Source organism: Streptomyces sp. NPDC021562, from assembly GCF_040640875.1.
In the GTDB taxonomy this organism is placed as follows: domain Bacteria; phylum Actinomycetota; class Actinomycetes; order Streptomycetales; family Streptomycetaceae; genus Streptomyces.
Window position 1 is genome coordinate 113,534 of the sequence record NZ_JBFACN010000001.1, and the last position, 407,768, is coordinate 521,301.

At 71.8% G+C, this 407,768-nt stretch carries 365 protein-coding genes, 8 tRNA genes and 1 pseudogene (1 of these 374 cut by a window edge); 233 read left to right on the plus strand and 141 right to left on the minus strand.

What is annotated here, in order from left to right:
• Positions 1-635, plus strand: the 3' end of a protein-coding gene (locus AB0G52_RS00520; RefSeq protein ID WP_361332486.1) for an AMP-binding protein. 1,042 nt of this gene lie to the left of the window's left edge; only the last 635 of its 1,677 coding nucleotides appear in the window; its start codon lies beyond the left edge, outside the window; the stop codon is at positions 633-635.
• 29 nt (positions 636-664) lie between these two features.
• The gene (locus AB0G52_RS00525; RefSeq protein WP_132889087.1) at positions 665-1,258 is read left to right on the plus strand and encodes a TetR family transcriptional regulator; all 594 of its coding nucleotides are present in this window, start codon (positions 665-667) and stop codon (positions 1,256-1,258) included.
• 65 nt (positions 1,259-1,323) lie between these two features.
• Here AB0G52_RS00525 and AB0G52_RS00530 read toward each other — a convergent pair whose 3' ends face one another.
• The 7 genes from AB0G52_RS00530 to AB0G52_RS00560 all read right to left on the minus strand — a co-directional run bounded on the left by AB0G52_RS00530 (position 1,324) and on the right by AB0G52_RS00560 (position 6,392).
• On the minus strand, positions 1,324-2,538 hold the full coding sequence (locus AB0G52_RS00530; protein WP_358977497.1) for an acyl-CoA dehydrogenase family protein: 1,215 nt from the start codon (positions 2,536-2,538) through the stop codon (positions 1,324-1,326).
• A 6-nt stretch (positions 2,539-2,544) separates the two neighbouring features.
• Positions 2,545-3,567: a phosphotransferase family protein gene (locus AB0G52_RS00535; protein ID WP_132889089.1), complete on the minus strand. Its 1,023-nt coding sequence runs from the start codon at positions 3,565-3,567 to the stop codon at positions 2,545-2,547.
• A 169-nt stretch (positions 3,568-3,736) separates the two neighbouring features.
• Positions 3,737-4,033 carry a hypothetical protein gene (locus tag AB0G52_RS00540; RefSeq protein ID WP_132889090.1) on the minus strand — a complete coding sequence of 99 codons (297 nt, stop codon included), beginning with the start codon at positions 4,031-4,033 and terminating at the stop codon, positions 3,737-3,739.
• Between the two features lie 121 nt (positions 4,034-4,154).
• Complete coding sequence (locus AB0G52_RS00545) at positions 4,155-4,469, minus strand: DUF202 domain-containing protein (RefSeq protein ID WP_132889091.1); 315 nt, start codon at positions 4,467-4,469, stop codon at positions 4,155-4,157.
• Positions 4,466-4,858 carry a DUF202 domain-containing protein gene (locus AB0G52_RS00550; protein WP_132889092.1) on the minus strand — a complete coding sequence of 131 codons (393 nt, stop codon included), beginning with the start codon at positions 4,856-4,858 and terminating at the stop codon, positions 4,466-4,468. The genes AB0G52_RS00545 and AB0G52_RS00550 overlap by 4 nt, the downstream gene beginning before the upstream one ends.
• Before the next feature lie 97 nt (positions 4,859-4,955).
• Positions 4,956-5,465 (minus strand): NUDIX domain-containing protein, encoded by a 510-nt coding sequence (locus AB0G52_RS00555; RefSeq protein WP_132889093.1) that lies wholly within the window; start codon positions 5,463-5,465, stop codon positions 4,956-4,958.
• Positions 5,466-5,498: 33 nt separating this feature from the next.
• Entirely contained in the window at positions 5,499-6,392 is an 894-nt protein-coding gene (locus AB0G52_RS00560) for a DMT family transporter (protein ID WP_361332935.1), read from the minus strand.
• A 400-nt stretch (positions 6,393-6,792) separates the two neighbouring features.
• On the opposite strand from AB0G52_RS00560, the gene AB0G52_RS00565 reads away from it, so the two are divergent.
• The 3 genes from AB0G52_RS00565 (at position 6,793) to AB0G52_RS00575 (ending at position 9,185) form a co-directional block, all read left to right on the plus strand.
• Positions 6,793-7,764 carry a hypothetical protein gene (locus AB0G52_RS00565; protein ID WP_361332494.1) on the plus strand — a complete coding sequence of 324 codons (972 nt, stop codon included), beginning with the start codon at positions 6,793-6,795 and terminating at the stop codon, positions 7,762-7,764.
• A gap of 73 nt (positions 7,765-7,837) precedes the next feature.
• Positions 7,838-8,578, plus strand: a complete 741-nt coding sequence (locus AB0G52_RS00570) for a molybdopterin-dependent oxidoreductase (RefSeq protein ID WP_132889094.1) — start codon at positions 7,838-7,840, stop codon at positions 8,576-8,578.
• Positions 8,562-9,185, plus strand: coding sequence for a cytochrome b/b6 domain-containing protein (locus AB0G52_RS00575; protein WP_132889095.1), 624 nt, complete (start codon positions 8,562-8,564; stop codon positions 9,183-9,185). Before AB0G52_RS00570 ends, AB0G52_RS00575 begins: the two co-directional genes overlap by 17 nt.
• 18 nt (positions 9,186-9,203) lie before the next feature.
• Here the strand turns inward: AB0G52_RS00575 and AB0G52_RS00580 are convergent, their stop codons facing one another.
• Positions 9,204-10,601 carry a gluconate:H+ symporter gene (locus AB0G52_RS00580; RefSeq protein WP_132889096.1) on the minus strand — a complete coding sequence of 466 codons (1,398 nt, stop codon included), beginning with the start codon at positions 10,599-10,601 and terminating at the stop codon, positions 9,204-9,206.
• Positions 10,602-10,647: 46 nt separating this feature from the next.
• On the minus strand, positions 10,648-11,169 hold the full coding sequence (locus AB0G52_RS00585; protein WP_132889304.1) for a gluconokinase: 522 nt from the start codon (positions 11,167-11,169) through the stop codon (positions 10,648-10,650).
• A gap of 150 nt (positions 11,170-11,319) precedes the next feature.
• On the opposite strand from AB0G52_RS00585, the gene AB0G52_RS00590 reads away from it, so the two are divergent.
• Positions 11,320-12,021, plus strand: coding sequence for a FadR/GntR family transcriptional regulator (locus AB0G52_RS00590; RefSeq protein ID WP_132889097.1), 702 nt, complete (start codon positions 11,320-11,322; stop codon positions 12,019-12,021).
• Between the two features lie 6 nt (positions 12,022-12,027).
• On the opposite strand, the gene AB0G52_RS00595 is transcribed toward AB0G52_RS00590, so the two are convergent.
• The 4 genes from AB0G52_RS00595 to AB0G52_RS00610 all read right to left on the minus strand — a co-directional run bounded on the left by AB0G52_RS00595 (position 12,028) and on the right by AB0G52_RS00610 (position 18,568).
• Positions 12,028-12,453, minus strand: coding sequence for a YchJ family metal-binding protein (locus AB0G52_RS00595; protein WP_361332499.1), 426 nt, complete (start codon positions 12,451-12,453; stop codon positions 12,028-12,030).
• A 14-nt stretch (positions 12,454-12,467) separates the two neighbouring features.
• Positions 12,468-13,841 (minus strand): M1 family metallopeptidase, encoded by a 1,374-nt coding sequence (locus AB0G52_RS00600; protein WP_132889099.1) that lies wholly within the window; start codon positions 13,839-13,841, stop codon positions 12,468-12,470.
• 80 nt (positions 13,842-13,921) lie between these two features.
• Complete coding sequence (locus tag AB0G52_RS00605; RefSeq protein WP_361332502.1) at positions 13,922-17,788, minus strand: Pls/PosA family non-ribosomal peptide synthetase; 3,867 nt, start codon at positions 17,786-17,788, stop codon at positions 13,922-13,924.
• A gap of 336 nt (positions 17,789-18,124) precedes the next feature.
• Positions 18,125-18,568, minus strand: coding sequence for an ATP-binding protein (locus AB0G52_RS00610; protein WP_132889101.1), 444 nt, complete (start codon positions 18,566-18,568; stop codon positions 18,125-18,127).
• Between the two features lie 241 nt (positions 18,569-18,809).
• On the opposite strand from AB0G52_RS00610, the gene AB0G52_RS00615 reads away from it, so the two are divergent.
• Together AB0G52_RS00615 and AB0G52_RS00620 are read left to right on the plus strand one after the other, a co-directional pair.
• Positions 18,810-19,676: a Scr1 family TA system antitoxin-like transcriptional regulator gene (locus AB0G52_RS00615; RefSeq protein WP_132889102.1), complete on the plus strand. Its 867-nt coding sequence runs from the start codon at positions 18,810-18,812 to the stop codon at positions 19,674-19,676.
• 3 nt (positions 19,677-19,679) lie between these two features.
• Positions 19,680-19,907 (plus strand): DUF397 domain-containing protein, encoded by a 228-nt coding sequence (locus AB0G52_RS00620; RefSeq protein ID WP_132889103.1) that lies wholly within the window; start codon positions 19,680-19,682, stop codon positions 19,905-19,907.
• Between the two features lie 119 nt (positions 19,908-20,026).
• Here the strand turns inward: AB0G52_RS00620 and AB0G52_RS00625 are convergent.
• A tRNA-Leu gene (locus AB0G52_RS00625) sits at positions 20,027-20,111 on the minus strand.
• Positions 20,112-20,309: 198 nt separating this feature from the next.
• Here AB0G52_RS00625 and AB0G52_RS00630 point away from each other — a divergent pair.
• The 3 genes from AB0G52_RS00630 to AB0G52_RS00640 all read left to right on the plus strand — a co-directional run bounded on the left by AB0G52_RS00630 (position 20,310) and on the right by AB0G52_RS00640 (position 23,172).
• Positions 20,310-21,635: a M20/M25/M40 family metallo-hydrolase gene (locus AB0G52_RS00630; protein WP_361332507.1), complete on the plus strand. Its 1,326-nt coding sequence runs from the start codon at positions 20,310-20,312 to the stop codon at positions 21,633-21,635.
• Between the two features lie 145 nt (positions 21,636-21,780).
• Positions 21,781-22,014, plus strand: a complete 234-nt coding sequence (gene chpH, locus AB0G52_RS00635) for a chaplin ChpH (protein ID WP_046732802.1) — start codon at positions 21,781-21,783, stop codon at positions 22,012-22,014.
• Positions 22,015-22,146: 132 nt separating this feature from the next.
• Complete coding sequence (locus AB0G52_RS00640) at positions 22,147-23,172, plus strand: chaplin (protein WP_361332510.1); 1,026 nt, start codon at positions 22,147-22,149, stop codon at positions 23,170-23,172.
• An 85-nt stretch (positions 23,173-23,257) separates the two neighbouring features.
• Here the strand turns inward: AB0G52_RS00640 and AB0G52_RS00645 are convergent, their stop codons facing one another.
• Positions 23,258-23,446 carry a DUF5703 family protein gene (locus AB0G52_RS00645; RefSeq protein ID WP_046732800.1) on the minus strand — a complete coding sequence of 63 codons (189 nt, stop codon included), beginning with the start codon at positions 23,444-23,446 and terminating at the stop codon, positions 23,258-23,260.
• Positions 23,447-23,493: 47 nt separating this feature from the next.
• Between AB0G52_RS00645 and AB0G52_RS00650 the strand changes: the two genes are divergently transcribed.
• Positions 23,494-24,189: a hypothetical protein gene (locus AB0G52_RS00650; protein WP_132889106.1), complete on the plus strand. Its 696-nt coding sequence runs from the start codon at positions 23,494-23,496 to the stop codon at positions 24,187-24,189.
• A gap of 81 nt (positions 24,190-24,270) precedes the next feature.
• On the opposite strand, the gene AB0G52_RS00655 is transcribed toward AB0G52_RS00650, so the two are convergent.
• Positions 24,271-26,622: a helix-hairpin-helix domain-containing protein gene (locus tag AB0G52_RS00655; RefSeq protein WP_361332513.1), complete on the minus strand. Its 2,352-nt coding sequence runs from the start codon at positions 26,620-26,622 to the stop codon at positions 24,271-24,273.
• A complete protein-coding gene (locus tag AB0G52_RS00660) occupies positions 26,619-27,602 on the minus strand; it encodes an aldo/keto reductase (protein WP_132889108.1) in 984 nt (327 codons plus the stop codon). The genes AB0G52_RS00655 and AB0G52_RS00660 overlap by 4 nt, the downstream gene beginning before the upstream one ends.
• Positions 27,603-27,748: 146 nt before the next feature.
• Between AB0G52_RS00660 and AB0G52_RS00665 the strand changes: the two genes are divergently transcribed.
• Positions 27,749-28,804, plus strand: a complete 1,056-nt coding sequence (locus AB0G52_RS00665; RefSeq protein WP_361332516.1) for an LLM class F420-dependent oxidoreductase — start codon at positions 27,749-27,751, stop codon at positions 28,802-28,804.
• A 126-nt stretch (positions 28,805-28,930) separates the two neighbouring features.
• On the opposite strand, the gene corA is transcribed toward AB0G52_RS00665, so the two are convergent.
• Positions 28,931-29,932 carry a magnesium/cobalt transporter CorA gene (gene corA / locus AB0G52_RS00670; RefSeq protein ID WP_165939370.1) on the minus strand — a complete coding sequence of 334 codons (1,002 nt, stop codon included), beginning with the start codon at positions 29,930-29,932 and terminating at the stop codon, positions 28,931-28,933.
• 62 nt (positions 29,933-29,994) lie between these two features.
• On the opposite strand from corA, the gene AB0G52_RS00675 reads away from it, so the two are divergent.
• The 4 genes from AB0G52_RS00675 (at position 29,995) to mshC (ending at position 33,499) form a co-directional block, all read left to right on the plus strand.
• The gene (locus AB0G52_RS00675) at positions 29,995-30,681 is read left to right on the plus strand and encodes a histidine phosphatase family protein (protein WP_132889110.1); all 687 of its coding nucleotides are present in this window, start codon (positions 29,995-29,997) and stop codon (positions 30,679-30,681) included.
• A gap of 92 nt (positions 30,682-30,773) precedes the next feature.
• Entirely contained in the window at positions 30,774-31,364 is a 591-nt protein-coding gene (locus AB0G52_RS00680; protein ID WP_132889111.1) for a DUF3090 domain-containing protein, read from the plus strand.
• Entirely contained in the window at positions 31,328-32,143 is an 816-nt protein-coding gene (locus AB0G52_RS00685) for an SCO1664 family protein (protein ID WP_132889112.1), read from the plus strand. Before AB0G52_RS00680 ends, AB0G52_RS00685 begins: the two co-directional genes overlap by 37 nt.
• A 126-nt stretch (positions 32,144-32,269) precedes the next feature.
• Positions 32,270-33,499, plus strand: a complete 1,230-nt coding sequence (gene mshC / locus AB0G52_RS00690) for a cysteine--1-D-myo-inosityl 2-amino-2-deoxy-alpha-D-glucopyranoside ligase (RefSeq protein ID WP_132889113.1) — start codon at positions 32,270-32,272, stop codon at positions 33,497-33,499.
• A 74-nt stretch (positions 33,500-33,573) separates the two neighbouring features.
• On the opposite strand, the gene AB0G52_RS00695 is transcribed toward mshC, so the two are convergent.
• From AB0G52_RS00695 to AB0G52_RS00720, 6 genes are all read right to left on the minus strand, one after another.
• Positions 33,574-34,614 (minus strand): PAC2 family protein, encoded by a 1,041-nt coding sequence (locus AB0G52_RS00695; RefSeq protein ID WP_361332522.1) that lies wholly within the window; start codon positions 34,612-34,614, stop codon positions 33,574-33,576.
• Between the two features lie 163 nt (positions 34,615-34,777).
• Positions 34,778-35,449, minus strand: a complete 672-nt coding sequence (locus tag AB0G52_RS00700) for a FadR/GntR family transcriptional regulator (RefSeq protein WP_132889115.1) — start codon at positions 35,447-35,449, stop codon at positions 34,778-34,780.
• Between the two features lie 170 nt (positions 35,450-35,619).
• A complete protein-coding gene (locus AB0G52_RS00705) occupies positions 35,620-37,236 on the minus strand; it encodes a glycerol-3-phosphate dehydrogenase/oxidase (RefSeq protein WP_132889116.1) in 1,617 nt (538 codons plus the stop codon).
• Positions 37,237-37,280: 44 nt separating this feature from the next.
• Positions 37,281-38,822 (minus strand): glycerol kinase GlpK, encoded by a 1,542-nt coding sequence (glpK, locus tag AB0G52_RS00710; RefSeq protein WP_132889117.1) that lies wholly within the window; start codon positions 38,820-38,822, stop codon positions 37,281-37,283.
• Between the two features lie 54 nt (positions 38,823-38,876).
• A complete protein-coding gene (locus AB0G52_RS00715) occupies positions 38,877-39,671 on the minus strand; it encodes an MIP/aquaporin family protein (RefSeq protein WP_132889118.1) in 795 nt (264 codons plus the stop codon).
• Between the two features lie 378 nt (positions 39,672-40,049).
• Positions 40,050-40,814 carry an IclR family transcriptional regulator gene (locus AB0G52_RS00720; protein ID WP_046734457.1) on the minus strand — a complete coding sequence of 255 codons (765 nt, stop codon included), beginning with the start codon at positions 40,812-40,814 and terminating at the stop codon, positions 40,050-40,052.
• Between the two features lie 383 nt (positions 40,815-41,197).
• On the opposite strand from AB0G52_RS00720, the gene metH reads away from it, so the two are divergent.
• The 3 genes from metH (at position 41,198) to AB0G52_RS00735 (ending at position 47,573) form a co-directional block, all read left to right on the plus strand.
• Positions 41,198-44,713, plus strand: a complete 3,516-nt coding sequence (gene metH / locus AB0G52_RS00725; RefSeq protein WP_361332528.1) for a methionine synthase — start codon at positions 41,198-41,200, stop codon at positions 44,711-44,713.
• Between the two features lie 130 nt (positions 44,714-44,843).
• Positions 44,844-45,545: an HAD family phosphatase gene (locus AB0G52_RS00730; RefSeq protein WP_132889120.1), complete on the plus strand. Its 702-nt coding sequence runs from the start codon at positions 44,844-44,846 to the stop codon at positions 45,543-45,545.
• Between the two features lie 423 nt (positions 45,546-45,968).
• A complete protein-coding gene (locus tag AB0G52_RS00735; RefSeq protein WP_132889121.1) occupies positions 45,969-47,573 on the plus strand; it encodes an ABC transporter substrate-binding protein in 1,605 nt (534 codons plus the stop codon).
• Positions 47,574-47,669: 96 nt separating this feature from the next.
• On the opposite strand, the gene AB0G52_RS00740 is transcribed toward AB0G52_RS00735, so the two are convergent.
• A complete protein-coding gene (locus AB0G52_RS00740) occupies positions 47,670-48,341 on the minus strand; it encodes a response regulator transcription factor (protein ID WP_030608351.1) in 672 nt (223 codons plus the stop codon).
• Between the two features lie 16 nt (positions 48,342-48,357).
• Positions 48,358-49,380 (minus strand): PD-(D/E)XK nuclease family protein, encoded by a 1,023-nt coding sequence (locus tag AB0G52_RS00745; protein WP_132889122.1) that lies wholly within the window; start codon positions 49,378-49,380, stop codon positions 48,358-48,360.
• A 137-nt stretch (positions 49,381-49,517) separates the two neighbouring features.
• Here AB0G52_RS00745 and AB0G52_RS00750 point away from each other — a divergent pair, with 137 nt between their 5' ends.
• The 3 genes from AB0G52_RS00750 (at position 49,518) to AB0G52_RS00760 (ending at position 53,007) form a co-directional block, all read left to right on the plus strand.
• Entirely contained in the window at positions 49,518-51,236 is a 1,719-nt protein-coding gene (locus AB0G52_RS00750; RefSeq protein ID WP_361332532.1) for a site-2 protease family protein, read from the plus strand.
• A 55-nt stretch (positions 51,237-51,291) separates the two neighbouring features.
• Positions 51,292-52,194, plus strand: coding sequence for a tRNA (adenine-N1)-methyltransferase (locus AB0G52_RS00755; RefSeq protein WP_132889123.1), 903 nt, complete (start codon positions 51,292-51,294; stop codon positions 52,192-52,194).
• A gap of 231 nt (positions 52,195-52,425) precedes the next feature.
• On the plus strand, positions 52,426-53,007 hold the full coding sequence (locus AB0G52_RS00760) for a hypothetical protein (protein ID WP_132889124.1): 582 nt from the start codon (positions 52,426-52,428) through the stop codon (positions 53,005-53,007).
• Positions 53,008-53,053: 46 nt separating this feature from the next.
• Here the strand turns inward: AB0G52_RS00760 and AB0G52_RS00765 are convergent, their stop codons facing one another.
• Positions 53,054-53,359: a ferredoxin gene (locus AB0G52_RS00765; RefSeq protein WP_132889125.1), complete on the minus strand. Its 306-nt coding sequence runs from the start codon at positions 53,357-53,359 to the stop codon at positions 53,054-53,056.
• 515 nt (positions 53,360-53,874) lie between these two features.
• Here AB0G52_RS00765 and arc point away from each other — a divergent pair.
• The 6 genes from arc (at position 53,875) to prcA (ending at position 60,007) form a co-directional block, all read left to right on the plus strand.
• Positions 53,875-55,641: a proteasome ATPase gene (arc, locus tag AB0G52_RS00770; RefSeq protein ID WP_132889127.1), complete on the plus strand. Its 1,767-nt coding sequence runs from the start codon at positions 53,875-53,877 to the stop codon at positions 55,639-55,641.
• 244 nt (positions 55,642-55,885) lie between these two features.
• Positions 55,886-57,397 carry a depupylase/deamidase Dop gene (dop, locus tag AB0G52_RS00775; RefSeq protein WP_361332537.1) on the plus strand — a complete coding sequence of 504 codons (1,512 nt, stop codon included), beginning with the start codon at positions 55,886-55,888 and terminating at the stop codon, positions 57,395-57,397.
• 187 nt (positions 57,398-57,584) lie between these two features.
• Entirely contained in the window at positions 57,585-57,803 is a 219-nt protein-coding gene (locus AB0G52_RS00780) for a ubiquitin-like protein Pup (RefSeq protein ID WP_132889128.1), read from the plus strand.
• 43 nt (positions 57,804-57,846) lie between these two features.
• The gene (locus AB0G52_RS00785; RefSeq protein ID WP_361332938.1) at positions 57,847-58,380 is read left to right on the plus strand and encodes an endonuclease domain-containing protein; all 534 of its coding nucleotides are present in this window, start codon (positions 57,847-57,849) and stop codon (positions 58,378-58,380) included.
• Entirely contained in the window at positions 58,332-59,177 is an 846-nt protein-coding gene (gene prcB / locus AB0G52_RS00790) for a proteasome subunit beta (protein ID WP_132889129.1), read from the plus strand. Before AB0G52_RS00785 ends, prcB begins: the two co-directional genes overlap by 49 nt.
• Before the next feature lie 71 nt (positions 59,178-59,248).
• A complete protein-coding gene (prcA, locus tag AB0G52_RS00795) occupies positions 59,249-60,007 on the plus strand; it encodes a proteasome subunit alpha (protein WP_132889130.1) in 759 nt (252 codons plus the stop codon).
• Positions 60,008-60,091: 84 nt separating this feature from the next.
• Here the strand turns inward: prcA and AB0G52_RS00800 are convergent, their stop codons facing one another.
• Positions 60,092-61,108 (minus strand): LacI family DNA-binding transcriptional regulator, encoded by a 1,017-nt coding sequence (locus AB0G52_RS00800; RefSeq protein WP_165939371.1) that lies wholly within the window; start codon positions 61,106-61,108, stop codon positions 60,092-60,094.
• An 87-nt stretch (positions 61,109-61,195) separates the two neighbouring features.
• On the opposite strand from AB0G52_RS00800, the gene AB0G52_RS00805 reads away from it, so the two are divergent.
• The 11 genes from AB0G52_RS00805 (at position 61,196) to AB0G52_RS00855 (ending at position 72,586) form a co-directional block, all read left to right on the plus strand.
• Positions 61,196-62,455: an MFS transporter gene (locus AB0G52_RS00805; RefSeq protein WP_132889132.1), complete on the plus strand. Its 1,260-nt coding sequence runs from the start codon at positions 61,196-61,198 to the stop codon at positions 62,453-62,455.
• Between the two features lie 9 nt (positions 62,456-62,464).
• Positions 62,465-63,826, plus strand: a complete 1,362-nt coding sequence (gene pafA, locus AB0G52_RS00810) for a Pup--protein ligase (protein ID WP_028801611.1) — start codon at positions 62,465-62,467, stop codon at positions 63,824-63,826.
• Positions 63,827-63,940: 114 nt separating this feature from the next.
• On the plus strand, positions 63,941-64,942 hold the full coding sequence (locus AB0G52_RS00815; RefSeq protein WP_132889133.1) for an FKBP-type peptidyl-prolyl cis-trans isomerase: 1,002 nt from the start codon (positions 63,941-63,943) through the stop codon (positions 64,940-64,942).
• A gap of 74 nt (positions 64,943-65,016) precedes the next feature.
• Positions 65,017-65,388, plus strand: a complete 372-nt coding sequence (locus AB0G52_RS00820; RefSeq protein ID WP_132889134.1) for an FKBP-type peptidyl-prolyl cis-trans isomerase — start codon at positions 65,017-65,019, stop codon at positions 65,386-65,388.
• 177 nt (positions 65,389-65,565) lie between these two features.
• The gene (locus AB0G52_RS00825) at positions 65,566-66,519 is read left to right on the plus strand and encodes a WYL domain-containing protein (RefSeq protein WP_132889135.1); all 954 of its coding nucleotides are present in this window, start codon (positions 65,566-65,568) and stop codon (positions 66,517-66,519) included.
• A gap of 19 nt (positions 66,520-66,538) precedes the next feature.
• The gene (locus AB0G52_RS00830; protein WP_361332546.1) at positions 66,539-67,549 is read left to right on the plus strand and encodes a WYL domain-containing protein; all 1,011 of its coding nucleotides are present in this window, start codon (positions 66,539-66,541) and stop codon (positions 67,547-67,549) included.
• A 55-nt stretch (positions 67,550-67,604) separates the two neighbouring features.
• Entirely contained in the window at positions 67,605-67,898 is a 294-nt protein-coding gene (locus AB0G52_RS00835; protein ID WP_207921735.1) for a hypothetical protein, read from the plus strand.
• Positions 67,899-67,908: 10 nt separating this feature from the next.
• Positions 67,909-68,103 (plus strand): hypothetical protein, encoded by a 195-nt coding sequence (locus AB0G52_RS00840; protein ID WP_132889137.1) that lies wholly within the window; start codon positions 67,909-67,911, stop codon positions 68,101-68,103.
• A gap of 239 nt (positions 68,104-68,342) precedes the next feature.
• On the plus strand, positions 68,343-68,627 hold the full coding sequence (gene tatA, locus AB0G52_RS00845; protein WP_132889138.1) for a Sec-independent protein translocase subunit TatA: 285 nt from the start codon (positions 68,343-68,345) through the stop codon (positions 68,625-68,627).
• 47 nt (positions 68,628-68,674) lie between these two features.
• Positions 68,675-69,622 (plus strand): twin-arginine translocase subunit TatC, encoded by a 948-nt coding sequence (gene tatC / locus AB0G52_RS00850; RefSeq protein WP_207921736.1) that lies wholly within the window; start codon positions 68,675-68,677, stop codon positions 69,620-69,622.
• A 153-nt stretch (positions 69,623-69,775) separates the two neighbouring features.
• Complete coding sequence (locus AB0G52_RS00855) at positions 69,776-72,586, plus strand: DEAD/DEAH box helicase (protein ID WP_361332551.1); 2,811 nt, start codon at positions 69,776-69,778, stop codon at positions 72,584-72,586.
• Positions 72,587-72,650: 64 nt separating this feature from the next.
• Here the strand turns inward: AB0G52_RS00855 and atzF are convergent, their stop codons facing one another.
• The 5 genes from atzF to AB0G52_RS00880 all read right to left on the minus strand — a co-directional run bounded on the left by atzF (position 72,651) and on the right by AB0G52_RS00880 (position 79,906).
• A complete protein-coding gene (atzF, locus tag AB0G52_RS00860; protein WP_361332554.1) occupies positions 72,651-74,306 on the minus strand; it encodes an allophanate hydrolase in 1,656 nt (551 codons plus the stop codon).
• Positions 74,307-74,324: 18 nt separating this feature from the next.
• On the minus strand, positions 74,325-77,861 hold the full coding sequence (locus AB0G52_RS00865; RefSeq protein WP_361332557.1) for a 5-oxoprolinase/urea amidolyase family protein: 3,537 nt from the start codon (positions 77,859-77,861) through the stop codon (positions 74,325-74,327).
• Positions 77,858-78,472, minus strand: coding sequence for an urea amidolyase associated protein UAAP2 (locus AB0G52_RS00870; protein ID WP_132889143.1), 615 nt, complete (start codon positions 78,470-78,472; stop codon positions 77,858-77,860). Before AB0G52_RS00870 ends, AB0G52_RS00865 begins: the two co-directional genes overlap by 4 nt.
• Positions 78,469-79,293, minus strand: a complete 825-nt coding sequence (locus tag AB0G52_RS00875) for an urea amidolyase associated protein UAAP1 (RefSeq protein WP_132889144.1) — start codon at positions 79,291-79,293, stop codon at positions 78,469-78,471. The genes AB0G52_RS00870 and AB0G52_RS00875 overlap by 4 nt, the downstream gene beginning before the upstream one ends.
• 346 nt (positions 79,294-79,639) lie before the next feature.
• Positions 79,640-79,906, minus strand: a complete 267-nt coding sequence (locus tag AB0G52_RS00880; RefSeq protein WP_361332561.1) for a hypothetical protein — start codon at positions 79,904-79,906, stop codon at positions 79,640-79,642.
• Between the two features lie 127 nt (positions 79,907-80,033).
• On the opposite strand from AB0G52_RS00880, the gene AB0G52_RS00885 reads away from it, so the two are divergent.
• The 6 genes from AB0G52_RS00885 to AB0G52_RS00910 all read left to right on the plus strand — a co-directional run bounded on the left by AB0G52_RS00885 (position 80,034) and on the right by AB0G52_RS00910 (position 85,537).
• A complete protein-coding gene (locus tag AB0G52_RS00885; RefSeq protein WP_361332564.1) occupies positions 80,034-80,663 on the plus strand; it encodes a helix-turn-helix domain-containing protein in 630 nt (209 codons plus the stop codon).
• A 299-nt stretch (positions 80,664-80,962) separates the two neighbouring features.
• Positions 80,963-82,579, plus strand: a complete 1,617-nt coding sequence (locus tag AB0G52_RS00890; protein WP_132889147.1) for an ATP-binding protein — start codon at positions 80,963-80,965, stop codon at positions 82,577-82,579.
• A complete protein-coding gene (locus AB0G52_RS00895) occupies positions 82,576-82,983 on the plus strand; it encodes a roadblock/LC7 domain-containing protein (RefSeq protein WP_089103096.1) in 408 nt (135 codons plus the stop codon). The genes AB0G52_RS00890 and AB0G52_RS00895 overlap by 4 nt, the downstream gene beginning before the upstream one ends.
• Complete coding sequence (locus tag AB0G52_RS00900) at positions 82,980-83,408, plus strand: DUF742 domain-containing protein (RefSeq protein WP_132889148.1); 429 nt, start codon at positions 82,980-82,982, stop codon at positions 83,406-83,408. Before AB0G52_RS00895 ends, AB0G52_RS00900 begins: the two co-directional genes overlap by 4 nt.
• Positions 83,389-84,009 carry an ATP/GTP-binding protein gene (locus tag AB0G52_RS00905; protein WP_132889149.1) on the plus strand — a complete coding sequence of 207 codons (621 nt, stop codon included), beginning with the start codon at positions 83,389-83,391 and terminating at the stop codon, positions 84,007-84,009. Before AB0G52_RS00900 ends, AB0G52_RS00905 begins: the two co-directional genes overlap by 20 nt.
• A gap of 22 nt (positions 84,010-84,031) precedes the next feature.
• A complete protein-coding gene (locus tag AB0G52_RS00910) occupies positions 84,032-85,537 on the plus strand; it encodes a cytochrome P450 (protein ID WP_132889150.1) in 1,506 nt (501 codons plus the stop codon).
• 19 nt (positions 85,538-85,556) lie between these two features.
• On the opposite strand, the gene AB0G52_RS00915 is transcribed toward AB0G52_RS00910, so the two are convergent.
• Both AB0G52_RS00915 and AB0G52_RS00920 read right to left on the minus strand, forming a co-directional pair.
• Positions 85,557-86,513, minus strand: coding sequence for an RluA family pseudouridine synthase (locus AB0G52_RS00915; protein WP_132889151.1), 957 nt, complete (start codon positions 86,511-86,513; stop codon positions 85,557-85,559).
• Positions 86,514-86,592: 79 nt separating this feature from the next.
• Positions 86,593-88,122 carry an amino acid permease gene (locus AB0G52_RS00920; protein WP_132889152.1) on the minus strand — a complete coding sequence of 510 codons (1,530 nt, stop codon included), beginning with the start codon at positions 88,120-88,122 and terminating at the stop codon, positions 86,593-86,595.
• A gap of 255 nt (positions 88,123-88,377) precedes the next feature.
• Between AB0G52_RS00920 and AB0G52_RS00925 the strand changes: the two genes are divergently transcribed.
• The 3 genes from AB0G52_RS00925 (at position 88,378) to AB0G52_RS00935 (ending at position 90,988) form a co-directional block, all read left to right on the plus strand.
• On the plus strand, positions 88,378-89,031 hold the full coding sequence (locus AB0G52_RS00925) for a PadR family transcriptional regulator (RefSeq protein ID WP_132889153.1): 654 nt from the start codon (positions 88,378-88,380) through the stop codon (positions 89,029-89,031).
• 173 nt (positions 89,032-89,204) lie between these two features.
• The gene (locus tag AB0G52_RS00930; RefSeq protein WP_132889154.1) at positions 89,205-90,215 is read left to right on the plus strand and encodes an ATP-binding cassette domain-containing protein; all 1,011 of its coding nucleotides are present in this window, start codon (positions 89,205-89,207) and stop codon (positions 90,213-90,215) included.
• Positions 90,212-90,988 carry an ABC transporter permease gene (locus tag AB0G52_RS00935; protein WP_361332573.1) on the plus strand — a complete coding sequence of 259 codons (777 nt, stop codon included), beginning with the start codon at positions 90,212-90,214 and terminating at the stop codon, positions 90,986-90,988. Before AB0G52_RS00930 ends, AB0G52_RS00935 begins: the two co-directional genes overlap by 4 nt.
• Positions 90,989-91,049: 61 nt before the next feature.
• On the opposite strand, the gene AB0G52_RS00940 is transcribed toward AB0G52_RS00935, so the two are convergent.
• Positions 91,050-91,895: a siderophore-interacting protein gene (locus AB0G52_RS00940; RefSeq protein ID WP_132889156.1), complete on the minus strand. Its 846-nt coding sequence runs from the start codon at positions 91,893-91,895 to the stop codon at positions 91,050-91,052.
• A 123-nt stretch (positions 91,896-92,018) separates the two neighbouring features.
• Positions 92,019-92,948, minus strand: a complete 930-nt coding sequence (locus tag AB0G52_RS00945; protein WP_361332941.1) for a 5'-3' exonuclease — start codon at positions 92,946-92,948, stop codon at positions 92,019-92,021.
• A gap of 533 nt (positions 92,949-93,481) precedes the next feature.
• On the opposite strand from AB0G52_RS00945, the gene AB0G52_RS00950 reads away from it, so the two are divergent.
• Complete coding sequence (locus tag AB0G52_RS00950) at positions 93,482-94,048, plus strand: helix-turn-helix domain-containing protein (protein ID WP_132889158.1); 567 nt, start codon at positions 93,482-93,484, stop codon at positions 94,046-94,048.
• Entirely contained in the window at positions 94,035-94,775 is a 741-nt protein-coding gene (locus tag AB0G52_RS00955; RefSeq protein ID WP_132889159.1) for a helical backbone metal receptor, read from the plus strand. The genes AB0G52_RS00950 and AB0G52_RS00955 overlap by 14 nt, the downstream gene beginning before the upstream one ends.
• Here the strand turns inward: AB0G52_RS00955 and AB0G52_RS00960 are convergent.
• Positions 94,687-95,805 (minus strand): TDT family transporter, encoded by a 1,119-nt coding sequence (locus AB0G52_RS00960; protein WP_361332576.1) that lies wholly within the window; start codon positions 95,803-95,805, stop codon positions 94,687-94,689. The two genes, AB0G52_RS00955 and AB0G52_RS00960, sit on opposite strands and share 89 nt — an antisense overlap.
• 70 nt (positions 95,806-95,875) lie before the next feature.
• On the opposite strand from AB0G52_RS00960, the gene AB0G52_RS00965 reads away from it, so the two are divergent.
• The gene (locus AB0G52_RS00965) at positions 95,876-96,796 is read left to right on the plus strand and encodes a LysR family transcriptional regulator (RefSeq protein ID WP_361332579.1); all 921 of its coding nucleotides are present in this window, start codon (positions 95,876-95,878) and stop codon (positions 96,794-96,796) included.
• A gap of 37 nt (positions 96,797-96,833) precedes the next feature.
• On the opposite strand, the gene AB0G52_RS00970 is transcribed toward AB0G52_RS00965, so the two are convergent.
• On the minus strand, positions 96,834-97,523 hold the full coding sequence (locus tag AB0G52_RS00970; RefSeq protein ID WP_361332582.1) for a gamma-glutamyl-gamma-aminobutyrate hydrolase family protein: 690 nt from the start codon (positions 97,521-97,523) through the stop codon (positions 96,834-96,836).
• A 73-nt stretch (positions 97,524-97,596) separates the two neighbouring features.
• A complete protein-coding gene (locus AB0G52_RS00975) occupies positions 97,597-98,331 on the minus strand; it encodes an FCD domain-containing protein (RefSeq protein WP_132889163.1) in 735 nt (244 codons plus the stop codon).
• Between the two features lie 108 nt (positions 98,332-98,439).
• Here AB0G52_RS00975 and AB0G52_RS00980 point away from each other — a divergent pair, with 108 nt between their 5' ends.
• The 3 genes from AB0G52_RS00980 to AB0G52_RS00990 are packed head-to-tail and all read left to right on the plus strand — an operon-like array spanning position 98,440 to position 101,992.
• Positions 98,440-99,798 (plus strand): glutamine synthetase family protein, encoded by a 1,359-nt coding sequence (locus AB0G52_RS00980; RefSeq protein ID WP_361332585.1) that lies wholly within the window; start codon positions 98,440-98,442, stop codon positions 99,796-99,798.
• Between the two features lie 8 nt (positions 99,799-99,806).
• Complete coding sequence (locus AB0G52_RS00985) at positions 99,807-101,204, plus strand: aldehyde dehydrogenase family protein (protein ID WP_361332588.1); 1,398 nt, start codon at positions 99,807-99,809, stop codon at positions 101,202-101,204.
• Positions 101,201-101,992 (plus strand): 3-oxoacyl-ACP reductase, encoded by a 792-nt coding sequence (locus AB0G52_RS00990; protein WP_132889166.1) that lies wholly within the window; start codon positions 101,201-101,203, stop codon positions 101,990-101,992. Before AB0G52_RS00985 ends, AB0G52_RS00990 begins: the two co-directional genes overlap by 4 nt.
• 48 nt (positions 101,993-102,040) lie before the next feature.
• On the opposite strand, the gene AB0G52_RS00995 is transcribed toward AB0G52_RS00990, so the two are convergent.
• A complete protein-coding gene (locus AB0G52_RS00995) occupies positions 102,041-103,243 on the minus strand; it encodes an amino acid deaminase/aldolase (protein ID WP_361332591.1) in 1,203 nt (400 codons plus the stop codon).
• A gap of 1,612 nt (positions 103,244-104,855) precedes the next feature.
• On the opposite strand from AB0G52_RS00995, the gene AB0G52_RS01000 reads away from it, so the two are divergent.
• Both AB0G52_RS01000 and mycP read left to right on the plus strand, forming a co-directional pair.
• A complete protein-coding gene (locus AB0G52_RS01000; RefSeq protein ID WP_361332594.1) occupies positions 104,856-105,608 on the plus strand; it encodes a hypothetical protein in 753 nt (250 codons plus the stop codon).
• The gene (gene mycP / locus AB0G52_RS01005; protein ID WP_361332597.1) at positions 105,605-106,777 is read left to right on the plus strand and encodes a type VII secretion-associated serine protease mycosin; all 1,173 of its coding nucleotides are present in this window, start codon (positions 105,605-105,607) and stop codon (positions 106,775-106,777) included. Before AB0G52_RS01000 ends, mycP begins: the two co-directional genes overlap by 4 nt.
• A 102-nt stretch (positions 106,778-106,879) precedes the next feature.
• On the opposite strand, the gene AB0G52_RS01010 is transcribed toward mycP, so the two are convergent.
• Entirely contained in the window at positions 106,880-107,872 is a 993-nt protein-coding gene (locus AB0G52_RS01010) for a serine hydrolase (protein ID WP_361332600.1), read from the minus strand.
• Positions 107,873-108,022: 150 nt separating this feature from the next.
• Between AB0G52_RS01010 and AB0G52_RS01015 the strand changes: the two genes are divergently transcribed.
• On the plus strand, positions 108,023-108,754 hold the full coding sequence (locus AB0G52_RS01015; protein WP_361332603.1) for an SseB family protein: 732 nt from the start codon (positions 108,023-108,025) through the stop codon (positions 108,752-108,754).
• An 11-nt stretch (positions 108,755-108,765) separates the two neighbouring features.
• Here AB0G52_RS01015 and AB0G52_RS01020 read toward each other — a convergent pair whose 3' ends face one another.
• Positions 108,766-109,140: a DUF1844 domain-containing protein gene (locus tag AB0G52_RS01020; protein ID WP_132889172.1), complete on the minus strand. Its 375-nt coding sequence runs from the start codon at positions 109,138-109,140 to the stop codon at positions 108,766-108,768.
• A gap of 400 nt (positions 109,141-109,540) precedes the next feature.
• On the opposite strand from AB0G52_RS01020, the gene infC reads away from it, so the two are divergent.
• The 10 genes from infC to AB0G52_RS01070 all read left to right on the plus strand — a co-directional run bounded on the left by infC (position 109,541) and on the right by AB0G52_RS01070 (position 120,360).
• Positions 109,541-110,197 (plus strand): translation initiation factor IF-3, encoded by a 657-nt coding sequence (infC, locus tag AB0G52_RS01025; protein WP_132889173.1) that lies wholly within the window; start codon positions 109,541-109,543, stop codon positions 110,195-110,197.
• 137 nt (positions 110,198-110,334) lie between these two features.
• On the plus strand, positions 110,335-110,529 hold the full coding sequence (rpmI, locus tag AB0G52_RS01030) for a 50S ribosomal protein L35 (RefSeq protein WP_046726698.1): 195 nt from the start codon (positions 110,335-110,337) through the stop codon (positions 110,527-110,529).
• Between the two features lie 100 nt (positions 110,530-110,629).
• Complete coding sequence (gene rplT, locus AB0G52_RS01035; RefSeq protein ID WP_132889174.1) at positions 110,630-111,013, plus strand: 50S ribosomal protein L20; 384 nt, start codon at positions 110,630-110,632, stop codon at positions 111,011-111,013.
• A gap of 205 nt (positions 111,014-111,218) precedes the next feature.
• The gene (locus AB0G52_RS01040; protein ID WP_361332944.1) at positions 111,219-112,073 is read left to right on the plus strand and encodes an RNA methyltransferase; all 855 of its coding nucleotides are present in this window, start codon (positions 111,219-111,221) and stop codon (positions 112,071-112,073) included.
• A gap of 53 nt (positions 112,074-112,126) precedes the next feature.
• Entirely contained in the window at positions 112,127-113,263 is a 1,137-nt protein-coding gene (locus tag AB0G52_RS01045) for an ATP-binding protein (protein ID WP_132889175.1), read from the plus strand.
• A gap of 135 nt (positions 113,264-113,398) precedes the next feature.
• Positions 113,399-114,520 carry a phenylalanine--tRNA ligase subunit alpha gene (gene pheS / locus AB0G52_RS01050; protein WP_132889176.1) on the plus strand — a complete coding sequence of 374 codons (1,122 nt, stop codon included), beginning with the start codon at positions 113,399-113,401 and terminating at the stop codon, positions 114,518-114,520.
• On the plus strand, positions 114,520-117,042 hold the full coding sequence (pheT, locus tag AB0G52_RS01055; protein ID WP_132889177.1) for a phenylalanine--tRNA ligase subunit beta: 2,523 nt from the start codon (positions 114,520-114,522) through the stop codon (positions 117,040-117,042). Before pheS ends, pheT begins: the two co-directional genes overlap by 1 nt.
• 161 nt (positions 117,043-117,203) lie before the next feature.
• Positions 117,204-118,292, plus strand: coding sequence for a PP2C family protein-serine/threonine phosphatase (locus AB0G52_RS01060; protein ID WP_132889178.1), 1,089 nt, complete (start codon positions 117,204-117,206; stop codon positions 118,290-118,292).
• Between the two features lie 120 nt (positions 118,293-118,412).
• Complete coding sequence (locus tag AB0G52_RS01065; protein WP_132889179.1) at positions 118,413-119,753, plus strand: transcriptional regulator; 1,341 nt, start codon at positions 118,413-118,415, stop codon at positions 119,751-119,753.
• Between the two features lie 67 nt (positions 119,754-119,820).
• Positions 119,821-120,360, plus strand: coding sequence for an NUDIX hydrolase (locus AB0G52_RS01070; RefSeq protein WP_132889180.1), 540 nt, complete (start codon positions 119,821-119,823; stop codon positions 120,358-120,360).
• A 1-nt stretch (position 120,361) separates the two neighbouring features.
• Here the strand turns inward: AB0G52_RS01070 and AB0G52_RS01075 are convergent, their stop codons facing one another.
• A complete protein-coding gene (locus AB0G52_RS01075; RefSeq protein ID WP_132889181.1) occupies positions 120,362-120,619 on the minus strand; it encodes a hypothetical protein in 258 nt (85 codons plus the stop codon).
• Between the two features lie 208 nt (positions 120,620-120,827).
• Complete coding sequence (locus tag AB0G52_RS01080) at positions 120,828-121,688, minus strand: 3-hydroxybutyryl-CoA dehydrogenase (RefSeq protein ID WP_132889182.1); 861 nt, start codon at positions 121,686-121,688, stop codon at positions 120,828-120,830.
• A gap of 170 nt (positions 121,689-121,858) precedes the next feature.
• On the opposite strand from AB0G52_RS01080, the gene AB0G52_RS01085 reads away from it, so the two are divergent.
• Positions 121,859-123,088 (plus strand): family 10 glycosylhydrolase, encoded by a 1,230-nt coding sequence (locus AB0G52_RS01085; RefSeq protein ID WP_361332611.1) that lies wholly within the window; start codon positions 121,859-121,861, stop codon positions 123,086-123,088.
• 21 nt (positions 123,089-123,109) lie between these two features.
• On the opposite strand, the gene AB0G52_RS01090 is transcribed toward AB0G52_RS01085, so the two are convergent.
• Positions 123,110-123,310, minus strand: coding sequence for a DUF1918 domain-containing protein (locus AB0G52_RS01090; RefSeq protein WP_132889184.1), 201 nt, complete (start codon positions 123,308-123,310; stop codon positions 123,110-123,112).
• A 13-nt stretch (positions 123,311-123,323) separates the two neighbouring features.
• Positions 123,324-124,265, minus strand: a complete 942-nt coding sequence (locus AB0G52_RS01095; protein WP_361332615.1) for a DMT family transporter — start codon at positions 124,263-124,265, stop codon at positions 123,324-123,326.
• Here AB0G52_RS01095 and AB0G52_RS01100 point away from each other — a divergent pair.
• From AB0G52_RS01100 to AB0G52_RS01110, 3 genes are all read left to right on the plus strand, one after another.
• Positions 124,264-125,709 carry a PLP-dependent aminotransferase family protein gene (locus tag AB0G52_RS01100; protein ID WP_132889186.1) on the plus strand — a complete coding sequence of 482 codons (1,446 nt, stop codon included), beginning with the start codon at positions 124,264-124,266 and terminating at the stop codon, positions 125,707-125,709. The two genes, AB0G52_RS01095 and AB0G52_RS01100, sit on opposite strands and share 2 nt — an antisense overlap.
• Before the next feature lie 43 nt (positions 125,710-125,752).
• The gene (locus tag AB0G52_RS01105; RefSeq protein ID WP_132889187.1) at positions 125,753-126,199 is read left to right on the plus strand and encodes a GNAT family N-acetyltransferase; all 447 of its coding nucleotides are present in this window, start codon (positions 125,753-125,755) and stop codon (positions 126,197-126,199) included.
• A 116-nt stretch (positions 126,200-126,315) separates the two neighbouring features.
• Positions 126,316-126,909 (plus strand): histidine phosphatase family protein, encoded by a 594-nt coding sequence (locus tag AB0G52_RS01110; RefSeq protein WP_132889188.1) that lies wholly within the window; start codon positions 126,316-126,318, stop codon positions 126,907-126,909.
• A gap of 31 nt (positions 126,910-126,940) precedes the next feature.
• On the opposite strand, the gene AB0G52_RS01115 is transcribed toward AB0G52_RS01110, so the two are convergent.
• From AB0G52_RS01115 to AB0G52_RS01125, 3 genes are all read right to left on the minus strand, one after another.
• Entirely contained in the window at positions 126,941-127,384 is a 444-nt protein-coding gene (locus AB0G52_RS01115) for a DUF6314 family protein (RefSeq protein WP_132889189.1), read from the minus strand.
• A gap of 84 nt (positions 127,385-127,468) precedes the next feature.
• Positions 127,469-127,903 (minus strand): carboxymuconolactone decarboxylase family protein, encoded by a 435-nt coding sequence (locus tag AB0G52_RS01120; RefSeq protein ID WP_361332947.1) that lies wholly within the window; start codon positions 127,901-127,903, stop codon positions 127,469-127,471.
• Positions 127,904-127,987: 84 nt separating this feature from the next.
• Positions 127,988-128,926, minus strand: a complete 939-nt coding sequence (locus tag AB0G52_RS01125) for a LysR family transcriptional regulator (RefSeq protein ID WP_361332620.1) — start codon at positions 128,924-128,926, stop codon at positions 127,988-127,990.
• Positions 128,927-129,007: 81 nt separating this feature from the next.
• Between AB0G52_RS01125 and AB0G52_RS01130 the strand changes: the two genes are divergently transcribed.
• The 11 genes from AB0G52_RS01130 (at position 129,008) to AB0G52_RS01180 (ending at position 140,448) form a co-directional block, all read left to right on the plus strand.
• Positions 129,008-129,886 carry an EamA family transporter gene (locus tag AB0G52_RS01130; protein WP_361332623.1) on the plus strand — a complete coding sequence of 293 codons (879 nt, stop codon included), beginning with the start codon at positions 129,008-129,010 and terminating at the stop codon, positions 129,884-129,886.
• Positions 129,887-130,076: 190 nt separating this feature from the next.
• Positions 130,077-132,698 (plus strand): YfhO family protein, encoded by a 2,622-nt coding sequence (locus tag AB0G52_RS01135; RefSeq protein ID WP_361332626.1) that lies wholly within the window; start codon positions 130,077-130,079, stop codon positions 132,696-132,698.
• 24 nt (positions 132,699-132,722) lie between these two features.
• On the plus strand, positions 132,723-133,697 hold the full coding sequence (locus AB0G52_RS01140) for a glycosyltransferase family 2 protein (RefSeq protein ID WP_132889194.1): 975 nt from the start codon (positions 132,723-132,725) through the stop codon (positions 133,695-133,697).
• Positions 133,697-134,122, plus strand: coding sequence for a GtrA family protein (locus tag AB0G52_RS01145; protein WP_132889195.1), 426 nt, complete (start codon positions 133,697-133,699; stop codon positions 134,120-134,122). The genes AB0G52_RS01140 and AB0G52_RS01145 overlap by 1 nt, the downstream gene beginning before the upstream one ends.
• 65 nt (positions 134,123-134,187) lie before the next feature.
• On the plus strand, positions 134,188-135,216 hold the full coding sequence (argC, locus tag AB0G52_RS01150) for an N-acetyl-gamma-glutamyl-phosphate reductase (protein WP_361332630.1): 1,029 nt from the start codon (positions 134,188-134,190) through the stop codon (positions 135,214-135,216).
• Positions 135,213-136,364 (plus strand): bifunctional glutamate N-acetyltransferase/amino-acid acetyltransferase ArgJ, encoded by a 1,152-nt coding sequence (gene argJ, locus AB0G52_RS01155; protein ID WP_132889197.1) that lies wholly within the window; start codon positions 135,213-135,215, stop codon positions 136,362-136,364. The genes argC and argJ overlap by 4 nt, the downstream gene beginning before the upstream one ends.
• Positions 136,361-137,263: an acetylglutamate kinase gene (gene argB / locus AB0G52_RS01160; protein WP_132889198.1), complete on the plus strand. Its 903-nt coding sequence runs from the start codon at positions 136,361-136,363 to the stop codon at positions 137,261-137,263. Before argJ ends, argB begins: the two co-directional genes overlap by 4 nt.
• Positions 137,260-138,456, plus strand: a complete 1,197-nt coding sequence (locus AB0G52_RS01165; RefSeq protein WP_361332634.1) for an acetylornithine transaminase — start codon at positions 137,260-137,262, stop codon at positions 138,454-138,456. Before argB ends, AB0G52_RS01165 begins: the two co-directional genes overlap by 4 nt.
• A gap of 7 nt (positions 138,457-138,463) precedes the next feature.
• Entirely contained in the window at positions 138,464-139,009 is a 546-nt protein-coding gene (locus AB0G52_RS01170) for an arginine repressor (protein ID WP_123978432.1), read from the plus strand.
• Between the two features lie 109 nt (positions 139,010-139,118).
• A complete protein-coding gene (locus AB0G52_RS01175) occupies positions 139,119-139,706 on the plus strand; it encodes a sigma-70 family RNA polymerase sigma factor (protein ID WP_132889200.1) in 588 nt (195 codons plus the stop codon).
• Positions 139,696-140,448 carry a zf-HC2 domain-containing protein gene (locus AB0G52_RS01180; protein WP_132889201.1) on the plus strand — a complete coding sequence of 251 codons (753 nt, stop codon included), beginning with the start codon at positions 139,696-139,698 and terminating at the stop codon, positions 140,446-140,448. The genes AB0G52_RS01175 and AB0G52_RS01180 overlap by 11 nt, the downstream gene beginning before the upstream one ends.
• Positions 140,449-140,463: 15 nt before the next feature.
• On the opposite strand, the gene AB0G52_RS01185 is transcribed toward AB0G52_RS01180, so the two are convergent.
• The 8 genes from AB0G52_RS01185 to AB0G52_RS01220 form a co-directional block, all read right to left on the minus strand.
• Positions 140,464-141,291, minus strand: coding sequence for a serine/threonine-protein kinase (locus tag AB0G52_RS01185; RefSeq protein WP_361332639.1), 828 nt, complete (start codon positions 141,289-141,291; stop codon positions 140,464-140,466).
• A complete protein-coding gene (locus AB0G52_RS01190) occupies positions 141,288-143,102 on the minus strand; it encodes an ABC transporter ATP-binding protein (protein ID WP_361332642.1) in 1,815 nt (604 codons plus the stop codon). The genes AB0G52_RS01185 and AB0G52_RS01190 overlap by 4 nt, the downstream gene beginning before the upstream one ends.
• Before the next feature lie 78 nt (positions 143,103-143,180).
• On the minus strand, positions 143,181-143,345 hold the full coding sequence (locus tag AB0G52_RS01195) for a hypothetical protein (RefSeq protein ID WP_165939373.1): 165 nt from the start codon (positions 143,343-143,345) through the stop codon (positions 143,181-143,183).
• Between the two features lie 95 nt (positions 143,346-143,440).
• Positions 143,441-144,181 (minus strand): FAD:protein FMN transferase, encoded by a 741-nt coding sequence (locus tag AB0G52_RS01200; RefSeq protein ID WP_132889311.1) that lies wholly within the window; start codon positions 144,179-144,181, stop codon positions 143,441-143,443.
• Positions 144,182-144,236: 55 nt separating this feature from the next.
• Entirely contained in the window at positions 144,237-145,040 is an 804-nt protein-coding gene (locus AB0G52_RS01205) for an FMN-binding protein (RefSeq protein WP_165939375.1), read from the minus strand.
• 46 nt (positions 145,041-145,086) lie between these two features.
• The gene (locus AB0G52_RS01210) at positions 145,087-146,469 is read right to left on the minus strand and encodes a ferredoxin reductase family protein (RefSeq protein ID WP_165939376.1); all 1,383 of its coding nucleotides are present in this window, start codon (positions 146,467-146,469) and stop codon (positions 145,087-145,089) included.
• A 59-nt stretch (positions 146,470-146,528) separates the two neighbouring features.
• Positions 146,529-147,023, minus strand: coding sequence for an FMN-binding protein (locus AB0G52_RS01215; protein WP_361332646.1), 495 nt, complete (start codon positions 147,021-147,023; stop codon positions 146,529-146,531).
• 10 nt (positions 147,024-147,033) lie between these two features.
• Complete coding sequence (locus AB0G52_RS01220; protein ID WP_132889205.1) at positions 147,034-148,392, minus strand: ferric reductase-like transmembrane domain-containing protein; 1,359 nt, start codon at positions 148,390-148,392, stop codon at positions 147,034-147,036.
• Between the two features lie 150 nt (positions 148,393-148,542).
• On the opposite strand from AB0G52_RS01220, the gene AB0G52_RS01225 reads away from it, so the two are divergent.
• Positions 148,543-149,283 carry a response regulator transcription factor gene (locus AB0G52_RS01225; RefSeq protein WP_132889314.1) on the plus strand — a complete coding sequence of 247 codons (741 nt, stop codon included), beginning with the start codon at positions 148,543-148,545 and terminating at the stop codon, positions 149,281-149,283.
• The gene (locus tag AB0G52_RS01230; RefSeq protein ID WP_361332649.1) at positions 149,280-150,770 is read left to right on the plus strand and encodes a HAMP domain-containing sensor histidine kinase; all 1,491 of its coding nucleotides are present in this window, start codon (positions 149,280-149,282) and stop codon (positions 150,768-150,770) included. Before AB0G52_RS01225 ends, AB0G52_RS01230 begins: the two co-directional genes overlap by 4 nt.
• A gap of 5 nt (positions 150,771-150,775) precedes the next feature.
• Here the strand turns inward: AB0G52_RS01230 and AB0G52_RS01235 are convergent, their stop codons facing one another.
• Positions 150,776-151,480: a L,D-transpeptidase family protein gene (locus tag AB0G52_RS01235; protein ID WP_361332652.1), complete on the minus strand. Its 705-nt coding sequence runs from the start codon at positions 151,478-151,480 to the stop codon at positions 150,776-150,778.
• Between the two features lie 147 nt (positions 151,481-151,627).
• Positions 151,628-152,500, minus strand: a complete 873-nt coding sequence (locus AB0G52_RS01240) for a hypothetical protein (protein WP_132889207.1) — start codon at positions 152,498-152,500, stop codon at positions 151,628-151,630.
• 188 nt (positions 152,501-152,688) lie between these two features.
• On the opposite strand from AB0G52_RS01240, the gene AB0G52_RS01245 reads away from it, so the two are divergent.
• The 5 genes from AB0G52_RS01245 to AB0G52_RS01265 all read left to right on the plus strand — a co-directional run bounded on the left by AB0G52_RS01245 (position 152,689) and on the right by AB0G52_RS01265 (position 158,680).
• Entirely contained in the window at positions 152,689-153,960 is a 1,272-nt protein-coding gene (locus tag AB0G52_RS01245; protein WP_361332655.1) for an argininosuccinate synthase, read from the plus strand.
• Positions 153,941-155,368, plus strand: coding sequence for an argininosuccinate lyase (gene argH, locus AB0G52_RS01250; protein WP_361332658.1), 1,428 nt, complete (start codon positions 153,941-153,943; stop codon positions 155,366-155,368). The genes AB0G52_RS01245 and argH overlap by 20 nt, the downstream gene beginning before the upstream one ends.
• Positions 155,369-155,533: 165 nt before the next feature.
• The gene (locus AB0G52_RS01255; protein WP_361332661.1) at positions 155,534-156,505 is read left to right on the plus strand and encodes an aldo/keto reductase; all 972 of its coding nucleotides are present in this window, start codon (positions 155,534-155,536) and stop codon (positions 156,503-156,505) included.
• Between the two features lie 103 nt (positions 156,506-156,608).
• Complete coding sequence (locus tag AB0G52_RS01260; RefSeq protein ID WP_361332664.1) at positions 156,609-157,160, plus strand: TetR/AcrR family transcriptional regulator; 552 nt, start codon at positions 156,609-156,611, stop codon at positions 157,158-157,160.
• Positions 157,157-158,680 carry an MFS transporter gene (locus tag AB0G52_RS01265; RefSeq protein WP_361332667.1) on the plus strand — a complete coding sequence of 508 codons (1,524 nt, stop codon included), beginning with the start codon at positions 157,157-157,159 and terminating at the stop codon, positions 158,678-158,680. Before AB0G52_RS01260 ends, AB0G52_RS01265 begins: the two co-directional genes overlap by 4 nt.
• 12 nt (positions 158,681-158,692) lie before the next feature.
• Here the strand turns inward: AB0G52_RS01265 and AB0G52_RS01270 are convergent, their stop codons facing one another.
• Both AB0G52_RS01270 and AB0G52_RS01275 read right to left on the minus strand, forming a co-directional pair.
• The gene (locus AB0G52_RS01270) at positions 158,693-160,354 is read right to left on the minus strand and encodes a multicopper oxidase family protein (RefSeq protein ID WP_132889211.1); all 1,662 of its coding nucleotides are present in this window, start codon (positions 160,352-160,354) and stop codon (positions 158,693-158,695) included.
• A gap of 191 nt (positions 160,355-160,545) precedes the next feature.
• A complete protein-coding gene (locus tag AB0G52_RS01275; protein WP_132889212.1) occupies positions 160,546-161,217 on the minus strand; it encodes a lysophospholipid acyltransferase family protein in 672 nt (223 codons plus the stop codon).
• A 321-nt stretch (positions 161,218-161,538) separates the two neighbouring features.
• On the opposite strand from AB0G52_RS01275, the gene AB0G52_RS01280 reads away from it, so the two are divergent.
• The 3 genes from AB0G52_RS01280 to AB0G52_RS01290 all read left to right on the plus strand — a co-directional run bounded on the left by AB0G52_RS01280 (position 161,539) and on the right by AB0G52_RS01290 (position 163,843).
• On the plus strand, positions 161,539-162,720 hold the full coding sequence (locus tag AB0G52_RS01280; RefSeq protein WP_132889213.1) for a glycerophosphodiester phosphodiesterase: 1,182 nt from the start codon (positions 161,539-161,541) through the stop codon (positions 162,718-162,720).
• Between the two features lie 74 nt (positions 162,721-162,794).
• Positions 162,795-163,301 carry a sigma-70 family RNA polymerase sigma factor gene (locus AB0G52_RS01285; RefSeq protein ID WP_132889214.1) on the plus strand — a complete coding sequence of 169 codons (507 nt, stop codon included), beginning with the start codon at positions 162,795-162,797 and terminating at the stop codon, positions 163,299-163,301.
• Between the two features lie 44 nt (positions 163,302-163,345).
• Positions 163,346-163,843: a GNAT family N-acetyltransferase gene (locus AB0G52_RS01290; RefSeq protein WP_132889317.1), complete on the plus strand. Its 498-nt coding sequence runs from the start codon at positions 163,346-163,348 to the stop codon at positions 163,841-163,843.
• 30 nt (positions 163,844-163,873) lie between these two features.
• On the opposite strand, the gene AB0G52_RS01295 is transcribed toward AB0G52_RS01290, so the two are convergent.
• Positions 163,874-164,287: a hypothetical protein gene (locus tag AB0G52_RS01295; RefSeq protein WP_132889215.1), complete on the minus strand. Its 414-nt coding sequence runs from the start codon at positions 164,285-164,287 to the stop codon at positions 163,874-163,876.
• A gap of 1 nt (position 164,288) precedes the next feature.
• On the minus strand, positions 164,289-164,648 hold the full coding sequence (locus tag AB0G52_RS01300) for a hypothetical protein (RefSeq protein WP_132889216.1): 360 nt from the start codon (positions 164,646-164,648) through the stop codon (positions 164,289-164,291).
• A gap of 69 nt (positions 164,649-164,717) precedes the next feature.
• Here AB0G52_RS01300 and AB0G52_RS01305 point away from each other — a divergent pair, with 69 nt between their 5' ends.
• The 9 genes from AB0G52_RS01305 (at position 164,718) to AB0G52_RS01345 (ending at position 177,137) form a co-directional block, all read left to right on the plus strand.
• Positions 164,718-165,365, plus strand: coding sequence for an HAD family hydrolase (locus AB0G52_RS01305; protein ID WP_132889217.1), 648 nt, complete (start codon positions 164,718-164,720; stop codon positions 165,363-165,365).
• A gap of 374 nt (positions 165,366-165,739) precedes the next feature.
• Positions 165,740-166,774 carry an ATP-binding cassette domain-containing protein gene (locus AB0G52_RS01310; RefSeq protein WP_165939378.1) on the plus strand — a complete coding sequence of 345 codons (1,035 nt, stop codon included), beginning with the start codon at positions 165,740-165,742 and terminating at the stop codon, positions 166,772-166,774.
• Positions 166,771-167,496, plus strand: a complete 726-nt coding sequence (locus tag AB0G52_RS01315) for a methionine ABC transporter permease (protein ID WP_132889219.1) — start codon at positions 166,771-166,773, stop codon at positions 167,494-167,496. The genes AB0G52_RS01310 and AB0G52_RS01315 overlap by 4 nt, the downstream gene beginning before the upstream one ends.
• Before the next feature lie 68 nt (positions 167,497-167,564).
• Complete coding sequence (locus AB0G52_RS01320) at positions 167,565-168,395, plus strand: MetQ/NlpA family ABC transporter substrate-binding protein (protein ID WP_132889220.1); 831 nt, start codon at positions 167,565-167,567, stop codon at positions 168,393-168,395.
• Positions 168,396-168,573: 178 nt separating this feature from the next.
• Positions 168,574-169,203, plus strand: a complete 630-nt coding sequence (locus tag AB0G52_RS01325; RefSeq protein ID WP_165939379.1) for a GNAT family N-acetyltransferase — start codon at positions 168,574-168,576, stop codon at positions 169,201-169,203.
• Between the two features lie 112 nt (positions 169,204-169,315).
• Positions 169,316-170,542: a precorrin-6y C5,15-methyltransferase (decarboxylating) subunit CbiE gene (cbiE, locus tag AB0G52_RS01330; RefSeq protein ID WP_132889222.1), complete on the plus strand. Its 1,227-nt coding sequence runs from the start codon at positions 169,316-169,318 to the stop codon at positions 170,540-170,542.
• Between the two features lie 344 nt (positions 170,543-170,886).
• A complete protein-coding gene (gene cobT, locus AB0G52_RS01335; protein ID WP_132889223.1) occupies positions 170,887-174,795 on the plus strand; it encodes a nicotinate-nucleotide--dimethylbenzimidazole phosphoribosyltransferase in 3,909 nt (1,302 codons plus the stop codon).
• A 211-nt stretch (positions 174,796-175,006) separates the two neighbouring features.
• Positions 175,007-176,239: a uroporphyrinogen-III C-methyltransferase gene (gene cobA / locus AB0G52_RS01340; protein WP_132889224.1), complete on the plus strand. Its 1,233-nt coding sequence runs from the start codon at positions 175,007-175,009 to the stop codon at positions 176,237-176,239.
• 79 nt (positions 176,240-176,318) lie between these two features.
• Positions 176,319-177,137, plus strand: a complete 819-nt coding sequence (locus tag AB0G52_RS01345; RefSeq protein WP_132889225.1) for an RNA methyltransferase — start codon at positions 176,319-176,321, stop codon at positions 177,135-177,137.
• A 10-nt stretch (positions 177,138-177,147) separates the two neighbouring features.
• On the opposite strand, the gene AB0G52_RS01350 is transcribed toward AB0G52_RS01345, so the two are convergent.
• Complete coding sequence (locus AB0G52_RS01350; protein WP_165939387.1) at positions 177,148-178,461, minus strand: serine/threonine protein kinase; 1,314 nt, start codon at positions 178,459-178,461, stop codon at positions 177,148-177,150.
• A 196-nt stretch (positions 178,462-178,657) separates the two neighbouring features.
• On the opposite strand from AB0G52_RS01350, the gene AB0G52_RS01355 reads away from it, so the two are divergent.
• The 4 genes from AB0G52_RS01355 (at position 178,658) to AB0G52_RS01370 (ending at position 181,169) form a co-directional block, all read left to right on the plus strand.
• The gene (locus AB0G52_RS01355; RefSeq protein ID WP_132889227.1) at positions 178,658-178,933 is read left to right on the plus strand and encodes a hypothetical protein; all 276 of its coding nucleotides are present in this window, start codon (positions 178,658-178,660) and stop codon (positions 178,931-178,933) included.
• Between the two features lie 208 nt (positions 178,934-179,141).
• A complete protein-coding gene (locus AB0G52_RS01360; protein ID WP_132889228.1) occupies positions 179,142-179,318 on the plus strand; it encodes a hypothetical protein in 177 nt (58 codons plus the stop codon).
• Positions 179,319-179,793: 475 nt separating this feature from the next.
• On the plus strand, positions 179,794-180,720 hold the full coding sequence (locus AB0G52_RS01365; RefSeq protein ID WP_361332679.1) for an aminoglycoside phosphotransferase family protein: 927 nt from the start codon (positions 179,794-179,796) through the stop codon (positions 180,718-180,720).
• A 146-nt stretch (positions 180,721-180,866) separates the two neighbouring features.
• Positions 180,867-181,169 carry a zf-TFIIB domain-containing protein gene (locus AB0G52_RS01370; protein WP_132889230.1) on the plus strand — a complete coding sequence of 101 codons (303 nt, stop codon included), beginning with the start codon at positions 180,867-180,869 and terminating at the stop codon, positions 181,167-181,169.
• A 49-nt stretch (positions 181,170-181,218) separates the two neighbouring features.
• On the opposite strand, the gene AB0G52_RS01375 is transcribed toward AB0G52_RS01370, so the two are convergent.
• The 5 genes from AB0G52_RS01375 to AB0G52_RS01395 form a co-directional block, all read right to left on the minus strand.
• Positions 181,219-181,290, minus strand: a tRNA-Val gene (locus AB0G52_RS01375).
• 34 nt (positions 181,291-181,324) lie between these two features.
• Positions 181,325-181,396: transfer RNA gene (locus AB0G52_RS01380), tRNA-Val, on the minus strand.
• Between the two features lie 24 nt (positions 181,397-181,420).
• Positions 181,421-181,492, minus strand: a tRNA-Val gene (locus AB0G52_RS01385).
• A 1-nt stretch (position 181,493) separates the two neighbouring features.
• Positions 181,494-181,567: transfer RNA gene (locus tag AB0G52_RS01390), tRNA-Cys, on the minus strand.
• Between the two features lie 38 nt (positions 181,568-181,605).
• A tRNA-Gly gene (locus AB0G52_RS01395) sits at positions 181,606-181,678 on the minus strand.
• 178 nt (positions 181,679-181,856) lie between these two features.
• On the opposite strand from AB0G52_RS01395, the gene AB0G52_RS01400 reads away from it, so the two are divergent.
• The 3 genes from AB0G52_RS01400 to AB0G52_RS01410 are packed head-to-tail and all read left to right on the plus strand — an operon-like array spanning position 181,857 to position 184,597.
• The gene (locus AB0G52_RS01400; protein WP_132889231.1) at positions 181,857-182,900 is read left to right on the plus strand and encodes a chorismate-binding protein; all 1,044 of its coding nucleotides are present in this window, start codon (positions 181,857-181,859) and stop codon (positions 182,898-182,900) included.
• Positions 182,897-183,718: an aminodeoxychorismate lyase gene (locus tag AB0G52_RS01405; protein ID WP_132889232.1), complete on the plus strand. Its 822-nt coding sequence runs from the start codon at positions 182,897-182,899 to the stop codon at positions 183,716-183,718. The genes AB0G52_RS01400 and AB0G52_RS01405 overlap by 4 nt, the downstream gene beginning before the upstream one ends.
• Before the next feature lie 54 nt (positions 183,719-183,772).
• Positions 183,773-184,597 carry a GNAT family N-acetyltransferase gene (locus AB0G52_RS01410; RefSeq protein WP_132889233.1) on the plus strand — a complete coding sequence of 275 codons (825 nt, stop codon included), beginning with the start codon at positions 183,773-183,775 and terminating at the stop codon, positions 184,595-184,597.
• Positions 184,598-184,710: 113 nt separating this feature from the next.
• Here AB0G52_RS01410 and AB0G52_RS01415 read toward each other — a convergent pair whose 3' ends face one another.
• Positions 184,711-185,229 carry a DsbA family protein gene (locus AB0G52_RS01415; RefSeq protein ID WP_132889234.1) on the minus strand — a complete coding sequence of 173 codons (519 nt, stop codon included), beginning with the start codon at positions 185,227-185,229 and terminating at the stop codon, positions 184,711-184,713.
• Between the two features lie 282 nt (positions 185,230-185,511).
• Here AB0G52_RS01415 and AB0G52_RS01420 point away from each other — a divergent pair, with 282 nt between their 5' ends.
• Entirely contained in the window at positions 185,512-185,955 is a 444-nt protein-coding gene (locus AB0G52_RS01420; protein WP_132889235.1) for a hypothetical protein, read from the plus strand.
• A 222-nt stretch (positions 185,956-186,177) separates the two neighbouring features.
• Positions 186,178-186,330: a hypothetical protein gene (locus AB0G52_RS01425; protein ID WP_165939380.1), complete on the plus strand. Its 153-nt coding sequence runs from the start codon at positions 186,178-186,180 to the stop codon at positions 186,328-186,330.
• A 68-nt stretch (positions 186,331-186,398) separates the two neighbouring features.
• On the opposite strand, the gene AB0G52_RS01430 is transcribed toward AB0G52_RS01425, so the two are convergent.
• A complete protein-coding gene (locus AB0G52_RS01430) occupies positions 186,399-186,959 on the minus strand; it encodes a CGNR zinc finger domain-containing protein (RefSeq protein WP_132889236.1) in 561 nt (186 codons plus the stop codon).
• Between the two features lie 286 nt (positions 186,960-187,245).
• Positions 187,246-187,659, minus strand: coding sequence for an SsgA family sporulation/cell division regulator (locus AB0G52_RS01435; protein ID WP_004002642.1), 414 nt, complete (start codon positions 187,657-187,659; stop codon positions 187,246-187,248).
• Between the two features lie 191 nt (positions 187,660-187,850).
• Here AB0G52_RS01435 and AB0G52_RS01440 point away from each other — a divergent pair, with 191 nt between their 5' ends.
• The 9 genes from AB0G52_RS01440 to AB0G52_RS01480 all read left to right on the plus strand — a co-directional run bounded on the left by AB0G52_RS01440 (position 187,851) and on the right by AB0G52_RS01480 (position 196,706).
• On the plus strand, positions 187,851-188,285 hold the full coding sequence (locus tag AB0G52_RS01440) for a TIGR02611 family protein (RefSeq protein ID WP_361332685.1): 435 nt from the start codon (positions 187,851-187,853) through the stop codon (positions 188,283-188,285).
• Between the two features lie 75 nt (positions 188,286-188,360).
• Positions 188,361-188,432, plus strand: a tRNA-Val gene (locus tag AB0G52_RS01445).
• A 1,031-nt stretch (positions 188,433-189,463) separates the two neighbouring features.
• Positions 189,464-190,750, plus strand: coding sequence for an extracellular solute-binding protein (locus AB0G52_RS01450; protein WP_132889238.1), 1,287 nt, complete (start codon positions 189,464-189,466; stop codon positions 190,748-190,750).
• Positions 190,751-190,761: 11 nt separating this feature from the next.
• The gene (locus AB0G52_RS01455) at positions 190,762-191,724 is read left to right on the plus strand and encodes a sugar ABC transporter permease (protein WP_132889239.1); all 963 of its coding nucleotides are present in this window, start codon (positions 190,762-190,764) and stop codon (positions 191,722-191,724) included.
• Positions 191,721-192,596: a carbohydrate ABC transporter permease gene (locus AB0G52_RS01460; protein WP_132889240.1), complete on the plus strand. Its 876-nt coding sequence runs from the start codon at positions 191,721-191,723 to the stop codon at positions 192,594-192,596. Before AB0G52_RS01455 ends, AB0G52_RS01460 begins: the two co-directional genes overlap by 4 nt.
• A gap of 4 nt (positions 192,597-192,600) precedes the next feature.
• Positions 192,601-193,188 (plus strand): hypothetical protein, encoded by a 588-nt coding sequence (locus AB0G52_RS01465; RefSeq protein ID WP_132889241.1) that lies wholly within the window; start codon positions 192,601-192,603, stop codon positions 193,186-193,188.
• Positions 193,189-193,285: 97 nt separating this feature from the next.
• Positions 193,286-196,024 carry a Tat pathway signal sequence domain protein gene (locus AB0G52_RS01470; RefSeq protein WP_132889242.1) on the plus strand — a complete coding sequence of 913 codons (2,739 nt, stop codon included), beginning with the start codon at positions 193,286-193,288 and terminating at the stop codon, positions 196,022-196,024.
• Positions 196,025-196,145: 121 nt separating this feature from the next.
• Entirely contained in the window at positions 196,146-196,592 is a 447-nt protein-coding gene (locus AB0G52_RS01475; protein ID WP_132889243.1) for an SRPBCC family protein, read from the plus strand.
• 39 nt (positions 196,593-196,631) lie between these two features.
• Positions 196,632-196,706, plus strand: a tRNA-Val gene (locus AB0G52_RS01480).
• A 49-nt stretch (positions 196,707-196,755) separates the two neighbouring features.
• On the opposite strand, the gene AB0G52_RS01485 is transcribed toward AB0G52_RS01480, so the two are convergent.
• Positions 196,756-197,481, minus strand: a complete 726-nt coding sequence (locus AB0G52_RS01485) for a 3'-5' exonuclease (RefSeq protein WP_132889244.1) — start codon at positions 197,479-197,481, stop codon at positions 196,756-196,758.
• A gap of 169 nt (positions 197,482-197,650) precedes the next feature.
• Between AB0G52_RS01485 and AB0G52_RS01490 the strand changes: the two genes are divergently transcribed.
• The 3 genes from AB0G52_RS01490 to thrS all read left to right on the plus strand — a co-directional run bounded on the left by AB0G52_RS01490 (position 197,651) and on the right by thrS (position 201,537).
• Positions 197,651-198,217, plus strand: a complete 567-nt coding sequence (locus AB0G52_RS01490; RefSeq protein WP_132889245.1) for a DUF4365 domain-containing protein — start codon at positions 197,651-197,653, stop codon at positions 198,215-198,217.
• On the plus strand, positions 198,214-199,449 hold the full coding sequence (locus tag AB0G52_RS01495) for a hypothetical protein (RefSeq protein ID WP_132889246.1): 1,236 nt from the start codon (positions 198,214-198,216) through the stop codon (positions 199,447-199,449). The genes AB0G52_RS01490 and AB0G52_RS01495 overlap by 4 nt, the downstream gene beginning before the upstream one ends.
• Positions 199,450-199,560: 111 nt before the next feature.
• Positions 199,561-201,537 carry a threonine--tRNA ligase gene (gene thrS / locus AB0G52_RS01500; RefSeq protein WP_132889247.1) on the plus strand — a complete coding sequence of 659 codons (1,977 nt, stop codon included), beginning with the start codon at positions 199,561-199,563 and terminating at the stop codon, positions 201,535-201,537.
• 29 nt (positions 201,538-201,566) lie between these two features.
• On the opposite strand, the gene AB0G52_RS01505 is transcribed toward thrS, so the two are convergent.
• A complete protein-coding gene (locus AB0G52_RS01505; RefSeq protein WP_132889248.1) occupies positions 201,567-202,226 on the minus strand; it encodes a potassium channel family protein in 660 nt (219 codons plus the stop codon).
• A gap of 67 nt (positions 202,227-202,293) precedes the next feature.
• On the opposite strand from AB0G52_RS01505, the gene AB0G52_RS01510 reads away from it, so the two are divergent.
• Positions 202,294-202,854 carry an HIT domain-containing protein gene (locus AB0G52_RS01510; RefSeq protein WP_132889249.1) on the plus strand — a complete coding sequence of 187 codons (561 nt, stop codon included), beginning with the start codon at positions 202,294-202,296 and terminating at the stop codon, positions 202,852-202,854.
• Positions 202,855-202,875: 21 nt separating this feature from the next.
• Here AB0G52_RS01510 and AB0G52_RS01515 read toward each other — a convergent pair whose 3' ends face one another.
• Both AB0G52_RS01515 and AB0G52_RS01520 read right to left on the minus strand, forming a co-directional pair.
• Positions 202,876-204,519, minus strand: a complete 1,644-nt coding sequence (locus AB0G52_RS01515) for a hypothetical protein (protein WP_132889250.1) — start codon at positions 204,517-204,519, stop codon at positions 202,876-202,878.
• A gap of 161 nt (positions 204,520-204,680) precedes the next feature.
• Positions 204,681-206,879 (minus strand): elongation factor G-like protein EF-G2, encoded by a 2,199-nt coding sequence (locus AB0G52_RS01520; protein ID WP_361332694.1) that lies wholly within the window; start codon positions 206,877-206,879, stop codon positions 204,681-204,683.
• Positions 206,880-207,156: 277 nt separating this feature from the next.
• Here AB0G52_RS01520 and pgsA point away from each other — a divergent pair, with 277 nt between their 5' ends.
• The 15 genes from pgsA to AB0G52_RS01595 all read left to right on the plus strand — a co-directional run bounded on the left by pgsA (position 207,157) and on the right by AB0G52_RS01595 (position 222,441).
• Positions 207,157-207,834, plus strand: a complete 678-nt coding sequence (pgsA, locus tag AB0G52_RS01525; RefSeq protein WP_132889252.1) for a phosphatidylinositol phosphate synthase — start codon at positions 207,157-207,159, stop codon at positions 207,832-207,834.
• Positions 207,831-208,739, plus strand: a complete 909-nt coding sequence (locus AB0G52_RS01530) for a phosphatidylinositol mannoside acyltransferase (protein WP_132889253.1) — start codon at positions 207,831-207,833, stop codon at positions 208,737-208,739. Before pgsA ends, AB0G52_RS01530 begins: the two co-directional genes overlap by 4 nt.
• Positions 208,736-209,896 carry a glycosyltransferase family 4 protein gene (locus tag AB0G52_RS01535; protein WP_132889254.1) on the plus strand — a complete coding sequence of 387 codons (1,161 nt, stop codon included), beginning with the start codon at positions 208,736-208,738 and terminating at the stop codon, positions 209,894-209,896. Before AB0G52_RS01530 ends, AB0G52_RS01535 begins: the two co-directional genes overlap by 4 nt.
• Positions 209,897-209,960: 64 nt before the next feature.
• Complete coding sequence (locus tag AB0G52_RS01540) at positions 209,961-210,512, plus strand: hypothetical protein (RefSeq protein WP_132889255.1); 552 nt, start codon at positions 209,961-209,963, stop codon at positions 210,510-210,512.
• Between the two features lie 117 nt (positions 210,513-210,629).
• Complete coding sequence (gene pdxS, locus AB0G52_RS01545) at positions 210,630-211,535, plus strand: pyridoxal 5'-phosphate synthase lyase subunit PdxS (RefSeq protein ID WP_132889256.1); 906 nt, start codon at positions 210,630-210,632, stop codon at positions 211,533-211,535.
• Complete coding sequence (gene pdxT, locus AB0G52_RS01550; protein ID WP_132889257.1) at positions 211,535-212,137, plus strand: pyridoxal 5'-phosphate synthase glutaminase subunit PdxT; 603 nt, start codon at positions 211,535-211,537, stop codon at positions 212,135-212,137. The genes pdxS and pdxT overlap by 1 nt, the downstream gene beginning before the upstream one ends.
• 52 nt (positions 212,138-212,189) lie before the next feature.
• Complete coding sequence (locus AB0G52_RS01555) at positions 212,190-212,942, plus strand: YebC/PmpR family DNA-binding transcriptional regulator (RefSeq protein WP_132889258.1); 753 nt, start codon at positions 212,190-212,192, stop codon at positions 212,940-212,942.
• 125 nt (positions 212,943-213,067) lie between these two features.
• Positions 213,068-213,607, plus strand: a complete 540-nt coding sequence (gene ruvC, locus AB0G52_RS01560) for a crossover junction endodeoxyribonuclease RuvC (RefSeq protein ID WP_132889259.1) — start codon at positions 213,068-213,070, stop codon at positions 213,605-213,607.
• Positions 213,604-214,209 carry a Holliday junction branch migration protein RuvA gene (ruvA, locus tag AB0G52_RS01565; RefSeq protein ID WP_132889260.1) on the plus strand — a complete coding sequence of 202 codons (606 nt, stop codon included), beginning with the start codon at positions 213,604-213,606 and terminating at the stop codon, positions 214,207-214,209. Before ruvC ends, ruvA begins: the two co-directional genes overlap by 4 nt.
• A gap of 26 nt (positions 214,210-214,235) precedes the next feature.
• Positions 214,236-215,309, plus strand: coding sequence for a Holliday junction branch migration DNA helicase RuvB (gene ruvB / locus AB0G52_RS01570; protein WP_132889261.1), 1,074 nt, complete (start codon positions 214,236-214,238; stop codon positions 215,307-215,309).
• 251 nt (positions 215,310-215,560) lie between these two features.
• Positions 215,561-216,088, plus strand: coding sequence for a preprotein translocase subunit YajC (gene yajC, locus AB0G52_RS01575; RefSeq protein WP_132889262.1), 528 nt, complete (start codon positions 215,561-215,563; stop codon positions 216,086-216,088).
• A gap of 144 nt (positions 216,089-216,232) precedes the next feature.
• Positions 216,233-218,020 carry a protein translocase subunit SecD gene (gene secD / locus AB0G52_RS01580; RefSeq protein ID WP_207921738.1) on the plus strand — a complete coding sequence of 596 codons (1,788 nt, stop codon included), beginning with the start codon at positions 216,233-216,235 and terminating at the stop codon, positions 218,018-218,020.
• Positions 218,021-218,023: 3 nt separating this feature from the next.
• Positions 218,024-219,130 (plus strand): protein translocase subunit SecF, encoded by a 1,107-nt coding sequence (gene secF / locus AB0G52_RS01585; RefSeq protein ID WP_132889265.1) that lies wholly within the window; start codon positions 218,024-218,026, stop codon positions 219,128-219,130.
• The gene (locus AB0G52_RS01590; protein ID WP_132889266.1) at positions 219,127-219,666 is read left to right on the plus strand and encodes an adenine phosphoribosyltransferase; all 540 of its coding nucleotides are present in this window, start codon (positions 219,127-219,129) and stop codon (positions 219,664-219,666) included. Before secF ends, AB0G52_RS01590 begins: the two co-directional genes overlap by 4 nt.
• A 234-nt stretch (positions 219,667-219,900) precedes the next feature.
• Positions 219,901-222,441, plus strand: a complete 2,541-nt coding sequence (locus AB0G52_RS01595) for a bifunctional (p)ppGpp synthetase/guanosine-3',5'-bis(diphosphate) 3'-pyrophosphohydrolase (RefSeq protein ID WP_132889267.1) — start codon at positions 219,901-219,903, stop codon at positions 222,439-222,441.
• 93 nt (positions 222,442-222,534) lie between these two features.
• Here the strand turns inward: AB0G52_RS01595 and AB0G52_RS01600 are convergent, their stop codons facing one another.
• On the minus strand, positions 222,535-223,764 hold the full coding sequence (locus AB0G52_RS01600) for a DUF349 domain-containing protein (RefSeq protein WP_132889268.1): 1,230 nt from the start codon (positions 223,762-223,764) through the stop codon (positions 222,535-222,537).
• 135 nt (positions 223,765-223,899) lie between these two features.
• Positions 223,900-224,724 carry a peptidylprolyl isomerase gene (locus AB0G52_RS01605; RefSeq protein WP_132889269.1) on the minus strand — a complete coding sequence of 275 codons (825 nt, stop codon included), beginning with the start codon at positions 224,722-224,724 and terminating at the stop codon, positions 223,900-223,902.
• A gap of 178 nt (positions 224,725-224,902) precedes the next feature.
• Here AB0G52_RS01605 and AB0G52_RS01610 point away from each other — a divergent pair, with 178 nt between their 5' ends.
• The 18 genes from AB0G52_RS01610 to nusB all read left to right on the plus strand — a co-directional run bounded on the left by AB0G52_RS01610 (position 224,903) and on the right by nusB (position 243,342).
• Entirely contained in the window at positions 224,903-225,613 is a 711-nt protein-coding gene (locus AB0G52_RS01610; protein ID WP_132889270.1) for an MBL fold metallo-hydrolase, read from the plus strand.
• A 13-nt stretch (positions 225,614-225,626) separates the two neighbouring features.
• Positions 225,627-226,889 (plus strand): histidine--tRNA ligase, encoded by a 1,263-nt coding sequence (gene hisS / locus AB0G52_RS01615; protein WP_361332705.1) that lies wholly within the window; start codon positions 225,627-225,629, stop codon positions 226,887-226,889.
• Between the two features lie 329 nt (positions 226,890-227,218).
• Positions 227,219-227,875 (plus strand): vitamin K epoxide reductase family protein, encoded by a 657-nt coding sequence (locus AB0G52_RS01620; protein ID WP_132889272.1) that lies wholly within the window; start codon positions 227,219-227,221, stop codon positions 227,873-227,875.
• A gap of 43 nt (positions 227,876-227,918) precedes the next feature.
• The gene (locus AB0G52_RS01625; RefSeq protein WP_132889273.1) at positions 227,919-229,274 is read left to right on the plus strand and encodes a replication-associated recombination protein A; all 1,356 of its coding nucleotides are present in this window, start codon (positions 227,919-227,921) and stop codon (positions 229,272-229,274) included.
• Positions 229,275-229,582: 308 nt separating this feature from the next.
• A complete protein-coding gene (gene rpsD, locus AB0G52_RS01630; RefSeq protein WP_046726586.1) occupies positions 229,583-230,197 on the plus strand; it encodes a 30S ribosomal protein S4 in 615 nt (204 codons plus the stop codon).
• 202 nt (positions 230,198-230,399) lie between these two features.
• Positions 230,400-230,840, plus strand: coding sequence for a DUF948 domain-containing protein (locus AB0G52_RS01635; RefSeq protein ID WP_089103241.1), 441 nt, complete (start codon positions 230,400-230,402; stop codon positions 230,838-230,840).
• Positions 230,841-230,852: 12 nt separating this feature from the next.
• Entirely contained in the window at positions 230,853-231,227 is a 375-nt protein-coding gene (locus tag AB0G52_RS01640; protein ID WP_132889274.1) for a hypothetical protein, read from the plus strand.
• A complete protein-coding gene (alaS, locus tag AB0G52_RS01645) occupies positions 231,227-233,899 on the plus strand; it encodes an alanine--tRNA ligase (RefSeq protein WP_361332711.1) in 2,673 nt (890 codons plus the stop codon). The genes AB0G52_RS01640 and alaS overlap by 1 nt, the downstream gene beginning before the upstream one ends.
• A 14-nt stretch (positions 233,900-233,913) precedes the next feature.
• Complete coding sequence (gene ruvX / locus AB0G52_RS01650; protein WP_361332714.1) at positions 233,914-234,378, plus strand: Holliday junction resolvase RuvX; 465 nt, start codon at positions 233,914-233,916, stop codon at positions 234,376-234,378.
• 123 nt (positions 234,379-234,501) lie between these two features.
• Entirely contained in the window at positions 234,502-236,256 is a 1,755-nt protein-coding gene (gene mltG, locus AB0G52_RS01655) for an endolytic transglycosylase MltG (RefSeq protein WP_132889278.1), read from the plus strand.
• A complete protein-coding gene (locus AB0G52_RS01660) occupies positions 236,237-237,076 on the plus strand; it encodes a shikimate dehydrogenase (protein ID WP_132889279.1) in 840 nt (279 codons plus the stop codon). Before mltG ends, AB0G52_RS01660 begins: the two co-directional genes overlap by 20 nt.
• A 221-nt stretch (positions 237,077-237,297) precedes the next feature.
• On the plus strand, positions 237,298-238,482 hold the full coding sequence (gene aroC, locus AB0G52_RS01665; RefSeq protein WP_132889280.1) for a chorismate synthase: 1,185 nt from the start codon (positions 237,298-237,300) through the stop codon (positions 238,480-238,482).
• 32 nt (positions 238,483-238,514) lie between these two features.
• Positions 238,515-238,997 (plus strand): shikimate kinase, encoded by a 483-nt coding sequence (locus AB0G52_RS01670; protein ID WP_358978398.1) that lies wholly within the window; start codon positions 238,515-238,517, stop codon positions 238,995-238,997.
• The gene (gene aroB, locus AB0G52_RS01675; protein WP_132889281.1) at positions 238,994-240,085 is read left to right on the plus strand and encodes a 3-dehydroquinate synthase; all 1,092 of its coding nucleotides are present in this window, start codon (positions 238,994-238,996) and stop codon (positions 240,083-240,085) included. Before AB0G52_RS01670 ends, aroB begins: the two co-directional genes overlap by 4 nt.
• A 142-nt stretch (positions 240,086-240,227) precedes the next feature.
• A complete protein-coding gene (locus AB0G52_RS01680) occupies positions 240,228-241,052 on the plus strand; it encodes a Pro-rich N-terminal domain-containing protein (protein ID WP_361332719.1) in 825 nt (274 codons plus the stop codon).
• 130 nt (positions 241,053-241,182) lie between these two features.
• Positions 241,183-242,289 (plus strand): aminopeptidase P family protein, encoded by a 1,107-nt coding sequence (locus AB0G52_RS01685; RefSeq protein ID WP_132889283.1) that lies wholly within the window; start codon positions 241,183-241,185, stop codon positions 242,287-242,289.
• 52 nt (positions 242,290-242,341) lie between these two features.
• Positions 242,342-242,908: an elongation factor P gene (gene efp, locus AB0G52_RS01690; protein WP_132889284.1), complete on the plus strand. Its 567-nt coding sequence runs from the start codon at positions 242,342-242,344 to the stop codon at positions 242,906-242,908.
• A 2-nt stretch (positions 242,909-242,910) separates the two neighbouring features.
• Positions 242,911-243,342: a transcription antitermination factor NusB gene (gene nusB / locus AB0G52_RS01695; RefSeq protein WP_132889285.1), complete on the plus strand. Its 432-nt coding sequence runs from the start codon at positions 242,911-242,913 to the stop codon at positions 243,340-243,342.
• Positions 243,343-243,534: 192 nt separating this feature from the next.
• On the opposite strand, the gene bldD is transcribed toward nusB, so the two are convergent.
• Positions 243,535-244,038 (minus strand): transcriptional regulator BldD, encoded by a 504-nt coding sequence (gene bldD / locus AB0G52_RS01700; protein WP_020938842.1) that lies wholly within the window; start codon positions 244,036-244,038, stop codon positions 243,535-243,537.
• Between the two features lie 250 nt (positions 244,039-244,288).
• Here bldD and pyrR point away from each other — a divergent pair, with 250 nt between their 5' ends.
• The 14 genes from pyrR to AB0G52_RS01770 all read left to right on the plus strand — a co-directional run bounded on the left by pyrR (position 244,289) and on the right by AB0G52_RS01770 (position 259,727).
• Positions 244,289-244,864 (plus strand): bifunctional pyr operon transcriptional regulator/uracil phosphoribosyltransferase PyrR, encoded by a 576-nt coding sequence (gene pyrR / locus AB0G52_RS01705; protein ID WP_132889286.1) that lies wholly within the window; start codon positions 244,289-244,291, stop codon positions 244,862-244,864.
• Between the two features lie 85 nt (positions 244,865-244,949).
• Positions 244,950-245,930: an aspartate carbamoyltransferase catalytic subunit gene (locus AB0G52_RS01710; RefSeq protein ID WP_132889287.1), complete on the plus strand. Its 981-nt coding sequence runs from the start codon at positions 244,950-244,952 to the stop codon at positions 245,928-245,930.
• A 4-nt stretch (positions 245,931-245,934) separates the two neighbouring features.
• A complete protein-coding gene (locus AB0G52_RS01715; RefSeq protein WP_361332725.1) occupies positions 245,935-247,221 on the plus strand; it encodes a dihydroorotase in 1,287 nt (428 codons plus the stop codon).
• Positions 247,218-247,787, plus strand: a complete 570-nt coding sequence (locus tag AB0G52_RS01720) for a hypothetical protein (RefSeq protein ID WP_132889289.1) — start codon at positions 247,218-247,220, stop codon at positions 247,785-247,787. Before AB0G52_RS01715 ends, AB0G52_RS01720 begins: the two co-directional genes overlap by 4 nt.
• A complete protein-coding gene (gene carA, locus AB0G52_RS01725) occupies positions 247,784-248,941 on the plus strand; it encodes a glutamine-hydrolyzing carbamoyl-phosphate synthase small subunit (protein WP_132889290.1) in 1,158 nt (385 codons plus the stop codon). Before AB0G52_RS01720 ends, carA begins: the two co-directional genes overlap by 4 nt.
• Positions 248,934-252,245, plus strand: coding sequence for a carbamoyl-phosphate synthase large subunit (gene carB / locus AB0G52_RS01730; protein WP_361332730.1), 3,312 nt, complete (start codon positions 248,934-248,936; stop codon positions 252,243-252,245). The genes carA and carB overlap by 8 nt, the downstream gene beginning before the upstream one ends.
• 122 nt (positions 252,246-252,367) lie before the next feature.
• Positions 252,368-253,474, plus strand: a complete 1,107-nt coding sequence (locus AB0G52_RS01735) for a quinone-dependent dihydroorotate dehydrogenase (protein WP_132889292.1) — start codon at positions 252,368-252,370, stop codon at positions 253,472-253,474.
• A complete protein-coding gene (gene pyrF / locus AB0G52_RS01740; protein WP_165939382.1) occupies positions 253,471-254,316 on the plus strand; it encodes an orotidine-5'-phosphate decarboxylase in 846 nt (281 codons plus the stop codon). The genes AB0G52_RS01735 and pyrF overlap by 4 nt, the downstream gene beginning before the upstream one ends.
• A gap of 267 nt (positions 254,317-254,583) precedes the next feature.
• A complete protein-coding gene (locus tag AB0G52_RS01745) occupies positions 254,584-254,907 on the plus strand; it encodes an integration host factor (RefSeq protein WP_003977346.1) in 324 nt (107 codons plus the stop codon).
• A 60-nt stretch (positions 254,908-254,967) separates the two neighbouring features.
• The gene (gmk, locus tag AB0G52_RS01750) at positions 254,968-255,561 is read left to right on the plus strand and encodes a guanylate kinase (protein ID WP_132889293.1); all 594 of its coding nucleotides are present in this window, start codon (positions 254,968-254,970) and stop codon (positions 255,559-255,561) included.
• A gap of 51 nt (positions 255,562-255,612) precedes the next feature.
• Positions 255,613-255,885, plus strand: a complete 273-nt coding sequence (gene rpoZ, locus AB0G52_RS01755) for a DNA-directed RNA polymerase subunit omega (RefSeq protein ID WP_005319902.1) — start codon at positions 255,613-255,615, stop codon at positions 255,883-255,885.
• Positions 255,886-256,015: 130 nt separating this feature from the next.
• Entirely contained in the window at positions 256,016-257,221 is a 1,206-nt protein-coding gene (gene coaBC, locus AB0G52_RS01760; protein WP_207921739.1) for a bifunctional phosphopantothenoylcysteine decarboxylase/phosphopantothenate--cysteine ligase CoaBC, read from the plus strand.
• A 239-nt stretch (positions 257,222-257,460) separates the two neighbouring features.
• Positions 257,461-258,669 carry a methionine adenosyltransferase gene (gene metK, locus AB0G52_RS01765; RefSeq protein ID WP_361332735.1) on the plus strand — a complete coding sequence of 403 codons (1,209 nt, stop codon included), beginning with the start codon at positions 257,461-257,463 and terminating at the stop codon, positions 258,667-258,669.
• A 53-nt stretch (positions 258,670-258,722) separates the two neighbouring features.
• Positions 258,723-259,727, plus strand: a complete 1,005-nt coding sequence (locus AB0G52_RS01770) for a carbohydrate kinase family protein (protein WP_132890191.1) — start codon at positions 258,723-258,725, stop codon at positions 259,725-259,727.
• Between the two features lie 80 nt (positions 259,728-259,807).
• On the opposite strand, the gene AB0G52_RS01775 is transcribed toward AB0G52_RS01770, so the two are convergent.
• Positions 259,808-261,337 carry a UDP-N-acetylglucosamine 1-carboxyvinyltransferase gene (locus AB0G52_RS01775; RefSeq protein WP_132890157.1) on the minus strand — a complete coding sequence of 510 codons (1,530 nt, stop codon included), beginning with the start codon at positions 261,335-261,337 and terminating at the stop codon, positions 259,808-259,810.
• A gap of 281 nt (positions 261,338-261,618) precedes the next feature.
• Between AB0G52_RS01775 and AB0G52_RS01780 the strand changes: the two genes are divergently transcribed.
• From AB0G52_RS01780 to AB0G52_RS01795, 4 genes are all read left to right on the plus strand, one after another.
• Complete coding sequence (locus tag AB0G52_RS01780) at positions 261,619-262,341, plus strand: alpha/beta hydrolase (protein ID WP_132890156.1); 723 nt, start codon at positions 261,619-261,621, stop codon at positions 262,339-262,341.
• Positions 262,342-262,603: 262 nt separating this feature from the next.
• Positions 262,604-265,402: an aconitate hydratase gene (locus AB0G52_RS01785; RefSeq protein ID WP_132890155.1), complete on the plus strand. Its 2,799-nt coding sequence runs from the start codon at positions 262,604-262,606 to the stop codon at positions 265,400-265,402.
• 166 nt (positions 265,403-265,568) lie between these two features.
• Positions 265,569-265,865, plus strand: a complete 297-nt coding sequence (locus AB0G52_RS01790; protein WP_132890154.1) for a hypothetical protein — start codon at positions 265,569-265,571, stop codon at positions 265,863-265,865.
• Entirely contained in the window at positions 265,862-267,460 is a 1,599-nt protein-coding gene (locus AB0G52_RS01795) for an ATP-binding protein (RefSeq protein WP_361332739.1), read from the plus strand. Before AB0G52_RS01790 ends, AB0G52_RS01795 begins: the two co-directional genes overlap by 4 nt.
• A 17-nt stretch (positions 267,461-267,477) precedes the next feature.
• On the opposite strand, the gene AB0G52_RS01800 is transcribed toward AB0G52_RS01795, so the two are convergent.
• On the minus strand, positions 267,478-267,885 hold the full coding sequence (locus AB0G52_RS01800) for a hypothetical protein (RefSeq protein WP_132890153.1): 408 nt from the start codon (positions 267,883-267,885) through the stop codon (positions 267,478-267,480).
• Positions 267,886-268,316: 431 nt separating this feature from the next.
• On the minus strand, positions 268,317-272,060 hold the full coding sequence (locus AB0G52_RS01805; protein ID WP_361332952.1) for a GH92 family glycosyl hydrolase: 3,744 nt from the start codon (positions 272,058-272,060) through the stop codon (positions 268,317-268,319).
• Positions 272,061-272,484: 424 nt separating this feature from the next.
• Here AB0G52_RS01805 and ngcE point away from each other — a divergent pair, with 424 nt between their 5' ends.
• The 10 genes from ngcE to AB0G52_RS01855 all read left to right on the plus strand — a co-directional run bounded on the left by ngcE (position 272,485) and on the right by AB0G52_RS01855 (position 286,417).
• Complete coding sequence (gene ngcE, locus AB0G52_RS01810; protein ID WP_132890152.1) at positions 272,485-273,960, plus strand: N-acetylglucosamine/diacetylchitobiose ABC transporter substrate-binding protein; 1,476 nt, start codon at positions 272,485-272,487, stop codon at positions 273,958-273,960.
• A gap of 29 nt (positions 273,961-273,989) precedes the next feature.
• A complete protein-coding gene (locus AB0G52_RS01815; protein WP_361332743.1) occupies positions 273,990-274,916 on the plus strand; it encodes a sugar ABC transporter permease in 927 nt (308 codons plus the stop codon).
• 4 nt (positions 274,917-274,920) lie between these two features.
• Positions 274,921-275,820 (plus strand): carbohydrate ABC transporter permease, encoded by a 900-nt coding sequence (locus AB0G52_RS01820; RefSeq protein ID WP_361332746.1) that lies wholly within the window; start codon positions 274,921-274,923, stop codon positions 275,818-275,820.
• Between the two features lie 307 nt (positions 275,821-276,127).
• Entirely contained in the window at positions 276,128-277,327 is a 1,200-nt protein-coding gene (locus AB0G52_RS01825; protein WP_361332749.1) for an ROK family transcriptional regulator, read from the plus strand.
• A gap of 123 nt (positions 277,328-277,450) precedes the next feature.
• The gene (locus AB0G52_RS01830) at positions 277,451-278,557 is read left to right on the plus strand and encodes a substrate-binding domain-containing protein (protein ID WP_361332753.1); all 1,107 of its coding nucleotides are present in this window, start codon (positions 277,451-277,453) and stop codon (positions 278,555-278,557) included.
• Between the two features lie 327 nt (positions 278,558-278,884).
• Entirely contained in the window at positions 278,885-279,676 is a 792-nt protein-coding gene (locus AB0G52_RS01835) for an ATP-binding cassette domain-containing protein (RefSeq protein ID WP_132890148.1), read from the plus strand.
• Positions 279,673-281,046 (plus strand): sugar ABC transporter permease, encoded by a 1,374-nt coding sequence (locus tag AB0G52_RS01840; RefSeq protein WP_207921783.1) that lies wholly within the window; start codon positions 279,673-279,675, stop codon positions 281,044-281,046. The genes AB0G52_RS01835 and AB0G52_RS01840 overlap by 4 nt, the downstream gene beginning before the upstream one ends.
• A 201-nt stretch (positions 281,047-281,247) precedes the next feature.
• A complete protein-coding gene (dxs, locus tag AB0G52_RS01845; protein ID WP_132890147.1) occupies positions 281,248-283,164 on the plus strand; it encodes a 1-deoxy-D-xylulose-5-phosphate synthase in 1,917 nt (638 codons plus the stop codon).
• A 237-nt stretch (positions 283,165-283,401) separates the two neighbouring features.
• Positions 283,402-284,898, plus strand: coding sequence for an amino acid permease (locus AB0G52_RS01850; protein WP_132890146.1), 1,497 nt, complete (start codon positions 283,402-283,404; stop codon positions 284,896-284,898).
• A gap of 70 nt (positions 284,899-284,968) precedes the next feature.
• Positions 284,969-286,417 carry a glycosyltransferase family 39 protein gene (locus tag AB0G52_RS01855; RefSeq protein WP_361332758.1) on the plus strand — a complete coding sequence of 483 codons (1,449 nt, stop codon included), beginning with the start codon at positions 284,969-284,971 and terminating at the stop codon, positions 286,415-286,417.
• Positions 286,418-286,656: 239 nt separating this feature from the next.
• Here AB0G52_RS01855 and AB0G52_RS01860 read toward each other — a convergent pair whose 3' ends face one another.
• The gene (locus tag AB0G52_RS01860; protein WP_132890144.1) at positions 286,657-287,028 is read right to left on the minus strand and encodes an NTP pyrophosphohydrolase; all 372 of its coding nucleotides are present in this window, start codon (positions 287,026-287,028) and stop codon (positions 286,657-286,659) included.
• Positions 287,029-287,092: 64 nt separating this feature from the next.
• Here AB0G52_RS01860 and AB0G52_RS01865 point away from each other — a divergent pair, with 64 nt between their 5' ends.
• Positions 287,093-288,109: a hypothetical protein gene (locus tag AB0G52_RS01865; protein WP_132890143.1), complete on the plus strand. Its 1,017-nt coding sequence runs from the start codon at positions 287,093-287,095 to the stop codon at positions 288,107-288,109.
• 18 nt (positions 288,110-288,127) lie between these two features.
• On the opposite strand, the gene AB0G52_RS01870 is transcribed toward AB0G52_RS01865, so the two are convergent.
• The gene (locus tag AB0G52_RS01870; protein WP_132890142.1) at positions 288,128-289,231 is read right to left on the minus strand and encodes an LCP family protein; all 1,104 of its coding nucleotides are present in this window, start codon (positions 289,229-289,231) and stop codon (positions 288,128-288,130) included.
• 331 nt (positions 289,232-289,562) lie between these two features.
• On the opposite strand from AB0G52_RS01870, the gene AB0G52_RS01875 reads away from it, so the two are divergent.
• From AB0G52_RS01875 to AB0G52_RS01895, 5 genes are all read left to right on the plus strand, one after another.
• A complete protein-coding gene (locus AB0G52_RS01875) occupies positions 289,563-290,615 on the plus strand; it encodes a hypothetical protein (RefSeq protein ID WP_361332762.1) in 1,053 nt (350 codons plus the stop codon).
• Positions 290,616-290,929: 314 nt separating this feature from the next.
• Complete coding sequence (locus AB0G52_RS01880) at positions 290,930-292,606, plus strand: stealth family protein (RefSeq protein WP_132890186.1); 1,677 nt, start codon at positions 290,930-290,932, stop codon at positions 292,604-292,606.
• Positions 292,606-293,562, plus strand: a complete 957-nt coding sequence (locus tag AB0G52_RS01885; protein ID WP_361332765.1) for a hypothetical protein — start codon at positions 292,606-292,608, stop codon at positions 293,560-293,562. The genes AB0G52_RS01880 and AB0G52_RS01885 overlap by 1 nt, the downstream gene beginning before the upstream one ends.
• Positions 293,559-296,420: a stealth conserved region 3 domain-containing protein gene (locus tag AB0G52_RS01890; protein ID WP_361332768.1), complete on the plus strand. Its 2,862-nt coding sequence runs from the start codon at positions 293,559-293,561 to the stop codon at positions 296,418-296,420. The genes AB0G52_RS01885 and AB0G52_RS01890 overlap by 4 nt, the downstream gene beginning before the upstream one ends.
• An 8-nt stretch (positions 296,421-296,428) precedes the next feature.
• Entirely contained in the window at positions 296,429-297,826 is a 1,398-nt protein-coding gene (locus AB0G52_RS01895) for a hypothetical protein (protein ID WP_361332771.1), read from the plus strand.
• A gap of 19 nt (positions 297,827-297,845) precedes the next feature.
• Here the strand turns inward: AB0G52_RS01895 and AB0G52_RS01900 are convergent, their stop codons facing one another.
• The 4 genes from AB0G52_RS01900 to AB0G52_RS01915 all read right to left on the minus strand — a co-directional run bounded on the left by AB0G52_RS01900 (position 297,846) and on the right by AB0G52_RS01915 (position 303,472).
• Positions 297,846-298,835 (minus strand): endonuclease/exonuclease/phosphatase family protein, encoded by a 990-nt coding sequence (locus AB0G52_RS01900; protein ID WP_361332774.1) that lies wholly within the window; start codon positions 298,833-298,835, stop codon positions 297,846-297,848.
• Between the two features lie 76 nt (positions 298,836-298,911).
• Entirely contained in the window at positions 298,912-301,041 is a 2,130-nt protein-coding gene (locus tag AB0G52_RS01905) for a 3-hydroxyacyl-CoA dehydrogenase NAD-binding domain-containing protein (protein ID WP_361332777.1), read from the minus strand.
• The gene (locus tag AB0G52_RS01910; protein ID WP_361332779.1) at positions 301,038-302,255 is read right to left on the minus strand and encodes an acetyl-CoA C-acyltransferase; all 1,218 of its coding nucleotides are present in this window, start codon (positions 302,253-302,255) and stop codon (positions 301,038-301,040) included. The genes AB0G52_RS01905 and AB0G52_RS01910 overlap by 4 nt, the downstream gene beginning before the upstream one ends.
• Positions 302,256-302,404: 149 nt before the next feature.
• A complete protein-coding gene (locus tag AB0G52_RS01915) occupies positions 302,405-303,472 on the minus strand; it encodes a hypothetical protein (protein WP_361332782.1) in 1,068 nt (355 codons plus the stop codon).
• Positions 303,473-303,714: 242 nt separating this feature from the next.
• Here AB0G52_RS01915 and AB0G52_RS01920 point away from each other — a divergent pair, with 242 nt between their 5' ends.
• Entirely contained in the window at positions 303,715-304,491 is a 777-nt protein-coding gene (locus AB0G52_RS01920) for a TetR/AcrR family transcriptional regulator (RefSeq protein WP_361332785.1), read from the plus strand.
• 70 nt (positions 304,492-304,561) lie between these two features.
• On the opposite strand, the gene AB0G52_RS01925 is transcribed toward AB0G52_RS01920, so the two are convergent.
• From AB0G52_RS01925 to AB0G52_RS01935, 3 genes are all read right to left on the minus strand, one after another.
• The gene (locus AB0G52_RS01925; RefSeq protein WP_132890133.1) at positions 304,562-305,842 is read right to left on the minus strand and encodes a ribonuclease D; all 1,281 of its coding nucleotides are present in this window, start codon (positions 305,840-305,842) and stop codon (positions 304,562-304,564) included.
• A 179-nt stretch (positions 305,843-306,021) separates the two neighbouring features.
• The gene (locus tag AB0G52_RS01930) at positions 306,022-306,681 is read right to left on the minus strand and encodes a response regulator transcription factor (protein ID WP_005481878.1); all 660 of its coding nucleotides are present in this window, start codon (positions 306,679-306,681) and stop codon (positions 306,022-306,024) included.
• Positions 306,682-306,972: 291 nt separating this feature from the next.
• Positions 306,973-307,659: a DUF3000 domain-containing protein gene (locus tag AB0G52_RS01935; RefSeq protein WP_132890132.1), complete on the minus strand. Its 687-nt coding sequence runs from the start codon at positions 307,657-307,659 to the stop codon at positions 306,973-306,975.
• Positions 307,660-307,767: 108 nt separating this feature from the next.
• Between AB0G52_RS01935 and hemE the strand changes: the two genes are divergently transcribed.
• On the plus strand, positions 307,768-308,838 hold the full coding sequence (gene hemE / locus AB0G52_RS01940; RefSeq protein WP_132890131.1) for a uroporphyrinogen decarboxylase: 1,071 nt from the start codon (positions 307,768-307,770) through the stop codon (positions 308,836-308,838).
• Between the two features lie 9 nt (positions 308,839-308,847).
• Here hemE and AB0G52_RS01945 read toward each other — a convergent pair whose 3' ends face one another.
• Positions 308,848-309,672, minus strand: coding sequence for a rhomboid family intramembrane serine protease (locus AB0G52_RS01945; protein ID WP_132890130.1), 825 nt, complete (start codon positions 309,670-309,672; stop codon positions 308,848-308,850).
• Between the two features lie 118 nt (positions 309,673-309,790).
• On the opposite strand from AB0G52_RS01945, the gene AB0G52_RS01950 reads away from it, so the two are divergent.
• Complete coding sequence (locus tag AB0G52_RS01950; RefSeq protein ID WP_207921781.1) at positions 309,791-310,096, plus strand: hypothetical protein; 306 nt, start codon at positions 309,791-309,793, stop codon at positions 310,094-310,096.
• Positions 310,097-310,202: 106 nt separating this feature from the next.
• Here AB0G52_RS01950 and AB0G52_RS01955 read toward each other — a convergent pair whose 3' ends face one another.
• Positions 310,203-311,588, minus strand: a complete 1,386-nt coding sequence (locus tag AB0G52_RS01955; RefSeq protein WP_132890129.1) for an FAD-dependent oxidoreductase — start codon at positions 311,586-311,588, stop codon at positions 310,203-310,205.
• A 97-nt stretch (positions 311,589-311,685) separates the two neighbouring features.
• Here AB0G52_RS01955 and hemG point away from each other — a divergent pair, with 97 nt between their 5' ends.
• Positions 311,686-313,209 (plus strand): protoporphyrinogen oxidase, encoded by a 1,524-nt coding sequence (gene hemG / locus AB0G52_RS01960; protein ID WP_361332792.1) that lies wholly within the window; start codon positions 311,686-311,688, stop codon positions 313,207-313,209.
• A 5-nt stretch (positions 313,210-313,214) separates the two neighbouring features.
• A complete protein-coding gene (hemQ, locus tag AB0G52_RS01965) occupies positions 313,215-313,946 on the plus strand; it encodes a hydrogen peroxide-dependent heme synthase (RefSeq protein ID WP_132890127.1) in 732 nt (243 codons plus the stop codon).
• Positions 313,947-313,959: 13 nt separating this feature from the next.
• Here hemQ and AB0G52_RS01970 read toward each other — a convergent pair whose 3' ends face one another.
• The 13 genes from AB0G52_RS01970 to zapE all read right to left on the minus strand — a co-directional run bounded on the left by AB0G52_RS01970 (position 313,960) and on the right by zapE (position 326,657).
• Entirely contained in the window at positions 313,960-315,606 is a 1,647-nt protein-coding gene (locus tag AB0G52_RS01970) for an alpha/beta hydrolase (RefSeq protein WP_361332795.1), read from the minus strand.
• A gap of 154 nt (positions 315,607-315,760) precedes the next feature.
• On the minus strand, positions 315,761-316,540 hold the full coding sequence (locus AB0G52_RS01975; RefSeq protein WP_361332797.1) for a TIGR04222 domain-containing membrane protein: 780 nt from the start codon (positions 316,538-316,540) through the stop codon (positions 315,761-315,763).
• Between the two features lie 96 nt (positions 316,541-316,636).
• Complete coding sequence (locus tag AB0G52_RS01980; protein ID WP_132890124.1) at positions 316,637-317,434, minus strand: DUF4142 domain-containing protein; 798 nt, start codon at positions 317,432-317,434, stop codon at positions 316,637-316,639.
• Positions 317,435-317,579: 145 nt separating this feature from the next.
• Complete coding sequence (locus AB0G52_RS01985) at positions 317,580-318,845, minus strand: DUF692 domain-containing protein (protein ID WP_361332955.1); 1,266 nt, start codon at positions 318,843-318,845, stop codon at positions 317,580-317,582.
• A 232-nt stretch (positions 318,846-319,077) separates the two neighbouring features.
• Positions 319,078-319,770: a peptidyl-tRNA hydrolase gene (locus AB0G52_RS01990; protein ID WP_361332800.1), complete on the minus strand. Its 693-nt coding sequence runs from the start codon at positions 319,768-319,770 to the stop codon at positions 319,078-319,080.
• Positions 319,771-319,813: 43 nt separating this feature from the next.
• A complete protein-coding gene (locus AB0G52_RS01995; protein WP_132890122.1) occupies positions 319,814-319,999 on the minus strand; it encodes a hypothetical protein in 186 nt (61 codons plus the stop codon).
• An 18-nt stretch (positions 320,000-320,017) separates the two neighbouring features.
• Positions 320,018-320,866, minus strand: a complete 849-nt coding sequence (locus AB0G52_RS02000; protein ID WP_132890121.1) for a polysaccharide deacetylase family protein — start codon at positions 320,864-320,866, stop codon at positions 320,018-320,020.
• A gap of 97 nt (positions 320,867-320,963) precedes the next feature.
• Entirely contained in the window at positions 320,964-321,788 is an 825-nt protein-coding gene (locus tag AB0G52_RS02005) for a PPK2 family polyphosphate kinase (RefSeq protein WP_361332958.1), read from the minus strand.
• A gap of 1 nt (position 321,789) precedes the next feature.
• Positions 321,790-322,731 carry a slipin family protein gene (locus AB0G52_RS02010; RefSeq protein WP_361332805.1) on the minus strand — a complete coding sequence of 314 codons (942 nt, stop codon included), beginning with the start codon at positions 322,729-322,731 and terminating at the stop codon, positions 321,790-321,792.
• Between the two features lie 116 nt (positions 322,732-322,847).
• The gene (locus tag AB0G52_RS02015) at positions 322,848-324,323 is read right to left on the minus strand and encodes a SulP family inorganic anion transporter (RefSeq protein ID WP_361332808.1); all 1,476 of its coding nucleotides are present in this window, start codon (positions 324,321-324,323) and stop codon (positions 322,848-322,850) included.
• Between the two features lie 8 nt (positions 324,324-324,331).
• Positions 324,332-324,910, minus strand: coding sequence for a carbonic anhydrase (locus tag AB0G52_RS02020; RefSeq protein WP_132890119.1), 579 nt, complete (start codon positions 324,908-324,910; stop codon positions 324,332-324,334).
• A 91-nt stretch (positions 324,911-325,001) separates the two neighbouring features.
• The gene (locus tag AB0G52_RS02025) at positions 325,002-325,397 is read right to left on the minus strand and encodes a hypothetical protein (RefSeq protein ID WP_132890118.1); all 396 of its coding nucleotides are present in this window, start codon (positions 325,395-325,397) and stop codon (positions 325,002-325,004) included.
• 153 nt (positions 325,398-325,550) lie between these two features.
• Positions 325,551-326,657: a cell division protein ZapE gene (zapE, locus tag AB0G52_RS02030; RefSeq protein WP_132890117.1), complete on the minus strand. Its 1,107-nt coding sequence runs from the start codon at positions 326,655-326,657 to the stop codon at positions 325,551-325,553.
• Positions 326,658-326,694: 37 nt separating this feature from the next.
• Between zapE and AB0G52_RS02035 the strand changes: the two genes are divergently transcribed.
• From AB0G52_RS02035 to AB0G52_RS02055, 5 genes are all read left to right on the plus strand, one after another.
• Complete coding sequence (locus tag AB0G52_RS02035; RefSeq protein WP_132890116.1) at positions 326,695-327,492, plus strand: pyrimidine reductase family protein; 798 nt, start codon at positions 326,695-326,697, stop codon at positions 327,490-327,492.
• Positions 327,493-327,648: 156 nt separating this feature from the next.
• On the plus strand, positions 327,649-328,122 hold the full coding sequence (locus AB0G52_RS02040; protein WP_361332812.1) for an indole-3-glycerol phosphate synthase: 474 nt from the start codon (positions 327,649-327,651) through the stop codon (positions 328,120-328,122).
• An 88-nt stretch (positions 328,123-328,210) separates the two neighbouring features.
• Positions 328,211-329,599 (plus strand): UDP-N-acetylmuramate--L-alanine ligase, encoded by a 1,389-nt coding sequence (gene murC, locus AB0G52_RS02045; protein WP_132890114.1) that lies wholly within the window; start codon positions 328,211-328,213, stop codon positions 329,597-329,599.
• Positions 329,600-329,612: 13 nt separating this feature from the next.
• Positions 329,613-330,020: a peptide-methionine (R)-S-oxide reductase MsrB gene (msrB, locus tag AB0G52_RS02050; RefSeq protein ID WP_132890113.1), complete on the plus strand. Its 408-nt coding sequence runs from the start codon at positions 329,613-329,615 to the stop codon at positions 330,018-330,020.
• 225 nt (positions 330,021-330,245) lie between these two features.
• Positions 330,246-331,850 carry an MFS transporter gene (locus AB0G52_RS02055; RefSeq protein ID WP_132890112.1) on the plus strand — a complete coding sequence of 535 codons (1,605 nt, stop codon included), beginning with the start codon at positions 330,246-330,248 and terminating at the stop codon, positions 331,848-331,850.
• Between the two features lie 168 nt (positions 331,851-332,018).
• Here AB0G52_RS02055 and AB0G52_RS02060 read toward each other — a convergent pair whose 3' ends face one another.
• Entirely contained in the window at positions 332,019-333,512 is a 1,494-nt protein-coding gene (locus AB0G52_RS02060) for a HAMP domain-containing sensor histidine kinase (protein ID WP_361332816.1), read from the minus strand.
• On the minus strand, positions 333,509-334,204 hold the full coding sequence (locus AB0G52_RS02065) for a response regulator transcription factor (protein WP_132890110.1): 696 nt from the start codon (positions 334,202-334,204) through the stop codon (positions 333,509-333,511). Before AB0G52_RS02065 ends, AB0G52_RS02060 begins: the two co-directional genes overlap by 4 nt.
• A gap of 151 nt (positions 334,205-334,355) precedes the next feature.
• On the opposite strand from AB0G52_RS02065, the gene AB0G52_RS02070 reads away from it, so the two are divergent.
• The 4 genes from AB0G52_RS02070 to AB0G52_RS02085 all read left to right on the plus strand — a co-directional run bounded on the left by AB0G52_RS02070 (position 334,356) and on the right by AB0G52_RS02085 (position 338,072).
• Positions 334,356-335,693 (plus strand): ferredoxin reductase family protein, encoded by a 1,338-nt coding sequence (locus AB0G52_RS02070; protein ID WP_361332819.1) that lies wholly within the window; start codon positions 334,356-334,358, stop codon positions 335,691-335,693.
• A 10-nt stretch (positions 335,694-335,703) separates the two neighbouring features.
• Entirely contained in the window at positions 335,704-336,102 is a 399-nt protein-coding gene (locus AB0G52_RS02075) for an FMN-binding protein (RefSeq protein ID WP_361332822.1), read from the plus strand.
• Positions 336,103-336,104: 2 nt separating this feature from the next.
• Complete coding sequence (locus AB0G52_RS02080) at positions 336,105-336,827, plus strand: FAD:protein FMN transferase (RefSeq protein WP_132890107.1); 723 nt, start codon at positions 336,105-336,107, stop codon at positions 336,825-336,827.
• A 267-nt stretch (positions 336,828-337,094) separates the two neighbouring features.
• Positions 337,095-338,072, plus strand: a complete 978-nt coding sequence (locus AB0G52_RS02085; protein ID WP_132890106.1) for a zeta toxin family protein — start codon at positions 337,095-337,097, stop codon at positions 338,070-338,072.
• Here the strand turns inward: AB0G52_RS02085 and AB0G52_RS02090 are convergent.
• Positions 338,065-338,403 carry a hypothetical protein gene (locus AB0G52_RS02090; RefSeq protein ID WP_132890105.1) on the minus strand — a complete coding sequence of 113 codons (339 nt, stop codon included), beginning with the start codon at positions 338,401-338,403 and terminating at the stop codon, positions 338,065-338,067. The two genes, AB0G52_RS02085 and AB0G52_RS02090, sit on opposite strands and share 8 nt — an antisense overlap.
• Positions 338,404-338,772: 369 nt before the next feature.
• On the opposite strand from AB0G52_RS02090, the gene AB0G52_RS02095 reads away from it, so the two are divergent.
• The 4 genes from AB0G52_RS02095 to AB0G52_RS02110 all read left to right on the plus strand — a co-directional run bounded on the left by AB0G52_RS02095 (position 338,773) and on the right by AB0G52_RS02110 (position 344,014).
• A complete protein-coding gene (locus tag AB0G52_RS02095) occupies positions 338,773-341,421 on the plus strand; it encodes an ATP/GTP-binding protein (RefSeq protein WP_165939413.1) in 2,649 nt (882 codons plus the stop codon).
• A gap of 153 nt (positions 341,422-341,574) precedes the next feature.
• Positions 341,575-342,705 (plus strand): ABC transporter ATP-binding protein, encoded by a 1,131-nt coding sequence (locus AB0G52_RS02100; RefSeq protein WP_361332827.1) that lies wholly within the window; start codon positions 341,575-341,577, stop codon positions 342,703-342,705.
• Positions 342,702-343,352 (plus strand): ABC transporter permease, encoded by a 651-nt coding sequence (locus tag AB0G52_RS02105; protein ID WP_132890102.1) that lies wholly within the window; start codon positions 342,702-342,704, stop codon positions 343,350-343,352. Before AB0G52_RS02100 ends, AB0G52_RS02105 begins: the two co-directional genes overlap by 4 nt.
• Entirely contained in the window at positions 343,349-344,014 is a 666-nt protein-coding gene (locus AB0G52_RS02110; protein WP_132890101.1) for an ABC transporter permease, read from the plus strand. Before AB0G52_RS02105 ends, AB0G52_RS02110 begins: the two co-directional genes overlap by 4 nt.
• Positions 344,015-344,081: 67 nt before the next feature.
• Here AB0G52_RS02110 and AB0G52_RS02115 read toward each other — a convergent pair whose 3' ends face one another.
• Genes AB0G52_RS02115 through AB0G52_RS02130 form a run of 4 tightly spaced genes read right to left on the minus strand, consistent with a single transcriptional unit; the run spans position 344,082 to position 348,089 of the window.
• Positions 344,082-344,678, minus strand: coding sequence for an ATP/GTP-binding protein (locus tag AB0G52_RS02115; protein ID WP_132890100.1), 597 nt, complete (start codon positions 344,676-344,678; stop codon positions 344,082-344,084).
• Positions 344,665-345,081: a DUF742 domain-containing protein gene (locus tag AB0G52_RS02120; protein WP_132890099.1), complete on the minus strand. Its 417-nt coding sequence runs from the start codon at positions 345,079-345,081 to the stop codon at positions 344,665-344,667. The genes AB0G52_RS02115 and AB0G52_RS02120 overlap by 14 nt, the downstream gene beginning before the upstream one ends.
• A gap of 45 nt (positions 345,082-345,126) precedes the next feature.
• Positions 345,127-345,603 (minus strand): roadblock/LC7 domain-containing protein, encoded by a 477-nt coding sequence (locus AB0G52_RS02125; protein WP_132890098.1) that lies wholly within the window; start codon positions 345,601-345,603, stop codon positions 345,127-345,129.
• Positions 345,600-348,089 carry an ATP-binding protein gene (locus AB0G52_RS02130; protein ID WP_361332832.1) on the minus strand — a complete coding sequence of 830 codons (2,490 nt, stop codon included), beginning with the start codon at positions 348,087-348,089 and terminating at the stop codon, positions 345,600-345,602. The genes AB0G52_RS02125 and AB0G52_RS02130 overlap by 4 nt, the downstream gene beginning before the upstream one ends.
• A 320-nt stretch (positions 348,090-348,409) precedes the next feature.
• Here AB0G52_RS02130 and AB0G52_RS02135 point away from each other — a divergent pair, with 320 nt between their 5' ends.
• Complete coding sequence (locus AB0G52_RS02135; RefSeq protein ID WP_132890096.1) at positions 348,410-349,369, plus strand: ABC transporter substrate-binding protein; 960 nt, start codon at positions 348,410-348,412, stop codon at positions 349,367-349,369.
• A gap of 154 nt (positions 349,370-349,523) precedes the next feature.
• Here the strand turns inward: AB0G52_RS02135 and AB0G52_RS02140 are convergent, their stop codons facing one another.
• Positions 349,524-349,979: a TerB family tellurite resistance protein gene (locus AB0G52_RS02140; protein WP_361332835.1), complete on the minus strand. Its 456-nt coding sequence runs from the start codon at positions 349,977-349,979 to the stop codon at positions 349,524-349,526.
• Positions 349,980-350,122: 143 nt separating this feature from the next.
• On the opposite strand from AB0G52_RS02140, the gene AB0G52_RS02145 reads away from it, so the two are divergent.
• Both AB0G52_RS02145 and AB0G52_RS02150 read left to right on the plus strand, forming a co-directional pair.
• Positions 350,123-350,485 carry a metalloregulator ArsR/SmtB family transcription factor gene (locus tag AB0G52_RS02145; RefSeq protein ID WP_132890094.1) on the plus strand — a complete coding sequence of 121 codons (363 nt, stop codon included), beginning with the start codon at positions 350,123-350,125 and terminating at the stop codon, positions 350,483-350,485.
• Positions 350,475-353,006 carry an HAD-IC family P-type ATPase gene (locus AB0G52_RS02150; RefSeq protein ID WP_361332838.1) on the plus strand — a complete coding sequence of 844 codons (2,532 nt, stop codon included), beginning with the start codon at positions 350,475-350,477 and terminating at the stop codon, positions 353,004-353,006. The genes AB0G52_RS02145 and AB0G52_RS02150 overlap by 11 nt, the downstream gene beginning before the upstream one ends.
• A 79-nt stretch (positions 353,007-353,085) precedes the next feature.
• On the opposite strand, the gene AB0G52_RS02155 is transcribed toward AB0G52_RS02150, so the two are convergent.
• The 3 genes from AB0G52_RS02155 to AB0G52_RS02165 form a co-directional block, all read right to left on the minus strand.
• Complete coding sequence (locus tag AB0G52_RS02155) at positions 353,086-354,129, minus strand: sporulation protein (protein WP_361332841.1); 1,044 nt, start codon at positions 354,127-354,129, stop codon at positions 353,086-353,088.
• 192 nt (positions 354,130-354,321) lie between these two features.
• Positions 354,322-354,765, minus strand: a complete 444-nt coding sequence (locus tag AB0G52_RS02160) for a DUF6114 domain-containing protein (RefSeq protein WP_132890091.1) — start codon at positions 354,763-354,765, stop codon at positions 354,322-354,324.
• Positions 354,765-355,466: a DUF6230 family protein gene (locus tag AB0G52_RS02165; protein WP_132890090.1), complete on the minus strand. Its 702-nt coding sequence runs from the start codon at positions 355,464-355,466 to the stop codon at positions 354,765-354,767. Before AB0G52_RS02165 ends, AB0G52_RS02160 begins: the two co-directional genes overlap by 1 nt.
• A gap of 614 nt (positions 355,467-356,080) precedes the next feature.
• On the opposite strand from AB0G52_RS02165, the gene AB0G52_RS02170 reads away from it, so the two are divergent.
• A complete protein-coding gene (locus tag AB0G52_RS02170) occupies positions 356,081-356,725 on the plus strand; it encodes a Tat pathway signal sequence domain protein (protein ID WP_132890089.1) in 645 nt (214 codons plus the stop codon).
• A 17-nt stretch (positions 356,726-356,742) separates the two neighbouring features.
• Here AB0G52_RS02170 and AB0G52_RS02175 read toward each other — a convergent pair whose 3' ends face one another.
• A complete protein-coding gene (locus tag AB0G52_RS02175) occupies positions 356,743-357,657 on the minus strand; it encodes a lytic polysaccharide monooxygenase (RefSeq protein WP_361332846.1) in 915 nt (304 codons plus the stop codon).
• Positions 357,658-358,115: 458 nt separating this feature from the next.
• Between AB0G52_RS02175 and AB0G52_RS02180 the strand changes: the two genes are divergently transcribed.
• From AB0G52_RS02180 to AB0G52_RS02205, 6 genes are all read left to right on the plus strand, one after another.
• Positions 358,116-358,763, plus strand: coding sequence for a ScbR family autoregulator-binding transcription factor (locus tag AB0G52_RS02180; RefSeq protein ID WP_132890087.1), 648 nt, complete (start codon positions 358,116-358,118; stop codon positions 358,761-358,763).
• 67 nt (positions 358,764-358,830) lie between these two features.
• On the plus strand, positions 358,831-359,991 hold the full coding sequence (locus AB0G52_RS02185) for a damage-control phosphatase ARMT1 family protein (protein ID WP_361332849.1): 1,161 nt from the start codon (positions 358,831-358,833) through the stop codon (positions 359,989-359,991).
• 136 nt (positions 359,992-360,127) lie between these two features.
• Positions 360,128-362,293 carry a germacradienol/geosmin synthase Cyc2 gene (cyc2, locus tag AB0G52_RS02190; RefSeq protein ID WP_361332852.1) on the plus strand — a complete coding sequence of 722 codons (2,166 nt, stop codon included), beginning with the start codon at positions 360,128-360,130 and terminating at the stop codon, positions 362,291-362,293.
• 159 nt (positions 362,294-362,452) lie between these two features.
• Positions 362,453-363,010: a PDZ domain-containing protein gene (locus tag AB0G52_RS02195; protein ID WP_361332855.1), complete on the plus strand. Its 558-nt coding sequence runs from the start codon at positions 362,453-362,455 to the stop codon at positions 363,008-363,010.
• Between the two features lie 138 nt (positions 363,011-363,148).
• On the plus strand, positions 363,149-364,276 hold the full coding sequence (locus tag AB0G52_RS02200) for an aminopeptidase P family protein (RefSeq protein WP_361332858.1): 1,128 nt from the start codon (positions 363,149-363,151) through the stop codon (positions 364,274-364,276).
• Positions 364,277-364,350: 74 nt separating this feature from the next.
• Positions 364,351-365,298, plus strand: coding sequence for an aminoglycoside phosphotransferase family protein (locus AB0G52_RS02205; protein WP_361332861.1), 948 nt, complete (start codon positions 364,351-364,353; stop codon positions 365,296-365,298).
• A gap of 50 nt (positions 365,299-365,348) precedes the next feature.
• On the opposite strand, the gene treZ is transcribed toward AB0G52_RS02205, so the two are convergent.
• Positions 365,349-367,094, minus strand: coding sequence for a malto-oligosyltrehalose trehalohydrolase (treZ, locus tag AB0G52_RS02210; RefSeq protein WP_361332864.1), 1,746 nt, complete (start codon positions 367,092-367,094; stop codon positions 365,349-365,351).
• A 175-nt stretch (positions 367,095-367,269) separates the two neighbouring features.
• Between treZ and AB0G52_RS02215 the strand changes: the two genes are divergently transcribed.
• From AB0G52_RS02215 to AB0G52_RS02225, 3 genes are all read left to right on the plus strand, one after another.
• On the plus strand, positions 367,270-367,821 hold the full coding sequence (locus AB0G52_RS02215) for an FHA domain-containing protein (RefSeq protein ID WP_132890080.1): 552 nt from the start codon (positions 367,270-367,272) through the stop codon (positions 367,819-367,821).
• Between the two features lie 119 nt (positions 367,822-367,940).
• Positions 367,941-369,308: a M14 family zinc carboxypeptidase gene (locus AB0G52_RS02220; protein ID WP_132890179.1), complete on the plus strand. Its 1,368-nt coding sequence runs from the start codon at positions 367,941-367,943 to the stop codon at positions 369,306-369,308.
• Positions 369,305-369,724, plus strand: a complete 420-nt coding sequence (locus tag AB0G52_RS02225) for an SSI family serine proteinase inhibitor (RefSeq protein WP_361332868.1) — start codon at positions 369,305-369,307, stop codon at positions 369,722-369,724. Before AB0G52_RS02220 ends, AB0G52_RS02225 begins: the two co-directional genes overlap by 4 nt.
• Positions 369,725-370,072: 348 nt before the next feature.
• Here the strand turns inward: AB0G52_RS02225 and AB0G52_RS02230 are convergent, their stop codons facing one another.
• The 3 genes from AB0G52_RS02230 to glgX form a co-directional block, all read right to left on the minus strand.
• Positions 370,073-371,323 (minus strand): M14 family zinc carboxypeptidase, encoded by a 1,251-nt coding sequence (locus tag AB0G52_RS02230; RefSeq protein ID WP_132890078.1) that lies wholly within the window; start codon positions 371,321-371,323, stop codon positions 370,073-370,075.
• A gap of 297 nt (positions 371,324-371,620) precedes the next feature.
• The gene (gene treY, locus AB0G52_RS02235) at positions 371,621-373,966 is read right to left on the minus strand and encodes a malto-oligosyltrehalose synthase (RefSeq protein WP_361332871.1); all 2,346 of its coding nucleotides are present in this window, start codon (positions 373,964-373,966) and stop codon (positions 371,621-371,623) included.
• An 83-nt stretch (positions 373,967-374,049) separates the two neighbouring features.
• Positions 374,050-376,158 (minus strand): glycogen debranching protein GlgX, encoded by a 2,109-nt coding sequence (glgX, locus tag AB0G52_RS02240; RefSeq protein WP_361332874.1) that lies wholly within the window; start codon positions 376,156-376,158, stop codon positions 374,050-374,052.
• A gap of 196 nt (positions 376,159-376,354) precedes the next feature.
• Here glgX and AB0G52_RS02245 point away from each other — a divergent pair, with 196 nt between their 5' ends.
• The 4 genes from AB0G52_RS02245 to AB0G52_RS02260 all read left to right on the plus strand — a co-directional run bounded on the left by AB0G52_RS02245 (position 376,355) and on the right by AB0G52_RS02260 (position 380,724).
• The gene (locus AB0G52_RS02245; RefSeq protein WP_361332877.1) at positions 376,355-377,170 is read left to right on the plus strand and encodes a Tat pathway signal sequence domain protein; all 816 of its coding nucleotides are present in this window, start codon (positions 376,355-376,357) and stop codon (positions 377,168-377,170) included.
• A 58-nt stretch (positions 377,171-377,228) separates the two neighbouring features.
• Positions 377,229-378,545, plus strand: coding sequence for a copper amine oxidase (locus AB0G52_RS02250; protein ID WP_361332880.1), 1,317 nt, complete (start codon positions 377,229-377,231; stop codon positions 378,543-378,545).
• A 102-nt stretch (positions 378,546-378,647) separates the two neighbouring features.
• A complete protein-coding gene (locus AB0G52_RS02255; protein WP_361332883.1) occupies positions 378,648-379,889 on the plus strand; it encodes an SAV2148 family HEPN domain-containing protein in 1,242 nt (413 codons plus the stop codon).
• 115 nt (positions 379,890-380,004) lie between these two features.
• Positions 380,005-380,724, plus strand: a complete 720-nt coding sequence (locus AB0G52_RS02260; RefSeq protein ID WP_132890073.1) for a 3'-5' exonuclease — start codon at positions 380,005-380,007, stop codon at positions 380,722-380,724.
• 107 nt (positions 380,725-380,831) lie between these two features.
• On the opposite strand, the gene AB0G52_RS02265 is transcribed toward AB0G52_RS02260, so the two are convergent.
• Positions 380,832-381,695, minus strand: coding sequence for an aminoglycoside phosphotransferase family protein (locus AB0G52_RS02265; RefSeq protein WP_361332887.1), 864 nt, complete (start codon positions 381,693-381,695; stop codon positions 380,832-380,834).
• Between the two features lie 163 nt (positions 381,696-381,858).
• Complete coding sequence (locus AB0G52_RS02270; RefSeq protein ID WP_361332890.1) at positions 381,859-384,120, minus strand: MMPL family transporter; 2,262 nt, start codon at positions 384,118-384,120, stop codon at positions 381,859-381,861.
• Positions 384,121-384,345: 225 nt separating this feature from the next.
• Here AB0G52_RS02270 and AB0G52_RS02275 point away from each other — a divergent pair, with 225 nt between their 5' ends.
• Positions 384,346-384,888 carry a DUF1697 domain-containing protein gene (locus AB0G52_RS02275; RefSeq protein ID WP_132890070.1) on the plus strand — a complete coding sequence of 181 codons (543 nt, stop codon included), beginning with the start codon at positions 384,346-384,348 and terminating at the stop codon, positions 384,886-384,888.
• Between the two features lie 148 nt (positions 384,889-385,036).
• Entirely contained in the window at positions 385,037-387,667 is a 2,631-nt protein-coding gene (locus tag AB0G52_RS02280) for a fibronectin type III domain-containing protein (RefSeq protein WP_361332893.1), read from the plus strand.
• A 173-nt stretch (positions 387,668-387,840) separates the two neighbouring features.
• Here AB0G52_RS02280 and AB0G52_RS02285 read toward each other — a convergent pair whose 3' ends face one another.
• The 15 genes and pseudogenes from AB0G52_RS02285 to AB0G52_RS02355 form a co-directional block, all read right to left on the minus strand.
• Positions 387,841-388,590, minus strand: coding sequence for a sirohydrochlorin chelatase (locus AB0G52_RS02285; RefSeq protein ID WP_361332896.1), 750 nt, complete (start codon positions 388,588-388,590; stop codon positions 387,841-387,843).
• Between the two features lie 9 nt (positions 388,591-388,599).
• Positions 388,600-389,478 (minus strand): ABC transporter permease, encoded by an 879-nt coding sequence (locus AB0G52_RS02290; RefSeq protein ID WP_132890067.1) that lies wholly within the window; start codon positions 389,476-389,478, stop codon positions 388,600-388,602.
• Positions 389,465-390,244 carry an ABC transporter ATP-binding protein gene (locus tag AB0G52_RS02295; RefSeq protein WP_132890066.1) on the minus strand — a complete coding sequence of 260 codons (780 nt, stop codon included), beginning with the start codon at positions 390,242-390,244 and terminating at the stop codon, positions 389,465-389,467. Before AB0G52_RS02295 ends, AB0G52_RS02290 begins: the two co-directional genes overlap by 14 nt.
• Before the next feature lie 33 nt (positions 390,245-390,277).
• A complete protein-coding gene (locus tag AB0G52_RS02300; protein WP_132890065.1) occupies positions 390,278-391,390 on the minus strand; it encodes an aliphatic sulfonate ABC transporter substrate-binding protein in 1,113 nt (370 codons plus the stop codon).
• Between the two features lie 231 nt (positions 391,391-391,621).
• A complete protein-coding gene (locus AB0G52_RS02305) occupies positions 391,622-392,959 on the minus strand; it encodes a GTP-binding protein (RefSeq protein WP_361332900.1) in 1,338 nt (445 codons plus the stop codon).
• A 2-nt stretch (positions 392,960-392,961) separates the two neighbouring features.
• Positions 392,962-393,900 (minus strand): sulfate adenylyltransferase subunit CysD, encoded by a 939-nt coding sequence (gene cysD / locus AB0G52_RS02310; RefSeq protein WP_361332903.1) that lies wholly within the window; start codon positions 393,898-393,900, stop codon positions 392,962-392,964.
• Complete coding sequence (gene cysC, locus AB0G52_RS02315; protein WP_361332906.1) at positions 393,897-394,475, minus strand: adenylyl-sulfate kinase; 579 nt, start codon at positions 394,473-394,475, stop codon at positions 393,897-393,899. The genes cysD and cysC overlap by 4 nt, the downstream gene beginning before the upstream one ends.
• Entirely contained in the window at positions 394,472-395,182 is a 711-nt protein-coding gene (locus tag AB0G52_RS02320; protein ID WP_132890060.1) for a phosphoadenylyl-sulfate reductase, read from the minus strand. Before AB0G52_RS02320 ends, cysC begins: the two co-directional genes overlap by 4 nt.
• Positions 395,179-395,358, minus strand: a complete 180-nt coding sequence (locus AB0G52_RS02325) for a hypothetical protein (RefSeq protein ID WP_132890059.1) — start codon at positions 395,356-395,358, stop codon at positions 395,179-395,181. The genes AB0G52_RS02320 and AB0G52_RS02325 overlap by 4 nt, the downstream gene beginning before the upstream one ends.
• Positions 395,355-397,110 (minus strand): annotated as a pseudogene (locus AB0G52_RS02330) (nitrite/sulfite reductase). Before AB0G52_RS02330 ends, AB0G52_RS02325 begins: the two are co-directional and overlap by 4 nt.
• Before the next feature lie 67 nt (positions 397,111-397,177).
• On the minus strand, positions 397,178-397,261 hold the full coding sequence (locus AB0G52_RS02335) for a putative leader peptide (RefSeq protein ID WP_309500612.1): 84 nt from the start codon (positions 397,259-397,261) through the stop codon (positions 397,178-397,180).
• A gap of 108 nt (positions 397,262-397,369) precedes the next feature.
• Positions 397,370-397,957 carry a GNAT family N-acetyltransferase gene (locus AB0G52_RS02340; protein ID WP_132890057.1) on the minus strand — a complete coding sequence of 196 codons (588 nt, stop codon included), beginning with the start codon at positions 397,955-397,957 and terminating at the stop codon, positions 397,370-397,372.
• 73 nt (positions 397,958-398,030) lie between these two features.
• On the minus strand, positions 398,031-399,365 hold the full coding sequence (locus AB0G52_RS02345; protein WP_361332910.1) for a hypothetical protein: 1,335 nt from the start codon (positions 399,363-399,365) through the stop codon (positions 398,031-398,033).
• A gap of 185 nt (positions 399,366-399,550) precedes the next feature.
• On the minus strand, positions 399,551-400,828 hold the full coding sequence (locus AB0G52_RS02350; protein ID WP_361332913.1) for a GAF domain-containing protein: 1,278 nt from the start codon (positions 400,826-400,828) through the stop codon (positions 399,551-399,553).
• A 311-nt stretch (positions 400,829-401,139) separates the two neighbouring features.
• The gene (locus tag AB0G52_RS02355) at positions 401,140-402,783 is read right to left on the minus strand and encodes an acyl-CoA dehydrogenase family protein (protein ID WP_361332916.1); all 1,644 of its coding nucleotides are present in this window, start codon (positions 402,781-402,783) and stop codon (positions 401,140-401,142) included.
• A 174-nt stretch (positions 402,784-402,957) separates the two neighbouring features.
• Between AB0G52_RS02355 and AB0G52_RS02360 the strand changes: the two genes are divergently transcribed.
• On the plus strand, positions 402,958-404,103 hold the full coding sequence (locus AB0G52_RS02360) for a YihY/virulence factor BrkB family protein (protein WP_132890053.1): 1,146 nt from the start codon (positions 402,958-402,960) through the stop codon (positions 404,101-404,103).
• Between the two features lie 145 nt (positions 404,104-404,248).
• Entirely contained in the window at positions 404,249-404,920 is a 672-nt protein-coding gene (locus AB0G52_RS02365; RefSeq protein ID WP_361332919.1) for a helix-turn-helix transcriptional regulator, read from the plus strand.
• On the opposite strand, the gene AB0G52_RS02370 is transcribed toward AB0G52_RS02365, so the two are convergent.
• Positions 404,909-405,304 carry a VOC family protein gene (locus AB0G52_RS02370; protein ID WP_132890051.1) on the minus strand — a complete coding sequence of 132 codons (396 nt, stop codon included), beginning with the start codon at positions 405,302-405,304 and terminating at the stop codon, positions 404,909-404,911. The two genes, AB0G52_RS02365 and AB0G52_RS02370, sit on opposite strands and share 12 nt — an antisense overlap.
• Before the next feature lie 120 nt (positions 405,305-405,424).
• Between AB0G52_RS02370 and AB0G52_RS02375 the strand changes: the two genes are divergently transcribed.
• The 3 genes from AB0G52_RS02375 (at position 405,425) to AB0G52_RS02385 (ending at position 407,300) form a co-directional block, all read left to right on the plus strand.
• A complete protein-coding gene (locus AB0G52_RS02375) occupies positions 405,425-405,970 on the plus strand; it encodes a membrane lipoprotein (RefSeq protein ID WP_361332922.1) in 546 nt (181 codons plus the stop codon).
• 212 nt (positions 405,971-406,182) lie between these two features.
• Positions 406,183-407,049: an isocitrate lyase/PEP mutase family protein gene (locus AB0G52_RS02380; RefSeq protein WP_361332925.1), complete on the plus strand. Its 867-nt coding sequence runs from the start codon at positions 406,183-406,185 to the stop codon at positions 407,047-407,049.
• Positions 407,046-407,300, plus strand: a complete 255-nt coding sequence (locus AB0G52_RS02385) for a hypothetical protein (protein WP_207921777.1) — start codon at positions 407,046-407,048, stop codon at positions 407,298-407,300. The genes AB0G52_RS02380 and AB0G52_RS02385 overlap by 4 nt, the downstream gene beginning before the upstream one ends.
• Positions 407,301-407,768: the final 468 nt, after the last annotated feature.

A 407,768-nucleotide genomic window follows, 5' to 3' on the forward strand; every position in this document is an offset into this window, starting at 1 on the left:
TCAGGAACGGCTACGGGCTGACCGAGTGCACCGCGCCCTGCGCCTCCGTGCCGCCGGGCCTGGAGGCGCCCGTCGACCCGGTCTCCGGGACCCTCGCCGTCGGGCTGCCGGGACCCGACACCGTCGTACGCATCCTCGACGACCAGGGCGCGGAGGTGCCCTTCGGCGAGCAGGGCGAGATCGCCGTCCGCGGGCCGCAGGTGGTGCCCGGGTACTGGCGGCGGCCCGAGGCCACCGCCGACACCTTCCCGGACGGCGAACTGCGCACCGGTGACATCGGCTTCATGGACCCACAGGGGTGGCTGTACGTCGTCGACCGCAAGAAGGACATGATCAACGCGTCCGGCTTCAAGGTCTGGCCGCGCGAGGTCGAGGACGTGCTGTACACCCATCCGGCGGTACGCGAGGCCGCCGTCGTCGGGGTCCCGGACGGGTACCGGGGGGAGACCGTCAAGGCCTACATCAGTCTGCGCCCGGGTGCCGCAACCGAACCGGACGATCTCGCCCTCTATTGCAAGGAGAGACTGGCGGCCTACAAATATCCGCGCCAGGTGGAGATCCTGCCCGACCTGCCGAAGACGGCAAGTGGGAAGATCCTCCGACGGGAACTGCGTTCCCGACCGCAACAGGGTTAGTGGACCCACGAGAAAGGCAGGTGGCGGCAGTGCCCAGGACGACGGACGGGGACGGGACTCCCGTTCCGCAGCGGCTTCTCGCCGCCGCCACCCGGCTCTTCGCGGAGCAGGGCTACGACCGCACCTCCGTGCAGGAGATCGTGGAGGCGGCCGGCGTCACCAAGGGGGCGCTCTACCACTACTTCGGCTCCAAGGACGACCTGCTCCACGAGGTGTACGCGCGCGTGCTGCGCGTCCAGCAGGAGCGGCTCGACGCCTTCGCGAACGCGGACGAGCCGATCGAGAAGCGGCTGCGGGGCGCGGCCGCGGACGTGGTCGTCACGACCATCGAGAACCTCGACGACGCGATGATCTTCTTCCGGTCCATGCACCATCTGAGCCCGGAGAAGAACAAGCAGGTGCGCGCGGAACGCCGGCGCTACCACGAACGCTTCCGCGCGCTGGTCGAGGAGGGCCAGCGCGCAGGCGTCTTCTCCACCGCGACCCCGGCCGACCTGGTCGTGGACTACCACTTCGGTTCGGTCCACCACCTGTCGACCTGGTACCGCCCGGATGGACCCATGACCCCCCAGGAGGTCGCCGACCACCTCGCCGACCTGCTGCTGCGCGCACTGCGCCCCTGAACCGCACAGGACCGGCGGCCCCGCCCCCGGGGCCGCCGGTCCTTGTCCCTCCCCGCAGGCGCTGCCTACAGGTACTTCTTCAGCTCCCGGCGGGCCAGCGACCGCTGGTGCACCTCGTCGGGACCGTCGGCGATCATCAGCGTCCGGGCGCTCGCGTACAGCTCGGCCAGCGGGAAGTCCTGGCTGACCCCGCCCGCCCCGTGCAGCTGGATCGCGCGGTCGATGATGTCCACGACCGCGCGCGGCGTGGCGATCTTGATGGCCTGGATCTCGCTGTGGGCGCCTCGGTTGCCGACGGTGTCCATCAGCCAGGCGGTCTTCAGGACCAGCAGCCGCAGCTGCTCGACCGTCACCCGGGCGTCCGCGATCCAGTTGTGCACCACGCCCTGCTGCGCCAGCGCCTTGCCGAAGGCGGTCCGGGACACGGCCCGCCGGCACATCAGCTCGATGGCCCGCTCGGCCATGCCGATCAGCCGCATGCAGTGGTGGATCCGGCCCGGACCGAGCCGCGCCTGGGCGATGGCGAAGCCGCCGCCCTCCTCGCCCACCAGGTTCGACACCGGCACGCGCGCGTGGTCGAAGACGACCTCGGCGTGGCCGCCGTGCGAGTGGTCCTCGTACCCGAAGACCTGCATCGCCCGCTTGACGGTGACACCCGGGGTGTCCCGCGGGACCAGCACCATGGACTGCTGGCGCCGGATGTCCGGGCCGTCCGGGTCGGTCTTGCCCATCACGATGAAGATCTTGCAGTCCGGGTTCATCGCCCCGGAGATGTACCACTTGCGGCCGGTGATGACGTAGTCGTCGCCGTCCCGTTCGATGTGGGTGGTGATGTTGGTGGCGTCGGAGGAGGCCACCTCCGGCTCGGTCATGGCGAACGCCGAGCGGATCTCGCCGGCGAGCAGCGGCTCCAGCCACTGCTTGCGCTGCGCCTCGTCGGCGAACTGGGCCAGCACCTCCATGTTGCCGGTGTCCGGGGCCGCGCAGTTCAGCGCGGTGGGCGCCAGGTGCGGGGAGCGGCCGGTGATCTCGGCGAGCGGCGCGTACTGGAGGTTGGTGAGACCCGCGCCGTACTCGGCGTCGGGCAGGAACAGGTTCCACAGGCCCTGCCTGCGGGCCTCGGCCTTCAGCTCCTCGACCACGGCCGGGGTGTCCCACGGCGAGGCGAGCGCGGCCCGCTGCTCCTCGGCCACCGCCTCCGCCGGGTAGACGTACTCGTCCATGAAGGCGAGCAGCTTGGCGCGCAGTTCCTCGGTGCGCGCGTCGAACGCGAAGTCCATGGCCGGTCAGCCTTCCTGAAGAGTGGTCAGTCCGTGGTCGATGAAGACGGGCACGAGGTCGCCGATCCGGTCGAAGCCCCGCCCGAGCGTCTGGCCCTGCGTGTACCGGTAGTGGATGCCCTCCAGGATCACGGCCAGCTTGAACCAGGCGAACGCCGTGTACCAGGAGATGTTCGAGACGTCCCGCCCCGAGCGGGCGGCGTACCGCTCGACCAGTTCCCGCGGCTCCGGGTGGCCCGGCGCCTCGGCGGTCGTCGACACCGGCGAGTCCGGCGCGCCCAGCGGCCGGCTGTACATCACCAGCAGGCCCAGGTCGGTCAGCGGGTCGCCGAGCGTGGACATCTCCCAGTCGAGGATGGCCTTGATCGTGTCGTCGTCGCCGATCAGCACGTTGTCCAGGCGGTAGTCGCCGTGGATGACGGCGGGCGCGGGGGAGTCGGGCAGCCGGCGGCCGAGGGTGGCGTGCAACTCGTCGATGCCGGCCAGGTCCCGGTTGCGGGAGGCGTCCAGCTGCTTGCCCCAGCGCCGCAGCTGCCGGTCGAGGAAGCCCTCGGGCCGGCCGAAGTCGGCGAGCCCGACCTCCGCGGGGTCGACGGCGTGCAGTTCCACCAGGGTGTCGACGAGGGAGAGCACCGCGTTGCGGGTGCGCTCCGCGCCGAGCGGGGCGAGCTGACCGGCGGTGCGGTACGGGGTGCCCTCGACGAACTCCATCACGTAGAACGGCGCGCCGAGGACCTCCTCGTCCTCGCACAGCAGCACCGGCCGCGGCACCGGCACCTCGGTCGGGTGCAGCGCGCTGATCACCCGGTGCTCGCGCCTCATGTCGTGCGCGGTGGCCAGGACGTGACCGAGCGGCGGCCGCCGCACCACCCACGTGGCGGCGCCGTCGGAGACCGCGTAGGTGAGGTTCGACCGTCCGCCCTCGATCAGCCTTCCGGTCAGGGGCCCGGCGACCAGGCCGGGCCGCTCGCGTTCGAGCAGGCCGCGCAGCCGGTCGAGATCCAGTCCGGGCGGGTGGTCGGGGCTCATGCATCGCTCCTACGAACGAACGAACAGGACCCGACTCATGATGCCGACCGGTCGGTATGCCGTCCAGTGCGTGAGCCAAACGTGACCGGGACCACCCTGTGGCCCGGGCGGGGCGAGGCGGCTCCCCGTGCGCGCAGGACGGGGAGTCGCCGATCGGGGCCGGGCCGGATCAGTGGTCGTCCCAGTGACCTTCGTGCTCGGCGTGCCGGTGGCCGTCGTGAAGATAGTCGACATGGTCGCCGTGCAGGACCCCGGTGTGCCCGCAGCCGTCGCCGTGCCGGTGCTCGTGGCCGTCGTGGGTGACGTGCGCCTCGGGCTCGCACTCGTCCCAGTGGCCGCCGTGCTCGCGGTGCAGGTGCCCGTTGTGCGCGTAGTCGACGTGGTCGCCGTGCGGCACCTGGTCGTGCCCGCAGTCCGGTCCGTGGCTGTGACCGTGCGCGGTGTGTTCCTGGTGAAGGGTGGTCATGGTGCTCACCTTCAGGGGTCCGGAAGTCGGGATACGGCGGGACGCCGACGGACAGGCTGTCACGCGCCGGACGCATATCCGGTCATTCCGGTTGCGTGGCGTCCGAGTACCCCCGGGCGTCCTATACGACCAGTGCCGTGGCGCAGACCGCGACGGCGACCGTGCACAGCACAGCGGCGGTCGCCTGTCGCGGGGCCAGCGCAGAAGGGCGATCGCCCGCCGCGAGGGCGCGGATGCGGCGGTTGGCGACGAGCAGGAACCCCAGCCACAGCAGGCAGACCGCCGCGCAGGCCACGACCCCGACGGCCGAGGCGCTGTCGTGCAGCGCCGCCTTCGCGGCGAGTGTCGCGGCCACGGTCGCGGAGAGCGTCGTGCGGCGCCAGGCCAGCCGGGTCCGCTCCGGCTGGAGTCCGGGGTCCCGGGCCGGCCCGGTCACCCCTCCCACCCCACGAGCACGACGAGCACCATCGCCACGGCGACCACGGCGACGACCACGCTGAGCAGGGCCGGGAACCGGGACACCGGCAGGTCCTCGCCGCGCCGCATCGCCCGCTCGCAGCGCATCCAGTGGTTCACGGCGCGCAGGGAGCACAGCACGCCCGAGGCGAGCAGGGCGAGCGCGAGGCCGACGCGCCAGCCCCAGCGGAGATCCGGCAGGAACTGGTCCACGGCGAAGCCGCCGCCGATGAGCGCGAGGGCGGTGCGCAGCCAGGCCAGGAACGTCCGCTCGTTGGCGAGGGAGAAGCGGTAGTCCGGGGTCGTGCCCTCCTGCCGTACCACCTCGGGGGCGAACCACAAACGGACGTTCCGCGCGAATTCGATCACGTGTAGCAAGACTACCCGGGGGCGCGGAGCCGTGGTCGTTCGCCCGCGGCTCCGTGGGGACTGCTCGCGCAGTTCCCCGCGCCCCTTACGGGGCGCCTCAGCCCCGATGTGCCCGCAACCGGTCCCACGCCGCCATTCCGTCCGGCACCCACTCCCACTCGCCGAGCCGGGGCACCAGTTCCTCCTCGCTGAGGAAGTCGTGCCAGGCGACCTCCTCCACCTGCGGCCGTACCGGCAGCTCGCAGCGGACCTCGTACACCGCCGACCACCAGCTCTGCCCGGCCCCGTTTTCGTACAGGAACTTGAACAGGAACGCCGGCCGGGGCAGACCGGTCACGCCCAGTTCCTCCTCCGCCTCCCGCAGCGCCGCGTCGTCGTAGGACTCGCCCGCGCCCACCACACCCCCGACGAACATGTCGTACAGGGACGGGAAGACCAGCTTGGTGGCGGTGCGGCGGTGGACGAAGATCCGGCCGGACGCGTCCCTGGCCTGGATGAAGACGCAGCGGTGCCGCAGGCCCCGGGCGTACGCCTCGCCGCGCGGGGCCTGCCCGGTCACCCGGTCGTTCTCGTCGACGATGTCGAGGATTTCGTCAGCAGCGTTCATGCCGCCATCCAAGCAGGACCGCGGCGGAGGGCGTCAGCGCGGCTGGAGGTCGAGGGACGGCTCCCGCGGCGCCGCACCCCGCGGCATGGCCGGATGCAGCCCGAGCAGCACGATGCCCGCCACGACCGCCGCAAGCCCCGCCGCCTCCCAGGCCAGCGCCCCGGTGTCGGTACGCAGCCGGTCCCCGAGGAAGCCCACCCCGCACAGGATCCCGGTGAGCGGCTGGGCCGCGGTGAGCGCAGGCAGCGACATGCGCAGCTCCGCCGTCTCGAACGCGCTCTGTACGAGGATCAGCCCGGTCACCCCGAGCACCAGGACGCCGTACGGCTGCCAGCCGGTCAGCACCTCCGTGATGCCGCCCTCGGAGAAGCGGGTGCTGGTGACCCGGGTCAGCGCGTCCTGGACGCCGTAGAGCAGACCGGCGGCGAGGGCGAGCAGGGTGGGTCCGGCGCTGAGCCTGGACCGCTTGGCGCAGGTGGTGAGCGCCAGGGCGATGCCCACGACCACGCCGATGATCAGCCAGTGGCGCAGCGGGTCGGCGATCGCGTGACCGCCGCGCGGCTCGCCCGCCAGGATGAACGCGGTGACACCGCCGGCGAGCAGCAGCAGACCCGCCCAGCCCTGGTGGCTGAGGGGGTGCTTGGTCTGGTGTCTGGACAGCGCGAGGGCGAACAGCAGGTTCGTGGCGAGCAGCGGCTCGACGAGGGAGATCTCGCCCTTGCCGAGGGCGACCGCCCCGAGGACCATCCCGGCCACCATCAGGCCGATCCCGCCCAGCCAGCGCGGCACCTTCATCAGGTCCAGCAGCAGCCGGGGCGAGAGGAAGTCGCTGAGCGGAGCCTGCTGCGCGACGTTCTGCTGGAGCACGAACCCGAAGCCCAGGCAACAGGCCGCGCTCACGGCGAGAACCAGAACCAGTACGGACACGCTGCGTACCTCGATCATGCGGCCGGGCTACGGGGTGCGTAGTGGCCGACTGTAGCGCTGCCGGATGGGTGGTGCTCCGGGAGTACCCGGAACCGGGCGACGGACTCGGGCGACGGACTCGGTCACGGTGCCCGGGCCGATCGCGGAGGGTGGCGCTGGGCTTCGGACCGTACTGCCATGGTCCGACGCCCGGGCGGCCCGCGCCATGGCGTACGCCACAGCCGGCACCCGAAGCCCTGCGGTCACGGTACGCCAACCGGGGAGCCGTTCGCGTCAAGTTCCGGCCGTTCCAGGGTAGTTGAACAGAGGACCAGTAACGCTCGGCTTGACGCAAAGTCTTGGCGGAGGGTTTGCTGTGCGTGATCGGCCGATGGCAGCCCGACAACCAGGAAGTTCCGCGGTGCCCTCAACCCCGCCCCTCGCAGGCCCAGGCCGGGCCGTCGCCGAAGGTCCCCGCGCGAGCGCGCGCCCCGGGTGCGCCCACTGTCCGGACGAAGCCCTCGACGACGCCGAACTCATCTCCGCGCGGGCCGCGTTGGCCCAGGGCCGCTGGCAGTCCGCCCGCTCCCTGTTGCTCCACACGGGTGAGGACTGGGACCGCCGGGGCCATCGGGTCGCCGTCCTCGCCGGCGAGCCCTACGCCGTCGCCTGGGCCCGCGAGTGGCTGCTGGCCGAGCCCGGCACGGCCGGCGCCGCCACCCTGTACGCGCTGACCCTGGTCCGGCGGGCGCTGCGCGGCAAGGAGCCGCCCGAGCGGGCCCGCGAGGCCTGCGGCGGCGCCGCCGCGCTCGCCCCCGCCGACCCCACCCCGTGGCTCGGCCTGCTCCTGCTGGCCCGGCACCTCGGCACCGACGAGGAGGTCCGGCGTGCCTTCGCCGAGGTGCGCCGCCGCCACCCCGAGCACCATCACGCCCACCACCTGATGGCCGCCCGGATCGCGGAGACCGAGTCGCAGGGGTCGTACGAGCTGTGCGCCTTCGCGGAGCGCTCGGCCGCCGAGGCCCCGGCGGACTCCCCGCTCGCCGTCCTCCCGGTCGTCGCGTACAACGAACGGCACCGGGTGCTGGCCGCCGCCGGCAGGGCGCCCGCCGATCCGGCCGCCGCCGGGCACTGGGCCGAGCCGTCCGCCCGGCGCGCCCTGAACGCGGCCTTCGACTGGTGGCTGGAGTGGGGCATCGAGGAGCACCCCCGCCGCCACATCGACCTCAACCACCTCGCCCACGCCACCTCCGGCGCCGGCCGGTACGCCGAGGCCGCCGCCCTCTTCCAGCGCATCGGCCGGCACCACACCGAAGTGCCCTGGTCGTACCCGGACCGCGACCCCTGCGCGGCGTTCCGGGCGGCCCGGGCCCGCGCGCTCGGAGCTTCATGAGAAGAGGTTGTGGATTTCTTACGGCCGCCGGTTTCCGGGACCATGGCCGCCCCGGCGGTGTTCGAATGGGTACGTGAACTCTGAACTGTCCGGGGAGCCGCGCCACACCGAGGAGGGCAGCCCGGTCGGCCGCCGGGTCTTCCTCGGCACCCTCGGTCTCGGCGCGCTCGGCGTGGTGACCGCGCCCGTGCTGCAACGGATCACCGAGTCGGTACTCGGCACCTTCTCCGGCAAGGACCCCACCGGCCTGACCGGGCTGCTCCCGAACGGCGGCGGGTTCCGCTACTACTCGGTGACCGGCTCGGTACCGGACAAGAACGCCGCGAACTACCGGTTGCGGATCGGCGGGCTGGTCGACGAGCCGCGCACCTACAGCCTCGCCGACCTGCGGGCGCTGCCGCAGACCCGGCTGGTCAAGGACGTGCAGTGCGTGACCGGCTGGCGGGTGCCCGACACGCCCTTCGAGGGCGTGCGCCTCTCGCACCTCCTCGACCTGGCCGGCGTCAAGGACACCGCCAGGGCGGTCCGCTTCACCTGCTTCGACGGCGCGTACACCGAGAGCCTCACCCTCGACCAGGCGCGCCGGGCGGACGTCCTGGTCGCGCTGCGGATGCAGGACAAACCCATCGGCCACGACCACGGCGGTCCGGTCCGCCTCTACGTCGCCCCGATGTACTTCTACAAGTCCGCCAAGTGGCTCTCCGGCATCACCGTCACCGACACGGTGGAACCGGGCTACTGGGAGAAGCTGGGCTACGACGTGGACGCCTGGGTCGGCAAGTCGAACGGACGCGACGATGAGCCTACGAGCTGAGGCGCCGCCGGTCGCGGACCGGCTGCACCGCTTCACCGCCGCCGAGCGCTGGGTGCACCGCACGACGGCCGCCCTGATGGGCGTCTGCGTGGTGACGGCCGCCTGCCTCTACATCCCGCAGCTCGCGGTCCTCGTCGGCCGCCGCGAACTGGTGGTCAGGATCCACGAGTGCGCGGGCCTCGCGCTCCCGGTCCCGGTCCTCCTCGGCCTGGCCTCCCGCGCCTTCCGCAGGGACCTCGGCTTCCTGAACCGCTTCGGCCCCCACGACCGGCTCTGGCTGCACGCCGCCCTGGCCCGCGACCGCCGGCCGTCCTCCCGCCCGGCGGGCAAGTTCAACGCCGGGCAGAAGATCTACGCGAACTGGATCGCCGGCGCGAGCCTGGTCATGCTCGTCACCGGCCTGATGATGTGGTTCACCCATCTCACCCCGCTGATGTGGCGCACCTCGGCCACCTTCGTCCACGACTGGCTGGCCCTGACGATCGGCGTCGTCCTGGGCGGCCACATCGGGATGGCCCTCGCCGACCCGGAGGCGAGACGGGGTCTGCGCACCGGGTCGGTGAGCCGCGACTGGGCCGCACGCGAGCATCCGCTGTGGCGCCCGTAGCGGAGGCCCCGCCGCCCGCTAGATCACCAGGGACAGCAGCAGGACCAGGGCGCCCGCCACCACGGAGATGATCGTCTCCATCACCGACCAGGTCTTGATCGTCTGGCCGACGCTCAGGCCGAAGTACTCCTTCACCAGCCAGAACCCGGCGTCGTTGACATGGCTGAAGAACAGCGAGCCCGCGCCGATGGCCAGCACCAGGAGCGCCGTGTGGGCGGTCGACATGTCGGCCGCCAGCGGGGCCACCAGACCGGCCGCCGAGACCGTGGCCACCGTCGCCGAGCCCGTCGCGAGCCGGATCGCCACCGCGATCAGCCAGGCCAGCAGCAGCGCCGGGATCGACCAGTCCTTGGATATCTCCAGGACCATCTGGCCCACACCGCAGTCGATCAGCGTCTGCTTGAAACCGCCGCCCGCGCCGACGATGAGGAGGATGCCCGCGATGGGCATCAGGCCCTTCTCGACGGTCGCCGAGACCCGTTCCCTGGAGAACCCGGCGGCGCGGCCCAGCGTGAAGATGCCCACGATCACCGCCGCGAGCAGGGCGATCAGCGGGGAGCCGACGACGTCGAAGACGCGCTGGACGGTGTGCGACGGGTCGTCGACGACGACGTCGACCAGGGCCTTGGACAGCATCAGCACGACCGGGAGCAGGATCGTGGCGAGCGTGGCGCCGAAGCCGGGGCGCCGCTCCAGCTCCTCCGAGGGACGGGCGGCGATCATGCGGTCGGGCACCGGCACGTCCACCCAGCGGGCGGCGACCTTCGAGAAGAGCGGACCGGCGACGATCACGGTCGGGACGGCGACCAGGACGCCGAGGGCCAGGGTCACGCCCAGGTTCGCGTGCACCGCGTCGATCGCGACCAGCGGGCCGGGGTGCGGCGGCACCAGGCCGTGCATCACGGACAGACCCGCGAGGGCCGGGATGCCGATGCGCATCAGGGAGTAGTTGCCGCGCTTGGCCACCATCAGCACCACCGGGATCAGCAGCACGATGCCGACCTCGAAGAACAGCGGCAGCCCGATCACGGAGGCGATCAGCACCATCGCCCAGGGCATCGCCCGGCCGGACGCCTTCGCGAGGATCGTGTCGACGATCTGGTCCGCGCCGCCGGAGTCGGCGAGCAGCTTGCCCAGGATCGCCCCGAGCGCGATCAGGACACCCACTCCGGCGACGGTGGTACCGAGCCCGGTGGTGAAACTGGTGATCACCTTGTCCAGCGGTGCCCCGGCGAACGCGCCCAGCGCGAGCGAGCCGATGGTCAGCGCCAGGAAGGCGTGGAGCTTGAACTTGGTGATGAGCAGGACGATGACGGCGATGCCCGCGAGCACCGCGATGCCCAGGCGGGCGTGTCCGGCCGAGGTGATGGGCGCGACGGTGTCCGCTGCCAGCATCTCGACGCTGAGTCTGGTCACGGGGGTTCCTTGGGGTTGTGTGGCCGACTTGGGGTGGTGACGCGGGTTACCGCGCGGAAAGGTCGGGAAGCGTGTCCAGCGCGCGCACGGCGCGGTCGGTGATCTCCTCGGGGGTGCCCGAGACGTCCACCGCGACACCGCGCTCGTCCGCCGCCAGCGGTTCGAGCGTGGCGAACTGGGAGTCCAGCAGCGCGGTCGGCATGAAGTGACCCTGCCGGTGCGACATCCGGTCCGCGATGAGCTCCCGGTCCCCGGTGAGGTGCACGAACACCACCCCGGGGGCGGCGGCGCGCAGCCGGTCGCGGTACGACCGCTTCAGCGCGGAGCTGCTGACGACCCCGCCGAGCCCTTCCCGCCCGTGCGCCCAGGCGCCGATGGCGTCCAGCCACGGCCACCGGTCGGCGTCCTCCAGCGGGTGTCCGGCCGACATCTTGGCGATGTTGGCCGGCGGGTGGAAGTCGTCGCCCTCGGCGTACGGGACGCCGAGCCGGGCGGCGAGCAGAGGACCGATCGTGGTCTTGCCCGTGCCGGCGACGCCCATCACCACGACGACGTGGGGGGTCCGCATCACTGCCTCGCTGTCTTCCTCGACATGGGACACCGGCAGACGACATCCGGTGTCGGCCTCACTGAAACCCATTAGGTACGACGAATTCAAGAGTGTGTGACATATAAGTCTGACTTTTTGGCTCTGTGATCCACTCTGTACGCTGAGTGCATGAGCACACCGGGCAGGGGGCTGCACGGTCGCGTACTGGACACCCTCGGCCCCGAGATCACCGCGGGCGAGTACCCGCCGGGCAGCGTCCTGCGCACGGACGAACTGGCCCAGCACTTCGAGGTGTCGCGGTCGGTGATGCGCGAGGCGGTCCGGGTCCTGGAGTCCATGCACCTGGTCGAGTCCCGCCGCCGGGTGGGCGTCACCGTCCGGCCCAAGGCCGAGTGGAACGTCTACGACCCGCAGGTGATCCGCTGGCGGCTGGCCGGCGCCGACCGCCCGCACCAACTGCGCTCGCTCACCGTGCTGCGCTCCGCGATCGAGCCGGTGGCCGCCCGCCTGGCCGCGCGGCACGCCACGGCCGAGCAGTGCGCCGCACTCACCGAGTGCGCCCTCGGCATGGTGGCCAACTCCCGCGGCCACCGACTGGAGCAGTACCTCGTCCACGACATGGCGTTCCACCGGGTGATCCTCACCGCGTCCGGCAACGAGATGTTCGCCCGGCTCGGCGACGTCGTGGCCGAGGTCCTCGCGGGCCGCACCCACCACGAGGTGATGTTCGAGGACCCGGCCCCGGGCGCCGTCACCCTCCACGTGCAGCTCGCGGAAGCGGTACGGGAGGGCGACGCGGACCGCGCGGAACGGCTGACCCGTGAGATCACCGTGGGCGCCCTGGAGGAACTGGACATCCTCGCGCCCTGACCGGGACTACTCGTCCGGGAAGTCGCCGTCCACGTACACCCACGCCCCGTCCACCCGCTCGAACCGGCTGCGCTCCAGCAGCGAACCGCCCCGGTAGGACGCGCGGAAGGTCACCGTGCCGGTGGTGTGGAAGGCCGAGCCGTCGGTCGTCCCGAGGATCTCGAGACCCGTCCAGCGCATCGCCGGGTCGAGCTCCAGCCCCGGCGGACGCGTCCGCGGATGCCAGGTCCGCAGCAGGTAACCCGCGTCCCGCTCGACGAAGGCGCTGTACCGCGAGCGCATCAGCCGCTCCGCCGTGGGCGCCGCCGCCTCGCCCCGGTGGAAGCGGCCGCAGCAGCGCTCGTACGGCTCCGGGAGGCCGCAGGGACAGGGGGTGCCGTGAGCCGGTGCGGGGGCGGGCTGCCGCCGGGGCTGCGGGGTGCGTCGGGCCATGGACCTATGGTCGCCTACGCCGACTCGGCACTGGTGGGCGGCTGCGCGGGACGTGCCGGGACCGGCTGGGTCGGCAGCGCGGGCAGCGCCGTGCGGTGCACCCAGGCGTCGAACAGCCCGTCGAGCGGCTCGTCCGCGAAACGGTTCACGTGCGCCGTGAACGTCGCCGTCGTCACCGCCCCGCCCCGGTGCAGCCCCGTCCAGGCCCGCAGCATGTGGAAGAACCGGTCGTCGCCGAGCGCGCAGCGGATCGCGTGGACGGTGACCCCGCCGCGCTCGTAGAGCCGGTCGTCGAACATGGCCTTCTTGCCGGGGGCGGCGATCCGGATGTCCTGGGGCAGCCCGGACAGCAACCGGTGGGCGACGGACGCCAGTTGCTGGGCGCTACGGCCGCCGGACCGCTCCGACCACAGCCACTCCGCGTACTTCGCGAGCCCCTCGTTCAGCCAGATGTGCCGCCAGTCCGCGATGGACACGCTGTTCCCGAACCACTGGTGCGCCAGCTCGTGCGCCACCAGCCGCTCCGAACCCCGCGCCCCGTCCACGTGGTTGGCGCCGAACAGCGACAACCCCTGCGCCTCGACGGGCACGTCGAACTCCTCGTCGGCGACGAGGACCGCGTACTCGTCGAAGGGGTACGGCCCGAACAGCCGCTGGAACAGGTCCATCATGGCGGGCTGGCGGGCGAAGTCCCGGGAGAACTGGGGCAGCAGCTGGGCCGGTATGTGCCCGTGCATCGGCACCCCGCCGAGCCCCGGGTCCCCGAGCAGCACGGTCTGGAACTTGCCGATCGCGAGGCTCACCAGGTAGCTCGACGTCGGCGCGGCCTGCTCGTACACCCAGGTCGTCGTGGACGCCTTGGTGGTCCGGGTGAGCAGCCGGCCGCCGGCCACCACCGAGTACGCCGACGGGCAGGTGACCGAGATCAGGTAGGACGCCTTGTCGGCCGGCCGGTCGTTGCACGGGAACCAGGAGGGCGCGCCGACCGGCTGGCTCGCCACCAGCGCGCCGTCCGTCAGCTCCTCCCAGCCGATCCCGCCCCAGGGGCTGTTCACCGGCCGCGGATTGCCCGACCAGTGGATCTCCACGGTGAACGCGGCACCGGCGCGCAGCGGCTTCGCGGGCTTGATCCGCAGCTTGCCGCCCCGGTGCGTCCAGTGCGGCTGGCGGCCGTCCACCCGGATCCGGCCGATCTTGAAGTCGGCCAGGTTCAGCTGGAACTCGGGCAGCGCGGCGCGGCCCGCGATCGCGTTGATCCGGGCCATGCCGGACAGGCGGTTGGGTCCGGGCCGGTAGTCCAGCGTGAGCTCATAGCGATGCACCCGGTAGCGGGGATCGCCGTTGTCCGGGAAGTACGGGTCCGGACCCGCCGACTGCTGCACTGCCACTTCCGCGTTCGCTCCCTGCGCTGTGCTCGAACCGTCTCTCGGTGCGCCGACGCCCGCGGCCACCGTCGGACGGCCCGCGCTCAGGGACGCCATGCCTCGATCGGGTTGCCGAGCCAGCGGGTGTCGTCGGGGACCGACTCCGCCGCCATGACGAGCGACGCGGGACCCAGGGTGGTGCGGGCCCCGATCGTGCTGCCGGGCAGCACGATCCCGCCAGGGCCCAGCGTGGCGCCCTCACGGAGAACCACAGTATCCGTCCGCAAGATCCGGTCGTGGAAGAGGTGAGTCTGCAGGACACAACCGCGGTTCACGGTGGCCGCGTCCTCCAGGGTCACCAGATCGGTCTCCGGCAGCCAGTAACTCTCCACCCAGACACCCTCGCCGATGCGCGCACCGAGCCCGCGCAGCCAGGCCGTCATCACCGGAGTACCCGGAACCGAGCCCGCCAGCCACGGCACCGCCAGCACCTCCACGAAGGTGTCCGCCAGCTCGTTGCGCCACACGAACGCACTCCACAGCGGGTGCTCCCCGCTGCGGTGCCGCCCCACCAGCGCCCACTTGGCCACCACGGAGACCAGGCCCGCCACCGCACCGGCACCCAGGAGCACCAGCCCCGACAGCAGCGGCGCCCACCCGCCCAGCGCGCACAGCGCGGCCACCGTCAGGCCCGCCAGCGCCACCGAGCACAGCACCGGCACGATCCGGCACGCCTCCACCAGCGCCCGCGCCCACAGCAGCCGCGCCGGCGGCTCGTAGGTACGGCTCTGGTCGCCGTCGGCCGCGCTGCGCGGCAGCTTCACCGGCGGCAGCCCGAGGTACGACGTGCCCTTCTTGGCCTTCTTCGGCGTCGCCGACAGCACGCCCACCAGACCGCCGTCCGGCACACTGCGCCCCGGCGCGGTCATCCCGGAGTTCCCGAGGAACGCCCGCCGGCCGATCTCCGCACGGCCGATCCGCACATAGCCGCCGCCGAGCTCGTACGGCGCGGTCAGCGTGTCGTCGGCCAGGAACGCGCCCTCGCCGACCGTCGTCAGGCTCGGCAGCGCGAGCACGGTCGACACCTCGGCACCCCGGCCGATCCGCATCCCGAGCAGCCGCAGCCACACCGGGGTGACCAGACCGGCGTACAGCGGGAACAGCGTCTCGCGGGAGCGGTCCATCAGCTGGGACACCGTCCACGCCTGCCAGCCGACCCGGCTGTGCGTGGCGTGCGTACCGACGCGCAGCCCCAGACTGAGCAGCCGGACGGCGACCAGGATCAGCAGCGCGTACGCCAGCCCGAACGCGAGGGTGGCCGGGACCAGGGCGGCCGCCGCGCCCCGCAGGGCCTCGCCCAGACCGTCCCCGGGAGCCACGAAACGCCCGGCGACCAGCAGCGCGGCGGCGCCGGACAGCACCGGAAGCGCGCTCAGACCGAGACCGGTCAGGCCGTACATCACCCGCCAGTGGGTACCGCGCCGCGGCCGCTGCTTCGGCCAGTTCCGCTTGGCCTTGCCCAGCTTGACCGCCGGGGCGCCGGCCCAGCGCTGGCCCGTCGGGACCTGCCCGGTGACCGCCGAACCCGGGGCCACCTCGGCGCGCTTGCCGACCCGGGCGCCGGGGAAGAGCATGCTGCGCGTCCCGACGACCGCGTGGGCGCCGATCCGGACCGCGCCGATCACCAGCCGGTCGCCGTCCAGCCAGGAGCCGGACAGGTCCACCTCGGACTCCACGGCCGCGCCGCGGCCCACCCTGAGCAGCCCGGTGACCGGCGGCAGCGAGTGCAGGTCCACCTCGGGACCGATCCTGGCGCCCAGCGCCCGCGCGTACCGCTCCAGCCAGGACCCGGTCAGCGCGGTCGCTCCGGCGCACTCCGCGAGCCGTTCGGCCGTCCACAACCGCAGGTGCACCGAGCCGCCGCGCGGGTACCGGCCGGGCTGCACGCCCCGCAGCAGCAGCCGCGCGCCACCGGCCGCGATCGCGATCCGGCCGGGCGGCGTGAACAGGGCCACGGCCCCGGCACCGACCAGCCACCAGGGCGCGGTGGGCAGCCAGCCGTAGCCGGGCAGCAGGTTGCCGAGCGCGGCCAGCACCAGCGTCCAGCGCAGCCCGAGCAGCGTGAACAGCGGCAGCAGCACCATCAGCTGCACGAACTGGGCGCGGCGCGGCACCGGCGCGATCGTCCGCCGCGCGCCGTCGTCCTGCGCGGACGCCTCCAGCCGGCGGGCCAGCTTGCGCAGCACCGGCTGCTGGTAGATGTCGAGGACGGCCGCGCTCGGGTAGCGGGTGCGCAGCCGCGTGGTGAGCTGGGCGGCGGACAGGCTGCCGCCGCCGATCGCGAAGAAGTCGTCCGAGGCGCTGCTCACCGGGGCGCCGAGGACCTCGGCCCACTGCTCGGCGAGCCACGCCTCGGTGCCGTACAGCTGCTCGGCCGGACCGCCGCTCTCCAGGCCCTCCAGGGGCCACGGCAGCGCGTTGCGGTCGACCTTGCCCGAGATACGGGTGGGCAGCTCCGCCACGGGCGCCAGCAGCGGCACCAGGGCCGCGGGCAGCTCGGCGCGCAGCTTCTCCACGGCCGCCGCCCGGTCCCAGCCGTCCTGGGTGACGACATAGCCGACCAGCAGCTGGTTGCCGCCGCGCGCGGTCCGCACGGCCGCCGCGGCACCCGCGACGCCGGGCAGCGCCTGGAGGGCCGCGTCGACCTCGCCGAGCTCGATCCGGCGGCCGCCGAGCTTGATCTGCTCGTCGGCCCGGCCGAGGAACACCAGCCCTTCGCGGTCGGCCCGCACCAGGTCACCGCTGCGGTACGCCCGCTGCCAGCCCAGCGACTCCAGGGGCGCGTACTTCTCCGCGTCCTTCTCGGCGTCGAGGTACCGGGCCAGACCGACCCCGCCGATCACCAGCTGGCCGCTCTCGCCCATCGCCACCGGCTCGCCCGCGTCGTCCACGACGGCCAGTTCCCAGCCGTTGAGCGGCAGCCCGATGCGGATCGGCTCGGCACCCGTCATCAGGGCGGCACAGGCGACCACGGTGGCCTCGGTGGGGCCGTAGGTGTTCCAGACCTCGCGGCCCTCGGTGACCAGCCGCTGCGCCAGCTCCGGCGGACAGGCCTCGCCGCCGAAGATCAGCAGGCGGACGTCGTTGAGCGTCTCGGGCTCCCAGAGCGCGGCCAGCGTCGGCACGGTCGAGACGACGGTGATCTCCTGCTCGACCAGCCAGGGCCCGAGGTCGGCGCCGCTGCGGACCTGGGAACGCGGGACGGGCACCAGACAGGCGCCGTAGCGCCAGGCGAGCCACATCTCCTCGCAGGAGGCGTCGAAGGCCACGGACAGTCCCGCCATGACCCGGTCGCCGGGGCCGATCGGCTCCTCGGTGAGGAACAGCGCGGCCTCGGCGTCCACGAAGGCGGCGGCACTGCGGTGGGTGACGGCGACGCCCTTGGGCCTGCCGGTGGAGCCGGAGGTGAAGATGATCCAGGCGTCGTGCTCGGTGCCGGGGCGGCCGGCGGCACGCGCGTCCGCGCGGCGCACCTCGATCTCCAGACCCGCGCCGAGCACGGCGGCGACCTCCGCCTCGCCGAACACCAGGGCGGCCCGCTCGTCCGGGTCCTCGGCGTCCACGGGGACGTAGGCGGCACCGGCCGCGAGAACCCCGAGGACGGCGACGTACAGGTCGTTGGTGCCCGACGGCACCCGCACGCCCACCCGGTCGCCGAGTCCGATCCCGGCCCCGGCCAGCCGTCGCCGCAGCCGCTCCACCTCCACCGCGAGCGCGCGGTAGGAGAGCTGGGCGGTGCCGTCGTCCAGCGCGGGCTCGTCGGGATGGGCCCGTACACTCGCCTCGAACACGTCCACGAGCGTGCGCGGCGACGCCGCCGCCCCGGCCGAGAACCGTGCCGTGTTCCCGAACTCCTCGCGGATCTCTTCGTCGAGCAGGCCGAGAGCACTGCCCTCGTCTATCGCTGCCATCCGGTCCTCGCGTCTCGTTCCCGGAACCCTCCGGGGTGCCGGCGGGCCCTCAGGTCTGCCTGGGGTTGTCCGGCTCCGGCTGGGTACAAGCCGGAAATTTTAGTACGACGCTAGGCACGCGGTCCTGCCGCGGCCACCGGAGAGCGGCCGTTCGTGGCACTCGCTTGAATCTTGGAAGACCTCTGACCAGGTGTTCTTCGCCCACGACGAGAGATGGCCCACAGAGCGTGATGCAGGCCAACTCCGTGTGTCCGGCGGCGGGTACGGCGACGGCCGGTGCCGTGGCGGGGAGGGGATCGCCGCGGAACCGGCCGTCGTCGTGGGGCGGGCGGGTGGTCACACGGCGCTGACCTCGGCCCAGATGGACTTGCCCCAGGGCAGGTTGCCCACGCCCCAGCGGCCCGAGCACAGCGCGTCCAGGATGAGCAGACCGCGCCCGCGGTCCCGCTCCACGGAGATGGGCCGCAGCCGCGGGTGGCGGCCCAGCGGGTCGTGCACCTCCACCCGGGTCCGGGAGCCGTCGCTGTCGATGACGAGCCGCACCGGATCGTCCGGGTCGGTCTCGTAGCGCAAGGAGTTGGTGACCAGCTCGCAGGTGACCAGCGCGACGGCGTCGATGTGGTCACGGGAGGCGTCCGGTAGGTGGTGCGTGATGAAGTCACTCACGTACCGCCGTGCCGCCCCGGCCGACTGGGGTTCGCTCGCCAGTAACAGGACCGGCGGCGGGGCGACTTGCAGTGCACGGGGTTCGGTCGTGGTGCTCCGCTGGCGTTCGATCATGTGGATCCCCTCACGGGCATGTCCCAACGCAGGCACGGTGGTTCGCCATGCGAGTGCGGTCACTTTCGTATTTCCCGGATTCATGGTGCCTTCCCGGCACAGTCGATCGCAATACGTACCGCGTGATGTGAAAAATTGCGCACCGGGTCGAGAGAGTTGCGGCACAAGTCGTCAGCCGGTGGCGACGGTTGGGGCGGCACGGCAGACTGTCGGGCAGTTCACCGCAGAGAAGGGGGAACCCGTGAGCACGCCCACGGTGCGCCGGCGTCGGCTCGGTGCGAAGTTGCGCGACCTGCGCGGCGAACTCACCCTCGACGAGGTCGCGGAGCACTCCGACGGCGCGTTCGTCTCCTCGAAGCTGTCCCGGATGGAGACCGGCAAGACCGCTCCCAAGGCGGCTGACATCCAGGCGCTGCTCGACCTGTACGCCGAACTCGGCCGTGACGTCAGCGACGAGCTGCGCGCGGCCCTGATCACGCTCACCAAGGAGGGTGGCAGACGCGGCTGGTGGCACTCCTACCGGGGTGTCCTCACCCCGGTGTACGAGGACCTGATCAGCCTGGAGGCCGAGGCGGAGACGGTCTCCACCTGGCAGCTGGGCATGATCCCCGGACTGCTCCAGACCGCGGAGTACGCCCGCGAGATCATCCGGGCGACCGCCATGTCCGAGGCGGTCGAGGCACGGGTCGACGCGCTGGTCGAGGTACGGCTCGCACGCCAGGCCGTCCTCACCCGCGACAGCGACCCGCTGGCGCTCTGGGCGATCATCTCCGAACAGGCCCTGCGTTCCACCACCGAGGATCCCGCCCTGATGTACGAGCAGTTGGGGCGCCTGCTTACGATGGGGCGGCGTCCGAACATCAACATCCAGGTGTTGCGCTCGGACGCTCCCCTCCACGCCGGGCTGACCGGCACCTTCAGCATCCTGGGCTTCGGTCCGCACACGGACCTGGACGTCGTCCACCAGGAAGGGCTGACCTCCGCCCTGTACATCGAGGAACGTGATCGGGTCTCCACGCACCGGGCCGCGTGGCAACGCCTCACGTCTGCCGCCGAGTCCGTCGAGGCGTCGGTGGAACTGATCACCCAGATAAGGAAGAACGAATAAGGAATGAAGCACGCTGACGACGCGTCGACTCTGCCGGTGACCTGGTGGAAGTCCTCGGCGTCCGCATCACAGTCCGACTGCGTGGAATGCGGGATCGTCGACGAGGCGACGGTCGCCGTCCGCGACAGCAAGCGGCCGTACGGGCCCGCGCTGCTGCTCGGCCGACCGGCACTCTCCGCGTTCACCACGACGCTGGCCCTCGGCGACGGCCGAATAGGCCGCCGCGGCTGAGCAGACCCCCTGGACCTCACGAGCGGGTGCGGCCGGAGCCACCGGGAGGTGGTCACCCGCACGCACCCCGGAAAACCAAGGAACCCCTGCTCAGCAGGGGTTCCTTGGTTTTCTCGCAGTGTCCGAGGGGGGACTTGAACCCCCACGCCCGATAAAGGGCACTAGCACCTCAAGCTAGCGCGTCTGCCATTCCGCCACCCGGACAAGGTGTCTGTCGTGCGGGGTTTCCCCCGCGGCGACGAAGGAAACACTACCAGGCTTTCCGGGGTGGCCGATCACACCCCGTTCCGGGCGCGGCCGGGCGTGAACGGCGTGTGACGGGCCGGGACCGGCCTTGGGGCGGAGCCGGAAGGGAGAGAGGATGGCAGGGACCGGCCGGCAGTGACAGCAGGAGGAATCAGCGTGAGCGAGACGGACACGGCCAGGGGCGTCACCGGCGAGGACGAGGTCGTGGACCTCTGCCGCGAGCTGATCCGGTTCGACACCAGCAACTACGGCGACCACTCCGGTCCGGGCGAGCGCAAGGCCGCCGAGTGGGTCGCGGAGAAGCTGGCCGAGGTCGGGCTGGAGCCGAGGATCTTCGAGTCGCACCCGGGCCGCGCCTCCACGGTGGCCCGCATCGAGGGAGCGGACCCGTCCCGCCCCGCGCTGCTGATCCACGGACACCTCGACGTCGTACCGGCCAACGCCGACGACTGGACCCACCACCCCTTCTCCGGTGAGGTCGCGGACGGCTGCGTGTGGGGCCGGGGCGCCGTCGACATGAAGGACATGGACGCCATGACCCTGGCGGTCGTCCGCGACCGGCTCAGGAGCGGCCGCAAGCCGCCCCGCGACATCGTGCTGGCCTTCCTCGCCGACGAGGAGGCCGGCGGCACCTACGGCGCCCGGTTCCTGGTCGACCGCCACCCGGACCTCTTCGAGGGCGTCACCGAGGCGATCAGCGAGGTGGGCGGCTTCTCCTTCACGGTGAACGACCAGCGGCGGCTCTACCTGATCCAGACGGCCGAGAAGGGCATGCACTGGATGAAGCTCAAGGTGGCGGGGACCGCCGGACACGGCTCGATGATCCACCGCGACAACGCGATCACCGAGCTGTCCGAGGCCGTCGCCCGCGTCGGCCGGCACAGGTTCCCGGTGCGGGTCACCAAGACCACCCGGGCCTTCCTCGACGAACTGGGCGACGCGCTCGGCACCGAGCTGGACCCGGAGGACATGGAGTCGACGCTGGCCCGGCTGGGCGGCATCGCCAAGCTCATCGGCGCGACGCTCAGCAACACCGCCAACCCCACCCAGCTCAACGCCGGCTACAAGGTCAACGTCATCCCGGGCGAGGCCACCGCGCACGTGGACGGACGGTTCCTGCCCGGCCACGAGGAGGAGTTCCTCGCCGACCTCGACCGGCTCCTCGGCCCGCACGTGGTCCGCACGGACGTGCACTCCGACAAGGCGCTGGAGACGTCCTTCGACGGGGCCCTGGTGGAGGCCATGCAGTCCTCGCTGCTCGCCGAGGACCCCACGGCCAAGGCGGTCCCCTACATGCTCTCCGGCGGCACCGACGCGAAGTCCTTCGACGCCCTCGGCATCCGCGGCTTCGGCTTCGCCCCGCTGAAGCTGCCGCCGGAGCTGGACTTCGCCGGCATGTTCCACGGCGTGGACGAGCGGGTGCCCGTGGACGGGCTCCAGTTCGGCGTGCGCGTGCTCGACCGCTTCATCGACGCCTCGTGAGGCAATGGCTCGGGCCAATCGGGCGACTGTGCGAGTCCGACTGAGAAGAGTGAATGCGACGATAAGCTCGTAGCTCCATTACTTCCTCCTCGTTACACATCATGCGATCCGCTACTTGGGACCGCATTGCCAACAAGGAGGAATAATGCTCAAGAAGGTCGTCGCTGCTGCGGCTGCCACTGGTGGTCTGGTTCTCGCGGGTGCGGGCCTGGCCGTCGCCGACTCGGGTGCTCAGGGTGCCGCCGTGGGTTCCCCGGGTGTCATCTCCGGCAACGTGATCCAGGTTCCCGTGCACGTCCCGGTGAACGTCTGCGGCAACACGATCTCCGTGATCGGGCTGCTGAACCCCGCCTTCGGCAACACCTGCATCAACAAGTGACGCCGACTCTCTGAGGGGCGTCTTTCCGTCGGCCCCGGAGCGCGCGCCACGCGCTCCGGGGCCGACCGGTTTTCCGCGGTTGTTTCCGCGAGGAATGCACGGTCAGGATCCAAGGCAGGGGGGAATTCAGAAATGCGACAGGGTACCCGCAAGGGCCTTATGACAGTGGCCGCGGCGACCGGCGTGATCGCCGCGGCGAGCGGTTACGCCCACGCCGACTCGGGGGCCGTCGGCTCCGCCGGCGACTCACCGGGCGTGCTGTCCGGCAACACGGTGCAGGCGCCGGTGCACGTGCCGGTGAACGTCTGCGGCAACACGGTCAACGTCGTCGGCGTCCTCAACCCGGCGATGGGCAACAAGTGCGCCAACCACGGCGGCGGGGGCGGCGCGACCGGGGGCTACGGCGACTCGGGCGGTTACGGCGGTGGGCACGGTGGCGGCCATGGCGGCCACGGCGGTTCGCACGCCGGCGGCCACACCGGCGGCTCGCCCGGGGTCGGGTCGGGCAACACGGTCCAGGCACCGATCGACGTACCGGTCAACGTGTGCGGCAACAGCGTCAACGTGATCGGCATCGGCAACACGGCGCTGGGCAACGCCTGCGACAACGGCGGGGGTTACGGCGACGACGACGGCTCAGGTGGGCACGGGGGCCACGGGGGCCACGGTGGGCATGGAGGTCATGGCGGCCACGGTGGTCATGGGGGCCATGGAGGTCACGGAGGCCAGGGCGGCTCTGGTGGGCATGGAGGTCACGGTGGTCATGGGGGCCATGGAGGTCATGGTGGCGGTGGCCACTCTGGCAACCCGGGTACCCCGGGCCAGCCGGGTACGCCCGGCACTCCTGGAACCCCCGGTACTCCTGGGCACCCGGGCACTCCCGGAACCCCCGGTACTCCGGGCCAGCCGGGCACTCCCGGAGCCCCCGGTCACCCGGGCGCTCCCGGTCACCCCGGCGGCGGGGCCGTCCCGGCCGGTGGTCACGGCTCCTCCGTCGTCAGCCCGGTGGGCAGCAGCTCGGTGATCCAGCCGGGCAACGGCGCCGCGCAGCTCGCGCACACGGGCAGTGACCTCCCGGTGGGCCTCGCGCTTCCGGCGGGCGCCGGCGCGCTGCTCGCGGGCACGGTGCTCTACCGCAAGGCGCGCGCCAGGGCGTAGCACACGCACGGTGACGCACCCTCGCGGTGCGTGACACGGAGGGCGGCCCCGCCGACGCGGGGCCCCTTCCGTCAGTCGGCCAGTCTCACCATGTGGCACGCACCTGGCGGATGATCCGCCGGCGCAACCGCACCCTGCGGCTGCCGTCGCGCATGAGGCTCAGTCGGTCCAACTCCCAGTGTCCGTACTCGGCATGGTCCGTCAGCAGACGTGTGGCCTCCTTGCGGGACACCCCGCGAGGTACGTACACGTCGACAAATTCGTATTCCGGCATCGCATCTATTGTGCGGGCTGGGGCCCGGTACGGATAGCGTCTGCACTATGTCTGATGCTGCGCAGCCCACCGCTGCCGAGGTACGCGCCGCCGCCGAGGCGGTCAAGACCGCGCTCGACCGCCATCTGGCCGCGGTCGAACGCAGGTCGGGGGAGGACGACCCGGCTGTCTACGAGGCGTTCAACCAGCTGGCCGCGGCCGCCGAGGTCTACGACGAGCTCCTGTACGACCGCTACGACGAGGTCACACCCTTCGAGATCCCCGGCACCGAGGACTCGCTGCCACCGTACGCGGGTCCCGGCGAACCGAACGCGATCAGTGTGCTGATCCGCCGCGACTACGCCGTGGCGGAACCACAGCGGCTGCTGGCACAGGCCCAGCGGGTCCGGGCCGTGGAGTACGACGAGGGTCCCGCCGTCGGCGAGGAGGCCGCCGGCACCGTCCACGGGGCGCTCGGGGTCCTGTTCGGCGAGTTCGAACCGGACGAGATCGCCTCCCGGCACAAGGAGTTCGGCCTGGAGGAGGGCGACTCCACGCTGTGGGTGACCGCGGCGGAGGACCCGGCCGAGCCCGGCGAGTGGCTGGACGCGCCGTTCGAGGGCGTCGATCCGCAGCTGGTGGTGTGCCGCTTCGACGTCAGCGCGGTGTTCGACGACGAGGACCCGGAGGACGCCGAGGCCGGGGAACTGGAGGACGACCTCGACCTCGACGAGGACCTGGAGCCACTGGACGCCGAACGCTGACCCGGCCCGACCGGTGGTGCCCCTCCGGCCTCCCCGGGCCGGTCGGGCACCACCGGTCGGCGTCGCTGTGCGGACCGTGTCTCAGCCGACTGCCGGCACCTGAGTCCTGAGCAGCAGCGGCAGACGGGTCGTCCTGGGCTTCGGCAGGATCTCGGCCACCGCCTTCGGCAGGGCCTGTTCCACGCCGTGCACCACCGAAAGATGCCGCTCCGCCCGACTGAACGCCGTGTACACCCAGGGGCGGCTGAGGGACCCGGCCGCGTCACCGGGCAGCACCACGACCGCCGCCGGCCACCGGCCGCCCGCCGCCTGGTGGGCGGTCAGCGCCCAGCCGTGCCGCACCGACTGCTCCACCCGCTCCTTCGCCACGACGACCTCGGTGTCGCCGCACGACAGATGCAGCCCTTCGGCGTCGGCCCTCACCACCTGCCCCGGCTCCGTACGGCCCGGAGCGGGGGAGTAGGCGACCCGGTCGCCGGGGTCGAAGCCGCCGAACCGGCCGGGGCCCGGGTTGAGCCGTTCCTTCAGGGCGGCGTTCAGGGCACGGGTGCCCGCCGCGCCACCGTGGCCCGGGGTGATCACCACCGTCTGCCCGGCGGGGACGCCGATGGCGCGCGGCACGGAGTCGGCGACCAACTGCACCGTCCGGTGCACCGCCTCGCCCGCGTCCCGCACCGGCACGATCACGACCTCCTTGCCGGGCGCCTCGACCTGGAGGAGTTCGCCCACGCCGATCCCGGAGACCAGCTCGCCGAGCGGTCCGGGGTCGGGCGTGCGGGAGGCGACCACCGGGCAGACGCGGGCCGCGAGCAGGTCGGCGAAGACCCGCCCAGGGCCCGCCGACCACAGCACCGCCGGATCCCCGCTGAGCACCAGCCGGGCTCCGTCGGGCAGCGCCTCCACGATCATCGCCGCGCTCTCCACGTCCAGCTGGGGCGCGTCCAGGACGATCAGCAGGTCGAGGTCCAGGGCGCCCTCCGCGTCCCGGCCGGGGCCGTGGGCGCCGGAGAGCAGACCGGCGACCGTGCCGACCGCGTCCGCTCCGTCCCCCAGCGCCGCCGCCACTCGCCGGCGGCCGTCGGGGGTGTGGGCGGCGGCGAAGGCACGCAGTCCCGCCGCGCGGGCGGCGGCCAGCAGTGCCGCCGGTTCGGACCGGGCGGCCTCGCCGCCGGTGTGCAGCACGAGTCCGTGTCCGGCGACCGCCCTCGCCAGCTCGGCCGCGCCTCCGGAGGCCGCCGCCGCGGCCGCCTCCCAGTGCTGCGGGGCGTCCTTGCCGGGGGAGTTGACCAGCCGGGCCAGTCCGTCGGCGAGGCTCTCCTCGGCCAGCGCGTACCGCTCCAGGCCGACCAGGACCCGGACCGGCCGCTCCTCCTCGTCGTCCTCGGGTTCCGGGGCGCCCGGTTCGAGGGCGTCCTGGAAGACCAGGGCCTCGCCCTCGGCGAGCGTGCTCTGCACGGCGGCCTCCGGATCGGGCACCGCCCGCTGGGTCAGCGCCGCCGTCAGCGTCGGCATCTCCAGCGCGGTGTGTCCGGCGACGGCCGCCTGTTCGAGGAGCCACCCGGTCAACGCCCGGCCGCGCCGCTCGTCGTCCGGGCCGCACTCCGCGCCGAGCAGCGCCCGCGCGAAGCCGTCGGCCTGGTCCGGGCGTACACCGCCGACCCGGAGCAGCTGCCAGGGGTCGTCGCGCAGCAGCGCGTCCGCGCCCTCGCCGAGGGCGGCCGCGACCGCGGGCGCCAGCGACTCCGGCGCACCGCCGTCGGCCAGGACCCGTCGTACCGCCGCGATCGTGTCCGCGGTGGGTCCGGCCGGTCCGGCGGTCCTCGCGGGCGGGGCGGCGGGAGCCGGCGCCGGCCGGCGGGCCGCTTCGGCCACGGGTGCCGGGCGCGCGGCGGGTTCCGGAGCGGCGAAGACCGTTGCCGCCCGCTTCTCCCCGCTCTCCACCGCCCGGATCGCCGCGAGCAGATCGGCCGCCGTACCGCTGAGGCCGCTCCCGCTCTCGATCGGACCCCTCTTCTCGGCCTTCCGCCGCGCGATCCGCTCCCGCTCGACCCGCTGGGCGGCCAGCTCCGCCGCGGCCTCGGAAACCTGCCCCCCACCCCCCTCGGCCACCGCACCGGCCGCGGCGGCCGACCCGTCCACCTCCGAACCGTCACCACCGCCCCCGACCGCGGCTTCCGCCACTGCACCGGCCGCGCCCTGCGCCGCCGAGTCGCCGTCGTCGTCCACGCCACCGGCCGCACCGCCCCCGGCCGGCCCTCCGGTCGGCGAACCGTCGCCGCGTCCCGCCCCTTCCGCCCCCGAACCGGCACCGCGCCCCGCACCGTCTCCCGTCGGCACGCCACCGCCTCCCGCGGCGTCCCCCGTCGTCCCCCCGGCCGTCGTCCCCTCGTCGTCGGCCTCGGGCGTGGCGCCCAGCCCCGGCTCCGTGCTCACAGCGTGCTCCAGTCGTGATCGGGATAGCGGTGCACGGGCGCCGACACGTCGTCGAGCGCCCGGCAGATCTCGTCAGGAAGCGTAAGTGCCTCCACTGACAGTGCCGCCGTGAGCTGCTGCGCGTTGCGTGCGCCGACGATCGGCGCGGCCACGCCCGGCCGGTCCCGCACCCAGGCCAGCGCCACCTGGAGCGGTGTCACCGCCAGGCCGTCGGCCGCGGTCTGCACCGCGTCCACGATCCGCGTCGCGGTGTCGTCGAGGTACGGCGCGACGAACGGCGCCAGATGCTCGGAGGCACCCCGCGAGTCCGGGGGAGTGGCGTCGCGGTACTTCGCGGTCAGCACGCCCCGGCCGAGCGGCGAGGACGGCAGCAGGCCGATGCCCAGGTCCAGCGCCGCCGGCAGCACCTCGCGCTCCACGCCCCGCTGGAGCAGCGAGTACTCCAGCTGGGTGCTGGCCAGCCGGGTGCGGGTACCGGGCGCCGCGAGCTGCCAGGTGGCCGCCTTCGCCAGCTGCCAGCCGCAGAAGTTGGAGACCCCGGCGTAGCGGGCCCGGCCGCTGCTGACGGCCAGGTCGAGGGCCTGGAGCGTCTCCTCCAAGGGGGTGTCCGGATCGTAGGCGTGCACGTGCCAGACGTCGACGTGGTCGGTGCCGAGGCGGGCCAGGGAGGCGTCCAGCGCGGCGAGCAGATGGCCGCGCGAGCCGTCGAAGCGGCGGTCCGGGTCCGGGACGCTGCCCGCCTTCGTCGAGATGACCAGGTCCCGGCGGGGCACCAGCCCTTCCATGAGCTGCCCGAGCAGGTACTCGGCCTCTCCGTCGCCGTACACGTCCGCGGTGTCGACGAGGGTGCCGCCGGCCTCCCAGAACGCCTTCAGCATGTCCGCGGCGTCGTGCTCGTCGACGTCCCGGCCCCAGGTGAGGGTGCCGAGTCCGATTCTGGACACACGCAGGCCGGTACGGCCGAGATGCCTCTGCTCCATGTCCGCGAGATTACTGGCCAGAGCTGGTGCGTTGGGTTGCCTGTGGATAACCGATTTCCCAGCGGTGGAGGGGTGGCCGGCCGCGGGGCGCCGCACGCTAAGGTCTCTCGCGACAGCGACGTTACTGATCGGTAAGGGGATCGGCCATGCAGCTCGGGATCAACCTCGGCTACTGGGGTGCCGGGATGGACGGGGACAATCTGGCCGTGGCGCAGGAGGCCGAGCGCCTCGGGTACGCCGTCTGCTGGGCCGCCGAGGCCTACGGCTCCGACGCCGCCACCGTGCTCAGCTGGGTCGCGGCCAAGACCGAGCGCATCGACGTCGGCTCGGCCATCTTCCAGATCCCGGCCCGGCAGCCCGCCATGACCGCGATGACGGCCGCCACCCTCGACTCCCTCTCCGGCGGCCGTTTCCGGCTCGGCCTCGGCGTCTCGGGACCGCAGGTCTCCGAGGGCTGGTACGGCGTCAAGTTCGACAAGCCGCTCTCCCGCACCCGCGAGTACGTGGAGATCGTGCGCAGGGCGATGACCCGCGAGCGGCTGTCGTACGAGGGCGAGCACTGGACCCTGCCGCTGCCCGGCGGCCCCGGCAAGCCGATCAAACTGACCGTGCACCCCGAGCGCGAGCACATCCCGGTCTACATCGCCGCCATCGGGCCGAAGAACCTGGAGCAGACCGGCGAGATCGCCGACGGCGCCCTGCTGATCTTCCCCTCGGCCGAGCACCTGGAGGAGACGGCCGTGAAGTACCTGCGCGCGGGCCGCGAGAAGGCCGGGAAGACCCTCGACGGGTTCGACGTCTGCCCGACGCTGCCCCTCGCCGTCGGCGACGACAACGACGTGCGGGCACTCGCCGACACCTTCCGGCCGTACACCGCGCTGTACGTCGGCGGCATGGGCAGCCGCAAGCAGAACTTCTACAACCAGCTCGCCCGGCGCATGGGTTACGAGCAGGAGGCCGCCGAGATCCAGGACAAGTACCTGTCCGGGGACAAGAACGGCGCGGCGGCCGCCGTACCGCACGACCTGATCGACCGGACCACGCTGCTCGGGTCCGTGGCGCGGATCGCCGACCGGATGAAGGCCTACGCGGCCGCCGGGGTGACCACCCTGTCCCTCGCCCCCGCCGGCTTCACCCTGGACGAGCGGCTCGCCTCGCTCCGCGCCGGTGCCGAGGCCCTGGAGCGTGCCGGGCTCGCGTGAGCGACGCGGCGGGAGAGTTCAGCGGCCGTGGTGGGGGCTCGGGGGGTCTTCCCCGCCACGGCCGTCACGGAGAACAACGCGCCGCCGCCCGCGCGGTTACGCCCCTGGAGTGACCCCGGTCGTCGCTCACATCCATCCCCGCCGCTTGAACAGCCGGTACAGCACCGTCTCCAGCACCGCCATGACCATGATCACCGCGGGATACGACCAGAACCAGTGCAGCTCGGGCATGTGGTCGAAGTTCATGCCGTAGACACCGGCGATCATCGTGGGCACCGCCGCCATGGCCGCCCACGCGGAGATCTTCCGCATGTCGTCGTTCTGCCGCACGCTCATCTGCGCGAGGTGGGCGCTGAGGACGTCGGACACCAGCCGGTCGAGGGCCTCCACCCCCTCGTTCACCCGCAGCAGATGGTCGTTAACGTCCCGGAAGAACGGCCGCGCCTCCTCGTGCACGAACGGCACCGAGGCGCCGCCGTGTGCACCCGTCCCCGCCAGCTTCGTCATCGGCACGGCCAGCGGCACGGTCGCGCGGCGGAACTCCAGGATCTGCCGCTTGAAGGAGTAGATCCGGGACGCGGTGTGCCGGGAACCGCCGCCGCCCGGCGAGAACACCTCGGCCTCCACCTCCTCCAGGTCGTTCTGCAACTCGGTCGCGACCTCCAGGTAGTGGTCGACGACCGCGTCGGAGATCGAGTACAGCACCCCCGTGGGACCGTGCTTGAGCAGCTCGTGCTGCTCCTCCAGATGCCGCCGGATGTCCCCGAGCGGCGACGGCGTCCCGTGGCGCACGGTCACCACGAAGGAGTCCCCGACGAAGATCATCAGCTCGCCGGAGGTCACCGTGTCGGTCTTCGTCTCGTACGTCACCGGCTTCAGGACGACGAACAGCGAGTCGTCGTACACCTCCAGTTTGGGCCGCTGGTGCGCGGTCAGGGCGTCCTCCACCGCCAGCGGATGCAGCCCGAACTCGTCGGTGACCAGGGCGAACTCGCGCTCGGTGGGCTCGTACAGGCCGATCCACAGAAAGCTGTCGCCACGCGCGCGTGCCTCCGCGAGGGCGTCCGAGAAGTCCTGCGGGGTCTCCATCCGCTCCCCGCCCCGGTAGATGGCGCAGTCGACGATCACGGAGCGTATTCTCCCGCCGCCCGCCCGCCTGCACACGCCGGCTTGCGCCTACCCTGGGCCGCATGCCCACGCTGATCCTCGTAAGGCACGGACGGTCCACCGCCAACACCTCCGGGCTGCTCGCCGGCTGGACGCCCGGTGTCGCCCTCGACGAGCGCGGCGCCGCCCAGGCCGCCGCACTGCCCGGCCGGCTGGCCGGCCTGCCGATCTCCGAGGTCGTCACCAGCCCGCTGCAGCGCTGCCAGGAGACGGTACGGCCGCTCCTCGACGCCCGGCCCGACCTCGCCGTCCACACGGACGAGCGGATCGGGGAGGCCCACTACGGCGACTGGTCCGGACGCAAACTGACCGAACTCAAGGACGAGCCGCTCATGGACGTCGTCCAGGCGCACCCGTCGGCGGCCGCGTTCCCCGGCGGCGAGTCGATGCGGGCCATGGCGACCCGCGCGGCCGAGGCGGTGCGCGAGTGGAACGCGCGCGTGGAGCGCGACCACGGCTCCGACGCCGTCTATCTCATGTGCTCGCACGGTGACATCATCAAATCCCTCGTCGCGGACGCACTCGGTCTCCATCTCGACCTCTTCCAGAGGATCTCCGTCGAACCGTGTTCCATCACGGCGATCCGTTACACCCGCCTCAGGCCGTTTCTCGTTCGCCTCGGGGACACCGGCGATTTCGCCTCCCTCGCCCCCCGCGAGGAACCTCCCGGCGAAGACGCACCGGTCGGGGGCGGTGCCGGCGCGCCGTGATCGCCGACCGCAGTAGGGTGAAGCGATCCACGCAGGCGGTCCAGTAGCCGCCGTCCGTTCCCACGCACCCCCGATTCCCATGGAGACAGGACGTGTCCCGTCAGGTGTTCCTCTACGATCCGCCGGACCGCTTCATCGCGGGCACGGTCGGACTGCCCGGACGCCGTACGTTCTTCCTCCAGGCCACGGCCGGCACCCGGACGACCAGCGTGGCCCTGGAGAAGACCCAGGTCGCCGCGCTCGCCGAGCGCATGGAAGAACTCCTCGACGAGGTCGTACGCCGCAGCGGCGGCAGCGCGGCCGTCCCCGCCGTCGCACCCAACGAGATCACCGACACCGCCCCGCTGGACACCCCCATCGAGGAGGAGTTCCGCGTCGGCACCATGGCGCTCGCCTGGGACGGCGAGGAAGAGCGCATGATCGTCGAGGCCCAGGCCCTGGTGGAGCTGGACGCCGAATCCGAGGAGGACCTGGCCGAGGCCGAGGAGCGGCTCCTCCAGGACGAGGAGAACGGGCCCCCCATGCTGCGGGTCCGGCTGAGCGGCGCGCAGGCCAGGGCCTTCGCCAAGCGCGCCCTGGACGTCGTCAACGCCGGGCGGCCGCCGTGCCCGCTGTGCAGCCTCCCGCTCGACCCGGAAGGACACGTATGTCCGCGCCAGAACGGATACCGCCGCGGAGCGTGACCGCCGCCGGCCTGCTCGCCCACGGTGAGCTGAAGGTACGCGGCCGGATCCGCGACGCCTCCAACGCGGCGCTGTTCTGCACGGTCGCGCACGACGGTGCGGAGACGTCCTGCGTCTACAAGCCGGTCGCCGGGGAACGCCCCCTGTGGGACTTCCCCGACGGCACCCTGGCCCAGCGCGAGGTGGCCGCCTACGAGGTCTCCGAGGCCCTGGGCTGGGACCTGGTCCCGCCGACCGTGCTGCGCGACGGGCCGTACGGCGAGGGCATGTGCCAGCTGTGGATCGACGTCGACCCGGAAGGCGCCGAACTGCTGGCCCTGGTGGACGCCGAGGAGCCGGAGCCCGGCTGGAAGGCCATCGGGCTCGCCGAGGTCGGCGACGGGAAGACCGCGCTGCTGGTGCACGCCGACGACGCCAGGCTGCGCCGGCTCGCCGTCCTCGACGCCGTGATCAACAACGCCGACCGCAAGGGCGGCCACCTGCTGCCCACCGCCGACGGCCGGCTCTACGGAATCGACCACGGCGTCACCTTCAACGTCGACAACAAGCTGCGCACCCTGCTGTGGGGCTGGGCGGGCGAGCCTCTCACCGGGGAGGCCGTCGAGGCCCTCACGGCGCTCCGGGAGGCCCTCGACGGGGCCCTGGGGGCCCGGCTGGCCGAGCTGATCACCGCCGCCGAACTCGACGCCACACGCGCGCGTGTCGACGCGCTGCTCAACGCCGGGACGCACCCGGAGCCCAGCGGCGAGTGGCCCGCCATTCCCTGGCCGCCCGTCTAGGAACGCCACGCCCGCGCGCCCCACGCCCGGACAGCACACCCAGACCGCAAGATCAAGAGTGCCTTCTTCGTCATCCGGCCCGGTCCGGTTCGTATACCGAACTCGGGTCCGGTTACGCTCATGTACATGCATGCCTGGCCCGCTTCCGAGGTCCCCGCCCTGCCTGGTCAGGGCCGCGACCTGAGGATCCACGACACCGCGACCGGCGGACCCGTCACCCTCGACCCCGGTCCTGTCGCCCGTATCTACGTCTGCGGCATCACGCCGTACGACGCGACCCACATGGGGCACGCGGCGACCTACAACGCGTTCGACCTGGTCCAGCGCGTGTGGCTGGACACCAAGCGGCAGGTGCACTACGTCCAGAACGTGACGGACGTCGACGACCCGCTGCTCGAACGCGCGCAGCGCGACGGTGTCGACTGGGTCGCCCTCGCCGAGCAGGAGACGACCCTCTTCCGCGAGGACATGACCGCCCTCAGGATGCTGCCGCCGCAGCACTACATAGGCGCGGTCGAGGCGATACCCGGCATCGTGCCGCTCGTCGAGCGACTGCGCGACCTCGGCGCCGCCTACGAACTCGAAGGCGACATCTACTTCTCGGTCGGCTCCGACCCCCACTTCGGCAAGGTCTCCGGCCTCGACGCGGCCGCGATGCGGCTGCTGTCCGCCGAGCGCGGCGGCGACCCGGACCGCCCCGGCAAGAAGAACCCCCTCGACCCGATGCTGTGGATGGCCGCCCGCGAGGGCGAACCCAGCTGGGACGGCGGCTCCCTCGGCCGTGGCCGGCCGGGCTGGCACATCGAGTGCGTGGCCATCGCCCTCGACCACCTCGGGATGACCTTCGACGTCCAGGGCGGCGGCTCCGACCTGGCCTTCCCGCACCACGAGATGGGCGCCTCGCACGCCCAGGTGCTCACCGGCGAGTTCCCGATGGCCAAGGCCTACGTGCACGCCGGCATGGTCGGGCTCGACGGCGAGAAGATGTCCAAGTCCAAGGGCAACCTGGTCTTCGTCTCCCGGCTCCGCCAGGACGGCGTCGACCCGGCCGCGATCCGGCTGGCGCTGCACTCCCACCACTACCGCACCGACTGGGAGTGGACCGACCAGGTGCTGCGGGACGCCGAGGAGCGCCTCGCCCGCTGGCGCGCGGCGGTCTCCCGCCCCGACGGCCCGCCCGCCGAGGCCCTGGTGGAGGAGATCCGCGAGGCCCTCAGCAACGACCTGGACGCGCCCGCCGCACTGGCGGCGGTGGACCGCTGGGCGGCACTCCAGCAGGAGCAGGGCGGCACGGACCCGGGCGCACCGGGCGTCGTGTCCCGAGCGGTGGACGCCCTGCTGGGCGTGGCCCTGTAAGGCAGACGCCGACAGCCCCGCGCCCTGAAGGGAGCGGGGCTGTCGCACCATGCGGCTCCGCCGCGTGGGCGCACTCAGTCCTCGGAAGAATCCTCGCCGTCCGGCCCGGCGTCCCTGCCGTCCGGCCCGGCGTCCCTGCCGTCCCCGGTGTTCCCGGGCGCATCGGGCTTCGGCGCCCGGGGCGGGCGCCCCTTGCCGCCCGGACCCGCCGGACTGTCCCGCAGGTACGACCCGCTGTCGGTGCCGTCCGCCGTGGCGTGGCCGCCGGGCGGGCTCACGTCCCGGCGCCTCAGATAGCGCTCGAACTCCCGGGCGATCGCCTCACCGGACGCCTCCGGCAGCTCCGCGGTGTCCCGGGCCTCCTCCAGCGTCTGCACGTACTCGGCGACCTCGCTGTCCTCCGCGGCCAGCTGGTCCACGCCCACCTGCCAGGCGCGCGCGTCCTCGGCCAGCTCACCCAGCGGGATCCGCAGGTCGAGCAGGTCCTCCAGACGGTTCAGGAGGGCCAGCGTGGCCTTCGGGTTGGGCGGCTGCGAGACGTAGTGCGGCACCGCCGCCCACAGCGAGACCGCCGGGACGCCCGCGTGCGTGCACGCCTCCTGGAGAACCCCGACGATGCCCGTCGGACCCTCGTACTTGGTCTCCTCCAGGTCCATCCGCTGAGCCAGGTCGGAGTCGGACGTGACCCCGCTGACCGGCACCGGACGCGTGTGCGGGGTGTCGCCGAGCAGCGCGCCCAGCACGACCACCAGCTCCACGCCCAGCTCGTGGGCGAAGCCGAGCAGCTCGTTGCAGAACGACCGCCAGCGCATGGACGGCTCGATGCCTCTGACCAGCACCAGGTCCCGCGGCTTGTCCCCGCCGACCCGGACCACCGACAACCGCGTCGTCGGCCAGGTGATCTTGCGCACGCCGGCGTCCATCCACACCGTGGGGCGGTTCACCTGGAAGTCGTAGTAGTCCTCGGCGTCGAGCGCCGCGAACACCTCGCCCTTCCACTCCCGCTCCAGGTGCGCGACCGCGGTGGAGGCGGCGTCACCGGCATCGTTCCAGCCTTCGAACGCGGCCACCATGACTGGGTCGATCAGCTCGGGAACCCCCTCCAGCTCGATCACCCAGTGCCTCCTTCCGACGTGCCCTCGCGTACGCCCCAACCTTACGGCGTCGAGCGGGGGCGCCCGCAGCCCCCTTGCACGGGGGAGTGAACGGATCACTGCCCCGTTCGCCCGCCTCGAACACTTCGTTTCGGCGAGCAACCGGCCCCGCGCAGCAAGCGCTTCACAGGCTGCTGCGCAGCCACTGCTCCACGCTCGCGATGTGCACGGTCGCCCAGGAACGGGCCGCCTCCGCGTCCCGGTCGCGCAGCGCGGCCAGGATCGCGCGATGCTCGTGCAGGGTGCGCGCCACCGCGTCCTCCTGGGTCAGCCCGCGCCAGATCCGGGCCCTGGTGGTCGGCCCGGACAGGCCGTCAAGAAGCGAGCAGAGCACCGAGTTTCCCGAGCTCTGCACGATGCCCCGGTGGAACTCCAGATCGCTGGCGACCAGCTCCTCCACCGAGGGCGCGCCGCCGAGCGCGTCCAACTGGGATGCCAGCGCGTCCAGTTGCTGCTCACTGATCCGGGAGGCGGCCATCGCGGTCGCGGCCGGCTCCAGGATCCGGCGCACCGCGAGGAACTCCAGGACCGTGTCGTCGCGGTGGAAGTCGACGACGAAGCTCATCGCCTCCAGGAGCAGCTGCGGGTCGAGGCTGGTGACGTAGGTGCCGTCGCCCTGCCGCACGTCGAGGATCCGGATCAGCGACAGGGCGCGCACCGCCTCCCGGAGCGAGTTGCGGGACAGGCCGAGCTCGGCGGCGAGTTCGCTCTCCTTGGGCAACCGGTCACCGGGGCGCAGCGCACCCGAGACGATCATGTCCTTGATCTTCTCGATCGCCTCGTCGGTGACTGCCATACCGGCCTCCCTGTAGTTGAGACATCCGATGTCTCTGGCCACATTATGCGGCCCGGCCAGGGGCGCACGCCCGGGCCGGTCGGGGTCCGGTCCTACGGAAGGGGACGCGAAAGGGCGGCTCCCGGGGAGGGGAGCCGCCCAGCGCAGGACCGGCTACGTCTGAGGACCGGCTACTTCTTGTCGAGCAGGTCCTGGACCTTGGCCCTGACGTCGTCCGTGGCCAGGCCGCGGATCGTCAGGGTGGTGCGGCGGCGCAGCACGTCGTCGGCGGTCTCGGCCCACTCGTGGTCGCGGGCCCAGACGACCTGCGCCCAGATCTCCGGCGCGTCCGGGTGGACGCGCTCGGCCAGCTCCGGGTGCTCGTTGGCGATGCGGGCGATGTCGAAGGCCAGCGAACCGTAGTGGGTGGCCAGGTGCTTGGCCGTGTCGGCGGCCATCCGGGGACCGGGCGCCGGGTGGTCCACCAGGAGCCGGTGGGCGACGGCACGGGGGTTGGCGACTCCGGGCAGCGGCAGCTTCTTCGGCAGCGAGGAGATCGGCTCGAAGTCGTCGCCGAGCGGGTGGCCCGGCAGCGCCTCCAGCTTCTGCATCACGGTGCGGCCGATGTGCCGGAAGGTGGTCCACTTGCCGCCCGCGACGGACAGCATGCCGCCCCTGCCCTCGGTGACCACGGTCTCGCGCTTCGCCTTCGCGGTGCTGCCGGGGCCGCCGGGCAGCACCCGCAGGCCGGCGAAGGAGTAGGTGATCAGGTCACGCCGCAGCTGCTGGTCCCGGACCGAGAACGCGGCCTCGTCCAGGATCTGGGCTATGTCCTTCTCGGTGACGGCGACGTCCGCCGGGTCGCCCTCGTACTCCTCGTCGGTGGTGCCGAGCAGCAGCATGTCCTCCCAGGGGAGGGCGAAGGTGATCCGGTACTTGTCGATGGGGGTGGCGAGCGCGGCCTTCCAGGGGGAGGTCCGCTTCAGCACCAGGTGCGCGCCCTTGGACAGACGGATGGACGGGGCCGCGTTCGGGTCCTCCATCCGGCGCAGGTGGTCGACCCAGGGGCCGGTCGCGTTCAGCACCAGGCGGGCGTTGACGCCGAACTCCTCGCCGGAGACGGCGTCCTTGAGGTCGGCGCCCGTGACCCGGCCCTTGGTGAAGCGCAGGCCGGTGACCTGGGCGTGGTTGAGGACGACCGCGCCCGCCTCGACGGCCGCGCGGACCGTCATCAGCGCCATGCGGGCGTCGTTCATCTGGTCGTCGCCGTACACGGCCACGGCCTTCAGGTTCTCGGTGCGCAGCTCCGGCACGTCCTGCTGGGCCCGGGCGGGGGAGAGCAGGTGACCGACGCCGTCACCGAAGGCGGAGAGCGCGGAGTAGGCGAACACGCCCGCTCCGAGCTTCGCCGCGCCGTGCGGACCGCCCTTGTACACGGGGAGGTAGAACGTGAGCGGGTTCGCCAGGTGGGGGGCCACCTGGCGGGAGACCGCACGGCGCTCGAAGTGGTTCTCCGCGACCAGCTTCACCGCGCCGGTCTGCAGGTAGCGCAGACCGCCGTGGAGGAGCTTGGAGGAGGCGGAGGAGGTGGCGCCGGCGAAGTCGCCGGCGTCGACCAGTGCCACCCTGAGCCCGGACTGCGCGGCGTGCCAGGCGGTGGAGATGCCCAGGATGCCGCCGCCGATCACAAGAAGGTCGTACGACGCCTTGGAGAGCTGCTCCCTGGTCTCGGCCCGGCTCGGAAGCGAGCCGGAGGCCGGGTGCGTCCCCAGGGCAGGCACGGACTGCAGGGTGGACTGACTGGTCATGTCGGGTTCTTACTCCTCGTCAGAGCTGGTGGGCTCTCGTCGGCTCAGCTCTCGTCGTCGTCGATCCAGCCCATGGTCCGGTCGACGGCCTTGAGCCAGTTCTTGTACTCACGGTCGCGGGTCGCCGCGTCCATGCGGGGGGTCCATTCGGCGGCCCGGCGCCAGTTGGCGCGCAGTTCGTCGGTGCTGGACCAGAAGCCGACGGCGAGGCCGGCGGCGTAGGCGGCGCCGAGGCAGGTGGTCTCCGCGACCATCGGGCGCACCACGGGCGCGTCCAGGACGTCGGCGAGCTGCTGCATCAGCAGGTTGTTGGCGGTCATGCCACCGTCGACCTTCAGGGTCACCAGCTCGTCGCCGGAGTCCTTGGTCATGGCGTCCGCGATCTCGCGGGTCTGCCAGGCGGTGGCCTCCAGGACCGCACGGGCCAGGTGCGCCTTGGTGACGTACCGGGTCAGGCCGGCGATCACACCGCGGGCGTCGGAACGCCAGTGCGGGGCGAACAGACCGGAGAAGGCCGGCACGAAGTAGGCGCCGCCGTTGTCCTCGACCGAGAGCGCCAGCGTCTCGATCTCGGCCGCGGTGGAGATCAGGCCCATCTGGTCGCGCATCCACTGCACCAGCGAGCCGGTGACGGCGATCGAGCCCTCCAGCGCGTACACGGTCGGCTGGTCGCCGATCTTGTAGCCGACCGTGGTCAGCAGGCCCGCGTAGGAGTTGATGATCTTGTCACCGGTGTTCATCACCATGAAGGTGCCGGTGCCGTAGGTGGACTTGGTCTCGCCCTCGGAGAAGCAGGTCTGGCCGAACAGGGCCGCCTGCTGGTCGCCGAGCGCGGAGGCGACCGGGATGCCGCCGAGCAGGTCGCCGAGCTTGCCGCCGGTCACCTCGCCGTAGACCTCGGCGGAGGAGCGGATCTCGGGGAGGATCTGCAGCGGCACGCCGATGGATTCGGCGATCTTCTCGTCCCACTGCGTGGTGTGCAGGTTCATGAGAAGGGTGCGGGAGGCGTTGGTCACGTCGGTGACGTGCTTGCCGCCGTTGACACCACCGGTCAGGTTCCAGATGACCCAGGTGTCCATGGTGCCGAAGAGGATGTCGCCCGCCTCGGCGCGCTCCTTGAGGCCGTCGACGTGGTCGAGCAGCCAGCGGGCCTTCGGGCCGGCGAAGTAGGACGCCAGCGGGAGGCCGGTCTCGCGGCGGAAGCGGTCCTGGCCGACGTTGCGGCCCAGCTCGCGGCAGAGGGCGTCGGTGCGGGTGTCCTGCCAGACGATGGCGTTGTGGACGGGCTCACCGGTGTTCTTGTCCCACAGCACGGTGGTCTCGCGCTGGTTGGTGATGCCGATGGCCTTGATGTCGTCGCGGGTGATGCCGGCCTTCTGGATGGCCCCGGCGACGACTTCCTGGACGTTGGTCCAGATTTCGTTGGCGTTGTGTTCGACCCAGCCCGGCTTGGGGAAGATCTGCTCGTGCTCCTTCTGGTCGACCGAGACGATACGGCCGTCCTTGTCGAAGACGATGCAGCGGCTGGAGGTCGTGCCCTGGTCGATCGCGGCGATGAAGGGGCCTGCGGTGTGGGCGTCGGTCACTGTGTGCTCCTCGAAGATCCGTGGTGGGCTGGCGGTACGGCGCGAGCCTGTGTCTTAAGCGAAGGCGACGTTGTAGATGCCTGCCGCGATGGCTCCGCCGATCAGCGGACCGACCACCGGGATCCAGGCGTAGCTCCAGTCGGAACCGCCCTTGTTGGGCAGCGGAAGGAGCGCGTGCACGATACGCGGGCCGAGGTCACGGGCGGGGTTGATGGCGTACCCCGTCGGGCCGCCGAGCGACAGACCGATCGAGACGACCACCAGGGCGGTGATCAGGCCGCCGAGCACGCCGAGGCCGTTGCCCTTGTCGTTGAGGCCCTGGGTGAGGACCGCGAGGATCAGCACGACGGTGCCGATGATCTCCGTCGCGAGGTTCTGCACCGCGTTCCGGATCTCGGGACCGGTGGAGAAGACGCCGAGGACCGGTCCCGCGCCCTTCTCCTGGGCCTCGACGGCCTTGGCCGAGGTGGTCTGCGCGCCCGGGCCGCCGACGATCTCCTTGTCGGTGAGGTGCGCCTGGAACTGGCCGTAGTAGGCGACCCACACCAGGGCGGCGCCGATCATCGCGCCGAGCAGCTGGCCGGCGAAGTAGACCGGGACGTTGCTCCAGTCACTGTTCTTGATCGCGAGAGCGACCGTGACGGCCGGGTTGAGGTGGGCACCGGACAGCGGTCCGGAGATGTAGACGGCCGTCAGGACGGCGAAGCCCCAACCGAAGGCGATGGCGAGCCAGCCGGCGTTACGGGCCTTGGAGGCCTTGAGCGTGACGGCGGCGCACACGCCGCCGCCGAGCAGGATGAGTATGGCGGTACCGATGGTCTCGCCGATGAAGATGTCGGAGCTGGACACCCGCGACTCCTTTGTCCTTCGTCCAGGGAAGCCGAACCCCGAGTCCCTTCGGGGTGTTGGCGCCCTCGGGGGTGAGAGCGAATCCGGCCCTTGGCGTTGTCACACTCTAGCGCGTATTGCCGGTAGGTGTTCGACAATGCCGACCGATGGACGGGAGTCTCGCCCCGGCGTCACATGTGCGTCAAGGGTTCTGTTATCGAAAGCACGATCGTTATTGACTGCCGTGAGTTATCGATCTTTGTCGGGCTTACGGGGCCGGAAATGCCACGGAAGGCTCACTGAACTGCGGTTATGCCCTGCTTTGTCCACTTCAGGGTACGACCGAGGCCGGTCCACCGACAGGCGAACCGGCCTCGAACGACGATCAGCGGCGGACGGTCAGAACCGCCCCGCCCCCAGGTCCCGCGACACCGCGCGGGCGCAGTCCCGCACCGCGGCGATCAGCTCCGGTGTCAACTCCCCGTCCCGGCACAGCCGTTCCACCGCCCCCGTGATGCCCACCGCGCCCACCGGCATCCGCCGCCGGTCGTGGATCGGTGCCGCCACCGACGCCACGCCCTCCCAGGTCTCCTCCACGTCGGCCGCGTACCCACGCGCGCGCGTGATGTCGAGGATGTGCTCGAACGCGTCCAGCTCGCACGTCGTACGGTCCGTGAAGGGTTTGCGGTCGGCCTCCAGGGCCTCGCTGTGCGCGACGGGGTCGTAGGCCGACAGCACCTTGCCCAGGGCCGTGGAGTGCAGCGGCTGCATCGCCCCGATCTCCAGCACCTGCCGGCTGTCGTCCGGCCGGAACACGTGGTGCACGATCAGCACGCCCTGCTGGTGGAGAACGCCCAGATAGACGCTCTCCCCGCTGGAGCGGGCCAGGTCGTCCGTCCACACCAGCGCCCGCGCGCGCAGTTCGTGCACGTCCAGGTAGGTGGTGCCGAGCCGGAGCAGTTCCGCGCCCAGCTGGTAGCGCCCCGACGCCTCGTCCTGCTCCACGAACCCCTCCAGCTGGAGGGTGCGCAGTATCCCGTGGGCGGTGCCCTTGGCGAGACCCAGTGACGAGGCGATGTCCGACAGGCCGAGCCGCCGCTCGCCGCCCGCGAGCAGCCGCAGCATCGCGGCCGCCCGTTCGAGCGACTGGATGTTCCGTGCCATCGCCGTCCTGCCTCCGTCCCCTGTGGAACTCTCCGTCACGACCGCCGTAAACCGGTGTTCGGCAATGTCGAACACTACCGGTCCATGTCGACTCCCCGCCAATGGTCGGTCGACACCTGTTACATCACAGGTGGCGGACCGGCCACCTCGGCCGGGCACCCGTGACCACTCCGTGACGGGTCCGGACGGATCGCCCGGACCGTCGCATGATCCGCCATCACCAGGCCATACGTCCCTGACGGGCCCCCGCCTCACTCGTCCGCCACATGGACGCCCTGCCCATCCGGGCCCACTCCCGGTTACGCTGGCGCCGTGCGTCCGTACCCGGGTGAGCCCGGGGAAACCGCATAGCCGACAGCCGTCGCATCCAAGGGAGCCCCTTCATGGCCTCGTCGCCACCGTCCCCTTCCGCCGACAGCCGGACCCGGGTGTCCGCGCTCCGAGAGGCGCTCGCCAGCCGTGTGGTGGTCGCCGACGGCGCCATGGGCACCATGCTCCAGGCGCAGGACCCCACCCTCGAGGACTTCCAGCAGCTCGAAGGCTGCAACGAGATCCTGAACCTGACCCGCCCCGACATCGTCCGCTCGGTCCACGAGGCGTACTTCTCCGTGGGCGTCGACTGCGTCGAGACCAACACCTTCGGGGCCAACCACTCGGCCATGGCCGAGTACGACATCCCCGAGCGCGTCCACGAGCTGTCCGAGGCCGGTGCCCGCATCGCCCGCGAGACCGCCGACGACTTCACCGCCCGGGACGGCCGCCCCCGCTGGGTCCTCGGCTCCATCGGCCCCGGCACCAAGCTGCCCACCCTCGGCCACGTCCCCTACGTCACCCTCCGCGACGGCTTCCAGCAGAACGCCGAGGGCCTGCTCACCGGCGGCGCCGACGCGCTGATCGTCGAGACCACCCAGGACCTGCTGCAGACCAAGTCCTCCGTGCTCGGCGCCCGCCGCGCCATGGACGCGCTCGGCGTGGAGGTCCCGCTCCTGGTCTCGATGGCCTTCGAGACCACCGGCACCATGCTGCTCGGCTCCGAGATCGGCGCCGCGCTGACCGCGCTGGAGCCGCTCGGCATCGACATGATCGGCCTGAACTGCTCGACCGGCCCCGCCGAGATGAGCGAACACCTGCGCTACCTCACCCGGCACTCCCGCATCCCGCTGCTGTGCATGCCGAACGCCGGTCTGCCGGTCCTCACCAAGGACGGCGCGCACTTCCCGCTCGGACCCGAGGGCCTGGCCGACGCCCAGGAGAACTTCGTCCGCGACTACGGCCTGTCGCTCATCGGCGGCTGCTGCGGCACCACCCCCGAGCACCTGCGCCAGGTCGTCGAACGCGTCCGGGGCGTCACCCCGCCCGAGCGCAGCCCGCGCCCCGAGCCCGGCGCCGCCTCCCTGTACCAGACCGTGCCGTTCCGCCAGGACACCTCCTACCTGGCCATCGGCGAGCGCACCAACGCCAACGGCTCCAAGAAGTTCCGCGAGGCCATGCTCGCGGCCCGCTGGGACGACTGTGTGGAGATGGCCCGCGAGCAGATCCGCGAGGGCGCCCACATGCTGGACCTCTGCGTGGACTACGTCGGCCGGGACGGCGTCGCCGACATGGAGGAGCTGGCCGGCCGCTTCGCCACCGCCTCCACCCTCCCGATCGTCCTCGACTCCACCGAGGTCGACGTCATCCAGGCCGGCCTGGAGAAGCTCGGCGGCCGCGCGGTCATCAACTCCGTCAACTACGAGGACGGCGACGGCCCCGACTCCCGGTTCGCGAAGGTCACCAGGCTGGCGCGCGAGCACGGCGCCGCCCTGATCGCGCTGACCATCGACGAGGAGGGCCAGGCCCGCACCCCCGAGAAGAAGGTCGAGATCGCCGAACGGCTGATCGAGGACCTGACCGGCAACTGGGGCATCCACGAGTCCGACATCCTCATCGACACCCTGACCTTCACCATCTGCACCGGTCAGGAGGAGTCCCGCAAGGACGGCATCGCCACCATCGAGGCGATCCGCGAACTCAAGCGTCGCCACCCCGACGTCCAGACCACCCTGGGCCTGTCCAACATCTCCTTCGGCCTCAACCCGGCCGCCCGCATCCTGCTGAACTCCGTCTTCCTCGACGAGTGCGTCAAGGCGGGCCTGGACTCGGCGATCGTGCACGCCAGCAAGATCCTCCCGATCGCCCGCTTCAGCGAGGAGGAGGTGGGGACCGCCCTCGACCTCATCCACGACCGCCGCACCGAGGGCTACGACCCCCTGCAGAAGCTGATGCAGCTCTTCGAGGGCGCCACCGCCAAGTCCCTCAAGGCGGGCAAGGCCGAGGAACTGGCCGCCCTCCCGCTGGAGGAGCGCCTCAAGCGCCGGATCATCGACGGCGAGCGCAACGGCCTGGAGGCCGACCTCGACGAGGCCCTGGAGACCCGCGCCGCCCTCGACATCGTCAACGAGACCCTGCTCGACGGCATGAAGGTCGTCGGCGAGCTGTTCGGCTCCGGCCAGATGCAGCTGCCGTTCGTCCTGCAGTCCGCCGAGGTCATGAAGGCCGCCGTCGCCCACCTCGAACCGCACATGGAGAAGTCGGACACCGAGGGCAAGGGCACCATCGTGCTGGCCACCGTCCGCGGCGACGTCCACGACATCGGCAAGAACCTCGTCGACATCATCCTCTCCAACAACGGCTACAACGTCGTCAACCTCGGCATCAAGCAGCCCGTCTCCGCGATCCTGGAGGCCGCCGACGAGCACCGCGCCGACGTCATCGGCATGTCCGGCCTGCTGGTCAAGTCCACGGTGATCATGAAGGAGAACCTGGAGGAGCTGAACCAGCGCGGCCTCGCCGCCACCTACCCGGTCATCCTCGGCGGCGCCGCCCTCACCCGTGCCTATGTCGAACAGGACCTGCACGAGCTCTACGAGGGCGAGGTCCGCTACGCCCGCGACGCCTTCGAGGGCCTGCGCCTGATGGACGCCCTCATCGGCGTCAAGCGCGGTGTGCCCGGCGCCGTCCTGCCGGAGCTGAAGCAGCGCCGGGTCCGGCAGGCCGCCACCGTCGAGGTCGAGGAGCGGCCCGAGGAGGGCCATGTCCGCTCCGACGTCGCCGTCGACAACCCGGTGCCCACCCCGCCGTTCTGGGACAGCCGCGTCATCAAGGGCATCCAGCTCAAGGAGTACGCCGGCTGGCTCGACGAGGGCGCCCTGTTCAAGGGCCAGTGGGGCCTCAAGCAGGCGCGCACCGGCGAGGGACCGTCGTACGAGGAACTCGTCGAGACGGAGGGACGGCCCCGGCTGCGCGGGCTCCTCGACCGGCTCCAGACGGAGAACCTGCTGGAGGCGGCCGTGGTCTACGGCTACTTCCCGTGCGTCTCCAAGGACGACGACCTGATCATCCTGGACGACCGCGGCAACGAACGCACCCGGTTCACCTTCCCCCGCCAGCGCCGCGGCCGCCGCCTGTGCCTCGCCGACTTCTTCCGCCCGGAGGAGTCGGGGGAGACGGACGTGGTCGGCCTCCAGGTCGTCACCGTCGGCTCCCGCATCGGCGAGCAGACCGCCAAGCTGTTCGAGGCCAACGCCTACCGCGACTACCTCGAGCTGCACGGCCTGTCCGTCCAGCTCGCCGAGGCCCTCGCCGAGTACTGGCACGCGCGCGTGCGCTCCGAACTCGGCTTCGCCGGCGAGGACCCGGCCGACGTCGAGGACATGTTCGCCCTGAAGTACCGGGGCGCCCGCTTCTCCCTCGGCTACGGCGCCTGCCCCGACCTGGAGGACCGCGCCAAGATCGCCGACCTGCTCCAGCCGGAGCGCATCGGCGTCCACCTGTCCGAGGAGTTCCAGCTGCACCCCGAGCAGTCCACGGACGCGATCGTGATCCACCACCCGGAGGCGAAGTACTTCAACGCACGCTGAGCGGTACGCCGACACCGAGACGTGTCACACACAGCACACTGATCGGATAAGTCGTACACTGGTCGGTCCACAGCAGGCCGGTTCCCCGCGCGGGAGCCGGCCTGCTCGTCCCTCAAGGAGGTGCGCCCGGATGACCAGCACGGTCCCCGCGCTCGGAACCCGTACGGCCGAAGGGTCGGCCCTGCAAGCGGTTCTCCTCGACATGGACGGCACCCTGGTGGACACCGAGGGCTTCTGGTGGGACGTCGAGGTGGAGGTCTTCGCCCGCCTCGGTCACGCCCTCGACGACTCCTGGCGCCATGTCGTGGTCGGCGGTCCCATGACCCGCAGTGCCGGGTTCCTCATCGAGGCCACCGGCGCGGCCATCACGCTCGCCGAGCTCAGCGTGCTGCTCAACGACGGCTTCGAGGAGCGCATCGGTGCCGCCCTGCCGCTGATGCCGGGCGCCCGGCGACTCCTCGCCGAACTGTACGAACAGCAGATCCCGACCGCCCTGGTCTCCGCCTCGCACCGGCGCATCATCGACCGCGTCCTGACCGTCCTCGGCCCGCAGCACTTCACCCTGTCCATCGCCGGAGACGAGGTCTCGCGCACCAAGCCGTACCCGGACCCCTACCTCCTCGCCGCCGCCGGCCTCGGGGTGGATCCCGCCAGGTGCGCGGTCGTCGAGGACACCGCGACCGGCGTCGCCGCCGCCGAGGCCGCCGGCTGCCAGGTGGTCGCCGTACCGTCCGTCGCGCCGATCACCCCCGCCGAACGACGCACCGTGGTCACCTCCCTGGAAGAGGTCGACCTGGCATTTCTGCACGGACTGATGACTCAAGTGCCCTAGCCGTTCACCCAGCGTGCAATGACCATTGCGGAAAACTCCGCAGAGATCACTCAACGGAATTCGCAACTGTTCGACGGGCTGAATTCCGATACCCGGCCGCCCCGTTTCATGTGTGACGTTCCCCACGTGCACGAGGGTCGACAACGTTGCCGACGTGTGCCGTCCACCCCCGAACGGGGGGAAAACCGGTGCCCTTGTGTCCCGATTGGGGAGAGGCTGCACTAATCCTGCCGCTGTCGGGTTTTCGGTCTGTCCGCGCCCGGTTCCACTGCGTGATGAGGCCTCAACTCACGCTCCTGCCAACCCCCCTGCGGCCGCCGACTAATCTCATCGCGAGAACATCGCCGCTATCCCCGTGATCTTGCGTCGACACCCCATGGATGCCGGATACACGGACACGAACAGCTCTGGAGAACTTCGAGCATGAACCGCAAGACTTTGGTGCTGCCGGCCGTGGTCGGCCTGCTCACTCCGGTTCTCGCCGCGTGCGGGGGATCCGGCAGTGGGAGCAATAGTGGCGACGCGATCGTCGTCGGCACCACGGACAGGTTCACCGCCACGAAGGACGCCCCGGCGCCCCTGGACCCCGCCTACTCCTACGACGTCGGCGGCTGGAACATCCTGCGGCAGACCGTGCAGACCCTCATGTCCCAGCCCAAGGGCGAGGGCGACCCGGTCCCCGACGCGGCCGAGAGCTGCTCCTTCACCGACAGCGGCAGCGAGCGCTACGCCTGCAAGCTGCGCGAGGGCCTGAAGTTCTCCGACGGCACCCCCGTCACCGCCAAGGACGTCAAGTGGTCCATCGAACGGGCCCTGCGCATCAAGGCCGTCGGTGGTCCCTACGGACTGCTCACGAACATCGACACCATCGAGACGCAGGGTGACCGCGAGGTCGTCTTCCACCTCAGGTCGGCCGACGCCACCTTCCCGTACAAGCTGTCCACCCCGGTCGCGGGCATCGTGAACCCGAAGGACTACGACGAGAACAAGCTCCGCGACGGCTTCGGCATCGACGGCTCCGGCCCGTACACCTTCAAGGCCGACGTCAAGGACGACGCGATCGTCTCCGCCACCTTCACCAAGAACCCCAACTACAAGGGCAGCGTGAAGGTCAACAACCAGCAGGTCGTCCTGCGCTCCTACGACGACGCCGACGCCATGGGCAAGGCGATCGACAAGGGCGACATCGACGTCATGACCCGCACCATGTCGCCCGCGCAGATCAACAAGCTCGACGCCGGCGACGACTCCAACGTCGACCTCGTCGAGATGCCCGGCCTGGAGATCCGCTACCTCGGCTTCAACACCGACGCCCCCACGGTCAAGTCCAAGGCCGTCCGCGAGGCGATGGCCCAGATCATCGACCGCGCCTCCCTCGTCGCCAAGGTCTACGGCTCCCAGGCCGAACCGCTGTACTCGCTGGTCCCGGCCTCCGTGACCGGGCACTCGAACTCCTTCTTCAACAAGTACGGCGACCCCAGCGTCTCCAAGGCCAGGAACACGCTCGCCGCCGCGAACATCACCACCCCGGTGAAGCTCACCCTGCACTACACGACCGACCACTACGGCTCGGCCACCAAGCAGGAGTTCGAGGTTCTCCAGAAGCAGCTCAACGACAGCGGCCTGTTCGACGTCAGCATCCAGGGCACCCTGTGGAAGACGTACCAGGTCGCCGAGCGCAAGGGCGAGTACGACGTCTACGGCATGGGCTGGTTCCCCGACTTCCCGGACGCCGACAACTTCCTGGCGCCGTTCCTCGACAAGGACAACTTCCTCCAGTCGCCGTACGTCAACAACAAGATCATCAAGACGCTGCTCCCCGAGTCCCGCCGCGAGGCCGACCGGGCCAGCGCCTCCGGCAGCCTGACCCAGATCCAGGACGCCGTCGCCGACGACGTCCCGCTGCTCCCGCTGTGGCAGGGCAAGCAGTACGTCGCCGCCCGCGACGACATCACGGGCGTCGCCTACGCCCTCAACTCCTCCGCCAGCCTCCAGCTGTGGGAGCTCGGCCGCGGCTCCAGCAGCTGACGCCGGGTCCGGTACGACGCGAAGGGCGCCCCTCTCCACTCGGAGAGGGGCGCCCTTCGCGTCGTACGCCCGGTGCCTTCTGCTGCTGAGCCTCTGCTACTGGGCGCCGGGGCGCACCAGCCCGCTCTCGTACGCGTACACCGCGGCCTGCACGCGGTCCCGCAGCCCCAGCTTGGTCAGCACATGCCCGACATGCGTCTTCACCGTCGTCTCGCTGACGAACAGGTCCGCGGCGATCTCCGCGTTCGACAACCCCCGCGCCACCAGCTTCAGCACCTCCACCTCACGGTCGGTGAGCGTGTGCAGGGTGTCCGGCACCGGCTCCTCACCGGACGGCAGATGTGTCGCGTACTTGTCCAGCAGCCGGCGGGTGATGCTCGGCGCCAGCATCGCCTCACCGTTGGCCACCACCCGGATCGCCTGCACCAGCTCGTTCGCCGGGGCGTCCTTCAGCAGGAAGCCACTGGCGCCCGCACGCAGCGCCTCCACGACGTACTCGTCCAGATCGAACGTGGTCAGCACCAGCACCTTCGCCGGACCGTCCCGCCCCGGCCCGGTGATCTGCCGGGTCGCCTCCACCCCGTCCATCCGCGGCATCCGGATGTCCATCAGCACGACGTCCGGCTGGAGGGCCCGCACCTGGTCGAGGGCCTGCAGGCCGTCCCCGGCCTCGCCCACGACCGCGATGTCCTGCTCCGCCTCCAGGATCATCCGGAACCCGGTACGCAGCAGCGGCTGGTCGTCGACCAGTAGGACACGGATGGCCACGGTGAGTCTCCTTCTGCTAGTCCGCGCCCATTCTGCCCTGCGCCACGTCCCCGGATCCCGCCGACCTCACCGGCAGCGGATACGGCGGGGGAGTGCCCCCGAACTCCGGGCAGTGCGCCTGGTGGTCGCACCAGCCGCACAGCTTCGTCGGCCGCGGCCGCCACTCACCCGACTCGGTCGCCTGCCGGATCGCCTCCCACAACGCCAGCAGCTTGCGCTCGACCCGCTCCAGGTCGGCGCGGACCGGGTCGTACGTCAGCACGTCACCGCTGCCCAGATAGACCAGCTGCAGCCGCCTCGGCACCACGTTCTTCAGCCGCCACACCACCAGCGCGTAGAACTTCATCTGGAACAGCGCGCCCTCCGCGTACTCCGGCCTGGGCGCCTTGCCGGTCTTGTAGTCGACGATCCGCACCTCGCCCGTCGCCGCCACATCGACCCGGTCGATGATCCCGCGCAGCCGCAGCCCCGACTCCAGCTCGGTCTCCACGAACAGCTCCCGCTCCACCGGCTCCAGCCGGGACGGGTCCTCCAGCGTGAACCAGCGCTCCACGAGCCGCTCGGCCTCACCCAGCCAGCGCGCCAGCCGCTCGCCCTCCGGATCCTCCGCGAACAGCTCACCCACCTCCGGACGGCTCTCCCGCAGCCGGTCCCACTGCCCGGGGATCAGCGACTTGGCCCGCGGCGCCGTCCGCTCCGCCGCCGGCGCGTCGAAGAGCCGCTCCAGGACCGCGTGCACCAGCGTCCCCCGGGTCGCCGCCTCGCTCGGCTTCTCCGGCAGCCGGTCGATCACCCGGAACCGGTACAGCAACGGGCACTGCATGAAGTCACTGGCCCGCGACGGCGAGAGCGAGGCGGGCGGGACCGCGACCGGCACCTCCGCGACCGGCACCGCGGCGACCGGCACTTCGGCACCCGTCGCCTCCGCGACCGTCACCTCCCCGACCGTCACCTCGGCCGCCGAGACCGGCTCTTCCCCCCGCGTGACGTCCCCGCCCCGTGCCCGCGCGGCGTCCTCCATGCTGCTGTCCATGACCACAGACCCTACGGCCCGCCACTGACAGTCACCCAACCCGCGCGACGGCCGGGCCAACACAGGGGGTGCCGGGGCGGAACGCGTCACGACGGCCGCATACCATCGAGCCAGAGACGGACCGCATCTAACGAGGGGACACCGTGGACGTGAGCGGCGGAAGCGGGCAGCCCCGGTCGGACGACGCCGAACCGGCCGAGCACCCCGCAGGCCCTACGGCCCCGACCGACGACGGAGGCCCGGCCCCCACCGACGCCCCCACGATCCCCACCGGTGCCGAACCGCCCGCCGTCCGGCCGGCGTCCGACAGCGCGGACGAAAGAGGGGACGACAGCGCGGACGGCAGAGAGCACGGCAGCGCGGAGGGGGCTCCCCGGCCCGCCACCGAGCCCCCTGCCGCCGACACCGCCGAACCCGCCCCCGCCGCCCGGGCCTCCGTCGGTCCCGAGGCCCCCGAGTCGGACCCGGCACCGACCGCCCGGCCCGCCCCAACCTCCGTCGGTCCCGAGGCCCCCGAGTCCGGCTCGGCTACGACCGCCCGGCCCGCCCCGGCCTCCGCGATCCGCGCGGACTCTCCCGGCGGCGACCCCGGTCACACCGCTCGGCAGGGCGGCGAGCACCGCGGCGGGAAGTCCGACGACGAGTCCGACGAGCGGAGCCACGCGCACTCCGGTCCGGCAGCCCAAGGACAGCCGCCCAAGCGCCCCAAGGAACCCGGCGGCGGACTCCTCATGGGCCGTCCCTTCGGCGTCCCCGTCTACGTCGCCCCCAGCTGGTTCCTCGTCGCCGCCCTGATCACCTGGGTCTTCGGCGGCCAGCTCGACCGCGTCCTGCCCGAACTCGGCGCCGCCCGCTACCTCGTCTCCCTCTTCTTCGCGGTCGCCTTCTACGCCTCCGTCCTGATCCACGAACTCGCCCACACCGTCGCCGCGATCCGCTTCAAACTCCCCGTCCGCCGCATCCAGCTCCAGTTCTTCGGCGGGGTCTCCGAGATCGAGAAGGAAGCCGAGACCCCCGGGCGCGAGTTCGTCCTCGCCTTCGTCGGCCCGCTGCTCTCCCTCGTCCTCGCCGGCGTCTTCTACCTCGCCATGCAGCCCGTCGAACCCGGCACCGTCCCCGGCGTCCTGCTGGCCGGCCTCATGGTCTCCAACCTCATCGTCGCCGCCTTCAACCTGCTGCCCGGCCTTCCCCTGGACGGCGGCCGGATGCTCCGCGCCGTCGTCTGGAAGATCACCGGCAGGCCCATGAGCGGCACCGTCGCCGCCGCCTGGGTCGGCCGTGCCCTCGCCGTCTCCGTCCTCATCGGCCTCCCCCTGCTCAACTACTTCGGCGCCTTCGGAGGCGGCGGCGAGGACACCGGCGGCATGGACTCCCTCACCGACGCCCTGCTCGCCGCCATCCTCGCCGCCATCATCTGGACCGGCGCCGGCAACAGCCTGCGCATGGCCCGGCTGCGCGAACACCTCCCGGAACTACGCGCCCGCACCCTCACCCGGCGCGCCGTACCCGTCGAGACCGACACCCCCCTCTCCGAGGCCCTGCGCCGCGCCAACGCCGCCGGCGCCCGCGCCCTGGTGGTCGTCGACGCCGACGGCACCCCCCTGTCCCTGGTCCGCGAGGCCGCCATCGTCGGCGTACCCGAGCACCGCCGCCCCTGGGTCGCCGTCAGCGGCGTCGCCCAGGAGCTCACCGACGGCATGCGCGTCTCCGCGGAACTGGCCGGCGAGGACCTCCTCGACGTCCTGCGTGCCACCCCGGCCACCGAATACCTGGTGGTGGAGGAGACCGGCGAGATCTACGGCGTCCTGTCGGCGGCGGACGTCGAGCGCGCCTTCGTCAAGGCCATGGCACGGCCGTCCTGACCGAGGACCCCCTCCGCTGGTCCGCACCGCCCGCGGGGCCCGGTACGCTGTTCACATGTCCGAACCGACCGGTGCCGCCCGCAGGCGCGGGCCCTTCAAGGTCGGGGACCAGGTTCAGCTGACCGACCCCAAGGGTCGCCACTACACGTTCACGCTCGAAGCCGGGAAGAACTTCCACACCCACAAGGGCTCCTTCCCGCACGACGAACTGATCGGCGCTCCCGAGGGCAGCGTTGTCCGCACCACCGGCAACGTCGCCTACCTCGCGCTGCGCCCCCTGCTCCCCGACTACGTCCTGTCCATGCCCCGCGGGGCAGCCGTCGTCTACCCGAAGGACGCGGGGCAGATCCTCTCCTTCGCCGACATCTTCCCCGGCGCCCGCGTCGTCGAAGCGGGTGTCGGCTCCGGATCGCTCAGCAGCTTCCTGCTGCGCGCCATCGGCGACCAGGGCATGCTGCACAGCTACGAACGCCGCGCGGACTTCGCCGAGATCGCCCAGCAGAACGTGGAGCGCTACTTCGGCGGCCCGCACCCCGCCTGGCAGCTCACCGTGGGGGACCTCCAGGACAACCTGTCGGACACCGACGTCGACCGCGTCATCCTCGACATGCTCGCCCCCTGGGAGTGCCTCGAAGCCGTCTCCAAGGCGCTCGTCCCCGGCGGCATCCTCTGCTGCTACGTGGCCACCACCACCCAGCTCGCGCGGACCGTCGAGTCCATCCGCGAGATCGGCTGCTTCAACGAGCCGACCTCCTGGGAGACCATGATCCGGAACTGGCACGTGGAAGGCCTCGCCGTCCGCCCCGACCACCGGATGATCGGCCACACCGGCTTCCTGCTCACCGCCCGCCGCCTCGCCGACGGCGTCGAACCGCCCATGCGCCGCCGCCGCCCCGCCAAGGGCGCCTACGGCGAGGACTACGACGGCCCCAACGCCGACGGTGGCGTCGGCCGCTGACCCGGCAACGCACGAGCGCCGCCGCCGAGTTCCCCGGAACACCCCGGAACTCGGCGGCGGCGCTCACGCATTGCCCCGGCTCCCGCCGGGGAAGCCCGGGGAAGTCCCTGCCGCGGAAGCCCGGGCAAGAGGCTCGCCGGAAGAACCTGACCCCGCCGTTCCCAGCCACTGTGACGTGTGGCACCATGCGAGCCATCCCCACCGGCACAGGCCTCGCAGGAGACACTCCTAGTGCAGCAATCCGTGGTCCCGGAGCTCGCTCACACCGACACCCGCCCCATGCACTGGCTCGCCACCGCCGCCGCGGTGGCCGGCGTGGTGGCCCTGTCGTCCCTCTTCCAGCCGGGTTCGGCCCGAGCCGCCCAGCCCACCCCGGCGACCCAGCCGAGACCCGCCGCCGCGGCCGCCGCGCCGCCCAGCACCACCGGCGTGGACTTCCCCCTCGACTGCGGCCCCGTGAAGGAGGTGGTCGTCAAGAAGGCCACCGGCGACCTCGACGGCGACGGCAGACCGGAAACCGTGGCGGTGGTCCACTGCGACTCGGCCATGGGCACCCCGCCCGACGGCGTCTACGTCCTGACCCAGGCCGCCGGCACCACCCGGCCCCGGGTCGTCGCCACCCTCGTCGACCCGAAGGACCGGTACACGGTGACCGACTTCGCCGTGGCCGCCGGGACCGTCAGCGCGACGCTGCTCGGCTACTCCACGGACGACGTGCCCAGTTGCTGCCCGGACGTGAAGACCGACGCCAAGTGGCGGTGGAACGGCCACGCCTTCCTCCGCTCCACCCCCGCCGCCAGCGACAACGTCTGACGGCGGCCCCCGGCGCCGGCCCGGGCCACGCGGGGTGGCCGGAAAGTCACTCCGCGTCCGGCCCGAACACCTCGACCCGGTCCGCGACCCGGCGCACGTGAATGCACTCGCCCGGACACTCCTTCGCCGAGTCCACCACATCGGTGAGCAGCGGCAGCGGCACCGGCACCGTGGCGCCCTTCGCCTGCAGCAGCTCCTCGTCCGGGCCCTTCACGTAGGCCAGGCCGTCGATGTCCAGCTCGAACACCTCGGGGGCGTACTGGGCACAGATCCCGTCACCCGTACACAGATCCTGGTCGATCCAGACCTCCAGCGCCTCGCCGCCGGCCAGGGCCTCCTGCTGCACGGTCATCTCTCCTGCCGTCGAAAAGCGCCGGCCGGCGGAACCGGGAAGCACCCGGACCCGCCCCGGCGGGTGTTGAACGCCTTCGACCCTACCTCCGCACCCACCACCCCCACCGCCCCCACCGGCGCCCCCACCGGCACCCCGCACCCGGCGTGCGCCGCCGCGCGGGGAGCGGCGCTCGGCCACCCGACCGATCGACTTGAGCCAACCCACGGTCCTCATTTCCGATCACCCGTCCCACCTGCCCGGTCGCTCTGTGTAAGGAACGTCTCACCGGGGCACAACACCTGAACCGGCATCGGATCGGACAACTCCGGTCAGTCACGAAGGGTTTTGACCGCTCCGAGCCTGGAACACGCCGCTTCTGAATCGCGTTGAGTGGGTATCCACCCCGCACGAGCAAGAACGCAACGGGTGACCGACGACACACCTTGACAGTCTTGGTGATCTAGGGGTTTCAATCGACACCCACCCAGGTAGGGTCTGGAAGCGTCCAGCTCCCCTTGGAGGAGGTGAGGACCGTGGCAGCCCACGACGACGACATGAACCGCGGCATCCGCCCGGGACGAGGGTCCGACGACCCGGCCGGGCAGATCGCCTACCTTGAGCAGGAGATCGCCGTCCTGCGACGTAAGCTCGCCGACTCTCCGCGACACACGAGGATTCTCGAAGAGCGGATCGTCGAGCTGCAGACGAACCTGGCCGGCGTGTCCGCCCAGAACGAACGACTCGCGAACACCCTCCGCGAGGCCCGCGACCAGATCGTGGCCCTCAAGGAGGAAGTCGACCGACTCGCACAGCCGCCCGCCGGCTTCGGTGTCTTCCTGCAGGCCAACGAGGACGGCACCGCCGACATCTTCACCGGCGGCCGCAAACTGCGGGTGAACGTCAGCCCGAGCGTGGACCTGGACGACCTCAGGCGCGGCCAGGAAGTCATGCTCAACGAAGCGCTCAACGTGGTCGACGCCATGGAGTTCGAGCGCGTCGGCGACATCGTCACCCTCAAGGAGATCCTCGAGGACGGCGAACGCGCCCTCGTCCTGGGGCACACGGACGAGGAACGGGTGGTCAGGCTCGCCGAGCCCCTGCTCGACGTGAACATCCGCCCCGGCGACGCCCTGCTCCTCGAACCCCGCTCCGGCTACGTCTACGAGATCGTGCCCAAGAGCGAGGTCGAGGAACTCGTCCTCGAAGAAGTCCCCGACATCGGCTACGAGCAGATCGGTGGCCTCGGCGGCCAGATCGAGGCCATCCGCGACGCCGTCGAGCTGCCCTACCTCTACCCGGACCTGTTCAAGGAGCACGAACTGCGCCCGCCCAAGGGTGTCCTGCTCTACGGACCCCCCGGATGCGGCAAGACGCTCATCGCCAAGGCCGTCGCCAACTCGCTGGCCAAGAAGGTCGCCGAGGTCACCGGCCAGGCCGCGGGCAAGAGCTTCTTCCTCAACATCAAGGGCCCCGAGCTCCTGAACAAGTACGTCGGCGAGACCGAGCGGCAGATCCGCCTCGTCTTCCAGCGCGCCCGGGAGAAGGCCAGCGAGGGCACCCCCGTCATCGTCTTCTTCGACGAGATGGAATCGCTCTTCCGGACCCGCGGCTCCGGCGTCAGCTCGGACGTGGAGAACACCATCGTCCCCCAGCTGCTCGCCGAGATCGACGGTGTCGAGGGCCTGCAGAACGTGGTCGTCATCGGCGCCTCCAACCGCGAGGACATGATCGACCCCGCCATCCTCCGCCCCGGCCGGCTCGACGTGAAGATCAAGATCGAGCGTCCCGACGCCGAGGCCGCCAAGGACATCTTCGGCAAGTACCTCACCGAGCGCCTCCCGCTGCACGCCGACGACCTCGGGGAGCACGGCGGCAGCAAGGCCACCACCGTCGAAAGCATGATCCAGACGGCAGTGGAACACATGTACGCCGAATCCGAGGAAAACCGCTTCCTGGAAGTCACCTACGCCAACGGCGACAAAGAAGTTCTCTACTTCAAGGACTTCAACTCCGGCGCGATGATCGAGAACATCGTCGGCCGCGCCAAGAAAATGGCGATCAAGGACTTCCTCGACCACAACCAGAAGGGCCTCCGCGTCTCCCACCTCCTCCAGGCCTGCGTGGACGAGTTCAAGGAGAACGAGGACCTGCCCAACACCACCAACCCCGACGACTGGGCCCGGATCTCCGGAAAGAAGGGCGAACGGATCGTCTACATCCGTACCCTCATCACCGGAAAGCAGGGCGCAGACACCGGACGCTCCATCGACACGGTGGCGAACACCGGACAGTACCTGTAAAACACAGGGCGGCTGCGGGTGCCCTCACCGGGTACCCGCAGCCCACTGTTTTTCCGGCCACCACCGGAACCGAGGCGAGCAAGGCAATGACGCAAATGATCTCCCCACCGGCGCGGCGGCGTTCTAGGCTCGTTCCTACCGCCGAAACGCGCAGTGCGGGGACGGGCACCGCACACGCACCGGAGCGCCAGCGGTACGCGAGCGCAGCCCACGACCGAGGGCTCCGCCGGGCAAGGAGGGCCGCATGACCGTACGGCGAGTAATGGGCATCGAGACGGAGTACGGGATCTCCGTCCCCGGCCACCCGAACGCCAATGCCATGCTCACCTCGTCCCAGATCGTCAACGCCTACGCGGCGGCGATGCACCGGGCCCGACGCGCCCGCTGGGACTTCGAGGAGGAGAACCCCCTGCGGGACGCCCGAGGCTTCGACCTCGCCCGCGAAGCCGCCGACGCCAGCCAGCTCACCGACGAGGACATCGGCCTCGCCAACGTCATCCTCACCAACGGCGCCCGCCTCTACGTCGACCACGCCCACCCCGAGTACAGCTCTCCCGAGGTCACCAACCCCCGCGACGCCGTCCTCTGGGACAAGGCCGGCGAACGCATCATGGCCGAGGCCGCCGAACGGGCCGCCGCGCTCCCCGGCGCCCAGCCCATCCACCTGTACAAGAACAACACCGACAACAAGGGCGCCAGCTACGGCACGCACGAGAACTACCTGATGAAGCGGGAGACCCCCTTCTCGGACATCGTGCGCCACCTCACCCCGTTCTTCGTCTCCCGCCAGGTCGTCACCGGCGCCGGCCGCGTCGGCATCGGCCAGGACGGCCACGAGCACGGCTTCCAGCTCAGCCAGCGCGCGGACTACTTCGAGGTCGAGGTGGGGCTGGAGACCACGCTCAAGCGCCCCATCATCAACACACGCGACGAACCGCACGCGGACGCCGAGAAGTACCGCCGCCTCCACGTGATCATCGGAGACGCGAACCTCTCCGAGATCTCCACGTACCTGAAGCTCGGCACGACCGCCCTGGTCCTGTCCATGATCGAGGACGGCTTCATCGCCGTCGACCTGGCCGTCGACCAGCCCGTGCGGACCCTCCACCAGGTCTCCCACGACCCGACGCTCAAGCGGCTCGTCACCCTGCGCAGCGGACGCACACTCACCGCCGTCCAGCTGCAGATGGAGTACTACGAGCTCTCGCGCAAGTACGTCGAGGAACGCTACGGCGCCGACGCCGACGAGCAGACCAAGGACGTCCTCACCCGTTGGGAGGACACCCTCAACCGCCTGGAACACGACCCCATGAGCCTCGCCGGAGAGCTCGACTGGGTCGCCAAACTGGAACTCATGGAGGGCTACCGGCGCCGTGACGGCCTCGACTGGGACGCCGCCAAGCTGCACCTCCTCGACCTCCAGTACGCCGACGTACGGGCCGAGAAGGGCCTCTACAACCGCCTGGCGGCCCGTGGCCGTATCAAGCGGCTGCTGACCGACGCCGACGTCGAGCGCGCCCGTACGAACCCGCCCGAGGACACCCGGGCCTACTTCCGGGGCCGCTGCCTGGAGCAGTACGCCGACGACGTCGCCGCGGCCAGCTGGGACTCGGTCATCTTCGACCTCCCCGGCCGCGACTCCCTCCAGCGCGTCCCAACCCTGGAACCGCTACGCGGAACGCGAAATCACGTCAAGGAGCTCCTGGACCGCTGCCGTACCGCAGAAGACCTGGTCAGGGTCCTCTCCGGCGGCTGAGCCGGCCCCTGGGCCGCTCCGGGCGGACGGGTCAGAATCCCACCGCCCGGGAATCATCGAGACGGCCCCCGTAGGTTGGAGAAACTGCGGGGCCGATGTCGGACCCGGCTTGTAGGGTCTGATCATCACCGATCGGCAGGAAGCCGACCTGTCGACCATGTCGGGCGAACTGAGCGGGGTGAGTGTCATGGCAACCAAGGACACCGGCGGCGGACAGCAGAAGGCGACGCACTCCACCGAGGAGGTCGAGGAGCAGGCGGCGGAGTCGCAGGGTTCCGAGGACCTCAAGGAGCGCCACGAGAAGCTGAGCGACGACGTCGACTCGGTTCTGGACGAGATTGACGATGTCCTCGAGGAGAACGCAGAGGATTTCGTGAGGTCCTTCGTGCAAAAGGGTGGACAGTAGGCGCCATACACCTTCGAATCGAAGGTGGCGTGCGGGGGTGGGATTGTCCGGGAGTGAAGAGACGAAGCGTTGCTCGCGGTGCAAGAAGCACAGGCCGCGAGCAGCGTTCGCCGGCCGGGCCCGGCAGATCGCGAAGGGCAGGAACGTCCGGCCACGCGTGGCGGCGCCCGAAGGGCACAAGTACTGCCGCACTTGTGGGGAGACGAAGCCGCACGGCGAGTGGCACCGCAACGCCACGGCTTCCGATGGCCTGTCCACGGGCTGCAAGGCCTGCCGTGCGGTCAAGAGCCGCGCAGACCACCTGAAGCGCGACTACGGCCTGACCGAAGCCGAGCGTGACGCGATGCTCGCCTCCCGGTACGGGATCTGCACGATCTGTCCATCTGCCCCGCCCGCGCATGTGGATCACTGCCACAAGACGGGTAGGGTCCGAGGCGTACTGTGCTTCAACTGCAATTCGGCCATCGGCACATTGAGGGATGATCCGGACGCCGCTCGCCGAGCCGCTGCTTACCTGGAAGGAAACTTGTGGAAGCCAACACTCGTAGCACCGGGCGTCTACCAGCTGCCTTCCTGACGCCTGGGTCGTCCTCGTTCATGGACTTTCTCGGTGAGCACCAGCCGGAGTTGCTGCCCGGCAGGCGGCAGTTGCCGCCGACGCAGGGGGTGATCGAGGCGCCGCACGGGACGACGATCGTGGCGGTGACCTTCCCCGGGGGCGTGGTGCTGGCCGGTGACCGCCGGGCCACCATGGGCAACGTGATCGCCCAGCGCGACATCGAGAAGGTGTTCCCGGCGGACGAGTACTCGGCCGTCGGCATCGCCGGCACCGCCGGTCTCGCCGTGGAGATGGTGAAGCTCTTCCAGCTGGAGCTGGAGCACTTCGAGAAGGTCGAGGGCGCCCAGCTGTCGCTGGAGGGCAAGGCGAACCGGCTCTCGACGATGATCCGCTCCAACCTGGGCATGGCCATGCAGGGGCTGGCGGTGGTGCCGCTGTTCGCCGGGTTCGACGTGGACCGGGGCAAGGGGCGGATCTTCTCGTACGACGTGACGGGCGGCCGTTCCGAGGAGCACAACTTCGCGGCGACGGGTTCCGGCTCGATCTTCGCGCGGGGTGCCATGAAGAAGCTGTTCCGAGACGACCTGTCCGAGGAGCAGGCGACCACACTGGTGGTGCAGGCCCTGTACGACGCGGCCGACGACGACTCCGCGACCGGTGGTCCTGATGTCGCCCGCCGGATCTACCCGATCATCACCGTGATCACCGAGGACGGCTTCCGCCGGCTCACCGAGGACGAGGCCTCCGAGCTGGCCCGTGCGGTGCTGGCGCGCCGTCTGGAGGAGCCGGACGGCCCGCGCGCGGCGCTGCTCTGAGGCGCTCGGCGTCTGTTGTGAAGGTGATCCCAGTGACTTCGACGGAACCCTAAGGAAGGGGACGGATACCGGTGTCGACGCCGTTCTATGTCTCACCCCAGCAGGCCATGGCGGACCGCGCCGAGTACGCCCGCAAGGGCATCGCGCGCGGTCGCAGTCTGGTGGTGCTCCAGTTCGCCGACGGCATCGTGTTCGTCGGTGAGAACCCGTCCCGTGCGCTGCACAAGTTCAGCGAGATCTACGACCGGATCGGCTTCGCGGCCGCCGGTAAGTACAACGAGTACGAGAATCTGCGGATCGGCGGAGTGCGGTACGCGGATCTGCGTGGATACACCTACGACCGTGACGATGTGACGGCACGTGGTCTTGCCAACGTGTACGCGCAGACGCTGGGCACGATCTTCTCGTCGGCGGCGGAGAAGCCGTACGAGGTGGAGCTGGTGGTGGCCGAGGTCGGGGAGAGCCCGGAGGGCGACCAGATCTACCGGCTGCCGCACGACGGGTCGATCGTGGACGAGCACGGTTCGGTCGCGGTCGGCGGCAACGCCGAGCAGATCAGCAGCTATCTGGATCGTGAGCACCGGGAGGGCATGACCCTGGCGGAGGCTCTCAAGCTGGCGGTGACGGCTCTGTCGCGCGAGTCGAACGGGACGCAGCGGGAGATTCCCGCGGAGCGTCTGGAGGTGGCGGTCCTGGACCGTACGCGTCCGCAGAAGCGCAAGTTCAAGCGGATCGTCGGTCCGCAGCTGGCCCGGTTGCTGGAGGCCGGCGGTGCGTCGGCGGTCGAGGAGTCCGGCGGGGCGGAGGAGTCCGGCGGGGACGTCGAGTAGCGGTCCTCGCGTTTTTCGCGCCGTGCGCCCCGTCCGGGAGTCCCGGACGGGGCGCGGCTGTGTTCCGGGCGCTCCCGGGCGCGCTCAGGAGGCTCTGGGGGGCGCTGTGGAGCCGCGGACGACGAGTTCGACGGGGATGTCCCCGGCTTCGGGCTCGCGGCCGTCCAGGACGGCGAGGAGGGCGCGCATGCCGCGTTCGCCGAAGCGTTCCGCGTCGAGCCGGACGGTGGTGAGCTCCGGGTCGATGGCGGTGGCGAGGGCGAGGTCGTCGAGGCCGGTGACGGAGATGTCGTCGGGGACGCGCAGGCCGAGGCGGCGCAGGGCCTTGTAGGCACCGGCGGCGAGTTTGTCGTCGTCGCAGACGAGGGCGGTGGGGTGGGGGCCGGGGGGCGCGAGAGCGGCCTCGGTGGCGGCGAGGGCGCCTTCGATGGAGATGGGGGCGCGGACGGTTCGGACGGTCGCGCCGGGGGTGCGGGCCGTGCGCGCGGCCAGTTCCCGGGCGCGTACGTCGAAGGTCCAGGAGGCGACGTCCGCGGCGAGGTGCAGGAAGTGCCGGTGGCCGAGGCCGAGGAGGTGTTCGGTGACCTGGCGTACGCCGTCGGCGATGTCGAGGTTGACGGTGGCGGCGCCGAGGCTGCCCGCGGGGTCGCTGTCGAGCATGACGAGGGGGAGCTGGTCGCCGCGGATGGCGGTGAGGGCGTCGGCGGCCATGGAGGAGGCGATGACGCCGTCGAGGGCGGCCTGGGCGGAGGCGAAGGGGTCGCGGGCCGGGCCGATGCCTTCGGGGGAGGGGTAGAGGACGACTCCGAAGCCGTGTTCGGCGGCCACCCGGGCGGCGCCGGTGTAGACGCCCGCGAAGAACTCGGTGGTGAGGGCGGGCACGACGAGCAGCACGGTGCGGGTGTGGCCGAGGCGGAGGTTGCGGGCGGCGAGGTTGGGGCGGTAGCCGAGGTCGCGGGCGGCCTCGCGGACGCGTGCGGCGGTGGTCTCGGAGACGCGGCCGCGCCATTTGTCGCCGAGTACGAGGGACACGGCGGCCTGGGAGACGCCGGCGGCCTGGGCCACGTCGCGGCTCGTGGGGCGCGTGCTGCTGCGTGCCACCGGGGGCGGGCTCCTTCGTCTGGACGTGTGAACAGCGCACATGGTACGTATGGACGCCGAGGTTATACGTAAAACTTGGAGGCGGGCATGGCCGCGGGATACCTGGAGATCCTCAGGGCGAGACATGCGGCCCGGCTGCTGACGGGGACACTGGTGGGCCGGCTGCCGAACGCGACCGCGGCCCTCGCGATCGTGCTGTTCGTGCGCGCCGAAGGAGGGACCTACAGCCTGGCGGGGGCGCTGGCGGCGGTGTACGGCGTGGCGAACGCGGTGGGGCAGCCGGTGCTCGGACGGCTGGTGGACCTGTACGGGCAGCCGCGTGTCCAGTTGCCCGCGGCCTTGGTGTCGGCGCTCGCGATGGCGGGTTTCGCCTTCGCGGGGACCGGGGTGCTGCCGCTCGCGTACGCCGCCGTCGCGGCGGCCGGGCTGTTCACCCCGCCGCTGGAGGGCGGCCTGCGGGCCCTGTGGCCGAGTGTGCTGGGCGGCGAGGAGCGGGTGCACACTGCCTACGCGATGGACGCGGTGGCGCAGGAAGTCATGTTCACCCTGGGGCCGTTGCTGGTGACGTTGTGTGTGTCGCTGTGGTCGGCGCAGGCGGCGCTGCTCGTGGTGAACGCGTTGGGGGTGCTGGGGGCGCTCTCGGTGGTGGTGTCGCCGCCGTCGCGCGCGTGGCGTTCGGCGCCGCGCGCGGCGCACTGGCTGGGTGCGCTGCGCTCGTCCGGACTGCTGGCGTTGCTGGCCGCGTTCCTCTTCGTGGGTATGGCGCTGGGGTCCATCACGGTGGCGTCGGTGCCGTACGCGGACGACCACGGCGGTGACGCGGTGTACGGCTGGCTGATGGCCGCCCTGGGGCTCGGCGCGCTGTTCGGGGGCACGGTGTACGGGGCGCGCCGGTGGCGGGGGGAGCCGGCGCGGCGACTGCGGGTCCTGGTGGCACTTCTGGCGGTGTGTTACCTGCCGCTGATGCTGATGCCCGGCGCGGTGGCCATGGTGCTGCTCACGGTGCTCGCGGGGGTGTTCCTGGCGCCCGCGATCGCATGTGCGTTCGTGCTGGTGGACCGGCACGCGCCGAGCGGGACGGTCACCGAGGCGTTCTCCTGGCTCGTGACGACGTTCACGGTGGGTTCGTCGGTGGGAACGGGCCTCGCGGGTCCGGTCGTCGAGGCGGGCGGGGCGCTGTGGGGGTTCACCGTGCCGGCGGTGGCGGGGGGTGTGTCGTTGCTGGTCCTGGTGGTCACGAGGCGGGTCCTCGCAGTTCCCGGTGGGGGTGCGGTGGTTGTGGCCGGTTCGGAAAATGATCCAAATCGTGCCGTCGAACCTCGTTTCAGGTCGGGGGATCGGGCGTAATGTTCAGTCATGGACCGCCGCATTTTCGGGCTGGAGAACGAGTACGGCGTCACGTGCACGTTCAGGGGACAGCGCCGCCTGTCGCCTGACGAGGTGGCGCGGTACCTCTTCCGCCGTGTCGTGTCATGGGGCCGTAGTAGCAATGTCTTTCTGCGGAACGGCGCCCGGCTGTATCTCGACGTGGGCTCACATCCGGAATACGCGACACCCGAATGTGACAATGTGACCGAACTGGTCACGCACGACAAGGCCGGCGAGCGCATTCTCGAAGGGCTGTTGGTGGACGCCGAACGACGCCTGCACGAGGAAGGAATCGCGGGCGACGTCTACCTTTTCAAGAACAACACCGACTCGGCGGGCAACTCCTACGGTTGCCACGAGAACTATCTGGTGGCGCGGCACGGGGAGTTCTCCCGGCTCGCGGACATCCTCATTCCGTTCCTGGTCACCCGGCAGCTGCTGTGCGGCGCCGGCAAGGTGCTGCAGACGCCGCGCGGTGCGGTGTACTGCGTGAGCCAGCGGGCGGAGCACATCTGGGAGGGCGTGTCGTCGGCGACGACGCGTTCCCGGCCGATCATCAACACGCGGGACGAGCCGCACGCGGACGCCGAGCGGTACCGCCGGCTCCACGTCATCGTGGGCGACTCGAACATGTCGGAGACGACGATGCTGCTGAAGGTCGGCGCCACCGACCTGGTGCTGCGCATGATCGAGGCGGGCACCGTGATGCGGGACCTGACCCTGGAGAACCCGATCCGGGCGATCCGTGAGGTCAGCCACGACATCACGGGCCGGCGCAAGGTGCGCCTCGCCAGCGGCCGGGAGGCGTCGGCGCTCGAGGTGCAGCGGGAGTACTACGAGAAGGCCGTGGACTTCTGCGAGCGGCGCGGTATCCGCACCGGCACGGTCGAGCAGGTGCTGGAGCTGTGGGGCCGCACCCTGGACGCGATCGAGGCGGAGGATCTGGACCGGATCGGTACCGAGATCGACTGGGTGATGAAGTACAAGCTCATCGAGCGGTACCGGGCCAAGCACAACATGACCATGTCGCATCCGCGAGTGGCGCAGATAGACCTCGCCTACCACGACATCCACCGTCGTCGTGGTCTGTACTACCTGCTGGAGAAGAAGGGCCAAGCCGCGCGGATCTGCAATGACTTGAAGATCTTCGAGGGCAAGTCGGTGCCGCCGCAGACGACTCGGGCGCGGTTGCGGGGTGACTTCATCCGGCGGGCGCAGGAGCAGCGGCGGGACTTCACGGTCGACTGGGTGCATCTGAAGCTCAACGACCAGGCGCAGCGCACGGTGCTGTGCAAGGACCCGTTCCGTTCGGTGGACGACCGGGTGGAGAAGCTCATCGCCGGTATGTGAGCGGATGCCGTGGAACGCCACACGGGCGCCGTACGTTTCCCGTACGGCGCCCGTGTGGCGTCGTAGAGTTGCGCGCACGCCATCCGCAAGATCGACCGATTACGAGGCTCTTCCGTGCGCCGACGCTCTCTTCTCCTTGCCGCCGTTCCCGCAGGGCTGGTCACACTCGCCGGGTGTGGTGACAAGTCGTCCTCCTCCAGCAAGGCCAGTGCGTCGCCGTCGGCCTCGGCGTCCTCGGTGCCGCCGCCGAAGATCGTGGACGGGCCGCTGCCGGCGATCACGGCGGGCACGAAGTTCGGCGAGAAGCCGACGGTGGCCAAGGGCAGCGGGGACCCGTCGAAGGACCTCGCGGTCAAGACGGTGATCGCGGGCAGCGGGAAGACGGTCGCGGAGAACGACTTCATCCAGGCCAACTACCTGGGGCAGATCTGGTCCACGGGGAAGGTGTTCGACCAGTCCTACGACCGGACGCCCCTGCTGATGCAGCTGGCCCAGGGCAGCATCATCGACGGCTGGCGGTACGCGCTGGCCGGTAAGAAGGCGGGCAGCCGGGTGCTGATGGCGGTGCCGCCGACCTGGGGATACGGCAGCTCGGGCAACGCACAGGCGGGGATCAAGGGCACCGACACCCTGGTGTTCGTGGTGGATGTGCTGAACTCGTTCAACTCGAAGAGCTCCAGCACGGGCAAGCCGGTCGCGCAGAGCGACGCCGCGCTGCCGAAGGTGGGCACGAACACGGACGGCAAGGCGCCCTCGATCGACGTTCCCAAGGCCGCTCCGCCGAAGAAGCTGGTCTCGGCCTACGTCCTGGAGGGCGACGGGCCGGAGGTGAAGGCGTCGCAGACGGTCCTGTGCCAGTTCAAGGGTGTGGTCTGGGACGGCGGCAAGACCTTCGAGCAGACGTACGACAGCGGGCGGCTGGCCCAGTTCGCGATCGAGCAGATGCAGGAGGTCGTCAAGGGCCTTGCACAGGGCCTCACCGGCAAGAAGGTCGGCAGCCGGGTGCTCGTCGTCGTGCCGCCGGACCTGGCCTACGGGAACAACCCGCCGAGCGGTGGCGTGGTGAAGAAGGGGTCCACCCTGGTGTTCTCGGCGGACATCCTGGCCGCGATGTAGCCGCGCGGGCGCGAGCGCTGCCGGGATGAAAGACTGTGCGGGTTCCGTGTCGTACACAAGCAGGAGCTAGAGACGTGAGCATCGACAAGCCCGAGATCGACTTCCCGGGCGGCGAGCCCCCGGCCGACCTGGAGATCAAGGACATCTGGGAGGGCGACGGCGAGGTGGCCAAGGAGGGCCAGACCGTCACCGTGCACTACGTGGGTGTCGCGTTCAGCACCGGCGAGGAGTTCGACGCCAGCTGGAACCGGGGCACGCCGTTCCGTTTCCCGCTGGGTGGCGGCCGGGTCATCAAGGGCTGGGACCGGGGCGTGCAGGGCATGAAGGTCGGCGGCCGTCGCCAGCTGACCATTCCGGCCCACCTCGCCTACGGCAACCAGAGCCCGACGCCGGCGATCCAGCCCGGTGAGACGCTGATCTTCGTCGTGGACCTGCTCGCGGTCTGATCAGGCTGACCCGGTCGGAACCCGGCCCGACGAGGGCCCGTGCCATGCGCGCGGGTCCTCGCCGTTTGTCGGTTCCCGTCCGTTCGGGTCCGCGCCCTTCGGACCGGCTTTTGCCGTGACGCTGCGGAGCGGTACGGTCAACGGTCAGGAGCACCATAGGGAAGGCGAAGGGCGTCGATGGCCATTGCCAAGGCCGAGCGGTTGATGAACCTGGCGCTGTGCCTGCTGGGGACTCGGCGGCCGCTCAGCAAGCGTGAGCTGCGGGAATCCATTGAGGCCTACCTGGAAGCCGGGTCGGACGACTCCTTCAACCGGATGTTCGAGCGGGACAAGGACGATCTCCGTGAACTGGGTCTGGTGATCGAGACCGTCGAGAACCTGGACGGCGAGGTCGGCTACCTCGCGCGCCGCGACAGCAACCGGCTGCCTCCCATCACCCTGGACGCCGAGGAGGCCGCCGCCCTCGGTCTCGCCGCCAAGGTCTGGCAGCAGGCCCGGCTCGCCGGGGCGGCCAGCGGCGCACTGCAGAAGCTGCGCGCCGCGGGCCTGCCCGAGGACGTCGACCCGTACGAGGCGCACGGTGCCCTGGAGCCGCGGATCCCCGTGCACGAGGCCGCCTTCGAACCGCTCATGCTGGCCTGCCGCGACCGCCGCCCGGTCGTCTTCGAGTACCGCAAGGCCACCGCCGCCCACCCCGAGCCCCGTCATGTGGAGCCCTGGGCCCTGGAGTGCTGGCGGGGTCACTGGTACCTGGCGGGCTGGGACCGCGACCGGGGTGCCGAGCGGGTGTTCCGGCTGTCCAGGATCACCGGGAAGGTGCGCTCCCGGGGCACCGGTTTCACCGCGCCGGTCCCGGACGTCGTCACCGTGCGCGAGACCGTCGCGAGCTGGGCCGGGGAGATCGCCGACCGCTCGGCGCTGATCCGGCTGCGCTCCGGCGCCGGGTACCCCCTTCGGGCGAAGGCCACGGTCGTCCGGGAACTCGGCGACGGGTGGGACGAGTTGGAGATTCCGTACGGGCACGGCCTGGACGCCTGGCTGGTCGAGTTCGCGGCGGACGTGATCGTGCTGGAGCCGGCCGAGCTGCGTGCGGACGTGGTGGACCGGCTGCGTGCCGTGGCCAAGGGCTGAGGGGGAGCGGAGCAAGACAGTGGCAGGCAAACCGGTCAGGCCCGTCAACGCCATCGACCAGACCCGGCGGATGCTCTCCCTGGTGACCTATCTGCGCGAGCGCCCCGGCGCCCGGATCGCGGACGTCGCCCGGGCCTTCGGCATCACCGAGGACGAGCTGGTCTCCGACCTGGACGTGCTGCCCATGTGCGGCACCAGCTTCCGGGGCGGCGACCTGCTGGACATCGACACCGACGGCGAGCGGATCTGGTGGCACAACGTCGCCGCGCTCGGCGAGGACGCCGCCGAACCCCTCCGGCTCGCCGCCGACGAGGCGACCGCGCTCCTGGTCGCCGCCCGCGCGGTGGCCACCCTGCCGGGGCTCCGGGAGGGCGACCGGCAGGCCCTGCTGCGGGCCACCGCCAAGGTGGAGACCGCGGCCGGCGAGGCGGGCGACGCCAGCGCCCGGCTGTCGGTGACCTTCGAGTCCGAGGGCGGGGTGTTCGCCGACGTCGACCGGGCGATCTCCGAGCGCCGCCGGCTGTGGATCCGCTACTACTCACCGGCCCGCGACGAGCTCACCGAACGCGAGATCGACCCCATCCGCCTGGTCAGCGTCGGCCACACCTATGTCGAGGCGTGGTGCAGACGCTCCGAGGCCCGGCGTACCTTCCGGCTCGACCGGGTGGCGGAGATCAGGATCCTGGACGAGCCGGCCGCGCCCCCGGAGATCGAGCTGCGCGACCTGTCCGAGGCGCTGGTCCAGCCGGCCGCCGAGGATCCCGAGGTGGTCGTCGAGGTGGGCCCGGCCGGCCGCTGGGTCGCCGAGTACTACCCGCACGACAGCGCGGATGAGCTTCCCGACGGCGGGCTGCGTATCACCCTGCGCACCCCCGATCCGGCCTCCCTGCGCCGGCTGGCGCTCAGGCTGGGCGGCGACGGCCGGATCGTGTCACCGCCCGAGCTGGCCGACAGCGCCCGCCGGGCGGCCCGCGAGGCACTGGCGGCGTACGACCGCGTCGTACCCGCCGATCAGCACGGGCGTGCGTGAGCTCCGGGGCGACGGTGCCCTGCGGGCGATCGACCAAGAAGGAGGGGCGAGGGATTTGAGCGAGGCTGCGGGTTCCGGCGCGGGGGAGATCACGGTCGCGACCGCATTCGCCGGGATGAGAAGAGTGGTCCCCGTGGTGTTCAGGGCCGGCTGTCCGGACTGCCGGGGCAGCTTCGAGCTCGCCGCCGGCGCGCTGCGCCTGGCCATCGGGGCCACCAGCAAGACGACGTTCTACTCCTTCACCTGCCCCGACTGCGGTGCCGCCGTCCGCAAGCCGGCCGGCGAGCGCATCGTCGAACTGCTCACCGGCGGCGGGGTCAGGACCCTGCGGCTGCACCCCACCGTCTAGGCTCGCTGCCATGTTCTGGGCGATGGTCGCGGTAGCTGTGGGTTTCGTGGGTCTCGCCGTGCTCGGTGTCCTCGCCGTGCGGGTCTTCCTGGAGGCGCGGCGGCTGGGGGCGCAGGTCACGGAGTCGGCGCGGCGCATCAACCGCGCCGCGGAGGACCTGGAGCGGGCGGCCGGCAGCGCGGCCCGTACGGTCGACGCGCTGTGAAAGCGATGTGAGCAGTGGGCCGTCAGCGGTTTGCGTCACTTCGCCCTGTCACGCTGCCGGTCTCGGCAGGTACGCTGCTGATCGCGGCCGCCAACGAGGCACGGTCCGCGACGCAGGAGTACGCACGGGGATTGCCCCACGTTCACCCCCGGGCGTTACGATCGCTGTCAGCACGATGGTCGGACACCTGTCCGACCGGTCGGACAGGCCCCGTCGCCTCGGTGAGAAGGTGAAGATTTATGTTCCGCAACGGACTCGAGCCGTGGCACCTGTTGATCCTCGTTGTGGTGCTCCTCCTGGTCTTCGGCTCCAAGAAGCTGCCGGACATGGCGCGCTCGCTGGGCAAGTCGGCTCGGATCCTGAAGAGCGAGGCGAAGGCGATGAAGGACGACGGCAAGCAGCCCGCCACCGCCGAGTCCGCCGCCGAGGAGCCCGCACCCGCGCAGCGCACGATCCAGGCCTCGCCCGGCGACGTGACCAGCTCCCGCCCGGTCAACGAGCCGACGAACACGAACCAGCGCTGACGCGAGGACCGGGGCCATCGGTCCGCTGCACGAGATGAGGATGTGGGTTGCTCAAGTCTGCCCGCGGTAAGGAGAAGGATCCCGAGGGGCGGATGCCGCTCGCGGATCACTTGCGTGAGCTGCGCAACCGGCTTGCGAAGGGTGTCCTGGCGATCCTCGTCGTCACGATCGTCGCGGCCTTCTTCTACCGGGACATCATCGATGTCGTCACCAAGCCGATGTTCGACGAGATCGGTTGCAACCAGACCTTCGGGGAGCTGGCCAAGAGCAAGAACGTTCACTGTGCCCACATCACGGTCAGCGGTCTGCTCGCGCCGTTCACGCTGGCCCTGAAGGTCTCCCTGATGACCGGCGTCGTGCTGGCCTCGCCGGTGTGGCTCTACCAGCTGTGGGCGTTCGTCGCGCCGGGACTGCACCGCAACGAGAAGAAGTACGCCTACGCCTTCGTCGGCTTCGGCTTCCCGCTCTTCCTCGGGGGCGGCTTCCTCGCGTTCCACGTGCTGCCCACCACGGCCAAGGTCATGATCGACCTCACGCCCGCGAACGCCGAGAACCTCCTGCCGCTCGACGACCTGCTGGACCTCATCACCCGCATGATCGTCGTCTTCGGCCTCGCCTTCGAGATGCCGTTGCTGCTGGTCATGCTCAACCTCACCGGGGTGCTGTCCGCGCGGCGCATGCTGGGCTGGTGGCGCGGCATGGTCGTGGGCATCACCGCCTTCGCGGCCGTGGCCACACCCAGCCCCGACCCGATGACGATGCTGGCGCTGGCGGCACCGATCTGGGGGCTCTACTTCATCGCCGTGGCCGTCTCGCTGCTCAACGACCGGCGCCGGGCCCGCCGGGCCGCGGAGGGCCCCGGCGACGACGAGGCCTCCGAGCTGGACCTCACGCCCGAGGACATCGGCGAGGTCGAGCCCGTGCGGGCGCTCAGCTCGCCCGGCCGGAGCGACGTGCCCAGCGACAGGGTGAACGGCTACGACGACGTGACCTGAGCGGGACGCACCGCTTTGGACGTGACAGGGGCCCCACCGGTGACCGGTGGGGCCCCTGCGTGTGTGGTCGGGCGGCCGGGGTTCACGGGCGCTGCGCCGATCCCGATATTGATCGTCCTGTTGTCAGCGGGGACCGGTACGCTCGAAAGCACGATGACAGAGGATCTCTCACCGGCCGAGCGGTATGCGGCGGCCCGCAGGCGGGCCGCCGAGCAGGCCACCGCGCTCGCGTCGTTCCGCGAGATGTACGACTTCGGCCTCGACCCCTTCCAGATCGAGGCCTGCCAGGCCCTCGAAGCCGGAAAGGGCGTGCTGGTGGCCGCCCCCACCGGCTCCGGCAAGACGATCGTGGGCGAGTTCGCCGTCCACCTCGCCCTGATGCAGGGCAAGAAGTGCTTCTACACGACACCCATCAAGGCGCTGTCGAACCAGAAGTACGCCGACCTGTGCCGCCGCTACGGCGACGGCATGGTGGGCCTGCTCACCGGCGACAACAGCATCAACCCGGACGCCGCCGTGGTCGTCATGACCACCGAGGTCCTGCGGAACATGCTGTACGCGGGCTCCCAAACCCTCCTCGGCCTCGGCTACGTGGTCATGGACGAGGTCCACTACCTGTCCGACCGCTTCCGCGGCGCCGTCTGGGAAGAGGTGATCATCCACCTCCCGGAGTCCGTCACCCTGGTGTCCCTGTCGGCGACCGTCTCCAACGCCGAGGAGTTCGGCGACTGGCTCGACACCGTCCGCGGCGACACCGAGGTCATCGTCTCCGAGCACCGCCCCGTCCCGCTCTTCCAGCACGTGCTCGCCGGACGCCGGATGTACGACCTGTTCGAGGAGGGCGAGGGCCACAAGAAGGCGGTCAACCCCGACCTCGCCCGGCTGGCCCGCATGGAGGCACAGCGTCCGTCGTACCAGGACCGCAGGCGCGGCCGCGCCATGCGGGAGGCCGACCGGGAGCGGGAGCGCCGGCAGCGCTCCCGGGTGTGGACCCCGGGCCGCCCCGAAGTCATCGAACGGCTCGACAACGAGGGCCTGCTGCCCGCGATCACCTTCATCTTCAGCCGCGCCGCCTGCGAGGCCGCCGTCCAGCAGTGCCTGTACGCGGGGCTGCGGCTCAACGACGACGAGGCACGGGAACAGGTCCGCGCCCTCGTCGAGGAGCGCACCTCCTCCATCCCGCCGGAGGACCTGCACGTCCTGGGCTACTACGAGTGGCTGGAGGGCCTGGAGCGCGGTATCGCCGCCCACCACGCGGGCATGCTCCCCACCTTCAAGGAAGTCGTCGAGGAACTCTTCGTACGCGGCCTGGTCAAGGCCGTGTTCGCCACCGAGACCCTCGCGCTCGGCATCAACATGCCCGCCCGTTCGGTCGTCCTGGAGAAGCTCGTCAAGTGGAACGGCGAGCAGCACGCCGACATCACCCCCGGCGAGTACACCCAGCTGACGGGCCGTGCGGGCCGCCGCGGCATCGACGTCGAGGGTCACGCGGTGGTGCTGTGGCAGCGCGGGATGAGCCCCGAGCACCTCGCCGGACTCGCCGGTACCCGCACGTATCCGCTGCGCTCCAGCTTCAAGCCGTCGTACAACATGGCGGTCAACCTGGTCGAGCAGTTCGGGCGGCACCGCTCACGGGAGCTGCTGGAGACCTCGTTCGCGCAGTTCCAGGCCGACAAGTCGGTCGTCGGGATCTCCCGGCAGGTGCAGCGCAACGAGGAAGGGCTCAGCGGCTACAAGGAGTCCATGACCTGCCACCTCGGCGACTTCGAGGAGTACGCGCGGCTGCGCCGGGAACTGAAGGACCGCGAGACCGAGCTGTCCCGGCAGGGCGCGGCCCAGCGCCGCGCCGAGGCCGCCGTGGCCCTGGAGAAGCTCAAGCCGGGCGACGTCATCCACGTGCCGACGGGCAAGTACGCCGGGCTCGCGCTCGTCCTCGACCCCGGGCTGCCCGCCGGGCGGTCCAACGGCCACCGCGGCTTCGAGCAGCACGACGGACCCCGCCCGCTGGTGCTGACCGCCGAACGGCAGGTCAAGCGGCTGGCCTCGATCGACTTCCCGGTGCCCGTCGAGGCGCTGGAGCGGATGCGGATCCCCAAGTCCTTCAACCCCCGCTCCCCGCAGTCCCGTCGGGACCTCGCCTCGGCGCTGCGCACCAAGGCCGGGCACATCCCGCCGGAGCGGGCCCGCAAGAAGCGCTCGCAGGCGGCCGACGACCGCGAGATCGCCCGGCTGCGCACCGCGATCCGCGCGCACCCCTGCCACGGGTGCAACGACCGCGAGGACCATGCCCGCTGGGCCGAGCGCTACCACCGGCTGCTGCGGGACACCTCGCAGCTGGAGCGGCGCATCGAGGGCCGGACCAACACCATCGCCCGTACCTTCGACCGGATCGTCGCCCTGCTGACCGAACTGGACTACCTGCGCGGCGACGAGGTCACCGAACACGGCAGGCGGCTGGCCCGGCTCTACGGCGAACTGGACCTGCTGGCCAGCGAATGCCTGCGCGCCGGCGTCTGGGAGGGGCTCGGCCCCGCCGAGCTCGCCGCGTGCGTCTCGGCCCTGGTGTACGAGGCCCGGGTCGGGGACGACGCGATGGCCCCGAAGCTGCCCTCCGGCAAGGCCAAGGCCGCGCTCGGCGAGATGGTGCGGATCTGGGGGCGGCTCGACGCCCTGGAGGAGGAGTTCCGTATCAACCAGACCGAGGGGGTCGGGCAGCGCGAGCCCGACCTCGGGTTCGCCTGGGCCGTGTACATGTGGGCCTCCGGGACGGGACTCGACGAGGTGCTGCGGGAGGCCGAGATGCCCGCGGGGGACTTCGTCCGGTGGTGCAAGCAGGTCATCGACGTGCTGGGACAGCTCTCCGCGGCGGCGCCGGCGGGGGAGGGGTCGACGGTGGGGAAGACCGCGCGCAAGGCCGTGGATCTGGTGCTGCGGGGGGTCGTGGCCTACTCGTCGGTGGGGTGAGTCGGGCGGGTGCGGGTGCGCTGTGGCTGGTCGCGCAGTTCCTCGCGCCCCTGGGCATGGACCGTCATCCTCGGTTGAGATAGTTCCGCCAGCCTCCGTACCGGGTGATGTCCTCGGCGTCCGCCAGCGCGCCCGGTTCGCACAGGAAGCCGGGGGCGGTGGTGCCGTCCGCCAGTTCCACGGTGCCCAGGGCCATCGGGCGGGGGAGGGTCGCCAGGAGGCGGCCCAGGCCCTGCGCCGGGAGCGTCCACACCTCGGTCTCGATCGCCGCGCCGCCCTCGCCCACGTACACCAGGCCGGGCTTGGGCGGGTCGGTCCGCAGGGCGTGGAGGCGGTACGCCGGGGCCGTGGTCGTGGTGCGGTCCAGTACCGCGCCCTGTGCGAGGAGCTGGGCGTTGAGGGGCTGGCCCGTCAGGTGGGCGCCCAGGACCGCCAGGCTCACCCTCGGCTCCAGGGCGCGGGCGATCGCGGCCAGGCGGTCGTCCGTGAACGCCGGGCCGATCAGCATCACCCCGAAGGGAAGGCCGTTCACCTCGCCGGCCGGAACCGCCACCGCCGCCAGGTCGAAGAGGTTCGTGGAGTTGGTGAAGCGGCCCAGCCGGGCGTTGGCGCCCAGCGGGTCGGCCGCCACCTCCGCCAGGGTCGGGTGGCCGGGCGCCGTGGGCAGGAGGAGGGCGTCCGCGTCGGCCAGCTCGGCCAGGGCGCGGGCGCGCAGGTCCGCGAGCCGCTCCTGGTCGGCGAAGAGCCGGTGCGCCGGGATGTCTCGGGCGCGGGTGATGATGCCGGCCACGGTCGGGTCCAGGCCCTCTCCGCCCGATGAGATCGACTTGTCGACGAAGGCACCCACCGCCGTGTAGCGCTCCGCGACGAACGCGCCTTCGTAGAGCATCGCCGCCGCCTCCGTGAAGGGGGCGAGATCGAGGGGCCGGACCGAGGCGCCGGCGGCGGTCAGACGGTCCGCCGCCGCCTCGTAGGCCGCCGCCCAGCCCTCGTCCAGCTCACCGAGCTGTTCGAGGGGCGGGACCGCGATGCGCCAGGGGCCGGGCGTGCGCTGGGGGGGCAGCGGCAGCGGGCGCTCCGGCGGCCGGGCGGCATGGCCCAGTGCCTGCTCGGCCTCCGCCAGGGTACGGGCGAACACCGTCACGCAGTCGAGCGACGCGCAGGCCGGCACCACCCCGGCCGTGGGCACCAGGCCCCGGGTGGGTTTGAGGCCGACGATGCCGTTGAAGGCCGCCGGGATCCGGCCCGAGCCCGCCGTGTCCGTGCCCAGGGCGAAGTCGACGATCCCGAGGGCCACCGCCACCGCCGAACCCGAACTGGAGCCGCCGCTGATCCTGGTGGGGTCGATCGCGTTGCGCACCGCGCCGTACGGGGAGCGGGTGCCCACCAGGCCCGTCGCGAACTGGTCGAGGTTGGTGGTACCGAGCACCAGCGCGCCCGCCGCACGGAGCCGGGCCACCACGGGGGCGTCCGCCGCCGGTTCGTACGCGTACGCCGGACAGCCCGCCGTCGTGGGCAGCCCCCGGACGTCGATGTTGCCCTTGACGGCGAACAGCCGCCCCGCGAGGGGGAGCCGTTCACCGGCCGCCACCCGTGCGTCGAGCGCGCGGGCCTCCGCCTCGGCCTCCTCCCGCGGGCGCAGGTCGATCCAGATCTCGGGACGGCCGACCGCCTCGACGCGCGCGTAGGCGGCGCGGACACGGGAGAGGGTGCTGGACATGTTCTTCGCTCCTCGGGGTCAGTTCGCGGCCGGGGCGGCCGGGGTGGCAGGGGCGGCCGGGGCCAGGACGAGCAGCGCCGTGCCCGCCTCCACCTGGTCGCCGGGCCGTGCCAGGATCTCCGTCACCACACCGGCCATCGGCGCGTGCACCCTGGACTCCATCTTCATCGCCTCCAGGGCGAGCAGCGGCTGCCCGGCCGCCACCTCGTCGCCCGGCCGGACGTTCAACTGCCATACCGAAGCGGCGAACTCGGCCTCTATCAGCCTCCCGCCCGGCGGCACCGACACCTCGGCCGGTGACGCGGCGGGGGCGGTGGCCGCCTCGGCCCGCGCGAACTCGCCGGCCGCCTCCCAGGCGTCGCGCTCCGCGGTGAACGCCCTCTGCTGGCGCGCCCTGAACTCCGCGACGGCGTCCGCGTGCTCGGAGAGGAAGTCCTGGTACGACGCCAGCGAGAAGGTGCCCTCCTCGATGCGCGGCACGAACCGTCCGGAGACGATGTCGGCGCGCAGGTCGAGGAGTTCCTCCGCGGTCACCGGATACCACCTGATCCGGTCGAAGAACCGCAGCAGCCACGGCGAGCCCGGCTCGAACGCGCCCCGCTGCTGCCATCCCGACCACACCTGGGTCGTACGGCCCACGAACTGGTAGCCGCCCGGACCCTCCATGCCGTAGACGCACAGGTAGGCGCCGCCGATGCCGACGGAGTTCTCGGCGGTCCAGGTGCGGGCCGGGTTGTACTTGGTGGTGACCAGGCGGTGGCGCGGGTCGAGCGGGGTGGCGACGGGGGCGCCCAGGTACACGTCGCCCAGGCCGAGGACCAGGTACTCCGCGTCGAAGACGGTGCGGTAGACGTCCTCGACCGAGTCCAGGCCGTTGATCCGGCGGATGAACTCGATGTTCCAGGGACACCAGGGGGCGTCGTCGCGGACGCCCGCCATGTAGCGGGCGATCGCCTCCCGGGTCGCCGGGTCGTCCCAGGACAGGGGGAGGTGGACCGTGCGGGAGGGGACCACCAGTTCGTCGGTGGGCGGCAGCGCCGAGACGATCTCCCGCACCGCGGCCAGGAGTTCGGCCTGCGGGAGGGTGACCGGGTCGGTGCGGATCTGGAGGGAGCGGATGCCTGGGGTGAGGTCCGTGACCCCGGGCGGCGCCGCCGCCGTCACCGCCTCCATCAGCGCGTGGACGCGCATGCGCAGCGCCAGGTCCAGCTGCATCGGGCCGAACTCGACCAGCAGGTTGTCGTCGCCGCTGCGGCGGTAGGTGACGTCCCCGTCCCGGGCCAGGACACCGCCGTCGACGATCTCGGGACGGGGCTCGCCCGTCACGTCGACCGGGGTGAAGCGGACCGTGTCGCCGGGGCGGAGCTGGCCGAGCTTCCAGCGCTCACCGCTCAGGACGGTCGCCGGGCACACGAAACCGCCCAGTGAGGGACCGTCGGGGCCGAGCAGCACGGGCATGTCGCCGGTGTAGTCGACGGCGCCGACCGAGTACGGGGTGTCGTGGATGTTGGACGGGTGCAGGCCCGCCTCACCGCCGTCGGTGCGCGCCCAGCGCGGCTTGGGCCCCACCAGGCGGACCCCGGTGCGCGCCGAGTTGAAGTGCACCTTCCACTCGGCGGCGTAGAAGTCACGGATGTCGTCCTCGGTGAAGAACTCCGGCGCGGCATGCGGGCCTTCGACGGCCGCGAGGTGCCAGACGGTGGTGAAGGGCGGGCGTTCGGCCACCGGCTCGCCCACCGTCACGGCGCCGCCGTGCAGGACGTCGCCCGTGCGCAGCGCCCGCCCGCCGTGGCCGCCGAACCGGCCCAGCGTGAAGGTGCTCGCACTGCCCAGGAAGGCCGGCACGTCCAGACCGCCGCCGGCGAACAGGACGTAGGTGCGCAGGCCGTACTCGGCGGGGGCGCCGATCTCCAGCAGCGCGCCCGCCGGGACCGTCACCGGTTCCCACTGCGGGACGGGGGACCCGTCGACGGTCACCGCGGCCGGGGCGCCGGTGACACAGACGGTCGTGGGGTGGGTGAAGCGCAGCGACGGACCCGCAAGGGTGCATTCCAGGCCGGGGGCGCCCTCCGGGTTGCCGAGCGCGCGGTTGCCGAGGCGGAAGGAGCGGTCGTCCATCGGGCCGCTCGGCGGGACGCCCACCTGCCAGTATCCGGTGCGGCCCGGCCAGTCCTGGACCGTGGTGAGGGTGCCGGCCGAGACGACCTCGATCCGGGGGGTGGGGTCGGTGACCGCGGCGAGTGTCGCGGTGGAGTGGGTGGCGGCGCGGAAGTCCGGATCGGCGAGCGCGGCGCGCACCAGGCCCAGGTTGGTCTCGATGCCGTCGACGCGGGTCCGGGCGAGCGCCTCGTCCAGTCCACGCAGCGCGCCGGCCCGGTCGGGGCCGTACGCGATCACCTTCGCGAGCATCGGGTCGTACGACGTCGTCACCTCGGTGCCGGTCTCCACCCAGCCGTCGACGCGTACGCCCTGCGGGAACTCCACCCGGGTCAGCAGCCCGGCGCTGGGCCGGTGGCCGCGGGACGGGTCCTCGGCGTAGACACGGGCCTCGACGGCATGCCCGCGCGGTGCGCCCGGGTCCTGTACGACGTCGGTCTCGCCGCCGGCCAGACGGAGCATCCAGGCGACCAGGTCGACGCCGTAGATCTCCTCGGTGACCGGGTGTTCCACCTGGAGACGGGTGTTGACCTCCAGGAAGTAGGCCTCCTCACGGGCCGCGTCGTACACGAATTCGACCGTGCCCGCGGAGCGGTAGCCGACCGAGGCGCACAGGTCACGGGCGGACGCGGCGAGCTGCGCACGCACCGCGGGCGGCAGGCCGGGGGCGGGGGCCTCCTCGACGACCTTCTGGTTGCGGCGCTGCAGCGAGCAGTCCCGGTCGCCGAAGGTGACGACCCGGCCCGCGCCGTCCCCGAAGACCTGCACCTCGACGTGGCGCGCGTGCTCGACCAGGCGTTCCAGGAAGACCCCGGCGGAGGAGAAGGAGGCGGCGGCGACCCGCTGCACCCGTTCCCAGGCCTCGGTCAGCTCGTCGGCGGATCGACAAGCCGACATGCCGATACCGCCGCCCCCGCCGGTGGCCTTGAGCATGACGGGGTAGCCGATGGCCGAGGCCGCGCGCAGCGCCTCGTCCCGGTCCGCCAGCAGCCCTGTTCCCGGGGCCAGCGGGACGCCCGCCGCCTGGGCCGCCGCCCGGGCCGTGTGCTTGGCGCCGAACAGCTCCAGCTGCTCCGGGGTCGGGCCCACGAACACGATCCCGGCCTCCTCGCAGCGCCGGGCGAACGCGGCGTCCTCGGAGAGGAACCCGTAGCCGGGGTGGATGGCGTCGGCACCGGTGTCCTTGGCCGCCTTCAGGACCAGGTCGGCGTCGAGGTACGACTCCTTCGCGGGCGCCGGCCCGAGCCGGACCGCCTCGTCGGCCAGGCGTACGTGGGGTGCGGCGCGGTCGGGGTCGGAGTACACGGCGACCGTGCGCAGGCCCAGTTCGCGGGCGGTGCGGATGATGCGGACGGCGATCTCGCCGCGGTTGGCGACCAGCAGGGTGTGGAAGGTCATCCCGCGGCTCCGGTGATCGTCATGCGCACGGCGGTCGGGTCGAAGCCGTTGCAGGGGTTGTTGATCTGGGGGCAGTTGGAGACCAGGACCAGGACGTCCCGGTCGGCGCGCAGGGTCAGCCTCAGGCCGGGTGCCGAGATGCCGTCGACGATGCCGAGGGTGCCGTCCTGCTCGACGGGCACGTTCATGTACCAGTTGATGTTGGAGACCAGGTCGCGTTTGCCGAGGCCGTGCCGGGCGCCCTCGGCGAGGAAGTTGTCCACGCAGGCGTGCTGGGACCAGGTGTGGTGCCCGTAGCGCAGGGTGTTGGACTCCTTGGAGCAGGCGCCGCCGACCGTGTCGTGGCGGCCGACCTCGTCCTCGGTCACCGTCATCAGCGCGGTGTGCTCGTTGGAGAGCAGGACGCTGCCGGTGGTGAGGAAGATACCCCCCTGGGCGTGGATCGTGTCGGGGGCGCTGTAGCGGACGGCCGTGTCGTGGGCGTCGTAGACGAGGAAGTCGACGGCCTGGTTGCCGTGCAGGTCGGTGATGGTCAGCGTCTCGCCCTCGCGGATCACCGAGGACCAGGCGGCGCGGGCCGGGACGACGGTGGTTCCCGTGTTCGTGGTCATGCGAGCCCCCTCGCGGCGAGGAATCCGGTGGTGTTGAGGAAGGCGCGACGGCCCTCGGGGGTGGCGTCCCACAGCGGGTCGCCGGGCGACGTCGGGGCGGCGCGCCAGGCGAGCACCTCCAGGGGGGTGCTGACGTAGTCGGGGCGGGGGTCGGCGGGGTGCGGGACGTTCGCGATCAGGACGGTCAGGTCCTGCTCGGCGCGGAGGGTGACGCTGCCGCCGGGGCCGGCCGAGCCGGTGAAGTCCAGCCTGCCGTCGTCGCGCACCGCCACGCCCTGGAAGAACGAGAGGGACGGCGGCAGGTCGCGGGGTTCCAGGCCGTTCTTGGCCGCCGCCAGCTTGAACAGCTCGCGGCCCGCGGGGGAGGGGGACTGCGGGGTGCCGTCGCCGTAGCGGTCGGTGTTGCGGACCAGGGTGGAGGTGCCGCACAGGGCGTCGTGGCGGCCGGAGGTGTCGGCGACGACCGAGGCCAGGACCCGGCCCTGGTCGGACAGGAGCAGGACGCCCTCGCCGAGGTAGGCGTTCCACTGCACCTTGACCGTGTCGGCGACGTTCAGCCGCTCCCACGGGCGGTCGGCGACGTACAGCAGCAGGTGGGCGCAGGCGTCGCCGTGCCGGTCGGTCAGGCGCAGCTCGGTGCCGCGGGCCAGGACCCGGTGGGTGTAGTTGCCGCCGGCCACCGTCTCGGCCCACACCAGGTGTCCGGCCTCGCAGGGCGGGTCGGGCCAGTCGGCGGCCGGGACGACCGGCATCGCGTCGGCCCGGGTGCCCTCCTGCGCGCGGGCGTGCGCCCGGGCTCCGTATGTGGTCGCTGTGGCCATCGCTCGACCTCCGGTCGCGTGGGCTCTGGTTGTTTCTGTCGCCCGACAGAAATTAGGGGCGACCCGCGTCGGGGGCGTTGCACGGGCGTTCCGGTGCGGTTACCGAGGGCTCACGGGGGCGGCGGTGTGGTGGTCGAGGGGGGGCGGTGGCGGTTGCCTGGGCGGAGGGGCGGCGGTTGCGTGGGCGGGGAGGGCGGCGGTTGGGTGTGGCCGGGGCGCGTGGGTGCTGGCCGGGCGGCACGAGACCGCGGCACCCCGCGCGGAACAGGCCCCGGCGGTGATGCCACCGCACCCGGCCGCCCTCCGGCGTGCCGCCGAACAGACCGCGACGCGACCACCGCCCCTCTCACGAACGGCCCCCACGCGCCACCCGCTCGACACCCGCAGCCGCCCAACCACGCCCGTCCGCCCAGCGCCCGCAGCCGCCCGACCACGCCTGTCCGCCCAGCGCCCGCAGCCGCCCGACCACCCCGTCCGCCCAGCGCCCGCAGCCGCCCGACCACGCCTGTCCGCCCAGCGCCCGCAGCCGCCCGACCACCCCGCCCGCCCAGCGCCCGCAGCCGCCCGACCACGCCTGTCCGCCCAGCGCCCGCAGCCGCCCGACCACGCCCATCCGTCCGACACCCGCAGCCGCCCAACCACCCCCGCCCCCGCCCAGCACGCGCGCCGCCCTGCCGGCCCCCGCACGCCGGGCGTGGGGGCGTGATCGTCGGGTGGGGGTGTGTGCGAGGATCGAACGCATGGGGACGAGCAGCGGTGGCCGTCGGGTCGGGCGGCCGCGGGTCGTGCAGCGGCCGGACAGCGGTCTGGAACCGCGTGCCGAACTGCTCGCGGCGGCAGCCGAGTTGTTCACCACCCGCGGCTACGCGGCCACCACCACCCGGGCGGTGGCCGAGCGCGCGGGCATGCGGCAGGCGTCCATGTACCACTACGTCTCCGGCAAGGAGGAACTCCTCGCCGAGCTGCTGGAGTCCACCGTCAGGCCGTCCCTGGCCTACGCGCGCGAACTGCTCGCGGACGACGCGACCCCGGCCGCGGAGCGGTTGCGGGCCCTGTGCCGGGCCGACGTGGAGCTGCTCTGCGCGGGGCCGCACAACCTCGGGGCGCTCTACCTGCTGCCCGAGGTGCACGCGGAGCGGTTCGCCGGCTTTCGTGCCGTACGCGCGGAACTCAAGGACGCCTACCGGAGGTTGATCGCCGCCACGGCAGCCGGCGGCGGTCAGGCGAAGGGCGAGCTGGAGCTGCGGACCGATCTCGTCTTCGGGCTGATCGAGGGCGTCATCCTGATCCACCGCTCCGAACCGGAGCGCCCCGCCCATGAGTTCGCCCGCGCCACCGCCGACGCCGCGCTGCGGATCGTCGGCGTCTGAGGGGCCCTTTCACCCGTCACGGTGAGTCACTCCGAACGCGCATGCGTTGTAACAGCCTGTGTTCGATCGAAAGCCGTGCGTGCAAAATGATCGAGGGTACTCCCCCCATTCGGACGTTTTCAGGTGCTTGCCGAATATGACACGGCGTTGATCCGGTCGGACTAAGCTCGCCCGCGGCGCACCGAGTTGAGGTGAATTCGTGCGCCTGTTCCCAAACATACGGAAGATCCAGTCTGCTCCATGAACCTTCCCCCCACGAAGTCCCCCGACACCCAGCCGATTCGTCTCAGAAGGCATACATGGTGAGTGTGCAACCGCCTCCCAATGGCCGTGAACTTTCCCTGGCGCGTGTGCTGTTGCTGCCCGCCACCCTGATGGCCACGGCGACCGCCGCCGCCGTCGTCCTGGTGGCGGCGTCCGCCCGGATCGCCGTCGGCATATGCGGTGCCGTCGGCACGCTGCTGGTGCTCGCGACGGCGGCGGAAGCGGTCCGGCGCGGCCGTATGCTCCAGGACGCCCGGGCCGAGCACCAGCGTCACAGTGCGTATCTGGAACGGCGCCTCCTCGCCCATGAGCAGGAGATCGAACGCCTCGCCAAGGAGGTGTTCCCGACCGCGCTCTACCGGCTGAAGGCCGGCGAGTCCCCCAAAGAGGTGGTCCGCCAGGTCTTCGACCTCGACCCCCACCTGCGACACGCCCCCGAGGCGCAGCGCCTGCTGATCCGCACCATGCTCGACATCATCGACGAGGAAGACCTCCAGCGGGACTCCCTGGAGCGCTCGTTCGTCAGCGTCGCCCGCCGCGTCCAGGCCATCGTCCACCAGCAGGCACACGAACTGCGGGAGATGGAGGAGGACCACGGCCGCAACCCCGAGGTCTTCGACGACCTGCTGCGCATCGACCACGGCACCGCGCTGATCGGACGCCTCGCCGACTCGGTCTCCGTCCTCGGCGGCGGCCGACCGGGCCGCCAGTGGCCCAACCCCGTCGCCCTCTACAGCGTGCTGCGCGGCGCCATGTCCCGGATCCTGGAGTACCGGCGCATCGAACTGCACTCCATCTGCCAGGTCAACATCAAGGGCACCTCGGTCGAGCCGATCATCCACGCGGCCGCCGAACTCCTCGACAACGCCACCCGGTACTCGCCGCCCTCCACCAAGGTGCACGTCACCGCCGTCGAGGTGCAGTCCGGCGTGTGCATCGAGATCGAGGACGCCGGTGTCGTCCTCAACGAGGAAGCCCGCGGCCGCCTGGAGAACCTGCTGGAGAAGGCCAAGCAGGGCAAGGACATCCAGGTGCTCGGCGAGAACCCGCGCCTCGGCCTCTCCGTCGTCGGCCGCCTGTGCACCACGTACAACATGGACGTCTCGCTGCGCGCCTCGGCGTACGGCGGGGTCCGGGCCGTCCTCATCGTGCCCAGCGACATGATGACCACCGACCCCGCCCCCGGCATCGCCCACGGCATCGGCGCCACCGGCATCCCGAAGCCCGAGCTCGGCGCCCTCGAAGGCCCCAAGCGGCCGCCCAAGCGGCGCCGCCCCACCAGCCCCCGCATCCCCGCCGGGATCTCCATGGAGGACGACGTCCCCGTGGTCACCGAATGGACCGCGGGCGGCCTGCCGCAGCGGCGCAGCCGGATGAAGACGCCGCTCAGCCAGCGGCTCGCCGAACAGGCCGCCATCGAGCGCGCCGAACGCGAGGGCAACCCGACCATCTGGTCGCAGCACAAGGAACCCGAGCCCCCGAAGCCGGAACGCCGTGAACCCGGACTGTGGGTCGAGGCCTTCTGGGAGGGGCTCAAGAAGAACAACCCGGGTGTCCACCCCACCGACTTCACCCGGAACCCGACCAAGTACCTGCACCTGATCAACGATCCGGCCGGCCCCGAGGCCGACGACGAGGGGGACCTCAAGTGATCCAGCAGCGAGGCAACTTCGACTGGATGCTCAAGCAACTCGCCGACGGAGTGCCGGGCGTCGAGATGATCGTCGTGCTCTCCGCCGACGGGCTGCGCATTGCCCGGCACGGCGGCGACCCCGACGCGGCCGACCGGCTCGCCGCGGCCTGCGCGGGCGTGCAGAGCCTGGCCAGTGCCGTCGCCCAGGAACTCCCCATCAGCAACGGCGACATGAACCTCGTCCTCATCGAGATCGACAGAGGTTACTTCTACCTCATGTCCGCCGGCGCCAACGCCTACCTCGCGGTGCTCGCCGACGTGACCTGCGAACCGGGCCGGATGAGCGAGATGATGCGCGACCTCGTCGTCCGCATCGGCGCCCACCTCACCAGCCCGCCCCGGCGCAACGGGCAGACCGTATGACTCCTCCGCAACGCAAACGGCGCCTGCCCGCCCCGGAACACGTCCCGCCACCGGTCCCGTCCGTGCCGCCGGCCCCCGAGAACGGCGGCGAGGACGGCGACAACAAGAACCCCGAGCGGCTCTACGTCATCAGCGGCGCCGACGGCGCACGGGCCGAACTCGACCTGGTCACCCTGATCGTGGCCCGCGCCGACCCCCCGCCCTCCGTCACGCCCGAGCAGGCGGTGCTGCTCAGGCTCTGTCTCGCGCCCCTGTCCGTGGCCGAGCTCTCGGCCTACCTCAACCTGCCGTTCAGTGCCATGACGGCACTGATCACGGAGCTGATCGCGGCCGAACTGGTGCAGGCGCGCGCCCCCATCGTCCGCCAGGCGCTCCCCGACCGTTCACTTCTCGAAGCGGTGATGCATGGACTTCAAAGGCTCTGAGATGATCCCCGGCCCCCGCACCGAGGACCACCTGCCGCACACCGCCCAGGCCGCGGTGAAGATCGTGATCGTGGGCGGCTTCGGAGTCGGCAAGACCACCATGGTCGGTTCCGTCAGCGAGATCAGACCGCTGACCACCGAGGAGACCATGACCCAGGCCGGCATCGGGGTCGACGACAACTACGGCTCCGAATCCAAGACCGCCACCACCGTGGCCATGGACTTCGGCCGGATCAGCATCACCGACCAGCTGGTGCTCTACCTCTTCGGCACCCCCGGCCAGGAACGCTTCTGGTTCCTGTGGAACGGCCTGTTCGAGGGCGCCCTCGGCGCGGTCGTCCTCATCGACACCCGGCGCCTGGAGGTCAGTTTCGACGTCATGGGCCGCCTGGAGGAGCGCGGGGTGCCCTTCGTCGTCGCCGTCAACTCCTTCCCGGACGCGCCCCGTTACCCCCTCGACGAACTGCGCACCGCACTGGACCTGCCTCCCGAGATCCCCATCGTCGACTGCGACGCCCGCCGCCGGGCCTCCAGCCGGGACGTCCTCATGACGCTGATGCGCTTCCTGCACTCGCTCGCCATGTCCGGCGCGCTCACCTGACACCTCTTCCGGAGCGATCACTGTGACGCCAGAATCCCCCCGACCCGCCGCCCCCGGCACGGACCCGGCGCCGCCCCCCGGCTGCCCGGCGCACGACCGCGGCCCCGCCCACGACCGCGGCCCCGGCGGACTGCAGCGGCTCTTCGGCGCCGACGCGGACCACCTGGGCGAGATCTACGAGACGCTGCGCCGGGAACACGGCGCCGTGGCACCCGTGCTCCTGCACGACGACGTACCGATCTGGGTGGTCCTCGGGCTCACCGAGAACCTCCAGATGGTCCGCACCCCCGCCGTCTTCACCCGGGACAGCCGCATCTGGACCCCGCTGCGCGAGGGCATGGTCAAGCCCGACCACCCCCTGATGCCCCACATCGCCTGGCAGCCCATCTGCTCCCACGCCGAGGGCGACGAACACCAGCGCCTGCGTGCGGCGGTCCAGGGCGCCATGACCACCATCGACCACCGCAGCATCCGCCGCCTCATCGGCCGTTACACCCAGCTGCTGGTCAACGAGTTCTGCGAGAAGGGCCACGCCGAACTGGTCTCCCAGTACTCCGAGCACCTGCCGATGGCGGTCATGTGCGAACTGCTCGGCATGCCCGAGGAGTACAACGACCGGATCGTGGAGGCCGCCCGCGACATGCTCAAGGGCACCGAGACCGCGATCGCCAGCAACGAGTACGTCATGGGCTGCCTGACCCGGCTCACCGCCCGCCGCCGGGCGCGCGCGGAGGAGGACTTCACCAGCCACCTCATCAACCACCCGGCCCGGCTCAACGACGACGAGGTCGCCCAGCACCTGCGGGTCGTCCTCATCGCCGCCTACGAGACCACCGCCAACCTCATCGCCAACGCGCTACGCATGGTCCTCACCGAGCCCGGCTTCCGGGCCCAGCTCAACGGCGGCCAGATGACGGTGCCCGAGGCGATCGAGCAGTCCCTGTGGGACGAGCCCCCCTTCAGCACGGTCTTCGCCTACTTCGCCAAGCAGGACACGGAGCTCGGCGGGCAGCGCATCCGCAAGGGCGACGGGCTCCTCTACGCGCCCGCGCCGGGCAACGTCGACCCGCGCGTCCGCCCCGACCTCGGCGCCAACATGCAGGGCAACCGCTCCCACCTCGCCTTCGGCGGCGGTCCCCACGAATGCCCAGGCCAGGACATCGGCCGTGCCATCGCCGACGTCGGGGTCGACCAGCTGCTGACCCGCCTCTCGGACATCCAGCTCGACTGCGACGAGGAGGACCTGCGCTGGCGGGCGTCGATCGCGTCCCGGCACCTGGTGGAACTGCCGGTGCGCTTCGACCCGAAGCCGAAGCAGGACGTCACCCTCATGCCGAGCCCGGCCCTGGTGCCGCCGCAGCGCACCGACTGGCAGCTCGGCATCGCCCGGCCGGCCGCGGCCCCGGCGCCGCTCGCCCCGGAGCCGGTCGCACCCCCGGTGGCGCCCCCGGCCGTGGACGCGCCGGAGCCGGCGCCCGAGCCGCGCGGCATCTGGCCGCGGCTGCGCCGTTGGTGGCTGGGCCGCTAGGGAGATTTCGGCGACGGAGCTAGCCGACCCGGCGGCCGGTCCAGTCCTGGTACGACTCCCAGGCGGCCAGCTTCCGTCCGCTGCACAGCCGGTGCGCCACCCTCGTGACCGGGTCGGTGAACTCCAGCCTCCGCGCCAGCAGTTGCAGTGGACGGCTGAAGTCGCCGTCCGGCACGGGGCCGGTGACGACCGGGTACAGCGGATCGCCGAGGATGGGCACGCCCAAGCTGTTCATGTGGACCCGCAGCTGATGGGTCTGTCCGGTGTGCGGGGTGAGCCGGTACCGGCCCCACTCTCCCCTGTGGTCGACGAGTTCCACCAGGGTCTCGGCATTGACCGGCCCGTCGACCTCCCGGGCCGCGAGCACCCCGCGGTCCTTCACGATCCGGCTCCGTACGGTCCGGGGCAGGGCCAGCGAGGGATCGTACGGCGCGACGGCCTCGTACTCCTTGCGTACCCGCCGCTCCCTGAACAACGACTGGTAGGCGCCCCGATCCCCGGGCCGCACGACGAACATCACCAGCCCGGCGGTGAGCCGGTCCAGCCGATGGGCCGCTCCCAGCCCGGGAATCCCCAGCTCCCGCCGCAGCCGGGCGAGCGCGGTCTCCGTGACGTGACGGCCACGCGGCGTGGTGGCGAGGAAGTGCGGTTTGTCGACGACGACGAGGTGCTCGTCGCGGTGGACGACGTCGAGGGCGAAGGGGACGGGGACCTCGGGGGGCAGGTCGCGGTGGAACCAGAGGTGGAGACCGGGCGTGTAGGGGGTCCGGGCGCCGACGGGGCGTCCGTCGACGTCCACGACCAGCCCCGACTCCAGCATGCCGGCGACGTGGCCGGGGGCGGCTCCGGAGAGGCGCTCGATCAGGTAGTCGCCGACCGTGGCCCACTCCTCGGACCGCGGCAGCCGCACCCGGACGGCGTCGACCCCGTGCCGCTGGGGGAGGGGGGAAGGCGGGGCAGCGGTCTTGCGTCTCATTTGCAGCAAGGGTACGGGTGGCGCCCCGGCGGGGGCACGGGGACTGCGCGCCCGGCCCCGTGCACCCGTACCCGGCCGACTACGCCACCGCCTCCGGCACGGCGACCGCACGTCGCGACTCGGCCCGCGCGAGCCGCCAGGCACCGCCCACCACCACGGTCCCGGTCAGGAACAGCACCGTGAACCACCGGAAGTACCAGTGGCCCCCGGCCGGGTCGTACACCGCGCCCCGGGGCCACGCCAGGTTCACCGCCATCGCCAGCCCCCACACCAGCGCCACCGCGTTCACCGGCACCCCCCACCGTCCCAGCGAGAACAACGGCGCCCCGGTCTCGTCCGCCCCCTCGGCCCGGAACTCCCCGCGCAGCCGCCGCACCAGCAGCGGCCCGGTGACCATCGCGTACGCGAGGTACAGCAGCACGATGCACGTCGTCCCGATCGCGAGGAACGCGTCCGGCGAGGCGAAGTTGAGCAGCAGCAGGACGGCGGCCAGCACCCCCACCACGACGGCCGGTGCCCCCGGCATGCCGGTACGGGGATTCACCCGGGCCAGCCGCGCGGCGAACGGGAGCTGCCCGTCCCGGGCCATGGAGAACAACATCCGCGAGGCCGCGGTCTGGATCGCCAGCGTCGCCACCGCTATCGCCACCACCACGTCGGCCAGCAGCACCCGCCCGACACCGTCCCCGAGGCTGCTGGTCAGGACGTAGCTCAGCCCGTCGACGCCCAGGTGCCCGTCGGTCAGGCTGGGCGCGGCCAGCAGGCCGCCGAGGATGACCAGGCCGCCGAGCAGGCCCGCGGCGGACAGCGCGGTGAGGATCGTGCGCGGCGCCGTCCGCCGCGGGTGGTGCGTCTCCTCGCTCATCTCGCCGGCGCTGTCGAACCCGATCATCACGTAGGCGGCCGTGAACGAACCGACCAGCAAGGCGCCGAGCAGACCACCCTCGGCGGCCGTCCCGGTGTGGAAGGTGATGCCGGGGGAGCGCCGGGAGTGGGTGAGCAGCAGGACGACGATCAGCACCGCGCCGATGATCTCGGCGGTCACTCCGACCCGGTTGATCAGGGACATCACCCGGTTGTCCAGGATGTTCACCAGGGTGGTCAGCACCAGCAGGACCACGCCCAGGACGGCCGCGTTGGCGGCGCCGTCGGGTGAGGTCGGCGTGGGGTCGGTGCCGATCAGCTGGAAGCCGGACCAGAGCGCGGGCAGCACCATCTGCAGGGCGAGCGCGGCCGCCGCGACCACCACGATCTGTCCGATCACCATGATCCAGCCGGCGAACCAGCCGAAGGACGGGTTCGACAGACGCGAGGACCACTGGTAGATCGCACCGGAGAGGGGGTAGCGCCCGGCGAGCTCGGCGAAGCAGGCGGCCACCAGCAGCTGGCCGACCAGGACGGCGGGCCAGGCCCAGAAGAAGACCGGGCCGCCGAAGGCGTACCCGAAGGCGAAGAACTGGAAGACGGTCGTCAGTACGGAGATGAAGGAGAACCCGGCGGCGAAGGAGGCGTACCTGCCGAGGCTGCGGTGCAGCTCCTGGCGGTAGCCGAACTCCTCCAGGGAGTGGTCGGCGGTGGTGTTCAGCGAGCGGTCGTCGGTCGTCGTCACGGCGGTACCTGCCTGTCAGGCGGACTTCCTGTCGAGCGACAGAAATTAGGGACGAGCTGTTTCGGCCGCGTCACACCGGCGTGTCCGGGGCGGGCCCAAGTCCTCACGCCCTTGCGTGGGGCGCCCAGACGCGATACATCGTGTGTATTGACGGCCTGCCGGAGTCGCGATATGTTCGGTGGCGGATATTCCGGGCACGGATATTCAGCAAGGTTGTTCCGTGGGTCCGGCGCCGAGAAAAAGGGGTGAGGGTCGATGGCCGCCAAGCGCCGCAAGCTGTCCAATCCCCTGGCGCTCGCCGTGATGGTGCTGCTCGTCGAGCGGCCCATGCACCCGTACGAGATCGCCCAGACCCTGCGCAGTCGCGGCAAGGACGCCAGTCTGAAGATCAACTACGGCTCGCTCTACACCGTGGTGCAGAACCTGGAGAAACACGGCTTCGTCGAGGTGACGGACGTGGAGCGGCAGGGCAACCGCCCCGAGCGCACGCTCTACGGCATCACCGACGCGGGGCGCGCGGAGACGGTCGAGTGGCTCTCGGACCTGGTCGCCGTGCCGGTCAAGGAGTACCCCGTGTTCGAGGCGGCGCTGTCGCTGCTGGGGGCGCTCCCGCCCGACGAGGTGGCCCGGCTGCTCGAGGAGCGGCTGAAAGTCCTCGACGTGCAGGCCGCGAGCGCGCGCGGGGGCCTGGACAAGCTGCGTGAGACCCTGCCGCGGCTCTTCGTGATCGAGGCCGAGTACCAGGTGCACATGGTGGAGGCGGAGGCCGAGTGGGTGCGCGGCTTCCTGGTGGAGCTGACGGAGGGCAGCTTCCCGGGCGTCGTCGACTGGCGGCACTTCCACGAGACGGGGGAGATCCCCGACGAATACCTCAGGCTGGAGGCCGAATTCGAGCAGAAGCCGAACTGACGGAGCAGACCCCGGCTGAGCTGTTGCAGCAGCCCGGCCGGGGTCTCGAACCCCGAACCGAACCCGCCGTGCGGCGGCTCCGGGCCATCGAGGTGCGGCACACCCAGGATAGCCCGGTGCTCATCGTGCGGATCACTCGTGAAGTCCCACGAATCCTCAGGAGAGCAGTCGACATGAGCACCCGTGCGCCCGCAGTGCAGGCGCGCCAGTTGATCAAGACCTACCCCGGTGACGTCACCGCCCTGAACGGCCTGGACGTCACCGTCGAACCCGGCACCGTCTTCGGGCTCCTCGGGCCCAACGGCGCAGGCAAGTCCACCACCGTCAAGATCCTCACCACCCTGGCCCGCCCCGACTCGGGCACCGCCACCGTGGCCGGCCACGACGTGCTGCGCCACCCCGACCGGGTGCGCCGTGCGATCGGTGTGGTCGCGCAGAACTCCGGCGCCGACCCGGTCGCCACCGGCCGGGAGAACCTGGCTCTCCAGGGCAGGCTCTACGGCCTGCGCGGCGCCGCCCTCGACCGCCGGGTCGACGAACTGCTGGCCCGCTTCAGCCTCACGGAGGCCGCCGGCCGCCCGGTCAAGGGCTACTCCGGAGGCATGCGGCGCCGTCTCGACGTGGCCCTCGGCCTGGTCCACCGCCCCGAGGTGCTCTTCCTCGACGAGCCCACCACCGGCCTCGACCCGGAGGCCCGCACCGCCATGTGGGACGAGATCGGCCGGCTGGCCGGTGAGGAGGGCCTGACGATCCTGCTCACCACGCACTATCTGGAGGAGGCCGACCGGCTCGCCGAGCGGATCGCGATCGTCGACCGCGGCCGGGTCGTGGTCGAGGGCACCCCCGACTCCCTCAAGGGCGAACTGCGGGGCGACGCCGTGCACGTGGAACTGCGCGAGGCGCCCGGGGAGGCGGGCCGCACCCTGCTCGCGACCGCGCTGACCGGTCTTCCTGGCGTGCACGAGGCACTGTTCGACGGACGCCGGATCGGCGCGCGCGCCGACGACGGGGCCGCCGCCATGCCCGCGCTGCTCGCCGCGCTGGAGCGGGCCGGGGTGACCGTGGTGGCCGCGACGGTCGCCCGGCCGTCTCTGGACGACGTCTATCTGCGCTACGCGGGCCGCCGGTACGCGGAGGCCGACGGTGCCCTCGACGCGCTCGCCCCGACCGGAGGTGCCCGATGAGCAACGCCGTCTCCCAGACCTGGTGCATGGCGCAGCGCCAACTGCTGGTCTTCGCCCGCCAGCCCGCGTACGCGGTCATCACCCTGATCCAGCCCGTGATCTGGCTGTTCCTGTTCGGCAACCTCTTCAAGAAGGTCGTCGAGCTGGGCGGCTTCGGGACCACCTCCTACCTCGACTACCTGGTGCCGGGCGTCGTGGTGATGAGCGCGCTCAGCTCCAACATGTGGGCCGGAATGGGGACGTTGGAGGAGATCCAGCGCGGCACCCTGAACCGCTTCCTGACCACCCCGGTCAGCAGGGCCGCGCTGATGAACGGCAACGTGGTGAACAACGGCCTGGTCACCGCCGGCCAGTCAGTGATCATCGTGCTGCTCGGGCTGCTGGGCGGCGCCGACTACCCGGGCGGGGTCGCGGGGATCGTGGTCCTGGTGGTGGCCGCCGTGCTGCTCGGCACCGTCTTCGGCGCACTGTCCAACGCGCTCGGCATGCTGGTGCGCGAGCGGGAGTCGATCATCGGGATCAACACCTTCCTGCTTCTCCCGCTGACCTTCCTGTCCAGCGCGTTCATGGCGCCGTCCCAGATGCCCGGCTGGATACGGCACATCGCCGACTTCAACCCCCTCGACTGGGCCATGGTGGCCGGCCGTTCGGCGATGTCGGCGGACCCGGACTGGGGTGCGGTGTGCGGCCGGGGCGGGGCGCTGCTGGCACTCGCGGTCGCGGCGGTCTGGCTGTCGATCAGGACGTTCAGGTCCTACCAGCGGTCCGTGTGACGGTGTCCGGTGGGGCGCGCCGCCCGGCTTCCGGGTGACGGCGCCCCACCAGGGTTGCTGCTCAGGCCGCGGCCGCGCCGCCCTCCTGCTCCGCCTCGATACGGGCGTTCCAGTCACGCTTGGAGGCCTGCCAGCCGTCCTCGTTGTGGCCGAGGCGCCAGTAGCCGGAGATCGACAGGTCGTCGCGCGGGATCTGGTGTTCGACCCTCAGCAGGGCCCGCAGTTCCTTCACGAAGCCGGCCTCGCCGTGGACGAAGGCGTGCACCCGCCCTTCCGGGAACTCCAGCGCCCGTACGGCGGCGACCAGGGCCTCACCGACCGGCCGCTCGCCCCGGTGCAGCCAGACGACCTCCACGTCCGAGTCGATCTTCTGCTCCTCCTCGGGGCCGGACACCTCGACGAAGGCGAAGGCCCGGGCGCCGGCGGGCAGGGACTCCAGGGAGCGGGCGATCGCGGGCAGCGCGCTCTCGTCGCCGGCCAGCAGATGCCAGTCGGCGTCCGCGGCGGGGGCGTAGGCGCCGCCGGGGCCCATGAAGCGCACGGTCTCGCCGGGCTGTACCCGGCAGGCCCAGGGCCCGGCCAGACCCTCGTCGCCGTGCACGACGAAGTCCAGGGTGAGCTCCCGGAGTTCGGGATTCCAGGAGCGCACCGTGTAGGTACGGGTCACCGGCCACTGCTCCCGCGGGTACTCCGCGCGGATCTGCTCCAGGTCGAAGGGCTCCGGGTAGGTGACGCCCTCAGGTCCGAAGAGGAGTTTGACGTAGTGGTCGGTGCAGGTGTCCGCGGCGAAGCCGGCCAGTCCCTCGCCGCCGAGGACCACGCGCTGCATGTGCGGGGTCAGTCGCTCGGTACGCACGACCTGGGCGGATTGCGGCTTGCGCGGCTTACGTCCCGGGCGCTCTGCCATGACCGGCCTCCTGCTCCAATGGTTAGGGTTACCTAAGTTAGCATCTCTTTCCTGATCGACGCCGCTTCCATGAACACGTGGGGCACGTGTTTTACCGGTGTTTTGCCGGGAAAATTCTCCGCCTCACGCTTCCAGCGTCGTCAGCAGGCGATTCAGTGAACCGCCCAGACCCCAGCGGGTCGCCAGGGTGGCCAACTGCCCCGGGTCGCGTGGGGCCTTCGGCAGGGTGGTGTCGACCTCCGGCAACGGCACGTCACCGGCGACCCGGACCACCTTCGGTGCCACCGCGACATAGGGCCGCGCCTCGTCCAGCCGCTTGCGCTGCGACGGCGTGAGCTTCGCCTTCGGATCGTCGACCGCCGCCATGATCCCGGCCAGGTCGCCGAACTGGGCGATCAGCTTGGCCGCGGTCTTCTCGCCGATGCCCGGCACGCCCGGCAGACCGTCGCTCGGGTCACCGCGCAGCAGCGCCAGATCCGCGTACCCCGGTCCGTCCACCCCATACTTCTCACGCAGCCACGCCTCGTCGGTGGTCTGCAGGGTGCCGACACCCTTGAGCGGATACAGCACGCGCACCTCCCGCTCGTCGTCCACCAGCTGGTAGAGGTCGCGGTCGCCGGTGACGATGTCGACCGGGCCGTCGGCGCGTGCGGTGAACGTGCCGATCACGTCGTCCGCCTCGTAGCCGGCGACGCCGACCCGGGCGATGCCGAGCGCGTCCAGGACCTCCTCGATGACCGGAACCTGAGGGGAGAGGGTGTCCGGTACCTCTTCCTCGTCCGGGCCGGACTCGTGCTCCTCGGCGACCCGGTGCGCCTTGTAGGAGGGGATCAGGTCCACCCGCCACTGCGGCCGCCAGTCGGCGTCCATGCAGGCCACCAGCCGGTCCGGACGGTGGTCCCTGACCAGCCGGTCGATGAAGTCCAGCAGTCCGCGCACGGCGTTCACCGGGGTGCCGTCCGGTGCCTTCACGGAGTCCGGGACGCCGAAGTAGGCGCGGAAGTAGAGCGAGGCGGTGTCGAGAAGCATCAGTCGTGCGGTCACGCCACGCATCATGCCGTACCCCGCCGACACCACCGGGGCGCGTCGACCGGCCCGCGCCCGCGTCCGTATCCACACCCGTGTCCACGCCCGCGAAAAGGATCCGGCCAACCACGCAGCGCTACAGCACTGCCCAGGCCTCGCCCTGCGCGGCCGGCGCCGGGAACATCGCCGATCGCTCCCGCATTGAACCTCAGGGGCCTCCCCGCGGCCGTACCCGCCGTCCGGCCCGCCCGCCACCGGCCGCAGCGGGCCCCTCGCGGCCGGTCCTGCCGGGCCGCTCGCCGGTCCCGCCGGGTGTCCGCCCCTCCTGGTCAGCGGGTTCGTCCCGCCGGGGCGGGCCGCGCCCGGCGCGCCCCGGCGACCGCGCGCACTGGCGCGAACTGTGAGGGTGGTACCGAACGGACGTGACAGGGATGTGGCGCCCGCCTGAAACGGTTTGCCGAACATGCGTAGGGTGCAGAGAACCCCTCGGGAGGGGCCGGCCGAAGCCGGGTGACCCGGAACCGGAAGACGGACGACGAGCGAAGGAGGGAGCCGGAGCGATGGGCGACCACAAGGAGCAGCCCGTGCGGGTGGGCGCGGCAGTCCGGCGGCGCCGCCGAGCGCTGGAGCTCACCCTCGCCGTCGTGGCCGAGCGCAGCGGCCTGTCGGTGCCCTTCCTGAGCCAGATCGAGAACGACAGGGCCCGGCCCAGCCGCACCTCCCTGGAGAAGGTCGCCGACGCCCTGCGCACCACGGCCGTCGAACTCCTCGCCGCGGCCGACCCGGCGTGCAGCGTGGACCTCGTACGCGCCGACACCGCCGAGCCGGACTTCGCACCCAGGGTGCGTTCGCTGGTCCGCGGCCACCATCAGCTGCACGCCTCCGAGTTCACCGGCGACCACGACGCCGGCCGTGAATTCCAGCACCGCAACGACGAGTTGATGTACGTCGCCGACGGCGCGGTGGAGATCGAGGCGGAGGGCCGCGCCTACCGCCTCGGCCGCGGCGACACCCTCTACCTCACCGGCGGAGTCCGCCACCGGTGGCGCGCCACGGTCCCCGACACCAGGGTCGTCGTCGTCGCGGTGGCCGAACACATCGAGGCGGTCCAGGATCGCTCGCGCTGACGTTCCCCGAACGGTCTGCCTGGTCCCCTCCCTCACCGAGGCGATCGCCGAGACCGACCGGCGGGTGCTCGTCGGCGCCACCGACTGGTGCACCCACCCGGCGGACCTCGACGTGCGCCGTGTCGGCGGCACCAAGAACCCCGCCCTCGACCGCGTCCTGGCCCTCGCGCCCGACCTGGTGATCGCCAACGAGGAGGAGAACCGCGCCCCCGACCTGGACGCCCTGCGCACCGCGGGCGTGGAGGTGCTGGTCACCAGGGTGCGTGACGTACCGGAGGCCTTCCGGGAGCTGCCCCGGGTCCTGGCCGCGTGCGGGGTGCGCGACCGTCCCCGCTGGCTGGACGAGGCGGAGGCGGCCTGGGCCGGGCCGCCGCCCGCGGGACCGGCCGCGACGACCGCGGTCGTGCCGATCTGGCGGCGCCCGTGGATGGTCCTCGGCCGGGACACCTTCGCCGGTGACGTGCTGGCGCGGCTGGGCGTGCGGAACCTCTTCGCGGCCCACCCCGAGCGGTACCCGCGCGTCCCGGTCCCCGACCTGGTCGCCGCCTCCCCGGACCTGGTCGTCCTCCCCGACGAGCCCTACCGCTTCACCGCCGACGACGGGCCGGAGGCCTTCGGCGGGCTGCCCTGCGCGCTGGTCAGCGGCCGGCACCTGACGTGGTACGGCCCGTCACTGGCGACGGCGCCACGGGTGCTGGGCGAGGCCCTGCGAGCAGCTCGCCGCTGAACAGCCCGCGCACGGTGCCGCAGGCGGCCGCGAGCCAGCCGGCGACGAGGACGCCGTACAGACCCGCCGCGAGCCAGTCGTACACGGCGAGCCCGGTGTGCCGGCCCAGGGCGGCGGCGCCGGTGACACACGTGCCCACCGGGAAGGTGAAGGTCCACCACGTCATGGCGAACCGCATGCCCCGCCGCCGGGCCCGCACCAGATGGGCGACGGCGAGTGCCAGCCACAGCAGCGCGAACCCCATGACGGGCACGCCGTACACCACGGCGAGCACGCCGAAGCCGGTGGCGACGGGGGCGGGCACGACTCCGGGCGCGAGGTCCGCGAAGGCGCCCACCGCGGTGGTCGACTGCCCGAGCGGGCCCAGCACCAGGAAGAGCGCCGGGGTGAGCGGGAGGGGCAGCGGACCGCCGGTCACCAGCCGGGCGAAGACCAGGGACAGCATCAGCAGGGTGGCCAGCAGACTCAGCCCGAACAGCGCGAAGCAGCCGTAGAGCAGGGTCGCGCGCGGCTGTCCGGGCGGCAGGTACGGGACCAGCCGGGGCCCCAGCGCCGCCGACACCATCGGTGCGACCAGCGGCAGCAGCCACACCGGCGAGGCCTGCCCCGGTTCGACCCGGTGCCGTACGGCCATGAGGTAGGGGACGGCGACGGCCGCCGCGAGCCCGACCGCCGTCCCGGCGACGAACAGCACGCAGTCCAGTACGACGGCCGCCGGTTCGCCGATCCAGTCCCGGCCGAGGGCGAGGGCGCCGCCGCCGACGGCGAGCAGGGCCATGGACAGGCAGCCGTAGAACGGGGCCATGGCGGGGTCCTGGAGGTGGGCGCGCGCCTGGTCGCCGTGGCGGGTCCAGTGCAGGGCGCGGGCGGCCAGCAGGACCACCAGTTGCAGCAGGGACAACGCCCAGATGCCGACGAACAGCGCACGCGAGCCGCCGGTGGTGAGCGTGCCGCCGCCGACGGCGAGGGCGGCGGTGCCCATCACGGAGGCGTACCAGTGGGGGCCCAGATGGCGGACTGCGGTGACCATGGGACCACGCTCCCGCCGACCCGGGGCCACCACCAGGGACCCCGTCCCTATGAGGGCATAAGCTGGCCTTATGAGTGAGACGGAGGAACGGACGGGCGGCGGCACGCTGGCGCACCGGGTGCCGGACCTCGGCGCGCTGGAGCTGCTGCTGGCGGTGGCGCGGCTGGGCAGCCTGGGGGCGGCGGCGCGGGAGGTCGGCATCAGCCAGCCCGCGGCCAGCAGCCGGATCCGCTCCATGGAACGGCAGCTGGGCGTGGCGCTCGTCGACCGCTCACCGCGCGGTTCCCGGCTCACGGACGCGGGGGCGCTGGTGACCGACTGGGCGCGCCGGGTGGTGGAGGCGGCCGAGGCGTTCGACGCGGGGGCGCAGGCGCTGCGGGACCGCCGGGACTCACGGCTGCGGGTCGCGGCGAGCATGACGATCGCCGAGTACCTGCTGCCGGGCTGGCTGCTCGCGCTGCGCGCCCAGCGTCCCGACACGGCGGTGTCCCTGCTCGCGGGCAACTCGGCGACGGTCGCGGAGCGGCTGCTCGCGGGCGAGGCGGACCTGGGGTTCGTGGAGGGGCTGACGGTCCCGCAGGGCCTGGACTCGACGGTGATAGCCCACGACCGTCTGATCGTCGTGGTCGCGCCCGCCCATCCCTGGGCCCGCCGCAGGCGCCCGCTGGCCGCGGCGGAACTGGCGGCGACCCCGCTGATCCTCCGCGAACGCGGTTCCGGCACCCGGCAGGTCCTCGACGCGGCCCTGGGCGGCCTGGCCCGTCCGCTGATCGAGCTGTCCTCGACGACGGCGGTGAAGGCGTCGGCGGTCAGCGGCGCGGGCCCGGCGGTCCTGAGCGAGCTCGCGGTGGGCGAGGAACTGGCGATGCGGCGGCTGATGGGCGTCCCGGTGGAGGGAGTGGCGCTGCGCCGCGACCTGCGGGCGGTATGGCCGACGGGGCACCGCCCGACGGGCCCCGCACGAGAACTCCTCTCCCTCACCCGCGGCTGACCCACGCCGGTCCGGCATCCGCCGCGCAAGTGCCGGCTCAGGACGCGGCTGTGACCAGGGCCTGCATCACGCGCAGGTCCTCACCCATCTCCGGGTGCCACTGCACCCCGAGGACCCAGCCCCGTCCGGCGGGCAGCTCGATCGCCTCGGTCGTGCCGTCGTCCGTCGCGTGGGCCGAGGCCACGAGGCCCGCCCCGAGGCGGTCCACCGCCTGGTGGTGGAAGGTGGGGACCGAGGTCTCCTCCGGGACGGCCGCGGCGTACAGCGTGCCGGGGACCGGCTTGACCGGGTGCCGGCCGAAGACGCCGGGTGTCCGCGCGTGGCCGTCGATGTGCTGGACGAGGGTGCCGCCGAGGGCGACGTTCAGGAGCTGCATGCCCCGGCAGATACCGAGCAGCGGGACCCGCGTCGTCAGGGCCGCGTCGATCAGGGCCAGTTCCCAGGCGTCCCGCGGGCGGTCGGGGCGGCCGGTGCGGGGGCCGGGCTCGGCACCGTAGCGGACCGGTTCGACGTCCGGGCCGCCCGCGATCACCAGGCCGTCCAGCCGGGCCACCACCGCCGCCGCGTGCTCGGGGGCGTCCGGGGGCAGCATCGCCGCCAGCCCGCCCGCCCGCTGGACCAGGCGCGGATAGCCGGCCGGCAGCAGGGCCGCCTCCAGCTCCCAGACGCCCCACCGCGTGCCGGCCTCCAGATATGTGCTCACGCCGATCAGCGGCCGTCCGGACATGGGCCCCTCCCGAGTCGTAAAGGTTTACGCACGCACCTTTATGTGCACACCTTTATGACATGCCGGCCGGGCCTCACGCCAGGAAACCCCGCAGCAGCGCCGCCGTCCCCGCGCAGTGCTCCCGCATCATCTCCCGGGCGCCGTCGGCGTCCCCGTCCAGCACCGCCTCCACGAGGGCGATGTGCTGGCGCTGCGAGTGCTCCAGGTTGCGGACCAGCAGCGGGATGCAGTCCAGCAGGTCGTTGACGGTCGCCCGGACCGCCGCGTACTGGGCGGTCAGGGACGGCGAGCCGCACAGCTCGGCGATCGTCAGGTGCAGCAGCGTGTCCAGGCGGCGGTAGTCCGCGAGGGGCGCCTCATGGGTACGGGCCAGGGCCTCCCGGAGACGGTGCGCCTGGTCGGCGGGCAGACCGTGCGACGCGCACAGCCCGGCCGCGCCCACCTCCAGCACCTCGCGGAACCGCAGCACGTCCTCGATGTCGACCTCGGCGACCCGGCGCCGCAGTTCGTCCTCGCCGCCCGCGTCCGCGCGCGGCAGGACGAACGTCCCGCCGTACCGTCCCCGGCGGGACTCCACCAGGCCCTGGTCCTGGAGCACCTTCAGCACCTCGCGCAGCGTCACCCGGCTGATGCCGAGGCGCTCCGCCAGCTCCCGCTCGGCGGGCAGCCGTTCGCCGCCCGGGACCAGTCCGAGACGAACGACCTGGAGGATCTGCTCCAGCGCCTCCTCGAAGCCGTTGCCCGCCCGCACCGGCCGCAGCACCGGCGTCAACGGGTCGTCGAGGGCGCCGTCCGCGTCCGGCGACATAGGGCCGTACCCCCTTCCCAAGCAATGGTTCGCACCCATACCTTAGAGCTCCCGGACCGGCCGCAGCAGTGCAGCACCGTCGTGACAGACGCCGAAGGAGCACCCCCCGTGGCAGACCGCACACCCCCGCTGAGCGTCGAGGAACTGCACACACTCGTCGCGGGCGGTGAGATCGACACTGTCGTCCTGGCCTTCCCCGACATGCAAGGGCGACTGCAGGGAAAGCGGTTCGCCGCCCGGTTCTTCCTCGACGAGGTCCTCCACCACGGCACCGAGGGCTGCAACTACCTCCTCGCCGTCGACACCGAGATGAACACCGTCGACGGCTACGCCATGTCCTCCTGGGACCGCGGCTACGGCGACTTCGCCATGCACCCGGACCTCGCCACCCTCCGCCGCGTGCCCTGGAACGCGGGCACCGCGATGCTCGTCGCCGACCTCGCCTGGAACGACGGCTCCCCGGTCGCCGCCGCCCCCCGCCAGATCCTCCGCCGCCAGCTGGAGCGCCTCGCCGAACTCGGCTACACCGCACAGGTCGGTACGGAGCTGGAGTTCATCGTGTTCAAGGACACCTACGAGGCCGCCTGGGACGCGAACTACCGCGGGCTGACCCCGGCCAACCAGTACAACATCGACTACTCGGTGCTGGGGACCGGCAGGATCGAGCCGCTGCTGCGCCGCATCCGCAACGAGATGGCGGGGGCCGGGCTGACCGTCGAGTCCGCCAAGGGCGAGTGCAACCCCGGCCAGCACGAGATCGCCTTCCGCTACGACGAGGCCCTGGTCACCTGCGACCAGCACGCCGTCTACAAGACCGGTGCCAAGGAGATCGCCGCCCAGGAGGGCGTCTCCCTCACCTTCATGGCCAAGTACAACGAGCGTGAGGGCAACTCCTGCCACATCCACCTGTCGCTGACGGACGCGGACGGCCGCAACGTGTTCGCCGACGGGCAGGGCATGTCCCAGGTGATGCGGCACTTCCTCGCCGGACAGCTGGCCGCCCTCCGCGACTTCTCACTCCTCTACGCCCCCAACATCAACAGCTACAAGCGGTTCCAGCCGGGCTCCTTCGCCCCGACGGCGGTCGCCTGGGGCCACGACAACCGCACCTGCGCCCTCAGGGTCGTCGGCCACGGCCGCTCACTGCGCTTCGAGAACCGGCTGCCCGGCGGCGACGTCAACCCGCACCTCGCCGTCGCGGGACTGGTCGCGGCCGGGCTCCACGGCATCGAGCAGGAACTCGAACTCCCCGAGCCCTGCCCCGGCAACGCCTACGCCGCCGACTTCGCCCACGTCCCCACCACCCTCCGCGAGGCCGCCGAACTCTGGGAGAACAGCCCTGTCGCCAAGGCCGCCTTCGGCGACGAGGTCGTCGCGCACTACCGCAACATGGCCCGCGTCGAACTGGAGGCCTTCGACGCCGCGGTGACCGACTGGGAGCTGCGCCGCTCCTTCGAACGCATGTGAGGCACCACTTGTCGCAACCGTACGCATCGTCGCAACAGTACGAACTCGACGTCCTCAACCCGGCCACCGAGGAGGTGATCGCCACCGTCCCGGGAGCCGCGGCGGAGGACATCGACACCGCCGTACGGCGGGCCGCGCGGGCCCAGGAGCGCTGGGCCGCGCTCGCCCCCGGCGAACGGGCCCGGCTGCTGCGCCGGTTCGCCGCCGTGGTGGACGAACACCGCGAGGAACTGGCCCGGCTGGAGGTCCGGGAGGCCGGCCACACCCTCGGCAACGCCCGCTGGGAGGCCGGCAACGTCCGTGACCTGCTCGACTACGCGGCCGGGGGAGTGGAACGGCTGACCGGACGGCAGATCCCGGTCGCGGGCGGCCTCGACGTCACGCTGCTCGAACCCCTGGGGGTCGTCGGCGTCATCGCCCCCTGGAACTTCCCCCTGCCCATCGCGGCCTGGGGCACCGCCCCGGCCCTCGCCGCCGGCAACGCGGTGCTCCTCAAGCCCGCCGAGACCACCCCGCTCACCGCCCTCCGCCTCGCCGAACTCGCCCTGGCGGCAGGGCTCCCGGAAGACCTCTTCCAGGTGCTCCCCGGCCGCGGCGACATCGCGGGCGAGGCCCTGGTCCGCCACCCCGGCGTCGCCAAGATCGTGTTCACCGGTTCCACCCTGGTCGGCAGGCGCATCATGGCGCTCTGTGCCGACCAGGTGAAGCGCGTCACCCTCGAACTCGGCGGCAAGAGCCCCAACATCGTCTTCGCCGACGCCGACATCGAGGCCGCCGCGGCCGCCGCCCCGATGTCCTTCCTGGACAATTCCGGGCAGGACTGCTGTGCCCGCACCCGCATCCTCGTCCAACGGTCCGTCCACGACCGCTTCCTGGCCCTGCTCGCCCCCGCGATCGAGTCCGTCACCGTGGGCGACCCGGCGGACGAGGGGACCGACATGGGCCCGCTGATCTCCAAGGCCCAGTTGGAACGCGTCCGTTCCTACGTCGACGCGGACGCGCCGGGCATCCGGGGCGAGACCCCCGAGGGCCCCGGCTTCTGGTTCCCGCCGACCGTCCTCACCGGCGTCGACCCGCACGCGCGGGTGGCCGTCGAGGAGGTCTTCGGACCGGTCGCCGTCGTCATCCCGTTCGACGACGAGGCCGACGCGATCCGGCTCGCCAACGACACCGAGTACGGCCTCTCCGGATCGATCTGGACCCGGGACGTGGGCCGCGCGCTGCGCGTCTCGGCAGCCGTCAAGGCCGGCAACCTGTCCGTCAACTCCCACTCCAGCGTCCGCTACTGGACCCCCTTCGGCGGCTTCAAGCAGTCGGGGATCGGCCGCGAACTCGGCCCGGACGCGCTCACCGCCTTCACCGAGACCAAGAACGTCTTCATCAGCACGGAGGGCCCCGCACAGTGACCGCATCCACCGAAGAGATCGTCTGCCGCCGGCTCGTCGGCCGTACCGCCGTCATCACCGGCGCGGGCAGCGGCATCGGCCTCGCCACCGCCCGGCGGCTGGCCTCCGAGGGCGCCCACGTCGTCTGCGGCGACGTCGACGAGACCCGCGGCAAGGCCGCGGCCGAGGAGGTCGGCGGAACCTTCGTGAAGGTCGACGTCACCGACCCCGAACAGGTCGAGGCCCTGTTCCGGACGGCCTACGAGACGTACGGCAGCGTCGACATCGCCTTCAACAACGCCGGGATCTCACCACCCGACGACGACTCCATCCTGGAGACCGGGCTGGAGGCCTGGAAGCGCGTCCAGGAGGTCAACCTCACCTCCGTCTACCTCTGCTGCAAGGCCGCCATCCCCTACATGCGGCGGCAGGGCAAGGGCTCCATCATCAACACGGCGTCCTTCGTGGCCCGGATGGGCGCGGCCACCTCGCAGATCTCGTACACCGCCTCCAAGGGCGGGGTGCTGGCCATGTCCCGTGAGCTGGGCGTGCAGTTCGCCCGCGAGGGCATCCGCGTCAACGCCCTGTGCCCCGGACCGGTCAACACCCCGCTGCTGCAGGAGCTGTTCGCCAAGGACCCTGAGCGGGCCGCCCGCCGGCTGGTGCACATCCCCGTGGGCCGGTTCGCCGAGGCCGAGGAGATCGCCGCCGCCGTCGCCTTCCTGGCGAGCGACGACTCCTCGTTCGTCAACGCCAGCGACTTCCTGGTGGACGGCGGGATCTCCGGGGCGTACGTCACGCCCCTCTAGGCGTCCGGGGGCCGGGCCGGGCCGGGTGCGGGCCGCCCGGCCCCAAGGTCAGAGGAAGGTGTGGCCCTCGCCCCGGTACGTCGGTACGGTCGCCGTCACCCGGTCGCCCTCGACCAGCTGCAACGCGGCGAACCGCTCGCACAGCTCGCCCGCCTTGGCATGCCGGAACCACACCTTGTCGCCGATCAGGAGATCGTCCGCCGCGGCGCCCAGCAACGGGGTCTGCACCTCGCCGGGGCCCTCCTGCGGGTCGTACGACAGTCCCTCCGGCAGGTACGGCACCGGGAGCCGGTCGCGGCCGGCGACGCCCGAGGCCGGGTAGCCACCGCCGAGCACGGTGACCACGCCGACCCCGGGCCGCCGCACCACCGGCATGGCGAACAGCGCGGCCGGACGGCCGGTGAACGACGTGTAGTTGTCGAAGAGGCGCGGCACGTACAGGCCGGAACCCGCCGCGATCTCGGTGACCGCCTCCTCCGCCGCCGTGTACTGCACGCTGCCCGTGCCGCCGCCGTTGACGAACTCCAGGTCAGGAGCGACGGCCCGGACCGCACGCACCACCGCGGCGCGCCGCTCCGCCAGCTCGCGGCGGGCGGTGGCCTGCATCAGCCGCACCGCGCGGGACCGCAGCGGCCGGCCGGCGACGGAGTCGCCGACCCCGGCGATGTGCCCCTCGTACCCCATGATCCCCACCAGCCTGAAGCCCGGCCTGCGGGCCACGGCCCGCGCGAGGTCGGCGAGCTGGGCGGGGGAGTGCAGCGGCGAGCGGCGGGCCCCGATCCGCACCCGGCCGCCCAGCAGCTTCAGCGAGGTGTCCAACTCCAGGCAGACCCGCACGACTTCGGTGCCGCCGTCGCGGGCCGTGTCGATCAGGTCGAGCTGGGCGGGGTCGTCGATCATCACCGTCACGGCGGCGGCGAGCTTGGGGTCGGCGGCCAGCTCGGCGAACCCGGTCCGGTCGGCGGACGGGTAGGCGAGCAGGACGTCGTCGAAGCCGGACCGCGCGAGCCACAGCGACTCCGCGAGCGTGAAGGACATGATCCCGGCGAACCCGTCCTTGGCCAGCACCCGTTCCAGCAGGTGCCGGCAGCGCACGGACTTGCTCGCCACCCGTACCGGCTTGCCGCCGGCCCGGCGCAGGATGTCGTCCGCGTTGGCGTCGAAGGCTTCCAGGTCGACGATCGCGAGAGGGGCGTCGAGGTGGGCGGTGGCCCGGTCGTAACGGGCCCTGTCGGCGGCGCGCGCAGTCATGAACGAAGCCTGCCAGACAGGATTACCGCAGGGTAGGGGGACGATCCGGGCAGATGCCCCGGGGGCGTGGACTGGTTCCCGTTCGCGCTCGTGCAACCCGTAGAGTGACGCGCACGTACGGCGGAACCGGCCTGGTCGCCCGGCCCGCGCCGGGATGCGGAGCCGCGGGCAGGGGTAGGTCTGCCCGGGGTGGACTCTGCGCGCCGGGGAGCGGGACGGCCCGTACGAGAAGGTGGCCCGGGTACGAGGAGACGGGGGGCGCATGAGCAGGGAAGCGCAGCACGCCCCGATCCCGCGACAGCCCTCGCCCGGGGATCCCGCGCCCGCCGCCGACGGTGACGCGGGGCGGGGGGACGGGCCGGGTTTCTTCGAGCGCCCCGACCGGGTGAATGGGTCGCGCCGGTCGGACGTATTCACCGGTGGGGCCGAGCGGACCGGGCAGGACCAGCTGCCGGGTCGGTCCGGTGGACAGCAGAGTCGTGATGACGGGACCAGTCGGGGGGGTGCGGTGGGGCAGGGCGAGCAGGGCGCGGGGGACCGGCCGGCCGACGGCTCTTCCAGCACCGAGCGCATCACCCGCCCCCGCTCCCCCAACCTCCGCCCGCCCCGCCCCACGTCCCCGGAGGACGCCTGGGGCGCCGGAGCCGGCCGGAACGTGCCGTCCTCGTCCTTCGGGGCCGAGGGTGGGCGTGGCGTGCGTTCGACGTCCTCCGGTCGCGAAACCGATGCCCGCGGGGCCGTAGCGCCGGTGCCGGGCGGCCGGGAGGCGGGGCGTGACGTGCCGTCCGGGCCTGCCGGGCAGGAGCCTGCAGGGCGGGACGCCGGGAGGGGTGCGCGGGGTGCGCCGTTCCGGTTGTCCTACGCGGCGCCGCCGTCGGGTGAGGCGCCCCGAGGCTCCGCCGCGCGGGCCGAGCGGCCCCGCACTGACGTCCCGACCCCCCTCGGCGCGCCGGTGTCGGGCAGCGCCTGGAGCCCCCACATGCGGACGTTCCCGGTGCCCACGGCCCCGCCCCGCCCCACCACACCCCCCAAGACCCCGCCCCCGCCGACCGACACCCCACCCCGCCCGTCCGAGCCCCCGGTAACGGGCAACGCGTCGCGTTCCGCAGCCGCCCCACCCCGCCCGACGCCCCCTCCGTCCCCGGGCTCCGCCCCGGCACCTGTCACCCCGCCCCGCCCGTCCGGGCCCCCGACGACCGGCAACGCGTCGCGTTCCGCGGGCGCCCCTGCGCGTTCGGCGCCCCCTCCGTCCTCCGGCTCCGCCCCGGCGACGGGCACCCCGCCCCGCCCCTCCGAGCCTCCGGCGGTCAAGGCTGCGGGAGCCGCCCCTTCCGGCGCGGCCTCGCGCTCGCGCGTGGCGCGGTCCGCTGTCGTCGATGACCCGTCGGGTCCGGCGGCCGGCGTGCCGGGCGGTGCGCCGCCCCGCCCGGCGGCGCCCCCGGTGCCGCCCGCCGGTTCCGGCGACCCGGGCGCGCCGCCCGGCCCGATGCCGGACCCCGCCATGTCCTGGACCGCCTCCGCGGGAACTCCCGGCAGGGACCGCCCTGTTGTCACGTTCGGTGAGCCCGAGGGATACGACGAGCGTGGGCGGGGGCTGTCGTTGGTCGGTCGCGTGGCCCCCCGCACCGCCGCTGCCGCCGCCTGCATGGTCCTCGGCCTCGGCCTCATCGGCGGCGCCGTGACCGGCAGTTGGATCGTCGACGACGGCGGTGACGTGACCGCCGCCGGCACCTACAGCGCCGCCGCCGACCTGTGGCACAACGTCCCCGTCGACGAACTGTTCCCGCCCACCGTGCTCGGCACCGGCGCCGGCCCCGGCGGAGCCGACCGCACCTGGACCCGGATCGGCGTCGCCCCGGCCACCGGCTGCACCGACGCCTTCGACCCGCTGCTGCGCAAGGTGCTCGCCCCCGTCGGCTGCCGGCGCCTGATCCGCGCCACCTACACCGACGCCACCCAGAGCTACGTGACCACCGTAGGCCTCCTCTTCACCAGGGCCGACCCGGCCGCCATGACCGCCCTCGCCACCCGCTTCGCGGACGAGCGCCTGGACCGCCGGACCGACCTGATGCCCCTCCCGTACGCCGCGAAGGGCACCGCGGCCGAGCGGTTCGGCCCGCACCAGCGCGCCTCCTGGACGGTCTCCGTGCTCACCGACTCCCCGGTCGTCGCCTACGCCGTCTCCGGCTGGGCCGACGGCCGTACCGTCGACACCCCGCAGCCCGCCGCCGACGCGGAGGCGTCCGGCGCCACCACGGCCGTGGCCCAGGCCGGCCTCGGCAACGAGGCCCAGGGCCTGGCCGACCGCATCGAACGGCGTCTGCGCCAGAACATCGCAGGCCCGGCAACGGAGAAACCCTCATGAAGCGCCGCGCGACCGGAGCCGCGCTGAGCCTGCTGTGCGCCGGTTCGCTCGCCCTGCTGCCGTCCACGACCGCGTACGCGGACAGCATCCGCGCCCAGCAGTGGGGCCTGTCCGCCCTGCACCTCGACGAGGCCTGGCAGACCACCAAGGGCCGGGGCGTCACCGTCGCCGTCCTGGACACCGGCGTCGAGGCCGACCACCCGGATCTCGTCGGCAACGTCCTGCCCGCCAAGGACATGATCGGCTTCGGCGCCCGGCAGGGCCAACGCGACTGGGCCCGGCACGGCACCGCCATGGCCGGGATCATCGCCGGTCACGGCCATGGCGTCGGCAACGGCGACGGCGTGATGGGCGTGGCGCCCGAGGCCAGGATCCTGCCCGTCCGGGTGATCCTCGAAGACGGCGACAGCGCCCGCGGCAAGGCCCGTTCCACCCGCGGCGACGCCCTCGCCGAGGGCATCCGCTGGGCCGCCGACCACGGCGCCGACGTCATCAACCTGTCCCTCGGCGACGACTCCGACTCCGCGCACCCCGAGCCCAGCGAGGACGAGGCCATCCAGTACGCCCTGAAGAAGGACGTCGTGGTCGTCGCCTCGGCGGGCAACGGCGGTGACAAGGGCGACCACATCTCGTACCCGGCGGCCTATCCCGGTGTCATCGCGGCCACCGCTGTGGACAAGTTCGGCACCCGTGCCTCCTTCTCCACCCGCCGCTGGTACGCCACGGTGAGCGCGCCCGGCGACGACATCGTCATCGCGGACCCGGACCACAAGTACTACGAGGGCTGGGGCACCAGCGCCGCCTCCGCCTTCGTCTCGGGCGCCGTGGCCCTGATCAAGGCCGCCCACCCCGGACTCACCCCCGCGCAGATCAAGAAGCTCGTGGAGGACACCGCCCGCGACGCCCCGGCGGGCGGCCGGGACGACTCCCGGGGCTTCGGCATGATCGACCCGGTGGCCGCCATCAAGGCGGCGGGCAGGCTCAGGACGCAGGACCTGACGGCAGCCTCGTACGGGAAGAAGTACTTCGGTCCGGGCCCTGACCCGCAGCAGGACACGGCGAGCGCCAGCGACTGGGCGGCCCCCCTGGCAGGCGGCACGGGCGGTGTCCTCCTGGTGGCCGCGGTCGTCCTGTGGCGAGGCCGCCGCCGGTCGCTCGAAACACCCTGATCCTCGAAGCACCCGAGGGCAGGCGCCCCGCCGGGGGCGCGGGGAACTGCGCGACGAGCCCCCACGTGGCCGCGGCCGCCACAGAACCCGTGGTGCCTCCCGCTACGGCGAAGCCGAAGCGGACGCCGACGAATCGGCTCCGGTGAAGGAACTCACCGCCGCCCTGGCAGCCGCCTCCACGAGCGAGATCCCCTTCGCCTGGCTCACGGTCCCCTTCGACAGCACGGCCACCAGGTAGTCCGTCCCGCCCACCGTCACCCGCCCGATGCTGTTGACGTCCCACAGCCCCGTCGTGCTCCGCGCCAGCCACCCGTTCTTCAGCGCGAACGCGGAACCGTCCGCCACGGCGGAAACCCCCCACCGCTGGTCGGACTCGACCGTCCCCATCAGACCCCGGACATAGGCCCGCGAGGCCTCGCTCAGCTGCGAATCGTCCCCGAACACCTGCCGGAGCAGGGTGAGTTGGTCCGCCGCCGTGGTCTGGGTCAGCCCCCACAGCGCCCCCTCGCCCCCCTCGGTCGAGGTCAGCCCGAACCGCTTGTTCGCGGCGTCGAGCCCCTCCGCCCTGCCGATGGTGTCCCACAGCTCGGACGCCGACGCGTTGTCGCTGTTCTCGATCATCTTCGTGGCGTACGCCCGCTCCGTCGCCGTCAGCCGCCGCCCCGCGTCCTGCGCCTGCAGCAGCAGCGTCGCCAGGATGTCGACCTTGACGATGCTCGCGGTGTCGAAGGCCGCGTCGCCGTGGACCGCGCTGTCACCGGTGTCCAGGTCGAGCACCGCCGCCGCCACCTGCGCACCCGGCGGCACGCTCACCGTCGCCATCGCCGAACCCAGCAGGGCATCCCGGTCCACGGCCGGCTCCGTCACGGGCTCCACCGTCGCCTTCCCGTGCGCCGAGGCCGAGGGGGAGGGCGACGGCGACGCAGCCGAGGATACGGCGTCCTCCCGGGTGTGCGCCTTCACGTACACGGTGCCCGCCGCGGTCGCGCCGAGGACGGCGACCACGGCGAGGGAGACGGGGAGAAGGGCCCGGCGCCGTGGCCGGGCGCGGCGCCGGCCGCGGCGGGCACCGGAAGTGGCTCTGGGGGACTCCATGCCCGTGATGCTCGGGGTGGGGACTGTGCGCGCCGTTTGCCGGACGTTAGAGGAAGGTCAGGGAATTCTGAGATTCCTGTGAAAGCGGTGTCGGCCCGGTTTCGGGGGCCGCACAACCGCAGCAGCATCCCCCCGATAGGGTCGGGGACCGTGGCGAACAAGAACATTCCCGACTCCGGCTACTCCGACGACGACGGCTCCGCCGACCCCCGGCTGACCGCCGCGCTGGCCGCCTGGGCCGAGGACCGCACGGCGGTGGGCCCCGTCCTGGAGGCGTTGCGGGGCGCCCGGCTGCTGGTTCCCGTCGTCGCCGTGCTCGGCGAGGTCGAGGAGGACGAGAACGGGCTGCGCCGCGAGAAGACCAGCGACATGGCGGTGCCGACCCTGAAGGCCGGCGGCCGCACCGCCCTGCCCGCCTTCACCTCCACCGCGTCGCTGGCCCGCTGGGACCCGGCGGCCCGGCCCGTGGCCGTACCCCTGCACCAGGCGTTGCAGGCCGCCGCGCACGAGAAGGCGGACACCGTGGTGCTGGACCTGTCGGGACCGGTGCCGTTCGAGCTGACGGGCGCCGCGCTGCTCGCCCTCGCGGAGGGGCGCACGACGGCCGATCCTCTCACCGACCCCCGGGTGCTGGAGGCCGTCCGCACGGCGGTGGCCGCCGAGCCCGCCGTGCTCCGCGCCCACCTCGGTCCCGGACAGGCGGACGGCGTCCTGGCCCTCGTCCTCGACCCGGCCGTGCCGCCCGCGGCCGCCGCGCGCTCCGTCGCCGAGCGGCTCGCCGCCGACGAGACACTGCGGGCCCGCCTGGTGCGCGGCCTCGACCTGGCACTCCTGCCGGCCGGCACCACACCTCCGGGCGAGCCCCTGTACGTGCGGGACTGAGCCCGGCGGCCCTAGCCGTAGACCGGGCCGGTGTACTTCTCGCCCGGGCCCTGGCCCGGCTCGTCGGGGACGATCGAGGCCTCGCGGAAGGCCAGCTGGAGCGACTTCAGGCCGTCCCGCAGCGGGGCCGCGTGGAAGGAGCTGATCTCGGTCGCGGAGGCGTCGAGCAGTCCGGCCAGCGCGGTGACCAGCTTGCGGGCCTCGTCGAGGTCCTTGTACTTGTCGCCCTCCTCGGTCAGACCGAGCTTCACGGCGGCCGCGCTCATCAGGTTGACGGCGACCGTCACGATCACCTCGACCGCGGGGACCTCGGCGATGTCGCGGGTCATCTCGTCGTAGTCGGGCTGCTCGGCGGAGCCGGGGCCGGAAAGGGGCGTCTCACTCATGCCCCACACGATAGGCGCAGCCGCGAACCGCGCTCACCAGGGCCCGCCTCGCCCCAATTGGCCGTCTCTTCGATTGGCTGCTAGCCTGGTCTGACGACCGGCCGGACAGGTGTGCCATACGGCTAACCGACCCGGCCCACAAGTGGAGGCTTCGAACTCCCACCCGACCACCCCCAGGGCGGCGGGTCACCGGTCAGACGGTCGCTTCGCCGTGTCACGGCGACGGCGTTCCGTCCGATAGTGCGCCCCGCGATCCCCGTGGCGGTGTCTCCGGTAGTTCGAGGAGTCCCGCCTGTGATCGTCCGGGGCATTTTTTGTGCTTCGGTGCGGTTAGGTCTTACGACACAGACGTTACGCGGCTGTCCGCCAGACCGTCGCGTGGTGCTACCGAGGAGGATCCATCAGCACCGAGCCCCGCATCAACGACCGGATTCGCGTTCCCGAAGTGCGACTTGTCGGTCCCAGCGGCGAGCAGGTCGGGATTGTTCCGCTTGCCAAGGCCCTGGAGCTTGCCCAGGAGTACGACCTCGACCTCGTCGAGGTGGCTGCGAGCGCACGCCCGCCGGTCTGCAAGCTCATGGACTACGGCAAGTTCAAGTACGAGTCGGCCATGAAGGCCCGTGAGGCGCGCAAGAACCAGGCGCACACGGTCATCAAGGAAATGAAGCTCCGGCCGAAGATCGACCCGCACGACTACGACACCAAAAAGGGTCACGTCGTCCGGTTCCTCAAGCAGGGCGACAAGGTCAAGATCACGATCATGTTCCGTGGTCGCGAGCAGTCCCGGCCCGAGCTGGGCTACCGACTGCTGCAGCGGCTCGCGGAGGACGTCCAGGACCTCGGTTTCGTGGAGTCGAACCCGAAGCAGGACGGCCGGAACATGATCATGGTTCTCGGTCCGCACAAGAAGAAGACCGAGGCGATGGCCGAGGCCCGGCAGGCGCAGGAAGCCCGCAAGGCGGAGGCGAAGGCCAACCCCGGTCGGTCGCAGAACCCCGCCGAGGCCGAGGCCGACGTCGAGGTCGAGGCGCCCGCCGAGGAGCACGCCGAGGCGTGATCCCGGGGTACACCCGCCCCAGGGCAGCAGCCGGGGGCGAGCGTCCCAGGATGTAACCGATACAAGAGCGACGTTCCACCGTGCCCGGTTTTCGCGACCGGGCACCGGAGCGCCACCGACGAGGAGATAACGGCGCTATGCCGAAGAACAAGACGCACAGCGGTGCCAGCAAGCGCTTCAAGGTCACCGGCTCCGGCAAGGTGCTGCGTGAGCGCGCCGGCAAGCGCCACCTGCTCGAGCACAAGTCGTCCCGCGTGACGCGTCGCCTGACCGGCAACGCCGAGATGGCCCCGGGTGACACCGCGAAGATCAAGAAGCTTCTCGGCAAGTGACACGAGGGCGCCTCGCCGCGCCCTGAGTCAGTACAACCGGGACCCAGTCGTTTCCGGGCCGCGTGAGTCCAACCGCGGCCCCGCTACAAGGAGTTAACAAGTGGCACGCGTCAAGCGGGCAGTCAACGCCCACAAGAAGCGCCGGGCGATCCTCGAGCAGGCCTCCGGCTACCGCGGTCAGCGTTCGCGCCTGTACCGCAAGGCCAAGGAGCAGGTCACCCACTCGCTGGTCTACAACTACAACGACCGCAAGAAGCGCAAGGGTGACTTCCGTCAGCTGTGGATCCAGCGCATCAACGCCGCTGCCCGCGCCAACGGCATCACCTACAACCGCTTCATCCAGGGTCTGAAGGCCGCGAACGTCGAGGTCGACCGCAAGATCCTGGCCGAGCTGGCGGTCAACGACACGAACGCGTTCGCCGCGCTCGTCGAGGTGGCGCAGAAGGCGCTGCCGTCGGACGTCAACGCCCCGAAGGCGGCGTGACGCTGCGCTGGCTCCGGCCGACGTGACATGAGGACCCGCAGGCTGAAAAGCTTGCGGGTCCTGTTGTTGAGGCTCGTGGCTTGTTGTTCGGCTGCGGGTCGGTGGGGGCTGGTCGCGCCCACGCGGCGGCAGCCGCACATCAAGCACAGTCCCGCGCCCCTGAAGGGGCGCTCCTCCGCCGCGTTCCATGAAAGTGACCGACACGATGGCCACCCCCGAGCTGATCTCCCCGCGTTCCGCGCGTGTCCTTGCCGCCCGGCGGCTCGCGAAGCGGAACTTCCGGGGGAAGGACCGGCTGTTCCTCGCCGAGGGGCCGCAGGCCGTCCGGGAGGCGGCCGGGCACCGGGCCGGGGACGCACCGACGCTCGTGGAGCTGTTCGCGACCGTCGAGGCCGCCGAGCGGTACGCCGACATCGTGGGGGAGGCCAGGACGGCCGGCGCCCGGATCCACCTCGCCTCCGAGGACGTCATCGCCGACATCTCCACCACCGTGACGCCCCAGGGCCTCGTCGGGGTCTGCCGGTTTCTCGACACCCCCTTCGAGGAGGTCCTCGCCGCCCGCCCCCGGCTCGTCGCCGTCCTCGCCCACGTCCGTGACCCGGGCAACGCCGGGACCGTCCTGCGGTGCGCCGACGCGGCCGGTGCCGAGGCCGTCGTCCTCACCGACGCGTCCGTCGACCTCTACAACCCCAAGGCCGTGCGCGCCTCCGTCGGCTCGCACTTCCACCTGCCGGTCGCCGTCGGCGTCCCGGTCGAGCAGGCCGTGGCCGGGCTCAGGGACATCGGGGTGCGGATCCTCGCCGCCGACGGCGCGGGCACCGACGACCTCGACGACGAACTCGACAAGGGGACCATGGGCGGCCCGACCGCGTGGGTGTTCGGCAACGAGGCGTGGGGGCTCCCGGAGGAGACCCGGGCGCTCGCGGACGCCGTCGTGCGCGTCCCGATCCACGGAAAGGCCGAAAGCCTGAACCTTGCCACCGCCGCCGCCGTATGTCTCTACGCATCGGCCCGTGCACAGCGTGCCCCCGGAGGGTGCCGTTCCGTCACCAGGGGCTAGTAGGGTGACCAGCCCGGGGGCCTGCTGCGCCGTCTGAGAGGTGGAGTGAGGGGATGAGTGTCGGCACCAGCAACGCGCCGGGTGGCCGGGGCACCGGCCGCGTACCCGCACCCCGGCACGGCGACCTCACCGGGCTCGGCATCGACCCCGACGAACTGCCCGACGGCCTGGTGATCGCCGACGAGCACGGCATCGTCGTCTGCTTCAACGCCGCCGCCGCCCGCATCACCGCCACCGCACCCGCCGACGCCCTGGGTCTGAGGCTGGAGAAGGCCCTGCCGTTAGAGGACCTGGAGGGCAGGCGCTGGTGGCAGCTCACCGACCCCTACGGCGGTCTCGCCATCCGGGTCGGCCAGCCCGAGCGCAACCTGCTGCTGCCCGGTGGCCGGGAGGTGATGGTGTCGGCCCGCTACGTGCGCGCCGAACCGGCCGGACCCGTGCGCCGGGTCGTCGTCTCCCTGCGGGACACCGAGGCCCGGCGCCGCACCGAACGCAGCCACGCGGAGCTGATCGCCACCGTCGCCCACGAGCTGCGCTCGCCGCTCACCTCCGTCAAGGGGTTCACGGCCACCCTGCTCGCCAAATGGGAACGGTTCACCGACGACCAGAAGCGGCTGATGCTGGAGACGGTGGACGCGGACGCCGACCGGGTCACCCGGCTCATCGCCGAGCTCCTGGACATCTCGCGGATCGACAGCGGGCGGCTCGAAGTGCGCCGGCAGCCGGTGGACATGGGCGCGGCCGTCGGACGGCACATCCAGGCGTACGTGGCCGCCGGGCAGCCCGCCGACCGGTTCCTGCTGCGGATCGAGCAGCCGCTGCCCGCGCTCTGGGCCGACCCCGACAAGATCGACCAGGTACTCAGCAACCTCATCGAAAACGCCGTGCGCCACGGCGAGGGAACTGTCACCATCGACGTCACGCCCTCGGCGTCCCCGCGCGAAGGGGAGGACGCCGGTACGTCGGTCACGGTGGGCGACGAGGGGCCAGGCATCCCGGAGGAGTCCATGAACCGCGTCTTCACCCGCTTCTGGCGGGGCAGCAAGCGCGGTGGCACCGGCCTTGGCCTGTACATCGTCAAGGGCATCGTGGAGGCCCACGGGGGCACCATCACCGTCGGACGCGCCCCCAGCGGCGGCGCCGAGTTCCGATTTACGTTGCCCGTGAGCGCGCCGGCGTATCTCACCTGAGACCGGCCGAGCGGCCCGCGGGCGCATCCGTACACCTCCACCCCGTTAGACTCGGCCTTTGGCACCTTTGTGTCCTGCACACGGCCACCGACGGTCACGGGGACCATCCGCCAGTAATCGGAAGCACGGGAAGAGATGTCGGCACCGAACAAGTCGTACGACCCTGTAGAGGTCGAGGCGTTGAAACCGGAAGAGATCGAGCGCATGCGGGACGAGGCGCTCGCCGCCTTCGCCGCCGCGGACTCCCTCGACGCGCTCCAGGAGGCCAAGGTCGCCCACACCGGGGGCACCTCCCCGCTGGCCCTCGCCAACCGCGAGATCGGCGCCCTGCCCCCGCACGCCAAGGCCGCCGCCGGCAAGCTGGTCGGCCAGGCCCGCGGCGCGGTGAACAAGGCCCTCGCCGTCCGCCAGGAGGAGCTGGAGGCCGAACGCGACACCCGGGTGCTCGTCGAGGAGGCGGTGGACGTCACCCTGCCCTACGACCGCGTCCCGGCCGGCGCCCGGCACCCGCTGACCACGCTCTCGGAGCGCATCGAGGACATCTTCGTGGCCATGGGCTACGAGGTCGCCGAGGGCCCCGAGGTCGAGGCCGAGTGGTTCAACTTCGACGCCCTGAACATCGGCCCGGACCACCCGGCGCGCGGCGAGGCCGACACCTTCTTCGTGCGGGGCGCCGGGGGCGGCACCGAGTCCGGTGTCGTCCTGCGCACCCACACCTCGCCGGTGCAGATCCGCTCCCTGCTCGACCGTGAGCTGCCGGTCTACGTGATCTGCCCGGGCCGGGTCTACCGCACCGACGAGCTGGACGCCACCCACACCCCGGTCTTCCACCAGGTCGAGCTGCTCGCCGTCGACGAGGGCCTGACCATGGCGGACCTCAAGGGCACCCTGGACCACATGGTCCAGTCCCTGTTCGGCGAGGGCATGAAGACCCGGCTGCGGCCGAACTTCTTCCCCTTCACCGAGCCGTCCGCCGAGATGGACATGCTCTGCTACGTCTGCAAGGGCGAGTCCGTCGGCAACCCGGACCGCCCCTGCCGCACCTGCTCCTCCGAGGGCTGGATCGAGCTGGGCGGCTGCGGCATGGTCAACCCGCGGGTGCTCACCGCCTGTGGCGTCGACCCGGAGAAGTACAGCGGCTTCGCCTTCGGGTTCGGCATCGAGCGGATGCTGATGTTCCGCCACAACGTCGAGGACATGCGAGACATGGTCGAGGGTGACGTCCGGTTCACCCGGCCGTTCGGGATGGAGATCTGATGCGGGTCCCGCTTTCTTGGCTGCGGGAGTACGTCGACCTGCCGGCGACGGAGACCGGGCGTGACGTCCAGGCCAAGCTCATTTCGGCAGGCCTCGAGGTGGAGACCGTCGAGCAGCTCGGCGACGGCCTCAAGGGCCCCCTGGTGGTCGGCCAGGTGCTGACCATCGAGGAGCTGGAGGGCTTCAAGAAGCCCATCCGCTTCTGCACCGTCGACGTCGGCTCCGCCAACGGCACCGGCGAGCCCCAGGAGATCGTCTGCGGCGCCCGCAACTTCGCCGTCGGCGACAAGGTCGTCGTCGTGCTGCCCGGGGCCGTGCTCCCCGGCGGATTCTCGATCAGCGCCCGCAAGACCTACGGCAAGACCTCCCACGGCATGATCTGCTCCAGCGACGAGCTGGGCATGGGCGACGACGGCACCCACGGCATCATCGTGCTGCCGCCGGAGACCGAGGTCGGCAGGGACGCCGTCGAGCTGCTCGAACTGGTCGACGAGGTCCTGGACATCGCCGTCACCGCCAACCGCGGCGACTGCCTGTCCATCCGCGGCGTGGCCCGCGAGACCGCCATCGCCTACGGTCTGCCGCTGCGCGACCCGGCCCTGCTCGACGTGCCGGGACCGAACGCCTTCGGCTACCCGGTCCAGGTCTCGGACCCGTTCGGCTGCGACCGCTTCACCGCGCGCACCGTCAGCGGTCTGAGCCCCGAGGCCCGCTCCCCGATCTGGCTCCAGCGCCGCCTGCAGAAGGTCGGCATGCGCCCGATCTCCCTCGCCGTCGACGTCACCAACTACGTGATGATGGAACTCGGCCAGCCGCTGCACGCCTACGACCGCAACCTGGTCCAGGGCACCATCGGCGTCCGCCGCGCGGCCGAGGGCGAGAAGATCGTCACCCTCGACGGTGTGGAGCGCACGCTGCACGCCGAGGACCTGGTCATCACCGACGACCGCGGGCCCATCGGCCTCGCGGGCGTCATGGGCGGCGCCGACACCGAGATCGCCGACCACGACGCCGCCGAGAACGGGGCCGAATCCACCACCGACGTGGTGATCGAGGCGGCCCACTTCGACCCGGTCGCGATCGCCCGCACCGCCCGCCGGCACAAGCTGTCCTCCGAGGCCTCCCGCCGCTTCGAGCGCGGCGTCGACCCGCAGGCCGCGGCCGCCGCCGCGCAGCGCACCGTCGACCTGCTGGTGCTGCTCGCCGGCGGTACCGCCGAGGCCGGGGTCACCGAGGTCATCGCGCCGTCGGCGCCGCACACCATCACCCTCGCGGCGGACCACCCCGACAAGGTCGCGGGTGTCGTGTACGGCCGGGAGACCGTCGTCCGCCGTCTCCAGGAGGTCGGCTGCGACGTCTACGGGCAGGACGAGCTGATCGTCACCGTGCCGTCCTGGCGGCCGGACCTGTACGAGCAGAACGACCTCGCCGAAGAGGTCATCCGGCTGGAGGGCTACGAGAACCTGCCCTCCACGCTGCCCAAGCCGTCGGCCGGCCGGGGCCTGACCGCCCGGCAGCGGCTGCACCGCCGGGTGGGCCGCGCGCTCGCCGGGGCCGGCTTCGTCGAGGCACCGAACTACCCGTTCGTCGGCGAGGGCGTCTTCGACCAGCTCGGTCTGGCCGCCGACGACCCCGCCCGCCGCGTCGTCAGGCTCACCAACCCGCTCAACGACGAGGAGCCCGTGCTCCGTACGTCGCTGCTGCCGGGCCTGCTCGGCGCGCTCCGGCGCAACGACGGGCGCGGGGCGCACGACCTGGCGCTGTTCGAGACCGGCCTGGTCTTCCTGCCCCGCGAGGAGCAGGGCAGCGCCGGACACCTCCCGGTCGACCGCCGCCCCACCGACGCGGAGATCGCCGCGCTGAACGCCGTGCTGCCCGAGCAGCCGCGTCATGTCGCCGTCGTCCTCGCGGGCGCCCGCGAGCAGGCCGGCTGGTGGGGCAAGGGCCGACCGGCCGACTGGGCCGACGCGATCGAGGCGGGGCGCGCGGTGGCGCGTGAGGCCGGGGCCGAGCTGATCGCGCGGGCCGGCCAGTACGGGCCGTGGCATCCCGGCCGGTGCGCCGAGCTGGTGGTCCTCGCCGACGGTGCCGAGCGGGTCGTGGGCCACGCCGGCGAGCTGCACCCGCGGGTCGTCAAGGCGCTGGGGCTGCCGGCCCGCACCTGCGCGATGGAGCTGGACCTGGACGCGGTGGAACGGGCCGGCGACGGCACCCCGCAGGCGCCGAGCATCTCGACGTTCCCGGTGGCCACCCAGGACGTCGCGCTCGTGGTCGACAAGCCGGTCCCGGCGGCGGAGGTCGAGGCGGCGCTGCGCGAGGGCGCGGGTGAACTGCTGGAGGCCATCCGGCTGTTCGACGTCTACGTCAACGACGAGCAGCTCGGCGACGGGAAGAAGTCGCTGGCGTACGCGCTGCGCTTCCGGGCGCCCGACCGCACGCTGACCGTGGACGAGGCCTCGGCCGCCCGGGATGCGGCGGTCGCCCTCGCCGGGGAGCGCACGGGGGCGGTGCTGCGCGGCTAGCCCCCGCCACCTGCATCCATGCGGTGTCCGGTGGCTGCTCACTCATTTGAGTGAGATCCACCTGGACATGGCCCTTCGTGGGCATGCCGTCGACAGAATCGGACCGGCCTTTCGGGGTCGGTCCGATTCTGTCTGTCAGGGCCTACATGGGGGCCATCGGCATGATCCGCATCAAGGCTGGGGTTCCCCGCAGCAGGCGGCCCCGGACGCAGGCACGGCCCAGGCGCCGTGCCCTCGCCCTGGCGTTGCCCACGGCATGGGGTGCCGTCGCGGTCGGTTACCGGTTCGGGTGCCCGCTGGCCGAGCAGAACGCGTTCGGCGCTCGGATCGTCACCAGCGCGGTGTTCTTCGCGGTCGGCACCGGGCTGATACTCCATGTCCGCCGGACCCTGCTCAGGGAGCTGAGGCAGGCCCGCAAGGTCGCCGGTGCCGCGCAGAGCGTGCTCCTGCGGCCGCTGCCACCGCGCCTCGCCGGGCTGCACGTGGCCGCCGCCCAGCTCTCCGCCGACCGGGGCGCGAGCATCGGCGGCGATCTCTACGAGGCCGTCGCCACCGAACACGGCGTACGGGTCGTGATGGGCGACGTCCGCGGACACGGACTGGCCGCCATCGCCACGGCCGCAGCCGTCCTCGGCAGCTTCCGCGAGGCCGCCCACGACGAACCCGAACTGGGCCGGGTCCTGGGCCGTCTGGACCGCGCCCTCGCCCGGCACCTTCGGGAACGGGCCAGGACGGAACACCCCTCCAGCGGCCTCGACCCGGACAACCCGGTCGCCGAGGAGTTCGTCACCCTGCTGCTCCTGGAGATCGCGGGAGACGGCGAGGTACGGGCGATCAACTGCGGTCATCCCTGGCCCTACGTGCTGAGCGGCGCGCGGGTGGCGCCCTTGTCGGCGGCCGATCCACTGCCGCCTCTCGGGCCCTTCCCACTGCCGACGGACCTGACCGCGACCGACTGCGGCCGGTTGCTCGACGGTGAGTCGCTCGTCCTCTTCACGGACGGAGCGGAGGACGCCAGAGACGCCAGAGGCCGCTTCTTCTCCCTGCCGGAAGCGCTCGGGAAGACGGTCGGGGACCGCCCGGCCTCCCCCCAGGCCGTCCTCCGCACGGTCTTCACGGCCCTGCTGCACCACACGAACGGCCGCCCGGCCGACGACATCGCCCTCCTGGTGATCCACAACGCACGCACGCATCAACGTGCCCCCTCGGGAGCGGGGGGCACCGCCCGGGCAACCCCGACCCACCCGTAGCAGACCGAACGGACACCCTCCGTGCCAGCGCGCGCACGCCGGGATGCGCGCACTCGGTTCACACCCCGTGTGAACGCGCACGCACTACGCTGGCGGCACCAGGCCACCCGGGGGGCATCCATGCAGCCCAACTCACTGCTCGACGCGATCCTGGACGAGGCGGGGATCTCGCACGCAGGTCTCGCCGCCCATGTCAACCAGGCGGGCCGAGCCCGTGGACTCTCGCTACGCTACGAACACACCGCCGTCGCCCGCTGGCTGAAGGGGCAGCGGCCCAGGGGGCAGGTGCCCGACCTGATCTGCGAGGTGCTCGCGGGCCGCCTGCACCGCCCGGTCACCCTCGACGACATCGGCCTCGGCGTCCCCGGCGAACCCGGCGCCCCGGGCGCCACCTCGCTCTCCGGCTTCGTCGAACGGGCCACCGCCCTGTGGCGCTCCGACGAGCAGCAGCGCCCGCACGTACTCGGCGCCCCCGCGGTCACCGGCACGCCCGCCGTGATGCCGGTGTGGGAGTGGGAGAACCCCCCGGAGGACGTCGACGTCTCGCGCGGCGGACGGCACCGGGTGACCCCCGGGGACCTGGAGATGCTGCGCGCGGCCCGCGCCCACTACGAGCAGATGTACCGCAAGGCCGGCGGCATGGCGACCCGCACCCGGATCGTCGGCTTCCTCAACGCCGAGGCGGCCCCGCTGCTGCGCGGCAGCTACACCGACGCCACCGGACGCCAACTGCACCGGGCGACCGGCGGGCTGGTGGCCATCGCCGGAATCTGCGCGTACGACTCCGACGCCCACGGTCTCGCCCAGCGCTACTTCCACCAGGCCCTGCGCCTGGCCAAGGCCAGCGGGGACCGGGGGCTCGGCGCGTACGTCATCGCGCTGCTCGTCAACCAGTCGCTGTTCATGCGGGAGTTCCGGCAGGCCGTCGCCTTCGCGGAGGCCGCGCTGCGCACCGCGGGCAAGCACATCACCCCCGCCCTCGCCTCCGACCTCTACGCGATGCAGGCCAAGGCGTACGCCCACCTCGGCGACGGCACGAGCGCGCTGTCCTGCATCCGGCTGGCCGAGACGGCCGCCGATCGTATCCGGCGGGGCCACGAACCCGACGAGACCGGCTATGTCCAACCGGGCCTGGTCAACGTACAGGTGGCCGAGGCGCTGCTCAGCCTCGGCGAACTCGCCGCCGCCCGGGAGCACGCGGCGGCCGCCGTCGACAACCCGGCCCACGACCGGGGGCGGGTGCACCGGCTCGCCATGCTGAGCACCATCGAACTGCGCCAGGGAAACGCCGACAACGCGGTGGCCACAGCCGTGCTGATGGCCGAGCAGGCCCGCGGGATGGAGTCTCAGCGGCTGCGCGACAGACTGCGCGCGGTACGGGAGCACCTGGTGCGCAGCGGCGGCACCGGAACCGCCGAGGCCGCCGAACTCATCGACGGCGCACTGCGCGTACCGCTCTAGGCGTGCTGTAGGCCTGAGGAGCCCCTGCTGCGATATTGCCACTTACTCGGCGGAAGGTGGCAGAACCATGCAGTGGGCGAAACAGAACGAACAAACCGTGTACGAAAACCGCTGGTTCAGCGTCAATCTCGCAGATGTCGAGCTGCCGGACGGCCGGCACCTCGACCACTTCCTGATACGGCTGCGGCCGGTGGCCGTGGCGACGGTGGTCAACGGAGCGGGCGAGGTCCTGCTCCTGTGGCGCCACCGTTTCATCACCGACAGCTGGGGCTGGGAACTCGCGGCGGGAGTCGTGGAGGACGGCGAGGACATCGCCGTCGCGGCCGCCAGGGAACTGGAGGAGGAGACCGGCTGGCGGCCGGGGACCCTGCACCATCTCATGACCGTGGAGCCGTCCAACGGCCTCACCGACGCCCGGCACCACATCTACTGGTCGGACGAGGGCGAGTACGTCGGACACCCCGTGGACGACTTCGAGTCGGACCGCCGGGAGTGGGTCTCCCTCAAGCTCGTCCCGGACCTGATCGCCCGCGGGGAGGTCCCGGCCGCCAACATGGCGGCCGCGTTACTCCTGCTGCATCACATGAGGCTCGCCGACGACCGGTAGGTCAGCGGGCCAGCGCCTGCCAGACCGTGACCACCAGGGCGCCCAGCGCGGTGAGCGCGGCGAGTGAGGGCAGCGGCCAGCGGGCGTGCTCCAGCGAGGACAGGCGGGTGTTCAGCTCGTCCAGTTCCTTGGCCGTCTCCTTGGTGCGGTGGCTGAGCAGGTTCAGCCCTCCCTCGACCTGTGCGTAGGCCACATCGAGGCGGCGACGTAACTCTGCGAGTTCTCCTTGGACCACGGGATGCTCTGGTTCGGTGGTCACGGGTCCACTCCCTTGCGTAGTCGAAGTCGTTGTTCCGCATCCCTTTGCATGCGCATGAAGAGTGAACTCGCCTGGTGAGCGCGTGGGGAGAGTGTGCGAAGGGCATATGCGGGCCCGGGGTGCACACGGTGTGTGAAACGCACGGGCCCGGCACCGAAGGAGGTGCCGGGCCCGTGGAGCGTCGCTCCCTGTGACCAACGGGGGATGCTCAGCCGTACGTGTAGAACCCCGAGCCGGTCTTCCGGCCCAGCCGGCCCGCCTCGACCATGCGCTGGAGCAGCGGAGGAGCGGCGTACAGCGGCTCCTTGTACTCGGCGTACATGCTGTTCGCGATGGAGACGATGGTGTCCAGGCCGATCAGGTCGGACAGCTTCAGCGGGCCCATCGGGTGGGCGCAGCCCATCTCCATGCCGTTGTCGATGTCCTCGCGGCTCGCGATACCCGACTCGAACATCCGGATGGACGAGAGCAGGTACGGCACCAGCAGCGCGTTGACCACGAAGCCGGAGCGGTCCTGGGCGCGGATCGCGTGCTTGCCGAGCACCTTCTCGGCGAACATCTGGGCACGGCTGAGGGTGCCCTCGGAGGTGGTGAGGGCGGGGATCAGCTCGACCAGCTTCTGCACCGGCGCCGGGTTGAAGAAGTGGATGCCGATGACGTGGTCGGGGCGCGAGGTCGCGACCGCCAGCTTGACCAGCGGGATCGAGGAGGTGTTGGAGGCGAGGATCGCGTCCGGGCGGGTCACCACCTGGTCGAGCACCTGGAAGATCTCCGTCTTCACCTGCTCGTTCTCCACGACGGCCTCGATCACCAGGTCACGGTCGGCGAACTCGCCGAGGTCCGTGGTGAAGCTCAGCCGGGCCAGGGTGGCGTCCCGCTCCTCCTCGCTGATCTTGCCGCGCTCGGCGGCCTTGGCCAGGGAGTTGTACAGCCGGGTACGGCCGATCTCCAGGGCCTCGCCGGTGGTCTCGGCGACCCGCACGTCCAGACCGGCGCGGGCGCACACCTCGGCGATGCCCGCTCCCATCTGGCCGCAGCCCACGACTCCGACCTTCTCGATGTCGGTCACATCGTCCCTTTCGCTGATCTTCGGGCGGCCGGCAGGACCTCCGGATCCGGTGCCTGCTCCGTTCGTGCACGTTACCCGTAAGTATCGATGATCGATCGTCCGGGTGGGGGCATCCTGTGCGCGGTAGCGATCCGTGATCGCGCGGATCCGCGGCGTCGGAAGGTCTCACGATGGCACGAGTCTCCCGCAGGGCGTTCGCGTTGGCGGCGCTGGCCACGCTCACCACGGGGGCACCGGGCGCGGCGGCCGGCGCGGCACGTCCTCGCCGGGCGGCCACCGAGATGCGCGGCATGTGGCTGGCCACCGTCTCCAACCGCGACTGGCCCTCCCGCGCCGGACTCACGGCCGGGGACCAGCGCCGGGAGCTGACCGCCCTCCTCGACACGGCGGTCCGGCACCGGCTCAACACCGTGATGTTCCAGGTCAGGCCCACCGCGGACGCCTTCTGGCCCTCGCCGTACGAGCCCTGGTCGCAGTACCTCACCGGTACCCAGGGCAGGGACCCCGGCTGGGACCCGCTGGGCGTCGCCGTCGAGGAGGCGCATGCCCGGGGTCTGCGGCTGCACGCCTGGTTCAACCCCTACCGGATCGCCAACCACACCGATCCGGGCAAGCTGGTCTCCTCGCACCCGGCGCGCAAGCACCCGGACTGGGTGGTGCCCTACGGCGGCAGGCTCTACTACAACCCGGGGCTGCCGGCCGTCCGCGCCTTCGTGGAGCAGGCGATCCTCGACGCGGTCGCCAGGTACCCCGTGGACGCGGTCCACTTCGACGACTACTTCTACCCGTACCCGGTGGCCGGCCAGACCTTCGACGACGACGAGGCCTACGACACCCACGGCGGTGACTTCTCCTCCCGGGCGGCCTGGCGACGCGACAACATCGACAAGCTGGTGACCGAGACCGCCGCCGGGATCAGGAAGCTGCGGCCCGGCACCCGGTTCGGGATCAGCCCGTTCGCGGTGTGGCGCAACGCCGCCACCGACCCCCGCGGCTCGGACACCAGGGCGGGCGTCGAGACGTACGACGACCTGTACGCCGACACCCGGACGTGGGTGCGGAAGAACTGGATCGACTACATCGTCCCGCAGGCGTACTGGCAGATCGGGAACGCCGCCGCCGACTACGCCGAGGTCGTCGACTGGTGGGCGGGGGTGGCCGAGGGGTCCGGGACCCGGCTGTACATCGGCGAGGCGCTCTACCAGGCGGGAGCCGCCGGTGCGGCCGCGGCCTGGCAGGACCCGGCCGAGCTGTCCCGGCACCTCACCCTGGCCAGCCGGTACCCGCAGGTCGGCGGGCACGTGTACTTCGCGGCCAAGGACGTGGCCGCGGACCGGATCGGTGCCCTGTCCCGGGTGGTCGCCGACCACTACCGGCAGCCGGCGAACCCACCGGGCTGACCACCGGACCCCCGCACGGGCCTAGAACTGTTGACGGGTCTCCTGGTGCCTGACCTGGCAGTCGGGGCCGGGGGACATGATGGCCTCATGGCCGTCCTCGAAGCGGACCCGGTAGGGCGGGGTGCCCTCGGGGCCCAGCACCTTGACGACGGTCGAGACCTGGTCGTGCTGTCCGACCACCCTGCCGTGCTGGACAAGCTGGTCGCCCTCGGATGCACGCATCTCCAGGGCCTCCTCACGATCGTGATCGTTGGGTGACGGCGATGCACACGAGCACTGCGGCGGCCGTGAGTGGAGCGGCCACGGTGAGGTGCTCGCCCAGCAGCAGCACCGACCACACCAGTGTGAGCAGGGGCTGGGCCAACTGCAACTGGCTGGCCTTCGGGATCCCGATGGTCGCCATGCCCCGGTACCAGACCATCAGTCCGAGGAACTGCGAACCCGCCGCCACCCACAGCAGACCGGCGATTCCGTGCGCGTTCCAGACGACCGGCTCGTACGACAGCGCGACCACCGCGGCCGGGACGGTCAGCGGCAGGCAGAGCACCAGCGCCCAGCCGATGACCTGCCAGCCCGGCATGACCCGGGCCAGCCGGCCGCCCTCGGTGTAGCCGGCCGCGCACACCACCAGCGCCCCGAAGAGGTAGCCGTCGGCGGTCGTGAGCGCCCCGCCGCTCTGGGCGACCGTGAACACCAGCACGGCCGCCGCGCCCGCCAGCGCCGCGGCCCAGAAGGTGCGGGAGGGGCGGACGCCCGTGCGCAGGGCCGAGAAGAGGGCGGTGGTCAGCGGGAGCAGGCCCACCACGACCGCCGCGTGCGAGGTGGTGGAGGTCTCCAGGGCGAGGGTGGTCAGCATCGGGAAGCCCAGCACGACGCCGGCCGCGACCACGGCCAGCCCCGCCCAGTGCCGCCGCTCGGGCGGTCGTACCTGCAGGAACAGCAGGCAGGCGCCCGCCAGGGCCGCCGCGAGCACACTGCGCACCGCGACCAGGGCCCACGGGCCGAAGCCCTCCAGGCCCCAGGCGGTGGCGGGGAAGGTGAGGGAGAAGGCGACGACACCGAGGGCGGCCTGCACGGTGCCCAGCCGGCGGGCGGCGGGAGCGGTGGTCCCGGGACCTCCCGGGGAACCGTTGACCGCTATCGGATGCGGTTCGGTAGCGCTACTCTTTACTCTCATGCAAGAGCGTAGCAGCGCCGTTGAACTGGCGGAACAGTTGCGGCGGGATCTCGACCGCTACTCACCGGGTGGAAAGCTCCCGTCGAGCCGGGTGCTCGTCGAGCGGTTCAGGGTGAGTCCGGTGACCGTCTCGCGGGCGCTGGCCCAGCTGGTCGCGGAAGGGCTGGTCGTCACCCGGCCCGGCGCCGGTGCCTTCAAGGCCCGGCCGCGCGCCGCGACCGAGCCCGCCGGCGACACCTCCTGGCAGGAGGTCGCGCTCAGCGCCGAGGGCGCCCTCGACGTGGTCCCGCGCACGGTCGACGCCTCCGGGGTCACCGTCTGCCTGGCCGCCCCGCCGCCCGGCGTCCTGGAACTCAGCGGCGGCTACCTGCACGCCTCCCTGGAGCCGGAACGCGCCCTGGCGGCGGCGCTCTCCAGGGCCGGCCGGCGTCCCGGCGCCTGGGGCCGGCCGCCGCTCGACGGACTGCCCGAGCTGCGCGAGTGGTTCGCCCGGGACATCGGCGGTGCCGTCACCGCCGCCGAGGTGCTGATCGCGGCCGGCGGCCAGTCCGCGCTCGCCACCGCCCTGCGTGCCCTCGCCCCGCCCGGCGCCCCCGTCCTCGTGGAGTCGCCCACCTACCCCGGCATGCTCGCCATCGCCCGTGCCACCGGCCTGCGCCCGGTCCCCGTCCCGGTCGACCCCGACGGCGTGAAGCCGGAACTGCTCGCCGACGCCTTCCGTGCCACCGGCGCCCGGGTCTTCGTCTGCCAGCCGCTCTTCCAGAACCCGACGGGCGCCGTGCTCGCCCCCGACCGCCGCGCCGAGGTGCTGCGCATCGCCCGCGAGGCCGGCGCGTTCGTCGTCGAGGACGACTTCGTACGACGGCTCGTGCACGCGGACGCGGGCCCGCTGCCCCGCCCGCTCGTGGCCGACGACCCGGACGGGGTGGTCGTCTACGTGGGCTCGCTGACGAAGGCGACGTCCCCCAGCTTCCGGGTGGCCGCCCTGGCCGCCCGCGGCCCGGTCCTCGAACGCCTGCGCACCATCCAGATCGTCGACACCTTCTTCGTGCCCCGCCCGCTCCAGGAGGCCGCCCTCGAACTCGTCGGCTCCCCGGCCTGGCCCCGCCACCTGCGCGCCCTGTCGGCCGAGCTGACGACCCGCCGGTCCACGCTCACCGGCGCCCTCGCCCAGCACCTCCCCGAACTCACCCTCCCGCACCTCCCGTCCGGCGGCTACCACCTCTGGCTGCGGCTGCCCGAGGGCGTCGACGACACGGCCCTGACCGGCGCCGCCCTGCGCGCGGGCGTCGCCATCACCCCCGGCCGCCCCTACTTCAGCGCCGAACCCCCCGCCGCTCACGTCCGGCTGAGCTTCGCGGCGGTCGCCGGGGCGGGCGAACTCACCGAAGGGGTGCGACGGCTGCGCGCCGCCTGCGACGAGGTACTGCGCCCCGGATCCTGAAATCCGATCGACTCCGTCGCGCCCCAGCGGCGAGGATCCCCGCATGAGTGATGCACCCCGCCTCCCCGAGGGCTACGAGTTCTCCGCCGACACCGACCGGGTCGACGTCGACCGCGTCCACCGCTGGCTGTCCACCGACGCGTACTGGGCGACCGGCCGCCCGCTGGACCAGCAGCGCCGGGCGATGGCGGGGTCCCTCAACTTCGGGGTGTACGACGCCGTCACCGGCGAGCAGGTGGCGTACGCGCGCGTGGTGACCGACCACGCGCTGTTCGCCTGGCTGGCCGACGTGTACGTCGACCCGACGGTGCGCGGCAAGGGCGTCGGCACGGCGATGGTCGGCGCGATCCGCGAGCACCTGCGGCCGTCCGGGGTGCGCCGGGTGCTGCTGGCCACCCACGACGCCCACGGCGTCTACGCCAAGCTCGGCTTCGCCCCGCTCGAACACCCGGACCAGTGGATGGCGCTCTACTACCCGGTGCCGGAGTGACATGACGGCCGACTTGTCGGACACCTCCTGACCACTGGGTAACGTTTCCCCCACGTCCGGCAACCAACCGACCGAACGCTCTTGACCTGCGCACATGGGCGTCCCACCATCGCCGCATGTCACTACGGGTCACGTTCGTCGCGGCCGCGCGCAGCTCACCGATGCTCGCCGAGCGGTTCGAGGACGACCGCCCGCTGGACCAGGCGGGCTGGCAGGAGGTGCAGCGTGTCGTCCCCGAGCTGCTGCCGCTGGCGGCGGCCGAGCTGCGCTACTGCTCACCCACCCCACGCAGCCGGGCGACCGGGGAGGGCCTGGGCTACGCCCCGCTGGTCCAGCTCGCCCTGCGCGACTGCGACATGGGGCGCTGGCGCGGGCTGACGCTGGGCGAGGCGATGGCACGGGAGCCGGACCAGGTGGACGCCTGGCTCGCCGACCCGCGTGCCGTCCCGCACGGCGGCGAGTCGCTGCTGGGGTTCATCTCCAGGGTCGGCGGCTGGCTGGACACCCGCCCGGTGGGCGACGGCGGCCGGATCGTCGCCGTCGCCGAACCCTCGGTGATCCGCGCCGCCGTCGTCTACGCCCTCAAGGCGCCGCCCTCGACCTACTGGAACATCGACGTCCGCCCGCTGTCGACGACCACGGTCACGGGCCTCGCCGGCCGGTGGAACCTTCGCTTCGACGCCGTGCCACCGCAGCCCTCGCGCACGTAGCCCCGCCCGGCGCCGGCGCGCCCGGCTCCGGTCACCCGTCGCGCGTGTAGTCGGTCGTCAGGACCAGGTCCTTCGCCGGGCCGCCCACCCGCCACACCGTCCGCCAGCGGTCGGCGTCCCGGACCGTGAACTCGCCCCGGTAGAGGTCGGCCGCGCAGGGGTGGTCGGCGACGTACCGCCCCGATGTCAGGTCCAGGTCGTGGAAGGGCCGCCCGTCGGCGAACCGGACGTCCACCGTGCCCGGCCGCGCGCCCGGCAGGAACCGCAGCGTCCGCTCGGCGGGCCGCGCCACCCCCTGCCAGGTGAACGTCCCCGACTCCTCGTGCAGCAGCCCGCCCCCGTCCAGCGGCCGGAACACCGTGGTCCCCTCGAACCGCCCCTCGTCCCCGCCCGCCAGGTCCCGCACGGTCCGCTCGACCCGCCACCGCCCGGCCAGATGGGCCAGCGCGTCCGGCACCGGCCAGAACCCGTCCACGTCCGTCACCTCCTCGCACCCGGCGAGCACAGCGCACCGCACACCGCGCCCCGCCGTATCCGTGTTCCTCTTGACCTTAGAGCCCTAAGCGACGTCGGTACCGGCCGCGGGCCGCTCCCCGACCGGGAGCAGCCCGCGATCGGCGAACACCTTCTTCGCGACCAGGGTGGCGTTCAGCGCCCGCGGGAAGCCGCAGTACCCGGCGGAGTGCAGCAGCGCCTCCACGATCTCCTCCGGGGTGAGGCCCGCGTTGAGGGAGAAGTTGATGTGCACCTCCAGCTGGGGCTCGCAGCCGCCCAGCGCGGTGAGGATGCCCAGCGTCACCAACTGCCGGTCGCGGGGCGGCAGCTGGGGGCGGGAGTAGATCTCCCCGAAGCCCCAGGCGACCACCTGGTGGCCCAGCTCGGGACTGGTGTCGGCCAGAGCGTCGAGGACCTGGGGGGCGGCGCCGCCGGAGACCTGGCCCATGACCTCCAGGCCCTGGGCGAAACGCTCTTCACGGGTCGTGCTCTCGCTCATGCCGGTTCTTCCGTTCTCCTCGGCGACGGTCACGACGAGAACGCTAGGAGTTGGAGCGTGCTCCAGGTCAAGCCGGCGCAGCGCTCACCCGGCACCCGCGGCGCGGCGGTCCGCTCGGACCGCGCCCTGGCCCCGGACGGTGTCCGCGGCGGCGAGGAGTTCGCCGAGCACGGTCCGCACCGCCCGGCGCGCCGCGCGTTCGGGGCGGTGGAGGACGTCGATGTGACGGTGGACCTCGATGCCGTCGAGTGCTCTGAGGACGACACCCGGGTGCGGGCGGGACGTCCAGCGGGGCATCAGGGCGATCCCGCCGCCCGCCGCGACCACCTCCGCGACCACCGCGATCTCGTTGACCCGGTGGACGATCTCGACCCGGCGGCCGGCCGCGGCGGAGATGGCGTCGACGGTCGCCAGCAGCGGGAAGCCGTCGTGCACGCTGATCCAGGGCTCGCCGGCGACGTCCTCGGCGGTCAGGGCGGACCGGGCCGCCAGGGGATGGCCGACGGGCAGGGCGATGTCCAGGGGCTCGCGCAGCAGCGGGGTGACGGTCGCGGTGCGCGGCCAGGGCGGGGCGTGTTCGAGACGGTGCGCGACGACCAGGTCGTGGACGCGGGTCAGGGGCGGGAAGCCGGCCTGTGCCACGTCCTCGTCGTGCAGGGCGAGCCGGGGGGAGTCCGGGGCCCGCAGCCGTCGCAGCAACAGGGGGTAGAAGGCGGCCGCCGCGCTGTGGAAGGCGGCCAGGGACACCGTGCCCGCGGGCTCCTCGACGTACTCCTCGATGGTGTGGCGGGCCCGGGCCAGTGCCGTCTGCACACCGATCGCCGCGTCGGCCAGCGCCTGCCCGGCCGCCGTGAGGACCAGCCGACGCCCCGCACGCTCGGTGAGCGGGACCGGGATCGAGCGCTGCAACAGGCGCAGCTGCTGCGAGATCGCCGACGGCGTGACCCGCAGCGCCTCGGCGACCGCCGTGACGCTGCCCAGTTCGCCCAGCTCTCGCAGGACTCGCAACTGCCGTTCGTCCACGACCAGAGTGTAGCTTTGCTAAAGGGTTGGTTCACGAAGTCGGCGTGTACTTCACCATGCAGGTCCGGGATCGTGAACCGCATGCCGACCACCCGCCGTACCGACGGGGTGCTGCTGGCCGTCGCCGTCGTCTGGGGCTCCAGCTACCTGACGGCGAAGACGGCCACGGACGCCCTCCCCGTGCTGACCGTTCTCCTCCTGCGCCACGCCGTCGCCGCGCTCGCCTGCCTCCCCGTGCTGTGCGGACCCGGTTCCCCCAGCCGCGCCGAGAGGCTCTGCGGCGGTCTGCTCGGGCTCACCCAGTCCGCCGTCCTCGTCCTGGAGACCTACGGCGTCGCCCACACCAGCGCCGGGAACGCGGGTCTGATCATCAGCCTCACCCTGGTGCTCACCCCGGTCCTGGATCGCGCGCGGCTGCCGGGGAGGTTCTTCCTCGCCGCCGCTGTGTGCGTGGCCGGGGTCGGGCTGCTCGTGTGCGGCAGTGGGCTGCACACCCCCGGCGCGGGTGACCTGCTGATGCTGGCGGCTGCGGTGGCCCGGGCGGGGCACGTGGTGCTGGTCGGGCGGGTGACCGCGGGCCGCACCCTGCGTCCGCTGCCGCTGACGGCGGTGCAGAGCGTGGTCGGCGCGGTCCTCTTCCTCGGGCCGGCGGCGTCCGGCCTGCCGGCGCTCACCAGGACCGGCGCCGTCACCTGGGCGCAGCTCCTCTATCTGGCGCTGGGCTGCGGCCTGTTCGCGTTCCTCGCCCAGACCTGGGCGATCCAGCGCACCTCCGCGACCCGGGCCGGGCTGCTCCTCGGTACCGAGCCGGTGTGGGCCCTGCTGGTCGGCGTCGGGTTCGGCGGCGAACGCCTCACCGTGCTCGCCGCGCTGGGAGCCGCACTGATCGTGGCGGGGACGTACTGGGGCAGATCGATCGAGAGTGCCCAACGGGGACGTCGCGCGAGCGCGTTCACCTGAAAAACATTTCCCCGAAAGCTTTTGTTTCCAGCGAAGTCGTGAATTCTTTCCCTGTGGCACGTGGTTTCGGAATTGGAGTTGTCATTTCATATGCGAGACACAACCATCACGAACCTCCACCCGTCTAAGTCGGCGAAACAAAGACCAGCGGGGAGTAACACCCCCGTTATTTCTCTGGGGGCCGCACAGAATGACTCGCACTACCCTGACCGAGCGCGAACAGGGGGTGAAACCGGCAGGAGACATAAAGACGAAGACCGGTCCGGCGCGGCGGCTCGCCGAGCGTCCGAGAACGTCCGCCGCCCTGCTCGCGGCCCTCCTCACCACCGTCGCGTTCTGTGCCGCCGACGTGGCCGCCCGCAGCTACCCCTTCGGCCCCCGCACCCGCGACGTCAACGACCTCGGCAACCAGTACGTGCCCTTCCACGCCCACCTGTGGGACCTGCTGCACGGCAGGGCCGACGGCGGGCTCCTCGTCAACTGGCAGTCCGGCTACGGCTCCAGCTTCCTGCCGGACGTCGGCACCTATCTCAGCAGCCCGTTCGCCCTGCTCGTCGCGGTGTTCCCGCGCGACGAGATCGACCTCGCGGTCTACACGATCACCGTGCTGAAGACGGCGACGGCCGGCGCCGCCATGGCCTGGCTGCTGCTCAGCCTGCGCCGGGGCCGCTGGTGGGCGGCCGGTCTGCTGGGCGCCTCCTACGCGCTGTGCGGCTGGAGCCTCGCGCTCGCCTCGTACAACCCCATGTGGCTGGACGGCCTGATCGCGCTGCCGCTGCTCTGCCTGGTCGGCGAGTGGCTCCTGGCCGGTCGGCGCCCGCTGCTCGGCGTGGTGATCGTGGCGCTGGCCTGGATCGCCAACTTCTACACCGCCTACATGGCCACCCTCGGCGCCGCCCTGGTGCTGCTGCTCCGGCTGGTGCTGGCCGAACTGCCCTGGCGGCGCGCCCTGGCCGTGCTGGGCCGGGCCGCGGTGACCGTCGGGCTCGGCATCGGACTGGCCGCGCCGCTGGTGATCGTCGTGTACTCCGGCACCAAGCACGCCTACCCGGGCCGCGAGGGCCAGTTCACCCCCGTCAGCACCGAGGACCTGCTCGCCCGGCTGCTGCCGACCACCTATAGCTACGGCTCCCCGGCCCTCTACGTCGGTGTCACCGCGCTCGTCCTCGCCCTGGCCCTGCCGTTCCACCGCGGGGTACCGGCCAAGGTGCGGGCGGGCTGGACCGGGCTCGTGCTCGCGGCCGTCCTCTCCCTGCAATGGGCGCCGACCAGCCTCGCCTGGCACGCCTTCGCCGTCCCGAACGGCAGCTTCTACCGCCAGGCGTTCGTGTGCTGCGCGCTGCTGGTCATCGCCGCCTGGCAGGCCCTCGCCCACGGGACGCCGGACCGGCGCGCCCTCGGTGCGGCGGCCGTGCTGCTGGTCCTGATCACCGCCGTGGCCGGCCACAGCCCGCTGGTCCACCGGCACCCCCACTTCACCTGGCCGATCGTGGCGCTGGCCGCCGCGGGTGCGCTGGGCGGCCTCGCCCTGCTCACCTTCGGGAACGGCCGGCCCGCGCTGGTCGGGCTGGCCGCGCTGCTGCTGATCGGCGCGCAGTTCGGCGAGGCCGCCGCCACCTCCGCCGTGGCCACCCACAGGCGCCTCAACGAGATGGACGACTACGCTCCCTGGGGCGACCGCCAGCAGGTGGAGGCGGACGCCGTCGCCCGGGCCGACGCCTGGCCGCGGTACCGCACGGAACCCGGCCGGGAGCAGACGGTCGGCAACGACCCGATGGTGGTCGGCGGCCAGGGCGCCCAGTACTACAGCAGCCTCACCTCCGACGTCCTCGGCCGCACCCTCACCGCGCTGGGCGACGGCTGGACGTCCCGCGGACGCAGCCTGCAGAGCCTCGACAACCCGGTCACCGACGCGCTGTTCTCCGTGGGCGCCCGGCTGCACAACCCGCCGGACCCGCACCAGAAGTGGCTGCCCCAGGACGGCGGCACGTCGACCGTCACCCGCCAGGCCGTCCCGCCGCTGGTGACCGTGCGCCCGGCCGCGCCCCGGACCACCCCCGCCGCCTTCGGCCCCTCGCCCTACCGCAACCAGGAACTGCTGCTCGGCGCCCGCGTCTACACCCTGCCCCGCACCACCCTCAGCGGCAGCCGGCCGGGCGACGGGGCGCGGGAGCTGCCGGTGGACGCGGCGGGGACGCTCACCGCGCGCTGCCGGCCCGGGAGCGAGGTCTTCCTGTGGGCGCCGCACTTCTCCGGCACCGCCCGGCTGCCCGGTGGCGGCGGACGGAAGCTCTACCGGTCCGACGCCGAGAACACGAAGATCGCCACGATGCAGCCGCTCGGCACGACCGGCGCCACCGGGCGGGTCCGGATCGAGCTGCGGCCCGACCTTCCCGGCCGGGTCCCGGCCCGGGGGGCGGTCGGCTGTCTCGACACCGCGCGGCTGCGCGCCGCGGTCCGGCACCTGAGGGCCACGGGCGCGACGGAGGTGTCGGTCTCCGACGGCACCGTGCACGCCCGACTGCCCGCAGGCAGCAGGGGGACCGCCGTGGTGGCCGCCCCGCGCATCGCCGGCTGGCGCTGCTCCGCCGACGGCCACGAGACGCCGGCGGGCGAGTTCTACGGCCTGATCGCCGTCCCCCTGGACGGCTCCGCCACCAGCCTCACCTGCACCTTCCACCCTCCCGGCCTGCGCCTGGGCACCGCCGTCGGCGGCGCCTCGCTGCTGGCGCTGCTGCTGATCGGCGCCGTCCCGGCCGTCCGCCGCAGAACCGCCGCCCGCCGCGGCGAGCGCACGGCCACCGCTCACTGACCCGTCCCCAGGGGAGAAGAACCCATGCTGATATCGATCGTCGCGCCCTGCTACAACGAGGAAGACGTCATCGAGCGCTTCCACGAGCAGGTCCAGAAGATCGCCGACGAACTCCTGCCGCTCGGCCACGACATGGAGTTCGTCTACGTCGACGACGGCAGCCGCGACCGCACGCTGACCCTGCTGAGCCGGATCGCCGACGGCGACGCACGCGTCCGGTACGTCTCCTTCAGCCGCAACTTCGGCAAGGAGTCGGCCCTGCTCGCCGGCCTGAAGCACGCCACCGGTGACGCGGTGATCGTCATGGACGCCGACCTCCAGCACCCGCCGGAGCTCATCAAGCGGATGGTGGAGCTGCGCGGCGAGGGCTACGACCAGGTCATCGCCAGGCGGACCCGGCAGGGCGACCGCTTCACCCGCACCCTCACCGCCCGCCTCTACTACCGGCTCATCAACCGGATGGTCGACGTCGAACTCGTCGACGGCGTGGGCGACTTCCGGCTGATGTCGCGCCGGGTGGTGGACGCGATCGTGAGCCTCACCGAGTACAACCGGTTCTCCAAGGGCCTGTTCGCCTGGGTCGGCTTCCCCAGCACCACCTTCGAGTACGAGAACGCGGTGCGCGAGCACGGCAGCAGTTCCTGGTCGTTCCGCAGCCTGCTCAACTACGGCCTCGACGGGCTGCTCTCCTTCAACAACCGTCCGCTGCGCGCCGCGCTCTACCTCGGCATGACCCTGCTGGCCCTCGCCGGCGCGTACACGGCCTGGATCGTGGGCGCCGCGATGATCAACGGCGTCCAGACGCCCGGCTATGTCACCATCATTACAGCCGTCACCGCCCTGGCCGGCGTCCAGATGATCATGCTCGGGGTCATCGGCGAGTACACCGGCCGGATCTACTACGAGGTCAAGGGGCGCCCGCACTTCCTGGTGAAGGCGACGAACGTGGACCGTACGGAAGACCGCACCCGCGGCACGACGAAGGACCTCATCCCCTGATGCCGAACGCCCTCTCGACCGCCCCGGCGACCACCAGACCCCCGCGCCCGATAGCGGGGCAGATCATCACCTTCGCGGCGGTGGGCGTCGTCAACACCGCGACCTACTACGGGCTTTACCTGCTTTTTCTCAGGTATTTGCCATATCTCGCCGCGCACGTTATCGCTTTCTTGCTCAGCATGGTCGGCTCGTTCTTTCTCAATGCCCGATTCACTTACCGGATCCGTCCCACCTGGCGGAAATTCCTGCTCTTCCCGCTGACCAACGCGACGAATTTCGTGATCACCACGGCGGGGGTGTACGTGATCGTCGACGTACTCCACGTGGGAAGCGAGTTCGCGCCGCTGATGGCGTCGGCGGCGGCGATCCCGGTGACGTTCGTGGTGTCGCGGTGGGTCATGCTGCCGAAGGCCGGGGCCGCATAGTCCTGCATCCTGTTGCATAAACGTGCAGCGAACCGTATAGTCATGCCATCCAGAGGAGGATGGACATGGCGGTACGTGCGGCGGTGGCCGGAGCGAGCGGGTACGCGGGCGGAGAGGTCCTGCGGCTGCTCCTCGCGCACCCCGAGGTCGAGATCGGCACCCTGACCGGCAACTCCAACGCGGGCCAGCGCCTGGGCGCGCTCCAGCCGCACCTGCTGCCGCTGGCCGACCGGGTGCTCGCGGAGACGACCCCCGAGGCCCTCGCCGGGCACGACGTCGTCTTCCTCGCGCTCCCGCACGGGCAGTCCGCCGCCGTCGCCGAGCAGCTCGGCCCGGACGTCCTCGTCGTCGACATGGGCGCCGACTTCCGCCTGAAGGACCCGGCCGACTGGGAGCGTTTCTACGGCTCCCCGCACGCCGGCACCTGGCCCTACGGCCTCCCCGAACTGCCGGGTGCCCGCGCCGCGCTGGAGGGGTCCAAGCGCATCGCGGTACCCGGTTGCTACCCCACCGCCGTCTCCCTCGCCCTCTACCCGGCCTACGCGGCCCGGCTCGCAGGCCCCGAGGCGGTGATCGTCGCCGCGTCCGGCACCTCCGGCGCGGGCAAGACGCCCAAGCCGCACCTGCTGGGCAGCGAGGTCATGGGCTCGATGACCCCGTACGGCGTCGGCGGCGGCCACCGGCACACCCCCGAGATGATCCAGAACCTGAGCGCGGCGGCGGGGGAGCGGGTCGCCGTCTCCTTCACCCCGACGCTCGCGCCGATGCCCCGCGGCATCCTCGCCACGTGCACCGCCGCGGCGCGGGCCGGGGTGACCGCCGAGTCCCTGCGCGCCGCCTACGAGAAGGCCTACGCGGACGAGCCCTTCGTCCACCTGCTCCCCGAGGGACAGTGGCCGGCCACGGCGTCCGTCCACGGTTCCAACGCCGTTCAGGTGCAGGTCGCGTACGACGAAGCCGTCGGCCGCATCATCGCGATCAGCGCCATCGACAACCTGACCAAGGGCACCGCGGGCGGTGCCGTCCAGAGCATGAACCTCGCCCTGGGTCTCGCCGAGACCACCGGGCTGACCACGATCGGAGTTGCGCCGTGAGCGTGACGGCAGCGAAGGGATTCACGGCCGCGGGCATCGCCGCCGGGATCAAGGAGAACGGCAACCCGGACCTGGCCCTCGTGGTCAACACCGGGCCCCGCCGCGCCGCCGCGGGCGTCTTCACCTCCAACCGCGTGAAGGCCGCGCCGGTGCTGTGGTCCGAGCAGGTCCTCAAGAGCGGCCAGGTCTCGGCCGTCGTCCTCAACTCCGGCGGCGCCAACGCCTGTACCGGCCCCAAGGGCTTCCAGGACACCCACGCGACCGCCGAGAAGGCGGCCGAGGTGCTCGGGCGCGGTGCCATCGAGGTCGCGGTCTGCTCGACCGGCCTGATCGGCGTGCTCCTGCCCATGGACAAGCTGCTGCCGGGCGTCGAGACCGCGGCCGCCGCCCTGAGCGAGCACGGCGGCGAGAAGGCCGCCATCGCCATCAAGACCACCGACACCGTGCACAAGACGGCCGTCGTCACGAAGGACGGCTGGACCGTCGGCGGCATGGCGAAGGGCGCCGGCATGCTCGCCCCCGGCCTCGCCACCATGCTGGTCGTCCTCACCACGGACGCGGTCGTCGAGAGCGAGGTGCTCGACAAGGCGCTGCGGGCCGCGACCCGCACCACCTTCGACCGCGTCGACTCCGACGGCTGCATGTCCACCAACGACACCGTGCTGCTGCTCGCCTCCGGTGCGGCCGGCGTCACCCCGGAGTACACGGAGTTCGCCGAGGCCGTCCGCGCCGTCTGCGACGACCTCGGCAAACAGCTCATCCGGGACGCCGAGGGCGCCAGCAAGGACATCAAGGTGGAGGTGGTCAACGCCGCCTCCGAGGACGACGCCGTCGAGGTGGGCCGGTCCATCGCCCGCAACAACCTCCTCAAGTGCGCCATCCACGGCGAGGACCCCAACTGGGGCCGCGTGCTCTCCGCGATCGGCACCACCAGGGCCGCCTTCGAGCCGGACCGGCTCAACGTCGCCATCAACGGTGTGTGGGTCTGCAAGAACGGCGGGGTCGGTGAGGACCGGGAGAAGGTCGACATGCGCTACCGCGAGGTGCACATCGTCGCCGACCTGGCCGCCGGCTCCGAGACCGCCACCATCTGGACCAACGACCTCACCGCCGACTACGTCCACGAGAACAGCGCCTACAGCTCATGAGCACCACACGCAGACACACCGCGCTGCCCAAGGCGCAGATCCTCATCGAGGCGCTGCCCTGGCTGGTCAGGCACAACGGCAGGACGGTCGTCATCAAGTTCGGCGGCAACGCCATGATCGACGAGGACCTCAAGGCCGCGTTCGCCCAGGACGTCGTCTTCCTGCACCACGCCGGCCTCAAGCCGGTCGTCGTGCACGGCGGCGGCCCGCAGATCAGCGCCGCCCTCGACAGGCACGGCATCGTCAGCGAGTTCAAGGCCGGTCTCAGGGTCACCACCGAGGACGCCATGGACGTCGTACGGATGGTGCTCGCCGGGCAGGTCCAGCGGGAGCTGGTCAACCTGCTCAACCAGCACGGGCCGCTCGCCGTCGGACTGACCGGCGAGGACGCCCACACCATCACCGCCACCAAGCACACGCCCGAGATCGACGGCGAACTCGTCGACATCGGGCGGGTCGGCGAGATCACCGCGATCGACACGGGCGCGATCGAGGCACTGCTCGCCGACGGCCGGATCCCGGTCGTCTCCTCCATCGCCCGCTCCCAGGACGACGGGCATGTCTACAACGTCAATGCTGATACGGCGGCTGCGGCACTCGCTGCTGCTCTGGGCGCCGAGACCCTCATGGTCCTCACCGACGTGGAGGGTCTCTACGAGGACTGGCCGAACTCCGACGAGGTGATCAGCCGCCTCACCGCTTCCCAACTGGAGAAGCTGCTGCCGGACCTGAGCTCCGGCATGGTGCCGAAGATGGAGGGCTGCCTGCACGCCGTACGCAACGGCGTGAACACCGCCCGCGTCATCGACGGCCGGGTCCAGCACTCGATCCTGCTGGAGATCTTCACGGACGAGGGCATCGGCACGATGGTCGTGCCGGACGCGGAGGGGGAGTCATGAGCAACCAGGAACTGACCGCGCGGTGGCAGGGCACGCTCATGAACAACTACGGCACCCCGCGGCTGCCCCTGGTGCGCGGCGAGGGCGTCAAGGTGTGGGACACCCAGGGCCGGGAGTACCACGACTTCGTCGGCGGCATCGCCACCAACGCGCTCGGCCACGCCCACCCGGCGATCGTCGAGGCGGTGAGCCGGCAGATCGCGTCCCTCGGGCACATCTCCAACTTCTTCATGGCCGAGCCCACCGTCGCCCTCGCCGAACGGCTGATCCAGCTCTTCGGCCGGGACGGCCGGGTCTTCTTCTGCAACTCCGGCGCCGAGGCCAACGAGGCCGCCTTCAAGATCGGCCGGCTGACCGGGCGGACCCACATGGTCGCCACCGACGGCGGCTTCCACGGCCGGACCATGGGCGCCCTCGCGCTCACCGGGCAGCCCGCCAAGCAGGACCCGTTCCGCCCGCTGCCCGCCGACGTCACCCACGTGCCCTACGGCGACGCGCAGGCGCTGGCCGCCGCGGTCACCGAGGAGACCGCCCTCGTCGTCATCGAGCCCGTACAGGGCGAGAACGGCGTGGTCGTCCCCCCGGCCGGCTACCTGAAGGCGGCCCGCGCGATCACCGCCGCCACCGGCGCCCTGCTCGTCCTCGACGAGGTGCAGACCGGCATCGGCCGTACCGGCACCTGGTTCGAGTACCAGGCCCACGAGGGCGTGCTGCCCGACGTCGTCACCCTCGCCAAGCAGCTCGGCGGCGGACTGCCGCTGGGCGCGACCGTGGCCTTCGGCCGCGCCGCCGACCTGCTCCGGCCCGGCCACCACGGCACCACCTTCGGCGGCAACCCGGTCGCCTGCGCCGCCGGGCTCGCCGTCCTCGACACCATCGAGAACGAGGGGTTGCTCGAGAACGTCAAGCGGCAGAGCGGCAGGTTGCGCGACGGAATCGAGGGTCTCGGCCACGGGTTGATCGATTATGTCCGGGGGGCGGGTCTCCTCCTGGGTATCGTGCTCACCGAGCCGCGGGCAGCGCAGGTGCAGCAGGCGGCTCAGGAGGCCGGGTTCCTGGTGAACGCGCCCGCTCCCGACGTCGTACGGCTGATGCCGCCGCTGAACCTCCGCGACGCCGAGACGGACGCGCTGCTCGGGGCCCTGCCCGGCATCCTCGACGCAGCGAGCGGGGACGGACGATCCGGAGAATGAGACGACGATGAGCCAGGCGCAGGAGTTCGACCAGTCGGGCGGCACGGGGGCCGCGGTGCCGCAGACCCGGACCGCCCGGCACCGCCGGATCGTGGACATCCTCAACCGGCAGCCAGTGCGCTCGCAGAGCCAGCTCGCCAAGCTGCTGGCCGACGACGGACTCACGGTCACCCAGGCGACGCTCTCCCGGGACCTCGACGAGCTGAACGCGGTGAAGATCCGCAACACCGACGGCGAGCTGATCTACGCGGTGCCCAGCGAGGGCGGCTTCCGCACCCCCCGCGCCCCGCTGGGGGAGTCGGCCAAGGAGGAGCGGATGCGCCGCCTCTCCCAGGAACTGCTGATCTCCGCCGAGGCGTCCGCGAACCTGGTCGTCCTGCGCACCCCGCCCGGCGCGGCCCAGTTCCTCGCCTCGGCGATCGACCAGGCGGAGCTGCACGACATCCTGGGCACCATCGCGGGCGACGACACCCTGCTGCTCATCAGCCGTGAGCCGACCGGCGGCCAGGCCCTCGCGGACCACCTGCTGCGGCTCGCCCAGAACGGTCACTGACCCGCGTGCGGGCCCCGGCCCGCCGACGGAGAATGAGTGTGTGATCTTCCGCGGCGAGCGGTCGGGCGGGCGGCCAATCCCTTGGCGGCCGTCCAACGTATACAGAGGTGTGACGGGCTTCCGGTTCCCCGTCGGCCGACTGCCGGACGAGGCTCTGCTGTCCGGGCTGGCGACCGGCGACCCGGAGCTCGCGGTGATCTTCGTACGGAGGTTCCAGCAGCGGGTCTTCGGCGTCGCCATGGCCGTCACCGGGGACCAGCAGCTCGCCGAGGACGTCGCCCAGCAGACCTTCGAGCGCGCCTGGCGGCACGCCCAGATCTACGACCCGCGCCGTGGCTCGGTCACCACCTGGCTGACGACCATCGCGCACAACCTCGCCGTCGACGCCGTCCGCGCCCGCCGGACGGAGCCGATGGCACCCGAGGACCTCGACCCCCTCCTGGAGGCCGTCACCGAGACCCCCGAACGGTGGGCACTGGCCGACGAGGCCTCCACCCAGCTCCGGGCCGCCCTCGGCCGGCTGCCCAGGGAACAGGCCAGGGCCCTGATGATGGCCGGCGTCTACGGCATGACGGCCCAGCAGGTCGCCGACGCGGAGCAGATCCCGCTGGGCACCGCCAAGACCCGGATCAGGACGGCGATGGCACGGCTCCGCACCGCACTCACGGCTTCGGAGGGAGGCGGCGATGACCGGTGACGCACCCTCGCCCTGCGAGAAGCTCCGGGAGACCGGCGCCGAACTGGCGCTGGGCGTGCTGCCCGGCCGTGAGCGGGCCGAGGCCCTCGCCCATCTCGACCGCTGTGCGGACTGCCGGGAATACGTGCGCCAACTGACCGGGATCGGCGACCGGTTGATCGGCCTGCTGCCGGAGGGCGAGCCACCGTCCGGTTTCGAGACCCGGGTGGCGCGCAGCCTCGCCGAGATGGCGACAGGGCAGGAAGGGGACCGGCACGCCCCCCAGCGCCTGCGCGGCCGCGCCCGGCGGGCCCGGCTGCGGCTGGCCACGGCCGCCGCCGCACTGGCCGTCGCGGTCGGGTTCGCCGGCTGGGGGATCGGCACCGTCGTCGAGGAGGCCACCGCCCCGCCCTCGGCCGCCGTCGAGTCCGAACCCGTCCTGGTCGGGGACATGATCCCGGCCGGCGGCGGACAGCCGGTCGGCGAGGTCTACGCCCACCCGGGCAGCCCCGCCTGGATGTTCGTGTCCGTCGCCCTCGAAGGGCCCGCGGCCACCGGCCGGGTCACCTGCCTGCTCGCCCGCGCCGACGGTACGACCACCCGGGTCGGCGACTTCCCGCTGCGCCACGGACGCGCCAACTGGGGCGTGGCGGTCCCCGTCGACCTCACCAGGTACTCCGGCGCCCGCCTGACCTCCGCCGACGGGACCGTCCTCGCCACCGCCCAGCTGGAGCGGGGCAAGGTGGTGACACCCGTGACGTGACTCACCGGAGGCGACTCACCGGCCGCGGGCCGGGGACGGCAGGGCCGCCTCCAGCTCGGCGGCCAGCTCGGCGACCCCGGGACGGCTCGCGGGATCCGCCGACAGACACCCGTCGACGGCCGCCGCGAGAGCGCGGGGCAGCCGCCGCAGCGAGGAGACCGGCGCCGGCCGCGCCATGCCCTGCGGCCCGTTCCCGCCGGGCTCCGACGCCCCGGCCCCGCACGCCGCCTCGTGGAGGACGACGCCGATGCCCCACACGTCGGCGGCGGGCGTCAGGATCCCGTCCCGGTCCTGTTCGGGAGCGCGGTAGCCGCGGGTGCCGAGACCCGCGGGCGCCGGCCCGGGGCGCCGGGCCACGCTCAGGTCGAGCACCTTGACGTGACCGCGCTCCACCACCACGTTGGACGGCTTGAGATCCAGGTGCAGCAGGCCCCGCCCGTGCAGATAGTGCATCGCCGAGCACAACTGCACCCCGAGCAGCGCCACGTCGGCGGCGGACGGCCGCCGCCGCAGCCGGTCCAGCAGATGGGAGAGCGTCTCACCGGTCAGCGTCTCCAGGACGACGAGCGGCTCGGGGGAGCCGAAGACGTCGTAACCGCGGACCAGATGCGGATGGCTGAACTCCCGCAGCCGGCGGCCCTCCCGCAGCAGCCGCGCGCCCAGTCCCCGCTCGTCCCGCCGGTCGGGACGCACCACCTTGATCACGCACCGGCAGTACCGCTCCGCGCTCCAGGCGTCGTGGACGTCCAGCCATCCGGTCCGGGTGAGATGGGCCAGCACCTCGTACCCCGGGACCGGTCGCGTGCCCGGCGCCAGCGGCGGGGCCCGGCCCGCGGAGCTCATGACAGCACCGCTCCCGCGTGCAGCCGGTGCAGCCGGGCGTACGGCCCCTCGCGCCCGAGCAGCTCGGCGTGCGCCCCGTCCTCCACGACCCGGCCGTGGTCGAGCACCACGATCCGGGTGGCGTCGCGGACGGTGAGCAGGTTGTGGGAGATGACCACGGTCGTCCGCCCGGCCATCAGCCGCCGCAGCGGCCCCATGATCCGCCGGCCCGACCCGGCGTCGAGCCCCGCGGTCGGTTCGTCCAGCAGCAGCACCGGAGCGTTGCGGATCATCGCCCGGGCGATGGCCAGCCGCTGGCACTGGCCCCCGGAGAGCGTCCGGCCACGCTGGCCCACGAGGGTGTCGTAGCCCTCCGGGAGCCGCTCGACGAACTCGTGCGCGTCCGCCGCCCTGGCCGCCGCGACGATCTCCGCGTCGGTGGCCGCGGGCCTGCCGTAGGCGATGTTCTCCCGCACGGTGCCGTGGAAGACGAGCGTCTCCTGGAGCACCACCGCCACGCTCTCCCGCACGTCGGCGAGGCTCAGCTCGCGCAGGTCGGTGCCGTCGAGGCGGACCGCGCCCCGGTCGGGATCGTAGAACCGCAACTGCAGCTTCGCCACCGTGGACTTGCCCGCCCCGCTCGCCCCGACGAGCGCGAGCGTCTCCCCGGGCGCCACCCGGAAGGACACGTCCGCCAGCGCGTGGGCCGCCGTCCCGGGATAGCGGAACCACACCCCGTCGAACTCGACGGCGCCGGCCGCCCGCCGGATCCGCCGGGGGTGGGGGGCCTCGGCCACCTGGGGCCGCTGGTCGAGGAGTTCGATGATCCGTTCCGCCGAGGCGGACGCCGCGTAGAAGGTGTTGCCGAGTCCGGACAGGCCGTGGACCGGGCCGTAGAGCTTGCCGATCAGGGCGAGGAACACCAGCAGCCCGCCGAGCGTGAGCTGGCCCTGGGCCAGCTTCCAGGTCCCGAGACCCAGCACCACGAGGCCGCCGGACACCTCGATGATCTCCACGACGGGCCGGTAGACCGCGCGGATCCGCGCCGAGGCCATCGCCGCCCGGAACCTGCCGACGCTCTCCTGCTCGAACCGGCGCGCCTCCCAGCCCTGCCGGTTGTACGCCTGCACCAGCGCGACGTTGCCCAGCGACTCCTCGGCGACCGCGCTGAGCGAACCCGAGCGCCGTCTGCGTTCCCGGGACGCGTCCTTGATGAGCCGGGAGAAGTGCCGGGCACAGCCCCAGAAGAGCGGCACCACCGCGAGCGAGAGCAGGGTCAGGTCCCAGCGCAGGTAGAACAGCAGACCGACGAAGACGGCGAGCCGGATCACGTAGTACAGGGCGTCGGCGACACCCGACAGCAGAAAGGTCTCCACCGCGTCGACGTCACCCGTGATCCGGGACAGCACGTCCCCGAGCCTGCGGCGCTCGAAGAAGCCGAGCGACAGCCCCTGGACGTGCCGGAAGACGTCGGAGCGCAGCGCGAGCAGGAAGCGTTCGCCGACCCAGGTGGACGTCACGTCGTCGGCGAAGCGGAGCATGCCGGAGCAGACGACGAGCGCGAGGAAGGCGGGCGCGATCCACAGGAAGGGCCGCAGGTCGCGGGGGACGAGCACGTCGTCGATGACGATCTTGAAGAGCCAGAGTTCGGCCGCGTCGACGGCGGGAGCGGTCAGGCTCAGCAGGACGACGGGCACCAGCCAGCGGCGGCCGCCGCGCGTGTACGGCCAGAACCGCCGGAACACCTCGCGCGGGGAGACCGCGGGCGCGGCCGCGACCACGTCCTCGGAGGGGACGGCGGGTGACAGCAGACGCCGCAGGACATGCGCCATGGCGGGAGTTCCTCGTGAGCAGGCGGCGGCGCGGACCGGCTGCCCCGGTAGCCGGTCCGCTCACCCTTCCCTCTGCGGTCAGTAGTCGTCGTGGCCGTGGCGGTCGCCGTGGTCGTGGCGGTCGCCGTGGAAGTCGTCGTGTTCGTCGCCGTGACGGTCGCCGTGCCGGTCGTCGCCGTGACCGGACGAGCCGTGGTCGTGGTCGCGGTGCATCGCCGGCAACAGGTTGCTGAAGATGGCCATGGTCTTCCTCCCGGAATTTGCTTCATAGGGGATACGGGGGAGGAAGCGATATGGATGGCGCTCAACAGGACAAAAGCGAAAAAAGCTCGATCCGCTCAGCCGAGCCGCGCCGCGAGTCCCCCGGTGCACCGCACCTCGTCACCGGCCGTGATCAGCAGCCCCTCCACGTCCGGCAGCGACTCCAGGAAGGCCAGCCCGGCCCGCGACCCCATCGCGAACGCCGCCGTGGCCCAGCAGTCCACCCACGTCAGCCGCGGGCCCACCACCGTCACCGCCACCAGGTCCGTCACCGCCGACCTGCCCGTCCGCGGATCGACGATGTGGGCGCCCCGCTCCGCCGTGCCCGAGGTCGCGACCGACAACTCGGTCACGCCCGCCGCGGAGATGACCGCCGCCAGCCCGCCGGGCCGCAGCGGATCCGCGATGCCCACCCGCCACGCCCGCGTGGGCTCCGGCGTGCCGAGCATCTGCACGTCGCCGCCGCCGTTGACGCTGACGCCGCTGACCCCGGCCACCCGGGCGAGCGCCCGGGCCGCCCGCTCCGCCGACCAGCCCTTGACGATGCCGGTGGGATCGAGCCGGCCCCGGTAGCGCGGGCTGAACCAGCCGTCGCTCACCCGCTCCGCCTCGGCCGCCAGTTCCAGCACCTCGGCGACCTCGGGATCGCACTGCGCGACCTCGATCTCCGCCCGCGCCAGCCGGGACACCTGGCTGTTGTCGCGGTAGGTGCTGAACACCTCGTCGACCCGGTGCAGCCCGGCCACCGCCTCGTCCAGGGCGGCCCGTACCGCGTCCGGGTCCCCGCCGCGGACGTCGAAGGAGAAGACGGTCCCCATGACCTCCTCCGCGTGCCGCACCGCGGCGGGAGCCTCCGCGGGCTCCGCCACCGCCTCAGCCACCTGCCTGGTCCAGCGCCGACTGCAGCGACTGCTTGTAGCCGGTGCTGGTGTAGGTGGCGCCGGAGACGGAGTCGATGTTCGCGTTGCCCGCCGCCACCGCCTCCTTGTTGAGCTGCGGCACGGCCAGCGCCGTCTTCTGGTCGCTGAGACCGCCCTTGGGGGCCTGGACGGCCTCCGCCTTGGTGATCTTCCCGCCCGCGACGGTGATCCGGACCTGGACGGCCCCGTACTGGGTCTGTGCGACCTGCCCGGTCACCGTCTTCGCCTGCGCCTGCGCGGACCCCGACGAAGAGGACCCCGACGAGGAACCCGGGGACGAGCCGGAGGAGGACGAGGGGGCCGCCTGCTTCATCTTGTCCAGCGCCGACTGCAGCGACTGCTTGTACCCGGTGCTCGTGTACGTCGCCCCGGACACGGAGTCGATGTTCGCGCTCTGCGCCGCCACCGTCTCCTTGTTGAGCTGCGGCACCGACAACGCGGTCTTCTGGTCGCTGGTGCCGCCCTTGGGCGCCTGGATCGCCTGGGCCTGGGTGATCTTGCCGTTGGCCACGGTCAGCCGGACCTGCACGACCCCGTACTGCGTCTGGGTCGCGGCCCCGTCCACCGTGGTGGCGCCGGCGGCCCCGGTGCCGCCCTGCGGCGACTCCTGCCCGGCCGCCGCGGCCGACGGCGCCGCGCCCGCCGCGGACGCGGCCGCCGGGTCCGACGACGGCTTCAGCGACAGCAGCAGCACGACACCGGACACGGTCGCCGCGGTGGCCAGCACCACCCGCCTGATGGGGTGACTCTTCCTCATCGTTCCCGAACTCCCGATTCCTGGATTCCCGTGTGGTCCCCGTCGCTCACATCTCGAACGACTCGTGATGGATGCGGCGGGCGGGGACCCCCGCGCCGCGCAGTGCTTCGTACACGCCCTGCGCGAACCCGGGCGGGCCGCACATGAAGACGTCGTGGTCGTCGATGTCCGGGATCTTCCGCTGGAGGTTCTCCGCGGAGATGTCGGGACGCTCGCCCTCCGGACTGTTGACCGCGTACATCAGCCTGGCCCCGCGCTCCTCGGCGATCTTCGCCAGTTCGTCCCACAGGGCCAGGTCCTGGGTGGTGTTGGCCCGGTAGAGCAGGGTCAGGTCGCCCGCGGCGCCGGGCAGCGTCTCGAACAGCGCCCGCATGGGCGTGATCCCGACGCCGCCCGCCACCAGCAGGACCTTGCCGCGGCTGCGCCGGGACGCGGTCATCGCCCCGTACGGCCCTTCGGCCCACACCTTGGTCCCCGGCCGCAGTTCGCGCAGCCGCGCGCTGTGGTCCCCGATCGCCTTGACGGTGATCCGCAGCATGTCGGGGCGGGGGGCCGCCGACAGGGAGTACGGGTGCGAGCTGAACCGCATCCCGGGCGCCAGGAACCGCCAGCGGAAGAACTGACCGGCCTCCGCGCCCATCCGGTGCAGCTTGCGCCCGCCGATCAGCACCGACACGATGCCCGGCGTCTCCTCGATGACCGCCTCGACCCGCATCCGGTGCCGCAGGTTGAGCCGGATCGGGGTGAGGATCCGATACCAGACGACCAGCAGGGTGACGGTGCCGTAGAGGCCGTACCAGAAGGTCTTGGCGGCCGGGGTGAGCGCGAAGTCGTTGCCGGTGGTGATCTGGTGCCAGAACGTCAGGAACACCGCGCCGTACGTCAGCACGTGCACGTGGTACCAGGTGTCGTACGGCAGCCTGCGCCGGACCGGGCCGATCGAGGTCAGGCCGATGACGACGAAGAGACCGGTGCCGATGGCGGCCTTGCCCATGTCGGGCAGCTGGTTGATGGAGTCGATCGTCTGCTGGACGATGTCGTTCAGCGTCTTGCCCGCCTGCAGCGCGTAGCCCCACATGATGAGGAAGACGTGCGCGAAGACCAGGCAGAGCGTGTAGCGGCCGCTCATCGCGTGCCAGCGGGCGACGCGGTCGGAGCCGACCCGCCGCTCCAGCGCCGGCACGCGGGCCATCTGCAGCACGACCAGCGCCATCAGGTAGCCGGCCAGCAGACCGGTGATCCGGCCCGCGTTGAGTATCTTGCCGTTGGTGTCGGCGATGGACGGGGTGTTGTGCCACCACAGCCAGAGCACGGCCGCCGCGCCCGCCCATACGGCGAGCAGCAGCGGTACGGCCGGGGAGCGGCGCGGGCGGATGCGGCGCATCGTCTGGCGGCGGGCGGCACGTCCGCCTGCGAGTGTGGTGGTCACGGTTCCTCCGTGGGGAATTGACCCTTGGCCCACAGGTACGTGCCGTACCGCCTGATTGTTCAGAGTCCCGCGGAGTCGAGTGCGGACTGGAGTGACTGCTGGTAACCCTCGCTGGTGTAGGTGGCCCCGGAGACGGTGTCGATGCTCGCGCTCTGCGCCGCCAGCGCCTCGCTGCGCAACTGCGGCAGGGCGTAGCTGTTGATCTGCTGGTCGCGCGGGTTGTCCTGCGGGTACTGGACGGCCGTCACATCGGTGATCCTGCCGCTCTTCACGGTCACCCGGACCTGGACGGGCCCCCAGCGGGTCTGCACGGTGTTCCCGGTGACGGTCTTGGTGCCGGTGCTGCCGGACTTGCCCGACTTGCCGGAACCGGTGCCGGCGGTCGCGCCCGGTGTGACGCTCGCGCTGCTCGACGGCGCCGGAGCCGCCGAGTCAGTGATCACCGTCGGGCTGGTGTGCGGCTTCAGTGCCAGCAGCAGCACGATCCCGGAGACGGTCGTGGCACTCGCCAGCATGACCCGGCGCAGGGGGCGGTTCTTGTTCAGTGCGTGCACGGCAGCGGCCTCACAGCTCGAAGGACTCGTGGTGGATACGGCGGTCGGGCACCCCGGCGGCCCGCAGCGCGTCGTACATCTCCTGGGCGAAGCCGTGCGGACCGCAGATGTAGACGTCGTGCGCGGCGAGACCGGGGAAGGTGGCGCGCAGCGCCTGGGCCGTCAGGGCGGGGCGTTCACCCCGCGGGCCGTTGAGGGCGTAGAGCACCCGGGCCCCGCGCCACCGCGCGATCGCCTCCAGCTCGCCGCCCAGCGCCAGGTCCTCCGCCGTGCGGGCCCGGTAGAGCAGGGTCACCTCGCCGGGCAGCGTCTCGAACAGCGCCCGCAGCGGGGTGACGCCGACCCCGGCCGCGATCAGCAGGGAGCGCCGGGCGGTGGCCCGGTCGGCGGTGAGGGAGCCGTACGGACCCTCCGCCCACACCCGGGTGCCGGGCCGCAGCAGCGGCACGGCCGCGCTGTGGTCGCCGAGCGCCTTGACGGTGATCCGCAGCAGGTCGCCGCGCGGCGGCGCGGACAGCGAGTAGGGCGTCGACGTCCAGCCCATGCCGTCGCCGCCGAAGAAGCGCCAGCGGAAGAACTGCCCTGCCTGCGCGCCCAGTGCGTCGATCCGCCGCCCTCGGATCACCACCGAGTACACGCCGGGCGCCTCCTGCTGCACGGACTCCACGCGCAACCGGTGCCGGAGGTTGAGCCGGACCGGCGCCAGCACCCGGAACCACACCACCAGGGCCGCGGCCCCCAGGTACAGCGCGTACCAGAAGGCGGTGGCGACCGGCTTGCCGTTCAGGTCGTTGCCGAGCGCCAGCTGGTGGCCGAAGGCGAGGAAGACGGCCGCGTACGTCAGCAGGTGGACGTAGTACCAGAACTCGTAGCTGGTACGACGGCGCACCGCACGCGCCGAGGTGATGCCGACCGCGAAGAGGATCGCCGTGCCGGCGGTCGCCTTGAGCATCTCCGGGTAGTGCAGGACGACGTCGACCGCCTCGCGGACGACCCCGGCGTGGTCCTGCGCCGCGTACCCGGTGAGGATCAGCACGACATGCGCGACCAGCAGGCACACCGTGTACCGGCCGGCCATCGCGTGCCAGCGGGCCACCCGGTCCGACCCGACCCGGACCTCCAGCAGCGGCACCCTGGCCATCAGCGCGACCAGCACCGCACAGGCGTACCCGCACAGCAGTCCGGCGATCCGTCCGGCCCCCGTCAGCCAGCCCGCGGCACCGACGATCGAGCCGGTGTCGGACCACCACAGCGCGAGCACGGCCGCCGCCCCGGCCCACAGCACGGTGAGCACGGCGACGGCGGGGGAGCGGCGCGTGGCCACGGCGTGCCCGGCCGGGGCCGTGCGCCGTTCGTCCACGGTCGTCATGAGAGGCGTCCTTTCTCCGGTCAGGACGCCCACTGTGCAGCGCGAACCTCTGAGGGACCTCTGAGCGGGCCCGTCCCAGCCCACTCAGAGGAAACTCAGAGCACCGGCGGGCACCGCTCACCGTCCGGAGGAGAGATGCTGGTAGACGCGATGAACACCACCCGCTCCGGCCGTCCCGCCCTCACCCGCCCCGACGGCACCCCGCTGCGCGTCCTCGTCGTCGACGACGACCCCGACCTCGCGGAGGTGCTCACCGGCGCCCTGCGCTACGAGGGCTGGCAGGTCCGCGCCGCCGGCGACGGCGCCACCGCGCTGACCGCGGCGCAGGAGCTGATGCCCGACGCGGTGGTCCTCGACGTGATGCTCCCGGACACCGACGGCTTCGCCGTGCTGCGCTCGCTGCACCGGGTCCAGCCGGACGTGTGTGTGCTCTTCCTCACCGCCCGGGACGCCGTCGAGGACCGGATCGCCGGTATCACCGCGGGCGGTGACGACTACGTCACCAAGCCGTTCAGCCTGGAGGAGGTCGTCGCCCGGCTGCGCGGCCTGCTGCGCCGGGCCGGCATGGCCCGCCAGCAGGAGGACGGGCCCCGGCTCACGGTCGGCGACCTCACCATGGACGAGGAAGCCCGCGAGGTCACCCGGGCGGGTGAACTGATCGAGCTGTCCCCGACCGAGTTCGAGCTGCTCCGCTTCCTGATGCGCAACCCGCGCCGGGTGCTCAGCAAGGCCCAGATCCTCGACCGGGTCTGGTCCTACGACTTCGGCGGCCGGGCCCACGTCGTCGAGCTGTACATCTCCTACCTGCGCAAGAAGGTGGACGCGGGCCGCGATCCCATGATCCACACGGTGCGCGGCGCGGGTTACGTCCTCAAGCCGGTGAGCAGGTGAATCCCCTGCGACGGCTACGGCACCTGCCCCGCCCCCGCTTCCCGCGCACCCTGCGGGCCCGCCTCACCGCGGGCCTGGTGGTGCTGCTGGCGGTGAGCTGCGCGGCCGTCGGTGTCGCCGCGGTGGTCGAGCTGAACGGCTTCCTCACCGGCCGCGTCGACCAGCAGCTCCAGCAGAGCGGGCCGAGCTTCCCGCAGTCCCTCGAACACGGCAGGATCAAACCCAGCGACCGGGACGGCGACGAACACGGCGACACCCGCCGGCAGGCCTCCGGCACCTTCGGCGCGCGCCTGGTGAACGGCCGGATCACCAACGCGGCCCTGATCCCCGCCGACGACGATCCGGACCTGACCGTCGGTCTCACCGCACGCGACCGCACGGCCCTGGCCGAGGTGCCGGCGGACGGCAGGGGACACACCGTCCGCCTGCGGTCGATCGGCGACTACCGCATCGTGGCCTGGACCGGCCTGGACGGCGACGTCCTGATGACCGGTCTGCCCCTGGAGCCGGTGCACGCGACCGTGCACCGGCTGGAACTGGTCGCGGCGGTGGTCTTCGGTCTCGCGCTGGCCGTGGCCGGGGTCGCCGGCGCCTTCTGGGTCCGCTGGTCCCTGCGCCCCCTGAGCCGGGTCGCGGCCACCGCCGCCAAGGTCAGCGAGCTGCCCCTCGCCAGCGGTGAGGTGGCGCTGCCGCCCCGGGCGCCCGAGTCCGATCCCCGCGGCGAGGTCGGCCGGGTGGCCACCGCCTTCAACCGCATGCTCGGTCATGTCGAGGACGCCCTCACCAAACGCCACGCGAGCGAGGAGCGCCTGCGCAGCTTCGCCGCCGACGCCAGCCACGAACTGCGCACCCCGGTCGCCTCGGTCCGCGGACACGCGGAACTCGCCCTGCTCCACCCCGGCCCGGTGCCGCCCGAGATCACCCGGGCCCTGGAACGCATCGCCGCCGAGTCCGCGCGCATGGGCGAGATGGTCGACGACCTCCTCCTGCTGGCCCGCCTGGACGCGGGCCGCCCCCTCGAACGCACCCCGGTGGACCTCACCCGGCTGGTCCTGGACGCGGTGACGGACGCCCGCGCCACCGGCCCGGACCACCGCTGGTCCCTGGACCTGCCGGAGGACCCGGTCACGGTCCCGGGCGACACCCACCGCCTCCACCAGGTGCTGGCCAACCTGCTGGCCAACGCGCGCCTGCACACGCCGGCCGGTACGAAGGTGACGGTGACCCTGGAGACGGACGGCGGACGGGCGGTCCTGCACGTCCACGACGACGGTCCCGGCATCCCGGCCGACGTCCAGCCGGGCGTCTTCGAACGCTTCACCAGGGCGGAACACCGCCGCCGCCAGGACGCGACAGGGGCAGGAGCGGGCCTGGGGCTGTCGATCGTGGCGGCGGTGGTGGAAGCGCACGGGGGGACGGTGACCCTGGAGAGCCGTCCGGGCGCGACCACGTTCACGGTGGAACTGCCGGCGGCCCCGGGCGCCTAGGGCGGTCAGTACCGGGTGAGCGCCGTGTTCCCGGCCGCGGTCCCCACGGCGATGTGCGGCCTTTTCCTCGGGTCGACCCACTGAAGGATCCGCCGCATCGCGTCCTGGGGCACCGACACGCATCCGGCCGTCGTGCCCGCCCCGTCGACATGGAGGAAGATCCCGGCTCCCCGGCCTCGCACCGGCTTCCGGTAGTTGAACCCGATCACCAGCGCGTAGGCGTACTGCTCCGGGTACGACGACAACCGCTCCGACTCCGCGGCCCGGCAGTCGCCCGGCAACGGCTCCACCCAACGGTTGTAGGAGGCCGAACCGGTGTCCTGGCACCACCAGGAACCCGCGGTCACCGTGCGGTACTCGACCAGGGTCCCGGTCGGCGCCGCCCGCAGTCCGAAGCCGAACGGGAGGTCGTACAGCCCCGTAGGGGTCGTGTTCGTGTCCTGCTTCCGTCCGGCCCCCTCGACCAGGCCCTTCGCCCCGAACCGGGCAGCTGCGGAGCCCTCCTTCACCCACCGGCCGCCCCGGCGCTCCCACCAGGTCAGGGTCCCGGAGGTCGCGCTCGGCGCGGACGCCTCGGCGGTGATCAGCTGGCTGCCGCCGCCCGTGTCGGCCATCAGGGCGGGCAGGGGCGCGGGGTCCCCGGTCCCGGGAGCCGCACCGAGCAGCAGCAGGCAGGCGGAGACGAGGACAGCGGGGAGGCCTGGGCGCATGGCTCAGACCGTAGGCGCGGGCGGCGGCGCCGGCAGCCGGGGTGGGCCGTCCGGGGTGCCACGGCGCCGGGTGCCGTGCGTCGCCGGACGCCACCGTGGCCGCCCCGGCCGGCGCTGTACGCGGGGCGGCCACGGCTGCCTGTCACGTCACTTGGTGAGCGTGCAGGCGGCCAGGGAGTCGAGGCCGGTGGGCTTGGCGGCGGTACGGCCGATCGAGATGGCGATCCGGTCGATGGTCGACTTCCGCTTGTCCGCCAGCGGGCCGAGGATCGCGTTCTGCACGAAGTTGGGGCCACCCTGGCCGACCGTGCTCCGGAGGCGGTTGTTGGCCTCCTGGATCTGCGTCTGGAGGAGCGTGAGGTTGCGGGTGACCTCCGCCTGCGCGGTGGCGGGGATCGCCGGCAGCTTCGAGGCGACGTCCGGGCAGCTGATCGTGCCCACCCCGCTGTTGCCGGCGTTCGTCCCGGCGTTGCCGGCCGACTGCTGCTGGTTGCCCGTCTTGCCGGGCGCGGCGGAGGCTGCCGTCGAGCCCGTCGCCGTACCGGTGCCGGTGTTCGTGTTCGTGCCGCCCGCGTTCAGGGTGCACGGCGCCAGCGCGTCCAGACCGGTCGGCTTGGCGGCCGTACGGCCGATCGCCGTCGCGATCCGGTTGACCGTCGCGATGCGCTTGTCCTTGAGGGGACCGAGGATCGCGTTGTTCACGAAGTTGGGCCCACCCTGGCCGACGGTGTCGACCAGCCGCTTGTTGGCCTCCTGGATCTGCGTCTGGAGGAGCGCGAGGTTGCGGGTGACCTCCGCCTGTGCGGTGGCGGGGATCGCCGGCAGCTTCGAGGCGACGTCCGGGCAGGTGATCGTGCCGGGCGAGGCGGCGAAGGTGCGGGCGTTGGCGGTACCGCTGCTGTTGTCCGGCGTTCCGGCCAGGGCCGAACCGGCGATGACCGCACCGGACAGCGCCACGGCGGCGGCACCGCCGATGATCGCGACACGACGCTTGTTGTACTTCGGAAGAGCCCTGGACATGCGGATGCCTCACTTGGGTCAGAGGTGGGTTTACAAACGCGGCGCCAGCGTTCAGGCATGGGTACGGGTAAGCGGTTTCGTTTGTTCAAACCTTTCTGAGAATCCGTCCGCGATCCCGGCGGATTGACGAACCATGCAGAGCTCTGCATACTCATGCATAGCGAGCGGATGTACGTGAGGAGGGACCCATGACCGAGCGCGTCGTACTCGCCTACTCGGGCGGGCTGGACACCTCCGTCGCCATCGGCTGGATCGCCGAGGAGACGAACGCCGAGGTCATCGCCGTCGCGGTGGACGTCGGCCAGGGTGGCGAGAACCTGGACGTCATCCGCAAGCGGGCCCTCGCCTGCGGGGCGGTCGAGGCCGAGGTCGCCGACGCCAGGGACGAGTTCGCCGAGGAGTACTGCCTCCCGGCGATCAAGGCCAACGCCCTCTACATGGACCGCTACCCCCTGGTCTCCGCGCTCTCCCGGCCGGCGATCGTGAAGCACCTGGTGGCCGCCGCCCGCAAGCACGGCGCCACCACGGTCGCGCACGGCTGCACCGGCAAGGGCAACGACCAGGTCCGCTTCGAGGCCGGCATCGTCGCCCTGGCCCCCGACCTGACCTGCATCGCCCCGGTCCGCGACTACGCGATGACCCGGGACAGGGCCATCGCCTTCTGCGAGGCGAAGAACCTGCCGATCGCGACCACCAGGAAGTCCCCGTACTCCATCGACCAGAACGTCTTCGGCCGCGCCGTGGAGACCGGCTTCCTGGAAGACATCTGGAACGGCCCGATCGAGGACATCTACGAGTACACCCAGAACCCCGCCACCCCGCGCGAGGCCGACGAGGTGGTCGTCACCTTCGACGCGGGCGTACCGGTCGCGATCGACGGCAGGGCGGTCACCGTGCTCCAGGCGATCCAGGAGCTCAACGCACGCGCGGGCGCCCAGGGCGTCGGCCGCATCGACCTGGTCGAGGACCGCCTCGTCGGCATCAAGTCCCGCGAGGTGTACGAGGCTCCGGGTGCGATCGCGCTGATCACCGCCCACCAGGAGCTGGAGAACGTCACCGTCGAGCGCGAACTCGCCCGCTACAAGCGGCAGGTGGAGCAGCGCTGGGGCGAACTCGTCTACGACGGCCAGTGGTTCTCCCCGCTCAAGCGCGCCCTGGACGGGTTCGTCAACGAGGCGAACCAGCATGTCACCGGTGACATCCGGATGACCCTGCACGGCGGCCGCGCGGTCGTCACGGGCCGCCGTTCCGAGTCCTCCCTCTACGACTTCAACCTCGCCACCTACGACACCGGCGACACCTTCGACCAGGCCGCGGCCAAGGGCTTCATCGACATCTACAGCCTGTCGTCGAAGATCGCGGCCAAGCGGGACCAGGCATGGACAGGCCCGGATCTGCGAGGATCCGGGCACCCGTCAACCCTCTCTAGGAGCAACGCAAGTGAGCAGCAACAGCGGTGACGTACGGCTCTGGGGCGGCCGTTTCGCCGACGGTCCCGCCGAGGCCCTGGCGAAGCTGTCCGCGTCCGTCCACTTCGACTGGCGGCTCGCGCCCTACGACATCGCCGGTTCCCGCGCCCACGCCCGGGTGCTCCACAAGGCGGGCCTGCTCACCGAGGACGAGCTCCAGCGCATGATCGCGGGCCTGGACCAGCTGGAGGCCGACGTCGCCGCCGGCTCCTTCGTGGGCACGATCGCCGACGAGGACGTCCACACCGCCCTGGAGCGGGGCCTCCTGGAGCGCCTCGGCCCGGACCTCGGCGGCAAGCTGCGCGCCGGCCGCTCCCGCAACGACCAGGTGGCGACCCTCTTCCGGATGTACCTCCGGGACCACGCCCGGGTGATCGGCGGCCTGATCGCCGACCTCCAGGACGCCCTGATCGGGCTCGCCGAGGCCCACCCGGACGTGGCGATGCCCGGCCGCACCCACCTCCAGCACGCCCAGCCGGTCCTCTTCGCCCACCACGTGCTGGCCCACGTCCAGTCCCTGTCCCGGGACGCGGAGCGGCTGCGCCAGTGGGACGAGCGCACGGCGGTCTCCCCGTACGGGTCCGGCGCGCTCGCCGGTTCCTCGCTGGGCCTGGACCCGGAGGCGGTGGCGGCCGACCTCGGCTTCGAGCACGGCAGCGTCGGCAACTCCATCGACGGCACGGCCTCCCGCGACTTCGTGGCGGAGTTCGCCTTCATCACCGCGATGATCGGCGTGAACCTCTCCCGGATCGCCGAGGAGGTCATCATCTGGAACACGAAGGAGTTCTCCTTCGTGACCCTGCACGACGCGTTCTCCACCGGCTCGTCGATCATGCCCCAGAAGAAGAACCCGGACATCGCGGAGCTGGCGCGCGGCAAGTCGGGCCGCCTGATCGGCAACCTCACCGGCCTCCTGGCCACCCTGAAGGCACTGCCCCTCGCCTACAACCGCGACCTCCAGGAGGACAAGGAGCCGGTCTTCGACTCCTGCGACCAGCTGGAGGTCCTGCTCCCCGCCTTCACCGGCATGATGGCCACCCTCACCGTCAACCGCGAGCGCATGGAGGAACTGGCCCCGGCCGGCTTCTCCCTCGCCACCGACATCGCCGAGTGGCTGGTCAAGCAGGGTGTGCCGTTCCGCGTGGCCCACGAGGTGGCCGGCGAGTGCGTGAAGGCCGCGGAGGCCGAGAGCAAGGAACTGGACGAACTGACGGACGACCAGTTCGCGAAGATCTCCGCCCACCTGACCCCCGAGGTGCGCACGGTCCTCAACGTCCCCGGTGCCCTCGCCTCCCGCAACGGCCGCGGCGGTACGGCCCCGAGCGCGGTGGCCACCCAGCTGGCCGAGGTCAAGGCGGACGTGGCCCGGCAGCACGAGTGGGCCGACGCGAAGAAGTAGAACGTCCCCGCGCCCGGAAAGGGGCGCGGGGAACTGCGCGAGCAACCCCCACCCGGCCGCACTCGCCGACGCACCGCACCCCCCCGAGCTGAACGGCGAACCGAAGGGCATCACGGGATACGTTGGTCGAAGTCCTCTCCGAGGCCGACCGAAACGGAGCCCGCGATGCCCTTCGCCCGACTGGCAACAGCAACCACCCCGACCTGCCACATCGGCCTGGGCCTCGCCGCGGTCGGCCGCCCCGGCTACATCAACCTCGGGCGTGAGGCGGACCTCGGCGAGGACCGCAGCGTGGCAGCCCTTCGCGCCCGCACCCACGAACTCCTCGACGCCGCCTACGCCCAGGGCGTCCGCTACTTCGACGTCGCCCGCTCCTACGGCCGCAGCGAGGAGTTCCTCGCCGGCTGGCTCACGGCCCGACCGGACCTCACCGACGTGGTCGTCGGCAGCAAGTGGGGCTACACCTACACCGCCGACTGGACCACGGACGCCGAGAAGCACGAGGTCAAGGACCACAGCGTCGAGACCTACGACCGCCAGCGCGCCGAGACCGCGGAACTCCTCGGTGACCGGCTCGACCTCTACCAGGTCCACTCGGTGACCCCGGACAGTCCCGCCCTCACCGACAAGGAACTCCACGCCCGCCTCGCCGAAGCGGCGGCGGGCGGCCTCACCGTCGGCTTCTCCACGAGCGGCCCGGCCCAGGCCGACGCCATCCGGGCCGCCCTCGCCGTCACGGTCGACGGCGAGCCCCTCTTCCGTACGGTCCAGTCGACGTTCAACGTCCTGGAGACCTCGGCGGGTGCCGCCCTGGCCGAGGCGCACGAGGCCGGACTGACGGTGATCGTGAAGGAGGGCATGGCCAACGGCCGGCTCGCTGCCCCGCACGCCCCCGACGCGGTACGCGCCGTGGCCGAGGAGACCGGCCTCGGCTGTGACGCCGTGGCGCTCGCGTTCGTACTGCGTCGCCCCTGGGCCGGAGTCGTCCTCTCCGGCGCGGCGACACTAGCCCAGCTGGCCTCCAACCTGCACGCGGCCGTCGTCGACCTGGACGAGGGCCAGCTGACCCGCCTCGTCTCCCTCGCCGAGGACCCCCGTGCCTACTGGGAGCACCGCGGCAGCCTGCCCTGGCACTGAGCGGCAGGGCTCCCGGACCCCCGCGAGTCCTCATGCCCGCCACGCATGAGTCACGCATGCCCGTCGTGAGACACGCGTGTCTCATCTGCGCTACTCTCGTCTCATGCCCCTCGATCGTGACCACGTCCTCCGCAGCGCCGCCGCCCTGCTGACCCGTAAGTCCACGGCGACCATGGACGAGGTCGCCAAGGCCGCCGGGATCAGCCGGGCCACGCTGCACCGGCACTTCGCGGGCCGCGACGCGCTGGTCCGCGCGCTGGAGGCGCTCGGTATCGCGGAGTGCGAGGCGGCCCTGGACGCGGCCCGCCTCGACGAGGGCCCGGCGGCCGACGCCGTGCACCGCCTGGTCCGCACGATCGAACCGGCCGCCGGCCTGCTGGCCTTCCTGTACACCGAGAACCAGCTGTTCGAGGGCGACGGGCAGAACGCGGGCTGGACCCGGATCGACGACCGCATCGCGGCCCTCTTCCGGCGCGGACAGCGCAGCGGCGAGTTCCGCATCGACCTCACGCCGGCCTGGCTCACCGAAGCGCTGTACGGCCTGCTGGCCTCCGCGGCCTGGGCGGTCTCCGAGGGCCGCGTCGCGCCCAAGGACTTCACCCACATGATCGTCGAGCTGCTGCTCGGCGGCGCCCGAAGAAGAGAGGAACCATGACCAGCGCCCTGCGGCCGGCGGCCGCCACGGAGACGGAGAAGCGCCCGGGCCGGTGGCTCGCGCTCTGCGTGCTCGTGCTCGCCGTGCTGCTTGTGGCCGTCGACGCCACCGTCCTCGGCCTCGCGACCCCCTACATCAGCGAAGACCTCGATCCGTCCGGAACCCAGCTGCTGTGGATCGGTGACGTGTACTCGTTCGTCATCGCCGGTCTGCTGGTCTCCATGGGCAGTCTCGGCGACCGCATCGGCCGCAAGCGGATCCTGCTCTGCGGCGCAACCGCGTTCGGCGCGATATCCGTACTGAACGCCTACGCGACCACACCCGGGATGATGATCGCCGCCCGCGCCCTGCTCGGTGTCGCGGGCGCGACCCTGATGCCGGCGACCCTCGCCCTGATCCGCAACCTCTTCCACGACCCGCGCGAGCGCAGTCTCGCCGTCGGCGTCTGGGGCGCGGCGGCCTCGGCCGGTACCGCCGTCGGCCCGATCGTGGGCGGTTTCCTGCTCGAACACTTCTGGTGGGGCTCGGTCTTCCTGATCAACCTGCCGGTGATGGTGGTCCTGGTCCTGGTCGGCGTCCGGACGCTCCCCGAGTCCCGCAACCCCGACCCCGGACCCTGGGACCTGATCAGTGTCGTCCTGTCGCTGGTCGGCATGATCGCTCTCGTCTACGCGGTGAAGGAGGCGGCGGCCCACGGCCTCACCGCGGTCACCGCCGCGGCCGCCGTGCTCGGCGCCGCCGCCCTGCACGGCTTCGTGCGCCGTCAGCTCACCATGCCCAGGCCCCTGCTGGACATGCGGCTGTTCCGCAGCCGCGGCTTCAGCGGCGCCGTGCTGGCCGACCTGCTGACCGTGCTCGGCATGTCCGGCCTGGTGTTCTTCCTCTCCCAGTACCTGCAACTGGTGCAGGACAGACCGCCGTTCGAGGCCGGCCTGGCCGAACTCCCCGCCGCCGTAGGTGCGGTGGGGGCGGGCCTGGTGGCCGGCCGCGTGGCCCGCCGCTACTCGGTGCGGCTGGTGGTCTCCGGCGGCCTGGCGGCCGTGGGCGTGGCCCTGGCCGCGCTGACGACCCTGTCCCGGTCCACCGGCTACCCGGTGCTCGGTGCCGCCCTCCTGGTGGTGGGCGTCGGCGCGGGCTTCTCCTTCACGGTCACGGCGGACGTGATCCTCTCCAGCGTCCCCAGGAACCAGGCGGGCGCCGCCTCCGCCGTCTCCGAGACGGCGTACGAACTGGGCGCGGCGCTGGGCATCGCCCTGCTCGGTTCGATCGTGACGGGTGTCTACCACGGTTTCCCGGGCCCCACGGGCACCCCGGCCGCCGCCCACGAGTCCCTCGGAGCGGCGGTGGAGGCGGCGCGGACCATGCCCTCGCCGACGGCTGCCGACATGCTGACAGCGGCCCGCGACTCCTTCGTCCACGGCCTCCACCTGGCGTCAGGAGCGGGAGCGGCGGTCCTCCTGGCCACGTCGGCGGCGGCGTGGTTCCTGCTCAGGGGGCAGGAACTGGAGGGCGCCGGGTGACCCACCGGCACCTCACCTCTTGTACCCCAGCACCGTCATCATCCCGCTCTCCGAGTGGTACTGGTTGTGACAGTGCAGCATCCACAGCCCGGGGTTGTCGGCATCGAAGTCCAGCACGAGCTTGCGGTGCGGCAGCACGATCGTGGTGTCCTTGCGCGCCCCGGTCGAGCTGATCCCGTTGACCGAGAACGTGTGTCCGTGCAGGTGCATCGGATGCCACATGTCGGTCGCGTTGACGAGCGTCAGCCGCACCCGCTCACCGGCCCGCACCGCATGCCGTTCCCGCACGTCGTACGGCTTGTGGTCGAACCCCCAGTCGTAACGCTGCATCGTGCCGGTGATCCTGATCCGCAGATCGCGGTCGGGAACCCGGTCGTCCATGGCGACGGACTCGGCCGGCAGCAGCCGGCGCGCCGGCACGATCTCGCGGTCGAGCTCGTCCGGACGGGCATCCGGCGCCGGAAGGTTTCTGCCCTTGTCGGTCCGCAGGATCGCCACCCCCTTGCCCTTCTTGCCCTCGGCGAGCGCGACCAGCGGGAAGACCCCGTCCTTGGCGGTGACCAGCACGTCGTACCGCTCGGCCATGCCGATGAGGAGCGCGTCGGTCCGCTTGTGCTGCACGGGATAGCCGTCGGTGTGGGTGATCGTCATGGGGTGGTCGCCGAGCGCCACCCGGAACGCCGTCTCGGAACCCGCGTTGATGATCCGGATCCGGATGCGGTCGCCGGGGCGGCAGCGGAAGACGGAGGGGTCGGTACGCAGCCGTCCGTTGATCAGATAGTGGGGGTAGTTGACGTTGCCGCCCTCACCGTGGAGCAGGCGGCTGTGGGAGTCGCGCAGCACCCGGTCCGGCCCCGTCGCGCGCCTGGCTCCGGACGCCGCCGCCGACGGCGACCCGGACCGCGACGCGGAAGCGCTCGCCGACGCGTGCGGACCGGCGCTGTGCCCGGCCGGGCCCATCCCCATGCCCCCCATCCCCATCTTCATGCCGCCGCCCGGCTTGAGCTGTTCGAGCACGTGCTCGGGGGTGGAGCCCTCGATGCCGTCGAGCCAGTCGTCCAGGACGACGATCCATTCCTTGTCGTACTTGAGCGGTTCCCTCGGGTCGTCGACGATGAACGGCGCGTACAGCGCCCGGTCCGGCTGCATGCCGACGTGCGAGTGGAGCAGGTACGTCCCCGGGTGGGCGGCGGTGAAGCGGTAGACGAAGTCCGCGCCCGGCGCGATGGGTGCCTGGGTCAGGTCCGGGGCGCCGTCCATGTCGCAGCGCAGCCGCACCCCGTGGGCGTGCAGAGTGGTCTTCTCGACCAGCCGGTTGCCGAGGGTCAGGCTCAGCACGTCACCGGCGGTGACCCGCACCAGCGGCCCCGGCACCGACTCGTTGTACGCCCAGCTGTGCACGGACCGTCCGCCCAGGTCCAGCATGCTCTCGGCGGCCGTCAACCTGACCATGCGCACCGGCCCCGAGCCGCGCCTGCGCTCGGCCGCCAGCACCTCCGGGTCCGACGGGTTGACATACCCCTTGGGTCCCTGGGGGACGAACGCTGCGGTACCGGCCGGGTGCCGCGGGCCGGAGCGGGGTTCGGAGCCGGAGTCGGAACATGACGCCAGGAGCCCCGCGCCTGCGGCAGCGAACGGAGCACGGAGCAGGGTACGCCGAGAAGGTTTCTGCATATCTGAATAAGACATGCTGTGTGCTCATATGCCAGGTAAATGCGAAGGAATGACCGAAGTGTCGGGCCAGATTCCACCGGCAGGCGGACGCCGGACAACCCAGGGCGGATGTCAGGCGGATGGCAGACAAAAGGGCACGGACCAACGGCCCGTGCCCATCCCCCGAAAGGGTGTCAGACGCTCGCCCGTGTTCAGGCGGCCTTCGCCTTCGTGGCGTACATGTCCACGTACTCCTGACCGGACAGCCGCATGACCTCCGCCATCACGGAGTCGGTCACGGCCCGCAGCACGTAGCGGTCCCGGTCCATGCCCTCGTACCGGGAGAACTCCATCGCCTCGCCGAACCGCACGGTCACCTTGCCGGGCCGCGGCATGCCCTTGCCGCCGGGCTGGAGCTTGTCCGTGCCGATCATGGCGAACGGCACCACGGGCGCGCCGGTCATCAGCGTCAGCCGCGCGATGCCGGTACGGCCCCGGTACAGCCGGCCGTCGGGGGAGCGGGTGCCCTCCGGGTAGATCCCGAAGATCCTGCCCTCGTCCAGGACCCGCTTGCCGGTCATCAGCGCGGCGACCCCGCCGCTCGCGCCGTCCCGGTCCACCGGGATCATGCCGACGCCGGTGAAGAACCAGGCCATCAGCCGGCCCTTGAGGCCCTTCCCGGTGACGTACTCGTCCTTGCCGATGAAGAACACCTGCCGCTTGCTGACCAGCGGCAGGATCATCGAGTCGATGAAGGTCAGGTGGTTGCCGGCGAGGATGACCGGACCGTCCCCCGGGATGTGCTCCACGCCCTCCGCCCGGAGGCGGAACATCAGGCGCATGATCGGTCCGAGCACTGCCTTGATGAGCGCGAAGCGGGACAACGGGTCCTCCGATGTCGAGTGGCGGTATGAGTCTGTGCAGGTGAGGACATTACTCGCGGCTCCGTGGGAAGCGCACATCGGGTTCGGCCGGTTCACCGAGGTCTTACGTAGTGTTGACGCTGGTTTACCTGCGGTGGCGTCCCGGCGGCACGCGGCCACCGGGCGGCGGCCATGTGACGGAAATCGCCGACGGCCCGTCATGCCGGCCGTCCAGCAGCCATACGGCGTCACCCGGCCGTTGGGCCGGCCGTCTCCCGTCGGTCACGTCCGCACCCCTACGATCGGCGCGCATGCGAGAGGGCGGACGGCAGGAGAGCGCTCATGGACAGCAACGAATCGAACGAGCGGACCCGGGCGGACGGCATGACCGGGCGGCGGGCGCTGCTCGGCGCCGCGGTCCTCGGCGCCGGCGGTGCGGTCCTCGGACTGCCCGGTGCCGCCAGAGCGGCCGAGGCGAAGCCGGCCGGACACGGCGGCGGGCTCAAGAGCCTGCCGAAGCCGGCCATCATCGGCCACCGTGGCTCCAGCGGCTACCGGCCGGAGCACACCTTCGGCTCCTACGACCTGGCCCTCGACCTCGGCGCCGACGTCGTCGAGGCCGGCGACCTGGTCCCCACCAAGGACGGCCACCTGGTCTGCCGTCACGAGCCGGAGATCGGCGGCACCACGGACGTCGCCGACCACAAGGAGTTCGCCGACCGCAGGACCACCAAGACGCTGGACGGCGTCCCCACGACCGGCTGGTTCACCGAGGACTTCACGCTCGCCGAGCTGAAGACGCTGCGCGCGGTGGAGCGCATCCCCGCCAACCGCCCGCACAACACGCTCTACAACGGCCGCTGGGAGATCCCCACCTTCGAGGAAGTCCTCAAGTGGCAGGACGAGCAGACCCGCAGGCGCGGCAAACAGGTCTGGATCTACCCCGAGACCAAGCACCCCACCTACTTCCGCGGGCTCGGTCTCGGCCTCGAGGAGCGGGTCGCCAAGCTGCTGCGCAAGTACGGCAAGGACAAGCGGAACTCGCCGGTCATCCTGCAGTCCTTCGAGCCGACCAGCATCCAGCGCCTGAACACGCTGGTCGACAACCCGCTGGTCGTGCTGCTGTCGGCCGCGAACACCCGGCCCTACGACTTCGTGGCCACCGGTGACCCGCGCACGGTCGCCGACCTGATCACGCCGAAGGGCCTGCGCGAGATCGCCGGTTACGCGCAGGGCATCGGCCCGACCCTCGACCTCATCATCCCGAAGGACGCGGGCGGCGACCTCACCGAGCCGAGCACGCTGGTCGCGGACGCGCACAAGGTGGGTCTGGTCCTGCACCCCTACACCATGCGCAACGAGAACCCGTTCCTGCCGCCGGCCTTCCGCAGGGGCAGCGCCCCGGACGCCTACGGCGACGTCTTCCGCGTCTTCCAGGCCTACTTCGCCACGGGCATCGACGGTGTCTTCACCGACAACGCCGACACCGCCCTGCTGGCCCGCGCCGACTTCGTCAACGGCTGAGCCACCGCCCCCCGTTCGGGGTGTCTCCCGGCCGTCCCGGCAACCTGCCCCGGGGCGGCCTCGTCGTTCCGCGTATGACGCACGACCTGGTCGCCGCCCTGCGCCCGCTGCTCACCGCCGAGGCCCGCGCCGAGGCGCATGCCTCGGGGAGCGACCCCGGCGACCTGGAACAGACCGTCTGGCTCCGCCTCCTGGAGCGCCTGGCGGCCCACGGCCCGCCCCGCGCACCCGAGGACTGGCTGCGCCGGGCCGTCCGCGCGGAGTCCCGCCGCGCCCGCCGCAGAGCACGCCATGAACGGCCCTACGGCACCGAACCCGCCGACCTCAGCGCGGCCGGCCCGGAGCAACTCGCCCTCGCGGCCGCCCACCACCGCGCCCTGCGCGCCGCGGTCGCCCGCCTGCCCGGCCGCTGCCCCCGCCTGCTGCAGGCCCTGTTCTCCCCGCGGGACCTGACATACCGGGAGGTCGCGGTGGAGTTGGGTATCTCACAGGGCAACCTTGGACCGGAACGTTCCAGATGTCTGGGATGTCTGCGCCGATTGTTGACGCCGGAGGTTGCGGCCCGCGAAGCGCGGGGATAGGAGTGAGAACGACAGGTGATCAGGTGAGCGGGAGGCGTGCGCACATGGGCATGAGCGTGACCATCTCGGTGGCGACCGAGCATGACGCGGAGCAGATCTTCAGGCTCCAGTACCTGTGCTTCCAGAGCGAGGCGGCGCTGTACGGCAACTACCGCATCGACCCGCTCGTGCAGAGTCTGGACTCGGTCCGCCAGGAGGTCGCCGCCGACTGCGTCTTCGTGGCCCGCCTCGGCGAGGAGGTCGTCGGCTCGGTCCGCGGCAAGATCACCGAGGACGGCGCCGCGGCCATCGGGAAGCTCTGCGTCCACCCCCGCCTCCAGGGTCACGGCATCGGCGCGAGGCTGTTGCGCGCGGCCGAGTCGGCGCTGGTCGAGGAGCGCGGCGCCAAGAAGTTCCGCCTCTTCACCGGCCACCGCAGCGAGGGCAACCTCAGGCTGTACCGGAGGGTCGGCTACGAGACGGTGGGCACGTCCGAGGGCGCGGACGGCGTCCCGATGATCGTCCTGGAGAAGCCGGCCACCACGTACGCGACAACGGCTTGACGCACCGGTCCCCTTGACGGGAGCGCCCCGTCAGGGGCGCGCGGCGCCCTTGCGCAACCAGTACAGAGCGGAAACCGGCAGCAGCACGGGAATGAACACGTACCCCATCCCGTAGTCCGACCACACGGTCGCGTCCGGGAACGCGGAACCGTCTACGACGGTCCACGTCCCCACGATCAACACCCCCGCGAGCTCGGCGGCGCAGCACGCCTGCGCCACCCTGCGGGCCGTCTCCCCACCCCGCACCAGCGTGTACGTGATGAACGCGTACACCACCCCCGCGACCGCCGACAGCGAGTACGCGAGCGGCGCCCGGTCGAACTCGGTGGCGATCTGGTACGCGGACCGCGACACCGCCCCGACCACCATCACCCCGTAGAACCACACGAGCAGCGTGCCCGGCCCGCTGGTGAGCCGCTTCGGCTTCTCTTCCACGGCCGTCATCTCAGCCTCCCCAGATGTCATAGAGCCGCACCTCCAGCACCGCCAGCACCACACCGCCGGCGGCGACCGTCACCGACCCCCACCGGGTCCGCTCGGCGAGCGACATGAACCCCGCGGCCGGCACGCACGCGAACGCCCCCAGCAGATAGGCCACGAAGATCGTCGTCCCCTGGTCCGGCTTCCCGCCCCGCGCCAGCAGCACGATCCCGGCCACCAGCTGGACCAGCGCCAGCACCGTCACCACGGCCATCCCGATGAAGTGCCAGTCCTTCGTCGGCTGGTCCCGGTACGCCGCCCACCCGCACCACACGGCGAGCAGCAGCGCGGCGACACCGGTCGCCAGCAGCAGGGCATTGAGCATGCGGTGACCTTATTACGGCCGAAAGGGCGCGATGCCGTCGCCCCTGCCGTACGCCGTAGGGTCGGGAACATGACGATCCACGCACAAGCCCTGCTCTTCGACAACGACGGGACCCTCGTCTCCACGCTCGCCTCGGTCGACCGCTGCTGGACCCGATGGGCCGTCGAGTACGGGATCACCCCCGAGGAGTTCGCCCGCGTCGCGCTGCACGGCCGCCCCGCCGCCGAGATCGTCGCCGACCTGCTGCCCGCGGCCCGCGTGCCGGAGGCCGTCGCCAGGGTCGAACAGCTGGAGGTGGACGACGTCCCGGGCGGCGTCCACCTGCTCCCCGGCACCGCCGCCCTGCTCGACTCCCTCCCCGCGGACCGCTGGGCCGTCGTCACCTCCGCCACCCGCCGGCTGGCCGAGGCCAGGCTGGACGCCGTCGGCATACGGCCGAAGACGCTCGTCTGCGCCGACGACATCACCCGGGGCAAGCCCGACCCCGAGCCCTACCTCCTCGCCGCCCGGCAGCTGGGTGTCGATCCGGCCGGCTGCGTCGTCTTCGAGGACGCCCCGGCCGGTCTCCGGGCCGGCCGCGCCGCGGGGATGACCACCGTGGCGTTGACCACAACCCACCAGCCGCACGAGCTGGTCGCGGACCTCGTGGTGAAGGACCTCTCGGCCGTGTCGGTGCTGGTCACCGACCGGGGCGTGGAGATCGCCGAACGCGTGTGACGGGTGTCCGCCGCTGTCCAGCATGCGGACAGCGGCGGCCTGTCAGGACCGTAGGTCTGGTTTACTGATCGCATGACCACGACGAGCGACCGCACCCCGGTGACCGAGGCGACCATGACGCCCGGTGCTCGTTGTATGTGTCGAATGTGCGCCTTCTAGAGGGCCCCCGCACCACCCCAGAGCTCGCGCCCCGAAGCGAGACAGGTGGCATGTCCGTACGACGCCCCGACGCGCGTACGTGACGCACGCCGCCCCCGCGCACATGTTCTCCCCGGTTCAGCGCCTTCGCGAGAACCGTGCCGCGTCCCCGCACGAACGCATCCGTGCGCCCGGGCACACCCGCGCCCGCGCACTCGACAGTGACGGAAACCCACGTGATCACCACAACGGGCCTGACCAAGGTCTACCGCTCGCGCGGCCGCGAGGTCACCGCCCTCGACGGCGTCGATCTGCACGTCCGTGAGGGCGAGGTGTACGGCGTCATCGGCCAGTCCGGCGCCGGCAAGTCCTCGCTCATCCGCTGCGTCAACCTCCTGGAGCGTCCCACCGCCGGGACGGTCACCGTCGCCGGACAGGACCTCACCGCCCTCGCCGGGCGCGGTCCGCGGGCGGGCAGGGAGCTGCGGCAGGCGCGCAGCCGTATCGGCATGGTCTTCCAGCACTTCAACCTGCTGTCCTCGCGGACCGTCCAGGACAACGTCGAACTGCCGCTGGAGATCCTGGGAAGGTCGGGGAAGGAACGTTCCCGCAAGGCGCTGGAACTGCTCGACCTCGTCGGGCTCGCCGACAAGGCGAAGGCCTACCCGGCCCAGCTCTCCGGCGGCCAGAAGCAGCGCGTCGGCATCGCCCGCGCACTGGCCGGCGACCCCAAGGTGCTGCTCTCCGACGAGGCGACCAGCGCCCTCGACCCGGAGACCACCCGCTCCATCCTCCAGCTGCTGCGCGACCTGAACCGGCAGCTGGGCCTGACCGTCCTGCTCATCACGCACGAGATGGACGTCGTGAAGACGATCTGCGACTCCGCCGCCCTCATGGAGAAGGGGCGGATCGTCGAGTCCGGGACCGTCAGCGAACTGCTCGGCACCCCCGGCTCCGAACTGGCCGGCGCGCTCTTCCCGCTCGGCGGCGAGGCCTCCGGCGACGACCGCACCGTCCTCGACGTCACCTTCCACGGCGAGGCCGCCACCCAGCCGGTCATCTCCCAGCTCTCCCGCACCTACAACATCGACATATCGATCCTCGGCGCGGCCATCGACACCGTCGGCGGCCTCCAGGTCGGCCGGATGCGCATCGAACTGCCCGGCCGCTACGAGGACAACGTGGTGCCCATCGGCTTCCTGCGCGAACAGGGTCTGGGGATCGACGTCCTGGGCCACGAGCCCGCGCCGGTGAAGGAAGGTGCCAAGTGAGCTGGTCCGAGATGCAGCCGCTGTTGTCCCAGGCGTGTTGGGACACCCTCTACATGGTCGGCTGGTCCACGCTGATCGCCGTCGTCGCCGGCCTCCCGTTGGGCGTCCTGCTCGTCCTCACCGACCGGGGCGGCCTGCTCCAGAACGTGCTGGCGAACAAGGTCATCGGGCAGATCGTGAACATCGCCCGCTCGATGCCGTTCATCATCCTGATGGTGGCCCTGATGAGCTTCACCCGCTGGATCACCGGCACCACCATCGGCCGCGAGGCCGCCATCGTGCCCCTCGCCATCGGGGCCGTCCCGTTCTTCGCGCGCCTGGTCGAGACGGCCGTGCGCGAAGTGGACGGCGGACTCGTCGAGGCCGTGCAGGCGATGGGCGGCAACACCTGGACCGTCGTACGCAAGGTCCTCGTACCGGAAGCGCTGCCCTCCCTCATCTCCTCCACCACGACCACGATCGTCGCCCTCATCGGCTACTCGGCCATGGCCGGCACGGTCGGCGCCGGCGGTCTCGGCGACATCGCCATCCGCTACGGCTACCAGCGCTTCGAGACCGAGCTGATGTGGATCACCGTCGCGATCCTCGCCGTCGTCATCTCGGTCATCCAGTTCGCCGGCGACTACGCGGCGCGCTCGCTGCACCGCCGCGGCGGCCGGTCCGGCCCGGCCCCGAAACTGCGCCTGCTGAAGGCGTCGGCCGCCGCCGGCAAGACCGCCTGAGCCCACCCCCAGTTCTCCCCGCACCACCCTCCGCGGGGTCGCTCCACCCTTAAGGAAAGGCACTTTTCGTGCGTAACACCGCCAAGCTCACCACCGCCGTCCTCGCCGCCGGAGCCCTCACCTTCGGGCTCACCGCCTGCGGCTCGCAGAAGGACTCCGCCTCCTCCGACCACAGCGGACCACTGGTCGTCGCCGCGAGCCCGACCCCGCACGCCGAGATCCTCGACTACGTCAAGGACAACCTGGCGAAGAAGGCCGGACTCGACCTCCAGGTCAAGGAGTTCACGGACTACATCACGCCGAACACGGCGACCGAGGACGGCTCGGTGGACGCCAACTACTTCCAGAACCAGCCGTACCTCGACGACTTCAACAAGAAGCGCGGCACCCACATCGTGCCCGTCGTCACGGTGCACCTGGAGCCGCTCGGCCTCTACTCCCACAAGGTCAAGAGCGCCGACGCGCTGAAGAGCGGTGCGACGATCGCCGTCCCCAACGACGCCGTGAACGAGGCGCGCGCCCTCAAGCTGCTCGCCGCCAACGGACTCATCACCCTCAAGGACGGCGCCGGCAGCGAGGCGACCCCGCAGGACATCGCGAAGAACCCGAAGCACCTCACGTTCAAGGAGGTCGAGGCGGCCCAGACCGCGCGCTCCCTGGACGACGTGGACGCCGCGGTGATCAACGGCAACTACGCCATCTCGGCCGGCATCAAGCCCGCCAAGGACGCCCTCGTCCTGGAGTCCGCCAAGAACAGCCCGTACGGCAACTTCCTCGCGGTGAAGAAGGGCAACGAGAAGGACCCGCGCGTCAAGAAGCTCGCCAAGCTCCTCACCTCGCCCGAGGTCAAGAAGTTCATCGAGGACAAGTACCAGGGTTCGGTCATCCCGTCCTTCTGATCGTCCTCCCGGCCGTCCTCGGCGGCACGTATACGGCGTATCGCCACGCACGGGGTCCACTCGCTCACCGGGGGTGGGCCCCGTCGTGCGGTTCGGTGGTTTCATGCTGCATGCTGGGCAGTTCGCGGGCTCCGAAGGTCTGGGCCCGGAAGTATTTCCGAAGGTTACGGAGCGGCGCATGAGTAGCACCTTCCCCAACATCTCCATCAGCACGGAGCGGTTGGTGCTGCGTCCCCTCGACGAGGACGATGTGCCCGCCCTGGCGGAGATGATGAACGACGAGCAGGTGGCCGCCTGGACCGACGTCCCGCAGCCGTTCACCGAGGCCGGCGCCCGGCACTGGATCACCGCGTACGCCCCCGCGGAGCGCACCTCGGGCCGGGGCCTGGACCTCGCGGTCACCGAGTTCCTGACCCAGCGCCTGGTCGGCGTCATCCAGCTGACCAAGACCGACTGGCACATCCGGGCCACCGAGTTGTCGTACATCGTCGCCCCCTGGGCCCGCGGCGAGGGCTACGCCTCCGAGGCCGCGCTCGCCACCGCCCAGTGGCTCTTCGGCGACCAGAAGTTCGAGCGCATCGAGCTGCGCACGGCCGCCGACAACACCGCCTCCCAGCAGGTGGCCCAGAAGATCGGCTGTATCAGCGAGGGCGTCCTGCGCAACGCCTGCATAGCCCACGTCCGCACCGCGGACGGCACCTGGGCGGACCTGCGCACCGACTTCATCGTGTGGAGCCTACTCCCGGAGGACCTGGAGGGCGCCGGCGAGGAACTCGCCGGAAGTGAAGGCTTCACTTCCTGGAACTGACGCGGGCGCACCCGCCCCGTCGCACGCGCTCCACCTCCACCGGGTACTCTCACGGAGCCCGCCCACGGGCACCGGACCCTGACGACCTGCGAAATTCTGGAGACTGACGACGATGGCCGACCGGGTCACGGTGATCGGCTGGGACGGCTCGCCGCTGACCGCCGCGGCACGCGGAGCGCTCGGCGCCGCCACGCTCGTCGCGGGCGCGGCCCACCATCTGGACCTCCCCGAGGTGCCGCAGGCCGCGGAGCGCATCCGCCTCGGCAGCGTCGCCCTCGCCGCCCGCCGGATCACCGGCCACCGCGGCACCGCCGTGGTCCTCGCCGACGGCGACCCCGGCTTCTTCGGTGTCGTACGGACCCTGCGCGCCCCCGAGTTCGGCCTCGAGGTCGAGGTCGTTCCCGCCGTCTCCTCGGTGGCCGCCGCCTTCGCGCGCGCCGGCATGCCCTGGGACGACGCCGAGGTGGTCGTCGCACACCGGCGCACCCTGCGACGCGCGGTCAACGTGTGCCGCGCCCACACCAAGGTCGCCGTCCTCACCTCGCCCGGCGCCGGCCCCGCCGAACTCGGCCTCCTCCTGGAGGGCGTCCACCGCACCTTCGTCATCTGCGAGGAACTCGGCACCGAACGCGAGCAGGTCCACGTCGTCACCTCCGACAAGGCCGCCGACCACGCCTGGCGCGACCCCAACGTCGTCATCGTCATCGGCGGTACGACCGGACCGGTGCCGGTGCCCGAGGGCGGCGGCTGGATCGCCGGCCGGGACCCGGCCGCCGGCCCGCGGGGCTGGGTACAGCCCGACGCGCGCTACGGCGACGGAGCACCGCTCGGCGAAGGGGAGACGGATCTGCTCCGGGCCGCCCAACTGGCCCGCCTCGGACCCCGGATCGGCGACCTCGTCTGGGACATCGGCTGCGGCAGCGGCGCGTTCGCCACCGAGGCCGCGCGCGCCGGAGCCGCCGTCATCGCCGTCGACCGGGACCTCGCGGCCTGTGTGCGCAGCGAGACGGCCGCCCGGACCTTCGGCGTCCAGCTCCAGATCGTGCACGGCGTCGCGCCCCACGTACTGGAGAACCTGCCCGAACCGGACGTCGTCCGGGTCGGCGGCGGGGGAGTCGCCGTCGTCGGCGCGGTCGCCGACCGCCGCCCGCAGCGCATCGTCACCCACGCCGCCACCCGGGACGCGGCCGAACTCATCGGACGCGACCTGACCGAGCACGGATACCAGGTCGAATGCGCGCTCCTGCAGTCCGTCGAACTCGACACCAGGGCCTGGACGGAGACCGAACGGAACGTCGCGTTCCTGCTCAGCGGGGTACTGCCGGAACGCGCCCCGTGATCCTGTTGTCATACTGCGCGCGGTAGGCTGGCCGATCGCTGCACCGCACCGGTGGCCCGGAAATTCGTTCGTCAATATCCGGAAAACGCGCTCCTTTTGGGACGGGTGTGGTACGGCAGAACCGGGGGACGCGCAACGTGGCGCAGTCCACAGCGGGCTGTCGCGGATCACGCTGTCGCGACGGTCGAACGGCCGGGACAATGCCACTGAATGGCTTTGTCGCCTTTTCCGGCGGGTCGTTCGTGCCGCTGGGCACGCACGCTCGTTCTTGACAGTGGGGCGGTCGGTGCGCCGCCCGGGCGAGCTGGTCGTAGAAGGCACTAACCGATGGGCGAGGGGTACGCATGACGGACACCGGCCAGGTCCCGGGCGAGGGACTGCCGGAGAGCGCAGGCATGGTGGAACAGCCGGGCGTTCCCGCGCACGGCGCGTACACCTACCTCTCCGAGTCGCCCGCCGAGGACGAAGAGCTGCTGCTGCCCGGAGCCCAGGGGGCCTGGGGCAACGAGGTGCCGCCGCCGCCCCCGGAGCCGGTCGTGGAGGCCGTCCACGAACCCGGCCCGCACGAGACGGGCGGCCGGGACAGCGGGTCGGTGGACCTCACCGCCGTCCGGCTGCCCAGCTCGGTTCCGGCGTCCCCGATCCTGTCGGTGCCGCACGATCCCGCGGCCACCCCGGCCCCGCGCCGCCCGCTGCACCTCGGCCCGCCGATCCCCGACGCCTCCGCCAGCCCGGTCCGCTCCCTCGCCGACCGCGGCCCCGCGGGTGCGCCGGTACGGCAGTCCGGGCTGCCGTCGGGCGGTCCGGAGTACCTCGACGCCCAGCCGCTGCGCGAGGCCGCACCTCAGCCCGCCGCGCCCTGGGGCACGCCGGGCACCGCCCCCCAGGCCGTCCCGGAGGCCACCCCCCAAGCCGTCCCGCAGGCCGCTCCGGTGGCACAGGTCGCCGCGCAGGCCCCGGCCGCCGAAACGGTTGTTCCCCTGCCGGAACCCGCGCAGGAACCCGTGATGGCCTGGCCCGCGGCCGAACAGCCCGCCGCCCAGCAGGCAGCGGTGCCAACTCCCGACCCGTCCGGCGCCGCCGCGGCCGCCACGGGGGCCGTGGCCGTCGGCGCGGCCACGGAACAGCAGGTGCCGGCGGTCGCAGAGGCGCAGTCCGCGCCCGCATACGCTCCGCAGGGCATGGCCCAGCCGGTCGGCGGGGACGTCCCCGTACCGGCGGCGGAGCCGGGGCCCGCGCAGGCCGCGCAGGCTCCGGAAGCTGCTCAGGGCGCGGTGCCGGGAGCCCGGCCGGAGCCGGGGCCCGCCCCGGACGCCCCACAGCCGCCGTCGCCCGTGCTGCCCGTTCAGGGTGGAGCGCCCGAGGCTCCGCAGCCGCCCGATGCCGGAAGCGCTCCGGGCGAGCCCGCCGTGCCGGCGGAGACCGCTGACGCTGCGGACCGGCCCGCGCCGGCCGTGGTTCCGGCGCAGGCCCCGGAGGACGCGGCTGCCGAGGAGGCCGTCGCGGAGGGTGTCGCTCCGCAGGTGGCGCCGTCGGAGGCGGTTGTTCCGGAGGCGGCGGGGCCCGAGGTGGCAGCGGACGCCGTGGCCGCCGAGCCGGGGCAGCCGGTGCCGTCGGCCGCAGGGCCGGTCGTGCCGGAGGCGCAGCCCGTCGAGCCGGTCGCGGCCCACCGGGCCGATCCCGAGGGGGGCGCACCGGAGCAGGCCGTGGCCGAGGGGGTGGCACCCCAGCAGGTGGTGACCGAGCAGGCCGTCGCCGAGCCCGCCGTCGCCGAGCCCATCGCGGCCGAGCCCGTCGTGGCCGGGGAGGCTGCCGGGCAGGTCGTCGCCGAGCCCCTCGCCGGGCAGGCCGTCGCCGAGCCCGTCGCCGGGCAGGCCGTCGCCGAGGGCGTCGCGGCCGAGCCCGTCGGGGCGGCGGAAGCCGTCGTACCCGAACCGGAGCCCGTTTCCGCGTCGGAGGCAGGTGTGCCCGAGTCCGTTCCGGCTCCGGAAGCGATGGCGGCCGAGGCGGCGCAGCCGCAGGCCGTCGACCCGGCCGTGCCGGCCCGGGCGCCGCAGCCCGCCGAAGCCCCCGCCCCCGTCGCCGAGGCCCCCCGGGCGCAGCCGGCACCCGCCCCCGGGGCCGAGGAGCCCGCGCCCGGCGCCCTGGTGGACGAGGCCGCCGCGGCGGCCGCCGCACCGCAGGCCGAGACCGTCACGCCGGAGACCGCCGACGTCGCGGAGGCCCCCGCGTCCCCGGACGCCCCGGAGCCCCTCGGGGAGTTCGTCGCCGTCGAGGGACAGGTGCCGACCACCCCGCACCTCGCCCCGACCCCGCCGCACCCCCTGGTGCTCCCCGCCCAGGACCAGGGCGAGCAGGCCCCCGAACCGGGCGCGACCGTCCCCGCGCCCCGCGAGGCCGAGCCCGGCGCCGTGGCGGAGCCCCATCCCGATGTCGTACAGCAGGCGGAGGACCTGGAGACCAGGGCCGCCGATCAGGAAGAGAGCACGGCCCCCGTGGCAGAAGCACGACAGTCCACCGGTCCGGCCGCGCCCGCCTACGACGACGCCGAGCGCGAGGCCGTCCTGAAGGTCATGCGGGAACGCCGGGACATCCGCAACGGCTTCCGCAGCGACCCCATCCCGCACGAGGTGCTGCTGCGCGTCCTGGAGGCCGCCCACACGGCGCCCTCCGTGGGCCACTCCCAGCCCTGGGACTTCGTGGTCATCCGCTCGGCCGACACCCGCCGCACCATGCACGAACTGGCGATGCGCCAGCGCGACGCGTACGCCAAGTCCCTCCCCAAGGGCCGGGCGAAGCAGTTCAAGGAACTGAAGATCGAGGCCATCCTCGACACCCCGGTGAACATCGTCGTCACCGCCGACCCGACCCGCGGCGGCCGCCACACCCTCGGCCGGCACACCCAGCCGCAGATGGCGCCCTACTCCGCCGCGCTCGCCGTCGAGAACCTCTGGCTCGCCGCCCGCGCCGAAGGCCTGGGCGTCGGCTGGGTCAGCTTCTTCGACGAGCGCGAGATGGTCCGCGCGCTGGGGCTGCCCGAGCACCTCGAGGTCATCGCCTACCTCTGCGTGGGTTATGTCGACGAGTTCCCGGAAGAGCCCGAGCTGATGCAGGCCGGCTGGTCCAAGCGCCGCCCGCTGTCGTGGGTCGTCCACGAGGAGACGTACGGCCGCCGCGCGCTGCCCGGCGAGGACCCGCACGACCTGCTCGCCGAGACCGTCGCCAGTGTCCGCCCGCTGGACGCCAAGGCGCTCGGCGAGGCCTGGGAGCGGCAGAAGCGGATGACCAAGCCGGCCGGCGCGCTCGGCATGCTGGAGATCATCTCCGCCCAGCTGTCCGGGCTGTCGCGGCAGTGCCCGCCGCCGATCCCGGAGCCCGCGGCCGTCGCCATCTTCGCCGGCGACCACGGGGTGCACGCCCAGGGCGTCACGCCCTGGCCGCAGGAGGTCACCGCCCAGATGGTGGCCAACTTCCTCGGCGGGGGAGCGGTCTGCAACGCGTTCGCCGGCCAGGTGGGCGCCGAGGTCTGCGTGGTGGACGTCGGGGTGGCCGCCGAGCTGCCGGCCACCCCGGGGCTGCTGCCCCGCAAGGTGCGCGCGGGCACCTCCGACATGACGACCGGTCCCGCGATGACCCGCGAGGAGGCCAAGCAGGCCATCGAGGTGGGCATCGAGACCGCCCGCGACCTGGTGGCGGCCGGCAACAAGGCACTCCTGACCGGTGAGATGGGCATCGCCAACACCACCGCGTCCGCCGCCCTGATCTCGGTCTTCACGGGTGCCGACCCCGCCGAGGTCACCGGCCGGGGCACCGGCATCAACGACGAGACGCTCGCCCGCAAGACCGAGGTCGTCCGGCGTGCCCTGGAACTCCACCAGCCGGACCCGGCCGACCCGATCGGCGTCCTCGCGGCGGTCGGCGGCTTCGAACACGCGGCGATGGTCGGCCTGTTGCTCGGCGGCGCGTCCCTGCGCACGCCCGTCATCCTGGACGGCGTGAGCGCGGGCGCGGCCGCCCTGGTGGCCCGCGCCATCGCCCCCGAGGTCCTGGCCGCCTGCATCGCGGGCCACCGCAGCGCGGAACCGGGCCACGTGGCAGCCCTCAACAAGCTGGGCCTGCGCCCCCTGGTCGACCTGGACCTGCGCCTGGGCGAGGGCACCGGCGCCCTGCTCGCGCTTCCCCTGGTCCAGAGCACGGCGCGGGCGATGCACGAGGTGGCCACGTTCGACTCGGCGGGCGTGACGGAGAAGTAGCGCACACAGGGGGGACCGCGGCCGAGGGCGCCCTCCGGCCGACCGGTGGTCGTGCCCGCCCGCGCCGCGCCGCGGTACGGGGGGCACGACCACCCGCAGCCATGCGCCGGCGACGACGCCCAGCCACTGGACACCCTGCGCCGCTGCGACCCCCGCCCCGTAAAATCTGCACGTCAGGGCTACAGCAACGCCTCGGAGGAGCCGCCACCTCATGGCCGAACACCCCGCCTACCCCGTAGGCCTCCGCCTCACCGGCCGCAAGGTGGTCGTCCTCGGCGGCGGTCAGGTCGCCCAGCGCCGCCTGCCCGCCCTCATCGCGGCGGGTGCCCGGGTCACCCTCGTGTCCCCGGAGGCGACCCCCTCGGTCGAGGCCATGGCGGACACCGGAGAGATCTCCTGGGCCAGGCGCCCCTACCAGGACGGCGACCTCGCGGACGCCTGGTACGCCCTGATCGCCACCAGCGACCCCGCCGCCAACACCGCCGCCTCCGCCGAGGCGGAGCGCCACCGGGTGTGGTGCGTGCGGTCCGACGACGCCGACCAGGCCACCGCCTGGACCCCGGCCACCGGCCACAGCGAGGGTGTCACGGTCGCCGTCCTCACCACCGACGCGCGCGGCCGCGACCCCCGGCACACCGCCGCCATCCGGGACGCGGTCGTCGAGGGCCTGCGCGACGGCACCCTCGTCGCCCCGCACCACCGCACCCGCACCCCCGGCGTCGCCCTCGTCGGCGGCGGCCCCGGCGACCCCGACCTGATCACCGTGCGCGGCCGGCGCCTGCTGGCCGAGGCCGACGTGGTGATCGCCGACCGCCTCGGCCCCCGCGACCTGCTCGCCGAACTCCCCCCGCACGTCGAGGTGATCGACGCGGCGAAGATCCCGTACGGCAGGTACATGGCCCAGGAGGCCATCAACAATGCCCTCATCGAGCACGCCAAGCAGGGCAAGTCGGTCGTACGGCTGAAGGGCGGCGACCCCTACGTCTTCGGCCGGGGCATGGAGGAGGTCCAGGCGCTCGCCGAGGCCGGTGTTCCCTGCACGGTCGTCCCCGGTATCTCCAGCTCGATCTCCGTGCCGAGCGCGGCCGGCATCCCGGTCACCCACCGGGGCGTCGCCCACGAGTTCACGGTGGTCAGCGGCCATGTCGCGCCCGACGACGAGCGTTCGCTGGCCGACTGGCCGGCGCTCGCGAAGCTCACCGGCACCCTCGTCGTCCTCATGGGCGTCGACAAGATAGGGAAGATCGCCGAGACGCTCGTCGCCCACGGCAGGTCCCCGGGGACCCCCGTCGCCCTGATCCAGGAGGGCACGACGGCCGCACAGCGCCGGGTGGACGCGACCCTGGCCACCGTGGCGGACGTGGTCCGCACGCACGAGGTGAAGCCGCCGGCGGTCATCGTCATCGGCGAGGTCGTGAACGTCGGCCCGCCCGCGTCGGCCTGAGCAGGCCGGGCGTAACCCCGGGTAACACAACCCGTCCCAGACCATTGGCACCCCACCCAGGACAAGGCAGTATCACCCTGTGGCCGATCTCATCACCGTTGAGGATCCCGACGACCCGCGCCTGCGCGACTACACGGGCCTGACCGACGTCGAGTTGCGCCGCAAGCGCGAACCGGCCGAGGGCCTGTTCATCGCCGAGGGCGAGAAGGTCATCCGAAGGGCGAAGGACGCGGGCTACGAGATGCGTTCGATGCTGCTGTCCGCCAAGTGGGTCGACGTCATGCGCGACGTCATCGACGAGCTGCCGGCCCCCGTCTACGCGGTCAGCCCGGAACTCGCCGAGAAGGTCACCGGCTACCACGTGCACCGGGGCGCCCTCGCCTCCATGCAGCGCAAGCCGCTGCCCACGGCGACCGAACTGCTGCGCACCACCCGCCGGGTCGTCGTCATGGAGTCGGTCAACGACCACACCAACATCGGCGCGATCTTCCGCTCGGCGGCGGCCCTCGGCATGGACGCGGTGCTGTTGTCCCCGGACTGCGCCGACCCCCTCTACCGGCGCAGCGTGAAGGTGTCGATGGGCGCGGTCTTCTCGGTGCCGTACGCCCGTCTCGACACCTGGCCCAAGGGGCTCGACTCGGTCCGCGAGGCCGGGTTCACGCTGCTCGCCCTCACCCCGGACGAGAAGGCGCGCAGCCTCGACGAGGCCGCCCCGCACCGTATGGACAGGGTGGCGCTGATGCTCGGCGCGGAGGGCGACGGCCTCTCCACCCAGGCGCTGGTCGCCGCCGACGAATGGGTGCGCATCCCGATGTCCCACGGCGTCGACTCCCTGAACGTCGGCGCGGCGGCCGCGGTCGCCTTCTACGCGGTGACCACCGGCCGCCCCCAGGCGTGACCCGCCGGGGCTACTCCCTAAGAGGCAGTGCCTGCGCCGGAATCCCGCCGCCGGGCACGCCCATCCCGTGCGCCGGACCCGAACAGCCCTGGGCGAGCGCGATGCCCAGGGCCACCAGCAGGGTCACCACGACGAACACGAACAGCCGCTGACGCAGCAGCCGGGGATTGGCCGGCCGCCGTCCGGTGCCCGTCGGACGCGGCGTGGGACGTCCGGTACCGCTGCGCGGCGCGGGCCGGCCACCGGTTCCCGGGCGGGTGCCGTTGCCACGGGGGGCGGGGGTGGGGCGGGTGCCGTTCGGCCGTGACGGCACCCCGCCGCCGGACCGCGGACCGCTGCCGCCGCGCGAGGGCGCGTTGCCGCGTACGGGCGCGCCCGGTGCGGACTGCGGCCGCCGCTGGGCCCGCTGCGGTTCCGGGTAGGTCTCGGCGAGCCGCCCGGTGGGCCGGTCGGCCTCCGCGGCCCGCGGCGACGGCGGCCGTACGTCGGCCATCCCGTGCGCCTCGCGCGCGGCGATCTCCTTCAGCCGCAGCGACAGCTGGAGCGTGCTCGGCCGGTCCTCCGGATCCTTCGCCAGACAGGCCCGCACCAGGGGCGCCAAGGCGTCCGGCACACCGTGCAGCGCCGGCTCCTCGTGGACGACCCGGTAGAGCATCACCTCGGAACTGCCGTGCCCGAACGGCGAGTCACCGGTCGAGGCGTACGCGAGGGTCGCGCCGAGCGAGAACACGTCCGTGGCCGGGGTGACGGCCGCCCCGCGCACCTGCTCGGGTGCGAGGAAACCGGGGGAGCCCACCGCCGTACCGACGTGGGTGAGTGTCGACGCCCCGGTGGCCCAGGCGATGCCGAAGTCGATGATCCGCGGCCCCTTCGGGGACAGCAGGATGTTGGACGGCTTCAGGTCCCGGTGGACGACCCCGGCCTCGTGCACCGCGACCAGGCCCTCGGACAGGGCCGCCCCGACCGCCGCGGCCTCCGCGGCGTGCAGCGGGCCCTCGTCGGCGACCTTGTCGTGCAGCGAGGGCCCGGGGACGTACTGGGTGGCGAACCACGGCCGCTCGGCCTCCAGGTCCGCCGCGACCAGCCGTGCCGTGCAACCGCCCCTGATCCGCCGGGCCGCCGAGACCTCACGGGCGAACCGCGACCGGAACTCCTGGTCCTCGGCCAAGTCCGGCCGGATCACCTTCAGCGCGACCCGCTGCCCCTTCTTGTCGGAGCCCAGGTAGACCACGCCCATCCCGCCGGCGCCGAGCCTTCTGTGAAGCCTGAACGAGCCGACGACGCGCGGGTCCTCGCGCCTCAGGCGCATCATCGCCATGTTCATCCCCGCTGCCCGGTCCGTCTGACGTGGCACAGCTTACGTTTACCGGGCCGCCCGTGCGCAGAGGCCGCGCCCTCTCGGTCCGATGGATTGTCAGTGCCGGGTGCGAGACTTGAGAAGTGGTCAGGAAGGCGCCCCAGTCGGCGCCTTTGAGCACCCGACTGCTCCAACAAGCCGTCACAGAAGGGGGATTGAAGCTGTGAAGGGTGACCGGGTGGAGATAGTCGTCGACGCCGGCGACACGACGCGCACCTACGAGGTGGTGGCGAGCAGAGCGGGCCGCCGGGTGGAGACGGCGGTACGACGGGGGGTGGTCGAAGTGAGCGAAGTCACGAGAAACGGGAGCGTTGTCCGGACCGCCCGCTTCATGGCCAACCGGGTCCTGGCCCTCGTCGAGCAGCCGGTGCCCCGTGAGGACATCTCGGAAAAGCCGGGAAGGACCGGGCACCCCCTCGGGGATGACCCGGAGACGTAGGTGGAGACACGGGGCGTCGTCTCCACCCAGAGGAGTACTCCGCAGGTCACGGCTCATCCTCTCGGAGGCCCGTGATTCGGTACGAGGGCATGACGCCCGCCGGGAGCCGCACGCCTAGATTTGAGGTCAAGCGGCGGGTGCAGCACTCGTCCCCCGAGGTCAGACACCCGCCGCTGCCAACGACAACTGAACGGTCAGGAGAGGGACCATGGCTCTTACGGCACAGCGGACACACACCACCCGCCCCCGCCGGCAGGGCCGCCGCCACCCCCTGGTGGCGACGCTGATGGCCCTTCCCCTGGCGGCCCTGCTCCTGCTGGTCTTCGACGGCTGGCAGACGGTGGCCACACAGGCGTCGTCCGTGGGAGCGATGCTGGGGCGCTGAGCGGCGACCCCAGGCCCGGAAGAGCGGTCCGGGCGGGGACATCCACCCATGAAACCCCGTGGGGACGGGGGTGCGACGGACGGCAAAAATGCCGGCGCAGCTGGGGAGCTGCGCCGGCATTGCTTTGCCTGCGGACCGACGTGCCGGCGGAGCGCACGGCGTGGTCGCGCGGCACCTGCAGGCGTGGGCGGGCGCCCCCCGTATCCCGCAGGCGTGGGCGGGCGACCCCCAGTACTCCGCCAGCATGGGCGCGCGGCTCCTGGCACTGCGCAGGCCTTGGCGGGCGACGCCTGGTACTCCGCCGGCGTGGGCGGCCGACGCCCGGCACCCCGCAAGCGTGCCGCGGGGCACGGCCAGCCGGTGACATCCGCCGCGCTGCACCCGGCACAGCGTCCTCCGCCGCAGCCCGCTGTGCACCCGGTCCGGCGAATCCCCGTACCCTCACCGCAGCGCAGCCGCACCTCCCGGGGGACCCGTGACCACAGACGTACTGCCCCAGCTGACCGCCGAGATCAGAGCCGCCGCCCACCCCGACGCCCCCGACGCCGCCCCCTGCGCCTGCGCGACCATCACCCTCGCCCACCGCCCCGACGCCACGGTCCTGCGCCACGCGGACACGGTCGCCAAGGCCCACGCCCCCGGCACCGACCCCACCGCCCTCGCCCTCCGCCTGGCCACCGCCACCCGCCTCCCCGACGTCTTCCTCCCGCCCCTCGCCCCGGCCACCGCCGCCTCCGTCGAGGGCCGCCCGGTCACCCTCTGGCCGTACGGCGCCCCCGTGGACCCCGAGGCCCCGGACACCGCCCCCTGGGAGGCCGCCGCGGCCCTCCTCGCCCGACTCCACCGCACTCCGTCCACCCCGGGCACACCCCCGATGCGCGGCCCCGAGAAGGCCGCTCTCGCGATGAGCCGCCTGCGTGCCACCCTGGCGGCCTCGCGCCCGCACCCCGCCGCCCGCCCCCTCCTGCGCGCGTGGTCCGCGCTGCCCGCGTGGGCCCGCGCCGAGGCACCCGCGCCCGACACCCACCCACGCGCCCTCTGCCACGGTGACCTCCACCTCGGCCAACTGGTCCGGCACCCGGCGCCGGACGGCCCGTGGCGGCTCATCGACGTCGACGACCTCGGCGTCGGGGTGCCGGCCTGGGACCTCGCCCGCCCCGCGTCCTGGTACGCCTGCGGCCTCCTCCCGCCCGACGCGTGGAACCGCTTCCTCGCCGCCTACCGCGCGGCCGGCGGCCCGGCCGTACCGGAGGGCGACCCCTGGGCCGCCCTGGACGTCCCGGCCCGTGCCCTGACCGTCCAGACCGGCGCCCGGTACCTCGCGAAGGCCGTCGCGGCGGACCGTCCGCTGGACGAGGTCGAGCAGTCCCTGATCGACGCCTGTGCCCGAATGGCCCCGTAATGACCCCTGAGCGGCCCTGGAGACACCCTCTTCCCGGTCCGGTCGGCGCACGATTCCCCGACGTACGCTGCAACCGCCCGGGGCCGGACGGAGTCTGTCCCGGAAGAACGTGAAGCAGTCTTCACCGGCGAGGAGTTGAGCCGACCATGCAGTGTCCGAAGTGTCATGCGCCGATGCACACCTACAACCGCAGCGGCGTCCAGATCGAGCAGTGCAGCGGCTGCCGGGGCATCTTCCTCGACTACGGCGAGCTGGAGGCGCTGACCCAGCTGGAGGCCCAGTGGGCGAACCCGGTCCCGCCCGCACCGCAGCCGTACCCGGCGGCCCCGCCCGCCCCGGCCTGGGGCGCCCCGCACGGCGGGGGGCACGGCCACGGTCATTACGGCGGCCACGGCCACCACGGCGGCCACCACAACAAGGGCTGGGCCCACATGCTCTTCTCCAGCTGAGCCCACGAAGAAGCCCCGGCCGCGCTGGGCGGCCGGGGCTCTGTGCGTGTGGACGATACTGGGATTGAACCAGTGACCTCTTCCGTGTCAGGGAAGCGCTCTCCCGCTGAGCTAATCGTCCTCGGGACCGCGATCCGAGGATCACGGGCGGTGCGTGCGCGATACTGGGATTGAACCAGTGACCTCTTCCGTGTCAGGGAAGCGCTCTCCCGCTGAGCTAATCGCGCGGGTCGAACCCGGTGGGGTTCCAGTGGACGATACTGGGATTGAACCAGTGACCTCTTCCGTGTCAGGGAAGCGCTCTCCCGCTGAGCTAATCGTCCTTGGAGGTGGAGACGGGATTTGAACCCGTGTAGACGGCTTTGCAGGCCGTTGCCTCGCCTCTCGGCCACTCCACCAGGAGTGTAGGGGATCGGGAAGACCCCTGTTTCCTTCGAGCGGACGACGAGGCTCGAACTCGCGACCTCAACCTTGGCAAGGTTGCGCTCTACCAACTGAGCTACGTCCGCCAGTCGTTTCGGTCCGCTCTCGCGTCCCGGCGACGTGTTGAACTCTAGCGGATTCCCGGGCCAGCACAAAAACGCGTTTACGCAGCGTGCTGCGCTGCGCCCGACGGACGACGTGGTCAGGGGCCCCTCGGCGACACGCCCGGGTCACCCCGGGGACACCCGCCATAGACTCGACGACGTGCTCCATCACCCTCCTCTCGCCCGGTTCGGGGGCCGTGTCGCCACCGGTCTCGTCGACGTCACCAGCGATCCCGAAGCCCTCGACTCGACCGGCTTCTGGGCCGTCTGCGCGGACTTCGAAGGCGGGCTGACCTGCGCACGCTTCCGTGACGTGCGCGAGGAGCCGGTGCCCGCGCCGGTGCCGGGGGCCTGGCGGGGGCCGGCCGCCGGTGACTGGTCGTCCTCCCTCGACCGTGGCGCGTACACGGCGGCGGTGCGGCGGATCCGCTCGCGCATCGCGGCCGGCGAGGTCTACCAGGCCAACCTGTGCCGGGTGCTGTCCGCGCCGGTTGACCCCGGTGCCGACGTGGACGCGCTGACCGCGCTGCTGGCCCGCGGCAACCCCGCGCCCTACGCCGGAACGGTTCGGCTGCCCGCGCACGGCGTCGAGACCGCCACCGCCTCGCCCGAGCTGTTCCTGCGCCGCACGGGACGGACCGTGGAGAGCGGGCCCATCAAGGGCACCGGCCGTACCGAGGCAGACCTCCTGGAGAAGGACTACGCCGAGAACGTGATGATCGTGGACCTGGTCCGCAACGACATCGGGCGGGTCTGCGCCACCGGCAGCGTGACCGTCCCCGACCTGTGCGCCGTGGAGAAGCACCCGGGGCTGGTCCACCTCGTCTCCACGGTCCGCGGCGAGCTGCGCGCGGACTCCGGCTGGTCCGAGCTGCTCACCGCGGCCTTCCCGCCCGGCTCGGTCACCGGCGCGCCGAAGTCGAGCGCGCTGCGGATCATCGGGGAACTGGAGACCGCACCGCGCGGCCCGTACTGCGGTGGCATCGGCTGGGTGGACGCGGACCGGGGCGTCGGCGAGCTGGCCGTGGGGATCCGCACCTTCTGGATCGACCGCGCCGAGGGCATGCTGCGGTTCGGCACCGGAGCCGGGATCACCTGGGGCTCCGACCCCGAGGGCGAATGGCGGGAGACCGAGCTGAAGGCCGCCCGGCTGCTCGCGATAGCGTCGGGCACGTACGACATGACCGAAGGAGGTCTCGGGTGAGCATCTGGCTGGACGGCCGACTGCAGGACGTCGACACCGCGCGTGTCTCCGTCTTCGACCACGGGCTGACCGTGGGCGACGGCGTCTTCGAGACGGTCAGGGCGACCGACGGCAGGCCTTTCGCCCTCACCCGCCACCTGGACCGGCTGACCCGTTCGGCCCGGGGCCTGGGCCTGCCCGACCCCGACCACGACGAGGTCCGCGCGGCCTGCGCCGCGGTCCTGGCGGCCAACCCGATGCCGCTGGGCCGGCTGCGCATCACCTACACCGGCGGCCACGGCCCCCTCGGTTCCGACCGCGGCGCCCAGGGACCCACCCTGATCGTCGCTCTCGGTGAGACCACCCGCCGGCCGGACTCCACGGCCGTCGTCACGGTCCCCTGGACCCGCAACGAGCGCGGCGCGCTCACCGGCCTGAAGACCACCTCGTACGCCGAGAACGTCGTGGCCCTGGCCCGCGCCCACCAACACGACGCCACCGAGGCGCTGTTCGCCAACACGGTCGGGCAGCTCTGCGAGGGCACCGGCTCCAACGTCTTCGTCGTCCTGGACGGCGAGATCCACACCCCGCCGGTCGCCTCCGGCTGTCTGGCGGGCATCACCCGCGCCCTGACCGTCGAGTGGACGGGCGCCAGGGAGACCGACCTGCCCATGGACGTCCTGGCGCGGGCGGACGAGATCTTCCTCACCTCCACCCTGCGCGACGTCCAGGCCGTGCACCGGGTCGACGACCGCGAACTCCCGGGCGCGCCCGGGCCGGTGACCGCCAAGGCGATGCGGATCTTCGACGAGCGGTCGGGGGAGGACCTGGATCCGTAGGGGCCGGACGTTATTCGGCTGACGTGGGCGTCCCCAATGGGTAGAACACCCTTGATGACCACGACCCTGCGGCCGACCGAGCCGCTCCAGCGCAGCACCGACGGGACGTTGTCCCGCCGCTTCCAGGTGTGTGTGAACAGCCGGCCCGTCGGCACCCTCCACCTCGGCTCCTCGCGGCGCTTCGGCGTCCTGGGCGCCCGCATCACCGACCTGCGCATCGAGGAGCCCGACCGCCGCCGGGGCCGGGGCACGGTGGCCGCGCTCGCGGCGGAGGAGGTCGCGCGCGGCTGGGGCTGCCGCCAGATCGAGGTGGACGTGCCCGCCGGTGCGGAACCGGCCCTGCACCTCGTGCGGTCGCTCGGGTACGTGCTGCGCAACCGGGGCATGGAGAAGCGGCTCGGCGACACTCCGCCCGCACTGCCCGCGGACAGCCGAAGCCGTGAGCTGACCGAGGCCGAGTACGAGGAGTGGTTCCCCCACGCCATGGCGGCGTACGCGCGCGTGTGGCACGAACGGGGCGTGCCCGAGGACGAGGCATGGGAGAGGTCGCGGCGCGACCACGCTCGGCTGCTGCCGCACGGGCCGGCCACGGAGGGCGTGCGGCTCAGCGTCCTGGAACACGAAGGGACGCGCGTCGGTGTCCTGTGGCTGGCCCTGCGGGCGGACGACGCCTGGGTGTACCGGGTGGAGACCGACGCCGCCCACCGCGGTCAGGGGCACGGCCGCACCCTCATGCTGCTCGCCGAGGCCCAGGCGACCGCGGCCGGGAAACGGGTCCTGGCCCTCAACGTGTTCGCCGGCAACACCCCGGCCGAGCGGCTCTACGAGTCGCTGGGGTACGTCACCGTCTCGTACTCCTTCTACAAGGATCTGATCTGACTACAAAGACCTGATCCGATCACGAGTACCTGGTCTGACCACGAGGGCCTGGTCTGACCACGAGGGCCTGGTCCGGCTCGTGCTCCTGCTCCGAGGAGCGGCTCTGAGGGGCCTCACTCCTGTCCGGCCAGCAGCCGGTCCGCGATCTGCTCCACGCGCTCGCGCAGGCCCTCCTGGCTCTTGCCGCCGTCGAGGCGTTCCCCGTCGAGGACGTAGGTCGGGGTGCCGGTCACGCCGATGGCCTTGCCCTCGGCCTGGTCGGCGTCGACGATCAGGATGTGCCGCCCGTCGACCAGCGCCGTGTCGAACTCCTCGGCGTCCAGGCCCAGTTCCCGGGCCACCTCGACCAGGAACGGCTCGCCCGCGCGGTCCAGTTCCTCGACCCGGCCGAGCACCGCCTCGACGTACTCCCAGCCCATCCCCTGCTCCAGGGCCTCCTCGGCGGCCTGCGCGGCGGCGAAGGCGTGCTTGTGCTTCTCCAGCGGGAAGTGCCGCAGCCGCAGCTCCAGCCGGTCGCCGTACCGGGCACGCAGGGCGCGGAGGTCGTCCAGCGCGCTGCGGCAGTCGGGGCACTGCAGTTCACACCAGACGTCCAGGACGGGGGTGCCGGAGGCGGGGGAGGAGTCGTTCATGCACTCCAGTCTTCCAGGCCGGGCTGCCTGGACCCAATCGGAACGGTGGGCGCGAGCCCGCCGACGGCGGCGGTCCCGGCGGCCGGGCCGCGACGCCCCGCCGGTGGCCCTGCCGCCGTGTCTCGTACCAGGGGTGGAGGCGACCCGGACCGTACCCCGAGATGCCCCTGATTGTCAGGCCTGGGCATGGATCGCACGGGCCGGGCGGTGCACGATGGAAGGGGCGAAGCGCGGCGCGCGGCTGTCGCCCGCCCTACCGACCGAGCCCGCCAGGAGGACCGGATGATCGCCGAGACAGTCTGCTCCGCCGTGTCCGTGGCGGGCCTGGGCATCGCCGTGGTCACCGCCTATCGCAAGCGGTACCTGGCGGCGGCCCGGATCGCCGCCTACTCGCTGGTGCCCGTGGGTCTGGTGATGACGGGGGTGGTCGGCTGGCTGGCCGACACCGCGTTCAGTCCCACCGCCTGGGCGGGCTTCGGAGTGCTCGGCGTGGCGTGGGCCCTGTTCGCCACCACCCGTGCCGTGGAGCGCAGACGCGGCGGCACCCGTGCCGAGCGTAAGGCGGCCAGGGCCGGACAGCAGGGCGCGGTCGCCCCGACCGCGTCCGCGCCGTCACTCGGTCCCGGCTCCCGTCAGGCCGCCCCACCCGCCGCGGCGCCCCGCGCGGCGGGCTCCGGCGACGACTTCAGCGACATCGAGGCCATTCTCAAGAAGCACGGAATATGACCCTCCGCGGCGACGGGTGACGAGCGGTGCGGGCAGCGCTTGGCCCTGCGCATATGACAGTCACATGAGGCATTGAAACGACACAGTGCGTCCGCGGCGCGCACAGAACCGTTCAGCGGATGAGCGGAGGCGAAACGGACATCGTGGATTTCGGCGAACTACCGCCTATTCCGGGCGTGTTGATCGCGTAGAGGGTGTCCGCTGAGTCATCATCGCCGCGAGATGCTGGACACGAAACAGAGCGAGGCCGCGCTGCCGGAGGACGAGCCGCGCGGGTGCCTCTTCGCCCTTTCCCAGCCACCGCTGATGATCTTCCTTGCGGTGATCGGGTGTCTACTCCTCATGGCCGCGCTGCACGACCTGCTGTGGCTGTGAGCCGTACCCGCCCGTCCCGGCGCCACCCGCCGGGACCGGCGTCGGCATCGACGCTCCCGCTCCGGGGATCACCCGGCGGCCTCCTTGCGGCGCGCCCGGTACGCGGCGACATGCAGACGGTTGCCGCAGGTCCGGCTGTCGCAGTACCGGCGTGAGCGGTTGCGGGAGAGGTCGACGAAGGCGCGCCGGCAGTCCGGGGCCTCGCAGCGGCGCAGCCGCTCCTGCTCCCCGGCGACGACGAAGAAGGCGAGCGCCATCCCGCAGTCGGCGGCGAGGTGGTCGGCCACCGAGGCGCCGGGGGCGAAGTAGTGCACGTGCCAGTCGTAGCCGTCGTGGTCCGTGAGCCGCGGAGTGGTGCCGGCGGCCGCGACCAGCTCGTTGATCATCCCCGCCGCCGCCCGGGCGTCCGGGGCGGCGAAGATCGCCGCGAACCGACCGCGGACCTTGCGCACGGCCGACAGGTCGAACTCCGACAGCGTGCCGACATCGCTGATGTCGTGGCTTCGTACGAAATCCTGGAGGGCCGGGACGTCGGGCAGTCCGTCCACCGCCGAGCCGTCCTCCGGCGCGGTGTTCACCAGATCCACCACGGCGTCGAGGGAACACCGGGTGTCGTGGGTGATCAGCACGTTTCGCTCCCTGGCCTGAGGGTCGGGCGGGCGCCCGCCGATGGTGGCCGATGGTAGCGACATACGGAGGCCCCGCACCGTGCCCTGTTCCACTCGTGGCTCTCCGTAGAACGGTCACCACCCGGCGGAGGTTCCCACGGAGGCGTGCGTGGCCGGGCGCGTGGACACAGCGGTGCCGCCCCGTGACCGATCACGGTGGCGGCGCCGGTGCTGCCGTATGCGGTTGTCCAGGCCCGAGCCGTCTCCCCGAGTGGACGGCGCCGGGCGGCTTTGGGGGGGACTCGCCCTAGCTCTCCGCCAGGATGTGCGAGAGCTCCTGATCGAGATCGAAGTGCCGGTGTTCCGTGCCGGGCGGCACGGCGGCGTCTGTTCGCTTCAGGAAGGACTCCAGGGCCCGCGCGGGGGCTTCGAGCAGGGCTTCCCCCTCGGGGGAGCTCAGGGCGATGCAGACGACGCCCTGACCGTGACTGCGCGACGGCCAGACGCGGACGTCGCCGGTGCCGGTGGGGCGGTGCAGCCCCTCGGCGAGGAGGTCGCGGGCGAACACCCACTCGACGGTTTCCTCGGCTCCGGTGTGGAAGGTGGCGTGCACGGCGTAGGGGTCGGCCGTGTCGTACCGCAGGCCTGCGGGGACAGGCAGGGAGGACTCGCTCGACACAACGAGGCGCAGGTGCAGCTCGCAGCTGACCGTGGTGTTCATAAGCGCCAGGGCCTTTCGCTCAGTGTGCGCTCGGGGATTCGCACGTCGGCGAAATCGACATGCCACCTACGGTGCCGTTGTAAACCCCTCTGAGTGTTTTGCGTGTGTTTACGTAACTCTTCCGGCCGAGAAGCCGAGCGTGATCTACGACCATTCCGGTGACCCGAATCGCTCAGGTAGGGTTTGGTCGTATGAATACGGGGAGTAACGAACCGAGCGAGGCCGCCGCGGTCTCGGACGGGGCGCGCGGTGAGCGGGAGCTGGGATCGCGGGCGCCCGAGTTCGTCAAGGCGCGCCGGATGCTGCACCTGAGCTGGCAGGTCGGGGTCTTCGCGGTCGGCCTGGCGGTGGTGGCCGTGGGCATCGTCATGCTGCCGCTGCCCGGTCCGGGCTGGGTGGTCATCTTCGGCGGCATGGCGATCTGGGCGACCGAGTTCGTCTGGGCCCAGCTGGTGCTCCGCTGGACGAAACGCAAGGTCACGGAGGCGGCACAGAAGGCCCTCGACCCCAAGGTGCGCCGCCGCAACATCACGCTGACGACGATCGGCCTGGTGATCGTGGCCGGCGGAGTCGGGATCTACCTCTCCCGGTTCGGCGTGGTCGTGCCGTGGAAGATCGAGGAGTGATCCGGCCGCAGGCCGCGCACCCCGGCGACTGGTCGGGGGCACCCCCTGACATGGGGTAATGTTCTTCCTGCGCCCGGGCGATTAGCTCAGTGGGAGAGCGCTTCGTTCACACCGAAGAGGTCACTGGTTCGAACCCAGTATCGCCCACCCGGAACTGCGGCCCACCTGCGAATGAGCAGGTGGGCCGCAGTCGTGTGCCCGGGACCCCCGAGGCCGACGCCTTCCCTCGGGCGAGGCGTGCGGCCGGTTCGCGCGGTTACGGGCGGCCCCCTCGTGCGGTGGGCGGCCTGCGCACGCGGCGCGCCCAGGCCGGTGCTGCGTGGCGAGTGACGTGCCGGAAACCGGTGTGCGGGAGGCCCGTGGCAGGGGCCCTGCTCGTCGCCGGTGGCGGCGAGGGTGACCACGCACCGTGTCCGGCCCCCCGGGCTCCTGTGGGATGCCCGTTGGCGCGGCGAGGCGGACGGCGGTCGTAATCGTCGGAGGTGCGGCGAGGGAGACCGCCGACCCGGGGCGCCGTTCGCCCCCTCGCCCACGACCACGTCACACCCGCGAACACCCGGCACCCCCTCCGCACCCGCCGCCCCACCCCCTCCGCACCCGCCCGCCCCGCCCCGCTGCCCCGCCTCTCCGCGGCCCCGCCCGCCACGCCTCTCCGCGGCCCCGCCGCCACGCCCCTCCGCGCGCGCCCGCCACGCCTCTCCGCGGCCCCGCCGCCACGCCCCTCCGCGCGCCCGCCCGCCCCGCTGCCCCGCCTCTCCGCGGCTCCGCCGCCGCTCCCCCTCCATGCCCCGCCTCTCCGTGGCCTCGCCGTCACGCCCCCTCCCCGCCCCTCCGCCCGCACGGCCCCCGTACCTCGGCGGCCCCGCCCAGGGGCCCTCGCACGCCCCCTCCGCACCCTGCCGCCCGCACGGCCCATCCGCCGACGCCAAGCCGTAACCCTCCCGCCGCTCCCGCCGCTTGACGTTCGATCAGCCGACCGCGCGCGCCCCACCTGCGGCGTCCCCGGCCCCACGGGCGCCGCCCGGCGGTCGCGCCGGGCCTCCCGGTCGCTGCGGTCGCAAGAAATTCCTGTGCGAATCATTGACGCCTCACCGGCCCCTCCGTACCTTGTGCCAGCAAGCGCTTACTTGAAACGATTCATGCAAGCGGCGGCATCCGCTGCGGGGAGGGGCCCGACTGTGGGAACCAGCAGGAATGTGGAGAGGCGGACCATCCTGAAGGCGGCCGGGGCCTCGGCGGCCGCGCTCGGGCTCGCCGCGACCACCGGGTGCGGGGGCGGCAGCGGTGCCGGGGACGGGACGGTGACGATCCGTTACTCGTGGTGGGGTGCCGAGGAGCGCGCCAAGAAGATCAACCAGACCATCGCGCTCTTCGAGAAGAAGTACCCGAAGATCAAGGTCAAGACCGACTTCCAGACGTATGCGTCCTTCTGGGAGAAGTTCCAGACCCAGGCCGCGGGCGGAAATCCCCCGGACGTTTTCCAAAATGCCGTCACCTTTCTTCGGAAGTACGACAAGCGAGGAATTCTGCTCGATCTGAAGTCACAGGTTCAGGCCGGCAATCTGAGCCTGGATCACTTCCGGGCCGGTGTGACGAAGGTCGGCGAGGTCGACGGCAAGCAGGTCGGGGTCCCCGTCGGTTCGAACACCATGGCGCTGGTCATCGACAAGAAGGTCTACGCGAAGGCCGGTGTCGAGCCGCACCCGGGCTGGACCTGGGACGACTACTTCAAGGCCCTGAAGACCATCCACGACAGGACCAAGGTCGCGGGGGACACGGGCTACTTCACGATCATGTACCTCTACGACCTCTACCTCCGCCAGAACGGCAAGGCCTTCTACACCTCGGACGGACTCGGCTTCGACAAGGCCGACCTGACGGAGTGGTGGACGGACGGCTACAACCGCGTCAAGGCAGGCATCGTCACCGACCCGAAGGTCGTCGCGCAGGACGCGCCCAAGTCCTCCCTCTCCGCCGGTCACGGCGCCTCGGAGTTCACCTGGGACAACTTCACCGTCCGCTACTCGGCGGAGGGCGGCAGCACCTACGGTCTCGCCCCGATCCCGACCATGGACGGCAAGCACACCGGGCAGTACCTCGCCTCCCTGATGCTCAGCGCCTCGGCCCGCACCGCGCACCCGAAGGAAGCCGCCCAGTTCATCGACTTCATGGTCCACGACCCCGAGGTCGGCAGGATCATGGGCTACGACCGGGGCATCCTCGCGAGCACCGAGCAGTACGCGGCCTACCGGCCGACGGACCCGGTCAACAAGGAGATCGCGCAGTACGAGGACGACACCGCGAAGGCGGGCGTGCTCGGCACGATCACCCCGCACCCCTCCGGCGCCGACACCATCGAGGCCGCGTTCCTGCGCATCGGCGGCGACCTCGGACAGGGCAAGACCAAGGTCACCGACGCGGTGAAGCAGTTCTTCACCGAGTCCGAGGCCGCCTTCCAGGCCTGATGGGACCTGCCGTGACGCTCGTCAAGGACTCCCTGCCCGCGGCTCGCGGAACGCGTTCGGCCGCCGCCGCCCCCACCGGGCGGCGGCCGGGCCGCCGCCGCGAGAACCTCGCCGGCTACCTGTTCATGTCCCCGTGGATCGCGGGCTTCCTGCTGCTGACGGCGGGCCCGATGATCGCCTCCCTGTACTTCGCGTTCACCGACTACAACCTCTTCAACACCCCCAAGTGGGTCGGGCTCGACAACTTCACCCGGATGTTCGACGACCCCCGCTGGCAGAAGTCGGTGGAGGTGACCGCGAAGTACGTCGTCATCGGCACCCCGCTCAAACTGCTGCTGGCGCTCGGGGTGGCGATGCTGCTCGCCCAGAGCCGGCGCGGCCAGGCCTTCTACCGGGCCGCGTTCTACGCCCCCTCGCTGATCGGCGCGAGCGTCTCGGTCGGCTTCGTCTGGCGGTCGCTGTTCTCCGACGGTGCGGTGGTGGACCGTACCCAGTCCTTCTTCGGCTGGCACGTCGGCGGCTGGGTCGGCAACGCCGACTGGGTGCTGTACTCCCTGGTCGCGCTGACGGTGTGGCAGTTCGGCGCCCCCATGGTCATCTTCCTGGCCGGTCTCAAGCAGGTGCCCAGGGAGCTGTACGAGGCGGCCGCGATGGACGGCGCCGGGCCGCTGCGCCGCTTCTGGAACATCACTCTGCCGATGATCTCCCCGGTGCTGTTCTTCAACGTGCTCCTGGAGACCATCCACTCCTTCCAGATCTTCGGCTCGGCGTACGTCGTCTCCAACACCCAGTGCGGCCCGGCCGACGCCACGCTCGTCTACACCTGCTACCTCTACGAGCAGGGCTTCAAGAACGCCCAGATGGGCTTCGCCGCCGCGATGGCCTGGATGTTGCTGCTCGCCGTCGCCCTGGTGACAGCCGTCCTCTTCTGGTCCCAGAAGAAGTGGGTGCACTACGAGGAGGACGCCCGATGAGCGCGATCACCACCAAGGTCACGGACGCGGTCGGCCGCAAGCGGACCGGATCCCTCGCCTGGCACATCGGCGCCCTGCTGATCCTGGCGGTCATCCTCTACCCGGTGGTCTGGGTGATCGGGGCGTCCTTCAAGCCCAGCAAGGACATCATCAACAGCCTCCAGCTGCTCCCGTCCCATCCGATCCTGTCCAACTTCAAGGGTCTCGCCGACGGCATAGCGGACATCAGCATCTGGACGTTCTTCCGGAACTCCCTGTTCTACGCCGGGGGCGCCGTCGTGGGCGTGCTCGTCTCCTGCTCGCTCACCGCCTACGCGTTCGCCCGCATCCGGTTCGCGGGCCGCAACCTGCTCTTCTCCCTGATGATCGGTACCCTGCTGCTGCCGTACCACGTGCTGCTGATCCCGCAGTACGTGATGTTCCAGAAGCTGGGCTGGATCAACACCTACACGCCGCTGCTGATCGGCAAGTACCTCGCCACCGAGGCGTTCTTCGTCTTCCTGATGGTGCAGTTCATGCGGAACCTGCCGCGGGAGCTCGACGAGGCGGCCCGGCTCGACGGCTGCGGGCACCTGCGCATCTACTGGTCCATCGTGCTGCCGCTGTGCCGGCCCGCCCTCATCACCAGCGCGATCTTCACCTTCATCAACGCCTGGAACGACTTCATGGGCCCGCTGATCTACCTCAACGAGCCCGGCAAGTACACGGTGTCGCTGGGCCTGATGATGTTCCGCGACTCCGACGGCGTGGCCGCCAACTACGGCGGCATGATCGCCATGTCCCTGGTCGCGCTGCTTCCCGTGCTGCTGTTCTTCCTCGCCTTCCAGCGCTACCTGATCGACGGAATGGCGACCTCCGGACTGAAGGGCTGAGACCGTGGCCGACGACGTACGCGTGAAGCCCACCCCTCTGTCGGACCGGTTCGGTGTCTTCGCCGAGTGCCTGCTCACCGGCGTGTGGATCGCCGTCGCCTCGCTGGGCGTCATCACCTGGCCGGCCGCCTTCGCCGCCGGTGCCCGGCATCTGCGCCGCCGCACCGGGCAGGTCGGGGGCGGCTGGCGGGAGTTCGTGAGCGACTTCCGGGCCGCGCTGCCCGGCGGCCGGCTGGTCGGACTGGCCGGCTGGGCGGCGCTCGCCGTCGCCTGGGTGGATGTGCGGGCGGTGCGCGCCGGGCTGCCCGGCGGGCCGCTCGTCGGGGCCGTCGGCCTGTTCGCGGTGCTCGGCCTGGCGGTCACGGGGCTGCGCGCGGCAGCCGTCTGGACGCCCGGCGACCGCTGGCGCACCCTGCTCGCGGCGGCCGGCCGCCGCACCGTCCTCGACCCCGGCGGATCCTTCCTGCTCGTCGGGGGAGCGGTCCTCCTGGTCTGTTCCGCCCTGCTCATCGCGCCGCTGGCGGTCCCCGTGCTGGGCGCCGTCGCGGCGGCGGCCGTCGCCGTGGAGGAGCGCCACCGGCGCCGCCGCTGACGGCCCCGTACCAGGGGCGGCGCCCGACCGGCGTCGCACCTCCTCCCTCTGTCATGCCCCTGATCACCTGCACGCGCACGGAAAGGAAAGGCGGACCATGTCGCCCATCCCACGCAGGTCCCTCCTCAAGGCGGCCGCCGTCGCCGGCGCCGCCGCCCAGTTCAGCTGGGCGCTGGGAACGAAGCAGGCGCAGGCCGCGCCCGGAGCCGCGGCCGCCGACGCGGACCCGGTGACCCTCGACTGGCTGGAGGACGGCGGCCTCGGAGCCGCACCCGGCTCGACCGTCGGCGTGCCCTGGCCGAGGGGCGCGTTCCGGGAGGACCAGGCCTTCGCGGTCACGGACGAGGACGGCAAGGACGTGCCGGTCCAGTCCTGGCCCCTCGCCTACTGGCCGGACGGCTCCCTCAAGTGGACCGCCCACGCGGTGGGATCGGGCAACGGCAAGCTCACCCTCGCGGCGGGCGAACCGGCCGCGCCCGACCGGAAGGTCACCGTCGACAGGACCGGCGGCACGATCGACGTGTCCACCGGCGTGATCGCCGTGAAGATCGGCAAGAACGGTGCCACCCTCATCAAGTCGGTCACCCGGGGGTCGACGGAGATCGCCAGGAACGGCAGGCTCGTCCTCATCCGCCAGCCCGAGGTCGAGGACGAGGACCAGGGCACGGTCAGGACCGAGCGCTTCGACGGCGCGATCGACACCGTCACCGTCGAACAGGACGGGCCGGTCCGCGCGGTCGTCCGCATCGACGGCAAGCACCGCAGGGGCAACCGGAGCTGGCTGCCGTTCTCGATCCGGCTCTACTTCTACGCGGGCGCCGACTCCTTCCGCATGGTCCACACGATCACCTACGACGGCACCCAGGAGCCGGGCCGGGCGAGTGGCGACTTCATCCGCGGACTCGGGGTGCGCTTCAGCGTGCCGATGCGCGACGAGGCGTACGACCGGCACATCCGGATCGGCGGCGAGGGAACCGGCCTGCTGCGGGAGGCCGTCCAGGGCATCACCGGCCTGCGCCGCGACCCGGGCACGGCCGTGCAGGCGGCCCAGTACGCGGGCCAGAAGCTGCCCGACCCGGCCACCTGGGACCAGCGCGTCACCACCCGCCTCCAGTACATCCCGCACTGGGGCGACTACACCCTCTCCCAGCTCTCCGCCGACGGCTTCACCCTGCGCAAGCGCACGAAGAAGGGGTACGGCTGGATCGCGGCCGGCGGCGGCAGGCGGGCCTCCGGATTCGGTTACGTCGGCGGCGCGAGCGGCGGGTTCTCCTTCGGCCTCAGGGACTTCTGGGAGAAGTTCCCGGCTCAGCTCGACATCCGCGACGCCCACACCGACGAGGCCGAGGTCACCCTCTGGCTCTGGTCGCCCGAGGCCCAGCCGATGGACCTGCGCTTCTACCACGACGGCATGGGCCAGGACACCTACGCGAAGCAGCTAGAAGGCCTCAACATCACCTACGAGGACTACGAGCCGGAGTTCGGCACCCCCTACGGCATCGCCCGCACCTCGGAGCTGCTGTTCTGGGCCAACGAGACCACACCGGCACCCCAGGTGCTGGCCGACCAGGTCGAGGCCGTCCGGGTGCTCCCGCAACTCACGGCCCCGCCCCAGCAGTTGATCAAGGCCAAGGTCTTCGGCCCGGGCCTGTTCTCCGAACCCGACCGCTCCACCGCCGCCAAGGCGAAGATCGAGGACCACCTCGACTTCCTCTTCACCTACTACAAGGACCAGGTCGAGCAGCGCCGTTGGTACGGCTTCTGGGACTACGGCGACTTCATGCACACCTACGACACCGTGCGCCACCAGTGGCGGTACGACATCGGCGGCTACGCCTGGGACAACTCCGAGCTCTCACCCGACCTGTGGCTCTGGTACGCGTACCTGAGGAGCGGGCGCTCCGACATCTTCCGGTTCGCCGAGGCGCTCACCCGGCACACCGGGGAGGTCGACGTCTATCACATCGGCCAGTGGGCGGGACTCGGCACCCGGCACGGCGTGCAGCACTTCGCGGACAGCGCCAAGCAGCAGCGCATCTCCAACACCACCTACCGGCGCTTCTACTACTTCCTCACCGCCGACGAACGCGTCGGCGACCTCATGGCCGCCAACGTCGACTCCGACGAGACCTTCCTCGTCCTCGATCCGCAGCGCAAGGTCCGCACCGACCCCTACACCCCCGACCGGCATGCCCTGTCCATCGGCTTCGGCACCGACTGGAGCGGCCTGGTGTCGGCCTGGCTGACCGAGTGGGAACGCAAGGGCCCCAAGTGGGAGAAGGCCAGGGCGCGCGTCCTGTCGACCATGCAAGGCATCGCCGCCCAGCCCAACGGCTTCGTGCAGGGCAGCGGTCTGTACGACCTCGACACCGGCAGGTTCGCCACGGCCGCCACCCCGGTCGTCTCCGTCTCCCACCTCTCCGCGGTCTTCGGCCTGAACGAACTCTGCGCCGAACTCATCTACCTGGTCGACATGCCGGAGTTCAACGAGGCGTACTTCGACTACTGCCGCTACTTCAACGCCACCAAGGCCGAACAGGCGGCACGCTACGGCTCCAACTTCGGCACCCTGCTGCTCTTCCAGGGCCACTCCCGGCTCGACGCGTACGCGGCCGTGCAGACCGGCGACGACGCCCTCGCCCAGCGCGCCTGGACGAAGTTCTACAGCTCCGACGGGTACACGGAGTCCTCGCCGTGGAAGACCGAGCCGCTCTCCGGCCCGGTCGCCCTCGTCGCGGGCAGCGAGGCGAGCTGGGTGTCCTCCAACGACACCGCGCTGTACGGGCTCGCGGCCATCGAGAACCTGGCCCTGCTCGGCGACAGGATGCCCTCATAGGCAGGAGCGGGGGAGCGCCGTCGCACGGGCGGCGGCGCTCGCGCCCCCGAGTGTGGTACGGGTCACGCCGCAGGGCATGAGTACGCGTACTCACCCCCGGGCGGCCGGGCAGACTCCGCCCATGGACCGCAACCACTACCGCTTCCTCAGCCGCTGGCCGCTGCCCTTCGGGACCGCGGCCGTCTACCGGGCACTCGAACGGGTCGAGGAGTACCCGCACTGGTGGCCCCAGGTGCGCTCGGTCACCCGCCTGAACGACACCACGGGCGTCCTCACCATCCGTTCCGTCCTGCCGTACGACATCACCTTCACCGCGCGCGAGACCCGGCGCGATCCGCAGGCGGGCGTGCTGGAGACCGGTATGACCGGCGACATCGAGGGCTGGGCCCGCTGGACGGTCGTCGCCGACGGCGCCGGCGCGCTGGCCCGCTACGAGCAGGTCGTGGACGTCAACAAGGCGCTGCTGCGGCGGCTGGCCGTCCCCGGGCGGCCGCTGTTCCGTGCCAACCACCGGCTGATGATGCGGTCGGGACGGCGCGGACTGCTCGGGCACCTGCAAGCGGTTTGAACGAAACCCACGGCTCCCTGTATCGTTCACTGCGTTCCCGGGCGATTAGCTCAGTGGGAGAGCGCTTCGTTCACACCGAAGAGGTCACTGGTTCGAACCCAGTATCGCCCACCACCGGGAAGGCCGGTCCGCCTGCGCGGACCGGCCTTTTTCGCGTCGGCTCTCAGGCCGCCGTCGGCAGTTCCGGCCGCAGCGGCCAGTCCTGGTTCACCGTCTCCGGTGTGCCGCTGCGGGTGAACCAGGCCTGGAGGCCACGGGCCTGCGCCGCGTGCCAGGTGGTCTGCAGCGTGTGCAGCTCGGCCGGGGTCAGACGTTCCAGGCGGCTCGCGAAACGGCGGCCCAGTGCCCGTACCACCTCCAGGGCGGCGAGGGCGTCCGCGCCCGCGTCGTGCGCGCCCTGAAGGGTCACCTCGTAGTGCGCGCACAGGTCGGTCAGGGTGCGGCGGCCCTTGCGGTAGCGGTCCAGATGCTTGTCCAGGACCCGGGGGTCGAGGACCAGCAGGGGGCTCGCCTCGAACCAGCGGTCCAGCGAGGACGCCCGATGGCGGCGCAACTCGCGGTCCAGGAGGGTCAGGTCGAACGGCGCGTTCATCACCACCAGCGGGCGGCGCATCGCCGCGTGCTCGGCCAGTTCCTCGGCTATCTCGTGCATCACCGGCGCCGGCCAGCGGCCGTTGCGCTGCAGGTGTTCGTCGGTCAGCCCGTGCACCGCCGTCGCCGCTTCCGGCACCGGCACGCCCGGGTTCACCAGCCAGCGGACCGCCCTCGGCCGGGTGCCCGGGGCGTCCTGGACGACGACGGCGGCCGACACGATCCGGTCGGTCTCGACGTCGACGCCCGTGGTCTCCGTGTCGAAGGCCGCCAGGGGCCCCTCGTACCAGCACGTCATGCCTACACAACTCCTCGTTCACCCACGGCAGCTGACGTTCCGTCTTCTGCCTGTTTGGTGATACCCGGGCCGTTTGCGACGTACGCCGGAAGGACACAACAGGAGTGCGGGTCTTTGCAGTTCAGCGACCCGTCACGGGGAAAATCCTTGGCTGGGAAGGCTGTTGGTCATGGCGATAGCGCAGCCCGAACGGGGCGGGCTGCTGCCCGAACGTACGGGCCCCCTTCGCGGCACACTCGCCACCACCGCCTGCATGGAGACACTGCAGGTGGGATATCTGCACGCCGTCGCGGCGGCGGCCGGCTGCTCGCTGTCGCAGCCGTTCCCGGACAACGGCATCGACTGGCACGTCAGCCACGGCTCGCCGGGGCACACCGTCGACGACGAGGTGACCATCAAGGTGCAGCTCAAGTGCACCTACCAGATAGCGCCCAACCCGCCGGGACGTTTCTTCTCCTTCACGCTCGACAACGACCACCTGCGCAAGCTCGCCCGCACACCGGTGTCGGTGCACAAGATCCTCGTGGTGATGCTGGTGCCGCGGTCCCAGGACGACTGGCTGCGCGCCAGCCACGACCGGCTCGACCTGCGGCACTGCTGCTACTGGGTCAACCTGGCGGGGCACCCGGTCACCGGCCGGCACCGGACCACCGTGCGGGTCCCGACCTCGCGCATCTTCGACGACCGGGCGCTCTGCGAGATCATGACGCGGGTCGGGACGGGAGGCAGACCATGAGGCACCGTCCGTACGAGGAGCCGCTGCGGGAGGTCAGGCCGCATCCCGACGACCTCCATCGGCCCCACTGGGACCGTCCCCCCGAGCCCACCGAGGTCGACCCCGCCGTGCTCGGCGCCCTGCTGCGCCGGCACGGCTGGGTGCGGCGCGGGGGAGCGCCGGGGCGCTACGGCCGCTGGACCCCACCCGGGCAGGGCAGCACCGGCACCAGCCTGCTGGTACCCGAGAGCCGCGCCTTCCCGGACAGCGACGACCTGCTCGGGGAGGCGCTCACCGCTCTGGTGCGCAGCGGGACGCCCGCGGCCCGCGAGGTACTGGTCGGGCTCGCCGTGCCCAGCGACGAGATCCGCTGGTGGCGGGACGTGCCGAACGGACCCGCGGACGCCGCGTCCTGGACCGCCGAGGAGCAACTGCGCACCGCCGCCCGGGGGACCCTGCTGGCCGGCGCGCTCGCCACCCGCGCGCGTGCCGGGTACTACGGTGCCCGGCACAAGCGGGCCGCCGCGGCCATGCTGGAGTCCGTGCTGGTCGGCTCCGCGGAGGGCGGCCGCGGCCTGACCGCCTTCCTGCCCGTCGCTACCGGCCGCCCGCTCGCCGTACGCCTCCACCAGGCCCTGTACGCCGCCCGCGAGGCCATCGACTACCAGCGGGCCACCGGCGGCATGGACGCCTTCGACGGCGCCGTCGAGGCCGGCGTCAGCCGGGAACTCACCGACGCCCTCGTCACGCTCGTGCGCGGCACCGAAGGCGCCCGCGTCTCGGTGGACTGGGCGCCGGGCGCCGGAGTCCCCGAGGACTGCGCGTCGGCCCTGGACCCCGTCGAGTTCTCACCCGGCGACCTGCCCGTGCTGCGCGAGGCCGGCGCCCGCTACCTGCGCGAAGAACCCTCCGTCGCGGTCCGGGTCACCGGAACCGTGGTCCGGATGCGCCGCTCGGAGCCGCGCGGCGAGGGCGCGGTACGGCTGCGGGTGATTGCCGGCGCCGAGGTGCCGTACGTGCGGGTCACCCTCGACGAGGAGGACTACCGGATCGCCGGCCAGGCCCACCTCGTCGGACTCCCGGTACGGGTCCACGGCCGGCTGGAGAGCCGGGGCGGCTTCCGGCGGCTGTCCGGCGCCACGGGGGTCGTCCCCGTACAGGTGGACGACGAGGAGCGGGACAGTCTGATGAAGTCGCTCCAGGAGAACCTGGACTTCTTCGAGGAGGCCTGCACCGGGGACGACTGCGACTGACGGCGCACTGTCGGTAATCGTTTTTCGGTCGGCGGGGCCGGGTCGGTACGATCCGGTATTGCGCGCGCTCCTCGTACGGCGCCCGCATCCGCCTTCAGTCAGGAGAGACCGGTGTCAGACGTCCGTGTGATCATCCAACGCGATTCCGAGCGGGAAGAGCGCGTGGTGACGACGGGCACTACGGCCGCCGAGCTCTTCGCCGGCGAGCGTGCGGTCATCGCCGCCCGGGTGGCCGGGGAGCTCAAGGACCTCGCGTACGCGCCCGCCGAGGGCGAGGTCGTGGAGCCGGTGGAGATCTCCTCCGAGGACGGCCTCAACATCCTGCGGCACTCCACCGCCCACGTCATGGCCCAGGCCGTCCAGGAGATCTTCCCGGAGGCCAAGCTGGGCATCGGCCCGCCGGTCAAGGACGGCTTCTACTACGACTTCGACGTCGACAAGCCGTTCACGCCCGAGGATCTCAAGGCCATCGAGAAGAAGATGCAGGAGATCCAGAAGCGCGGTCAGCGCTTCTCGCGCCGGGTGGTGACCGACGAGGCGGCCCGCGAGGAACTGGCGGGCGAGCCGTACAAGCTCGAACTGATCGGCCTGAAGGGCTCGGCGTCCTCGGACGACGGCGCGGACGTCGAGGTCGGCGCCGGTGAGCTGACGATCTACGACAACCTGGACGCCAAGACCGGCGAGCTGTGCTGGAAGGACCTCTGCCGCGGCCCCCACCTGCCCTCCACCCGCCTGATCCCGGCGTTCAAGCTGATGCGCAACGCGGCGGCCTACTGGCGCGGCAGCGAGAAGAACCCCATGCTCCAGCGCATCTACGGCACCGCCTGGCCGTCCAAGGACGAGCTGAAGGCGTACCTGGACTTCCTCGCCGAGGCCGAGAAGCGCGACCACCGCAAGCTGGGCAACGAACTCGACCTGTTCTCCATCCCGGAGCAGATCGGCTCCGGCCTCGCCGTCTTCCACCCCAAGGGCGGCATCGTCCGCCGCGTGATGGAGGACTACTCGCGCCGCCGGCACGAGGAGGAGGGCTACGAGTTCGTCTACACCCCGCACGCCACCAAGGGGAAGCTCTTCGAGACCTCCGGGCACCTGGACTGGTACGCCGACGGCATGTACCCGCCCATGCAGCTCGACGAGGGCGTGGACTACTACCTCAAGCCCATGAACTGCCCGATGCACAACCTGATCTTCGACGCGCGCGGCCGTTCCTACCGTGAACTGCCCCTGCGCCTCTTCGAGTTCGGGACCGTGTACCGGTACGAGAAGTCCGGTGTCGTGCACGGCCTGACCCGGGCCCGCGGCTTCACGCAGGACGACGCGCACATCTACTGCACCAAGGAGCAGATGGCGGAGGAGCTCGACAAGACGCTCACCTTCGTGCTGAACCTGCTGCGTGACTACGGCCTCACCGACTTCTACCTGGAGCTGTCCACCAAGGACCCGGAGAAGTTCGTCGGCTCCGACGAGGTCTGGGAGGAGGCCACCGAGACGCTCCGTGCGGTCGCCGAGAAGCAGGGTCTCCCGCTCGTCCCCGACCCGGGCGGCGCCGCCTTCTACGGCCCGAAGATCTCCGTGCAGGCCAAGGACGCCATCGGCCGCACCTGGCAGATGTCGACCGTCCAGCTGGACTTCAACCTGCCCGAGCGCTTCGACCTGGAGTACACCTCCGCCGACGGCTCCAAGCAGCGCCCGGTGATGATCCACCGCGCCCTGTTCGGCTCCATCGAGCGGTTCTTCGCGGTCCTCCTGGAGCACTACGCGGGCGCCTTCCCGGCCTGGCTCGCGCCGGTCCAGGCGGTGGGCATCCCGATCGGGGACGCGCACGTCGACTACCTGCACAGGTTCGCCGCCGAGGCGAAGAAGAAGGGCCTGCGGGTCGAGGTCGACGCCTCCTCGGACCGGATGCAGAAGAAGATCCGCAACGCCCAGAAGCAGAAGGTTCCCTTCATGGTCATCGCGGGCGACGAGGACATGGCGGCCGGTTCGGTCTCCTTCCGCTACCGCGACGGTTCGCAGGAGAACGGCATCCCGTTCGACGAGGCCATCGCCAAGATCGTGAAGGTCGTCGAGGAGCGGACCCAGGTCTGATCCAGGCCGGTCGCGCGGGCCCCCGGGGATCAGCTCCCCGGGGGCCCGTCCTCTTCCTCGCCCAGGGAGAACCGCTGCAGCATCCAGGACGAGAACGAGCCCGTGACCGTCCCCAGCAGCGCCAGGCCGCAGGCCATCAGCCCCACGGCGATGAACCGCCCCAGGGTGGTGACCGGGACGTAGTCGCCGTAACCGACGGTGGACAGGGTCGAACAGGTCCACCAGAGGGAGTCGCCGAAGGTGCGGATCGTGGCGTTCGGGGCCGCGCGTTCGGCCTGGTAGACGGCGAGCGCGCCGGAGAACCCCAGCAGCGAGATCGACAACCCCGAATAGGCCGCCACGCGCGCGTGCAGCCCCAGCCGGGGCTCACCGCGCCGACGCTGGATCGACTCGTAGGTCCGTACGACCTGCACCGGGCGCAGCAGGGGCAGCGCCAGCACGACGGTGTCCAGCCAGTGCCGCCGTACGAACCCCGGCCCCTCGCCACTGAGCCGCCAGCGCACCGCGTAGTCGACGCCGAACGCCGCCCAGGCCGCGTACATCAGCGACAGGAAGAAGGCGTGCGCGGCCTTGGGCAGCCCCGGCAGCAGGACGTGCACCGCGTACGAGCCCAGGAAGACCAGCGACGCGATGACGAGCGGCAGATCGGTCCGCCGCTCCCAGTCCGCCAGCCGGCTGTCGTCGTCCATCCGCCCAGCTTCGCCGCCGATCGCCCCGGCCCGGCCCCGGCGACACGCCGCGAACGGGCGAAGCCATATGCTGCCTAGCATGACGAGTGAGCCGGAGCAGCAGATCGGAGTGGGGACGCAGGACGCGTTCCAGCGCCTGTGGACACCCCACCGGATGGCCTACATCCAGGGTGAGAACAAGCCGACCGGCCCAGGCGCCGACGACGGCTGCCCCTTCTGCTCGATCCCGGCCAAGTCGGACGAGGACGGACTGATCGTCCGGCGCGGTGAGCACGTCTACGCGGTGCTCAACCTCTACCCGTACAACGGCGGACACCTGATGACGGTCCCGTACCGCCATGTCGCCGACTACACGGACCTGACCGGCCCCGAGACCGTGGAACTCGCCGAGCTGACCAAGCAGGCCATGACCGCGCTGCGCACCGCGTCCGGCGCCCACGGCTTCAACATCGGCATGAACCAGGGCACGGTGGCCGGCGCGGGCATCGCCGCCCATCTGCACCAGCACATCGTCCCGCGCTGGGGCGGCGACACGAACTTCATGCCGGTGGTGGGCCACACCCGGGTGCTCCCGCAGCTGCTGGCGGACACCCGCACGATGCTGGCGGAGGCATGGCCGGCGAGCTGACCCCTGCCCCCGCCCCGCTCGCTACGCGTCGTAGGTGTCCGCCTTCTTCGGCGCGGCGTCCTGCACCGACCCGCTGAGCACCGAGGCGCGGCTGCTGAACTTGTCGATGTCGACGTCGTGTTCCTTGAGCACCCGCAGTGCCGCCCGGTGCACGGCCCGCAGTATCGGCGTGGCCGCGCGCAACGCGTCGTCGGCCATGAAGCGGTGCTTCCAGGGCTGGTCGGCCCAGGCGTGCCGCAGGCCGAACGGCTCGGGCAGACCTATCGAACCGCCGAGCCACTTCAGCAGCGGCGGATACCAGCTGACGGTGGCCCGCGCGCTCAGCCGGACCACCTCGTCCGGGGTGACCAGCGGCAGCTTGACGGTCCGCGTCTCCCAGAACCGCACGGTCTTGGCGACCGTCTTCGTGGGCGCCTCGGGCTTGACGCTGAACAGGCCGTTGACCGGGCCGAGGGCGTGCCCGGTGACGTCGATCCGCAGGGTCTCCTTCAGCACGGTCACGGTGGCCATCATCGTGATGATCAGTTCGCCGTTCCACAGGTGCGGCCACTGCACGCCGAGGTAGTGCCGGTCGCCCTTGTCGAAGTGGTTGTTGTTGCAGATGTCCTCGACGTCCTTGGGCCCCACCTTGTAGTCGGTGCCCTCGGGCCGGGACACCTCCTTGGCGCCCTCCCCGACATGGGTGACGATCCAGTGCCTGACCTGGGGTTCCGGGAAACCGCCGGTCTTCAGGTGCTGCCGGTGCAGCACGCTCAGTTCCTTCTCGATCTCCCGCACGACCGTCCAGGCCCGGAACTCGTGGACGCCCTTGACCGGGTCGAGCGGGACCAGTTCCTCCGCGAGGTGCCAGGAACCCCAGCGGGTGCCCATGCCGAGTATGCCCTTGGGGCCGGCGTAGAAGACCGAGTTGGACTGCTGCTCGGCGCTGAGCCGGGCCAGCGACTGCCGCAGCTGCTCGGCGGCGGCCTGGTCGGGGCTGGTCGGCACGGCCTCGGGCACCTTCGCGCCGACGCTGCCCCCGGACAGCAGCCCGCCCCAGGCGGCGCGCAGGTCCTGCGCGGTCCGCTCGCACAGCCGTTTGGCCAGGTACCACCCGACGACGGGGAGCACCACGCAGCCGCGCGCGTACCACCCCCAGAAGCCGCCGAACGGCATCTTGATCATGAACAGCACCGCAAGGACGCCGACGGCGGCCAGCAGCGCGCTGCCGAGCCCGGAGACCCGCTTGTTGTCCGCCTTGAGCATGGTCGCCCGGAGCTGGAAGACGAGCAGGAAGAGCAGCAGGCCGGGCAGGAACAGCACACCGCACACGAACATGACGGCGGTCAGCCGCTGGTCGCGCTCCTTGCGGATGCGGTTGGCGGCGAGGCAGTGCTCGACGACCACCTGGGGTTCGCTGCCGAAGGACTGGATGAGCGGCTTGCGGCCGACGCCCAGCATGCGGTCGATGATCGCCTGCGAGTACGCCTCACCGAAGTTCGGCCGGAAGATCTTCGCCCACCTGCGGCCCTCGTTGACCGTGGACCTGTGCCATTCGTTGTCGGCCTTCTTGATCTCCTCCATGGGTGTGTCCCGGTAGGCCGCCGACGCCAGGGCATAGGTCGGGGCCTGCGCCTCGCCGCCCGGCCTCGGCACCTGTGGCCCGAAGAAGTCCTCGAAGCTCATTCCCGCCCCCACTTGCCGCCGTCCCGCTCCTGCGGCCTTCCCGACTTCCGTACTCCGCACACCTGTTGATCAAGTACTCAGAGTATCCCCAGCCACCGACAACCGTCGGCGGACGGCCGAAGCCGCCCGCCGAAGGCGCTGTTGTCGATCGTGCGGCCGAATTACGAGGCTTCCTTCACCTGTTCGCGAATCTTCTCGGCGACCTGAGGCGGCATCGCCTCGTGCCGCGCGTAGGAGCGGCTGAAGCGGGCCGTGCCGTGCGAGAGGGACCGCAGGTCGACCGTGTACCGGCCGATCTCGAACTCGGGCACCTCGGCCTTGACGAGGGTGCGTCCGCCGCTGGTCTGCTCGGTGCCCAGCACCCGGCCGCGCCGCCCGGACAGGTCGCTCATCACCGCGCCCACGTAGTCGTCGCCGACCAGCACGGAGACCTCGGCCACCGGTTCCAGCAGATGGATCTTGGCGTCCGCGGCCGCCTCCCGCAGCGCCAGTGCGCCGGCCGTCTGGAAGGCGGCGTCGGAGGAGTCCACCGAGTGCGCCTTGCCGTCGAGCAGGGTGACCCGCACGTCGACCAGCGGGTAGCCGGCGGCGACCCCCTTGGCGGCCTGCGCCCTGATGCCCTTCTCCACCGACGGGATGAACTGCCGGGGCACCGCACCGCCCACCACCTTGTCGACGAACTCGATGCCCGAGCCGCCGGGCAGCGGTTCCACCTCGATCTCGCAGATCGCGAACTGCCCGTGCCCGCCGGACTGTTTGACGTGCCGGCCGCGTCCGGCGGACTTGCCGGCGAAGGTCTCGCGGAGCGACACCTTGTGCGGTACGACGTCGACCTGGACGCCGTAGCGGCTGCGCAGCCGCTCCAGGGCGACGTCCGCGTGCGCCTCGCCGAGGCACCACAGCACCACCTGGTGGGTGTCCTGGTTCTGTTCGAGCCGCATGGTCGGGTCCTCGGCGACCAGTCGGGCGAGCCCCTGCGAGAGCTTGTCCTCGTCGGCCTTGCTGTGCGCCTCGATGGCGAGCGGCAGCAGCGGGTCGGGCATCTCCCACGGTTCCATGAGCAGCGGGTCGTCCTTGGCCGAGAGCGTGTCCCCGGTCTCCGCGCGGCCCAGCTTCGCCACACAGGCGAGATCACCGGCGATGACGTGGGTGACGGGCCGCTGCTGTTTGCCGAACGGGGTGGACAGCGCGCCGATCTTCTCGTCGACGTCGTGGTCCTCGTGGCCCCGGTCGGCCAGCCCGTGCCCGGAGACGTGCACCGTCTCGTCCGGGCGCAGGGTGCCGGAGAAGACCCGCACCAGCGAGACCCGGCCGACGTAGGGGTCGGAGGCGGTCTTCACCACCTCGGCGACCAGCGGACCGGCGGTGTCGCACGGCTTGATCTCGCGCGGCTCGCCGTCGACCGTGGTGACCCCCGGTGTGGGGTGCTCGAACGGCGTCGGGAAGCCGCCCGTGACCAGTTCCAGCAGTTCCACCGTGCCGAGCCCCTGGCGGGCGCCCTCCGCCGCGGGGGCGGCGGCCAGGACGGGGAAGAAGGTGCCGCGGGCGACGGCCCGCTCCAGATCCTCGATCAGCGTCTTGAGGTCGATCTGCTCGCCGCCCAGATAGCGGTCCATGAGCGTCTCGTCCTCGCTCTCCGAGATGATCCCCTCGATGAGCCGGTTGCGGGCCTCGTCGATGTCCGGGAGCCGGTCGGGCCCGGGCTCGGACTCCTTGCGCTCCCCGGAGGAGTAGTCGAACAGCTTCTGCGTGAGCAGCCCGACCAGACCCGTCACCGGTGCGTGCCCGTCCGGGCCCTGCGGGCCGTGCAGCGGCAGGTACAGCGGGAGCACGGCGTCGGGGTCGTCGCCGCCGAAGGCCTCGGCGCACACCCGGGTCATCTCCTCGAAGTCCGCGCGGGCGGCCTCCAGGTGCGTGACGACGATCGCCCGCGGCATCCCGACGGCCGCGCACTCCTCCCACACCATCCGGGTCGAGCCGTCCACCCCGTCGGAGGCCGAGACGACGAAGAGGGCCGCGTCCGCCGCGCGCAGACCGGCCCTCAGCTCGCCGACGAAGTCGGCGTACCCCGGGGTGTCCAGGAGGTTGATCTTGATTCCGTTCCAGTCGACCGGCACCAGCGACAGCTGTACGGAGCGTTGCTGCCGGTGCTCGATGTCGTCGTAGTCCGAGACGGTGCCGCCGTCCTCCACGCGGCCCGCCCGGTTCACCGCTCCCGCGGTCAGCGCGAGAGCCTCCACCAATGTCGTCTTGCCCGCTCCGGAGTGGCCGACCAGCACCACATTCCGTACGGACGCGGGGTGGTCGGCCGCCGTAGCCCTGCCGGCGGCTCCGGCGTGTTCCTTGACCTTGTCGCCCATGGTTTTGCCTCCCGTGCACGGTGAGGTCTCTGTGGGCGCGGGCAGGCCGGGCCGCGTGCGGTGGCGGCTCCGACGACGCCCGCGGTCATTCGAGCTTTCCACTCCTGTCACGGTGCGTCCATACGAAGGACGCGATCGTGCCCGCGCGGCCCCGGCGGCCCCGGCCGCGGGGGCCGTCCGAGAGTGCCCGCCCGTCGCACACACGCGCGCGTGGCTACGATGGGCCAGCCGGGGTGGCCAGCAGGGGCCGCACGGCGCAACGACCGTCGGGAAGGCCATGCTGAACAAGTACGCGCGTGCATTCTTCACGCGTGTCCTCACACCGTTCGCCGCGTTTCTCATCCGCCGGGGCGTGAGCCCGGACACGGTCACGCTCCTCGGTACGGCCGGAGTGGTCGCGGGCGCACTGGTCTTCTTCCCCCGGGGCGAGTTCTTCTGGGGCACGATCGTGATCACGCTGTTCGTGTTCTCGGACCTGGTCGACGGCAACATGGCCCGTCAGCTGGGCCGCACCAGCCGCTGGGGCGCCTTCCTCGACTCCACCCTGGACCGGGTCGCCGACGGCGCGATCTTCGGCGGCTTCGCCCTCTGGTACGCGGGCAACGGCGACAACGACGTCCTGTGCGCGGTCTCGATCTTCTGCCTGGCCAGCGGCCAGGTGGTGTCGTACACCAAGGCGCGCGGCGAGTCCATCGGGCTCCCGGTCGCGGTCAACGGGCTCGTGGAGCGCGCCGAGCGGCTGGTCATCTCGCTGGTGGCGGCCGGTCTGGCCGGATTCCACAAGTTCGGCGTCCCGGGCATCCAGATCCTGCTCCCCATCGCCCTGTGGATCGTCGCCGCGGGCAGCCTGGTCACCCTGGTGCAGCGGGTCGTCACCGTGCGCCGTGAGTCCGCCGAGGCGGAGGCGGCGGCCGAGGGCGAGCGGGCCCCGCACGGCACGGAGGCCACCCAGTGACCGCCGCGGAGCGGCTCACCGACGCCCTGTACGGAATGGGCTGGGGCACCGTCAAGAAGCTCCCCGAACCGGTCGCGGTGCGCCTCGGCGACTCCCTCGCGGACCTCGCCTGGAAGCGGCGCGGCAAGGGCGTGCAACGGCTCGAATCGAATTACGCGCGCGTGCGGCCCGACGCGGGCCCGGAGCGGCTGCGCGAACTCTCCCGGGCGGGCATGCGGTCGTACCTGCGCTACTGGATGGAGTCCTTCCGGCTCCCGGCCTGGAGCGAGCAGCGCGTCCGGGCCGGTTTCGCCCCCAAGGACCTCCACCACCTCACCGACGGCCTCGCCTCCGGCCGGGGCGTGATCCTCGCGCTGCCGCACCTGGCCAACTGGGACCTCGCGGGCGCCTGGGTCACCACCGAGCTGAAGACCCCGTTCACCACGGTCGCCGAACGCCTCAAGCCGGAGACCCTCTACGACCGGTTCGTCGCCTACCGCGAGGGACTCGGCATGGAGGTCCTCCCGCACAGCGGCGGCTCCGCCTTCGGCACCCTGGCCCGCAGGCTCCGCGACGGCGGCCTGGTCTGCCTGGTCGCCGACCGCGACCTGTCCGCGTCCGGCGTCGAGGTCGACTTCTTCGGTGCCACCGCCAGGATGCCCGCGGGCCCGGCCCTGCTCGCCCAGCAGACCGGCGCCCACCTGCTTCCCGTGACGCTCTGGTACGACGACACCCCCGTCATGAAGGGGCGCGTCCACGCCCCGATCGAGGTACCCGAGTCAGGTGACCGGACCTCGAGGACGTCTGTCATGACACAGGCGCTGGCCGACGCCTTCGCCACCGGGATCGCCGACCATCCGGAGGACTGGCACATGCTCCAGCGTTTGTGGCTCGCCGATCTCGACCCCGCGAAGGGACCGTCGTGAGGATCGGCATCGTCTGCCCGTACTCCTGGGACGTCCCCGGGGGCGTCCAGTTCCACATCCGTGACCTCGCCGAGTACTTCATCCGCCTCGGCCACGACGTCTCCGTGCTGGCCCCCGCCGACGACGACACCCCGCTGCCGCCCTACGTCGTCTCGGCGGGCCGTGCGGTCCCGGTGCCCTACAACGGCTCGGTGGCCCGGCTCAACTTCGGCCTGCTGTCCGCCGCGCGGGTGCGCCGCTGGCTGCACGAGGGCGCGTTCGACGTGGTCCACATCCACGAGCCGACCTCGCCCTCGCTCGGCCTGCTGACCTGCTGGGCGGCGCAGGGCCCGATGGTGGCGACCTTCCACACCTCCAACCCGCGGTCCCGCGCGATGATCGCCGCGTACTCGATCCTCCAGGCCGCCCTGGAGAAGATCAGCGCCCGGATCGCGGTCAGCGAGTACGCCCGCCGCACTCTCGTCGAGCACCTGGGCGGCGACGCGGTCGTCATCCCCAACGGCGTCGACGTCGACTTCTTCGCCAAGGCCGAGCCGCGCCCCGAGTGGCAGGGGGGCACCATCGGCTTCATCGGCCGTATCGACGAGCCCCGCAAGGGCCTGCCGGTGCTGATGAAGGCCCTCCCCGCGATCCTCGCCGCCCGCCCGGGGACCAGGCTCCTGGTGGCCGGCCGGGGTGACGAGGAGGCCGCGGTGGAGTCCCTGCCCGCCGAGCTGCGCTCGCGCGTCGAGTTCCTCGGCATGATCAGCGACGCGGACAAGGCCCGCTTCCTGCGCAGCCTCGACCTGTACATCGCGCCCAACACCGGCGGTGAGAGCTTCGGCATCATCCTGGTGGAGGCCCTTTCCGCCGGCGCCCCCGTCCTCGCTTCCGACCTCGACGCCTTCGCCCAGGTCCTGGACCAGGGAGCGGCCGGCGAGCTCTTCGCCAACGAGGACGCCGACGCGCTGGCCCAGGCGGCGGTACGGCTGCTGGAGAACCCGGAGCGCCGGGCGGAGCTGCGGGAGCGCGGCAGCGTCCACGTGCGCCGGTTCGACTGGTCGACGGTCGGCGCGGACATCCTCTCCGTCTACGAGACGGTGACCGCGGGAGCGGCGGCGGTGGCGGCGGACGAACGCCCGGGGCTGCGGGCACGGTTCGGGCTGGCGCGGGACTAGGGAGCTCGGCCGGGAGCTCGGCTGGGAGGGCGCTGCCGCCGGCGCTTCCTATAGCGTTCCGCCCGTGACCGCAACGCTCGTCTGGACCCTGTGTGTTCTCGCCGCCCTCGTGGTGACCGGCCTCTACCTGAGCTGGACCGCCGGGCGGCTCGACCGGCTGCACGCGCGGATCGACGCCGCCCGCGCCGCCCTGGACGCCCAGTTGCTGCGGCGCGCCTCCGTCGCCCAGGAGCTGGCCACCTCGGGCGTGCTGGACCCGGCCGCCTCGATCGTGCTCTACGAGGCCGCGCACGCCGCCCGGCAGGCCGAGGAGGAGCAGCGGGAGGTCGCCGAGAGCGAGCTGAGCCAGGCGTTGCGCGCCGTCTTCGAGGAGCCGCAGCAGGTGGAGGAGGTCCGTGAGGCGCCCGGCGGCGAGGCGGCGGCGAACGAGCTGGGGGAGGCCGTGCGCCGGGTGCCGATGGCCCGCCGGTTCCACAACGACGCCGTCGGCGCGGCCCGCAGGCTGCGCGAACACCGCAAGGTCCGCTGGTTCCGGCTGGCCGGACACGCCCCGTTCCCCATGGCCTTCGAGATGGACGACGAGCCGCCCGCGGCTCTGGCGGAGCGCGCGGTCTAGCGGGGCAGCCGGCCGGTAAAAGGATCCACGGCCTTCCCATTGGCCCTTGCTGTGGACTGGTCCGCTCGCGTTTCCTCGGTGTTCGCAGAAACCCTCTTTCAACGAGTGAGGTCACCCGTGTCCACCATCGACAACCAGGCCCCCGAGACCGGCACCGCCCGCGTGAAGCGCGGCATGGCCGAGCAGCTCAAGGGCGGCGTGATCATGGACGTCGTCACGCCGGAGCAGGCGAAGATCGCCGAGGACGCGGGCGCCGTCGCCGTCATGGCCCTGGAGCGGGTCCCGGCCGACATCCGCAAGGACGGCGGCGTGGCCCGGATGTCCGACCCGGACATGATCGAGGGCATCATCGAGGCCGTCTCCATCCCGGTCATGGCCAAGTCCCGCATCGGCCACTTCGTCGAGGCCCAGGTCCTGCAGTCCCTCGGTGTCGACTACATCGACGAGTCCGAGGTCCTCACCCCGGCCGACGAGGTCAACCACTCCGACAAGTGGGCGTTCACCACCCCCTTCGTCTGCGGTGCCACCAACCTGGGCGAGGCCCTGCGCCGGATCGCCGAGGGCGCGGCCATGATCCGCTCCAAGGGCGAGGCCGGCACCGGCAACGTCGTGGAGGCCGTCCGTCACCTGCGCCAGATCAAGGGTGAGATCGCCAAGCTGCGCGGCTGCGACAACAACGAGCTGTACGCCGCCGCCAAGGAGCTGCGTGCCCCCTACGAGCTGGTCAAGGAGGTCGCCGAGCTGGGCAAGCTGCCGGTCGTGCTGTTCTCCGCCGGTGGCGTCGCCACCCCCGCCGACGCCGCGCTGATGCGCCAGCTCGGCGCCGAGGGCGTCTTCGTCGGCTCCGGCATCTTCAAGTCCGGCGACCCGGCCAAGCGCGCCGCCGCCATCGTCAAGGCCACCACCTTCTACGACGACCCGAAGATCATCGCGGACGCGTCCCGCAACCTCGGCGAGGCCATGGTCGGCATCAACTGCGACACCCTCCCCGAGGCCGAGCGCTACGCGAACCGGGGCTGGTGATGACCACTCCCGTCGTAGGAGTGCTCGCGCTCCAGGGCGACGTACGGGAGCACCTCGTCGCCCTGGCCGCGGCCGACGCCGTGGCCAGGCCGGTGCGCCGCCCCGAGGAACTCGCCGAGGTGGACGGCCTGGTCGTACCGGGCGGCGAGTCCACCACGATCTCCAAGCTGGCCGTCCTGTTCGGCGTGATGGACCCGCTCCGCGCGCGCGTACGGGCCGGAATGCCGGTGTACGGCACCTGCGCGGGCATGATCATGCTCGCCGACAAGATCCTCGACCCGCGGTCGGGCCAGGAGACGATCGGCGGCATCGACATGATCGTGCGCCGCAACGCCTTCGGGCGGCAGAACGAGTCGTTCGAGTCGGCGGTCGACGTGCGCGGCATCGACGGCGCTCCTGTGGAGGGCGTCTTCATCCGCGCCCCCTGGGTCGAGTCCGTGGGCGCCGACGTCGAGGTGCTCGCCGAGCACGACGGCCACATCGTCGCGGTCCGCCAGGGCAACGCGCTCGCCACGTCCTTCCACCCGGAACTGACCGGCGACCACCGTGTGCACGCCCTGTTCGTCGACATGGTGCACGCGAACCGGGCGACGGAGTCCTAGTAGGATCTCTGGCGTTCGTTGTTTGGATGGGTTACGCGAAGGAGACAGGCAGATGTCCGGCCACTCTAAATGGGCTACGACGAAGCACAAGAAGGCCGTGATCGATGCCAAGCGCGGCAAGCTCTTCGCGAAGCTGATCAAGAACATCGAGGTCGCGGCCCGGATGGGCGGTGTCGACATCGACGGCAACCCGACCCTCTACGACGCCATCCAGAAGGCGAAGAAGCAGTCGGTCCCGAACAAGAACATCGACTCCGCGGTCAAGCGCGGCGGCGGCCTCGAGGCCGGCGGCGCCGACTACGAGACGATCATGTACGAGGGCTACGGCCCGAACGGCGTCGCGGTCCTCATCGAGTGCCTCACCGACAACCGCAACCGCGCCGCCTCCGACGTCCGGGTCGCCATGACCCGCAACGGCGGCTCCATGGCCGACCCGGGCTCGGTGTCGTACCTCTTCAACCGCAAGGGCGTCGTCATCGTCCCCAAGGGCGAGCTGACCGAGGACGACGTGCTCGGCGCGGTCCTGGACGCCGGCGCCGAGGAGGTCAACGACCTGGGCGAGTCCTTCGAGGTGCTGAGCGAGGCCACCGACCTGGTCGCCGTCCGCACCGCCCTCCAGGACGCCGGGATCGACTACGACTCCGCCGAGGCCAACTTCGTCCCGACCATGCAGGTCGAACTGGACGAGGAGGGCGCCAAGAAGATCTTCAAGCTGATCGACGCCCTGGAGGACAGCGACGACGTCCAGAACGTCTTCGCCAACTTCGACGTCAGCGACGAGGTCATGGAGAAGGTGGACGCGTAGCGCCGCCGAGGGCTGCACGGACGCAACGGGCCGACGGGACACACCCGTCGGCCCGTCGCCATGTCGGCCGTTGTCGGTGGCACCCGCTAGCCTGCACAAACAGGTGACCGAAGGGAGGGGGCAAGGTGCGCGTACTGGGGGTGGACCCCGGGCTGACCCGGTGCGGTGTCGGTGTCGTCGAGGGCGTCGCCGGGCGGCCGCTCACCATGGTCGGCGTGGGGGTCGTGCGGACGCCCGCGGACGGCGAGCTCGGCCATCGCCTCGTCGCCATCGAGCAGGGCATCGAACAGTGGCTCGACGAGCACCGGCCCGAATTCGTCGCCGTGGAGCGGGTGTTCAGCCAGCACAACGTACGGACCGTGATGGGCACCGCCCAGGCCAGCGCCGTCGCCATGCTGTGCGCCGCCCGCCGGGGCATCCCCGTCGCCCTGCACACCCCCAGTGAGGTCAAGGCCGCCGTCACCGGCTCGGGCCGCGCCGACAAGGCCCAGGTCGGTGCCATGGTCACCCGGCTGCTCCGGCTCGGCGCCCCGCCCAAGCCCGCCGACGCCGCCGACGCCCTCGCGCTCGCCATCTGCCACATCTGGCGCGCCCCCGCCCAGAACCGACTCCAGCAGGCCGTGGCCCTGCACGCAGCCAACGCAACGAAAGGCCGTACGGCATGATCGCCTTCGTCAGCGGCCCGGTCGCCGCCCTCGCCCCGGACTCCGCGGTCGTCGAGGTCGGAGGGATCGGCATCGCCGTCCAGTGCTCGCCCAACACCCTGTCCGGGCTGCGGACGGGCCAGCCGGCCAAACTCGCCACGTCGCTGGTGGTGAGGGAGGACTCGCTCACCCTGTACGGCTTCGCGGACGACGACGAACGCCAGGTCTTCGAACTGCTGCAGACCGCGAGCGGCGTCGGCCCCCGGCTCGCCCAGGCGATGCTCGCCGTGCACAGCCCCGACGCACTGCGCCGCGCGGTCGCCACGGGGGACGAGAAGGCCCTCATCGCCGTCCCCGGCATCGGCAAGAAGGGCGCCCAGAAGCTGCTCCTCGAACTGAAGGACCGGCTCGGCGAACCGGTCGGCGCCCCCGCGGTCGGCGCGCCCGTCACCCAGGGCTGGCGCGACCAGCTGCACGCCGCCCTGATCGGCCTCGGCTACGCGACCCGGGAGGCCGACGAGGCCGTCACCGCGGTCGCCCCGCAGGCCGAGGCGGCGGGCGGCACCCCCGAGGTGGGCCGGCTCCTGAAGGCCGCCCTCCAGACCCTCAACCGCGCCCGCTGACCCACCACCGCTGAGGCACATCACTTATGAACTGGGACGACACGACCGACACCGGCGCCGACACGGAGCGGCTGGTGGGCGCCGTCGCCGACCGCGAGGACCAGGCCGTCGAGGCGGCCCTGCGCCCCAAGGACCTGGGCGAGTTCATCGGCCAGGAGAAGGTCCGCGAGCAGCTCGACCTGGTGCTGCGCGCCGCACGCGCGCGGGGCGCCACCGCCGACCACGTCCTGCTCTCCGGCGCGCCCGGCCTGGGCAAGACCACCCTCTCGATGATCATCGCGGCGGAGATGGGCGCCCCCATCCGGATCACCTCGGGCCCCGCCATCCAGCACGCCGGCGACCTGGCCGCCATCCTCTCCTCCCTCCAGGAGGGCGAGGTCCTCTTCCTCGACGAGATCCACCGCATGTCGCGGCCCGCCGAGGAGATGCTCTACATGGCGATGGAGGACTTCCGGGTCGACGTCATCGTCGGCAAGGGCCCCGGTGCGACCGCGATCCCTCTCGAACTGCCCCCGTTCACCCTGGTCGGCGCCACCACCCGGGCGGGCCTGCTGCCGCCGCCGCTGCGCGACCGCTTCGGCTTCACCGCGCACATGGAGTTCTACGAGCCGCACGAGCTGGAACGGGTCGTGCACCGCTCGGCCCACCTCCTGGACGTCGAGATCGAGCCGGCCGGCGCCGCCGAGATCGCCGGCCGCTCCCGCGGCACTCCCCGTATCGCCAACCGGCTGCTGCGCCGCGTCCGCGACTACGCGCAGGTCAAGGCCGACGGCCTGATCACCCGCGACATCGCGCACGCCGCCCTCGCCGTCTACGAGGTGGACGAACGCGGCCTCGACCGGCTCGACCGCGCGGTCCTGCAGGCCCTGCTCAAGCTGTTCGGCGGCGGCCCGGTCGGCCTCTCGACGCTCGCGGTCGCGGTGGGGGAGGAGCGCGAGACGGTCGAGGAGGTCGCCGAGCCCTTCCTGGTGCGCGAGGGCCTCCTCGCCCGCACCCCGCGCGGCCGCGTCGCGACCCCCGCGGCCTGGGCCCACCTGGGGCTGACGGCCCCGCGCGGGGCGGCCGGCGGATCCGGCCAGCAGGACCTGTTCGACAGCTGACGCGGCCCCGGCGGACCCGCCGTACCGCGTACGGGCTCCGCCGGCCGTCCGCCAGGCCTCGGCGGCAGACGTGATCGCTTCGTGACGGCGGGGCATTGGCGAGGGCAGGAACCCAGGTGCCATGCTGAGCGTTGTTCCATGCGCGCGGACTCGCTTAGACTCCGCCGATGCCGCCTTTGCGGGCGGCGCCGAGCACACCCCCATCATCCAGGCCGCTCACCGCCGCGGCTGTGCGAAGGAAACCCCGTCCCGTGAATAGCTTGCCTCTTCTCGTGTTCATCGTCCTCATCGCGGCCATGTTCCTGATGACGCGTTCCACCAGGAAGCGCCAGCAGCAGGCCAACCAGATGCGGAACGAGATCCAGCCCGGAAACGGTGTCCGCACGATCGGGGGCATGTACGCGACGGTCAAGGAAGTCAGCGAGGACACCGTCCTCCTCGACGCCGGCCCGGGTGTCGAGCTTCTCTTCGCGAAGAACGCGATCGGCGCCGTTCTCACGGACGACGAGTACAACCGCATCGTGCACGGTATCGAGCACGACCTGAAGTCCGACTCCGACGTCGTCCCGGACGACGCCTCCTCCCTCACCGAGACCGACGACGAGCCTGCCGACGCTGCCGCCGCCTCCGACGACAAGGCCGTCGACCTCGGGAAGAAGGACGCGGCCGAGGACGGCGTCGCGGAGACCGCCGAGGCCAAGGCCGACGAGGCCGGGACCACCGAGGCGAAGGCGGGCGAAGAGCCGAAGAAGACCGACGGCGACTCCGACGCGAAGTAGCCGCGCCCCGGGGAGCGGTGCGCGCACCACGCGCGCACCTCGCACCCCGGGCGCGTCTGTCTCCCGTACGGGATCCCGACACCATGTCATGGCCGACCGCGCCGCCGACCAGGCGCACGGCGGCCCGAGAGGGAGTACGAGAAGGTGGCAGCACCTAAGAGGGGCCGGAGCGCGAGCGCCCAGAGCAGGCCAGGGCGCTCGCTGGCCCTCATCCTGATCGCCATCGTGGCGCTGACCGGAGGGATGTTCGCCTCCGGGAACACCACGCCGCGTCTCGGCATCGACCTGGCCGGTGGTACGAGCATCACGCTCCAGGCGCACAACGAGCCGGGCCAGCCGAACGCGATCAACAAGGCCAACATGAACACCGCGGTCGAGATCATGAACCGCCGTGTCAACGGCCTCGGTGTGTCCGAGGCGGAGGTGCAGACCCAGGGGACGAGCAACATCATCGTCAACATCCCCAAGGGCACCAACTCCGAGGAGGCCCGCCAGCAGGTCGGCACCACCGCCAAGCTGTACTTCCGCCCGGTCCTGGCCAGCGAGGCCAGCGCCGGTGCCGCGCCGAGCGCCTCTCCGAGCGCGTCCTCCAGCGGCAGCTCCAGCGCCTCCCCGAGCGCCTCCCCGTCGAGCAGCGCTTCCCAGAAGGCGACCGGGTCGTCCTCCGCGTCCCCGTCGTCCTCCGCCACCTCCCAGGGCCGCGCCGTCACCGACGCCCTGAAGGCCGACTCGACGCCGTCCCCCTCGGCGAGCGCCTCCTCCTCGGCCAAGGCGTCCGCGAGCCCCTCCGCCTCCTCCTCGGCCTCCGCGGCGGCCTCCAAGCTGCAGGCCGAGTACGCCGCGCTGGACTGCTCCAAGAAGTCGGCTCAGACCACCGCCGGCAAGGCCGCCAAGCCCACCGACCCCACCGTGGCCTGCGGCAAGATCTCCGGTGTCTGGTACAAGTACGTGCTCGGGCCGGCCGCCGTCGACGGCACCGAGGTCAAGAAGGCCCAGGCCGTCTACGACACGCAGACCGCCGCCGGCTGGCAGGTCCAGATGACCTTCACCGGCAGCGGATCCAAGAAGTTCGCGGACGTCACCGCCCAGCTGGCCAAGAACCAGCAGCCGCAGAACGAGTTCGGCATCGTCCTGGACGGCCAGGTCGTCTCCAGCCCGTACGTCAGCCAGTCCATCACCGGCGGCCAGGCCGAGATCTCGGGCAGATTCACCCAGACGGAGGCCCAGAGCCTCGCCAACATGCTGTCGTACGGCGCGCTCCCGCTCTCCTTCAAGGAGCAGAGCGTCACCACCGTGACCGCCGCGCTCGGCGGCGAGCAGCTGCACGCGGGTCTGATCGCGGGCGCGATCGGCCTGGCCCTGGTCATCATCTATCTGCTGGCCTTCTACCGCGGCCTGTCGGTCGTGGCGATCCCGTCGCTGATGGTGTCCGCGATCCTCACGTACGTGATCATGGCGCTGCTCGGCCCCGCGATCCACTTCGCGCTGAACCTGCCGGCCGTCTGCGGTGCGATCGTCGCGATCGGTATCACGGCGGACTCGTTCATCGTGTTCTTCGAACGCATCCGGGACGAGATCCGCGAGGGCCGCACGCTGCGTCCCGCCGTCGAGCGGGCCTGGCCGCGGGCCCGGCGCACCATCCTGGTCTCCGACTTCGTGTCGTTCCTGGCCGCGGCCGTGCTCTTCATCGTGACCGTCGGCAAGGTCCAGGGCTTCGCGTTCACGCTCGGTCTGACGACCGTGCTCGACGTGGTGGTCGTCTTCTTCTTCACCAAGCCGCTCATGACGATCCTCGCCAGGCGCCCGTTCTTCGCGAACGGCCACAAGTGGTCCGGGCTCGACCCGAAGGGCCTGGGCGCCAAGCCCCCGCTGCGCCGCACCCGCCGTCCCGCCGGCCCCGCCGCCGGCCCTGTCGACCCGAAGGAAGCGTGAGCGATGTCGAAACTCGGCAACCTCGGCGCCCGACTCCACCGCGGCGAGATCAGCTACGACTTCGTCGGCAAGCGCAAGATCTGGTACGGCGTCTCCATCCTGATCACCATCACGGCCATCCTCGGCCTGGCGGTGCGCGGCCTGAACATGGGCATCGACTTCCAGGGCGGCGCCGTCTTCACCACCGGGAAGACCAGCGTCTCGGTGTCCCAGGCGGAGACCTACGCGAAGGAGGCCTCCGGCCACGACGCGGTCGTGCAGAAGCTCGGCACGGGCGGTCTGCGCATCCAGATCGCGGGCATGGACACCACGAAGTCGGACGCGGCCAAGGTCGCGCTGGCCAAGGACATGAACGTGGACCCCGAGTCCATCGCCGCCGACCTGGTCGGGCCCAGCTGGGGTGACGAGATCGCCAACAAGGCCTGGGAGGGCCTCGCGATCTTCATGATCCTCGTGGTGGTCTACCTGGCGATCGCCTTCGAGTGGCGCATGGCCGTCGCGGCCCTGGTCGCGCTGATCCACGACATCACCATCACGACCGGTATCTACGCCCTGGTCGGCTTCGAGGTCACGCCCGGTACGGTCATCGGTCTGCTGACGATCCTCGGCTACTCGCTCTACGACACGGTCGTCGTCTTCGACAGCCTCAAGGAGCAGACCAAGGACATCACCAAGCAGACCCGCTTCACCTACAGCGACATCGCCAACCAGTCGATCAACGGCACCCTGGTCCGTTCGATCAACACCACGGTCGTCGCGCTGCTCCCGGTCGCCGGTCTGCTGTTCATCGGCGGCGGCTTCCTCGGCGCGGGCACGCTCAACGACATCTCGCTGTCGCTGTTCGTCGGCCTCGCCGCCGGTGCCTACTCGTCGATCTTCATCGCCACGCCGCTCGTCGCCGACCTCAAGGAGATGGAGCCGCAGATGAAGGCGCTGCGCAAGCGCGTGCTCGCCAAGCGGGCGCAGGCCTCCGCCGAGGAGGAACTGGCCGGGGCCCGGGGCGCCGGCGAGGACCCGGAGGACACCGCACCGGCCGTCGTCGGCCCGCGCAACCAGCCGGCGTCCCGCACCCGCGGCAGCCGCGGCCGTCCCTCCGGGAAGCGCCGATGAGCGACCTCAAGGAGCTGCTGCTCAGCCGCATCCGGGACGTCGAGGACTACCCGGAGGAGGGCGTGATGTTCAAGGACATCACGCCGCTGCTGGCCGACGCGGCCGCGTTCACCGCGCTCACCGACGCCCTCGCCGGGATCGCCGCGCGCACCGGCGCCACCAAGATCGTCGGCCTGGAGGCCCGGGGCTTCATCCTGGGCTCCCCGGTCGCCGTCCGCGCCGGCCTCGGCTTCATCCCGGTCCGCAAGGCGGGCAAGCTTCCCGGGGCCACCCTGCGCCAGGCCTACGAGCTGGAGTACGGCTCCGCGGAGATCGAGGTGCACGCCGAGGACATCGGCGCGGACGACCGGATCCTGATCGTCGACGACGTGCTGGCCACCGGCGGCACCGCCGAGGCCTCGATCGAGCTGATCCACCGCGCGGGCGCCGAGGTCGCGGGCGTCGCGGTCCTCATGGAGCTGACCTTCCTGAGCGGCCGGGCCCGCCTGGAGGCAGCGCTCAGGGGCGCGCCCCTGGAGGCCATACTCACCGTCTGAGCAGAGTTCCGGGAACGAGACAGCCCCGGGTGCCGGCCTCGAGTCCGCACCCGGGGCTGTTCCTTGGGCATCGGCATGGCTGCACATACGGAAGCCGGGAATCCGGCGGGCGCCCTCCGCGTTGACGTCCGGGCGGCCGTTCGGACGGGCTCCGCACGTTCGGGGGCGGCCGGATCGCTACCATGGTTGTCCGGGGCCTGACTGGGGGACCCGGATCGCGCACGAGGAGTCCTCTTGCCAGACGAGGCCCAGCACCTGACCGCCGCCAAGCCCGAGCCCGCCTCGGCAGCCGCGGCCAAGCCCGCGCCGAACACACCGCACGCGAAGAACGACGCCCGCGGGCCGGTGGAGCACGCCCAGTCCGCGCCCGTCGACAAGTCGGCCGAGCAGTCGCGTCCCAAGCCGGTCCCGGCCGAGCGCCCCGAGGCGCCGCCCACGGCCCGTCCCAACACCGGCACGCCCTCGCGCACCGGCTCCTCCAACCGCGTCCGCGCCCGTCTGGCCAGGCTCGGCGTGCAGCGCGCCAATCCGTACAACCCGGTCCTGGAACCCTTGCTGCGCATAGTCCGCAGCAACGACCCCAAGATCGAGAACGCGACGCTGCGCCAGATCGAGCGCGCCTACCAGGTCGCCGAGCGCTGGCACCGCGGCCAGAAGCGCAAGAGCGGCGACCCGTACATCACGCACCCGCTGGCGGTCACCACGATCCTCGCCGAGCTGGGCATGGACCCGGCGACCCTGATGGCGGGCCTGCTGCACGACACCGTCGAGGACACCGAGTACGGCCTGGAGGACCTGCGCCGGGACTTCGGCGACGTGGTCGCGCTGCTCGTCGACGGCGTCACCAAGCTCGACAAGGTCAAGTTCGGTGAGGCCGCGCAGGCGGAGACCGTACGCAAGATGGTCGTCGCGATGGCCAAGGACCCGCGCGTCCTGGTCATCAAGCTCGCCGACCGGCTGCACAACATGCGGACCATGCGCTACCTCAAGCGCGAGAAGCAGGAGAAGAAGGCGCGCGAGACCCTGGAGATCTACGCGCCGCTCGCCCACCGCCTGGGCATGAACACCATCAAGTGGGAGCTGGAGGACCTCGCGTTCGCGATCCTCTACCCCAAGATGTACGACGAGATCGTCCGGCTGGTCGCCGAGCGGGCGCCCAAGCGCGACGAGTACCTGGCCATAGTGACCGACGAGGTCCAGTCCGACCTGCGCGCCGCCCGTATCAAGGCGACCGTCACCGGCCGGCCGAAGCACTACTACAGCGTCTACCAGAAGATGATCGTCCGCGGCCGGGACTTCGCGGAGATCTACGACCTGGTCGGCATCCGCGTCCTGGTGGACACCGTCCGCGACTGCTACGCGGCCCTGGGTACGGTCCACGCGCGCTGGAACCCCGTTCCCGGGCGCTTCAAGGACTACATCGCGATGCCCAAGTTCAACATGTACCAGTCGCTGCACACGACGGTCATCGGCCCCAACGGCAAGCCGGTCGAGCTCCAGATCCGCACGTTCGACATGCACCGCCGCGCCGAGTACGGCATCGCCGCGCACTGGAAGTACAAGCAGGAGGCGGTCGCCGGCGCCTCCAAGGTCCGCACCGACGTGCCGAAGTCGTCCGGCAAGGGCAAGGACGACCACCTCAACGACATGGCCTGGCTGCGGCAGCTGCTGGACTGGCAGAAGGAGACCGAGGACCCCAGCGAGTTCCTGGAGTCCCTGCGCTTCGACCTGTCCCGCAACGAGGTCTTCGTCTTCACCCCCAAGGGCGACGTCATAGCGCTCCCGGCCGGCGCCACCCCGGTGGACTTCGCGTACGCGGTGCACACCGAGGTCGGCCACCGCACCATAGGAGCGCGGGTCAACGGCAGGCTCGTGCCGCTCGAATCGACCCTCGACAACGGCGATCTGGTGGAGGTCTTCACCTCCAAGGCGCCCGGTGCCGGCCCCTCCCGCGACTGGCTCGGCTTCGTCAAGTCGCCCCGCGCCCGCAACAAGATCCGGGGCTGGTTCTCCAAGGAGCGCCGGGACGAGGCGATCGAGCAGGGCAAGGACGCCATCGTCCGCGCGATGCGCAAGCAGAACCTGCCGATCCAGCGCATCCTCACCGGCGACTCGCTGGTCACACTCGCGCACGAGATGCGCTACCCGGACATCTCCTCGCTGTACGCGGCGATCGGCGAGGGCCACGTGGCCGCGCAGAACGTCGTGCAGAAGCTGGTGCAGGCACTCGGCGGCGAGGAGGCGGCCACCGAGGAGATCGACGAGGCGGTACCGCCGAGCCGCGGCCGCCGCAGCAAGCGCCGCAGCAGCCAGGACCCCGGCGTGGTCGTGAAGGGCGTCGACGACGTCTGGGTCAAGCTGGCCCGCTGCTGCACCCCGGTTCCCGGCGACCCGATCATCGGGTTCGTCACGCGCGGCAGCGGCGTCTCGGTCCACCGCAGCGACTGCGTCAACGTGGAGTCGCTGTCACGTGAGCCCGAGCGCATCCTCGACGTCGAGTGGGCGCCCACCCAGTCCTCGGTCTTCCTGGTCGCCATCCAGGTCGAGGCGCTGGACCGCTCCCGGCTGCTCTCGGACGTCACCCGCGTCCTGTCCGACCAGCACGTCAACATCCTCTCCGCGGCCGTCCAGACCTCCCGCGACCGGGTGGCCACCTCCCGCTTCACCTTCGAGATGGGCGACCCCAAGCACCTGGGTCACGTCCTGAAGGCGGTACGCGGCGTGGAGGGCGTCTACGACGTCTACCGGGTGACGTCGGCGCGCACCCGCTCCTAGCGGGCGGGCGCGACACGACGAGAAGGACGAGAGGGGCCCCGTACGCCGCGTACGGGGCCCCTCCCGGTGTCGTCGTGCTCCTCGTCGGGCTTCCTAGCCGCCGAACTCCTGGAGGCCCTTGAGAGCCTGGTCCAGGAGCGCCTGGCGCCCCTCCAGCTCGCGCTCCAGCTTCTCCGCCTTCGACGTGTTGCCCTGGGCGCGCGCCTGCTCGATCCCCGCCTTCAGCTTGTCCACGGCGGCCTGCAGCTGACCGGTCAGACCCGCGGCACGCGCGCGTGCCTCCGGGTTGGTCCGGCGCCACTCGGCCTCCTCGGCCTCCTGGATGGCCCGGTCGACCGTGTGCATCCGGCCCTCGACCTTGGGACGGGCGTCCCGCGGCACATGACCGATCGCCTCCCAGCGCTCGTTGATCGAACGGAAGGCGGACCGCGCCGCCTTCAGGTCGGTGATCGGCAGCAGCTTCTCGGCCTCGGCGGCCAGTTCCTCCTTGAGCTTCAGGTTCTCGGTCTGCTCCGCGTCGCGTTCGGCGAAGGCCGAGCCGCGAGCCGCGAAGAACACGTCCTGGGCGCCGCGGAAGCGGTTCCACAGGTCGTCCTCGTGCTCGCGCTGAGCGCGGCCCGCGGCCTTCCACTCGGCCATCAGCTCGCGGTAGCGCGCCGCCGTCGGACCCCAGTCCGTCGAACCGGACAGCGACTCCGCCTCGGCGACCAGCTTCTCCTTCGCCTTGCGGGCGTCCTCGCGCTGCGCGTCGAGTTGCGCGAAGTGCGCCTTGCGCCGCTTGGAGAACGCCGACCGGGCGTGCGAGAAGCGGTGCCACAGCTCGTCGTCCGACTTGCGGTCCAGACGCGGCAGGCCCTTCCAGGTGTCCACCAGGGCCCGCAGCCGCTCACCGGCGGCCCGCCACTGGTCGGACTGGGCCAGCTGCTCCGCCTCGACGACCAGGTCCTCCTTGGCCTGCCGGGCCTCGTCGGACTGCTTGGCACGCTGCGCGCGGCGCTCCTCGCGACGCGACTCGACGGTCTTCACCAGCTCGGCGAGCCGGGTGCGCAGCGCCTCCAGATCACCGACCGCGTGGTGCGCCTCCACCTGCTCGCGCAGATGGTCGATCGCGGCCTGGGCGTCCTTCGCGGACAGGTCGGTGGTCTTCACTCGCTTTTCGAGGAGGCCGATCTCGACAACCAGGCCCTCGTACTTGCGCTCGAAGTAGGCCAGCGCCTCCTCGGGGGAGCCGGCCTGCCAGGAACCGACGACCTGCTCGCCGTCGGCCGTACGCACGTACACGGTCCCCGTCTCGTCGACGCGGCCCCACGGGTCGCTGCTCACAGCGCCTCCTCCACATGATGCCTGCGAAGGGCCTCAGCGCCCCCGGGCATCGTCCACAGTTTCGTCACGGCCAACATAGGCGACCGGCGGGTGGCCTGTCCGCATCCCGCGCGACCGAAATTTCGCAGTTGGTGGTCAGGATTTGGTGACCGTGGCCTTGTTGATCACGACCGTCGCGTTCGGCGCTCCGTCGCCCTGACCGGTGCTCTCGCCCGCCGCGGCGATCTTCTTCAGAACCTTCATCCCGGCCGCGTCGATCGTGCCGAACGGGGTGTAGCTGGGCGGCAACTGACTGTCCTGGTACACGAGGAAGAACTGGCTGCCGCCGGTGTGCTTCTGACCGGTGTTGGCCATGGCGACCGTACCCGCCGGGTAGACACCGCCCTTCAGGCTTTTGTCCTTCAGGTTCTCGTCGGGGATCGTGTACCCCGGGCCGCCGCTGCCGGTCCCCGTGGGGTCGCCGCACTGCAGCACGTAGATGCCGTTGGTGGTGAGCCGGTGGCACTTCGTGTGGTCGAAGAAGCCCTTCCCGGCCAGGAAGTCGAACGAGTTCACCGTGTGCGGGGCCGCCGACGTCTTCAGCGCGATGCCGATGTCACCGCACGTCGTCGCCAGCTTCATGGTGTAGCCGGCGGACGTGTCGATCGACATCGCCGGCTCCTTCTTCCAGCTCAGCTTCTTCACCGAGCCGGCCGCCGGCTTCGCGCAGGGGTCCGGTGCCTTGCTGGGCGAGGCGGAGGCGCTGGGCGTCGTCTCCGAGCTGGCGTTCGCCTTGTCGTCGTTGTTCTTCAGCACTCCGGTCGTGTACAGCGCCACACTGCCGATCACGATCACGCCGAGCACCGACGCGATCACGGAGTTGCGCATGCGCGCCCTGCGTCGCGCGCTGGTGCGCCGCTGCTGCTGCCGCAAGAACTTCTCCCGGGCGAGCTGACGCCGCCGCTGCTCCTGGCTGACCACCGGGTTCTCTCCTCATGCGTGTCGAATGCCGACCGGTACGCGTGCGTGCTGTGCGTCGTGTGAGCCGACCACTGCGTGTAGCCCCGTACCGTATATGGGTTCGCTGAGGAAACGGCAGCGCCGGTAGGCTCTGGACCACAGCTGGTAGCCGCCCGAATCGACACAACGAAGGACGATCGTGCTCATTGCCGGGTTCCCCGCCGGGGCCTGGGGGACGAACTGTTATCTCGTCGCCCCTGCCGCCGGTGAGGAGTGCGTGATCATCGACCCCGGCCACCAGGCCGCCGAGGGCGTCGAGGAAGCGCTGAAGAAGCATCGGCTCAAACCCGTCGCCGTCGTCCTCACCCACGGCCACATCGACCACGTGGCCTCGGTCGTCCCCGTGTGCGGAGCGCACGACGTACCGGCCTGGATCCACCCCGAGGACCGCTACATGATGAGCGACCCCGAGAAGGCGCTCGGCCGGTCCATCGGGATGCCGCTCATGGGCGAGCTCACGGTGGGGGAGCCGGACGAGGTCTTCGAACTGACCGACGGCGCGCGGCTGGAGCTGGCCGGACTCGGATTCTCCGTCGCGCACGCGCCGGGCCATACCAAGGGGTCGGTGACCTTCCAGATGCCGGAGACGGCCGAGATCCCCTCGGTCTTCTTCTCGGGCGATCTGCTCTTCGCCGGCTCCATCGGACGCACGGACCTGCCGGGCGGCTCCATGGACGACATGCTGGCCTCGCTGGCCCGTGTCTGCCTGCCGCTCGACGACTCCACCGTGGTGCTGTCCGGCCACGGCCCCCAGACGACCATCGGCCAGGAGCGCGCCACCAACCCGTATCTGCGGCAGGTGGCCGCCGACGGCCAGGGAGCACCCCGGGCTCCCCGACGAGGAATGTGACGAGAGACCTTCCGTGAGCACCTTTCAGGCCCCCAAGGGCACGTACGACCTGATCCCGCCGGACAGCGCCAAGTACCTGGCCGTCCGCGAGGCGATCGCCGCCCCGCTGCGCACCTCCGGCTACGGCTACATCGAGACGCCCGGTTTCGAGAACGTCGAGCTGTTCGCGCGCGGGGTCGGCGAGTCCACCGACATCGTCACCAAGGAGATGTACGCCTTCGAGACCAAGGGGGGCGACAGGCTGGCCCTGCGCCCGGAGGGCACCGCCTCCGTCCTGCGCGCCGCCCTGGAGGCCAACCTCCACAAGACGGGCAACCTCCCCGTCAAGCTCTGGTACTCCGGCTCGTACTACCGCTACGAGCGCCCCCAGAAGGGCCGTTACCGCCACTTCTCCCAGGTCGGCGCCGAGGCGATCGGCGCCGAGGACCCCGCCCTGGACGCCGAGCTGATCATCCTGGCCGACCAGGCGTACCGCTCGCTGGGCCTGAGCAACTTCCGCATCCTGCTCAACAGCCTCGGGGACAAGGAGTGCCGGCCGGTGTACCGTGCGGCCCTGCAGGACTTCCTGCGCGGCCTCGACCTCGACGAGGACACCCTGCGCCGGGCGGAGATCAACCCCCTGCGCGTCCTCGACGACAAGCGCGAGTCGGTCCAGAAGCAGCTGGGCGACGCGCCCCTCCTGCGGGACTACCTGTGCGACGCGTGCAAGGCGTACCACGAGGAGGTCCGCGAGCTGATCACGGCGGCCGGCGTCGCGTTCGAGGACGACCCGAAGCTGGTCCGCGGCCTGGACTACTACACGCGGACGACCTTCGAGTTCGTCCACGACGGTCTGGGCTCGCAGTCGGCGGTGGGCGGCGGCGGCCGGTACGACGGCCTCTCCGAGATGATCGGCGGCCCCGCGCTGCCGTCGGTGGGCTGGGCCCTCGGCGTCGACCGCACGGTCCTCGCCCTGGAGGCCGAGGGCGTGGAACTGGACATCCCGTCCGCGACCAGCGTCTTCGCGGTACCGCTCGGCGAGGAGGCCCGCCGGGTCCTCTTCGCGAAGGTCACGGAGCTGCGCCGGGTCGGTGTCGCGGCGGACTTCTCCTACGGCGGCAAGGGCCTCAAGGGCGCCATGAAGAACGCCAACCGCAGCGGGGCCCGCTACGCGATCGTCGCCGGCGAACGCGACCTCGCGGAGGGCGTCGTCCAGTTGAAGGACATGGAGTCCGGGGAGCAGACGGCGGTGGGCGTGAACGAGATCGTGGCCGAACTGGAGTCGAGGCTGGGCTAGCGGGACGGGCCGGCCGGTCGACTCGCCTGACATCGGGCGCAGTTGGCCGGCACGGCAACGGCGTGGCCGCCTCGGCCTCCGGACCGGCCGGGCCGGCGACCTGGTCCGGGGCGTGCGGCCGCTGTCTCGGGGACCGTCAACGTGGCGGGTGCCGATTCGCCCTGCCAGGCGATTCGCCGACCCGGGGCCCGCCACCGGCCGGAACCGAGCCGTTCGGGACGATCGTGCGTACTTCCTTATGTCCATCGAACGGTGGACAGGACGCCTTGTGCGGCACAATGGCCCCTGCCCGAAGAAGTTCCAACTCTCAAACACACGGAATCGGCGTGATGAGCAAGACGACAGTCAAGGACGTCTCCACGGAACCCGAGCCCGAGAACGCCTCCGCAGCACCGCGCACGGAGGGCGGCAGTCCGGCCTTCGCCCTGCTGCTGATCATCACCGGCGCCGCCGGGCTGCTGGCCGCGTGGGTCATCACGATCGACAAGTTCAAGCTGCTGGAAGCCAAGGTCGAGGGCAAGACCTTCACCCCCGGGTGCAGCCTCAACCCGGTCGTCTCCTGCGGCAGCGTCATGGAGTCCAAGCAGGCCGCCGCCTTCGGCTTCCCGAACCCGATGCTCGGCCTCGTCTGCTACGGCATCGTCATCTGCGTCGGCATGAGCCTGCTGGCCCGCGCCCGCTTCCCCCGCTGGTACTGGCTGACCTTCAACTTCGGCACGCTCTTCGGGGTGGCTTTCTGCACCTGGCTGCAGTTCCAGTCCCTGTACCGGATCAACGCGCTGTGCCTGTGGTGCTCGCTGGCCTGGGTCGCCACGATCACCATGTTCTGGTACGTGACGTCCTTCAACGTCCGCAAGGGCTTCCTGCCGGCCCCGAACTGGCTGAAGTCGTTCTTCGGCGAGTTCACCTGGGTGCTGCCGGTCGTGCACGTCGGCATCATCGGCATGCTGATCCTGACCCGCTGGTGGGACTTCTGGACCAGCTGACGGCCCCGGCGGGATTGTCAGTGCCGTGATTTAGGGTTTCAGCGTGGAACCCGACCTGTTCACCGCCGCCGCAGAAGAACGCCAGGAGAAGGACCCCGCCGGCAGTCCCCTGGCGGTGCGCATGCGCCCGCGCACCCTCGACGAGGTGGTGGGCCAGCAACACCTCCTGAAGCCGGGATCCCCGTTGCGCAGACTGGTCGGCGAGGGGTCCGGCGGCCCGGCGGGACCGTCCTCCGTGCTCCTCTGGGGTCCGCCCGGCACCGGCAAGACGACCCTCGCGTACGTCGTCTCCAAAGCCACCGACAAGCGGTTCGTGGAGCTCTCGGCGATCACCGCCGGCGTCAAGGAGGTCCGCGCGGTCATCGACGGCGCCCGCCGCGCCACCGGGGGATACGGCAAGGAGACCGTCCTCTTCCTGGACGAGATCCACCGCTTCAGCAAGGCCCAGCAGGACTCCCTGCTCCCCGCGGTCGAGAACCGGTGGGTCACCCTGATCGCGGCCACCACCGAGAACCCGTACTTCTCGGTGATCTCCCCGCTCCTGTCCCGCTCCCTGCTCCTGACTCTCGAACCACTCACGGACGACGACGTCCGCGGCCTGCTGCGCCGGGCGCTCACCGACGAACGCGGCCTCAAGGGCGCCGTCACCCTCCCCGAGGACACCGAGGAGCACCTGCTGCGGATCGCCGGCGGCGACGCCCGCCGTGCCCTGACCGCCCTGGAGGCCGCCGCCGGAGCAGCCCTCGACAAGGACGAGACGCAGATCGCGCTCCGCACCCTGGAGGAGGTCGTGGACCGGGCCGCGGTCACGTACGACCGCGACGGCGACCAGCACTACGACGTCGCCAGCGCCCTCATCAAGTCCATCAGGGGCTCCGACGTCGACGCGGCCCTGCACTACCTGGCCCGGATGATCGAGGCCGGCGAGGACCCCCGCTTCATCGCCCGCCGCCTGATGATCTCGGCCAGCGAGGACATCGGCCTCGCCGACCCGAACGCCCTGCCCATAGCCGTGGCCGCCGCCCAGGCCGTCGCCATGATCGGCTTCCCCGAGGCGGCCCTCACCCTCAGCCACGCCACCATCGCCCTCGCCCTGGCCCCCAAGTCCAACTCCGCCACCACCGCGATCGGCGCCGCCCTGGAGGACGTCCGCAAGGGACTGGCCGGACAGGTGCCCCCGCACCTGCGCGACGGCCACTACAAGGGCGCGGCCAAGCTGGGGCACGCCCAGGGGTACGTGTACCCGCACGACCTGCCCGAGGGCATCGCCGAGCAGCAGTACGCCCCGGACACCGTCAAGGACCGCGAGTACTACACCCCGACCCGGCACGGCTCCGAGGCGCGCTACGCCGACGCCGTCGAGTGGACCAGGAAGCACCTCGGTCGCAGGCGGTCCTGAGCAGCCTGTAGACTGCCCCGAAGTGCCGAGTTCCGCGCAGTCAGAGCGGGACAACCGGCCGGAACCCCCGCAAGGGGGCTCCAGGAGCGTCGCGCACCGTCGAACGGTGTCGCGGGCAGCCCACCACCTTCCGTCGGGCACAGACGACGGTACCGGTCGGTGGGCCACTCGCGTGCTGCACGTATGTGCCCAGACCAGGGGAGCGGCTGCCCACCAGGCCCGGCAACGGGCTCCGGCGGGATTCCCCGGCTGCGGATTGCGACCTCCCTCAACCCTGACAAGCCGAATACCAAAGGAAGAAAGAGACAGTGGCGAACCAGTCCCGCCCCAAGGTCAAGAAGTCGCGTGCCCTCGGCATCGCGCTCACCCCGAAGGCCGTCAAGTACTTCGAGGCCCGTCCCTACCCGCCGGGTGAGCACGGCCGTGGCCGCAAGCAGAACTCGGACTACAAGGTCCGTCTGCTGGAGAAGCAGCGTCTGCGCGCGCAGTACGACATCTCCGAGCGCCAGCTGGTCCGCGCCTACGAGCGTGCCTCCAAGGTGCAGGGCAAGACCGGTGAGGCCCTGATCGTCGAGCTGGAGCGCCGCCTCGACGCGCTGGTCCTGCGTTCGGGCATCGCCCGCACCATCTACCAGGCCCGCCAGATGGTCGTCCACGGCCACATCCAGGTCAACGGCCAGAAGACCGACAAGCCGTCCTTCCGGGTCCGCCCGGACGACGTCGTGCAGGTCCGCGACCGTTCCAAGGACAAGACGCTCTTCCAGGTCGCCCGTGAGGGTGGCTTCGCCCCCGACGGCGAGACCCCCCGCTACCTGCAGGTGAACCTCAAGGCCCTGGCGTTCCGCCTGGACCGCGAGCCGAACCGCAAGGAAGTTCCGGTCATCTGCGACGAGCAGCTCGTCGTCGAGTACTACGCCCGCTGATCCCAGCCCCGGCGTAGCACCTCAGCGTCAGCCCGCCGTCTCCCCGCCCTCCAGGGCGGACGAGGCGGCGGGCTTTCGCATGCCGGTACCGTCCCGCCGGCGGATCGGCGACCAGCGCGCGGTAATCCGGTACGGAGCCGCATGCCCGGCGCGATAGGCTCGGTGCAGACTTTCAGACGTTCAGGCACGTTTCAGGGAGCGGGTGCGCGCAGTGTCCGGTGGAGAGGTGGCCGGGATCCTGGTGGCCGTCTTCTGGGCGATCCTGGTCTCCTTCCTCGCGGTGGCTCTCGTGAGGCTGGCCCAGACGCTCAAGGCGACCACCAAGCTCGTGGCGGACGTGACCGACCAGGCCGTCCCGCTGCTCGCCGACGCGTCCGCGGCCGTACGCTCCGCGCAGACCCAGATCGACCGGGTCGACGCGATCGCCTCCGACGTCCAGGAGGTCACGTCCAACGCCTCCGCGCTGTCCACCACCGTCGCCTCCACCTTCGGCGGCCCGCTGGTCAAGGTGGCGGCCTTCGGCTACGGCGTGCGCCGGGCGCTGGCCGGCCGCAAGGCGGACGTGCCCGTGAAGGAGCCCAGGCGTACCGTGATCGTGGGCCGGACCGTGCCCGCCGCACGGCGGAAGAACCGGGGAAAGTAGGAGCCAGACCACATGTTCCGCCGTACGTTCTGGTTCACCACCGGTGTCGCCGCCGGCGTCTGGGCCACCACCAAGGTCAACCGCAAGATCCGGCAACTGACCCCGGAGAGCCTCGCCGCCACCGCAGCGAACAAGGCGCTGGAGACCGGCCACCGGATCAAGGACCGGGCGGTCGGCTTCGCGCTCGACGTCCGCGACAACATGGCCCAGCGGGAGGAAGAGCTGGGGGAGGCGCTGGGCATCAACGCGGACCCCGCCCTGCCCGCGCCCCGGCGGCTCGCCGCCATCGAGAACCACCGCAGCAACCCGAAGTACATCGAGAACAGCAGGATTGCGAAGCACGTCGATCCCACGACGTACTCGTACGACCGGAATGAGGACCACTGATGGAGTCGGCAGAGATTCGCCGCCGCTGGCTGAGCTTCTTCGAGGAGCGCGGGCACACCGTCGTCCCTTCGGCGTCGCTCATCGCGGACGACCCGACTCTGCTCCTCGTCCCGGCCGGCATGGTGCCCTTCAAGCCCTACTTCCTGGGTGAGGTCAAGCCGCCCTTCGCCCGCGCCACCAGCGTGCAGAAGTGCGTGCGCACCCCGGACATCGAAGAGGTCGGCAAGACCACCCGGCACGGCACCTTCTTCCAGATGTGCGGCAACTTCTCCTTCGGCGACTACTTCAAGGAAGGCGCCATCAAGTACGCCTGGGAGCTGCTCACCAGCCCCCAGGACAAGGGCGGTTACGGCCTGGAGCCGGAGAAGCTCTGGATCACCGTCTACAAGGACGACGACGAGGCCGAGCGCATCTGGCACGAGGTCGTCGGCGTGCCGAAGGAGCGCATCCAGCGCCTCGGCATGAAGGACAACTACTGGTCCATGGGCGTCCCCGGCCCCTGCGGCCCGTGTTCCGAGATCAACTACGACCGCGGCCCCGAGTTCGGCGTCGAGGGCGGCCCCGCCGTCAACGACGAGCGGTACGTGGAGATCTGGAACCTCGTCTTCATGCAGTACGAGCGCGGCGAGGGCATCGGCAAGGACAACTTCGAGATCCTCGGCGAACTGCCCAGCAAGAACATCGACACGGGCCTCGGCCTGGAGCGCCTCGCCATGATTCTGCAGGGTGTGCAGAACATGTACGAGATCGACACCTCCATGGCCGTCATCAAGAAGGCCACGGAGCTGACCGGCGTCCACTACGGCGACGCCCACGCCTCGGACGTCTCGCTGCGCGTGGTCACCGACCACATGCGCACCTCCGTGATGCTCATCGGCGACGGCGTCACCCCGGGCAACGAGGGCCGTGGCTACGTGCTGCGCCGCATCATGCGCCGTGCCATCCGCAACATGCGGCTGCTCGGTGCCACCGGCCCGGTCGTCCTCGACCTGATCGACACCGTGATCGCGATGATGGGCCAGCAGTACCCGGAGCTGGTCACCGACCGCGAGCGCATCGAGAAGGTCGCCGTCGCCGAGGAGAACGCCTTCCTCAAGACGCTGAAGGCCGGTACGAACATCCTCGACACGGCCGTCACCGAGACCAAGGAGGCCGGCGGCAAGGTTCTCGCCGGTGACAAGGCGTTCCTTCTCCACGACACCTGGGGCTTCCCGATCGACCTCACCCTCGAAATGGCCGCCGAGCAGGGCCTGTCGGTGGACGAGGAGGGCTTCCGCCGCCTGATGAAGGAGCAGCGGGAGCGCGCCAAGGCCGACGCCCAGGCCAAGAAGACCGGCCACGCCGGTGCCGGCGCCTACCGTGAGATCGCCGACAGGACCGGCGAGACCGACTTCATCGGCTACAGCGACACCGAGGGCGAGACCACGATCGTCGGCATCCTGGTCGACGGCGTCTCCTCGCCGGCCGCCACCGAGGGCGACGAGGTGGAGATCGTCCTCGACCGCACCCCGTTCTACGCCGAGGGCGGCGGTCAGATCGGCGACACCGGCCGGATCAGGGTCGACACCGGTGCCGTCATCGAGATCCGCGACACCCAGAAGCCGGTCCCGGGCGTCTACGTCCACAAGGGCGTCGTCCAGGTCGGCGAGGTGACGGTGGGTGCCAAGGCCCACGCCTCGATCGACTCCCGCCGCCGGACCGCCATCGCCCGCGCCCACTCGGCCACCCACCTCACCCACCAGGCGCTGCGTGACGCGCTCGGCCCGACCGCCGCCCAGGCCGGTTCGGAGAACCAGCCCGGTCGCTTCCGCTTCGACTTCGGTTCGCCGTCCGCGGTTCCGACGGCCGTGATGACCGACGTCGAGCAGAAGATCAACGAGGTGCTCGCCCGCGACCTCGACGTGCGCGCCGACATCATGGGCATCGACGAGGCCAAGAAGCAGGGCGCCATCGCCGAGTTCGGCGAGAAGTACGGCGAGCGGGTCCGCGTGGTGACCATCGGCGACTTCTCCAAGGAGCTGTGCGGCGGCACCCACGTGCACAACACCTCCCAGCTGGGTCTGGTGAAGCTGCTCGGCGAGTCCTCCATCGGCTCGGGCGTACGCCGTATCGAGGCCCTCGTCGGTGTCGACGCCTACAACTTCCTGGCCCGTGAGCACACGGTCGTCGCCCAGCTCCAGGAGCTGATCAAGGGCCGTCCGGAGGAGCTGCCGGAGAAGGTCTCCGCCATGCTCGGCAAGCTGAAGGACGCCGAGAAGGAGATCGAGAAGTTCCGCGCGGAGAAGGTGCTGCAGGCCGCCGCCGGTCTCGTCGAGTCCGCCAAGGACGTGCGCGGGATCGCCGTCGTCACCGGGCAGGTCCCGGACGGCACCACCCCGGACGACCTGCGCAGGCTGGTCCTCGACGTGCGCGGCCGCATCCAGGGCGGACGCGCCGCCGTGGTCGCCCTCTTCACGGTCAACAACGGCAAGCCGCTCACGGTCATCGCCACCAACGACGCCGCCCGCGACCGCGGCCTCAAGGCCGGTGACCTCGTCCGTACCGCCGCCAAGACGCTCGGCGGCGGCGGTGGCGGCAAGCCGGACGTCGCCCAGGGCGGCGGCCAGAACCCGGCCGCGGTCGGTGAGGCCATCGACGCCGTCGAGCGCCTCGTCGACGAGACCGCCAAGTAAGGAAACGGTCGGAAATGCGCAGAGGACGTCGGCTCTCGATCGACGTCGGGGACGCCCGGATCGGGGTCGCCTCGTGCGACCCCGACGGGATCCTCGCCACCCCGGTGGAGACGGTCCCCGGCCGGGACGTCCCGGCGGCCCGCCGCCGGCTGCGGCAACTGGTCGAGGAGTACGAACCGATCGAGGTCGTCGTCGGACTCCCGCGCTCCCTCAAGGGAGGTGAGGGCCCGGCCGCCGTCAAGGTCAGGGCCTTCGCCCAGGAGCTCGCCAAGGGCATCAAGCCGGTGCCGGTCCGCCTGGTCGACGAACGGATGACGACGGTGACGGCCAGTCAGGGACTGCGTGCCTCCGGGGTGAAGTCCAAGAAGGGACGCTCCGTCATCGACCAGGCCGCCGCTGTGATCATCCTTCAGCAGGCGCTGGAATCCGAACGGGTGTCAGGTAAACCACCCGGTGAGGGCGTCGAAGTGGTCATCTGATCGCGATACGGTAACGTTCCGCGCGATGCGATGGTTTTCGAACAGCCACCGCACAGCAAGAGGCGGAACGGTCCGTCGGCCCACCAGCCGCGTGATGCGCCGCCTCGCGGCTCTAGGGGATCGATGACTGAGTATGGCCGGGGCCCAGGCTCCGAACCGTGGCACCCGGAGGACCCGTTGTACGGGGACGACGGGTGGGGCGGACAGCAGGCCCACGTGGGTCGGCAGTCCCCCTACGGCGGCCAGCCGCAGCACTACCCGCAGCAGTCGCAGCAGCAGTACGGCGACTGGGGCCAGCACCCGCAGGGTGGGTACGACCAGCACCACGGCCAGCAGCAGTACGCCTACTACGACGAACAGGGTCAACTGCAGTACGCCGACGGGCACGGGCAGCAGCAGTACGACCAGCAGTACGCCGGTCATGCCCCGCAGCAGTACCACCAGGGCACCTGGGACGCGGCCGGCACCCACGGCGAGGTGCCCTACGCCGCCGACCCGGGCGACCCCTACGGCCAGCAACCCGTGGCCTACGGCGGTGAGCAGCCCGACTTCTACGGCACCGAGGACGCCTACCCGCCGCCGGAGCCACCCGGCCGCAGGCGTGAACCCGAGCCGGCCCCGCAGCCGGACCCCGCTGCCGAGGAGGAGGAAGAAGAGCAGCATCCCTTCTTCACCGGCGCGGACGACGAGGCCGACGAGGACGACGACGATCCGAAGGGACGCCGCGGTGGTGGCCGCGGCAAGGGGGGCAAGGAGCCCAAGGGCGGCAAGAAGGCCAAGGGCGGCGAAGGAGCCAAGAAGCGCCGCAACGGCTTCGCCTGCCTGGTGGTCTGCCTGGTCTTCGGCGGCGGCGCGGCCACCGTCGGCTACTTCGGCTGGCACTTCTACCAAAATCGTTTCGGCGCCTCCCCCGACTACGCGGGCAGCGGCATTGCCGAGACCGTGACCGTACAGATCCCCAAGGGCGCCGGCGGGTACGACATCGGGCGTCGGCTGAAGGAAGCAGGCGTCGTCAAGAGCGTCGACGCGTTTGTCCACGCGCAGTCGCAGAACCCGAAGGGTGACACGATCCAGGCGGGCGCCTACACCCTGAAGAAGGAGATGTCCGCCGCGAGTTGCGTGCTGCTGATGCTCGACCCGAAGAGCCAGGCCAATGTGGTGGTCACCCCGGGCGAGCGCGCGGCTGCCGTCTACGTGGCCCTGGACAAGAAACTCGGCCTTTCCGCGGGCACCAGCAAGAAGATCGCCAAGGCCGAGTACAAGAACCTCGGTCTGCCCAGTTACGCGAACACCAACAGCAAGATCATGGATCCGCTGGAAGGATTCCTCTACCCGGGGACCTATCCCGCGGCCAAGGGCATGAAGCCCGACGCGATCCTCAAGCAGATGGTCGCGGCGGCCAAGGAGCAGTACGCGACCTACGATCTGGCCGCCGAGGCCAAGAAGTACGACCTGGACAGTCCGCTGCAGGTCATCACGGTCGCGAGCCTCGTTCAGGCCGAAGGAAAGACGCACGACGACTTCCGCAAGATGGCGGAAGTGGTCTACAACCGTCTCAAGTCCACGAACACCGAGACGAACCGGTTGCTCCAATTCGACTCGACCTTCAACTACTTGAAGGGCACGAGCAACATCCACATCAGCGAGTCGGAGATCAACAGCAATCGGGACCCGTACAACACCTATACCCAGAAGGGTCTGCCGCCCGGTCCCATCGGCAACCCCGGCGAGGACGCGCTGAAGGCGGCACTGAATCCGACCGACGACGGCTGGATGTACTTCGTGGCGACCGACGGCGTGAACAACACCGAATTCGCCAAGACCAACGCCGAATTCGAAAAGCTCAAGGAAAAGTTCAATGCCAGCACGGGCCGCTGACGCCCGCCGGGCCGCCGTGCTCGGTAAGCCCATCGCCCATTCGCTCTCCCCGGTGCTGCACCGGGCCGCGTACGACGAACTCGGGCTCACCGAGTGGTCGTACGAGCGCTTCGAGGTCGACGAGGCCGGGCTGCCCGGCTTCATCGAGCAGCTGGGGCCGGAGTGGGCGGGGCTGTCGCTGACCATGCCGCTGAAGCGGGCGGTCATACCGCTGCTCGACGAGGTCAGCGAGACCGCCGCCTCGGTCGACGCCGTCAACACCGTCGTCTTCACGCAGGACGGGCGCCGAGCCGGCGACAACACCGACATCCCGGGCATGGTCGCCGCGCTCCGCGAACACGGCATCGAACAGGTCGACTCCGCCGCGATCCTCGGCGCCGGCGCCACCGCCTCCTCCGCGCTGGCGGCGCTCGCCCGGATCTGCACCGGCGAGGTCGTCGCCTACGTCCGCAGCGCGGCCCGCGCCGCCGAGATGCGGGAGTGGGGCGAGCGGCTCGACGTCGAGGTCCGCGTCTCCGACTGGGCCGACGCGGAGCAGGCCCTGCGCGCCCCCCTGGTGATCGCCACCACTCCCGCCGGTACCACCGACGACCTCGCCACCGCCGTACCGGAACGCCCCACCACCCTCTTCGACGTCCTCTACCACCCGTGGCCCACCGCCCTGGCCGCCCGCTGGTCCATGTTCGGCGGCGCCGTGGTGAGCGGCCTGGACCTCCTGGTGCACCAGGCCGTCCTCCAGGTCGAGCAGATGACCGGCCGCAGCCCGGCCCCCGTCGAGGCGATGCGCCGCGCCGGGGAGAAGGCGCTGGCCGAGCGCTGACCGCTCCGCCGGGACACGGCGGGCGCGGGCACCGGGTGCGCCCGTCCGGCGCCGACCTGGCACATCCGCGTCCGCCTGCTGGACCGGCGGCCGGGTCCGGGGTCCGGACGTGGGAGGATCGGAGGTGGCGGACCGGGGCCGCGCACCCGGTCGGGCCGTCGCCGTACGCGAGGACACGCGTACGCAGGGCAGTACCAGGGCGCGAGCACTGAGGAGCATCGTTGAGCAGGCTGCGTTGGCTGACCGCGGGGGAGTCCCACGGTCCCGCACTTGTCGCGACGCTGGAGGGCCTTCCCGCCGGCGTGCCGATCACGACCGAGATGGTCGCCGACCACCTGGCGCGGCGGCGGCTCGGCTATGGCCGCGGTGCGCGGATGAAGTTCGAGCGCGACGAGGTCACCTTCCTCGGCGGCGTCCGGCACGGCCTGACCCTCGGCTCCCCGGTCGCGATCATGGTGGGCAACAGCGAGTGGCCCAAGTGGGAGCAGGTCATGGCGGCCGACCCGGTCGACCCCGAGATCCTCGCGGGCCTCGCCCGCAACGCCCCGCTGACCCGGCCCCGCCCCGGCCACGCCGACCTCGCCGGCATGCAGAAGTACGGCTTCGACGAGGCCCGGCCGGTCCTGGAGCGGGCCTCGGCCCGCGAGACCGCGGCCCGCGTGGCGCTCGGCGCCGTCGCCCGCTCGTACCTGAAGGAGACCGCCGGCATCGAGATCGTCTCGCATGTCGTCGAGCTGTGCTCCGTGAAGGCCCCGGCCGGCAGCTACCCCACCCCGGCCGACGTCGAGAAGCTGGACGCCGACCCGCTGCGCTGCCTGGACGCCGACGCGTCGAAGGCGATGGTCGCGGAGGTCGACCAGGCCCACAAGGACGGCGACACCCTCGGCGGTGTGGTCGAGGTGCTGGCGTACGGCGTGCCGGTCGGCCTCGGCTCGCACGTCCACTGGGACCGCAAGCTGGACGCCCGCCTCGCCGGTGCCCTGATGGGCATCCAGGCGATCAAGGGCGTCGAGATCGGCGACGGCTTCGAGCTGGCCCGGGTGCCCGGCTCCAAGGCGCACGACGAGATCGTCGGCACACCGGAGGGCATCCGGCGCGTCTCCGGCCGGGCCGGCGGCACCGAGGGCGGACTGTCCACCGGTGAGCTGCTGCGGGTGCGGGCCGCGATGAAGCCGATCGCGACCGTCCCGCGCGCGCTGCGGACGGTGGACGTGGCGACGGGCGAGGCCGCACAGGCGCACCACCAGCGCTCCGACGTCTCCGCCGTCCCGGCGGCCGGCATCGTCGCCGAGGCCATGGTCGCGCTCGTCCTCGCGGACGCGGTCGCCGAGAAGTTCGGCGGCGACTCGGTCCCCGAGACCCGGCGCAACGTGCGCTCGTACCTCGACCACCTGGCCATCCGGTGAACACCGCACCGGTGGTGGTGCTGGTCGGGCCGATGGGCGTGGGCAAGTCCACGGTCGGGCAGCTGCTCGCCGCACGGCTCGGCGTCGGCTACCGGGACACCGACGAGGACATCGTGGCCGCCGAGGGCCGCACCATCGCCGACATCTTCGTGGCCGAGGGCGAGCCCGCGTTCCGCGCCGTGGAGAAGCAGGCGGTGCGGGTGGCGCTGGCCGAGCACGAGGGCGTCCTCGCACTCGGGGGCGGTGCGATCCTCGACGCCGAGACCCGCGCGCTGCTCGCCGAGCGGCGGGTGGTCTACCTGTCGATGGACGTCGAGGAGGCCGTCAAGCGCACCGGCCTGAACGCGGCCCGGCCGCTGCTCGCCCTGAACCCGCGCAAGCAGTGGCGCGAGCTGATGGAGGCGCGGCGGCACCTGTACGAGGAGGTCGCCACGGCCGTCGTGGCGACCGACGGCCGTACGCCCGAAGAGGTCACCCAAGCAGCCCTGGACGCACTGGAGTTGAAGGAAGCATGAGCGAGGCAGTCACCCGGATCCAGGTCGGCGGCACGGCGGGCACCGAGCCGTACGAGGTCCTGGTGGGCCGTCAGCTGCTCGGTGAACTGGGCGGGCTGATCGGCGAGAGGGCCAAGCGGGTCGCCGTCATCCACCCCGAGGCGCTCGCCGAGACCGGCGACGCGCTCCGCGCCGACCTGGCCGGGCAGGGCTACGAGGCCGTCGCCATCCAGGTGCCCAACGCCGAGGAGGCCAAGACCGCCGAGGTCGCCGCCTACTGCTGGAAGGCGCTCGGCCAGTCCGGTTTCACCCGCTCCGACGTCATCGTGGGCGTGGGCGGCGGCGCCACCACCGACCTGGCCGGTTTCGTGGCCGCGACCTGGCTGCGCGGGGTCCGCTGGATCGCGATCCCGACCACCGTGCTGGCCATGGTGGACGCGGCGGTGGGCGGCAAGACCGGCATCAACACGGCCGAGGGCAAGAACCTGGTCGGCGCCTTCCACCCGCCGGCCGGAGTGCTGTGCGACCTGGCCGCCCTCGACTCCCTCCCCGTCAACGACTACGTCTCCGGGCTCGCCGAGGTCATCAAGGCGGGCTTCATCGCCGACCCCGCGATCCTGGAACTCATCGAGTCCGACCCCGAGGCGGCGCGGACCCCGGCCGGCCCGCACACGGCCGAGCTCATCGAACGCTCCATCCGGGTCAAGGCGGAGGTCGTCTCCTCCGACCTGAAGGAGTCCGGGCTGCGGGAGATCCTCAACTACGGCCACACACTCGGCCACGCCATCGAGAAGAACGAGCGCTACAAGTGGCGGCACGGCGCCGCGGTCGCCGTCGGCATGCACTTCGCCGCCGAACTGGGCCGCCTCGCCGGACGTCTCGACGACGCGACGGCCGACCGCCACCGCACGGTCCTGGAGTCCGTGGGCCTGCCCCTGCACTACCGCTACGACCAGTGGCCCAAGCTGGTCGAGACGATGAAGGTCGACAAGAAGTCCCGCGGCGACCTGCTGCGCTTCATCGTCCTGGACGGCCTCGCCAAGCCGACCGTCCTGGAGGGCCCCGACCCGGCCGTCCTGCTCGCCGCGTACGGCGAGGTCGGCCAGTAGACCGCTGCTGTCCGCGCCACCCGGATCCGCCGTGTGGCGCGGGCACTTCGGACCGCCCCCGGCCGTTTCACCGAACGACGACCGGGGGCGGTACCGTTCGGTAACGAGCGCAGCCGCACATGACGAGACGGAGTGGCACCGGATGCAGCACGCAGTGGGATCTCCGCTGCCGCCGCCCCATCGGCCGGGGCAGGAACCGACCGGCTGGCAGCCGGCCGCACACCATCCGGGAGCACCCCAGGGCCCCGCACCCGTGCCGCCGCCGGCCGCCCCGCCACCGCCCACGGTCCCGCCGCTGCCCACGGCCCCACCGTCGCCCGATGCCACGGGCCACGTCTCGCTGCCGCCGGGCGCTCCGGTCGGCATCCCGACCGCACCGCCGGCCGCGGCCACCACGCCCGACCTCGCCGCCACCACCCTGGCCGTCCTCCTCATCGGCCCGGCCGGGGCGGGCAAGACCAGCGTGGCCAAGTACTGGGCGGACCACCGCCGGGTCCCCACGGCCCACATCAGCCTCGACGACGTCCGCGAGTGGGTCCGCTCCGGCTTCGCCGACCCCCAGTCCGGCTGGAACGACAACTCCGAGGCCCAGTACCGCCTCGCCCGCCGCACCTGCGGCTTCGCCGCGCGCAACTTCCTGGCCAACGGCATCTCGTGCATCCTCGACGACGCGGTCTTCCCGGACCGCCCGGTCGTCGGCCTCGGCGGCTGGAAGCGCCACGTCGGCCCCGGGCTCCTGCCGGTCGTCCTCCTGCCCGGCCTCGACATCGTCCTGGAGCGCAACGCGGAACGCTCGGGAAACCGCCGCCTCACCGACGAGGAGGTGGCCCGCATCCACGGCCGCATGGCCGGCTGGTACGGCTCGGGCCTCCCGATCATCGACAACTCCCAGCTGGACGTGCCGACCACGGCCCGCGTTCTGGACGAGGTGCTGGCCAGGGCGATAGCGAGCCCCCCGAACTGGTGACCGGGGTCGAGCGGAGACACTCAGGGGCGCGAGGAACCGCGCGACCAGCCCCACCGGCCCGCACCCGAGGACGCACCCCACTCGGCCCTCCCGACCGGCACAATCCGCCCATCACTCCTACGCTCGTGTCATGTCCGAGGTGTACGCCGCCCGCCGAACCCGCCTGAGGGACCGCTGCCAGGCCAGCGGCAGCGCCTGCGCGCTGGTCTCGCGCCCCGCCAACGTGAGGTACCTCGCCGGCGCCGCCCCGCACGGCTCCGTCCTGCTGCTGGGGAGACACGAGGACCTCCTGGTGAGTCCGGGCCCGCCGGACGACCGCCCCACCGAGGCCCGCGCCGACGACTCCCTGCGCCCGCACCTCCTGGAAGGCCCGGGCGGCGACCCCGTCGTGGCCGCCGGCGGCCTGGCCGCCGCCCAGGGCGCCGACGCCCTCGCCGTCGAGGAGCACCACCTCACCGTGGCCCGGCACCGCGCCCTCGCCTCGGTCGCCCCGCGGCTGCGCCTGGCCGACCTGGGCAGCGCCGTCGAGCAGCTCCGGGTCGTCAAGGACGAGGAGGAGATCTCCTGCCTGCGCATCGGCGCCGAGATCGCCGACCAGGCCCTCGGCGAACTGCTGGAGTCGATCCTCGTCGGCCGTACCGAACGGCACCTCGCCCTGGAGCTGGAGCGCCGCCTCGTCGACCACGGCGCCGACGGCCGCGCCTTCCCGACCTCGGTGGCCACCGGTCCGAACTCCGGCCGCCGCGGTCACCGCCCCACCGACCGGCGGGTCGAGGAGGGCGACTTCCTCTCCGTCTGCCTCGGCGCCACCTACCGGGGCTACCGCTGCGAGATCGGTCGCACCTTCGTCATCGGCACCTCGCCCGCGGACTGGCAGATCGAGCTCTACGACCTGGTCTTCGCCGCCCAGCGGGCCGCCCGGGAGAGCCTCGTGCCGGGCGCCGCCTGCCGGGACGTGGACCGCGCGGCCCGCCAGGTACTGGACTCCGCGGGCCACTCCGAAGGCCTGCAACCCCTGACGGGACACGGCGTCGGACTCGAAATCGACGAGGACCCGCAGCTCGCTCCCGCGGCCATGGGTAAACTGGACGCTTGCGTGCCGGTCACCGTCGAACCGGGGGTCCACCTCCCGGGCCGGGGCGGTGTCCGGATCGATGACACGCTCGTCGTCCGCCCCGAGGCGGACGGCGGACCCGAGCTACTCACCATCACGACCAAGGAGCTGCTCGCACTATAGGGAAGGTGCGTGCGCCGGGGTCGTCCACGTCAGTCCAGGAGATTCCGCAACCGTGGCTTCCACGAACGACCTCAAGAACGGCCTGGTGCTCAAGCTCGAAGGCGGCCAGCTCTGGTCCGTCGTCGAGTTCCAGCACGTCAAGCCCGGCAAGGGCCCCGCCTTCGTGCGCACCAAGCTCAAGAACGTGCTGTCCGGCAAGGTCGTCGACAAGACCTTCAACGCCGGCGTCAAGGTCGAGACGGCCACTGTCGACAAGCGCGACATGCAGTTCTCGTACATGGACGGCGAGTACTTCGTCTTCATGGACATGGACACGTACGACCAGCTGCACATCGACCGGAAGACCGTCGGCGACGCCGCGAACTTCCTGATCGAGGGCTTCACGGCCGTCGTCGCCCAGCACGAGGGCGAGGTGCTCTTCGTCGAGCTGCCCGCCGCCGTCGAGCTGACCATCCAGGAGACCGAGCCCGGCGTCCAGGGCGACCGCTCCACCGGCGGCACCAAGCCCGCCACGCTGGAGACCGGCCACCAGATCCAGGTCCCGCTCTTCATCACCACCGGTGAGAAGATCAAGGTCGACACCCGCACCAGCGACTACCTCGGCCGGGTGAACGGCTAACCGTGGCTGCCCGCAACACGGCCCGCAAGCGCGCCTTCCAGATCCTCTTCGAGGGCGACCAGCGCGGGGCCGACGTCCTGACCGTGCTCGCGGACTGGGTCCGGCTGTCCCGGACCGACACCCGGCAGCCGCCGGTCAGCGAGTACACGATGCAGCTGGTCGAGGGCTACGCGGAACACGCCACGCGTATCGACGAGCTGATCGCCCAGTACTCGGTGGGCTGGACCCTCGACCGGATGCCGGTCGTGGACCGCAACATCCTGCGCCTGGGCGCCTACGAGCTGATCTGGGCCGACGAGACGCCGGACGCCGTCGTTCTCGACGAGATGGTGCAGATGGCCAAGGAGTTCTCGACGGACGAGTCACCGGCGTTCGTGAACGGGCTCCTCGGACGCCTGAAGGAGCTGAAGCCGTCGCTGCGCCGCGAGGCGTGAGCCGACGAAACACCGGAGGGCCTGCAGCGTGCTTGCTGCAGGCCCTCCGGCGTGCTGTGCGCCCCATGGGCCAGGGGATGCCGTGCGGGGCGGCTGCGGGCCGTGTGGGGCTGAAAAAGCACCGCCGGGTCGGTCGGAACCAGCTGGTTCCGGCCATCCCGGCGGCACGTTTCTGCTCAGGTGTGGTGCGGGTCAGGCGTCCTCGTGGGTGGCCACCGCGCGACGGGCGTCCGCGTCGAGGACTCCCCAGCTGATCAGCTGCTCGGTGAGGACCGAGGGCGACTGGTCGTAGATGACGGCCAGTGTGCGCAGGTCGTCCTGGCGGATCGACAGCACCTTGCCGTTGTAGTCACCGCGCTGGGACTGGATCGTCGCCGCGTACCGCTGCAACGGGCCCGCCTTCTCGGCCGGCACGGTGGCCAGCCGCTCCAGGTCGAGGACCAGCTTCGGCGGGGGCTCGGCGGCACCGCCGGGAGTGGTGCCGGGCAGCAGCTCCTGCACCGGGACCCCGTAGAAATCCGCCAGCTCGGCAAGGCGCTGCACGGTCACGGCACGGTCGCCGCGCTCGTACGAACCGACCACGACGGCCTTCCAGCGACCCTGGGACTTCTCCTCGACACCGTGGAGGGATAGGCCCTGCTGGGTGCGGATGGCCCGGAGCTTGGCCCCGAGCTGTTTGGCGTATTCGCTGGACATATGGCTCCCCGGACACTGTCGACGCGGCCGGCTTGGTTCCCGCCGCGCGGCTGGTAACTCACTGTGAGGTTACGCAGCGTTACTCTCCCGCGTCAAGCCGAATGGTCCGCACCGACTCTTCCGTGCGAGCCACGACCGATTACGCCAAGGGGGTGATCGGGGGGCTCTGCGTCACCTGCTACGGTGGATGGCGCAAATCCGACGTCCTTTAAGGTCCGTCCCGTGAGGCGGAGAAGGAGGTCCGTTTCGTATGGACAAGCAGGTAAAGCCTGATCTTCAGGCGTCCGATGCCCGGCCCGTTCTCGAAGGGCCCGACATCGCGCGGGTGCTGACCCGCATCGCCCACGAGATCGTCGAGCGCGCCAAGGGCGCCGACGACGTGGTGCTCCTCGGCATCCCGACCCGTGGCGTCTTCCTCGCCCGGCGGCTCGCCGCCAAACTGGAGCAGGTCACCGACCGCAAGATCCCCGTCGGCTCGCTCGACATCACCATGTACCGCGACGACCTGCGCATGCACCCCCCGCGCGCGCTGGCCCGCACCGAGATCCCCGGCGACGGCATCGACGGCAGGCTGGTCGTCCTCGTCGACGACGTGCTCTTCTCGGGCCGCACCATCCGTGCCGCCCTCGACGCCCTGAACGACATCGGGCGCCCGCGCGCGGTCCAGCTCGCGGTCCTCGTCGACCGCGGCCACCGCGAACTGCCCATCCGCGCCGACTATGTCGGCAAGAACCTCCCCACGTCGTTGCGGGAGACGGTCAAGGTCCTGCTCGCCGAGGAGGACGGTCGCGACACCGTGCTGCTCGGCGCCAAGCCGGCCCAGTAGCGGACCCAGGGTGTCGCGCCGGTCCGGCGCGCCCAGGTCCGCCCGCAATCTCCCGATATGTGAACTGCCCTACGGAGCCTGACAGATGCAGCGTCATCTCATCTCGGCCGCCGACCTCACCCGCGACGACGCCGTCCTGATCCTCGACACCGCCGAGGAGATGGCCCGGGTCGCCGACCGGCCGATCAAGAAACTGCCGACCCTGCGCGGCCGCACCGTCGTCAACCTCTTCTTCGAGGACTCGACCCGCACCCGGATCTCCTTCGAAGCCGCCGAGAAGCGCCTCTCCGCCGACGTCATCAACTTCACCGCCAAGGGGTCGAGCGTCTCCAAGGGCGAGTCCCTGAAGGACACCGCCCAGACCCTGGAGGCCATGGGCGTCGACGCCGTCGTCATCCGGCACGGCGCCTCGGGCGCTCCCTACCGCCTCGCCAACTCCGGCTGGATCGACGCCGCTGTCATCAACGCGGGCGACGGCACCCACCAGCACCCCACCCAGGCCCTCCTGGACGCCTTCACCATGCGCCGCCGGCTCGTCGGCCGGGACGCCGGGCTCGGCCAGGACCTGGCCGGCAAGCGCATCACGCTCGTCGGCGACGTGCTGCACAGCCGGGTCGCCCGCTCCAACGTCGACCTGCTGCACACCCTGGGCGCCGAGGTCACCCTGGTCGCCCCGCCCACCCTGGTGCCGGTCGGCGTCGAACACTGGCCCTGCGAGGTGTCCTACGACCTCGACGCCGTCCTGCCCAAGTCCGACGCGGTGATGATGCTGCGCGTGCAGCGCGAGCGGATGAACGCCGCGTTCTTCCCCACCGAGCGCGAGTACTCGCGGCGCTACGGCCTCGACGGCGACCGGATGGCGAGGATGCCCGAACACGCCATCGTGATGCACCCCGGCCCGATGGTCCGCGGCATGGAGATCACCGCCGAGGTCGCCGACTCCGAGCGCTGCACCGTGGTCGAGCAGGTCGCCAACGGCGTCTCCATCCGGATGGCCGTCCTGTACCTCCTGCTCGGCGGCAACGAACCCGCCGTCAGCCATGCCCGCACCACCGAGGAGAAGTAACCCCATGAGCAAGATCCTGATCCGTGGTGCGAAGGTGCTCGGCGGTGAGCCGCAGGACGTCCTGATCGACGGCGAGGTCGTCGAGGCGGTCGGCGCCGGTCTGTCCGCCGAGGGCGCGGAGGTCGTCGAGGCGGCGGGCAAGGTGCTGCTGCCGGGCCTGGTCGACCTGCACACACACCTGCGCGAGCCGGGGCGCGAGGACTCCGAGACGGTCCTCACCGGCACCCGCGCGGCGGCGAGCGGCGGCTACACGGCCGTCTTCGCCATGGCCAACACCTTCCCGGTCGCCGACACCGCCGGCGTGGTCGAGCAGGTCTACCGGCTCGGCCGGGAGCACGGCTACTGCGACGTCCAGCCCATCGGCGCCGTCACCGTCGGCCTGGAGGGCAGGAAGCTCGCCGAACTGGGCGCCATGCACGAGTCGGCCGCCGGGGTCACCGTCTTCTCCGACGACGGCAAGTGCGTCGACGACGCCGTGATCATGCGCCGCGCGCTGGAGTACGTGAAGGCCTTCGGCGGCGTGGTCGCCCAGCACGCGCAGGAGCCCCGGCTGACCGAGGGCGCCCAGATGAACGAGGGCGTCGTCTCGGCGGAGCTGGGCCTGGGCGGCTGGCCCGCCGTCGCCGAGGAGTCGATCATCGCGCGCGACGTGCTGCTCGCCGAGCACGTCGGCTCCCGCGTCCACATCTGCCACCTGTCGACCGCGGGATCCGTCGAGATCGTCCGCTGGGCCAAGGCCCGGGGCATCGACGTCACCGCCGAGGTCACCCCGCACCACCTGCTCCTCACCGACGAACTGGTGCGGTCCTACAACCCGGTCTACAAGGTCAACCCGCCGCTGCGCACCGAGCGCGACGTGCTGGCGCTGCGCGAGGCCCTCGCCGACGGCACGATCGACATCGTCGCCACCGACCACGCCCCGCACCCGCACGAGGACAAGGACTGCGAGTGGGCCGCGGCCGCCATGGGGATGGTGGGCCTGGAGACCGCCCTGTCCGTGGTCCAGGAGACGATGGTGGACACGGGCCTGCTGACCTGGGCCGGCGTCGCCGACCGGATGTCCGTCACGCCCGCGCGCATCGGTCGGGCCACCGGCCACGGCCGTCCCGTCTCGGCTGGTGAGCCCGCCAACCTCACCCTCGTCGACACGGAATACCGTGGCCTCGTGGACCCCGCGGGCTTCGCCTCGCGCAGCCGCAACACCCCGTACGAGGGACGCGAGCTGCCGGGCCGTGTCACCCACACGTGGCTGCGGGGCAAGGCGACGCTCGTGGACGGGAAGCTCACGTGACACCTCTCATCCTGCTGGCAGACGAGAAGAAGTCGGCCGCGGTCACCGACTGGGCCGCGCGCATCGGCTGGCTGGTCGGCCTGGCGCTCTTCGTCGCGCTCGTCTACTGGCTCATGCGCGAGGGCTGGAAATGGCGCGGCACCCTCCAGGGCGACCTGCCCGCGCTGCCCAGCGCGCCGGACGACCCCGGTGCCGTGAGACTGACCATGAGCGGCCGCTACCACGGCTCCACCACCGCCGGGCAGTGGCTGGACCGCATCGTGGCCCAAGGCCTCGGCTCCCGCAGCCGGGCCGAGCTCACCCTCACCGACGCGGGCCTGGACGTCGTACGCCCCGGGGCGAGCGACTTCTTCATCCCCGCCGACGCGCTCCGCGAGGCCCTGCTGGGCAAGGGCATCGCGGGCAAGGTCCTCACCGAGGGCGGACTCCTCGTGGTGACCTGGGCGCACGGCGACAAGCTGATCGACTCCGGTTTCCGCTCCGACCACGCGGCCGAGCACACCGAGTGGGTCGACGCCATCAACTCCATGATCAAAACCAACAGCACGGAAGGCGCCGAACGATGACGACCTCCACAAGGGGAACCGGCAAGGCTCCCGCCGTACTCGTCCTGGAGGACGGCCGGATCTTCCGCGGCCGCGCCTACGGGGCCGTGGGGGAGACCTTCGGCGAGGCCGTGTTCTCCACCGGCATGACCGGCTACCAGGAGACCCTCACCGACCCCTCCTACGACCGCCAGATCGTGGTCGCCACCGCCCCCCAGATCGGCAACACGGGGTGGAACGACGAGGACGACGAGTCCCGCCGCATCTGGGTCTCCGGCTACGTCGTGCGCGACCCCGCGCGCGTGCCCTCCAACTGGCGCGCCAAGCGTTCGCTGGACGCGGAACTGGTGGCGCAGGGCGTGGTCGGCATCTCCGGGATCGACACCCGCGCCCTCACCCGCCACCTGCGCGAGCGCGGCTCCATGCGATCGGGCATCTTCTCCGGCGAGGCGATCGCCCCCGACGCCGAGCTGGTCGAGCGCGTGCAGGCCCAGCCGCACATGAAGGGCGCCAGCCTCTACGAGGAGGTCGCCACCAAGGAGGCGTACGTCGTCCCGGCCGTCGGGGAGAAGCGATTCACCGTCGCCGCCATCGACCTCGGCATCAAGGGCATGACCCCGCAGCGGATGGCCGAGCGGGGCATCGAGGTGCACGTGCTGCCGGCGACCGCCACGGTGGAGGACGTCTACGCCGTCTCCCCGGACGGGGTGTTCTTCTCCAACGGCCCCGGCGACCCCGCCACGGCCGACGGCCCGGTGGCCCTGATGACCGCCGTCCTGGAGCGGAAGACCCCGCTCTTCGGCATCTGCTTCGGAAACCAGATCCTCGGCCGCGCGCTGGGCTTCGGCACCTACAAGCTGAAGTACGGCCACCGGGGCATCAACCAGCCGGTCCAGGACCGCACGACCGGCAAGGTCGAGGTCACCGCGCACAACCACGGGTTCGCCGTGGACGCGCCGCTCGACAAGGTCAGCGAGACGAGGTTCGGCCGCGCCGAGGTCTCGCACGTCTGCCTGAACGACGACGTCGTGGAGGGCCTGCAGCTGCTCGACCAGCCGGCCTTCTCCGTCCAGTACCACCCCGAAGCGGCAGCGGGCCCGCACGACGCCGCCTACCTGTTCGACCGCTTCACGTCTTTGATGAGCACCGTTTCGATGGAGGGCCAGCGTGCCTAAGCGCACCGATATCCAGTCCGTCCTGGTCATCGGCTCCGGCCCGATCGTCATCGGCCAGGCCGCCGAGTTCGACTACTCCGGTACCCAGGCCTGCCGTGTGCTGCGCGCCGAGGGTCTGCGGGTCATCCTGGTCAACTCCAACCCGGCGACGATCATGACCGACCCGGAGATCGCCGACGCGACCTATGTCGAGCCGATCACGCCGGAGTTCGTCGAGAAGATCATCGCGAAGGAGCGTCCCGACGCGCTGCTGCCCACCCTGGGCGGCCAGACGGCCCTGAACACCGCGATCTCGCTCGACGAGAACGGTGTCCTGGCCAAGTACGGTGTCGAGCTGATCGGCGCCAACGTCGAGGCCATCCACAAGGGTGAGGACCGCGACCTGTTCAAGGAGGTCGTGGAGGAGGTCCGCAAGAAGATCGGGCACGGCGAGTCGGCCCGCTCGGTCATCTGCCACACCATGGACGAGGTCCTCGCGGGCGTGGAGGAGCTCGGCGGCGGCTACCCGGTCGTGGTGCGTCCCTCGTTCACGATGGGCGGGGCCGGTTCCGGTTTCGCGCACGACGAGGAGGAGCTGCGCCGGATCGCCGGTCAGGGCCTGACGCTGTCGCCGACCACCGAGGTGCTCCTGGAGGAGTCCATCCTGGGGTGGAAGGAGTACGAGCTGGAGCTGATGCGCGACAAGCACGACAACGTCGTGGTCGTGTGCTCCATCGAGAACTTCGACCCCATGGGCGTGCACACCGGTGACTCGATCACCGTGGCCCCGGCCATGACGCTGACCGACCGCGAATACCAGATCCTGCGGGACATCGGCATCGCCGTGATCCGCGAGGTCGGTGTGGACACGGGCGGCTGCAACATCCAGTTCGCGGTGAACCCCGAGGACGGCCGGGTCATCGTCATCGAGATGAACCCGCGGGTGTCGCGGTCCTCGGCGCTGGCCTCCAAGGCGACCGGCTTCCCGATCGCCAAGATCGCCGCGAAGCTCGCCGTCGGCTACACCCTGGACGAGATCCCGAACGACATCACGCAGGAGACCCCGGCCTCCTTCGAGCCCACGCTCGACTACGTGGTCGTCAAGGCCCCGCGGTTCGCGTTCGAGAAGTTCCCGCAGGCGGACTCGACGCTGACCACCACCATGAAGTCGGTCGGCGAGGCCATGGCCATCGGCCGGAACTTCACCGAGGCCTTCCAGAAGGCGCTGCGCTCGCTGGAGAAGAAGGGCAGCCAGTTCACCTTCGTCGGCGAGCCGGGCGACAAGCAGGCGCTGCTGCACGAGGCGGTGCGGCCCACCGACGGCCGGATCAACACCGTCATGCAGGCCATCCGCGCGGGCGCCACCCCCGAGGAGGTCTTCGCGTACACGAAGATCGACCCGTGGTTCGTGGACCAGCTGTTCCTGATCAAGGAGATCGCCGACGAGCTGGCCCAGGCCGCCGAGCTGAGCGCCGGCCTGCTGGCCGAGGCCAAGCGGCACGGCTTCTCCGACCAGCAGATCGCCGAGATCCGGGGACTGCGCGAGGACGTCGTGCGGGAGGTGCGCCACGCGCTGGGGGTGCGCCCGGTCTACAAGACGGTCGACACCTGCGCTGCCGAGTTCGCCGCGAAGACGCCGTACTTCTACTCCTCCTACGACGAGGAGAGCGAGGTCGCGCCGCGCGAGAAGCCGGCCGTCATCATCTTGGGCTCCGGCCCGAACCGGATCGGCCAGGGCATCGAGTTCGACTACTCGTGCGTGCACGCCTCCTTCGCCCTGTCGGACGCGGGCTACGAGACCGTGATGGTCAACTGCAACCCGGAGACCGTCTCCACCGACTACGACACCTCCGACCGGCTGTACTTCGAGCCGCTCACCCTGGAGGACGTCCTGGAGATCGTCCACGCCGAGCAGCAGGCCGGCCCGGTCGCGGGCGTGGTCGTGCAGCTGGGCGGGCAGACCCCGCTGGGTCTGTCGCAGGCGCTGAAGGACAACGGCGTGCCGATCGTGGGCACGTCCCCGGAGGCGATCCACGCGGCCGAGGACCGGGGCGCCTTCGGGCGGGTGCTGGCCGAGGCGGGCCTGCCGGCCCCCAAGCACGGCACGGCCACCACCTTCACCGAGGCCAAGGCCATCGCCGACGAGATCGGCTACCCGGTGCTGGTGCGCCCCTCCTACGTGCTGGGCGGACGCGGCATGGAGATCGTCTACGACGAGACCCGGCTGGCGGCGTACATCGCCGAGTCCACCGAGATCAGCCCCACCCGCCCCGTCCTGGTCGACCGGTTCCTCGACGACGCCATCGAGATCGACGTCGACGCCCTCTACGACGGCCAGGAGCTCTACCTCGGCGGCGTCATGGAGCACATCGAGGAAGCCGGCATCCACTCCGGTGACTCGGCCTGCGCGCTGCCCCCGATCACGCTGGGCGGCTTCGACATCAAGCGGCTGCGCGCCTCCACCGAGGCCATCGCCCGCGGCGTCGGCGTGCGCGGCCTGATCAACATCCAGTTCGCGATGGCCGGGGACATCCTCTACGTCCTGGAAGCCAACCCGCGCGCCTCCCGCACGGTCCCCTTCACCTCGAAGGCGACCGCGGTGCCGCTGGCCAAGGCCGCCGCCCGGATCTCACTGGGCGCCACCGTCGCCGAACTGCGTGCCGAGGGCCTGCTGCCCGCCCGCGGCGACGGCGGCGAGCTGCCCTTCGACGCGCCGATCTCCGTCAAGGAAGCGGTCATGCCCTGGTCGCGGTTCCGCGACATCCAGGGCCGTGGCGTGGACACCGTGCTGGGCCCGGAGATGCGCTCCACCGGCGAGGTCATGGGCATCGACTCCGTCTTCGGCACCGCCTACGCCAAGTCCCAGGCCGGAGCGTACGGGCCGCTGCCGACCAAGGGCCGCGCCTTCATCTCGGTCGCCAACCGCGACAAGCGGTCGATGATCTTCCCGGCCCGGGAGCTGGTCGCCCACGGCTTCGAACTCCTCGCCACCTCCGGCACCGCCGAGGTCCTCAAGCGCAACGGCATCAACGCCACCGTCGTGCGCAAGCAGTCCGAGGGGACCGGGCCCAACGGCGAGAAGACCATCGTCCAGCTCATCCACGACGGCGACGTCGACCTCATCGTCAACACCCCCTACGGCACCGGCGGTCGCCTGGACGGCTACGAGATCCGGACCGCGGCGGTGGCCCGCTCGGTGCCGTGCCTGACCACCGTGCAGGCACTGGCCGCGGCCGTCCAGGGGATCGACGCGCTGAACCACGGCGACGTGGGCGTGCGGTCGCTCCAGGAGCACGCGGAGAGGCTGATCGCCGCGCGGGACTGACAGGGTCGTAGTGAGGCTGCGGGCCGCTTCGTGGCTGGTCGCGCAGTTCCCCGCGCCCCTTCGGGGCGCTCGGCTGAGGGGGGACTCCGGAAACGGCGTCCCCCCTTCGTGTGAGGACATCGATGTACAAGATCTTCTTCCAGCTCGTCTTCCGCCGAATGGATCCCGAGGCGGCCCACCACCTCGCCTTCCGGTGGATCCGGCTCGTCGCCCGCATCCCCGTGCTGCGGACCTTCGTCGCCGCCGCGCTCGCGCCGCGCCACAAGGAACTGCGCACCGAGGCCTTCGGGCTGCGGATGCACGGGCCGTTCGGGCTCGCGGCCGGGTTCGACAAGAACGCCGTGGCGATCGACGGGATGTCGATGCTCGGCTTCGACCACGTCGAGATCGGCACGGTCACCGGGGAGGCGCAGCCCGGCAACCCCAGGAAGCGGCTGTTCCGGCTGGTCGCCGACCGGGCGCTGATCAACCGCATGGGCTTCAACAACGACGGCTCACTGACCGTCGCCGCCCGGCTCGCGACCCGGGAGCCCGTCTTCAGGACCGTCGTGGGCGTCAACATCGGCAAGACCAAGGTCGTCCCGGAGGCCGAGGCGGTCGGCGACTACGTGAAGTCCGCCGAGCGACTCGCGCCCTACGCGGACTACCTGGTCGTGAACGTCTCGTCGCCGAACACGCCGGGGCTGCGCGACCTCCAGGCCACCGAGGCGCTCAGGCCGCTGCTGAGCGCCGTCCGCGAGGCCGCCGACCGGGTCGTGGCCCACCGCAGGGTCCCGCTGCTGGTGAAGATCGCGCCGGATCTCGCCGACGAGGACGTGGACGCCGTCGCCGACCTGGCCGTGGAGCTGGGCCTGGACGGGATCATCGCGACCAACACCACCATCGCGCGCGACGGGCTGGGGCTGCGGTCCGACCCGGCCCTGGTGAAGGAGACCGGCGGGCTCTCCGGGGCGCCGCTGAAGGCGCGCTCCCTGGAGGTGCTGCGGCGCCTCTACGCGCGCGTGGGCGACCGGATCACCCTGGTCGGCGTCGGCGGCGTGGAGAACGCCGAGGACGCCTGGCAGCGCATCCTGGCCGGCGCCACGCTGGTCCAGGGCTACAGCGCCTTCGTCTACGAGGGGCCCTTCTGGGCGCGCGCCATCCACAAGGGCCTCGCGGCGCGCCTGCGCACCAGCCCGTACGCCAGCCTCGCCGACGCGGTCGGCGCCGACGTGAGGAAGACGGCATGAGCCCCCTGGAGCCCTTCGGCGCGCGGCTGCGCCGCGCCATGGACGAGCGCGGTCCGCTCTGCGTCGGCATCGACCCGCACGCCTCGCTGCTGTCCGAGTGGGGTCTGAACGACGACGTGGCGGGCCTGGAGCGGTTCAGCCGCACGGTCGTCGAGGCGGTGGCCGACCGGGTCGCCGTCATGAAGCCGCAGAGCGCGTTCTTCGAGCGGTTCGGCTCGCGCGGGGTGGCCGTCCTGGAGCGGGTGGTGCAGGAGGCGCGGGCGGCCGGGACGCTGGTCGTGATGGACGCCAAGCGCGGTGACATCGGCTCCACCATGGCCGGCTACGCGGAGGCCTTCCTCGGCAAGGACGCCCCGCTGTTCTCGGACGCCCTGACCGTCTCGCCGTACCTCGGCTACGGCTCGCTCAGCCCGGCCGTCGCCCTGGCCCGGGAGAGCGGCGCCGGCCTGTTCGTGCTGGCGCTCACCTCCAACCCGGAGGGGCCCGAGGTGCAGCACGCGGTCCGCGGTGACGGACGCACGGTCGGCGCGACCATGCTGGCCCACCTCGCCGCCGAGAACGCGGGGGAGGAGCCGCTGGGCTCCTTCGGCGCCGTGGTGGGCGCCACGGTCGGCGACCTGTCGTCGTACGACCTCGACATCAACGGTCCGCTCCTCGCGCCCGGGGTCGGCGCGCAGGGGGCGACGGCGGCCGACCTGCCCACGGTCTTCGGGGCGGCCGTGCGCAACGTGGTCCCAAACGTGAGCCGAGGTGTTTTGCGTCACGGTCCCGACGTCGGTGCCCTGCGGGCGGCCGCGGAGCGGTTCGCGGGTGAGATCCAGCACGTCGTCGCAGGTCGGTGACTCCTCCGCGAAGCGCCCCGGCGGGCGCTTCGGCGGCGGCCCGAACGTGAATACATCCTCAAATCCAGGGCAGTATGTCTGAAATGTCTGGCCTGACGGAGGCTGACCAGGACTTTTCCGCTGTTCTCGCTGACTCCGGCGGACTTGCCCGCTAGTCTCCGAGCAGAGTCCACGGGCAAGCGTGTTGCTCGTAGCTCCCCAGGTGTGGGGCGACTAGGTTCCTCACCGGTCCGTATCCGACAGTTCGACATCCGAGGTGACGTAGGCGTGGCTCTTCCGCCCCTTACCCCTGAACAGCGCGCAGCCGCGCTCGAAAAGGCCGCCGCGGCTCGCCGGGAGCGGGCCGAGGTCAAGAATCGACTCAAGCACTCCGGCGCCTCTCTTCACGAGGTCATCAAGCAGGGCCAGGAAAACGACGTCATCGGCAAGATGAAGGTCTCCGCCCTGCTCGAGTCCCTGCCGGGCGTGGGCAAGGTCCGCGCCAAGCAGATCATGGAGCGTCTCGGGATCTCCGAGAGCCGCCGCGTGCGTGGCCTCGGGTCCAACCAGATCGCCTCCCTGGAGCGCGAGTTCGGCAGCACCGGCTCCTGATCGCCGAGCCGCCCGGGAGGGCCGTCCCGGGCGACCCGCGATTGCTGGAATAATCGCTGCATGGCTGCAACATTCCGGGGGACGACCCCCGAGCCCCCGGACGTACGTCCGCGACTGACCGTGCTCTCCGGCCCCTCCGGGGTCGGCAAGAGCACGGTCGTCGCCCATATGCGCAAGGCTCACCCCGAGGTCTGGCTCTCGGTGTCGGCCACCACCCGCAAGCCCCGCCCCGGTGAGAAGCACGGGGTCCACTACTTCTTCGTCTCCGACGAGGAGATGGACAAGCTGATCGCCAACGGCGAACTCCTGGAGTGGGCCGAGTTCGCGGGCAACCGCTACGGCACGCCGCGCGCCGCCGTACTGGAGCACCTGGAATCCGGTGTGCCGGTCCTCCTGGAGATCGACCTCCAGGGCGCCCGGCAGGTCCGCGAGACCATGCCCGAGGGCCGGCTGGTGTTCCTGGCCCCGCCCTCCTGGGAGGAGCTGGTGCGCAGGCTCACCGGGCGCGGCACCGAGGCGCCCGAGGTGATCGAGCGACGGCTGGACGCGGCCAAGGTCGAACTCGCGGCGGAGCCGGAGTTCGACGAGACCCTGGTCAACACCTCCGTCGAGGACGTGGCGCGCGAGCTGCTAGCCTTGATGGACGTTGTGTGATCGTCGCTGATCATTCAGACTGAATCTTTCCCATCCATCGGAAGGCAGAGCGTGTCCTCTTCCATCACCGCGCCCGAGGGCATCATCAACCCTCCGATCGACGAGCTCCTCGAGGCCACCGACTCGAAGTACAGCCTCGTGATCTACGCGGCCAAGCGGGCCCGTCAGATCAACGCGTACTACTCGCAGCTCGGCGAGGGCCTCCTCGAGTACGTCGGTCCGCTCGTCGACACCCACGTCCACGAGAAGCCGCTCTCCATCGCCCTGCGCGAGATCAACGCGGGTCTGCTGACGTCCGAGGCCATCGAAGGCCCGGCGCAGTAGTACTTTCGTATTGCGGTTGACTTATCCACAGGCCCGGCAGTCACGCTGCCGGGCCTGTGGTGTGTCATGGAGTCATGAGTTCGTCGCGAACGCGTGGAGCCGTCGAGTGGAGTCGTCGAATGGAGGCCCGGTGAGCAAGCCGAAGGTCGTGCTGGGGGTCAGTGGCGGCATCGCCGCGTACAAGGCCTGTGAGCTGCTGAGAAGGTTCACCGAGTCGGGTCACGACGTCCGGGTCGTCCCCACCGCCTCCGCGCTGCACTTCGTCGGCGCCGCCACCTGGTCCGCGCTCTCCGGCAACCCCGTCTCCACCGAGGTCTGGGACCACGTCGAGGAGGTCCCGCACGTCCGGATCGGCCAGCACGCCGATCTCGTCGTCGTCGCCCCCGCCACCGCGGACACGCTCGCCAGGGCGGCCCACGGCCTCGCCGACGACCTGCTCACCAACACCCTGCTCACGGCGCGCTGCCCGGTCGTCTTCGCCCCCGCGATGCACACCGAGATGTGGGAGCATCCGGCCACCCAGGAGAACGTGGCCACGCTGCGCCGCCGCGGCGCGGTCGTCGTCGAACCCGCGGTCGGCCGGCTCACCGGCGTCGACACCGGCAAGGGCCGGCTGCCCGACCCGGGGGAGATCTTCGAGGTCTGCCGCCGGGTCCTGGCCCGGGGCGCCACCGAGCCCGACCTGAAGGGCCGCCACGTCGTCGTCTCCGCCGGCGGCACCCGGGAGCCCCTCGACCCCGTCCGCTTCCTCGGCAACCGCTCCTCGGGCAAGCAGGGCTACGCCCTCGCCCGCACGGCCGCCGCCCGGGGCGCCCGGGTGACCCTGGTCGCCGCGAACACCACGGGCCTGCCCGACCCGGCGGGCGTGGACGTCGTCCCGGTCGGCACCGCCGTCCAGCTGCGCGAGGCCGTGCTGAAGGCCGCCGCGGACGCCGACGCCGTGGTGATGGCCGCGGCCGTCGCCGACTTCCGGCCCGCGGTCTACGCGGCCGGAAAGATCAAGAAGAAGGACGGCCAGGAGCCCGAGCCGATCGTGCTGGTGCGGAATCCGGACATCCTCGCGGAGATCTCGGCCGACCGGGCGCGGCCCGGACAGGTGATCGTCGGCTTCGCCGCCGAGACCGACGACGTCCTCGCCAACGGCCGCGCCAAGCTCGCCCGCAAGGGCTGCGACCTGCTCGTGGTGAACGAGGTGGGGGAGCGCAAGACCTTCGGTTCCGAGGAGAACGAGGCCGTGGTGCTCGGTGCCGACGGCAGCGAGACACCGGTGCCGCACGGGCCCAAGGAGGCGCTCGCCGACGTGGTGTGGGATCTGGCGGCGGCCCGTTTGGGTTAACTTTTTCCGGCCATTTGTCAACTTCCCGCAAGGTCGCATTCAGGCACGGTGGCTCTGGCCAAGGCCGCCGGCCATTGGGCAGAATGCCCGTGCCGCAGGTCACAGCACTCCCGAGTGTCGAGACAGGTGGGCCGGCGGCAGAGTGCGACCGATAAACTGTTCTCGGACGACGCCCGGGTGCAGCCCCCGTGTCGTCCGCCCATGATCAGCCAGCAGCCGCTGCAACCCCAGGGAGCGTTGTGTCCCGTCGCCTGTTCACCTCGGAGTCCGTGACCGAGGGTCACCCCGACAAGATCGCTGACCAGATCAGCGACACCATTCTCGACGCGCTTCTGCGTGAGGACCCGACCTCCCGGGTCGCCGTCGAGACGCTGATCACCACCGGCCTCGTGCACGTCGCCGGCGAGGTCACGACCAAGACGTACGCGGACATCGCGACGCTGGTCCGCAACAAGATCCTCGAGATCGGTTACGACTCGTCGAAGAAGGGCTTCGACGGCGCCTCCTGTGGCGTCTCGGTCTCGATCGGCGCGCAGTCCCCCGACATCGCCCAGGGTGTGGACACGGCCTACGAGAAGCGGGTCGAGGGTGACGAGGACGAACTCGACAAGCAGGGCGCCGGCGACCAGGGCCTGATGTTCGGCTACGCGACGGACGAGACGCCGACGCTGATGCCGCTGCCGATCTTCCTGGCGCACCGCCTGTCCAAGCGCCTGTCCGAGGTCCGCAAGAACGGCACCATCCCCTACCTGCGCCCCGACGGCAAGACCCAGGTCACCATCGAGTACGACGGCGACAAGGCCGTCCGTCTCGACACGGTCGTGGTCTCCAGCCAGCACGCCTCGGACATCGACCTGGAGTCGCTGCTCGCCCCCGACATCCGCGAGTTCGTGGTGGAGGCGGAGCTGAAGGCGCTGCTCGAGGACGGCATCAAGCTGGACACCGAGAACTACCGGCTGCTGGTCAACCCGACCGGCCGTTTCGAGATCGGCGGCCCGATGGGCGACGCGGGTCTGACCGGCCGCAAGATCATCATCGACACCTACGGCGGCATGGCCCGCCACGGTGGCGGTGCGTTCTCGGGCAAGGACCCGTCCAAGGTCGACCGCTCGGCCGCGTACGCGATGCGCTGGGTCGCCAAGAACGTGGTCGCCGCGGGGCTGGCCGCCCGCTGCGAGGTCCAGGTCGCGTACGCGATCGGCAAGGCCGAGCCGGTGGGTCTGTTCGTGGAGACCTTCGGCACCGCCAAGGTCGACCACGAGAAGATCGAGAAGGCGATCGACGAGGTCTTCGACCTGCGTCCGGCCGCCATCATCCGTGACCTCGACCTGCTCCGCCCGATCTACGCGCAGACCGCGGCGTACGGCCACTTCGGCCGCGAGCTTCCCGAGTTCACCTGGGAGAGGACCGACCGGGTGGACGCCCTGCGCAAGGCCGCCGGGCTGTGAGCATGACCGTCGGCCACCCCATGTCCTCCTGGGGCGTCGGTCCGCGGCGGCCGGTGCGCATCGCCGTGTCCGGCTCCATCGCCACCGACCACCTGATGGTCTTCCCGGGGCGGTTCACCGAGCAGTTGCTGAGTGAGCGTCTGAACCGGATCTCGCTGTCCTTCCTCGCGGACCGACTGGACGTCCGTCAGGGCGGCGTCGCGGCCAACATCGCGTTCGGCCTCGGCCGGCTCGGGTTGCGTCCGGTGCTGATCGGTGCCGCGGGTGCCGACTTCGCGGACCATGCTCGCCGACTGACTGCATCGGGCGTCGACATGGGGTCGGTCCGCATCAGCGAGTCGCTCCACACCGCTCGATTCGTCTGCACAACCGATCTCGACCAGAACCAGATCGCCACCTTCTACGCGGGCGCCATGGCCGAGGCGTCTTTGATCGACCTCGGCGAGGTCCAGACACGTACGGGCGGCCTCGACCTGCTGCTCGTCGGTGCGGACACCCCTTCCGCGATGCTGCGGCACACCGCGACCGCCCATCGCCTCGGCATCGCCGTGGCGGCCGACCCCTCCCAGCAGTTGGCGCGGCTCACCCCACGGCAGACGCGAGACCTGGTGGCGGGCGCGTCCCTGCTCTTCACGAACGAGTACGAGAGCGCCCTCCTCCTGCGACGGACGGGCTGGTCGCAGGAGGAGGTCCTCGCCAGGGTCGGAGCGTGGCTAGTCACCCGGGGCACTGATGGGGTTCTGGTGCACACGGCCGACGGCACCCGGACGGCGATCCCGGCTGTTCCCGCTCGGACGGTCGTGGATCCGACCGGTGTGGGGGACGCCTTCCGTGCCGGCTTCCTGGCGGGGTGGTGCCATGGGCTGTCATACGAACGTGCGTCCCAACTCGGTTGTGCGCTCGCCACCACCGTCCTTGGTTCGGTCGGCTCACAGGAGTACGGGTTCGTGTGGAGCGAACTCCTCGCTTCGATCGACAAAGCCTACGGCCGTTCGGCGGCGGCCGAGATCGCCGATTCCCTGGGAGAGGAGGCCAAGACCGACACCGACCGGGTATGAGTCCAGGCGCTCGGACAGGTCCGTGTGTGTTCCCGAGGACCGGGGCCTTGTGCGCACCCCGATCCCCGGTCACTGCCTCGTCAGATGTCGCGGAACGTCTCGATCTGGGCGCCGATCGAGTTCAGGCGTTCGGCGAGGTCCTCGTAACCGCGGTTGATGACGTACACGTTGCGCAGGACCGAGGTGCCCTCGGCGGCCATCATCGCGAGCAGGACGACGACGGCGGGGCGCAGGGCCGGCGGGCACATCATCTCGGCGGCGCGCCAGCGGGTCGGGCCCTCCACCAGGACCCGGTGCGGGTCGAGGAGCTGGAGGCGGCCGCCGAGGCGGTTGAGGTCGGTGAGGTAGATGGCGCGGTTGTCGTAGACCCAGTCGTGGATCAGCGTCTTGCCCTGGGCGACCGCGGCGATGGCGGCGAAGAAGGGGACGTTGTCGATGTTCAGACCGGGGAACGGCATCGGGTGGATCTTGTCGATCGGCGCCTCCAGCTTGGAGGGCCGGACCGTCAGGTCGGTCAGGCGGGTACGGCCGTTGTCCGCGAAGTACTCGGCACTGCGGTCGTGGTCGAGGCCCATCTCCTCCAGGACCGCCAGCTCGATCTCCAGGAACTCGATCGGCACCCGGCGCACGGTCAGCTCCGACTCCGTCACCACCGCGGCGGCCAGCAGGCTCATCGCCTCGACCGGGTCCTCGGAGGGGTAGTAGTCCACGTCCACGTCGATGTTCGGGACGCCGTGCACGGTCAGGGTGGTGGTGCCGATGCCCTCGACCCGCACCCCGAGCGTCTCCAGGAAGAAGCAGAGGTCCTGGACCATGTAGTTGGAGGACGCGTTGCGGATGACGGTGACCCCGTCGTGCCGGGCGGCGGCGAGCAGCGCGTTCTCGGTCACCGTGTCGCCGCGCTCGGTCAGCACGATCGGCCGGTCGGGGCGGATCGAGCGGTCCACCTGCGCGTGGTACTGGCCCTCGGTCGCCGCGATGTCCAGACCGAACCGGCGCAGTGCGATCATGTGCGGCTCGATGGTCCGCGTGCCGAGGTCGCAGCCGCCGGCGTAGGGCAGCTTGAAGTGGTCCATGCGGTGCAGCAGCGGGCCGAAGAACATGATGATCGAGCGGGTGCGCACGGCGGCCTCGGCGTCGATGGACGCCATGTCGAGGTCGGCGGGCGGTACCAGCTCCAGGTCGACCCCGTCGTTGATCCATCGGGTGCGCACGCCGATGGAGTTGAGCACCTCCAGGAGGCGGTACACCTCCTCGATGCGGGCCACCCGGCGCAGCACCGTGCGTCCCTTGTTGAGGAGCGAGGCGCACAGCAGGGCCACGCACGCGTTCTTGCTGGTCTTCACGTCGATCGCACCGGACAGCCGTCGGCCGCCGACCACCCGCAGATGCATCGGGCCCGCGTAGCCCAGGGAGACGATCTCGCTGTCCAGGGCTTCACCGATTCGGGCGATCATCTCAAGGCTGATGTTTTGATTGCCGCGTTCGATGCGGTTGACAGCGCTCTGACTGGTGCCGAGCGCCTCCGCGAGCTGTGCCTGTGTCCAGCCGCGGTGTTGCCGGGCGTCACGGATGAGCTTGCCGATGCGTACGAGGTAGTCGTCTGACATGAGACAGAGGTTATCTCAGATATGAGATGGCGCCTGTTGGGGGGTCCCTCCGGGTGACGTCGTGTCAGCGAGAGTACCCATTCGGCCCTTCGGCACCCGGTCCCCGGAAAACCGGTGGGAGGAGCCCCACGGCCACTGCTACCTTTCGGGTGGCCGTGCGAGAGAACGAGGAGGTGGTACCCGTGAACGCAGTATCGACATGGGTGCTCCCCTCCGGGGTCACGGTCGGGCGGTAGGTCGTCCGGGAGCGCCGTTCCAGCGCACTCCCGAAAGGCACGACCATGCGCTTCATTTCCGAACGACGCCTCGACGACGGCGTCCTCGAACGCGAGTTCATCCTCGGCGAGATCCCCGGCACCCTGTGGACGCCCGGCTCCGCCGCGCCGGCCCCGCTCGTCCTGATGGCCCACAACAACGGCCTGCCCAAGGGGGAACCCCGGCTGGTGGCCCGGGCCCGCCACACCGCGTCGTGCGGCTACGCGGTCGCTTCCATCGACGCCGCCGGGTGCGGTGACCGGCCCCGTTCCGCCGCCGACGAGCAGGCCCGCGCCGACCTCCGCCGGGCGCTGCGGGCCGGTGAGCCGGTCGACGAGATCTTCGAGTCGTTCGTCGGCCCGCTGGTCGAGAACGCGGCCCCGGACTGGCGGGCCGCCCTGGACGCCCTCCTGGCGCTGCCCGGGATCAGCGGTCGGGTCGGGTACTCGGGGTGGACGGCCCTCGGCATCCGGCTCGCGGTGACCGAACCGCGCATCGCGGCCGCCGGGTTCTTCGCCGGCGGTTACGTGCCCCGTGCCCAGCGCACGGAGGCCCGGCAGGTCACCGTTCCGCTGCTGGTCCTGCTGCAGTGGGACGACGAGGGCAATCCCCGGCAGCGGGCCCTGGACCTGTTCGACACCTTCGGCGCCAAGGAGAAGACCCTGCACGCCAACCTGGGCGGCCACACCGGCACCCCGTGGTTCGAGCTGGAGGACGGGACCCGGTTCTTCGACCGGCATCTGAAGTGAGCCCGGACCGCTCGGGCCGGCGGCACGCGACAGGCGTGCCCGTCGGCCCGAGCGGTGCGCGATGGCCGTGCCCGTCAGTGCCCGGGCATGACCATTCGGCCCGGGTGTACTAGAGTTATCTCGACATCGAGATATCTGCCAGGCGCACCGGGACCGCCATTCGAGTAAGGGTTACCTAACTTAGCCTTACCTTAGTGGGCGGGCCAAGTCGGCGTGGCGGCAGGATCGTGGTGGTACGCGCACATCAATGAAGGAGACTGTCGTGTCGGCGAACAGCTTCGACGCCCGCAGCACGCTGCAGGTGGGCGACGAGTCGTACGAGATCTTCCGGCTGGACAAGGTGGAAGGCTCGGCTCGCCTTCCGTACAGCCTGAAGGTGCTGCTGGAGAACCTGCTCCGCACGGAGGACGGCGCGAACATCACCGCCGACCACATCCGCGCCCTCGGCGGCTGGGACTCCCAGGCCCAGCCCAGCCAGGAGATCCAGTTCACGCCCGCCCGCGTGATCATGCAGGACTTCACCGGCGTCCCCTGTGTCGTCGACCTCGCCACCATGCGCGAGGCCGTCAAGGAGCTCGGCGGCGACCCGGCGAAGATCAACCCGCTGGCCCCGGCCGAGCTGGTCATCGACCACTCCGTCATCGCCGACAAGTTCGGCACCAACGACGCCTTCAAGCAGAACGTCGAGCTGGAGTACGGCCGCAACAAGGAGCGCTACCAGTTCCTGCGCTGGGGCCAGACCGCGTTCGACGAGTTCAAGGTCGTCCCCCCGGGCACCGGCATCGTCCACCAGGTGAACATCGAGCACCTGGCCCGCACCGTCATGGTGCGGGGCGGCCAGGCCTACCCGGACACCCTGGTCGGCACCGACTCGCACACCACCATGGTCAACGGCCTCGGCGTCCTCGGCTGGGGCGTCGGCGGCATCGAGGCCGAGGCCGCCATGCTCGGCCAGCCGGTCTCCATGCTCATCCCGCGCGTCGTCGGCTTCAAGCTGACCGGTGAGCTCAAGCCCGGCACCACCGCCACCGACCTGGTCCTCACCATCACCGAGATGCTGCGCAAGCACGGCGTCGTCGGCAAGTTCGTCGAGTTCTACGGCGAGGGCGTGGCCGCCACCTCCCTCGCCAACCGCGCCACCATCGGCAACATGTCTCCGGAGTTCGGCTCCACCGCCGCGATCTTCCCGATCGACGACGAGACCCTGAACTACCTGCGTCTGACCGGCCGCTCCGACCAGCAGGTCGCGCTCGTCGAGGCGTACGCCAAGGAGCAGGGCCTCTGGCTGGACCCGAAGGCCGAGCCCGACTTCTCCGAGAAGCTGGAGCTGGACCTCTCCACGGTCGTCCCCTCGATCGCCGGCCCGAAGCGCCCGCAGGACCGCATCGTCCTCGCCAACGCCGCCCAGCAGTTCGCCAAGGACGTCCTCAACTACGTCGAGGCCCCCGTCGCGCAGACGTCCGCCGCCGCGGCCTCCCCGGTCGACGAGGCGAGCGCCGAGTCCTTCCCCGCCTCCGATGCCCCGGCCTACGGCAGCCAGGAGAACGGCGCGGGCGCCCCGCAGCACGGCGAGGGCACCGGTGCCGCGGTCCCGTCCAACCCGGTACAGGTGACCGCCCCCGACGGCACCACCTACGAGCTGGACCACGGCGCGGTCACCGTCGCCGCGATCACCTCCTGCACCAACACCTCGAACCCGTACGTCATGGTCGCCGCCGCGCTGGTCGCGAAGAAGGCCGTGGAGAAGGGCCTGACCCGCAAGCCCTGGGTCAAGACCACCCTCGCCCCCGGCTCCAAGGTCGTCACCGACTACTTCGAGAAGGCGGGCCTGACCCCCTACCTCGACAAGGTCGGCTTCAACCTGGTCGGTTACGGCTGCACCACCTGCATCGGCAACTCCGGCCCGCTGCCGGAGGAGGTCTCCAAGGCCGTCAACGAGCACGACCTCGCGGTCACCTCGGTCCTCTCCGGCAACCGGAACTTCGAGGGCCGGATCAACCCCGACGTCAAGATGAACTACCTGGCCTCCCCGCCGCTGGTCGTCGCCTACGCGATCGCGGGCTCCATGAAGGTGGACATCACCAAGGACGCCCTCGGCACCGACCAGGACGGCAAGCCGGTCTACCTGTCGGACATCTGGCCGACCGAGGCCGAGGTCAACGACGTCGTCGCCAACGCGATCGGCGAGGACATGTTCAACAAGTCCTACTCCGACGTCTTCGCCGGCGACGCCCAGTGGCAGTCGCTGCCGGTCCCGACCGGCAACACCTTCGAGTGGGACCCCGAGTCCACCTACGTCCGCAAGCCCCCCTACTTCGAGGGCATGCAGCACGAGCCGGCCCCGGTCACCGACATCACCGGCGCCCGCGTCCTCGCCAAGCTGGGCGACTCGGTCACCACCGACCACATCTCGCCCGCCGGCGCCATCAAGGCCGACACCCCGGCCGGCAAGTACCTCACCGAGCACGGTGTGGAGCGTCGTGACTTCAACTCCTACGGCTCCCGCCGAGGCAACCACGAGGTCATGATCCGCGGCACGTTCGCCAACATCCGCCTGCGCAACCAGATCGCGCCGGGCACCGAGGGCGGCTACACCCGCGACTTCACCCAGCCCGACGCGCCGGTGGCGTTCATCTACGACGCCTCCCGCAACTACATCGAGCAGGGCATCCCGCTGGTCGTCCTGGCCGGCAAGGAGTACGGCTCCGGCTCGTCCCGCGACTGGGCCGCCAAGGGCACCGCGCTGCTCGGCGTCAAGGCCGTCATCGCCGAGTCGTACGAGCGCATCCACCGCTCGAACCTCATCGGCATGGGCGTCCTGCCGCTGCAGTTCCCGGAGGGTGCCACCGCCGAGTCCCTCGGCCTGACCGGCGAGGAGACCTTCTCCTTCACCGGCGTCGAGGAGCTCAACAACGGCACCACCCCGCGCACGGTCAAGGTCACCACCGACACGGGCGTCGAGTTCGACGCGGTCGTCCGGATCGACACCCCCGGTGAGGCCGACTACTACCGCAACGGCGGCATCATGCAGTACGTGCTGCGCAGCCTGATCCGCAAGTAGGCGTCAGCGTCCACGCGCAGGGCCGCGTCCCCGGTCGACGGGGGCGCGGCCCGTTCGCGTTGCCCGCCGGCGCCCGTCCTCCCCGGCGCGTGTGGCCTGCACGTGACATCGTCAGAGCCCAGCCGGAACACAGGATTCCCCCAGTCAACCGGTACAGACTCGGTACATGTCCGCCACCGCAGGGTCCCGAACCGGCCGGCCCCGAGTCCGTGTCCTGACCGCCGACGACCAGTCCGGTCCCGGCGGCCACCAGACGCGGGTGCCCCGCGGACCGCGCCACGAGACACCGAAGCCGTCCGCTCCGGTCCGCACCGCCCGCAGCACGTCGTCCGACAACGGCGGCGGCCTCGCCGAGGCCGGCGTCCCCGTCCCGCGCCGCGAGACCGACCGCGGCCGGGCCCCGAGGAGCCACACCGCGCCCGGGTCCGGGCAGGCGAACCGGCCCGTGAAGGACGGCAGATGACCACTCGACCGAGCGGCCGGCGGATGACCGCCCGGCTGAAAGACCGACGGACGGCCACCCCCCTGACCGACCGACGGACGGCCGCGCCGCCGAGCGGTCGGCGGGCGACGGCCAGGCTGCGCAGCCGGTCGCTCCGCACCCGCCTGCTCGTCTTCGTCACCGCCGTCCTGGTCTGCGTCTGCGCCGCCACGGCCCTGACCACCGTCCTCGTCCAACGCGCCTACCTGATGGGCGACCTGGACGACCGGGTCGGGGACGCCGTCGAACACAACGCGGCCGGCGCCGCCCTGCACCCGGAGCTGACCCGCGACCTGACCTTCCTGCGCGAGCGCGGCCAGCCGGCGGGCATGCTCGCCGCCCGCACCGACGCCAAGGGGGACCTCCTGAGCGCGGCCGTCGTCAGCCAGGGCGCGTCCCCGCAGCCGCTCACCAGCACCCAGCGGGCCGCCCTCCAGGGCATCGCCCCCGACGGCGCGCCCCGCACCCGCACGGTCCCGGGCCTTGGCACCTACCGGGTCGCCGCGCTGGACGCCGACGGCATCCGGGTCCTGACCGGCCTGCCCATGGACGACGTACAGAACATGATCGACGGCCTGGTGGAGGTCGAGATCGCGGTCGCCGCCGTCGGCCTCACCGCCGCGGGCATCCTGTGCGCCGTGGTGGTGCGACGGCAGCTGCGCCCCCTCGGCAGGGTCGCCGCCACCGCCGCCGAGGTCACCCACGCGCCCCTCGGTCGGGGCCAGGTCACCGGCCTGACCCGGGTGCCCGAACGGGACACCGACCCGGGCAGCGAGGCCGGCCAGGTCGCCGCCGCCCTCAACCGCATGATCGACCACGTCGAGGCGTCCCAGGCCGAGGCCAGACGGAGCGAGGAGCGGATGCGGCGGTTCCTGGCCGACGCGAGCCACGAACTGCGCACTCCGCTCGCCTCGATCGCCGGGTACGCGGAGCTGATGAACCGCGGCACGGACCGCGCCGAGTCCGGTCTGGCCTGGCGCCGGGTCAACGCCGAGTCCGCGCGCATGCGCGGCCTCGTGGAGGATCTCCTGCTGCTGGCCCGCCTCGACGAGGGCCGCCCGCTGCCGTCCGCCGAGGTGGACCTGACCGCGCTGGTCGCGGAGGCGGTGTGGGACGCGCGGGCGGCCGGCGCCGACCACGTCTGGCAGCTCGAACTCGCCCCGGACGGCGCGGCCCTGGTGCTGGGCGACGAGGCCCGGTTGCGGCGGGTGGTGGCGAACCTGCTGACCAACGCACGGATCCACACCCCCGCGGGCACGACGGTGACCGCAACGGTCGAGACCACCCCCGCCACCTCCGTGGTCCGGGTCCGCGACGACGGCCCCGGCATCCCGCCGGACCTGCTCCCGACCGTCTTCGAACGCTTCACCCGGGCCGACGCCTCCCGCACCCGCGCGGGTGTCCTGGAGGGCGGTTCGGGGCTGGGCCTGGCGATCGTCGCCGCGATCACGACGGCCCACGGCGGCCGCATCGACGTGCGGAGCGCACCGGGCCACACGGAGTTCACCGTCGAACTCCCCGGCACCGGGCTCCCGCCCGCCGACTCACCGCGGCGGGCCCGGACCGCGCCCGTCTAGGAACGAGGAGGGCGGTGTCAGTCGTAGGGGTTGATCGACAGGCCGGACGAGCTGCAGTTGTCGAAGGTCGTGTCGCGGCAGACCGTCACCCCGAGGCTGTGGATGCCGCCCACCAGGCTGCCGGACAGGCTGCTCCAGGTGCTGGTGGTGCCGCAGCCGCTGGAGTTCCAGTGGTTCGGGAACTGGAAGCCCGGCGCGGTGACGTAGAAGTACACCGGGTGGGCGTCACAGGAGGTGTCGCTGAGCTTCACGTTGCGCAGGGTGAACGACTCGGAACCGGTCCAGTCGACGGTCAGTGAGACGGACGCGCCCGTGGTGCTGGCGCTGAGCGGCTGGTTGTCGGCGGCGGCCGCCGTGCCCGGGGTGAACCCCAGGGCGACGGCCGCGAGGCCGGCGGCGACGGCGGTGATCCCGCGCTTGTTCATGATTCCTCCCGTGTGGTCGGGCGAGGTGCCTTCCCCCGCCGCGGCATGATGCGCCTGGTGGCCTGCTGGCCCGGCGGCAGAAGGCTGTCGGTGCCGCCCGTGCCCCGCCAAGCGCTTCCGGCCACCTGGGAGGGCGGGACGACGGCGGCCGTCTGACCTGCGACGGCGCGGCGCCCCCGGGATGCCGCTGGGACGCCCGGCTGTTTCCCACGCTCTCGAAACGGCCCGCCCCGTCCACACCGTTTACACCCGCCCCTGTCCGCGCTAGCTTCACAGGGCGTGGGGTGGGAGCGCTCCCACCTCGGCGGACCGGAACCCGCCGACGGGCCGGAGCGCTCCCGCCCCACGTCCGTCGCGACCCGCTCCGGGCGGACCCAGGTGCCCGGCACGCGCCGAAGCACCAGGCCCGCCCGGAGCGGGCGGGCGCGGTCTCAGGCCAGCAACTCCACCTCCGCGAGGGTCGCTTGCCCGTCCAGGACGAGCCGGTAGTGCGCATAGGTCCCGGGCTTCCGGACGGTGAACGCCCTTGTCTGCAGGTCCCAGTCGAAGGACTGACCCGAACGTCGGTCCAGGGTGTGCCAGGTGGTCCCGTCCGCCGACCCCTGGAGGGTCCAGCCCGTCGGGGCCGTCGTGTGGTCCGACGGGGACGTGAGCGTGTACTGGGCGCCCTTGACCGGCCCCGGCACCGGCAGGTCCACCGACGTCACCGTCTCCTGGGTCGCCGACGTGTTGTCGAACAGGGCGCCCTGGGGTGCGAGGACGTCCGAACGCGGTGCCGGGACCCGGTCGTCCCGGGTGATCGAGACCGGCCCGGCGTTCCGGCCTGTGCCCCAGGCCGACGGCTTCGGGCCCATCGCGAAGTCGACGACCCCGCCCCTGGCGAGGAGCGAGTGCGGGAGCGAGGTCGACGTCCAGGGGCGGCCGTCGACGCGGACGCCCTGTACGTAGACGTTCGCGGCGCTGTTGCGCGGCGCGCGCACCACCAGGTCGCGGCCGTTCTCCAGGTGCACCGTCGCCTTCCTGAACAGCGGGGAGCCGATGGTGTAGTCGCCACTGCCCATGACCAGCGGGTAGAAGCCGAGGGCGGAGAAGAGGTACCACGCCGACTGCTCGCCGTTGTCCTCGTCGCCGTGGTAGCCCTGGCCGATCTCGCTGCCCAGGTAGAGCCGGGAGAGCGCCTCCCGGACGTAGGCCTGCGCCTTCCAGGGCTCACCGGCCGCGTCGTACATGTAGATGACGTGGTGGGCGACCTGGTTGGAGTGGCCGTACATGCCCATCCGGACGTCCCGGGCCTCGGTCATCTCGTGGATGACCCCGCCGTAGGAGCCCACGAAGTCGGGAGAGGCCGTCTCCGGCGTCGCGAAGAACTCGTCGAGCTTGTCGGCGAGACCGGCCCGGCCGCCGTACAGGTTGGCGAGGCCCCGGCTGTCCTGCGGGGCGGTGAAGGCGTAGCCCCAGCCGTTGGTCTCGGTGTAGTCGTAGCCCCACACGCGCGGGTCGTACGAGGACGCGTCCACCCGCCACCTGCCCTGGGCGTCCTTGCCCTGGAAGAAACCGGCCCTGGAGTCGAAGAGGTTCACGTAGTCCCGGGCACGGTTGAGGAAGTAGTCCGACTCCTCCCGGTACCGCTTCTCGCCGGTCTTCTCGAACAGGGCCTTGCCCATCTCGGCGATGCCGTAGTCGTTGACGTACCCCTCCATCGCCCAGGACAGGCCCTCGCGGGTGTCGTCGCTGGTGTAGCCGAGGAAGGGGGAGGTCGACATGCCCTTGCGGCCCACGCCGGGGGAGGGCGGCACGACCGTCGCGTTCTTCAGCGCCGCCTCGTACGCCGCCTTCGCGTCGAAGCGCACGCCCTTGACGTAGGCGTCCGCGAACGCCACGTCCGAGGAGGTGCCGGTCATCAGGTCGGCGTACCCGGGCGAGGACCAGCGGGAGGTCCAGCCGCCGTCCTTGTACTGCTGGACGAAACCGTCGACCATCTCGCCCGCCTGACCGGGTGTCAGCAGCGAGTACGCCGGCCAGGTCGTCCGGTAGGTGTCCCAGAACCCGTTGTTGACGTACACCTTGCCGTCCACGATCTTCGCGCCGGTGTGCGTCGGGGTGTCCTGGCTCGTCATCGGGGAGAACGGCGAGGCGTACTGGTCCTTCGAACCGACCCTCTCGAAGCCGGAGTTGGGGTAGAGGTACAGCCGGTACATGCTGGAGTAGAGGGTGGTCAGCTGGTCGGCCGTGGCGCCCTCCACCTCGACCTTGCCGAGCAGCCGGTCCCAGATCCGCTGGGCGCGGGCCTTCACCGTGTCGAAGGAGGTGCCGTCCGGGATCTCCTGGAGCAGGTTGTCCTTCGCCTGGTCGACGCTGATGAGCGAGGTGGCCAGGCGGAGCGTCACGGTGCGGTCGGCGCCCGCGGCGAAGCGCAGGTAGCCCTGCACGCCGCGGGAGTCGCCGCCCGTCACCGGCCTGTCGAAGACGCCGTACACGAACAGCCGCGTCGCGCCCGTCGACAGGCCCGACTTGACGTCCGAGTAGCCGGTGACGGTCCCGTGCTCCTTGTCGAGGGTCAGGCCCGCCTGCTCGGTCACGTTGTCGAAGACCACGCTCGCGTCGTCGCCCGGGTAGGTGAAGCGCAGGGCGGCCGCGTGGTCGGTCGGCGCCATCTCGGCCTTCAGGCCGTTCTCGAACCGCACCCCGTAGTAGTACGGCCGGGCGGTCTCGTCGTCGTGCCGGAAGGCCAGTGCGCGCGCCTGACGGCCGGTGTCCGGGGCGCCTGCCGCCGCCGAGGGCATCACCTGGAAGGTCTGCCGGTCGCCCATCCAGAGGCTCGGCTCGTGGCTGGCGCTGAACGCCTGGATCGTCGGCAGGTTCGCCTCGTTGTTGGCCCGGGAGTACTCGTACAGCCAGCTCAGCGAGGAGGCGTTGGTCACCGGCGTCCAGAAGTTGAAGCCGTGCGGCAACGCCGTCGCCGGGAAGTCGTTGCCGCGCGAGAAACTGCCGCTGGAGTTGGTGCCGCGGGTGGTCAGCGCGTAGTCGGACAGGTGGGCCTTGGGCTTCTCGGGGGCCACCGGTTCCAGGGACACGTCGTCGATCCAGCCGCGGAACTTCGCCGGCCCGGCGGGGGAGTCGTACCCCACCAGGATCCGGTCGACCGTCCGGCCCGCCGCCACCGCACCGATCGCCGACGAGACCGCGTTCCACTGGTTGACGTACAGCGCCTTCGACGCGCCCTGCCCGCGCGGGGTCAGCGCGAACCCGTGCTCGTCGGTCGCGCCGAGGCCGCTCAGATAGGTGCCGTCGGTGAAGGCCAGGTCCACGGCCACGTTGGTCGCGTCGTAGTCGCGGTCGCCGTCGGCCATCGACGGGAAGATCCGGTACGACAGCCGGGTGTCGCGGCCGACCTTCACGTGCACGTCGAAGACCTTGTTGTACGAGTACGCGCGGCCGGTCCCGGTGTGCCGGCCGGCGTAGCGCAGGGCGTGGGTGCCGGTGAAGCCGGCCCGTGCCTTCGCGGTGGGGGAGCCGCTCGGGCCGTGGTCGACCAGCGAGAGCATGTCCTCGGGCACCGGGCCGCCGCTGCCGCCCGTGGAGAACTGGACGTCGGCGATCTGCAGGATGTCGGGCGCGCCGTTGTTCTTCGTGACGTCGAGCCGGAAGTGCTGGTACTCGGCCGGTGCGGCGAGCTCGTACGACCTGGTCTGGAACCGCTCGGAGAAGGACTCGTCGGTCCGGGTGTCGAGGACCTTCCAGTCCTTGCCGTCGGTCGAGCCCTCCAGGGTCCAGTCCTTGGGGTCGCGTTCGTCGTAGTCGTTCGCCGAGGTGAGGGCGTACGTCACGAGCTTGACGGGCTTGGCGAAGTCGAACTCCACCCAGCCGGTGGGCTCGAAGGTGAGCCACTTGGTGCCCGGCTCACCGTCGACCAGGTTCTCCTTCACCTCGCCCGCGCCGGTGTTCTCGCCGCTCGCCCGCAGGTCGGTCACGTGGTCGGTGACGTTGCCGGGGATGCCGGTGCTGTAGCCGCCGTCGACACCCGAGGCGCGCGGGGCGCCGGCCGGGTCGGTGTCCACCGTGTCCGTCCAGTCGGGTGCCGGATCGCCGGGCTCGAACGAGGACGCGAACCGGGTGGCGGCGACCGGTGCCTTGGCGGGCAGGGCGACCGCGGCCCCCTGGGAACCCAGTGCCATGACGACGGCGGCCGTGATCACGACCGCCGTGCCGGATCTGTGTCCTGTTCTTCGCCGCGTTGTCCGCTGCATCAAAACGGATACCCTCCCTGCTCCGTGAGACAACGTTGTCAGCTGGGTGGCGCAGGAACCAGTAGGTGGTCAAGTGACCCGTGATGTCAAGGGCGTTGGCTGCGGCATTCAGGGGGCTATGTCGGTTCTTTTTCCGGCAAGGCGTACCCGGATCGCTCATATTTCCGACAGGTCTCAACTAGGAAAAGACCCGCGGCCAACCTTGCACTCGATCTTGCCCCGCTGACGGAAAGTGGACTATACCTGTCGGCGTTTCCCGCACGACTTCCTGCACGACCCAGCACGACCCGACCGCGGTGCCGGGGAGGATCCGGTTCACCGCCTGAGTCCTGGAGAAGGCGAGGACTTGAGCATGGGATCCACTTCCGCAGCACACCACGGTTCCGGTGCCGCACCGAGGAACGGCGCCGAAGGAGTCGGCCGCCGCGATCTGATCAGGCGGTCCGCCGCGCTCGGCCTGCTGTCCGTCCCCACCGTAGGATTCCTCTCCGCCTGCGCCAGCAGCGGCGGTGGCGGCCAGTCCAAGGACAAGACGGGCAAGAAGACGGCGAAGAACCCGCTGGGCGTCAACGAGAGCGCGCAGCTGGAATTCGTCCTCTTCGACGGCGGTTTCGGCAAGGAGTACGCCCAGGACGCGGTGAAGATCTACCAGAAGGACTTCCCGAAGGCCCACGTCAAGTTCTCCGCCACCCAGAAGATCCAGTCCACCCTCCAGCCCCGCTTCAACCAGGGCACCCCGCCGGACCTCATCGACAACTCCGGCGCGGAGCAGATGGACATGGGCGTGCTGGTCGGCAAGAACCAGCTGGCCGACCTCACCCCGCTGCTCGACGCGCCGTCGTACGACGACCCGAACAAGAAGGTCCGCGACACGCTGCGCCCCGGCATCGTCGAGATGGGCCAGTTCGACGGCGACCCGGTCTGGATCATGTACTACGCCTACACGGTCTACGGCGTCTGGTACTCCCGGAAGGCCCTGGACTCCCTCGACGCGGAGTACCCGCAGACCTGGGACCAGATGCTCGCCGTCTGCGAGAAGGCCAAGAAGAAGGGCATGGCCGGCTGGACCTACGCGGGCAAGTACCCGTACTACATCCCCTTCTCGCTGTACCCCATGATCGGCAAGGTCGGTGGCGTGGAAGTCCTGAACGCGATCGACAACCTGGAGCCGAACGCCTGGAAGCACCCGGCCGTCAAGGCGTGTTTCGAGGCCTACTACGAGCTCTACAAGAAGGGCTACATCCTCAAGGGCACCCCGGGACTCGACCACATCCAGTCGCAGACCGCCTGGGCGCAGGGCAAGGCACTGTTCATCCCGAACGGCTCCTGGGTGGAGAACGAGTCGGCGAACGTCATCCCCTCCGACTTCGACCTCGCCGTCTCCGCGCCCACCGGCATCGACAAGAACGACAAGATGCCGTTCGGCACCATCTGGGCCTCCGGCGGCGAGCCGTTCATCGTCCCGGCCAAGGCGAAGAACGCCGAGGGCGGCATGGAGCAGCTGCGCATCATGCTCAGCGAGGCCTCGTCCAAGAACTTCACGAGCAAGGTGAAGTCGCTGACCGCCTACAACGGCGGTACCGACGGCATCAGCCTCACCCCGGGTCTCACCTCCGGTGTCGCCGCGCTGAAGCTCGCCGGGTCGAACGTGGTGAACCCGCGGCTCCAGGACTGGTACGTGCAGCTCCAGAAGGAGAAGATCGGGGTCGCCGGCCTCGGCGAGATGATGGCCGGCCGGCTCACCCCGGCCGAGGCCGTCAAGAAGATCCAGGGCTTTGCCGACGAGGCCGCCAAGGACACCTCCATCAAGCACTACAAGCACCAGTAACCGCGGATACCGACGGCACCGGAGTGGCGATGCAGCACGGCAAGTACCGGTTCATCGTGGGGTTTCTGGCGTTGCCCCTCGGACTGTACGCGCTCTTCGTGGTGTGGCCCTTCGTCCAGTCCATCTACTACTCGTTCACGGACTGGACCGGGCTCAGCCCCGAGTTCAAGATGGTCGGCCTGGACAATTACCAAAGGATGCTCCACGACGACATCTTCTGGAAGTCCTTGCAGCACAGCTTGATGTTCGCGGTCGTGCTGCCGCTGGTGACGATCGGCCTCGCGCTGTTCTTCGCCTTCATGATCAATGTCGGCGGCCGGAAAAGGCGCGGTGGCCCGGTCGTCTCCGGGGTCCGCGGCTCCTCCTTCTACAAGATCGTCTATTTCTTCCCGCAGGTGCTCTCCATCGCGATCGTCTCGCTGCTGTTCGCCTTCGCGTACAACCCGGACAGCGGCGCGATCAATTCGCTCCTGCGCGGAATCGGACTGGACGACGTACAGCCCCTGTGGCTCGGCGACCCGAGCCTCGCCCTGTGGTGCGTGATGGCCGTCCTGGTCTGGTCGACGGTCGGGTTCTTCGTGGTCCTCTTCTCGGCGGGCATGGCGTCCATCCCCACCGATCTCTACGAGGCCGCCCTGCTCGACGGCGCCGGCCGCGCCACCACGTTCTTCCGCCTCACCCTGCCGCTCCTGTGGGACACCGTGCAGTCCGGCTGGGTGTACATGGGCATCCTCGCGCTCGGCGCCGAGTCGTTCGCGGTCGTACAGATCATGACGACCGGACCGGGCGGGCCCGACTACTCGACGACCGTGTTGGTCCTGTACGTGTACCAGAAGGCGTTCCGGGACGGTCAGGCCGCCTACGCCACCACCATCGGCGTCGCCCTGCTGGTCGTCACGCTCGCCTTCGCGGCGATCGTGATGCGGCTGGGCCGTCGCGAGCGGCTGGAGTACTGAAGCTATGACGACGACCGAGACCGATGTCACCGTCACGAAGGCCGACACCCCCGAGCCGGCGCGGACCCGGACGAAGCGCGAGGGCGGGGTCCTCAACGTCTTCTCCCACGGCATCCTGGTCATCTGGGCGGTCATGGTGGTCACGCCGCTGCTCTGGGCGGTGATGACGTCCTTCAAGGACGACAGGTCGATCTTCAGTTCGCCGTGGGCGCTGCCCGACCGGCTGCACTTCGACAACTGGTCGCGGGCGTGGACCCAGGCCAACATGAGCGACTACTTCCTGAACACCGTCCTGGTGGTGGGCGGCTCGCTCATCGGCACGCTGGTCCTCGGCTCGATGGCCGCCTATGTCCTCGCCCGCTTCGACTTCCCGGGCAACCGCTTCATCTACTACCTGTTCATCGGCGGCATGAGCTTCCCGATCATGCTGGCGCTGGTCCCGCTGTTCTACGTCGTGAACAACCTGGGCCTGCTGAACACGATCCACGGGCTGATCCTGGTCTACATCGCGTACTCGCTGCCGTTCACGGTGTTCTTCCTCACGGCGTTCTTCCGCACCCTGCCCACCTCGGTGGCCGAGGCCGCCTTCGTCGACGGCGCCTCGCACACCCGCACGTTCTTCCAGATCATGCTGCCGATGGCGAAGCCCGGCCTGATCAGCGTCGGGATCTTCAACTTCCTCGGCCAGTGGAACCAGTACATGCTCCCGACGGTCCTCAACACGGACCCGGACAAACACGTCCTCACCCAGGGCCTGGTCCAGCTGGCGGTCAGCCAGGGCTACAAGGGCGACTGGTCCGGCCTCTTCGCGGGCCTGGTGATGGCGATGCTCCCGGTGCTCGCGGCCTACGTCGTCTTCCAGCGCCAGGTGGTGGCGGGACTGACGGCGGGAGCTCTGAAATAGGCCGAGGGTTCGCGACCCGAAAGGGCCGCGGGGAACCGCGCGACCAGCCACGACGTACCCGCGCGCACCCACCGGACCGGCCCCGCCACGCCCGCTCCCACCTGCTCACCAGTGGCCTAGACATGTCCTTCGCGTGTCCTGCGGGCGACCTCCGAACCGCCAACGATTTCTCTCAAGGACTTGACGGCGGTAACCCGTTCAGAAGAGCTTGGAGTTCATAACTTGTAAGTGGCCCGGTTCCGTAGATGTGACCTGGGCCACCTTGGCGGCGCCGTGGCCGCCTCCGATGGCAGGAGTGGATGGGTCGATGGAGACTCCGGGGTCGCAGTCGTCGCTGCACCGAGCCAACCTGGAACGGGTCGTACGGGCCGTACGACTGGCCGGATCGCTCACGCAGGCGGAGATCGCGCGCACGACCGGCCTGTCGGCGGCGACGGTCTCCAACATCGTGCGCGAGCTCAAGGACGGCGGAACGGTCGAGGTCACGCCCACGTCGGCGGGCGGCCGCCGGGCCCGCAGCGTGAGTCTCAGCGGTGACGCGGGCATCGTCATAGGGATCGACTTCGGCCACACCCACCTGCGCGTCGCGATCGGCAACCTCGCCCACCAGGTGCTGGCCGAGGAGTCCGAGCCGCTCGACGTGGACGCGTCGTCCAGCCAGGGCTTCGACCGCGCCGAAGAGCTGGTCAACCGCCTGGTCTCGGCGACCGGCGTGGACCGTTCGAAGATCGCCGGAGTGGGGGTCGGCGTGCCCGGCCCGATCGATGTCGAGTCGGGCACCCTCGGCTCCAGCGCCATCCTGCCCGGCTGGATCGGCGCGAGACCCGCCGAAGAGCTCAGACTGCGCCTCGGCGTCCCCGTGCACGTGGACAACGACGCCAACCTCGGTGCCCTCGGTGAACTGGTCTGGGGCAGCGGCAAGGGCGTACGTGATCTCGCTTACATCAAGGTGGCCAGCGGTGTCGGCGCCGGTCTGGTGATCAACGGGAAGATCTACCGCGGGCCCGGCGGTACCGCCGGAGAAATCGGACATATTACACTCGACGAGGCCGGCCCGGTCTGCCGCTGCGGCAACCGCGGCTGCCTGGAGACCTTCGCGGCGGCCCGTTACGTCCTGCCGCTGCTCCAGCCCAGCCACGGCACCGACCTGACCATGGAAGGCGTCGTGCGGCTGGCCAGGGACGGCGATCCGGGCTGCCGCCGGGTGATCGGCGATGTGGGCCGCCACATCGGCAGCGGTGTGGCGAACCTCTGCAACCTGCTGAACCCGAGCCGGGTGGTCCTCGGCGGCGACCTCGCCGAGGCCGGGGAGCTGGTTCTCGGGCCCATCAGGGAGTCCGTGAGCCGCTATGCGATCCCCAGCGCGGCACGTCAGCTCTCGGTGCTCCCAGGGGCCCTCGGCGGCCGCGCGGAGGTGCTCGGGGCGCTCGCCCTCGCGCTCAGCGAGATGGGCGATTCGACCCTTTTGGACGGGTCGTTGCCCGCTGTTGCACCTGCCTTCACTTAGAGAACGAATGGCGCCGTTGCCATCTCGTTAAGTATTTACTTCTTGACGTCGAACTTGCGGCCGAGTTGACTTCGAGCCACCTCGGCCGCAGCGTTGCGGCCCTGTCAGGGAGGCACCCCTCAAATGAACGCAACGATGCGTAGAGTCGTCATCGGCACCGCCGCGGTTTCCATGGCGCTGTCGCTCGCCGCCTGTGGCAAGGCCGGCGATGACAAGAAGAGCGACTCGTCGAGCAGCAGCTCCTCCGGTGGGAGCAAGACCATCGGCCTGCTGCTCCCCGACAGCGTGACCGCGCGCTACGAGAAGTTCGACAAGCCGTACTTCGAGGCGCAGGTCAGCTCGCTGTGTGCCGACTGCAAGGTCGAGTACGCGAACGCTGCGGGTGACGCGGCCAAGCAGGCCCAGCAGGTCAGCAGCATGGTCACCAAGGGCGTGAAGGTCATCGTGATCTCCGCCCAGGACTCCGCGGCCATCAAGTCCTCCATCGACGCCGCCGTGGCCAAGGGCATCAAGGTCGTCGCGTACGACCGCCTCGCGCAGGGCAACGTCTCCGCCTACGTCTCCTTCGACAACGTCAAGGTCGGCCAGCTCCAGGGTCAGGCCCTGCTGGACGCCCTCGGCTCCAAGGCGACCACCAAGTCGAAGATCGTCATGATCAACGGTGACGACGCCGACCCGAACGCCGGCCAGTTCAAGAAGGGCGCGCACGAGGCCCTGGACGGCAAGGTCGACATCGCCTACGAGCAGTCCGGCCTGTGGAAGGACACCGTCGCCGCGCAGAAGGTGAAGGCGGCCATCACCCAGCTGGGCGCCAAGAACATCGCGGGCGTCTACTCCGCCAACGACGGCATGGCCGGTGGTATCGCCACCACCCTCAAGGGCGCCGGCATCAGCGGCATCCCGCTGACCGGTCAGGACGCGGAGCTCGCGGGTATCCAGCGCATCGTCGCCGGCACCCAGTCCTCCACCGTCTACAAGGCGTTCAAGCCGGAGGCCGACGCCGCCGCCACGATCGCGGTGGACCTGCTCCAGGGCAAGAGCATCTCCTCGCTCGCCACCACCACGCAGACCAGCGGCTCCGGCAACAAGGTGCCCTCCCAGCTGCTGACCCCGGTGTCGGTCACCAAGGCCAACATCAAGGACACGGTGATCAAGGACGGTCTGTACACCGTCTCCGACATCTGCACCGCCGAGTTCGCCAAGGCCTGCAAGGCCGCCGGCCTGCAGTAACCCGCCCCGGAGCCACCGGGCTCCGGCCGCCAGCGCCCGGGTGACCGCAGGACGACACCCGGGCCCCGGCCGCCCGACGAGCGATGCCCCCGCGCAAGCGGGGCGCCCCCGTCCGGCGGTCTCGCGAAACCCCTCCGACGCCCGCCCCGGCCTTCATACCCCGCTGCCGGAGCGGGCGTCGGACGGAGCCGTTGCCAAGTGCCGCGGATTCGCGCATGTTCATCTTGTAAACCACGTGCGTCCGCCCGAGGAAACCCCGGGCTGCCGTACGTCCCTCCGCGCCTGATCAGCAAGCGCGGCATCCCCGCCGGTCAGGCGGCGAAGGAGATGGTTCACGTGTCCGCTACGCCCGTGCTGGCGTTGCGCGGAGTCTCCAAGAGGTTCGGTGCGGTGCAGGCACTCACCGACGTCGAACTGGAGGTCCACGCCGGAGAAGTGGTCGCCCTGGTGGGCGACAACGGCGCAGGAAAGTCGACCCTGGTCAAGACGATCGCGGGTGTGCACCCCATCGATGAGGGCGTCATCGAGTGGGAGGGCAAGCCGGTCAGCATCAACAAGCCGCACGACGCCCAGGGGCTCGGCGTCGCGACGGTCTACCAGGACCTCGCGCTCTGCGACAACCTCGACGTGGTCGGCAACCTCTTCCTCGGCCGTGAGCTGCTGCACCGCGGCGTCATCGACGAGGTGACGATGGAGAAGCAGGCCCGCGAGCTGCTGTCCACGCTCTCCATCCGGATCCCGAGCGTGCGCATCCCGATCGCCAGCCTCTCCGGCGGTCAGCGCCAGGTGGTGGCCATCGCCCGCGCCCTGATCGGCGACCCCAAGGTCGTCATCCTCGACGAGCCCACCGCCGCCCTCGGTGTCGAGCAGACCGCGCAGGTCCTCGACCTCGTCGAGCGGCTGCGCGAGCGCGACCTCGGCGTCATCCTCATCAGCCACAACATGGCCGACGTCAAGGCGGTCGCGGACACCGTCGCCGTGCTGCGCCTGGGCAAGAACAACGGCTCCTTCCCCGTGAAGAGCACCAGCCACGAAGAGATCATCGCCGCGATCACGGGTGCCACGGACAACGCCGTGACCCGTCGTGCGGAGCGTCGCACCACGGAGGCGGCAAAGTGAGCGAGACATCCAACAAGACCGTGCAGGGCGACGAGTCGCCCAAGGTCGAGAAGAGCGCGGCCGCCGACGCCGCCGCGGCCACCGCCGCGGCGACCGCCAAGGTCCCCGCACCGGCCGAGGACCCCACGGCCGCCGGTGTCGCGGTCGTCGACCCGCGGCTGCTGGTCCGTGAAGAGGGCCTCAAGGGCTACGTCACCGAGTTCAAGCGCAAGGTGAAGGGCGGCGAGCTGGGCTCGCTGCCGGTGGTCATCGGCCTGATCATCATCTGGACGATCTTCCAGCTGAAGAACAGCCTGTTCCTCAGCGCGGACAACCTCTCCAACATCAGCTACTTCCTCTCGGCCACCGGCATGCTCGCCATCGGCCTGGTGTTCGTGCTGCTGCTCGGCGAGATCGACCTGTCCGTCGGCTCGGTCAGCGGCCTGGCCTCCACCGTGTTCGCCGTCTTCGTGGTCAACCACGGGATGAACCAGTGGCTCGCCCTGATCCTCACGATCATCACCGGTGTCGGCATCGGCGCGCTGCACGGCTGGTTCTTCGCCAGGATCGGCGTCCCCGCGTTCGTGGTCACCCTGGCCGGCTTCCTCGGCTGGAACGGTCTGATGCTGTGGCTGCTCGGCGACAGCGGCACGATCAACATCCCGGCCGACTCCGGCCCGGTGCACGTCCTCGGCCAGTCGTCCTTCTTCATGGACCAGGCCATCATCGGCGCCTACCTGCTGGCCGGCCTCGGTGTCGTCCTGTCGGCCCTGGGCCAGTTCAACGAGCAGCGCCGGCGCCGGGCCGCGGGTGTGCCGTTCCGGCCCACCAGCGAGATCATCGTCCGCGTCGCCCTGCTCGCGATCGCGTCCTTCGTGGCCGCGGCCGTCCTGAACAGCGCGGCGGGTGTCTCCAACGCGCTGGTGATCTTCCTGGCCTCCCTGGTGATCGTCGACTTCGTGCTGCGTCGTACGACGTTCGGCCGCAAGGTCTTCGCGGTCGGCGGCGGCATCGAGGCGGCTCGCCGTGCGGGTATCAGCGTGCCGCTGGTCCGCATCACGGTCTTCGCGATCTCCGGTGGCTTCGCGGCGATCGGCGGTATGTTCTTCGCCGGTCAGACGGCGAGCGCGACGCTCAACGCGGGTGGCGGCAACACGCTGATGCTCGCCATCGCGGCGGCGGTCATCGGTGGTACGTCGCTGTTCGGCGGCCGGGGTTCGGTGTGGTCGGCCCTCCTGGGCATGCTGGTCATCCAGTCCATCCAGACCGGCCTCGACCTGCTGAACATGAACACGTCGATCCAGTACATGATCACCGGTGGTGTTCTGCTGGGCGCGGTCGTCATCGACTCCGTCTCCCGCAAGAGCCAGAAGGCGGCGGGACGCGGATAGCGCCGAGCGCCTCTCTCAGGGGCGTGGCTGTGCCCGGCACCGCGAAGGTGCCGGGCACAGCCGTGTCTCAGGAACCCCTTCGATGGGTACTGCCGTTCGCGTGACGTATGACGTACAGCCCGCGCGTCGGCCGCCTGGGCGGAACATTAGACTCGACGAGCCCGGCAACAGCTCGATCAGCTCTACTGCAAGGAGGCACGGGTGCCGCTGCTGACCCGTATCAGGGGACCGCGCGATCTGGACCGGCTCAGCACCGAGGAGCTGGTCCAGCTGGCGGAGGAGATCCGGAGCTTCCTCGTGGACGCGGTCTCCAAGACCGGCGGACACCTCGGTCCCAACCTGGGCGTGGTCGAGCTCACCATCGCCCTGCACCGCGTCTTCGAGTCGCCGAAGGACAAGGTGCTCTGGGACACCGGCCACCAGTCCTACGTGCACAAGCTGCTCACCGGCCGCCAGGACTTCTCCAGGCTCAAGCAGAAGGGCGGCCTGTCCGGCTACCCCTCGCAGGCCGAGTCCGAGCACGACGTCATCGAGAACAGCCACGCCTCCACGGTGCTCGGCTGGGCCGACGGCATCGCCAAGGGCAACCAGCTGCTCGAACGCGACAGCCACGTGGTCGCGGTGATCGGCGACGGCGCCCTCACCGGCGGAATGGCCTGGGAGGCGCTGAACAACATCGCCGACGCCAAGGACCGCCCGCTGGTCATCGTCGTCAACGACAACGAGCGCTCGTACGCCCCGACCATCGGCGGCCTCGCCAACCACCTGGCCACCCTGCGCACCACCGACGGCTACGAGCGCTTCCTGGCCCGCGGCAAGGACCTCCTGGAGCGCACCCCGGTCGTCGGCCGGCCGCTCTACGACACCCTGCACGGCGCCAAGAAGGGGCTCAAGGACTTCATCGCCCCGCAGGGCATGTTCGAGGACCTCGGCCTGAAGTACGTCGGCCCCATCGACGGCCACGACATCGAGGCCCTGGAGTCGGCCCTGGCCCGCGCCAAGCGGTTCGGCGGCCCGGTGATCGTGCACTGCCTCACCGAGAAGGGCCGCGGCTACCAGCCCGCCCTCCAGGACGAGGCCGACCGCTTCCACGGGATCGGCCCCATCCACCCCGACACCGGCCTGCCGGTCAAGGTCTCCGGCGCCGACTGGACCTCCGTCTTCGGCGACGAGATGGTCGAGCTCGGCAAGGAACGCGCGGACATCGTCGCCATCACAGCGGCCATGCTCCAGCCGGTCGGCCTGAAGAAGTTCGCGGACACCTTCCCGGAGCGGATCTACGACGTCGGCATCGCGGAACAGCACGGCGCCGTCTCCGCCGCCGGCCTCGCCACCGCGGGCCTGCACCCGGTCTTCGCCGTGTACGCCACCTTCCTCAACCGCGCCTTCGACCAGGTCCTGATGGACGTGGCCCTGCACCGCTGCGGGGTGACCTTCGTCCTGGACCGGGCCGGTGTCACCGGCACCGACGGCGCCTCCCACAACGGCATGTGGGACATGTCGATCCTCCAGGTCGTCCCTGGTCTCAGGCTCGCCGCCCCGCGCGACGCCGACCAGGTCCGCGCCCAGCTGCGCGAGGCCGTCGAGGTCGACGACGCCCCGACCGTCGTCCGCTTCTCCAAGGGCGCCGTCGGCCCCGCCGTACCCGCCGTGGGCAAGGTGGGCGGCATGGACGTGCTGCGCGAGCCGGGCACCGACACCCCGGACGTCCTCCTGGTCTCCGTGGGCGCCCTCGCGCCGATGTGCCTGGAGATCGCCGGGCTCCTCGACAAGCAGGGCATCTCCACCACGGTGGTGGACCCCCGCTGGGTGAAGCCGGTGGACGAGGCGATGGCCCCGTTGGCCGAGCGGCACCGGGTGGTCGTCACCGTGGAGGACAACGTCCGCGTCGGCGGCGTGGGCTCCAGCATCGCCCAGGCCCTGCGGGACGCGGGCGTGGACGTCCCGCTCCGCGACTTCGGCATCCCGCCCCGCTTCCTGGACCACGCCTCCCGCCCCGAGATCATGGCGGAGATCGGCCTGACGGCCCCCGACATCGCCCGCCAGGTCACGGGCCTGGTGGCCAAGCTGGACGGTCAGCCGACGGATGTCGATTCCGTGGAGCCTGCACGAGACTAGGGGTGAAACGCCCCTGAAAGGGGCGCTGGGGGTACCCCCGGCCGGAGGCTGGGGGAGGAACTGCGCGACCGGCCCCCACCGGCCCGCACCCCAGCGCTGTCCCGCACCATCCCGATGGGCCGGTCCCACCTCTCCGGTGGCGAGACCGGCCCATCTGCGTGAACCTTCCCTTGCCGGGCATACGCATCCCCGGCCCTCTCGATCATGTCGAGGACGACAAACGTGGGAGGTAGGCACGTGAGCAGTACCCTCTTCAGGACCAAGAACGTCGAGCAGTCCATCAAGGACACCGAGGAACCGGAGCACGCGCTCAAGAAGTCGCTCTCGGCCCTGGACCTCACGGTCTTCGGCGTGGGTGTCATCATCGGCACCGGCATCTTCGTCCTGACCGGCACCGCCGCCAGGAACAACGCGGGGCCCGCGGTCGCCCTGTCCTTCGTGGTGGCCGGCGTCGTCTGCGGCCTGGCCGCGCTGTGCTACGCGGAGTTCGCCTCCACCGTCCCGGTGGCCGGCTCCGCGTACACCTTCTCCTACGCCTCGCTCGGCGAGTTCCCCGCCTGGATCATCGGCTGGGACCTGGTCCTCGAACTGGCGCTGGGCACCGCGGTGGTCGCCGTCGGCTGGTCGGGGTACATCCACTCGCTGCTGGACAACGCCGGCTGGCACCTGCCGGCGTACCTCAGCGGCAGGGACGGCGCCCACGGCTTCGGCTTCGACATCCTCGCCGCCGCCCTCGTCCTCGTCCTCACCGCGATCCTCGTCGTCGGCATGAAGCTCTCCGCCCGGGTCACCTCCGTCGTCGTCGCCATCAAGGTCGCCGTCGTCCTGGTCGTCATCATCGCGGGCGCCTTCTTCATCCACAGCGGCAACTACAGCCCCTTCATCCCGCCGCAGCAGGCCGTGCCGGCCGGCGGCAACCTCAAGGCGCCGCTGATCCAGCTGATGATCGGCTGGGCGCCGTCCAACTTCGGTGTGATGGGCATCTTCACCGCCGCGTCGGTCGTCTTCTTCGCCTTCATCGGCTTCGACGTCGTGGCCACCGCCGCCGAGGAGACCCGCAACCCGCAGCGCGACGTGCCACGCGGCATCATCGGCTCCCTCATCATCTGCACCGCGCTGTACGTGGCCGTGGCCATCGTGGTCACCGGCATGCAGAAGTACACCGCCCTGTCCGTGGACGCCCCGCTCGCCGACGCGTTCAAGGCCACCGGGCACCCCTGGTTCGCCGGTCTGATCAGTTTCGGCGCCGCCGTCGGCCTCACCACCGTGTGCATGATCCTGCTGCTCGGCCAGTCCCGGGTGTTCTTCGCGATGAGCCGGGACGGGCTGCTGCCCAGGTTCTTCTCGCACACCCACCCGAAATTCCGCACCCCGTACCGGCCGACCATCCTGCTGGGCGTCATCATCGCGATCGTGGCCGGCTTCACCAGTCTCAGCGAACTCGCCGAACTCGTGAACATCGGCACGCTCTTCGCGTTCATCGTCGTCGCGATCAGCGTGATCATCCTGCGCAACACCCGCCCCGACCTGGAGCGGTCCTTCCGCACCCCGTGGGTGCCGGTGCTGCCGATCCTGTCCGTGCTGGCCTCGCTGTGGCTGATGCTCAACCTGCCCGCCGAGACCTGGCTGCGGTTCGCCGTCTGGATGGTCATCGGCTTCGTCGTCTACTTCTTCTACGGCCGCACGCACAGCCGCCTCGCCGGGCCGCAGCGCACCCCGGCGGACGCTCCGTAATCACCAGGCTCACCCTGGGGCCCCGTATGTCCCGTCCTGACGGGACCGCGGGGCGGATAGCGTGCACTCCATGCTCGTCGCGCCCCTCGCCCAGCCACGGTCCGTAGTCGTACGGAAGGGGTACTGGACCCGGCTGCTGCCGTCGCTCACCGTGCTGGCCTGCGTGACCAGGGTGCCGTCCTTCGTCCGGCCGCTGTGGAACCCCGACGAGGGCTACCTCGCCGTACAGGCGGGGATGCTGGCGCGCGGCGGGCAGCTGTACCAGACGGTCGTGGACCGCAAGCCGCCCCTGCTGCCCTGGCTGTACGAGGGGGTGTTCGCGGTCTTCGGGTCCGGCTCGCTCGCCCCGGTCCGGGTCCTCGCCGTCCTCGCGCAGCTGACCACCGCCGCACTGCTGGCCTCGCTCGCCCGGCGCCGCTGGGGCGACCGCGCGGGCCGTACCGCCGGGGTGCTGTACCTGCTGGTCTCCGTCGGACTCAACCCCGAGGACGCCCAGGCGGCCACCTTCGAGGTGTTCATACTGCCCTGCACGGCGGCCGCGATGTGGTGCGCCGACCGTCGCCGCTGGGCCGCCGCCGGGGTGGCCGTCGCGTGCGCCGTCCTCACCAAGCAGACCGGCGGCGCGGTCCTGCTGCCGGTGGTGTGGCTCCTGCACCGGTACGGCGACGCGCGCGCGGCCACGCTGCGACTGGCGGCCGGCGCGGTCCTGCCGGTGCTGGGCGCGGCCCTGGCCACCGACCCGGCCGGCTTCGCCTTCTGGACGGTCACCGGATCCGGCGCCTACGCCTCCTTCGCCGGTTCCGAACTCCACGTGCTGGGACGGGCGTTGACCAACACCGCGATCCTGACCGCGGCCTGTGCGGGTCTGCTGCCGCCGGTCGTACGCGCCCTGCGCATCGCCCGGACCGGGGCCGCCGACCTGTGGCTGTGGCTGGCCGCTTCGGCGGCCGCCGTCACCCTCGGTTTCCACTTCTTCGGCCACTACTTCCTGCAACTCACCCCGCCCCTGGCGCTGCTGGCCACCGCCGCGCTCCAGGTCCTGCCGCGGGAACGGGTCGCGGCCGCCGTCCTCACGTCCAGCTGCGCCTGCGCCCTGTTCCTGACCTGGGGACTGTGCGCCCCGCGCACCGAACTCGCCCACGCCCAGCGGCTGGCGCTCGCCCTGGACCGCCGCAGCGCGCCCGGGGACAGGGTCCTGGTCTGGGGCATACACCCGGAGACGTACTGGCTCGCCGGCCGCGCCCCCGCCACCCGCTACCTCACCGCCGGTCTCCTCACCAACTTCAGCGGCGGCCGGGACGGACCGCAGGTCGGCGAGAAGTACGCCGTGGCCGGTACCTGGCCGGTCTTCCGGGCGGAACTGGCCGCCCGCCCGCCGACCCTGGTGATCGACGACTCCCGGGGCAAGCCGTACGCCCCCGACCGCATCCCGACCCTGCGCCGCCTGCTCACGGCCGACTACGAACAGGCGGGCGAGGTGGACGGAGCGCTGCTGTACGTCAGAGCGCCGGGGGAGTGACGCGGCTCGCGAAGACCGGCTGTCTTGGCCGGCGGCGCCGGGCGCCAAGGCGGGGCGCTAGGGGCCCGGCGGAGAGCAGCGGCGCGGGCATTCGGTTCGCTGCGACCGAACTGGTCGGGGGATCACCGGGGACGCCGGCGGTCGCAGGGCCTCGGGTTCCGGGCGGCGGAGCACCGCGCGCAGCCCGCGGCCGTGGCGCCGGGGCCGGTCCGGCTGCGGGCCGCCGGTGGTCGTCCCGGTCACCGCAGGAGGGCGCTGGGGCCGATCACTTCCGCTCCCAACTCCGTGACCCGGCGTCGTAGTTCACGGTCGGCGGTGATGACCAGGCGAGGGCGGCCGGGCTGCTCGGCGGCCAGTTCCACGATCCGGTCGTCTCCGCTGCCCGGCGCCGACTCCACCCGTACCCCGGGCACCGACGCCACCCCACGGGCCGCGCCCTCCACGACGAGCACCAGCTCCACCGGGGTCGGACGGCCCGGCAACCCCCGCTCGGCGAGCCGGTCCCGCAGCCGCTCGGCGGCGCCCCTGCGGTCCCGCCACCAGCCGTCCGGCCGCGACCCGACGACGTTCGCGCCGTCGACGATCACCAGCAGGGGAGCTTCCTCATCCATGCTCCAAGCCTCGCACGCCAGGGGCCGACCCACGGCCCGGGACGGCCCCGCTTACAGTGAAGCGGTGAACGGCGACTGGCTCCATCGCGGCCGTGACGGCCGGCTCAGTGTGTATCTGCCGTCGGGTGACGCCGTGCTGTGCCGGGCGGAACGCGGACCCGACGGTCCCTGGGGTGCCCCCCGGCGGATGGGCGGCGAGCAGCGGCTGCACCCCGGCTTCTCGGTGGGCCGGGGCGACGACGGGTACGCCCACCTGGTGGCCTGGCGGCCGACCGTCAAGGGTGAGTCGGGCCTCGTCCACTCGACCCACTACCGCCCTCATCTGGCCGCCATGGACTGGCAGCCGATCGGCCACCCGGCGAAGAAGGGCGATGTCACCGGCACCCCGGCGGTAGCGGTGGACGCGGAGGGCCGCGCCCACGTGTTCGTCCGCAACCCGGGGCGCGGCGTGAGCATGGTCGCCCAGAAGGAGAAGGGCGGCTGGGACCCCTGGCGCGACCTGAAGGGGCGGCTGGTCGAGGACGGGCTCGCGGCGGTGACCGGTGCGTCGGGGCGTGTCGAGGTCTACGCGGCCGTACCCGACGGGATCCTGTACTGGCGTCAGGAGGAGCCGGGCGGTGCGCCCGTGCTCCAGGAGGCCCTGGAGGCACCGGTCCGGCCGGGCACCCTCGCCGCCCTCGCCACCTCGCCCGGGAGCACGACCCTCTACTACACGGACGCCGCCGGCGACCTCTGCGCCTGGCGCCCCGGCGGCAAGTCCGCCGCGCTGCTGCCGTCGGCCGGCCCCGGCCCGGTCGCGGCGATCCGCTGCGAACTGGACGGCCACGACTGCACCCTGCTCGCCCAGCGTTCGGCGAGCGGCAAGGTCGCCTTCGCCGCCTACCCCACCGAGGACGAGCGGGCCGGTGCCTGGTGGGCCGAGTCCGGTCCGCAGCTCCCCGCGGACGCGACGGTCGCCCTCACCACGGACGAGTCCGGCCGCGTCACCGCGGCGACCCTGTCCCCGGCCACCGGCCAGCTCCTCCTCACCCGACGCAAGGACGAACCGGGGCTGGCCCTGCAGGCCTGGCGCGAGGTCTGACAGCAACCTGACGAGACGTCAGTTGCCGCCGGTGGCAGGGGACTTCTTCGCCGACTCCGGGATGGCGGTGTCGGTGCGGATCGCCTTCCAGAGCGTGGCCGCCTGCGGTTCGGCGGCCACCACGCGGTTCGGGTCGATCTTGTCGTACGCCACCGGGAGCATGATCGTCTCCATGGTCGACGGGCTGACGCCGTTCAGGCTGCGGCCGAACTCGGCGAGCTTGGTGAGGGAGGCGAGTTCGGAGTCGGTGGTGAGCGCGGCGGTCAGCTTGTCGGCGATCTTGTAGGCCTTGACCGGGCTGCCCAGCAGGTCCTGCTTCTGGATCTCCGAGAGCAGCGCGATCATGAACTGCTGCTGGAGGCCTATCCGGCCGAGGTCGCTGCCGTCGCCGATGCCGTGCCGGGTGCGGACGAACTGGAGGGCCTGGGTGCCGTTCAGCCGGTGGGTGCCCTTGGTGATGTTCAGGCCGCTGGAGGAGTCGTGGATGTCCTGGTCGACGGTGACGGTCACCCCGCCTATCGCGTCCACCAGGCCCTTGAAGCCGGCGAAGTCGACCTCGACGTAGTGGTCCATGCGGACACCGGACATCTGCTCCACCGTCTTGACCACGCAGGCCGGACCGACCTGCGAGTAGATGGAGTTGAACATCACGCGCTTCGCGGAGGCGACCTGGGTGCCGTCCGCCTTGGTGCACTCGGGGCGGGTCACGAGGGTGTCGCGCGGGATGCTGACGGCGACGGCCTGCTTGCGGCCCTCGGGTATGTGCATCACGAGCGCGGTGTCGGAACGGGCGCCGGACACCTTGGCGTCGTCCAGCTTCGCGTTGGCCCCGGCCCGTGAGTCGGAGCCCAGGATCAGCACGTTCTGGCCCGAGGTGGGCAGCTTCTCCGGCCGGTCGTCGCCGATCGACCTGTTGATGTCGACGCCCTTGATGTTGCCGTCGATCCCGCTGTAGAGCCAGTAGACGGTGCCGGCCCCGGCGAGGACCAGCACGGCCAGGGAGAGCAGGATCCAGCGGCCGGTCCGGCGCTTGCCGGTTCGCCCACGCCTGCGGCCGCGCCCGCCGCCGGCCCCGGTGGTGCCGTCGGTGTCGTCGGCTGACGGCGTCGATACGTGGCTCATCCTGGTTCGAGTCCTCATGTGTCGTGCCCCGGAGGGCGAATGCGGTGGCGTGGGGACTCGGGTGGGGGAGGGCCGGTCCGTGATCTGCCGGATGACGTTGCACTATAGACACCCCGTCCGGACAGTTGTGCGGTCGGAGTGACGAAAACATGAAGGCAGACCCTCGGGCGAGTGACTTTCTGGGAGGCCGGGGAGGCGGTCGGCGCCGACGGGGGCTGCCGGAGGAACGGGAAGAGGGGGGCACCGGATGGGGGCCAGGACCGGGCGCGCCGGGCGCGGACGCGCGGGCGCACCGCGAGGAGCCGGCGCACCGCGAGGGGCCGCGGGCCGGGTGCCGTACGAAGGTCCCCGGGCCGTCGGTGTGGTGGACGGCCGCTGGCTGCTGCGCGGTCGCGACGGGAGACTCACCGCCTACGCGCGCACCGACGGCGGGCTGTTGCGCTGGACCGAGGCGCGCCCCGGCGGACCGGAGTGGACCGGGCCGGACTTCTTCGCCGCCCCCGGCGTCACGGAGGTGTCGGCCGCCCAGGGGGCCGACGGTTATGTGCACCTGGTCGCCCGGCGGGAACCGGGCGGCTCCGCCCCCGTCGACATCGTGCACGCGGTGCAGTACCAGACCGGCAGGCCGGTCACCGAGTGGCGCTCGATGGGGAATCCCGGCCGGACCCCGGAGCGCGCGGCGCTGGTGGCGGCACCGGCCGCGGCCGTGAGCGCGTCGGGGCGGGTGCACGTGTTCGTCCGCAACGCGGGTGGCGGGGTCTGCCTGCGCCGGGAGGCGCCGGACGGACGCTGGGAACCCTGGCGGGACCTGCGCGGCGGTGGCGTCCGGCCGGGCATGACGGCCGCCGCCACCGGCACCGGCCGGATCGAGCTGTTCGTGCCGGGGGAGGGTCCCGCGATGCGCTGGTCCCAGTCCGAGCCGGACGGCGACCCGGAGCGCTGCCCCAACCTGGCCGTCTCCGTGGCCGAGGGCAGCCCCGCCGTGCTGGAGACCGCCCAGGACCGGGTGACCTTCTACTGGACGGACGCGGCGACCGGCGGGATCGTCGCGCACCGTCCCGGCAGTTGGGTCATCCCGCTGGGCGGGGCACCCGCCGTGGGCCGGATCGCGGCCCTGCGGACCGCTCTCGGCGGGTACGACTGCACGGTGCTCGCCGCGCGCGACCAGGCGGGGGAGGTCGCGCTCGCGGCCTTCGGCACGGAGAACGAGGGCGGCGGCGTGTGGTGGTCGCCCTCCGGGGAGCGCTGTGCGCACGGTCCCGCGCTGGCCCGGGACGCGCACGGGCGGGTGGTCCTGGCCTTCCTGGACGAGGCGGGCGCCCTGTGCGTGGCGCGCCAGTCGGCCGAGGCGGGGCTGGTGCTGGGCAGGGCCGTCCGGGTGTGACCGGGTGAAGCACAGTTGAAGAAAATGTAAGTGACACACATCTCACAGGTAAGAAAACAGCTAGACAATGAGTTGACCAAGATGTGAAGATCCGGTGGCCTGATCCGTTCGTCCGAAAGCGAGCGGCGGGCGAGCTGAATCGTCTGTACGGGGCATGAGGGGGGTCTCAGCCCTTTCCAAGGTGCTGAGGAGTTGGGGTGAGCCCGGGTAATCCTGAGGCGAGCGCGCTCGTTTCGACCTACCGGTCACTGGTGCCGGTACGGGCCCGGCGGCGCATCGTCCGCCGGATCCCCCGTCCGCTGCGCCAGGGGGTCATGCGGATCCTGACGGCGGCGGACGCCATGCGCACCGCCCTGGCCAGGGCCGTCCTCGGGGCGGCCGGCGGTCCCGCCCGGCGCGGCGCAGGGGCCGTCCTGCGGGTGATCCGCCTCGACGGTCAGCACGTGCGGGCCATGGTCGTGCCCGGCGCCACCGAATGGGCCGCCAGGGCGCGCAACCTCCATCTGCTCGTGGCCATCCTCGAAGAGGCGGAGATCGAGTACTTCGCCGTGCGCGGCACGGGAGGAACCGTTCCTGCAGTGGCCGTGCCCGCGGCGCTCCGCGAGGACGTCGAGGCCGTCCTCCAGTTGGTCTGCAGCCGCGACCCGGGATACGTCCGCGCCGCATCCGGGGGCCAGTCCCGTGCCGGCTCGTCCGCACAGGCCTGGCGGAAACTGCGCTCCCAGAAGGTGCTGAACGTGGCCTGGGTCGTGTGCGACCCCACGGAGAACCTCGCCTTCGGCCACGAGTCCGGCTGCGAGCTGGAGTTCTGGGCGCAGGAGGACGGCGAGCTCGTCGCGCCCCGCCCCAACTCCGTGATCACCAGCACCCCGGTGGACGGGGAACGGCGACTCGCCGAGCAGCGCCTGTTCAGCCCCGTCCCGTTCCTCTACGGCACCGGCCGGACCCGTACGCTGCCCGAGTTCACGGCCGCCCTGATCGGCGACCACCGTTACCCGATCGACATCGTCTACACCTGGGTCGACGACTCCGACCCCGTCTGGAGAGCGAACAAGGACGCCGTACGCCGGCAGTACGACGGCGGCTCCACCTCGCTGCACGAGCAGGCCGACAACGACGCCCGGTACACCAGCCGCGACGAACTGCGGTACTCCCTGCGCTCGATCCACCAGTTCGTCCCCTGGGTCCGCAACATCTTCCTGGTGACCGCGGGGCAGGTGCCCGACTGGCTCGACACCGAGTACCCGGGCCTGCGGGTGGTGGACCACCGGGAGATCTTCTCCGACTCCCGCGCTCTGCCGACCTTCAACTCCCACGCCATCGAGAGCCAGCTGCACCACATCCCGGACCTCGCCGAACACTTCCTCTACCTGAACGACGACGTGTTCTTCGGACGGCCGGTCCGCCCCGAGCAGTTCTTCCATCCCAATGGCCTGACCAAATTCTTCATGTCCAAGGCGCTGATCCCGTCCGGGCAGATCTCCCCCGACGACCTGCCCGTGAACGCGGCCGGCAAGAACAGCCGGGGTCTGATCGCCCAGCAGTTCGGCACGTTCGTCTCGCAGAAGATGAAGCACACCCCGCACGCCCTCAGGCGCTCCGTCCTCGCCGAGATCGAGCAGGTCTACGCGCGGGCGCACTGGGTCACGCAGCACTCGCGGTTCCGCTCCCCGCACGACACGCCCGTCGCCTCGTCGCTGCACCACTACTACGCCTACCACTCGGCCCGGGCCACGGTCGGCGACCTGCGCTACGTCTACATCGACATCGGTGAGCAGCGCGCCCAGCAGCGGCTCAACCGGCTGGTCGCCCGGCGCGACTTCGACACCTTCTGCATCAACGACACGATCGTCCCCGAGGACCGGGACGCGCAGACCCGCATGGTCGCCCGCTTCCTCGACGCCTACTTCCCCGTCGCCAGCCCGTACGAACTCCCCGACCGGGCGCTGTCCCCGGCGCGCCACCAGGTCGAGCAGGGGGCGGCTGTCTGATGAGCGCGCCCCGTCGTCTTCTCGCCGCCGTCCGGCGCCGTGCCGCGGTCCGGCTCGCCGGGCCGCGTGCCTGGCTGATGAACCGGCTCTTCCTGCCCCGCCGAGCCGGCCGTACCGCGCGTCTGCGCTACGCCGCCCTGCTGGACGGCCAGACCGTCAACCTGCACGCCGAGCTGCCCGGTTCGGTGACCGAGGCGGACCACGCCGAGATCGTCGTGCAGCGCCGGCGCCACCGGCACCGGGTCCCCGCCCGGGTCTACGCCGGGGGCGACGGCCGCTTCCTCGTGGACGCGGCGGTGCTGCTGGGCACCGGGACCCGGGGAGTACCCGTCACCCCGGGGCGCTGGAAACTGCGGCTGGACGTGGCCACCGGGCGCCGGATCCGCCGGTTCCCGCTGCTGCTCGCGGAGCTGACGAAACCCCCGACGGGCACGACCGGCCCGATGAGGTCGTCGCCGGTCACCGCCGACCGCTACCGGCTCGGCCGGACCGTGCGCGGTGACGTGCGCGTGGTGTGCGCCAAGGCGCGGCCCGCCGCCGAGGTGGTCACCGTGCACATCGAACACGCCCGCATCGAGGTCGATCTGCGCCTGCTCGGAGTCGGCTCCGACGCCCGGCAGGCCGAGTTCGTCGCGGCCGGCCGCAGTGTGACGCGCCCGCTGGACGAAGTGGAGCCCGGCGTCTGGCGGGTGGACGTCCCGCTGGCCGAGATGGTCCCCACCGGAAGCCGGCGCGTGCACTGGGACGTCCTCGTCCACACGGACGCCCGCGCGCCCCTGCGTCTCGGACGCCGGCTGCACGACGTCCAGGCGCCGGGGCGGGTGTTCGCCATGCGGAAGATCCTCGTGGCACCGCGACGCGACACCCTGATGATGATCGAACCCCGCTACACCCCCGCCGGGAACCTCCGGTTCACCTGCGGTGACGGTGCCGGGGCGGAGCAGAGGAACCCATGAGAATCGCCTTCCTGCTGACCCAGGCCGATGTGCTGGGCGGCGAGGAACGAGCCGTGCTCGGTCACGCCGGGGCGCTCGCCGACCGGCACGAGGTCAGCGTCATCAGCGTCTTCAAGGCGCGGCGCCGGCGCTTCGCACCGCCCGACCCCCGGGTGCCGGTCAGGTTCCTCGTCGAGGCGCTCCAGCACCGGCCCGTACGCCGCTCGACCCTGGACGCCGGTACCGGCCTCGCCCTGAGCGCGGTGCCCAGCGAGGTCGTCGAACGCCGCTGGGACGACCGCTTCCACCGACTCGCCGACATCGAACTGGAGTACGCGCTCCAGGACGCCGACGCCGACGTCCTCGTCACCACCTCACCGGCCCTGCTCGCCTACGCCGCGCGGTTCGCCCCGCCGCACGTCCTCACGGTCCACTGTGAACTGAGCGCGCCGGAAGTCGCCGGCCCCGCCGCCGAACCCCTGCTCCGGCACATCACGCGCTGCGACGCGGTGGCGCTGGCGTGCGCCCGCTCCCACGAGTGGTACACCGAGACGTTCGGCGCCGGCGCCCCGCGGCTCGCGGTGATCCCGCCCGCGCTCCCGGAGGGGTTCCGGCCCCGCTCCACACTGGAGACCCGGATGGTGACCCTGGCCGCCCGGCTGGAGGAGCGCTCCGGTGTCGCCGACGCCCTGACCGCCTGGGCGCGGGTCAGCCCGCTGCACCCCACCTGGGTCCTGCGGATCATCGGTGACGGCCCGCTCGGCAACCGGCTCACCGCCCACCGGGACCAGCTCGGTCTGCACGGAACCGTCCAGTTCGTGGGGGAGGCGCCGCCCAGCCTCGCCGAGGAGTGGGCCAAGGCGAGCATCGCCCTGAGCACCGCGACCGAGGACGCCGTGGGACTGGCGCTGCGCGAGGCCCAGGCCGCCGGAGTGCCCGTCCTGGCGTACGACAGTCCCCACGCCCCGCGGGAGATCGTGCACGAGGGGCGCACCGGCCTGCTCACCACTCCCGGGGACACGGAGGCCCTGGCCGCCTCGCTGCTCGACCTGATCGAGAACACCGAGATGCGCCTGGGCATGGGCAGCCTCGCCGCCGAGGCGGCCCTGCGGTTCCGGGCCGGCGACCAGTGGGACGGCCTGCTCACCACCCTCGAGGCGGACCGGGCGAGCGGTCGCCGCGCCGCGCTGAAGGCCGAACGGATCGCCGCGCACGCCATGATCGCCGGTGCGGGCGGCCAGGTCCGGGCCGCGGCCGCCGCCCCGCGCAGCACCCAGCACTCCAGCCGGCTCCAGCAGACCGAGGAGCGGCTCCTCAAGGAGAACGGCGACCTGGTGCGCGACGGTGGACAGCTGTGCCGCCTGATCGACGCGGAGACCCCCTTCGACACCGTCCAGGCGAACCTGGCGATGACGGCCGCCGCGCTGGAAGCGGCCCGCATCCCGTACTTCGTCTCCCGGACCACGAAGGTGCGGCACACCGTCGCCGTGCACGCCGACCACCGCGAGGCCGTCCTCAAGGCGCTCGCCCAGCACTTCGCGAAGCAGGCCGTGTACATGGCACTGCTCAACGACGCCGACACCTCGGTCGCCACCACGCTCGCCGGGCTCGCCACCGAGTACCTGCGCACGCAGTGCGCCGGAGTGCGCGTCTACCAGAGCGTCGTCACACCGTCCCGCACCCTGCGGCTCGGGGCTGCCTACGGCTGCACCGTCGCGTTCTGGGAGGACGACCCGGAGGACTCCGGCACCATCGTCTCCCCGTACCGCACCCTGATCGGGTCACGGGTGCCCAAGAGCGCGCTGCGCCGGGTGCCGACGGTCCTGGGCGGGCGGCAGTACCCGACGCTGGAGGCGTTCGCGGGCACCCTGCACCACGACATCGCGTTCCCGGTCGACGCCGTCTACACCTGGGTCGACGGCTCCGACGTCGCCTGGCTGGAGCGCAAGAACGCGGTGCTGGCCGCCAAGGGGATCGAGACGGAGGACGCGGCGACCAGCGCGGCCCGCTTCCGCAACCGCGACGAACTGCGGTACTCCCTGCGGTCCCTGGACATGTACGCCCCCTGGATCAGGAACATCTACCTGGTCACGGACCGGCAGGTCCCGACGTGGCTGGACCCCCACCACCCCCGGGTGCGCGTGGTGGACCACACCGAGATCTTCGGCAGCGAAGGGGCGTTGCCCACGTACAACTCGCACGCCATCGAGAGCCGGCTGCACCACATCGACGGACTCGCGGAGCACTTCCTCTACTTCAACGACGACGTCTTCGCCGCCCGCCCCCTCCAGCCCGGTCTGTTCTTCCTCGGCAACGGCCAGTCGAAGCACTTCATGTCGTCGAACGCCATCCCGATGAACCCCATCACGGAGGGCGACGAGTTCAGCCGCATGGCGGCGAAGAACAACCGGCAGCTGGTGGCCTGGATGTTCGGCCGGACCCTCGTCAACTCGTTCATCCACGCCCCGCACCCCCTGCGCCGCAGCGTCATGTACGACCTGGAGAAGCAGTTCCCGGACGCGCTCGGCGCCACCGCCCGCAACCAGCTGCGCGACCCCTCGGACGTGTCCGTCGCCTCGTCGCTGCACCACTACTTCGGCTACTACACGGGCCGCAGCGTGCCGGGCGGCATCTCCAGCGGATTCGTCAACGTCGGTCTCAGCGAGCAGGTGAAGAGGCTCAACCACCTCCTCGCGGAACGGTCCAACGACGTCTTCTGCCTCAACGACTTCCACGACGGGGACATCTCCGAGGACGAGCAGGACGCCACCCTGGCCGCGTTCCTGCCCAGCTACTTCCCGATAGCCAGCCAGTTCGAGGCGGGCTCGCCCCGCAACCGGCTCTTCCACGCGGGGCGCCTGCCCGGCTGGCCGCTCTGAGAGGAACCATGAACACCTTCTGCATCCTGGGCAACTCCGTGGCCACCTCCCGGAGACCGGAGGAGGCGCCCATGGCCGGCTGGGGCCAGTACGTCGAGGAGTTCCTCTCCGGTCACCACGAGGTCAAGAACTACGCCCGCGACGCCATGACCGCGCGGACCTACTACACCGAGCGGATGGCGAGCCTGCTCAACTCGCTCGTCCCCGGGGACGTCGTGGCCATCGACTTCGGCGCCGTCGAACAGCGGGTCAACGTGCCGTTGCGCTACCACAGCCCCCGCGAGTTCACCGAGTTCCTGCGGCTCTACGTGGACGCGATCCGCGGTGAGGGAGCCGTGCCGCTGCTGCTCACCCCGACGGCGCGCTGTGTCTTCGACGTCCAGGGCAACGTCCTGAACACCCACGACGTCTACCCGGACGTGATCCGAGAGGTCGCGGCGGCCACAGGCGCCGACCTCGTCGACCTGAACCACTACACCACGCGGTTGCTGCAGGAGCTCGGCCCCACCCGGGCGCGGGGCCTCTTCCGCTGGACCGACCCGGGCGAGCACCCCCACCACCCCGAGGGCATCGTCGACTCGACCCACTTCAACGAGGCCGGTGCCCGCGAGGTGGCCCGCATCCTCTGCTCCGCGCTCCCGCACGCCCGCACCCTGCCGCCGGGCCTCGTCGACCCCGACCGCCTCGGTGCGGGCGAGTACCCGCCGGTGACCGCGGAGTTCACGGTCGCCCACCCCGAGTCCGTGCTCTACGGCGGCAACCAGATCACCGGCCCGGCCCCCGTGATCGCCGCCCCCACCGCCTCGAAGATCGTCAGCCCGCTGCACAAGTTCGCGGGAACCGCCCCGCCCGGCACGTCCTACCTGCTGTTCTTCGAGAACGGCGGCTATCTCGGCGGCACCTCCGTCGGGCCCGCCGGTACCTGGCAGTGGCGCCGGGCGGTCAGCTGGCCCGGCGGCGACCACCTGCTGCAGGCGGTCGGGCTCAGGGACTCCGGCGTGACCGAGGTCGCGTCGGTGCCCTTCACCGTCTGGGACCAGGTCCGGCCCCCGGTCGTGCTCGGCCCCCGCGAGGGCGCCTTCAGCGGTCCGCGGCCGCGCTTCTCCGGCACCGCCGACCACGGCGTGACCAAGGTGATGCTGCTGGAGGGCGGCCGGCTGATCGCCGAGGCCCCGGTGCGCGACGACGGCACCTGGAGCGTGCGCCACCCGCACGACTGGAAGCCCGGCACCTACCAGGTCGACTTCGTGGCGGTGTTCAGCGCCCTGCACTCCCGGCCGGCCTCCCTGCGACTGAGGATCCACGGGATTCCGGAGGGCAACTGGATCCGGGAGTCCGCGGTCCGCGCCCGCGAGGCCTGCGGGGACGAGAAGTGCGAGCACCTGCCGTTCCACGGGCGCTGGTGACCGGACGGACCCCGGGGGATCAGGGCATGCGCAGCCGTACCGTGCCCACGAGAGCACGGTGGTCGGAACACCGGACGAGCCCCCGGCACGAGGTGGGGACGGACAGGGCGACGGCCGTGTAGGGCCCGGCCAGGCGCGACTCGCGCACGAAGATCTCATCGATCTTGGCACGGCCCCCGCAGGGCGGCGCGCTGCCGGGAGTCCCCAGTGCCGTCCACTGCCCGTAGCCGGGACAGTGGGCCTTGTCCGCGTCGTCCAGTTCCCGGTGGCTCCCCGTGTTCGCGGGGTTGGCGGCCGTGGACGCCGAGGGAGCGTAGAACGCGTTCAGCCGGGCGTAGTCGGGCTGGGCGTTGAAGTCGCCGGCGATGATGTACGCCTGGCCGGCCGCGTCGAAGCCGTCCAGGACCTTCAGGACCGCCCGGAGCTGCCGGACGTTGGCGGGAACCCCGGAGACCACGGCGTTGCTGGTGGTGATGTGCACGGTGCAGAACTTCATCCGGGACTCGTCCCGCAGCGCCGCGCACAGCAGCCGCCGGTGCTCCGCCGTGCCGTCGGAGGGCAGGACGTACTCCCGCGCGGCGCCGAGCGGGTCCCTGCTGAACAGGGCGATCCCGTAGTCGCCGGTGCCACCGCACAGTCCGGGCGACGCGGCACGCGTGGCGGCGAAGCGGGCGAACGTCCCGCGACCGCTGGGCCACCCGCTGCCGACGAGGAGTTCCCTCATCCGGTCGAACTGACCCCGGCAGACCTCGTTCAGGGAGACGAAGTCCGCCTCGCGGTGGCGTATCGAGTCGACGGCGGCCTCGGCCAGTCCGTCGTCGACGGCGCCGTGGTGCAGGGCGTTCCCCGCGATGTTCCACTGCCAGACGCGGAACGTGCGGTCGGTGTGGCCCGGCCCGTCCCGGTCCGGCCAGGAGAGGGCCGCGGCCAGGGCGGCGAGCGCCACCACGACCGCGAGCAGCGTCCTGCGGCCGGACACCGGACCTGTGCGCGTGTGTGATTTTCTCATGACAACCGGCATTTTCCCGGAACGACGACAGGGGGCCTCCGCAGCACTGCGGAGGCCCCCTGCGGCTGACCGGCCGTTACGCCGGGACCGACGCCACGCCCGGGGCCAGGAACTTCTTGCCGTTCACGCGCTCCGAGACACCCTCACGGTCCAGGTACGGCGTGATGCCGCCCAGGTGGAAGGGCCAGCCGGCACCCGTGATCAGGCACAGGTCGATGTCCTGCGCCTCCGCGACGACACCCTCGTCGAGCATGAGCCCGATCTCCTGGGCGACGGCGTCCAGGACGCGGTCACGGACCTGCTCCTCGCTGAGGACCGAGTCGCCCTGCTTGAGCAGCGCGGCGACCTCGGGGTCCAGCTCCGGCTTCCCGCTGTCGTACACGTAGAAGCCGCGCTTGCCCGCCTTGACGACGGCCGCGAGGTTCGGCGAGACGGTGAAGCGGTCCGGGAAGGCCCGGTTGAGGGTCTCCGAGACGTGCAGGCCGATGGCGGGACCGACCAGCTCCAGGAGGACGAGCGGCGACATCGGCAGGCCGAGGGGCTCCACCGCCTTCTCCGCGACCTCGACCGGGGTGCCCTCGTCGATGACGTTCTGGATCTCGCCCATGAAGCGGGTGAGGATGCGGTTCACGACGAACGCCGGGGCGTCCTTCACGAGGACCGCGGTCTTCTTCAGCTTCTTGGCGACGGCGAACGCGGTCGCGAGGGACGCGTCGTCGGTCTTCTCGCCGCGCACGATCTCCAGGAGCGGGAGGACCGCGACCGGGTTGAAGAAGTGGAAGCCCACGACCCGCTCGGGGTTCTTCAGCTTGGACGCCATCTCCGTCACCGACAGCGAGGAGGTGTTGGTGGCGAGGATCGCGTGCGCCGGGGCGACCGCCTCGACCTCCGCGAACACCTGCTGCTTGACGCCGATCTCCTCGAACACCGCTTCGATGATGAAGTCGGCGTCCGCGAAGCCCTCGGCCTTGTCCAGCACGCCGGTGACCAGGGCCTTGAGGCGGTTGGCCTTGTCCTGGTTGATACGGCCCTTGCCGAGCAGCTTGTCGATCTCGGCGTGGACGTAACCCACGCCCTTGTCGACGCGCTCCTGGTCGATGTCGGTCAGCACGACCGGCACCTCCAGGCGGCGCAGGAAGAGCAGCGCGAGCTGGGAGGCCATCAGACCGGCGCCGACGACACCGACCTTGGTGACCGGGCGCGCCAGGTTCTTGTCCGGGGCACCGGCGGGCCGCTTGCCGCGCTTCTGCACCAGGTTGAACGCGTAGATGCCGGCGCGCAGTTCACCGCCCATGATCAGGTCGGCGAGGGCCTGGTCCTCGGCGTCGTAGCCCTGCTGGAGGTCGCCGTTCTTGGCGGCGGCGATGATGTCCAGGGCGCGGTAGGCGGCCGGGGCCGCCCCGTGCACCTTGGAGTCGGCGACGAACCGGCCGCGCGCGACGGCCTGGTCCCAGGCCTCGCCGCGGTCGATCACCGGGCGCTCCACCGTGATGTCGCCCTTCAGCACCTGGGCGGTCCAGATCAGCGACTGCTCCAGGAAGTCGGCGCCCTCGAAGAGGGCGTCGGCGATGCCGAGGTCGAAGACCTGCTGGCCCTTCAGCTGCTTGTTCTGGTTGAGGCTGTTCTCGATGATGACCGAGACGGCCTTGTCGGCGCCGATCAGGTTCGGCAGCAGCGTGCAGCCGCCCCAGCCGGGCACCAGGCCGAGGAAGACCTCGGGGAGGGAGAACGCCGGGATGGCCTTGGACACCGTGCGGTACTCGCAGTGCAGACCGACCTCGACGCCACCGCCCATCGCGGCACCGTTGTAGTACGCGAAGGTCGGCACCGCGAGGCCCGCGAGGCGCTTGAAGACCTCGTGGCCGCCCTTGCCGATGGCGAGCGCGTGCTCGTGCTCCTTGAGCAGCTCGACGCCCTTGAGGTCGGCGCCGACGGCGAAGATGAACGGCTTGCCGGTGACACCGACACCGACGATGGTGCCGTCGGCGGCCTCCTTCTCCACCTGGTCGACGGCGGTGTTGAGGTTCGCCAGCGACGCGGGGCCGAAGGTGGTGGGCTTGGTGTGGTCCAGGCCGTTGTCCAGGGTGATCAGCGCGAACCGGCCGGCCCCGAACGGGAGGTCGAAGTGGCGTACGTGCGCCGACGTCACGACCTCGTCGGGGAACAGGTCGGAGGCCTGCTTCAGAAGCTCGGCGGTGGTGCTCACTTGTCCCCCTCGAAGTGCGGGTTCTCCCAGATGACCGTCGCGCCCATGCCGAAGCCGACGCACATGGTGGTCAGGCCGTAGCGGACGTGCGGCTGCTCCTCGAACTGGCGGGCCAGCTGCGTCATCAGACGCACACCCGAGGAGGCCAGCGGGTGACCGAAGGCGATGGCGCCGCCGTACTGGTTGACGCGCTCGTCGTCGTCCGCGATGCCGTAGTGGTCGAGGAAGGCCAGCACCTGGACGGCGAAGGCCTCGTTGATCTCGAACAGGCCGATGTCGGAGATGGACAGCCCGGCCTGCGCGAGGGCCTTCTCGGTCGCCGGGATCGGGCCGTAGCCCATGACCTCGGGCTCGACACCCGCGAAGGAGTACGCCACGAGACGCATCTTCACCGGCAGGTTGTTCTCGCGGGCGAAGTCCTCGGAGGCGATGATCGAGGCGGTCGCACCGTCGTTCAGGCCGGCCGCGTTACCGGCGGTGACCCGGCCGTGGACGCGGAACGGCGTCTTCAGACCCGAGAGGTTCTCCAGGGTGGTCCCCGGGCGCATCGGCTCGTCGGCGGTGACCAGACCCCAACCGGTCTCGCCGCCCTCAGGGTTGGTGCGGCGCACCGAGATCGGCACCAGGTCGGCCTGGATCTTGCCGTTGGCGTACGCCTTGGCGGCCTTCTCCTGCGAGCGCACCGCGTACTCGTCCGCGCGCCGCTTCGTGATCGCCGGGTAGCGGTCGTGCAGGTTCTCCGCGGTCATGCCCATGAACAGCGCCGACTCGTCGACCAGCTTCTCGCTGACGAACCGCGGGTTCGGGTCCACGCCCTCGCCCATCGGGTGGCGGCCCATGTGCTCGACACCGCCGGCGATGGCGACGTCGTACGCGCCGAAGGCGACGGAACCGGCGACCGTGGTGACGGCGGTCAGGGCGCCGGCGCACATGCGGTCGATGGAGTAGCCGGGCACGGACTGCGGCAGACCCGCCAGGATGCCCGCGGTACGGCCGATGGTCAGACCCTGGTCGCCGATCTGGGTGGTCGCGGCGATGGCGACCTCGTCGATCTTCTTGGTGTCCAGGCCGGGGTTGCGGCGCAGCAGCTCCCGGATCGCCTTCACGACGAGGTCGTCGGCACGGGTCTCGTGGTAGATGCCCTTCGGGCCCGCCTTGCCGAACGGGGTGCGGACGCCGTCGACGAAGACGACGTCCCTGACGGTACGAGGCACGATGGCTCTCCTCCAGATGCGGGTCTGCACTGCTGCGGCCGCGCTGAGCGCGCGCTCAGCCCCATGCTACTTATCAGTAACGTGACTGCCCACCCCTGGCGGCGGGAGCGGCGAAGGTCACACGAGAAGGCCTTCGCCGAAGCGCCCCATCATGGCGTGATCTCGACCTCCGTGATCCTCCCTGCCGTGCGGGGCGCCACGAGATGAGCCGTCCAGGGCGGGACGGACGGTTCCTCGCGCGGTGCGCGCAGCTCCAGGATGCGGGCGTTCTGCGTCACGGTGGGCGGCACGTCGGCGGGGCGCGCGATGGCGGGCGGTGGCCATTCGGTCATGGACTGTCCTGGGAGGAGGGGGAGTGGTGAGGCTGTGCCGGCGGCGAGCGAGTCCACCAGCAGCGGCTCGTCGTCGGCCCCGAGGGCGAACCGGGTGGTGGCCGGACCGCAGACCACGCCGAGCGCGTCGAGCACCCGCGCGGTGCGGTGCGCGAGGAGCCGGGCCGCGCGGTCCGGTCGGCCGTGGCCGGTGCGGGCGTGCGCCCGCACCGCGGTGACCACGTGCTCGGGGCGGCCGTCGGGGCCCGGCCGGGTGACGGTGCGGACCGTGAACCGGCGGGGCGGCGGCCGCTCGGTCAGCACCAGGTCCGGGCTGCCGGAGTAACGGACGGCCGCGTCCCGTACGGCCTGCCAGGCCGCGGTGACCTGGAGCGCGTCCGCGCACTCCACCGGCTTGACCGGGGATCCGGCCGTCGCCGGCGCGAGCAGGTAGCCGGGCAGGGGACAGGCCCGCGCCCAGGCCGTCGCGGCGGCGGGACTGGTCGTACGGACGCCCCGCAGGACGGGTATCCCCAGCCGGGACAGCCGGGCCGCCTGTGCCCCGCGGTCGTACCGCAGCGGGGAGGTGGCCGGGTCCGCCCCGGGGAGGCCGAGCTGCCAGGCGATCCGCTCGGCCGGTTCGACGCCCCCCGCACCGGCCGCCACGACGGCGGACACCCCGAGGGCCCGCAACGCCTTGACCGTCTGCCGCACCCCCCGGTGCACGACCGTGCCGGTGTACCCCGCGGCCACCGTGGCGTTCCGGTACGCCGGCGGCCGCAGCCGGGGCTCCGGTACGACGGCCACCGTCCGCCAGCCGAGTCGGGCGTACCCGAGCGGACCGGCGTTCCCGGCGTCGTACGGGGCGATCACCGCCAGGGTGCCGACGGTGTCGGAGACGCTCATTGCAGTGCTCCCGGCCTTGTTGGGACCGATCGGTCCCGTCTGTCTCAGCAGTCTTCACCTGGAAAACCGGTGAAATCTCCGTGCTGCTCTGCGCTGTACGATGCCAGAAGGGACCGATCGGTCCCTTCTGCCGCCGTCAAGTCTGGAACTCAGGTGCGGTGGCGTCAAGCAGGCGTCGGTCGGGGGCCCGTCCGTCTGGTATTCCTTGGCCGGGGAATCGGTGGAGCCATCCGGGAGAGTGCATGACCAACCCGCGCAGGCCGCGACGTCGGCAACAGCGTGCCCTCGACACCAGGCAGCGCATCCTCGACACGGCCGGCGCGCTGTTCGTCGCGGAGAGCTACGAAGGGGCCTCGGTCAGCGACCTGATCACGGCGGCGCGCACCAGCAAGGGAGCCTTCTACCGGCACTTCCCCGGCGGGAAGCTCGACGTGGCGAGCGCCATCATGACGGACACGCTGAGCATGGACGGGCTGCGGGAGCAGCGGCTCAAGCTCCAGGAAGTGGTCGACATCGGCATGATCCTGGCGCACCGGATCTCCCACGAGAGCGCACTGCAGGCCGCCCTGATGCTGTCGTTCCACAGCAGCGCGCCGGAGACCTACGGGACTCCGTGGCCGGACTGGATCGTCTTCAACACCGGGCAGCTCACCGAGGCCCGGCGGCGCGGCGAGCTGAAACCCTTCGTCGACGTGGCGGAGCAGGCCTACCAGCTCGCGGGGAACTGGGCCGGGGTGGTGCTGATCTCGAACACCCTCGACCGGCACCTGGGGAACGTGGAGGCGCGGGTCTCGCGCATGTACCGCAACCTGGTGACCGCGATCGCGGTCCCGGAGGTGCTGCCGGAGATGGACTTCTCGGTGGCCCGGGGCAAACACCTCTACACGGCGTTCCTGGAAGCCACCCCCGACCCGGCCCCGGAGACCGCCCCCGACGGCGACCCGGACCCGGACCCGGAAGACGCCCCCGACGGGGACCCGGGCCCGGCAGGCTCCTCCGTCCGGGACGCGGGGGACTGATCCGGCCCGGTCCGGGAAGGGCACGCGTCCCGGAGCCGGGAGCGGCTCAGGGCCCGGTCGGCCGGCACACCTACGGGGTCAGCGCCGTCACCAGGGCCGGGGTCACCTGCTCGACCTGCCACGGGCGTGCGCCGTACCCCTCCAGCGCCGCCCCGACCGACTCGGCGTCCACCACCCGCGGCGGTTCCCAGCAGAGCCGCCGTACGGTGTCCGGCGCGATCAGGTTCTCCTGCGGCATGGTGAGCTGCTCGGCCAGCGCCGACACCGCGGCGCGCGCCGCGGACAACCGGGCCGCCGCGACGGGGTCCTTGTCGGCCCACGCCCGCGGCGGGGGCGGCCCCGTGACCGGCTGACCCGGCTGCGGCAGCGCGGCGTCCGGCAGCGCCCTGGCGCGGTCCACCGCGCTCTGCCACTGCTCCAGCTGGCGTCGGCCCATCCGGTGCCCGAACCCGTTCAGCCCGGCGAGGGCGTGCACGTTCGGCGGGAGGCCGAGCGCCGCCTCGACGATCGCCGCGTCGCTGAGCACCTTGCCCGGCGACACGTCCCGCTTCTGCGCGATCCGGTCCCGCGTCTCCCACAGCTCCCGCACCACGGCCAGCTGCCGGCGCCGCCGCACCTTGTGCATCCCGGACGTCCGGCGCCAGGGCTCCTTCCTGGGCTCGGCCGGCGGCGCGGCCGCGATCGCGTCGAACTCCTGCCGCGCCCACTCCAGCTTCCCCTGCCGTTCGAGCTCCTTCTCCAGGGCGTCCCGCAGGTCGACCAGCAGTTCGACGTCGAGTGCCGCGTACCGCAGCCACGGCTCGGGCAGCGGGCGGGTCGACCAGTCGACGGCGGAGTGGCCCTTCTCCAGCACGAACCCGAGCACGCCCTCGACCATCGCGCCGAGCCCGACCCGGGGGAACCCGGCGAGCCGGCCGGCCAGCTCGGTGTCGAACAGGCTGCTGGGCAGCATGCCTATCTCGCGCAGACAGGGCAGGTCCTGGGTGGCCGCGTGCAGTACCCACTCGACGCCGGCCAGCGCCTCGCCGAGACCGGAGAGGTCGGGGCAGGCGACCGGGTCGATCAGCGCGGTACCGGCGCCCTCGCGGCGCAGCTGGACCAGGTAGGCGCGCTGTCCGTAGCGGTAGCCGGACGCACGCTCCGCGTCGACGGCGACGGGACCGGAACCGGCGGCGAACGCGGCGATCACGCGCGCGAGCGCGGCCTCGTCGGCGACCACGGGCGGAATGCCCTCGCGCGGTTCCAGCAGGGGGATCGGCGCCTCCGTCGCAGAAGACTCGGCGTCGTCCGGGGGAGTGCCCCCGGTGGTGCGCAGTGAACTGTCTGCTGCGGTGTCTTGGGCGTCGGTCACCTGTCAAGGGTATCTGTGTGTGGACGGCGCCCGTCGACGGAACGTTCCGTCCACGGGCGCCGGGGGGTCGTAAACCAGTCAGGTCGAGGGAAGATCAGATGCACGAACGGGGGACAGCGGGATACGACGTGACACCGGACCTGCGGCCGACCCGGTTCACGTGACGGGATCCACGAGGATCAGTGGATGATGCCGGTGCGCAGGGCCACGGCGACCATCCCGGCCCGGTCGCCCGTGCCGAGCTTGCGGGCGATACGGGCGAGGTGGCTCTTGACGGTGAGGGCGGACAGTCCCATCGAGACGCCGATCGCCTTGTTCGACTGGCCCTCCGCGACCAGTCGGAGCACCTCGACCTCACGGCCGGAGAGCTCGCGGTAGCCACCCGGGTGGCTCGGGGCACCCGGGGGACGGCGGTGCATGCGGGCGGCGGAACCGATGGGGGCGGCACCCGGTCGGGTGGGGAGCCCGATGTTGGTGCGGGTACCGGTGACGACGTAGCCCTTGACCCCGCCGGCCAGGGCGTTGCGCACGGCGCCGATGTCGTCGGCCGCGGACAGGGCCAGGCCGTTGGGCCAGCCCGCCGCGCGGGTCTCGGACAGGAGGGTCAGGCCGGAGCCGTCGGGAAGGTGGACGTCGGCGACGCAGATGTCGCGGGGGTTGCCGATGCGGGGACGAGCCTCCGCGATGGACGAGGCCTCGATGACGTCGCGCACGCCGAGCGCCCACAGGTGGCGGGTGACGGTGGAACGTACGCGGGGGTCGGCCACGACCACCATGGCGGTGGGCTTGTTCGGGCGGTAGGCGACCAGGCTTGCGGGCTGCTCTAGGAGAACGGACACCAGGCCTCCTGGGTGGGGGGACGGGGCCGGCTTGTGGGGAAGAAGCCGGGACGAACCGTGCTTTCAAGGTCACAGTCGTCTTCGGCACCAAACCCGTCCGCCTTTAGAGAATGATCACGATCTGGTGAGTAACAATACGTGCAATTCGGACACGCGATCGATCATCCGAAGATCGAATCGGTTCGGGCCGTTGCGGTACGGGACAGAAAGTGGCCGTATCGACAAAGAGATGGTCAATGAAGGGTGAGTCGACGGGACGCACGTGGACGGGTCGGCGCGCCTGCGGAGGGGTCAGCGCGCCTGCGGGTCGCGGCGCTGCGGCAGGGTGACCACCGAGGCGTCGCCGGGACCGGCCGGCGGCAGCCCCGCCACCTGCGCCAGCAGATCGCACCAGGAGGCCAGGTGCGCCGCGGTGTCCGGGACGCCGGTGCGGCCCTCCCGGGGCGTCCAGGAGGCCCGGATCTCGATCTGCGAGGCGGCCGGGCGTTCGGACAGCCCGCCGAAGTAGTGCGAGCTCGCCCGCGTGACGGTCCCGCTCGGCTCCCCGTACGACAGCCCCCGGGCCTGGAGCGCCCCGGTCAGCCAGGACCAGCAGACGTCGGGCAGCAGCGGATCGGCCGCCATCTCCGGCTCCAGCTCCGCACGGACCAGCGTGACCAGCCGGAACGTACCGCGCCAGGCGTCGTGCCCGGCCGGGTCGTGCAGCAGCACCAGCCGGCCGTCGGCGAGGTCCTGGTCGCCGTCGACCACCGCGGCCTCGACGGCGTACGCGAACGGCGCGAGGCGCTGTGGCGCGGGCGTCGGCTCCACCTCGACCTGCGGCCGCAGCCGGGCGCCGCGCAGCGCGTCGACCGCGGCCCGGAAGGCCGCCGGCGGCGGTGGCGCCGTACTCCCCGTATGTCCGTCACCCTCCCCGGTGCCCTTACCCTCGCCCATCCCGCCAGCGCCGTCCGACAGTCGTCCCTGAGCCGCAGCCATGCGGGGAAGAGTAAGGGGAACGACGCCTTCGCGCAGGGAGAGACACCACCTAAGGACCATGTAAGGGCGCCGCGGGACCGGCTCCCGAGGCGTGCGAGACTTGCCGTCGTGAGTGCGAACGGAAGCCCCGCGGGCCAGCAGCAGCCGACAGCGACGTACGACAGTGCCTTCCTGAAGGCGTGCAGGCGCGAACCCGTGCCCCACACCCCCGTGTGGTTCATGCGGCAGGCCGGCCGCTCGCTGCCGGAGTACCACAAGGTGCGCGAGGGCGTCCCGATGCTCGAGTCGTGCACGCGGCCCGAGCTGATCGCCGAGATCACCCTCCAGCCCGTGCGCCGGCACCGCGTGGACGCGGCGATCTACTTCAGCGACATCGTCGTCCCGCTCAAGGCCATCGGTATCGATGTCGACATCAAGCCCGGCGTCGGCCCGGTCGTCGCGGACCCGATCCGCACCCGCGCGGACCTCGCGCGGCTCCGCGACCTCACCCCCGAGGACGTCTCCTTCGTCACCGAGGCGGTCGGTCTGCTCACCGCCGAACTCGGCGCGACCCCGCTGATCGGTTTCGCCGGCGCCCCCTTCACCCTCGCGAGCTACCTGATCGAGGGCGGTCCCTCGCGCACGTACGAGAACGCCAAGGCGATCATGTACGGCGACCCCGAGCTCTGGGCCGACCTGCTCGACCGTCTCGCCGACATCACGGCCGCGTTCCTGAAGGTGCAGATCGAGGCCGGCGCCTCCGCCGTCCAGCTCTTCGACTCCTGGGCCGGCGCGCTCGCCCCCGCCGACTACCGCCGCTCGGTCCTGCCCGCCTCCGCGAAGATCTTCGACGCGGTCTCCGGGTACGGCGTCCCGCGCATCCACTTCGGCGTCGGCACCGGCGAGCTGCTGGGCCTCATGGGCGAGGCCGGCGCGGACGTCGTCGGTGTCGACTACCGGGTCCCGCTCGACGAGGCCGCCCGCCGGGTCGGCCCCGGCAAGGCGCTCCAGGGCAACCTCGACCCCGCCGTCCTGTTCGCCGGCACGGAAGCGGTGGAGACCAAGGCCCGCGAGGTGCTCGACGCGGCCGCCGGTCTCGAAGGGCACGTCTTCAACCTGGGCCACGGTGTGATGCCGTCCACCGACCCGGACGCCCTGACCCGCCTCGTGGAGTACGTCCACACCCAGAGCGCCCGCTGACCCGGTCCGCTACCAGCCGTGCCGGGGCCGTGCCCGCCTGCCGAACAGCAGGCCGCGCGGCTCCGGCGGCGGGGGCGTGCCCGGCTTGAGCGGCCAGGCGAGCAGCATGCCGACCAGGAAGCCGACGACGTGCGCCGCGTACGCCACGGTGCCCGCGTCCGAGACGCCCTCCCCGGACGAGTACACGGCCTGGAGCACGAACCAGAAGCCCAGCACCAGCCAGGCGGGCAGCCGTAGCGGCAGGAAGATCAGGAAGGGCACCAGGACCCACACCCTGGCCCTCGGGTAGAGCACCAGATAGGCGCCCAGGACGCCGGCGATCGCGCCGGACGCGCCGATCAGCGGGTCGCCCGAGGACGCGTTCAGGAGCGCGAAGCCGTAGCCGGCCGCGTAGCCGCAGAAGACGTAGAAGAGGAGGAACCGGATGTGCCCCATCCGGTCCTCGACGTTGTTGCCGAAGATCAGCAGGAACAGCATGTTGCCCAGCAGGTGCAGCCAGCTGCCGTGCAGGAACATCGCCGTGAGGACGGACAGCGCCGGCGACTTGTGGTAGGTCGGCGGGCCGACGACGCACCCGGCGCCGTGCCGGCCGACGCCCACCTCCCCGGTCGGTACGAGCTGCGGCAGTTGATGGTGGATCAGCTCTCTGGGGACCGCCGCGTAGTGGTCCGTGAAGGCCTGCAGGTGGCACAGCTGTGCCAGGTCGCTGCCGCCGGCCACGGAGCCGGCTATGCCGGGGGTGGACAGGAACACGAGGACGTTCGCGGCGATCAGCGCGTACGTCACGTACGGCGTGCGGCGCACCGGGTTGACGTCATGGACGGGAATGACCACAGCTAAGTAGTGCCCAGGGAGTGCCGGGCCAAAGCCGGGCGTTCATGTGAACGTCGCACCGGCCGCGTGCGTATGTCTGTGCAACCGACTTCTGGTTCAGGCGACGTAAGGACAGGCGATGAACGAGCGGGTTGCTCCTCAGGCGTTCCCTCCCATGCAGGCCCTGCCCGACGGCGAGGCGGAGCTCTCCCTTGTCGTGCGGCTTCCCTGGGAGGACGTGGCACGCCTCGGCCAGGAGGCCGGGCGGCTGGCGGCGCAGATGCAGCGGCCGGTGACGCTGGACGAGGCGGTGAGCAACCGGCTGCGGTCGACCCGGCCCGCGGCGGCGCACGCCCGTCCCGGGGCCGAGCAGCAGGGTGCTGGCGCGGCCGCGCCGGGAGGGGCCGGGGTCACTTCTCTGCCGCGGATCAGCGGGACGGCTTAGGGCCCGCTGCGGAGTGCGGGGGCGTGGGGGGCTGGTCGCGCGGTTCCTCCCCCAGCCTTCGGCCGGGGGTGCCCCACCGCCCCTGGGTGGGTATCCGTGGCGCCCGCTAGAAAGCCCGCACCTTTGCTGCGGCCTTCCTCGCCGCCACCAGTACGGGGTCCCACACGGGGGAGAACGGCGGGGCGTAGCCCAGGTCCAGGGCCGTCATCTGTTCCACCGTCATGTGGGCGGTCAGGGCGACCGCCGCGATGTCGACCCGCTTGCCCGCGCCCTCCCGTCCGACGATCTGGACGCCCAGCAGGCGGCCCGTGCGGCGTTCCGCGAGCATCTTGACGGTCATGGGGCTCGCGCCGGGGTAGTAGCCGGCGCGGCTCGTGGACTCGATGGTGACCGTCTCGAAGCGCAGGCCCACCCGCAGCGCGTCCTTCTCGCGCAGGCCGGTGCGGGCGATCTCCAGGTCGCAGACCTTGCTCACCGCCGTGCCGACGACGCCCGGGAACGTGGCGTAGCCCCCGCCCACGTTGGTGCCGATGACCTGCCCGTGCTTGTTGGCGTGGGTGCCCAGCGGGACGTACTGCTCCTGGCCCGAGACCAGGTTGAGCACCTCCACGCAGTCGCCGCCCGCCCAGATGTCCTCGTGGCCCCGCACCCGCATCGCGAGGTCGGTCAGCAGTCCGCCGTGACGGCCCAGCGGCAGGCCCGCCGCCTCGGCGAGGCCGGTCTCGGGTCGGACGCCGATGCCCAGGATCACCACGTCCGCCGGGTACTCGGCGTCCTGCGTGGCCACCGCGCGCACCCTGCCGTCCGCGCCGGTGAGCAGCTCGGTGACCTCCGTGTCGTCGACCATGGTGATGCCCAGGCCCTCCATGGCCTTGTGCACCAGACGGCCCATGTCCGGGTCGAGCGTGGACATGGGCTCGCTGCCCCGGTTGACGACCGTGACCTCGTACCCGCGGTTGATCAGCGCCTCGGCCATCTCCACCCCGATGTAACCGGCGCCCACGACCACCGCGCGCCGGCCACGCGTGCGTCCCAGCGTGTCCAGCAGGGCCTGGCCGTCGTCGAGGGTCTGCACACCGTGCACGCCCGGAGCGTCCGCACCCGGCATGTCCGGGCGGATCGGGCGCGCCCCGGTCCCGATGACGAGCTTGTCGTACGACGTCCAGGACTCGGCGCCGGAATCGACGGCACGCGCGCGTACCCGCTTCCCGGCCACGTCGATCTCCGTGACCTCGGTACGCATCCGCAGGTCGATGTCGCGCGCGCGGTGCTCGGCGGGGGACCGGGCGATCAGCTGGTCCCGCTGCGCCACGTCACCGCCCACCCAGTACGGGATGCCGCACGCCGAGTAGGAGCTGAAGTGACCGCGTTCGAAGGCCACGATCTCCAACTCGTCAGGTCCCCGCAGCCGACGCGCCTGGGACGCCGCGGACATGCCGGCGGCGTCACCGCCGATCACGACCAGTCGTTCCCGCCCACTGTCCATGCTCATGCGAACACGCTACGGGGCGCGGGCACCGCGGTTGCGCCCAGGTGCCGCGTCACCGGGGCGGGGTGGGGCCGTCGGTGGGGTCTGAGAGAGTGGGGCCATGAGCGCAACGGGTACGGGCACGGGGCATGTCGTCGTCATCGGAGCCGGCATCGCCGGGCTGGCCGCCGCCCACCGGCTGCTGGCGCGCGGCGCGCGGGTGACCGTGCTGGAGGCGTCCGAGAGGGTCGGCGGCAAGCTGCTGCCCGGCGAGATCGCGGGGGTGCGCGTCGACCTGGGCGCCGAGTCGATGCTGGCCCGCCGGCCCGAGGCGGTCGCCCTCGCGCGTGAGGTGGGCCTCGCCGAGCGGCTGCAGCCGCCGGCCACCGCCACCGCGTCGATCTGGACCAGGGGCGCCCTGCGCCCCATGCCCAAGGGCCATGTCATGGGCGTCCCCGGCACCGCCGCCGCGCTGTCCGGGGTGCTCTCCGAGGAGGGCCTCGCCCGCATCGAGCGCGACGCCGACCTGCCCCGCACCGAGGTCGGCGACGACGTGGCGGTGGGGGAGTACGTGGCGGCGCGGCTGGGCCGCGAGGTGGTCGACCGGCTGGTCGAGCCGCTGCTCGGCGGGGTCTACGCGGGCGACGCCTACCGCATCTCGCTGCGCTCGGCCATCCCGCAGCTCTACCAGGCCGCGAGGACCCACGACTCGCTGACCCTGGCCGTCCGCGAGATCCAGGCGAAGGCGGCCGCGAACCAGCAGACGGGCCCGGTGTTCATGGGCATCGAGGGCGGCGTGGGCACCCTCCCGCTCGCGGTCGCCGACTCGGTCCGGGCCCGGGGCGGGGAGATCCTCACCGGGACACCCGTGACGGAGCTGCGGCGGGTGCGGCGCGACGGGACGGCCGCCCCGGGCACCCCTGCCGCCGACGCCCCGCCGCCCGCCGCCCCGGACCCCGCGCACGGCGTCTGGCGGGTCGTCGCCGGGGACCGGGTGCTGTACGCCGACGCGGTCGTCGTCGCCGTTCCCGCCCCGGCCGCCGCCGCCCTGCTGCGCGCCGAGGCGCCCGCCGCCGCGGCCGAGCTGGCCGCCGTCGAGTACGCCTCCATGGCCCTGATCACCCTCGCCTACCGCCGCGCCGACGCCGAACTGCCCGCCGGCAGCGGGTTCCTCGTCCCGCCCGTCGACGGCCGCACCATCAAGGCGTCCACCTTCGCCTCCCACAAGTGGGGCTGGATCGCCGACGAGGACCCGGACGTCGTCGTCCTGCGCACCTCGGTCGGCCGGTACGGCGAGACGGCCGTCCTCGACCGCGACGACGCCGACCTGGCCGCCGTCTCCCGGCACGACCTGCGCGAGGCCACCGGCCTGGACGCCACCCCGCTGAAGAGCCGCGTCACCCGGTGGACCGGCGGCCTGCCCCAGTACCCCGTCGGCCACCACGCGCGTGTGGCCCGGATCCGCGAGCACGTCGCCCGGCTGCCGGCGCTCGCGGTGTGCGGCGCGCAGTACGACGGGGTCGGCATCCCCGCCTGCGTCGCGAGCGCCTACGCGGCCGTCGACCAGCTGGCGGGCGACCTGCGCGGGGTGCAGGCGCTGACGGCCGCCCCGGTGCAGAGTCTGCACGGCGGAGCGGGAGAATAGGAACCATGAGTGACGACGCCCCCACCACCGAGTCCGGCAGGATCCCGAACAAGGGCAAGCTGGCCAAGGACCTCAACGAGGTCATCCGCTACACCCTGTGGTCCGTCTTCAAGCTGAAGGACGTGCTGCCGGAGGACCGGGCCGGCTTCGCCGAGGAGGTCCAGGAGCTGTTCGACCAGCTCGCCGCCAAGGACGTGACCGTCCGCGGCACCTACGACGTGTCCGGCCTGCGCGCCGACGCCGACCTGATGATCTGGTGGCACGCCGAGACCAGCGACCAGCTCCAGGAGGCGTACAACCTCTTCCGCCGCACCCGGCTCGGCCGCGCCCTGGAGCCGGTCTGGTCGAACATGGCGCTGCACCGCCCCGCCGAGTTCAACCGCTCGCACATCCCGGCCTTCCTCGCCGACGAGACGCCCCGCAACTACGTCAGCGTGTACCCGTTCGTGCGCTCCTACGACTGGTACCTGCTGCCCGACGAGGACCGCCGCCGGATGCTCGCCGACCACGGCAAGATGGCCCGCGGCTACCCGGACGTGCGCGCCAACACGGTCGCCTCGTTCTCCCTCGGCGACTACGAGTGGCTGCTGGCCTTCGAGGCCGACGAGCTGTATCGCATCGTCGACCTCATGCGTCACCTGCGCGGCTCCGAGGCCCGCCGGCACGTCCGCGAGGAGGTCCCGTTCTACACGGGCCGCCGCAAGGACATCGCGGACCTGGTCGCTGGCCTGGCCTGAGGCCGCTCGCGGCTCAGTGCCGGCCGGCCTTGCCCTTCAGGGAGTCCCGCAGGGTCTTCCCCCCGGCCTGGCCGGCCGGCACCGCCGGTCTCGGCTCCGGGTGCCCGGCGCACGACGCGCGCCGCTGGGGGAGCCGGCCCTCCAGCAGGTAGGCCTCCAGGTAGCCGTTGACACACTTGTTGGGCCCGCCGCCGATGCCGTGCGTGCCCGCGTCCCGCTCGGTCACGAGCACCGAGTCGGCGAGCCGCCGGTTCATCTCCAGCGCACCCGCGTACGGCGTGGCCGCGTCCCGCTCGGCCTGCAGGATCAGCGTCGGCGGCAGCTCGCCGGGGCCCGTGCGGACGTCGAGGGCCCGCTGCCGGGGCACCGGCCAGTAGGCGCACGGCAGGTTCATGAAGGCGTTGTCCCAGGTCTCGAACGGCGCCACCCGCGCGAGCCTGGTGTTGTCCCGGTTCCAGGTCTTCCACTTCGCCGGCCAGGGCGCGTCGTTGCACTCGACGGCCGTGTAGACCGCGTTGCCGTTCTCCGCCGCGGCGGCCGAGCCCGGCGCCGGCGCGGCCAGCCGGATCAGCGGCTTCGCGTCCCCCTTCAGGTACTTCGACAGCGCCAGGGCGCGGCTCGGCCAGTAGTCGTCGTAGTACCCGGCCGACAGGAACGCGCCCTGCAGCTGCGCCGGGCCCACCTTCCCGCCGGCGGCCCTGGCCGCCAGCCGCCTGCTCGCCCGGTCGTAGCTCGCCTGCACCTTCGCGGGTGTGTCGCCGAGCCCGTAGACGTCGTCGTGCCGGGCGATCCACTCCCGGTAGTCCGCCCAGCGGCTCTCGAACGCGGCCGACTGCTGCAGGTTGTTCCGGTACCAGATCCCCGCCGGGTCCGGGTCCACCGCCGAGTCCAGCACCATCCGCCGTACGTGCGAGGGGAACAGGGTCGCGTACAGCGCGCCGAAGTAGGTGCCGTACGAGGCGCCCATGAAGGTCAGCCGGTGCTCGCCGAGCGCGGCGCGCAGCACGTCCAGGTCACGGGCGTTGTTGAGGGAGGTGTAGTGGCGCAGCTTGTTCCCGGACCGCTTCAGGCAGCCCTTCGCGTACGCCTGCGCCTCCTTGATCCGGGCCTTCTTGTACGCCTCGGAGGGGTGCGTCGGCGACTGCGACGGCGCCTTGAAGAAGTGCCTGGGGTCCACACAGGACAGCGGCGCCGAACGGTCCACACCCCGCGGGGCGTAGCCGACCAGGTCGTAGGCGGCGGCGATGCGCTTCCACTCGGGCAGCACGCCGACCATCGGGAAGCCCATGCCGGAGGCGCCGGGGCCGCCCGGGTCGTAGACCAGGGCGCCCTGCCTGGGCACCCTGCGCTTGCTGTTGTGCGGGTCCTTGTGGGTGGCCCGGACCCGGCTGACGGTCAGTTTGATCCGCTTGCCGTCCGGGTGCGCGTAGTCCAGCGGGACGCTCAGTGTGCCGCACTGGAACGTGTCGGGGAACTCCAGGTCGGCCGCGCACCGGCCGAAGTCGATGCCTTCCCTGCGCGCGCGTGCGGCGGCCACCGCGGTACCCCGCAGTTCGGCCGCCGCCGTGCCCGGGACGCGATCGGCGCTCCCGGCCGGGGCGGCCGCCAGGGTGGTCAGGAGCAGTGACCCGGCTGCCGAGTACAGGACGGGGGCTCTCATGGCGTATCCCTTCGGTGCACGGCTGCCGGTGGCGTGGCGGCAGGGGCACCGCGGCGTCTGCTCGACAGCAATAAAAGGGATATTTCGACCGGTTGGTGGGGAAGGCAAGCACCATCGGGCGGTGTCGGCGCCAATGCCCCCTATGCGCCCCCGCTCACTCCCGAGGCGGCTGGTCCCGGTGTGCGAAGGCCGCACGCAGCTCCGGTTCGCCGATGGCGCGGACGCCCCGGACGGCGACGGAGGTCAGCAGTGACCGGTCGTCGGCGGTGCGGCTCGCCCGCCGGTGCAGCCCGCCGAGCAGCCGCTGCCCGGCCGGGGAGGCCCAGCGCGAGTACGGGTGCACCTCGACCCGGGCGATGGCCAGGCAGCTCAGGGTCAGGGTGAGGGGCAGCGCGAACCAGACGGCGACCAGGTCGCGCGGCATCCCGGTGGGGGTGGGCAGGGCGAGGGCGGCCATGCCGAGGCCGAGAACGGCCAGCGCGGCGGCCCGGACCTGCCGGACCCCGGACGCGACCGTCGTCCGCGCCGCCGCGTCGGGCACCGCGAGCCCCGCCCGGACCAGTCCCTCGCCGAGGCTGCGCACGGCGTCCGCGTCGGCCGCGGCCGAGCGCACCGGCGCTATCCGGGACTGCCCCTCGGGCCCGATGGCCCCTATCACCGACCGCTCCATCTCGTCCCGCCCGCGCGGGTCCACGACGGTCGCCCAGCCGGTGTGCGCGAGCAGCAGCCGCCGTTCCCGGGCCATCGACACCAGCGTCAGGTCGGCGACCCGCGCGGGTCCTCCGGACAGGAACGCGGCCTCGTAGAGCGTCAGGTCGTGTCCCCGGCCCGCGTCCGCGTCGGCGGCCGCCGTCCGTACGGCGGCCAGGCACAGCCGGGTGCAGGCGGTGCCGGCGACGGCCCAGGCCAGGAGCAGCAGGAGGACCCAGAACATGACATGTTTCTATGCCAGGGTCCTCGGAATCGCCATGCCCTGTTCACATTCCGGACCGAGTGTTGTGGGTCTGTGACGTTCCGTTTGCCGCGCAGGTCAGGGGCTGTCGGAGGCCGGCGGCGGGCTGGTGGTGGCCGGGGGCAGGGTGTACGGCGAGGACGGCGACGGTGCCGGCGCCGGGGAGGCGGCGACCGGGATCGCGTCGCTCGGCGCGAACACCTGCGGGGAGGCGACGGAGGAGGGGGTGACCGCCAGTTGCCGCGCCAGCGCGGAGAAGTCGACGTAACCGGTCGCCTCCAGGACCTTGATGTGGTCCAGGACGGTGGTGTCGGCGTCGTCGGCGAGCGCGCGGACCAGGGTGTTCTGGGTACCGGCGCGGACCTGGGCCACGACGGGGAACACCCGGCCGTGGGCCAGCCGCACCAGGTTCGCGAACTGCCGGTCGAAGTCCTGGCCCTGGGCGCCGGTGAGGGTGGCGAGCCACTGTTGCTGCTGGTCGTTCGGCTGGTTCGGCAGCGGTACGCCGAGCTGGGCGGCGACATCGCGGACATGGGCGTCGAGGGCGGTGTGCCCCGCCACGAGGTGCTGCCCGGCCGTGCGTACGGCCGCCGTCGTGCCCTTCTGCTCCGCCATCTGCCCGGCGGGCAGTTCCCAGAGCCCGGCCAGCCGCACCTTCACGATGAAGTCCCGGTCCAGCTCGGACAGCGGACCGTACCGGGTCGGCACGGTCTTCGCGCTCAGCACGGTCACCGCGCCGGTCGGGTCCGCACGGTCGGCGTACGACCAGACGGGGAAGACCAGCGCGGCGATGGTCGCCGCGAGACCGGTGACGATCAGCCCGGTGCCGCTGAAGATGCCTCGCCCCTGGACGGGGGGCCGGGGACGCGCTCGCATGGTGCCTCCTGCACCGCACGGAGGTGGCTCCCCTGTGCGGGCTAGGCATATTACCCAGCGGGCGCCGCAGGGGGCCGGGCCGAGGGGCTGGTGCGGGTGGGTGCGAGCGGGCGGGGGCCGGTCGCACCCACGGCGGCAGGCGCAGTCACGCCCTGCGCAGCAGACCGGTGCGGCGGGGTGCCGGGCCCGCCCGGTGCTGCCACCAAGCCCGCAGCCGCCGACGGGACACCCTGTCCACCGGCCCGCCCTCCCGCAGCAGCTGCCCCGCGAAGTCCAGGGCGTCCCGCCGGTACCCCCCTGTCATCGGCCGCTCCTGCGCGTACGCCAGGAACGCCGCCCGGTACCCCTCGCCGAGGATCTCCGGCAGCTCCGGCGCCACCTTCGCCACCACGTCCGCCCGCTTCCCGGCCAGCGCCCGCGCCTGCACCCCCATCCGCACCCGGTCGAACCCCTCCGGCACCGGCGTCCCCGCGACCAGCGAGGACAGGACCGCGGCCTGGGCGAGGCCGACCCGCTGCCGGGTGGCGTCGGGGACGGCGGCCACGGGCCTCGCCTCGCCGGTGCGGACGTCGGCGGCGGCCACCGCCCCGCCCGCCGCCACGGCCGCCCGGATCGCCGCCAGCTCGCCCTCCAGTTCGGCCGGCTCCGGGAAGTTCTCGTCGCGCTCCAGCAGGACCCCCGGCGGCGCGACCCGGGACGCGAGGTCGGTCAGGATGTCCAGGACCTGCGGGGGCACCGGGTGGGCGTGGCTGTCGTGCCAGACGCCGTCCCGTTCGAAGCCGCCCGCGACATGGACGTAGGCGATCGCCTCGACGGGGAGTTCGGAGAGGGCCTTGGCCGGGTCCTCGCCGCGGTTGACGTGGTTGGTGTGCAGGTTGGCCACGTCGATCAGCAGCCGTACCCCGGTCCGGTCGGCGAGCTCGTACAGGAACTGCCCCTCGGTCATCTCCTCGCCCGGCCACGCGATGAGCGCGGCGATGTTCTCGACGGCGAGCGGCACGGGCAGCGCGTCCTGCGCGATGCGGACGTTCTCGCAGAGCACGTCGAGGGCGTCCCGGGTGCGCGGGACCGGGAGGAGGTGGCCCGCCTCCAGGGACGGGGACGCGGTGCGCGGACCGCCCGCGCGGACGAACGCGATGTGCTCGGTGACCAGCGGGGAGGCCAGCGCCTCGGCCCGCTCGGCGAGCGCCCTGAGCCGCCCCTCGTCGGGCCGGTCGGCGCCGCCGAGGCCCAGCGAGACGCCGTGCGGGACGACGGTCACCCCTCGCTCGCGCAGCCGCAGCAGCGCCTCGGGGAGGTGCCCCGGGCAGGTGTTCTCGGCCACGACCTCGACCCAGTCGACGCCCGGCATCCGCGCCACGGCGTCCGCGATCTCCGGCCGCCAGCCGATGCCCGTGCCCAGCCGTGCCACGGTCATGGTCGTCCCCCTCCTGCTCCGAGTGACGGGGATATGGCCCCGGAGCGCGCCCGCGAACCTCGTTGCCTGCCGCTTCAGAGCAACATTTGAGGTTCGCCGGCCGCGCTCCGGGGAGTCGAGGGGCTGCCGGCCGGGCTCGGACGTGGTCCCCACGTTCGTACGGCCGAGTCCGCGACGGTGTTCAAACAGACGGCAAAGTTTGTCGGGGGAGCTCAAAGTCCCCAGCTCAGCGCAGTGCCGGATGGTCCGCGACCACCGTGCAACTGCCCGGCGCGATCTCGGTGAACCCGGCGTCCCGCACCAACGGCAGCCCGCTCGAGGCCAGTTCGCGCCACTCGGCCGGCTCGGCGGTCCGTACGGCGAGCGGGAGACCGGCGTCCCGCCAGGCCCGCCGCTCCTCCTCCGGCAGTGCCCACCAGGCCAGTTGGGCACCGTGCCCGGCCTGTGCCATCGCCTTCCCGGCCGACATCTCCAACTCCGGGTTCAGCCACAGCACGGGCGCGGACCGGTCGGCGTCGGCGGGCGGCTCGGGGTCCTCCAGTTCGGTGCCGGACACCTGCAACTTCGCCAGGTCCTTGGGCCATCCGTCCAGGGGGACCGGCGGGAACACCCGTACCTCGGCGGACTTCCCGGTCAGGGTGATCCCGGGCAGCCCCTCGGCGCGCCGCCACTCGGCTCCCCGGGCCCGCCGCACGACCTTGCGGATCCGGGCGTCCTCCCAGTCCCGGACGGCCTGCGCCCACTCCCCGTCCCCGAGGGCACGCTCGTCGCTCAGCAGGGTCAGCACGGCCCTGGCGGCCGTCTCCAGGGCGTCGGTACGCCCGGGAGGAGCCGACTTCTCCATCCGTACGACAAGGGGCAGGACGAACTGGGGTGCTGCGTCCCGGCGGTCGGCCGGGACCTGGAAAGGAGCGCTCACCGCACCAACCCTACGGGGCGCCCTCCGCCCCTGGTCCCGCCGCTCACCCCGAACAGGCGGTCCGCTGCGCCTCCTGCCACTCGCACCGGGGGCACAGCGTGACCCCCTTGTACGACTCCGGGTACTCGGTCGGCTCCCGGCACAGCACACACTCCGCGTACGGCGGCCCGTCGGCCTTCGGCGGGCGCGCGGTCCCGGTGCTGGTGCAGTAGTCGCCGTCGTCGCTCATGCCTCCAGCGTAGGACGGTCACCGGTGACCGGGCGTCTGCCCGATCAGCTCGGACACCTTCACGAACCGGAAGCCCCGCTTGCGCAGCTCGGGCACGACGTCGCGTACCACCCGCTCGGTGGTGGGGGCGGCGCTGCGGGTGCAGTGCATGACGACCACGGAACCCGGCTTCACACCGTCCAGCACCTGCTTCGTGACCGCGTCCGCGTCCGTCGCGAACGCGTCCCCGCTCACCACGTCCCACTGCACGGCGGTGACCCCGAGCCGGCCGACCGCGCGCAGCGCCTGCCGGTCGTAACAGCCGCCGGGGAAACGGAAGTACGGCATCGGGTGCGGCACGCCCGCCTTGACCAGCGCCGCGTAGGCGCGCTGCACGTCCGACGTCATCCCGTCGGCGGGGACGGTCGGCAGGCCGTAGCAGTCACCGGTGAACGCGTAGTGGCTGTAGGAGTGGTTGGCGACCTCGAACCGGGGGTCGCGGCCGAGGGAGCGGGCCTGGTCCGGGTACTGCTCGGCCCAGCGGCCGGTCATGAAGACGGTGGCCGGCACCTTCAGCCGGCGCAGGGTCGCGATCAGCGCCGGATTGTCGAAGTGCTCGCCCGCGGCGGCCCGCGGCCCCTCGTCGGCGGTCATGTCGGCGTCGAAGGTGAGGGCGACGGTCTTGCCCAGGGTGCGGGGACCGTTGGTGAACACGGGGGCCGCGCCGTCCGCGCCCGTGGGGAGGGTGGGCGGCTTGGCGGCGGGAGCGGGCTTCGCGGGGGCCGGGTGTCCGGCCGGTGGTGCCTGGGCGGAGCCACAGGCGGCGAGGGCGGCTCCCAGGGCGCAGACGGCGGTCGTACCGGCAATACGGCGTACTAGTCTGATCACCCTACGAACCTAGGGTGAAATGTCCGGATTTCCCGGTCGGCGCGGCGCCGGATCACCCGGGCGGCGGCCGTCCGGCACGGCAGGGTCAGGGTCGGGGTCAGGGCGCTTTCAGCAGTCGCTCCCGGCACGCCGCCACGTCGAAGTCCGGTTTCGGATACCGCGGGTCGAGCACCTCCAGGTGCTCCAGGAGGAGCCGGCCGATCGCCCAGTTGCGGTACCACTTGTGGTCGGCCGGGACCAGGTACCACGGCGTGGCCGCCGTCGAGCAGCGCTCCAGCGCGATCTCGTACGCCTCCTGGTACGCCGGCCACAGCGCGCGGTCCTCGATGTCGCCGGGGCTGAACTTCCAGCGTTTGCGCGGGTTGTCGAGGCGCTTGAGCAGACGCCTCTTCTGCTCCTCGTAGGAGAGGTGCAGGAAGCACTTGAGGACGGTCGTGCCGTCCCGGGTGAGCGCGCGCTCGAAGTCGTTGATCCGGTCGTAGCGGCCCTCGATCTCGGAGCGCGGGGCCAGCTCGCGGACCCGGGCGACCAGGACGTCCTCGTAGTGCGAGCGGTCGAAGACGCCGATCTCGCCCGGTTCGGGCAGCGCCCTGCGGATCCGCCAGAGGAAGTCGTGGCCGCGTTCCTCCTCGGTGGGGGCCCCGAAGGCGTGGACGCGGCAGCCCGCCGGGTTGAAGTGGCGGACGACGTGTTTGACCGTGCCGCCCTTGCCGCTGGTGTCCATGCCCTGGAGCACCAGCAGGACCCGCCGCCGGTCGCCCGCCGTGGCCGCCGCGTGCAGCCGCTCCTGGAGGCCGGCCAGCCGCTTGCCCAGCGCATCGGCCGCCGCGTGCCCCGCGCTCCTGCCGCCGGGGCCGCCGGGCGTCGCGTCGGCCGGGTGGGCGAGCAGTTCGGGACGCTCGCCCACCGGGAGCCGGAGCAGGTCACGCAGGGTGCCGTTGCTGTCGTCGTTCCGGGGCGTCGAGTCCGTCGAGTGCTTCGTGTGTTTCGGGTGCTTCGGGTCGTCCGGGTGGTTCCTCGCCACGGGACCGCCTTTCGGTCGGGTCGGGGCGGCCCGGGTACCCCGGCGCGGCCGACCCGGACGGGGCGGCGCCGTTCGGCGCCGGCTGCTGGGCCCTCTCCAGGAAGCGCAGCAGCTCCACCGGGAACGGCAGCACCAGGGTGGAGTTCTTCTCGGCCGCCACCGCCACGATCGTCTGCAACAGGCGCAGCTGCAGGGCCGACGGGGTGCCGGCCATCTGCTCGGCCGCCTCCGCCAGCTTCCTCGACGCCTGGAGTTCCGCGTCCGCGTTGATGATCCGGGCGCGGCGCTCCCGGTCGGCCTCGGCCTGCCGGGCCATCGAGCGCTTCATGGCGTCGGGCAGCGACACGTCCTTGATCTCGACCCGGTCCACCTGCACCCCCCAGCCCACGGCCGGGCTGTCGATCATCAGCTCCAGCCCCTGGTTGAGCTTCTCCCGGTTGGAGAGCAGATCGTCCAGGTCGCTCTTGCCGATGATGGACCGCAGCGAGGTCTGGGCCATCTGCGAGACGGCGAACTTGTAGTCCTCGACCTTGACCAGCGCGCTCACCGCGTCGACCACCCGGAAGTAGACGACCGCGTCCACGCGCACGGTGACGTTGTCGCGGGTGATGCCCTCCTGGGCGGGGACCGGCAGCGTCACGATCTGCATGTTGACCTTGTGCAGCCGGTCCACGACCGGGATCACCAGGTTGAAGCCGGGCTCCCGTACCGCACCGGAGACCCGGCCCAGCCGGAACAGCACACCCTGTTCGTACTGCTTGACGACCCGCGCGCCGGCGACCAGGTACAGCGCGCCGACGCACAGCGCCGTCACCACCGCGACCAGCAGCTCCTGAACCATCACGGCCCCCAGGGAGAGAGGTCCGATATGTCTGTTGCTGCAACGATATGCCCGACGGGTGGCTCGGGGCCACGGCCCGGAGGCAGTGGCACCCCCGGCCCGGGGGTGCCACCGGTTCAGGCGGCCGCGGCCCTGACGGGTTCGGCGGTCACGCGCACCGGTTCCGTACCGGCGTCGCTGTGCCGCTCGGCCCAGCTCTCCAGCGCGGTCCGGCAGGCGTGGTCGAGGTGGTGCAGCCCTGACAGGTCCACCCGGATCGGGCGGTCCTGCGGCAGCGCCTCCAGGCTGTCGAGGATCTTCGGCAGCCGCAGGAAGGTCGCGTTGCCGGACAGGTGGGCGTCGATGGGTCCGGCGCCCTTGTCGACCACCTCCAGCTTGAGGTGCGACGCCTCCCAGGCGGTCTTCACGATCGACAGCGCCAGACCGATCAGCACGCCCTCGAACATGCTGACCGCGACGATCGACACCGCCGTGACCACCAGGATCAGCGCCTCGCCCCGGTGCTCGCGCCAGAGCGAGGCCAGCGAGCGCACGGGGATCAGCTTGGCGCCCGAGTAGACCAGGATCCCGGCCAGCGCCGGGATCGGGATGTAGGCCAGGGCGCCGGGCAGCAGCGCCGCGAACAGCAGCAGCCAGACGCCGTGCAGCACCCGGGACGCCTTGGTGCGGGCGCCCGCCTGGACGTTGGCCGCGCTGCGCACGATCACCGCGGTCATCGGCAGCGCGCCGAGCACCCCGCACAGCGCGTTGCCCGCGCCCTGGGCGACCAGTTCCCGGTCGTACTGGGTCCGGGGACCGTCGTGCAGCCGGTCCACGGCCGCCGCGCTGAACAGCGACTCGGCCGACGCGATCAGGGTGAACGCGACGATCGTGCCGATCACCCCGAGGCCGGCCAGTTCGCCGAAGGCGCTCAGCGGCGGCGGCTGGACGGAGTCCAGCAGCCCCTGCACCTCGACGGTGGCGACCGGCAGGCCGAGGAGGAGCGCCGCCAGGGTGGCGAGGCCGACGGCGGCCAGCGGGCCGGGGACCGTACGCACCGCCGCCGGGGCGTGCTTCCACAGGACGAGGACCGCCACGGTGCCCGCGCAGAGGGCGAGCGAGGCCAGCGCCCCGCCGTCCCCGAGGGCGTCCAGGAACGCCTCGGGCAGCCCGGCAATCTTGCCGAGGCCCGAGTCGGGTGCCTTGGCGGCGAGTGCCGGGTACAGCTGTCCGGCGATCAGCACCAGGCCGATTCCGGCCAGCATGCCCTCGACGACCGAGAGGGAGATGGCCCGGAAGTAGCGCCCCAGCCTCAGGAGCCCCATGGCGATCTGGAGGACCCCGGTGACGAGCACGATCACGCCGAGCACCGGCAGCCCGAACTCCTGCACGGCCTCGAAGACGAGCACGGTCATACCGGCGGCCGGCCCCGACACCTGAAGGCTGCTGCCCCGCAGCATCCCGGTGACGACACCGCCCACGATGCCGGTGACCAGGCCCAGTTCCGCCGGCACTCCGGAGGCCACGGCCACGCCCACGCACAGCGGGAGCGCGACCAGGAAGACGACGAGGGAGGCGGCGAAGTCCTGACGTATGTAGGGGAACTTGGTCATCGCGGCGCTCACAGGGCCTCGAACGTGTCGGTGTCCGCGCGGTGTTCGCGCACGGCACCGGTGTGGACCTCGTAGTACCAGCCGCGCAGGGTCAGCGCGCCCTCAGCCAGCTTCCGGTCGATGAACGGGTACGACCGCAGCCGCAGCAGCTGGGCGAGCACGTGGTTCTGCACGCCCTCGGCGACGGCCGGGTCCTCGGCCGCCCCGCTCGGCCGCGGCTCGGCGCTGGCCAGCCAGTCCCGGACGGCGGGTACGGCGGTGAGGTCGTCGCCGCGCACCAGCGCGCCGACGGCGCCGCAGTGCGAGTGCCCGCAGACGACGATGTCGCGGACGCCGAGCACCTCCACGGCGTACTCGATGGTGGCCGCCTCGCTGGTGGGGTGCTCCGAGGCGTACGGCGGGACGATGTTGCCCGCGGTGCGCAGCTCGAAGAGCTCGCCCGGGCGGGCGCCGGTGATCAGGGCCGGGACGACCCGGGAGTCGGAGCAGGTGATGAACAGCACCTGCGGGGACTGGCCAGCCGCGAGCTGGGCGAACTCCTCAGGGCGCTGTCCGAACGTACGGGCGTTGTCGATGAGGGGCTGCATGGTGTGTGGACTCCTCCTGGCGCGCCGCAGCGGCGCGTCGGGCTTGCACGACGGTTGTGGGGGGGGGATGAGCCGAGACGGAACCCGTCTCTCAGCAGCGGAAGACCTGGAGCGTGGCCGGGGAGTGGGCTCTGGAGGCTCTGGACGCGCGTCGGTGCTCGGCCGAGGGCGCCGTCGAGGCGCGTATGGCCTCGGTGTGCCGGGGGGCGGCCTGACGGTCGTCGGCCCAGCCGGCGGTGCCGGTGCGGTGACGGTCGGCGCTCTGCGGGGGACCGGGCGGCTCGCCGCACAGTCCGGGGTCACGGAGGGTGCCCGAGCCTTCGCGCACCGCCTTCGCCGGGGGGTGGGATCCGGGCTGGGCCTTGGCCTCGGCGTGACTGAGTGTGTGCGCGGCTGCGAAGGTTGCGGTAGGGGCGAAGAACTGGACGGCGAGCAGGACGGCGGCCAGCAGCGAGATCACGGTCCGGGCCGTCGTACCTCGGAACATGGGCCCCCCTCGCGACAGTTCACGCCTCTTGTGTGCACCAAGCGCAGGTCAATGGTTGGTCAAGAAACACGTTAACCCGGCGGAGCCGTTTGCTGGGTTAACTCCGTGTTGCGTGCCGAAGACAGCGTGAAAAGCGCCGGTGGCGTGGCCTGATCAGGCTCTTGACGCCAGTCCCTTGGCGTCCCGGGCGAGCGCGGTGAGCCGGGATATCGCGCGGAAGTACTTCTTGCGGTAGCCGCCGTTCAGCATCTCCTCGCTGAACAGTCTGTCGAAGGGCAGTCCGGAGGCCAGGACCGGGACCTCGCGGTCGTAGAGCCGGTCCGCGAGGACCACGAGCCGCAGCGCGGTCGACTGGTCCGGCACCGGCCGCACGTCGGTCAGGCAGACCGCCGTGAGGCCGTCGGTCAGCGCGCCGTACCGGCTGGGGTGCACCTTGGCCAGGTGGTCGAGCAGGTGCGGGAAGTCGTCGAGGGACGCGCCCGGCGTCGCGTACGCGGCCTTGGTCACCTGCTCGTCGGAGTACGGTGCCGGCGCCTCGGGCAGGCCCCGGTGGCGGTAGTCCTCGCCGTCGATGCGCAGCGTGCGGAAGTGGGCGGACAGGCCCTGGATCTCGCGCAGGAAGTCCACGGCCGCGAACCGGCCCTCGCCGAGCTTGCCCGGCAGGGTGTTGGAGGTGGCCGCGAGCGCGACCCCGGCCTCGACGAGCCGTGCGAGCAGGCTCGACACCAGGACCGTGTCGCCGGGGTCGTCCAGCTCGAACTCGTCGATGCACAGCAGGCGGTGGCCGGACAGGGTCGCCACGGTCTGCTGGAAGCCGAGGGCGCCCACCAGGTTGGTCAGCTCCACGAAGGTGCCGAACGCCTTCAGCGCGGGCTCCGCCGGGGTGGCGTGCCACAGGGAGGCGAGCAGGTGGGTCTTGCCGACGCCGTACCCGCCGTCGAGGTAGACCCCGCGGGGTCCGGCGGGCGCCTTCGCCGCCCTGGCCTTCCCGAGGCCGAGGAAGCCGCGCCTGCCGCCGCCGGCCGCGTGCGCCCCGCCGAGGCCGGCCGCGAAGCCTTCGAGGACCCGCACGGCCTCGGTCTGGCTCGGCTGGTTCGGGTCCGGGAGGTAGGTGGCGAAGCGCACCGAGTCGAAGCGGGGCGGCGGCACCATCTCGGCGACCAGCCGGTCCGCGGGGACGTGCGGCGCGCGGGCGCACAGCGACAGCGGCCCCGCATCGGCTATGGGGCTGACCTCGGAAGCGGCGGGAGAAGACGACACGGTCACCCATGCTAGTTGCCGTGCCACACTGCACGGCATGCGACGCCTGTTCCCTGTGACCGAAGAGACAGCAGCCCAGGCCTCCGGCGGTACGGCCGGAGGGCAGCGCGAGGGGGAGTGGAGTCTCGCCGAGCTGGCCCTCGCCTATGCGTACCCCGAGTCAGCGGGACGCCAGGCGTGGCTGCGGGCCAACATGGTGTCCACCCTCGACGGGGCGGGCCAGCACGACGGACGGTCGCAGCCCATCTCCGGGGCGGCCGACATGCGGATCTTCGGCACCCTGCGGGGGCTCGCGGATGTCGTGGTGGTGGGTGCGGAAACGGTACGGCAGGAGGAGTACCGGCCGGTACGCGCGCGTGCGGAGTTCGCCGGGGCCCGCGCCGCGGCCGGGCAGACGGAGGCGGCCGCGGTCGCGGTGGTCACGGCGAGCCTCGACCTCGACTTCTCGCTCCCGCTGTTCACCTCGCCCCTCGTGCCCACGCTGATCCTGACCGGCGCGGCGGCCGCCCCCGACCGGGTGGCCACCGCGGAGAAGGCCGGTGCCCGGGTGGTGACGGCGGGCGACGGCATGGGCGTCGACCCGGCCCGCGCGGTCCGCGCCCTCGCCGAGCTCGGCCACACCAGGCTGCTCACCGAGGGCGGCCCCCGGCTGCTGGGCCAGTTCATCGCCGCGGGGGTCCTCGACGAGCTGTGCCTGACGGTCTCGCCGATGCTCACGGCGGGTGGGGCGCAGCGGATCGCGGGAGGACCCGGCGTCGCCGTCCCCCATCGCTTCGAACTGGTGTCCCTGCTGGAGGAGGCCGGATTCCTGTTCGGCCGGTACCGCCGGTCCTGACATCAGCGGAATATTCCGTTCCGCTTGGCTTTCGGCGGGCACACTGAATCCGGCAGTACCCCTGCGATCACGGGGCAGGATGGTTTCCGCAGGGGGTTGCTCGGCCCCACGCAGGACAGAGGGTCGGAACAGCCCTCCTAGGAGAAGAGGCGCCAGGTGTTCACAAGCGTTCTGATGATCGAGAAGGCCCTGACGTCAGCCGACGTGGAGTTCGTCACCACCTTGCACGGGGACGAGCAGGTCGCCTTCCACGTGCTGCTCCAGCCGCGCGGCGACCAGGCGGACCGGCTGCTGCGGGCCATCGACGACATCGCGCTCGGCGAACTCGACGAGGCCGCCCGCGAGCGGGAGACCCCGGAGGGCGACGCGGCGAAGGGGCCCGCCGAGCAGGCGCTGGCCGTGTCGCTGACGGCCCTGCGGGCGGCCGGGAGCACGGCGGAGGGGCGGATGGTCGAGGACCATCCGCTGGACGCGCTGCGCAAGCTGGTGGAAGAGGTGGGTGCCGACGAGGTGATCGTGCTGACCGATCCGCACTACGTGGAGGAGTTCTTCCACAGAGACTGGGCGTCGCGGGCCCGGCACAAGGTGGGGGTGCCGGTGCTGAAGCTGTTCTCGCACAGCAAGGCGTAGGGGTTGCCCGCGCTCCTGTCGGGGCGCCCACGCCTCAGCACATAGGCTAGGCAGGCTTTCGCACGTCACCGTCTCTGGGGAGAAACACATGGCACCCGGGCTTCCGTCCGCCATGGACCGACCGCACTTCATCGGCATCGGCGGCGCCGGGATGTCGGGGATCGCCAAGATCCTCGCCCAGCGCGGGGCCCGGGTGGCCGGCAGCGACGCCAAGGAGTCGGCCACCGCCGAGGCGCTGCGGGCGCTCGGTGTCACCGTGCACATCGGGCACGCGGCCGGGCACCTCGCCGACGACGCCAGCTGCGTCGTCGTGTCGTCGGCGATCCGCGAGGACAACCCGGAGCTGGCCCGCGCGGCCGAGCTCGGCATCCCGGTGGTGCACCGCTCGGACGCGCTGGCCGCCCTGATGGAGGGGCTGCGCCCGATCGCGGTCGCCGGTACCCACGGCAAGACCACGACCACCTCGATGCTGGCGGTGTCGCTGAGCGAGCTGGGGCGCGAGCCGTCGTACGCCATCGGCGGCGACCTGGACGCCCCCGGTTCCAACGCCCTGCACGGAGCGGGTGAGATCTTCGTCGCCGAGGCGGACGAGTCGGACCGCAGTTTCCACAAGTACGCGCCCGAGGTCGCGATCGTCCTCAACGTGGAGCTGGACCACCACGCCAACTACGCCTCGATGGACGAGATCTACGAGTCCTTCGAGACCTTCGCGGGCCGGATCGTGCCCGGCGGCACGCTGGTGATCAACGCCGACCACGAGGGCGCCCGGGAGCTGACCCGGCGGCTGGCCGGCACGGTGCGGACGGTGACGTACGGCGAGGCCGCGGACGCCGACGTGCGGGTGGTCTCGGTCGTACCGCAGGGCCTGAGGAGCGAGGTCACCGTCCTGCTCGACGGGGCCGAGCTGACCTTCGCGGTCTCCGTCCCGGGCCGGCACTACGCGCACAACGCGGTCGCCGCGCTCGCCGCGGGCGTGGCCCTCGGTGTCCCGGCCGCCGAGCTCGCGCCCGCCCTCGCCGCGTACACCGGGGTCAAGCGGCGCCTCCAGCTCAAGGGCGAGGCGGCCGGGGTCCAGGTGATCGACTCCTACGCCCACCACCCGACCGAGATGACCGCCGACCTGGAGGCGATGCGCGGCGCCGCCGGGGACTCCCGGATCCTGGTCGTGTTCCAGCCGCACCTGTTCTCCCGCACCCAGGAGCTGGGCAAGGAGATGGGGGAGGCGCTGGCCCTCGCGGACGCCTCGGTGGTCCTGGACATCTACCCGGCCCGCGAGGACCCGGTCCCCGGGGTGACCAGCGAGCTGATCATCGAGGCGGCGCGGGCCGCGGGCGCCGACGTCACCGCGGTGCACGACAAGGACGAGGTCCCCGCCGTGGTCGCGGGAATGACCAAGCCCGGTGATCTGGTTCTCACCATGGGCGCGGGCGATGTGACCGACCTGGGCCCGAGGATCCTGGAACGCCTGGCGAAGTAAGGGGCTGAGACTCATGTCGTACGACGTCGAGAAGTCGGACGAGCAGTGGCGCGCGGAGCTGGCACCGGCCGAGTACGCCGTGCTGCGCCAGGCGGCGACCGAGCCGGCCTTCACCGGTGAGTACACCGACACCAAGACCAAGGGCGTGTACTCCTGTCGCGCCTGCGGTGCCGAACTCTTCACCTCCGGCACGAAGTTCGAGTCGCACTGCGGCTGGCCGTCCTTCTACGACCCGAAGGACTCCGACGCGGTCGAGCTGATCGAGGACCGTTCGCACGGGATGGTCCGCACCGAGGTGCGCTGCGCCCGCTGCGGCTCCCACCTCGGCCACGTCTTCGAGGGCGAGGGCTACGCCACCCCGACCGACCAGCGGTACTGCATCAACTCGATCTCGCTGCGGCTGACCGCCGACGAGAGCTGACGCCGCCGCCCCTTCCGCTCGTCCACACCCCGCCGCCCCTCAGGGCGGCGGGGTGTTCTCGTGCGTCCGGGGAGCGGCGGTTCGGCGTCGATCGACATTGTGCAATGTATTGACCGACGTGAAAAAACTGCCCTACATTCAACGCGTTCCCGGCGGCGCCGCCCCGCGTCCCCGACGCGTCCCCGCGCCCGCCGCATCCCCCGCACCGCTCGAAGGGGAGTACCCGTGTCCACTGAAACGCGTTCGCCGTCCGACCCCGCGACCCTGCGCGGACCGTCCGGCCCGCTGCCCGTCGGCACCCTCGTCGCCGGCTGCTTCGCGGTCTGCCTGGCACAGATCGCCCTCGCCATGCCGGCCACCCTGAACGGACTGTTCCAGGAGGACCTGCACCCCGTCGGCTCCCAGCTGACCTGGATCTCGGACGCCTTCCTGCTGCCGGTCACCGTGCTGGAGCTGACCTTCGGCGTCCTCGGCGACCTCTTCGGCCGCAAGCGGCTGCTGGTGGGCGGCGGCGCGCTGCTCGTCGTCGGGGAGGCGCTGGCCGCCGCGAGCACCGGCATCCACATGCTCTGGGTGGGCCAGGCCATCGCCGGTCTCGGCGCGGCCGCGCTGTTCCCGACCTCGCTCGCCGTGATCGCCGCCGGCACCCACACCGCCCGGGACCGCGCCCGTACGATCACGGTCTGGGCCGCCGCCCTGTCCAGCGGTGGATTCATCGCACCCGTCCTCGGCGGCATCACCGGCAACTACGGCTCCTGGCGCTGGGCCTTCGTCGTCGTCACCGGGCTCGCCCTGGTCAGCACCCTGCTCAGCGGGCTGCTGGCGCGGAACTCCAGTGCTCCGGAGGGCCGCTCCCTCGACCTCGCGGGCCAGATCACCATCGGCATCGGCATGTTCGCCCTGCTGTACGCGGTGATCCAGGGTCCCTCCGACGGCTGGACCGCGACCCCGGTGGTGATCGCGTACGGGGTCGCGGCGGTCTTCATCGCCCTCTTCCTCGTCGCCGAGAGCCGGGCCGCCGCGCCGCTCCTGCGTCTCGACCTGTTCCGCAACCGGGCCTTCGCGGTCGCCTCGTTCGTCGCCGTCGTCGGCATGTTCAGCTACCTCGGGACGGCCTACGCGACCAGCATCCGGCTCGGGCCGGTCCAGCACCAGAGCCCGCTGCGCGGCTCGTTCGCGTTCATCCTGCTCAACGCGTGGACGCTGGTGCTGCTGCCGCTGATCTCCCGGCTCCTGGAGAAGGTCAGCGCGCGCTGGGTGCTGGGGGCGGGGCTCGCGCTGATGGCGGCCGGGGACTTCGTCGCCGCCACCCTCTCGGTCCACGACCGCGCGCTGACCTCGCTGATCCTGCCCATCGGGCTGGTCGGCATCGGCTTCGCGCTCACGGTGTCCTCCATCACCGCGACCGCCGTCAACACGGTCGAGGTCCACTACGCGGGCATGGCCAGTGCGTCGACCAGTCTGCTGCGGGACTTCGGGTTCACCCTCGGGCCGGCCGTCATCGGCGCGATCGCCCTGAGCCGCGCCGCCGACGAGTTCACCCGCAAGCTCGCCGGTTCCGGCCTCGGGGATCAGGTCAAGGCCGCGGCGGGACAGGTCGCGGCCGAGGGCGGGCCGCTCGCCGTCAACTCGGTACCCCCGTCCTCCCCGCCCGGCGCCGCCGCTCCCGTCGCCCTGGAGGCCCTCGGCAACGGCTACGCCGTCGGGTACGTCGTCTGCGGCGTCGCCGCCCTGGTCTGCTGCCTCCTCAGCGTGGTCGCCCTGCGGGGCAAGGCCGAGGAGACGGCCCTGGTCGGCATCGCGGCGGAGGAACGAACCGCGGAGAACTGAGACGGCGGCGGCCGCCCGCCCGGCTCCGGGCAGCTGTGCCCGCCGCCACCGACGAACCGCCGTCCGGTGCACCCGACCATCGACACAGGGCTGCGGATCCGCATTCCGGAACGCCGGAGTGGAGGCGAACCGTGACGGCTGGCCGCTGCCGGTCCGGGTCACTGGGGGCTATGCCGGGGCTTCGGAGGCTGGGGGGCTGTGTGGGGTCGGCCTCGGCGGTGGTGCGGCGAGGGGGAGCCTCAGGGTGAACACCGTCGTCCGCTCCCGCCCCTCGTCCAGGGTGATCGTCCCCCCGTGGGCCTCCACCAGCGCACGCGCCACCGACAGCCCCAGCCCGCTGCCGCCGCGGTCGCGGCTGCGTGCCTTGTCGACGCGGTAGAAGCGGTCGAAGACCCGGGCGCGGTCGGCGGCCGGGACACCGGGGCCCCGGTCGGTGACGCGTACCGCGGCGGAGCCGTCGGCGACCTCGACGGTCACGGACACCGGGGTCCCGGCGGGCGTGTGGACGGCCGCGTTGGTGAGCAGGTTGTCCAGCACCTGGCGGATCCGGACCGGGTCGATGCGCAGCGGGACCGGCTCGGGGCCCACGGCCACCGTCAGCGGATGGCCGGCGCGGGCCGCGCGGAAGGCGTCCGCGGCCTCCCGGACCAGCTCCGCCAGATCGGTGTCCTCCACCCGCAGCGGCGTCTCCACCTCGGCGGCGTCCAGGCGCGCGAGGAGCAGCAGGTCGTCGAGGAGGACCCCCATCCGGGCCGCCTCGGCGCGCAGCCGGGCCAGGTGCTTGTCGCGTTCCCCGGGCTGGTTGGCGGCCGCGTACTGGAACAGGTCGGCGTAGCCGCGTACCGACATCAGCGGGGTGCGCAGCTCGTGCGAGGCGTCCGCGACGAAGCGGCGCAGCCGCTGCTCGGCCTCGGCGCGCACGGCGAGCGAGTGGTCGATGTGTTCGAGCATCGTGTTGAACGCGGTGCGCAGTTCCTCGACCTCCGGTCCGCCGCCCCGCTTGGCCGCGCGCAGCGGCAGCCGGGCCGCGGACTCCGTCAGGTTGTGCGAGGCGATGCCGTGCGCGGTGTGCGCCATGTCGCTCAGCGGCTCCAGACCGTTGCGCAGCAGCCGGCGGCCGAACACCACCAGCGCCAGCAGGGCCAGCCCGAAGGCGACGACCTGGACGGTGACCAGCTGCCGGACGGTGGCGTCGATGCTGTCCATGGGGGCGCCGCTGACCAGCACCACCCCCGGCTCGACCGCGCAGCCGCGCAGCCGGTACTCGCCCTCCCCGGTCAGGACCTCGGTGCGCAGCACCTCGGTGCCCGCGGCGATCTGCGCCTTCGCGACGGAGGTGAGGGCGTCGATGTCCGGGGGCAGATCACCCGCCTCCTCGGGCTTGCGCAGCACCGGGGTGCCGTTCGAGACGTCGTACACGGCGTAGTACCAGCGGTAGTACTTCTTGCCCTGGAGGGAGCCGTTCTGCTCGATGCTCTTCGACTGGGCGGTCTGGGCGAGCCCCAGCTGGTCGTCGAGCTGGGCCGACAGGTAGTCCCGCATGTAGGTGGTCAGGGCCGTGCCGACGACCGCGAACACCACCAGGGCCAGCGCGCCGAGCCCGAGCGCCAGCCGGGTGCCGAGCCGGGTGCTCCGGTACGAGCCCAGCAGCCGGCCGATCACTCCGCCGCCTGCTGCCGTATGACGTACCCGAAGCCGCGCACGGTGTGGATCAGGGACTCCCCGCCCGACTCGTCCATCTTGCGGCGCAGCCTGCTGACGACCAGCTCCACCACGTTCGACCGGCCGCCGAAGCCGTACTCCCACACGTGGTCGAGGATCTGCGCCTTGGTGAGGACCGTCGGGGACTTGCGCATCAGGTAGCGCAGCACCTCGAACTCGGTGGGGGTCAGGGAGAGCAGGCGGTCGCCGCGGCGGACCTCGCGGGTGTCCTCGTCCATCGTCAGATCCGAGACCCGGAGCACCGAGCGCTGGAAGCCGGGCCCGGCGCTGCGCCGCAGCACGGTCCGCAGCCGGGCCATCAGCTCCTCCACCGCGAACGGCTTGACCAGGTAGTCGTCGCCGCCCCGGGTGAGCCCGGCGACCCGGTCGGCGACCCCGTCGCGGGCCGTGAGGAACACCACCGGCACCATCGTCCCGGACGTCCGCAGCCGGTCCAGCACGCCGAAGCCGTCGAGGTCCGGCAGCATCAGGTCGAGTACGACGATGTCCGGCCGGAACTCGGCGGCCCGGGCCAGCGCGTCCTCACCGCAGTAAGCGGTGACCGCGTCCCAGCCCTCGTACCGCGCGACCGTCGCGACGAGGTCGGCGATCGGCGGGTCGTCGTCCACGACGAGGAGTCGTACTTTTTCCACCCGCTCATACTGCGGTACGCGGCGGCGGACGCCAGACCCGTCCGGACCCCGAGAACACATCGATAACCAGTTGAAAGCGGCCCGACAGGAAAACGACAGCAGGCGCGGGGGAAGCTCGAATCCCAGGACCCGATCAAGGAGCTGCCGACCCGTGACGACCGTCCAATCGCCCCCTGCGCCCCCCACGGCGATACGCCCCAGGGTGGTGGCCCGTACGGGCCTGTACGCCGTGCTCGCCGTGAACGCGGCCGTGGTCGCCTACTTCTTCGCCCAGGCCGGCTTCGCCTCCAACGCCCTGATCGTCCTCGGCCGTCTCTTCGGTCTGTACGGCGCCCTCGTCATGGCCTTCCAGCTGGTGCTGGTGGCCCGGCTGCCCTGGCTGGACCGCCGGATCGGCATGGACCGGCTGACGTCCTGGCACCGCTGGACCGGCTTCGCCCTGCTCTGGACGCTGCTCGCGCACGCCGTCTTCATCAGCTTCGGCTACGCCGACGGCGCGGGCGTCGGCCCCCTCACCGAGCTCTTCGACCTCGCCCGGACCACGCAGGGCGTGCTGCGGGCCGTCGTCGCGCTCGGCGTCATCATCGTCGTGGGCGCCGTCTCGGCCCGCTACGCCCGCCGCCGCCTCGCCTACGAGACCTGGCACTTCATCCACCTGTACACGTACGTGGCCGTGGTGCTCGCCTTCAGCCACCAGGTCGCGGTCGGCACGACCTTCACGGCGTCGTCCGCCGCGACGGCGTACTGGTACGCCGTGTGGGGCGTGGCGCTCGGCGCGGTGGCCCTCGGCCGTCTCGTCCTCCCGCTCCGGCGGAACCAACGCCACCGGTTCCGGGTCGCCGCGGTCGTTCCCGAGTCGGACAACGTCGTCTCGGTCCACGTCACCGGCCGGGACCTCGACAAGCTGGGCGCGCAGGCCGGCCAGTTCTTCCTCTGGCGCTTCCTGACCAAGGACCGCTGGTGGCAGGCCAACCCCTTCTCCCTCTCCGCCGCGCCCGACGGCCGCACCCTGCGCCTGACCGCCAAGGCCGCCGGTGACGGCAGCGCCGCCCTGCGGCACCTGAAGGTCGGCACGCGCGTCTTCGCCGAGGGCCCGTACGGCGCGTTCACCGCCCTGCACCGGCAGAAGAGCGAGTCCCTGCTCATCGCGGGCGGTGTCGGCGTCACGCCGATCCGGGCGCTCCTGGAGGACCTGGAGGGCCACGCGGTCGTCATCTACCGCGTCGGCACCGACCGGGACGCCGTCCTCTACGACGAACTCCGCGACCTCGCCGTCGCCAAGGGAGCCGAACTCCACCTGGTGACCGGCCCGCCGGTGCCCGACAGGCTGGCCGCGGGCGAACTGGCCCGGCTGGTGCCCGACATCGCCGACCGGGACGTCTTCCTGTGCGGGCCGCCCCCGATGATGAACGCGGTGCTGCGCAGTCTGGGAGACCTGGGCGTGCCCAAGCCGCAGATCCACTTCGAGCGTTTCAGCCTGGCGGGATGAGGAAGACACCGTGAAGCGAGCCATACCCGTCGTCGCCCTGACCGTCGCCGGCCTGATCCCGGTCTGGCGCTACGAGCCGTCGGTCGGCGGTACGACGGCCGCCACCGCCGAACCGGCCACGACCCCGTCCGCCGACCCGACCGCGGCCTCGGGCACGGTCGTCAAGGGGACGACCGTCACCACCGACAAGGGTCCCGTGCAGGTCCAGGTGACCTTCTCCGGCGACAGGATCACCGCGGTCAGGATGCTCCAGCAGCCGAACCACCCGCAGACGACGGCCGCGGTGCCGGTCCTGGTCTCGGAGACGCTGAAGGCGCAGAGCGCGGACATCGACACCGTCTCCGGTGCGACGATCACCAGTGACGGCTACAAGGAGTCCCTCCAGGCCGCGCTCGACGCGAAGGGCTGACCATGCGCCGGGTCGAACACGTCATGGGCTTCCCGGTGTCCCTGCGCGTCGACGACCAGGGGGATTTCACGGCTGCCGCGGACGCCGTCTTCGGCTGGCTGCGCGAGGTCGACGAGCGGTTCAGCCCGTACCGGCCGGACAGCGAGGTGTGCCGGCTCGACCGGGGGGAGATCGCCGCGGAGGCGGTGTCCCCGGACCTCGCGGAGGTGCTCGCGCTGTGCGAGGAGTACCGGCTGGCGACCGGCGGCGCGTTCGACGTACGACTGCCGGGGCGGCACCTCGACCCGTGCGCGGTGGTCAAGGGCTGGTCCGTGCAGCGGGCGGCGCAGCTGCTGTCGGCGGCCGGGGCGCGGCGGTTCGTGCTCAACGCCGGGGGAGACGTGGTCGCCTCCGGCGGGCCCTGGCGGGTGGGGGTACGGCACCCCGACCACGCCGACCGGCTGTGCGCGGTCCTGGAGCTGACCGACCGCGCGGTCGCCACCTCCGCCCGCTACGAGCGCGGCGACCACATCGTGGACGGCCGTACGGGACGCCCGGCGACCGGGCTGCTCAGTGTCACGGTGGTCGCGCCGACCCTGACGGAGGCCGACTCCGTGGCGACGGCCGCCTTCGCGATGGGCGCGGAGGGCGCCGCGTGGGCGGCCGGGCGTCCGGGCTGCGAGGTGTTCGTGGTGGACGCGGAGCGGGCCGTGCTGCGAACGCCGGGCCTGCCGGTCGCGCCCTGAGGCGCGGAACGCACGGCTTTCGGCCGGAGCCCCCGGCGCGATCGGCCGCGCCGGCATCTGAAACGCCTTCAATTCACAGTTGGCCGGAATTCTTTCGTCCGTACGGATGACGGTGACCGGGTGGTCGGTATGCGGCGGGCTTCCGACGGCCATTGCGTACGGGGTGGATCGAGCGGAAGATGTCCTGTGAGTCCGCTGAGGCTCAGGCAATGCAAGGGGTAAAACTCCCTGTTGGTGCGCCTGGTTCCTGCGGTCCCTTCCTCGCCCATGAGTCACAGATCGGGACGCCCCTTGTCCATTGTGCGACGCGCCGGTTTCTCTCCGCGTGATCGGAACTGCACCTGCGGCACGTGTTCGATCTTTCGCGGGTCCAGCGGGAGCGTCCCGGTCGTCCGGGCCGGCGAATCGTCCCGCCCGGTATCTCCTCTCGGTGAACTCCCCCGGACCGACATCGAGGAGATTTTCGAACAGATTCGGGCCGACTACGAACCTGACGTCGTGCGGCAGACCGCCCCGTGCCGACGCGTCATCGTGGCGCAGCCCGGTGCGGGGAAATCCCAGTTGATGCCCGTCGGACTGGACGGCGCGACGCGGGTGTCCGGGGACGACTTCAAGATCTACCACCCCGGTTACCTGGGGCTGCTCGCCGCCGATCCACGGACCGCCGGTGCCCGGATCCGGTCCGTCTACCAGGAGTGGCAGTGGCGGTTGGAGGAGCGCGTGCGCGCCCTGCGCGGCCACCTCGTGAGCGAGAACAGCCCCGGCCCGGTCTGCGCGTTCCTCGACGACCTCGCCGCCTTCCGGGACGACGGTTACCGCGTCGAGCTGGTGGTGCTGGCCGTACGCAGGGCGGACAGCCGTCAGGGGATCGGCCTGCGCTACGCCGACATGCTGCGGACGAAGGCGGCACTGGCCCGGTTCACCTGGGTCGGCGGCCACGACGAGTGCTTCGAGGCCGTTGCCGACGTTCTCGCGGCGGTCGAGCAGGAGTCCGCGGCCGACGCGGTGAGCGTGGTGCGCCGGGGCGGAGCGGTGCTGCACCGGGACGAGCGGGACACCGGCGGCCGGCTCTGCGGCGGGGCGGTCGACGCGCTGCTCGCGGAGCAGCGGCGGCCCTACACCTGCGAGGAGGCGGCGGCCTTCCTCGTGAACCACGAGCGGCTGTGCCGGGAGCTGCCTCAGCACCGCGACGAGTGGGCGGAGGTCCTGGAGCTGGCCGCGCCCCTGATGTCCCCCGTCAACTGACCGGCGGGCACGCGTCCGTGAGGCTGCGGAAGAGCGCGCCGTAGTCCCGGGTCACCCGTGCGATTTCCTCGGGTCCCGACCGGGCGAGCGATTTCCGGTCGGCCAGGCACTTCTGTCGTTCAATCATCAATGAATTCAGGCGGGCGCTGTCGGGTTCCGGGAGCCGTCGCTCCAGATAGATGGCCCTGTTGTACCAGGCGATGACGAGGCGTACGCATTCCAGCGCCACCGCATAACCGTCGAGTTCGGCGCGGGGTGATTGGGTTCGGGGTGACTCCCCGGTTTCCCCGGTGTCGGCGGACGGTCTGTTCTGGATCTCCGGATCGGACACCGCGTTCACCTCGACGGCTCGGTCCACCCGGTCCCTTTCGGCCGGGCGAATACCCAGTGCCTTGGACGTGGCGTTCCACGCGTGGCGAATGGGCCCGGAATTTCCTTGCGCTTTGCACCCACCGGACCGTCTACCCTTGCGACTGGTGATCAACCACACCGAATTCTCTCCGTGTCCTGTGATGTCGGAGCGGAGCGTGGTGAGGCCTGTGGTGTGGCCCCGTTCCGTGGTCCCACAGCTTAGGGTCCCCGGAGCACTCGTGACACTCGTATGCAAGGGGGAACACGGAGCGTTCATTCGGAATGGCTGGTTCCGCTATGGGCGCCCAATCGCCGAGCGCATACGATCCTGGTATATCCGGGGGGTGTCGTGGGCGGGCGGGATCTTCGTGCGCTGTTCGGTTCGAACGATCGGGGAATCCAGGTCGAGGAGCACTTCACCAACCGTCAGGAGCAGTGGGCGGCCGTCACCGCCGCCCTGGCCGAGCAGGCGCGAGCCGTCGCCGCGCCCGGCTTCGACGTGGAGGACCTGGAGGCGCCGCGGAACAACGTCCTCGTCTTCCACGGCATCGGCGGCATAGGGAAGTCGACGCTGTCGCGGAAGGTGGAGGCCGCCCTCGCCCACGCGGAGCACCGGCCCACCCAGTGGGGTGAGCCCCTCCGGGTGAGCGGCCGGGTCCTTCCCGTCCGGATCGATCTCGCCCGTTCGGCCGGCACGGACTTCGAACGGGTGATCCTCATCCTCCGGCTGGCCCTCGCCGAACTCGGCCGCCCGCTGCCCGCCTTCGACCTGGCGCTGCGCCGGTACTGGGACCACGTCCACCCGGGCGAGCCGCTGGAGGAGTTCCTGCGGCGCGGCGGCCTCGGCCGGCGCTTCGGGCGGGCCGTGCCGGACCAGATGCAGTCGGCCCTCACCGACATCGCCCAGGCCCTGCTGCTGCCCGGCACGGTCGGCGCGGTCGTCGGACAGGTCACCGGCGCGCTGATCCGCGCCCTGCGCGACCACCGCACCGCCGTACGCGCGCTGGCCGGTTGCGCGCGGCTCGCCGACCTCCTTGAGGCCGAGCCCGATCTGGACGCCCTCTCCTACTACGCGCACCTGCTGGCCTGGGAGATCGCCCGGCTCCCGGCAGGGCGGGCCGTGCTGCCGGTGGTCCTGCTCGACACCTTCGAGGACGTCGGCGACCGAGTCCACCGTGATCTGGAGCGGCTGCTGCAACGGGTGGTCTGGCTGATGCCCAACGCCCTCTTCGTCATCACCGGCCGCAGCCGGCTCCAGTGGGCCGAGGACGCCCTGCACGGTCAGCTCGACTGGACCGGACCGGCGGCCTGGCCGGGCCTCGCCGCGCCCAGCGGGCCGGCGCGGGGGCCGTCCCGGCAGATCCTCGTCGGGGACTTCTCGCCCGAGGACTGCGACGACTACCTGGCCCGGCGCCTGACCCGGGACGGCCGTCCGGTCATCGCGCCGGAGGTCAGGGCGGTGATGGTCGACCGGTCGCACGGCCTGCCGCTCCACCTCGACCTGGCCGTCCAGCGCTTCCTGGCCATCCGGCGCACCGGGCGCGAACCCGTCCCCGCCGACTTCGACGTCGCGTTCCCGGCCCTCATCAGCCGCACGCTCACCGACCTCACGCCGGACGAACGTCATGTGCTGCGCTCGGTGTCGTTGCTCGACCACTTCGACGTACCGCTGGCCTCCAGGGCCGCCGGGATGACCTACGAGGCCGCCGCCCTGCGCCTGGTCGAGCGGCCGTTCGTCCTGTCGGACCCGCACGCCGTCTGGCCCTACCACCTGCACGGAGTCATCCGTTCGACCATCCGGACGGCCAACGACCAGGCGGACGACCGCTGGTCGGCGGGTGACTGGCAACATGCCGCGGTGCGGGCGTTCGACGCGGTCGGGGAATGCTGGGCCACCGCTCCCGAAGGCGACCGCGGGCGGCTCGTCGACTGCCTGCGGCAGGGACTGCGCCTCGCCCGCGACTTCGGTCTCGGCCTCGGCTGGCTCGCCGACGCGGCCTGGAGCTATGTCGGGGACTCCGTGTGGGAACCGCTCGCTCCACCCGCTCCGGCCGGGGACCCGACGGCCCCGCTGCACACGGCGGCCGACGCCCTGGTGGAGACCCTCAGCGCACTCGCCCGCCGCCAGCACGAACACCGGGAACGCACCGTCGCCCGGCTCACCGTGGTCATCGACTCGGGGCTGCTGCCCCCGGAGTTGCGGGACATGGCCGTGTACTACCGGGCCAAGGCCGAGCGTGACCTGGGCCGTTCGCAGGAGTCGCGCAGCGGGATGCGGGCCGTCGCCGAGGGCGGCGGGCGGCTCGCCCCGGCGGCCCGCCGGGGGCTCGCCCATCTGGCCCGGCTGGCCGGGGACTTCCCGACGGCCCTGAGCACCGCCGCCACCCTGGGCTGGGCCGGGCGCCACCACCGGGTGCTCGGTGACGTCTGGTGGGTGCAGGGCGACATGGCCCGGGCCGCCGAGGCGTACGCGTCGGCCCGCGACGAGGCCGAGCGGCACGCCGTGGCCGGCGAACGCGCCACCGCCCAGACCCAGCGGGCCTTCGTGCTGGCCTTCGCCGACCCGGCCGCCGCCGCGGACGAACTCGACCTGGCCCAGCAGTTGCTCGCCGGACTCGACCTGCGGGCCACCCGGCTCACCGCCCGCATCGCCGCCCTCGTCCGGGACGCCGGAACCCCGGGCGCCGAGGTGCCCGACCGCGCCGACGTGCTGCGTGCCGAGGCCGCGGTCGCCGGCATCACCGCCGCCCGGCTCACCCTGGAACTCGCCCTCGGCTTCCACCACGCGGTCCTGGACGACCGGGCCGGGACGCAGGCGGCCGTGGCCCGACTGCGGGACCTCAGCCCCGGCCCGGACTACGCCTACTACACCGACCTCGTCTGCTTCATGGCCGGACTCGACCCGCCTGCGTCGCCCTGCGGCAGGGCGCGCTGGGTGGACGGCGAGGACGCGACCCGGGCCCGCTGGCGCGCCCTCGCCACGATCCGGCGCGGCTGACGGCGGGCGGCAGATCACAGACTGAAGACAACCAGTCAGTCGCCAAAGTCCTGAAACACTGGCGGTCTAAACTCTGTCGGCAACGGCCTGTGCCACGGCGACCGTGGTCGAAAATCGGGCATTATCTGCCAAACCCGAAGGGTATTCGGCGCTTTGATACGGATAGATTCAGTCACCAAGCGGTACCCGGACGGAACGGTCGCCGTGGACCGGCTCTCCCTGGACATACCGGACCGCTCGATCACCGTCTTCGTCGGACCCTCGGGCTGCGGCAAGACGACGACCCTGCGCATGATCAACCGGATGGTGGAGCCCAGCGAGGGCCGTATCCTCCTCGACGGCGCCGACATCCACGCGCAGCCCGTCAACACCCTGCGCCGGACCATGGGTTACGTCATCCAGAACGCCGGTCTCTTCCAGCACCGCACCATCATCGACAACATCGCCACCGTGCCCCGGCTGCTCGGCTGGACCAAGCAGCGGGCACGTGCCCGGGCGGCCGAGCTGATGGAGCGGGTGGGTCTGGACTCGGCGCTCGCCAAGCGCTACCCGTACCAGCTCTCCGGCGGCCAGCAGCAGCGCGTCGGCGTGGCCCGGGCACTCGCCGCCGACCCGCCCGTGCTCCTGATGGACGAACCGTTCTCCGCCGTCGACCCCGTGGTCCGCAAGGGGCTTCAGGACGAACTGCTGCGCATCCAGGACGAGTTGGGAAAGACCATCGTCTTCGTCACCCATGACATCGACGAGGCGATCAAGCTCGGCACCATGGTCGCCGTGATGCGCACCGGCGGTCACCTCGCCCAGTACGCGCCCCCCGCCGAACTGCTCACCGACCCCGCCGACGCCTTCGTGGAGGACTTCCTCGGTGCCGACCGGGGCATCCGCCGGCTGTCCTTCTTCCCGTCCGCCGGGCTGGAGTTGCAGCGCGCCCCGATCGTCGCGATCGACGCCGACGCCGCCCGGCTCGGCGCCCGCGCCGCGGCCGACGCCCCCTACCTCCTCGTGACGGACCTGGACGGCAGGCCGCTCGGCTGGGGCGAACCGGGCGACCTCACCGCCGGCTCGATCGACCCGGCACACCTGCTGCCGTACGGACGGCCCTTCGTGCCCGGCCGGGACTCGCTGCGCGCCGCGCTCGACGGCTCGGTGCTCTCGCCGACCGGCTGGGCCGTGGCGGTGGACGGTGAGGGACGCGCGGTCGGCGTCGTCTCCCAGCAGGTCATCGGCGCCGCGATCCGCACCGCCCACGCCGAGGGCCGCGACGACGCGAGGGCCGGGGGATGAGCGGCTTCTTCGACATCCCCAGCGACCTCCAGAACACCTACTTCGGGCTGATCGGCCTGCACCTGCGCGAGGCCCTCCTCCCGGTCCTGGCCGGTCTGCTGGTGTCCCTGCCCATCGCCCAGCTCTGCGTGCGCTTCCGCTGGCTGTACCCGCCGGTGCTGGGTGTGACCACGATCCTGTACGCCATCCCCTCGCTGGCCTTCTTCGTGATCCTCATCGACTACACCGGCCAGACCGAGACCACGGTGATGATCCCGCTCGCGGTGTACAGCCTGGTGGTCCTCGTGCCGGCCATCGTGGACGGCGTCCGCTCGGTCCCGCAGGAGACCCTCGCCGCCGCCACCGCGATGGGTCTCGGGCCCGTCCGCCGTTACTTCCAGGTCCAGTTGCCGATCGCGGTCCCCGCCATCATCGCGGGCCTGCGCGTCGCCACCGTCTCCAGCATCTCCCTGGTCAGCGTCGGCATGCTGATCGGCAACCAGGGTGCCCTCGGCAACCTGCTCAACGACGCGAACACCTACCACCGTCCCGAGCTGGCGGTGAACTCCGTGGTGACGACGGCCGTGCTGGCGATCCTGGCCGACGCGCTCCTCGTCCTCGTCCGCCGCGTGCTGACGCCCTGGATGCCGAAGGAGAGCACCCGGTGAACGTCCTCAACTTCATCCACGCCTTCTTCAGCGACAGTTCGCACTGGCACGGCTACGACGGCATCCCCACGCGGGTGTGGGAGCACATCCAGTACTCCCTGGAGGCGCTCGCCTACGCGGCCCTGATCGGCCTGCCCGTCGGCCTGGTCACCGGCCACTACGGCCGCGGCGGCAACACCCTCGCCCTCATCGCCACGGCCGGCCGCGCGCTGCCCAGCTTCGGCCTGCTGGTCCTGATGTTCATCTGGCTGGGCTTCGGCATGCTGCCGGTGATGATCCCGCTGGTGATCCTCGCGGTACCGCCGATCCTGGTCACGACGTACGAGGCGCTCCGCTCCGTCGACCCGTCCCCGGTGGACGCCGCCCGGGGCATGGGCATGACCGAGCCGCGCATCCTCTTCCAGGTCGAACTCCCGGTGGCGCTGCCCCTGATCCTCAGCGGCCTGCGCTCGGCGGCCATCCAGATCGTCTCCACGGCGACGATCGCGGCCTACATCAGCCTCGGCGGCCTGGGCCGCTACATCATCGACGGCCTCTACCAGAAGAACTACGAGAAGGTGGTGGGCGGCGCCACCCTGGTGGCCGCGATGGCCCTGGCGACGCTGGGCATCTTCTGGGCGGTACAGAGACTGACGGTGTCTCCCGGCGTACGGCGGAGTTAGCGCCCCGGAGGGGCGCGGGGAACTGCGCGACCAGCCACACACGGCCCGCAGTTCCCCGCCCACCGAACTACCCCCCACTCCGCGCCAACGCCAGCTCCAGCACGACGAGCAGCGCATCGCGCACCGAACCCCGTTCACGCGCGTCGAAGACGACCAGCGGAGTCCCCTCCGCCACGTCCAGCGCCCAGCGCACCTCGTCCAGCGTGTGCTCCACCTGCCCGTCGAACGCGTTGATCGCGACGGCGAACGGTATCCCCTTGTGCTCGAAGTAGTCGACCGCCGCGTAGCAGTCGTCCAGGCGACGCGTGTCAACGATGACGAGCCCGCCGAGCGCGCCCTCCACGATGTCGTCCCACATGAAGCCGAACCGTTCCTGCCCGGGGGTGCCGAACAGGTACAGCTTCAGCGTCGGGTCGATGGTGATGCAGCCGAAGTCCATCGCCACGGTCGTGGTCGTCTTGTGCGGGGTGTGCGAGAGGTCGTCCACACCCGCCGCGACCTCGGTGATCGACGCCTCGGTGGTCAGCGGCTCGATCTCCGAGATCGAGCCGACGGCGGTGGTCTTGCCCACGCCGAAACCGCCCGCGATGACCATTTTCACCGGCAGCGGCGGCCGGACGGCCGTACGCCCGGCGCCCCGGGTCAGCGAGTCAGTCGGTGTCACGGAGTACCCCTCGGGAGTCGGGGATGGCCCGCAGGCCATCGATAACCCTGCGCAGGACGGACGAGTCGTGGGTGGCCTCGAAGTCGGGCACGTGGACCGTCAGTTGCCCGGCCTCGCGCAGATCTTCGGCCAGCACCCGGACCACGTTCAGATGCAGCCGCAGCCGGGCCGCCAGTTCCGCGAGCGACTGCGGAAGCCGGCACGCCGCGATGATGTCGTGCTGCTCGAAGGAGAGCCGGTCCAGCACGGCGAGCCCGGCGGCGGTGGCCACCACCTGGGTCTCGACGGGCATCGCCGGTCCGGAGGCGCTGTCCGCCACCCGGCCGGCGGTGACCAGGAACGGCCGTACGGCGGGGGCGGGGCCGACCGGGTCGCCGCCCGGGGGCGGTGAGCCGTCCGCCATGGCTGTGTCTTCCTCTCTCGACCGGATCTCTACCTCAGATCCCGGTCAGCGCGTCTGTGGGACGCCGACGCTGTTCTTCAGCTCCAGGACGAGCTGGGGACTGAGGGCCGCACCGGCGCGGTTGGCGAACAACGTCATCTCGTAGGCGATGTTGCCGAGCTTGGCCTCGTTGTCGGCCACCACGCCGAGCACGGCGCCGTTGCCGATCGCGGAGACGATGACATGGCCGCCCTCCAGGTCGATGATGACCTTGTTGAGGCCGCCCAGCCCGTAGTTGCCGGAGGCGCCGGCGGCCAGGCTGGTGATGCCGGAGACGATCGCGGCCAGCCGCTCGGAATGGGCGCGCTCACGCAGTTCCGAGACGGCGATCAACAGGCCGTCGGAGGACACGGCGATCGCGTCGACCACGCCTGCGGTCTCGGTCGCGAAGCGGTTCAGCAGCCAGGTGAAGTCGGCTGCGGCCGCCTGCAGGTCGGTCGGCGTGACGCCGCCCGTCGGGGTGTCACCTGTCGACGTGCTCACTGCTCGGCTCCTTCCGGAAGGTGGATCTGGTCGTGCGGCGGATTCGTTCGGGGGTGCGGCGCGGGCCGCTCGTGACTGCCGGTGTCGCTGTCGCGCCGGGCGCGCTCCACCGCCGCCTCGAACTCGTCGAGGGCGGCCCGCTCGGCCTCGGCGTCACGGGTGCGCGGCGGCTGGGAGAGGGCCTGGGCGGCGCCGACGGTGGTCCGCAGGGTGGCGCCGCGTACCCGGCGGCGCAGGGGGCGGCTGCCGTCGGCGGTGTCGGCCGGGGGCTCGCCGGAGCGCGCGGCCGGGATCTGCGGGGCCGTCCCGGCGTCGGCGGCCGGCTCGCGGCGCGGCACCCGGCGGGGGAGCGGGCCCTCGGACTCCGCGGCGGCCTGCGCCGGGCCGGTGGCCCAGCTCGGCGTGGCCGCGCCGGTGCGCGCCGGGGCCGGGCCGGCCGGCACCGAGGCGGCCGGGGTCGGTCCGGTCGGCTCGGTCGGTGCCGTCGGCTCCACGGTGAGCGGGCTGCCGGCGGTGTCGGCCACCGCGCTCATCGTGAGCAGCAGGCGTGCGGGCAGGGTCACTTCGGCGGTGACGCCACCACCCGGGGTCCGGGTCAGCTCGACACCGATCTCCCAGCGCCGGGCCAGCGCACCCACCACGAACAGGCCGAGCACCTTGGTCGGCACCAGGTCGAGGCGCTCACGGCGGATCAGCCGCTGGTTCTCCTCGGCCAGCCGCTCGGCGCTCATGCCGAGACCGTGGTCGGTGACCACGATGTGCGCACCGGCGTCGCCGGCCCGCACGGTCACCTCGACCGGGCTGCCCGCAGGTGAGAACGACACCGCGTTCTCCAGGAGTTCGGCCACCATCAGGGTGAGGTCGCCGATGATGTCCGGCTCGATCACGGCGTCCGTGCCGGCGTACAGCCGTACCCGCTGGTACCCCTCGATCTGGCCGAGCGCGGCCCGCACGACGTTGGACACCGGGGTGGGCCCGGCGGCCAGCACGGTCTCGCGGATGCCGGCCAGCAGCATCAGGCTGTCGGCGTTGCGGCGCAGACGGACGGCGATGTGGTCGATGGAGTAGAGGCGTTCCAGGAGCGCCGGGTCGGTCTCGGCCCGCTCCACCGCGTCGATGAAGGCCAGCTGGCGGGTGGTCAGGTTGCTGACGCGGCGGCCGACGTTGCCGAACATCTCGGCGGTGTTGCGGCGGCTGAGCACCTGGCGTTCCAGCAGCGCCGCGGCCGTGGTCTGCACCTGGTTGAACGCCTCGGCCAGGTCGCCGATCTCGTCCCGGGCGGTGACCGGCATGTCCCGCAGCCGGGGCGGGCCGGCGTCCTCGGCGTCGTCGTCGGCGACCCGGGCGAGTTCGCGGCCCGCCACCTCGGCGACCTCGTGCGCCACCCCGGTCAGGGCCTGCACGGGGCGGATCACCGAGCGGCGCACCAGCACCGACAGGGCGAGCCACAGGACGAAGCCGAGCAGCGCGCCGGTCAGCAGCCAGATCGCGTGCCAGCGGGCGGAGTCGGCGGCGGCGTCGGCGCGGTCGGCGATCTGGCCGATGAGCGAGGTGGTGATGGCCAGCCGGGCGGCGGCCTGGTCGAGGTAGGCGGGGTAGTCGCTCAGCGCGTCCTTGACCGCCCGCTGGATCTGGTCCGTGCTGCCCGACACCAGCTTGGTCGGGTCGATCTGCAGCTCGGCGAAGGACTGGGCGATCCTGCCCTGCGCCTTGGTGTGTTCGAGACCGGCGAGCTGCTCGGCCTGCCCGTCGGAGGCGAACCGGCCGAACCGGTCGGCCTGGTGCTGGTAGAGGTCGTAGGCGCCGACCGCGTTGGTGAACTCGATCAGCGCGTTGGTGTCCCCGGTGGTCGCAGCCAGCACGTTGGTCTCGAAGGCGCCGTGGGCGGCGTCCGCGCGCAGCAGGGAGTCCAGCAGGTTGCCGGTGAAGGTCGAGGCGAGGTTGGTGTTGCGGTCCAGCCCGAGGCCGTCGATCAGGTCGTTGGACGCGTTGGAGTAGGCCGGGTCGATGTTGTCGGCCGGCAGGTACGCCTGCTCGACGGAGTCGCGCAGGCTGGACAGGCCCTCGACCTGCCGGAGGGCGTCCGCCTCGGTGCCCGGCAGCCGGTCGCCGAAGGTCTGACGGACCTTCTTGACCTGGGAGTCCACGGCGTCCTGGGCGGCCTGGTAGGCGCGCGGCGAGGGCCTGGCGTTCCCGGACTCGTACCGCGCGGAGAGCAGGATCGCCTGCTGGTGTTCCGCCTCCACCGTGTCCACGAGCCGCGCCACCTGGGTGCTGTCCCGGACCAGCTGCGCCGCGGAGTCCGCGCTGGTGGACTGGTCCAGCAGGTCGGTGAAGACATACGCCAGCAGTACGGCGATGACGGCGAGCGGTACTCCGACCAGCAGGTTGAGCTTGCGCCGGAAGGGCCAACGGTCGGCGAATCCCCGGATCCCGCCCCGCTGCGGGGTGGGACGGACGGGCGCGTCCACCTGGTTCGTGGACACCGGGCCTCCTTCATCAGGGTGTCTGGTCGATGGGGGCGTCTTCACCCCGAGCTGTTGCGGAACGACACCGAGTAGCGGGCCCCGTGCACCGCTGTGACCGATATCAACTGCGGTGAGACTACAGCGTCCTTGAAGCGCCGTTCCGCTTGCTCTTTATCAAGAATCCGTTACAAAGAGACCGCTCTCCATCCACAACTGGCCACGGATCGAAGCCAATCGGTGACCCGGAGACACTTGACTGACCGAGAAGGGGCTGGATTGGATCGTGTGGAGTGGTTCGCAACACCCCCACCCTTCCCTCAGCTCCCGGAACGGCAACCGTGACTTCCAACACCCTTCCCAGCAGGTCAATCCGGACATACCGAGGTGCGGCGGCCGTCGCGCTCGCCGCGACGACGGCCCTGCTGGCGGGCTGTTCCTCCTCCAGCGGCAGCAAGTCCGACCCGCTGTCGGACAGCAAGGCGAGCGGCGACACCGTCGTCGTCGGCTCCAACAACTTCGCCGAGAGCACCCTGATCGCGGACATCTACGGCGAAGCGCTCAAGGCCAAGGGTGTCAAGGTCACTTACAAGCCCAACATCGGCAGTCGCGAGACCACCTACGGTCTGCTCAAGAACGGATCGATCTCGGTCCTGCCCGAGTACAACGGCGCCCTGCTCGCCTACCTCGACCCCAAGGCCGCTCCGAAGACGATCGACGAGACGACCAAGGCCATCGAGGCCAAGCTGGACTCCAAGCTGACGCTGCTGAACCCGGCGGACGCGCAGGACAAGGACACGGTGACCCTCAACGCGGCGACCGCCGCCAAGTACAACCTCACCGCGAAGTCCTCCATAGCCGACCTCAAGGACATCGCCAAGGACCTGGTCATCGGCGCCTCGCCGGAGTTCCAGACCCGGCAGCAGGGCCTGGTCGGCCTGAAGTCCGTGTACGGCCTGGAGTTCAAGTCCTTCAAGGCGCTCGACGCGGGCGGCGCGCTGACGGAGGCCGCCCTCACGAAGAACGCGGTACAGGCCGCGGACATCTTCAGCACGGACCCGACCATCACCAAGGAGAAGTTCGTCGTCCTGCAGGACCCGGAGAACCTCTTCGGTTTCGAGAACGTCCAGCCCCTGGTCTACAAGAGCGCCCTGAACCAGACGGCCGTCGACGCCCTCAACGCCGTCTCCGCCAAGCTGGACACGGCGACCCTGCTGGACCTGGACACCCAGGTGCAGTCGGACAACAAGGACCCGCTGGACGTCGCCAAGGCCTGGCTGAAGAAGGCCGGCCTCAGCTGACCCTTCGGGTCGCCCCGGCGGCGACGGCCTCGGACACCCGGACCCGTCCGGTACGCCGGGGCCGTCGCCGACCCGGGCCGGGCCGCGGCCCGGCCCGCACGGGGCCGGGCCGCGAGCCGACGGCAGTGAGCGGATCCCCTGCCGGCGGCGCCGGTCAGAGGTCGAACTCGTGCGGCGGCAGGTCGAGCGTGTAGCACGCCTCGCGCACCACGGCCTGCTCCGTCTTGTCGAAGTCGCCGTCCGCGCCGCCGATCACGATGCCGATCTGGATGACGGCACGCGCCTCGGCCGGCTTCTTCTTCGCCTTGGCGACCTCCTGGAGCACGCTCACCTTGCCGAAGGCGAAGTCGGTGGTCAGCTTGTTCAGGTTCTCCTCGAAACGACGGCGCAGGTCGTCCGTCGGGAAGTTCTGCAACACCTCGTTGGTGGCGATGAGCTGGGCCACCCGCTGCCGCTCCGCCGGATCGATGGTGCCGTCGGCGGCCGCCACGAGCGCGCACATCGCCATGCTCGCGTCGCGGAACGCACCGCTCTTCAGGTCGTTCTTCTTCGCCACGAGCTGGGTCTGCATCTGCGTCGCGGAATCCTTGATGCGGTCCCACAGGGCCATGCGCATTCACTCCTCGGTAGACGACAAGGGGCTTGCTTGCCGGCAGAGCAACTTCTACAACACCGTAGAAACTGACCCGGCCGACGATAAGTTCCCGCGTCCTAAACTGGTTCCTCGACGCGGTGGACAGGAGGACGGCAACGGTGGCGACAGAGCCCGGCAGAGGCGACGACGACCCGGGTGCGGACGTGCTCACGGAAGCGGCCGCCGCCTTCGGGCTGCTCGCCTCGCCCGCCCGGCTGCACATCGTCTGGGCGCTGGCCCAGGGCGAGAGCGACGTCACCGGCCTCGCCGAGCGGGTCGGCGGCGCGCTGCCCGCCGTCAGCCAGCACCTCACCAAGCTGAAGCTCGCCGGTCTGGTGCGCTCCCGCCGGGAGGGCCGTCGCCAGGTGTACCTCGTGGACGACCCGGACGTCGTCGACGTGGCACAGCTGCTCGTCGGCCGCCTCACCGCCCGCACCACCGCCGCCGACGTCCCGGCACCCCGCCGGCTCCATGGCCTCTGAGGACGAGGCCGCCACCTCCCTGCAGGTGCTGCGCCGACTGGACACGGGACCGCGCGGGCTCACCGAGGCCGAGGCCGCGGCCCGGCTCGCCGAGGCCGGCGAGAACACCCCGCCCCGCCCGGGCACCGCCCGCCGGCCACCGCGCTGCGTGCGTGCCCTGCGCGACCCGTTCACCGCGGTGCTGCTCGTCCTCGGCCTGGCCTCGGCCCTCGTCGCCTCCTGGGGCACGGCCGTCGTGATCCTCGCCCTGGTCGCGGTCAGCGCCGCCCTGCGGGCCGCCGGCGAGCACCGCGCCGACCGCTCGCTGGCGGCCCTGCGCCAACTCGTCGCGGGCACCGCCACTGTGCTGCGCCGCGCCGGCCCGGACGTGGAGCCGCGGACCCGCGAGGTCGCGGTCGCCGACCTGGTCCCCGGCGACGTCGTACGGCTCGGCCCGGGCGACCTGGTGCCCGCCGACGTACGACTGCTGCGCGCCCGGGGGCTGACGGTGCACCAGGCCGTGCTCACCGGTGAGTCGGCGCCCGTCGCCAAGGCCGCCCTCGACGTGCCCCGGCCCGCCGGTCCCGGCCCCTTCGACGAGCCCCACCTCTGTTTCCAGGGCAGCGGCGTCGCCTCCGGCAGTGCCACGGCGGTGGTCGTGGCGACGGGGGAGCGGACCCGGTTCGCCGCCGCCCGGGGCGCCGCCGGGGGACGGCGGGAGGCGAGCGCCTTCGACCGGTCCGTGCACGGGATCTCCTGGGTGCTGATCCGGTTCATGCTGCTCACCCCGCCCCTGGTCCTCATGGCCAACGCCGGTCTGCGCGGACGTGGTCTGGAGACGCTGCCCTTCGCGGTCGCGGTCGCCGTCGGCCTCACCCCCGAGATGCTCCCGGTGGTCGTCACCACCTGTCTGGCCCGGGGCGCCGCGCTGCTCGCCCGAGCCCACCGGGTCGTCGTACGGCGGCTGCCCGCGCTGCACGACCTGGGCGCCGCCGACGTGCTCTGCCTGGACAAGACCGGCACGCTCACCCAGGACCGGCCCGTCGTCGAACGCGCGCTCGGACCGGACGGCGAGGAGGACCCCGAGGTACTGCGCTGGGCGGCCGTCGGCGCCTGGTGGACCCTCCAGCTCGCCGAACTCCCCGCCCCCGACGCCCTCGACGAGGCCCTGCTCACGGCGGCCGGACCGGTGGGGGAGGAGTACGACGGCATCGGCGCCGTGCCCTTCGACCCCGAGCGGCGCACCGCCACCGCCGTCGTCACCGGCCTGCCGGGCAGCCCTCTCCTCATCACCAAGGGCGCCGCCGAGGCCGTACTGGACCGCTGCGCCCTGGACCCCGCCGAACGCGAGCGCCTCCTCGCCCTCGCCGCCCGCGAGGCCGCCACCGGGCTGCGCGTCCTGGCCGTCGCCACCACCGAACTCCCCGGCGCCGGGCCGCGCTCGCGCGGGGGGACCCCTGCCGCCCGCGGCCGCGCGTACCCCGCCGCCGACGCGCACGGCCTCACCTTCCGGGGACTGGTCACCTTCCGCGACACGCTCGCCCCCGGCGCCGCCGAGGCCCTGCGCACCCTCACCGGCCTCGGTATGACCGTCCGCGTGCTCACCGGCGACCATCCGGCGACGGCGGCCCGGGTCTGCCGGGAACTCGGCCTGGACCCCGGCCGGGTGGTCGTGGCCGGCGATCCCCTCGACCTGGACGCCACGGTCGTCGCCCGCTGCACCGCCGAGGACAAGGCCCGGGTCGTCGCCGGTCTGCGCGCCGCCGGGCACACCGTCGGGTTCCTCGGCGACGGGGTCAACGACGTCGCCGCCCTGCGCGCCGCCGACGTCGGCATCGCCCCCCGTACCGCCGTGGACCTCGCCCGTGAGACCGCCGACGTGGTGCTCGCCGAGAAGGACCTCGGCGCGATCGGGCACGCCGTCACCGCCGGCCGGCACAGCAGCGCCAACATCGCCTCCTATCTACGGGTCACGCTCTCCTCCAACCTCGGCAACGTCATCGCGATGCTCTCCGCCGGCCTGCTGCTGCCCTTCCTGCCGATGCTCCCGGCCCAGGTGCTCGCCCAGAACCTCTGCTTCGACGCCGCCCAGCTGGCCTTCGCCCACGACCGCCCGCGACCCGCGGCGCTGCGTCGGCCGACCGCGCTGCGGCCACCTGCGTTCCTGCGGTTCATCACCGGTTTCGGGGTGCTGAACGCGGTCGCCGACCTCGCCACCCTCGGCGTCCTCGCGCTCGCCCTGCGCGGGCACGACGCCCTCGACGACCAGGCGGTCTTCCACTCGGCCTGGTTCACCGAGAACCTCCTCACCCAGGCCCTGGTGATGTACCTGCTGCGCGGCGGCAGCCACCGCGGACCCATCGGCCGGGCCGCAGCCGCCCTCGCCGCCGTCGGTCTGCTGCTGCCGCCGAGCCCGCTGGGCGCGGCCCTGGGCATGACCGGACTGCCACCCGCCTTCCACCTGCTGCTCGCCGCCGTCCTCGCCCTGTACGCCCTGGCCCTGCGGGCGGCACGCGCCCGCCACGACGGGCTCCGGCCGTGAACCGCGGGGCGAAGGCGAGGAGACCGGACGAGGCGGCGGCCGGCGGCGGCCCCGCCCGGCCGCCCCGGGGCCCAGGACCCTAGTCCTCGTCCCCGCCGTCCCCGCCGTCCTCTTCGTCTCCCTCGAAGAAGTCACCGATCTCGTCGCACACTTCGGCCGCCACCATTCCGCCGACCACGCCCACCGCGAGGCCCGCCGCACCCGCGGCGACCGCCGTGCCCAGGCCCGGTCCGGAGCGGTGGTGGCCGTCGTGGTCCCCGCCGTGGTGCGGGCTGCCGTGGTGATGCTCGCCGTAGTACTGCTCGCCGTAGTGCTCGCCGTGCCCGTAGGCCGCGTGGGTGCCGTAGGACTCGCGGTGGGCGATCAACTGGCGGATCCAGCCGTCGACCTCGCTGTTCCAGTCGAGGGCGTGGGTGTCCTCGTGGCGCACCGTGAACCGGGCCAGCGCGTCCTGCCCGGAGGAGTACGGCCCACCGCGCTTGTCCGCCTCCAGCACCACCTCCAGACCCGTGGGGGAGGCGAGGAAGGTCAGCTCGACCTCCTGGACCGCGTGCGCGTACTGCGGCGCCGGGGTCAGCTCCACCTCCTGGTAGAACGGCAACTGCTGGCCGGTGCCGCCGATCCGGCCGTACTCCAGGTCCGCCGAGCGGAAACCGAAGCCCAGTTGTCCGAGGGCCTCCAGGACCGCCTCCTGGACCGGCAGCGGCCCGACGGCGAGCGGATCCAGATCGCCCTTGTCCCGGGCGCCGGCCACTCCGACCTCCGTGCGCACGCCGAGCACGATGCCCAGCGGCTGGCCGTACAGCTCGGTCACCGGCGTCTCCCACGGCAGCGGCACGGCGAACGGCACCTCCCGCTCCTCCTCCGCCCCGAGCCGGAAGCCGCCGCCCAGGGTGAACCGCTCGAAGACGACCGCGCCCTCGCTCTCCCCCTCCTCGTGCTCAGCCTCCACACGGGCGAGCAGGTCGAGCCCGATGTGCTCGACCTCCACCGCCGCCGAACCGCCCTTCAGCCACACCCGCCCCGTCAGCATTCCGCCGGGCACCACTGCGCCGCCGTCCAGCACCGTGTCCACCGAGGGTCCGCCGACCCCGATCGCCCCCAGCAGCCGCTTGAACACCATGACCCCGCCGCTCCTTCACCGCACTCGTCCCTCACACCCGGACGGCACCACGCCCTCCAGCTGTCCGATGAACTGGCAAGAACGGCAAAGAAGTTCCCAAGTCACCTGTTCGGGTGAGCGGGGTGCTCCGAAAAGCACCCCGGACGCACGAAGGAGGCGGACCGAGTACATCGGTCCGCCTCCTCCGAAAGGTCAGGCCGGCTCTCCCGCACCGTCTCCGAACCCCTGCGCGGTCGCCCGCGCGGCCTTGCGCCGCTGCCGCCGGCTCACCCGCGGCTCCTGGTCCGGCAGCCAGCCGAAGGTGATGCAGCTGCCGACGGCCCCCAGGAGCAGGCCGATCACGAAACCGCCGATGTTCGAGGTGAGCCACGTCCCCAGGGAGAGCAGGATGCCGAGGACGGAGTAGAAGAGGCGCTGGGCCGGGTTGAAGACGATCAGCAGGCCGCAGACCACCATCAGGGACGGCAGCAGGTAACCCGCCAAGCCCTGCATGCCGATGTGCAGGATGACCGGAAGGGGTGCCTTCATGGTCACCAGGATCTCGGCGCCGCCCAGTACGAGCAGCACGCCTCCCAGGAAGGGCCGTCGCCCTCGCCAGAGCCGGAAGCGCTCTCGCCGTGTCCCCGTGCCGTCCATCAGGGGCAGCCGTCGGTGCTGAACGACATGTGCAGGTTGGGAAGCTTGAACACGGCCGCGGTGGCGGCGTAGTTGTGCTGGTAGAGGTTCTCGATGACGACGCTGTCGGCCTGCTGACCGTAGACGCCCCTGGGGCCCTGGACGCCGGCCTTGTCGAAGGTGCTGGCGTCGCGGCCGATCTCGATGTTGTTGAAGGTGGCGTCGCCCTTGATGTCGTCGGAGTCGATCGACAGGTTCGACACGGACACCGGCCTGGCGCCTCCGCCCGCCTTGAGCAGGAGCTGGATGCCGCCGAGGTCGACGCTCTGGCACATGTTGGTGATCGTGCCGTTCTTCACCACCGACGTGACGACCAGCTCCTGGCCGCCGGTGTCACCGGCGTTGGGGCTGTTGTCGATCATGTTGTCGAGGCTGCCGAACTGCTCGAAACCGGTGCCGTCGAGCCGGTCGGCCTTGACCACGAACGGCATGCCGGAGATGGCGAACTGCACTCCGAGCACCCCCTGCGCGGTGAAGATCGCGAGACCGGCGGCGGCCAGCGTGGCCGGCACGGCCATCACCGCGGCCCGGCGTGCCCGGACCCGTCCCCGTCTCTGTACCCCTCCGGTGGCCCCGGTGGTCTCTGGTGTGTCGGAAAGAGAACCGCTTCCCGGGTTCTCTGGCGTGTTGTCGGCGGACGGAACGTCCGGGGACGAGGCCATGTCTGCTCCCATGCATTAGTCACGCGGGTTGGGCTTCAGCGGCACGTTGTCCTGGCGCGGACAGCGGCTGCCACGCACGCCTCCTCGCAACTCCCGGCGGGCGCAAGGGCTTTCTCGTTACGCAGCAGTAGCCAAGGCGAAAGTTACCGGCGGTTACTTTTCAGGGTCAAGACAGTTGTGAAAAAAGGGTGTTGAATTCGCGTCAGTTGTGTTCCGACCATGCATTTCCTTGATCAGTTGCTCAACTTCCGTGATCAGCCTTGACGTTGACGCTTGATCAGGTCTACAACTCTCCCTGGTTTCCACCGGATCCGTGGCGCCGGATCCGCCGAGCGGCATCGACCGCTTCCCGGCCTCCTCGATCACCGCTCCGCTCAGCGGCGTCGGCACGGTCGCTTCCCCCCAGGGGCTGTGCCCGAACGCCCTCAACCGGTCCGGCCGGAGACCCAACCCCCCCAGGCTTCCGGCCGGCCCGGCTCGGCTGCCGTTGCCGGCCCGTGACGTACGGAGAAGGCGTCACGGCCCGGCAACGGCTGGCGCCGCGCAACCGCGCGCCCCTTCGAACCCCCCACCCCCACCTCACGCAAGTCCCCCTAAGAAAGAGGCAAACCCGCATGCGTACGCGATCCCTTCTTGCCCTCGCAGGTACCGTCGTCGCCCTCTCCGTCGCGGCCACCGTCCCGGCCTCCGCGGACGGCGCGGTGCTGACCACGGGCAGCGCCGGCGGCACCGCCGTCGCCGTCGGTGACACCCTCAGCGCGTCGCTGGCCAGTGGAACTTCCGCCACGCTCTACTCCAGCGCCACCAGCACCAGCGGCATCAAGTGCTCGACCTCGACCTTCACCGCGACGGTCACGGACAACCCGGCGGCCTCCGGCACCGCCACCGAGTCGGTCACCGGGCAGACCTTCGGCAACTGCACCAGCAACGTGCTCGGTGTGACCGGTGTCTCCAGCATCACGGTCGACAACCTGCCCTACGCCAACGCGGTCGCCTCGGGCGGCGCGCTCGCGGTCACCCCGGCGAGCGGCTCGACCATCCAGACCACGGTCAAGCTCACCACCCTGCTGGGCAGCATCACCTGTGTCTACCAGGCCCCCAGCCTGAACGGCACGACCGACAACAGCGACAACAGCGTCAACTTCAGCAACCAGGCGTTCACGAAGACCTCAGGCTCGTCGCTCTGCCCGTCCGCCGGCTACTTCACCGCGAAGTACGCCCCGGTCACCGACAACGGCGCGTCCGTCTTCGTGAACTGACGTCCTGACCCGAGGCGTCAGCGTCGACGCAGACGCAACGCCAGGGCGGCGCCCCCGGTGAGCACCAGCACCGCGGCGGCGCCGCCCGCCACCAGTGGCGCCGACGGGCCCGATCCGGAGGCGGTGTCGGAGGCCACCGGAGCACTGTCGGCGGCGGTGGTGGTTCCGGTCGTTGGGGCGACCGGGGCCGCCGCCGTCTTCCGCGCCGAGGGCGCGGCGCTCGGCGCGGCGGTTGGGGTCGACGCGGCGCCGGCCTGGGCCCTCGTGCCGCCCGTCGCCCCGCCGGCGGCCCTCTTGGTCGTGAACACCACGTCGGAACACGAGTAGTAGGTGTCCGGCGTGCTGCTGTTCTGCCAGATCGTGTACAGCAGCTGGCGCCCCGTCCGGTCGGCCGGCAGCTTCGCGCCGAAGTGGTACGCGCCGTTCGTCAGCGGCGGGTCCTTGATCTCGGCGAAGGGCCGCGCCGGGAGATCCGACCACGTGAGCGGCTTCGACGGATCGTAGCCCGGCTTCGTCAGATACAGCTTGAACGTTCCGGTGTGCGCGATCGTCGCGGTGTACGTCATCGTCATCCGGGCGCCCGGCGTCAGCCGGGTCGCGGGCCAGTCCGCGCGCGCCAGGTCGAGCCCCCGGTACGCCGGCAGGCCGCCGCTGCACAGTCTCCCGTCCGGAATCACCTGCCGGTCCCGGCCGTTCACGCCCGCCACCCGCAGGTCGTCCCAGGTGACGAAGGTCTGCCCGCTCGCCGCGATCGCCGCTTTGCAGGCCGCCGTCGTGGCGCTGCCGCCACTGGGCGAGCAGGCATAGGCGCGGCTGACGGGATCGGTGGGTGCGCCGTGCGCGCGGGCGGACCCCGCCGCCCACGACAGCAGCAGCAGCGGAGCCGCCGCGGCGGCTCCCACGACTCTCAACTGGGCGGTCGTCCGGGTCATCCGGGACGTCTCCTCGGCAGGCGCGGGTACGGGTGTGCCGAGTGAGTACGGACATCGGGAGCGCACCGTTCAGTGCGGTTGATCACAGGGCCGGTCGAAGTATCCGCCGCCGACCGGCTCGTCCCCTTATGGGCTTCCCCCTGGGCGTACCGGGCGGCATTGAGAACCAACCGTCCGGCTCGTATCGTGGCGATCACCGTTGTGCGCCACACCGCCCGCACCGTTTCCGGAAACCGGCACGAACCCGAGGGAGGGGCGCGTTCTGCTCTCGTCCGTTCGTGCACGGTGGGCGCCGATCGGGCGGTCGGGCGCACCGCGCACACGTGTCCGTCACCAGGTCCGCACAGTTGCCTCACGCTGCCGCACGGTGAGCTATCGTGTGCACGGGGTGAAAAACAAACCGCATGCCCCGTCGGTTTGGAACGCAGAGCCGTAAGCCGTGAAGGAGCGTTGAGTCGATGGCGAGGCAGTTACGCGCGGAGCAGACCCGCGCCACGATCATCACGGCCGCCGCCGACCTTTTCGACCGGCACGGCTACGAATCCACCAGCCTGAGCGAGATCGTCGAACACGCGAAGGTCACCAAGGGGGCGCTGTACTTCCACTTCGCCGCCAAGGAGGACCTGGCGCACGCCATCATGGAGCTCCAGTCCCGCACCTCCAGCCAGTTGGTGCGCGAGATGGACAGCCGCGGCTACTCCTCGCTGGAGGCCCTGATGCGCACCACGTTCGCCATCGCCCGGCTCTCCGTCGACGGCCCGATCCCGCGCGCCGGTCTGCGGCTCGCCACCGCCGACGTCTCCGTGAAGCCGCCGCTCAGACACCCGTTCACGGAGTGGCTGGAGTTCGCCACCCGCAAACTCATGGGCGCGGTCAAGGAGTCCGACGTGCACCCGGACATAGACGTGGGGGCGGTCGCGCACTCGCTGGTCTGCTTCTTCGTCGGGACCCGGGTGGCCGGCCGCAACCTGGAGCCGGTGGCCCGGCTGCCGCGCCGGGTAGCGGAGATGTGGCACCTGATGATCCGCAGCCTGGTCCCGGTGCACCGGCGCGCCCGCTACCTGACCCTCGCCACCCAGCTGGAGCGCGAGATCAGAACAGCATGACCAGAACCGCGTGACCGGCACTCACGGTCCGGCGGAGCCGGGCGGTGCGCGCGATAGCGTGGCGCACATGCCCGACTCCGCCGCCGCACCCGTGATCCTCGGTACCACCGGCCCCTTCCCGCGCAGCGTGCTGGCCGAGCGGCACCCCGCGATCATCCGCCAGGTGCGGGACGCCTTCCCGTACGGCCCCGAACAGCGGCGCGCCCTCGACGAACTGCTGCTCAACTGCACCGAGGGCGTCATCGAACCCCTGCCGGACGATGCCGGGGTGTGGCGCGACCGGGGACTGGACACCTACGCCGGACGCTCCTGGTTCGACGTGCCGTGGCTGTGGTCCGAGAGCTGGTTCTACCGCCGGCTCCTCGGCGCCGTCGGCTACTTCGGCCCAGGTCCCTGGCAGGGCATCGACCCGTTCCGCCCGGTCAAGCTCGCCGAACTCGACGCCGGGGAGACCGACGACGAACTGGCCGCCCTCGACGCCCTCGACGACGACCCCGGCCCCGCCCTGCTGCACGGCTCGCTCTGGGGCAACCGCGCGGACCTCGGCTTCCGTCTCGCCGCCGAGTCGGGCGAGGCGGACTTCGCCCTGGTCGCCGACGACAGCGCCGCGCTCCGGCCGCTGCTGCGGGGCGGCACGCTGTGCCTGGTCGCCGACAACGCGGGCCGTGAACTCGTCCCCGACCTGCTGCTGATCGCCCACCTCCTGGACACCGGGGGCGCGGACCGCGCGGTCCTGCACGTCAAGCCGTACCCCTACTACGTCTCCGACGCCACCACCGCCGACGTGCTCGACGCCCTGCGCAGGCTCACCGCGGCCCCGGGCGCCGCCGCGCGGTACGGCCGTACGCTCTGGTCCGCCATGACCGACGGCCGCCTCGTGGTACGCGCCCATCCGTTCTCCTGCGCCCCGCTGCCGTACGCCGAGATGCCGGACGACCTGCGTGCCGAGTTCGCCGCCGCCGCGCTGACGATCTTCAAGGGGGACCTCAACTACCGCCGTCTGGTGGGCGATCGTCTCTGGCCGCCGACCACCCCCTTCGCCGACGTCACGGACTGGTTCCCGGGACCGGTGGCCGCGCTGCGCACCCTCAAGTCGGACGTGGTCACCGGCCTCGCCGCGGACACCGTGGCGGCCCTGGACGCGGCCGAGGGACAGCGTTGGCGGACGGCCGGCACCCACGCCCTGATCCAGGTCAACGCCAACTCCGAGCCGAAGGCCCACGCGTAGGGCGCGCGCAACCGAACGGGGCGGCCGTACGACCACGGGGGCCGGCGAAGTCAGCGGAACCGCTCCGGTTCACGCGATGGTGTGATCATGTGTCCCGGCCGGGATGGCCGTCGGGGCGCGCGGGTAGGGCCCGGCCATGACGCAGCCGTTCGAACTCCCGCACTTCTACATGCCGTACCCCGCGCGGCTCAACCCGCACCTGGAGGAGGCTCGAGCCCATTCCGCCGAGTGGGCCCGGGAGATGGGCATGCTGGAGGGTTCCGGGATCTGGACCCGGGCCGACCTGGAGGCACACGACTACGGCCTGCTGTGCAGTTACACCCACCCCGACTGCGACGGACCCGCCCTGTCGCTGATCACCGACTGGTACGTGTGGGTGTTCTTCTTCGACGACCACTTCCTCGACATGTACAAGCGCACCCAGGACCGCGCCGCGGGCAAGGCCCACCTGGACCGGCTCCCGCTGTTCATGCCGCTCGACCTGTCGGCACCCGTGCCGGAACCGCGCAACCCCGTCGAGGCGGGCCTCGCCGACCTGTGGCGGCGCACCGTGCCCGCGATGTCGGCCGACTGGCGCCGCCGGTTCTCGGTCGCCACCGAGCACCTGCTGAACGAGTCGATGTGGGAGCTGGCCAACATCAACGAGGGGCGGATCGCCAACCCCGTCGAGTACATCGAGATGCGCCGCAAGGTCGGCGGCGCCCCCTGGTCGGCGGGGCTCGTCGAGTACGCCACGGCGGAGGTGCCGGCCGTCGTCGCCGGCTCGCGGCCGCTGCGGGTGCTGATGGAGACCTTCGCCGACGCCGTCCACCTGCGCAACGACCTGTTCTCCTACCAGCGGGAGGTGGAGGACGAGGGCGAGAACAGCAACGGCGTGCTGGTCCTGGAGACCTTCTTCCACTGCTCCACCCAGGAGGCCGCCGACACGGTCAACGACATCCTCACCTCCCGTCTCCACCAGTTCGAGCACACCGCCCTCACCGAAGTGCCCGCCCTCGCCGCCGAGAAGGGCCTCGCCCCCCACCAGACCGCCGCGATCGCCGCCTACACCAAGGGCCTGCAGGACTGGCAGTCCGGCGGCCACGAATGGCACCTGCGCTCCAGCCGCTACATGAACCAGGGCGCCACCTCACCGGCCGTCCCCTGGCAGAGCCCGACCGGCCCCGGCACGTCCGCCGCGGACGTCGGCGCCCTGCTCGCCACGGCCGCCGCGGAGCGTCTGCGGGCCTACTCCCACGTGCCCTTCCAACAGGTCGGCCCCTCCCCGCTGCCCGACTTCCACATGCCCTACGAGGTGGAGCTCAGCCCGCACCTCGACGCCGCCCGGCCCCGGCTGACCGCGTGGATGCACACCACCGGCATGCTCGCCGAGGGAGTCTGGGACGAGGACAAGCTCGCCGCCGCGGACCTCGTGCTCTGCGCCGCGGGCCTCGACCCGGACGCCACCCCCGCCGAACTCGACCTCGCCTCCCGGTGGCTGGCCTGGGGCACCTACGCCGACGACTACTACCCGCTCGTCTTCGGCACCCGAGGTGACCTGGCCGGCGCCAGGCTCGCCACGGCCCGCCTCTCCGCCTGCATGCCCGTCGCCGACGAGCCCGTACCCGTCCCCGTCTCCGGGATGGAACGCGGCCTGGCCGACCTGTGGGCCCGCACCACCGCCGGAATGGGACCCGAGGACCGGATCGCCCTCAGGCGGTCCGTCGACGAGATGACCGAGAGCTGGCTCTGGGAGATGTCCAACCACCTCCAGCACCGCATCCCCGACCCCGTCGACTACCTGGAGATGCGCCGGGCCACGTTCGGCTCGGAACTCACCCTGAGCCTGGCCCGCCACGGCCACGGCCCCGCCATCCCCCCGGAGGTCTACCGCAGCGGCCCGGTCCGCTCCCTGGAGAACGCCGCCACCGACTACGGCATGCTCGTCAACGATGTCTTCTCCTACCAGAAGGAGATCCAGTACGAGGGCGAGCTCCACAACGCGATCCTCGTCGTCCAGAACTTCTTCGGCGTCGACCAGCCGACCGCGCTCCGGGTCGTGCACGACCTGATGACCCAGCGCATGCAGCAGTTCGAGCACGTCATCGCGAACGAACTCCCCGTGGTGTACGACGACTTCGCACTGTCGGCGGAGGCCCGGGAGGCCATGGGAGCATACGTCCGGGACCTGCAGAACTGGATGGCGGGCATCCTCAACTGGCACCGGCACGTCGACCGCTACCAGCCCGACCACCTGGCCCGCCGGGCCCACGGCTTCCTCCCGGACCGCCCACCGCTCGCCCCGAGGATCGGCGTCCGCTGACGGCCGGCGCGGGATCCCCGTCCCTGCCCGAGGAGCACGGGGTACGGGCGGCGCGGGCCGGGGGGTGACCCCTTCCACCGTCCGCCCGGGGACAGTCTCACTCGTTCGTGGCTCGTCGCGCCCGCGTGCGCCGGGTAGGGCTGGGGCTGGAGGCGAACCATGGAACAGACCGTTTTGCGTCCCAAGCCGATTCCCGGTCAGGGACGCGGGGGCGACCCCCCACCCGAGCCGGTCCTGCGCCCGCACGCCGCGCGCCGCCGCGGCAGCCGGATCCGGAATCCCCTGCTGGGCCTGCTGGCCGGCACGGTCCTGGTGCTGTCCGGCGTCGGACTGGGCGCGGCGGGCGCCACGGTGATCGGCATGCGCGAGCCGGCCGGGCCGCACCACCAGGCCCCGCCGCCGACGGCGGGGCCCGCCGCCCCGTCCGGCACCCCGAGCCCGTCGTGGTCGGTCGCCGCGACGCTGGGAGTGGAGGTGGTGGACGCCGGGAGGGCGGGAGCCGTGGTGGTGGGCGTCCACGTGCCCGGCCCGGGCTACACGGCGGGCCTGGTGCGGGGCGACGTACTGCTCCGGCTCGGCGGGACGAGGATCGACAGCGCCGCCGACCTGGCACGGGCGGTGACCGGGGCCCGCCCGGGGCAGGAGGTGAGACTCACGGTGCGGCACGAGAGCGGGGTGTACCAGCGGCTGACGGTGGTTCCCGGGATCGTGACCTGATCCACCAGGGGCGCGGGCCGGGGCGGCGCCGTCGCACACGACGGCCTTTCCGTGCAAACCGGCTCGCGCCGCCCCGCGACACCCGGCAGGATGCTCCCCGAGGCGTACCGCCCCCTCACCCGCGCAAGGAGGCCCTGGATGACCGGCAGCAAGCCCGCGCCCTTCACCGCCGACGACTACCGGGCCCGCATGACGCGCGCGGCGCACACCGCGGCGGACGCTGGGCTCGCCGGCCTCCTGATCGCCCCGGGCCCCGACATGGTGTGGCTCACCGGCTACACCCCCACCGCCGTCACCGAACGGCTCACCCTCCTCGTCCTCACCCCCGGCCGGGACCCGGTCCTGGTCGTCCCCACCCTGGAGGCCCCGGACGCCGAGAAGGCCGAGGGCGCGCGGGCCCTCACCCTGCGGGACTGGACCGACGGCAAGGACCCCTACGCGGTCACCGCGGACCTGCTCGGCACCACCGGCCGGTTCGGCATCAGCGACAACGCCTGGGCCATGCACCTGCTGGGTCTCCAGAAGACCCTCCCGGACACCTCGTACGCCTCCCTCACCGACGCGCTGCCCATGCTCCGCGCCGTGAAGGACGCCGCCGAGCTGGAACTCCTCGCCGCCGCCGGAGCCGCCGCCGACGAGACGTTCGAGGAGATCCGCGGGGTCCCCTTCGCCGGCCGCCGCGAGTCGGACGTCGGTCACGACCTCGCCGACCTGCTGCGCCGCTTCGGCCACGAACAGGTCGACTTCACCATCGTCGGCTCCGGCCCCAACGGTGCCAACCCGCACCACGAGGTCGGCGACCGCGTCATCCAGGACGGCGACATGGTCGTCCTCGACTTCGGCGGCCTCAAGGACGGCTACGGCTCCGACACCACCCGCACCGTGCACGTGGGTCCGCCGACCGCGGAGGAACGCGAGGTGCACGACGTCGTGCGGGCCGCCCAGGAGGCCGGCTGGCGGGCCGTGCGCCCCGGCGTCGCCTGCCAGGAGGTCGACCGGGCCGCCCGCGCGGTCATCACCGACGCCGGGTACGGCGAGTTCTTCATCCACCGCACGGGCCACGGCATCGGCGTCACCACGCACGAGCCGCCGTACATGATCGAGGGCGAGGAGCAGCCGCTCGTGCCCGGGATGTGCTTCTCCGTGGAACCCGGCATCTATCTGCCCGGCCGCTTCGGCGTGCGGATCGAGGACATCGTCACGGTGACCGACGACGGCGGCCGTCGTTTCAACAACACCACCCGCGAGATGGTCGTCGTGGGCTGACCGCCCCGGCACCGGCCCAGGCCCCCGGAGCACCACCTCGCCCCCACCCACCCCGAACGGCAACGGCGCGACCCATGACCCAGGCACCGACTCCCACCGCGGACACCGTCCGCCGACTGGTCCGTTCGCTGCTCAAGGAGAGCGCGGACGCCGCCTCCGGACCCGAGGTCCGGCCCGTCGCGGAGGGGGGCGAGCACTCCACCTGGTGGGTGGGCGCCCGCCATGTGCTGCGCCTCGCCCCGGACCGCGACGCCGCCGTGCGCCAACGCCGCGAGCTGCGCCTGCGCGACCTGGTCCGCCCGCACCTGCCCGTCGCCGTCCCGGCCAGCGTCGCGCACGGCGAGTGGTCGCCGGGGCTGACCTACACGCTGGACACCGTCATCCCCGGCGGCACGGCCGAGGAGCACGACGTCTCCGCGGTCGGCGAGGCCGATCTGGCCGGGCTGCTCACCGGGCTGCGCGAGGTGCCCGTACGGCAGGCCGAGACGCTCGGCGTGCCCCGCGCCGCGCCGCGCTCCCTGGAGGCGCTGCGCCGGATGGCCGTGGCCGCCGCCGAACGCCTCACCGCCGCCGACGAGTTCGACCCGGCCCGGCTGCACCAGCTCACCCGGCCCGGCGCGGCCCAGCTCGCCGCGCAGCCCGGTACGGCCGTCCTGGCCCACCACGACCTCAAGGGCGAGCACCTGGTGGTCAGCGCCGACGGCAGGGTGCGCGGCGTCCTCGACTGGACCGACGCGGCGATCGGCGACCCCGCCGAGGACATCGCCGGCCTCGCCCTCGCGGTCGGCTCCGGCGCGGCCGTCCGCGCGGCCACGCTCGCCGGGTACGGCGCCCGCCCCTGCCTGCGCGGTCTGTGGCTGGCCCGCTGCGACACCGTCATCCGCCTCACCGACCGCCTCGAAGGCCGCGACGACAGCCCCCTGCCGCTGCTGCGCGGCCAACTCCGGCACGCCTGGGAGACGATCCTGCTGGAACGCGTGACGGAGCCGCGCGAGGACACCGAGCCCGACGAGGAACCGTAGACCGCACGGACGCCCCCCACCGGGCCGACCCACGGCCCCCGCGGGCGTGTTCACGCCTGTGTCAGCACCACGCAGGACTCGCCCGGCACCCGCAGCACCCCGTCGGTGTCCGGTGCCGTCACCGGGTCCCACGCGGCGAGGACCTCCACCCGGCCGGTGCCGAGCGGGATGGCCGCCTGCGACGCGCCCAGGTTCACCGCCACCCGTACGTCCCCGCGGCGGAACGCCAGCCAGCGGGCCGCCCCGTCGTACGCCACCTTGGTGTCCGCCAGGTCGGGGTCGGTGAGGTCGGGCTGTTCGTGGCGCAGGGCGATCAGCCTGCGGTACCAGGCCAGTACGCGCGCGTGCGGCTCGCGTTCCGGTTCCGACCAGTCCAGGCAGGACCGGTCCCGGGTCGCCGGGTCCTGCGGATCGGGCACGTCCTCCTCCGCCCAGCCGTGCGCCGCGAACTCCCGCCGCCTGCCCCGGCGTACCGCCTCCGCCAGATCCGGGTCCGTGTGGTCGGTGAAGAACTGCCACGGGGTGCCGGCCGCCCACTCCTCGCCCATGAACAGCATCGGCGTGAACGGCGCCGTGAGCGTCAGCGTGGCCGCGCAGGCCAGCAGGCCGGGGGAGAGGGACGCCGAGAGCCGGTCGCCCTGGGCGCGGTTGCCGATCTGGTCGTGGGTCTGGGTGTAGCCGAGCAGCCGGTGCCCGGCCACCCGCGCACGGTCCAGCGGACGGCCGTGGTGGCGGCCCCGGAAGCTGGAGTAGGTGCCGTCGTGGAAGTAGCCGCCGGTGAGCGTCTTGGCCAGGGCGGCGAACGGGTCGCGTGCGAAGTCGGCGTAATAGCCCTGCGACTCGCCGGTCAGCGCGGTGTGCAGGGCGTGATGGAAGTCGTCGTTCCACTGCGCGTCGAGGCCGAACCCGTGCTCCGCGCGCGCGGTGATGACCCTGGGGTCGTTCAGGTCGGACTCGCCGACGAGGAACAGCGGACGGCCCGACTCGGCGGCGAGGCCCGCCACCGCGGCCGACAGCTCCTCCAGGAAGTGGCACGCGCGCGTGTCGCACAAGGCGTGCACCGCGTCCAGGCGCAGCCCGTCGACGCGGTAGTCCCGCAGCCAGGCCAGCGCGCTGCCCACCAGGTACGCGCGCACCTCGTCGGAGCCGGGCGCGTCCAGGTTGACCGCCGCGCCCCACGGCGTGTGGTGCGTCTCGGTGAAGTAGGGCCCGAACGCGGGCAGGTAGTTGCCGGACGGCCCGAGGTGGTTGTGCACGACGTCCAGGACGACGCCGAGCCCCAGCGCGTGCGCCCGGTCGACGAACCGTTTCAGTGCCTCGGGGCCGCCGTACGGCTCGTGCACCGCCCAGAGGGAGACCCCTTCGTACCCCCAGCCGTGCCGGCCGGGAAACGGGCACACCGGCATCAACTCCACGTGCGTGACGCCCAGTTCCACCAGGTGCTCCAGCCGGTCCGCGGCCGCGTCCAGGGTGCCCTCGGAGGTGTAGGTGCCCACGTGCAGCTCGTAGAGCACCGCGCCCGGCAGCCCGCGGCCCGGCCAGGCGGCCCGCCACTCGTACCGGCCGTGGTCGACGACCGCGCTGAGCCCGTCCGGCCCGTCCGGCTGGCGGCGCGAGCGCGGGTCGGGCAGCACGGGACCGTCGTCCACCGCGAACCCGTACCGGGTGCCGTCCTCTGCGTCCGCCTCCCCGGCCCACCAGCCGGACCGCCGTGGATCACGCTCCATCGCGCGCGTGGCGCCGTCACAATGGAGCGTCACCCGGTCTGCCTGCGGTGCCCACACCTCGAACTGCACGGACGGTCCCCTTCGTCTGGCTCATCGTGAGGTAGTCCTCCCATCGTGCCGCGAAAGAGATCAATCCGCTTTTGAATCGGCGCTTTCCCGGCGGGTGTCGCCGTACGTACGCGCGCGTGACGGCCGTTTTCCCGTTTTCTGGACACCCGGGGTTCACTGACCCAGAATCGGCAGCGTGACGTCGTCCTTCGAGTTCAACACCTACCCGGCGCGGCTGTCCGACGCGGAGCGCGACAAGGCGCTGAGCGTGTTGCGGGACGGCGTCGCCATGGGACGGCTGTCGCACGACACCTTCGTGCGCCGCATGGAGCTGGCGCTCGCCGCCCGCCGCGCGGACGAACTCGCCGCGCTCACCGCCGACCTGCCCCAGGAGAGCCGCTTCGCGCGCCTGCTCTTCGGCGGCGTCGAGGCCGTCTCCGGCTTCACCGTGCGGCTGCGCCGGGCCTGGCAGGCCGAGCGGCTGCCCAAGCTGCTGCTGCCGCACCCGGGCCACGGCCACCCGCTGCGCATCGGCCGCGATCCCGCCAACGGCCTGCGGCTCAACCACGAGACGGTCTCGCGGGTGCACGCCGAACTCCGCCACCAGGGCGGCCTGTGGATCCTCAGGGACCTCGGCTCCACCAACGGCACGACCGTGAACGGCCGCCGGGTGACCGGCGCGGCCGTCGTGCGCGAGGGCGACCAGGTCGGCTTCGGCCGGATGTGCTTCCGGCTCGCGAGCGCCTGACCGCCCCGTCGTAGGAGTTGGCCGAAAAGTGTTTGTCGGCAGCGGTGTTGACGTACCCGACGAGTCGTGACTGACTGTGTGTACGCCTTACACATCATGTGAACCGACGGCACCGCTTTGTGGAGGTGTGTGTCCTGCCGCCCCTCCTCCGCTATCCGTCCGTCGACGAACTGGCCTCCCGGGCGGCCGCGCTGGTCGCCGACCGCCCCCGGGACGCCCGGCTGCGGAGGGTCGGGACCTCCCGCGCGGGCACCCCGATGTGGCTGCTTTCCATCGGTCACGGCACCCGGCACGCCCTCGTCGTCGCGGGCCCGCACGCCAACGAACCCGTCGGCGGCGCGACCGTGCTGCGCCTCGCCGACCGGGTCCTCGCCGACGCCCGGCTCACCGAGGACGCCGACGTCACCTGGAACCTGCTGCTCTGCCTCGACCCGGACGGCTCCCGCCGCAACGAGGGCTGGCTGGCGGGCCCGTACACCCTCGGCCACTACTTCCGGAACTTCTTCCGGCCCGGCTTCCTGGAGCAGCCCGAGTGGCTGCCCGAGGGACCGGACGCCGTGGCCCTGCCCGAGACCCGGGCGCTGCTCGGCCTCCAGGACGAACTGCGGCCCTTCCTCCAGTGCTCGCTGCACGGCGTCGACGTCGGCGGCGGCTTCGTCGAACTGACCCGCGACCTGCCGGGGCTCGCCCGGCGTGTCGCGCACACCGCGACCCGGCTCGGCATCCCCCGGGAACTCGGCGCCTACGACACCCTGTACTGGCCCACCCTCGGTCCTGCCGTCTACCGCGTGCCGCCGCCCCGGCGCGGCGACCTGGCCGCCGCCATCACCGAGGCGGCCGTCGAGTCCACCTGGTTCCACCCGCACCGGCACGGCACCGTCACCGCCATCGTCGAGGCACCGATGTGGGGCGTGGCCGCCGTCCAGGACGGCGCGCCGCCCGCCGACCGGGACGCGGCGCTGCGCGCCGTCAGCCGGACCCTGCGCCACGACACGGTCCTCCTGGACGCCGTCCTGGCCCGGATCAGGCCCCAGCTGGCCGCGGCACCGGACGCGGCCCGGCTGCTCGCTCCGATCGACGACTACCTGCTCGTCGGTCCCGGCCTCGCCCACGCCTGGGACCCCGGCACCGACGCCGGCAGCGCCCGGCCGCTGCCCCCGCTCAGCGCCGCCCACCTGGCCGCGCTGCGCATCGCGGGGCGCCGGCTGGCCCTGCGCACCGCCGGGCTGCTGCACCGGCTGCTGCGCGGCACGGGGCGGGACCCGGCCGGCGCCCTGCCCGAGCTGGACCGGCTGATCGACACCTGGTGCGCGGACTACGAGGACAACCTGGGCGCCCGGTGGATCCCGGTGGCACGCCAGGCCGAGTACCAGACCCGTGTGGTCCTGAGCGCGTTCGAACTGGCGCACCGCCACGCGCGCGTGGCCGCTCGTTCGGGTGAGCCGGGCTGGGGGAGCGAGCCCGTCCTGCCGATGCACGGGGAATGACCCGTCTCAGCAAAGCGACAGCGACCTGCGGTGCCCTGCTGGCGTCCGCAGCCCTGCTCGCCGCCGTCCCCGCCCCCGCCCAGGCCGTCGCACCGCGCCCCGCGGGGAGCGGCGACTACCTGTACCTGACCGTCACCCGGGGCGACGGAGCCTCCGCCACGCGCGGCGCGCTGCTGCTGTGCGACCCGCCCCAGGGGTACGCACGCGCGGCCGACGCCTGTGCCGAACTGGACGCGGTGGGCGGCGACATCGCGCGGCTCGCCCCGGTCAAGGGCGCGGTGTGCCCGATGGTCTACGCGCCGGTGACCGCCCAGGCACGGGGGGAGTGGAACGGCCGGCCGATCGAGTACCGGGAGAGGTTCTCCAACGCCTGCGTGCTGGCGTCCCGCACGGGCCCGGTCTTCGCCCTGACCTGACCCCACCCGTCCCGCCCCCCGACCCGCCAGGCCCGACCCGCCAGGCCCGGCCCGACCAGGCCGACCCGCCAGGTCCGCCCCGTCCGACCTGCCAGGCCCGGCCCGTCCGACCTGCCAGGTCCGGCCCGTCCGACCTGCCAGGTCCGGCCCGTCCGACCTGCCAGGTCCGCCCCGTCCGACCTGCCAGGCCCGGCCCGTCCGACCTGCCAGGCCCGGCCCGTCCGAGCCGCCAGGCCGATCCGACCAGGCCGACCCGCCAGGGCGGGCCCGACCCGCTCGACCCGGCCCGATCAGGCGGCCCCGCGCGGCCCGACCCGGCCGACCCCTGCGGCCCGCCGGGCACAGGGCTCACGCTGCCAGGTCGCGGGCGTGCTGTGCTGCCGCCAGTACCGTCCGGGACTGGTGCTCCACCTGGCGCTCCAGCGGCACCCAGCGGGCCTGGAACCGCGCCGCGTACGCGTCGCACCAGGAGGCCACCAGCTCCTCCAGGTGCGGCGCCGCGCGGTCGTCCGCCTCCCGCAGCACCCGCAGCAGCATCGACGCCGCCCGTAGCGGCAGCCGCCGCCCGAAGGCGTCCACGCTGCCGATGTACGCCCTGGTGGTGTCGATCGGCGGCCGCAGGATCCAGTCCTGCGCCAGCCCGGGGATGAGCCCCAGCGCCCACCGGGCCGCCCGCAGCAGCGGCCCGTCCGGGCCGTCCAGCCGGGGCAGCGCCTCGGCCAGCACCCGCTCCACCTCCCGCGAGTCCCGCAGCAACCGCCGTGCCAGCCGCCGCATCGCCGCCGCCGGCGCCGGGTGCGGCGCCGGGTCGTCGACCAGGTCGCTCGCCCACATCGGCACCTCCACCACCGCCGTCAGACCGCCGTAGCGGTGCGCGTGGTACCAGGTGCTGTGCCGTGCGTCGTCCGGCATGCTCGGGTACGCCAGCCCCACCCCGGGCTCCGGCATCACCCGCACGCCGGGCCCGGAGGCCGGCCAGCCCGCGGCGTCCGAGGCACCCGTCTCCACCGGGATGTGCAGCTCCGCGGCGGACTTGGCGAACGGCTCGGCGAGCCCCGGTACGTCCCTCGTCAGCTGCACCCAGCTGCCGCCCAGATCGGTGCCGTGCAGGGACACCTGGAGGTAGGGGCGCAGCTCGTCGATCACCCCGAGCAGGGCCACGGTCTCGGGCGGCAGACGGTCGGGCGGCAGCACCGAAGGCGACCACTCCGGCTGCTCGGGACCCGACGGGCGGTAGAAGCCGAGGTGGTAGTCGAACAGGCTGCGCGGCGCCGGAGTGACGTGGAGACTCGCGCCGTCCGGGTCCGCGCACAGCAGGAAGTGCCAGGAGGTCTCCGTCCGCAGCCCGCGTTCGTTCAGCACCCGCTCGGCCAGTGCCTGGAGCGTGCCGCCCCCGGCCGGCTCGTTGGCGTGGGCGCCCGCGACCACCAGCACGGCCCGCCGGGCGTGTCCCACGGAGAGCAGGTGCAGCGGTCTGCCCGCGCGGGAGACGCCGATCTGCCGCAACCGGCACAGGCCGGGCCGCAGAGCGGCCAGTGCCCGGGCGGTCGCGACCAGTTCGGGAACGCTGGGGTAACGCAGCTCCGGCAGGAGACTCACCCCCGTCTTGTCCGCCCTGCTTCGCTTTCCCCAGTCCCCCACGTGATAAGTGAACTGTCAAGAACCTCCCCGGGAGGCTCCGGGGGGCGCCCGAAGGCATGCCCGGTGGTCTCTCCGGGCCGTCGTCGCAGGCAGGCTCCCGGAGCGCGGCCGGGGCGCGGACGGGCTCCGCGCACCCGGCCTCGACGTGAGCCGCGCACCACCGGCGCGAGCAACACCTCAAGCATGCTTCAAGTTCACTCTTAAGGGTGAACTCGTGCGGGTGAATTCCTGCGGGCGAAGGTACGGGGATGCGCCTCAGTCGGCCACGCGCTCCAGCAGCGCCACCGGCAGCCCTTCGAACAGGTCGGCCACGCGCGCGTGCCCCGTGAACTCCCGGCCCGGCGTCAGCACGTCGGCCCACCGGCCCGGCGGCAGCGGCAGGACCGTGTCCCGCCAGCCGCCCGCCGCGGCCAGCCGGAGCGACAGCCGGGTCACCGCCGTGACCACCGCGCCGGAGCGCGCGAACGCCACACAGTGCGCCGCCGCCGGGCCGTCGGCCGCCAACGGGGTGTACGTCGCCGCGTCGCCGAAGGCGTCCGGCCGTCGCGCCCGCAGCCGCAGCGCCGCCGCCGTCACCGCGTCCTTCTCGCCCGGACCGGCGGGCGGGAACGCCACGGGACGCCGGTTGTCCGGGTCCACCAGCGCCCGGAACTCGCCCTCCGTGCCCTGATAGACGTCCGGCACCCCCGGCATCGTCAGATGGACCAGTGCCGTGCCGAGCACGTTCGCCCGGACCGGCGCGGCCAGCGACGCGCGCAAGGCCGCCACCCGCTCGCCCGGCGCCCCGCACGGCCCCGCCGCGACGAACGAGTCCACCGCCTCCTCGTACGACGGCTCCTGCTCCGTCCAGCTCGTGTGCAGGCCGGCCTCGCGCACATGCTTCAGCAAGGCCCCCCGTACCCGCTCCGGGGCGGCCGGACCGAGTCCGAACACCGTCTGCCAGGCGGCCCACGCCAGCTGTGCGTCCGGCGCGCCCCCGCCCTCCCGGGCCACCTCGTCGAGCACGTCCGCCCAGCGCTCCGGAGACTCCGTCAGCACGGCCAGCGCCGCGCGCACGTCGGCGCTGCGCTTGGTGTCGTGCGTCGTCACCACGGTCCCGGTGAGCGGCCAGTCGCGCTGCACGCGCGCGCAGTACGCGTGGAAGGCGTCGGGGGAGACGCCCGGACGGCCCGGGTCGCCGCCCACCTCGGTCGCCGCGAGGAGCGGCACGTAGCGGTAGAACGCCGTGTCCTCCACGGACTTGGCGCGCAACGCCGAGGCGGTCTGCGCGAACCGTGTACGCAGCTCGTCGGAGCCCGGCGCGTCCCCGGCCAGCAGCAGTCCGCGCACCACGTCCACCGCGCCGCCCTCCTCGGGCACCAGGAACTCCCGCCGGGCCTCCTCGGCGGCCTGCTCCGTGACCACCGCGGCCGCGTCGTCGACGCCGTACGGCCGGTACACCCGCAGCCGTACCAGCAGCTCCTGGAGGGCCGTGCGCAGTGCCCAGGGCGCCCGGTCGCGCAGCGCGGGGTCCGGCGAGGCCGCGCACACCCGCGTGGCCACCCGCGTCAGCCGGTCCGTCTCGGTGGCCAGCTCGTGGGCGACCACCTGGTACGCCGCCTGCCGGACCGTCGCCTCCCAGTCACCGCCGCGGTCGGTCGCCGGAGCCGCGAACCGCCGGTAGTGGCCGATCAGTTCATCCGCCCCCGCGGGGTCCGTGAACAGGCCGTCCACGTGCCGCAGCGCGTCGTACCCGGTGGTACCGGCGACCGGCCAGGCGGCCGGCAGGTGCTCGTCGTCGGCCAGGATCTTCTCCACCACCGTCCAGCGGCCGCCGGTCGCCTCGTGCAGCCGGGCGAGGTAGCCGGTGGGGTCGGCGAGCCCGTCGGGGTGGTCGATCCGCAGGCCGTCCAGCACGCCCTCGTGCAGCAACTGGAGGATCTTGGCGTGCGTGGCGTCGAACACCTCGGGGTCCTCCACCCGCACCCCGATCAGCTCCGAGATGCTGAAGAACCGGCGGTAGTTCAGCTCCGTCCGGGCCAGCCGCCACCACACCGGGCGGTACCACTGGGCGTCCAGCAGCTCCGGCAGCGGAAGATCCGCGGTGCCCTCGCGGAGCGGGAAGGCGTGCTCGTGGTAGCGCAGCACGTCACCGTCGACCGTGAGCTGCCCGAGCACTTCGCCGACCGGCGCGCCGAGCACCGGTACCAGCAGCTGTCCGCCCTGCGCCTCCCAGTCGACGTCGAACCAGCGCGCGTACGGCGACTTCGGGCCCTCCCGCAGCACCTCCCACAGGGCGTGGTTGTGCCGGGGCGACATGGCCATGTGGTTCGGCACGATGTCCACGACCAGACCGAGGCCGTGCGCCCGCGCGGTGCCCGAGAGCGCACGGAGCCCGTCCTCGCCGCCGAGTTCCTCGCGCACGCGCGCGTGGTCGACGACGTCGTAGCCGTGCGTGGAGCCGGGGACGGCCTCCAGGACGGGGGAGAGATGGAGGTGGGAGACACCGAGCGAGGCGAGGTAGGGCACCGCGGCCTCGGCGGCCGAGAAGGGGAAGTCGGGCTGGAGCTGGAGCCGGTAGGTGGAGGTCGGCACGGCGGGGGCGGTTCGCGCGGCTGTCATGCGGACGTATGTACCCGTCTCGTCGGGATTCGTGTCACGGGGCGGTTCGGTGGGGTCCGGTCGCGCCTGCGTGGCGCACATGCCTACGCCGGCCTCTTCAGGACGGTCAGGCTCCGCTCCACCAGCGTCAGCTTCGCCCCCGCGTCCACCTCCCGCCCCGGCGGCACCCCCTCGGCCGACGCGGTGTCGACCACCACCTCCCACTGCCGTCCGTGGTTCACCGGCACCACGAACTCCAGCGGCTCCGGAGACGCGTTGAACATCAGCAGGAACGAGTCGTCGGCGATCCGCTCCCCGCGCGCCCCCGGTTCCGAGATCGCGTTGCCGTTGAGGAACACCGTCAGCGCCGAGGCCTGCGCCGAGTCCCAGTCCTGCTGGGTCATCTCATGGCCCTCGGGGGTGAACCAGGCGATGTCGGAGAGTTCGTCGTGGGTGCCCTCCACCGGCCGGCCGTGGAAGAAGCGGCGGCGCCGGAAGACCGGGTGCTCCTTGCGCAGCCGCGCCATCGCGCGCGTGAAGGCCAGCAGTCCGGTGTCGTCCTCGGGAGCCGGCCAGTCCACCCAGGACAGCTCGTTGTCCTGGCAGTACGCGTTGTTGTTGCCCTGCTGGGTGCGCGCGAACTCGTCGCCGTGACCGATCATCGGCACGCCCTGGGACAGCATCAGGGTGGCGATGAAGTTGCGCATCTGCCGGGCGCGCAGTTCCAGCACGCCGGGGTCGTCGGTGTGCCCCTCGACCCCGCAGTTCCACGAGCGGTTGTGGCTCTCGCCGTCCCTGTTGTCCTCGCCGTTGGCCTCGTTGTGCTTCTCGTTGTACGCCACCAGGTCGTGCAGGGTGAAGCCGTCGTGGCAGGTCACGAAGTTGATGGAGGCCAGCGGCCGGCGGCCGTCGTCCTGGTAGAGGTCGGAGGAGCCGGTCAGCCGGGAGGCGAACTCCGCGAGCGCGCGCGGCTCGCCGCGCCACAGGTCGCGCACGGTGTCGCGGTACTTGCCGTTCCACTCGGTCCACAGCGGCGGGAAGTTGCCCACCTGGTAGCCGCCCTCGCCCACGTCCCATGGCTCGGCGATCAGCTTCACCTGGGAGACCACCGGGTCCTGCTGCACGAGGTCGAAGAACGACGACAGCCGGTCCACCTCGTGGAACTGCCGGGCGAGGGTCGCCGCGAGGTCGAAGCGGAAGCCGTCGACATGCATCTCGGTCACCCAGTACCGCAGCGAATCCATGATCATCTGGAGCACGTGCGGGGACCGCATCAGCAGCGAGTTCCCGGTGCCGGTGGTGTCCATGTAGTAGCGCGGATCGTCGGTCAGCCGGTAGTACGACGGGTTGTCCAGACCCCGGAAGGACAGCGTCGGACCCAGGTGGTTGCCCTCGGCGGTGTGGTTGTAGACCACGTCCAGGATCACCTCGATCCCGGCCTCGTGCAGCGCCCGGACCGCCGACTTGAACTCCAGCACCTGCTGGCCGCGGTCGCCCCAGGAGGCGTACGCGTTGTGCGGGGCGAAGAAGCCGATGGTGTTGTAGCCCCAGTAGTTGTTCAAACCCATGTCGACCAGCCGGTGGTCGTTCACGAACTGGTGGACCGGCATCAGCTCCAGCGCGGTCACCCCCAGCTCCACCAGGTGCTCGATCAGCGCCGGGTGCGCGAGGCCCGCGTAGGTGCCGCGCAGTTCCTCGGGCAGGCCCGGATGGCGCATGGTCAGGCCCTTCACATGGGCCTCGTAGATCACCGTGTGGTGGTACTCGGTGCGGGGCCGGCGGTCGTCGCCCCAGTCGAAGTACGGGTTGATCACCACCGACGTCATGGTGTGCGGCGCGGAGTCCAGGTCGTTGCGCTTTTCGGGATCGCCGAAGTGGTAGCCGTACACCTCCTCGCCCCAGCGCACCGACCCGCTGACCGCCTTCGCGTACGGGTCGAGCAGCAGCTTCGCCGAGTTGCAGCGCAGCCCGCGCCCGGGGTCGTACGGGCCGTGCACCCTGAAGCCGTAGCGCTGGCCGGGCATCACGCCCGGCAGGTACGCGTGCCGTACGAAGGCGTCGCTCTCGCGCAGCTCCACGGCCGTCTCGGAGCCGTCGTCGTGCAGCAGACACAGCTCCACTCGGTCCGCGGTCTCGGTGAACACCGCGAAGTTGGTCCCGGCGCCGTCGTACGTCGCGCCGAGCGGATATGCCTCTCCAGGCCAGACCTGCATGAAGTCGACTCTTCCAGGTGTGCGTTACGCCCGAGGGCGCCTTGGTCATGAGTCTGCCCGAAAGTAATGGAACCCCTCCTGACTTACGTCCCTCTTACCCGGCGACCAGTGCACACAGTGCTCCATGGGGCGAAGTGTGCCGAACCAGTGGGGCAGACACGTACTCCCGATGACCAAGGGGGAGTAGGGGGAAGATGTGCGCGACATAGTGCACCGCCATCTGGGCAAGGTGGTGGCCGGTGCGGGACTGGCGGTGGCGGGGACCGCCGTGATGGTCGGGATCACCCTGCCGGGGACGGCGGGGGCCGACGAACCACAGGGGCGCGACAGGACCGGGGCGGTCGCCGCGCAGCAGGCGGGCCAGGGGCAGGACGCCGTCAAGGGCGGCGTGGTGGAACAGGCGCCCGCCGAGGGCGCGAAGGGCACGGGCAGTGACCCGCTGACCGACGACGAGACCTGGCGCGTCGAACAGCTCGCCCTGAGCCGGCAGATGCTCGACGCCGGCGAGAACGTCGAGGGCCGCCGCGGCCCGCAGCGGCTCAGCGTCGACCTCGCCGAGCCGGACGCGGAGGAACTGGACAGCGCGCACGCACCACGGCGCGCGGACGCCACGTTCTACGACTACCGCGACGACAGCCTCGTCACCCGGACCGTCGACCTCGCCTCCGGCAAGGTCGAGCGGACCACCACCCGGCGGGGCGTCCAGCCGCCGCTCAGCCACGACGAGAACGTCGCGGCCCTCGAACTGCTGATCGCCGACCCGCTCGGCGCCGGCCTGAAGGCGGACTTCAAGGACGCCACCGGTCAGCGGCTGACCGACCCCGAGCGGCAGCTGCTGCTGAACAGCGCGGTCTACCGCGCCGTCCCCGGCGCCCAGCCGGCCGCACTCGACAAGTGCGGCGAACACCGCTGCGTGCGGCTCTTCCCCAAGGTGAAGAACGGGCCGTGGATCGACGCCAGGTCGTTCGTCGTCGACCTGAGCGCGCGCAAGGTCGTGAAGCTCGGCCGCTGAGCCCGGCTCCCCGTTCACCCTCCCACTCGGCATCTCCCGTACCAGGAGTCACCTCGTCATGCACCCGAACAGAATCCGCCGTGCCCGCAGGACGGCCGCCGTGGGCCTGTCCGCCGCCGCGCTGGCGGCCGGCGCCACCACGGCGGCCGGACCGGCCGCCGCCCAGCCCAGGGCGGCCGCGGCGGCGGCCGCCGACTGCTCCGCCGCCTACCGCATCGAGCAGAAGCTCTCCACCGGCACCACCTGGCGGATGTGCTGGCGCTACGACAGCAAGGCCGGGCTGGTCCTGGAGCACATCTCCTACCAGCCCAAGGGCGAGGCCGCCCCCATCAAGGTCCTCTCCAGCGCCCGCCTCGCCCAGATCGACGTCCCCTACGACGACGGCAGCGTCGAGTACGACGACCTGACCGGCTTCGGCTTCGCCCAGGGCCTGATGCCGCTGGCCCCGGCCGAGTGCCCCGGCGGCACCATCAAGAGCGTCAAGGTGCCCGACGCGTGGGACCCGACGCACCCGAACGTCAACGGCCTGTGCACCACCACCCGTTCCCGCGGCCACGCGTACCGGATGCAGGCCGACACCGGCAACCGGGTGTACCAGCAGCAGGGCAAGGACCTGCTGGTCTACAGCGTCAACAAGGTCGGCTGGTACGAGTACATGACCGAGTGGCGCTTCCAGGACGACGGCACGATCAACATGAACGTCGGCGCCACCGGCAGCCTCTCGCCGGGTGACTACGACGCCGGTGACGGCCGCGGCTGGCCGATCGGCAAGGGCGCCCATGCCTACGCCACCAGCCACAGCCACAACGTGTTCTGGAAGCTGGACTTCGACCTCGACGGCTCCTCCAAGAGCCGTGTCGAACAGTACGACTCGGTGGTCAGCGCACCGGCGCGCGGACAGGAGGCGCCGACCAACAGGACCACCCGCACCAGCGTCACCAAGGAACTCGCCGGCGACTCCAAGAACATGCGCTGGTGGCGCGTGGTGAGCACGGCCGGCAAGAACAAGGACGGCCACGCCCGTTCGTACGAGATCGTCCAGGGCGCCACCAACAAGTACCCGGGTCACGGTTTCACCAAGCACGACGTCTACTTCACCCAGTACAACGCGTGCGAGCAGTTCGCCAGCAACAACCCGGGCTGCGCGAACGGCCACCCCAAGAACGTCGACCAGTGGGTCGACGGGCAGACCCTCACCAACCCCGTGGTCTGGGTGAACGTCGGTTTCCACCACATCGCGCGCGACGAGGACCAGCAGCCGATGCCGGTCCACTGGCAGGGCTTCTCCATCGCCCCGCGTGACGTGACCGCTATGAATCCGCTCACTCCGGCCGCCCTCGCCGATCAGAACGGTCAGCCGGGAAACGGTAGTTGAGAAACGACCTGTCCATCCGGCTGCACCGCCGACCACTCCCGGAGTACCCTTCCTTGATCGTTGGCATGGGGAGAGCTCGGGGGAGCGGAAGGCGGTGCACGGGTGGGCTCGGGAGGCCTGGAGCTGCCCCCTGGTGACGAGGGTCACGAGGGGAACTCCACAGACGTCCCGCCCGGCGCGGTGTCCCTGGCCCGGCCGATGGACGCCACGGGTTCCATCGGGCCGGAGCTGGAGTGGGACGCCGACGCCTGGCTGGAGGTGCGTACGCGCGCCCAACGGGCGGGCCGCGCCTACATCTGGCTGAACCTCGTCGAACAGCGGATGCGCGCCGTCGTGGCCGCCGTGCTGCGGCCCGTCTACGAACCCGTCCACGGCGACGAGTGGGTGGTCGCCGCGGCCGGTCCGGCCGGCCAGGAGTGGGTCCAGCGGGCGGTCGCGGTCCGTGAGGTCAGCCGCCGCAAGGGCTACCTCCTCGACCCCGCCGACGACAACGTGCTCAGCTTCCTCACCCTGCCGCAGCTGCGCGAGCTGATGGTCCAGCACTGGCCCTGCTTCGAGCCGTACTTCGACGAGCGCCGGGACGTCGAACTCGCCCTCGACGAGCTGGAGGTGACCCGCAACGTCGTCTCCCGCAACCGCGCCCTGTCCGGTGCCGTCCTCGACCAGGCCGAACGCGCCTCCGCCCGGCTCCTGGAGAGGCTCGGCGCCGGCGGCGACGTGCCCTCCGCGCGCCGGCTGCCGGTGGACGCGGTCGAGGACCTCGTCGGCGACCGGTACGCGGACGTCGTCGCGGTCCACCCCGACCGGGTGCGCCTGATGCGCCAGTTCCCGGCCGAGGACCTCTTCGGCGCCGCCCGCCGGCTGGACGCCACCGGCATCGGCCTCAACCTGCTCGTGCAGAACTTCTCCGGCCGCCGCCTGGTCCGCCTCGCGGAGACCGGCTGCCGGATCCGCCTGCTCTTCCTCAACCCGGCGTCCAGCGCCGTCAAGCGCCGCGAGCGCGAACTGGGGATGAAGCGGGGCGAACTGGCCCGTTCGGTGGAGATGAACATCCTCCACATGCGCCGGGTCCGCTCCCGGCTGCGCGACCCCGGCGCCTTCGAGATCCAGGTGTACGACGACACTCCCCGGTTCTCCGCCTACCTGGTGGACGGCGACGGCGCCGACGGCGTCGCGATCATCCAGTCCTACCTGCGCGGCGCCCGCGGGATGGAGTCGCCGGTGCTCGTGCTGCGCAACGGCAACAAGGTGGTCAAGTCGGACGAGCTGGTGGAAACGGGTCTCTTCCCCACCTATCGCGAGGAGTTCGAGATGGCTTGGGCGGATTCGCGTCCGGTGTCCTGACGGGGGCCGAGGGCAGCCGCGCGCCGGTGACCGGAACGCGGTCCCCTGATTGTCAGTGGCGCATGCGAGGGTGGAGACCACTGGGGGAAAGCACCACCAAGAAGGGGGGCCGCCCATGGGCTGGCACCAGGAGCTCCTGATCGGCTTCGACCTGGAGACGACGGGTACCGATCCACGCGAGGCGCGGATCGTCACGGGGGCCGTGATCGAGGTCAGGGCCGGGCAGGAGCTGGGCCGCCGGGAATGGCTGGCGGATCCGGGCGTGGAGATCCCGGCGGACGCGGTGGCGGTGCACGGCATCAGCAACGAACGGGCCACGGCCGAGGGGGGACCGGCCGACCAGGTCGCCGACGCCCTCGCGAACGTCCTCACCGGCTACTGGAAGACGGGCGTCCCGGTCGTCGCCTACAACGCGACCTTCGACCTCACCCTGCTCTCGGCGGAACTGCGCCGGCACGGACTGCCGTCCCTCAGTGACCGCCTCGGCGGCCTCGACCCGGCACCGGTCGTCGACCCGTACACCATCGACCGCTGGGTGGACCGCTACCGCCGCGGCAAGCGCAACCTGGAAGCGGTCTGCGCCGAGTACGGCATCACCCTCACCGCCGCGCACAACGCCTCGGCCGACGCGCTCGCCGCGGCCCGGCTGGCCGGGGCGATAGCCGAGCGCCACCCGAAGATCGCGGCCCTGGGACCGGCGGAGCTGCACCGGCGTCAGGTGGAGTGGTACGCGCAGTGGGCGGCGGACTTCCAGGGGTTCTTGCGGGGCAAGGGGGAGGCCGACGCGGTGGTGGACGGGGCGTGGCCCCTGCGGGAGCTGGCCGACGTCGTGTGAGTGACGGGTCACGTGGCTTGTCGGCCGCGGGCCGGTGGGGGTTCTTCGCGCAGTTCCTCCCCCAGCCTTCGGCCGGGGGTACCTCCAGCGCCCCGAAGGGGCGCTCCTCAAAAGGGGTACCAGCGTACCGACTCGTCGCCCTCCCGTAGCGACGTCACCCGGCGGTCGAATTCCGCCCGTGCCTTGGGGTTGGTCGGGGCGTGCTGGGCCACCCATGCGCAGCTCGCCGTCTCCCGGGCTCCGCGGAGCACCGGGCAGCCCTCCCACTCCCGCACGTCCCAACCGTAGGTCTCGGTGAAGGAGTCGTAGGCCTCGGGCGGCAGGCCGTACCGGTCCCGCGACAGCGCCATCACCACGAGGTCGTGCTCGCGCAGGTCCGCGGAGAAGGTCTCCAGGTCGACCAGGACCGGGCCGTCCGGGCCGACGTGCACGTTGCGGGGGAGCGCGTCCCCGTGGATCGGGCCCGGCGTCAGACGCGGTGTCAGCGCGGCCGCGGCCGCCGCGAAACCGTCCCGGCGTTCCCGGAGGTAGGCCGCGTCGGCGGGGTCGATCGCGTCGCCGGCGAGCCGCAGCCAGCGCTCCACTCCGCCCAGCAGCTCGCGGGGCGGCAGTCCGAAGGGCGGCGAGGGCAGGGCGTGCACGGTCCGCAGCAGCTCGGCCAGGTCGCGCGGCTCGGCCGCCCGCACCGGATCCGGCAGCCGGTGCCACACCGTCACCGGGTGGCCCTCGACGAGCCGTGCCTTCGGTTCGGCGGCCCGTACGGCCGGCACCCCGGCCTCCGCCAGCCAGCCGGCGATCTCCAGCTCGCGCCGGGCCCGGTCCAGCAGCTCGGCGTCCCGGCCGACCTTCACCACCAGGTCCCCGGCGCCGAACACCGCGTTCTCGCCCAGGGCCAGCAGCGAGGCACCGGCCACCGCGCCGGGCAGCACGTCCGCCGCGGCCAGCACGTCCCGCGCCCTTGCCTCGTCCACCGTCCGCCTCCCGTTCCCGCGTCCGCGCGTCCGCGCGCGCCCGTCGTCCGGCGGCCAGTCTCGCATCCACGGAGGCCGGACCGCGTGCGCGCACCCGGCCGTGGTCGACGGGTCGGGCCCGTCGGCTCCGGAAGCCGACGGGCCCTTGGCCGGGGGGCGGTGCTCAGACCGGCAGCCGGTCCTGGTCGCCCCGGGCCGTCGGCACCGGCACCGGCTCCGGCGACTCGTCGTGGGACAGGTCCGGCAGCCACCGCAGCCAGTTCGGCAGGTACCAGTTGCGCTCACCGAGCAGTGCCATCACCGCCGGCAGCAGCACGCCCCGGATGACCGTCGCGTCGATGAGGACGGCCGCCGCAAGGCCCACGCCCATCTGCTTCATGGACTGCATGGACAGCGTGCCGAAGATCGCGAAGACGGCGACCATGATGACGGCGGCGCTGGTGACGACTCCGGCGGTGGTGACCACCCCGTGCTGGATGGCGTCCTCGGTGGAGCGGCCGCGCAGCCGGGCCTCGCGGATCCGGGAGACCACGAAGACGTGGTAGTCCATGGACAGGCCGAACAGGATCACGAAGAGGAACAGCGGCAGCCAGGTGACGATCGCGCCGACGCCCTCCGCTCCGACCAGGGAGGCACCCCAGCCGTGCTGGAAGACGGCGACGAGGATGCCGTAGGCGGCGCCCACCGAGAGCAGGTTGAGGACGATCGAGGTGACCGCGACCGTCAGCGAGCGGAACGACAGCAGCATCAGGAGGAAGGCGAAGACGACCACGAAGGCGAAGACCGGGACCACCGAGCCCATCAGCTGGTCGTTGAAGTCCTCGTTGCCCGCGACGTTCCCGGTGATCGGCGCCTGCACGAAGTCGACCTTGCCGAGGGTGGCGGGCCGTACCTCGTCGCGCAGCTTCTCCAGGCTCCGGCCGGCCTTGTCCAGGTCGGAGCCGCCCACCAGCGGCACGGATATCAGGGCCACGTTCGCGTCGTCGTGCAGCTTGATGTCGACCGGGCCGCGCGAGGCGCCCGAGCTGATCGCCCGCTCCCGGAAGTCGGTCAGCGCCTGCCTCACCTCGGGGGCGTTGATGTCCTTGGCCCTGACGACCACCTCGGCGGGCTCGGAACCGCCCGGGAAGGCCTGGTTCAAGCGGTCGTAGGTGCCGACGATCGGCAGTGAGTGGCCGAACTCCTGGTCCAGGGTGAGCTGCGAGGTCTTCATGCCGAGGGCGGGCGCGGCGACGGCGAGCAGCGCGCCGACCGCGACGACCACGGAGACCAGCGGCCGGGCGAGCACACCGCGCAGCACGGCCGTCCAGAAGCGGCTCTCGCCGGGGCCGCTCCGGCGTCCGCGGCGGCGCAGGAAGGGGATCCGGCCCTTTTCGACCCGCTCGCCCAGCAGGGAGAGCAGCGCGGGCAGCACGGTCACGGAACCGACCATGGCGACCGCGACGACCATCAGGGAGGCCAGGCCCATCGCCTCGAACTGGGCGAGCCCGGTGAACAGCATGCCCGCCATCGCCACGCACACCGTCACACCGGACACGATGATCGCCCGGCCGCTGGTGGCGGCGGCGATCCGCAGCGCGGCTCCCGCGTCCCGGCCGGCGTCCCGCTCCTCGCGTTCCCGGCGCAGGTAGAAGAGGCAGTAGTCGACGCCGACCGCCATGCCGACCAGCAGCATCACGGAGTTGGCGGTGTCGCTCATCGGCTGCAGATGGCTGACCAGCCCCATCAGGCCCATCGTCGCCATGATCGCGGTGATCGCCAGGCCGACGGGGAGCAGCGCGGCCACCAGGGCTCCGAAGGCGATCAGCAGGATGCCGAAGGCCACCGGGACGGCGGAGTACTCGGCCCGCTGGAAGTCCTTGCCGAAGGCGTCGGAGTACTGCTTGTTCATGCTGGCGCCGCCGATCTCCTCGATCCGCAGCGAGCCGTGCGCCTTCTGCACCCCCTTGACGGCGTTCAGCACCGGCTCGACCCGGTCGCCCGCGGTCTTGGCGTCGCCGCGCATGTCGAACTGGACCAGCGCGCTGCGGCCGTCCTTCGAGATGGTCCGGGTGTCGTAGGGGGAGGTGACGTCCGTGACCTCGCCGGTGCCCTCGACGGCCTTCACGACGTCCGCGACGGCGGCCCTGAAATCGCCGTCCGTGGCCTTGAGCGAGCCGTCCTTCGCCTGGATCAGCACCGTCTCGCCGGCCGGCTCCTTGATCCCCGCGTCGTCGATGATCCGCGCGGCGGTGTGCGTCTCGCCCTTGAGCTGGTCGCTCTCGTCGACGTCGACCCGGCCGGCCCCCGAGCCCAGCCCCATCGCCAGGACGACGAACAGCACCCATATGCCGACGGCGGCCCAGCGGTGCCTCGCGCTCCAGCCGCCGGCCCGGGCGGCCAGGCCCCGCACCCGCGTCTCTCCCTGCCCCTTGACGGGATCCATGACGGAATCTCCCCCTCGTGTGCGGTGACGGCCCCCGCCGTCACCTTGTGCCGCATGTCCTGCGTCCGCTTCGAAGGTATGGGCCCGGAAAGGCCGGCTCCTCGTGCTGTCCGGTGAAGTGGCGTGACGCTCTCTCGTCGCCGAGGAGGATGGGGGGCCCTTACATCTGTCGGTCTGTCTCGGGGATGCCGATCAGGGTCACGACGGCCGTTCTAAGGTGTTCGAATGACGACCTATGCGGCGCTGTTGCGCGGGATCAACGTGGGCGGCAAGAAGAAGCTCCCGATGGCCGAACTGCGCGGACTGATGACCGGGCTGGGCCACGACCGCGTCCAGACCTACCTGCAGAGCGGGCAGGCCGTCTTCACCTCCGCCCGTGGGGACGCGGACTTCCTGGCGGCGGAGCTGACCGGGGCGATCGAGGAGCGGTTCGGCTTCTCCGTCGACGTGCTGGTCCGTGACCACGCCTATCTGAAGGCGGTCGCCGAGGCCTGCCCCTTCCCGGCCGCCGAGCTGGAGGCCAGGCAGCTGCACGTCACCTACTTCTCCGGGCCGGTCGCCGCGGAGCGCTACGCGGGCATCGACCCGGCCGTCCACCTCCCGGAGGAGTTCCGCCTCGGGGACCGGGCGCTGTACCTGTACGCCCCGGACGGACTCGGCCGCTCCAAGCTGGCGGAGGCGCTGTCCCGGTCCCGGGTCAACAAGGGGCTGATCGCCACCACGCGGAACTGGAACACCGTCCTCAAACTGGTCGAGCTGACCGGCTGACGCCCGCCGCCACGGCGCCACTGGTCCAATGAATCAAGGGACTTGTCCGAGTCGCTGTGAGCAATCCCGTCATTTTCATTGACCGAGGCATCCAAATGCTCCTACCTTTCCCGGGGTTGGTTCCAGGCTGACCCCACGGGAGGGGCACATGCCCACGCACCGAAGAGCCGCCCTCGTCACCCTCGTCGCCGCCGCGCTCGCCCTCGGCACCCCGGGCCTCGCCGCCACGGCCGGAGCCGAGACCGGGGCCCCGGCCAAGGCCTCCTCCGACGTCTACGTCTCACCCGTCGGCGACGACCACGCCGCCGGCACCGCACGCAGCCCCGTCCGCACCCTCGACCGCGCCCGCGACCTGGTCCGGGCCAGGGTCGCCGGACTGCGCACCGACCTCACCGTGCACCTCGCCCCGGGCACCTACCGCCGCACCGGGCCCCTGGTCCTGGACGCCCGTGACTCCGGCGGCAACGGCCACCGGGTGATCTGGCAGGGCACCGGCGACGCCACCCTGATCAGCGGCGGCCGCCGGGTCACCGGCTGGCGGCGGGTGCCGGGCCGCCCCGGGCTGTGGTCCGCGCCGGCCCCCCGAGGGCTCACCGACACCCGGCAGTTGTACGTCGACGGGGTGCGCGCCCAACGCGCCCGCGGGGCCGTCCCGGTCACCCTCACCCAGACCGCCACCGGTTACACCGCGTCCTCCGACACGATCGCCCACTGGAAGCACCCCGCCGACGCCGAGTTCGTGTACACCAGCGGCGAGGCGCTGTGGAACGTGGAACGCAACGGACTCGGGCAGTGGACCGAGCCGCGCTGCCGGGTCGCCGCCGCCGAGGGAACCACGATCACCATGACCCAGCCGTGCTGGGACAACTCCAACAGACGCGTGGAGTTCCCCGACATCCCCGGCCGCACCGTCAGCATGGTCGGCCCCGGGAAGCTCACCGACGGCGGCAAGCCGTCGTACGTCGAGAACGCCTACGAACTGCTCGACCAGCCCGGTGAGTGGTACCTCGACAAGAGCGCACACCGGGTCTACTACCTGCCCCGCGAGGGCGAGCGCCTGTCCCGCGCCGACGTCGAGGCGGCGGCCGCCGAGAAACTGGTCGAGGGACGGGGCACGGCGGACGCGCCCGTGCACGACATCGTCTTCCGCGACATCGAGTTCGGCTACGCGACCTGGCTGACGCCGAGCGGCCCGGAGGGCTTCTCCGAGATCCAGGCCGGCTACACCGTCACCGGGGACCGGGGCTGGGCCACCCAGGGGCTGTGCCAGTACGTCGAGGGCGGCACCTGCCCCTTCGCGTCCTGGACGAAGATGCCCGGCAACGTGTCGTTCGCGTACGGGCAGCGCATCGGCTTCGCCGACGACGTCTTCGCCCACCTCGGCGCGTCCGGCCTCGACCTGGGGGCGGGCTCGGCGGACTCCACGGTCAGCGGAAGCATCTTCACCGACATCTCCGGCAACGGCGTCGAGATCGGCGGGGTCGACGGGCAGACGCCCGCCTCCGGCGTCCAGGTGACCGACAACCACCTCTACGGGCTGCCCCGCGAATACCACGGCGGGGTGGCGATCCTCAACGGCTACACGCAGCACGACACCATCGCCCACAACCAGATCGACCACGTCGGCTACTCGGCCGTCTCCCTGGGCTGGGGCGGCTGGCCCGACAAGATCGGCGACCCGGCCACCGCGAACCCCAGCCACGACAACGCCGTACGGAACAACCTGATCCACGACTACATGCAGATGCTCGACGACGGCGGCGGCGTCTACACCCAGGGCCTGACCGGCACCTCCCTGGCCGACGGCGAGAAGGTCACCGGCAACGTCATCCACGACCAGTGGGGCCTCGGCAAGAGCGTCTACACCGACAACGGCTGCACCTACGAGACCGTCGAGGGCAACGTCCTCTACCGCGCCTCCTACGCCAACGTCGCCTCCCGGCACACCGACTACCGCGACGGCCTCGGCAACAACGACCCCACCCTGGTCAAGGACAACTGGTGGGAGGAGGGCACGGCCGACGGCGACAACAAGGGCCTGGTCACCACCGGCAACCAGATCATGGCAGGGCTCTCCGATGTGCCGACGGCCGTACTGGACGCCGCCGGACTCGAACCCGCCTACCGGCACCTGCTCGACCGCCGGATCGGCGCCGTCTCCGTTCCCGAGGCGCCCTCCCGAGTCGGGACCGGCACCGCCGGTGCCGACGCGCTCTGGGTCACCTTCAACCCCACCTTCGCGGACGGGGGCGCACCGGTGACGGGCTACACCGCCCGGGCCTACGACACGGCAGGCCGCCAGGTCGGCGAGGCGAGCGTCTCCGCCGCCGAGTTCAAGCGGACCGCCCTGATCCGCCTCGGCGCCCCCGCGACCCCCGTCACCGTGACGGTCACCGCCCGCAACGCCCACGGCGAGAGCGCCCCCTCACTCGCCTCCGCACCGCTGGCCCCGACCGCCGCGCACACCCTCCCGGCCGCGCCGACCGGTCCGAAGCTGCGCACGGCGGCCACCGCGGCCACCCTCGCCTGGACCCCGCCCACCGACACCGGCGACGCCAGGGTGACCGGCTACCGGGTCACCGTCTCGGACGGCCGCGCCCCCGTCGACGTCACCGGGCGGGACGTCCTGGTCACCCAGCCGTCCGCCAAGGGCATGTTCCGGGTGATCGGCGGACTGCGGCCCGGCACCCGCTACACCGTGACCGTCGCCGCCGTCACCGCGGCCGGTGTCGGCCCCGCGGCCACGGTGACCGCGACGACCGGGTCAACAACCCCATGAGGACAAGTCGTTGGGAACCGAACCGGTAATGCCCCAGGTGTGACACGTTCGCCCCGCACGACGCAGTAGGAAGAGTCGGCCACGGCGGCCAGTGCCCGCGAGGGCGGCCCGCCGTGGACCGACTGTTCGCGGTCCGACGGGACAGGGGAGCGCCGGACCGCGAACACCGACCGTCAGGCCCCCACGGCCGCCAGCGCGGGCAGGCGGGCCGCGTCGTACCGCTGGACAAGCACGCGCGCCACCTCCGGCGCCGGACCCAGCACCTCGGCCAGCACGTCCGCCTCGACCGCGCCACGGGCGATCCGGTCGGGCAGGAAGCCGGGCGCGAGGACGTACGGGGCCACGGCCACCCGGGCGCAGCCCAGGTCCCTGAGTTCGCGTACCGCGTCCTCGGTGCGGGGGAGGGCGGCGGAGGCGAACGCGGGCCGCACGGCGCACCAGCCGGTGCCCCGCCACTCCCGCGCGAGGTCCCCGATCACCGCGATCGCCTCCGGGTCGCTGGACCCCGCCGAGGCCAGGACGACCCCTGTGGAGGCCTTGTCGGCGGGGCTCAGCCCCGCCTCGTACAGCCGCCGTTCCAGGGCCGAGAGCAGCAGTGGGGACGGGCCCAGCACGTCGGCCTGCCGGATCCGCAGCCGCGGCGGCGCGTCCCGCAGGACGGCCGGGATGTCGGCCTTCGCGTGGAACGCGCGGGTGAGCAGGAGGGGCAGGGCGACGACGTCCCGGACGCCCTGCGCCGCCAGTGACTCCAGGACACCGTGCACGGACGGGATGTTGAAGTCCAGGAAGCCGGTCTCCACGCGCAGCCCGGGCCGCAGCGACCGCACCCGCTCCACCAGGGCGTGCACGGTCGCCGCGTGCCGCGGATCACGGCTGCCGTGGGCGATCACCACGAGGACGGGGCGCACCGGCTTCCTTCGCATGGCCGGACCTCAGCTCTTCACCAGCAGACCGCGGCTGCGCAGCACCCAGCGCTCCAGCGGGCTGAAGATCAGCAGGTCGATGGCGATGCCGACGAACAGGATGAGCAGGATGGCCAGGAAGACCGTCGGCATGTCGCTGTTGGTACGGCCCACCTCGAGCAGCTGACCGAGTCCCATGCCCATGTCCGGCGACTGGGCGATGATCTCGGCGGCCATCAGCGAACGCCAGGAGAACGCCCAGCCCTGCTTCAGACCGGCCACGTAGCCGGGCAGCGCGGCCGGCATCACGATGTGCCAGGTGCCGCGCAGGCCCGTGGCGCCCAGGGTACGGCCCGCCCGCAGGAACAGCGGGGGCACCTGGTCGACGCCCGACACCAGACCGTTGGCGATGGAGGGCACGGCACCCAGCAGGATCACCGTGAACATCACCGAGTTGTTCAGCCCCAGCCAGATGACCGCCGGCGCGACCCAGGCGACCGAGGGCAGCGACTGCAGACCGGACAGGATCGGGCCGAAGGCCGCGCGGACGAACTTCACCCGCGCCACCACCAGGCCCAGCGGTGTGCCGATCACCAGCGCGAGCAGGAAGCCCAGCAGACCGCGGGAGACGCTGCCCCAGATGTAGCTGAGCAGGGTCCCCTTGACCCACTGGTCCTCGACCGCGCTCCAGACGTCGGCGGGGGAGGGCAGCTTCGACGGGTCGTCGACGACCGGGTAGAGCAGGGTCCAGGCGACCAGCACCACCGCGACGGCGATGACCGGCGGCAGGATCTTGTTCCGGAGGGTCTGGCTGAAGGGCGGCCGTCCGGCGACCGAGGTCTCCAGGGCGTCGAGGCCTGCCTCGACACTCCCGGCATCCTGGGTCGGCGTGGTCTCAGTGCTGGCCATGACGGCGGATCTCCCCCCGCAGTACGTCGGTGATCTCAAGGGACAGTTCGGCCACGGGCGCGTCCTCGATGCGACGCGGCTGCGGGATGCCGACCGTCCACTCGCGGGCGATCCGGCCCGGCCGGGACGACAGCAGGACGACCCGCTGGGCCAGCCGCACCGCCTCGCGCACGTTGTGCGTGACGAACAGGACGGACACCCCGGTCTCCGCCCAGATCCGGGTCAGTTCGTCGTGCAGCACGTCCCGCGTGATGGCGTCGAGGGCCGCGAACGGCTCGTCCATCAGCAGCAGGTTGCTCTCCTGGCCGAGTGCCCGCGCCAGCGCCACCCGCTGCCGCATACCGCCCGACAGCTCGTGCACGCGCTTGCCGTACGCGCCCTTCAGCCGGACGAGTTCGAGCAGTTCCTCGGCCTTGCCGCGCCGCTCGGGCTTCGGGACGCCGCGCAGCCTGAGGGCGAGTTCGATGTTCTTGCCCGCGGTCAGCCACGGGAAGAGGGCGTGCTCCTGGAACATCAGGGCCGGGCGGCCGTCCGTCGCGATGGCACCGGTGCTCGGCGCGTCCAGGCCGGCCACCAGGTTCAGCAGCGTGGACTTGCCGCAGCCCGAGGCCCCCAGGAGGGTGACGAACTCGCCCGGCGCGACATCGAGGCTGATGTCGTCCAGGACGAGCTGCTGCCCACCCGGTCCGGCGAAGGACTTGGAGACGTGTTCGAGCCGCGCCGCGTACTCGACGGTCTCGTCTGCCTGGGCGAGGGTCGTGGCCATGGTCATCACCTCCTGGGATCTCGTCGGGGTCCGTCAGCTGCTGCCGAGACCGGCGTCGGAGACGGTGGCGTCACCGTCGGCCTTGAGGACCTTGTTGAGGATCGTCAGGTCGTAGATCCCCTTCAGGTCCGGCTTCTGCAGCAGGCCGGCCTTGACGGCGTGCTCCGCCTCGGTGTTGAGGGTGGCGGCCAGCGGGTCGTCGGTGAACTGGATCGACTTCCACGCCGGATCCAGGACGTTCGCCTTCAGCGCCTTGCCGGAGTCGGCCTCCAGCTGCTTGTTCGCCACCGCCTTGGCCTGGTCGGGGTTGGCGTTGATCCACTTGTTGGCCTCGACCGAGGCCTTCAGCACCGCCTCGACGGCCTTCGGGTGGTCCTTGAGGAACTGCTGCCGCACGATGATGTTCGTGATCACGAACTTCTTGTCCGGCCACAGCGTCGACTCGTCGAGCAGCACCTTCGCGCCCTCGGCGACCAGCTTGGAAGCGGTCGGCTCGGGCACCCAGGCGCCATCGATGGCACCGGACTTGTAGGCGTCGGGGGTGATCTTGTTGTCGGTGCGGACCACCGACACGTCGCCCTTGCCGGTGTTGGCGTCGACCTTCCAGCCCTGGTCGGCGATCCAGTTGAGGAACGCCACGTCCTGCGTGTTGCCCAGCTGCGGCGTCGCGATCTTCTTGCCCTTGACGTCCTTCAGGGACTTGATCTTCTTCGGGTTCACGACGAGCTTGACGCCGCCGGAGGCCGAACCGCCGATGATCTTCAGGCTCTTGCCGTTCGACTTGGTGTAGCCGTTGATCGACGGGGACGGGCCGATCCAGCCGATGTCGATGGAGCCGGAGTTCAGGGCCTCGATCTCCGAGGGGCCGGCGTTGAAGATCTGGTACGCCGCCTTGGTGGCACCCAGCTGCTTCTGGAAGTAACCCTGCTGACGGGCGACGAGCGCGGTCCCGTGGGTGAGGTTGCCGAAGTAACCGATCTTGACCGAGTCGAGGCCGTCGATCTTGGACGAGCCGGCGGAGACCTTCTCCTTGGCGTTGTCGGTCGTGGACTTCGACCCGTAGCCGCAGGCGGCGAGCGTGAGCAAGGGGAGCGCGGCGGCCACGGCGATGCCGCGGCGAAGGAGCTTGGAGCGATTGGCAGGCACGGGAGGCTTTCCTCTCGTTGGCCCGGCGGTCACGGTCTTTCAGGTCGTGGCCGGGAGGTCGGCAGGTCTTCGTCGCATCCGGGACGTCGGGTGGGGGGCCAGGGCGCGCAGGCAGTGCGCGTACGTCAGCACGCACATCGCGCCACCCCGCCCTGCCCGCTGCCGAGGGCACCGCTGCCGACGCGGCCGCCCTCCTTCGCGAACGTCGAGTAGACGTCGGTCGTCTGCATGTCAGAAGTCCCAGCCGTCGTCTTCGGGCTCGTCCTTGACGGGCTCGGGGGACGCGAACGACTCGCCGACCATGCCCGCGGTGAGCGTGGTGCCGTCGGCGGGGTCGATCAGGATGAACGAGCCGGTGCGGCGCGAGTCGGCGTAGGAGTCGACCGGCAGCGGCTCGGCGGTACGGATCTTCACCCGGCCGATGTCGTTGGCGACGAGCCGGCCCGGGTGCGGGTGCAGGGACAGGTCGTCGAGGGTGAGCCGGGACGGGATGTCCTTGACGATCGCCTTGACCGTGCGGGTGCCGTGCTTGAGCAGCACCCGGTGGCCGACGGTCAGCGCCGCGTCGGCGACGTGGCAGACGGTCGCCTCGACGTCCTGGGTGGTCGGCGGGGCGTCCTTGGTCGGCACGATCAGATCGCCGCGCGAGACGTCGATGTCGTCCGTGAGCAGCAGGGTCACCGACTGGGTCGTCCACGCCGTGTCGACCGGCCGGCCGAGCAGGTCGATGCCGGAGATCGTCGTCGTACGGCCCGACGGCAGCACCGTGACCTCCTCGCCGACCCGGAACGTGCCGGCCGCGATCTGTCCGGCGTAGCCCCGGTAGTCGGGGTGGTCCGCGCTCTGGGGGCGGATCACGTACTGCACGGGCAGCCGGGCGTGGCAGTGCGCCAGGTCGTGGCTGACCGGGACGGTCTCCAGGTGCTCCAGGACGGTCGGGCCGCCGTACCAGTCCATGTTCGCGGAGGGTTCCACGACGTTGTCGCCGACGAGCGCCGAGATCGGGATCGCGGTGACCTCGGGGACGCCCAGCTCGGTCGCGTACGCCGTGAACTCCTCGGCGATCCCCGCGAAGATCGGCTCCTGGTAGCCGACCAGGTCCATCTTGTTGACGGCGAGCACGACGTGCGGGACGCGCAGCAGGGCGGCGATCGCGGCGTGCCGGCGGGTCTGCTCGACCACGCCGTTGCGGGCGTCGACCAGGATCACGGTCAGCTCGGCGGTGGAGGCGCCGGTGACCATGTTGCGGGTGTACTGCACGTGGCCCGGTGTGTCGGCGAGGATGAACCGGCGCTTCGGGGTGGCGAAGTACCGGTAGGCCACGTCGATGGTGATGCCCTGCTCGCGCTCGGCGCGCAGCCCGTCGGTGAGCAGCGCCAGGTCCGGGGCGTCCTGGCCGCGGCTGGCGGAGGCCCGCTCGACGGCCTCCAGCTGGTCGGTGAGGACCGACTTGGAGTCGTGCAGCAGCCGTCCGACGAGGGTGGACTTGCCGTCGTCCACCGAGCCGGCGGTCGCGAACCGCAGCAGGGTGGTCTCGTCCAGACCGAGTTCCGTGGTGGTCGTGCTCATGTCTAGAAGTACCCCTCGCGCTTGCGGTCTTCCATCGCGGCCTCGGAGAGCTTGTCGTCGGCGCGGGTGGCGCCGCGCTCGGTCAGCCGGGACGCGGCGATCTCGGCGATCACGGCGTCCAGCGTCGTCGCGTCGGAGTCCACGGCGCCGGTGCAGGACATGTCGCCGACGGTCCGGTAGCGGACCTGGCGCTTCTCGACGCGCTCGCCGTCCTTCGGACCGCCCCACTCGCCGGCCGTCAGCCACATGCCGGCCCGCTGGAACACCTCACGCTCGTGCGCGAAGTAGATCTCCGGCAGCTCGATGCCCTCGCGGGCGATGTACTGCCAGACGTCCAGTTCCGTCCAGTTGGACAGCGGGAAGACGCGGACGTGCTCGCCGGGTGCGTGCCGGCCGTTGTAGAGGTTCCACAGCTCGGGGCGCTGGCGGCGCGGGTCCCACTGGGAGAACTCGTCGCGCAGCGAGAACACGCGTTCCTTGGCGCGGGCCTTCTCCTCGTCGCGGCGGCCGCCGCCGAAGACGGCGTCGAAGCGCTCGCTCTGGATCTTCTCGGTGAGCGGCAGCGTCTGCAGCGGGTTGCGGGTGCCGTCGGGGCGTTCGCGCAGCACACCGCGGTCGATGTAGTCCTGCACGGAGGCCACGTGCAGCCGCAGCCCGTGCCGGGCCACTGTGCGGTCGCGGTACTCCAGGACCTCGGGGAAGTTGTGCCCGGTGTCCACGTGCAGCAGGGAGAAGGGGACCGGCGCGGGTGCGAACGCCTTCAGGGCCAGGTGCAGCATCAGGATGGAGTCCTTGCCGCCGGAGAACAGGATCACCGGCCGCTCGAACTCGCCCGCCACCTCACGGAAGATGTGGACCGCCTCGGACTCCAGCGCGTCCAGGTGGGACAGGGCGTACGGGGTGTCCGTGCCCTCCCCGTGGGTCGCCACGGTCGCCGTCATGCCAGTCCCCTCTCGCTGAGCAGGGCGTACACGCTCGCGGCGGACTCCTGCACGGTCTGGTGCTGCGACTCGATCCGCAGATCGGGCGTCTCGGGCTCCTCGTACGGGTCGTCGACGCCGGTGAGACCGGTGAGTTCACCGGCGGCCTGCTTGGCGTACAGCCCCTTCACGTCGCGTACCGAGCACACCTCGACCGGGGTCGCCACATGCACCTCGACGTAGGCGGTGCCGTTCCCCGCATGGCGCTTGCGTACCGCGTCCCGGCTGTCCGCGTAGGGCGCGATCACCGGCACCAGGGCCTTGACGCCGTTGCGGGCGAGGAGTTCGGCGACGAAGCCGATGCGCTGCACGTTGGTGTGCCGGTCCTCCCGGGTGAAGCCGAGGCCCGCCGAGATGAACTCGCGGATCTCGTCGCCGTCGAGCACCTCGACGAGGTGGCCCTCCGCGCGCAGCCGGTTCGCCAGCTCGTACGCGATGGTGGTCTTGCCGGCACTCGGCAGACCCGTGAGCCAGACGGTGGCTCCGGTCGTCACGTGCAACTCCTCCGTGTTCGCCTGGGTGGCATGCGCGGTCATCCGTGCAGTCCGCACTCGGTCTTGGCACGGCCCGCCCAGCGGCCGGCGCGCGCGTCCTCGCCCTCCAGCACCCGGCGGGTGCAGGGGGCGCAGCCGACGGAGGCGTAGCCGTCCATCAGCAGCGGGTTGGTCAGCACGCCGTGTTCGGCGACGTACGCGTCCACGTCGTCCTGGGTCCAGCGGGCGATCGGCGAGATCTTGACCTTCCGGCGCTTCTCGTCCCAGCCGACGACCGGGGTGCCCGCCCGGGTCGGGGACTCGTCGCGGCGCAGTCCGGTCGCCCAGGCCGCGTACTTCGTCAGGCCCTGTTCCAGCGGCTGGACCTTACGGAGCCTGCAGCACAGGTCGGGGTCGCGGTCGTGCAGCTTCGGGCCGTACTCCGCGTCCTGCTCGGCGACCGTCTGACGCGGGGTGAGGGTGATGACGTTGACGTCCATCACGGCCTCGACCGCGTCCCGGGTGCCGATCGTCTCCGGGAAGTGGTAGCCGGTGTCGAGGAAGACGACGTCCACGCCCTTCTGGACGCGGGACGCCAGGTGGGCCACCACCGCGTCCTCCATGGAGGAGGTCACGCAGAAGCCCTTGCCGAAGGTGTCCACCGCCCACTGGAGGATCTCCAGGGCGGAGGCGTCTTCGAGATCGCGCCCGGCCTGCTCGGCCAGCGCCTTCAACTCGTCCGTCGTGCGGTCTTCCTGAGTCGTGGTCATATGTGTTCCCCTCCAGCTTCGGAGTGCTTCAGCCCCCGGGCGAGCAGCCCGAGGAACTTCAGCTGGAATGCGCGGTTGCAGGCCGCGCATTCCCAGGCGCCGTGGCCCTCGTCGCTGGGACGCAGGTCCTCGTCGCCGCAGTAGGGGCAGTAGAAGGGGGCGGCCCGCTCGCTCATGAGAGGGCCTCCTCGCCGGCGCGGGACGCCCAGGTGGCGAACCGCTCGCCGTCCTCGCGCTCCGCCTGGAAGCGCCTGAGCACCCGCTCGACGTAGTCCGGCAGTTCCTCGGAGGTCACCTTGAGACCACGGACCTTGCGGCCGAAACCGGCCTCCAGGCCCAGCGCACCGCCGAGGTGCACCTGGTAGCCCTCCACCTGGTTGCCCTGGTCGTCGAGGACCAGCTGGCCCTTGAGACCGATGTCCGCCACCTGGATACGGGCGCAGGCGTTCGGGCAGCCGTTGAGGTTGATGGTGAGCGGCTCGTCGAAGTCCGGGAGCCGGCGCTCCAGTTCGTCGATCAGGGCGCTGCCGCGCTGCTTGGTCTCGACGATGGCGAGCTTGCAGTACTCGATGCCGGTGCAGGCCATGGTGCCGCGCCGGAACGGGGACGGCTTGGCGGTCAGGTCCAGCGCCTCCAGCGCCTCGACCAGTGACTCCACCTGGTCCTCGGCGACGTCGAGGACGATCATCTTCTGCTCGACGGTGGTGCGCACCCGGCCCGAGCCGTGCGCCTCGGCCAGGTCCGCGATCTTCGCCAGGGTGGCGCCGTCCACGCGGCCGACGCGCGGCGCGAACCCGACGTAGAAGTTGCCGTCCCGCTGCCGGTGCACACCGACGTGGTCCCGCCAGCGGGAGACGGGCTCGGCGGGCGCGGGGCCGTCGACGAGCGCGCGCTCGAGGTACTCGTCCTGGAGCACCTGGCGGAACTTCTCCGGACCCCAGTCGGCGACCAGGAACTTCAGGCGGGCGCGGGTGCGCAGCCGCCGGTAGCCGTAGTCGCGGAAGATGCCGACCACGCCGGCCCAGACCTCGGGGACCTCCGCCAACGGCACCCAGGCGCCGAGCCGGACGCCGATCTTCGGGTTGGTGGAGAGGCCGCCGCCCACCCACAGGTCGAAGCCGGGGCCGTGCTCGGGGTGCTCGACGCCGACGAACGCCACGTCGTTGATCTCGTGCACGACGTCCAGGAGCGGGGAGCCGGAGATCGCCGTCTTGAACTTGCGCGGCAGGTTGGAGAACTCCTTGCTGCCGATGTACCGGTCGTGGATCTCGTCGATGGCCCAGCTGCCGTCGATGATCTCGTCCTCGGCGATGCCGGCGACCGGCGAACCGATCACCACCCGCGGGCAGTCGCCGCACGCCTCGGTGGTGGACAGGCCGACCGCCTCCAGCCGGTTCCAGATCTCCGGGACGTCCTCGATGCGGATCCAGTGCAGCTGGATGTTCTGCCGGTCGGTGATGTCCGCGCTGCCCCGCGCGAACTCCTGCGAGATCTCGCCGATCACCCGCAGCTGCTGGGTGGTGAGCCGGCCGCCGTCGATCCGCACCCGCAGCATGAAGTACTTGTCGTCCAGCTCCTCCGGCTCCAGGACGGCGGTCTTGCCGCCGTCGATTCCGGGCTTGCGCTGGGTGTACAGGCCCCACCAGCGCATCCGGCCGCGCAGGTCGTTGGGGTCGATCGAGTCGAAGCCGCGCTTGGAGTAGATCGTCTCAATGCGTGTCCGCACATTGAGACCGTCGTCGTCCTTCTTGAACTGTTCGTTGCCGTTGAGCGGGGTGTGGTGACCCATAGCCCACTGTCCCTCGCCGCGGTGACGGCTCACCTTGCGGCGGGGCCCGGAGGCGGCAGGGTTCTGCGGGGTGGCGGCCATGGTTGAACGTCCTTCGGGACCGGCGGGAAGCGGCTCTGACCTGCGCGTACGGGCGCACGGGAAGGCCCGCGCGGCGCTGCGCAGGCCCCGGTGTCTGGGCAGGAGGGGGCGGCGGTGCTGTGCTCTCAGCCCGCCGGACAGATGGCGCTGGACATGCGGCCGAGGTCGACGTGCCGCCGACTCACCAAGGCGATTCCAGTTCCAGACATGACGGAAGCGTGTCACGCGGATCTCCGGCCAGTCCACCATCGTCCGCGATGCGGACCAAACTATTCTGAATAGTGAGACGGGTGGTGTGCGTCACGCTCCGGGCGCGTTTACCCGCGGGCGTCGGGATACGCTCCCGGCCACGGTCCCGGCGCCGGGACGTCCGGTTCCTCCTCGGCCTTGGTGTCGAAGAGCGTGAAGCCGCGGCGCTGGTAGTTCGCCATCGCGTGCTCGCCGTCCAGGCTGCAGGTGTGCAGCCACACCCGCTTCGTCGGGGGCCGCGCCGCCCACCGCTCCGCCAGGTCCCAGGCGCGGGCGGCGCCGTACGAGAGCAGGTGACCGCCGATGCGGCGGCCCCGGAAGGCGGGGAGCAGCCCGAAGTAGACGATCTCCACGACTCCGTCGTCCTGCGGCTCCAGCTCGACGTAGCCCGCAGGGGTGCCGCGGTCGTACGCCACCCAGGTCTCCACGCCCGGTCGTTCCAGGTGCTCCCGCCAGCGGGCGTGGCTCCAGCCCAGCCGGTCGGTCCAGCGGATGTCACCGCCGACCGAGGCGTACAGGAAGCGGCTGAACTCGGGGGAGGGGACCTCGGCGCGGACGATCCGCACCCCGTCGCCCTTTGGGGCGGCGGCCGGGACGAGGTCGGCGGGGGAGGTCTGCTCCAGGGACCAGGTGGTCACGACGATGCTGCTGCTCATGGGGCCAGGCAATCATCCCGGCCCCGGACGTGTCGATGCTTGCCCAGGTGCCGCGTCCGACGACGCGTCCCGGCTAGCGCAGCGACGCGTCGATCGAGCGCAGCGGCGTCGAGAACAGCATGCGCTCGCTGACCGACCACACCTCGCCCGTGTCGGACGCGTACGACAGCGAACCGGTACCCGCGGCCCAGCAGCGGTGCGAGGCGTCCGAGCCGCAGCGGCTGCCGTGCGCGCCGTCGGTGTCCTGGCGCCACAGGCCGCCGTGTCCGTCCATGGCGCCGGGCAGACGGCCGACGTACCACTCGGAGTCGGTCGCACCAGGCGGCCGGTACGACAGGACGCCCCGGATCTCGGAGGCCCCCGTCCGGTACGCCTCGATCGCCTCCACCCGGCCGGCGGCGTCGGTGGCGAGCAGCCCGTCGCGCGCGGGCCTCTCGTCGAACGCGTACCGCCACAGCCGGGCCCGCCGGTCGTCGCCCGCGGTGGTCCACTCGCCGAGCGCCAGACTGTCCGGGGACGTCCCCCGGTCCACCGAGAGCGCGCTCGGACAGGGCGCGCCGTCCCCGGAACAGGCGCCCGCGGCGAAGCTGTACCAGCCCACCGCCGGCATCGCGTACCGGAACCCGTCGGCCGACCAGCCGCCCCGGACCCGGCCGACCGCGTCCGTCAGGACCGAGGTCCGCTGGATGCGGTTCAGGTCGTAGACGTAGAGCGCGTCGGCGCTGCCCGGGGTGGTGGTGACCAGCAGCTTGTTCTCGTACCAGGCCATTCCGGAGATCTGCGAGGTCAGACCCCGGTAGGTGCTGCCGTCGGCGCTGGGCACGGTCAGCAGGACCCAGGCGTAGGTGGGGTGGGCCGGGTCGTTCGCGTCCACCACGGCGATCCGGGCCAGGCCCCGGGAGGCGGCCGGCCCGGAGGTGGTGGAGTGCGTCCAGCCGGCGAGGACGACGCGGTTGGCGCCCCACAGGCCGTCGTCGTCCGCGTCGGACGAGGTCGTCACCGAGGCCGGGCGCCAGTCGTCGGTGAGGGTGTCGGTGGGGTCCCAGCAGTACGCCTCGTCGGCCGCCGGCGCGACCGGCAGCGTGTCCCGGTCGCCGGAGTCGCAGTCGGCCGCCTCCCGCAGCGTGTGGTCGGCGTTCTGCAGGACGTCCGCGACCCCGACGGTGCCGCCCGCCGCCGAGGCGAGCCGGTCGAGCGAGCGCCGCGGCACCAGGTGCTCCTTCAGTTGCAACCGGGCCATGGCGGCGGTGGAGGTCAGGGGCTTCAGAGCGCCGGGGTCCTCGGCGACCGTGGCCTGCGAGGCGCTGACGATCGTGGCGGTCGCGGTGAGCGCGAGCGCGGTCCCGGCCAGGGCGGCGCGCAGTGCCGCGCCCCGCCTGCGTCGCCGGTGTCTGCCGCGATGCTTCATGTCTCCTCCCGAGGCGGGCCAACTGCGCCGGATGGTCCGTACGTTGACCGAGGAGCAGGTGGGGAGGCCCGTACCGGGATGCTACGGCAGCCGGGCCCCCGGTATCTCGAAGACGTCGCAAATCCACGGAAGATACCTCCCGTGATGCCCCGGATACGCCGAATGCGCCCCCGACGACGGGGTGTTCACCTCGACCGGTGGCCCGGGGTTCTGCCCACCGTCACCGCCGGGGCGGTCGAGTACGGCAGCAGGTCCCGCGGGTCGTCGGGGAACAGCACCTCGATCCGCGCGTCCTCACGGAAGCGGTACGGCCGGTGTTCGAGGAGCGCTCCCAGGTACCGCCGCACCCGGGACATCTCCGCGCGTACGGTGACGGTCCGCGAGGCGTCCCCGAACAGGTCCTCGGCGAGACCGGCCGCACTGCGCCCGGCGCGCCGTACGGCGAGCAGGTACAGCAACTCCGCGTGCCGCGGACTCAGTTCACGGGTCCAGGAGTCCGCGCCGCCGCCCACCGTCAGTACGGGCCGGCGCGGCCGGGTCAGGTCGAGCACGAGCCGGCCGCCGTCCGCCGGCACCGGCTCGTCCGCCGGCCGCAGCAGCCAGCCCCCGGCCAGCGGCTCCACCGAGCACAGCCCAAGGCCGGGCAGCCGACGGCGGCCCGGGGACAGGGACTTGGGCAGCGCGAGCCGCCGCGGAGGCGCCATCCCGGTGACCGCTGCGGTCCAGCCGTCGGCGTCCACCACCAGCGCCCGCCCGGCCAGCCGGGCCAGTACCGGGGCGGCGACCGCCCGCAGCCGCTCCAGGGCGTCCAGATGCAGTTCCCGCAGCCGGGCCTCGGCGAGCTTCGCCACCGAGTTCACCCACGCCAGGGTCGCCGGGTGCATGGTCTCCAACGGTCCGCTGACATCCACCACCCCGAGCAGCGTGCCGTCCCGGGGGTCGGTGATGGGGGCGCCCGAACAGGTCCAGGAGGCGTGCGAGCGCACGAAGTGCTCGGCGGCGAACACCTGCACGGGCCTGCGCACCACCGCCGGGGTGCCCACCCCGTTGGTTCCGACGACGTCTTCGCGCCAGTCGGCGCCCAGTTCGAAGCCCAGCCCGTCCGCCTTGCGCAGCACCCGCGAGGAACCCTCACGCCACAGCACCCGGCCGTCGGCGTCGGCCACCACCATGATGTGCTGGGCGACGTCCGCGACCGAAAGCAGCCCCTCGCGCAGGACCGGCAGCACGTCCCTGAGGGGGGTCTCCTCCCGTCTGCGCCGGACCTCGTCGGCCGACAGCAGCCCCGAGCGGAAGTCGTGGTCGGGGTCGACACCGTGGCGCAGCATCCGCCCCCAGGACTGCTCGATCACCGGCCGGGGCGCGATCCGCCCACGTTGTCCGGCGAGCCTGGCCTCGCGGACCTCGCGCAGCACCCGAGCCGCCTGGGCCGCGTCCTGCACGGCGAGTCGGGCCACGTCCATCGGCGGGTTCCCCACTGAGGTCCTCCCGGACAGTCCTCGGAAAAGGCATGGAAGAGTCTTGTCAAGCCGTCCGGGCGGCGGTTTCCGGTCCGGCTGCGCGTCTCATACTGCCGTTCTCCGGTGCCGGAGGCACACGGTCCGCACACAGTCACCCCCAGGTTGCAACCCCTTGCAACCCTGGTGAACGAGCCGGGGGTGGCCGAAAATTGGGCCGACGCCACGGCGTCGGCGGCCTGACATGGGCCGACGTGGTGGGGGTGGTGCCGTGTCGGCGCAGCACCACCCCCGACCCGTCCCGGCGGGAAGGCCGCTCAACCGGGGACGTGCACCCGGGCCCGGTCCACCAGGGCCGCCAGGTCCAGGCTCGGCGGCAGGGTGCCGAAGGTCGAACCCCAGTCGTTGCCCAGCCGCGAGGCGCAGAAGGCGTCCGCCACCGCGGCCGGCGCGAAGCGGACCAGCAACGAGCCCTGGAGCACCGTCGCCAGCCGTTCCACGAGCCGTCGGGCCCGGGTCTGCGCGCCCTCCAGGTCGGCCAGTTCGGCGAACAGGTCCTTGACCGCCCGGTCCAGGCGGTGGTCGGCGCCGTGGGCACGGCCGATCTCCTGCAGACAGGCGTCCAGGGCGCCTGGCTCGCGGTGCAGCGCGCGCAGGACGTCCAGCGCCTGGATGTTCCCGGCGCCCTCCCAGACGGCGTTGAGCGGCGACTCGCGCACCAGCCGGGGCAGTCCCGACTCCTCCACGTAGCCGTTGCCGCCCAGGCACTCGGCCGCCTCCACCACGAGGGGCGCGCAGCGCTTGGTCACCCAGTACTTGGCGGCCGGCAGCGCCAGTCGCAGCAGGGCCCGTTCCGCCTCGCCCCCGTCGTCGTAGGCGGCGGCCAGCCGCAGCGCCAGCGTGGTCGCGGCCTCCGACTCGACGGCCAGGTCGGCCAGCACGTTGCGCATCAGCGGCTGGTCGGCCAGTCTGGCGCCGAACGCCTCGCGGTGCGTGCAGTGGTGCACGGCCTGCGCCACCGCCTGCCGCATCAGCCCCGCCGAGCCCAGCACGCAGTCCAGCCGGGTCGCGGCGACCATCTCGATGATGGTCGCCACCCCGCGCCCCTCCTCGCCCACCCGCCGCGCCCAGGTCCCGTCGAACTCGACCTCGGCCGACGCGTTGGACCGGTTGCCGAGCTTGTCCTTGAGCCTCTGGAGGAGGAAGACGTTGCGGGAGCCGTCCGCCAGGACGCGGGGCACCAGGAAACAGGTGAGGCCGCCGGGTGCCTGGGCCAGCACCAGGAAGCCGTCGGACATCGGCGCCGAGCAGAACCACTTGTGCCCGGAGAGGGTGTACGTCCCGGACTCCGCGAGCGGGACGGCGGCGGTCGTGTTCGCGCGTACGTCGCTGCCGCCCTGCTTCTCCGTCATGCCCATGCCGAACAGGGCGCCGGCCTTCGACCCGGCGGGCCGCAGCTCGCGGTCGTAGATCATCGACGTCAGCAGCGGCTCCCAGGCGGCGGCCAGCTCCGGGTCCGTGCGCAGCACCGGCACCGCCGCGTTCGTCATCGACAGCGGACAGCAGTTCCCGGCCTCCACCTGGGTCCAGACCAGGAACGCGGCGGCCCGCCGGACGTGCCCGGCCGGCCGTACGAAGCCGGTGGTCAGGCCCGCGCCCACCCCCTTGCCGAGCATCCGGTGCCAGGCCGGATGGAACTCGACCTCGTCGACACGGTGCCCGTAGCGGTCATGGGTGCGCAGCCGCGGCGGGTGCTCGTTCGCCTGGGCCCCCCACTCCTGCACCTGCGCCGAACCGGCCGAGGAGCCGATGCCCGACAGCTCGGAGCGCACCTCGTCGAGCAGTTCGGGCGCGGTGTGCCGGGCCACGGCCTCGACGAGGGCGTGGTCGGCGGTGAACAGGTCGTACCCGACCAGCGGGGGCGGCTGGTTGGTGACGGTGTGGGTGGCGGTGCCTGCCATGTCTGCGAACCTACCCGGGGCCGACGGCGGTGGTCTCCAGCGTGACACAGCGACTTCCCCGGTCGCGCCGGATGATCCCGCACCGGGCCGGCCGGTTCCCGGTCCGGTCCGGAACGACCCGGTCAGGGCCCCCGGGAGATGAGTGGCGACCCGGACGGCGGATACCGTTAGAGCGTGCAGCCAGCAAGCGACATCCCCGAGCGGCCCTCCGGCCGGCTCCACCGGGCCAGAGCCCTCTACCGGAACGTCTCCAAGCGCAGGACGGCCTGGCTGCTGCTCAAGGACACCGTCAATTCCTGCATGGAGTACCGCATCCTCGGGCTCGCCGCCGAGGCCGCCTTCTTCACCCTGCTGTCCGTGCCGCCGCTGCTGCTCAGCCTCATCGGACTGCTCGGTTACGTGGACGACTGGACCGGCGCCCACACCATCGCCAGCCTGGAGAACAACCTCCTCGACGCCTCCCGCACGGTCCTGTCCGACAAGGGCGTCAAGGAGATCGCGGAGCCGATCCTGCACGACGTGGTCCAGGGCGGCCGCCCCGACGTGATCTCCATCGGCTTCCTGTTCGCCCTGTGGTCGGGCTCCCGCGCGGTGAACGTCTTCATAGACACGATCACCGTGATGTACGGCCTCGACGGCGTCCGCGGCATCGTGAAGACCCGGATCGTCTCCTTCCTGCTCTTCATCGCCGCCCTGCTGATCGGGTCGGTGGCGCTGCCGCTGATGGTGGCAGGACCGGACGCGGTGGTCCGGATCGTGCCGTGGTCGGAGACGGTCGTGCAGGTCCTGTACTGGCCGGTGGTGATCGTCCTCTCCATCGTCTTCCTGACCACGCTGTACCACGTCTCCGTGCCGGTCCGCTCCCCGTGGATCGAGGACGTGCCCGGCGCCCTGGTCGCCCTCGCCATGTGGGTCCTCGGCAGCTTCCTGCTGCGCATCTACCTCACCCACACCATCGAGGGCGCCACGATCTACGGCTCGCTCGCCGCGTCCGTCGCCGTCCTGCTGTGGATCGGCGTGTCGGCCTTCGCGGTGCTGGTCGGCGCCGCCGTGAACGCCGCCATCGACCGCGTCTGGCCTGCCGCCGCGACGGCCGCCGCCCGCGCCGCCAACGAACGGCTGCGGGAGGCCCAGGTCGCCGAGTACGTCGCCCGCGCGACCGCGGCGGCGCGCGAGGGCGGGACCGACGACCCCGACGACCCCGACATGCCGTCGGAGTTCCCGGAGCGGTGGTCGCGGTTCCTGCCGCCGGAGGACGTCACGGCGCGGCTGCGCGCGCACGTGAAGAGCAGCCATCCGCCGCACAAGCGGGAGGGGTGAGGGCCGGGGGCGGTTCCGCCGTGGCCCGTGGCCGTGCCGGGTGCGGGCCGCGGGCCCGGCGGGGGCCGGTCGCGCAGTTCCTCCCCAGCCTTCGGCCGGAGGTACCCCCAGCGCCCCCCGTCAGGGCGCGTCTAGGCTGAGGTCCGTGTACAGGGAACGGCCGTCTCGGCTCCGGGGTGCGGTTGTCTGGGCGCACACCCCGGACGCGGGCGGTGCGGGACGGGTGCTGCCCGACGGGTGCATGGATCTGCTGTGGAACGAGGGACGGCTGCTCGTCGCCGGGCCCGACACCTCCGCGTACGTCCCCGACGGGGCCGTCGGGGCGTGGGCCGGGCTGCGCTTCGCTCCCGGGGCCGCGCCCGCCTTTCTCGGGCTGCCGGCGTACGAACTGCTCGACCGGCGCGTCGACCTGAGCGAGCTCTGGCCGGCTTCGGACGCGCGCAGGCTCCGGGACCGGGTCGCCCGCGCCGCCGATCCCGGCCGCGCGCTGGAGGAGATCGCCCTCGAAGGCGCGGCGCCCGCCGACCCGTTGCTCGGGCGGCTCGTCGAAGCGCTGGACGCGGGGTGGCCGGTGGCCGCCGTCGCCGACGAACTGGGGATCGGCGCACGTCAGTTGCACCGCCGCAGCCGCGCCGCCTTCGGCTACGGGCCCAAGACGCTGGCGCGGGTGCTGCGGATGCGGCGCGCCCTCGCGCTCGCCCGGGCCGGGGTGCCGCTCGCCGAGACCGCCGTCCGGGCCGGGTACGCGGACCAGCCCCATCTCTCCCGCGAGGTGAGGGCGTTGGCGGGCGTCCCGGTGACCGGCCTACTGAGGTAGCGGTGCGAACAGGTCGACGCCGTTGCCGTCGGGGTCGTGCACCGTGGCGTACCGCTGACCCCAGAACGCGTCCCAGGGCTTGAGCTCGCCGTGGTACCCGGCGCCGACCAGGTCCTCGTACACCGCGTCCACCTCGGCGGGGGAGCCGCAGTGGAAGGCGAGCCCCACCCGGCCGCCCGCGGCCGGCGGCCGCCAGGCCGGGTGGAAGGAGCGGATGGTCTCCTCCGTGTCCAGGGCGAGGGTGAGGCCGCCCGGCAACTCGGCCTCGACATGGGGCTGTTCCTCGGCTCCGGGCGGAAAGCCCAGGCCGAGACGGCGGTAGAAGGCGAGGGACGCGGACAGGTCGGAGACGACCAGGCCGAGCACGGCGAATCGTGGAGTCATGCGGTCACCGTAGGCGGCCGGCCCGGCGCCGGTCTTGAACGGATCGGACCTGTGCCCCCGCATCCGGGGGCGCCCGGAAAACCCCCTGCCTGTGGAACAGCTGTGCGGCACGATGGGCCCATGATCCGTGCCGTGCGCGCCCTGCCGCCGCTGCTGCTCGCCGCCGCCCTGCTCACCGGCTGCGGCACCGAGAAGGTCGGCTCCGGCGCCGCGGCACCGCCCGCCGACCGGGCCGGGATCGGCGCCCGGGCCAGGGCCCTGGGCATCGCGCCCGACCTGGTCTACGTCACCCGCGCCCCCGGGTTCACCCTCGCCCAGCAGTCCGTCGGCGCCCAGGGCGACGACGGCTTCTCCGCCGCGTACACGGACAGCACCCGTGCCGTCATCCACCTCTACACCGACCGGCCACGCCACGCCGGACACCACCGGTACGAGGTGGCGAAGAAGGGGTGCGTCGTGTGGCTCGAAGGCGAGGGTGACGTCTCCGCGGCCGTCCTCGGCAAGGCCCTGCGCGCGGTCCACCGGCCCTCCGCCGGTGAACTCGGCGCCCTGCTGCCCACGCCCGACCCGGCCTTCACCGACGGCGAGCCGGTGCGGCGCGGCGACCTGCCGACCAACGGGGACGGCGGACCTCCCGACAACAGCGTGCCGACGCCGGGGCTCTGAGCCGGCCGGCGGTGCACCCGTACGGGCGTTCCGCTGTGCCACACGGCCCACCAGTGACGTTTCTCCGGTGAACCCGATCCGCCATTGGAGTGAGTAAAGGTCGCGCACGGAGATGGTCACGTGCGTATCTAGAGATGCTCTTGTCTTGGCAAAGGGCGTTGAGACGCGACGGCCGTCCGAGCCGCCGCGCCACCCACAGGAGGAGCCGGACCTTGACTTACGGGAAGAAGCTGCGCGAGCAGATCGCCGGGCCGGGGACGACCCCGCTGATCGGCGTGTACGACATGTACTCGGCGTCGATCGCGGCCAAGCACTACGACGGGATGTTCGTCTCCGGCTTCGGCTTCGCCGCCTCGTACTACGGCCTGCCGGACATCGGATTCATCGCCTGGCCCGACATGGTGGCCTTCGTCCAGCGGCTGCGGGGCGCGTTCCCGCACCACCATCTCCTCGTCGACATCGACGACGGGTACGTCGACCCCGAGGTCGCCTGCCACGTCGTGGAGGGGCTGGAGAGGATCGGCGCCTCCGGGGTGATCCTGGAGGACCAGAAGCGGCCCCGCCGCTGCGGGCACGCCGACGGCAAGCAGGTGCTGCCGCTGGAGGAGTACCTGGAGAAACTGGAGCGGGTCCTTCAGACCCGTCAGGACCTGGTCGTCGTGGCCCGTACGGACGCCACCGACGAGCACGACATCCTGCACCGCGCGGAGCGGCTCGCCGCCACCGACGCCGACGTGATCCTCGTCGACGGGGTGCGCAGCGAGGAGTGGATCCGCCGCATCCGCAAGGTCGTCGGCGACAAACCGCTGCTCTTCAACCAGATCGCGGGCGGCAAGTCGCCCCGGCTGTCGCTGACCGAGCTGGACGAGCTGGGCGTGGACGTGGCGATCTACTCCACACCGTGTCTGTTCGCCGCGCACGAGGCGATGGACACGGCGCTCGGCGAACTCAGGGCGGCGGACGGCCGGCTGCCCCGGGTGGACGCGGACGGAGGGGTCGGCGTCAAGGTGTCCACGACGCTGCTGGAGCGCAACATCGCCCGCGAGCGGCTCGGCGAGCCCGAGGGCGTGGGCGTGTGACGGCCGCGCTGCCGGTGCTGCGGGCGGCCGCGGTCGCCGCCGTCGCACTGCTGGCCGGGGCCGCCGCCCCGGCCCACGCCGGCGACAGCCTGATCACGGTGCTCGACAACTCGCACGCGGACTCCATCCTGGAGGTGGACCGCACGGCGAACGTGCAGGCGGGCCGAGGCACGGCGGGCAGCGACCACGACGGCAGCGCCGTGGACGCCATCCAGGCGATGCTCGGCGAGCCCGTCACCCACGACGACTGAACACCACAGCCCGCACCAGCACCCCCGGCAGGGCAGCCGGACGGTTCCGACCACCCACGCCAAGGGCCCGGCGGCCCGTGTCGGGGGAGCCGACCGCCCGTGTCGGGGGTCTGGCGGCCCGTGTCGGGGGAGCCGACCGCCCGTGTCGGGGGTCCGGCGGCCCACGCCGGAGGAGCCGACCGCCCGCGTCGGGGGAGCCGACCGCCCGTGTCGGGGGAGCCGGGCGCCCGTGTCGGGGGTTCGGTGGCTCGCGTTGGGGGAGCCGGGCGCCCGCGTCGGGGGTCGGGCCGCCCACGCATGGGGAGCCGACCGCCCGCGCCGGGGTCCGGCGGCCCATGCCGGGTGTGAGGGCGCCCGCGCTGGGGGGGGCCGGCCCCCCACGCCGGGGGTCGACCGCCCACGCCGGGGGTCGACCGCCCACGCCGGGGGTCGACCGCCCACGCCGGGGGTCGACCGCCCACGCCGGGG

Coding starts and splice junctions, on each gene's coding strand:
- AB0G52_RS00665 (WP_361332516.1), top strand. CDS start 27,749: ATGCAGCTCGGGATCAACCTCGGCTACTGGGGTGCCGGGATGGACGGG.
- AB0G52_RS00965 (WP_361332579.1), top strand. CDS start 95,876: ATGAGTGAGACGGAGGAACGGACGGGCGGCGGCACGCTGGCGCACCGG.
- AB0G52_RS01680 (WP_361332719.1), top strand. CDS start 240,228: ATGCAGCACGCAGTGGGATCTCCGCTGCCGCCGCCCCATCGGCCGGGG.
- AB0G52_RS02280 (WP_361332893.1), top strand. CDS start 385,037: ATGCCCACGCACCGAAGAGCCGCCCTCGTCACCCTCGTCGCCGCCGCG.
- AB0G52_RS01855 (WP_361332758.1), top strand. CDS start 284,969: ATGCTCGTCGCGCCCCTCGCCCAGCCACGGTCCGTAGTCGTACGGAAG.
- mltG (WP_132889278.1), top strand. CDS start 234,502: ATGACTGAGTATGGCCGGGGCCCAGGCTCCGAACCGTGGCACCCGGAG.
- AB0G52_RS01890 (WP_361332768.1), top strand. CDS start 293,559: ATGAGAATCGCCTTCCTGCTGACCCAGGCCGATGTGCTGGGCGGCGAG.
- AB0G52_RS01860 (WP_132890144.1), bottom strand. CDS start 287,028: ATGGATGAGGAAGCTCCCCTGCTGGTGATCGTCGACGGCGCGAACGTC.
- AB0G52_RS00925 (WP_132889153.1), top strand. CDS start 88,378: ATGGCCGCCAAGCGCCGCAAGCTGTCCAATCCCCTGGCGCTCGCCGTG.
- AB0G52_RS01105 (WP_132889187.1), top strand. CDS start 125,753: ATGAGTGATGCACCCCGCCTCCCCGAGGGCTACGAGTTCTCCGCCGAC.
- AB0G52_RS01685 (WP_132889283.1), top strand. CDS start 241,183: ATGTCCGAGGTGTACGCCGCCCGCCGAACCCGCCTGAGGGACCGCTGC.
- cobA (WP_132889224.1), top strand. CDS start 175,007: ATGGCCGAACACCCCGCCTACCCCGTAGGCCTCCGCCTCACCGGCCGC.
- AB0G52_RS00685 (WP_132889112.1), top strand. CDS start 31,328: ATGTCCGCGCCAGAACGGATACCGCCGCGGAGCGTGACCGCCGCCGGC.
- AB0G52_RS00645 (WP_046732800.1), bottom strand. CDS start 23,446: ATGCCGGAATACGAATTTGTCGACGTGTACGTACCTCGCGGGGTGTCC.
- AB0G52_RS02020 (WP_132890119.1), bottom strand. CDS start 324,910: ATGCAGCCCCTCATCGACAACGCCCGTACGTTCGGACAGCGCCCTGAG.
- AB0G52_RS01590 (WP_132889266.1), top strand. CDS start 219,127: ATGAGCGACCTCAAGGAGCTGCTGCTCAGCCGCATCCGGGACGTCGAG.
- AB0G52_RS00540 (WP_132889090.1), bottom strand. CDS start 4,033: ATGACCACCCTTCACCAGGAACACACCGCGCACGGTCACAGCCACGGA.
- AB0G52_RS01710 (WP_132889287.1), top strand. CDS start 244,950: ATGCAGCGTCATCTCATCTCGGCCGCCGACCTCACCCGCGACGACGCC.
- AB0G52_RS01290 (WP_132889317.1), top strand. CDS start 163,346: ATGGGCATGAGCGTGACCATCTCGGTGGCGACCGAGCATGACGCGGAG.
- AB0G52_RS01795 (WP_361332739.1), top strand. CDS start 265,862: ATGACCACTCGACCGAGCGGCCGGCGGATGACCGCCCGGCTGAAAGAC.
- AB0G52_RS01300 (WP_132889216.1), bottom strand. CDS start 164,648: ATGCTCAATGCCCTGCTGCTGGCGACCGGTGTCGCCGCGCTGCTGCTC.
- AB0G52_RS02185 (WP_361332849.1), top strand. CDS start 358,831: ATGCCCGACTCCGCCGCCGCACCCGTGATCCTCGGTACCACCGGCCCC.
- metH (WP_361332528.1), top strand. CDS start 41,198: ATGGCCTCGTCGCCACCGTCCCCTTCCGCCGACAGCCGGACCCGGGTG.
- AB0G52_RS00995 (WP_361332591.1), bottom strand. CDS start 103,243: ATGACTGCGCGCGCCGCCGACAGGGCCCGTTACGACCGGGCCACCGCC.
- chpH (WP_046732802.1), top strand. CDS start 21,781: ATGCTCAAGAAGGTCGTCGCTGCTGCGGCTGCCACTGGTGGTCTGGTT.
- AB0G52_RS01060 (WP_132889178.1), top strand. CDS start 117,204: ATGATCCGCATCAAGGCTGGGGTTCCCCGCAGCAGGCGGCCCCGGACG.
- AB0G52_RS00890 (WP_132889147.1), top strand. CDS start 80,963: ATGGTGAGTGTGCAACCGCCTCCCAATGGCCGTGAACTTTCCCTGGCG.
- AB0G52_RS01735 (WP_132889292.1), top strand. CDS start 252,368: ATGTACAAGATCTTCTTCCAGCTCGTCTTCCGCCGAATGGATCCCGAG.
- AB0G52_RS01505 (WP_132889248.1), bottom strand. CDS start 202,226: ATGGACGACGACAGCCGGCTGGCGGACTGGGAGCGGCGGACCGATCTG.
- AB0G52_RS01660 (WP_132889279.1), top strand. CDS start 236,237: ATGCCAGCACGGGCCGCTGACGCCCGCCGGGCCGCCGTGCTCGGTAAG.
- pyrF (WP_165939382.1), top strand. CDS start 253,471: ATGAGCCCCCTGGAGCCCTTCGGCGCGCGGCTGCGCCGCGCCATGGAC.
- AB0G52_RS01190 (WP_361332642.1), bottom strand. CDS start 143,102: ATGGCGCATGTCCTGCGGCGTCTGCTGTCACCCGCCGTCCCCTCCGAG.
- ruvA (WP_132889260.1), top strand. CDS start 213,604: ATGATCGCCTTCGTCAGCGGCCCGGTCGCCGCCCTCGCCCCGGACTCC.
- AB0G52_RS02340 (WP_132890057.1), bottom strand. CDS start 397,957: ATGAGCAGCAGCATCGTCGTGACCACCTGGTCCCTGGAGCAGACCTCC.
- AB0G52_RS01790 (WP_132890154.1), top strand. CDS start 265,569: ATGTCCGCCACCGCAGGGTCCCGAACCGGCCGGCCCCGAGTCCGTGTC.
- atzF (WP_361332554.1), bottom strand. CDS start 74,306: ATGTCCAGCACCCTCTCCCGTGTCCGCGCCGCCTACGCGCGCGTCGAG.
- AB0G52_RS00945 (WP_361332941.1), bottom strand. CDS start 92,948: ATGCGTGGCGTGACCGCACGACTGATGCTTCTCGACACCGCCTCGCTC.
- AB0G52_RS02260 (WP_132890073.1), top strand. CDS start 380,005: ATGGGCTGGCACCAGGAGCTCCTGATCGGCTTCGACCTGGAGACGACG.
- aroB (WP_132889281.1), top strand. CDS start 238,994: ATGAGCGAGGCAGTCACCCGGATCCAGGTCGGCGGCACGGCGGGCACC.
- AB0G52_RS02325 (WP_132890059.1), bottom strand. CDS start 395,358: ATGAGCGAGCGGGCCGCCCCCTTCTACTGCCCCTACTGCGGCGACGAG.
- AB0G52_RS00575 (WP_132889095.1), top strand. CDS start 8,562: ATGAGCCTACGAGCTGAGGCGCCGCCGGTCGCGGACCGGCTGCACCGC.
- AB0G52_RS02035 (WP_132890116.1), top strand. CDS start 326,695: ATGCGACGCCTGTTCCCTGTGACCGAAGAGACAGCAGCCCAGGCCTCC.
- AB0G52_RS01880 (WP_132890186.1), top strand. CDS start 290,930: ATGCGGATCCTGACGGCGGCGGACGCCATGCGCACCGCCCTGGCCAGG.
- AB0G52_RS01830 (WP_361332753.1), top strand. CDS start 277,451: ATGAACGCAACGATGCGTAGAGTCGTCATCGGCACCGCCGCGGTTTCC.
- AB0G52_RS00875 (WP_132889144.1), bottom strand. CDS start 79,293: ATGGCCACAGCGACCACATACGGAGCCCGGGCGCACGCCCGCGCGCAG.
- alaS (WP_361332711.1), top strand. CDS start 231,227: ATGGAGTCGGCAGAGATTCGCCGCCGCTGGCTGAGCTTCTTCGAGGAG.
- AB0G52_RS01620 (WP_132889272.1), top strand. CDS start 227,219: ATGAGCAAGACGACAGTCAAGGACGTCTCCACGGAACCCGAGCCCGAG.
- argB (WP_132889198.1), top strand. CDS start 136,361: ATGAGCACCACACGCAGACACACCGCGCTGCCCAAGGCGCAGATCCTC.
- mycP (WP_361332597.1), top strand. CDS start 105,605: ATGAAGCGCCGCGCGACCGGAGCCGCGCTGAGCCTGCTGTGCGCCGGT.
- AB0G52_RS02160 (WP_132890091.1), bottom strand. CDS start 354,765: ATGGACGGCACGGGGACACGGCGAGAGCGCTTCCGGCTCTGGCGAGGG.
- AB0G52_RS01265 (WP_361332667.1), top strand. CDS start 157,157: ATGACCAGCGCCCTGCGGCCGGCGGCCGCCACGGAGACGGAGAAGCGC.
- carA (WP_132889290.1), top strand. CDS start 247,784: ATGACGACCTCCACAAGGGGAACCGGCAAGGCTCCCGCCGTACTCGTC.
- AB0G52_RS01415 (WP_132889234.1), bottom strand. CDS start 185,229: ATGAACGACTCCTCCCCCGCCTCCGGCACCCCCGTCCTGGACGTCTGG.
- AB0G52_RS01920 (WP_361332785.1), top strand. CDS start 303,715: ATGACCAACCCGCGCAGGCCGCGACGTCGGCAACAGCGTGCCCTCGAC.
- hemQ (WP_132890127.1), top strand. CDS start 313,215: ATGAGTGACGACGCCCCCACCACCGAGTCCGGCAGGATCCCGAACAAG.
- AB0G52_RS01130 (WP_361332623.1), top strand. CDS start 129,008: ATGCCGACCACCCGCCGTACCGACGGGGTGCTGCTGGCCGTCGCCGTC.
- AB0G52_RS01935 (WP_132890132.1), bottom strand. CDS start 307,659: ATGGCTGCGGCTCAGGGACGACTGTCGGACGGCGCTGGCGGGATGGGC.
- AB0G52_RS00675 (WP_132889110.1), top strand. CDS start 29,995: ATGCCCACGCTGATCCTCGTAAGGCACGGACGGTCCACCGCCAACACC.
- cysC (WP_361332906.1), bottom strand. CDS start 394,475: ATGACCGCGCATGCCACCCAGGCGAACACGGAGGAGTTGCACGTGACG.
- AB0G52_RS01420 (WP_132889235.1), top strand. CDS start 185,512: ATGATCGCCGAGACAGTCTGCTCCGCCGTGTCCGTGGCGGGCCTGGGC.
- AB0G52_RS01070 (WP_132889180.1), top strand. CDS start 119,821: ATGCAGTGGGCGAAACAGAACGAACAAACCGTGTACGAAAACCGCTGG.
- bldD (WP_020938842.1), bottom strand. CDS start 244,038: ATGTCCAGCGAATACGCCAAACAGCTCGGGGCCAAGCTCCGGGCCATC.
- AB0G52_RS00720 (WP_046734457.1), bottom strand. CDS start 40,814: ATGGCACGGAACATCCAGTCGCTCGAACGGGCGGCCGCGATGCTGCGG.
- cysD (WP_361332903.1), bottom strand. CDS start 393,900: ATGACGGCGACCGTGGCGACCCACGGGGAGGGCACGGACACCCCGTAC.
- AB0G52_RS01120 (WP_361332947.1), bottom strand. CDS start 127,903: ATGAGCGAGAGCACGACCCGTGAAGAGCGTTTCGCCCAGGGCCTGGAG.
- mshC (WP_132889113.1), top strand. CDS start 32,270: ATGCATGCCTGGCCCGCTTCCGAGGTCCCCGCCCTGCCTGGTCAGGGC.
- AB0G52_RS02080 (WP_132890107.1), top strand. CDS start 336,105: ATGCGCCGGGTCGAACACGTCATGGGCTTCCCGGTGTCCCTGCGCGTC.
- AB0G52_RS00585 (WP_132889304.1), bottom strand. CDS start 11,169: ATGCGGACCCCCCACGTCGTCGTGGTGATGGGCGTCGCCGGCACGGGC.
- AB0G52_RS01775 (WP_132890157.1), bottom strand. CDS start 261,337: ATGTCAGACGACTACCTCGTACGCATCGGCAAGCTCATCCGTGACGCC.
- hemG (WP_361332792.1), top strand. CDS start 311,686: ATGAGCGCAACGGGTACGGGCACGGGGCATGTCGTCGTCATCGGAGCC.
- AB0G52_RS00735 (WP_132889121.1), top strand. CDS start 45,969: ATGAACCGCAAGACTTTGGTGCTGCCGGCCGTGGTCGGCCTGCTCACT.
- AB0G52_RS00940 (WP_132889156.1), bottom strand. CDS start 91,895: ATGGCAGAGCGCCCGGGACGTAAGCCGCGCAAGCCGCAATCCGCCCAG.
- AB0G52_RS01225 (WP_132889314.1), top strand. CDS start 148,543: ATGAACACCACCCGCTCCGGCCGTCCCGCCCTCACCCGCCCCGACGGC.
- AB0G52_RS01835 (WP_132890148.1), top strand. CDS start 278,885: ATGGTTCACGTGTCCGCTACGCCCGTGCTGGCGTTGCGCGGAGTCTCC.
- AB0G52_RS01900 (WP_361332774.1), bottom strand. CDS start 298,835: ATGAGAAAATCACACACGCGCACAGGTCCGGTGTCCGGCCGCAGGACG.
- AB0G52_RS01980 (WP_132890124.1), bottom strand. CDS start 317,434: ATGCGAGCGCGTCCCCGGCCCCCCGTCCAGGGGCGAGGCATCTTCAGC.
- AB0G52_RS01435 (WP_004002642.1), bottom strand. CDS start 187,659: ATGAACACCACGGTCAGCTGCGAGCTGCACCTGCGCCTCGTTGTGTCG.
- AB0G52_RS01140 (WP_132889194.1), top strand. CDS start 132,723: ATGCTGATATCGATCGTCGCGCCCTGCTACAACGAGGAAGACGTCATC.
- AB0G52_RS01180 (WP_132889201.1), top strand. CDS start 139,696: ATGACCGGTGACGCACCCTCGCCCTGCGAGAAGCTCCGGGAGACCGGC.
- AB0G52_RS01145 (WP_132889195.1), top strand. CDS start 133,697: ATGCCGAACGCCCTCTCGACCGCCCCGGCGACCACCAGACCCCCGCGC.
- AB0G52_RS00620 (WP_132889103.1), top strand. CDS start 19,680: ATGAAGCACGCTGACGACGCGTCGACTCTGCCGGTGACCTGGTGGAAG.
- AB0G52_RS02375 (WP_361332922.1), top strand. CDS start 405,425: ATGATCCGTGCCGTGCGCGCCCTGCCGCCGCTGCTGCTCGCCGCCGCC.
- AB0G52_RS01245 (WP_361332655.1), top strand. CDS start 152,689: ATGACCGAGCGCGTCGTACTCGCCTACTCGGGCGGGCTGGACACCTCC.
- cbiE (WP_132889222.1), top strand. CDS start 169,316: ATGGCCGACCGGGTCACGGTGATCGGCTGGGACGGCTCGCCGCTGACC.
- AB0G52_RS01095 (WP_361332615.1), bottom strand. CDS start 124,265: ATGAGAGTAAAGAGTAGCGCTACCGAACCGCATCCGATAGCGGTCAAC.
- AB0G52_RS01260 (WP_361332664.1), top strand. CDS start 156,609: ATGCCCCTCGATCGTGACCACGTCCTCCGCAGCGCCGCCGCCCTGCTG.
- AB0G52_RS01490 (WP_132889245.1), top strand. CDS start 197,651: ATGGCGATAGCGCAGCCCGAACGGGGCGGGCTGCTGCCCGAACGTACG.
- AB0G52_RS02180 (WP_132890087.1), top strand. CDS start 358,116: ATGGCGAGGCAGTTACGCGCGGAGCAGACCCGCGCCACGATCATCACG.
- AB0G52_RS01670 (WP_358978398.1), top strand. CDS start 238,515: ATGGGCGTGGGCAAGTCCACGGTCGGGCAGCTGCTCGCCGCACGGCTC.
- AB0G52_RS01090 (WP_132889184.1), bottom strand. CDS start 123,310: ATGCGTGCATCCGAGGGCGACCAGCTTGTCCAGCACGGCAGGGTGGTC.
- AB0G52_RS02205 (WP_361332861.1), top strand. CDS start 364,351: ATGACCCAGGCACCGACTCCCACCGCGGACACCGTCCGCCGACTGGTC.
- AB0G52_RS01825 (WP_361332749.1), top strand. CDS start 276,128: ATGGAGACTCCGGGGTCGCAGTCGTCGCTGCACCGAGCCAACCTGGAA.
- AB0G52_RS00870 (WP_132889143.1), bottom strand. CDS start 78,472: ATGACCACGAACACGGGAACCACCGTCGTCCCGGCCCGCGCCGCCTGG.
- AB0G52_RS01640 (WP_132889274.1), top strand. CDS start 230,853: ATGTTCCGCCGTACGTTCTGGTTCACCACCGGTGTCGCCGCCGGCGTC.
- ruvX (WP_361332714.1), top strand. CDS start 233,914: ATGCGCAGAGGACGTCGGCTCTCGATCGACGTCGGGGACGCCCGGATC.
- AB0G52_RS00755 (WP_132889123.1), top strand. CDS start 51,292: ATGTCCGAACCGACCGGTGCCGCCCGCAGGCGCGGGCCCTTCAAGGTC.
- AB0G52_RS00865 (WP_361332557.1), bottom strand. CDS start 77,861: ATGACCTTCCACACCCTGCTGGTCGCCAACCGCGGCGAGATCGCCGTC.
- AB0G52_RS00930 (WP_132889154.1), top strand. CDS start 89,205: ATGAGCACCCGTGCGCCCGCAGTGCAGGCGCGCCAGTTGATCAAGACC.
- AB0G52_RS00590 (WP_132889097.1), top strand. CDS start 11,320: ATGAGCACACCGGGCAGGGGGCTGCACGGTCGCGTACTGGACACCCTC.
- AB0G52_RS01370 (WP_132889230.1), top strand. CDS start 180,867: ATGCAGTGTCCGAAGTGTCATGCGCCGATGCACACCTACAACCGCAGC.
- AB0G52_RS00535 (WP_132889089.1), bottom strand. CDS start 3,567: ATGAGCCCCGACCACCCGCCCGGACTGGATCTCGACCGGCTGCGCGGC.
- treY (WP_361332871.1), bottom strand. CDS start 373,966: ATGACAGCCGCGCGAACCGCCCCCGCCGTGCCGACCTCCACCTACCGG.
- AB0G52_RS02270 (WP_361332890.1), bottom strand. CDS start 384,120: ATGGATCCCGTCAAGGGGCAGGGAGAGACGCGGGTGCGGGGCCTGGCC.
- AB0G52_RS01805 (WP_361332952.1), bottom strand. CDS start 272,060: ATGGCACTGGGTTCCCAGGGGGCCGCGGTCGCCCTGCCCGCCAAGGCA.
- AB0G52_RS01110 (WP_132889188.1), top strand. CDS start 126,316: ATGTCACTACGGGTCACGTTCGTCGCGGCCGCGCGCAGCTCACCGATG.
- AB0G52_RS02105 (WP_132890102.1), top strand. CDS start 342,702: ATGAGCGGCTTCTTCGACATCCCCAGCGACCTCCAGAACACCTACTTC.
- AB0G52_RS01170 (WP_123978432.1), top strand. CDS start 138,464: ATGAGCCAGGCGCAGGAGTTCGACCAGTCGGGCGGCACGGGGGCCGCG.
- pyrR (WP_132889286.1), top strand. CDS start 244,289: ATGGACAAGCAGGTAAAGCCTGATCTTCAGGCGTCCGATGCCCGGCCC.
- AB0G52_RS02250 (WP_361332880.1), top strand. CDS start 377,229: ATGCACCCGAACAGAATCCGCCGTGCCCGCAGGACGGCCGCCGTGGGC.
- AB0G52_RS02370 (WP_132890051.1), bottom strand. CDS start 405,304: ATGACTCCACGATTCGCCGTGCTCGGCCTGGTCGTCTCCGACCTGTCC.
- pheS (WP_132889176.1), top strand. CDS start 113,399: ATGTCGGCACCGAACAAGTCGTACGACCCTGTAGAGGTCGAGGCGTTG.
- AB0G52_RS01185 (WP_361332639.1), bottom strand. CDS start 141,291: ATGAGCTCCGCGGGCCGGGCCCCGCCGCTGGCGCCGGGCACGCGACCG.
- AB0G52_RS00765 (WP_132889125.1), bottom strand. CDS start 53,359: ATGACCGTGCAGCAGGAGGCCCTGGCCGGCGGCGAGGCGCTGGAGGTC.
- AB0G52_RS00660 (WP_132889108.1), bottom strand. CDS start 27,602: ATGGAGCAGAGGCATCTCGGCCGTACCGGCCTGCGTGTGTCCAGAATC.
- AB0G52_RS00970 (WP_361332582.1), bottom strand. CDS start 97,523: ATGTCCGGACGGCCGCTGATCGGCGTGAGCACATATCTGGAGGCCGGC.
- AB0G52_RS01425 (WP_165939380.1), top strand. CDS start 186,178: ATGCTGGACACGAAACAGAGCGAGGCCGCGCTGCCGGAGGACGAGCCG.
- AB0G52_RS02345 (WP_361332910.1), bottom strand. CDS start 399,365: ATGAAGCATCGCGGCAGACACCGGCGACGCAGGCGGGGCGCGGCACTG.
- AB0G52_RS02275 (WP_132890070.1), top strand. CDS start 384,346: ATGACGACCTATGCGGCGCTGTTGCGCGGGATCAACGTGGGCGGCAAG.
- secF (WP_132889265.1), top strand. CDS start 218,024: ATGTCGAAACTCGGCAACCTCGGCGCCCGACTCCACCGCGGCGAGATC.
- AB0G52_RS01915 (WP_361332782.1), bottom strand. CDS start 303,472: ATGAGCGTCTCCGACACCGTCGGCACCCTGGCGGTGATCGCCCCGTAC.
- AB0G52_RS00805 (WP_132889132.1), top strand. CDS start 61,196: ATGGCCGCGGGATACCTGGAGATCCTCAGGGCGAGACATGCGGCCCGG.
- AB0G52_RS02350 (WP_361332913.1), bottom strand. CDS start 400,828: ATGGACGTGGCCCGACTCGCCGTGCAGGACGCGGCCCAGGCGGCTCGG.
- gmk (WP_132889293.1), top strand. CDS start 254,968: ATGGCTGCAACATTCCGGGGGACGACCCCCGAGCCCCCGGACGTACGT.
- AB0G52_RS02335 (WP_309500612.1), bottom strand. CDS start 397,261: ATGTCTGGAACTGGAATCGCCTTGGTGAGTCGGCGGCACGTCGACCTC.
- AB0G52_RS01955 (WP_132890129.1), bottom strand. CDS start 311,588: ATGAGCATGGACAGTGGGCGGGAACGACTGGTCGTGATCGGCGGTGAC.
- AB0G52_RS00640 (WP_361332510.1), top strand. CDS start 22,147: ATGCGACAGGGTACCCGCAAGGGCCTTATGACAGTGGCCGCGGCGACC.
- AB0G52_RS00855 (WP_361332551.1), top strand. CDS start 69,776: ATGACAGAGGATCTCTCACCGGCCGAGCGGTATGCGGCGGCCCGCAGG.
- AB0G52_RS01285 (WP_132889214.1), top strand. CDS start 162,795: ATGACGCACGACCTGGTCGCCGCCCTGCGCCCGCTGCTCACCGCCGAG.
- murC (WP_132890114.1), top strand. CDS start 328,211: ATGGCACCCGGGCTTCCGTCCGCCATGGACCGACCGCACTTCATCGGC.
- AB0G52_RS01440 (WP_361332685.1), top strand. CDS start 187,851: ATGAATACGGGGAGTAACGAACCGAGCGAGGCCGCCGCGGTCTCGGAC.
- AB0G52_RS00650 (WP_132889106.1), top strand. CDS start 23,494: ATGTCTGATGCTGCGCAGCCCACCGCTGCCGAGGTACGCGCCGCCGCC.
- AB0G52_RS02010 (WP_361332805.1), bottom strand. CDS start 322,731: ATGGTTCAGGAGCTGCTGGTCGCGGTGGTGACGGCGCTGTGCGTCGGC.
- tatA (WP_132889138.1), top strand. CDS start 68,343: ATGTTCCGCAACGGACTCGAGCCGTGGCACCTGTTGATCCTCGTTGTG.
- AB0G52_RS01165 (WP_361332634.1), top strand. CDS start 137,260: ATGAGCAACCAGGAACTGACCGCGCGGTGGCAGGGCACGCTCATGAAC.
- pheT (WP_132889177.1), top strand. CDS start 114,520: ATGCGGGTCCCGCTTTCTTGGCTGCGGGAGTACGTCGACCTGCCGGCG.
- AB0G52_RS01065 (WP_132889179.1), top strand. CDS start 118,413: ATGCAGCCCAACTCACTGCTCGACGCGATCCTGGACGAGGCGGGGATC.
- AB0G52_RS00935 (WP_361332573.1), top strand. CDS start 90,212: ATGAGCAACGCCGTCTCCCAGACCTGGTGCATGGCGCAGCGCCAACTG.
- AB0G52_RS01280 (WP_132889213.1), top strand. CDS start 161,539: ATGGACAGCAACGAATCGAACGAGCGGACCCGGGCGGACGGCATGACC.
- AB0G52_RS01360 (WP_132889228.1), top strand. CDS start 179,142: ATGGCTCTTACGGCACAGCGGACACACACCACCCGCCCCCGCCGGCAG.
- AB0G52_RS00900 (WP_132889148.1), top strand. CDS start 82,980: ATGACTCCTCCGCAACGCAAACGGCGCCTGCCCGCCCCGGAACACGTC.
- AB0G52_RS02305 (WP_361332900.1), bottom strand. CDS start 392,959: ATGAGCACGACCACCACGGAACTCGGTCTGGACGAGACCACCCTGCTG.
- AB0G52_RS02320 (WP_132890060.1), bottom strand. CDS start 395,182: ATGACCACGACTCAGGAAGACCGCACGACGGACGAGTTGAAGGCGCTG.
- AB0G52_RS02295 (WP_132890066.1), bottom strand. CDS start 390,244: ATGGCCACGACCCTCGCCCAGGCAGACGAGACCGTCGAGTACGCGGCG.
- argC (WP_361332630.1), top strand. CDS start 134,188: ATGGCGGTACGTGCGGCGGTGGCCGGAGCGAGCGGGTACGCGGGCGGA.
- pafA (WP_028801611.1), top strand. CDS start 62,465: ATGGACCGCCGCATTTTCGGGCTGGAGAACGAGTACGGCGTCACGTGC.
- AB0G52_RS01820 (WP_361332746.1), top strand. CDS start 274,921: ATGACGACGACCGAGACCGATGTCACCGTCACGAAGGCCGACACCCCC.
- AB0G52_RS02150 (WP_361332838.1), top strand. CDS start 350,475: ATGGCCTCTGAGGACGAGGCCGCCACCTCCCTGCAGGTGCTGCGCCGA.
- AB0G52_RS01235 (WP_361332652.1), bottom strand. CDS start 151,480: ATGCGCCCAGGCCTCCCCGCTGTCCTCGTCTCCGCCTGCCTGCTGCTG.
- AB0G52_RS00730 (WP_132889120.1), top strand. CDS start 44,844: ATGACCAGCACGGTCCCCGCGCTCGGAACCCGTACGGCCGAAGGGTCG.
- AB0G52_RS02170 (WP_132890089.1), top strand. CDS start 356,081: ATGCGTACGCGATCCCTTCTTGCCCTCGCAGGTACCGTCGTCGCCCTC.
- AB0G52_RS02140 (WP_361332835.1), bottom strand. CDS start 349,979: ATGGCCCTGTGGGACCGCATCAAGGATTCCGCGACGCAGATGCAGACC.
- AB0G52_RS02290 (WP_132890067.1), bottom strand. CDS start 389,478: ATGGCCAGCACTGAGACCACGCCGACCCAGGATGCCGGGAGTGTCGAG.
- AB0G52_RS02025 (WP_132890118.1), bottom strand. CDS start 325,397: ATGTTCCGAGGTACGACGGCCCGGACCGTGATCTCGCTGCTGGCCGCC.
- AB0G52_RS02200 (WP_361332858.1), top strand. CDS start 363,149: ATGACCGGCAGCAAGCCCGCGCCCTTCACCGCCGACGACTACCGGGCC.
- AB0G52_RS01040 (WP_361332944.1), top strand. CDS start 111,219: ATGGCCACCCCCGAGCTGATCTCCCCGCGTTCCGCGCGTGTCCTTGCC.
- AB0G52_RS00880 (WP_361332561.1), bottom strand. CDS start 79,906: ATGGGCGTGGTCGGGCGGCTGCGGGCGCTGGGCGGACAGGCGTGGTCG.
- AB0G52_RS00960 (WP_361332576.1), bottom strand. CDS start 95,805: ATGGTCACCGCAGTCCGCCATCTGGGCCCCCACTGGTACGCCTCCGTG.
- AB0G52_RS01895 (WP_361332771.1), top strand. CDS start 296,429: ATGAACACCTTCTGCATCCTGGGCAACTCCGTGGCCACCTCCCGGAGA.
- AB0G52_RS00885 (WP_361332564.1), top strand. CDS start 80,034: ATGGGGACGAGCAGCGGTGGCCGTCGGGTCGGGCGGCCGCGGGTCGTG.
- AB0G52_RS01010 (WP_361332600.1), bottom strand. CDS start 107,872: ATGGAGTCCCCCAGAGCCACTTCCGGTGCCCGCCGCGGCCGGCGCCGC.
- cyc2 (WP_361332852.1), top strand. CDS start 360,128: ATGACGCAGCCGTTCGAACTCCCGCACTTCTACATGCCGTACCCCGCG.
- AB0G52_RS01135 (WP_361332626.1), top strand. CDS start 130,077: ATGACTCGCACTACCCTGACCGAGCGCGAACAGGGGGTGAAACCGGCA.
- AB0G52_RS01045 (WP_132889175.1), top strand. CDS start 112,127: ATGAGTGTCGGCACCAGCAACGCGCCGGGTGGCCGGGGCACCGGCCGC.
- AB0G52_RS02175 (WP_361332846.1), bottom strand. CDS start 357,657: ATGACCCGGACGACCGCCCAGTTGAGAGTCGTGGGAGCCGCCGCGGCG.
- AB0G52_RS01555 (WP_132889258.1), top strand. CDS start 212,190: ATGTCCGGCCACTCTAAATGGGCTACGACGAAGCACAAGAAGGCCGTG.
- AB0G52_RS01220 (WP_132889205.1), bottom strand. CDS start 148,392: ATGACGACCGTGGACGAACGGCGCACGGCCCCGGCCGGGCACGCCGTG.
- AB0G52_RS02195 (WP_361332855.1), top strand. CDS start 362,453: ATGGAACAGACCGTTTTGCGTCCCAAGCCGATTCCCGGTCAGGGACGC.
- AB0G52_RS01100 (WP_132889186.1), top strand. CDS start 124,264: ATGCAAGAGCGTAGCAGCGCCGTTGAACTGGCGGAACAGTTGCGGCGG.
- AB0G52_RS00915 (WP_132889151.1), bottom strand. CDS start 86,513: ATGAGACGCAAGACCGCTGCCCCGCCTTCCCCCCTCCCCCAGCGGCAC.
- AB0G52_RS01510 (WP_132889249.1), top strand. CDS start 202,294: ATGCTGCCTAGCATGACGAGTGAGCCGGAGCAGCAGATCGGAGTGGGG.
- AB0G52_RS01085 (WP_361332611.1), top strand. CDS start 121,859: ATGGCACGAGTCTCCCGCAGGGCGTTCGCGTTGGCGGCGCTGGCCACG.
- AB0G52_RS01950 (WP_207921781.1), top strand. CDS start 309,791: ATGAACGAGCGGGTTGCTCCTCAGGCGTTCCCTCCCATGCAGGCCCTG.
- AB0G52_RS00780 (WP_132889128.1), top strand. CDS start 57,585: ATGGCAACCAAGGACACCGGCGGCGGACAGCAGAAGGCGACGCACTCC.
- pgsA (WP_132889252.1), top strand. CDS start 207,157: ATGCTGAACAAGTACGCGCGTGCATTCTTCACGCGTGTCCTCACACCG.
- AB0G52_RS01295 (WP_132889215.1), bottom strand. CDS start 164,287: ATGACGGCCGTGGAAGAGAAGCCGAAGCGGCTCACCAGCGGGCCGGGC.
- AB0G52_RS02155 (WP_361332841.1), bottom strand. CDS start 354,129: ATGGTGTTCAAGCGGCTGCTGGGGGCGATCGGGGTCGGCGGACCCTCG.
- AB0G52_RS01870 (WP_132890142.1), bottom strand. CDS start 289,231: ATGAGCCACGTATCGACGCCGTCAGCCGACGACACCGACGGCACCACC.
- AB0G52_RS01350 (WP_165939387.1), bottom strand. CDS start 178,461: ATGAACATGGCGATGATGCGCCTGAGGCGCGAGGACCCGCGCGTCGTC.
- AB0G52_RS01270 (WP_132889211.1), bottom strand. CDS start 160,354: ATGCAGAAACCTTCTCGGCGTACCCTGCTCCGTGCTCCGTTCGCTGCC.
- AB0G52_RS01255 (WP_361332661.1), top strand. CDS start 155,534: ATGCCCTTCGCCCGACTGGCAACAGCAACCACCCCGACCTGCCACATC.
- AB0G52_RS00530 (WP_358977497.1), bottom strand. CDS start 2,538: ATGGACTTCGCGTTCGACGCGCGCACCGAGGAACTGCGCGCCAAGCTG.
- AB0G52_RS01995 (WP_132890122.1), bottom strand. CDS start 319,999: ATGAGCGACGACGGCGACTACTGCACCAGCACCGGGACCGCGCGCCCG.
- AB0G52_RS00555 (WP_132889093.1), bottom strand. CDS start 5,465: ATGAACGCTGCTGACGAAATCCTCGACATCGTCGACGAGAACGACCGG.
- AB0G52_RS01200 (WP_132889311.1), bottom strand. CDS start 144,181: ATGGGGACCGTCTTCTCCTTCGACGTCCGCGGCGGGGACCCGGACGCG.
- AB0G52_RS00595 (WP_361332499.1), bottom strand. CDS start 12,453: ATGGCCCGACGCACCCCGCAGCCCCGGCGGCAGCCCGCCCCCGCACCG.
- AB0G52_RS00605 (WP_361332502.1), bottom strand. CDS start 17,788: ATGGCAGCGATAGACGAGGGCAGTGCTCTCGGCCTGCTCGACGAAGAG.
- AB0G52_RS01800 (WP_132890153.1), bottom strand. CDS start 267,885: ATGAACAAGCGCGGGATCACCGCCGTCGCCGCCGGCCTCGCGGCCGTC.
- dop (WP_361332537.1), top strand. CDS start 55,886: ATGACCGTACGGCGAGTAATGGGCATCGAGACGGAGTACGGGATCTCC.
- AB0G52_RS00610 (WP_132889101.1), bottom strand. CDS start 18,568: ATGATCGAACGCCAGCGGAGCACCACGACCGAACCCCGTGCACTGCAA.
- AB0G52_RS01970 (WP_361332795.1), bottom strand. CDS start 315,606: ATGAGAGCCCCCGTCCTGTACTCGGCAGCCGGGTCACTGCTCCTGACC.
- AB0G52_RS01020 (WP_132889172.1), bottom strand. CDS start 109,140: ATGAGTGAGACGCCCCTTTCCGGCCCCGGCTCCGCCGAGCAGCCCGAC.
- AB0G52_RS01195 (WP_165939373.1), bottom strand. CDS start 143,345: ATGGCCATCTTCAGCAACCTGTTGCCGGCGATGCACCGCGACCACGAC.
- ruvB (WP_132889261.1), top strand. CDS start 214,236: ATGAACTGGGACGACACGACCGACACCGGCGCCGACACGGAGCGGCTG.
- AB0G52_RS01240 (WP_132889207.1), bottom strand. CDS start 152,500: ATGTCCAGGGCTCTTCCGAAGTACAACAAGCGTCGTGTCGCGATCATC.
- AB0G52_RS02165 (WP_132890090.1), bottom strand. CDS start 355,466: ATGGCCTCGTCCCCGGACGTTCCGTCCGCCGACAACACGCCAGAGAAC.
- glgX (WP_361332874.1), bottom strand. CDS start 376,158: ATGCAGGTCTGGCCTGGAGAGGCATATCCGCTCGGCGCGACGTACGAC.
- msrB (WP_132890113.1), top strand. CDS start 329,613: ATGTCGTACGACGTCGAGAAGTCGGACGAGCAGTGGCGCGCGGAGCTG.
- AB0G52_RS01305 (WP_132889217.1), top strand. CDS start 164,718: ATGACGATCCACGCACAAGCCCTGCTCTTCGACAACGACGGGACCCTC.
- pdxT (WP_132889257.1), top strand. CDS start 211,535: ATGACCACTCCCGTCGTAGGAGTGCTCGCGCTCCAGGGCGACGTACGG.
- AB0G52_RS01460 (WP_132889240.1), top strand. CDS start 191,721: ATGAGCGCGATCACCACCAAGGTCACGGACGCGGTCGGCCGCAAGCGG.
- AB0G52_RS01485 (WP_132889244.1), bottom strand. CDS start 197,481: ATGACGTGCTGGTACGAGGGGCCCCTGGCGGCCTTCGACACGGAGACC.
- AB0G52_RS01715 (WP_361332725.1), top strand. CDS start 245,935: ATGAGCAAGATCCTGATCCGTGGTGCGAAGGTGCTCGGCGGTGAGCCG.
- AB0G52_RS01975 (WP_361332797.1), bottom strand. CDS start 316,540: ATGTTCTGGGTCCTCCTGCTGCTCCTGGCCTGGGCCGTCGCCGGCACC.
- AB0G52_RS02225 (WP_361332868.1), top strand. CDS start 369,305: ATGACCCGTCTCAGCAAAGCGACAGCGACCTGCGGTGCCCTGCTGGCG.
- AB0G52_RS02285 (WP_361332896.1), bottom strand. CDS start 388,590: ATGCGAAGGAAGCCGGTGCGCCCCGTCCTCGTGGTGATCGCCCACGGC.
- rpmI (WP_046726698.1), top strand. CDS start 110,335: ATGCCGAAGAACAAGACGCACAGCGGTGCCAGCAAGCGCTTCAAGGTC.
- AB0G52_RS01495 (WP_132889246.1), top strand. CDS start 198,214: ATGAGGCACCGTCCGTACGAGGAGCCGCTGCGGGAGGTCAGGCCGCAT.
- AB0G52_RS00825 (WP_132889135.1), top strand. CDS start 65,566: ATGGCCATTGCCAAGGCCGAGCGGTTGATGAACCTGGCGCTGTGCCTG.
- AB0G52_RS01815 (WP_361332743.1), top strand. CDS start 273,990: ATGCAGCACGGCAAGTACCGGTTCATCGTGGGGTTTCTGGCGTTGCCC.
- AB0G52_RS00700 (WP_132889115.1), bottom strand. CDS start 35,449: ATGGCAGTCACCGACGAGGCGATCGAGAAGATCAAGGACATGATCGTC.
- AB0G52_RS00705 (WP_132889116.1), bottom strand. CDS start 37,236: ATGACCAGTCAGTCCACCCTGCAGTCCGTGCCTGCCCTGGGGACGCAC.
- AB0G52_RS02120 (WP_132890099.1), bottom strand. CDS start 345,081: ATGGCGGACGGCTCACCGCCCCCGGGCGGCGACCCGGTCGGCCCCGCC.
- AB0G52_RS01205 (WP_165939375.1), bottom strand. CDS start 145,040: ATGAGGAAGAGTCACCCCATCAGGCGGGTGGTGCTGGCCACCGCGGCG.
- AB0G52_RS01885 (WP_361332765.1), top strand. CDS start 292,606: ATGAGCGCGCCCCGTCGTCTTCTCGCCGCCGTCCGGCGCCGTGCCGCG.
- AB0G52_RS00975 (WP_132889163.1), bottom strand. CDS start 98,331: ATGTCGCCGGACGCGGACGGCGCCCTCGACGACCCGTTGACGCCGGTG.
- AB0G52_RS02085 (WP_132890106.1), top strand. CDS start 337,095: ATGAGTCACAGATCGGGACGCCCCTTGTCCATTGTGCGACGCGCCGGT.
- ngcE (WP_132890152.1), top strand. CDS start 272,485: ATGGGATCCACTTCCGCAGCACACCACGGTTCCGGTGCCGCACCGAGG.
- AB0G52_RS01520 (WP_361332694.1), bottom strand. CDS start 206,879: ATGGGCGACAAGGTCAAGGAACACGCCGGAGCCGCCGGCAGGGCTACG.
- AB0G52_RS02015 (WP_361332808.1), bottom strand. CDS start 324,323: ATGACCAAGTTCCCCTACATACGTCAGGACTTCGCCGCCTCCCTCGTC.
- AB0G52_RS01410 (WP_132889233.1), top strand. CDS start 183,773: ATGACCACGACCCTGCGGCCGACCGAGCCGCTCCAGCGCAGCACCGAC.
- AB0G52_RS00840 (WP_132889137.1), top strand. CDS start 67,909: ATGTTCTGGGCGATGGTCGCGGTAGCTGTGGGTTTCGTGGGTCTCGCC.
- AB0G52_RS01475 (WP_132889243.1), top strand. CDS start 196,146: ATGGACCGCAACCACTACCGCTTCCTCAGCCGCTGGCCGCTGCCCTTC.
- AB0G52_RS00950 (WP_132889158.1), top strand. CDS start 93,482: ATGGGCGACCACAAGGAGCAGCCCGTGCGGGTGGGCGCGGCAGTCCGG.
- AB0G52_RS02355 (WP_361332916.1), bottom strand. CDS start 402,783: ATGGCAGGCACCGCCACCCACACCGTCACCAACCAGCCGCCCCCGCTG.
- cobT (WP_132889223.1), top strand. CDS start 170,887: ATGACGGACACCGGCCAGGTCCCGGGCGAGGGACTGCCGGAGAGCGCA.
- AB0G52_RS01470 (WP_132889242.1), top strand. CDS start 193,286: ATGTCGCCCATCCCACGCAGGTCCCTCCTCAAGGCGGCCGCCGTCGCC.
- AB0G52_RS00905 (WP_132889149.1), top strand. CDS start 83,389: ATGGACTTCAAAGGCTCTGAGATGATCCCCGGCCCCCGCACCGAGGAC.
- AB0G52_RS01325 (WP_165939379.1), top strand. CDS start 168,574: ATGAGTAGCACCTTCCCCAACATCTCCATCAGCACGGAGCGGTTGGTG.
- AB0G52_RS01515 (WP_132889250.1), bottom strand. CDS start 204,519: ATGAGCTTCGAGGACTTCTTCGGGCCACAGGTGCCGAGGCCGGGCGGC.
- AB0G52_RS01780 (WP_132890156.1), top strand. CDS start 261,619: ATGCGCTTCATTTCCGAACGACGCCTCGACGACGGCGTCCTCGAACGC.